This is a genomic window from Isosphaeraceae bacterium EP7, from assembly GCA_038400315.1.
Classification (GTDB): Bacteria; Planctomycetota; Planctomycetia; order Isosphaerales; family Isosphaeraceae; genus EP7.
On sequence record CP151667.1, the window covers coordinates 3,574,014 to 4,035,386 of the forward strand.

At 67.5% G+C, this 461,373-nt stretch carries 349 protein-coding genes, 3 tRNA genes and 9 pseudogenes; 173 read left to right on the top strand and 188 right to left on the bottom strand.

The genetic code is table 11. The annotated features are described in order from the left end of the window. Positions 1–42: 42 nt before the first annotated feature. From EP7_RS13820 to EP7_RS13845, 6 genes are all read right to left on the bottom strand, one after another. Complete coding sequence (locus EP7_RS13820) at positions 43–1,233, bottom strand: phosphoglycerate kinase (RefSeq protein ID WP_463521609.1); 1,191 nt, start codon at positions 1,231–1,233, stop codon at positions 43–45. 114 nt (positions 1,234–1,347) lie between these two features. Next, on the bottom strand, positions 1,348–2,355 hold the full coding sequence (gene gap, locus EP7_RS13825) for a type I glyceraldehyde-3-phosphate dehydrogenase (RefSeq protein WP_463521611.1): 1,008 nt from the start codon (positions 2,353–2,355) through the stop codon (positions 1,348–1,350). A gap of 164 nt (positions 2,356–2,519) precedes the next feature. Further along, on the bottom strand, positions 2,520–3,740 hold the full coding sequence (locus EP7_RS13830; protein WP_463521613.1) for a hypothetical protein: 1,221 nt from the start codon (positions 3,738–3,740) through the stop codon (positions 2,520–2,522). A gap of 312 nt (positions 3,741–4,052) precedes the next feature. Further along, positions 4,053–4,490, bottom strand: a complete 438-nt coding sequence (locus tag EP7_RS13835; RefSeq protein WP_463521615.1) for an FHA domain-containing protein — start codon at positions 4,488–4,490, stop codon at positions 4,053–4,055. Next, a complete protein-coding gene (locus tag EP7_RS13840) occupies positions 4,466–5,077 on the bottom strand; it encodes an FHA domain-containing protein (protein ID WP_463521617.1) in 612 nt (203 codons plus the stop codon). Before EP7_RS13840 ends, EP7_RS13835 begins: the two co-directional genes overlap by 25 nt. A gap of 231 nt (positions 5,078–5,308) precedes the next feature. Next, a complete protein-coding gene (locus EP7_RS13845; protein ID WP_463521619.1) occupies positions 5,309–6,340 on the bottom strand; it encodes an NAD-dependent epimerase/dehydratase family protein in 1,032 nt (343 codons plus the stop codon). A gap of 302 nt (positions 6,341–6,642) precedes the next feature. On the opposite strand from EP7_RS13845, the gene EP7_RS13850 reads away from it, so the two are divergent. After that, complete coding sequence (locus EP7_RS13850; RefSeq protein ID WP_463528422.1) at positions 6,643–8,184, top strand: sulfatase family protein; 1,542 nt, start codon at positions 6,643–6,645, stop codon at positions 8,182–8,184. 2 nt (positions 8,185–8,186) lie between these two features. Here the strand turns inward: EP7_RS13850 and EP7_RS13855 are convergent, their stop codons facing one another. The 5 genes from EP7_RS13855 to EP7_RS13875 all read right to left on the bottom strand — a co-directional run bounded on the left by EP7_RS13855 (position 8,187) and on the right by EP7_RS13875 (position 15,196). Further along, a complete protein-coding gene (locus EP7_RS13855; RefSeq protein ID WP_463521621.1) occupies positions 8,187–10,265 on the bottom strand; it encodes a glycosyltransferase family 39 protein in 2,079 nt (692 codons plus the stop codon). 55 nt (positions 10,266–10,320) lie between these two features. Beyond that, on the bottom strand, positions 10,321–11,898 hold the full coding sequence (locus EP7_RS13860) for a UxaA family hydrolase (protein WP_463521623.1): 1,578 nt from the start codon (positions 11,896–11,898) through the stop codon (positions 10,321–10,323). Positions 11,899–12,170: 272 nt separating this feature from the next. Next, the gene (locus tag EP7_RS13865; RefSeq protein ID WP_463521625.1) at positions 12,171–12,728 is read right to left on the bottom strand and encodes a GNAT family N-acetyltransferase; all 558 of its coding nucleotides are present in this window, start codon (positions 12,726–12,728) and stop codon (positions 12,171–12,173) included. 140 nt (positions 12,729–12,868) lie between these two features. Further along, positions 12,869–14,095, bottom strand: a complete 1,227-nt coding sequence (locus EP7_RS13870) for a PQQ-dependent sugar dehydrogenase (protein WP_463521627.1) — start codon at positions 14,093–14,095, stop codon at positions 12,869–12,871. 429 nt (positions 14,096–14,524) lie between these two features. Then, positions 14,525–15,196, bottom strand: coding sequence for a dioxygenase family protein (locus tag EP7_RS13875; protein ID WP_463521629.1), 672 nt, complete (start codon positions 15,194–15,196; stop codon positions 14,525–14,527). A gap of 333 nt (positions 15,197–15,529) precedes the next feature. On the opposite strand from EP7_RS13875, the gene EP7_RS13880 reads away from it, so the two are divergent. Both EP7_RS13880 and EP7_RS13885 read left to right on the top strand, forming a co-directional pair. Further along, a complete protein-coding gene (locus tag EP7_RS13880) occupies positions 15,530–16,168 on the top strand; it encodes a DUF1345 domain-containing protein (protein ID WP_463521631.1) in 639 nt (212 codons plus the stop codon). Between the two features lie 503 nt (positions 16,169–16,671). After that, a complete protein-coding gene (locus EP7_RS13885; protein ID WP_463521633.1) occupies positions 16,672–18,159 on the top strand; it encodes a SulP family inorganic anion transporter in 1,488 nt (495 codons plus the stop codon). Positions 18,160–18,247: 88 nt separating this feature from the next. Here the strand turns inward: EP7_RS13885 and EP7_RS13890 are convergent, their stop codons facing one another. The 3 genes from EP7_RS13890 to EP7_RS13900 are packed head-to-tail and all read right to left on the bottom strand — an operon-like array spanning position 18,248 to position 19,612. Beyond that, on the bottom strand, positions 18,248–18,709 hold the full coding sequence (locus tag EP7_RS13890; RefSeq protein ID WP_463521635.1) for a GyrI-like domain-containing protein: 462 nt from the start codon (positions 18,707–18,709) through the stop codon (positions 18,248–18,250). A gap of 54 nt (positions 18,710–18,763) precedes the next feature. Further along, positions 18,764–19,255, bottom strand: coding sequence for an SRPBCC family protein (locus EP7_RS13895; protein ID WP_463521637.1), 492 nt, complete (start codon positions 19,253–19,255; stop codon positions 18,764–18,766). Between the two features lie 18 nt (positions 19,256–19,273). Continuing rightward, positions 19,274–19,612 (bottom strand): ArsR/SmtB family transcription factor, encoded by a 339-nt coding sequence (locus EP7_RS13900; RefSeq protein WP_463521639.1) that lies wholly within the window; start codon positions 19,610–19,612, stop codon positions 19,274–19,276. Between the two features lie 581 nt (positions 19,613–20,193). Here EP7_RS13900 and EP7_RS13905 point away from each other — a divergent pair. Further along, on the top strand, positions 20,194–21,042 hold the full coding sequence (locus tag EP7_RS13905; protein ID WP_463521641.1) for an amidohydrolase family protein: 849 nt from the start codon (positions 20,194–20,196) through the stop codon (positions 21,040–21,042). A 332-nt stretch (positions 21,043–21,374) separates the two neighbouring features. Continuing rightward, on the top strand, positions 21,375–22,619 hold the full coding sequence (locus EP7_RS13910) for a hypothetical protein (RefSeq protein WP_463521643.1): 1,245 nt from the start codon (positions 21,375–21,377) through the stop codon (positions 22,617–22,619). Positions 22,620–22,752: 133 nt separating this feature from the next. On the opposite strand, the gene glpK is transcribed toward EP7_RS13910, so the two are convergent. Next, a complete protein-coding gene (gene glpK, locus EP7_RS13915; RefSeq protein WP_463521645.1) occupies positions 22,753–24,252 on the bottom strand; it encodes a glycerol kinase GlpK in 1,500 nt (499 codons plus the stop codon). Between the two features lie 225 nt (positions 24,253–24,477). Between glpK and EP7_RS13920 the strand changes: the two genes are divergently transcribed. Beyond that, positions 24,478–25,020, top strand: a complete 543-nt coding sequence (locus EP7_RS13920) for a hypothetical protein (protein ID WP_463521647.1) — start codon at positions 24,478–24,480, stop codon at positions 25,018–25,020. Here EP7_RS13920 and EP7_RS13925 read toward each other — a convergent pair. Beyond that, positions 24,978–26,342, bottom strand: a complete 1,365-nt coding sequence (locus EP7_RS13925) for a hypothetical protein (protein WP_463521649.1) — start codon at positions 26,340–26,342, stop codon at positions 24,978–24,980. The genes EP7_RS13920 and EP7_RS13925 overlap by 43 nt on opposite strands. A 183-nt stretch (positions 26,343–26,525) precedes the next feature. Here EP7_RS13925 and EP7_RS13930 point away from each other — a divergent pair, with 183 nt between their 5' ends. Further along, the gene (locus EP7_RS13930; RefSeq protein WP_463521651.1) at positions 26,526–27,266 is read left to right on the top strand and encodes a carbohydrate-binding family 9-like protein; all 741 of its coding nucleotides are present in this window, start codon (positions 26,526–26,528) and stop codon (positions 27,264–27,266) included. Here the strand turns inward: EP7_RS13930 and EP7_RS13935 are convergent. Both EP7_RS13935 and EP7_RS13940 read right to left on the bottom strand, forming a co-directional pair. Then, a complete protein-coding gene (locus EP7_RS13935) occupies positions 27,241–28,725 on the bottom strand; it encodes a glycosyltransferase family 39 protein (protein ID WP_463521653.1) in 1,485 nt (494 codons plus the stop codon). The two genes, EP7_RS13930 and EP7_RS13935, sit on opposite strands and share 26 nt — an antisense overlap. Positions 28,726–28,863: 138 nt before the next feature. After that, a complete protein-coding gene (locus tag EP7_RS13940) occupies positions 28,864–29,727 on the bottom strand; it encodes a sigma-70 family RNA polymerase sigma factor (protein WP_463521655.1) in 864 nt (287 codons plus the stop codon). Positions 29,728–30,152: 425 nt separating this feature from the next. Between EP7_RS13940 and EP7_RS13945 the strand changes: the two genes are divergently transcribed. Together EP7_RS13945 and EP7_RS13950 are read left to right on the top strand one after the other, a co-directional pair. Then, complete coding sequence (locus tag EP7_RS13945) at positions 30,153–30,740, top strand: RNA polymerase sigma factor (protein ID WP_463521657.1); 588 nt, start codon at positions 30,153–30,155, stop codon at positions 30,738–30,740. 2 nt (positions 30,741–30,742) lie between these two features. Then, on the top strand, positions 30,743–33,859 hold the full coding sequence (locus EP7_RS13950; RefSeq protein ID WP_463521659.1) for a protein kinase domain-containing protein: 3,117 nt from the start codon (positions 30,743–30,745) through the stop codon (positions 33,857–33,859). Between the two features lie 158 nt (positions 33,860–34,017). Here the strand turns inward: EP7_RS13950 and EP7_RS13955 are convergent, their stop codons facing one another. Next, positions 34,018–34,233, bottom strand: coding sequence for a hypothetical protein (locus tag EP7_RS13955; RefSeq protein WP_463521661.1), 216 nt, complete (start codon positions 34,231–34,233; stop codon positions 34,018–34,020). 389 nt (positions 34,234–34,622) lie between these two features. After that, positions 34,623–35,297, bottom strand: coding sequence for a PSP1 C-terminal domain-containing protein (locus EP7_RS13960; RefSeq protein WP_463521663.1), 675 nt, complete (start codon positions 35,295–35,297; stop codon positions 34,623–34,625). Positions 35,298–35,507: 210 nt separating this feature from the next. Here EP7_RS13960 and EP7_RS13965 point away from each other — a divergent pair, with 210 nt between their 5' ends. Together EP7_RS13965 and EP7_RS13970 are read left to right on the top strand one after the other, a co-directional pair. Further along, positions 35,508–37,649: a heavy metal translocating P-type ATPase gene (locus EP7_RS13965; RefSeq protein WP_463521665.1), complete on the top strand. Its 2,142-nt coding sequence runs from the start codon at positions 35,508–35,510 to the stop codon at positions 37,647–37,649. A gap of 51 nt (positions 37,650–37,700) precedes the next feature. Next, the gene (locus EP7_RS13970) at positions 37,701–39,812 is read left to right on the top strand and encodes an FG-GAP-like repeat-containing protein (protein WP_463521667.1); all 2,112 of its coding nucleotides are present in this window, start codon (positions 37,701–37,703) and stop codon (positions 39,810–39,812) included. Here EP7_RS13970 and EP7_RS13975 read toward each other — a convergent pair. The 5 genes from EP7_RS13975 to EP7_RS13995 form a co-directional block, all read right to left on the bottom strand. After that, positions 39,778–40,674 carry an alpha/beta fold hydrolase gene (locus EP7_RS13975; RefSeq protein ID WP_463521669.1) on the bottom strand — a complete coding sequence of 299 codons (897 nt, stop codon included), beginning with the start codon at positions 40,672–40,674 and terminating at the stop codon, positions 39,778–39,780. The genes EP7_RS13970 and EP7_RS13975 overlap by 35 nt on opposite strands. A gap of 23 nt (positions 40,675–40,697) precedes the next feature. Then, positions 40,698–41,378 carry an isoprenoid biosynthesis glyoxalase ElbB gene (elbB, locus tag EP7_RS13980; RefSeq protein ID WP_463521671.1) on the bottom strand — a complete coding sequence of 227 codons (681 nt, stop codon included), beginning with the start codon at positions 41,376–41,378 and terminating at the stop codon, positions 40,698–40,700. Positions 41,379–41,539: 161 nt separating this feature from the next. Next, positions 41,540–42,073: a Dps family protein gene (locus tag EP7_RS13985; RefSeq protein WP_463521673.1), complete on the bottom strand. Its 534-nt coding sequence runs from the start codon at positions 42,071–42,073 to the stop codon at positions 41,540–41,542. Positions 42,074–42,325: 252 nt separating this feature from the next. Beyond that, positions 42,326–43,351, bottom strand: a complete 1,026-nt coding sequence (locus tag EP7_RS13990; RefSeq protein WP_463521675.1) for a D-2-hydroxyacid dehydrogenase — start codon at positions 43,349–43,351, stop codon at positions 42,326–42,328. Further along, the gene (locus EP7_RS13995; RefSeq protein ID WP_463521677.1) at positions 43,348–44,457 is read right to left on the bottom strand and encodes a hypothetical protein; all 1,110 of its coding nucleotides are present in this window, start codon (positions 44,455–44,457) and stop codon (positions 43,348–43,350) included. The genes EP7_RS13990 and EP7_RS13995 overlap by 4 nt, the downstream gene beginning before the upstream one ends. Positions 44,458–44,621: 164 nt before the next feature. On the opposite strand from EP7_RS13995, the gene EP7_RS14000 reads away from it, so the two are divergent. The 4 genes from EP7_RS14000 to EP7_RS14015 are packed head-to-tail and all read left to right on the top strand — an operon-like array spanning position 44,622 to position 48,643. Continuing rightward, positions 44,622–45,137 carry an RNA polymerase sigma factor gene (locus tag EP7_RS14000; RefSeq protein WP_463521679.1) on the top strand — a complete coding sequence of 172 codons (516 nt, stop codon included), beginning with the start codon at positions 44,622–44,624 and terminating at the stop codon, positions 45,135–45,137. After that, on the top strand, positions 45,101–45,631 hold the full coding sequence (locus EP7_RS14005; RefSeq protein ID WP_463521681.1) for a hypothetical protein: 531 nt from the start codon (positions 45,101–45,103) through the stop codon (positions 45,629–45,631). Before EP7_RS14000 ends, EP7_RS14005 begins: the two co-directional genes overlap by 37 nt. Next, entirely contained in the window at positions 45,628–47,082 is a 1,455-nt protein-coding gene (locus tag EP7_RS14010; protein WP_463521683.1) for a hypothetical protein, read from the top strand. The genes EP7_RS14005 and EP7_RS14010 overlap by 4 nt, the downstream gene beginning before the upstream one ends. 40 nt (positions 47,083–47,122) lie before the next feature. Then, positions 47,123–48,643 carry a DUF1559 family PulG-like putative transporter gene (locus EP7_RS14015; protein WP_463521685.1) on the top strand — a complete coding sequence of 507 codons (1,521 nt, stop codon included), beginning with the start codon at positions 47,123–47,125 and terminating at the stop codon, positions 48,641–48,643. Between the two features lie 43 nt (positions 48,644–48,686). Here EP7_RS14015 and EP7_RS14020 read toward each other — a convergent pair whose 3' ends face one another. Further along, complete coding sequence (locus tag EP7_RS14020; RefSeq protein ID WP_463521687.1) at positions 48,687–49,625, bottom strand: DMT family transporter; 939 nt, start codon at positions 49,623–49,625, stop codon at positions 48,687–48,689. A gap of 235 nt (positions 49,626–49,860) precedes the next feature. On the opposite strand from EP7_RS14020, the gene EP7_RS14025 reads away from it, so the two are divergent. Further along, positions 49,861–50,337, top strand: a complete 477-nt coding sequence (locus EP7_RS14025) for a hypothetical protein (protein ID WP_463521689.1) — start codon at positions 49,861–49,863, stop codon at positions 50,335–50,337. Positions 50,338–50,375: 38 nt separating this feature from the next. On the opposite strand, the gene EP7_RS14030 is transcribed toward EP7_RS14025, so the two are convergent. From EP7_RS14030 to EP7_RS14040, 3 genes are all read right to left on the bottom strand, one after another. Continuing rightward, a complete protein-coding gene (locus EP7_RS14030) occupies positions 50,376–51,725 on the bottom strand; it encodes an FHA domain-containing protein (RefSeq protein WP_463521691.1) in 1,350 nt (449 codons plus the stop codon). A gap of 334 nt (positions 51,726–52,059) precedes the next feature. After that, on the bottom strand, positions 52,060–53,367 hold the full coding sequence (locus EP7_RS14035; protein ID WP_463521693.1) for a putative sugar nucleotidyl transferase: 1,308 nt from the start codon (positions 53,365–53,367) through the stop codon (positions 52,060–52,062). 117 nt (positions 53,368–53,484) lie between these two features. Beyond that, a complete protein-coding gene (locus EP7_RS14040; protein WP_463521695.1) occupies positions 53,485–53,988 on the bottom strand; it encodes a metallophosphoesterase family protein in 504 nt (167 codons plus the stop codon). A 331-nt stretch (positions 53,989–54,319) separates the two neighbouring features. On the opposite strand from EP7_RS14040, the gene rplU reads away from it, so the two are divergent. From rplU to EP7_RS14070, 6 genes are all read left to right on the top strand, one after another. Then, positions 54,320–54,637, top strand: a complete 318-nt coding sequence (gene rplU, locus EP7_RS14045) for a 50S ribosomal protein L21 (protein ID WP_463521697.1) — start codon at positions 54,320–54,322, stop codon at positions 54,635–54,637. Between the two features lie 452 nt (positions 54,638–55,089). Continuing rightward, positions 55,090–58,140 (top strand): vitamin B12-dependent ribonucleotide reductase, encoded by a 3,051-nt coding sequence (locus EP7_RS14050; RefSeq protein ID WP_463521699.1) that lies wholly within the window; start codon positions 55,090–55,092, stop codon positions 58,138–58,140. Positions 58,141–58,842: 702 nt separating this feature from the next. Then, complete coding sequence (locus tag EP7_RS14055; protein ID WP_463521701.1) at positions 58,843–61,173, top strand: DUF1592 domain-containing protein; 2,331 nt, start codon at positions 58,843–58,845, stop codon at positions 61,171–61,173. After that, the gene (locus EP7_RS14060) at positions 61,173–62,516 is read left to right on the top strand and encodes a DUF1552 domain-containing protein (protein WP_463521703.1); all 1,344 of its coding nucleotides are present in this window, start codon (positions 61,173–61,175) and stop codon (positions 62,514–62,516) included. The genes EP7_RS14055 and EP7_RS14060 overlap by 1 nt, the downstream gene beginning before the upstream one ends. Positions 62,517–62,821: 305 nt before the next feature. Then, complete coding sequence (locus tag EP7_RS14065; RefSeq protein ID WP_463521705.1) at positions 62,822–65,824, top strand: PQQ-dependent sugar dehydrogenase; 3,003 nt, start codon at positions 62,822–62,824, stop codon at positions 65,822–65,824. A 4-nt stretch (positions 65,825–65,828) separates the two neighbouring features. Continuing rightward, complete coding sequence (locus EP7_RS14070) at positions 65,829–66,605, top strand: copper homeostasis protein CutC (protein ID WP_463521707.1); 777 nt, start codon at positions 65,829–65,831, stop codon at positions 66,603–66,605. Here the strand turns inward: EP7_RS14070 and EP7_RS14075 are convergent. The 8 genes from EP7_RS14075 to EP7_RS14110 form a co-directional block, all read right to left on the bottom strand. Beyond that, positions 66,586–68,109 carry a TolC family protein gene (locus EP7_RS14075; RefSeq protein ID WP_463521709.1) on the bottom strand — a complete coding sequence of 508 codons (1,524 nt, stop codon included), beginning with the start codon at positions 68,107–68,109 and terminating at the stop codon, positions 66,586–66,588. The two genes, EP7_RS14070 and EP7_RS14075, sit on opposite strands and share 20 nt — an antisense overlap. A 134-nt stretch (positions 68,110–68,243) precedes the next feature. Further along, positions 68,244–69,437, bottom strand: coding sequence for an FG-GAP repeat domain-containing protein (locus EP7_RS14080; protein ID WP_463521711.1), 1,194 nt, complete (start codon positions 69,435–69,437; stop codon positions 68,244–68,246). A gap of 35 nt (positions 69,438–69,472) precedes the next feature. Next, the gene (locus EP7_RS14085; RefSeq protein WP_463521713.1) at positions 69,473–70,345 is read right to left on the bottom strand and encodes a hypothetical protein; all 873 of its coding nucleotides are present in this window, start codon (positions 70,343–70,345) and stop codon (positions 69,473–69,475) included. Between the two features lie 78 nt (positions 70,346–70,423). Further along, positions 70,424–71,506, bottom strand: a complete 1,083-nt coding sequence (locus EP7_RS14090; RefSeq protein WP_463521715.1) for a hypothetical protein — start codon at positions 71,504–71,506, stop codon at positions 70,424–70,426. 40 nt (positions 71,507–71,546) lie between these two features. Beyond that, the gene (locus EP7_RS14095; RefSeq protein WP_463521717.1) at positions 71,547–72,236 is read right to left on the bottom strand and encodes an HAD family hydrolase; all 690 of its coding nucleotides are present in this window, start codon (positions 72,234–72,236) and stop codon (positions 71,547–71,549) included. Positions 72,237–72,523: 287 nt separating this feature from the next. Beyond that, a complete protein-coding gene (locus EP7_RS14100) occupies positions 72,524–73,111 on the bottom strand; it encodes a hypothetical protein (RefSeq protein WP_463521719.1) in 588 nt (195 codons plus the stop codon). Positions 73,112–73,131: 20 nt separating this feature from the next. After that, complete coding sequence (locus EP7_RS14105; RefSeq protein ID WP_463521720.1) at positions 73,132–74,676, bottom strand: extracellular solute-binding protein; 1,545 nt, start codon at positions 74,674–74,676, stop codon at positions 73,132–73,134. A gap of 226 nt (positions 74,677–74,902) precedes the next feature. Beyond that, complete coding sequence (locus EP7_RS14110; protein WP_463521721.1) at positions 74,903–75,586, bottom strand: hypothetical protein; 684 nt, start codon at positions 75,584–75,586, stop codon at positions 74,903–74,905. A 1,047-nt stretch (positions 75,587–76,633) separates the two neighbouring features. Here EP7_RS14110 and serS point away from each other — a divergent pair. The 6 genes from serS (at position 76,634) to EP7_RS14140 (ending at position 81,891) form a co-directional block, all read left to right on the top strand. Beyond that, on the top strand, positions 76,634–77,926 hold the full coding sequence (gene serS / locus EP7_RS14115; protein WP_463521722.1) for a serine--tRNA ligase: 1,293 nt from the start codon (positions 76,634–76,636) through the stop codon (positions 77,924–77,926). 40 nt (positions 77,927–77,966) lie between these two features. Continuing rightward, positions 77,967–79,352, top strand: a complete 1,386-nt coding sequence (gene mgtE, locus EP7_RS14120) for a magnesium transporter (RefSeq protein WP_463521723.1) — start codon at positions 77,967–77,969, stop codon at positions 79,350–79,352. An 80-nt stretch (positions 79,353–79,432) separates the two neighbouring features. Next, positions 79,433–80,182: a creatininase family protein gene (locus EP7_RS14125; protein ID WP_463521725.1), complete on the top strand. Its 750-nt coding sequence runs from the start codon at positions 79,433–79,435 to the stop codon at positions 80,180–80,182. Positions 80,183–80,289: 107 nt separating this feature from the next. Beyond that, on the top strand, positions 80,290–80,532 hold the full coding sequence (locus tag EP7_RS14130) for a ribbon-helix-helix domain-containing protein (RefSeq protein WP_463521727.1): 243 nt from the start codon (positions 80,290–80,292) through the stop codon (positions 80,530–80,532). 760 nt (positions 80,533–81,292) lie between these two features. After that, complete coding sequence (locus tag EP7_RS14135) at positions 81,293–81,580, top strand: type II toxin-antitoxin system Phd/YefM family antitoxin (RefSeq protein ID WP_463521729.1); 288 nt, start codon at positions 81,293–81,295, stop codon at positions 81,578–81,580. Then, positions 81,580–81,891 carry a type II toxin-antitoxin system RelE/ParE family toxin gene (locus EP7_RS14140; RefSeq protein ID WP_463521731.1) on the top strand — a complete coding sequence of 104 codons (312 nt, stop codon included), beginning with the start codon at positions 81,580–81,582 and terminating at the stop codon, positions 81,889–81,891. Before EP7_RS14135 ends, EP7_RS14140 begins: the two co-directional genes overlap by 1 nt. A 14-nt stretch (positions 81,892–81,905) precedes the next feature. Here EP7_RS14140 and EP7_RS14145 read toward each other — a convergent pair whose 3' ends face one another. The 4 genes from EP7_RS14145 to EP7_RS14160 form a co-directional block, all read right to left on the bottom strand. Next, the gene (locus EP7_RS14145) at positions 81,906–82,961 is read right to left on the bottom strand and encodes a hypothetical protein (RefSeq protein WP_463521733.1); all 1,056 of its coding nucleotides are present in this window, start codon (positions 82,959–82,961) and stop codon (positions 81,906–81,908) included. 99 nt (positions 82,962–83,060) lie between these two features. Then, on the bottom strand, positions 83,061–83,543 hold the full coding sequence (locus EP7_RS14150; protein ID WP_463521735.1) for a hypothetical protein: 483 nt from the start codon (positions 83,541–83,543) through the stop codon (positions 83,061–83,063). A gap of 201 nt (positions 83,544–83,744) precedes the next feature. Beyond that, on the bottom strand, positions 83,745–85,091 hold the full coding sequence (locus EP7_RS14155) for a di-heme oxidoredictase family protein (RefSeq protein WP_463521737.1): 1,347 nt from the start codon (positions 85,089–85,091) through the stop codon (positions 83,745–83,747). A 151-nt stretch (positions 85,092–85,242) separates the two neighbouring features. Then, positions 85,243–85,665, bottom strand: a complete 423-nt coding sequence (locus EP7_RS14160; protein ID WP_463521739.1) for a BlaI/MecI/CopY family transcriptional regulator — start codon at positions 85,663–85,665, stop codon at positions 85,243–85,245. A 213-nt stretch (positions 85,666–85,878) separates the two neighbouring features. Between EP7_RS14160 and EP7_RS14165 the strand changes: the two genes are divergently transcribed. The 3 genes from EP7_RS14165 (at position 85,879) to EP7_RS14175 (ending at position 88,323) form a co-directional block, all read left to right on the top strand. After that, positions 85,879–87,111: a M48 family metallopeptidase gene (locus EP7_RS14165; protein WP_463521741.1), complete on the top strand. Its 1,233-nt coding sequence runs from the start codon at positions 85,879–85,881 to the stop codon at positions 87,109–87,111. A 254-nt stretch (positions 87,112–87,365) separates the two neighbouring features. Continuing rightward, a complete protein-coding gene (locus EP7_RS14170; RefSeq protein ID WP_463521743.1) occupies positions 87,366–87,791 on the top strand; it encodes a hypothetical protein in 426 nt (141 codons plus the stop codon). A 337-nt stretch (positions 87,792–88,128) separates the two neighbouring features. Continuing rightward, on the top strand, positions 88,129–88,323 hold the full coding sequence (locus EP7_RS14175; protein WP_463521745.1) for a hypothetical protein: 195 nt from the start codon (positions 88,129–88,131) through the stop codon (positions 88,321–88,323). Between the two features lie 226 nt (positions 88,324–88,549). Here EP7_RS14175 and EP7_RS14180 read toward each other — a convergent pair whose 3' ends face one another. Next, positions 88,550–90,226, bottom strand: a complete 1,677-nt coding sequence (locus tag EP7_RS14180; protein WP_463521747.1) for an L-lactate permease — start codon at positions 90,224–90,226, stop codon at positions 88,550–88,552. A gap of 254 nt (positions 90,227–90,480) precedes the next feature. On the opposite strand from EP7_RS14180, the gene hpf reads away from it, so the two are divergent. The 6 genes from hpf to EP7_RS14210 all read left to right on the top strand — a co-directional run bounded on the left by hpf (position 90,481) and on the right by EP7_RS14210 (position 98,287). Then, positions 90,481–90,885 (top strand): ribosome hibernation-promoting factor, HPF/YfiA family, encoded by a 405-nt coding sequence (hpf, locus tag EP7_RS14185; protein ID WP_463521749.1) that lies wholly within the window; start codon positions 90,481–90,483, stop codon positions 90,883–90,885. A gap of 180 nt (positions 90,886–91,065) precedes the next feature. After that, positions 91,066–91,536: a PTS sugar transporter subunit IIA gene (locus tag EP7_RS14190; protein ID WP_463521750.1), complete on the top strand. Its 471-nt coding sequence runs from the start codon at positions 91,066–91,068 to the stop codon at positions 91,534–91,536. 80 nt (positions 91,537–91,616) lie between these two features. After that, a complete protein-coding gene (locus tag EP7_RS14195) occupies positions 91,617–91,931 on the top strand; it encodes an HPr family phosphocarrier protein (protein ID WP_463521752.1) in 315 nt (104 codons plus the stop codon). Then, positions 91,928–93,904 (top strand): phosphoenolpyruvate--protein phosphotransferase, encoded by a 1,977-nt coding sequence (ptsP, locus tag EP7_RS14200; protein WP_463521754.1) that lies wholly within the window; start codon positions 91,928–91,930, stop codon positions 93,902–93,904. The genes EP7_RS14195 and ptsP overlap by 4 nt, the downstream gene beginning before the upstream one ends. A 264-nt stretch (positions 93,905–94,168) precedes the next feature. Then, a complete protein-coding gene (locus tag EP7_RS14205; protein ID WP_463521756.1) occupies positions 94,169–94,930 on the top strand; it encodes a TIGR03936 family radical SAM-associated protein in 762 nt (253 codons plus the stop codon). A 42-nt stretch (positions 94,931–94,972) separates the two neighbouring features. After that, positions 94,973–98,287, top strand: coding sequence for an Rne/Rng family ribonuclease (locus EP7_RS14210; RefSeq protein WP_463521758.1), 3,315 nt, complete (start codon positions 94,973–94,975; stop codon positions 98,285–98,287). Between the two features lie 86 nt (positions 98,288–98,373). Here the strand turns inward: EP7_RS14210 and EP7_RS14215 are convergent, their stop codons facing one another. Continuing rightward, positions 98,374–99,540 (bottom strand): aldose 1-epimerase family protein, encoded by a 1,167-nt coding sequence (locus tag EP7_RS14215; RefSeq protein ID WP_463521760.1) that lies wholly within the window; start codon positions 99,538–99,540, stop codon positions 98,374–98,376. A gap of 252 nt (positions 99,541–99,792) precedes the next feature. Here EP7_RS14215 and EP7_RS14220 point away from each other — a divergent pair, with 252 nt between their 5' ends. The 3 genes from EP7_RS14220 (at position 99,793) to EP7_RS14230 (ending at position 101,688) form a co-directional block, all read left to right on the top strand. Next, a complete protein-coding gene (locus EP7_RS14220) occupies positions 99,793–100,488 on the top strand; it encodes a hypothetical protein (RefSeq protein ID WP_463521762.1) in 696 nt (231 codons plus the stop codon). A gap of 151 nt (positions 100,489–100,639) precedes the next feature. Then, entirely contained in the window at positions 100,640–101,131 is a 492-nt protein-coding gene (locus EP7_RS14225; RefSeq protein ID WP_463521764.1) for an acyl-CoA thioesterase, read from the top strand. Further along, a complete protein-coding gene (locus tag EP7_RS14230; RefSeq protein WP_463521766.1) occupies positions 101,128–101,688 on the top strand; it encodes a hypothetical protein in 561 nt (186 codons plus the stop codon). The genes EP7_RS14225 and EP7_RS14230 overlap by 4 nt, the downstream gene beginning before the upstream one ends. Here EP7_RS14230 and EP7_RS14235 read toward each other — a convergent pair. The 6 genes from EP7_RS14235 to lysS form a co-directional block, all read right to left on the bottom strand. After that, positions 101,661–102,851 carry an aminotransferase class I/II-fold pyridoxal phosphate-dependent enzyme gene (locus EP7_RS14235; RefSeq protein ID WP_463521768.1) on the bottom strand — a complete coding sequence of 397 codons (1,191 nt, stop codon included), beginning with the start codon at positions 102,849–102,851 and terminating at the stop codon, positions 101,661–101,663. The genes EP7_RS14230 and EP7_RS14235 overlap by 28 nt on opposite strands. A gap of 42 nt (positions 102,852–102,893) precedes the next feature. Next, positions 102,894–103,340, bottom strand: a complete 447-nt coding sequence (locus tag EP7_RS14240) for a universal stress protein (protein ID WP_463521770.1) — start codon at positions 103,338–103,340, stop codon at positions 102,894–102,896. An 83-nt stretch (positions 103,341–103,423) separates the two neighbouring features. After that, positions 103,424–104,287, bottom strand: coding sequence for a branched-chain-amino-acid transaminase (ilvE, locus tag EP7_RS14245; RefSeq protein ID WP_463521772.1), 864 nt, complete (start codon positions 104,285–104,287; stop codon positions 103,424–103,426). Between the two features lie 159 nt (positions 104,288–104,446). Then, positions 104,447–105,160: an ABC transporter ATP-binding protein gene (locus tag EP7_RS14250; RefSeq protein WP_463521774.1), complete on the bottom strand. Its 714-nt coding sequence runs from the start codon at positions 105,158–105,160 to the stop codon at positions 104,447–104,449. A gap of 89 nt (positions 105,161–105,249) precedes the next feature. After that, complete coding sequence (locus tag EP7_RS14255) at positions 105,250–106,656, bottom strand: ABC transporter permease (RefSeq protein ID WP_463521776.1); 1,407 nt, start codon at positions 106,654–106,656, stop codon at positions 105,250–105,252. A 67-nt stretch (positions 106,657–106,723) separates the two neighbouring features. After that, positions 106,724–108,208: a lysine--tRNA ligase gene (gene lysS, locus EP7_RS14260; protein WP_463521778.1), complete on the bottom strand. Its 1,485-nt coding sequence runs from the start codon at positions 108,206–108,208 to the stop codon at positions 106,724–106,726. Between the two features lie 353 nt (positions 108,209–108,561). Here lysS and EP7_RS14265 point away from each other — a divergent pair, with 353 nt between their 5' ends. Continuing rightward, positions 108,562–109,698, top strand: coding sequence for an acyltransferase family protein (locus EP7_RS14265; protein ID WP_463521780.1), 1,137 nt, complete (start codon positions 108,562–108,564; stop codon positions 109,696–109,698). A 25-nt stretch (positions 109,699–109,723) separates the two neighbouring features. Here EP7_RS14265 and EP7_RS14270 read toward each other — a convergent pair whose 3' ends face one another. The 3 genes from EP7_RS14270 to EP7_RS14280 all read right to left on the bottom strand — a co-directional run bounded on the left by EP7_RS14270 (position 109,724) and on the right by EP7_RS14280 (position 112,261). Beyond that, a complete protein-coding gene (locus EP7_RS14270) occupies positions 109,724–110,227 on the bottom strand; it encodes a hypothetical protein (protein WP_463521782.1) in 504 nt (167 codons plus the stop codon). Positions 110,228–110,417: 190 nt separating this feature from the next. Next, positions 110,418–110,738 (bottom strand): DMT family transporter, encoded by a 321-nt coding sequence (locus EP7_RS14275; RefSeq protein WP_463521784.1) that lies wholly within the window; start codon positions 110,736–110,738, stop codon positions 110,418–110,420. A 134-nt stretch (positions 110,739–110,872) separates the two neighbouring features. Then, on the bottom strand, positions 110,873–112,261 hold the full coding sequence (locus EP7_RS14280) for a chloride channel protein (RefSeq protein ID WP_463521786.1): 1,389 nt from the start codon (positions 112,259–112,261) through the stop codon (positions 110,873–110,875). 537 nt (positions 112,262–112,798) lie between these two features. On the opposite strand from EP7_RS14280, the gene EP7_RS14285 reads away from it, so the two are divergent. After that, positions 112,799–113,917 carry a M14 family metallopeptidase gene (locus EP7_RS14285; RefSeq protein ID WP_463521788.1) on the top strand — a complete coding sequence of 373 codons (1,119 nt, stop codon included), beginning with the start codon at positions 112,799–112,801 and terminating at the stop codon, positions 113,915–113,917. A gap of 246 nt (positions 113,918–114,163) precedes the next feature. Here EP7_RS14285 and EP7_RS14290 read toward each other — a convergent pair whose 3' ends face one another. Continuing rightward, complete coding sequence (locus tag EP7_RS14290; protein ID WP_463521790.1) at positions 114,164–117,226, bottom strand: PVC-type heme-binding CxxCH protein; 3,063 nt, start codon at positions 117,224–117,226, stop codon at positions 114,164–114,166. A 220-nt stretch (positions 117,227–117,446) separates the two neighbouring features. Here EP7_RS14290 and EP7_RS14295 point away from each other — a divergent pair, with 220 nt between their 5' ends. The 3 genes from EP7_RS14295 to EP7_RS14305 all read left to right on the top strand — a co-directional run bounded on the left by EP7_RS14295 (position 117,447) and on the right by EP7_RS14305 (position 121,496). Further along, positions 117,447–119,612 carry a 3-keto-alpha-glucoside-1,2-lyase-like domain-containing protein gene (locus EP7_RS14295; RefSeq protein WP_463521792.1) on the top strand — a complete coding sequence of 722 codons (2,166 nt, stop codon included), beginning with the start codon at positions 117,447–117,449 and terminating at the stop codon, positions 119,610–119,612. Between the two features lie 37 nt (positions 119,613–119,649). Beyond that, entirely contained in the window at positions 119,650–120,759 is a 1,110-nt protein-coding gene (locus EP7_RS14300; protein WP_463521794.1) for a heme-binding protein, read from the top strand. Between the two features lie 236 nt (positions 120,760–120,995). Continuing rightward, positions 120,996–121,496: a general stress protein gene (locus EP7_RS14305; protein ID WP_463521796.1), complete on the top strand. Its 501-nt coding sequence runs from the start codon at positions 120,996–120,998 to the stop codon at positions 121,494–121,496. 90 nt (positions 121,497–121,586) lie between these two features. On the opposite strand, the gene EP7_RS14310 is transcribed toward EP7_RS14305, so the two are convergent. Continuing rightward, positions 121,587–122,621 (bottom strand): aldo/keto reductase, encoded by a 1,035-nt coding sequence (locus EP7_RS14310; protein WP_463521798.1) that lies wholly within the window; start codon positions 122,619–122,621, stop codon positions 121,587–121,589. Between the two features lie 207 nt (positions 122,622–122,828). Here EP7_RS14310 and EP7_RS14315 point away from each other — a divergent pair, with 207 nt between their 5' ends. The 5 genes from EP7_RS14315 (at position 122,829) to EP7_RS14335 (ending at position 128,889) form a co-directional block, all read left to right on the top strand. Continuing rightward, positions 122,829–123,632 carry a hypothetical protein gene (locus EP7_RS14315; protein WP_463521800.1) on the top strand — a complete coding sequence of 268 codons (804 nt, stop codon included), beginning with the start codon at positions 122,829–122,831 and terminating at the stop codon, positions 123,630–123,632. A 152-nt stretch (positions 123,633–123,784) separates the two neighbouring features. Beyond that, positions 123,785–125,632, top strand: coding sequence for an AI-2E family transporter (locus EP7_RS14320; protein ID WP_463521802.1), 1,848 nt, complete (start codon positions 123,785–123,787; stop codon positions 125,630–125,632). A 99-nt stretch (positions 125,633–125,731) separates the two neighbouring features. Beyond that, complete coding sequence (locus tag EP7_RS14325; RefSeq protein WP_463521804.1) at positions 125,732–127,030, top strand: nickel-dependent lactate racemase family protein; 1,299 nt, start codon at positions 125,732–125,734, stop codon at positions 127,028–127,030. Positions 127,031–127,116: 86 nt separating this feature from the next. Next, entirely contained in the window at positions 127,117–127,500 is a 384-nt protein-coding gene (locus tag EP7_RS14330; protein WP_463521806.1) for a hypothetical protein, read from the top strand. A gap of 198 nt (positions 127,501–127,698) precedes the next feature. Next, positions 127,699–128,889 carry a glycosyltransferase family 2 protein gene (locus tag EP7_RS14335; protein WP_463521808.1) on the top strand — a complete coding sequence of 397 codons (1,191 nt, stop codon included), beginning with the start codon at positions 127,699–127,701 and terminating at the stop codon, positions 128,887–128,889. A 57-nt stretch (positions 128,890–128,946) separates the two neighbouring features. Here EP7_RS14335 and hflX read toward each other — a convergent pair whose 3' ends face one another. The 4 genes from hflX to EP7_RS14355 form a co-directional block, all read right to left on the bottom strand. Then, a complete protein-coding gene (gene hflX, locus EP7_RS14340; RefSeq protein WP_463521810.1) occupies positions 128,947–130,248 on the bottom strand; it encodes a GTPase HflX in 1,302 nt (433 codons plus the stop codon). Between the two features lie 185 nt (positions 130,249–130,433). Next, on the bottom strand, positions 130,434–131,348 hold the full coding sequence (gene truB, locus EP7_RS14345; protein ID WP_463521812.1) for a tRNA pseudouridine(55) synthase TruB: 915 nt from the start codon (positions 131,346–131,348) through the stop codon (positions 130,434–130,436). Between the two features lie 2 nt (positions 131,349–131,350). After that, the gene (locus tag EP7_RS14350; protein ID WP_463521814.1) at positions 131,351–131,500 is read right to left on the bottom strand and encodes a hypothetical protein; all 150 of its coding nucleotides are present in this window, start codon (positions 131,498–131,500) and stop codon (positions 131,351–131,353) included. 747 nt (positions 131,501–132,247) lie between these two features. After that, on the bottom strand, positions 132,248–132,793 hold the full coding sequence (locus tag EP7_RS14355) for a DnaJ domain-containing protein (protein ID WP_463521816.1): 546 nt from the start codon (positions 132,791–132,793) through the stop codon (positions 132,248–132,250). A gap of 598 nt (positions 132,794–133,391) precedes the next feature. Between EP7_RS14355 and EP7_RS14360 the strand changes: the two genes are divergently transcribed. From EP7_RS14360 to EP7_RS14370, 3 genes are all read left to right on the top strand, one after another. Continuing rightward, positions 133,392–134,792, top strand: a complete 1,401-nt coding sequence (locus EP7_RS14360) for a hypothetical protein (RefSeq protein ID WP_463521818.1) — start codon at positions 133,392–133,394, stop codon at positions 134,790–134,792. A 452-nt stretch (positions 134,793–135,244) separates the two neighbouring features. Continuing rightward, positions 135,245–135,889, top strand: coding sequence for a tyrosine-type recombinase/integrase (locus EP7_RS14365; RefSeq protein ID WP_463521820.1), 645 nt, complete (start codon positions 135,245–135,247; stop codon positions 135,887–135,889). Positions 135,890–135,934: 45 nt separating this feature from the next. After that, positions 135,935–137,203: a hypothetical protein gene (locus EP7_RS14370; RefSeq protein ID WP_463521822.1), complete on the top strand. Its 1,269-nt coding sequence runs from the start codon at positions 135,935–135,937 to the stop codon at positions 137,201–137,203. Positions 137,204–137,635: 432 nt separating this feature from the next. On the opposite strand, the gene EP7_RS14375 is transcribed toward EP7_RS14370, so the two are convergent. The 7 genes and pseudogenes from EP7_RS14375 to EP7_RS14405 form a co-directional block, all read right to left on the bottom strand. After that, the gene (locus EP7_RS14375) at positions 137,636–137,992 is read right to left on the bottom strand and encodes a protein-disulfide reductase DsbD domain-containing protein (RefSeq protein ID WP_463528423.1); all 357 of its coding nucleotides are present in this window, start codon (positions 137,990–137,992) and stop codon (positions 137,636–137,638) included. Further along, on the bottom strand, positions 137,989–138,816 hold the full coding sequence (locus EP7_RS14380) for a transposase (RefSeq protein WP_463521824.1): 828 nt from the start codon (positions 138,814–138,816) through the stop codon (positions 137,989–137,991). The genes EP7_RS14375 and EP7_RS14380 overlap by 4 nt, the downstream gene beginning before the upstream one ends. Before the next feature lie 380 nt (positions 138,817–139,196). After that, positions 139,197–141,521, bottom strand: a complete 2,325-nt coding sequence (locus tag EP7_RS14385) for a DUF4082 domain-containing protein (RefSeq protein ID WP_463521826.1) — start codon at positions 141,519–141,521, stop codon at positions 139,197–139,199. Positions 141,522–141,736: 215 nt separating this feature from the next. Next, positions 141,737–141,880: pseudogene (locus tag EP7_RS14390) on the bottom strand (integrase core domain-containing protein); the annotation flags it as partial. Positions 141,881–142,104: 224 nt separating this feature from the next. Next, positions 142,105–142,527: a helix-turn-helix domain-containing protein gene (locus tag EP7_RS14395; protein ID WP_463521828.1), complete on the bottom strand. Its 423-nt coding sequence runs from the start codon at positions 142,525–142,527 to the stop codon at positions 142,105–142,107. A gap of 56 nt (positions 142,528–142,583) precedes the next feature. Continuing rightward, positions 142,584–142,907, bottom strand: coding sequence for a type II toxin-antitoxin system HigB family toxin (locus EP7_RS14400; RefSeq protein ID WP_463521830.1), 324 nt, complete (start codon positions 142,905–142,907; stop codon positions 142,584–142,586). Positions 142,908–143,106: 199 nt separating this feature from the next. Beyond that, on the bottom strand, positions 143,107–145,695 hold the full coding sequence (locus EP7_RS14405) for a DUF255 domain-containing protein (protein WP_463521832.1): 2,589 nt from the start codon (positions 145,693–145,695) through the stop codon (positions 143,107–143,109). Positions 145,696–145,925: 230 nt separating this feature from the next. Here EP7_RS14405 and EP7_RS14410 point away from each other — a divergent pair, with 230 nt between their 5' ends. Continuing rightward, positions 145,926–146,996, top strand: a complete 1,071-nt coding sequence (locus EP7_RS14410; protein WP_463521834.1) for an extracellular solute-binding protein — start codon at positions 145,926–145,928, stop codon at positions 146,994–146,996. A 25-nt stretch (positions 146,997–147,021) separates the two neighbouring features. Here the strand turns inward: EP7_RS14410 and EP7_RS14415 are convergent, their stop codons facing one another. After that, entirely contained in the window at positions 147,022–148,911 is a 1,890-nt protein-coding gene (locus EP7_RS14415) for a COG1361 family protein (RefSeq protein WP_463521835.1), read from the bottom strand. A 97-nt stretch (positions 148,912–149,008) separates the two neighbouring features. Further along, positions 149,009–149,968, bottom strand: coding sequence for a tRNA (adenosine(37)-N6)-dimethylallyltransferase MiaA (miaA, locus tag EP7_RS14420; protein WP_463521837.1), 960 nt, complete (start codon positions 149,966–149,968; stop codon positions 149,009–149,011). A 214-nt stretch (positions 149,969–150,182) separates the two neighbouring features. Between miaA and EP7_RS14425 the strand changes: the two genes are divergently transcribed. Both EP7_RS14425 and EP7_RS14430 read left to right on the top strand, forming a co-directional pair. Further along, positions 150,183–150,377, top strand: a complete 195-nt coding sequence (locus EP7_RS14425) for a hypothetical protein (RefSeq protein WP_463521839.1) — start codon at positions 150,183–150,185, stop codon at positions 150,375–150,377. Between the two features lie 588 nt (positions 150,378–150,965). Beyond that, positions 150,966–152,042: a 6-bladed beta-propeller gene (locus tag EP7_RS14430; protein ID WP_463521841.1), complete on the top strand. Its 1,077-nt coding sequence runs from the start codon at positions 150,966–150,968 to the stop codon at positions 152,040–152,042. A gap of 30 nt (positions 152,043–152,072) precedes the next feature. Here EP7_RS14430 and EP7_RS14435 read toward each other — a convergent pair whose 3' ends face one another. Next, positions 152,073–153,476, bottom strand: a complete 1,404-nt coding sequence (locus tag EP7_RS14435) for a hypothetical protein (protein ID WP_463521843.1) — start codon at positions 153,474–153,476, stop codon at positions 152,073–152,075. Positions 153,477–153,935: 459 nt separating this feature from the next. Here EP7_RS14435 and EP7_RS14440 point away from each other — a divergent pair, with 459 nt between their 5' ends. Continuing rightward, positions 153,936–155,846 carry an AI-2E family transporter gene (locus tag EP7_RS14440; protein ID WP_463521845.1) on the top strand — a complete coding sequence of 637 codons (1,911 nt, stop codon included), beginning with the start codon at positions 153,936–153,938 and terminating at the stop codon, positions 155,844–155,846. A gap of 97 nt (positions 155,847–155,943) precedes the next feature. On the opposite strand, the gene EP7_RS14445 is transcribed toward EP7_RS14440, so the two are convergent. Both EP7_RS14445 and EP7_RS14450 read right to left on the bottom strand, forming a co-directional pair. Further along, a complete protein-coding gene (locus tag EP7_RS14445; protein WP_463521847.1) occupies positions 155,944–156,546 on the bottom strand; it encodes a hypothetical protein in 603 nt (200 codons plus the stop codon). A 262-nt stretch (positions 156,547–156,808) separates the two neighbouring features. Next, positions 156,809–158,377, bottom strand: a complete 1,569-nt coding sequence (locus EP7_RS14450; RefSeq protein WP_463521849.1) for a hypothetical protein — start codon at positions 158,375–158,377, stop codon at positions 156,809–156,811. 1,271 nt (positions 158,378–159,648) lie between these two features. On the opposite strand from EP7_RS14450, the gene EP7_RS14455 reads away from it, so the two are divergent. From EP7_RS14455 to EP7_RS14480, 6 genes and pseudogenes are all read left to right on the top strand, one after another. After that, entirely contained in the window at positions 159,649–160,200 is a 552-nt protein-coding gene (locus EP7_RS14455) for a hypothetical protein (protein ID WP_463521851.1), read from the top strand. A 163-nt stretch (positions 160,201–160,363) separates the two neighbouring features. Next, positions 160,364–161,199 (top strand): annotated as a pseudogene (locus tag EP7_RS14460) (transposase). Beyond that, positions 161,190–161,600: a hypothetical protein gene (locus tag EP7_RS14465; RefSeq protein WP_463521853.1), complete on the top strand. Its 411-nt coding sequence runs from the start codon at positions 161,190–161,192 to the stop codon at positions 161,598–161,600. Before EP7_RS14460 ends, EP7_RS14465 begins: the two are co-directional and overlap by 10 nt. Positions 161,601–161,921: 321 nt before the next feature. Beyond that, complete coding sequence (locus EP7_RS14470; RefSeq protein ID WP_463521855.1) at positions 161,922–165,341, top strand: PAS domain S-box protein; 3,420 nt, start codon at positions 161,922–161,924, stop codon at positions 165,339–165,341. A gap of 58 nt (positions 165,342–165,399) precedes the next feature. Next, a complete protein-coding gene (locus EP7_RS14475) occupies positions 165,400–165,783 on the top strand; it encodes a response regulator (RefSeq protein ID WP_463521857.1) in 384 nt (127 codons plus the stop codon). 66 nt (positions 165,784–165,849) lie between these two features. Continuing rightward, positions 165,850–166,227, top strand: a complete 378-nt coding sequence (locus tag EP7_RS14480; RefSeq protein WP_463521859.1) for a response regulator — start codon at positions 165,850–165,852, stop codon at positions 166,225–166,227. Between the two features lie 24 nt (positions 166,228–166,251). On the opposite strand, the gene EP7_RS14485 is transcribed toward EP7_RS14480, so the two are convergent. Beyond that, positions 166,252–167,700, bottom strand: coding sequence for a pentapeptide repeat-containing protein (locus EP7_RS14485; RefSeq protein WP_463521861.1), 1,449 nt, complete (start codon positions 167,698–167,700; stop codon positions 166,252–166,254). 130 nt (positions 167,701–167,830) lie between these two features. Further along, on the bottom strand, positions 167,831–169,432 hold the full coding sequence (locus tag EP7_RS14490) for a glycosyltransferase family 39 protein (RefSeq protein WP_463521863.1): 1,602 nt from the start codon (positions 169,430–169,432) through the stop codon (positions 167,831–167,833). 308 nt (positions 169,433–169,740) lie between these two features. Here EP7_RS14490 and EP7_RS14495 point away from each other — a divergent pair, with 308 nt between their 5' ends. The 4 genes from EP7_RS14495 (at position 169,741) to EP7_RS14510 (ending at position 175,274) form a co-directional block, all read left to right on the top strand. After that, positions 169,741–170,382 carry a fused DSP-PTPase phosphatase/NAD kinase-like protein gene (locus EP7_RS14495; RefSeq protein WP_463521865.1) on the top strand — a complete coding sequence of 214 codons (642 nt, stop codon included), beginning with the start codon at positions 169,741–169,743 and terminating at the stop codon, positions 170,380–170,382. A 190-nt stretch (positions 170,383–170,572) separates the two neighbouring features. Next, positions 170,573–171,100 (top strand): N-acetyltransferase, encoded by a 528-nt coding sequence (locus EP7_RS14500; protein WP_463521867.1) that lies wholly within the window; start codon positions 170,573–170,575, stop codon positions 171,098–171,100. 95 nt (positions 171,101–171,195) lie between these two features. Next, on the top strand, positions 171,196–172,914 hold the full coding sequence (locus EP7_RS14505; protein WP_463521869.1) for an ArnT family glycosyltransferase: 1,719 nt from the start codon (positions 171,196–171,198) through the stop codon (positions 172,912–172,914). Beyond that, positions 172,911–175,274, top strand: coding sequence for a glycosyltransferase family 39 protein (locus tag EP7_RS14510; RefSeq protein WP_463521871.1), 2,364 nt, complete (start codon positions 172,911–172,913; stop codon positions 175,272–175,274). Before EP7_RS14505 ends, EP7_RS14510 begins: the two co-directional genes overlap by 4 nt. Here the strand turns inward: EP7_RS14510 and EP7_RS14515 are convergent. Next, entirely contained in the window at positions 175,247–176,461 is a 1,215-nt protein-coding gene (locus EP7_RS14515; protein ID WP_463521873.1) for an MFS transporter, read from the bottom strand. The two genes, EP7_RS14510 and EP7_RS14515, sit on opposite strands and share 28 nt — an antisense overlap. Beyond that, entirely contained in the window at positions 176,461–177,036 is a 576-nt protein-coding gene (locus EP7_RS14520) for a hypothetical protein (RefSeq protein ID WP_463521875.1), read from the bottom strand. The genes EP7_RS14515 and EP7_RS14520 overlap by 1 nt, the downstream gene beginning before the upstream one ends. Before the next feature lie 244 nt (positions 177,037–177,280). Here EP7_RS14520 and EP7_RS14525 point away from each other — a divergent pair, with 244 nt between their 5' ends. Together EP7_RS14525 and EP7_RS14530 are read left to right on the top strand one after the other, a co-directional pair. Continuing rightward, positions 177,281–178,408, top strand: a complete 1,128-nt coding sequence (locus EP7_RS14525; RefSeq protein ID WP_463521877.1) for a pyridoxal phosphate-dependent aminotransferase — start codon at positions 177,281–177,283, stop codon at positions 178,406–178,408. 47 nt (positions 178,409–178,455) lie between these two features. Continuing rightward, positions 178,456–179,568 carry a linear amide C-N hydrolase gene (locus EP7_RS14530; protein WP_463521879.1) on the top strand — a complete coding sequence of 371 codons (1,113 nt, stop codon included), beginning with the start codon at positions 178,456–178,458 and terminating at the stop codon, positions 179,566–179,568. A 210-nt stretch (positions 179,569–179,778) separates the two neighbouring features. On the opposite strand, the gene clpX is transcribed toward EP7_RS14530, so the two are convergent. Then, entirely contained in the window at positions 179,779–181,206 is a 1,428-nt protein-coding gene (clpX, locus tag EP7_RS14535) for an ATP-dependent Clp protease ATP-binding subunit ClpX (RefSeq protein ID WP_463521881.1), read from the bottom strand. 350 nt (positions 181,207–181,556) lie between these two features. Next, positions 181,557–182,762 (bottom strand): A/G-specific adenine glycosylase, encoded by a 1,206-nt coding sequence (locus tag EP7_RS14540; protein ID WP_463521883.1) that lies wholly within the window; start codon positions 182,760–182,762, stop codon positions 181,557–181,559. Between the two features lie 216 nt (positions 182,763–182,978). On the opposite strand from EP7_RS14540, the gene EP7_RS14545 reads away from it, so the two are divergent. The 3 genes from EP7_RS14545 to EP7_RS14555 all read left to right on the top strand — a co-directional run bounded on the left by EP7_RS14545 (position 182,979) and on the right by EP7_RS14555 (position 184,359). Continuing rightward, a complete protein-coding gene (locus tag EP7_RS14545; protein ID WP_463521885.1) occupies positions 182,979–183,269 on the top strand; it encodes a hypothetical protein in 291 nt (96 codons plus the stop codon). A 57-nt stretch (positions 183,270–183,326) separates the two neighbouring features. Beyond that, positions 183,327–184,007: a sigma-70 family RNA polymerase sigma factor gene (locus tag EP7_RS14550; protein WP_463521887.1), complete on the top strand. Its 681-nt coding sequence runs from the start codon at positions 183,327–183,329 to the stop codon at positions 184,005–184,007. Positions 184,008–184,119: 112 nt separating this feature from the next. Continuing rightward, entirely contained in the window at positions 184,120–184,359 is a 240-nt protein-coding gene (locus tag EP7_RS14555) for a hypothetical protein (RefSeq protein WP_463521889.1), read from the top strand. A 75-nt stretch (positions 184,360–184,434) separates the two neighbouring features. Here EP7_RS14555 and EP7_RS14560 read toward each other — a convergent pair whose 3' ends face one another. The 3 genes from EP7_RS14560 to EP7_RS14570 all read right to left on the bottom strand — a co-directional run bounded on the left by EP7_RS14560 (position 184,435) and on the right by EP7_RS14570 (position 186,441). Further along, positions 184,435–185,586, bottom strand: coding sequence for a DegT/DnrJ/EryC1/StrS family aminotransferase (locus EP7_RS14560; RefSeq protein ID WP_463521891.1), 1,152 nt, complete (start codon positions 185,584–185,586; stop codon positions 184,435–184,437). A gap of 122 nt (positions 185,587–185,708) precedes the next feature. Further along, on the bottom strand, positions 185,709–186,149 hold the full coding sequence (locus tag EP7_RS14565; RefSeq protein WP_463521894.1) for a sirohydrochlorin chelatase: 441 nt from the start codon (positions 186,147–186,149) through the stop codon (positions 185,709–185,711). Positions 186,150–186,246: 97 nt separating this feature from the next. Continuing rightward, complete coding sequence (locus EP7_RS14570; protein WP_463521896.1) at positions 186,247–186,441, bottom strand: hypothetical protein; 195 nt, start codon at positions 186,439–186,441, stop codon at positions 186,247–186,249. Between the two features lie 418 nt (positions 186,442–186,859). Between EP7_RS14570 and EP7_RS14575 the strand changes: the two genes are divergently transcribed. Both EP7_RS14575 and EP7_RS14580 read left to right on the top strand, forming a co-directional pair. Continuing rightward, entirely contained in the window at positions 186,860–188,503 is a 1,644-nt protein-coding gene (locus EP7_RS14575) for an efflux RND transporter periplasmic adaptor subunit (RefSeq protein ID WP_463521898.1), read from the top strand. Positions 188,504–188,563: 60 nt separating this feature from the next. After that, positions 188,564–192,562 carry an efflux RND transporter permease subunit gene (locus EP7_RS14580; RefSeq protein ID WP_463521900.1) on the top strand — a complete coding sequence of 1,333 codons (3,999 nt, stop codon included), beginning with the start codon at positions 188,564–188,566 and terminating at the stop codon, positions 192,560–192,562. A gap of 13 nt (positions 192,563–192,575) precedes the next feature. On the opposite strand, the gene EP7_RS14585 is transcribed toward EP7_RS14580, so the two are convergent. The 4 genes from EP7_RS14585 to tsaB form a co-directional block, all read right to left on the bottom strand. After that, positions 192,576–193,709 (bottom strand): glucose-6-phosphate dehydrogenase assembly protein OpcA, encoded by a 1,134-nt coding sequence (locus EP7_RS14585; RefSeq protein ID WP_463521902.1) that lies wholly within the window; start codon positions 193,707–193,709, stop codon positions 192,576–192,578. A gap of 41 nt (positions 193,710–193,750) precedes the next feature. Continuing rightward, positions 193,751–195,295, bottom strand: coding sequence for a glucose-6-phosphate dehydrogenase (gene zwf, locus EP7_RS14590; protein ID WP_463521904.1), 1,545 nt, complete (start codon positions 195,293–195,295; stop codon positions 193,751–193,753). A gap of 140 nt (positions 195,296–195,435) precedes the next feature. Then, complete coding sequence (locus tag EP7_RS14595; protein WP_463521906.1) at positions 195,436–196,302, bottom strand: class I SAM-dependent methyltransferase; 867 nt, start codon at positions 196,300–196,302, stop codon at positions 195,436–195,438. A gap of 21 nt (positions 196,303–196,323) precedes the next feature. Beyond that, positions 196,324–197,025: a tRNA (adenosine(37)-N6)-threonylcarbamoyltransferase complex dimerization subunit type 1 TsaB gene (tsaB, locus tag EP7_RS14600; RefSeq protein ID WP_463521908.1), complete on the bottom strand. Its 702-nt coding sequence runs from the start codon at positions 197,023–197,025 to the stop codon at positions 196,324–196,326. Positions 197,026–197,342: 317 nt separating this feature from the next. On the opposite strand from tsaB, the gene EP7_RS14605 reads away from it, so the two are divergent. The 3 genes from EP7_RS14605 (at position 197,343) to EP7_RS14615 (ending at position 201,951) form a co-directional block, all read left to right on the top strand. Continuing rightward, positions 197,343–198,107, top strand: coding sequence for a metallophosphoesterase family protein (locus EP7_RS14605; RefSeq protein ID WP_463521910.1), 765 nt, complete (start codon positions 197,343–197,345; stop codon positions 198,105–198,107). A gap of 123 nt (positions 198,108–198,230) precedes the next feature. Continuing rightward, complete coding sequence (locus tag EP7_RS14610) at positions 198,231–200,456, top strand: YidC/Oxa1 family insertase periplasmic-domain containing protein (RefSeq protein WP_463521912.1); 2,226 nt, start codon at positions 198,231–198,233, stop codon at positions 200,454–200,456. A 136-nt stretch (positions 200,457–200,592) separates the two neighbouring features. After that, positions 200,593–201,951: a tRNA modification GTPase gene (locus EP7_RS14615; protein WP_463521914.1), complete on the top strand. Its 1,359-nt coding sequence runs from the start codon at positions 200,593–200,595 to the stop codon at positions 201,949–201,951. A gap of 101 nt (positions 201,952–202,052) precedes the next feature. On the opposite strand, the gene EP7_RS14620 is transcribed toward EP7_RS14615, so the two are convergent. Beyond that, positions 202,053–203,066, bottom strand: a complete 1,014-nt coding sequence (locus tag EP7_RS14620) for a hypothetical protein (RefSeq protein WP_463521916.1) — start codon at positions 203,064–203,066, stop codon at positions 202,053–202,055. Positions 203,067–203,408: 342 nt separating this feature from the next. On the opposite strand from EP7_RS14620, the gene EP7_RS14625 reads away from it, so the two are divergent. Further along, positions 203,409–204,011: a phosphoesterase gene (locus tag EP7_RS14625; protein WP_463521918.1), complete on the top strand. Its 603-nt coding sequence runs from the start codon at positions 203,409–203,411 to the stop codon at positions 204,009–204,011. A 181-nt stretch (positions 204,012–204,192) separates the two neighbouring features. Continuing rightward, on the top strand, positions 204,193–204,777 hold the full coding sequence (locus EP7_RS14630) for a PEP-CTERM sorting domain-containing protein (protein WP_463521920.1): 585 nt from the start codon (positions 204,193–204,195) through the stop codon (positions 204,775–204,777). On the opposite strand, the gene EP7_RS14635 is transcribed toward EP7_RS14630, so the two are convergent. Continuing rightward, on the bottom strand, positions 204,778–208,422 hold the full coding sequence (locus EP7_RS14635) for a protein kinase domain-containing protein (protein WP_463521922.1): 3,645 nt from the start codon (positions 208,420–208,422) through the stop codon (positions 204,778–204,780). It lies immediately after the preceding gene. A gap of 379 nt (positions 208,423–208,801) precedes the next feature. On the opposite strand from EP7_RS14635, the gene EP7_RS14640 reads away from it, so the two are divergent. After that, positions 208,802–211,837 (top strand): heme-binding protein, encoded by a 3,036-nt coding sequence (locus EP7_RS14640; RefSeq protein WP_463521924.1) that lies wholly within the window; start codon positions 208,802–208,804, stop codon positions 211,835–211,837. A gap of 88 nt (positions 211,838–211,925) precedes the next feature. On the opposite strand, the gene EP7_RS14645 is transcribed toward EP7_RS14640, so the two are convergent. From EP7_RS14645 to EP7_RS14665, 5 genes are all read right to left on the bottom strand, one after another. Further along, positions 211,926–212,420, bottom strand: coding sequence for a DinB family protein (locus EP7_RS14645; RefSeq protein WP_463521926.1), 495 nt, complete (start codon positions 212,418–212,420; stop codon positions 211,926–211,928). Between the two features lie 97 nt (positions 212,421–212,517). Continuing rightward, positions 212,518–214,173 carry a hypothetical protein gene (locus EP7_RS14650; RefSeq protein WP_463521928.1) on the bottom strand — a complete coding sequence of 552 codons (1,656 nt, stop codon included), beginning with the start codon at positions 214,171–214,173 and terminating at the stop codon, positions 212,518–212,520. Then, positions 214,170–216,587 carry a serine/threonine-protein kinase gene (locus EP7_RS14655; protein WP_463521930.1) on the bottom strand — a complete coding sequence of 806 codons (2,418 nt, stop codon included), beginning with the start codon at positions 216,585–216,587 and terminating at the stop codon, positions 214,170–214,172. The genes EP7_RS14650 and EP7_RS14655 overlap by 4 nt, the downstream gene beginning before the upstream one ends. An 83-nt stretch (positions 216,588–216,670) precedes the next feature. Then, the gene (locus EP7_RS14660) at positions 216,671–217,591 is read right to left on the bottom strand and encodes a hypothetical protein (RefSeq protein ID WP_463521932.1); all 921 of its coding nucleotides are present in this window, start codon (positions 217,589–217,591) and stop codon (positions 216,671–216,673) included. Between the two features lie 61 nt (positions 217,592–217,652). Continuing rightward, positions 217,653–218,846: an acyltransferase family protein gene (locus tag EP7_RS14665; RefSeq protein ID WP_463521934.1), complete on the bottom strand. Its 1,194-nt coding sequence runs from the start codon at positions 218,844–218,846 to the stop codon at positions 217,653–217,655. A 216-nt stretch (positions 218,847–219,062) separates the two neighbouring features. Between EP7_RS14665 and EP7_RS14670 the strand changes: the two genes are divergently transcribed. Next, positions 219,063–219,136: transfer RNA gene (locus tag EP7_RS14670), tRNA-Asp, on the top strand. A 311-nt stretch (positions 219,137–219,447) separates the two neighbouring features. Here EP7_RS14670 and EP7_RS14675 read toward each other — a convergent pair. Both EP7_RS14675 and EP7_RS14680 read right to left on the bottom strand, forming a co-directional pair. Further along, positions 219,448–220,494: a DUF1559 family PulG-like putative transporter gene (locus EP7_RS14675; protein ID WP_463521936.1), complete on the bottom strand. Its 1,047-nt coding sequence runs from the start codon at positions 220,492–220,494 to the stop codon at positions 219,448–219,450. A 61-nt stretch (positions 220,495–220,555) separates the two neighbouring features. Then, the gene (locus EP7_RS14680) at positions 220,556–220,825 is read right to left on the bottom strand and encodes a hypothetical protein (protein WP_463521938.1); all 270 of its coding nucleotides are present in this window, start codon (positions 220,823–220,825) and stop codon (positions 220,556–220,558) included. Between the two features lie 582 nt (positions 220,826–221,407). On the opposite strand from EP7_RS14680, the gene EP7_RS14685 reads away from it, so the two are divergent. Continuing rightward, a complete protein-coding gene (locus EP7_RS14685) occupies positions 221,408–224,314 on the top strand; it encodes an FG-GAP-like repeat-containing protein (RefSeq protein WP_463521940.1) in 2,907 nt (968 codons plus the stop codon). A gap of 181 nt (positions 224,315–224,495) precedes the next feature. Here the strand turns inward: EP7_RS14685 and EP7_RS14690 are convergent, their stop codons facing one another. The 3 genes from EP7_RS14690 to EP7_RS14700 all read right to left on the bottom strand — a co-directional run bounded on the left by EP7_RS14690 (position 224,496) and on the right by EP7_RS14700 (position 226,973). Next, on the bottom strand, positions 224,496–225,653 hold the full coding sequence (locus tag EP7_RS14690; protein ID WP_463521942.1) for a hypothetical protein: 1,158 nt from the start codon (positions 225,651–225,653) through the stop codon (positions 224,496–224,498). A gap of 271 nt (positions 225,654–225,924) precedes the next feature. After that, on the bottom strand, positions 225,925–226,218 hold the full coding sequence (locus EP7_RS14695; RefSeq protein WP_463521944.1) for a hypothetical protein: 294 nt from the start codon (positions 226,216–226,218) through the stop codon (positions 225,925–225,927). Between the two features lie 179 nt (positions 226,219–226,397). Continuing rightward, positions 226,398–226,973: a PEP-CTERM sorting domain-containing protein gene (locus EP7_RS14700; RefSeq protein WP_463521946.1), complete on the bottom strand. Its 576-nt coding sequence runs from the start codon at positions 226,971–226,973 to the stop codon at positions 226,398–226,400. Between the two features lie 400 nt (positions 226,974–227,373). On the opposite strand from EP7_RS14700, the gene EP7_RS14705 reads away from it, so the two are divergent. Both EP7_RS14705 and EP7_RS14710 read left to right on the top strand, forming a co-directional pair. Beyond that, entirely contained in the window at positions 227,374–227,682 is a 309-nt protein-coding gene (locus EP7_RS14705) for a hypothetical protein (RefSeq protein ID WP_463521948.1), read from the top strand. Positions 227,683–227,789: 107 nt separating this feature from the next. Beyond that, a complete protein-coding gene (locus EP7_RS14710) occupies positions 227,790–228,224 on the top strand; it encodes an Imm7 family immunity protein (protein WP_463521950.1) in 435 nt (144 codons plus the stop codon). Positions 228,225–229,243: 1,019 nt separating this feature from the next. Here EP7_RS14710 and EP7_RS14715 read toward each other — a convergent pair. The 3 genes from EP7_RS14715 to ahr all read right to left on the bottom strand — a co-directional run bounded on the left by EP7_RS14715 (position 229,244) and on the right by ahr (position 233,815). After that, positions 229,244–229,678, bottom strand: a complete 435-nt coding sequence (locus EP7_RS14715; protein WP_463521952.1) for a hypothetical protein — start codon at positions 229,676–229,678, stop codon at positions 229,244–229,246. A 95-nt stretch (positions 229,679–229,773) separates the two neighbouring features. Then, a complete protein-coding gene (locus tag EP7_RS14720; protein WP_463521954.1) occupies positions 229,774–232,743 on the bottom strand; it encodes a PVC-type heme-binding CxxCH protein in 2,970 nt (989 codons plus the stop codon). Positions 232,744–232,798: 55 nt separating this feature from the next. Continuing rightward, positions 232,799–233,815, bottom strand: a complete 1,017-nt coding sequence (ahr, locus tag EP7_RS14725; protein ID WP_463521956.1) for an NADPH-dependent aldehyde reductase Ahr — start codon at positions 233,813–233,815, stop codon at positions 232,799–232,801. 202 nt (positions 233,816–234,017) lie between these two features. Here ahr and EP7_RS14730 point away from each other — a divergent pair, with 202 nt between their 5' ends. Then, positions 234,018–235,766, top strand: coding sequence for a thiamine pyrophosphate-dependent enzyme (locus tag EP7_RS14730; RefSeq protein ID WP_463521958.1), 1,749 nt, complete (start codon positions 234,018–234,020; stop codon positions 235,764–235,766). Positions 235,767–235,797: 31 nt separating this feature from the next. After that, the gene (locus EP7_RS14735) at positions 235,798–235,920 is read left to right on the top strand and encodes a hypothetical protein (protein WP_463521960.1); all 123 of its coding nucleotides are present in this window, start codon (positions 235,798–235,800) and stop codon (positions 235,918–235,920) included. A 478-nt stretch (positions 235,921–236,398) separates the two neighbouring features. Here EP7_RS14735 and EP7_RS14740 read toward each other — a convergent pair whose 3' ends face one another. From EP7_RS14740 to EP7_RS14755, 4 genes are all read right to left on the bottom strand, one after another. Further along, on the bottom strand, positions 236,399–236,812 hold the full coding sequence (locus tag EP7_RS14740) for a peptidase associated/transthyretin-like domain-containing protein (RefSeq protein ID WP_463521962.1): 414 nt from the start codon (positions 236,810–236,812) through the stop codon (positions 236,399–236,401). After that, the gene (locus tag EP7_RS14745) at positions 236,802–237,917 is read right to left on the bottom strand and encodes a DUF1559 family PulG-like putative transporter (protein ID WP_463521964.1); all 1,116 of its coding nucleotides are present in this window, start codon (positions 237,915–237,917) and stop codon (positions 236,802–236,804) included. The genes EP7_RS14740 and EP7_RS14745 overlap by 11 nt, the downstream gene beginning before the upstream one ends. A gap of 231 nt (positions 237,918–238,148) precedes the next feature. Then, positions 238,149–238,844 (bottom strand): hypothetical protein, encoded by a 696-nt coding sequence (locus EP7_RS14750; protein WP_463521966.1) that lies wholly within the window; start codon positions 238,842–238,844, stop codon positions 238,149–238,151. A gap of 94 nt (positions 238,845–238,938) precedes the next feature. Further along, positions 238,939–239,244: a hypothetical protein gene (locus EP7_RS14755; protein ID WP_463521968.1), complete on the bottom strand. Its 306-nt coding sequence runs from the start codon at positions 239,242–239,244 to the stop codon at positions 238,939–238,941. Here EP7_RS14755 and EP7_RS14760 point away from each other — a divergent pair. Next, on the top strand, positions 239,225–239,845 hold the full coding sequence (locus EP7_RS14760) for an ISAs1 family transposase (protein WP_463521970.1): 621 nt from the start codon (positions 239,225–239,227) through the stop codon (positions 239,843–239,845). The two genes, EP7_RS14755 and EP7_RS14760, sit on opposite strands and share 20 nt — an antisense overlap. 564 nt (positions 239,846–240,409) lie before the next feature. Here the strand turns inward: EP7_RS14760 and EP7_RS14765 are convergent. Together EP7_RS14765 and EP7_RS14770 are read right to left on the bottom strand one after the other, a co-directional pair. Next, entirely contained in the window at positions 240,410–240,844 is a 435-nt protein-coding gene (locus EP7_RS14765) for a DUF2171 domain-containing protein (RefSeq protein ID WP_463521972.1), read from the bottom strand. A 116-nt stretch (positions 240,845–240,960) separates the two neighbouring features. Beyond that, positions 240,961–242,244 carry a glycosyltransferase gene (locus EP7_RS14770; RefSeq protein WP_463521974.1) on the bottom strand — a complete coding sequence of 428 codons (1,284 nt, stop codon included), beginning with the start codon at positions 242,242–242,244 and terminating at the stop codon, positions 240,961–240,963. Positions 242,245–242,399: 155 nt separating this feature from the next. On the opposite strand from EP7_RS14770, the gene EP7_RS14775 reads away from it, so the two are divergent. Both EP7_RS14775 and EP7_RS14780 read left to right on the top strand, forming a co-directional pair. Then, a complete protein-coding gene (locus EP7_RS14775) occupies positions 242,400–243,620 on the top strand; it encodes a leucine-rich repeat domain-containing protein (RefSeq protein WP_463521976.1) in 1,221 nt (406 codons plus the stop codon). A 562-nt stretch (positions 243,621–244,182) separates the two neighbouring features. Then, positions 244,183–245,001 (top strand): class I SAM-dependent methyltransferase, encoded by an 819-nt coding sequence (locus EP7_RS14780; protein WP_463521978.1) that lies wholly within the window; start codon positions 244,183–244,185, stop codon positions 244,999–245,001. 16 nt (positions 245,002–245,017) lie between these two features. Here EP7_RS14780 and EP7_RS14785 read toward each other — a convergent pair whose 3' ends face one another. Then, the gene (locus tag EP7_RS14785; RefSeq protein ID WP_463521980.1) at positions 245,018–247,816 is read right to left on the bottom strand and encodes a hypothetical protein; all 2,799 of its coding nucleotides are present in this window, start codon (positions 247,814–247,816) and stop codon (positions 245,018–245,020) included. Positions 247,817–248,339: 523 nt separating this feature from the next. Here EP7_RS14785 and EP7_RS14790 point away from each other — a divergent pair. The 3 genes from EP7_RS14790 to EP7_RS14800 all read left to right on the top strand — a co-directional run bounded on the left by EP7_RS14790 (position 248,340) and on the right by EP7_RS14800 (position 254,283). After that, positions 248,340–253,331: a PVC-type heme-binding CxxCH protein gene (locus EP7_RS14790; RefSeq protein WP_463521982.1), complete on the top strand. Its 4,992-nt coding sequence runs from the start codon at positions 248,340–248,342 to the stop codon at positions 253,329–253,331. A gap of 111 nt (positions 253,332–253,442) precedes the next feature. Further along, the gene (locus EP7_RS14795) at positions 253,443–253,886 is read left to right on the top strand and encodes a DMT family transporter (protein WP_463521984.1); all 444 of its coding nucleotides are present in this window, start codon (positions 253,443–253,445) and stop codon (positions 253,884–253,886) included. Positions 253,887–254,079: 193 nt separating this feature from the next. Continuing rightward, positions 254,080–254,283 carry a hypothetical protein gene (locus EP7_RS14800; RefSeq protein ID WP_463521986.1) on the top strand — a complete coding sequence of 68 codons (204 nt, stop codon included), beginning with the start codon at positions 254,080–254,082 and terminating at the stop codon, positions 254,281–254,283. A 98-nt stretch (positions 254,284–254,381) separates the two neighbouring features. Here EP7_RS14800 and EP7_RS14805 read toward each other — a convergent pair whose 3' ends face one another. The 10 genes from EP7_RS14805 to EP7_RS14850 all read right to left on the bottom strand — a co-directional run bounded on the left by EP7_RS14805 (position 254,382) and on the right by EP7_RS14850 (position 264,155). Then, positions 254,382–255,098, bottom strand: coding sequence for an SIR2 family NAD-dependent protein deacylase (locus tag EP7_RS14805; protein WP_463521988.1), 717 nt, complete (start codon positions 255,096–255,098; stop codon positions 254,382–254,384). 18 nt (positions 255,099–255,116) lie between these two features. After that, the gene (locus tag EP7_RS14810) at positions 255,117–255,365 is read right to left on the bottom strand and encodes a hypothetical protein (protein WP_463521990.1); all 249 of its coding nucleotides are present in this window, start codon (positions 255,363–255,365) and stop codon (positions 255,117–255,119) included. Between the two features lie 75 nt (positions 255,366–255,440). Next, positions 255,441–256,529 carry a DUF420 domain-containing protein gene (locus EP7_RS14815; protein ID WP_463521992.1) on the bottom strand — a complete coding sequence of 363 codons (1,089 nt, stop codon included), beginning with the start codon at positions 256,527–256,529 and terminating at the stop codon, positions 255,441–255,443. A gap of 78 nt (positions 256,530–256,607) precedes the next feature. Further along, positions 256,608–257,036, bottom strand: a complete 429-nt coding sequence (locus EP7_RS14820; protein WP_463521994.1) for a cytochrome C oxidase subunit IV family protein — start codon at positions 257,034–257,036, stop codon at positions 256,608–256,610. 42 nt (positions 257,037–257,078) lie between these two features. After that, positions 257,079–257,819, bottom strand: a complete 741-nt coding sequence (locus EP7_RS14825; protein ID WP_463521996.1) for a cytochrome c oxidase subunit 3 — start codon at positions 257,817–257,819, stop codon at positions 257,079–257,081. Positions 257,820–257,949: 130 nt separating this feature from the next. After that, complete coding sequence (cyoE, locus tag EP7_RS14830; protein WP_463521998.1) at positions 257,950–258,894, bottom strand: heme o synthase; 945 nt, start codon at positions 258,892–258,894, stop codon at positions 257,950–257,952. Then, complete coding sequence (locus EP7_RS14835; protein ID WP_463522000.1) at positions 258,891–259,877, bottom strand: COX15/CtaA family protein; 987 nt, start codon at positions 259,875–259,877, stop codon at positions 258,891–258,893. The genes cyoE and EP7_RS14835 overlap by 4 nt, the downstream gene beginning before the upstream one ends. 122 nt (positions 259,878–259,999) lie before the next feature. Further along, the gene (locus EP7_RS14840) at positions 260,000–261,838 is read right to left on the bottom strand and encodes a cytochrome c oxidase subunit I (protein ID WP_463522002.1); all 1,839 of its coding nucleotides are present in this window, start codon (positions 261,836–261,838) and stop codon (positions 260,000–260,002) included. A 10-nt stretch (positions 261,839–261,848) separates the two neighbouring features. Continuing rightward, a complete protein-coding gene (locus tag EP7_RS14845) occupies positions 261,849–262,652 on the bottom strand; it encodes a cytochrome c oxidase subunit II (RefSeq protein WP_463522004.1) in 804 nt (267 codons plus the stop codon). Between the two features lie 129 nt (positions 262,653–262,781). Continuing rightward, the gene (locus EP7_RS14850; RefSeq protein ID WP_463522005.1) at positions 262,782–264,155 is read right to left on the bottom strand and encodes a c-type cytochrome; all 1,374 of its coding nucleotides are present in this window, start codon (positions 264,153–264,155) and stop codon (positions 262,782–262,784) included. A 378-nt stretch (positions 264,156–264,533) separates the two neighbouring features. Between EP7_RS14850 and EP7_RS14855 the strand changes: the two genes are divergently transcribed. Both EP7_RS14855 and EP7_RS14860 read left to right on the top strand, forming a co-directional pair. After that, entirely contained in the window at positions 264,534–265,364 is an 831-nt protein-coding gene (locus tag EP7_RS14855) for a CPBP family intramembrane glutamic endopeptidase (RefSeq protein WP_463522007.1), read from the top strand. Between the two features lie 24 nt (positions 265,365–265,388). Continuing rightward, positions 265,389–266,294 carry a metallophosphoesterase family protein gene (locus EP7_RS14860; protein WP_463522009.1) on the top strand — a complete coding sequence of 302 codons (906 nt, stop codon included), beginning with the start codon at positions 265,389–265,391 and terminating at the stop codon, positions 266,292–266,294. 48 nt (positions 266,295–266,342) lie between these two features. On the opposite strand, the gene atpC is transcribed toward EP7_RS14860, so the two are convergent. From atpC to EP7_RS14905, 9 genes are all read right to left on the bottom strand, one after another. After that, complete coding sequence (gene atpC, locus EP7_RS14865) at positions 266,343–266,780, bottom strand: ATP synthase F1 subunit epsilon (RefSeq protein ID WP_463522011.1); 438 nt, start codon at positions 266,778–266,780, stop codon at positions 266,343–266,345. A gap of 136 nt (positions 266,781–266,916) precedes the next feature. Beyond that, positions 266,917–268,353 carry a F0F1 ATP synthase subunit beta gene (gene atpD / locus EP7_RS14870; protein ID WP_463522013.1) on the bottom strand — a complete coding sequence of 479 codons (1,437 nt, stop codon included), beginning with the start codon at positions 268,351–268,353 and terminating at the stop codon, positions 266,917–266,919. A gap of 126 nt (positions 268,354–268,479) precedes the next feature. Further along, positions 268,480–269,400: an ATP synthase F1 subunit gamma gene (atpG, locus tag EP7_RS14875; protein WP_463522015.1), complete on the bottom strand. Its 921-nt coding sequence runs from the start codon at positions 269,398–269,400 to the stop codon at positions 268,480–268,482. A 112-nt stretch (positions 269,401–269,512) separates the two neighbouring features. Then, the gene (atpA, locus tag EP7_RS14880; RefSeq protein WP_463522017.1) at positions 269,513–271,219 is read right to left on the bottom strand and encodes a F0F1 ATP synthase subunit alpha; all 1,707 of its coding nucleotides are present in this window, start codon (positions 271,217–271,219) and stop codon (positions 269,513–269,515) included. Beyond that, positions 271,176–271,811 (bottom strand): ATP synthase F1 subunit delta, encoded by a 636-nt coding sequence (gene atpH, locus EP7_RS14885; RefSeq protein WP_463522019.1) that lies wholly within the window; start codon positions 271,809–271,811, stop codon positions 271,176–271,178. The genes atpA and atpH overlap by 44 nt, the downstream gene beginning before the upstream one ends. Continuing rightward, positions 271,808–272,521 carry a F0F1 ATP synthase subunit B gene (atpF, locus tag EP7_RS14890; protein WP_463522021.1) on the bottom strand — a complete coding sequence of 238 codons (714 nt, stop codon included), beginning with the start codon at positions 272,519–272,521 and terminating at the stop codon, positions 271,808–271,810. The genes atpH and atpF overlap by 4 nt, the downstream gene beginning before the upstream one ends. Before the next feature lie 166 nt (positions 272,522–272,687). After that, positions 272,688–273,005, bottom strand: coding sequence for an ATP synthase F0 subunit C (gene atpE, locus EP7_RS14895; RefSeq protein ID WP_463522023.1), 318 nt, complete (start codon positions 273,003–273,005; stop codon positions 272,688–272,690). Between the two features lie 169 nt (positions 273,006–273,174). Beyond that, positions 273,175–273,981 (bottom strand): F0F1 ATP synthase subunit A, encoded by an 807-nt coding sequence (gene atpB / locus EP7_RS14900; RefSeq protein WP_463522025.1) that lies wholly within the window; start codon positions 273,979–273,981, stop codon positions 273,175–273,177. Between the two features lie 97 nt (positions 273,982–274,078). After that, a complete protein-coding gene (locus EP7_RS14905; RefSeq protein ID WP_463522027.1) occupies positions 274,079–274,321 on the bottom strand; it encodes an AtpZ/AtpI family protein in 243 nt (80 codons plus the stop codon). Between the two features lie 706 nt (positions 274,322–275,027). On the opposite strand from EP7_RS14905, the gene EP7_RS14910 reads away from it, so the two are divergent. The 5 genes from EP7_RS14910 (at position 275,028) to EP7_RS14930 (ending at position 281,092) form a co-directional block, all read left to right on the top strand. After that, positions 275,028–276,101, top strand: coding sequence for a DUF4912 domain-containing protein (locus EP7_RS14910; protein WP_463522029.1), 1,074 nt, complete (start codon positions 275,028–275,030; stop codon positions 276,099–276,101). 218 nt (positions 276,102–276,319) lie between these two features. Beyond that, positions 276,320–277,096 (top strand): UvrB/UvrC motif-containing protein, encoded by a 777-nt coding sequence (locus EP7_RS14915; protein ID WP_463522031.1) that lies wholly within the window; start codon positions 276,320–276,322, stop codon positions 277,094–277,096. Positions 277,097–277,307: 211 nt separating this feature from the next. Beyond that, on the top strand, positions 277,308–278,657 hold the full coding sequence (locus tag EP7_RS14920; RefSeq protein WP_463522033.1) for a hypothetical protein: 1,350 nt from the start codon (positions 277,308–277,310) through the stop codon (positions 278,655–278,657). Positions 278,658–278,782: 125 nt separating this feature from the next. Further along, on the top strand, positions 278,783–279,892 hold the full coding sequence (locus EP7_RS14925) for a TlpA disulfide reductase family protein (RefSeq protein WP_463522035.1): 1,110 nt from the start codon (positions 278,783–278,785) through the stop codon (positions 279,890–279,892). Between the two features lie 135 nt (positions 279,893–280,027). Next, positions 280,028–281,092 carry a carbon-nitrogen hydrolase family protein gene (locus tag EP7_RS14930; protein WP_463522037.1) on the top strand — a complete coding sequence of 355 codons (1,065 nt, stop codon included), beginning with the start codon at positions 280,028–280,030 and terminating at the stop codon, positions 281,090–281,092. Between the two features lie 211 nt (positions 281,093–281,303). Here EP7_RS14930 and EP7_RS14935 read toward each other — a convergent pair whose 3' ends face one another. The 7 genes from EP7_RS14935 to EP7_RS14965 form a co-directional block, all read right to left on the bottom strand. Next, positions 281,304–282,389, bottom strand: a complete 1,086-nt coding sequence (locus EP7_RS14935; protein WP_463522039.1) for a GDSL-type esterase/lipase family protein — start codon at positions 282,387–282,389, stop codon at positions 281,304–281,306. 74 nt (positions 282,390–282,463) lie between these two features. Then, positions 282,464–282,817, bottom strand: coding sequence for a hypothetical protein (locus tag EP7_RS14940; protein ID WP_463522041.1), 354 nt, complete (start codon positions 282,815–282,817; stop codon positions 282,464–282,466). Between the two features lie 72 nt (positions 282,818–282,889). Then, a complete protein-coding gene (locus tag EP7_RS14945; protein WP_463522043.1) occupies positions 282,890–283,933 on the bottom strand; it encodes a twin-arginine translocation signal domain-containing protein in 1,044 nt (347 codons plus the stop codon). 119 nt (positions 283,934–284,052) lie between these two features. Continuing rightward, positions 284,053–285,543, bottom strand: a complete 1,491-nt coding sequence (locus EP7_RS14950; protein ID WP_463522045.1) for a DUF1501 domain-containing protein — start codon at positions 285,541–285,543, stop codon at positions 284,053–284,055. 46 nt (positions 285,544–285,589) lie between these two features. Continuing rightward, positions 285,590–288,211, bottom strand: coding sequence for a PSD1 and planctomycete cytochrome C domain-containing protein (locus EP7_RS14955; RefSeq protein ID WP_463522047.1), 2,622 nt, complete (start codon positions 288,209–288,211; stop codon positions 285,590–285,592). Positions 288,212–288,356: 145 nt separating this feature from the next. Continuing rightward, on the bottom strand, positions 288,357–288,923 hold the full coding sequence (locus EP7_RS14960; protein WP_463522049.1) for a hypothetical protein: 567 nt from the start codon (positions 288,921–288,923) through the stop codon (positions 288,357–288,359). Positions 288,924–289,141: 218 nt separating this feature from the next. Beyond that, the gene (locus EP7_RS14965; protein ID WP_463522051.1) at positions 289,142–291,847 is read right to left on the bottom strand and encodes a beta strand repeat-containing protein; all 2,706 of its coding nucleotides are present in this window, start codon (positions 291,845–291,847) and stop codon (positions 289,142–289,144) included. Positions 291,848–292,248: 401 nt separating this feature from the next. On the opposite strand from EP7_RS14965, the gene EP7_RS14970 reads away from it, so the two are divergent. From EP7_RS14970 to greA, 5 genes are all read left to right on the top strand, one after another. After that, positions 292,249–295,035, top strand: coding sequence for a TolC family protein (locus tag EP7_RS14970; protein WP_463522053.1), 2,787 nt, complete (start codon positions 292,249–292,251; stop codon positions 295,033–295,035). Next, entirely contained in the window at positions 294,917–296,797 is a 1,881-nt protein-coding gene (locus tag EP7_RS14975) for an efflux RND transporter periplasmic adaptor subunit (RefSeq protein ID WP_463522055.1), read from the top strand. The genes EP7_RS14970 and EP7_RS14975 overlap by 119 nt, the downstream gene beginning before the upstream one ends. Then, complete coding sequence (locus tag EP7_RS14980; RefSeq protein ID WP_463522057.1) at positions 296,797–297,606, top strand: ABC transporter ATP-binding protein; 810 nt, start codon at positions 296,797–296,799, stop codon at positions 297,604–297,606. The genes EP7_RS14975 and EP7_RS14980 overlap by 1 nt, the downstream gene beginning before the upstream one ends. A 167-nt stretch (positions 297,607–297,773) precedes the next feature. Continuing rightward, complete coding sequence (locus tag EP7_RS14985; protein ID WP_463522059.1) at positions 297,774–299,078, top strand: ABC transporter permease; 1,305 nt, start codon at positions 297,774–297,776, stop codon at positions 299,076–299,078. Between the two features lie 287 nt (positions 299,079–299,365). Beyond that, the gene (gene greA, locus EP7_RS14990; protein ID WP_463522061.1) at positions 299,366–299,845 is read left to right on the top strand and encodes a transcription elongation factor GreA; all 480 of its coding nucleotides are present in this window, start codon (positions 299,366–299,368) and stop codon (positions 299,843–299,845) included. A gap of 96 nt (positions 299,846–299,941) precedes the next feature. Here the strand turns inward: greA and EP7_RS14995 are convergent, their stop codons facing one another. Beyond that, positions 299,942–300,661 carry an RluA family pseudouridine synthase gene (locus EP7_RS14995; protein ID WP_463522063.1) on the bottom strand — a complete coding sequence of 240 codons (720 nt, stop codon included), beginning with the start codon at positions 300,659–300,661 and terminating at the stop codon, positions 299,942–299,944. A gap of 88 nt (positions 300,662–300,749) precedes the next feature. After that, positions 300,750–302,681, bottom strand: coding sequence for a redoxin domain-containing protein (locus EP7_RS15000; RefSeq protein ID WP_463522065.1), 1,932 nt, complete (start codon positions 302,679–302,681; stop codon positions 300,750–300,752). Between the two features lie 262 nt (positions 302,682–302,943). Here EP7_RS15000 and EP7_RS15005 point away from each other — a divergent pair, with 262 nt between their 5' ends. After that, a complete protein-coding gene (locus tag EP7_RS15005) occupies positions 302,944–303,246 on the top strand; it encodes a biotin/lipoyl-containing protein (RefSeq protein ID WP_463522067.1) in 303 nt (100 codons plus the stop codon). Further along, positions 303,243–303,764, top strand: coding sequence for a bis(5'-nucleosyl)-tetraphosphatase (locus tag EP7_RS15010; protein WP_463522069.1), 522 nt, complete (start codon positions 303,243–303,245; stop codon positions 303,762–303,764). The genes EP7_RS15005 and EP7_RS15010 overlap by 4 nt, the downstream gene beginning before the upstream one ends. A gap of 48 nt (positions 303,765–303,812) precedes the next feature. Here EP7_RS15010 and EP7_RS15015 read toward each other — a convergent pair whose 3' ends face one another. Together EP7_RS15015 and EP7_RS15020 are read right to left on the bottom strand one after the other, a co-directional pair. Next, the gene (locus tag EP7_RS15015) at positions 303,813–305,807 is read right to left on the bottom strand and encodes an efflux RND transporter periplasmic adaptor subunit (protein ID WP_463522071.1); all 1,995 of its coding nucleotides are present in this window, start codon (positions 305,805–305,807) and stop codon (positions 303,813–303,815) included. 360 nt (positions 305,808–306,167) lie between these two features. After that, positions 306,168–308,159 (bottom strand): alpha/beta hydrolase family protein, encoded by a 1,992-nt coding sequence (locus EP7_RS15020; RefSeq protein ID WP_463522073.1) that lies wholly within the window; start codon positions 308,157–308,159, stop codon positions 306,168–306,170. Between the two features lie 557 nt (positions 308,160–308,716). Here EP7_RS15020 and EP7_RS15025 point away from each other — a divergent pair. From EP7_RS15025 to EP7_RS15035, 3 genes are all read left to right on the top strand, one after another. Beyond that, complete coding sequence (locus EP7_RS15025; RefSeq protein ID WP_463522075.1) at positions 308,717–310,306, top strand: matrixin family metalloprotease; 1,590 nt, start codon at positions 308,717–308,719, stop codon at positions 310,304–310,306. Positions 310,307–310,490: 184 nt separating this feature from the next. Beyond that, a complete protein-coding gene (locus EP7_RS15030; RefSeq protein ID WP_463522077.1) occupies positions 310,491–311,105 on the top strand; it encodes a superoxide dismutase in 615 nt (204 codons plus the stop codon). Positions 311,106–311,413: 308 nt separating this feature from the next. Then, on the top strand, positions 311,414–311,992 hold the full coding sequence (locus tag EP7_RS15035) for a hypothetical protein (RefSeq protein ID WP_463522079.1): 579 nt from the start codon (positions 311,414–311,416) through the stop codon (positions 311,990–311,992). Positions 311,993–312,076: 84 nt separating this feature from the next. Here EP7_RS15035 and EP7_RS15040 read toward each other — a convergent pair whose 3' ends face one another. Both EP7_RS15040 and msrA read right to left on the bottom strand, forming a co-directional pair. Next, complete coding sequence (locus EP7_RS15040; RefSeq protein WP_463522081.1) at positions 312,077–312,424, bottom strand: hypothetical protein; 348 nt, start codon at positions 312,422–312,424, stop codon at positions 312,077–312,079. After that, positions 312,424–312,894: a peptide-methionine (S)-S-oxide reductase MsrA gene (gene msrA / locus EP7_RS15045; protein WP_463522083.1), complete on the bottom strand. Its 471-nt coding sequence runs from the start codon at positions 312,892–312,894 to the stop codon at positions 312,424–312,426. The genes EP7_RS15040 and msrA overlap by 1 nt, the downstream gene beginning before the upstream one ends. 220 nt (positions 312,895–313,114) lie before the next feature. Between msrA and EP7_RS15050 the strand changes: the two genes are divergently transcribed. Genes EP7_RS15050 through EP7_RS15060 form a run of 3 tightly spaced genes read left to right on the top strand, consistent with a single transcriptional unit; the run spans position 313,115 to position 314,864 of the window. Next, positions 313,115–313,693 (top strand): phosphatase domain-containing putative toxin, encoded by a 579-nt coding sequence (locus tag EP7_RS15050; protein WP_463522085.1) that lies wholly within the window; start codon positions 313,115–313,117, stop codon positions 313,691–313,693. Then, positions 313,690–314,442 carry a tyrosine-protein phosphatase gene (locus tag EP7_RS15055; RefSeq protein WP_463522087.1) on the top strand — a complete coding sequence of 251 codons (753 nt, stop codon included), beginning with the start codon at positions 313,690–313,692 and terminating at the stop codon, positions 314,440–314,442. The genes EP7_RS15050 and EP7_RS15055 overlap by 4 nt, the downstream gene beginning before the upstream one ends. A 41-nt stretch (positions 314,443–314,483) precedes the next feature. Continuing rightward, positions 314,484–314,864, top strand: a complete 381-nt coding sequence (locus EP7_RS15060) for an acyl-CoA thioesterase (RefSeq protein ID WP_463522089.1) — start codon at positions 314,484–314,486, stop codon at positions 314,862–314,864. Positions 314,865–314,869: 5 nt separating this feature from the next. Here the strand turns inward: EP7_RS15060 and EP7_RS15065 are convergent, their stop codons facing one another. From EP7_RS15065 to hisB, 4 genes are all read right to left on the bottom strand, one after another. Continuing rightward, positions 314,870–316,642: an NADPH-dependent assimilatory sulfite reductase hemoprotein subunit gene (locus EP7_RS15065; protein ID WP_463522091.1), complete on the bottom strand. Its 1,773-nt coding sequence runs from the start codon at positions 316,640–316,642 to the stop codon at positions 314,870–314,872. 190 nt (positions 316,643–316,832) lie between these two features. Then, complete coding sequence (locus EP7_RS15070; protein ID WP_463522093.1) at positions 316,833–318,314, bottom strand: amino acid permease; 1,482 nt, start codon at positions 318,312–318,314, stop codon at positions 316,833–316,835. Between the two features lie 40 nt (positions 318,315–318,354). Next, complete coding sequence (locus tag EP7_RS15075) at positions 318,355–319,341, bottom strand: lysylphosphatidylglycerol synthase transmembrane domain-containing protein (protein WP_463522095.1); 987 nt, start codon at positions 319,339–319,341, stop codon at positions 318,355–318,357. 49 nt (positions 319,342–319,390) lie between these two features. Then, positions 319,391–319,981 (bottom strand): imidazoleglycerol-phosphate dehydratase HisB, encoded by a 591-nt coding sequence (hisB, locus tag EP7_RS15080; RefSeq protein WP_463522097.1) that lies wholly within the window; start codon positions 319,979–319,981, stop codon positions 319,391–319,393. Positions 319,982–320,544: 563 nt separating this feature from the next. Between hisB and EP7_RS15085 the strand changes: the two genes are divergently transcribed. Together EP7_RS15085 and rpsT are read left to right on the top strand one after the other, a co-directional pair. Beyond that, positions 320,545–321,942, top strand: coding sequence for a tetratricopeptide repeat protein (locus EP7_RS15085; protein ID WP_463522099.1), 1,398 nt, complete (start codon positions 320,545–320,547; stop codon positions 321,940–321,942). 172 nt (positions 321,943–322,114) lie between these two features. After that, positions 322,115–322,393 carry a 30S ribosomal protein S20 gene (rpsT, locus tag EP7_RS15090; RefSeq protein WP_463522101.1) on the top strand — a complete coding sequence of 93 codons (279 nt, stop codon included), beginning with the start codon at positions 322,115–322,117 and terminating at the stop codon, positions 322,391–322,393. Between the two features lie 99 nt (positions 322,394–322,492). Here the strand turns inward: rpsT and EP7_RS15095 are convergent, their stop codons facing one another. Beyond that, positions 322,493–323,170 (bottom strand): endonuclease III domain-containing protein, encoded by a 678-nt coding sequence (locus tag EP7_RS15095; protein WP_463522103.1) that lies wholly within the window; start codon positions 323,168–323,170, stop codon positions 322,493–322,495. A 110-nt stretch (positions 323,171–323,280) separates the two neighbouring features. After that, positions 323,281–324,420 carry a LolA family protein gene (locus tag EP7_RS15100; protein WP_463522105.1) on the bottom strand — a complete coding sequence of 380 codons (1,140 nt, stop codon included), beginning with the start codon at positions 324,418–324,420 and terminating at the stop codon, positions 323,281–323,283. 278 nt (positions 324,421–324,698) lie between these two features. Between EP7_RS15100 and EP7_RS15105 the strand changes: the two genes are divergently transcribed. The 4 genes from EP7_RS15105 (at position 324,699) to holB (ending at position 329,527) form a co-directional block, all read left to right on the top strand. Next, a complete protein-coding gene (locus EP7_RS15105; protein WP_463522107.1) occupies positions 324,699–325,736 on the top strand; it encodes a hypothetical protein in 1,038 nt (345 codons plus the stop codon). Positions 325,737–325,944: 208 nt separating this feature from the next. After that, entirely contained in the window at positions 325,945–327,723 is a 1,779-nt protein-coding gene (locus tag EP7_RS15110) for a hypothetical protein (protein WP_463522109.1), read from the top strand. Between the two features lie 153 nt (positions 327,724–327,876). Beyond that, positions 327,877–328,512 carry a dTMP kinase gene (gene tmk, locus EP7_RS15115; protein WP_463522111.1) on the top strand — a complete coding sequence of 212 codons (636 nt, stop codon included), beginning with the start codon at positions 327,877–327,879 and terminating at the stop codon, positions 328,510–328,512. Further along, positions 328,484–329,527, top strand: coding sequence for a DNA polymerase III subunit delta' (holB, locus tag EP7_RS15120; protein ID WP_463522113.1), 1,044 nt, complete (start codon positions 328,484–328,486; stop codon positions 329,525–329,527). The genes tmk and holB overlap by 29 nt, the downstream gene beginning before the upstream one ends. A gap of 52 nt (positions 329,528–329,579) precedes the next feature. Here the strand turns inward: holB and EP7_RS15125 are convergent, their stop codons facing one another. Beyond that, on the bottom strand, positions 329,580–330,152 hold the full coding sequence (locus tag EP7_RS15125) for a glutathione peroxidase (protein WP_463522115.1): 573 nt from the start codon (positions 330,150–330,152) through the stop codon (positions 329,580–329,582). 163 nt (positions 330,153–330,315) lie between these two features. Between EP7_RS15125 and EP7_RS15130 the strand changes: the two genes are divergently transcribed. Beyond that, positions 330,316–331,854 (top strand): thiamine phosphate synthase, encoded by a 1,539-nt coding sequence (locus EP7_RS15130; protein WP_463522117.1) that lies wholly within the window; start codon positions 330,316–330,318, stop codon positions 331,852–331,854. Between the two features lie 15 nt (positions 331,855–331,869). On the opposite strand, the gene EP7_RS15135 is transcribed toward EP7_RS15130, so the two are convergent. Next, positions 331,870–332,283, bottom strand: coding sequence for a Minf_1886 family protein (locus EP7_RS15135; protein ID WP_463522119.1), 414 nt, complete (start codon positions 332,281–332,283; stop codon positions 331,870–331,872). A 36-nt stretch (positions 332,284–332,319) separates the two neighbouring features. Then, on the bottom strand, positions 332,320–333,180 hold the full coding sequence (locus EP7_RS15140; RefSeq protein WP_463522121.1) for a PSP1 domain-containing protein: 861 nt from the start codon (positions 333,178–333,180) through the stop codon (positions 332,320–332,322). Positions 333,181–333,775: 595 nt separating this feature from the next. Here EP7_RS15140 and EP7_RS15145 point away from each other — a divergent pair. Continuing rightward, complete coding sequence (locus EP7_RS15145; protein ID WP_463522123.1) at positions 333,776–334,705, top strand: hypothetical protein; 930 nt, start codon at positions 333,776–333,778, stop codon at positions 334,703–334,705. Between the two features lie 50 nt (positions 334,706–334,755). Here the strand turns inward: EP7_RS15145 and EP7_RS15150 are convergent, their stop codons facing one another. From EP7_RS15150 to EP7_RS15160, 3 genes are all read right to left on the bottom strand, one after another. After that, complete coding sequence (locus tag EP7_RS15150) at positions 334,756–336,387, bottom strand: hypothetical protein (protein ID WP_463522125.1); 1,632 nt, start codon at positions 336,385–336,387, stop codon at positions 334,756–334,758. Between the two features lie 154 nt (positions 336,388–336,541). Then, positions 336,542–337,747, bottom strand: coding sequence for a pyridoxal-phosphate-dependent aminotransferase family protein (locus tag EP7_RS15155; RefSeq protein WP_463522127.1), 1,206 nt, complete (start codon positions 337,745–337,747; stop codon positions 336,542–336,544). A 73-nt stretch (positions 337,748–337,820) separates the two neighbouring features. Next, positions 337,821–338,417 carry an isochorismatase family protein gene (locus EP7_RS15160; protein ID WP_463522129.1) on the bottom strand — a complete coding sequence of 199 codons (597 nt, stop codon included), beginning with the start codon at positions 338,415–338,417 and terminating at the stop codon, positions 337,821–337,823. A 287-nt stretch (positions 338,418–338,704) separates the two neighbouring features. Here EP7_RS15160 and EP7_RS15165 point away from each other — a divergent pair, with 287 nt between their 5' ends. From EP7_RS15165 to EP7_RS15180, 4 genes are all read left to right on the top strand, one after another. Further along, positions 338,705–339,640 carry a DUF1559 family PulG-like putative transporter gene (locus tag EP7_RS15165; RefSeq protein ID WP_463522131.1) on the top strand — a complete coding sequence of 312 codons (936 nt, stop codon included), beginning with the start codon at positions 338,705–338,707 and terminating at the stop codon, positions 339,638–339,640. 25 nt (positions 339,641–339,665) lie between these two features. Continuing rightward, positions 339,666–340,097 carry a hypothetical protein gene (locus tag EP7_RS15170; RefSeq protein ID WP_463522133.1) on the top strand — a complete coding sequence of 144 codons (432 nt, stop codon included), beginning with the start codon at positions 339,666–339,668 and terminating at the stop codon, positions 340,095–340,097. Between the two features lie 229 nt (positions 340,098–340,326). Continuing rightward, positions 340,327–342,135 (top strand): response regulator, encoded by a 1,809-nt coding sequence (locus EP7_RS15175; RefSeq protein WP_463522135.1) that lies wholly within the window; start codon positions 340,327–340,329, stop codon positions 342,133–342,135. Further along, positions 342,132–343,328: a metallophosphoesterase gene (locus tag EP7_RS15180; protein WP_463522137.1), complete on the top strand. Its 1,197-nt coding sequence runs from the start codon at positions 342,132–342,134 to the stop codon at positions 343,326–343,328. Before EP7_RS15175 ends, EP7_RS15180 begins: the two co-directional genes overlap by 4 nt. 51 nt (positions 343,329–343,379) lie before the next feature. On the opposite strand, the gene EP7_RS15185 is transcribed toward EP7_RS15180, so the two are convergent. Continuing rightward, complete coding sequence (locus EP7_RS15185) at positions 343,380–344,702, bottom strand: Gfo/Idh/MocA family protein (RefSeq protein ID WP_463522139.1); 1,323 nt, start codon at positions 344,700–344,702, stop codon at positions 343,380–343,382. 411 nt (positions 344,703–345,113) lie between these two features. Between EP7_RS15185 and EP7_RS15190 the strand changes: the two genes are divergently transcribed. The 3 genes from EP7_RS15190 to EP7_RS15200 all read left to right on the top strand — a co-directional run bounded on the left by EP7_RS15190 (position 345,114) and on the right by EP7_RS15200 (position 347,354). Next, entirely contained in the window at positions 345,114–345,329 is a 216-nt protein-coding gene (locus EP7_RS15190; RefSeq protein ID WP_463522141.1) for a hypothetical protein, read from the top strand. A gap of 101 nt (positions 345,330–345,430) precedes the next feature. Then, positions 345,431–346,465, top strand: coding sequence for a DUF1559 family PulG-like putative transporter (locus tag EP7_RS15195; protein WP_463522143.1), 1,035 nt, complete (start codon positions 345,431–345,433; stop codon positions 346,463–346,465). Between the two features lie 157 nt (positions 346,466–346,622). Further along, positions 346,623–347,354 (top strand): hypothetical protein, encoded by a 732-nt coding sequence (locus EP7_RS15200; RefSeq protein WP_463522144.1) that lies wholly within the window; start codon positions 346,623–346,625, stop codon positions 347,352–347,354. Positions 347,355–347,441: 87 nt separating this feature from the next. On the opposite strand, the gene EP7_RS15205 is transcribed toward EP7_RS15200, so the two are convergent. Next, positions 347,442–350,396, bottom strand: a complete 2,955-nt coding sequence (locus tag EP7_RS15205) for a hypothetical protein (protein ID WP_463522146.1) — start codon at positions 350,394–350,396, stop codon at positions 347,442–347,444. A 259-nt stretch (positions 350,397–350,655) separates the two neighbouring features. Here EP7_RS15205 and EP7_RS15210 point away from each other — a divergent pair, with 259 nt between their 5' ends. The 3 genes from EP7_RS15210 (at position 350,656) to EP7_RS15220 (ending at position 355,083) form a co-directional block, all read left to right on the top strand. Further along, positions 350,656–353,424 (top strand): tetratricopeptide repeat protein, encoded by a 2,769-nt coding sequence (locus tag EP7_RS15210; RefSeq protein WP_463522148.1) that lies wholly within the window; start codon positions 350,656–350,658, stop codon positions 353,422–353,424. Between the two features lie 176 nt (positions 353,425–353,600). Further along, positions 353,601–354,566 (top strand): cysteine synthase A, encoded by a 966-nt coding sequence (gene cysK, locus EP7_RS15215; RefSeq protein WP_463522150.1) that lies wholly within the window; start codon positions 353,601–353,603, stop codon positions 354,564–354,566. A gap of 82 nt (positions 354,567–354,648) precedes the next feature. Next, complete coding sequence (locus EP7_RS15220; protein ID WP_463522152.1) at positions 354,649–355,083, top strand: M67 family metallopeptidase; 435 nt, start codon at positions 354,649–354,651, stop codon at positions 355,081–355,083. A gap of 78 nt (positions 355,084–355,161) precedes the next feature. On the opposite strand, the gene EP7_RS15225 is transcribed toward EP7_RS15220, so the two are convergent. Both EP7_RS15225 and EP7_RS15230 read right to left on the bottom strand, forming a co-directional pair. Further along, positions 355,162–355,527, bottom strand: coding sequence for a hypothetical protein (locus tag EP7_RS15225; RefSeq protein WP_463522154.1), 366 nt, complete (start codon positions 355,525–355,527; stop codon positions 355,162–355,164). Positions 355,528–355,578: 51 nt separating this feature from the next. Next, positions 355,579–356,526, bottom strand: coding sequence for a peroxiredoxin family protein (locus tag EP7_RS15230; RefSeq protein WP_463522156.1), 948 nt, complete (start codon positions 356,524–356,526; stop codon positions 355,579–355,581). Between the two features lie 690 nt (positions 356,527–357,216). Between EP7_RS15230 and ndk the strand changes: the two genes are divergently transcribed. The 23 genes from ndk to EP7_RS15345 all read left to right on the top strand — a co-directional run bounded on the left by ndk (position 357,217) and on the right by EP7_RS15345 (position 380,557). Next, on the top strand, positions 357,217–357,672 hold the full coding sequence (gene ndk / locus EP7_RS15235) for a nucleoside-diphosphate kinase (RefSeq protein ID WP_463522158.1): 456 nt from the start codon (positions 357,217–357,219) through the stop codon (positions 357,670–357,672). 4 nt (positions 357,673–357,676) lie between these two features. Continuing rightward, complete coding sequence (locus tag EP7_RS15240; RefSeq protein ID WP_463522160.1) at positions 357,677–357,994, top strand: hypothetical protein; 318 nt, start codon at positions 357,677–357,679, stop codon at positions 357,992–357,994. Between the two features lie 569 nt (positions 357,995–358,563). Continuing rightward, the gene (locus EP7_RS15245) at positions 358,564–359,022 is read left to right on the top strand and encodes a peptidase associated/transthyretin-like domain-containing protein (protein ID WP_463522162.1); all 459 of its coding nucleotides are present in this window, start codon (positions 358,564–358,566) and stop codon (positions 359,020–359,022) included. Positions 359,023–359,090: 68 nt separating this feature from the next. After that, the gene (locus tag EP7_RS15250) at positions 359,091–360,203 is read left to right on the top strand and encodes a DUF1559 family PulG-like putative transporter (RefSeq protein ID WP_463522164.1); all 1,113 of its coding nucleotides are present in this window, start codon (positions 359,091–359,093) and stop codon (positions 360,201–360,203) included. A gap of 737 nt (positions 360,204–360,940) precedes the next feature. After that, complete coding sequence (gene ligA, locus EP7_RS15255) at positions 360,941–362,971, top strand: NAD-dependent DNA ligase LigA (protein ID WP_463522166.1); 2,031 nt, start codon at positions 360,941–360,943, stop codon at positions 362,969–362,971. 130 nt (positions 362,972–363,101) lie between these two features. Further along, positions 363,102–363,176: transfer RNA gene (locus EP7_RS15260), tRNA-Gly, on the top strand. A 105-nt stretch (positions 363,177–363,281) separates the two neighbouring features. Continuing rightward, positions 363,282–364,805 (top strand): trigger factor, encoded by a 1,524-nt coding sequence (gene tig / locus EP7_RS15265; RefSeq protein WP_463522168.1) that lies wholly within the window; start codon positions 363,282–363,284, stop codon positions 364,803–364,805. A gap of 128 nt (positions 364,806–364,933) precedes the next feature. Further along, positions 364,934–365,584, top strand: coding sequence for a ClpP family protease (locus EP7_RS15270; protein WP_463522170.1), 651 nt, complete (start codon positions 364,934–364,936; stop codon positions 365,582–365,584). A gap of 120 nt (positions 365,585–365,704) precedes the next feature. Then, positions 365,705–366,316, top strand: coding sequence for an ATP-dependent Clp protease proteolytic subunit (locus EP7_RS15275; protein ID WP_463522172.1), 612 nt, complete (start codon positions 365,705–365,707; stop codon positions 366,314–366,316). 226 nt (positions 366,317–366,542) lie between these two features. Next, positions 366,543–366,617, top strand: a tRNA-Pro gene (locus EP7_RS15280). Positions 366,618–367,157: 540 nt separating this feature from the next. Continuing rightward, complete coding sequence (locus EP7_RS15285; RefSeq protein ID WP_463522174.1) at positions 367,158–368,153, top strand: aldo/keto reductase; 996 nt, start codon at positions 367,158–367,160, stop codon at positions 368,151–368,153. A 122-nt stretch (positions 368,154–368,275) separates the two neighbouring features. After that, the gene (locus EP7_RS15290) at positions 368,276–369,043 is read left to right on the top strand and encodes a DUF1016 N-terminal domain-containing protein (RefSeq protein WP_463522176.1); all 768 of its coding nucleotides are present in this window, start codon (positions 368,276–368,278) and stop codon (positions 369,041–369,043) included. Between the two features lie 142 nt (positions 369,044–369,185). Next, positions 369,186–369,554 (top strand): DUF1257 domain-containing protein, encoded by a 369-nt coding sequence (locus EP7_RS15295; protein WP_463522178.1) that lies wholly within the window; start codon positions 369,186–369,188, stop codon positions 369,552–369,554. Then, a complete protein-coding gene (locus EP7_RS15300; RefSeq protein WP_463522180.1) occupies positions 369,551–369,745 on the top strand; it encodes a DUF2997 domain-containing protein in 195 nt (64 codons plus the stop codon). Before EP7_RS15295 ends, EP7_RS15300 begins: the two co-directional genes overlap by 4 nt. Before the next feature lie 62 nt (positions 369,746–369,807). Next, on the top strand, positions 369,808–371,304 hold the full coding sequence (locus tag EP7_RS15305; protein WP_463522182.1) for an AAA family ATPase: 1,497 nt from the start codon (positions 369,808–369,810) through the stop codon (positions 371,302–371,304). A gap of 117 nt (positions 371,305–371,421) precedes the next feature. Continuing rightward, complete coding sequence (locus EP7_RS15310) at positions 371,422–372,402, top strand: hypothetical protein (protein WP_463522184.1); 981 nt, start codon at positions 371,422–371,424, stop codon at positions 372,400–372,402. Continuing rightward, positions 372,402–372,647 (top strand): hypothetical protein, encoded by a 246-nt coding sequence (locus tag EP7_RS15315; RefSeq protein ID WP_463522186.1) that lies wholly within the window; start codon positions 372,402–372,404, stop codon positions 372,645–372,647. Before EP7_RS15310 ends, EP7_RS15315 begins: the two co-directional genes overlap by 1 nt. Before the next feature lie 437 nt (positions 372,648–373,084). Then, on the top strand, positions 373,085–373,687 hold the full coding sequence (locus EP7_RS15320) for a hypothetical protein (RefSeq protein ID WP_463522188.1): 603 nt from the start codon (positions 373,085–373,087) through the stop codon (positions 373,685–373,687). Positions 373,688–374,318: 631 nt separating this feature from the next. After that, positions 374,319–375,461: a TerB N-terminal domain-containing protein gene (locus EP7_RS15325; protein WP_463522190.1), complete on the top strand. Its 1,143-nt coding sequence runs from the start codon at positions 374,319–374,321 to the stop codon at positions 375,459–375,461. 104 nt (positions 375,462–375,565) lie between these two features. Then, the gene (locus EP7_RS15330) at positions 375,566–376,462 is read left to right on the top strand and encodes a tellurite resistance TerB family protein (RefSeq protein ID WP_463522192.1); all 897 of its coding nucleotides are present in this window, start codon (positions 375,566–375,568) and stop codon (positions 376,460–376,462) included. Then, entirely contained in the window at positions 376,459–377,787 is a 1,329-nt protein-coding gene (locus EP7_RS15335) for an ATP-binding protein (protein ID WP_463522194.1), read from the top strand. Before EP7_RS15330 ends, EP7_RS15335 begins: the two co-directional genes overlap by 4 nt. A gap of 4 nt (positions 377,788–377,791) precedes the next feature. After that, complete coding sequence (locus tag EP7_RS15340; protein ID WP_463522196.1) at positions 377,792–380,086, top strand: DEAD/DEAH box helicase; 2,295 nt, start codon at positions 377,792–377,794, stop codon at positions 380,084–380,086. An 18-nt stretch (positions 380,087–380,104) separates the two neighbouring features. Continuing rightward, positions 380,105–380,557 carry a recombinase family protein gene (locus EP7_RS15345; RefSeq protein WP_463522198.1) on the top strand — a complete coding sequence of 151 codons (453 nt, stop codon included), beginning with the start codon at positions 380,105–380,107 and terminating at the stop codon, positions 380,555–380,557. 199 nt (positions 380,558–380,756) lie between these two features. Here the strand turns inward: EP7_RS15345 and EP7_RS15350 are convergent, their stop codons facing one another. From EP7_RS15350 to EP7_RS15360, 3 genes are all read right to left on the bottom strand, one after another. Next, on the bottom strand, positions 380,757–381,938 hold the full coding sequence (locus tag EP7_RS15350; RefSeq protein ID WP_463522200.1) for an HNH endonuclease: 1,182 nt from the start codon (positions 381,936–381,938) through the stop codon (positions 380,757–380,759). A 244-nt stretch (positions 381,939–382,182) separates the two neighbouring features. After that, entirely contained in the window at positions 382,183–382,332 is a 150-nt protein-coding gene (locus EP7_RS15355; protein WP_463522202.1) for a hypothetical protein, read from the bottom strand. Positions 382,333–382,492: 160 nt separating this feature from the next. Continuing rightward, positions 382,493–384,694: a COR domain-containing protein gene (locus tag EP7_RS15360; protein ID WP_463522204.1), complete on the bottom strand. Its 2,202-nt coding sequence runs from the start codon at positions 384,692–384,694 to the stop codon at positions 382,493–382,495. Between the two features lie 229 nt (positions 384,695–384,923). Here EP7_RS15360 and EP7_RS15365 point away from each other — a divergent pair, with 229 nt between their 5' ends. Next, on the top strand, positions 384,924–386,267 hold the full coding sequence (locus EP7_RS15365) for an IS1380 family transposase (protein ID WP_463522206.1): 1,344 nt from the start codon (positions 384,924–384,926) through the stop codon (positions 386,265–386,267). 226 nt (positions 386,268–386,493) lie between these two features. Here EP7_RS15365 and EP7_RS15370 read toward each other — a convergent pair whose 3' ends face one another. The 5 genes from EP7_RS15370 to EP7_RS15390 all read right to left on the bottom strand — a co-directional run bounded on the left by EP7_RS15370 (position 386,494) and on the right by EP7_RS15390 (position 391,507). After that, on the bottom strand, positions 386,494–387,042 hold the full coding sequence (locus EP7_RS15370) for a hypothetical protein (RefSeq protein ID WP_463522208.1): 549 nt from the start codon (positions 387,040–387,042) through the stop codon (positions 386,494–386,496). A 140-nt stretch (positions 387,043–387,182) separates the two neighbouring features. Continuing rightward, on the bottom strand, positions 387,183–388,370 hold the full coding sequence (locus EP7_RS15375) for a caspase family protein (RefSeq protein ID WP_463522210.1): 1,188 nt from the start codon (positions 388,368–388,370) through the stop codon (positions 387,183–387,185). A gap of 224 nt (positions 388,371–388,594) precedes the next feature. Next, positions 388,595–389,725 (bottom strand): phosphotransferase family protein, encoded by a 1,131-nt coding sequence (locus EP7_RS15380; protein WP_463522212.1) that lies wholly within the window; start codon positions 389,723–389,725, stop codon positions 388,595–388,597. 115 nt (positions 389,726–389,840) lie between these two features. Further along, positions 389,841–390,110, bottom strand: a complete 270-nt coding sequence (locus EP7_RS15385) for a hypothetical protein (RefSeq protein ID WP_463522214.1) — start codon at positions 390,108–390,110, stop codon at positions 389,841–389,843. 161 nt (positions 390,111–390,271) lie between these two features. Next, positions 390,272–391,507 (bottom strand): ISAzo13 family transposase, encoded by a 1,236-nt coding sequence (locus EP7_RS15390; protein WP_463522216.1) that lies wholly within the window; start codon positions 391,505–391,507, stop codon positions 390,272–390,274. A gap of 269 nt (positions 391,508–391,776) precedes the next feature. Between EP7_RS15390 and EP7_RS15395 the strand changes: the two genes are divergently transcribed. The 5 genes from EP7_RS15395 (at position 391,777) to EP7_RS15415 (ending at position 407,402) form a co-directional block, all read left to right on the top strand. Next, on the top strand, positions 391,777–392,445 hold the full coding sequence (locus EP7_RS15395) for an IS3 family transposase (RefSeq protein WP_463522218.1): 669 nt from the start codon (positions 391,777–391,779) through the stop codon (positions 392,443–392,445). Beyond that, positions 392,390–392,551 (top strand): hypothetical protein, encoded by a 162-nt coding sequence (locus tag EP7_RS15400; protein WP_463528424.1) that lies wholly within the window; start codon positions 392,390–392,392, stop codon positions 392,549–392,551. The genes EP7_RS15395 and EP7_RS15400 overlap by 56 nt, the downstream gene beginning before the upstream one ends. Positions 392,552–392,746: 195 nt before the next feature. Then, entirely contained in the window at positions 392,747–396,190 is a 3,444-nt protein-coding gene (locus EP7_RS15405) for a caspase family protein (protein WP_463522220.1), read from the top strand. A 113-nt stretch (positions 396,191–396,303) separates the two neighbouring features. Then, positions 396,304–398,457: a CHAT domain-containing protein gene (locus tag EP7_RS15410; RefSeq protein ID WP_463522222.1), complete on the top strand. Its 2,154-nt coding sequence runs from the start codon at positions 396,304–396,306 to the stop codon at positions 398,455–398,457. Next, entirely contained in the window at positions 398,454–407,402 is an 8,949-nt protein-coding gene (locus EP7_RS15415; protein ID WP_463522224.1) for a caspase family protein, read from the top strand. The genes EP7_RS15410 and EP7_RS15415 overlap by 4 nt, the downstream gene beginning before the upstream one ends. Before the next feature lie 181 nt (positions 407,403–407,583). Here EP7_RS15415 and EP7_RS15420 read toward each other — a convergent pair. From EP7_RS15420 to EP7_RS15450, 7 genes and pseudogenes are all read right to left on the bottom strand, one after another. Beyond that, positions 407,584–407,997: pseudogene (locus EP7_RS15420) on the bottom strand (ATP-binding protein); the annotation flags it as partial. 15 nt (positions 407,998–408,012) lie between these two features. Next, positions 408,013–410,100: a recombinase family protein gene (locus tag EP7_RS15425; protein ID WP_463522226.1), complete on the bottom strand. Its 2,088-nt coding sequence runs from the start codon at positions 410,098–410,100 to the stop codon at positions 408,013–408,015. A 384-nt stretch (positions 410,101–410,484) separates the two neighbouring features. Then, positions 410,485–410,844: an ATP-binding protein gene (locus tag EP7_RS15430; protein WP_463522228.1), complete on the bottom strand. Its 360-nt coding sequence runs from the start codon at positions 410,842–410,844 to the stop codon at positions 410,485–410,487. Positions 410,845–410,884: 40 nt separating this feature from the next. Next, the gene (gene istA, locus EP7_RS15435; protein ID WP_463522230.1) at positions 410,885–412,429 is read right to left on the bottom strand and encodes an IS21 family transposase; all 1,545 of its coding nucleotides are present in this window, start codon (positions 412,427–412,429) and stop codon (positions 410,885–410,887) included. A gap of 110 nt (positions 412,430–412,539) precedes the next feature. Continuing rightward, positions 412,540–415,359: a CHAT domain-containing tetratricopeptide repeat protein gene (locus tag EP7_RS15440; protein ID WP_463522232.1), complete on the bottom strand. Its 2,820-nt coding sequence runs from the start codon at positions 415,357–415,359 to the stop codon at positions 412,540–412,542. Between the two features lie 18 nt (positions 415,360–415,377). After that, complete coding sequence (locus EP7_RS15445; RefSeq protein ID WP_463522234.1) at positions 415,378–419,799, bottom strand: hypothetical protein; 4,422 nt, start codon at positions 419,797–419,799, stop codon at positions 415,378–415,380. Positions 419,800–419,809: 10 nt separating this feature from the next. Continuing rightward, positions 419,810–422,722, bottom strand: coding sequence for a hypothetical protein (locus EP7_RS15450; RefSeq protein WP_463522236.1), 2,913 nt, complete (start codon positions 422,720–422,722; stop codon positions 419,810–419,812). A gap of 188 nt (positions 422,723–422,910) precedes the next feature. Between EP7_RS15450 and EP7_RS15455 the strand changes: the two genes are divergently transcribed. Next, positions 422,911–423,453 carry a helix-turn-helix domain-containing protein gene (locus EP7_RS15455; protein ID WP_463522238.1) on the top strand — a complete coding sequence of 181 codons (543 nt, stop codon included), beginning with the start codon at positions 422,911–422,913 and terminating at the stop codon, positions 423,451–423,453. Positions 423,454–423,482: 29 nt separating this feature from the next. Further along, entirely contained in the window at positions 423,483–424,064 is a 582-nt protein-coding gene (locus tag EP7_RS15460) for a transposase (RefSeq protein ID WP_463522240.1), read from the top strand. A 34-nt stretch (positions 424,065–424,098) separates the two neighbouring features. On the opposite strand, the gene EP7_RS15465 is transcribed toward EP7_RS15460, so the two are convergent. The 5 genes and pseudogenes from EP7_RS15465 to EP7_RS15485 all read right to left on the bottom strand — a co-directional run bounded on the left by EP7_RS15465 (position 424,099) and on the right by EP7_RS15485 (position 427,875). Further along, positions 424,099–424,533: a hypothetical protein gene (locus EP7_RS15465; protein WP_463522242.1), complete on the bottom strand. Its 435-nt coding sequence runs from the start codon at positions 424,531–424,533 to the stop codon at positions 424,099–424,101. Beyond that, entirely contained in the window at positions 424,530–424,700 is a 171-nt protein-coding gene (locus tag EP7_RS15470) for a hypothetical protein (RefSeq protein ID WP_463522244.1), read from the bottom strand. Before EP7_RS15470 ends, EP7_RS15465 begins: the two co-directional genes overlap by 4 nt. Positions 424,701–424,721: 21 nt before the next feature. Then, complete coding sequence (locus EP7_RS15475; RefSeq protein ID WP_463528477.1) at positions 424,722–424,931, bottom strand: hypothetical protein; 210 nt, start codon at positions 424,929–424,931, stop codon at positions 424,722–424,724. A gap of 202 nt (positions 424,932–425,133) precedes the next feature. Beyond that, positions 425,134–425,550: pseudogene (locus EP7_RS15480) on the bottom strand (transposase); the annotation flags it as partial. Between the two features lie 66 nt (positions 425,551–425,616). After that, a complete protein-coding gene (locus EP7_RS15485; RefSeq protein WP_463528425.1) occupies positions 425,617–427,875 on the bottom strand; it encodes a caspase family protein in 2,259 nt (752 codons plus the stop codon). Between EP7_RS15485 and EP7_RS15490 the strand changes: the two are divergent. Next, positions 427,874–428,422: pseudogene (locus EP7_RS15490) on the top strand (transposase); the annotation flags it as partial. The gene EP7_RS15485 and the pseudogene EP7_RS15490 sit on opposite strands and share 2 nt — an antisense overlap. A gap of 31 nt (positions 428,423–428,453) precedes the next feature. Here the strand turns inward: EP7_RS15490 and EP7_RS15495 are convergent. The 4 genes from EP7_RS15495 to EP7_RS15510 all read right to left on the bottom strand — a co-directional run bounded on the left by EP7_RS15495 (position 428,454) and on the right by EP7_RS15510 (position 430,784). Then, positions 428,454–428,588: a hypothetical protein gene (locus EP7_RS15495; protein WP_463528478.1), complete on the bottom strand. Its 135-nt coding sequence runs from the start codon at positions 428,586–428,588 to the stop codon at positions 428,454–428,456. Between the two features lie 26 nt (positions 428,589–428,614). After that, on the bottom strand, positions 428,615–429,772 hold the full coding sequence (locus EP7_RS15500; protein WP_463522246.1) for an IS701 family transposase: 1,158 nt from the start codon (positions 429,770–429,772) through the stop codon (positions 428,615–428,617). A 71-nt stretch (positions 429,773–429,843) separates the two neighbouring features. Next, positions 429,844–430,248, bottom strand: coding sequence for a transposase (locus EP7_RS15505; protein WP_463522248.1), 405 nt, complete (start codon positions 430,246–430,248; stop codon positions 429,844–429,846). Between the two features lie 161 nt (positions 430,249–430,409). Continuing rightward, the gene (locus EP7_RS15510) at positions 430,410–430,784 is read right to left on the bottom strand and encodes an IS630 transposase-related protein (RefSeq protein ID WP_463522250.1); all 375 of its coding nucleotides are present in this window, start codon (positions 430,782–430,784) and stop codon (positions 430,410–430,412) included. 75 nt (positions 430,785–430,859) lie between these two features. Here EP7_RS15510 and EP7_RS15515 point away from each other — a divergent pair. The 4 genes and pseudogenes from EP7_RS15515 to EP7_RS15530 form a co-directional block, all read left to right on the top strand. Beyond that, a pseudogene (locus EP7_RS15515) lies at positions 430,860–431,399 on the top strand (transposase); the annotation flags it as partial. Positions 431,400–431,776: 377 nt separating this feature from the next. Beyond that, positions 431,777–432,559 (top strand): hypothetical protein, encoded by a 783-nt coding sequence (locus EP7_RS15520; protein WP_463522252.1) that lies wholly within the window; start codon positions 431,777–431,779, stop codon positions 432,557–432,559. A gap of 405 nt (positions 432,560–432,964) precedes the next feature. Beyond that, positions 432,965–434,587: a hypothetical protein gene (locus EP7_RS15525; protein WP_463522254.1), complete on the top strand. Its 1,623-nt coding sequence runs from the start codon at positions 432,965–432,967 to the stop codon at positions 434,585–434,587. 27 nt (positions 434,588–434,614) lie between these two features. Then, positions 434,615–437,086, top strand: coding sequence for a fibronectin type III domain-containing protein (locus EP7_RS15530; RefSeq protein ID WP_463522256.1), 2,472 nt, complete (start codon positions 434,615–434,617; stop codon positions 437,084–437,086). A gap of 127 nt (positions 437,087–437,213) precedes the next feature. Here EP7_RS15530 and EP7_RS15535 read toward each other — a convergent pair. Next, positions 437,214–437,432 (bottom strand): annotated as a pseudogene (locus EP7_RS15535) (transposase); the annotation flags it as partial. A gap of 88 nt (positions 437,433–437,520) precedes the next feature. Then, positions 437,521–439,251 (bottom strand): recombinase family protein, encoded by a 1,731-nt coding sequence (locus EP7_RS15540; protein WP_463522258.1) that lies wholly within the window; start codon positions 439,249–439,251, stop codon positions 437,521–437,523. Positions 439,252–439,322: 71 nt separating this feature from the next. Between EP7_RS15540 and EP7_RS15545 the strand changes: the two genes are divergently transcribed. Further along, positions 439,323–439,544, top strand: a complete 222-nt coding sequence (locus EP7_RS15545; RefSeq protein ID WP_463522260.1) for a hypothetical protein — start codon at positions 439,323–439,325, stop codon at positions 439,542–439,544. Positions 439,545–439,659: 115 nt separating this feature from the next. Then, positions 439,660–441,528: a recombinase family protein gene (locus tag EP7_RS15550; protein ID WP_463522262.1), complete on the top strand. Its 1,869-nt coding sequence runs from the start codon at positions 439,660–439,662 to the stop codon at positions 441,526–441,528. A 17-nt stretch (positions 441,529–441,545) separates the two neighbouring features. Here EP7_RS15550 and EP7_RS15555 read toward each other — a convergent pair. From EP7_RS15555 to EP7_RS15565, 3 genes and pseudogenes are all read right to left on the bottom strand, one after another. Next, positions 441,546–441,992: pseudogene (locus EP7_RS15555) on the bottom strand (recombinase family protein); the annotation flags it as partial. A 273-nt stretch (positions 441,993–442,265) separates the two neighbouring features. Beyond that, complete coding sequence (locus tag EP7_RS15560; protein ID WP_463522264.1) at positions 442,266–443,312, bottom strand: IS4 family transposase; 1,047 nt, start codon at positions 443,310–443,312, stop codon at positions 442,266–442,268. A gap of 102 nt (positions 443,313–443,414) precedes the next feature. Next, positions 443,415–443,696 (bottom strand): annotated as a pseudogene (locus tag EP7_RS15565) (IS1595 family transposase); the annotation flags it as partial. 398 nt (positions 443,697–444,094) lie between these two features. Here EP7_RS15565 and EP7_RS15570 point away from each other — a divergent pair. The 5 genes from EP7_RS15570 to EP7_RS15590 are packed head-to-tail and all read left to right on the top strand — an operon-like array spanning position 444,095 to position 452,111. Further along, complete coding sequence (locus tag EP7_RS15570; protein ID WP_463522266.1) at positions 444,095–444,724, top strand: hypothetical protein; 630 nt, start codon at positions 444,095–444,097, stop codon at positions 444,722–444,724. Further along, positions 444,714–445,844 (top strand): AAA family ATPase, encoded by a 1,131-nt coding sequence (locus EP7_RS15575; RefSeq protein ID WP_463522268.1) that lies wholly within the window; start codon positions 444,714–444,716, stop codon positions 445,842–445,844. The genes EP7_RS15570 and EP7_RS15575 overlap by 11 nt, the downstream gene beginning before the upstream one ends. A gap of 5 nt (positions 445,845–445,849) precedes the next feature. Continuing rightward, positions 445,850–446,578, top strand: a complete 729-nt coding sequence (locus EP7_RS15580) for a hypothetical protein (protein WP_463522270.1) — start codon at positions 445,850–445,852, stop codon at positions 446,576–446,578. Continuing rightward, positions 446,578–449,382, top strand: coding sequence for a hypothetical protein (locus EP7_RS15585; protein ID WP_463522272.1), 2,805 nt, complete (start codon positions 446,578–446,580; stop codon positions 449,380–449,382). The genes EP7_RS15580 and EP7_RS15585 overlap by 1 nt, the downstream gene beginning before the upstream one ends. Next, complete coding sequence (locus tag EP7_RS15590) at positions 449,382–452,111, top strand: tetratricopeptide repeat protein (protein WP_463522274.1); 2,730 nt, start codon at positions 449,382–449,384, stop codon at positions 452,109–452,111. Before EP7_RS15585 ends, EP7_RS15590 begins: the two co-directional genes overlap by 1 nt. Before the next feature lie 1,112 nt (positions 452,112–453,223). Here EP7_RS15590 and EP7_RS15595 read toward each other — a convergent pair. The 6 genes from EP7_RS15595 to EP7_RS15620 form a co-directional block, all read right to left on the bottom strand. After that, complete coding sequence (locus tag EP7_RS15595; protein WP_463522276.1) at positions 453,224–453,670, bottom strand: HEAT repeat domain-containing protein; 447 nt, start codon at positions 453,668–453,670, stop codon at positions 453,224–453,226. Between the two features lie 134 nt (positions 453,671–453,804). Continuing rightward, positions 453,805–454,170: a hypothetical protein gene (locus tag EP7_RS15600; protein WP_463522278.1), complete on the bottom strand. Its 366-nt coding sequence runs from the start codon at positions 454,168–454,170 to the stop codon at positions 453,805–453,807. Next, complete coding sequence (locus tag EP7_RS15605; protein ID WP_463522280.1) at positions 454,163–454,888, bottom strand: hypothetical protein; 726 nt, start codon at positions 454,886–454,888, stop codon at positions 454,163–454,165. Before EP7_RS15605 ends, EP7_RS15600 begins: the two co-directional genes overlap by 8 nt. 797 nt (positions 454,889–455,685) lie before the next feature. Beyond that, a complete protein-coding gene (locus EP7_RS15610; RefSeq protein ID WP_463522282.1) occupies positions 455,686–457,953 on the bottom strand; it encodes a DNA polymerase in 2,268 nt (755 codons plus the stop codon). A gap of 331 nt (positions 457,954–458,284) precedes the next feature. Then, complete coding sequence (locus EP7_RS15615) at positions 458,285–460,132, bottom strand: arginase family protein (RefSeq protein WP_463522283.1); 1,848 nt, start codon at positions 460,130–460,132, stop codon at positions 458,285–458,287. 88 nt (positions 460,133–460,220) lie between these two features. Further along, the gene (locus EP7_RS15620) at positions 460,221–461,006 is read right to left on the bottom strand and encodes a hypothetical protein (protein ID WP_463522285.1); all 786 of its coding nucleotides are present in this window, start codon (positions 461,004–461,006) and stop codon (positions 460,221–460,223) included. Positions 461,007–461,373: the final 367 nt, after the last annotated feature.

Sequence of the window (461,373 nt, forward strand, 5' to 3'; positions counted from 1 at the left end):
TCATCCGCGGCCCACCTTCGAGGGCGGGCCGCGGCGTGAATGTCAGCGGTCGGGGATGACTTTCAGGGAGTTGAACGACTTGCCTTCGAGGCATTCGAGGAAGGCGCCGCCGCCGGTGGAGACGTGGCTCATCTTCTCGGCGAAGCCGAACTGCTCGACGGCCTCGGCGGTCTCTCCGCCGCCGATGACGGTGACGGCCGGTGAGCCGGCCATGGCCTCGGCGATGCCGATCGTCCCCTTGCGGAAGGGCTCGTCCTCGAACTTGCCCATCGGGCCGTTCCAGATGACGGTGCCGGCGGCCCCGACGATGGCGGCGTACTTCTTGACGGTCTCGGGGCCGATGTCGAGGCCCAGGCCGTCTTCGGGAAGGTCGGAGCCGGCGACGACCCAGGTGCGCGAGGCGGGGTCGAGCGACTCGGCCATCAGGTGATCGACGGGCAGGACGAGCTTGTCGCCGGCCAGCTCGAGCAGCTTGCGGGCCTCGTCGAGCTTGTCGGACTCGGCCCGGCTCTTGCCGATCGTGTGCCCCTGCGCCTTCAAGAAGGTGTAGGTCATGGCGCCGCCGATGAGCAGCTTGCTGACCTTGGGGAGCAGGTTCTCGATGACCCCGATCTTGTCGGAGACCTTCGATCCCCCCATCAACGCGACCATCGGCTCCTTGGGCTGGCCGAGGAGCTGGTCGAGGATGTTCAGCTCCTTCTCGACGAGGAAGCCGATTGCCCGGTCCTTGGGCTCGAAGGCCTCGGGGACGGCGACCATGCTCGCTTCGTCGCGATGGCAGGTGCCGAACGCGTCGTTGACGTAGGCGTCGGCCAGGCCGGCGAGCTGGGCGGCGAAGGCCTTGTCGCCCTTCTTCTCGCCCTTGTTGAACCGGACGTTCTCGAGGACGACGACCTCGCCCGGCTTCAGGGCAGCGGCGGCGGCCTGCGCGGCGGGGCCGACGGTGTCGTCGACCTTGGAGACGGGCTTGCCGAGCAACTCGCCGAGTCGCTTGGCGACCGGGTCGAGCTTGAACGGGCCGTCGGTGGCGGGGTCGCCGGTGGGCCGGCCCAGGTGGCTTACGAGGATCAGGGACGCGCCGTGGTCGAGGGCGTAGTTCAAGGTCGGCAGGGCGGCGCGGATCCGGCGATCGTCGGAGATCGAGCCGTCACGCCCCATAGGGACGTTGAAGTCCACGCGGATCAAGACCTTGCGGCCCTCGAGCGTCAGGTCGCGGATCGTCTGCTTGGGCAACGAAGTGGTCCTAGCCTGGGGTCTCGATCGGTCGACGTGCCTGCGAGGTGAGTTGGGCGGGGCCGCCCCGCGTATGGATGCGGGGCGGCCCGATTCGGATCGATCCGTGCCGGATCAGCTGAGCTTGGCGAGCATCGTGATCAGCTCGGCGGTGCGGTTGGAGTAGCCCCACTCGTTGTCGTACCAGCTGATGGTCTTGACGAGGTTGCCCTGCATCACCTGCGTCCAGTCGGCCATGAAGATGGACGAGTGGGGGTTGCCGATGATGTCGCTGGAGACCAGCGGGTCGGTGGCGTACTCGAGGATCCCCTTGAGGGGTCCGTCGGCGGCGGCCTTCATGGCGGCGTTGACCTCTTCCTTGGTCACGTCGCGGGCGAGGACCGAGGTCAGGTCGGTGATGCTTCCGTCCGGCACGGGGACGCGCAGCGAGTAGCCGGAGAGCTTGCCGTTGAGGTCGGGGATGACCTCGCCGACGGCCTTGGCAGCGCCGGTGGTGGACGGGATGATGTTGATGGCCGCGGCCCGGGCGCGGTAGGGGTCGCTGTGCACCTGGTCGGCCACGCGCTGGTCATTGGTGTAGGCGTGACAGGTGGTCATCAGGCCCTTGACGATGCCGAACGACTCGTGCAGGACCTTGGCCATGGGGGCAAGGCAGTTGGTGGTGCACGAGGCGTTGGAGATGATCCGGTCGCTGGCCTTGAGGATGCCTTCGTTGACGCCCAGCACGATCGTGGCGTCGAGCTTGTCCTTGGCCGGGGCGCTCAGGATCACGCGGTCGGCGCCGGCGGTGATGTGCTTCTGCAGCGACGCCTTGTCGGTGAAGAAGCCGGTCGACTCGAGGGCGACCTGGCAGTTCAGGGCCTTCCAGGGGAGGTTCGCCGGGTCGCGCTCGGTGGTGATCTTGATCGTCTTGCCGTTGACGATCAGGGCGTTCTCGCCGACCTCGACGGTGCCGTCGAACCGGCCGTGCACGCTGTCGTACTTCAGCAGCAGGGCCAGGTGCTTGGCGTCCGAGAGGTCATTGATGGCGACGATTTCATAGTCTTGAGGCCTGGCCGCCATGACGCGGAAAACCAAGCGACCGATCCGACCAAATCCGTTGATCCCGACGCGAACCGCCATCTTGTCCGGCTCCTGCCCAGAGAGAGAATGCATAGGGGACGTGCAAGCTGGCCCCGGATGCCCCGCAAGGGGGCGCCCGGGGCCGCGCATTGGTCCTAGAGCCGGATTATAGGAAGGGGCCCGACGGCCTGTCAACGCGCGGAGGCGTGCCGGTCGGCGGCGGGTCAGGCCTTGGGCTCGGCCTTCTCGTCGGCCTTGGGGGCCGGGGCTGCGTCCGGTGCGGGCGCCTCGGGCGTGGCATCGGGCTTGGGGGCGGCGATCGCGGCGGGGGTGCCGTCGGGCGCCGTCGCGGGACGACGGGGGCCGTCGAAGTTCATGTCACGGAAGAAGTTCGGCGCACGACGACGGACCTGGGGGGCGGCGACGGACGGCGTGCCCGCGTCGGCCTGGGCCGTGTCATCCTTGGGGGCGCCAATGACTCGGTCGCGATAGCCGAGCAGGATCGGGTGGAGCTGCGTGTAGACCTCGCGATGGCGGGGCGTGGTGGCCGGCCCGAATCGCAGGTTATAGGCGTGCATGAAGGCCAGCAGGTTGCCGAGGTTCGTGTCCTTCACCGACTCGAGCTCGCCGAGGATCTTGTCGATCGCAGGGCGCTGGATCATCCGGCTCATGCCGGCGAGGGCCTGCAAGTAGTCGCGGGCCTCGGACAGCGCGAGCTTGTCTTCGGGCGGGTTCTTGGCGAACCTGGCCCGCATCCGAGCCACCGGTTCGCGCACGGCGGCGGCCGTCTGGGGAGAGACCGTCTCGCCGTCCTTGGTCTGCTCGAGCGCCTCGTCCATGGCCTTGCGGTAGGCCTTGCGGTCGGCGGCGTACTCGTCTCCGGCCAGCGCGGCGGGCCAGGCGTCGTCGCTGGTCAGGTCGCCGAGGCTGACGACCACGGCCTGCGCGGCGCTCTGGAAGGGGACGTCCTTGATGAGCGCCGCGGGGATCGGGGAGGTCCCCTCACTCTTGCTCCCCTTCTTGGCCGAACCGACCTGGTCGAGCAGGGCGTTCAGGGCCGAGCCGCTTTCAATATCCGTGGAATCGGGGTCGGAAAGCAGCTTGCGTTGGCGGGCCTCGTACCCGTCCTTGGTCCGCTGCTTGTCGCGGGTCTGACGTAGGTACGACTTGCGGTCGAGTTCCCGCTGGGCCTCGTAGAGAAACTGGTTCCAACGCATGACCGCGTCGGCCTCGATGGATTCGGCCTGGGCGGTGTTCAGGTTATAGACCCCTTCGCCTTCGGCGAAATAGCCGAGGCCGCGGGCAAAATCGCCCTGACCGGTGGACGACCAGCCGCCCCAGCCGGGGCTGCCGCCATATCCGCCGACGAGCTGGGCCTGGGCGTCCGCGGCCCCTGCGGCCAGGGCGACGCCAAGGGCGAGCGCCGGTCCGAGGTTTCGAAGCATGGGGGAAGTTCCTTCGAGGGAGGACCTTGGCCCTGGGAAGGCTCGCACGATTGAGAATGGCCCGGGCCCAGGCTGCGTTCAGTCCGATGTGTTGGACTTCAACATAAGCAAGGGCCGTGCCGCGGTGTGCAAGCCGGCGAGCCTTCCCGCCCATCGACGGGGCATTCGTTCAGGCGCCGTTCACGCATGAAGCCAGCGAACGCGCGTCATCCTCGACCGCCATCGCCGAGCAATCGACGAGTCCGCCGGACTTCGCGGGATTCTCCATCCCGACCGCTTTCACGCGTGTCCCCGCAGAGGGACGGGTTCGCTTCAATCCTCGTCGTCGAGCTCGATGAGCAGGATGTCGTCGAGGACGGTCTGCTCCAGCGGCGGCGGCGGCGGCGGCGGCTGTGGTGCGGGCTGCGGTTTCGGCGGCGGTGGAGGGGGCGCGGTCTTCCTCGCGGGGGCGGGCTCGATGATGGCCAGGTCCTCGACCCGGTAGATCCAGGGACCGATGGCGACCTCATCGCCGTGAAGCAGCTGGGCCTCTTCGACGAGGCGGCCGTTGACCCGCACTCCGTTGCGGCTGCCCAGGTCGCGGATCAAGGTGCGATCATAGGCCAGGGCCAGGCAGCAGTGGCGCCGCGAGACCTTGGGAGAGTCGATCCGGACGTCGCAGTCGGGGTGGCGGCCGACGAGCATCACGGGGCGTTGCAGGATGACGAGGGGGGCAGGCCCCGGCGTCAGAGGGACGAGTCGGGCTGGCACGGGACCCGTTCCTCGGCCGGAGAATTGGGGAATCCCTGGTCGCCGGGCATCTGCAGGATCACCTGGATCCGGCAATGCTCGGCCATCCCGGCGGGAAGTAGCTCGCGCACCTTGGCGACGAGCTTGCTTTCTTCGAAGAACGGAGCGGCGGGCGCCGGCTCCGTCGGCGGCCGAGGCATCTCCTCGGCGTCGGGGGAGACGGGCGGGGTGGGCTCGGGCGCGAGCCGCAGCGGACTCTCGGGCGAGCTGCCCAGCGCGGCCCCGAAGGCCCGGCCGTTGCTGTCGACGAGGGTCATCTCCTGGCCGTTGGAGTCTTCCAGGCGGTAGCGATAGTGGGCGATCATCAGCTCATCGCCGGGCTTGAGTCGGCCCACTTCCAGCCGCTGGCCGTTGATCCGGATGCCGTTGGTGCTGCCCAGGTCGCGGACCAGGATCTCTTCCTTGTCGCGCGTCATGCAACAATGATGGCGCGAAACGCGGAGCGAGTCCAACCTCGCATCGCACTGGGGGTGGCGTCCCACCACGACCATCGTGCGATCCAGGGGGATATCCGGTCCATCATCCAGTGCGACCAGGCGTGCGGGCATGTCGTGGTGTCCTATGCCGTTGGGACCGACACCTTTGGGTGGAGAGATTAAACCGCCCGACGTTCCATCTTGATTATAGAGCAGGAAATGCGAGAAGGGAGGGGGCTCCCCGCCGTCATCGGGCCGGACGGTCGAGTTCGCTCCAATGATCTTCCTTTTTCTACGGAGCCGACCGTCCGTTAGGGACAGTCGAATCCGGCCATGCATGCCGGAGTGGCTCCCGGCGGCGGGTCAGGGGGCGTGCGCCCGGCTTGCCACCGGGGCCAGGGTGGCCGGGATCTGTCCCTCTTCGATCAGCCAGGCGACGGCGTCGGCCAGCGACCGCCGCACGGCCCGGGGCTCCAGGCCCAGCTCGGCCAGGCTCCTGCGTGCGTCGAAGTGCATCAGGCGGCGGGCCAGCCTCACGCCGGTGACGGTCGCCTTGGGGGGCCGCCCGCTGACCAGATTCGCCCAGGCCTCACTGGCGTGCGCCGCGGCCAGCGCCAGGGGATAAGGCACGCTCCAGCGCGGCACGGGCACGCCGGTCAGCTCGGAGAGGGTTTGCAGCAGTTCCAGGAGCGTGAGATTCTCGCCCCCCAGCAGGTACCGCCGCCCAGGCCTGCCCCGCTCCATCACCCGGACGAGCCCCTCGGCGGCGTCGCGGACGTCGACCAGATTCAGCGTGCAATCCATCCGCGCGGGGAGCCCGCCCCGGCAGAAGTCGCGGATCAGGCGGGTGGGAGGCGAAGGGCCGCGGTCGCCCGGGCCCACCGGCATGGTGGGGTTGGCCACCACCACGGGCTTGCCGGCCCGTCCACGCTCGAGCGCCTCGTTCTCGGCGAGCAGCTTCGACAGGCAGTAGGGCCCGACGGCATCGCCCAGCGAGATCGTCACGTCCTCGGCGATCGGCCCGTCATTCCTGGCCCTTGTGAGGATGCTCTCGGTGCTGGTGTGCAGGACGCGCCTCGCCCCCGCGGCCAGCGCCGCGTCGATGACGTGCACCGCCCCCAGGTGGTTCACCTCGTCGAACTCGCGGCGGTCGCGCACCCAGAGGTTGGGGTTGGCCGCCAGGTGATAGACCAGGCCCGCCCCCCGCAATGCGGCCTCGACCTGCGCGCGGTCGCGGATATCGGCCCGGACGACCTCGACGGCCTGCGGCAAGTGCGAGACGTCGGCCCCCGGCCGCTCGACGACCCGCACGCGGTCACCCCGCCCGACGAGAAGGCCGACCAGGTGACTGCCGATGAACCCGGCCCCGCCGGTCACGATGGTGAGTCCATTCATGCCGACCTAGTTACCACATCCGAGGCCCGCCGACGAGCAGGATCGGGCCCACTTTCCGACGAATTCGCCCCTCGGCGCCGGGGCTCCGCACGAATGTGGACGAAGCGGAGATCTCGGGCCCGAAATCGAGGTCCAACCTGCCCACTTGAGTCCGATGTCGTCCGGGGGGCACAATGGCCTCCAATGATGATCGGGAAGCGGATGTTTCGAGTCGAGTCAGGTCGATCGTCGCGCCTGGCCGGTGCATGCGGCCCGATGATCCGGGGGGTACGCTCTTGAGCAATCAACGCATCGACGGGGCCATGACGCGGACGACCGCCCTGTTCGCCGGACTGCTGGCCGCGCTGGGCGGCGGGGTCGAGCGTGCCGAGGGGGCCGAGGCGTCGCGGCCGAACATCGTCTTCATCTTCAGCGACGACCACGCCTATCAGGCGATCTCGGCGTATGGCGACTCCCGGAGGCTGCTGGAGACGCCCAACTTCGACCGGCTGGCGAAGGGGGGCGTCCGGTTCGACCGCTGCCTGGTGCCCAACTCGATCTGCGGGCCGAGCCGGGCGACGGTGCTGACGGGCAAATATTCCCACCTGAACGGTTTCTACAACAATAACAACAGCCGATTCGACGGCGGCCAGCCCACGTTCCCGAAGATGCTGAAGGGGGCCGGCTACCAGACGGCCCTGTTCGGCAAGTGGCACCTGGTTTCCGACCCCACCGGGTTCGACGAGTGGTTCATCCTGCCGGGGCAGGGGGCGTACTACAACCCGCCGATGATCCACAACGGAACGAAGGTCGAGCGTCACGGATACGCCACCGACCTCGTCACCGACGACGCGATCGGCTGGCTGAAGGGGCGAGACAAGACGAAGCCGTTCCTGCTGATGCTCCAGCACAAGGCCCCCCACCGAGAGTGGTCGCCCGCCCTCCGCCACCTGGGCCACGACGCCGACCGCGTCTATCCCGAGCCCGCCACCCTGTTCGACGACTACAAGGGGCGTGGCGTCGCCGAGCATGATCAGGACATGACGATCGCCAAAACCATGACCCCCCATGACCTGAAGCTCGACACCCCGGCCCGCCTCGACCCCGAGCAGCGCAAGGCCTGGGACGCCTACTACGCCCCGCGCAACGCCGAGTTCGCCAAGAAGAAGCTCGCGGGCGACGACCTGACCCGCTGGAAATATCAGCGCTACATGCACGACTATCTCGGCACCGTGAAGGCCGTCGACGAGTCGGTCGGCCGGGTGCTCGACACCTTGAACGCCGAGGGCCTCGACGACAATACGATCGTGGTGTATGCCTCGGACCAGGGGTTCTACCTGGGTGAGCACGGCTGGTTCGACAAGCGCTGGATCTTCGAAGAGTCGCTGCGAACCCCGCTCATCGTCCGCTGGCCGGGCGTGGCCAAGCAGGGCATCGCGGACGCGCACCTCGTCTCCAACGTCGACTTCGCCCAGACCTTCCTCGACGCCGCCGGCCTGCCCATCCCGGCCGACATGCAGGGCAAGAGCCTGGTCCCCCTCCTCAAGGGAGAGGCTCCCGCCGACTGGCGCAAGAGCTTCTATTACGCCTATTACGAGTACCCCCAGCCCCACCACGTCCGCCCGCACGAGGGGGTCGTCACCGACCGATACAAGCTCATCCACTTCAACGGCCCCGACCTTGAGGCCTATGAGCTCTTCGACCTGAAGACCGACCCGGCCGAGCTGAAGGACGTCCTCAACGACCCTGCGCACGCCGAGGTCGTGGCCGACCTGAAGCGCGAGCTCGCCCGCCTGCGTGCCGAGTTGAAGGTGCCCGATACGACGGACCCCAGGGCGTTCGGCAAGTCCGCGGCCCGCCGCTGAGATCAACGAACGACGGCGTACAGGTCCTGCTGCGAGCCGAATGCGGTGGGAGGCCCGAGGATTCCCTGCGCGATCAGTCGGGCGAAGACTTCGGGCTGGACGTAAGAGGTGAAGCCGTAATTGCCCGGAGATCGGTAGCGTTCGATCTCGTGCCAGTCGACGTAGACGTGGGTGATGCCCCGGTCTGCGAGGCTGGCGCGGATCGACTCCGTCGGCTGGTCGCGGGTGAGGGTCTCGAGGATCTCGGGGTTGAAGACGGTGTTGTAGACGGCCCGATGGTTCAGGTGGAAGACCGCGGCCTGGCCGACGAGCAGGGGGACGGCGCCGGGAGGCAGTTCGGCGTCGAGCCGCGCCAGCGGCGCGTTGAGGAGCCTGGGGACGCGGGTCCGGAGGTCGGTCAGGTCGGCCGTCCACTCGTTGAGGCCGGTCAGCGAGGTGGTGCACTGCACGGCGTTGCTGGCGATTCCGGCGGCCAGGATCGCGGCGAGGACCATCGTCCCGACCTTGCCGGTCAGGGCGTCGGCGCCCAGTCCGGCCAGCACGGCGAGGGTCGGCAGGATCGGCAGCCAGAAGCGGTCGAGTCGGTGCGTGAACAGCCACCACGACAGGAAAACATACGCCGCATAAGCGGACAGGGCGAGCGCGACCCGCCGGTGTCCCCGGCGCACGAACGCGAGGGGGGCCAGCGCGACGAACAGGGGGGACTGCCAGTCGGACCGGCCGGCGACATCGAGGACTGAATCCACGAAGGCACGCACCTGGATGGGCTTGGGCCCGTGCGCGGGGGCCCACTTGGCGGCCTGCTCGGCGGTCCAGTGCCGGGTGGGGAAGAGGCTCGAGGCCAGCGGATAGACGGGGTTGCCGGTGTCCATCACGTTCTTAGCCAGCCAGGGGGCCATCACCAGCCCGAAGCCGACCGCGAACCGCAGGACAATCTTCGGATCCTTGCGCCGGATCGCGTCGGCCAGGGCGACAACCGCGAACGGGACCACGGCCGAGACGAACCCGGTGTACTTGCAGGCCATCGCGCCGCCGGCCAGCAGCCCGACGAGCGTCCACCACCGCGGGCGATCCGCCGGAGCGGTCGACCAGGCGCGGCCGGCCGCGAAGGCGAGCGCCGCGTGATAGAAGCAGAGGGGCCCTTCGACGTATGGGATCACGGCGAGCCGGTAGATCCAGGGGGTCGAAAGATAGACGATTCCAGCGACCCAGCCGGCGCGTGGAGATCCCCACCGCGCGGCGGTGGCGGCTAGGATCAGGGCGGTCAGCGGGGCATACGAGGCGACGAGCAACTGGCCGGCGAGCGCCCCCCACCACCAGTCGTCCAGGGCTTCCATCCCCAGCAGGTGGAGCATCTCGACGTTGAACGGCATGCTCGTATAAACATTATGCGGCAGGAACGCGATGCGGCCCTCCAGGAAGTATTCCTTGGGCCCTTGCAGGTGATATTCGATGGCGTCGAAGTCGATCGTCGGCAGCATCGACCCCAGCGCCATGATGACCAGGAACGGCGCGGCCAGCAGCAGTGCCGCCCGAGGGGTGCGCGGGCAGGGTTCGCCGTCGGCCTGATCGCGGATCGTCAGGCGCGAGGCGATTCCGCCGGCAATCAGGGAGAACAAGGCCAACCGCACCGACCAGGGGGTGAGCAGCCCCGCGCGGCCGGTGACGAGCGTGAGGCCGCCCAGCAGGCTCGCGCCCACGCCGCCGCCCAGCGCCAGCCGTTCCTGCCGCGTCAGTTGCCCGCGCAGGCCGAGCACACGCAGGGCGAGGTGGCCCAGCGCCAGCGCCGCGCCGGCGATGGCGGCGGCGGCCAGCATCGGCGGCAGGCGCTGGGGGAGGTTCTGCCAGTGGGACAGCTCGCGGGCGGCCTGCGGGAGCAGGGCCCGGTCATTGCGGATACCCGGGACAAGGCCGGGAATCGACCGCCAGAGGAGCTGCGACCGGGTGAGGCGCGGCCCGCTGCCGCTGCCCGAGTTGGGCAGCGGCTCGGCCCAGAAATGGGCGAACCAGGCGAGTTCCAGTACGACCAGGGCGGCGAGCGCCACCCAGATCCAGACCGGGCAGCGCGGGGGCGTGCTCATCGAGGTGCCCCCGGGCGCCTGGTGCTCGATCCATCGCGGCGTGAGCGGGCGGGCATCAGAGGGTCGGGCCGATGTGCCAGGGGGAGAACTCCTCCTCGCCGATGCCGTGGGCCTCGCTCTTGGTCGCCTTGCCGCCGGCGACATCCAGGATCAACTCGAACATCCGGCGGCCGGCCGACTCGATCGGCTCGCCTTCCAGGATCGGGCCGGCATCCATGTCCATGTCGTCGGACATCCGCTCATACATGGGGGTGTTTGTGGCCACCTTCACGCAGGGGGTGGGGCGCAGGCCCAGCACGCTGCCGCGGCCGGTGGTGAAGACCAGCACGTTGGCCCCGCCGGCGACCAGGCCGGTCGTGCAGGTGGGGTCGAAGCCGGGCGTGTCCATGAAGGTCAGGCCGGGCTTGTCCACCTGCTCGGCGAAGCCGACGACGTCGACCAGCGGGGTCGAGCCCGCCTTGGCCAGCGCGCCCAACGACTTCTCGTAAATGGTCGTCAGGCCGCCGTTCTTGTTGCCCGGCGAGGGGTTGTTGTTGATCTCGGCGCCGAAAACGCCGGTGTACCACTCCCACCACTTGATCCGTTCGACCAGCTTCTCGCCCACGGCCCGGGTCACGGCGCGGCGGGTGAGGAGGTGCTCGGCGCCGTAAATCTCGGTGGTCTCGCCCAGCACGGCCGAGCCCCCTTGCGCGATGAGCATGTCGGTGGCGATGCCGAGCGCGGGGTTGGCCGTCACACCCGAGTTGCCGTCGGAGCCGCCGCATTCCAGGGCGAGGCAGATCTTCGAGGCGGGCTGCTCGGTGCGGGTCCAGCCGTTGGCCGTCGGCAGGAGCTGGCGGACGGCCTCGACGGTGGCGTCGACCGTGCGGCCGACACCTCCCTGGTCCTGGATGTTGATCATCCGCGGCGGGCCCGCCGGAGCGGCCTTCGTGTGTCCGCCGACGCCGGGACGGGCGATCAGGTGCTGGGTCTCGACGATGTGCTGGGCGAAGCTGACCTCGCAACCCAGGCCGACCAGGACATAGGCGGCCACGTTGGGATGGTTGGCGATCCCGGCGAGCACCCGTTCCAGGCTCTTGTGGTCGACGCTGTCGAATGGCAGCCCGCATCCCCCCTTGTGGGTGATGGCGAAGACGCCGTCGACATTCGGATAGTCGCGGCGGAAGTCCGACTCGCGGAAGCGGTCGGCGACGAGCCTCGACGTGCTGGCCGAGCAGTTCACCGTGCTGATCACGGCGATGTAGTTGCGAGTGCCCACGCGGCCGTCGGCCCGAAGGTAGCCGGGGAACGTGCGAGGCAGGCCGGCCGGGGGAATCGGCGGATGCTCGGTGGCGTAGGCGTAGTCGCGCTCGAACAGGTCGGCCTTGACGTTATGGACGTGGACCCAGGCGCCGGCCGGGATCGGCTTCGAGGCGAACCCGATGATCTGGCCATACTTCAGGACCGGCATCCCCTCGGGAATGTCGACCACGGCCACCTTGTGCCCCAGCGCGATCGGCTCGCGAATTTCAACGGGGTCACCCCCCGCGCCCACATCGAGCAGGAACCCCTTGGGAATCGGCCGGGCGGCGACCGCCACATTATCCACGTCCCTGAGCAGGACCCCCCGCCGCTGATCGGCCGCCGTCGCCATGCTTGAATCGTCCCTTCGCCAGACTGTTCGGGCCGCGACGAGCCCCGAGTGGCCGCCCGTCGACTCAACGGACCATCTTAGCAATCCTCGGGTTCTTCCACCACAACGCGGGCCACCGCAAACCCAGCCCGCTCCACATCCTTGATGGCCGACCCGGACGAAAATGACCGCAGAGTCGACTCTCATCACCGGGAAAACGGCGAGCTCAATCCCCTCGGGACGTCAAGGCATCAGGAATTGGAAGATCGCCAGGCCAATCTCCGTGATCGGGGCTATCGGATGGAGCGATGTCCCGGCCCCTCGTCGATTTTCAGTTCCAGAATATCGTCCAACTGATCGTCGGATCCCACCGCGAAGATCTGGGAGCCGACCCTGCGAAAGCCCCATCGCTCGTAAAATCGCCGGGCCCGATCATTGTGCTGCCACACGCCCAGCCACACGACGTCGTGGCCGGTACTCCCGGCACGGTCGAGGCAGGCGCCCATCAAAGCGGCGCCAACTCCACGCCCGGCGTGTTCGCCCAGCACGTAGAGGCGGCATAGCTCCATGGGGCGGCGTGCGGTGACGCATGCGGTCTCGCTGCATTCGCGGACCTTGGCGAAGCCGAACATCTCCCCACGCACGCCGGCGACGAGATAAGTCACGCGGGGCTCGGACATGTCGTCGCGAATGTGCGATTCGGTATACGTGGACCGGAGATAGAGGTCCATGTCCGCCGGCGGCGTCGACTTCTCGAATGTCTCCCGGAATGAGGCGTCGCCGATGTGTGCGACACGATGCGCGTCCGCGGTCGTGGCGATCCGCACTTCCACCTGCGAGCCCTCGGCCATGGCGTTGCCCTCCAAATGGTCGCGTAGTCGGCCTACCCGGGCAAGATCGCCGGTCGCCGCCGAGAAGGGTCGCGAACGTAAGCCGGCCGGGCACTCCGAGACGGGAGGCCCGGCCGGCCTGTTTGGATCTGGATTCAGGCTTACTCGGCGGCAAACTTGTAGATCTTGCCATCGAAGGACAGGACGAGGACTTCACCGGCGTGATCTTCGCCGAAGGAGGCGATCTTCAGGGGGGTGGGGCCGACCTTGATGACCTCGCCGGAGGCGGTCGCCTTGCGGTTCTTCTGGCGCAGTCCCCAGATGCGGCCGGTCTCGAAGTCTCCGTAGAGGTAGACGCCATCCAGGGCGGGGACGGCCTTGCCGCGGTAGACGTAGCCGCCGGTGATGCTCCGGCCGATGTCGATGCGGCCCTTGGCCAGGTTCAGGTCGTGGGGGTACTCGGCCAGGGGCTTGGAGACGGGGCTGGCCTTGTCGAGCTTTTGCTTGGGGCGGAAGGGGTGGAAGGACTCGTTGATGCTCCAGCCGTAGTTGCCGCCGTTCTCGATCAGGTGGACCATCTCCCACTTGTTCTGGCCCACGTCGCCGGCCCAGAGGTCGCCGGTGTTGCGGTCGAAGCTGAACTTCCAGACGTTGCGCAGGCCGATGCAATAGACCTCGGGGGCCCAGGCGGCGAACTTGCGGTCGCGGAGCTTGGGGTTGTCCTTGGGGATGCCGTAGGGCTTGCCGTCGGCGGGGTGGTCGACGTCGATCCGCAGGATCGAGCCGTAGTGGTCGGCCGGGTTCTGGCCGGTGGTGTTGGGGTCGTCGGCCGCGCCGCCGTCGCCCAGCGAGATGTACAGGAAGCCGTCGGGCCCGAACAGGATGCAGCCGCCGTTGTGGTTCTCGTAGGGGTCATCCGTCGAGACCCAGATGCGCTGCTCGCTGGCCGGGTCGGCCTTCGTCGGGTCGTCCTTGGAGACCTTGAACCGCGAGACCACGGACCGGCGCTTGTGGCCGTCCGCCGAGTCGTCGGCCGAGTAGTAGACGAAGAACTCGCCGTTCTCGGCGTATTTGGGGTGGAAGGCCAGGCCGAGCAGGCCCTCTTCGTTGCCCCGGTTCATCGGAGCGGGCAGCTGGAGGAAGAGCTGCTTGTCGGAGGTCTCCTTGTCGTCGACGAACGACCAGACCTTGGCCTGGTGCTGCTCGACAACGAACAGGCGGTCGCCGCCGCCGTCGGGGAATTCCAGCGAGACCGGCCGGTCGAAGGTCAGCTTGGGGTAGGCGACCTCGACCTTGAGCTTGGGCAGGTCGGCGGCGTTCTGGGCCATTGAGGGCGTCGTGGCCGTCGCGGAGAGGGCGATCAGGAAGAAGGCCAGGGAACGAGGCATGCAGATCCTTTCCTGGGAGACGGGGGGTTCGGCCGAGCCGGCGTGCCGGTCCCGCGGAACAAAAGAGGTGGGCAACAAGGTCCGTCCGCCCAACCGGCCGCCGATGGCCCCGAGGCCGGGGCCGGGCCGAAATGGCGGAAAGCCTGTCGGGAGAAGGTTTTCGAGGCGTGGGCCTGGCGTCCGGGTCGAAAAGGCCGGGCGTGGATCGGAGTCCGACTGCCCCGCCAGGCCCCGCGCTCCGGGGGACGTTCGCGGCAACATTGTACGTCCGCGGCAACGGGACGCCACGACCGAACGCCCCGGCGACCCTCTCGCTCTATCGAGAGGGTCGCCGGGGCGTCGAAATCTGGGTTGCTGACAAGGAAGTCAGGACGCGTCGGTTCAGGCCGTCCGCCTGAGCATGGGTCTTGGTCTCGTTCGCGTTTCGGCTCAGGCCTTGGGGGTGAAGCCCAGGATGACATCGACCCTGGCCGCAAGCTCTCCGGTGGTCGAGCCCGGCAGCGGCGTGAACTCGGGGGTGATCAGTTCGCGTGCCTTCGGATCGGTGAGGCTCCGGAAGATCCCGTCGCGCTGGTTCTGCTCGTGTCCCTTGATGTAGAACTGAGTCGTCAGCAATTCCTTGCCGTTCTTGCGCAGCTTGACGTGGATGTGCGGGGCGCGGCCGGTGTAGGGGACGGGCTTGATGGTCCGGAAGTAGTATTCGCCGGTTGAACCGGTGAGGAACTTGCCGTAGCCCTGGAAGTTCTTGTCGAGCTTGCTGTGCGCCGGGTCTTCGGTGTGGATGTAGGCGCCGTTGTTGTCGACCTGCCAGATCTCGATGAGCACGTTGCGAAGCGGGTCGCCCTTGTGGTCGAGCAGTCGGCCCGACAGGTGCGTGATCTCGCCCACGGCCGGTGTGATCTGATCATTGATCAGGATCAGGTCGTTGTCGGTGTCCAGCGGCAGCTTGTTGGGGTAGAACGGCCCCTCGGTCTGGCTGGGCGTGCGAGTCAACTCATCGGCGAAGGCCCCGCGCACCATGAAGGCGGCGGCGCCCAGGCCCATCGTCGCGGAGCCGAGGAACGAGCGGCGGCTGGACGGGCGAGATCCCTGGAGGCTCATCGGGCGTTCTCCTTGCAAGGCGGACCAAGGTCTGGAGAGTTCGGGAGAGACGACGATCGAATCTCCGGCGATCAGTTCGCCTCGCCCCCGTCATCGACCGCGAGGAGCAGGGGGCAATCATGCCCTCCGGCCGATCGATGGGGCGCCGCGAGATTCGGTCGGGTGCATTGTCTCGACGTCAAGGATAACGCAAACGGTCGGACGTCGAGGACAGCAACACGTCGCAAGGAATGACCAATCCACCTTCGTTCGGGGGATTGAGATGGAGGAATCTGGGAGCGTCGCGTAAGTTGGGCGGGCCGCGGCGGTCGAATCGTTGAGGATCAGGCCCCCATGAAGCCGGATGTCGTCAAGCAGATCAAGGCGCAGCCGCGGTTGGTCACCGCCGTGCTGCTGGGCGTGCTGCTCTGGTTCGTCTTGCCCGGCGAGCACTCGACCCGCCTGCTGATGGCCTGGGATTGCTCGACGGGCGTCTACCTCGTGCTGGCGATGGCGATGATGGCCCGCTCGAACTTCGACCGGATCCGCGCCCGGGCCGCCCGGCAGGATGAAGGTCAGGCGGTGATCCTGGCGCTCACCACGATCACGGCGGTCGTCAGCCTGGTCGGCGTCATGGTCGAGCTGGCGCTGGCCAAGAGCCTGGAAAACCACGAAGGCTGGCGGCATATCGCGCTGGCCGGGGTGACCGTGCTCCTCTCCTGGACCTTCCTGCACACGATGTTCGCGGTGCATTACGCCCACGAGTATTACGCCGATCCGGAGGGGGGCCTGGAATTCCCCGGCGACGAGTCGCCCGATTACTGGGACTTCATGTACTACTCGTTCATCATCGGGACCGCCTGCGCCACCGCCGATGTGAACATCACCGACAAGCGGATGCGCAAGATCACGACCCTGCACTGCATCGTCGCCTTCTTCTTCAACACCACCATCCTGGCCCTCACCGTCAACATCGGCGCCGGCTTCTTCTGATCCAAACGCGGCCGATGGTGCGGGCTTCTCCGCCGAGCCTCGCCCCATTTCCGCCCCGAGAGCCGTTCCATGGGCCGGCTTCGGCGGCGTCGGACTGGCGTTGTCCGGCCGGACCCGCCTCTGTAGACTTGTCGCGATGCCCCCGTCTCCGGGGCGACGGGCCGCGTGCGATCGAGACGCACGCCCCGAACACCTTCACGTTCATTCATCCCCGCCCCGTTCGCTTCCCTCGAAGCACCCATCTTCATGATCCCGGCATACTCCAGCACCACGACGCCGCCCTGAGCATGCTCTCCCCGAGCATCGCCCGACGATTCACGCTGCGCCTTGTCGCGCCGTGACTGTGCGGTCTGCGGCGCCTGCCGGATTGTCCTTGCGCCCTCGCCCCGTCCCTCGATCGGGGCTTCGGCGGGCTTAACCCAAATGAGTTCGCACCCATCCGATGTCCTCGCCCGCCTCCCGCCGGGAGACAGGCGCGGCGTCGATCCATTGTAGGAAGACTGATGTCTGCACTTCTTGAGAAGATCAGGTCCGAGTGGTTTTCGAACGTGCGCGGCGACCTGCTGGCCGGGACGGTCGTGGCGCTGGCCCTGATCCCGGAGGCCATCGCCTTCTCGATCATCGCCGGGGTCGACCCCAAGGTGGGGCTTTATGCCTCCTTCTGCATCGCCGTGGTGACGGCGTTCCTCGGCGGCAGGCCGGGCATGATCTCGGCGGCCACCGGGGCGATGGCGCTGGTGATGGTCGACCTGGTGAAGTCGCATGGGCTGGAATACCTGCTGGCGGCGACGATTCTCACCGGCTTTCTCCAGGTTCTGGCCGGTTTCTTCCGGCTGGGAGCGCTGATCCGGTTCGTCTCGCGCTCGGTCATCACCGGCTTTGTCAACGCCCTGGCCATCCTGATCTTCATGGCCCAGGTGCCCGAGCTGGTGGGCGGCACCTGGCACGTCTACCCGATGGTGGCCGCCGGCCTGGCGATCATCTATCTGTTGCCCAGGCTGACGACGGCGGTCCCCTCCGCCCTGGTCTGCATCGTCGTCCTGACCCTGGTGGCGCTGGTCAGCGGGCTGCCGCTGCGGACGGTCGGCGACATGGGGCAGTTGCCCACCGAATTCCCGGCCTTCTTGCTGCCGAAGATCCCGCTCACCTTCGAGACCCTGAGACTCATCCTCCCTTACTCGTGCACGCTGGCCGTGGTCGGCCTGCTCGAGTCGATGATGACCGCGACGATCGTCGATGACATGACCGATACGTACAGCGACAAGAACCGCGAGTGCGCCGGGCAGGGAGCGGGCAACATCGTCGCCGGCCTCTTCGGCGGGATGGCCGGCTGCGCCATGATCGGCCAGTCGGTGATCAACGTCAAATCGGGCGGGCGGAAGCGCCTCTCCACGCTTTTCGCGGGCCTGTTCCTGCTCTTCCTGATCCTGGTGCTCAGCGACGTCGTGCGGCGCATCCCGATGGCCGCCTTGGTCGCGGTGATGACCATGGTTTCCATCGGCACATTCAACTGGGGCTCGCTGAAGAGCCTGGTCGTCCACCCGAAAAGCTCCAGCGTCGTCATGCTCTCCACGGTGGTGGTGACGGTGGCCACGCGCGACCTGGCCAAGGGCGTGCTGGTCGGCGTCCTGCTGAGCACCCTCTTCTTCGCCATGAAGGTCGAGCGGATCGTCCACGTCCGCCCCGAATCCCTCGACGGCGGCCTGAAGCGCATCTACCACGTCAGCGGCCAGCTCTTCTTCGTCTCCTCGCACGCGTTCATCCGCGGCTTCGACTTCAACGACCCGGCGGAGCGGGTGGAAATCGAGTTCACCCACGCCCACTTCTGGGACATCTCGGCCATTGCCGCCCTCGACAAGGTCGTGATGAAGTTCCGCAAGAAAGGCGTCGAGGTCGAGCTGATCGGCCTGAATGAGGCCAGCTCGACGATGATCGACCGCCTGGGCACCCACGACAAGCCGGCGGCCCTCGACCTTCCGGTCGGCCATTGATGAGCGGGTGAACGAAGAGATGGGTGGCGGGCGTTGCCGGCATGGAGTGGTTCTCCCGTGGTCGTCCGCCACCCATCGTCGGCCTCGATCAGATCAGCGGCCGGTTGAGTTCCGTGCGATACTCACCCGAATCGGGGCCCGATTCCGGTCCTTTAAGGTATCGTTCCCACAACTCCGAACCCGGCGTGTGGCCGCTGGCGGCGACCCAGGCGTTGAACTCGCCCCAGGCGGCGCCCAGGCCTTCATACGGCCCCTGGTAGATGGCGCGGGCCACCGTCATCGCGGGCCATTGACTTGGCTTGACCCGGCCGGTGGCGGCGATGGTCGCATTGACGGGGACGCAGATCTCGAAGTCGAAGGTGTCCGTGGGCATCCGCAGGTGGTGCGTGAACCAGGGGCCGGCGGGGCTGATTTTCTGGGCGTCGAGGGCGGCCATGATCTCGCCGAGGCCCGGGCCCATGACGTTCTGGATCTCCGAGCGGGCGACGGTCAGGTGAATCATCGCGGTCGGCTGGTCGGCGGTTTCCGTGATCTGCGGCGCGTCGAGCATGCGGGGGTCTCCGTCCCGGCCGAGGGGTTCAGGGGCATCCTTGATGGGGCGGGATCAGCGGACCGCGACTTCTTCGAGGATCTCGTCCAGCCGGTCATAACCGGCGGCCATCCCTTGCTCCATGCCGGAGGCGGCGGCCCCGTCCCGGGCTTCTTTCGACTCGTAAAGCAGGGTGATCGTCAGGGCCGTCCTGTCGCCCAGGTCGGTGAGGACGAGCGTCGCCAGTTGCTCGCCCCCCCCGGGGACGCAGCCGGTGTCGAAGACCTCGGTGCGGACGCTACGCTCGGGCGGGACGACCTCGCGGTAGACGCCCGACATCGACATCAAGGCGCCGTCCGGGCCGCTCCAGGCCCAGCGGAACGTCCCGCCGGCACGCGCGTCTTCCTCGCAGACGGTCATCTCCCAGCCCGGCGGGCCGGTCAGCCAGCGCCTCAGCAATTCGGGCCTGGACATCGTGTCCCAGACCAGATCCCGGGGCGCGTTGAACTCGCGGGTGATGAGGATCTCTCGATCGGTCGGGGTCGCGACTTTCAGGGCATTTCGCATCGGCATCATCCTCCGGGGTTACTCGGGTTTCTTCCCTGCCTTCAACTCGTCCAGCAGGCTGTCGAGGCGGTCGAAGTTCGCCTCCCAGATCTTCCGGTAATCTTCCAGCCATCCGTTGGCTTCGGCCAGCGGCTGCGCCGCCAGGCGGCACGGCCGCTTCTGCGCATCCCTGCCGCGGGTGATCAGGCCCGCCTTCTCCAGCACCTTCAGGTGCTTGGAAATCGCGGGTTGGCTCAGCTTGAAGGGCGAGACCAGCTCGTTGACCGTGGCCTCGCCCTTCGCCAGCCGGGCGAGGATCGCCCGACGGGTCGGGTCGGCCAGGGCCGCGAACGTGGTGTCGAGGCTCGCGATCATCATCGGTTGATCACCTGGAGGTTGTATAGCTAATCGGAAATATAACGGGAGCGATGAGGCCCGTCAATCACCGTTGCGAGCCATGTTGGCCATCCCGTAGTAACCGGACAAAAAACAACGCTAAGGGCGGTCCGTCCCGGAACTCGGCGGCTGGACGACGGCCAGGGACGTTGATTCCGGGACGGGTCAAGGGACGGGTTTTTGGCCCTCCCGCGGCCGGTCAAGCTGCTTCGGAAGGGAGTACCGAAAAGGGGCGTTTTTGACACATGGCCAGGATGCAGAAATGGGCCCGAAATCAGCCTCGAAAAGTGGAAAAGGGTCATCCCCCTCGACTGGTCGACGGATTTTTATCCCTCGCGAAAGGACTTACGTCGAAGGTAAAGTGCGAGGGCTCGTTTAGAGATGGAATCTGACGGATCGGGGAGGATGTCTGCCTGGCCCGCGTGGATTGGTCCACCTTGGTCCCCGCCCTGGACGGTTTGTCCTGGATTTCGGGACCGTCGGGCGGGACTATACGGATCGAGGGCGTGATTGGACATGCCCGGAGTCGGTCGAATTTAGGTTAGGCGGTCGGGTGTCTCCCCATGATCGACATGCACATCCACGCGGTCCATCCGCAGATCCCTGGCGTGAAGCCAACGACCGATCTCTACGATGGCCCCATCGAAGCCCTGGTGGCCGAGCTTCGTGAGCAGATGCAGCGGTCCGGCACCGAGGTGCTTCTGGGCATGGGTCACCTGAATGGTCGAGCCGAGGATCCGCTGGGGGTCGCGTCGACGCTGGCGATCGCGGAATCCCTGCCCGAGTTACGCGCGATCGGGATCGCCGATCCGACTCGCGTCGATACCGACCACCTGCAACGTGTCGAAGCCCAGCTTCAGGCCGGTTTCGTCGTCGCTCTGAAGGGCTACCTCGGGTACATTCATCATGGGCCGGACAGCCCCGGCTACCGACCCTACTTCGAGCTGGCCGCGAAGTACGACTTGCCGTTCATCTTCCACACCGGCGACAACTGGTCGAGGGCGGCGAAGGTCAAATATGCCCATCCGCTCCTGGTCGACGAGGTGGCCGTGGAACACCCTGGCGTCAAGATCGTCATGGCTCACTTCGGCAATCCGTGGTGCATGGACGCGGCGGAAGTAATCTACAAGAACGATAACGTCTGGGCCGATGTGTGCGCCATACTCGTCGGCGATGCGGCCCACTTCACCAAGATCACCTCGACCGGTTACCTGAGGCGGACGGTCGAGCGGGTGCGGCACGCCATCGAGTTTACCGAACGCCCAGACCGGTTCCTGTATGGCACGGATTGGCCGCTGAGTCCCATGGATGTGTACCCCCATTTCGTGCGACAGTTATTCGACGAGGCGGATCATCCGGCGGTGTTCGAGGAGAACGCCCGCGGCCTCTTCAAGCTCACGAAGACCGCCTAACCTCTCGCTGCAGCGGACCCACTCCGCCGCGAGATCCGGCAAGGCTCGACTATGAACGGCGATTTACGATCGTCTCAAAAACGAGCGTTTTTGGGACTCGGCCGGCTTGGCGTTGTTTTTGTCCGTTTGCTACGGGAAGGCCATTTTGTCGCTCGGGCGGGAGAATTTTCCCATTTTGTCCATTTTCTAGGGAGGGAACGCCCCGTTTTCAGGATAGTTCTCCAATAGAGGCGTCTCACTCGCGCGATGTCGCGTGGGCTGGGCCACTCCGCCGACGTCGGCGAGAACTCGCACCCCCCTCGAATCCGCACCCCAGGAAGCGACGCAGCATCATGGGCAAGCTCGAAGTCAGCCAGAAGCGCATCGACGCCAATCGCCGCAACGCCATGCGCAGCACCGGGCCGAAGACCGAGGAGGGCAAGGCGCAGTCGCGCCGGAATAGCCTGATCCACGGGCTCTCGGGCAATGGCGTGGTCGTCCCCGAGCGCGAGGCGCAGGCCGCCCGCGAGCTGGGCGAGCAGCTCGTCTCGTCGCTGCGGCCGATGAACGCGTTCGAGATGGGGCTGGTCGAGACGATCGCCATCGAAGGGGTGCGGATCGATCGCTGCCGGATCGAGGAGCGATTGGTGCGTGACGTCCGCGCACGCAGGGCCGGGGCTTGCTGGCTCGATGAGCGCAAGGCCGAGGCGGCGAAGCTGGGGAAGACCCTGGCGGGCAGTCCCGACGAAGTTGCGTCGCGACTCTCCACCACATCGGCGGGCTGCGAGTGGCTGGGTGTCCGCTGGCGGGCGCTGGGCAAGGTGCTCGAAAAGAAGGGGTCGTGGAGCGACGAGCAGAAATCGCTGGCCCTTGACCTGATGGGCGTCGCGGCCGAGGTTCGCGCGATGGACAGCCCGCTCGACGCCCCCGAGGGGGTTGATGCGGCGATCTATCTTCGAGAACTCGTCGAGTCCGAATTGGAAAGTCTGTCGTTGCGCCAGGAAGAGTCACTCGACGCCATCGACGACGACCTGCGCGAGGCCACTTCGCTGGGCCTGATCGCCGTGGATGACCCGACGCTGGTGCTACTCCGTCGCTACGAGACGGCCAGCTTCCGCCGCCAGCGGTGGGCGCTGGACATGCTGCACAAGGGTCGCCAGAAGCCGGCGCCCGTCCCGACGATGACCCACGACTACGTCGAGCGGCCCCGCCCGGATTTCTCCGTCTGGGGCGCCCCCGATCCGGTCCCGCATGGCGATCACCCCGGGCCAGGCACCGATCCCGACACGACCTCGCCCGGTTCCGATCGGTCCCAGCACGGAACCGATCAGGCGCCGCAAGCCAACCCCACTCAGCCCGCCGCCTCGAAGCTCCGCGCCGATCGAACCCATCGGGCCACCCCCGGCCGATTGGCGGAACGAAGCCACCTGTCGGGCCTCTTTCGCCGCCTGGCCCGGTCGCTCGCCGGCCTGAACGTGGGTTGCCTGGCTGTCAAACCGCTTGCAAGGCCCGATCGACGCCGGTCACGGCCCTCGATGGTCCCGGCCCGGCCGATTCGCCCGGAACTGATCCGCATTCTGGATGCCCCGGCCGCCTGAACGTCGGTTTGGCTCGTTGAACATGCCTTGATCTTTGACAATTCGGGCGAATGAAGGCGTCCTCGCGCGCCGGCCTGGTGAGGCAGGAAGACGAGGCCGACCCGATCGCGCACACATTGCCACGGGGCGGGCTCTACTCACCCCGGTAATGGCGTCGGACGGACTCGACGGCGCGGCGCCAGCCGGCGAGGGTGGCGGCTCGCCATTCCTCGTCCCTGCGCGGGGAGAAGGTCTGGCCCTCGGCGTCGAGCAGGGCGATGGCGTGGTCGGTGGTGGGCCAGTGGTTGATGCCGAGGCCGGCGAGCAGGGCGGCGCCCAGGGCGGTGGATTCGGGGTTGGGGCTGCGGCGGGGGGCGATGCCCAGGAGGTCGGCCTGGAACTGGAGGAAGGGATCGGAGCGGGCCATCCCGCCGTCGACGCGGAAGTCGGTCAGCGGGGTCGGCAGGTCGGCGTTGATGGCGTCGATGAGGTCGGCCACCTGGAAGGCGACCCCCTCGATGGTGGCTCTCGCGAGGTCGGCGATCGAGGTGGCGCGGGTCAGGCCGAAGATCGTGCCGCGGGCGTCGGGCTCCCAGTGCGGGGCCCCCAGACCGGTGAGGGCGGGGACGAAGAGGACGCCCGAGTTGGGGTCGGCGTGAGCGTAAAGGGCGTCGATCTCGGGGGCGGCGCCGATGGCCTTCAGGCCGTCTCGGAACCACTGCACCGCGGCCCCCGCGACGAAGACGCTCCCCTCGAGCGCATACTGGGGCGGGCCGTCGCCCAGGGTGGCCGCCAGCGTGGTGACCAGGCCCCGCGTGGAGGCAATGGCCCGGCCGCCGGTGTGGGCCAGCAGGAACGCGCCCGTGCCGTAGGTGCACTTGGCTTGCCCCGCCTTCAGGCACCCCTGGCCGGCCAGCGACGCCTGCTGGTCGCCGGCCACCCCCGCGATCGGCAGGCCGTCGGGCAGGAACCCCAAACCCCTGGTTCGCCCAAATTCACCCGCGCTGGGGAGGATCTCGGGCAATATTTCCGCAGGCACGGCGAAGAAGTCGCAGAGGTCCGCGGCCCAACGCAGCTGGATCAGGTCCATCAGCAGGGTGCGCGAGGCGTTGGTGACGTCGGTGACGTGCCGCTCGCCGCCGGTCAGGTTCCAGATGAGGTAGCTGTCGACGGTGCCCGCCAGGAGGTCGCCGTCGCGGGCCAGGCGAGAGGCGTCGGGTGTATGCTCCATCAGCCAGGCGATCTTGGTGGCCGAGAAGTAGGGGTCGAGCACCAGGCCGGTGCGCTCGGAGATCCAGGGTCGACTGGCCCGGTTCCGCTCGCAGAATTCGGCCGTCCGCCGGTCCTGCCAGACGATCGCCGGCCCCTTGGGCTGGCCGCCGCGGTCCCAGAGGATGGTCGTCTCGCGCTGGTTGGTCAGGCCGATGGCCGCGACCCGATCCGCCTCAACTCCCGCGTCACCAAGAGCCTGCGTCACGACCGGTCCGACCGAGTTCCAGAGGCCCTTGGCATCATGCTCGACCCAGCCTGGCTTCGGATAGCTCGGGAGGACTTCGACCTGCCCCTGGCCGATCGGCTTCAGGGTGCGGTCATAGACCACGGCGCGGGTGCTGGTCGTCCCCTGGTCGATGACGAGCAAGAGGTCACGGGCCATCGTCGCACGCTCCGGACGCGGCGGCCCGCCTCGACGGGCGCCGGCAACCCGGCCACTATGGTTGAGAGAGATGGAGTTTGAGTCGGGAGACAGGGCGCCTCGCGCGGCCCGGCCCCGAGCGGCAGCATCGTACCACGCCCGACCCCCGGGTCATCCAGGCCCAGAGCCCACGACGACGACACCAGGCCCGATCCGTGGCCATCAACCCCGATAGGACCTGAACCCATGAGCCTGCCCAATCTCTTCAATGACCTCGGCGGCCTGCTCCCGCTGGCCCAGTTTGCCTTCTCGCCCGACATGGCCCGCGACCTGACCCGGATGGCACCGCTGCTCATCCCCATCGTGGCCCTCTTCATCCCGATCATCGTGGTGCCCACGGCCATCGTGATGAAGCAGTCGCAACGCCGCCGCGAGCTGGAGCACGCCGAGCGCATCAGGGCCCTTGAGCTGGGCCGGACGCTGCCCGGAGACGAGCCGAAGCTGAGCCCCGAGAAGCTGAGCGCCGGCATCGGTATCCTCGTGCCGCTGGGCTCGCTGCTCGTCGGCTGGCTGGCCTGCGAGTCGCAGGGCTATCGCGAGGAAATCTGGATCATGGCCTCGGTGGTCTCGCTCGCCGGCGTCCTCGGCGGGACAATTTTGGCGTCCAAGCAGATGGGCATCCGCGAGCGTGAGCGTGTCCGCGCCGCCGGCGATCACCTCGCCGCCCGGCACGGGAAAGGCGAGGCCTACGACCCCGACATGATCGACGTCGTCGGCCGCCGTGGCTGAGCAACACGGGCGAAAAAGGCCGGTTGACCCACGGTGACGCGGGCCAGGCCGGCGGCCGCCCAGAGCCCCATCAGGGGCTCGATGGGGATGTGAAACCGGGCCGAGACAATGGTCAATGTGTGGAAGGCGGCGATGAGTGCCGCCGCGAGCAGGGTCGGTGCCAGCCGCCGCCGCAGGTCGCCGGGCATCAGGATCAGGCCGAGCGCGGCAGCGATCGTCAGCGAAAGGTGGCCGGCCCTGTAGACAAGGTTGCGGGCCTTGGGGTTGGTCTCGTCGAAGAGGACGAACGCCTTGAGGCGAGCCAGGCAGAGCCGGGCGTAGCGTCCGGGCTCGGCGCGGAGGTCATCCAGGGCCTTGCCGAGCAGGTACCGCGACCTGGCCGGCTCGGTCATCCGGGCCATCGAGGCGTAGTCGGCGGGAGAGAGCGCGATGTCGTCGATGCAGCCGGCCTCGTGCCGGGCCGCCCAGAGCGCCGCGTTCAGGGCACCCAGGCTCGACGCAGGCGCGGCCAGGGCCCGCTCGACCGAGGGCCGGACCACCTTGTCGGTCCCGTGGCTCAGGGCGCAATTGCCCTGCCAGAACGCATAGCCGAAGCTGCTCTTGATGGCCACGAACTCGCCGTGAACCAGGGCATTGCGCACGATCCAGGGGGCGACGCACGCGGCGGCCACCGTCGCCATCACCAGGGCCGGCCTGGACGAGGCCCTGAAGCCGCGGTCCAGGCCCATGATCCAGGCCAGCGCGGGGGCGCCCAGTGCCAGGATCGGGTCGGCCAGGGCGACCAGGGCGAGCAAGGCCCCCGTCGCGGACGCATTGCGTAAGGAGTTCGTCCTGTTCGCGGAGTAGGCGTAGGCGAACGTCCAGATGAGGGCGGTCGTCGCCATGAGGGCAATCTGGACGTGCGTGGTCGCGTAGACGATCGTCGGGTGGAACGCGGCGACGGCCCCCGCCAGCAGGGCGATTCCTGGCCGGCCGGGCGCGACCTCGCGGCCGAGGCGGATGGTCCCGGCGACGAGCAGCCCGCCGATCGCGGCCTGGACGAGCTGGATCAGGAGCAGCGAGGCGGGGGTCTCGACACCGCACAGGGCATACGCACCGGCCACGAACACCGGGTAGGCCGGGGCCTGCTGCGAGGTGGGCCCCTCGACGCCCAGGTAGCGGACGGAGAACCCCTTGCCGGCCAGCAGGTTGGCGGCGATCTCGCCGTGCTCGTAGGTGGTCCTCGGCAGGAGGTAGCTCCCCAGCGCGAAGACCGAGGCGACGCGCACCAAGATGGCGGCGGCGATCAGGAGCGACTCGGGGCTGGGGCGACGCGGCTGCATCCGTGCAGGCTCCTCGGCGGGGTGGTCAGGCGGCGGATTGTGGTCGGCGAGGGTCCGGGGGTCAACCCGAGTCGAGCGTGGCGGCGGCCCGGTCCGCTGTGCGACCATTGCCATCCCTGGGGGTGCGGTCCCGCGCCCCCCTTCATCCCGAAGCGATCCAAACTGAATGACGGGGGTCATGCCATGATCGGGCTCGGTTGCGCGGTGGTGTGGGCGGGGCTGGTGGGCCAGGCGGCGGGCGCCGACCCCTTGAATGTGACCCGGGAGGCGACCTGTCGCTGGGCCAAGGTGGCGCCCGTGATCGACGGCAAGCTCGACGACCCGGCCTGGGCCGACGCGGCGGTCATCGACAAGTTCAGCGCCTACTGGGCCAAGAAGAACACCGGCGACGGCACCAAGGCCAAGCTGCTCTGGGACGACAAGGGCCTCTACTACGCGGCCACGATGACCGACGCCGAGCTGACGGCGCACGGCACCAAGCACAACGACCAGATCTGGAACGGCGACGTCTTCGAGCTCTTCTTCAAGGCACGCACCGACCGGCCCGAGTACCACGAGTTCGAGGTCAACCCGCACTCGGCCATCCTCGAGCTGCCGATCCCGGGCCGACCGTTCGACTTCGACGCGCTCGTCAAGCTGCCGCCGGCCGGCTTGAAGGCGGTGGCCGTGGTGGACGGGACCCTGGACAAGCCCGGCGACGTGGACAAAGGCTGGCGGGTCGAGGGATTCATCCCCTGGTCGGCCTTCGCCATCTCCGGCGGCAAGCCCAAGCCGGGCGCCGTCTGGACGTTCGCGCTCTGCCGGTACGACTACGGCCCGAAGGGGACCGAGCCCGTCCTGATGAGCAGCGCCCCGCTGACCGTCGGCAACTACCACCGCTACGAGGACTACGGCAAGCTCACCTTCGAGGGGCCGAAGAAGTGACCTCGTAGATGATGACGCCCCGGTCATACACCGTCCGCACCCGCCCGCCGGCCGCCTCGACATAGCGGCCGATCGGGCTGGCCGGGGCATTGGCGAATCTGTCGTCGTCAACCATCAGGAAGGTCTGACGGCCTTCCTCCGTCAGCCGGGCGATGGCCGCCGGGTCGTCCGGCGGGACGAGTGCCCTGAGCCGAGTCTGCCAGAAGACCTCGCCGGGGTGCCGGGTCAGTACCAGGGCGTCGGGCCTCTTCCCGCGCGCGGCCAGCCAGCGGCAGGCGTCGTCGAAGTCCGCGTGGGTCCGCTCGCGGGCCTGGACTCGAGACGGCAGGGCCGAATAGGCCGTATACGGGACGGCCGCGGCCAGCAGCAACCAGGCTGCCCGCGCCCGGCCCATCGGCCCGACCCGACTCAGCCCTTCGACGGCCCCGACGAGCAGGAACGGCACCAGCGGGACGAGGAACCGGCCGGCCTCGGTGAACGGCCAGGCCAGCAAAAGGGCCAGGGTGGCCAGCGGGATGAGCCCCGCCAGACGCCTCCTCGGGTTCAGAGCCGCCTTGACCAGTCCGTACAGCACCAGCGCGGTCGCCCCGATAGCCCCGGCCGTGGCCGAAGCGGCCAGCCCTGGGGAACGGCCGAACACGGTGGCGACCTCGACGAACGGCCCGGCCAGGTGGTCGGGGATGCGCCTGGCGTAGAACAAGGCCTGCGAGGCGACCAGCGACGGCAGATCGACGGCCGTCAGCAGCCCCGCCTGCGAACCTCGCCCCACACGCAACTGCCAGGCAATCCAGGGTGAGATCAGCAAGGTTGCGGTCGCGCCGACTGCAATCGCCGCCGCGCGACGCTCGCGCCAGGCCAGGTCGACAACAACGGCCAGGACCAGGCAGGCCCCGACGTGCCGGGTTAGCACGCAAGCCGCCAGCAAGACTCCCAGTCCGAGCGTTCCCAACCGGTTCCTCCGGTCGGTCCGCGCCAGGCGATCAGCAGCGTTGACGGCCAGCGCCGTGAGCAGCAGGAACAGCGGCTCCGACTGGATCGACCCGCCGACGCGCGCCCAGCTCCAGTTGAACGCCAGCGCGAGGGCCAGCGGCGCGGCGACCCTCGGACTCTCGACCCGGGCGAACCAGTGGGCGAGGAACCAGACGGCGATGGTGGTGCATGCCGCCGACAGGACGTGAGCGACCCGGTCGGAACGCCCGAACCAGGTCCATGAGGCGGCCAGCGCGGCGGGATAGCCGGGCGGGAAGTGGGCGTGCTGCGGCGCGTCGGGCTGGTCGATCGCCCGGTAGCCGTTGCCTTCCAGGATCGAGGTGGCCAGCACGGCGTAGCCGGCCCCGTCGTAGCGTGGAGGGGCGTCGAGGTCGGTGCTGGAGAGGATGCAGGACAGGGCGATGACCGCGGCGAGCGCCGGCGCGAATCGCTCGAACTGTCGGCCCCACCGGGCGGATCGGGACGTCATCGTCGGGGGCTTCCTCGCCCCGCTGCGGCTCGCGACGGGCGAGCGACGGACCTGGCGGTTGGCGACCGGGGGCTTCGGTCCGGCCCATTGTAGGCCGGGCCGGGGCCGCGTTGGTAGCGGCCCGGTGTCGGCCCGGCTTCAAACGGCGGCGAGGGCGTAGCGGCGAGCGGGAATAGGGGAGGCGGCCCGGGTGGCCCGGCCCAGCTTGTCCACGGCGCGGACCTCGATCTTGCGGACCCACTCGCGGGTCACGCCCAGGCGGCGGCCGACTTCCTTGAGGGTCAGCGGCTCGTCGCCGTCGAGGCCGAAGCGGAGGGAGAGGATCGTCTGCTCGCGCTCGTCGAGCTGGGCCAGGCGGCTACGCATCGCCTGCTTCTCGTCGTCGGCCTCGAGCGCGGCGTCGGGCGGGGCGCAGGAGTCGGTGGCTTCCTCGGGGGTCCAGGCCTCGTCCTCGTTGGAGGCCGTCTCCTGGCGGATCTGGCGTGACCGCATGGCACTCTCGACCATCCGCCGCTGGGCGTCGGACAGCCCGAGCTCGTCGGCCACCTCGTGGAACTCGACGGAGCGGCCCAGGACGCGGGACATCGAACGCTCGGCCCGGCGCCAGCGGGTCAGCAGGCCGATCATGTGGGCTGGCAGGCGGATCGTCGGCGCGGCGTTGGCCAGGGCGTGGCGGATGGCCTGCTTGATCCAGTAGGCGGCATAGGTGCTGAAGCGGGTGCCGAAGGCGGGGTCGAACTGCTGGACGGCCCGGAGCAGGCCGATGTTCCCCTCGCCGACGAGGTCATCCATGGTCAGGCCGCGGTTCTGGTAGTCGCCGGCGATCTTGACGACCAGCCTGAGATTGGCCCGGATCATCCTCGAGCGTGCCCCGCGGTCGCCCTCGGCGATGGCGACGGCCAGCTGCTTCTCCTCCTCGGCCGTCAGCAGGGCGTCGCCCTTGATCTCGTTGAGGTAGACGTCCATCGTCTGGGTCGAATCGTTCGTGCTGCGTCGCATCATCATCGGGTGCCTCCCGTCATTCCGCTCGATCGACTCCGACTCCGATCGGCCCGTTCGGCCCGTCGTCGTCGGATGCGTCCCTACGCCATCGCTCGTCGGGGGGCGACCGGGTTCATCCCGGTAACCGACTCGTCACCCCCTTCAACCGAACCAGTTGCGCGCCGAGGAAAAAACCGGCAGGGTTTTTTGAAAAACTTGTCGGAATTTTAAAATGCGGCTCTTTGTTCGTCTTTGTTCGCTTTATTTTGGCTATTAATAACGACATAACGACGATGATGGACGGAATCCCTTCGATCGGGCGTGTTCGCCGGTTATACTAGGTGGCTAAAGTCAGGCTGCGTCCGGACTCGGGCGATGTGGCCCATGCGGGCGTCACAGGCCCCCGCGATCCGGGGGGCGTGGGTGGTCCTTCGAGGAGCACGGCGATGGACGACGCAGACTTCGCCGGGATGATTTCCAGGGCCAGGGGGGGCGACGACGCCGCGGCCCGCGAGCTGATCTGCCGCTTCGAGGCCGACGTCCGCACGATGGTGCGGGTCCGCCTGCCGAAGCTCCTCCGCAACCGATTCGACAGCCTGGACTTCACCCAGGCCGTCTGGGCCAGCGTGTTCGTCGGCCTGCGGGACGACTCCGACGAGTCGTTCCAGGACGAGGACCAGATGCGCAAATTCCTCGGCGGGGTCGTGCGCAACAAGGTGATGGAGGAGTACCGCAGGCACACCCGGACGCGCAAGTACGACCTCGCGCGCGAGCAGCCCCTCTACGTCAGGCGCAACGGCCGCGACCGGCCGATGGACCTGCCCGGCCACGAGCCGACCCCGTCGCAGGTGGTGCAGGCGGGCGACCAGCTCAACCGCCTGATCGCGGGCCGGACGGACCGGGCCGCCGAGGTCATCGAGCTGAGGCGCCAGAACCTGACCTTCGAAGAGATCGCCGCGCGGATGAAGATGAGCGAGCGATACGTCAGGCGGATCGTGGAGTCGCTCCGGGAACGCTTGGAGGAGCCGCAGTGACGATGTCCCCCCGTCCCCGCCGCGACCGCGCGACGCGAGGCGGCCGGCCCGCCCCCTCGGCCCGGAGGTCCGTCCCGGGGGAGTCACGCCGAAGGCCCGACGCGGGCGCCAGCGCCGGCCCCCCGCTGAAGGCCCGCCGCCCTGCGCAGCCTCCCAGGACGGGACGCGCGGTCGACACGGTCGACTCGCTGCTCGAAGAGATGGCCGACAGCTGGGGACGCGGGGAGAATCCCGCCGCCGAGTCGTTCCTCAGCCGCCTGCATGAACCGTCGCCCGACGATCAGCTGGCCCTGATCTACCAGGAATATTGCCTGGCCGAGGCCGCCGGAGTCGAGGCCGATCCGGCCGACATGCTGGCGCGATTCCCTGGCCACGCAGCCAGCCTGAAGCGGCTCTTCGGCCTGCATGGGGCCCTCGACTCGACGCAGCTGCGCGACGCGATCGGCCCGGTCGGCTCGACCGTCCTGCCCGGCCTGGGCGACCAGGTGGGCCCGTTCCTCCTGATCAAGGAGATGGGCAGCGGGGCATTCGCTCGGGTCTACCTCGCCGAGCAGACGGACATGGAAAGCCGCCTGGTCGTCGTCAAGCTGGGGGAGGCGGCCACGTCGGAGCATCGCCTGATGGCCCGGGTCCGCCACCCGCACGTCGTCGAGGTGATCTCGCACGCGGCGGTCGACGGCGGCGCGTTCCAGATCATGGTCATGCCCTTCCTGGGCGGGGCGACGCTGGGGGCGGTGCTGGAGGAGCGGCGGCGGCGCGGCGTGCGGCCCAGGCGCGGGGTCGACCTGCTGGACGACCTGGACCATGTCTCGGCCCCCGAGTTCAAGGCATCCACCGCGGGCCAGCCCGCGCGCGAGCTGATCTCCGGTCTCTCGCACGCCCAGGCCATGGCCTGGGCCTTCGCTCGGCTGGCCGAGGCCCTCGATTACGCCGAGCGGCGGGGGGTGACGCACGGCGACCTGAAGCCCTCGAACATCCTGATCGCCGCCGACGGCGCGCCGATGCTGCTCGACTTCAACCTCGCGGCCGACGACTTCGCGCCGGGCGCGGCGACCGACTCGATCCGGGGGACCCCCGCCTACATGGCCCCGGAAGTCCTGCGGTCGGGGATCGCCAGGCCCAAGGCGGCGATCGACGCTCACAGGGCCGACCTGTACGCGCTGGGCCTGGTGCTCCGCGAGTCGCTGACCGGGCTGGCGCCGCCGAACGTCTCGGTCTCGGGGCAGGGGGGATTCGCCGCCCTGGCCGTCGCGCTGCTGGAGGCGCGGGCGGCCGAGTCGTTGAAGGGCCGGACCTCGATTGGCTACGACGCGGGCCTGCGCTCGATCATGGACCGCTGCCTGGCCGACGACCCCGCGGACCGCTACGCCCGAGGTAGCCAACTGGCCGAGGACCTCGAGCTCTGGAGGTTGGGACTGCCGCCGGCGCACGCCCGCGAGTCCAGGCTCGTGAAGCTCACCCGCGCCCTACGCAAGCGCCGTCCTCGCGCCGTCCTGGCGTCATTGGCGGTCGCCCTGGCCCTGGCGGTCGGCTCGGCGGTGGCCGTGCGAGAGGTCTACCGCGCCAGCCAGCGCGAGCAGGCCCTGGCCCAGCTCGCCGCCACCTGGGACCGCCACGAGCAGGGCGCCATCCGACTCCAGCGTCAGACTCAGTACGGCGACTGGGGCTCGGACGTGGATCCCGTCGCGCTGGCCACGCGACAGCTCTTGAGCTACCGGGTGCTTCCGCCCGGCGATTGGCGTCAGCGGGACAGTGTTCTCCGACTGCCACCCTTCTGGCGTGAGGAATTGGAGGGCTGGCTTCATGAGCAAGCCTTGCTCCTCTCGATCCAGACCCGTCGCCAGGGCCGCGGAACCGATGATCGCCAGCGGGCACTGGCCTACCTCGATGCCGTTGACCCCTCCGGAAAATCGACGGCTCTGCGATCCGAGCGCCGGCGGCTCACGGGCGAGTCGGGCTCGATCGCCCCGCCCTCGGGCGAGGACCCGCCGGGATGGCTGGAAGACTATCTCCTCGGCGTCGCAGCTGAGGAGGACGACGTGCGACCCGACTCACGTGCGGCCCTGGCTTTCTACAATCTGGCCCTGACGCAGCGCACCGGAGGCTTCTGGGCGCACTATCGCGCCGGGTTCGTCTCGCACAAGCTGGGAGAGTCGCGTGCGGCAGCCGGGCACTTCGGAGCCTGTATCAAGCTGCGGCCCGAGAATGCCACCCTTCTCACCAGGCGCGCCGGCGACTATTTCCTGATGGGCGACCACGCCGAAGCGTCAAGAGACCTGGATGCTGCCCTGAAGCTAGACCCGGAGCTGAAAGAGGCTTACGTCACCCGGCTCCTAGTACGCACTGCGCTGCGGCGAGGCGAAAGCGCACGAGCCGATATGGAAGGCTTCCTGAGCCGCGCACGGTTCGGCGATCCGGCGGCCCGCGCCCGGCTTCAACAGTTGCTCGCTTCGGAGAGTCGGTTCGGCCTGCTGCCCTCCGCGAAGGACCAGGCTCAGGCCAAGGACCTAATCCTGTCCCTTGTGCCAGACGATGTTGACACGCGTGTCAACCACGCCCACCAGTTGGCCAGAGCTCGCAAGCTCGACGAGGCGATCGCCTTATTCGACGAGATCATCGCTGAGCAACCCAGGCATGTACACGCCCGCGCGTTGAGAGCCGGTTGCATGTTCAACCTGCGTCACCCGGGGACGGCTGAGGCCCTCGTCCGCGTCATCGAAGACCCGCAGTTCGAACAGGTCTGCGCCTACGACCCACTTTCGCTTCGACTTTTCGACTACGCAGCTCGCACCCTGGGGAATGAGGGTCGCGAGTACGCCGCCTTGCGTTACGCACGCAATGGCCTTCTCCTAGCTCAGGGGCAGGGCCAGCACGACAAGGATGGAATCAGGAAGGCCATGCGGGCCGAGATGAACTACTCGGTCGCGAGGAGTCTGGATGTCGCAGCGAAGCTCAACCCGTCGCTTAGCGATCAGGTAGCCGGCTACCTGAATGAGGCACTACGCGATAATCCCAAGATCCTTCTCGAAATGGAGGTCGACCCGGATGACGACTTCCCCAGGGCTCGCGAGCACTCAGGCCTGAATCTCGCCCGGATGCTGACCTCTACTCCCCGCTGAACCTCGGAATCGTTTCCGACTCGGCCTGCGGCGTCAGAGACGTCCCGGAAAAGATGAAGAGCCCTGCCGGACCCCCTGGGACGGGCGGGGTTGGAGCCGGCAAGGCTCATCGATCGTCTCATAGAATCGGGCCGAGCATTCAGGTTATCCGGCCAATCTCAGCGGACGGGGCCGAACGGCGGCGGCGGGGGCAGTTCCTTCGGAGTGTCGTAGGAGATGGTGCCGCTGACGGTCATCGACAGGCTCTGGGGGGCCGGGGCGAACTGGGCCGAGGTACCGGGGAAGCTGGCGGCGGGGTAGAGAGCGTAGGAGGACGGGCTCAGCTTGCGTTCCAGGGCTTCGGGGGCGAACTTCGGGTTGCGGAAGCGGTTCATCGATTCCATCTCCAGGTGCATGAGTCTTTTGAGTCTTCGTTTTTGAGTGGGCCACATCGCCCGTCCTTAAGAGATAATCCCTTTTTCGGGATGTTTTCTCCCTAGTATTTCGGTGGAAATCCGAAGTTTGTTTTAAGTTCTTTGTTGGTAGACGTTTATGTCGTGAATTATTTTGGGAATTGTCGAGATCAGGGCGGGATGCCCGGTGGAGATGAGCCGGGAACGTCTCCGTGGGGCGGGGAACGTCCGGTCTGAGGCGGGGGATGACGGCCTAATCCCGTATGTGCAATATCGGGGTGTCGACGCGGATTCGGCCCGGGCGTCAGGGGGACGCCGGGCCGCGATGGATTTGGGATGGGAGGGTCAGGAAGAGAGGGGCGGGGCCTGGATCAGCGGCCGACGCCCGCGGGGCGGGCCTTCGCCGCGATCAGGTCCTTGACGCCGCAGGAGCCGCAGCCCCCGCCCGTGCCGCAGCCGCCCTCGCCGCCGGAGGAGCCGCAGCCGCCCCCGCCGGAAGAGCCGCACGAGCCGCAGCCATGCGAATCGTCGTCGGGCTGGTGGTCGTCTTCGCGTTCATCCTCGGCGTTCACGTCGGCGCCGACGGCCTCGAGCCAGACGTCCAGGCCGCAGCGGACGAGGAACGCGTCGCGCAGGCCGGCGGCCTCGAGGTGGTGCGGGCCGAGGTAGTGGAGCACGGTCCGGTTGCCGTCGAGCAAGGGCTCGGCGTCGACCAACTCGATGGGCCAGACGCCTTCGGCGAGGACCGCCCGGCACGCCTCGAACCGCCCGGCGCGGTCGCGGTCGAGCGTCTCGGCCATCTCCAGGTCTTCGGCCCCCGCGAGCCTCAGCAGCCGGCCGGGCCCGCCCGGGGTCGGGGGTGGCGAGCCGTCGTCGGCCTCGGGCCGGCTGGATTCGAGGAGGATCCGGCCGAGTTCCAGGCCACGTCGGGTCCGGATCACGGCGTCCAGGCCGACGCAGGGGCCGGGGGCCATGCCGGGCTCGTCGGCGGTGAACCAGCCCGTGCGCCGTTCCAGGCCGTAGCGGATGAGGAAGCTGCGAGTCATGCGATCCCTCGGCGCGATCCGAACCGGCCCGCAGCGTACTCGAAGAGGTCGGGCACGCGCGGGCCACTCCAGTCTAGCGGCCGGAAAAGGGCCCGGACAAGGCCGGCAAGACGCGACTGGCAGCTTCGTCTATAATCTTCGGTCAGGCTCGATGCCCGGCGAGACAGGCGCGGACGTTGGCGCCGACCGGGGCCGAGGAGGGGGACCGCGATGGCCCAGACCCGCTGTACGTTCAAGGTCCGGGGGCTGGACTGCCCGGTGGAAGCCGCCGAGCTTCGAAGGGCCCTGGAGGGGTTTCCCGGGGTCTTCGACCTGGGCTTCGACCTCCCGAGGGGGACCATGACCGTGCGGTATGACCCCTCGGCCACCGGCCCCCCGGCGCTGGTGGGCCGGGTGGCCGAGCACGCGGGAATGACGGCCGAGGCGGTCGGCGAGCCCGAGTCGGGCGAGGCCCCGACGCTGTCGTGGTGGGGCCGCAACGGCCGGCTCGCGGCCACCGTCGCGTCGGGCCTGCTGCTGGCGGTCGGCATGGCGGCATCCTGGTCGGGCCGCGAAAGCTGGTCGAGGGTGGCCTACGCCCTGGCGGCGGCGGCCGGCTCGCTGGACCTGCTGCCGCGAGCGCTCAGGGCCCTGCGCGATCGACGGCTCGACATCCACGTCCTGATGGCCCTGGCGGTTGCGGGGGCGGCCTGGCTGGGGCAGTGGGACGAGGCCGCGACGGTCGCGTTCCTCTTCGGCCTCTCCGACCTGCTTGAGACCATGAGCCTGGAGCACGCCAGGCGCTCGATCCGGAGGCTGCTGGAAGTCGCCCCCGAGACCGCCGAGCTGGTGGGCGAAGGGGGCCAGGTCCGGATCGTGCCGGCGGCCGACCTGCGCACCGGCGACCTCGTCCGGGTCAGGGCCGGCGAGCGGGTGCCGATCGACGGCACGGTGGTCGAGGGGCGCTCGGGCGTCGACCAGAAGTCGGTGACCGGCGAGAGCGTGCCGATCGTCCGCGGGCCCGGCGACCGGGTCTATGCCGGGACGGTCAACGGCGAAGGGAGCCTGGAAGTGCGGGCCTCGGGCCCCCTGGGCGAGTCGGTGGTCACTCGCCTGATGGAGCGAGTCCGCGCCGCGCAGGCGGGCCGTGCGCCGGTCCAGCGCTCGGTCGAGCGGTTCGCGGCCGTCTATACGCCGGCCGTGGTCGGGGTCTCGCTGGCCACGGCGCTGGGCGGGCCGCTCGCCCGGCTGGGCATGGGCCTGACGCCGGACTGGGCCGACTGGTTCGGCCGATCCCTCATCGTCCTGGTGGCCGCCTGCCCGTGCGCCCTGGTCATCGCCACGCCGGTCGCCCTGGTGAGCGCCATGGCGGCGGCTGCCCGGCGCGGCGTGCTGGTGAAGGGGGGGCAGTTTCTGGAGGCGATCGGCCGGCTCAAGGTCCTGGCGTTCGACAAGACGGGGACGTTGACGCGGGGCGAGCCTGCGGTGGTCGACGTGGTGGCGGCCGAGGGTAACGCCGGCGACGACGTCCTGCGCATCGCCGCGGCGCTGGGGGACCGCGGCGGACATGTGCTGGGCCGGGCCATCGCCCGCCACGCCCGGCACCTGCGGCTGGACGTCCCACCGGCCGACGAGTACCAGGCGGTCCCAGGCCTGGGGGCCACCGGGCGCGTCGACGCGCAGCGATATCACATGGGTAGCCACCGCTACATCGATGAGTCGGGGCAGTGCGAGGCGGGCTTCCACGAGCGATTGGCGCTTGCCGACGGCCCCGGCACGTCGGTGGCCCTGACCGACGGCCGACGCCCGATGGGGTGGATTACCCTGGCCGACGAGCCCAGGCCCGAGGCCGCCGCCGTCCTGGCCGAGCTGCGAGGCCTGGGGATCGTCCCGGTGATGCTCACCGGCGACAACCAGGCCACGGCCGCCGCCATCGCCGCCCTCCTGGGCATGGTCGAGCTGCGTGCCGGCCTGCTGCCGGGCGCCAAGGCCGACATGATCGCCGAGCTGGAAGCGACCCGCGGGCCGACGGGCATGGTCGGCGACGGCGTCAATGACGCCCCCGCGCTGGCCGCCGCGAGGGTGGGCGTGGCCATGGGCGGGATCTCCAGCGCCGCGGCCCTGGAGACCGCCGACGTGGTCTTGATGGCCGACGACCTGACCGCCTTGCCCTGGCTCGTCCGCCACGGCCGGGCGACCCTGGCGCGGATCCGGCAGAATATCGCCCTCTCGCTCGGGACGAAAGCTATTGTTCTTGTGCTGGCCCTCTTCGGCATGGCAAGCCTGAGGATGGCCGTGATCACCGATGTCGGCACCAGCCTGCTCGTCACGGTCAACGCCCTGAGGCTGCTCCGGGCAGGAGACCGCCGCTGAGAATTGGCCGCCTGGAGGCGGACGGATCCGAACCTCTTGAGGAATCAACCGATGCCGGATGCAGTCGTCAAGTTGCGGACGAAGGGCAAGCCCGGGCGCCGCTTCAGGCCGGCCCTGGCCGAGTTGGAGCCGCGCCTGCCGCTGGCCGGCGACCTGGCCGTACCGACCGCCGATGAGCAGTACATGCTCGAGCTGATCAACCGGATGCGCGCCAACCCGGCCGCCGAAGGCCAGCGGATGCTGGCCCAGGTTCGGGCCGACCCCGTGCTCCAGTCTGCCACCCGCAACTGGGACATGAACCAGTTCGTCCGGGTCATCTCGGCCTTCGCCGCGTCGCCCCCGCTGGCATTCAACACCCGGCTCATCGCCGCCGCCCGCGTGCAGAACGGCGCGATGCTGGCGATGAACAACCAGGTCCACGCCCCCCAGGGATTTCTGACCGACCCGGCCGTGGCCAGGGCGGCCGACGGCCAGGCGTACTACCCGGTGAACAACCTCTCGTGGTCCACGGGCGAGAACATCTTCGCCTACTCGGAGGTCGTCCAGAAGACGCGCCTGCGTGACTACGTGGACTACCTCCACGCCGGCTTCGTCATCGACTGGGGCAACCCGGACTACGGTCACCTGCACAACCTGCTCGCCCCCGGCCCGTCGGGCACCACCTTCGGCACGATCGGGTTCAGCGAGATCGGCGTCGGCCTGCTCACCGGCGCCGTCCCGACCGCACCCTCGCCCAACAGCAACGACGTCGGCCCGGTGCTCGTCACCCAGGAGTTCGGCTGGCACACCGGCAACCCCTTCCTCACCGGGACGTTCTACAAGGACACCGACGGAGACAATTTCTACTCCCCCGGCGAAGGGCTGGGCAGCGTGACGATCACCGCCACGCGTCGCGGCGGCGGCGGGACGTTCCAGGCCACCACCTGGGCCTCGGGCGGTTACTCGCTGGCGATCCCGTCGGGGATCTACGACGTGACGACCTCGGGCGCGGGGACCGACGGGCTGTCGACCGTCGTGACCATCGGCCAGGACAACGTCGGCTGGGGCGCCAAGGTCTCCGCGGTGTCCGTCACGCCTGCGGGGGATACGCCCATCCCGGGCGACTACGACGGCGACCACAAGGCCGACCGCGCCGTCTATCAGCCCTCGACGGCCCGCTGGTTCGTCCGCTCCAGCCTCAACGGATCGACGGCCGTCTACACCTGGGGCGTGGCCGGCTCGACCGACACCCCGGCTCCGGCCGACTACGACGGCGACGGCAAGACCGACCTGGCCATCTACCAGCCCAGCACCGGGCGCTGGCAGATCCGGACCATGACCAGCACCCCGGGCACGCTCTCGGTCGTCTGGGGCCAGGCAGGCGCCGGCGACATCCCCGTGCCGGGCGACTACGACGGCGACGGCAAGGCCGACATCGCCGTCTTCCGCCCCAGCACCGCGCAGTGGTTCATCCTCGGATCGGCCACGGGCCCGCGCGTCGTCACCTTCGGCCTCGCCGGCGTCGACCTCCCCGTGCCGGCCGACTACAGCGGCGACGGCAAGCTGGAGCTGGCCACCTATCGGCCGTCCACCGGCCAGTGGTTCCTGGGAACCGCCACGGGATCGGTGCTCATCAACGGCCATGTCTGGGGCCAGGCCGGCAGCGCCGACGTCCCGGTTCCCGCCGACTACGACGGCGACGGCCGGGCCGACCTGGCCGTGTATCGGCCCGGCTCAGGCCAGTGGTTCCTGAATCTCGCCGGTGCCCCGCCGTTCACCTGGGGGGCCGCCGGCAGCACCGATCAGCCCGCCCCGGCCGACTACGACGGCGACCGCAAGGCCGACCTGGCCGTCTATCGCCCCGAGAACGCCAACTGGTACACCTCGGGCTCGACCGCCGGCCAATCGGCCATCCTGTTCGGCCGCTCGGGCACGGGCACCTCGACGGCGATGCTCGCCAGCCAGGGCGTCACGGCGATCGGCACCTTCACCGGCCGGACCTCGCTGGCCGCCGGATCGGCCGCGGGAATTCAGGCCAGTTCCGCGACTGCGACCAACTCCACGCGCACATCAAGGCCGAGACGTCCGGCGGTTCCCGGCGACGCCGTCCCGGCCCCATTCCCGGCGGGCCGGCGTCGTTGGGCGTCGTTCAAGGGGCGGGCTTGGGCGCGGGCTTCGGTTTGAGGTGCTCGTCGAAGAAGGCATAGGTCTCGGCCAGGGTCCGCTCCATCTCGGCGCCGGCCCAGCCGTGGCCGGCCCCCTCCAGGATATCAACCCGGCCGCCGACGCCCAGCTTCGTCATCGCCTCACGCAGCTTGGTCGCCTGAGTCGCCGGCACCAGCTCGTCCTTGGTCCCCTGGAAGGTCAGGATCGGCGGGTCGTCCCGGGTCAGGAAGGTGAGCGGAGAGGCCTGCGCGGCGAGTTCGGGCTTCTTCACGGGGAGGCCCCCCAGGAAGTCGTGGACCATCACGCCCGAGACGATCGGGAGATCCCGCGCCGTCAGGTCCGTCGGCCCGAAGTAATTCACGATCGCCCGCACGCGGGTGCTCGGCGAGCCGGCCTCCGCATCCCCTTCCAACCCATCCTTGGCATCGGTCAATCCCAGCATCAGGGCCAGATGCCCGCCCGCCGAGAACCCGACCACGCCGACGCGTTCGGGGTCGATGCGGTACTCGGCTGCATGGGCCTTCACCCAGCGCACCGCGGCCTTCACGTCGTGCACCTGGGCCGGGAACGGGAACTCGGGGCAGAACCGATATTGCGGCGACACGGCCACGTAGCCGCGATGCACCAGCTGGTCCATCAGTGGGGCCACGTCCCCCTTCGACCCCCCGCGCCAGCCGCCGCCGTGGATCGCCAGCACGGCCGGGAATGGCCCCTCGCCCAGCGGCCGGGCCACGTCGAGCTTCAGGGGCGTGCCCGACGGGCTCGCATAGACAACGTCCTTGTTCCGGACGATCGAGGGGTCATCGGCGGCGCAGGCGCGAACGCCCACGAAGCCCATCAACGCGAACGCGGCCAGGGCTGCCTTGCTGCCAGATCTCATCGGTTGCCGCCCTTTGTCTTGGTTCATACGGTCGGGACGGCGACCATTGCCAGCACCGAGTCGACGCACTTCCTGATCCCCTCGAACACCTCGGCAGGCCCTTGCCCCAGCATATAAGCCGGAGTGCTCGCCACCTTGTGTTCAAGGTCGGTCACGGCCTCGGTGACGGCGGCCGCGCGGTGCGTGACCCCCATTTGCTCCAGCGCCGCCGCCGTCCCCGTGTCGTCGCCGATGGTGAGCTTGACGTTCACCCCCGCGCGGCCCAGAACCCGGCCCAGCAACGCAGGGGCGATGCAGATGGCGCCGATCGGCTTCCCCTGCTTGTGCACCGCCTTGATGAACGCCTCGACGCCGGGGTCGACGCGGCAATCGGGCCCTGCCGCGGCGAAGTCGCACAGGTTCAGCGCCGCGCCAAATCCGCCCGGAATCACCAGCGCGTCGATCGAGTCGACGTCAACCTCCGAGACCCCGACGATCTTGCCGCGAGCGATCCGGGCCGATTCGGCAAGCACGTTTCGGCGCTGGGCCACCGGCTCGCCCGAGCGATGGTCGACCACCTTGGCCTGGTCGATATCCGGTGCGCAGCAGACCGCCTCGGCGCCCGCCTGGTCGAGCGCCAGCAGCGTCAAGACCGCCTCCTGAATCTCCGCTCCATCAAGATATCCGCAGCCGGACAGGCAGACGGCGACTCTGGGTCGGGACATGCGTTCGAAGCTCCGAGGTGATTCGGTCGGCGATCGCGGGTTCAGCCCGCACGTTTCACCTTGGATCATAACGGATGCCGGCCGCCAGCCAAGCGAGGGGGGGAAGGCCGCGGGGTGGGGCGCGGCCCGGTCTCGCCCGGTCGGTCGGACGTTCAACAACTTCAGGGCTGGCCGGCGGACTCGGCCGGGCGGCAGGCCTCGAACAGGAACCAGTTGCGGCGCTCGGCCTCGTCGATCCAGACTTCCAGCAGGCTGGCGGTCGCCACGTCCTTGTGCTCGTCGCAAAGCTCGTGGGCCTCGCGCATCCGGGCCACCGTCTGGAGGTTGTCCTCGCGCAGCTCGGCCAGCATGTCCAGCGGGGTCACGTAGTCGGCGTCGTTGTCCAGAACGCGCTGGAGCCGGTTGATGTGGCCGATCGACCGGATGGTCGTGCCGCCGAGCTTCCGCACTCGCTCGGCCAGGGGGTCGGTGGCGGCGAAGATCTGGTCGGCTTGCTCGTCGAGCAGCAGGTGGTAGTCGCGGAAGTGCGAACCCGACATGTGCCAATGGAAGTTCTTCGTCTTCAGGTAGAGCGCGAAGAAGTCGGCCAGCAGGGCATTGAGCGATGCAGAGATGTCGTGAGTCGCGTCGGCCGACAGGTCGGTCGGAGTATCCAGCGGGGCCAGCTGCCGCCGCTTCGCACCTTTGGCGTCCATCGTTCGAGGCTCCATCTAAGGAAAAAGGGACCAGGCCAGTTGACCCGGTCGTCGTGTCTAACACCATGCTCGTCTCATCCCACGATCCTACGATCGAAAACCGGGCGATTCACGCGCCAAGATCCCGTTCATCGGTCGTGCGAGCATGCGAGCGAGCCTCGCCCTCGGGGGGTGCGAATCGCTCGCTCGGTCGGCCTCATTGTACGCTCCACCGTCAAGGCCGGTGAGGGGCCGCTCCTTCGTTGGCGTTTGTCAAAACCAGGAGGCCTTGTCCACCAGGTTCTCGGGCGGCTCCCCCGCGACGAACCGGCGGACATTCTCGCGCAAGGTGGCCAGGTGCCGGCCGGCGATGACCGGGGAGTAGCCCGCGGTATGCGGCGTGAGAATCACATTCGGCAGCGACCAGAGCGGGTGGTTTCTCGGCAGTGGCTCGACCTCGAAGACGTCGAGCGCCGCCCCCGCCAATTGCCCCGCCTTCAACGCCGAGACGAGATCATCCAGGACGACGATCGCACCCCGGCCGATGTTGATGAGATAGGAGCTCGGCCGCAGGTGGGCGAGGGTCTCGGCGTCGAACAGGCCCTCGGTCTCGGGCGTGTGAGGCGCCGCGATCACCGCGAAGTCGCTCCAGGCCAGCAGCGCGGGGAGGCCGTCCATCCCCTCGACGCCCTGCACATGCGGATCATCGCCGATCCGTTCGGGGTGGCGGTCAACGGCCCGGATGGTCAACCCGAAGGCGGCGGCCCGGCGCGCGATCTCGCGGCCGATCGCGCCATAGCCCACGATGCCCAGCGTCGCATCGGGCAGGTAGATCGTCGCCCGGTCCATGGCGTTGACTGTGCCGGGGCCCGCGGCAAAGCTGACCCGGGCGTCCTCGCCGCCGATCGGCTCATACTTGCATTCGGCCTGGTTGCGGATGTAAACATGCAAGTTGCGGGCGAAGCAGAGGATGTAGCCCATCACCTGGTCGGCGATCACGTCGCCGAAGAGACCCCGCATGTTCGACAAGGTGCAGGGGTGTGCGACAAGCTCCGGGAAGATGTAGTGCTCCAGGCTTGCCGTGAACGACTGGACCCATCGGAGTCTGTCCGCGCGTCCGAGCATCTCCGGCGTCACCTTGCCCAGCACCGCGTCGGCCCCCGGCATGGCGGCGCTCGCCTCGTCGTGGCCGGACGCGTTGACCCAGATCGCCCCGGGCGCCTCGGCCTGGAGGACGGCGAGGCGGTCGGCGTCGATGGCCGGGTGGATGACGAATTTCGGATGTTCGAGCTTGCTCATCGATCCGTCTCCCCGCGGCAGACGGCCGTCAGATGGCCGGCCACGCGGTCGGCGCCGTCGGCCGGGAAGGGGGGCGGCCCCGGTTTCAGGGAGAACGCCCGATCCAGCGCACGCCCGAGCCGCAACTCGTTGAACTCCCGCTCGGTCGTCGGCACGCCGCCGCCCCATGCGGTCAGGGCCCGGTCGAGCGCCTCGTGCTCGGCGAACCCGACGCGCGGCGGGTAGATCATCGGGGTGCCGGCGGCCATCGCCTCGCAGGCGGTGCCGTAGCCCGCCTTCACCACCATCGCATCGGCGGACGCCGCCAGGTCTGCGCCGGTCCAGTGCTCCGGGGCGACGACATGCAGGTTGGGCAGGTCGTGCCCGGGCGCCGGGTGGAACGCGACGAAGTGGACCCCCGCAAACTCGGCCAGCCGGTGCCAATCCATGTCCGCCTGCCCGTAGCGGCCGACGTAGAAGTAAACGAGTTTGTCGGATGAAGACAATTTTAACAAGCCGCGAAGCTCCGCACCCCGATCGACGCCAGCCGAGCAGACCATCCCCACCTCGATGATCGGAGCTACGTCCTCCATCGGCAGCGCGGGCTCGGCGCGGAACAGGGCGGTGGCATCCTGGTAGGCACGATGCACCTCGGCCACGAACGCGGGGGCGTCCCCCCCCAGGTTGCGGGCGTGAGGCCCATAAATGTCGGCCCAGGTGAAGTTGGCCAGCAGGAATCCCGGAATTCCCGCCCGACGTGCCGCCACCAGCGGCAGCGGAGGCGCGTCGCAGAGCACGGCCGCCGCGCCCGAGGCCCGCAACGCCTCGGCCTCGGCATCCACTCGCCCGATCGACGTCTCATAGATCGAGCGGGCCGCGGCGATGGATGCGGGGCCATCGGTAGCCGCGCTATCCCCGGGCGGGTTGACGGCCCCCGAGTCCGAGACGTGCTCGTGCAGGCCGGCGTCGCGGACCAGCCGCTGGCGCCAGGCCTCGAACAGATTCGGGTGGCAATGGATGTCGACCGCCACGTCGGCGGGCACCCGGTTCAGCACCGCCACCGTCCGATTCAGGTGCCCGAACCCGTGGCTCGTCACGTAGACGGCCAGCCCACCGCGTCGCCCCATGCTCTGAGTCCTATTGGAGATCCAGCGTCCCCGTCGCGGGGAAGGGGGAGCATACTCAACGCCTGTTAGGGGGGGCAATCGGGAAAAAGCCGGGATGAGATGGCCTGACTGTTGTCATAGTGACGGGAGACGGGACCAACGCGGCAACGGGCGGGCGAGGACCGATGGACGTCGAGCAACTCGGACGCCTGATCGACGGCCATTCGGCCGCGCTTACCCTGTATGCCCGCCAGTGGTCGGGCGACCCCGAGGACGCGGTCCAGGACGCGTTCATGGCCCTGGCGGCGCTCCGCTCGCCGCCGGAAAACCCCGCCGCCTGGCTGTTCCGGGCGGTGCGAAACGCCTCGATCAACGCGGGGATCGCCGGCAAGCGAAGGCGGCGCCGCGAGGCCGAGGTCGCCTCTCACCTCCCCCCCTGGTTCGATCCCGACCCCGGGGGCCTGGCCGATTATCCGCTCGACCCCGACGAGGCGCAGGCCTCGCTGACCGCGCTGCCCGACCCGCAGCGCGAGGTGATCGTCGCCCGACTCTGGGGCGCCCTGACGTTCGAACAGATCGGCGAACTCATCGGTGTGTCGTCGAGCACCGCCCATCGCCTCTACCAAACCGGCCTCTCGACCCTGAGAGAACGCCTGGGGGTCCCATGCCGCCCGAGCCCGCCTCGCTCGACCCAGATCTGAATGCCCTCGAATCCGGCCTCGCCGCGCTGCCGCCCTCGCGTCCGCGCCTCGACCGCGACCGCCTGATGTACGAGGCCGGCCGTGCCTCGGTCGGGCAAACCACGAACCGGCATGCGTGGCTCGCGGCGGCTTGCGTCACCGCACTGGCGGTGGTCGAGGGCGTCCTCCTGGTCAATCGGCCGGGACCACGGGTCGTCGAGCTTCTCGTCGTTGATGAGCCGGCCCGGGCCACGGTCCCCGCCGCGGTCAAGTCCAGGCCGGAGCCGATCCCCGCCCCCGTCAGATCCCGCCCTTCCTCGCCGCTCGTCGACGCGTTCCTCGGCGGCGAGACTCCTTACCAGCGACTGACCGGCCAGGTCCTCCGCTTCGGCCTCGACGGCCTGCCCCCCTCGCCCCCCGCGGCCTGGGCGGCTGTCGAAGACTCGCCGAAAACTCCACGCGAACAACTGCGAGACGAGCTGCGCCGAGCCCTCGAACCCGGAGACCGCTCATGAAACGGACCGTCGCCTTGATCCTGATGCTTGCGTTCCTGCCGCCGGGCCTGGCGATGGCGCAAGCCAAAACCATACCCGTCGAGCTGATTCTGCGCCCGGCCCCCCAGCCGGTGCCCGCCCTGAAATATCGGCTCGTTCCCGAGCCCCGAATCTTGATCCCTGGCAACGCCGCCGTGTTCTATCACCGGGGTATCTTGCTCCTCGCCCAGTCCAGCCTCGGCCAGGCCCGCGCCCCCGGCGCGAAGCCGCCCGACCCGGAGAACTCGCCCGAGATGCGCATCTCGCGATGGGCCACCGGCCCCATCGCCCAGCTCCCTCGGGAGGAGGCCCGCAAGCAGCTCGAAGCCTTCCAGGGCCCGCTGAAAGAGGCGGAGCTTGCGGCCATGCGGCAGACTTGCGACTGGGAATTCGACCGGCGGAAGGAGGGCTTCGACCTGTTGCTGCCGGAGATCCAGGAACTGCGCTCGCTGGCCCGGCTGATCGCCGTGAAGGCGAGGCTGGCGATCCTCGACGGCAAGATCGATGAGGCGATGCACTGGATCCAGGTCGGGATGGTGATGGGCCGGCATGCCGCCGAAGGGCCGACGCTCATCCAGGCCCTGGTCGGCGTCGCGATCGACAGCGTGATGGCAATCTGTCTGACCGACCTGATCCAGGCCCCGGGCACGCCGAGCCTCTTCTGGGCCCTGGCCGATCGACCGCGGCCATTCATCGACCTACGCCGGCCGATGGAAGGCGAGCTGACCCTCTTCAACAAGGCCCTGCCAGAGCTGGAAGAGCTCGACCGGGGGCCGATGAGCCTGACGGAGGTGAGGCGGTTCGTCGAACAGATCCAGAAGAAAATCTACAGCCTGACCGGGAGCGCCCTGCCACCACCCGGCGGGATGGGGCAGCTCGGCATCGCCGCGATGGCCGTCAAGGTCTACCCCGAGGCCCGGAGCGGCCTGATCGCCGCCGGCCGGACCGAGACGGAGGTCGACGCCATGCCCGTGGTCCAGGTCTCGGTGCTCTATTCCATCAAGGAGTACGTGAAGCGACGGGACGAATCGTATAAGTGGATCAACGTGCCCTACTGGCAGTCGTATGACCGGGTTGACCCGCGGGGCGACCGGACGATGGAAGCGAAGCTGTCCAGCCCGCTGCTCACCCTCTTCGACTTGCTGACGCCCGCGATCAACTCGGCCCGCCTGGCGACGCTACGCCTCGAACGCCATCTCGACGCGATGCAATGCATCGAGGCCATCCGACTGGACGCCTCACTGCACGGCGGGAAGCTCCCCGCCAGCCTGGAGGCCATCACCGAGGCCCCGACGCCGATCGACGTCATCAGCGGGAAGCCGTTCTCTTATGCGGTCAACGGCGACACGGCCACGCTCTCGGCCCCCGTCCCCCCCGGTGGCCCCAACCACCCGGCCTATTCGATCAATTACCTGATCAAGCTGGCGAAGTGACCCGACCTTCACGCCCGGACCAGCCGGGTAGGAGCCTTGCATGACCCTCTCATGGACCCTGGCCGCCTGCTTGCTCGTCGGCGCCCCCCCGCAAGGGGAGGGCGCCGGAGTCGTGTCACAACTCATCGGCGACGAGGTCGCCGCCGTGGCGAGGGTCAGCCTGACGGGCGGGACCTTCGAACGCTCGGTCCGCCAGATCCTCGGCGCGCATGCCGAGAGCCCCGAACTCGCCGGCGGCCTGAAGTCAGCGGGGGGACTGATCGGCGCGTTGGAGAAGGCCGGGGCCAAGGAGCTCGTCATCCTGCTCGATCCGGCCGACTTCCCCGGCTTTCCGGTCGTCGTCGTCCCGCTGACCGCCGGCGGCAACGCCGACGAGATCAAGCGGCTTTTGACCACGGATGCGTCCGGCCTGCCGTTTCACTGGCCGGCCGCCGAGACGATCCGGGGCGCGGTCGTGGCGGGCAAGCCCGAGGCCCTCGCCCGGATCAAGCAGGCCAAGCCCGCGGCACGCCCCGACGTCGAAGCCGCCCTGGCCGCCTCCTCGAAGACCTCGGCCTTCCTGGCGATCGTGCCCAGCACCGTCCAGCGGCGCGCCCTTGAGGAGTCGATGACCAACCTTCCCCCCGAGCTCGGCGGGGCGCCCCCGGAGATCATCACCAGGGGCCTGACCTGGGCCACGCTCGCCATGACCGATGACGCCAAGCCCAAGCTTCGCGTGGTGCTCCAGGGGAAGGACGAGACCGCGGCCGTCGAGCTGCGCAAGGTCATGGCCCTGGCCATCGCCCGCGGAATTCCTCCCCTCCTCGCAGAAAATCCCGCCCTCAAATTGGCCACAACCCTGGGAGCGACCGAGCGTGCCGAGGCCGGTGCTCGCACGACGTATGAGCTGGACATGGCCGCCGTGGCCCAGGAGCTGAGCAAGCCCCTCATCTCGGCCCGGCTTGCCGCGCAGCGGTCCCAGAGCGTCAACAACCTGAAGCAGATCGGCCTGGCGATGCACAATTATCACGACGCGACGAAAGCGTTCCCGCCGGCCTATCTCGCCGCCAAGGACGGCAAGCCACTGCTGAGCTGGCGCGTCCTGATCCTCCCTTACCTCGACCAGGCCCCTCTCTTCAAGGAGTTCCACCTCGACGAGCCCTGGGACAGCGACCACAACCGCACGCTCATCTCCAAGATGCCCAAGGTCTACGACGCCCCGGCCGCCACGCGAGCCCTGGCCGCCGAGGGGAAGACGACCTATCTCACCCCGCGCGGGGCGACGACGATGTTCCCGGGCGCCCAAGGCGTGAAGATCCAGGAGATCACCGACGGCACGTCCAACACCATCATGACCCTGGAAGCCGACGACCAGGCCGCCGTCATCTGGACCAAGCCCGACGACTGGGAGGTCAAGGCCCCGCTCGACTTGCAGGCCCTCTTCGGACGCTACCAGGGGGGAACGAGCTTCGGGTTCGCCGACGGATCGGTCCGCTTCCTGAAGAAGTCGATCAACCTGCAAGTCATGGATGCGCTGCTCACCAAGAGCGGCGGCGAAGTGATCAGCTCCGACGCGTACTGAGCCCAAGAAGGCGCGGGCCCGCAGATGGTCGGGCCCGCGTCAGTCAACGCACCGCCGACAGGCTCGCCCAGAGCGCACCGCCGACCGTCAAGGCGCCGCCCACGGCCAGGCTCGGCGTGAACGGGTCGTCGAAGAACCAGACGCCCCAGAGCACCGTCAGCACCGGGGCCACGTTGCCCACCGTCGTCACGTGGCTGGCATCCAGACGCCGGAGCGCCTGGTTCTGGAACGCCAGGCCGACCACGGTCACGATCAATGTCAGGTAGATCATCCCCTGCCAGGCTCGGGTCGAGATCCCCGCCAGGGGGGGCCACTCCGGCGTCGTGGCCAGGGCGATCGGGACCGTCAGCAGGCTCCCGGCCAGGAAGGTGGCCGCCAGCGACGGGATGGCCCCGTGGCGCGTCACCAGGGGCTTGCTCACCGTAACGTAGACGCCCCACGACGTCACCGCACCCACGAGAAAGAGGTCGCCCAGCAACACCCCCGGCGCCGAGACCCCGCCCGGTCGAGACGCCCCTTCCGCGATCACCGCCAGGCCGACGACACTGGCCAGCACGCCCAGCAAACGTCGGCGCGTCAAGCGTTCTTGCCCCAGGGCCGCGGCCAAGCCCAGCACCACCAGCGGCAGGGCCGCGTAGATGAGCGCCGTGTGCGAGACCGGTGCCAGCTTCGTCCCGTTCAGGAAGAGGGCCTGGTTGATCGGCACGCAGAAGGCCGCCGCAATCAAGAGCCGCTTCCAGTCATTGCGGAACAGAGCGGCGAGCGCCCCACCTTTGCACGCCAGCGGCAGCAGGCAGAGCCCCGCGATGCCGAACCTGAGCACAGGCAGCAGGCCCACAGGCAGCCCGCGCAAGGCGAGCTTGGCCGCAGGGGCCGTGCCCGAACCGATCAGGACCATCAAGGTTAAACAGACGTAGGTGCGCCACCCCGTCGTCGCCCGGCGTCCCACACCCGGCACCAACTCCACCGCCAGCGTACTCAACGAACCGGCCTCCGCCTCGTCTTGAACCCACGACCTCGCCCCGCTCGCCACCCCGCACGCCCCATTGTGGAGGGGAGATCAAGCCCCTCGGTTCGCCCCGGGCAACATTCGGCGCTTGAAATGCCCGCGGCTTCGCCCCATGCTGGGCCCGTCTTGGAACCGAAGCGACGCACGGCGACGGAGGCCGGTCCTCCGGCCGACGCCCACGCGGGCCGCGCCCCGAGGAGCCACCGCGATGACCTTGCCGGCCATAACCCCAGCCTATCGCCTGCTTTTCGCCCTGGTCCTGACCGTGGTCGTGGTCGCCTCGGGCCAGGACGTCGACCTCGACGTCAAGCCGGGCCTCAAGGACGACCCGGCGGCGAAGGCCATCCGCAAGGTCGTCGACGACAACTGCCTGGCCAGCCGCAACGAAGATTTACCCGCCGCCCTGCGCACGATCCACCCCAAGTCGCCCGGCTACGCCTACACCGAGCAGACCTCGCGGGCCCTCTTCGATAAGTACGACCTGGACTACAAGGTCATCCGCTTCACCTTCATCGGCCGGGACGACCCCTACGCCGTGGCCAGGGTTATCCTTCGCACGGCCAATCGCGGGACAACGTCGAAGTTCTCCAACAACACCACCGACTCGATGATGACCTTCCGCCTCGACGGGCCGGCCTGGAAGCTCTGGACCCAGAGCACCCTGGAAGTTGATGAAGCTCCCTGATCCGCGCACTCCCACGACCGGGGCACTTCCCGGTCCCGTCAGGTCCGCTCGCCCTTGACCGGCCTGCCCGACTGGCCGATCACCGAGTCGAACAGCTTGCGCCAGCGCCCCTGCTGCTCACCCTGGATCGTGTCGAATCGCTTCGCCAGCCAGTCCTGGATGTCGTCGACGCTCTGCGTCTTGGCATCCGCCGGCTGCGTTGCCTTCGCCTGGCGCGGGGGAGCAGGTTCGGCCGCCGGCTGCGGTGCCGGTTCGGGCGCGAAGTGGGGGTGCGGGGGCATGGGGGCGGCGGGCGGCGGGGCGACGGGCGGGGCAGGGCTCGGTGCGGCCTGGATGGCCTTCATCGCGTGAAGCTCGCGCACCAGATCGCGCAGCTGCTCGGTCTCGCCCTTCATCTGCGAGATCTGCCCCTGGTGCGCCTCCTGCTGGAACTTCATCATCGTCATCATGGCCTGGTAGAACTGGTCGAGCATCTGGCTCTGGATGGTGCCGAACTGCTCCAGCACCGCCCGGACGTCCAGCTCCTCCGCCGGCTCCATCCGCGCGGGTGTACGCGACACGGCGGGCTCGATGTAGGTCTGGAGCCCGTTGGAGGTCGCGGGGAAGGCCACTCGCCCGATCAGGGCCTGCGAGTCGCGACGTCGCAGCGCCTTGCCGACCACCCGGGGCGGGGGCGTATTGCTCGAGCCTTCCAGGATCCGAAGGTTGTGCGAGCCGATCCGCAGGACGTCATCGGCCATCAGTCGGGCGTGCCGCGTCAGCTCGCCGTTGACCCGCACACCGTCGCGGCCCAGCAGGTCGACCATCCAGAGCTGGTCCGACACCGAGACCAAGGCGCAATGGAAGTTGGAGACGCTCGGGTGGTCGATCCGGACCCGGCACCCCGGCGCGCGGCCCACCAGCGTGATCGGCCGGTTGATCCGCTTGGGCGCGAAGGCTTCGCCCAGCTCAAGCGGCTCGATCCGCACCGAGAGCGGCGTCTCCGGGTCGTCGGCCTGGGCGGCCAGCGGCGTCCAGGCGGGCGGCTTGCCGTCATCCCGACCGTCCAGCCCATCGGCCACGCTGACCGTATGCGGGCCGAGCTGGAGCCCGCCCGGCACATCGGCCCAGCCGTGGGCCGCCATCCCCGAGGCCCACTTCAGGCCCGCCCGGCTCCCCAGGTCGATCGCATAGATCCGCCCGGCAATCGCCTGGAAATAGACGTGCTTCTTGCTGACCAACCAGTGGTCGATCACCAGATCCGAATGGACGTCCCGCCCGACCACGGCGTAGGGCCGCTCGACGTAGTAGTCGTCCCGACTCGACGCCATCGCGTCGCTGATGCCGAACCGTAACGGGCCTCGGAACCGGCACGCGGCCGCGAAGGCTTCGGTGGGGGGATCTGTCATGATCAAGACCCTTCCGCGAAGGCCGGCATTCCGTCTCGAGTCGTTCCGCCCCAACTCGCTCGAATCTCGCGTGGCATGCCCCCAATCCAACCGATCATGGAGGCCCAATCCCGCAGCCGGCTTACATCGCCCCTAAGTCTAGGACAGAATCAAGGCAGGCAAATGACAAGCCGATGCGGTGATCTGGGAAGATTGTAGCATCGGCCGCGCCGCCCGCTTCAACAGACCAACGCAGGCGCGGTCATCCATCGTTGCATTCTTACCGATCAACGCTGCCGAGTCTTCCCGGTCGCCTCAGAGTGTTGCATTTGTGCAACATTCCAGGGCACGACGGTCAACCGCCAGCCGAGGCTGCCGGACGTGGCTCGTCGCGGCGCCGATCGGCTTTCTGGTACGCCCGCTCGCGTTCCAGCCGGGTCCGCTCGAACAGGTCGAGGAGAAGACTGCGTTCTGACTCGCGAAAGTCGTGCCCATGCAAGGCCATCGCGGATCTCGCGGCCCCGAACAGTTCTTCAAGGTCGAACCCGGGTGCCACGCCTCCGTGCGTCAATGACGCGAATGACGGGACGTGCCTCGGCACCGGCGAGCCGGCCGGTGCCAGGTTGCACATCACGCCGATGGACGTCCCCGAGTCCAGGACGCTCCCCGGCCCCATCCTCGAGTGGTCGCCCACGAAGCAGCCGACCCGGTCCTGGCCGGTGGCGATCGGGTCGCCGCACAGCGAGACGCTCAGCATACCGTCACTGCTGGCCCCTCCGGAGGCGATTGGCCCCAGGTCGACCCATTCCCCCACGTAGGCGTGACCAAGCGTCCCCCCCGAATCCTTGCGGACCTGGCCGTGGAGGATCGACGCCTCGACGTCGCCCGACACCCGGCAGTCGGGCCCGATCGTCGTGCCGCCGCGGATCTCGGCGCGGGAGATGACGCTCCCGCGCCCGATGACGCAGGGGCCCTCAAGCCGCGTGAACGGCCGGATGATCGCCCCCGGGCCGACGATGATCGGACCCAACGTGGTGTCCAGGACTGTGTACGGGTCGATCTGCGCCGTCTCGTGCACGAACAGGCGGTCGACCGGGCCGACCAGGGCCAGGCGCGCCAGGTGGTGGTTGCTGACGCCGACGCGCCCCCCCTCTCGGAAGTCGCGTGCGATGTGCGGCCCGTTCTTCGTCACCAGGTCCCAGGGGCGGTCGATCCACTCTCCCCCGACGTCGAAGCCGTCCAGGCGGGCTGCCAGGTCTTCGAACCAGGGGCCGACGCGACCGGGCTCCAGACCCGGTGAGTCGCCCGGCCCGACCATCGCGAAGGCGGGCCGGCCGTCGCAAAGCCCGACCCAGGTACCGCCGGTCGCCGGGACTTCGAACCCAGAGGGCGGGACCCAGCGGCCGTTGGCCACCACCGTCGGGGCCTTGGCCAGCCAGTCGACCGAGTTCACCACCGTCTGAGGATCGCGGGATCGGCGGATGTCCGCGAGATGAGGCCGAACGACGCACCCGCGCCGCGCCGGGCCCGGGCCGATGTCGAAGGCACGCGCCAGCTTGGCTTCCAGGGTCGTGGCCCCCAGCCGCAGGTCGAATGCGGGCCGGGTCAGCGTCAGCGGCTCGAGGCCTGAGACACCGCCATCCTCCACCAGGCAGAGTCGCATGGAAGCTCCTTCCTCGCATGCAGCATCCGACGGATCGTCCCGGATCCGGCGATCGGCCGGGACTATACCCAGTCCCCTGCAACGCGAGGAGGCCAGCTTCCGTTCCCTTTTCGACTCTCAGGCAAACAGGAACGAGGTCAGCTCTCCGGTCTCCAGATTCAGCAGAGCCGCGCGATAATCCTCGGCCCGATGTAGGGCTCCAGGGTTAATCCAGCGTGTTTTGCCGTGGAGTTCGTCGACCGCAACGTGGGTGTGGCCATAAAAAAGATAGTCCGGAGCGGAGACGCTCAGCCGACGGACCATGTGGCCCGAATGACCGTGCGTGATAGCCAGCCGCCGCCCGGCGATCTCGATCTCGCCGCCCAGACCCAGGCAGGTTCCGCCCGAGTCCTCGATGGCCTTGCGCAACCCCTTCTCGTCGTAGTCGTTATTGCCGAGCACGAAGTAGGCGGGAACGCCCACGCACCGCTCCACGGCGCCCGCTGTCGTCAGGTCTCCACAGTGGAGGAGCACCTCGGCCCCCTCATCGAGCAACCTACGCACGGCCATCTCGGTCCGGGCGAGCTTGTCGTGAGTATCCGAAATCAGGCCGATCCGCATGGTGCCATCGTCCCTGTTCATTCGCCTGTTTGCTTCGCACCGTCCCAAATCGCCATGATCCGAGAATCCGGGGCCCCTCGACAAGCCCAAGCCAATTGTTCGCCCGGAACGTCGGCGGACAATGCCGACGAAAGATTTCCGCGCGGAGTTGACTTGGAACGATTCGCCCGAGTCGTTAAGATCTCAGTTTTCCGCGACGGTTCCCTCCGCCCACGGGCGTCGAGGGGTAGGACGCGCCGGGCCGGATCGCCCGATCGATCGCCGGGCCGCGCCAGGCCGATCGCTTTGAAACACGCTCAAGCCATTGCAACGCCGGACTTTACGTGGCCGGCCCGCCGGGAGCTATCGACGGATGTACGCGATCTTCGAGGATGGTAGTCATCAGTTCCGCGTCAGCCAGGGCGATCGCATCGTCGTGGACCTTCGCCCGGGCGAACTCGGCGACGAGGTCGTCTTCAACAAGGTCCTGCTGTTCGCCGGCGAAGGCAGCCCGGTGATCGGCCTGCCGGTCATCGAAGGGGCCACGGTCACCGCCAAGATCGTCGACCACTTCCGCGGCAAGAAAATTGTCATCCAGAAGTTCCGTCGCCGCAAAGATATGCGTCGCCGCAACGGTCACCGCCAGTCGCACACCACCGTTCAGATCACCGGCCTCGTCGCCCCGGTCTGACGCTGGCCAGGGTTGGCCCGATGACAATTCGATGAACGCAAGGCCGCGCCAGCCCTCGACTTGTTCGAGGTTGGAGCGGCCTTCTCATTTTCTTCTTGCGCCTTACACGGATTTCTGATAGGCGCTCGAAAACCGGAATAGGCGCCTTGGCCGTTTTCTCCTGCACCCTAGATTCTCCATTTCCTCCGTTTCCTCCAGTTTGGCGCCGATACAATAGCGTCGAACACCATCGAAGCGGCCTGCTGACTGTCCAAGCTTTCTGACACTTGCTGTGAGAAGCCCTCGCCCAGGGGCCGTGTTGGACGGACGAGCCCGGTGGTTACGAGGAATCGGCCGAGCTTGACCATTTGTCCAGATGTCCATAGTGACACACCTGAACAGATAGGATAGAATCCGGCCGGTTCCGCAGGATGTGTGTGAACCAAGCGGACGACGTCAGGCGGAGAACGTCCATGGCAACGGTCGAAGATCGGTCGGTTGGGGTCGCAACAGGACAGGTTCGCGCGGGGCGAGCACGAACCGGGATGGCAATCCCTCGCGTTTTCAGCGCGGAAGGGACCAGCCCCTATGACCTCATCGAGTGGGATCTCCGCTCTGCGGAGATCAAGGACGAGCGCGGCAAGGCGATCTTCCAGCAGCACAACTGCGAGATCCCCAAGTCCTGGAGCCAGCTGGCTACCAACGTCGTCGTCAGCAAGTACTTCTACGGCGAGGTCGACACCCCGGAGCGCGAGACCAGCGTCCGCGACCTGGTCGACCGGGTCACCCGAACCATCGCCGACTGGGGCAAGGCCGACGGCTATTTCGCCTCGGAAGAGGACGGCGAGCGGTTCTATGACGAGCTGACCTCACTCTGCCTGAATCAGTACGGGTCGTTCAACTCGCCCGTCTGGTTCAACGTCGGCCTGCACCACCGCTACGGCGTCAGCGGCCCGGCCAACAACTGGCGCTGGGACGAGGAGACGCGCGGCGTCGTCCAGGTCCACAACGCCTACGAGTATCCTCAGGGTGCCGCCTGTTTCATCCAGGCCGTCTCTGACGACATGGCCGATATCATGCGCCTGGCCACGGCCGAGGCCATGCTCTTCAAGTTCGGATCGGGCACCGGCACCGACCTGTCCACCTTGCGTTCCAGCAAGGAGAAGCTCTCCGGCGGCGGCCGCCCCTCGGGCCCCGTCAGCTTCATGCGCGTCTACGACGCCGTGGCCAGCGTCGTCAAGAGCGGCGGCAAGACCCGTCGCGCCGCCAAGATGCAGACCCTCAAGGTCCATCACCCCGACATCCTCGACTTCATCGAGTGCAAGACCAAGGAAGAGCGGAAGGCCCAGACCCTGATCCGTTCCGGGTACGAGGCCAACTTCAACGGCGAGGCGTACAGCTCTGTCCTCTTCCAGAACGCCAACCTCTCCGTCCGTGCCACCGACGGCTTCCTCCGCGCCGTCGAAGTTGGGGGCGACTGGACCACCCGCGCCGTCACCACCGGCCGGCCCATGGACACCATGCCCGCCCTGGGCCTGATGGACAAGATCGCCGAGGGGACCTGGCTCTGCGGCGACCCCGGCATGCAGTTCGAGGACACGATCCAGCGCTGGCACACCTGCCCCAACACCGCGCCGATCAACTCTTCGAACCCCTGCTCCGAGTACATGTTCATCGACGACAGCGCCTGCAACCTGTCCTCGATCAACCTGATGAAGTTCCGCCGCGAAGACGGCTCGTTCGACGCCACGGCCTTCCGCGCCGCCTGCCGGATCTTCATCACCGCGCAGGAGATCCTGGTCGACCACGCCAGCTATCCGACCGATCGGATCGCCTCGAATAGCCACAAGTTCCGCCCCCTGGGCCTGGGCTACGCCAATCTCGGCAGCCTGATCATGGCCAGCGGCAAGCCGTATGACTCCCCCGAGGGTCGTGCCCTGGCCGGCTGCATCACCGCCCTGATGCACGGTCAGGCCTACCTGACCAGCTCCGAGCACGCCGCCCACCTCGGGCCGTTCGACGGCTTCGCCGTCAACCGCGAGCCCATGCTCCGGGTGATGGAGATGCACCGCGACTCGCTGGAGTCGATCGATCGCTCCGCCGTCCCCGAGCTGCTGGCCGAGGCCCGCATCGTCTGGGACGAGTGCGTCGAGTCGGGTCGCGAGCACGGCTATCGCAACAGCCAGGTGACGGTGCTGGCCCCCACCGGGACCATCGCGTTCATGATGGACTGCGACACCACCGGCATCGAGCCCGACATCGCCCTGGTCAAGTACAAGAGCCTGGCCGGTGGCGGCATGCTCAAGATCGTCAACCGGACCGTCCCGATGGCCCTGCGTGAGCTGGGCTACGACGAGCCGACCGTCGGCGGCGTGCTCGACTACATCGACAGCCACGACACGATCGAGGGGGCCCCGGGCCTGCTCGACGAACACCTCGCCGTCTTCGACTGTGCCTTCGCCCCGCCGCAGGGTGGCCGGAGCATCCACTACCGCGGCCATCTGCTGATGATGTCCGCCGTCCAGCCGTTCCTCTCGGGGGCCATCTCCAAGACGGTCAACATGCCCACCGAGGCGACCGTCGAGGACATCCGCAACGCTTACCTCGAAGGCTGGCACCTCGGCCTCAAGGCCCTGGCCATCTACCGAGACGGTTCCAAGGGGAGCCAGCCGGTGAACACCAAGTCGGAGGAGACCAAGGCCAGCGACGCCAGGGTCCTGGCCGAGTCACTTGCCCAGGTCGAGGCCGCCGTTGCTGCCGCCGCCGCCGCGGTCGTCGCCCCCGCCCCCGCCCCCGCCCCCATCCCGGTCGTCGCCGCCCCGACGGCCGTCGTCACCCAGCCCCGCCGCGAGCGCCTTCCCGACACCCGTCGGAGCATGACGCACAAGTTCGACATCCAGGGGCACGAGGGCTACGTCACCGTCGGCTTCTTCTCCGACGGCCGCCCCGGCGAGCTGTTCATCACGATGGCCAAAGAAGGCTCGACCATCGGCGGCCTGATGGACACCATCGGCACCCTGGTCTCGATGGGCCTCCAGTACGGCGTCCCGCTGTCGGTCTTCGTCAACAAGTTCGCCCACCAGCGGTTCGAGCCGGCCGGCTTCACCCGCAACCCCGACATCCCCATCGCCAAGAGCGTGACCGACTACATCTTCCGCTGGCTGGGCATGGAGTTCCTCCCCGGCTACCGCGAGGCCAACGCCCCCAAGCGTGAGCCCGTCGAGGAAGTCTCGGCCCCTGTCGCCCCGGTCGTGAAGGTCAACGGCCACCGCTCGGCCACCCAGGACGACCTCGACCACGCCGAAGCCGTCGCCCATGTGACCCAGCCCGATCCGGCCCCCACGCCCGCCCCGGCCCCTGCCGCCGTGGACCAGCCGCCGGTCTACACGGTGGGCAATCAGCAGGAGCAGTTCGCTCACTTCCAGAGCGACGCCCCCGCCTGCGACAACTGCGGCTCCCTGACGGTCCGCTGCGGCACCTGCTACCGCTGCTTCAACTGCGGAAACAGCATGGGCTGCTCCTGACCCATCGCCGCCCGTATCCGATCGGCATCCACGCAAGGCCAGGACGACCCCCAGGGTCGACCTGGCCTTGCGTCGTTCTCCCATCGGCAATCAACTTGGGAATAGGCAACAGCTTGCCCGTTAATGTTCGTCTCGGACTGAAACTATTATGACGGCAATGCGTCTAACAAAGACTTGTTCCGACCTCAGACCTCGATTCCTACGCGAGATTTGTTTCGAAGATCGCCAAACGAAGCCACTGTCAGTCCCGATCGAAGCCATGATCGCGAGCCACAGGCAAATCTAGTTTCGGCTTAACTCCTTGAAATCAAGGGAATTGCGTCTCGCCTTCTTGGCTTCTTACGAATCGAAGCCATTGGGCCAATAACGAAACGAACCCAGGGCCATGGTTGCTGGACGACCTTTGAACAACCGGGGTCGATCCGGTCGTAGGATGTTCGAGAACCGACGAGTCCGTCGAATTTCAGACTCGGGATCTCGGGGGTGGCATGGAACGCCGAAACTGAGTAGAACAGGTGTGTCCTCGACCGGACCCCGCCCCGCACCCCCGCCTTCCGCGACGTAGACCGTCGGCCCGACCTGCTCTCGCCCCGCTTCCCGAGCTCGCCAATCCCACGCCGCTGTCTCAGCCGTGGTCGGGCTCAGGCCCTCGCCAGACTTCCGCCGACCGCCCCGCCAACGATGCGCCGAGCCGGAGGAGAGATGATCCGACCCGCCCCCAATCCCGCCCGTCGTCGGCCGCAAGGTCTCATTCGTGGATCCTTGGTCGCGATCGCCCTGAGCGTTGGTGTCTACGCCCCCGCCGCCTTCGCCGCAGACGCGCCGCGGGTCTCGTTCAAGCAGGACATCGCCCCGCTGATGGCCCGCTATTGCGTCGACTGCCACGGCGGCGGCAAGAAGGCCAAGGGGGGTGTGGACGTCGCCTCGTTCGACTCCGAGGTGATCGCCCCCAAGGATCGTAAGGTCTGGGAGCGCATCGTCGAGAACATCGAGTCGGGCTCGATGCCGCCGGAAGACAAGCCGCAGATGACCGACCATGAGGTGGCCCGCATCGCCGACTGGGTGAAGGGCCAATTCGCCAGCCCCGACTGCGGCCTGATCGTCCCCGGCCGCGTCACCATGCGGCGGCTCAACCGGGCCGAGTACAACAACACCACCCGCGACCTGCTGGGCGTCGACCTCCACCTCGCCGACGACTTCCCATCGGACGACGTGGGCTACGGCTTCGACAACATCGGCGACGTGCTCACCCTGCCTCCGCTCCTGTTCGAACGGTACCTGGCGGCCGCCGAGCAGCTCTCCGAGGCCGCGATCGTCGCCCGGCGGATCGTGCCCGGCCCCGAATCGAAGCTCCTCGCCGGGAGTAAGGTCCTCGGCACGAACGGCGACGTCTCCGAGCCTTTCAGCGTCCCGAAGGCCGGTCAGTACATCGTCCGCGTCCGCGCCTACGGCCAGCAGGCCGGGAACGAGGCGGCGAAGATGGCCATCAGGCTCGACGGCAAGGATCTCGCCGTCGTCGAGGTGCAGGCCACCGAGGATGCTCAAGGCGTCTACGAAGTCAAGATCGACGCAAACCCTGGCCGTGTCACGGTCTCCGCAGCCTTCCTCAACGACTATTACGTCCCGGCCAACTCGACCGAGCAGGCACAGGACCGGAACCTCTTCATCGAGTCGATCGAGGTCCAGGGGCCGGCCCAGGCCGCCATCTTGCCGGAGTCGCACACCCGGATCTTCTTCCGCGACTCCTCGCCGGGCACGGAACGCGTGGCCGCCAAGGCGATCCTCGAACGCCTCATCGGCCGGGCCTATCGGCGGCCGGCTCGCGGCGAGGAGCTCGAGCGGCTCGTCCAGCTCGTCCTCCAGGTGCAGCAAGACGGCGAGACCTTCGAACGAGGGATCCAGCTTGCCCTGCAAGCCGTCCTCGCCTCGCCGAACTTCCTCTACCGGGTCGAGACCGAGCGGCGCAAGACCAGGCTGGGCGACCCGATCAAGCCGGGCGACGTCGAGGACCTGAACGACTACGAGCTGGCCAGCCGGCTGTCGTACTTCCTCTGGAGCAGCATGCCCGACGACGAGCTGCTCTCGCTGGCCGCCGAAGGTACCCTGAAGTCGCCCGCCACCCTCGAGTCGCAAGCCCGCCGGATGCTGAAGGATCCCAAGTCGCGATCCCTCGTCGAGGAGTTCGGCGGCCAGTGGCTTCAGCTCCGCAACCTCAAGACGATCAACCCCGACCCAGCCCGATTTCCCGGCTTCGACGATGCCCTTCGCACCGCGATGAGGCGTGAGACCGAGCTCTTTTTCGAGTCGATCGTCCGCGACGACCGCAGCCTGACCGAGTTCCTCGACTCCGACTACACCTACTTGAACGAGCGCCTCGCCAAACATTACGGCATCGACGGAGTGACCGGCGACGAGTTCCGCAAGGTGACGCTCACGGGCGATCGGCGCGGGGGCGTCCTGACGCATGCCAGCGTGTTGACCGTCACGTCGAACCCGACGCGGACCTCGCCGGTGAAGCGCGGCAAGTGGATCCTGGAGCAGATCCTCGGATCGCCGCCGCCTCCACCGCCGCCCGACGTACCCGAGCTGGGGGACGAGAAGGGCCAGCTCACCGGGTCGCTCAGGCAGCGGATGGAGCAGCACCGTGCCAACCCGAGCTGCGCCTCGTGCCACGCACGGATGGACCCGCTCGGCTTCGGCTTCGAGAATTACGACGCCGTGGGCGCCTGGCGCGACGTCGAGGGGCCATACAAGGTCGACGCCTCGGGCGAGCTGCCGTCGGGGCAGACCTTCGGCACGCCCAAAGAGCTGAAGGCCATCCTGATGGGCAAGCGGGACGCGTTCTCACGCTGCCTGGCCGAGAAGATGATGACCTACGCCACGGGACGAGGGCTCGACTACCGCGACCAGTGCATGGTCGACCGGGTCGTGGCCGCCCTTTCCCAGGATGAGTATAAATTCTCTCGACTCGTCGTCGAGATCGTCAAAAGCGACCCCTTCCGGAGGCGGGGGGGGCAGGGGAGCGAGCCGTGATGAACAACGCAAGCCGCCTGTCTCGTCGTACGGTGCTCCGCGGCCTCGGGACCGCCATGGCGCTCCCCTGGCTCGAGGCAATGGCCCCGGCCACCGTCCGCGCCGCCGGAGCGGCCGTCGCCGGAGCCCCGCCCAAGCGGCTGGCCTTCCTGTACGTCCCCAACGGCGTCCGAATGGAAGCCTGGACGCCCAAGTTCATCGGCAACGACTACGAGCTGCCGCCGATCCTGTCGCCCCTGGCCTCGCTGCGCAACGACGTCACGGTGCTGACCGGGCTGGCGCAGGACAACGCCCATGCCAAGGGAGACGGCGGCGGCGACCACGCGCGGTCGCTGGCCAGCTTCCTCACCGGCACGCATCCGTTCAAGACTGACGGGGCCAACCTCAAGGCGGGCGTCTCCGTCGACCAGCTCGCGGCTCAGAAGATCGGCCAGACGACCCGGTTCGCCTCGCTGGAGATGGGCTGCGACCGCGGCGCCCAGTCGGGCGCCTGCGACACCGGCTACAGCTGCGCCTACTCGTCGAACATCTCCTGGAGGTCGGAATCGACGCCGGTCGCCAAGGAGATCAACCCTCGGCTCGTCTTCGAACGCCTCTTCGCCAGCGATGCCGGCGGGGCCGCGGGCCGCCGCAATCGCTATCGGGCCAGCATCCTCGACTTCGTCGCCGAGGACGCCCGCCAGCTCCAGACCAGGCTCGGCTCGGGCGACCGTCGCAAGCTCGACGAGTACTTCACCGGGGTCCGCGAAATCGAACGGCGGATCGCCGGAGCGGCGCTCCCCACGCCCGACGTGCCCGATGACTTCACCCGGCCCACCGGGGTGCCCAAGGACTATGCCGAGCACATCAGCCTGATGCTCGACCTGATGGTCCTGGCCTTCCAGGGGGACGTCACCCGCATCTCCACCTTCATGTACGCCAACGAGGGGAGCAACCGCAGCTACCCGTTCATCGGCGTGCCCGAGGGGCACCACGACATCTCGCACCACGGTCGCGACCCGGTCAAGAACGCCAAGATTCAGGCGATCAACACCTTCCACGTCGCCCAGCTCGCCCGGTTCCTGTCGAAGCTCAAGGCCATCCCCGAGGGGGATTCGACCGTGCTGGACAACAGCATGATCGTCTACGGCAGCGGCATCGGCGACGGCGACCGCCACAATCACAACGACCTGCCCGTCCTGCTCGCCGGCGGCTCCAACCTGTCGATCCAGCCCGGCCGGCACCTCGTCTATCCCAAGGACACGCCGATGAACAACCTCTACCTGTCGATGCTCCGTCGCGTCGGGGTCGAGGCCGACCGCCTGGGAGACAGCACCGGTCACCTGAGCGGGTTGGAAGGCTGAGCTAAAGGCATAAGTCTGAGCCTGGAATCAAGAACCATCGATTGGGCGGCGGCCTCGGGCGAAGTCCGGGGCCGCCGCCTTCGTTTGCTCCTGGTCTTGACGAAGAAATACGGCGAAACGCGGCCCGAGCCTGGCGCGTGCTGAATCGGCGACCACCCCCTGGCGGCCGCCCTCGGTCTGTGTATGCTGAATCGGATCCACCCTTCTTGTCGTCTCCGCCCGTACCGCAAACGCCGAGATCCAGCCGCCCCGGAGCCGGGCCCGCGCCCGCACGCGGCCGAGGATCGTCGATCGAGGGTCGCCCGATGCGAAGGATCTGCCCGCGAGGCTGCGCCGCCTGGCTGCCGATGTTGGCCATGCTGGCCTCACTTGCCGCCGATGCCACCCCAGCCCGGGCCGAGCCCCCTGCGCAGAAACGCGGGTCGGGCGCCGCGAGGCCGTCGGGTCGCCCGTTCGGCCTCGAGCGTCGCGTCCCCTGGACCACCTCGAACTTCTCCGGCACCCCCGAGCCGCCCGCACCTTATCTCGTCACGCCGGCGTTTCCCAAGCTGACGTTCCAGTCTCCGGTCGTCGTCGCCGCTGCCCCGGGGATTGACCGCCTGTTCGTCGGCCAGGTTCAGGGCAAGATCCTCTCGTTCCCCGTCGACCCGAACTGCGAGAAGGCCGACCTGGCGCTCGATCTGAAGACGGTCCGGCCCGGCCTGTCGAACTTCTACGGCCTGACGTTCCACCCCAAGTTTGCGCAGAATCATTACGTCTACGTCTGCTACGTCGAGAAGGATGCCGATCCCAACGGCACGCGTCTCTCTCGGTTCACGATGACGAAGACCGACCCGCCGCAGATCGACCCCACCAGCGAGAAGTTGATCATCACCTGGCTTGGCGGCGGCCACAACGGCGCCTGCCTGGCATTCGGGCCCGACGGCTATCTCTACTTCTCCGCCGGCGACGCCGAGCGGCCCACGCCCGCCGACTCCCTGATGACGGGCCAGGACATCAGCGATCTTCTGTCCTCGGTCATGCGCATCGATGTTGATCATGAAGACAAGGGCAAGCCCTATCGCGTGCCGCCCGACAACCCGTTCGTTGACCTGAAGGACGCCAGGCCCGAGGTCTGGGCCTACGGCATGCGCAACCCCTGGAAGATGAGCTTCGACCGCGAGACGGGTCAGCTCTGGGTGGGCGATGTCGGCTGGGAACTCTGGGAGATGATCTATCGGGTCGAGCGCGGCGGGAATTATGGCTGGAGCATCGTCGAGGGGCCTCAGCCCGTCCACGCCGAGGGGAAGCGCGGGCCGACGCCGATCTCGCCGCCGGCCGTCTCGCTGTCGCACTCCGAGGCGTCGTCGATCACCGGCGGATATGTCTACCGAGGCAAGGCACTGCCCGGACTGGTGGGCCTCTATGTTTACGGAGACTACCAGACGGGCACCGTGTGGGGCCTGAAGCACGACGGCACGAAGACGGTCAGCAACGAGGTAATCGCCAGCACGCCGCTGCAACTGGTTGCCTTCGGCGAGGACAACGCGGGCGAGTTGTACGCGCTCGACCATCAGCGGACCCAGCAATTGTACAAGTTCGTGCCCAACCCGGCCGCCGGCGCGACGGTCAAGTTCCCCAGGAAGCTGAGCCAGACCGGCCTGTTCTCGCAGACCAAGGAGCAGGTCCCCGCCCCCGGCGTCCTGCCCTACTCGATCAACGCCGAGTTCTGGGCCGACGGGGCCCACGGCAGTCGCTACCTGGCCCTGCCCGGCAAGGAGCAGATCGAGGTGAGTGACCGCGGCGGCTGGAATTTCCCCGACGGCACGGTTCTGGCCCGCACGGTCGGCCTGGAGCTGGAGAAGGGGAAGCCCGCCAGCCGCAAGAACATCGAGACGCAGGTCCTGCACCTGGAAGAGGGGAGCTGGCGCCCCTATTCGTATGTCTGGGATAGCCTCCAGGAAGACGCGACCCTGGCCGATGCCGCCGGCACCAACCTCTCGTTCCAGGTGGTCGACGCGGATGCCCCCGGGGGGAAGCGGACCCAGGCCTATCGGGTCTCCAGCCGGGTCGAATGCCTGATCTGCCACAACCCATGGGTCGAGAAGAAGACGACGATCTTCGGCCGGCCGTCGGCCTCCCCCCTGGCGGTGTCGACCGGCCAGTGGAACAAGAGCCACGAGTTCAGCAAGGGGAAGGTCGACAATCAGCTTCGCACGTTTGAACATATCGGTCTGTTCAAGTCGCCGATCGGCGCGGTCGCGGGCAAACCCGGCCTGGCGAAGATGGCCGACCCCTACGACAAGAAAGCGAAGCTCGAGGACCGGGCGCGGTCGTACCTCCAGGTGAATTGCTCGCACTGCCACCAGTTCGGCGCCGGCGGCTCGGCCAACATCGTGCTGTCGAACTCGGTGATGCTCGATCAGACCAACGCGATCGACGTCCGGCCGATTCAGGGGACGTTCAACCTCTCCGGCGCCAAGATCATCGCCGCGGGCGAGCCCGACAGCTCGGTGCTCTACTACCGGATCTGCAAGACGGGCGGCGGGCGGATGCCCCGCATGGGGTCGAACCTGGTCGACGAGCGGGGCGTCGCCCTGATCCACGACTGGATCGAGACGCTGCCGTCGAAGGGGAATGAGCCGCCCAAGGTGGCCAATCGCGGCTCGGCCGTGGAGACCAAGGCCCCGCCGATCGACACGCTCCTCGCCTCGACCAGCGGCGCCCTGGAATTGATGAGGTTGGTCGAAAACGACCGGCTCGACGCGGCCGCCAAGCGACAGGCGATCGCCAAGGCGAGCGCATCGACGCAGGTCGAGATCCGCGACCTGTTCGAGCGATTCCTGCCCGAGGCCGATCGGGTGAAGCGCCTGGGCGACTCGATCGACCCTGCGGTGATCCTGGCCACGAAGGGGGATCCGGCCCGCGGCCTGGCCCTTTTCAAGGAGTCGGGCACGCAATGCAAGAGCTGTCACAAGCTCGACGGCGTGGGCCTGGACTTCGGCCCCGACCTGGCCAAGATCGGCGTCAAGTACACCCGCCCCGAGCTCCTGAGGCACATCATGGAGCCGTCGCATTCGGTCGACCCCAAATATGTGGGTTACTTGCTGGAAAGCAAGGACGGGCAGGTCCACACCGGGATGCTCGTCTCCAGGTCGGCCGACGAGGTCGTGATGCGGGGGCCGCAGGAGCAGACCATCCGCGTGCCGGCCGACCAGGTCGAGGAGTTCATCCCCCAGGCCAAGTCGCTGATGCCCGAGCTGCTGCTGAAGGACCTGACCGCGCAGCAGGCCGGCGACCTGCTCGACTTCCTGATGAGCCTGAAGTGAGCCGATGATCGAATCCAAGTCTCGACGTGTGTTGCTGGAAGTTTGCATCGCCTCGGTCGACGACGCGAAGGTCGCCGAGGCGGGCGGGGCGGACAGGCTGGAACTCAACGCGGCGCTCGGCCTGGGGGGCCTGACCCCCTCGCTGGGCGCCCTCGTCGAGGTCCGCCGCGCAGTCCGCCTCCCCTTGATCCCCATGATCCGCCCGCGCCCCGGGGGCTTCTGCTACAGTACGGCCGATTTCGATGTCATGAGGCGCGACCTGGACTTGGCCCTGGAGCACGGTGCCGACGGCTTCGCATTCGGTGTCCTTCATGAGTCGGGCGAGGTCGACCTTGAGCGTTGCCGGATCTTGATGGGCCAGGCGGCTGGCCGAGAGGCGGTCTTCCACCGGGCGTTCGACGTGGTTCCCGACCCGTTCCGGGCGCTGGAGCAGCTGATCGACCTGGGCGTGCGGCGGGTGATGACCAGCGGCCAGGAGGAGACCGCCTACCAGGGTGCGGCCCTGATCTCGCGGCTGATCGAGCGTGCGGCGGGGCGGATCGAGATCCTGCCGGCGGGGGGGATTAACAAGTTCACGCTTGCGGATGTGCTGGAGCGTACGGACTGCGATCAGGTCCACGCGTCGTTGCGTGGGAGCCGGCCCGACCCGTCGACCTCGGCCCGGCCGGCGGTGAGCTTCGGCGGATCGTTCCGGCCGCCCGAGGACCGATTCGACGCGACCGATGCGTCGAAGGTGTCCGACCTGCGAGGGCGGCTGGATCTCAGCGAGGGACTGCGCTAGCGGGCTCGGGCTCGGCGGCCGGGAACGGGCCGGGCGTGGTGGTCTCGGGGGGCGGCTGCATTTCGGCGGGCGGGGCCGCCGGCGGGTTCTCGCCCAGTTGCACGCCGACCGCCTGCTCCAGACCGGCGAGCGACTGGCCGAGGTCGGCTTCAAGGCGGGCAAGCTGGAGCTGGACTTGCAACACTTCCTGGCGGGCAGTGTTCAGGGAGACGTAGTCGGTGTTGCCCGCGCGGTAGTCGCTGGCGGCCAGCTCCAGGGCCTGCTCGCGGCGTGAGAGGACCTCGTCGCGGAGAACGCGGGCGCTCTCCGACTGGCTCCTGGCCTGGGCGAAGAGGTCGGTGATCTCGCGGAACGTGCGGTCGCGGTCGGCCTCATACCGTCGAGCGTCGGCCATGGCGCGGGCCTGGGCCTCGCAGACGGCGGCCCGGTACTTCTTGCGGTAGATGGGCAGGTTGAAGCCGACGACGAAGCCGACGTTGTCGCGACCGTCGGCCATGGGGGACATGGCGTTGCGCCTGGTCATCAGGCTGTACGCGATGCCGAGATCGACCGTGGGGTAGAACTGCTTGCGGGCCAGGGCGACCTCGGTCTCGTCGCGGGCGAGGTCGGCCAGCCTGGTCTGGAGCTCGGGGCGGCTGGCCGCGGCGAGCTGATGCAGGCGGTCGAGCGCGGCCGGCGCGGCGGCCGGGACGGGCTCGGCGGGGGCGTCGAATGCGGTGCTCGGGTCGACATGGAGTTGCTCGGCCAGCGCGGCGCTCGACTCGGCCAGGCCGCGATCGATGTCGATTCGCTCGCGGTCGAGCTCGGCGACGGCGGCCTCGGCGCGGAGGACATCCTGCCGGCCCGAGTTGCCGGAGCGGTTGCGGACCCGGGCGATCTCGGCCACGTCTTCGGCGAGCGTCCGGTTGCGGGCCAGGATCGCGGCGGCCTGCCGGTTGTAGGCCAGCTCATAGTAGGATTGCTTGACCGAGGCGACGACTTCCAGCTGTCGGGTGGCCAGAGTGAACAGGGCCGATCGCACCTCTTGCCCGGCGGAGATGCCCCTGAGGCGGAGGGTGCCGAACCAGGGGAATTGCTGCGTGATCATGAGATCATAGGGCATGTAGCCCATCAGGCTGTACTGCGGGCCGTTGCTGGGGAAGGGGAAGATGGTGTTCTGCGTCATCGGGTCCATGAGCGCCGTGACCTGCGGGATGCGCTCCCTCAGGGCCAGTACGTCGGCCCGCGCGGCCTGCACCTCACGGTTCTCGGCCAGGGCGTGACGGATCAAGGTATCCAGCGAGGCCTTCGCCAGGCCGTCGCCGGCGGGGACCCCGGCGATCCGGGTGGCCATCGGCTGCGGGGGAGTGGTGGCTTCGGCGTCGAGGTGCGCGACCTGGACGACCTGGGCGTCGTCGCCGGCATGCTGCCAGAGCGTCGAGGCGCAGCCCGGGCCGGCCAGCGAGGCCAGCGGCAGCGCGGCCAGGGCCGCGCGTCGCCTGATCGATCGTGTCCGCTCCCGCATGGCGGGCCCTCGCTGGCTGCCGTCCTGGCGCAAGGGGTTACGCGGCCGGCGACTCCGCGCCGGCAGTGTCCTTAGCCTCATCATCGGCACGACCGGGCGTCGAGCTTTGGATTGACTGCGGTTTGGGCCCTCGATCATGGCGTCGGCTCGGCCTTGAGGGGCTTGTACCAGACGAGGTTATGCGTCTTTCCGCCGATGGCCACGACGTCGGGCGTGCCGTCGCCGTCGAGGTCCCCCCCGCGCAGGTCCTGGGCGGCGATGGCGGCGTCGACGACGGTTTTCGTCCAGGCCTTGCCGTCCCAGTCGTAGGCGAAGACGCTGGTTCCCTTGCCCCGGAAGCCGGCGAAAATCTCGTCATCACCGTCGCGGTCGACGTCGGCCACCCAGAGGGCGTGGCCGTCGACGAGGGACGCGTCGAGGACCTGCCGCTCGCCGAATCGGCCCGAGCCGGGCTCGGTCTCGGGGCAGATGACGACCTCGGTGCCGTGCCAGGGCTCGATGGTGGCCAGGAACCTGCGGCCCCCCTTCATCCGGCCGAGGTGGACCTCGCTGGAGCCGGTGCGCGGGGCCGACTGGGGGGCGCCGGGTGCCAGCTTGGTGACGATGAACTTGTCCTTGGCCGGGCGGTCGACCTGGACGCGGGACACGCCGCCCTGGCTGGCGGTGAGGATGTCGGATCGGCCGTCGCCGTTGTAGTCGATCACGTCGATGGCGTGCATCACCGGGAAGGCGGGCTCGAGCGTGCGGCCGGCCCATTCGACCTCGCCCTGACCCGGCCTGGGCCGGAAGAGCCTGAGCGTTGCGCCTTCCTGGTCGAAGGCCGGGCCTTTGGCCGATCGGCCGAAGATGGGTGCGACGACCAGGGTGGGGCCGGGGCCGTCGCCGAAGTTGCCCGAGCGCAGGCGGTGGATGCTCCCAAGGTCGGCCAGCTTGCGGAAGCTCCAGCCGCCGTCGGGCCCTTCCTTCTGGGTGGCCAGGCCGAGCTTGCCCCTGGTCGGGTCGTTCATCGAGAACTCATAGGCGATGGCGACCTCGGCGCGGCCATCGCCGTCGAGGTCGGCGGTGGCGGTGCTGATGATGCCCGGAGTCTGCGTGCCGGATGTGATGATGTGCTTCGTCCAGCTCGGATTTTCATACCAGGCGCTGGTTCCGCCACCCAGGCCGACGACGTCGGGCTTGCCGTCTCCGTTGACGTCGGCGACCTCGACCTGGTAGCCGTCGGGGATGGATTCGTCGAGGACGAACCGGTCGAATTTAAGGGAGCCGGCGAATGCCGGGCCGGCACCCATCAGGGCGAGCGCGAAGGCGGCGGCGAGTCGTCGGTTCATGCTGGGTTGCCTCGGACTAGGTCGGTCGAATTCGTTTATTCGAGGGTCTTGATGCCCCAGCCGGCGGGGGCCCCGGCGGTATCCTCGGGCTTGACGGCGAACTGGCTGATGTCGATGTCGTCGCGGATGTCGCCTTCCAGGCCCTTAAGGCGGTTCTCGAGCTGGGCGACCCGCTGCTCCAGGAGGATGATCCGGGCCTCGACCTCGTCGGCGCGGCGGGGTCGAGGGACCTCGGGGTAGCCGAGCTGGCGCTGGAGGGCCGAGAAGAGGTAGAGCGGATCTCGGCCGCGGTTGGCACGCGCGATCCGGCCTTCCTTCTCGCCGAAGAGGATGGGGAACTTGGGGATGTAGTCCGGGGTGCGGCGGAGGCAGTCCTTGACGTAAAGCTCGGACCGGACGTAGATGAGGTCGGCGAAGTCGACGTCGCCGAGCCGGGCGCGGAGCAGCCTGATGTAGTCGGACCACTCGGCCGAGTAGAACGGGTCGTCGGCCATGGCGGCCAGGCCGGGTCCGTAGCCCAGGCGGTTGCGGGAGAGGGCCTCGAACTGGTAGACGAACAGGCCGGGGGCCGAGGGACCGTCGGCGCGGTACTTGGACTCGCGCTGGAGGATGAGCAGGGCTTGATCCATCGAGAACCGGCTGAAGTCGAGCTCGGCCTGGGCGATGACGTGCGTCTGGAAGGGGGCGAAGTAGTGGCCCAGGCGGGCCATCGCCGGGCTCATCAGGCCGCTCCCCTTGACCTCGCTGAGCAGGAACGAGACGGCCATGGGAAGCTTGGTGGTGGTCAGCAGCTCCTCGCCGATGCGCGCCAGGATGTCCTGCGAGGGAACCCCGTCGAGCATCCGCTCGCGGAAGGCCTCGAAGAAGTGGGCCTGCTCGATGTATTCCTCGCGGTCGAGAACCGGCATTCGGCCATCCCCCACGTCTCGGCGCGGTGCCCGGCGGTCGCCGGCCCTTTGGTTCGATTGTAACCCGACGTCCTCGCTTCAGGCGACCGGCCGGGGGGGCTCCCAGAAGGCGTCGGCCGACCTGGGCCTGGACCGCGCGTAGAGCAGGGCCGCCGCGGCGAACAGGCCGACGGCCAGCAGCTCGGGCGAGAGCGACGAGGCGGCCGTGCGCAGGAGCCGGCCGTAGATCGAGAAGCCTTGCTCGGCCTGAGACTCGAAGTCGAGCCGGTAGAGCCGCAGCAGCGCCTGGCCGAACGGCAGGACCACCGCCAAGCTCGCCGCGACGATCGCCGCGCGAGGTCGCCGGACCTGGATTTGCAGCGGGATGGCCGCGAGCCGGACGCCCCCCTGGCGAATCACGACCTGGGCATGCTCGATGTCGCCGACCACCTTCGGGGTGACCCAGAACGTGGCCTCGACGTCGCCGGCCTCGATCCGCAGGGGCATGCGCGGCGGGTAGCAGTCGCAACCGGGAAGGATCGGCTCGACCTCGACATCGGAGCCGATGGCGATGTCGAACGGGTCGGCGGTGCGCTGGTCGACCCCGGCGCGGTCGATGGCCTCGACGGGGTCCTTCGACACGATGACTCGCAGGGGGAAGAGGCGGTCGGGGTTCATCCGGCGGAAGTAGCGGACCGTCCCCAGGCGCCTGACCGCGGGGACTTCCGGGGCGGGCGGTTCGACCCGGATCTCGGGCGAGAGGCCCGAAGGCGGGAGCGGCGATGCGGGCGAGACGAGCATAGGGGGCGCGAGAAAGGGGGGCACGGCCGGCGCGGGCGGGCCTTGGAGCGGTGGGACACGGATCGGCCCACGGGCAGGGGGCGTGTCGGGGCGGTTGATCTCGGGACTGGGAAGGGGCTCGCCGCCGGGCCTGATCCGGACGTCCAGCCGGATCAACTCCCAGTCGGCCGCGCCCGGGATGGCCCCGTCGACGGTCTGCCCCCAGTCGAGCACCTCGCGGCCGAACCGGACGACCCAGGCGGCGGTGTCCGGCCAGAGGCCGTGCTGCCTGAGGACTTCGCGCACGACCTCGTCGAGCCGCGCGGAGGCGGGCCTGGTCAGCCGTTCGGCGTAGGTCCGGCCTTCATACTCGACGACGACGTGCAGGCGGATCTCGGCCATCGACGGTTGGACCTCGTGGGAGGAAGCGTTGCGGGCCAGGTCACCAGTCGATCGTGGCGACCGGGGCATGGGCCAGGTCGGCGGCGGTCCAGTCGGCCTCGGAAAGCTGGTCGGCCTTAAAGGTGGTGGTCAGCCCCAGGCAGCGCATGCCGGCCGACTTGGCGGCGGCCACTCCGGCGATGGCATCTTCCACGACGAGGCAGTTGGCCGGCGGGAGATTCAGGCGGCGGGCGGCCTCAAGGAAGATGTCTGGGGCCGGCTTCTTGCGGGCGACTTGCAGCCCGTCAACCACCGCGTCGAATCGGTCCGGGGGCAGGCCGATCGCGGAGAGATTGGCGTTCACCTTGATGGCATCTGCGCTGGAGGCCACGGCGATTGCCAGCCCTCGGCGACGGCACTCGGCGACGAAGTCGTGGACGCCGGGCAGCGGCCCGAGCTTCCCCTTGATCAGCTCGATGTAGATCGCGTAAGTCCGCGCCTTGTCGGCGACCGGGTCGAGCGGGATGCCCAGAGCCTCGGCCGGGCCGCCGATGAACCGATCCTCGCCCATCCCGACGAACGGCCGATAAGCCTCATGGCCGACGGTGAAGCCCTTCTCGGCGAACATCCGCGAGGCGGCCTCGGCGATGAACGGCTCGGAGTCGACGAGTACCCCGTCCATGTCGAAGATCACCCCCCGCAGGAGTCGTAAGGTCGTCGGGGGGGCGTCGTGGGGAATGGTCGAGGTCATCGTCGGTCCAGTGCATCGTTAGGTCGGTCATTCCGCCCTCGACAGAACCCTCGCGCCGAGTTGGGTTCGTTCCGCGCCGAGTTGGGTTCGTTCCGCGCCGAGTTGGGTTCGTTCCGCGCCGAGTTGGGTTTGATCTGGTGGTCCATGTGGGGCTTGAGATTACGTTGGTTTTCGACAAAGGCCCATTGAGATAGTCCTGAGGGATGAGGGTTTTGTCCTGCCTATTTTGGGGATCGGCAAAAATAGGCTTGAATGGTGATTTCTGGCATCAAACCGGGTCTGGGGGTTCAGTTGACGAGGTTCGGGACAGGGAGGAGGGGGTACTGGGCTTCGTCCAGGAGTGTGGTGGTGGTCAGGTGGGGGTAAGGGGTGAAGAAGCGGGCCGCCAGGCGGGGGGAGCCGAGGGTGCATTCCTTTTCGAGGACGTAGTACTTGTTGTACTGGTCGATGAGGCGGTTGGCACGGTCGAGGTCGAGGGCGCGAAGGAAGGCGGACCAGCGGCGGTTGAAACGCTCCAGGCTGGCGATCAGCTCGGCGGCGATGGTCTGGATGCGCCTCGGCGAGAGGGGCTGATCGGCCCAACGGGGGGGCTCGGCGCCGGCGAGGGGCCAGAGTACTTCGATGGGGCGGTCGAAGGCGGCGGGCCAGGCTTCGGGGCCGGTCACGGCGCGGGACCACTGGCGGAGGCGGACCTGGACCATGTCGAGCATGCCGGCCCGCTCGCGGCGGCAGCGGTCGTGCAGGCGGGCCAGGACGTGTTCCAGCTCCTGGCCGCGGCGGGCGAAGGCTGGGGTGTCGAACAGGCCGACGAGCTGGCGCAGCTCGGTGTCGACGTTGCCCATCGGGGTCGAGTCGTATCCAGCGTCGTCGGACATGATTGATCTCGCCCGTGAACCTAGCGTGCGGGGGGCTGGGCGGCGGTTTCCAGGGTGTTCAGGGTCCGGCGGTAATGCCAGACCTGGCGGGCACGGCCGAGGAGGTCGGTGCGCCGATCCCAGGAGGCCGAGACCTCGGCCAGGGCCTTGTCGGCGGGCGTGCCGGCGAGGGCCGCGAGTCGGCCTTTGGTCAGGTCGGACAGGTAGCCGGCGGCGTCGTGAATGCGCAGGCCTGGGAGGACCCGAGGGGCCCGCAAGGTCTTCTCGACGGCCTCGGCCCACTGGCGGGCGTCGACGCCGGGGGCCGATCGTGGATTGGGCAACCCCTGGCGGAGCTGGGCGTTGCGGGTGGCGAGCTGGGGAGCGACGCGGTCGGCGCGGAGGCGATTGGTGGTGTCGGGGCCGGCCAGGAACAGGGCGAAGTCGAGCGCCGCAACGCGGGACGGGCCGTCGAGCTTCGCCGCCACCCCCACGAGCCAGCCCCCGCCGTCGGGCAGATAGCTGGCCTGGTTTGGGGACTCGGTCGATTCCCAGGCCTTGCGGGCGGGATCGTAGACGCGGGACGAGCCGGGCAGGGGGGCGACTGCGATCGCGTTGGCGTCGCCCCATTCGGAAGCACGCTCGGCGCGGTCGACGAGCATCGCCACATTGCCGGCCGCGAACGCCGCACGGGCGGCTTTGGCGTCGAATTTGTTCATGCCCGGCGGGCCCGATGGGGCGAGCTTGACGAGGGCAGCCATCGCTTCCACGAACGGGGGGGACGCGACGCGCGGGACCATCGTGTCGGACTCGAACAGGTACGAATACTGGTCGCGATGCTGGCCCGCGGCGGCCGCTCGGGCGAGGAAGAGGGCGTCGGCGGTCCCCTCGGTGTCGTCGCCCAGGGCGAGCGCGATCCCGAAGTCGGGCTGGCCGTCACCGCTCCAGTCCTTGCCGTTGAGCGCGGCGGCCAGGGCGTCGAGCTGACTCCAGGTGGCGGGAGGGGCCAGCTCGACCTTGGCCGAGCTGGCGGCGGCCTTGCTGGCCTCGGAGTCGAGCGCCGCGCGATTCATGACGAGGACGAACCCGGTGCCGCCCAGCGGCAGGGCGAACCGATCGGCGCCGTAGTGGGTCACCTGGTCGCGATAGACGGGGATCAGGTCGCCGGCCTTGAAGGAGTCGGTCTCCTCGACTTTGGCCGGATCGGCCGTCGATTCGGATTCGGCCCTGGGTCTGGGCTTGAGAGCCAGGTCGGGGATGACGGCCAGGACGCCGGCGTCGACGAGGTCGCCCAGGCGTTCGCCCGGGAAGATGAGGAGGTCGACGCCTCCGAGGACCTTGAGGTCCACGGGTTCCTGGCGGACGCTGACCTCGGCTCCTCGGGTGGCCGCCCATTCGCCTCGCTGGCCTTCGACGGCCGATTTCAGGCCCTCGGCGCCGACCATCCCGACGACGAGCTTGACCCCCTTGAACGACGCGGCCTTGCCCACGCCCGGCTCGTCGGCCGCCGGCCCGCCGCAGCCCGATTCCAACACCAGGGCCAACAGCAGGCCCGACACCAAGGCGACTGATCGCATACCCAGCATTCCGATCGAAGCTCCCGGGCCCGGAATCCGGAGGCCCCGGCCGATTCGCCATGCGACGAGTCGAGCGGGCCAGACCATGAGGAGATGGTACGACGGCGGGGCTTGGCGGGTCAAATCGACGCGGGCGGGCGTCCCCAGGGCGCGCGACGGAGGCGGTGCGAGGGTGGCCATCGGGCCCGCCTCGTACCGCCTCGGTTGTCCCGTTAGGTTCTCGAAACGGGCCGGCTCAGACGTCGATGCCCAGGCGGTAACGCAGCTCCTCGAACTGGTCGCGGTAGACGTCGTCGGTCGAGTGGAGATGCTCGGCCTCGGAGATGAATTTGAGGGTGTCGTCCCGCTTCATCCCGTGGCTGAGGAGGATCTCCTCGAACGGGTCGAGGTCATGGGCGTAGACGAAGAGGAGCTTGTGCTCGTCGAACTGCACTTCCATCGGGCCGCCGGGGTTCAGGGCGGCCAGGCCGGTGCAGCCGTCGTGCAGCAGCAGCTGCTCGTAGTCGTACAGGGTGCTCTTGAGGATCACCGTGTCCATGTGCTCGCGGTACATATCCGCGTGCGAGCCCGGCTCGCTCTGGTGGCTGGACTCCATGACCACGTCGACCTCGTCGCCCAGGGGGTCGAGAAGGTCCATGAGCACGTCGAAGAGCTTGTCGGCCGAGACGCTGGCCGCCAGGACGGGCATGGTGCTGCCCGACTCGGGGTCGCGGTACACGTCGCGGCGATACCCTTCGCGGGGGATCACCTCGAGGCCGATGGACGGCCGGACGGCGTCGGTGAGCGTGAATTCGCCGTACTGCCCGACCTTCAGGTGGGCGTCGAGCTGATCCTGGCTCAGATCATCGAAGCTCGTCCGGGGCATGCGACCGGGATTATTACGCAAGACCCGCTCGAGGAATCGCTGAATAAAGCTCATGGGAAAGGGTCCCCTCCTCCCGCAGACGATCATAGAAATAGATGAATGCGAACTGCTAACCTTGGTCGTCGTGTCGGGCCGCCATGGGAGGTTAAGTTCCCGTGACTTGGCCATCCTAGGCGGTTGCCTGACACTGCGTCCGAGGGAGTGAATACCCGCCGAGGGGACGGTTGCCTTCCCGTGGCAACATGACACTGCGGTACTTCTCTATATACCACGTCTGGCGTCGAAAATCTGACGAAGTTGCGAAACAGAGTGGAGCAAATCCGAGAGGCAGACCGACGCGCCAGAAGGCATCCGTTGATCCTCCCAGGAGGGCCGTCCGGACGGCTTGGCGTTCGACTCGGGAGAACTTGAGAGCAAAGTGCGTGCCTAAAGTCTCCCGGGGATGGGCGGCCGATAAATCGGCAGGTACCTGACAGGACTTGAGTCGAAAAATAAATTCAAGTTCGGGTTGCACTGCCCTGTGAGCAGTGACAAAAGTTCATCGGTTGCCCTCATTTCTTGTAACTATTTCCGGCGTCGATCGCGAGGATTGTGGCAATCCTGGGGTTCGTCCGTCGTGTCCCGTCAACGTCCTCGTGTTTCGCCACTCGGGTCAGCAAGGCACTGCCCCGGCGGCGCCACGATTCGCCCTCGTCGAGCTGTCTGTTGAAGGGGTTGCGACGAGAGATTGGATTTTTCGACGCGATCTGGGGAGATGATTGGTTTGCGGGGTTTATAGGGGAAAAATTCCGCGAGGCGAAGGCCCTTGATCCGGGTCGGAGGAGGGTTTGGCCGGGTCGGCCGTCGCCCGGCCGTCGGGGTCTGCTATACTCTCGGTCCGCCCGGGGTTAAGGTGCCGAGTCGGCCGCGTGCCGCTTGCCCAGCCCAACGGCGATCGTGGCCCGCCTCGGCCCCTGGAGGCCGGCGGCCAACGGTTCGGCCGGATTAGGGGCGTGGTCGCCGCGGCCTTGAGCCCCGAGGGGCGAGAAGAACCCGGCCCTTTGACTTTGATAGGCATCGTCGCGTCGGCTCAAAGACGTCGAAGTGGAAGCGAAGGCCCCCATGCTCGACCTGAAATTCGTCCTGGCCAACCTCGACGCGGTCAAGAAAAACTGCCTCGACCGCAACGTGGCGCCCGATGTCGTGGGCGAGCTGGACCGGATCGTGGACCTCGACGGCCGGCACAAGGCCTTGCTCCAGCAGGTGGAAGGCATCCGCCGGCGGCAGAACGAGGTGGCGCAGGCCACCGGCCGCGAGAAGGACGGCCACGCGCGGTCCGAGCTGGTCCTCGAGGGGAAGCGGCTGAAGGCCGAGGTCGTCGGCTCGGAAGACGAGCTGAAGGGGCTGGACGCCGCGCTGAGAACGTCGCTGGGGCGCATCCCCAACATGACCCACCCCGACACGCCCATCGGCGCGCTGGAAGGCGAGAGCGTCGAGTTGCGGAAGGTCGGCACGCCCCGCACGTTCGACTTCAAGCCGTTGGATCACGTGGAGATCGGCAAGCGGCTGGACCTGATCGACTTCGAGGCGGGGGCGAAGGTCTCGGGGCAGGGGTTCTACTTCCTCAAGAACGAGGCGGTGCTGCTGGAGCTGGCCCTCCAGCAATATGCGCTCAATATGCTGGTGAAGGCCGGGTTCACGCCGATCAGCACGCCCGACCTGGCGCGGGTGTCGATCCTCGAAGGGATCGGCTTCAACCCGCGCGGGGAGGAGACGCAGGTCTACTCGGTGGCCGACACGGATCTGTGCCTGATCGGGACGGCGGAGATCACCCTAGGGGGGATGCACGCCGACGAGATCCTGGACGAGGCGAAGCTCCCGCTGAAGTACGTCGGGCTGTCGCACTGCTTCAGGACCGAGGCGGGGGCGGCCGGCCGGGCGAGCAAGGGTCTCTATCGGGTCCACCAGTTCAGCAAGGTGGAGATGTTCGCGTTCACCACGCCCGAGCAGTCGGGGGCGATACACGCCGAGATCTTGCAGGCCGAGGAAGACTTCTTTGGCGGGCTGGGTATCCCGTATCGGGTCCTGGATATCTGCTCGGGCGACCTGGGGGGCCCGGCCTACCGCAAGTTCGACCTGGAAGCCTGGATGCCGGGCCGGGGCGAGGCGGGCGAGTACGGCGAGGTGACCAGCACGTCGGACTGCACCGACTACCAGGCGCGTCGGCTGGGCATTCGCTACAAGCCGGCCGGCCAGAAGGGGACTCGGTTCGTGCACACGCTCAACGGCACGGCCGTGGCCCTGAGCCGTGCCCTGATCGTGATCCTGGAGAATTATCAGCGGGCCGACGGCCTGGTGGACGTACCTGAAGTGCTGCGGCCGATCCTGGGCAGGGATGTGATCGGGCCGCGTTGACGACGTCGCGGGCCCGCCGCGACACGGGGAGAGTGCCTTGATGCTGCGGAATCCGCTGCTCGTGCCCGACCTGCGAGAGCTGCTGCAGGCCGGCGAGGACTCCGCGCTGCGCGAGTTCCTCGCCGAGTACCACCCGGCACGCGTCGCCGAGATCATCGAGGACCTCGACGAAGCCGAGGGGGACGCCCTCTACGCGCTGCTGCCCGGCCGCGAGCAGGCCGGCGTGATGAGCTACCTGGACCACGAGCGCCAGGAGCGCCTGGTCTCGGCGATGACCCCGACGCAGGCCGCCGCGCTCCTGCACCTGATGAGCCACGACGACCGGGCCGACCTGGTCAACCGGCTCGACGAGGACCTGGTCGAGCAGATCCTGCCCCACCTGGCCCAGGCCGAGCGCGACGACATCCGCAGGCTGGCCAGCTACGAGCCCGGCACCGCCGGCGCCGTGATGACCACCGACTATGTGACCCTGCCCCCCAGGCTGACGGTGCGCGAAGCCCTCGATCGGGTGCGGCAGGAGGCGCCCGACCGCGAGATGATCGACTACAGCTACGTCGTCGACACCAGGCGCAGGCTGTTGGGGTTCGTCTCGCTGAAGCGCCTGATTTTGGCCCGGCCGCATGCGATCATCGAAGACATCATGAAGCACGACGCGATCGTCGCGCGGGTGGACGAGGACCAGGAGGCCGTCGCCCGCACGATCGACCGCTACGACCTCTTCGCCGTGCCCGTGCTGGACGACTCGGACATGCTCGTCGGCATCGTCACCCACGACGACGCGATGGACATCCTCAGGCGCGAGCAGACCAAGGATATTCTGGCCTTCGGCGGCGTGACCAGCGACTCGGAAGGGACCGACGACCATCCCTACTGGCAGGGCAGCATCATCAACGCCGTCAGGCGCCGGATCGGCTGGCTGCTGATGCTCTTCTTCACCGGCACCATCACCATCTTCGTCCTGCGTTCGTTCAAGTATGTCGACCAGAGGTTCGAGCACCTGAACTTCGACGTCTTCGTCCCCCTGCTCATCGGCATCGGCGGCAACGCGGGCAGCCAGACCGTCGGCACGATCATCCGGGGCCTGGCCCTGGGCGAGATCTCCAAGGAGGACGGCTGGCGAGTCCTGGTGCGCGAGTGGCTGACCGGCACGATGATGGGCACGATGCTGGGCCTGATCGGCTTCTGCTTCGCCTGGCTGATGCACGGGCAGGTCCGATTCGCCGCCGTCATCGGCCTGACGATCCTGTGCATCTGCATGTGGGCCAACAGCGTGGGTGCCCTCGTCCCCCTGCTGGCCAGGCGCCTCGGCATCGACCCCGCGCTCGTCTCGGCCCCGCTCATCTCGACCCTGGTCGACGCGACCGGCCTGGTCATTTACTACCTGCTGGCCATCCTGATCCTGATCAATCTCCAGGCCTGGTTCTGAACGGCCCGCCTCTCCTCGCCGATCACCCCCGTCTCTCTCATCCCACCCCAATCCATCCCGCCCAGCGACGTGGAGCCGCCATGAAATTCGCCGAGATGACCGCACCGGCCCTGCGCAAGGTGTCCCGCGAAGAGACCTTGATCGTGGCGCCGATCGCCGCCTGCGAGCAGCACAGCCGCCACTTGCCCGTCTTCACCGACGCGATCCTGGTGGGCGCCGTCGCCGACATCGCCGAAGCGGCCCTGCCCGGACAGGTCCTGATGCTCCCGGTGCTCTGGATGGGCGCCAGCGACCACCATCTCCCCTTCGGCGGCACGCTGACGGCCCCGCTGCCCGTCTATGAATCCATGCTCATCGAGCTGCTCCGTCCGCTCCTGAAGGACGGCTTCCGCCGGATCATGCTCCTGAATGGCCACGGCGGCAACATCGACCCCTTGCACGTCGCGCTCCGCCGCCTGAACAACGACTACCCCGACGCCATCCTGACCGGTGCCGCCTACTGGGAGATCGCCCAGGCCGAGATCGGTGCCCTCTGCGAAGGCCCGCGCAAAGTGATGGGCCACGCCTGCGAGATCGAGACCTCGATGATCATGCACCTCCGCCCCGACCTGGTGCAGACCGCCGAAATCCTCGACGACCCCTGCCCCACCCCCGAAGGAATGACCGGCCTCTTCTGGGCCCGAGACTTCGCCCAGGCCACCGACCACGGGGCCGTCGGCTACCCCGAGCAAGCCAACGCCGCCCGAGGCGCCAAGATGCTGCAAGCCGCCGGCCAGGCCGTGGCCGCCGCCTGCAAGGCCGTGCTGGGGTTGCCTTTGCCGGGGAAGTGAATCGCTGCGGGCCGAGGTTTTTCGGTCATTTGCCGCCCAGAGGCCAATCTCTCCTTGGCACCTGGGTTACGATATCGGAAGGATCGGCGGCGAAGGAGGGACGGGAGATGGACCGGATCAACGTGCGGCTCGACCCGCACCTGAAAGAACAATTGGACCTGGCCGCGAGGGCCGAGGGTGTGAGCCCTTCGGAGGTTGTGCGGGCTGCGTTGAGGGAGCATCTCAAGGCGAAGGCGCCTCAGCCGGATTGCTTCGACCTCGCCCGCAAGCTCGGCATTCTCGGGTTGGCCAAGGGCTTGCCGACCGACCTCAGCACCAACCCAATCCATATGGAAGGATTCGGGGAGTGAATGTCTGGAGAGCCCATGACTTCAGGACATGGCGATGATCTTCAGCAAAGGCCGGCCCATTCCCCCGTTGACAAGAGGGCTTCTGTCGACAGTTCCTTCGTATCTCAGGTGGTCTGGCTGGCTGAATAACCAATGGAACGAGTCAGCCGTCGAACCGCTGTTGGCAACGAGATGTCAATCCACGGTTATCGAACTCTGGGAGGCAGCGTTACCAAATGCCTCTCACATCGAGCCGATGCTTACGGCGATCGGCGATGAGATGATCTGGAAGTCTCCTCGCTTCATCCCTCAAGATGAGTGTTTTATTGCGATGAAACTCTGGTGGCATGGCATCTCCGACTGTTGGGAGCGTGAGCGCTGCATGTGGGCGCTCGAGAGGATATGTGGGAAGAGGCCCCCGTCGTCGATCTTGCCTGATATTTCAGGCATGACTCTCGGAGATTTGTTCGGACATTTCCTGGAGAAGCCTCATCAATGAGAACGCCTGTCAAGCCGATCGTTCGCTCTTGAGAATGGCCGCACCATTAACAGCGCCCGGCCTTCGAGGCGGGCGAACTTCGGTCGGGGCTCGGGCGTCCACAAACGCTCCAAAAGCATTTGAAAGCGGGCTTTTCGCCTTCCTCCCACTCAACGCCGAAGACCTGCCCGAAATCGCGACAGTAATGAAACAGTACGAATGGATCGGACTCCTCACGGGCCGAGGTCCGGGTGAGATTTCTATCAAATATCATTCTTTTCGAGTCGCTACGGAGGCGAGATCATGGGCGCTGGCCGCGATGTCCATTCCCTGGTCGATTTCAAGAAGAACACCCCCGACTTCCTCAAGAAATTGAAGGAAACGGGGACGCCCATCGTCCTGACCGCCAACGGCAAGTCGGAACTCGTGGTTCAGGATGCCGTGGCGTATCAGAAGCTGCTCGATGCCTTGGAAGACGCCAAGGTTGCCGAGGGTATCCGGCGGGGACTGGAGGACGTTGCGGCCGGGCGTTTGAGTAGCCTGAATGAGTTCGAGGCTCACGTGAAGTCAACGCACGGGATTACGATCTGATGGACAAAATCCAGATAGCGGCCCAGGCACTTGTTCAGGCGGACGAAGCGCATTCGTGGTTGAGCGAGCATCTCTCGAAGGAGGTGGCGGAGACGTGGTATGGGGAGCTTTTCAAGCAGATCGGCACGCTGACGCTCTTCCCGACCCGCTGCCCGGTCGCGCCCGAATCCGGCGGATCGTCCGAGGTCGTCCGTGAGCTGGCATTCGGGATACGCCGTCATCCCCACAACTATCGGATCTTGTTCGTCGTTCGCGATGAGGTAGTCGTCATCCTGCACGTCCACCGCACGTCGCCCAGGGTGGTCGACTGATCGGATGCGGAACGTCAGGCCCCCCATCGTGGCCGGTCGCTGATCCAGCCCAGGGCGGCGGCGTGGCGGCGGTAGAAGAGGCCGAGGATTCTCATGACGACGAGGGCCAGGTCAAGGGTGATGACCCAGCAGGCCCAGAGGCCGAGGGCGGCCGTGATCGGGTGGCTGGCGTTGAGGGCGAAGTCGAAGAGGCCGATGGAGAGGGTGGCGGCTGCGCCGGCGACGAGGCAGGGGATCAGGTAGCCCCAGCCGACCCGGTAGATGGCCTGGATGACCGTGATCGGGTTCGCGGCGAGCGGGCTTTCGTGGAGCAGGGCGGCCATCAGGGCCATGAGGGCGTAGATGGCCCCGAGGGTTCCCAGCTCAACAAAGATGATGCGGTCGAAGAGGTCGATGTCGCCGCAGTAAAGCCAGTAGACCATCATGGGCAGGCCCCCGACGGCCAGGCCGGCGAAAAGAGCGATGAACCAGCGGCCCAGGCCTCGGCGAATGTCGTCGCCGTCCCACTGCGGCCATCGCGGGTGCTGGACCTCGCCCTGCGCGCTGGCGACGAGCACCCGGCCCAGGTAGAGCAGCATGTAACCCCCAAGGGTGAGGGTCAGCAGGGCGAAGGGTAGGCCCAGGATGATCGCGGGGAGGGCGAAGCCGTGGCCCGAGTTGCCCGTCAGGAGCGGGGCAAACAGGACGATCGTGGGCAGGGTCGCGACCCAGAGGACGGGCGGGTAGAAGAGGAGCAAGGCCAGGCATTCCTCGCCCCAGAAGGGGTAGAGGAAGCTGCGGGCCAGGGTGGTCTCGGAAGTCGCGGGGGGCTTGAGGAAGCCCCGTGAGCGAGGGGCGGCGGCGGCCTTGGGGCGGAACCGGCGGGCGATCGGCTGGTGGGGCTCGGGAGCCTTTTCGAGGGGAGCCGGGACGCGGACTTCGTGGGCCTCGGGGACCTGGAATCTCGCCCCGCAGGAGGGGCAGCGGCCAACCCGGCCGGGGGTTGCTCCGGTCGTCTTGAGGGTCAGGCCGCAGGAACAGATCAAGGAGCCTGGTGGGTTCATGGCCGGCTTGGTGCTCGGGTTGGACATTGCCGCACCTCTCAAACGGCCTCTGGTTAGGACAGGATGTGCTGGCAGGTGTCCATGACTACGGGCTTCGAAGCTTACGTCGCCCCGACATGCGCAAGATCACGACCTCGCATCCGACTCGTGGGCCACGGCCATCTCCGTCGGGGCAAGGCGGTGAACCCGGCGCAGCTGACGAATAGAGTGGGCCGCCATGAGCGACGAGATCGCGGCGGGGAAGGTCATCGAGAAGCCCAGCGACCATACCAGGTATCCGGTAACGAACCGGCATGAATTGAACGCGAAGCCGGGCGCGGAGAAGGAGCGGATCGTCTGGATCTTCGGTGCGAGGTTGGTTCGGGGGTTGACGATATATGGCCTGGGGAAGTCGGCGTCGAAGTCCGGCTCGCTGAAGAAATAGACGCTGCCATCCAGGACCTGCACATACAGAATGCCCCGACCCCAACGGTCGTTGATCAATGCATAGCAATCTTTCGGCCAGTTCGAAAGGAACGACGCAACGAGGAGGGTGACGGACGCGAAGAGCACGCCGCACGAGAGGAGCAAGCCCCATTCCGCGAAGGATCGGCGCATCGGCTGAGCCATGCAGAAGTCCCGGGAATTGATTGACTTGACTGATGAGCCGGTCTTACCAAATTCTCGTCGCCGAATGGAAGAGCTGGCTCGCACGCTTCGTGATCGAAGGATGGACGCGGCGGATGGGCCTTGCGGGGGAGGCGATTGCCCTCGGGCGTCATGCTTATGCGTCGCGAAAGCATGACGCCCGATCCGCCGTCCTGGTCCCTCCTAATTCGTCGTTCCAAGGTCGAGGGCGGCGATCTGCTCGATGGCCGGGGCTCGCAAGGTGCCGAGGAAGTCGAGGAGGCCCTGGCGTTCGGCGGGGGGCAGCTCGTCGAAGCGGCTGGCTGAGCCGACTGCCTCGCCTCCGTGGGCCTTGATGGCGTCTTCGAGGGTTTTCGAGCGGCCGTCGTGCATGTAAGGGCCCGAATCGGCCACCCCCCAGAGGGGCGGGGTCTTCCATTCCAGGGCCGATTGGGCCACGGCGCCGAAGGGAAGTGTGCCGGGCGGGAGGTCTCCGGGGGAGGGGGGTGGCGCCCCGTAGTAGCCCGTGCTGGAGGCCAGCTCGACGCCCATCTCGTGCAGGAGCAGGTCGGAATAGAGGCCGCTGGCCGAGCCGAGGTCGGGCGTGTGGCAGTCGGCACAGCCGACCTTGGCGAAGGCGCGTTCGCCCAGCTCGACGCTCGACCGTGACGAGACGGGGACGACCGAGCGCGGGGCGGGAAGGGCCCGTACGTAGTCGGCCATCAACTCGCACTGGGCGTCGGTCAGGTCGGGCCTGGCGGATTTGGGCATGTGTGCGGGGCTGGCCAGCGAGATGGCCTGCGGGCGGCTGGGGTTGGACAGGCCCAGCTCATTGGCGCAGGCGGCCCGGACGAAGTCGCCGAGGGTGGCGAATTCCCCCTTCCAGCCGAACCGGCCGATCCGGCCGTCGACGAGCCGGGCGACGCGGCCACGGACATTGGGGTCGAGGGCCCCGTTGAGGCCGACCAGCCGCGCGGCGGAGGAGTGTTCGCGCTGGTGGGCGATGATGGTCGAGTCGGTGACGGCGTCGATGATCCCGTCGCCGAAGAGGGCCGGCGTGTTGCGCTGGGTGATGAGGGCCGCGGCGGCGGACGCGGTGCCGGAGAGGTTCCGCGCATTGACCTGCTCCAGGGGCATCCAGGGCTTGGAGGGCAGGGTGGGGTCAACCTGCGCCATCGTCTCCTGGAACTCATCGGAGACGGAGTGGCGGTGGATCACGCCGATGGGAGGGCGTGGGTCGCCGGGCTTGGGGGCGAGCAGGCCGTAGACGGTGACGTTCTTGTCGACCGTGCCGCCGCCGCCGGCCCCGCCCTGGAAGTGGCACTCGACGCATGAGCGGGCGTTGAAGACCGGCCCGAGGCCGTCGCCGCCGGTCAGCCGGTCGCCGGCGGTCCAGTCGCGGCGGAAGAGGATCGAGCCGGCGCGGGCGGAGTCGGCCCTCACCGTCTTGGGGCCGGGGGTCAAGCCCCACTCGGCCAGCTTAACGAACGGGGCCAGCCCCAGGACCAGGGCCACCCCGTGAACGGCGCGCAGGCGGACACGCACGGCCATCGGTCGTCCTCCTCGTCTCGGATTCGTTCGGAAAAGCGGAAATACGCGGATGATGCGTCGAATCGATGGGCGAGATGGCTCCGCCGGGCGATCCATCGGGATCGGCCGGTCGGGGCGGGGCTTCCGTTGAAAGGGCAGTGGCTCGGGTCGATCAGCCGGCCTTGGTGGGGCCCTTGGCGTCGTCGGACTGGCCGGAGCCGGTCATCTGCTCGAGCACGGCGCGGACCTCGCTGGCCTGGCTGGCGTCGAGCGGGTGCGACTTCAGGAGGTGCAGGACGAGCAGTCCGGGCTCACCCTGGTAGAGCTTGTCGACCAGGCTGTTGACCCGCTTCTGGCGGACTTCCTGGGCCTCGACGAGCGGCTTGTAGACGAAGGCCAGCTCGCGGCGGTCGCTTGCAACGACCCCCTTGGTCTCCAACCGGTCGAGCAGCGTGGCGACGGTGGCGTAGGACCACTGCCTGCCGGCCGCCTTGAGGTCCTCGAGCGCCTCGCGCACGGTGGCCTGGCCGCGTTCCCAGAGGACCTTGAGGACGTCGAGTTCCGAGTCGGGGATGGTCGGCGGTCGCTTCGGCATGTCCGGCTGTCCGTCGTCGGCGGGCTCGAGAACGCGGGGCGTAGCCCGGTCGAGCCCGGCGATTGGGTCGTGGGAAGGATTGACCTTCGATCTTGATGTCGGGTATCCTAAGACACTTGTCGCATGAGGTCAACCCTGCTTCGGACAGTTGTCTGAAATTTCGGGCGGGTTGGTGCGCCGGTGTGGTTGGCCGTTGGTTCGAGGTGGTGGCCGATGGGGCGAGCGGTCACCCCGCGCGGGCTGCCATGTCCGGCGTGCGGCGGGCTCCTTCTGCCGATCCCGGGCGGGTCGCCCGACCGCCCCCGGCTGGCCTGCGCCGGCTGTGGAGAGTCGTTTCGCGCCCGCAGGCGAGGCGACCCCGCCGGTGCCCCCGTGGCGGTGCCCATCGGCCACCTCGGCCTGGTCTGGCGTGGCCTGGTCCTGCGGGGCCTGGAAATTTTCTATCGATTGGGGCTGTGCCTGGGTGGTCTGGTCTTGTTCGCCTGCGGCGGCTTCATCCCGGTGCTGGGGGCCTGGCTGCGCGACGAGATCGACACATGGAGCGGCGCCGTGGAGGTCATGGGCGGGGTTCCGGTCGTCGCCGACGCGGCGCATGCCGACGCCGACCTCGGGCCGGTCCTTGCGCGTGCCGACGCGACTCCGCTGTTCGAGGTGGTCGCCGACGTGTCCAGGCAACTCGGGGCGCGGCCGCCCCGCGAGCTGAGGCTGACGTATCTGCCCTGCTGCGGGGTGCTCGCCTGGCGTCGGTCCGAGGCGATGGTGGTCGGCCTGCCGCTGCTAGACGTGCTTGACGTGGGCGAGCTGCGCGCGATGCTGGCCCACGAGCTCTCGCACCTGGCCAACGGCGACGCGACCCGCGCCGCGGCCTCGGCCCGGTTCGTCGAGGCCCTGGGCCGTTCCTTGCGCTCGGGGGGCCCGCGCCGGGGGCCGCTGGCCGCCTGGGCGCGAGCCTGTCATCGCCTGGCTTCCCGCCTGATCGGCCCGATCGCGCTGGGGCAGGAAGTGCGCGCCGACCGCGCCGCGGCGACGGTGGCCGGCGGGACCGCGGCGGCCTCGGCCCTGGTGAAGGTTGCCATCGTCCAGCCCCTCTTCCGCGAGGTCCTGGCCTACTACGATCCCGATCGCCCCGACTTGCCCGACCTCTACAGCTTCTTCAGGGCCTTCTGGCATCGCCTGCCCGAGCAGTCGAAGGCCGCCATGCGGGGGAATCTGATCGCACCGGCCCAGGGCGTGGCCCCCGACTCCGCCGACGACCCGACCCATCCGCCGCTGATCGACCGCCTTCGTCTCTTGCAGACCTATCCGGACACCCCGGGCAGCGAGGCCGACCACGCGCCGGCCGCCCTGACCATCGGCGACGCGGAGGCGCTGGGCCAGATGCTGCACAATCGCCTCTTCTCCCTGCCCGCCGTCGAGCCGACGGTGTACCACCGGGCCGGGTCATGAGCGGGCGACCCGCTGCGGGGCCTTGAACCGTGCTGAGCCCGCCAAAATGGCGAGGCCGGACTCTCTTGATGTCGAGGTCACCGGCACTTCCACGCAACATTGCGTTGTGTTTCATCCCCGCTCATGTTGAATTTGAGACTGGGCTATGGCACCCCGTCGAAATCAGGCGTACAGTTCTGCGGCCGGGCCGAAGGCTCGTTGTGTGAGCCCCCTCGATTGACCGGATTTCATCCTGTTTTGCGGGGATACGAGCGATGAGGTTTGCGAGACGCGCCGCGCTGGCGGGCCTGGGTTCCCTGGGCCTGCTCTGCTTCCCCCTCTTCGCCCAGGAGCCCGCCCCCAAGCCGGCCGGGGAGACGTCGAAGACTGCGGTGCGCAAGTTCGACCCCGCCAGGCGCGTGCCCGACTACTTTGGCCAGATCGGCTTGACTCCCGATCAGCGCGAGATGATCTACAAGGCCCGCGCCCCGCACATCGCCCGGATCGACGAGCTGGAGGCCCAGATCGTCGAGGCCCGCAAGGCCATGCAGCAGGAATGCGAGGCGGTGCTGACCCCCTCCCAGAAGCAGCTGCTGGATGAGCGTCGCCGGGCGGCGATCGAGAACCGGGCCAGCGCCAGGCTCGCCAAGGCCAAGGCCGCCGAGGTCAAGACCGACGGGGTGGCCGCCGGCGCGAAGTGAGCGAGATGGGGCGAGACAGTCCAACCGACCAATCGCCCGTCCATCCGATCAATCAGTCGGATCGGAGGACTTTTGCAATCACGCTGGCCCGCCATTGATCGGCGGGCTAGGATGATTGCGGAGGAATCCGGAAGATCTGGCGATCGGCCGACCCGGCTCATCTCGACCGGGCGGGCGGCGTCGAGGAATTCCGGGGGCTCCGACGCCCGGACCCCGTGCGGGTCGGGCGGGCGGCCGGCCGATTGGAAACGGTCGGCCGCGGGAAGGCATCCGGCCCCCGGTCACGGGCGGATCGGGCCTTCCGCGGTTTCTCCCGCGTTGCGCGGGGAGGTTCCCGATGTCGATCGCATCCCGTCCGAAGCGAACCAGCACCATCCAGGCCGTCAAGCCGGCCCCCAACAGCCCGCAGCCCACCCGGGCCACGCCACACAGTAGCGAAGCCCCTGACCGGGGCAGCATCAGCCGCGAGGCGCCCGAGGGGCGTTCGGGCTGCGTCGAAGGTGCGTTCTCGCACGGCCGGAGCCGGAGCTGAGCGGTCGGGCCAGGATCTGCTCCTGTGCCTCTGGAGGCCCGACCGCCCCGTTCTACCGGCCTTTGTGAGTGTCTCACGCGTCAAGACGCCGAAGACGCCCGTTTCCCGGCCGGTTTGATGGACCGATCGAGCGAGTGATTGAACGCGACCCCGACCGTCCGCAACCTTGTGGGACGGCCGGGGTCGCCGCGTGTTGTGGTCGATGGCGCCGCCGTGCTTGCCCCGATCAGGGGAGGGCCGCGGCCGGCAAGGCGACGAGGCCGGGGGTCAGGTGGGCGAACGTCCAGACGATGGCGCCCACGAGTAGGGCCAATGCCAGGCTGTGCCAGAACACGGCCCGGAGCAGTTGGCCCTCATGGCCTTGCTCGCCCGTGGCCGCCGCGGCCACGACGATCGACTGGGCGTCGATCATCTTCCCCATCACGCCGCCCGTGGTGTTGGCCGCCGCCATCAGGATGGGCGAGAGGCCGAGCTTGCGCGCCGTGATCACCTGCAAGTTGCCGAAGAGGACGTTGCTCGCCGTGTCCGAGCCGGTCAGCGCCACCCCGAGCCAGCCGAGCAGGGTGCCGAATAGCGGGTAGAGCCAGACACCCGTCCGGGTGAAGGCCAGGCCGAGCACGGCGTCCATGCCCGAATATTTCGTAACGAACCCCAGCGCGAGCATCGAGAAGATCGCGCCGAAGGCGGGCAGAAGCCGCCTCGTCGTGGCCGCGAGCATCAGGATCTGTCTGGCCGGCGAGACGCCGAGCAAGAGCCCGCTGAGGGTGGCCGAGAGGAACACGGCCGTGCCTGTGGCCGAGACCGGGACGATCTCGAGGATCGCTTTCTCGCCGTCGTCCCGAGTCGGGGACGCGGGCCCGCCGACGGCCGGTCCTTTGACCACAGCCTTGTGAAGGCCGGGCATTTCCAGGTTCCACGATGTCGTCCGGTCGATGGCCGACTTCACCGCAGGCGTCCCCCAGGCCAGGACTGCCACGGTCATCACGGCGAACGGCATCCAGGCCTTGAAGACCCGGGCGGCGGTCAAGGGATTATCGATGCGAGACTGGGCATGGGGGGCGAGGCCGGTCTCGCCGTCGAATTGCCAGAGGTCCTTGGGGCGCCAGACCTTCAGGAGTATCACGCCGGCGGCGAGGCTGGCGACCGCCGAGACGATGTCGACGAGCTCGAAGCCGACGAAGTTGGACCAGGCGAACTGGACGAAGGCAAACGTGCCGCCGATGACGAGCAGGGCGGGCCAGATACCAAGGGCCCCCCGCCAGCCGGCGAGCGTGATGACCAGCCAGGCGGGGATGATGAGCGAGAGGGGAGGGAGGATCCTGCCCGAGGTGGCGCTGAGGGCCTCGATATCGAGCGCGGTCACCTGGGCGAGGGTCCGGATCGGGATTCCGACGGAGCCCCAGGCAACCGGCGCCGTGTTGGCGATCAGGCAGAGAAGCGCGGCCTTGGCCGGGGGGAAGCCGAGGCCGACGAGGAAGGCGGCCGAGATGGCCACCGGGGCGCCGAACCCGGCGGCCCCCTCGATGAAGGCGCCGAAGCAGAAGGCGACCAGGACCGCCTGAATCCGCCGGTCGCCGGAGAGTCCCGCGATGGACGACTCCATCACCGCGAACTGGCCGGTTGCCACGGCGATGTCATAGAGAAACACGGCCGCGATAATAAGCCAGACGATGCGGAATAGGGCAAAGACCAGGCCGACCCCGGCGCTGGCCAGTGCCATCTGTGGCGGCATTCCGAAGGCACCGACGGCCAGTGCGGCGGCGGTCATGAGCCCAGCGAGGGCGGCCTTCCAGGCGGGGAGGTGGCCCCAGGCCAGCAGGCCTAGCAAGACCAGCACCGGCAGCGCCGCGGCCAGGGTTGAGAGGGGCCAGAGCCCGAACGGGTCGTAGTTCTGCGTCCACACGGGCGGGTCGCTCCCGGTTTCTGGGGGGCATCGGCGGTCGGGCCAGCCGGCCCTGGTCGGGCCGGCGAGGGGCGTCGAAGATACGGCAACGGCGGCGGTTGCGATAGGGCCGGGGCGGGCCGCCGAATCGCCGGCCGGGGGGGCGTCGGCCCCTTGACCGGGGTGTCGCCGGGGGGGTAGTCTTTGAATCACACAGGGCCTTGAAACCCCGGTGCAATCGCGGTGCGGCGCAGTCGCAGACAAGGAGCGGATGGGTGCACATCGAGATCTCGACACGCCACGGTAGCCTGACCCCGGGCCAGCTCGCCCATCTCCGCGAGAAGGCCGAGAAGCTGCCGAAATACTTCGGTCGCTTGATGGAGATCGAGGTGGCCGTCGACCAGGGGAAGCATTCCTGGAACATCGAAATCCTCTGCTCGGCCGAGCACAAGCACGACTTCGTGGCGCACGAAGAGGCGCCAACGCCCGAGGCGGCGATGGACCAGTGTGTCCACAAGATCGAGAACCAGCTACGCAAATACAAAGAACGACTCCAGAACCATAAGGGCGACGTGGCCCTGGCCGACGCGGCCGCCGAGGCCGAAGAGGCCGACGCCGCTGCGTCCGAGTCCGAAGCCACGTCCGAGGCCGAGCTGTCGGATCCTCCCAGCTCGGTGTGACGAGCGTGCGGGCCGAGGGCGACGCCCCTCCGGCAGTGCCCGGTGCCTCCCGCGTCGGGATGGAGCCGGGAAGTTCTACACGCGACGTGTCGTCCCGGCCGCCCCTCTCGGCGTGCGGCGGGCCGATGCGAGCGACGTCTCGGGGGCGATTCGGCCCTACGAGGCGACGGGGAGGGTAGGATGAAGCTTTCGGATTTCGTCGTCCGCGAGGCGATCTTGGTGGACCTGCAGGCGACCTCCAAAGAGGCCGCCATCCGCGAGATCGTCCAGAGCCTGCACGAGGCCGGGCGGATCGGGGCGGCCGACCTGGATAGCGTCTCCAGGGCGATCCTCAGCCGCGAGGAACTCGGCTCCACCGGAATCGGCCAGGGCGTGGCGGTTCCCCACACGAGGCACCCGACCGTCGATCGTCTCGTGGGGACGGTGGCCCTGTCGCGTCGCGGGGTCGACTTCGCCGCCCTCGACGGCGACCCGGTCGATATCCTGTTCCTGCTCGTCTCGCCGCCGAACATGCCGGGCGACCACCTGCGGGCGCTCGAGAACATCTCGAGGCACCTGAAGGACGAGCGGTTCGTCAGCTTCTTGCGGAATGCGAAGACCAAAGAAGACGTGATCGACCTGCTCGACGAGATCGATCTAGGCTCGCCGTGACCTCCGGCTCCGGGCCCGGCGGGGGTCCCCCGCCGGGTGATCAACGCCGCGCCAACCATCCCAGGCCGATCGAGCCGCCGATGAGCCACGACGACCCCGTCGCCAGCCGCCAGGTCGAGATCATCAACGAGTACGGCCTGCACCTCAGGCCGGCCGACAAGTTCGTGCGGCTGGCGCATCAATACCAGTCCGAGATCCTCGTGATTTATCAGGGGACTCAGTTCAACGGGAAGAGTATCCTAGACTTGACCAGTCTGGCCGCCGAGTGTGGCACCCAGATCGAGCTGGTCGCCCGGGGCGCCGACGCCCAGGCCGCCGTCGATGCGCTGGCGGATCTGATCTCGGCCCGATTCCACGAGCCCGAGGAGGGCAGCGACAAGGACGCCGCCTCATGAGGCCCGTGGCCGCCCTCACGGCGGCCGCCCGCGCCCCGAGCGAGAGAGTCCGCGAGTCCCCCGCCCCCGCACTTGCCCCGACCGAGCGGGGCGCGGCGGCCCGGCTCGGCTCTTGCCGCGTCCCTACGTCGAAGCCGCAATCGATGCAGATCCTCCGAGGGGTCGCCGTCAGCCCGGGAATCGCCATCGGCCCGGCCCTCGTCCTGGGCCCGCGGGGCCTCCGCCCCCCCCGTCGGCCGATCGACGTCGGGGCCGTCGCCGACGAGATTGCCAGGCTGGGGCGCGGCCTCGCCGCAGCCCTGGCCGAGGCCCGGGCCGCCGAGACCGACGCCAGGCAACGGATCGGCCCGCAATATGCCGACATCCTCGCCGCGCACGCCCGGATGATCGACGACCCCGTCCTGAGGAACGAGGCCGAGGCCCGGATCCGCCGCGATCAGGTCGACGCCGAGCACGCCGTCGACTCGATCCTCGACGGCTACGCGGCCCGGCTCGAATCGCTCAGCGACCGCCACCTGGCCGCTCGCGCCGCCGACGTCCGCGATATCCAGCGGCGCATCCTGGACCACCTTTCCGGCCGCGGCGCCGGCCCGCTGCACGCGAACCTTGGCCAGCCGGGCCTGGTGCTCACCCACGACCTGTCCCCCAGCGAGACGGCCGAGCTGGACCCGACCCTGGTCCTGGGCTTCGCCACCGAGGCGGGCGGGATGGCCAGCCACACCGCCATCGTCGCCGCGGCGCTGGAGATCCCCGCCGTGGTCGGGCTCGGGCGCTTCCTCGACCGCGCCCAAGCGTCGCATTCCGCGATCATCGACGGTGACGAGGGCCTCGTCGTGCTCGACCCCGACGCGGAGACCCTGGGCCGATATCGGCGGGCCGCCGCCGAACGCGCCGCCCGGTTCGAGCGGCTGACCCGACTGTCCGACCTGCCGGCCGAGACGCTCGACGGCCACGTGGTCCACCTCGTCGGTAACATCGAGTTCCCCGCCGAGGCCGACGCCTGCCTGACGCGTGGCGCCGAGGGGATCGGCCTCTACCGGACCGACTTCCTCTACCTGAACGCCGAGCGACCCCCCACCGAGGAAGAACAGTACGTTAATTATGAGGCGGTGGTCCGGTCGATGCAGGGGCGGCCCGTCACGATCAGGACCCTGGACCTGGGGGCCGACAAAGTCGCCCGGTTCCGTGCCGGGCAGGGGGGAGACCCCGGAGGGCACGCCCGTCACCCGGCCCTGGGCCTGCGCAGCCTGCGCCTCTCGCTGCGCGAGCCCGAGCTGTTCCGGCCCCAGCTCCGCGCCATCCTCCGGGCCGCGGCGCTGGGCGACGTGCGGATCATGCTGCCGATGGTGACCACCCTGACCGAGTTCCGCCAGGCCCGGGCGTTGCTCAACAGCGTGGCCGTCGAGCTCGCCGCGGAGGGGGTGCCGGCCCGCGCCGACCTCCCGCTGGGGATCATGATCGAGGTGCCCGCGGCCGTCGTGATGGCGGACAAGATGGCCGAGGAGGTAGACTTCTTCTCGATCGGCACGAACGACCTGATCCAGTACGCCCTGGCCGTCGATCGGACCGACGAGACCGTGGCCGACCTGTACTCGGCGTCCGACCCCGCCGTGCTCCGGCTGATCGCGATGGTCGTGGAGGCCGCCCGCCGTCGCGGCCTGGACGTGACCGTTTGCGGAGCGATGGGAGGCGACCCGCTGTACACGACCGTGCTGCTGGGCCTGGGCGTGGGCCACCTGAGCATGCCGCCGCACCAACTGCCCGAGGTCAAGCGAGTGGTCCGCGGATTGCGAATGAACGAGGCCCGGGCGCTGGCGCTCCGCGCCCTGGACCAGGACACGGCGCAGGCGGTGAACGTCCTGCTCCGCGCCTCGCTGGGCTCGACGCTGGCGGCGAGCCCGCAGCCCCCTTCGTCTTCGTCGTACCCGGCCGTCTCCCCCGACCTGGACCTACCCACCGGCCGAGGAGCCTGACCCGTATTGCCGCCTCGCGAGGAGGCCCCGCGACCCGAAGGGACGCCGGCCCGGATCGATTGCCCTTTTTCAACCACGTGACGCCCCCGCCCCGGGAACCCCCGGGCCCCCGCCGCGAACGGCCGGGCCCGGCCGCGACGCCGGCGGGCGCGACTCCCCCCGGCCGACGACCCGCCCCCGCGCGGGGCCCGGCCTCCCCTGTAGAAGAGACACGCCCCGGGCGACGCGACCGATCGCGACGCCGCGGGGCCCTGGAAGCCGCCCATGTCGGTCCTCAGTCGGGTGCGACTCCGATTCGCCAAGCAAGGCGACCTCCGCCTGGTCAGCCATCATGACCTGATGCGCTGCCTGGAGCGCCTGGTGCGCCGCGCCGGCTTGCCGGTGGCCCAGTCGAAGGGATTCAACCCCCGGCCGAAGATCGCCTTCGCCCTGGCCCTGGCCCTGGGCATCGAGGGCCGCCGCGAAGTGGTCGACATCGACCTGGAAGAGCCCCTGGGGGCAGACCGGGTGCGCGAGCTGCTCGCCTCGGAGAGCCCCGACGGACTCGAATGGTTCGAGGCCCAGGACGTGCCTATCGGCAAGGCCGTCCAGATCTCCTCAGTTCGCTATGAGCTGCAAGTCCCCGCCGATCGCCGCGAGGTCGCCGCGCGGTCGGTCGAAGTTCTGCTGGCCAGCGACCGCTGGCCGTTCGTGCGCCGCAGGCCCGATCGCGACATCGAGGCCGACCTCCGACCGTTCGTCCTCGGGGCCGAGCTCGACCCCGAGGGGACCCTCCAGATCCACCTGAAGATGACCCCCAGCGGCTCCGCTCGGCCCGAGGAGGTGCTTGACGCCCTCGGCCTGCGCGACCTGCTAGGGTCCGGCGGCGTGCTGGTCCGCACCGACATGGACCTCGCGCCACCCACCGAGTCCGGGCCGACTCCGCCCGCCCCCCCGAAGCCGGCGCCGCCAAGCGCCGCCGGCGAGCCCCCCCCGACGCTCATCGTCGCCGGGGGCCGGGCCGTGGACGCGGAGAACCGCCCTTAACCGCCACGAGATCAACCCGATCGTGCCAGAAAGATCGATCGCATGAAGAAAGAAATGCTCATCAACGTCCTCCAGCCGGAGGAATGCCGGATCGCCATCGTCGAGGACGGTGTGCTCGAAGAGCTCTACGTCGAGCGGACCAGCCTCGAGAGCTTCACGGGCAACATCTATAAAGGCAAGATCGTCAACCTCGAGCCGGCCATCCAGGCGGCGTTCGTCGATTTCTCCGTGGGCCGCAACGGCTTCCTCCACGTCTCCGACGTCGAGCCCCAGTATTATCGCCGGCTCGACGACGACGCCCCCGCCCCGCCGCCGTCCCGCGAGCCCAGGCGCGACCGCGAGGCCGAAGATCGACTCGCCGGCCGGGTCGAGGAACGCCCCCCCTACGGCACTCCTCTGCCCGAAGAGCGGCCCCGCGAAGAACGCCCGCGCGGCGAGCGACCCCGGGGCGACCGGCCCCGCGGCCGCGATCGCGACCGGCCCGACCGCTCCGACCGCCGCCGGCCCGACCGCTCCGAGGTCCGCCGATTTGGCGAGGGGCTCGTCGACGACGAATGGACGCCGACGGCCCGGCCGCTCCAGCCCCCGCCCCCGCCGCAGGCCCCGGCCGCCCCGCCCGTGGCCGCCACGACTGCCCCGGTCGTTGAGCCCGAACGCGTCGAGCCGCCGGCATTCGAAGAGCCGGAGCCGATCCCGTCGTGGTCTCGCGGCACCCCCCGCAGCCGGCCCCAGGCCCGCGAGCCTCGGCCAACTCCGCCGCCGGTGCCCACGCCCGACCGCGAGCCCGAGCCGCAGGCGCCCGCACGCGCCCGTGCCCCTCGCCCGCCCGAGCCGTCCGAGGCCGACCTGCCGCCGAGCCGGACCTTCAGGCGCGAGCCCGAGCCGTCCGAGGCCGACCTGCCGCCGAGCCGGACCAACCGCAACAGGCCCGAGGCGCCCGCCACCCCTCCTCCCTCGTCCCGGACGATCGACCCCGAGATCGAGGAGATGCTCCGCCCCCGGCCGGTGCGCGAGGCGTCCCACACGCCCGAGGATCGCGACCAGCCCGAGGCTCCCGCTTCGTCTCGCGAGCCCCGACGCGGCCGTGGCCGTGGCCGTGGCCGTTCGGCGCCCCTGCCCGAGCATGAAGAGGAAGTCCGCCCGCTGCCCGAGTTCTCGACCGAGCCGGCCTTCGAAGAAGCGGAGCTTCCCGCCGAGCCGCGTGAACCGCGCGAGCCTCGTCGCAGGGGAGGCCGCGACGCCATCCGCTCCCGTGGCGGCGAGCGCGAGGCATTGCCCGAGCGGGCCAGGCCTGCCGGCCTGCCCCCTGCCGCCGAACGGATCGAAGAGATCCACACGCCGGCCGCCCCCGCCCGTGTCCGCCCCCCTGAGCCCGAACGGCCCCGCGAACGCGGTGGCCGCGATCGTGACCGCGATCGTGATCGCGAGGCGGCCCGCAAGCTGAGCGACCGCGCCGGCGAGCCCGGCTACGTCCCGCGCAGCATGCGATCGGCCCGCCCGCCCGAGCCCGCCTTCGAGCCGGCCCCCCCGCCGTTTGGCGGCTGGGCCGAGCAGGATGTCGAGCTGCCCGAAGGTCCCCTGGCCGAGGGGGACGAGGACCGCGAAGGGACCGATGAGGCCGGGGGCGATCGCGGCGAGGCCGGACGCCGCCGCCGTCGCCGCCGCGGACGTCGCCGCGAGCGGCCCCGCGACGAGCGCGAGACGCCCGCCGTCTCGAGGGGCGACGACGAGGACGCCGACCTCGACCTGGACCTGGAAGGGGACGACGACCTGAGTGAAGACCGCCCGCCGGTCATCACCCGCGGCGTCGCGCCCTCGCCCGACGACTTCGAGTTCGACGACGACCTGCCGATCGATGACGAGGATGACGACCTGCTGCTCGACGACGAGGTCGACGTCGCCGCCGTGGCGTCGCCCGACGACGAGATCGACCCCGAGCTCGAGGAGGAGATCCGCCGCGAGATCGAGGAGATCGCCGAGCTGGAGCTGGAGATGGGCCTTCGCGGCACCGTCGAGGCCCGCCCGCGCGGCGGCGACCGAGGCGCCCCCGGCCCCGGCGGCCGCCCCGCACGCGGCCGTTCCAGCGACAAGCCGCCGCTCCAGGACATCTTCCGCAGGGGCGACGAGGTGCTCGTGCAGGTCATCAAGGAGAGCATCGGCACCAAGGGGCCGACCCTCTCGACCTACATCAGCATCCCCGGCCGCTACCTGGTGCTGATGCCAGGGCTGAACCGCGTGGGCGTCTCGCGCAAGATCGCCGACGAGGGCCAGCGCCGCAAGCTCCGCGAGATCATGACCGAGCTGAACCCGCCCAAGGGGCTCGGCTTCATCGTCCGGACCGCCGGGCTCGACCGGACCAAGCGCGAGCTTGCCCGCGACCTGGCGTACCTGCTCCGCCTCTGGAAGGTGATCCTCCGCCGGATCAAGAAGTCCCGCACGCCGGCCGTCATCTACCAAGAATCCGACATGATCACGCGGACCATCCGCGACATCTTCAACTCCGAGATCGACACGATCTGGATCGACGAGCCGGCCGCGTTCGAACGCGCCCACGAGTTCCTCCGGGTCGTCATGCCGCGCTACGCCGATCGACTGAAGCTCTACTCCGACAAGGTGCCGCTCTTCCACAAGTACGGCATCGAGGACGAGATCGCCAAGATCCAGCGCCGCGTGGTGCCCCTGCCCGAGGGCGGATCGATCGTCATCGACCCGACCGAGGCCCTGGTCGCCATCGACGTGAACTCGGGCAACTTCCGGGTCGAGAACGATGCCGAGCGCACGGCGTACGAGATGAACCTGCGTGCCGCCAAGGAGATCGCCCGCCAACTCCGCCTGCGTGACCTTGGCGGTGTGATCTGCAACGACTTCATCGACATGCGTGACGAGCGCAGTCGCCGGGGAGTCGAGCGGGCCTTGCGTGACGCGATCAAGCGTGACCGGGCTCGCACCAAGATCGCGCGGATGAGCCCCTTCGGCATCATCGAGATGACCCGTCAGCGCATCAGGCCCAGCCTGAAGCGGTCGGTCTACGAAGACTGCGGGCACTGCTCGGGCGCCGGCGTGGTGAAGACCGTCGAGAGCATGTCCATCGACGTGATGCGGCTGCTGGCCCTGGCCTCGCAGAGGCAGGACATTCGCCGGATCAACATCACGGTCAATCCCGACGTCTCGACGTACCTGAACAACCGCAAGCGCAAGGAGATCAACGCGCTGGAGACCGACGGGGATATGCTGATCTTCATCCGTCCCCAGGAGGACGCCCCGGCGGAGTTCCTCCAGATCGACTCCTACGACGCCGACAACGCCGAGATCCGCCTCCTGCCCGCGCCGCAGCCCCCGGCTCGCCGCGGTCGCTGAGACGAGATCGAAGTCGAACGCACCGAGGGCCGGCGACCTGTCACGGGTCGCCGGCCCTCGGTCGTTTCGGGGGGCAGCGGATCGGATCAGGCCGAGTGGATCGACTCGGTCGGGTGCGGGTAGACGACCGGCTCGCCCTTCGTCTGGAGGGCGGCGACCTCGGCGGCGATCCGGGCGACGGCCTCGGCCGTGTCGAGGACTTCGAGGACGGTCTCGGCGACGTGCGACTGGCCCGGGGCCAGCGTCATGATCCGGCCCTTCTCGCGCTCATGGGGCTTGGGGTTGGGGAAGTTGGTCCCAGGCTCCAGGCCGGTCACGTAGCCGTCGGCCAGCGGGCCTGTGTTCTTCCAGACGGTGAAGGTCGGCATTTCCGCATGCGAGAAGCGCAAGGCGATGCCCTTGTCGCCGCCTTTGTTGCGCAGCATGGCCAGGGTCCGGCCATCGGGCCCGGCGGAGTGCAGCTTCAGGAAGAAGGCCTCCTCGGCGAATCCTGCGGTGGGCGGGCCGTAGGTTTCGTAGTCGGCCAGGCCCTTCTCGGAGGTCGCGTCGCGCGGGGCCAGGGCCCGGATCGGTGCGACCAGGCGGCTCCCTTCCTCCAGGTGGGGCGGGCCGAAATTCCAGTGGTAGAGCACTTCAAGCTCGCCGGGGGTGTCCTTCAGGTTGATGAACTCGTCGCGCACCGTCACCCGATTTGTCCCGGGCCTGAACGTGACGGTCGTCTTCATGCGGAGCCTGGGGCCGAACAGGCGAGACTCGTCGACGTGGCCCTCGACGACCAGGTCATGCGGTGACTGCTCGTCGACGTGGACGGCTAAATAGTGCGCCGGGAGATTGGCGATCCGGCCGTGGAGGGTCTGCTGGAACGGGCCGTCGGCGAAGGGAGGCCCCACGCTCTCCAGTCCGCAGCGCACCATTAGCTCGTCGAAGCCATCGAGCCAGCCCAGACCGCCGAGTCCCGCGAGGTTGACCAGGCCGGGGTGGACCGGGCCGTCGGTGATGGGCGACTTCCAGCCGAGTGAGTCTCCGCGATAGCTCCCCTTCCAGAGCCCCATGCCCCGGGTGGGGAGGATGGCCAGGCGGAGGCTGCCGCTGTCGACCTCGACGAGGTCGACGCCGTCGGACTTCCCGCCTCGGAGTGTCCTCTTGGTCAGCGAGCCGGCGTCCCATCCGGGCAGGCCGCCAACGCCGGGTGAGAGGTGAAGGGACTCGACCCGGATGCCCCGGGCTGTGTCTGTCAGCACGATCGTCGCCATCAGTCGGTCGCCTTGATCAGTAGGAGAGCTGGGCCGTTCGGGCATGGCCCGGGGTGCTTCGCCGTGTTGGCCACGACCACGCGGGGTGACCAGCATAAGGCGGGGCCCGGCCCTCGGACAGCGGGGCCTTGGCGCGGCGGGGGGGATGGGCCTACATTCTTAGATCACCATGAAGGGCAACGCGGCATCCGTCAGACCCACGCCCCCCGGGCCGTGGGCGCGTCGCCCACACGCCGCGCCGGAGATCACCTCATGAGCGACCCTCGCACCCGCCGACGCCCGAGCCTGGTTGCCTCCGTCGAGGCCCTCGAACGTCGCGAGACGCCATCGCAGGCCTCCATCACCTTGCAGGCCCTGTACGCCGCGTCGGTGCGGGCTGCCCGTCTCCACACGCAGGCGGCCGTCGTCGCTCCGCCCAAGTCCAAACCCGCCCCCCGGATGTACAACACGAATTTCAGCCGGGCGGTGGCCGCGGCCAAGGTCGTGATGGAGAGGCAGGCGGCCTCCTTCGCCGCGAGGCTTGCCTCCGCGCGTGCCGTCACGCCCGCCGGGCTGGCCGTCGCGGTTCCCGTCGGTGGAGCTCCTGCCGTGACTGTCCCGCAGCCCGATTCCGGCCAGACGGCCACCGCCCTGACCAAGGCGAACTCGGCCCTGAATACGCTCTATGACAAGTACCAGGCGTACCTCAAGGGAGGCAGCGAGATCGCCTTCGACGGCTCCACCTCGGGCCTGAAGGTCAGGGGCACGTCGGTGCTCGTCGACGTGCGCGTCACGGGCGACGCCAAGGCGGTGGCGGCCAGCCTTTCCGCCATCAACTTCCAGGTTCAGTCGATTGATGCGAGGCTCAAGGTCATCGAGGGCTACGTGCCGATCGACCAGCTCTCGGCGCTGGACGGGATGTCTTCGGTCGTGAGCATCTCGGGCGTTCGCCCGCCGATGCACGGCTGAGGCCGGAGGGTCGGTCCTCCGGGGCGGTTCCACGGGACGGGTCGGGCGAGTATGATGGCGGGCCGACCCTTCGGGGGAGTCGGGTGCCCGCCGAGGTTCCCTCGCCCCGTCCCGACTTGAACCGCCCCGCCGTCAGGGACCGACTCGCGTCATGACTTATCCATCTGCCCGGCCTGCGTCGGAGTCGCGGTCGAGCCTGGCGATCTGGACCGACCCGAAGCAGGCCAACGTCTTCGGGTCGCTGCACGGCGGCGTCATCCTCCACCTGGCCGATGAGTGCGGGGCCCTCGCGGTGATCCGCCACGTCGGCAGCGGGAAGGTGGCCACCGCGGCCATCGACTCCCTGATCTTCCTGGCCCCGGTCGTCATCGGCGAACGCCTGGATTTGCAGGCCGAGGTGACCTGGGTGGGCCGGACGTCTGCCGAGGCCCGCATCGAGGTCTTCGCCGAGCCGCTGGCCCGGGCCGGGCGGCGTAAAGTGGCCGAAGGGTACGCCCTCTACGTCTCGTTCGACGAGGGGGGGACGCCCCAGGTCGTCCCGCCGCTTGTGTCGGAGACCGAGGCCGACCGCAGGCGCGACGAGGCGGCCGAGACCCGGCAAGTTGCCCGGCTGGCCAGGCGTGCCGAGGCGAAACGCGGATGACCGAGGCCGACCTGTTCGACCTGATCGACCCGATCCTCGTCGAAATGGGCAGCAAGCCCGAGGACGGCGAGGAATACCGCGAGCCGGCGCTGGACGTTTTGCGCTACTACCGCCGGCCGGTCCGTCTGCACTGGTTCCCGGTGCTGGGCCAGGCCCTGTCGGTCGTCGCGGTGGTCCGCCAGCCTTTCGACCTGGCGGGCACCGCCGAGGGGCACCGGGCGATGCTGAATCGCCTGAGCCTGGCGGCAAACGGCCGGTTCCCGTTCGCACCCTGGCGGGCCTCCGGCGAGCGTGCCGTGGCGCTGGCCATGACGGTCATCCAGCTGACCCCAGAGCCGATCGGCCCGGAAGACGACGCGATCTTGCACGCGGCGTTCGAGAAGATTCCCAAGAGGCGGGCTGTGCCGCTGGGGGTCTTGCGGGTGAATCTGGGCCAGGAGGCGATGGCCTTCGCGATCTCGGGCGGGCCCGGGAATCTCTTCCCCGAGCCCGTCGCGCTGGCCGATGCGCTCACGCCCAAGCTGCGGCGTTATGTCCCCTTGATCGAGTTCGAGTAGAGGCCCGCTCGGTACGCGAGCCAGCCGGCTTCGAACCGGTCGAGGGCCTCAAGCAGCGTGGCCTCGTCCACGGCGAAGCAGATCCGGACGTGGCCCTCGCCGCCGATCCCGAAGGCACATCCCGGGGCGATCCCGACCAGGCGCTCGCGGACCAGGCGCTCGCAGAAGTCGAACGAGTCGGTGAGCCCTTCGAGCCTGGGGAAGACGTAGAAGGCGCCCGTCGGGATCGGCAAGGTCAGGCCTTCGATGCCCTTCAGGCGGTCGACGGTCAGGCGGAAGTGCCTGGTGTAGCGGGCCTGGGCCTCGGCGATGAAGGGTTCTCCGTCGTCCAGGGCGACTCGTGCGGCCTCCTGGATGATGCCCGGGGCGTTGCTGACGACGAACTCCTGAAGGTCGGTCATCACCCGTGCGATCTCGGGCGGGGAGATCGAGTATCCCAGCCGCCAGCCGGTCATCCGGTAGGCCTTGGAGAGGCTCTGCGTGACGATCGTGCGTTTGCGACCCTCGGGCCAGGCCAGCGGGCTGGGGGCAACCCGGCCGTCAAAGATGATTCGCTCGTAGACGCCGTCGGCCATCAGCCAGAGGTCGTGGCGCTCGCAGAACTCGATCAGCTTGGCCCAGTCATCGGCCGTCGCGGTCCAGCCGGTCGGGTTGCCGGGGCTGGCCAGAGCCAGCATCCGCGTGTCGGGCCGCACGGCGGCTTCAAGCCGGTCGAAGTCGAGCGAATAGCCCTCGGGCGCGAACGCGAGCGGGACCTCGATCGCATCGGCGCCGGCCACGCGGATGGCTGCGGTGATATTGGGCCAGAGCGGAGTTAGCACGATGGCCGACTGGCCCGCGCCGACCACGGCCTGAACCGTCAGCAGGATCGCGTTCATCCCGCTGGCCGTGACGACCACCTGCCGGGTCGGGTCGACCTCCACCCCGTGCAGGTCGAGCAGACGATTGGCGACGGCCCTGCGGACCTCGGGATAGCCCGCGTTGGGGGTGTAGTAGGTCCGGTTCTCGTCGATGGCCCGGTGCGCGGCGGCCTTGATGAAGTCGGGGGTGGGGAGCGTGTCCTCGCCGACGAACAGGCGGAGGGTGCCCGGGTGGATGTCGGCCAGGGCGGCGATGGCCCGGATCCTGGACGGCTGCACCGAAGCGGCCTTGGAAAGCTGCATGGCGTCTGCCTCCTTGGATGGTCCGGGCCCGGCCTCGACGACTTACTTCATGCGGATGGTGAGGACCGGGCAGGGGGCTTCTCGGACGATTCGCTCGGCGACGGAGCCGAGCAGGACGTGGCTCAGGCCGGTCCGGCCGTGGGTGGCGACGACGATGAGGTCGATTCCTTGCTGAGCGGCGTAGTCGGTGACCCCCTCCACGGCGGAACCCCAGCGGACGGAGATGGCAACGCCGGGGACATTGGCCCAGGTGGGGTCGATGACCTTGTGCAGGGCCTCATTGGCGCGGGCCTCCGACTCGCCGTAGAAGTCGGGCGGAACGGAGGGCGCGAGCATCAGGTCGGGGCCGGCGGGGATGGCCTCGGGCAGGACGTGGAGCAGGTGCAACTCGGCGCCGAACTTCTCGGCGAGCAGGCAGGCCCATTTGACCGCGCCCCGCGCGTGCTCGCTGAAGTCCGTGGGGGCCAGGATCTTCTTGACCTCGATCATGGTCGGCGAACCTCGCGTCGGGGGAGGCGGCGGGTCGCCCGGCCCGCGTCGTTGCGGGCCGGGCCGTTGGCCAGGCCCGGCGATCAGGCGTGGCCGCGGACCAAAGCGTGGAACCGCTTCAGGAGGTCGCGGGTGATGGGGCCGGGGATGCCGTCGCCGATTGGGCGGGCGTCGCACTCGACGACGGGGATGACCTCGGCGGCGGTGCCGGTCAGGAAGCACTCGTCGGCGGTGTAGATGTCGTGCCGGTCCATGATTCGTTCGAAGACGGGCAGGCCGGCCTCTCGCGCCAGGTCGAGGACCGCGGCGCGGGTGATCCCCTCGAGAATACCCGACGCGACCGATGGGGTATGAACCTCGCCCTTCTTGACGATGAAGATATTATCGCCGGTGCACTCGGCCACCTCGCCCTTGTGGTTGAGCATCAGGGCTTCCAGGCAGCCGGCGTTGGTCCCCTCGATCTTGGCCATGATGTTGTTCAGGTAGTTCAGCGACTTGACCCGGGGGTTGAGCGCCGCCGGCAGGTTGCGCGGTGTGCCGGCGGTGATGATCTTCAGGCCGTGCTCATACAGCTCCGGGGGATAGAGGCTGATGGCGTCGGCGATGATGATGATCTGGGGGTCGGTGGTGCGCCTGGGGTCGAGCCCGAGGCTGCCCGCACCGCGGGTGATCACCAGGCGGATGTAGGCGTCGACGAGGTTGTTGACCTTCAGCGTGCTGACGATGGCCTCGGCCATGTCCTGCTTGGTCATGGGGATGACCAGGTGGATGGCCTTGGCCGAGTCATAGAGGCGGTCGACGTGGTCTTCCATGCGGAAGACCTTGCCGGCGTAGGCGCGAATGCCTTCGAAGACTCCGTCGCCGTAGAGCAGGCCGTGGTCGTAGACGCTGATCTTGGCGTCGGCCTTGTCGTACAGCTTGCCGCCGATGTAAACCTTGAGGCTCATCCGAATCGGGCTCCGGCGGGCAACTCGACGGGGGGGCATCCGCCGCCTTGGCGGGCCCCCGCTATACTCGTCGCGCCCGCGGCTCGCCACCTCGCGTCTTGCCGAACGATCCGGATTGGCCGGCCCGATCTGGCCGGAAGTCGCCCCGTTCCCTGAAGTTCAGGCAAGGACCGGGGCAAACTCTTCGATCCGGCCCTCGGCGAGCCGGACGATGCGGTCGGCCTGCTGGGCGATTTGAAGGTCGTGAGTGACGAGTATCATAGTAAGCCCTCGCTCGCGGTTCAAGTCGCGCAGCAGGTCCAGCACCCCCTGACCGGTCGCGGCGTCGAGGTTTCCGGTCGGCTCGTCGGCCAGGACAATCTCCGGGGACGAGCACAGGGCCCGCGCGATGGCCGCCCGCTGGATCTCGCCGCCGGAGAGCTCGGCGGGCCTGTGAGAGAGCCGGTGGCCCAGCCCCACGCGCTCCAAGATCTCGGTCGCCTGCGCCTTGATCTGCTTCCGCCGGGAGAGGTAGCCCATGAAGCCGTGGCGGATCATGTGCGGCAGGATGACGTTTTCCAGCGCCGAGAGTTCGGGCATCAGGTGGTAGAACTGGAAGATGAAGCCGAAGGTCTGGTTGCGGATCAGGTCGCGTCGGCGGTCGGGCAGGTCGTCGATCCGATTGCCGTCGAGCTCGACGCATCCCTTGTCGGGGGCGTCCAGCAGCCCCATCAGGTGCAGGAGCGTGCTCTTGCCCGAGCCGCTCTGGCCGACGATGGCGACCAGTTCGCCGTGCTCGACCTCGAAGTCGACGCCGCGGAGGACGGGCAGCTCGACCTTGCCCTTGCGATAGGCCTTGCGCAGTCCGGTGGCCGACAGGTGGGTCTTGGTCATCCTTGACTGGCTCCCGTGCGGGTTGAGGGTGGTGGGGCGATCGTTCGGTCGGGTCGAGGGCGCCACGGCGTCGGGGCGCCTCGGTGGCGTCATTCGAACCGGAGGGCCTGGACCGGGTGCAGCTTGGCGGCCCGCTGAGCCGGCCAGACGCTGGCGGCCACGGCGATGAACATCGCCCCGCCGACGATCCAGAGCACCGTCGGGTACCGGACCAGGGTCGGGATCTCGTTGAAGTAGTAGATCGAGTCGTCGAAGACCTTGCGCCCCATCACCTTGCTGAGCAGGCCCTCGATCGGGTTGATGTACCGGACGAACAGGAGCCCGCCGACCATCCCCACGCCGCTGCCGACCGCGCCCAGAAGCAGGCCGTAGAAGAGGAAGATCTGGCGGACGCCAGCGGTGCTCGCCCCAAGCGCCTTCATCACGCCGATGTCGCGGGTCTTCTCCACGACGATCATTGAGAAGATGGCCAGGATGCCGAAGCCCGCCACGGCGATGATGAAGAAGAGCAGCAGGTTCAAGATCCCCTGCTCGACGGCCACGGCCGCCAGCAACGGCCCCTGTTTCTGCTCCCAGGTAGAGACCCGGAAATAGCCCGGGCGCAAACGCTCCAGGGCGACCTGGATGGTCATCGACAGCTCGTCGAGATCGGCCCCCGGCATCGCCTTGATCTGGATCTGGTTGACCGTGCCGTTCCCCTTGCCGTCGCCCAGTAGACGCATGTACTGGAGCTGTTCAAGCGGGACGTAGACGTGCTGCGAGTCGTACTCGCTCATGCCGCACTTGAAGTAGCCGAGCACGGGGTAGGAGTCGTACCCGGGTTTCGGCTTGTTGCCCGAGGCGGGAAAGACCAGGTTAATCTTCGACCCGGGGGGCAGGATGATCAGGTCCTTGTCCGAGCCGGGCGGGCGGATCGACGCCAGGGCGTAGCCGACGATGGCGCCGAAGTCGGGCACCTGCTCGCGGGCCTGCTCGCGGAGGTCGTTGGCGAAGAGCTCGTCGTCGGGCTCGTCCATCAGGACCATCCCGGCCGGCGAGTGGGCCATCCGGAACTCTTCCGAGACCTTGAAGTTCGGCTCGATCGACTTGCCCTTGTCGTCGACGAGGAACTCGGCGAAGTCGCCGGTGCCCGCGCGTTCCAGGGGCTTGATGCCGATGATCTGCACCGGCCGGCTGATCGGCTGGCCGCCGCCGATCTCGAACTTCATCACGCCGACGGTCTCCATGGTCGCGGCCATGGCCTTGATCTTGCGGCCGGCGACCTCGTCGATCCGGGCGCGGACCTCTTCATGGTCCGAGAAGCCGTCCATGTCCATCGATTCGACGATGACGTCGGAGAGGACGCCGTGCAGGCGAGTCTGCATCTTCTCGGCGAACCCGGCCATCACCGAGTTGACGACGATCATGGTGGCCACGCCGAGCATCACGCTGACCACGCTGGCCAGGGCGATGTAGCGGGTCTGGAGATAACGCCAGCAGAGGAAATATTTGAACATGGGCGCGTCCTTGCGGTCCCTCGTTCTTCGGTTTCGGCCTGGGGCTGCGCGGGCAATAATCGGGGCGTCAGGCGCCCGGCGGGGCGGGACGCATCAGCGGGAAGAGGACCACGTCGCGGATGCTCGACTTGTCCAGCAGGAGCATGCAGAGTCGGTCCATGCCGATCCCCAGGCCCCCCGCCGGCGGCATCGCGTGCTTCAGGGCGCGGACGAAGTCGTCGTCCATCTTGGACATCGAGTCTTCCTCCTTCTGCCCGGCCAGTTGCTTGGTGAACAGCTCCTGCTGGAGCATCGGGTCGTTCAGCTCGGTGTAGGCGTTGGCCAGCTCCATGCCGTGCACGAACAGCTCGAACCGCTCGGCGACCGACGGGTCCGACGCCTTGCGCTTCGTCAGAGGGCAGATCGCCGCGGGGTAGTCGGTCACGAAGATCGGGCCCCCGAGGGCGTCCTCGACCACCTGCTCGAAGATCTCGCTGACGACCAGGTCGTGGTCCTTGCCGGCCGTCTTCAGGCCCAGTTCCTCGGCCTTGGCGGTCACCCCGGCGCGGTCGCTCATGGCGACGCCGGCATGCTCGGCGAAGAGGCTGCCGTAGGTCCGGCGCGGCCAGGGAGCGGTGAAGTCGACCGTATGCTCGCCCCAGGTCCGCACCGGTCCGCCGCCGACGGCCTCGATGGCCCCCAGGATCAGGGCCTCGGTCAGGTCCATCATCGAGTTGTAGTCGCCGTAGGCCTCGTAGGCCTCCATCATCGTGAACTCGGGGTTGTGCTTGGGGCTGATCCCCTCGTTGCGATAGACGCGGCCGATCTCGAAGACCCGCTCCATGCCACCGACGAGCAGACGCTTCAGGTACAGCTCGGGCGCGATGCGCATGTAGAGTTGCATGTCGAGCGTGTTGTGGTGCGTGACGAACGGCTTGGCCGCCGCGCCGCCGGCGATCGCCTGCATCGTCGGGGTCTCGACCTCGACGTAGCCGCGTCCGGCAAGCACGCCGCGGAAGGCTGCGATGATCTTCGACCGGCCGAGGAACGTCGCCAGGCTCTCGGGATTGTGCGAGAGGTCGACGTACCGCTCGCGGCTTCGTCGCTCCAGGTCGGTGAGGCCGTGCCACTTCTCGGGCGGCGGAGCCAGGCACTTGCCCAGGAACGTCAGGCTCTCGGCGAAGACGGTGATCTCGCCCGTCTTGGTGTGCCCGAGCCGGCCGTCGACGCCGATCAGGTCGCCCAGGTCGAGCTCTCCGGCCAGGGCCCAGCCCGCCTCGCCCACCTGGTTCTTGCCCAAGAAGACCTGGATCCGGTCGGTCCAGTCGCGGACTTCCAGGAAGTTGACCTTCCCTTGCCCGCGCCTGAGCATGATCCGCCCGGCGATGCGCACCTTGGGCCCGGCCTGCTCGGTCGAGCCCGGCTCCGGCTCGGGGATGGGCAGTTCGCGGACCCGGGCGATGGGGGTGTGCCCGTCGAACCGCTGGCCCCAGGGGTCGATGCCCATGGCTTCGATGCGGCGGAGCTTCTCCAGCCGGACGGCCTCAAGACTCTCGTGCGACTCGTCGGACATTCCGCCCCGCCTCGATCAAACGCGACTCGCCATCGAAACACAGCCCGACGGCGCAACTTGAGGCGAATTTTAGGGATTCTACAGATTCGGTCAACGGCAACCCCCTCGCCCAGGACCGAGCGTCCCCGACCGAACGGCGTTTCACCGCCTCGGCGACCGACCCAAGACGGGATCAAAGGCCGGTCAGACGAAGCCGGAGAGGCAGGCCGGAAGCCACTGGCCTGGGCAACAATTGGGACGTTACGATACGCCCCCGCCGCCCAAGCGATGTCCCGCGTCCCGGATCTCTCGACCCTGCATCGCGTTCGGGTCTTCGCCTTCGAGTTTCCATCTCGCCAGAGAGCCGCAGCCCGATGACGAACCCACCGCCGACGCACTCCGACTACCTGGCGCAGAAGTACTTCTCGTCGCTGGACATTTTCCGGTTCTTCAGCATCGTGGCCGTGGTCTGGCACCACTCCCAGGAGGGGTTTGCGTGGTGGCCCGGATCTCATAACGGCTTCTTGGGCGTCGACTTCTTCTTCGTGATCAGCGGCTTCCTGATTGTGACCTTGTTGCTCCGCGAGCGTGATCGGGTCGGCCGCATCTCCTTGCCTGGATTCTATCTCCGTCGATCGCTGCGGATCTTCCCGATCTATTACGGGCTGATCACGGCCCTCGCCCTGGTCTATCTCCTGCGGCCCGGTAGCTCGACGGCCCGGTCGTTCTTCGCCGACTTGCCGTACCAGTTGACCTATCTCTCGAACCTCGTCCCGGCTTCCTCGGTCCTGTTCTTCACCTGGTCGCTCTCCACGGAGGAGCAGTTCTATCTGGCTTGGCCTCCGGTCGAGCGATGGTTTCCGCGGGCCGCTCTCCCCATCCTGGTCGTCGTCCTGGGAGTCAATCAGGCGATCAACTTCGGCCTGCTGGACGCCTACCTGGGCGATCTCAGGCGTCTCTACCTGTTCCAGATCACCTTCACTCCGATCTGCCTGGGCGTGCTGGTCGCCCACGTCCTGCACGCGCCCCGAGGTTACGCCGCGGTCGTCCGGGTGCTCGGCCGGCCCTGGACGCCGCTGGTGCTCCTGGTCGCGGCGTTCGGGGCGTGCAACATCCCCGGCGACCTCCAGGGGTGGCCCAGGCTACTGATCCAGGTGGTCATGACGCTGCTGCTTACCAGCTGCGTGGTCCGCGAGGATCAGGCCGTCAACCTCCTGTTCGGCGCGCATTGGCTCCGGCGGATCGGCGTCATCAGTTATGGGATGTACCTGTACCACATGTTCGTGATCGCGCTCGTGGCGGCGCTGGTGAAGCGGGCCTCGCTGCCGCAGTTTGTCGTCCCGTTTGTGCTGTCCCTGGCGCTGACGGTCCTGGTTGCCGAGCTGAGCTTTCGCTATTACGAGACCCCGTTCCTGCGGCTCAAGGATCGCCTGGGCCAGGGGGCCGATCGGCGGGGCGCCCGGGTCCGGGCCGAGGTCCGCGAGGACCGGCCCGTCGAGACCCTGGGCTGACACCGCAAGCCGTACGCGACGTCCGCTAGGAATCGGCCCGGATGCTGATCGTGGCGACACCCTTGGGGGTGAGCTTCAACGTGACGATGCCCGTGCTATTGAAGTTGGCGCCGACACCCTTCCCGCCCGAGACGACGTACTTGAAGGTCTTGGGCAGCGGCGAGAAGCCGACCTGCTCGGGGCCCTTCAAGACGAGGACGACGTTCCCCTTGTTCGACGTGATGTTGAGCACGCCGGGTGCCCTCGCCTTGTCGACGAAGCCGAGCGAGTAGACCGTGCCGACGCCCTTGGAGTTGCCCAGCTTGTTGAGGTTGCCCTTCAGGTTGCTGAACGTGTAGGTGTCGCCGGCGTCGCTGATGGCCCCCTTCTCGACGGTGTAACGCCCCACGAGCGTGCCGTTGATGGTGGATGACTTCTTGGAGACGAGGTTCGAGATGTCGGACTTGGTGTTCTGGAAGAACGTCGAGATCGATGACAGGACGACCCTGTGTTCCAACCCGTCAACGGCAGGCTTGAATGATTTGCGCATGGATCGGCTCACTCCACAGGGCTTGAACACCCGGATCAACGCAACGATGGGAGCTTCGGCGGGTGACGTCGGCGTCGTCACGCCCGGTGGGGGCGTACGCACGAGATTCATCGAAAAGGCAATGGCGTGGCCGACACCGCCCGCGAGCGACCCGGGCGGGCGCCCTCTGCCCCGATATTGATCAAAATCGTCAATGTGGCGACAGGAACTTGAGGCCGACGATTCCGGCGAGGATCAAGCCCATGCAAGCCAGCCGCCGCGGGTCGGCCGAGTCGCCGAACAGGACGATGCCCAGCAGCACGGTGCCGACGGCGCCGATGCCGGTCCAGACCGCGTAGGCGGTGCCGACCGGCAGGCTCTTCATGGCGATGCCCAGCAGCACGATGCTGGCGGTGGAAAGGACGACGAATCCGGCCGTCGCCAGGGGGACGGTGAAGCCCTTGCTCGCCTTCAAGCAAAGGGCCCAGGCGACTTCGAGCAGACCGGCGACACAGAGGAGGATCCAGGCCATGCGACACCTGCAAGGTGAGGAGTGGTCCGGGGTCGTCCCCGCAAATGATTTGAGACCGGACCGGGGAGCATCCCCCGGAAGGGTGGGGTCGTCCCCACGTCCGTCTGATTCTACGTGATTCGTCCAGGCTCGATTCAGGCGGACTCGGTCGAATCGAGGGGCGGGATGGCCGGGATGGCGCCGAAATCGGGGTTGGGGGCGGGGGACCAGCGGCCGAGCGGGACGACCCCGGCGGGCCCGACCTGGACGGCGCCGTGATGGGCGTCGGACACGGGGAGGTCGGCCCGCATGGTGATGGCCGACGACTTCGGGGTGTCGATGCGCTGCGAGGGGTAAATCCCCCGGTGCCCCGACGTGATGTAGCTGACGACGCACGCGAGCATGAGCGGTGCGGCCAGCCCGCTGCCGAAGAGTTCCATCCCCAGAACGGCGCAGGTCAAGGGGGTATTCGCTGCGCCGGCGAGCACGGCGACGAACCCGAGCGCCGCGAACGTGGCCGTCGGCTGCCCGGTCACCCATGCGAAGGTCGAGCCGAGCGTCGCCCCGATGGCGAACAATGGGGTCACTTCTCCCCCTTTGAACCCCGCCCCCAGCGTGATCGACGTGAAGAGCAGCTTCAACGCAAACGCCCAGAGCGAGACGCCGCCGGGCGTGAAGCTGCGATCGATCAGCGGCAGGCTCAGGCCCAGGTGGTCGCGGTTGCCGACCAACTCCGTCATCCCCAGCACGAACAGGCCGCCGACGAACGGCCGCATCCAGTTAACTCGGATGGCGAACCGGAACGCGTTCTGGATCGCGTGGGTCAGCTCGGCAAACGCCAGGCTCGCCAGCCCGAACGCGACCCCCGCCAGCGCGACCCAGAGCATAAACAACGGAGTAAAGGCCGGCGTCGGCCCCGCGTTGTATTGGTGATGGCCCACGCCCAGCGAACGGCAGGTCATGTCGCCGACGATGCTGCCTACGACGCATGGAATCAGCCCGTCATAGCGGATCCGGCCCACGGTGAGCACTTCCAGCCCGAAGAACGCCCCGGCCACGGGCGTGCCGAAGACCGAGCCGAAACCGCCGCTGATCCCCCCCATCAGCAGAAGCCTTCGGTCTTCCTCCCGCAACCCGATGACCCTGCCCAGCGATTCGGCCAGGCTCCCGCCCATCTGGAGCGCCGTCCCCTCCCGCCCGGCCGAGCCGCCGAATAGGTGCGTGCCGATGGTACCGAACGCCACCAGAGGGGCCATCAGCCACGAGATTGCCCCCTCGCGTGTATGAATCCGCTCGAACAGGAGCGGAGTTCCACCCTCCGACTGCCGCCCGACCTTGTTGTAAACCCACCCGATCGCCGCCCCGCCGAACGGCAGCAGCCAGATCAGCCTGGGATCGGCCTCGCGCGTGTTCGTCGCCCATTCCAGGGCGATCAGGAACGCCGCCGAAGCCAAACCGGAGAGCACCCCGGCGGCCGCGCCGAGGAACGTCCACTCGGCCAGTGAGCGGAGCAGGGCGACTTGTTCGCGAGGATTGATGGACATCGTGCGGTTTCAATCGGCGAAAGTGTGCGCAGAGCGGACATCCGGGACGGGCCGCAGCGGCCTGGGGATGTCGTTCGGAGCGATTGTGTGGTGGGCCCAGCATCGAGAGGGCTTCTTCGAGGTATTTCTAATCTACGCCGTTTGATCGCCGTGGATGAAGGTCACTCCGAATTGTGGGCGTGCGGAATCGGCCCGCCACGCGGCCTATTCATATGCAACGCGCTCGCTGGGTCGCCAGCAGATGGCTGCAGGGCACGGGTCAGGGCGTTCCGGCGGCGGTATGCCCGGATTAGGCTGATCAGCAACGAGGCGGTCACCCAGCACCGCATCGACGACCCGGCAACCCGGAGCAGGTCATCCGGGCGGCGCAGAATCAGGTCGTTTAATTCGCGAATCTGCGGCGAGAATTGCAGGCCGAATCGCGCTGGACAATCTCCTGGACTCCGGGGGGACGTCCGGGAAAATGGGGGGTGTTGGCATCGTTCAACACGTCGTCTTGTCCGTCCAATGCACGTCAAGCGTCGGGAGCGATCCTCGTTGGATACCGCCTCATTCTATTCGAGCGACTACGAAACCGCCCGAAGCCGTTTCCGGGAGGCGGCCGCCGACGCGGGGTTGGCCCTGATGTCCTATCCAATCGACGGCGCGGGTCCGGATGGGATCGAGCTGACCATCGACGTCGCCGTGAGAGAGAGTGCCGGGAGCGACCAGGCGCTGGTCATCTCGAGCGGAGTTCATGGGGTCGAGGGTCCGGTCGGCTCCGCTGTTCAACTCGCTCTGCTCCGAGATTGGGTCGGCCCAAAGGCCGAACCCCCGTCGGTTCGAGTGGTCCTGCTCCACGGGCTGAATCCCTACGGCTTCGCCTGGCGCCGAAGGTTCAACGAGCAGAACGTCGACCTCAACCGAAATCTGTTACTGGAGGGGGAATCATTCTCAGGAAGTCCTCCGGGTTACGCGGAACTCGATGGATTGTTGAATCCGAAGCGTTCCCCACGACGCTGGGAGCCTGTGACGCTCAAATTCTTTGCGGCGATATTCCGGCATGGCATCCCTGCGCTCAAACAAGCCGTGGCGTCCGGACAATACGACTTCCCGCGGGGTATCTTCTACGGCGGCGACGGGCCTTCTGCCGCGAACCGCATCCTCTCCGCGGAATTCGACGGCTGGCTCGGAGACAGCCGGCAAGTTGTTCATCTCGATTTCCACACGGGTCTGGGTGCCTGGGCGAAGTGCCGATTGCTCATCGACTACCCGCTCAGCGAATCGAAACGCGAGCAACTCGGACGTTGGTTCGGGCCGGATTCATTCGAGGCGACGGACCCGAACAAGACGGCGTTCGCGGTTCGCGGGAGCTTCGGGCGGTGGTGCGTCGCACAGAACCGAGGGCGAGACTATCTCTACGCCGCGGCCGAGTTCGGAACGTACAAGCCGACCCGGATCCTCGCCGGCCTACGCGAGGAGAACCAAGCCCACCACTGGGGAAGGGCGACGGACACAGCGACCAAGCGAGCGAAACAGCGGCTTGCAGAGCTGTTCTGTCCGGGTTCGGAGAGTTGGCGGTCGGAGGTCCTGGATCATGGTAAGCGACTTGTGAAGCTGGCAATCAATGGATTGGTCGGAGGGAGCAACCCAATGGCTGCCATGAACGACGCCTAACCTCGCGCTGCGGCGGACCCTCCGACGGGTCGCGAAGGGTGTCACGCCTCGTCCTTGAAATGTGGTTTTCACTCGCCCGTTGCGGCTAGGTCCGCTCCTGTGCGGTCCTGTTGGGCATCGGTAAGACCCAGGGAGTCGAGTGCGGGGGGGGAAAGGGCCGTTGTGTTCGAGACCGGCCGGCGGCCGGGCTTTGAAAGGGAAGGAGGCGAAGTTGCGGTCGCCTCCCACCCGGGGTTAGGGCCAGGATCATCGCTTCTCGGCGGCCGGGGGCTTCTGGCCGAGGAGGAAGGCGAGGAGGTTGTCGAAGTCGGCCTCGGGAATCTGATCGGCGAAGTTGGCGGGCATGGGGGAGATCTGGGTGATGACCCGTTCCTCGACCTGATCGCCGGGGACTCGGACTTCCTTGCCCTGGGCGTCGGCGAGGACGAGGACCTGGCCTTCTTCTCGGAGGAGGAGGCCGGAGACGACCTGGCCGTTGGTCAGGGCGAGGTTCGTGGAGCGGAAGGCCTGGTCGACGTTGCGGTTGGAGTCGAGGATGTCCTCGACGATACGCTCGACCCCTCGGCCTCCGACCCCGTCGAGCTGCGGGCCGACCTTGGCCCCTTTGCCGCCGATCTGGTGGCAGGCGGCGCAGTTCTTCTCGAAGACGAGGCGGCCTGCGTCGGACGATCCGCCGGTTTTGACGTGGCGGTCGCGGCGGGCGGCGAGCATGGCCAGCAGCTTCTCATCGGCGGGGGGGAGGCCGGCGAGGAGCGGCTTGAGGCGTTCGGCCAGGCCGGGGAGGTTCAGGGCCTTGAGCTTCACCTCGACGATCCGGTCCTGGAGCAGCCGCGCCGAGGCCTTGCCGGCGGTGACCGCGGTCAGGAGGGCGTCGGTCCCCTCCTTGCTCCCGGCCAGTCCCGCGGCGATGGCCGTCTGGAGGCGTCCGGGGGCGGTGGGCAGGGCCTCGACCAGGCGGGCGAGGGCATCGGGGCGGTTGGTGCGGGCCAGGGCCAGCGCGGTCTGTTCGCGGAGGCCGGCGGGGGTCTGGGCGTCGGCCAGCACGGCGACGGCGGGGACGACCGAGGCGGCCGGGTCGATCGCGGTGAGCGCATTGATCGCGGCGAGCCGCCTGGGCTCGGGGGCCTTGGCGTCGGCGGCGATGCTTGCGAGCGGGGCGGTGGCCTCGGGCAGTGCGAAGGCCGTGGCCAGGTCGATCCCCGCCTGGGCGGTGTTGCCGTCGGTCGACTTGAGGGCGGTCCCGGTCAGCTCGACGGCCCAGGCTCGGGCCTCGGGCAGGGGCGTGCCCCGTTCCTGGGCGCCTTGCTGGATCGCCTTGAGCAGCGCGATCGAGCGGTTCAGGTCGGCCGAGCCGGCCCTGCGCGCCAGAGCGAAGAGGGCGGCGGTGTCGGCGGCCTCGCCGTAACGGGCGACGTGGTGGGCAAGCTCCGTGGGGTTCGGGCCCGCGGTGCCGGCGGCCAGGGTCTCCAGCAGGAAGTGGGCGGCCGGGGCCGAGGGGACGCCGAGAGCGACGTCGGCGATGGTGGCCCGCGCCTTGTCGTTGCCGACGATGGGGCCGACGGCCTGCCAGGCGGCGTCGGGCCGAAGCTCGTCGCGCAAGGCCATGCGGGCGACGTGCCGCAGGTGGGTGTCGTCGGCCGCGGTCGTCTCGATCAAGGCAACCAGCGGGGCCAGATGCGACGTGTTGGGGTGCCGGCCAAGGGCCTCGGCTGCGGCCCTGCGCACGTAGGCGTCGGGGTCGGACAGGCCGGTTTTGGCCAGTCCTTCGCTGGCCGGGGTCAGCTCATCAAGCTCGCCGACGACCTTCTGGGCGTGGGTGCGGACGGTCGCGTCGGCGTCGGTGGTGCGGGCGGCGAGGGTCGGCTCGTCGAGCGCCTTCAGGCGTGACAACGCCCAGAGGGCCTGGACGCGGGCGGCTGGCTTCTCGCCCTTGACCGTGGCCTTCAGGGCGTCGAGGACTTCGGCCGAGCCCCGGCTGACGAGCTGGTTGGTGGCCTTGGTGCGGACGCTGAGGTTGGCGTGCGCCAGGTCGCCGATCAGGTCGGGCACCGAGGCGACAGTCCAGTCGGCACGCGGCGCCTTGGCGGGCTTCGAGTCGGCGTCCTTGCCTTCGTAGGTGATGCGCCAGATCCGGCCTCGGTGGCGGTCGCGGCCGGGGTGGGTCAGCGGGACCTCGTAGTGGCCGATGATCCGGTTGTAGAAGTCGGCGACATAGAGGGCGCCGTCGGGGCCGAGCTTGATGTCGACGGGGCGGAACCAGGGGTCGTCGCTGACGACGAAGTCGGGCTGGGGGATGGCCAGGCCGGTGGAGCCGTGGTGCTCGAGCCGGTCGTTGTTGATCCGGCTGGTGACGACGTTGCCGATGAAGATTGAGTCTCGATAGGCCGCGGGGAACTGGTCGGCCGTGTAATAGGTCAGGCCGCCGATGCCGGTCGATCCGTGGTCATGCGTCATCATCTCGGGGCCGTAGCCGATCCCGTCGTGCGGCTTGCCGAAGCTGGGGTAGTACGCCCCGCGCAGCAGACTGAAGATGGGCCTGGTATGGCAGTCGGCCGAGTAGAGGTTGCCCAGCGGGTCGAACCCGAGGCCGAACGGATTGACCTGGCCGTGGGTGTAATATTCCAGGTGCGAGCCGTCGGCCTTGAAGCGATAAGTGTTGCCCGACTGGAAGGAGACCGGCTTGCCGTCGGCCCCTTTGACCTTGGACTCATTGTTGAAGCCGTGGCAGGCGTAGATCCAGCCGTCGAAGCCCCAGGTGAACGCGTTGGTCATGCCGTGGGTGTCGCGGAAGCCGTAGCCCGAGTAGAGCGTCTCTCTCGTGTCGGCCTTGCCGTCGCCGTCGGTGTCGGTCAGCCGCTGGATGTCGGGGATGGTGTGGACGAGTGCTTCCTTGCCGCCGGCGATGGGCAGCAGGCCGATGGGGATATTCAGGGCGTCGGCAAAGGTGGTGGCCTTGCGCGCCAGGCCGCCGGGCCCGAAGTCGTCGAGGATGATGACGCGGTCGCGGGGCTTCTGGCCTGGAGGGGCGGGGTAGGGGTATTCCAGGGTCGATGTGACCCAGAGCCGGCCCAGGTCGTCGAAGGCGATGTTCATCGGCTTGTCGATCGTGGGCTCCGACGCGACGAGCTGCATCCGGAAGCCTTCGGGGAGGCGGAATCCTTTGCGCTCCTGCTCGGGCGTGCGAGCCTCGGTGGGCGCCACCAGCTCGGGGGCCGCCGGCGCCTGGGCCTGCGCCCGGGGGGTGAAGGCGGCGAGCGCCGCGGCGATCGCCAGTGCCGCGCCGGCGGCGCGGGGCGTGGTGGGGCTCATCGACAGGTCTCCGGGGAAGTCAAGCGGGCTCGGGCGGGAGGTCGCTCCCTCAAGCGGGACCATCATCGTGGCCGCGAACCGGGGCTGGTGCAAGGGGGCGAGCCTGCGCCTGTTGGGCCGGTTGCGTCGGGGCGGCGTGCCTGGCAGACTGGCGGTCAGGCCCTGGGGTGCCCCTCCCAGGCGCGGTCGTGCGACGCCCGAACCTACGCGGAGACGCCCCATGCGACGCCCCTTGCTGGCGAGAATGCTCCTGTCGGCCGGACTTCTGGCCGCCACCGGTTGGACGAGCGGTGTGGCGGCGAGGGCCCAGGCCCCGACGCCGGGCCAGACCCAGGAGAATCCCTCCGCCCGATTCCTGGCCGCCTTGCAGAACCCCGACGGCGGGTTCGCCCCGGCGCCCGGGCAGGCTTCGACGCTGGGCTCGACGTCGTCGGCCATCCGCACGTTAAAGTTCCTCGGCGGGTCGGTCCCCGACATCCCCAAGGCCATCGAGTTCCTCAAGAGCTGCCAGGATCCGGCCACCGGAGCCTTCGCCCCCAAGCCGGGCGGCAAGCCCGATGTGGCGACCACGGCCATTGCCCTGCTCGTCTTCGCCGACCTGAAGCAGCCGACCAAAGAGCTGGCCGACAAGGCGATCGCCTTCTTCCACGAGAACGCCAAGTCGTTCGATGATGTGCGCATCGCCGTGGCGGGCCTCGAGGCTGTGAAGGCCACCTCGCCCGACTTCCCGCGCTGGGCCGAGATCGTCAACGAGGGCCGCAACGCCGACGGCACCTGGGGCCAGGCGCCCACGAAGGGGAGGATCACCGGCGAACGCATCGTGGCGCTCCTGCGCATGGGGCAGACCCCCGACGAGGCGACCACCAAGGCCGTCGTGGAGGCGATGCGTGCGGGACAGAACCCCGACGGCGGGTGGTCGAAAGACGGCGGCCCGGTCTCTGACACCGGGACAACCTACCGCGTCATGCGCGGGTTCTACATGCTCAAGCAGTTACCCAATCTCGACGCGGTGCGGGCCTACGTCGCCCGCCACGCGACCGCCGATGGCGCCTTTGCGCAAGCCCCAGGCGGCGTCTCCGACGTGGGCGGCACCTACACCGCGGCGATCCTGACCTACTGGGCCAACCTGCTCGAGCACAAGCCGCCGTTCGTCGAGACGGCCGGCTTCACCCCCCTCTTCGACGGCAAAAGCCTGAACGGCTGGGAGGGGAACGCGGCGCTCTGGTCGGCACGCGACGGCCTGCTCGTGGGCAAGTCGCCCGGCCTTGACCACAACGAATTCCTGGCCACCAACGCCAGCTACGGCGATTTCGTGCTGAAGGTAAGCTTCCGGCTGGTAGGCGACCAGGGGAACAGCGGCGTGCAGTTCCGCAGCGTCCGAGTGCCTGGCACCGAGATGTCCGGCTACCAGGCCGACATCGGCGAGGGCTATTGGGGCGGGCTGTATGACGAGAGCCGCCGCAACAAGGTACTCGTCCCCGGCTCGAAAGAGGCGATCGCCAAGCTCAACGCCGACGGCTGGAACCACTACGTAATCCGCTGCTCGGGCAAGTCGATCGTGATGACGCTCAACGGCGTGACCGACGTGAAGTATGAGGAAGATGACTCCTCGGTGGCCCGTGACGGCAGGATCGCGCTCCAGATCCACGCCGGCGGGCCGATGGAGGTTCAGTTCAAGGACATCCTGATCCAGCCGCTACCCAGCCCCACGGCCGAGGGCGACGCCACGGCGCCGGGTTTCCACCTTCGTACGGTGAAGACACCCGGCGGCGACCGCAAGTACACGCTCTGGGTGCCCGAGGGGTACGACGCCTCCAAGGCCTGGCCGGCGATCCTGTTCCTGCACGGGTCGGGCGAGCGTGGCGAGGATGGTGTGATCCAGGCCCAGACCGGCATCGGCCCGGCAATCGCGGCGAACCCGGGTCGATTCCCGGCGCTCGTCGTCATCCCGCAAGCGAAGAAGACCTGGGCGGCAGGTTCCGACGACGCCAATGAAGCCCTCGCGGCGCTGGAAGACGTGACCTCCGCGTTCAAGGTCGACCCGGATCGCGTGGTGCTCACCGGCCTGTCGATGGGCGGCTCCGGCGCCTGGCAGATGGCGGCCAGTCACCCCAAGAAATTCTCGGCCGTCGTGCCCATCTGCGGCCAGGGCAAGCTCGACTCGGTCGATGCGATCAAGGGGCTGCCGTTCTGGACCGTCGTGGGCGACGACGATCGCGACGCGACCGTCCTGAACATGCGCGAGATGGTCGCGGCCCTCAGGTCGGCCGGGGCGAAGGCCGGGCAGACGGAATTCCGCGGAGTCGGCCACAATAGCTGGGACCGAGCCTACAACGACGCCGGCCTGATCGGCTGGATGCTGGCCCAGTCCAGGTCCAAGCCCTGATCGAGCACCGCACTCCATGCAAAGGGAACATCGTCCCATGACGCGCCGTCGATCCTGCCGAGTCTTGCACGGCCTGGCCCTCGTCCTCACGCTCGGCTCGCCGGGCGCATGGGCGGCGGCGCAGGCCCCGCCGTCCGTCAAGGAGGATCCGATCCCCGGGACGATCCTGCTGGAGCCGCCCAAGGCTCGCAAGCCGGCGGCGACTCCTTCGACCCCAGCCGCAGCCCCTTCGACCGAGATCCTCGACTCCGCCGGCATGTTCTCCGAGAACGCCCTGCGCTCGGCCAGGGCGGCCTTGCAGGCCCTGGCTGTCGAACGGGGCGTGCCCGTGACCATCGAGACGGTCGACTCCCTGCGCGGGGTCGACGTGGTCGAGGAGACCAGGCAAAGGGCCGTCGACCTGGACCGCAAGGGGGTCTATATCCTGATCGCCAAGCGCGACGCCAAGCTCGACGTGCTCGTCACCTCGGCCTTCCGCGACCGGCTGCCGTCGGCCGGCCGCAAGGCGGTGCAGGACGCCCTGGTGGCCCAGTTCAAGTCGCGCCAGTTCGACCAGGGGCTCGCGCAGGCCATCACTTCGCTGGACATCGCCCTTCGTCAGACGACGCCGGGCGCGCCCGAGCCCGGGGTGACGGTCGCGACGAAACCGGCCGCGGATGCCGGCCCGGGGGCCTCGTCACCGCTCGTGGCCCGAGGCCAGGTGCGGCTGACCCTGGCGGGCGCCCGCAGGGTGCTGGCCGCGGCCGAGGCCGAGGCAACCCGGCTGAACCTGAAGTCGAACATCGCGGTGGTCGACGACGGCGGCAACCTGCTCGCGTTCATCCGCATGGACGGGGCGAGGCCGGCCAGCGTGGCCACGGCGACAACCAAGGCGATTGCCGCGGCGACCTTCCGCCAGGCGACCGGCCCGCTGCCCGCCGGCTCGTCCAACCCCGACGTCCTGCTGAACCTGGGCCTGGAAAACGCCGCGGCGGCCGGAGGGGGCCGGATCACGTCGCTGCTCGGCGGCGTGCCGCTGCTGGTCGAGGGCCAGGTCATCGGCGCCGTGGGGGTGGCGGGCAGCACGGGCGAGCAGGATGCGGAAGTCGCCCGCGCCGGCCTGAACGCGTTGCTCTCCGACCTGAAGGCGGCCGACGCAAGGCCCTGATCCCGACGGCCCGGCTGCCCTCGTCTGGGAATTTGCCTTCCCGGACCGGAACTGCCGGGCCGCGTCGTGCGCCATCCGGAGGCACGGCGGTCGATCTGAAATGATCTGACGAGGTGGCTTATCCGAGTCGGCCTACCGCTTGGCGCGCGGTTTGCCCTGTGGAACATCCATCTTCACTCGATGAGCGTCCCGAATTTGCGGACGTGGATGTGCCCCTCTGAATCGAGGACTCAACGATGCAGACCGTCGTCGGAATGTTCGAATCGCGCACGGCCGCCGAGGCCGCCATCCAACGCCTGCGCGATGCCGGGATCTCCACCGAATCCATCGGCGTCGCCGCTCGCGACGTCCAGGTCAGCGAGTCTCTCACCGATGACACGGGTGCCAATGACCTGAGCGCCGAAGGGGCGACCGCCGGCGTCGTCTCGGGCGCGGGCGTCGGGGCGCTCGTCGGCCTGGCCCTGGTCGGCACCAACCTCATCCTGCCCGGCCTGGGCCCTGTCCTGATCGGCGGCCCGCTCGCCGCGGCACTCACCGGCGCCGGCATCGGCGCGGCCTCCGGCGGCCTGATCGGTGGCCTGGTCGGCGTGGGACTCCCCGAGGACGAGGCCACGCATTATCACACGGGCCTCGAGGCCGGCCACATCGTCGTCAGCGCCACCGTCCCCGACCTCCAGGCGGCCAACGTCCGCAAGATCTTCGACGAAGAGGGCTCGACCCGGACCTACGCACCCTGATGCCTCGGATGGCACACTGAGTACAAACGAAGACCGCGGCGGCCACCTTGAGCGAGGTGGCCGCCGCGGCTTTTTTTCATCCATTCATGTTCAGGCCGTCGCTGCGATGTCGAATCCGTGCTGCTTGCGGTGGACGGGGCCGTCGTAATCCTTCGAGGACTTGAAGAGCTCGAAGCGGCCGTCTCCGGCAAGGGCCAGGGTTTTGGCCTCGACGGCCTTCTTCTGGTCGTCGGTGTAGGGCTTGAAGGCCCGGACGATCTTGAGGTTCTGGTCGAGGTCCTTCTCGTCGTCCATCCCCGAGACGAGGGTCGAGATGGGCTGAGAGAAGACGTAGTTCAGGGCGTCTTCGACCGCGATGCCCGCCTTGGTGACGATCGAGCCGTTGCCGCCCAGGCTCTTCATGGCGATCGAGCCGATGCCGCGCTTGTTCAGGACCGGCAGGACTTCCTTCTGGAAGCTCCGGTAGTGGGCGTCCATCACGTTGATGGGGAGCTGGCAGGTGGCCCAGTCGAACGGCTTCTCGAGCATCTTCAGGTGGATGAGCGGGTCTTTGTGGCCGGTGAAGCCCAGGTAGCGGACCTTGCCCGACTTGAGGGCTTCGAGACCGGCGTGGATGGCCCCGTCCTCGGCGAAGACCCAGTCGGGGTCGTTGTCGTAGACGATCTCGTGGAACTGCCAGAGGTCGAGGTGGTCGGTCTTCAGGCGCCTGAGGGAGTCGTCCAGGTTCGACCTGGCGTCCTTGGCGGTCCGGCCGCAGACCTTGGTCATCAGGAAGACCTTGTCGCGGAGCTTGCCCTCGTCGAGCGCCTTGCCCATGCGCTCCTCGGCGAGCCCGTCGTGGTAGTCCCAGGCGTTGTCCAGGAAGGTGATCCCCTCGTGGACGGCACGCTGGATGAGCTTGAGGCTGGCCTTCTCGTCGAGGTTCTTGGGGTTGGTCGCGGCGTGGCCGCCGAGGCCCAGCAGCGTGACCATCTCGCCGGTCCGGCCGAGCGGCCGCAGGGGGATGCCCCCTGCGTTGACGCGGTCGGCCTGGTCGGGGGTAGCGGCCCCGGCGATTCCCGCGGCGGCCAGGCCTGCGGTGGTCGCCTGGAGGAACTCGCGGCGATTCGGGGGATTGGGCGTCATCGGGGCTCCTCCGGTTGAGCGGTTGAGTTCGATATCAGGGCGTTTGGGCCCGATCATACGACGTTTGGACGAGAGACTCTGCAACCGGTGCGCCAGGTGTATCGGTTAGGCATGTCATTCGCAAGTTGGGTCGGTCAAAGAGCCCGGGCTTTTTCGGGACTCTGAAGTCATGGCGGCCACAAGGCGCCGATTGAGGGAGAGACATCGATGGCCGATCCGAATCGTCTGAGCGCCGTGGACGTGTTGTCGGTGCGCAGTCGCGTGAGTTGGGGTGCGATCTCCGCCGGGGCGATGGTGGCCCTGGCCATCTACTTCGTGCTCACCCTTCTGGGCGTGGCCCTCGGCCTGGAAGGGGCCGTGCGCGGTCAGCCGAATTTGGGCTTCGGCGCGGCCCTGTACTCGATCATCACGCTCCTGGTCGCGATGTTCATGGGGGGCTGGGCGGTCAGCCGCCTGGCCGTGGGCGAGAGCAAGCTCGAAGCGATCCTGTACGGTGTCATCCTCTGGGGGGTGCTCTTCATGGGCATGTTCTGGCTGGTGAGCGTCGGCGTCCGGGTCGGCTTCGGCGCGCTCCTGGGCCTGACCTACGGCGCCGCGCCGGTGGTCCATGACGGCGGTGCGCCTGCGCCGGCGAGCGGCGGGCTGGTCGATTCGATCGTCTCTCGGTATGACGCCAGCTTCGGCGGCGGCAAGTTCGAGCAGGACCTGAAGAGCATGGGCGTGGACGCCGAGAAGGCCAAGAGCATCCAGTCGATGGTCGACGAACGCCTCGCCGGCATCAAGACCGGTGCCGCGCCCCTGTCTGAGCAGGTCCGCGACGCGGTGAACGACCCCGAGGTGCGCGAGAACGCACGGTTGGCCGTCGACCAGACCCGGCGTGCGACCTGGTACACGCTGCTCGGGGTGTTGGTCTCGATGGTCACGGTGATCGTGGGTTCGCTGATCGGCTCGGGCGAGCTCCCCTCGCCGGTGCCGATCCTGGGCGTCCGCAAGCCGGTCCGACCCGTCTGAGGATCCACCAGACCTCCTTCGATTCGCCCGCCCCGCGCCGTGCCTGGCGCGGGGCGGGCGTCCGTGTCGCCGGGCGATGAGCCGCCCCGACTTCCCCATCGCCGCGACCCGCGACCAGGACCGGGGGATGCTCCCCGGGTGTGGACCCATCCATGGCCTCGTCCCGCAAGACACTGACCGTCGACCACCCGATCGTCATCACGTTCCTGATCTTCGCGGTGATCGGCTTCATGTCGTTTGCCGCCGAGGTCCTGAAGCCGCTGGCGCTGGCGATCCTGCTCAGCTTCGCCCTGGCCCCGCTCTGCCGATTCCTGGAAAGGCGTGGCCTGCCCAGGCCGGCCGCGGTGGCCTTCAGCGTCATCTCCGCGCTCGGGATCTTGGGGGGTGTGGTCTACGTGGTCGAGACGCAGCTGGCCAACCTCGCCGAGAAGCTGCCCGAGTATCAGGAGAAGGTCGGCGAGAAGATCTCGAGAATGCGGCCAATGCAGTCCAAGGCGATCCGGAACGTCGAGCGGGCCGCAACGGCCATCTCCAAGAGGGTCGAGGGAACAGCGGCCCCCGAGGCCGATGGCAAGAAGATCGAAAACGTCCGGGTCGTCGAGCAGACCACCTTCCGCGAGCGGCTCGACTCGACGATCGGCCCGCTGCTGGAACCCTTGACGGTGGCCAGCTTCGTGGTGGTCCTCGTCCTGTTCATGCTCTATACGCGCGACGACATGAGCGACCGGATGATCCGGCTGATGGGCCGGTCGAGGCTGAGCGTCACGACCAGGACCCTGGAGGAGGTGGGCCAGCGGATCAGTCGGTATCTGGCGATGTGGGGCCTGATGAACTCGCTTTTCGGCCTCATCGTCGGCATCGGGCTCTGGGCGATCGGTGTCCCCTACGCGGTGCTCTGGGGCTTCATGGCCGCCTGCCTCCGGTTCATCCCGTATGTGGGCGCGGCCGTCGCGTTCGCGCTCCCCCTGGCCTTCTCGTTCGCCCACTTCGACGGCTGGCGCGAGCCCCTGATGGTGGCGGCGCTCTACGGGATTCTGGAGACGGCGGCCAACAGCTTCATCGAGCCGGTCGTTTACGGTAAGACGACCGGAGTGACGGCCCTTGGCCTGCTGGTGGCGGCGATGTTCTGGACCTGGCTCTGGGGGACCTTGGGGCTCTTGCTGTCGACCCCGCTGACGGTCTGCCTGGCGGTGCTGGGCAAGTCGGTGCCCGGACTGAGCTTCTTCGCGACCCTGATCGGCGAGGATTCGGACGCGGGCACCGAGGTCAAGTTCTATCAGCGGCTGCTGGCGATGGACGACGACGGTGCGTCGGCGATCATCGAGGAGGCGTCGAAGGAGCGGAGGCGCGAGGAGATCTGCGACCAGATCCTGATCCCCACCCTGAGCCATGCCGAGCGGGACCACGCCCGTGGGGAGCTGAACGACCACGAGCGCGCGTTCCTCTGGCGGGTCATCTCCGACCAGCTCGAGGAATGGGAGCAGACGCCCGAGGTTCCGAGCCTGGACGCCTCGCCCGGCGAACTGCCCGCATCCTCGCCGGCAGGGCGTGCCGGAGGCCCGGTCGTGGGCGTCGCCACCAGGGACACGGCCGATCTGCTGGCCTTGCGGATGCTCGCCCTGGTCCTGCGGCCGTCGGGCGTGGCGATCGAAATCGTCGAAGAGGGCGAGTCTCCGCTGGACCTGGCCGGCCGCCTCGATTCGGAGAAGGCGTCGATGCTGGTGATCTCGCACGTCCCGCCCGAGGGCCTGACGTCCGCCCGCTACCTGATCCGCCGGCTGACCACCCAGACGCCCGGCCTGCCGATTCTGGCCTGTCGCTGGGGCGACGGCGGGGAGACCGAGGCGATCACGGGCCGGTTGATTGCGGCCGGCGCCGAGGGGGTCGCGTTCCACCTGGAGGAGGCCGCAGCCACGATCCTGAAGCGGGTCCGGCCCAGGGCGGCGACGGCCCTCGCCCCGCCCGACCTGGTGGGAGCTTCGGGGGGAACGGGGGCCTGAAGGAGGACGGCGACGCGTGCACTCGAATTTGTGGAACGGCGAGGTCCGGGGTATCCTAGGGGGATGAATCCCCGCGGACCCTTTGGCGAGTTCCCAGCCGTGACAAACGACGCTTCCAGGACGCTCAAGGTGACCTTGGAGTACGGCCGGACCGGCCTGGAGGTCGAATTGCCGGCCGACCGGGTCGTCGGTCCGCTGGAGATCCGGGTCGTTCCCCCCCTGGACCAGCCCGAGGCGGCCGTGGCCCTGGCGCTCGAGAAGCCGACGGGAACCCCGCCGCTCTCGCAGCTTGCCAAGGGCCGCAAGTCGGCCTGCATCGTCGTGTGCGACATCACCCGGCCGGTGCCCAACGCGATCATCCTCCGGCCGATGCTGAAGGTCCTCCACGAGGCCGGCCTGGCGCGTGAGGACATCCTGATCCTGGTCGCCACCGGCCTGCACCGGCCCAGTACCGAGGCCGAACGCATAGAGATGCTGGGGGCCGAGATCGCCGGCGCCTACCGGGTCGAGGACCACTACGGCACCCGGCTGGAAGAGCACACATTCCTGGGCACCACCGAGCGCGGGGTCCCCGCCTGGATCGACACCCGGTACGTGACGGCCGATCTGAAGATCACGACCGGCCTGATCGAGCCCCACCTGATGGCGGGCTATTCCGGCGGCCGCAAGCTGATCTGCCCGGGCATCGCCGCGCTCGAGACCGTCAAGGTCTGGCACGGGCCGGCCTTCCTGGAGCACCCCAAGGCCGATTGCGGCTTCCTGGAAGGCAACCCGGTGCACGAGGAGAACACCCTGATCGCCAAGATGGCCGGGTGCGACTTCATCGTGAACGTGACCCTCGACAGTGCCCGCCGCGTGACCTCGGTGGTGGCCGGCGACATGGAGGCCGCATTCCTGGAGGGGGTCGAGTTCGTCCGCGGGATCGTCACCACGCCGGTCGCCCGCCAGGTGGACGTGGTGGTCACCAGTTCGGCCGGTTACCCGCTGGACACCACCTTCTACCAGGTGATCAAGGGGATGACCGGCTGCCTGCCGATTGTCAAGGAAGGCGGCACGATCATCATCGCAGCCGGCATGACGGAGGGCCTGGGCAGCGCCGAATTCCAGTCCTTGTTCAAAGAAAACGCGACCCTGGAAGGGTTCATGGAGCGTATCCTGGGCAAGGACTACTTCGTGATGGACCAGTGGCAGGTCGAAGAGCTTGCCAAGGTCCGTCGCAAGGTGAAGGTCAAGGTCGTCAGCGACGGGGTGCCGGCCGATGTCCTGGCCGCCTGCTTCGTCGAGCCCGTCGCCAGTGTCGAGCTGGCCCTGGCCGACTCGCTGGCCGAGTACGGCCCCGACGCCCGGGTCGCGGTCATCCCCAAGGGGCCGTACGTGATGCCCGTGGTCGCCGGCTGACGGCATTTTGGTTGCCGTTGTTAAGGATGTCAGAGGGCGGGCGTCCCGACGGAGCCCGCCCGATTTTTCTCGCGGAGCGAGCCACGATGAGCGGATTGAGAACCAAGCGTCTTTCCTCCTGGATCCTCGCCCTGACCCTGGTCGCGCCCTTGCTGGTCGCCGACTCGGCCCAGGCCGGCGCCTATGCACGGTATAACCGCCGGCTGCGTAACGCCGAGCGAGATCTGGCGCAGGCCGACCTCAGGGCCGAGCGCCGGGCGATCCGCAGCACCTATTTCACGCCCGTCTTGCCCAGGACGTACGTCGTCCCCGGCCAGTCTGTCCCCGGCGGCGCGCTGGTCCCGCTCGACCCGTTGGTGGTCCCGTCCAGCAGGGTGATCATCAGCCAGCCGACCAGTCGGGTGTACATCAGCCAGCCGACCAGCAGGGTGTTCATCGGCCAGCCGGTCGGCCTGAACCCGGGCTGGTAACCTCGGCCGACGACCGCGAGCGACCCGATCGATCGGCCGGTCCCAACCGAGTGGGCCGGCCGACTCCGTTTCGAAGGCTTGCGGGGCGGCGGTGCCTTGGCGTACTTTGGCTCGCGTCGCTGGCCTTCGAGACTCCCCTCCCGTGGGCCGCCCGTCGTTTGAAGTTCTTGCGCTTCTATCGAGGTGGTCCCCGATCTCATGGCATGGATTCTCCTGGGCCGGTCGATCGTCGTCGCGGCGAACCTGGCGCTCCTGCTTCCCATCGGCTATCTCTTCCTGGTGACCCTGGCGGCCGCCTTCTATCGCCGGAAGCCGCCCTCGGCCGACGCCGGATCGACCCGGTTCCTGGTCGTCATCCCGGCCCACAATGAAGAGGCGGGCGTGGCCTCGACGGTGCAGAGCTGCCGGGCGATGGACTATCCGCCGGGGCAGTTCGACGTCCTGGTGATCGCCGATAACTGCGACGACCGGACCGCCGAGAAGGCCCGCGAGGCCGGGGCCCTGGTGGTCGAGCGCAGTGACCCGGTCAAGAAGACCAAGGGGTTCGCGCTCGAATACCTCTTCGCCCACCTGGCCGAGACCGGCGACCGGGCAAACTACGACGCGGCGGTGGTCATCGACGCCGACACCCTGGTGGATGCCGATCTCCTGCGGCGTTTCTCGGGGCCGATCTCCGGCGGGGCCGACTGGCTCCAGTGCTACTACACGGTGCGGAACGCCGACCAGTCCTGGCGGACGCAGCTTCTGACGTATGCTTACTCGCTGATTAACGGCGTGATGTCGCAGGGGCAGCACGTGCTGGGCCTTGGCTCCGGGCTGCGAGGCAACGGCATGGCGTTCACGTTCAGGGGGATGGACCGGGTCCCCTGGTCGTCGTACGGCCTGGCCGAAGATATGGAGTTCTGCTGGCAGTTGCGCACGGCCGGCGAGCGGGTGACGTTCGTGCCCGAGACGCGGGTCTATGCCGAGATGGTCAGCAAGGGGGGGCAGGGGGCGGCCTCGCAGCGGACACGCTGGGAAGTCGGCCGCGCCAAGCTCAAGGGGATGTTCACCGGGCCGCTCCTGAGATCATCCAAGAATTCTGTTTTGTTCAAGTTTCTTTATTTGATCGACATCAACCTGCCGCCGCTCGCCCGGCTGGGCCTGCTGCTGCTGCTGGCCACGGCCCTGACGCTCGCCTGGGCGCCTACGGCCCTGACGCTGGCCCTGAACGCCTGCCTCTGGGCGGGCCTGGGATGCTACCTCGCCAGTCCGTTCCTGCTGATGCGACTGCCGCTGCGTTACGGGCAGGCGCTCATTTACGCCCCGTTCTATGCCTTCTGGAAGGTGGCCCTGCTGCTCCGGCCCAAGCCCGAAGCCTGGGTCAGGACCGAGCGGGAAGAGGCCTGATTGAGGAAGGGAGCAACGGCCCCGTCGGCCGGCGACGGGGGCCGTTGCTCCGATGGGTCAGACGACGAGGGGGTCCTCGCTCTGCCGGACCTTGGCGCCGTTCTCCAGGAGGAAGTCGAGGCACTTGCGCGGGACCCGGCACTGGAGGGTGACGTGCTCGTCGTCGTAGGTGCGGGTCTCGACGCGGGCGTGCTGGGCGAGGTAGGAGAGCACCTTGCCGTTGCCCACGTCGATGACGACCTCGGCGTCGACGGCCCGCTCGTCGAGGGCCTGGCGCACCGCGTGCTCGAGATCGCCGATCCCGTCGCCGCCGACCGCGCTGATGGTCACCGAGTTGGTGTGCTGGGCGCGTAACACGTCCAGGAACGACCGATCGGCCACCTTGTCGGCCTTGTTCAGGACCAGGATCGTCGGCTGCTTGTCGAGCCCGAGTTCGCGCAGGACGGTGTCGACCGCTTGCACCTGCTTCTCGGCCTCGGGGCTCGACGCGTCGACAACATGCAGCAGGAGGTCGGCCTGGCGGGCCTCTTCGAGCGTGGCCTTGAACGAGGCGACCAGCGTGTGCGGCAGGTCGCGGATGAAGCCGACGGTGTCGGACAGCAGCACGTAGCCGCCGCCTCGGAAGCTCCATCGCTTGGTCCGGGTGTCCAGAGTGGCGAAGAGCTTGTCCTCGACCAGGACCTCGGCCTTGGTCAGGGCGTTCATCAGGGTGCTCTTGCCGGCGTTGGTGTAGCCGACTAGCGAGACCGTCGCCACATCATTGCGGCCGGCGACCTCGCGCTCCTTGCGGGCCTGCACCTTGGAGAGCTTGGCCTTCAGGTCCTGGATCCGTTGCCCGACCAGCCGGCGGTCTTCTTCGAGCTGCTTCTCACCGGGGCCTCGGACGCCGATGCCACCTTTATATCGCGACAGGTGAGTCCACATGCGCTTGAGGCGTGGCAGGGCATATTCGAGCTGCGCCAGCTCAACCTGGAGGTGGGCCTCGTGGGTGCTGGCGCGGGTGGCGAAGATGTCGAGGATGACCTCGGTGCGGTCGATCACCTTGACGGTGAGGGCCTTCTCCAGGTTCCTTGTCTGGGCGGGGCCGAGGTCATTGTCGAAGACGACGAGGTCGGCCTCGTGCGCATCGACTAGCCCCTTCAACTCGTCGACCTTGCCGCTGCCGATGTAGGTGGCGATGTCGACGTGTTGCCTGCGCTGGAGCATGGATCCGGCGATGGTCAGGCCGGCGGTCTTGGCCAGCCCCTGGATCTCGTCGAGGGGATCTTCGGGGTTGAAGTCGCCGCCCGGCAAGAGAACCTTGACCAGGACGGCCTTCTCGCGTTGGTCCGACGTTGCGGTCGTCTTACGTTCAATCAACGTTGGGTCCTGCCTCCGCGTTTGGGTGCTGTCTAGGGACGGGTCATCGAGCTTCAGGCGCGAATTGTAGATGGCATGCCTCCCGGACGTCAACGAAGGGGAGTTCTGGCCGCGACGTCCGTCCGCCGCGGCGAGCCCTTCCTCTCCCTCTTAGTTCGTTGGTCGGGGGGCAACTGTTCGTTCATTCAGGCGATGACGGGCATCGACGCCAGGACGCGGCGCGGCCAGAGCTTGCCCTCTTCAGGCTTCCACTCGCCGATCGCCGCGAGCCGTCCGTCCGGCCCCATCATCGCGACCTCACCGGCCGGAATCGCCGGATCGTCGATACGCAACGGTCGCCCCTGGAGGATGTCGACAATCTGGGCGTCGACGAGGTTCACCCTGGGAAGCGACGGCACGGCACCGATGGGGGGGCGGAGCAGCTCGGCCAGGTTCTCGGCGTCAAGGGTGTCCGGATCTACTGCATCCTCGACCGTGAACGGGCCGATCTTGGTCCTGATGAGCACCTCAACCATCCCGCCGCAGCCCAGCATCTCGCCGATATCCCGGGCGATCGACCGGATGTAAGTGCCCGACCCGCAATCGACTTCCAGCGTCAGCCGGGGCCATTCGTAGGACAGGATCTCGACCCTCGTGATCGTCACGGCCCGGGCCGCCAGGTCGACCACCACGCCGGCGCGGGCCAGGTCATACGCCCGCTTGCCCTCGCGCTTCAGGGCCGAGAACTGGGGGGGAATTTGCTGGATCACCCCGACCTGCGACGCCACCGCCTGCTCGACCGCCGCCCGCTCCGGCGCGACGGCCGTCGGGTCCGCGACCACGGTGCCATCAGCGTCGAGGGTATCGCTCCGGGACCCCAGCAGCACGACCGTCCGGTACGACTTGGGCATCTGCTGGACGTACTCGATGAGCCGGGTTGCCTGCCCGACGCAGAGCACCAGAACCCCCGAAGCCAGGGGGTCGAGCGTGCCGGCATGTCCGACCTTGGTCTTGCGCCAGATCCGAGTCACCCGGTCAACGGCCGCCCGCGAGGTCCAGCCCGAGGGCTTGTTCAGGTTCAGGAGTCCGCAGGGAGCCGCAACGGTGGAAGGAGTCGTCATCGTCAATCTTTGGCCTTCAGAGTGGTCGCAATGGCTTCGATCGGCGCCAACGAAATGGCTTCGTCCGGCGCCCAGAGCATGGCTTCGATCGTCATCTCGCGGGAAAGCGTCACACGGTAGCTTCGGAAATCAGCCGAAATTTTGCAATGCAAGTTCCATAGTCCAAACTCCTTGAGGAAAATCGGCCCGCCGCGGTTGGGTTCGTTCGGCCCGCCGCGGTTGGGTTCGTTCGGCCCGCCGCGGTTGGGTTCGTTCGGCCCGCCGCGGTTGGGTTCGTTCGGCCCGCCGCGGTTGGGTTCGTTCGGCCCGCCGCGGTTGGGTTCGTTCGGCCCGCCGCGGTTGGGTTCGTTCGGCCCGCCGCGGTTGGGTTCGTTCGGCCCGCCGCGGTTGGGTTCGTTCGGCCCGCCGCGGTTGGGTTCGTTCGGCCCGCCGCGGTTGGGTTCGTTCGGCCCGCCGCGGTTGGGTTCGTTCGGCCCGCCGCGGTTGGGTTCGTTCGGCCCGCCGCGGTTGGGTTCGTTCGGCCCGCCGCGGTTGGGTTCGTTCGGCCCGCCGCGGTTGGGTTCGTTCGGCCCGCCGCGATTGGGTTCGTTCGGGCCGCCGCGATTGGGTTCGTTCGGGCCGCCGCGATTGGGTTCGTTCGGGCCGCCGCGATTGGGTTCGTTCGGGCCGCCGCGATTGGGTTCGTTCGGGCCGCCGCGATTGGGTTCGTTCGGCGTCTTCGAGATGAAATTGTCAAAGATCTGACCTGCGTGCTCGCGAGGGATTCAGCGGCGCGCAGCACGTCTGTAGAGTTGCGATTGGCGAGGATTTCCGGCAGGGTTTTTCAAAAATCTTCTCGGATGACCCATCTCAGGATAGGGGGCAGGAGGGCCAGCGTTCGACCGTCTCGGAAGGGTTCGTTAGCCTCGCCAGGTGGCGTAGTCGGTGGCGGCTTCGTAGGCGGCGTTGAGGTTGACCATGGAGGTGTGGTCTCCGCCTCGGTCGGGGTGCATTTCGACGGCCATGCGGCGGTAGGCGGCCTTGATCTCGGCGATCGAGGCGATGGTCGGGAGGCCGAGCGTGTTGAACGCGGTTTTGGGGCCGCTCGCGGACCAGAGGGCGGCGCGGGCCCTGGCCCTTGCCTGCTCCTCGTCGTGGGCGCGTCGGCTCAGGAGTTCGTCGGCGTAGGCCGCGAGGCCGCCGGTGAGGGCTCCGAAGAGGAGGAACCTTGTTCTCGCCTTGCGATCGGAGAGGACGTCGGCCGAGTTGGCGGCCCAGCGCTCGACGATCTCGCGAAGCGCGGGGCTGGTCGCGATCCGCTCCAGGAATGCGGCCTCGGCCTCGTCCCTGTCCCGGTACTGGCCCAGATGAAGGACGATTCGGCTGCGGATCCGCTGCTTGGGCCGGTGCAACTCCACGACCACCCAGATGACCCGCTCGTCCTGATTCTCGGTCATCAGCAGCATCGCGGCGAGACCCTCGGGTGCATGAACGCCTTCCAGGTGTTCAAGTTAGCCAACGCCGGGGGCGCCGTCGACGCGGACTTCCGCCGAGGCGAATCCCGAACCTTCGCCGGGCGCGGTCCTTCCTTGGATTTTCGATCCGAGACCGATGAGACTTCCGGCCCACCTCCGGCGCCAACCACAGTTGGATTGCGTCCCTTGCTCTGCGCCTGAGGGATAAGCCGATTGTTCTGAATGCTTTGGGCCGGACGATTCGCCGCATTCGGTCGTGAGCGGGTCCGAATTTCGGCCTCTCGACGTCTTGGCGGGCCCCATTGGCTTCCGATGGAACTGAAGCGGCAGGACGCCGCGTTGTGTGCCGATCCTCTGCCCAGGCCCGATCCGGCAAGGGGATGTTCGCCTCGCGAAAGGGTCCGACATGGCGTCCTCCCCCTTGATGAACGGCCCATCGGGCTCATCCCGGACCCGAGGAACTGGCCAGACCACGGGACATCGCCTCCGTGGTTCGTCCGCGCGCCCGAGGCCCATCTACCGGCCAGGACTGGCGGACCGGCTCGAGGCGCGGCTTGCCCTGAGCGCCTCGACCTCGACGCTGCCAACCTTGACGATGATCGACGTCGGGACCGCCGATTCCAGGACCCTGACGATCGACTATCGGGTCGCGGCGTCGCCCGGCTCCGACGCGAGTCAGCCGCTCACGTTCGGAATCTATCGCTCGGCCGATGCCGCGTTCAGTTCGGACGATGTCGCCGTCCAGGATGCCGCCTTGATCCGGGTGGCCGTCGATGACAGCGGGGGACCGGCCGCGTCGGAAGGGGCCCATCGAATCTCGCTCAGGCTGCCCGTCGGCCTGCCGATCGACACGACGCATCCGTACGTGCTGGCCGTCGCCAACCCGCAAGGCTCGACGGCGACCACCGACCCGACGCAGGCCGCGTCGTTCCGGAAGTACACGATCGGCGTGGTCACGCACGGCGGCTACCAGAACAAGTCGTGGAAGAATGGGCCCCCCTGGGCGCTGCAAATCGGGACCCTGATGAAGCAGCAGGGCTACGACGCGGTCATCCCGTACAACTGGGTCCGCGAGAGCTCCACGCCCGGCGCCGCCGTCAAGCAAGGCCCTCGGCTGGCCAACCTGATCCTCCGGGCCGCCGAAGGCTTTGCTTCCTCCGACCCCGTCGACCTCCACCTCGTCGCGCACAGCGAGGGGGCGGTGGTGAACATGATCGCCTTGAATCGGATCGAGGCGGAGGGAACGCCGCAGATCGACGCCGGATATGTCGAGCTCACCCTCCTCGACCCCCACGCCGCCAGCAACGCCGTCCCCGGGCGAGATTTCAGCTCCAGCGGCGGGCTTTTGGGCGGGATCGCCAACCTCTCCATCAAGAACTACCAGGGCCGGGCCAACGACCCGCAGGTGGCCATCCCCCCCACGGCCGACGACGTCCAGGTCTTCTACCAGCACACCACGGCCTCGGCCGCCGACACCGTCTACAACCTCTGGGGCCAGGTCCCGGTCGCGAAGGCCGGCGCCGAGACGCACTATTACAACCTGGGCGCGATGAACGTGACCCACTCGGGCAAGAAAGGCGTGGCGAACTGGTACCTCAACGTCATCGCCCCGCCCCTCGGCCAACCCACCTCGCTCCTCGACCCCCTGAAGCTCGACGGAACCCTGGCGACCCCCACCGCAACCACAACCACCGCCCCCAAACCCGACCGCACCATCCTGGGCAACCAGGCCACCTTCATCGGTACCGCCACCCCCGACGCCCTCGTCCGCCTCTACCTAGGCCCGACCGCCGACCCCTCCACCATCGCCCTCGAAGCCCAGACCACCGCCGACCCCACCGGCCATTGGTCCCTCACCACCAAACCCCTCCCCCCCGGCCGCTACCGAGCCGTCGCCATGTCCTACGCCAGCCAACTCCGAACCCGCCCCAGCCTGGCCATCGTCCCCATGGCCATCCTCGGCAGGTTCAGGGTCGAGGCGAAGGCTTGAGCGATCAGTATCAGCCCCGTAGCTGTGACATCCCGCCGGAATTTCAGACGCAGTTCGATGAGATCGCCAAATTGCAGCTGGACTCGTTTGAAGGGGGCAGGTTAGGTCTTCGGAGCCCCTCTCCTCAGTCCGGCATCTGTGGCCGGGACGGGCGAGGCACTAACATAGCAACCGGTAGCGACAGAGGGGGCAGGTCAAACCGCCGGGCCCGCCGGTCGCTTCGCCTGGGATGAGTTCTTCTACGCCGAACACCACAACTTCCACACCCAGAAGGCGTACATGGCGGCGGTAAAACGCTTCCTAGCTTGGGCAGAGACAGAGGGGAAGGAACTGCCGCAAATCAACCCGGGCATGGTTGGGCAGTTCTAGTGGCATTAGGCGGCTCCACCTCCAGGCGGAACCTTCACCTTTCGGGCCTACGGGGCTTCTTCGACCGCCTGGTAAACCGCCATGTGATTGTCCTCAACCCGGCGGCCTCGGTCAAAGGGATCAAGGAAACCGTCATGGAAGGCAAGTCGCCGGAAATCATCATCGACCAGGCCCATACCCTCCTGGCTTCGATCAAAACTGGCAATGTTGTTGGGCTACGCGATCGGGCAATCCTCGCCACGCTCGTCTATACGGCTTGCCGGGCCGGAGCGATTGCGAAGCTGAAGATGAGCGACTTTCAGCATCACGGCGGGCAGTACGTGTTTCGCTTCCAAGAAAAGGGGGGCAAGAGCCGGGAAATTCCCGTGCGACACGACCTGGAAGGCTTTATCATCGCTCATGTCGAATCGGCGGGGGTTGCGACGGAAGCGAAGTACAGATGGTTGTTACGGGCCGGGAACGGCAAGACGAAACGCTTGGGCGACGAGCCGATGAGTAGCAAGACAATTTGCGACCTGGTGAAGCGGCGGCTCATGGACGCCAGATTGCCTTCGCGACTGTCGCCGGCTTCGTTCCGAGTGACGGCAATTGCCGACTTACTGACCCAAGGCGTGCCGTTGGAGGATGTTCAATATCTCGCCGGACACGCTGAGCCGCAAATGACCGGGCTTTACGACCGGCGGCAGAAGAAGGTCACGCGGAGCATCGTCGAACGGATTTCGATCTAAAATCGTCTCGAAAGCGCTTCACGAGCAAACGCAGAGGGTGTTGGCATGCCATTTTGGAATAATGTGCTCTTGGTTCTTGGCTACTTTACGCCAGCTCGCTCACCAATGTTCACAGTGGCATTCGCAGGAACACTAGCAATCGCTATTGCCTCAAGCCATGAACAAAATCGACCGTTGGCAAGCCGTCTGGCTGAAATGATTGGAGTTAGCACAAATTTGGGAAATGATCGCATAAACGTATTTGTAGAATCTGGAGCAATTCAAGAAGGCCAATTGCCGCAATATTCAATTTTGGACGACTCAACTTATTCTTGGTGGCTGATTATATTGCCTATTTTTCTAGTGTTAATCGCATCAATTTTTGTTTCACTGACTCAGTATTCTCATCTGCCGATCGTTCCGCCTCAAGCAGAAGATGACGTTGCAGCCGATAAGGAAGCCGTGTGGAAGGGCCAGTTTAACCTTTCAAGGGCTTTCTGTTTGTCAAGTCCCTTATTGTTTTTAGTATTGACAGTCGTATATATGCCTAGAAATGTGAGTCCAGATTGGAGTTTCTATTATTGGATCAATTACGTTGTTTGTATATTTCAAATAATCATATTTTTTTTATTTATGTTCGCAGAAACTCTCGCCAAAGCCCGTCATTATAATTTGATTCAATTCTCTTTAATTACTACTTGTTTTTTAATTGCTGCATCTTTCGAGAATACTGCAGCCCTTGAAATATCCAATCTCAAAGTTGAATCAGAAAAATTGCACACCGACAAAATTTCGGAACGAACTAAGCAGAAGAAAGACTTGGATGAAGCAAGCGTCGCATTAAACGAAGCAAAGATTGCTTTCCAAGGCGCAACTACAACTACACACAATGCCACCGGTTCGAAACAAGCGGGTGTGGCTGAGGCGGAAGATCCGAAGGCCATTGCCTTGAAAAAGGCAAAGGATAGAGTTGAAAGCGAGGAGCAATCACTGAAGCAGCTTGATGATGAAATACCTAGAGCACAACAAGCTATAGACAAATACAGTAGAACAAATAGGCCAAAAGTGGCTATGTATATGCTATATTTTTTATGGCTTGCTTGCATGCTATTTTGGACATATTATCTAAAAAGAATGACGAAGATTAAGATTGAGTTTAGCAGTCCTCAACAAAGATCTGTCATTGATGAGTCGCATGCGGAATCGTCTTCCAAGAACACTCTATCGAAGGACGCAAATTCGCCAGCAACATCGGTAGCTACTCGTGCTACTGCAGCCGCTGAAAACCGGTCTTATGATGATTTCAGAGATCCTCCAGATTACGCGATTTCCTAAATCTAACAAATCGGTGCCGGTTATGCATGAAGGATATTGATTCTCTTGTTTAGGTTGATTGACAGGTCATTTTGGGTCATCGGGGGCTTCGTTTAACTTTTTGTATGTCAATTAATTATCAAATAACGAGATCGATTGCTGAAGGACTTCATCAACTTCTGGATCAAAAACCTCGACTTGTGGCTGTGATTCTTTTGGCTTATGTTGGAGATTAAACGTGCGTTGATGAGCCTTGCGTAAAATAATTTGGTAGACCATCGGGATGACAGTTATGGTCGGTCCGATGTTCATTGTATCCAAGCCTTCTTCAAGAGTAGCACCAAGTACGTAGGCAAAAATCTCTGTGTTTGACCTGCCCTCTCCGCAGTTACCACTCGCCATGATCGTGCCGCGATCTTTCGGGGCACGTTGGTGGCGACGCTCTAGGGTGGCTCAGTCGGCCTTGATGCGGACGTTGACGGGGAGGTCGAGGGTGGCGGGGGCGAGGCAGGCTCGGTCGTTGCAGGGCTGGTAGGCGAGCTTGAGGTGAATGGTGCGGTCGCCGGCGGGGGTCTCGGGGGGGAGGGTCAGGGTGGCGGTGAGGGTGACCTGGTCCTCGTAGACCTCGACAGGGGGCTGGCCGAGGGGGGTGGACTTGAGGCGCTGGCCGGTGGGGTAGGCGACGTTAGTGAGGGTGGCGGTCTCGCAGGCGGCCAGGGTGAGGGTGGTGGGTCGGGCGGTGTCGGCGGTGGCGGGGTTGGCGTAGGTGTGCCAGCCGGGCTTGTGGGTCAGGGTGACGGTGACGGTCAGGGGGGCGCCGGGGGCAGGCTGTCGGACTCAGTCCGCCAGCGCAGGCCACCGTCATCGCGGTCGAACTGCTGGATCCAGATCCGCCGCAGGGCCTCCAGGGCGGGGAGATCCCGCAGCGATCCAGGCACGGACGGACCGGCGGCGGCCTCCAGCAACGCGAGGCCGTCCTCGCCGACTTGCGTGGCCAGCTCGCGGCGTCCCTCCTGTGAGGCCGGGTCGCGCACAGCGTAGGCACGCCGGCCGTACAGATCGGGCCACCCGGGGCGTGCCCGGGAGGCGAGCCATGCGGGGGCCGCCACCGCGACGCGGTCCAAGGCGTGGCGGACCGCCTCGACGACGCATTCCAGCCTGTTCGACGCATCCACGCGGGCCAGGACGTGAGTCGAGTCAGTGCGCTGCCGGCCGCGCACCTTGATCCAGCCTCGCTCGCGACAGCGAGCCAGGAGCGCGCCGAGGAGCCGTAGCTCGGCCGACCCGGCAAGTAGGCGGGCGCGGGACTCGCAGAGGACGGAGGCGTCGAACCCGGGGTCGTCGAGCGCCAGGCCGAGGGCGTACTTCCAGTCGATCCGTTCGCGGACGCCCTCGGCGGTGCGGCCGTCGGAGAGCCCCTCGGCGAACTGGAAGACCGTTACCAGGGCCAGTCGCCAGGGGACCTCGGCCGGCCGCCCCTTCCTCGGGTACAGCGAGGCGAAGTCGTCGTCGGTGAAGACCGTGCCCAGCTCGTCGCGGAGCGAGAGGTAAGGATTGCCGCCGGGGAAGGCGGCCCTGGCCACGCGGGAGGTCTCGGCGGGCACGGGCTCGATCGGCTGGGGGTGCATCGACATGGGCGACCTCCGTCCGAGAGGAAATCATCTCGGACGGAGCGTAAACGGCCCACATCACTCGTTCCAGAATTCGCCAGCAGGATCTTTTAAAGGGGGCAGGTCACCGTTGACGCCGGAATACCTCCGGTCTCAGGATTGCGTCCTGATCGCGACGGACCACTCAGCCTACGACTGGCCCTGGATCGTCGAGCAATCGCCGTTGGTCATCGACACCCGCAATGCGACCCGGAAGGTGGAGGCTCAGCGCGAGCGGATCGTCCCGGCCTGGCCAGCCCGGAGACGCCGCGGATCATCGATCACTTCGAATTCGAAAGTGAGCGTCCCGCCGCAACCGGTCTAATCCGGTAGCGGCGGGACCCCATTTTGCCGCTCGAAGACGTTTAGTTCGGACGGTTCTTGCGGCGGCCGCCCTTGAGGGTTGGGACCGTCGGGATCTCCTGGCCCGGGAAGACCTGATCAACGCCCGCCGAGCTCGGATTGACGGTGCTGGTCGGGGCCTGGGGCGGAGCCTTGATCGACTTGGTCGAGGTCGTCTTTGCCCCGGAAACCAGCGGTACAACCGGGGCGGTGACCGACCCAAGGGTGGACGGCGTGGTGGGGTTGAAGACGACGTCTACCCAGTAGTTGGTCGCCTTCCAGGTCTCGGTGGGGAAGCCTCCCTCTGAACCATACCGGAAGACACTCCCGTTGGCCGGCACTGACAGTGGTCCGCTGGTATAGGCCGAGGCGAAGTAGTTCGCGTCCGACGCGTAGCTACCTTGCGGAGCCAGGTACGACGCCACGTAAATCGTGTTCGGTTGAATCGTCACCGGCGAGGCGAAGGTCACTTGCTGCCAACCCGAGGCCGTCTCGGACGTGAACGTGGCCGAGGCCAGAAGCTGGCCGCTGCCGCTCCAGAGGTGGCCAACGTGGGTTCCCGTGTTGGTGCCGGCCTTGTAGAAGCGGATTCCGGTGATCGTCCCGGCCATGTTGGAGCTGAACTTCACCCCCAGCTCAACCGCGTTGGCTTCGGGGAACGACGCCGTAACCGGCTTGGACGAGCTGCTCCAAAGCGTGGACGACGTCGACGTTGACGGAGGGGTGGCGTCCGTGCCGGTGGTGAAGGACCGGGTGGTCGTGCCGACCATCAGATTGCCGGTAACGTCCTTGACTCCACTGACGCTGGCGGTGTAAGTCGTCGAGGCCTTCAAAGCCGCCGATGGCTTGAGTGTGGCCGTGTTGGTATTCGTCGCGTAGGTCACGGTGGACGGGATCACGCTGCCGGCGGCGTCCTTGAGCACGAACTTGATCGTGCCCGACTGAATCGCTTCGCTGAAGAGCGCCGTGACGCTGGCCGTCGTCGCCACGCCGGTGGCATCGGCCGCCGGGGTGAACGAGTTGACCTCAGGGGCCACCTTGTCGCCGACCGGAGCCGGCAGATTCATGCTGCCGGCCTGGAACTCATATGCACCAATATCGACACCATTGCCTCTTGGCCTGGGCTTCTTTTCCAGATCGGTCGAGCGAGCGTTCTGAGAGGTCCCGGTATCGATCAGGGTGCTTGTCGATGGGAGGTGGAAGTTCAACCCGGACGCGCTGACGAAGGATTTGGTCAGGTCGAGCAGGAACGAGTGAGTATCGAAGCCGTACTTGCTCTGCCACTGGCTCAGCGTGAGTGACGAACTGCCCTCGTCGGCCGAGAACCTCGGAGCGACGGCGTTGTAATCCATCTTCATTCCAGCCAGACTGGCCGCCGAGGCGATCAGAGTCCCGTCGGTCCCGTTGGTTCTGGCCGAATACAGCACATTGTTGATGATCGTGTTGCCCGTGCTGGCATCGGCTAGCCGAAGCGCCGACTGACCATCGGCTGCCACCATGATTGTGTTGTTGGCGATCAGATTGTTCGTCGAGCCCTGCGAGCTCTGGAGCTGGGCGACGGTGAGCCCCTTGGCGTGGGCGTTGGCGATGATGTTATTGCGAATGACCGAATTCTGGACGCCGCCGAGGTTGATTGCCGAGCCCGCACCATACTTCGCCAGCGATCCGCCCATACCGACGTTGGTGATGATGTTGTTCTCGACCAGGGCTCCCGGAATCAGTCCGTCGCCTCCCTGGCTGACGTCGCCGTTAAGCAGCAAGCCGTTGCCCAGGACATTGGTCACCTTATTGCCGCGGACGGTCGGCCGGACCGCGCTATTGGCCACGTAGATCCCGGTGTCATAGCCCCCGGAAACCGTGTTGTTCTGGACCAGTAGGTCGGTGGTGAAACTGGTCATCATGCCGCACTGATCGATCTGCCGGAGCTGGATCGTGTTGTTGCTGAAATTAACACCGATTCCTCCGCCAGCGGCCCGGAGCGCGGTCCTCCAGTTGGACTGGCTGGCATCGGGGATGATGGTGAACCCGCTGATGGTGACGTAATTGCAGTTTTCCAGGTCGATCGCGTCGGGTGTCTTGCCATTGCGGACGTTGATGAGCGTGCCCCGGCTGGCCTGAAACGTGATCGGAGCCTTCGCGGTCCCACCCTGGGGAGAATTCCAGCCCATGATGAAACCGGCGTAGGTGCCCGCCCGAACCGAGATCACGTCACCGGGCTTGGCAAGGTCGGAAGCGTGCTGAAGTGTCTTCCAGGGGGCCTTGGCCGTGCCGGCAGCCGAGTCGTTGCCCGTTGGGGAGACGATGTAGATGCTCAGAGCCAATCGTGCCTCAAGCAGCTCGATTTGCAACCGAGACCTGGATCGCGAGGGACGGCTTCCATCGGAAAATAAGTTTCGTCCTCGAGATGTGAGCCTAGATAGAATTTTCATCAGTCGGGACTCTCTTGGTAAAAAGTGGCCTGCCCCCGCCGTTGCTACCAGTTGCTATGTTAGTGGCCCGGTCGCTGCGCTTGACCCCATCTCGAGTCCACTCACAACGAGAGTTTCGCTGGGATTTTCGGCCTCTATCCCCTGACCTTGGATGCGGCGAACTCCCCGGGGGTCAGGTAGCCCAGGGCGCTGTGCGGGTGGTCTTTGTTGTAGCCGGCCCGCCACGCCTCGATCTTCGCCCGGGCGTCGTCCAGGCACAAGAACCAGTTCGGGTTGACCCGCCCCGGAAAGTTGGACCAGCTTTTGGGGGGCAGGCCATTGGCGTAGGTGTGCCAGCCGGCCTTGTGGGTCAGGGTGACGGTGACGGTCAGGGGGGGCGCCGGGGGCGAGCTCAGTGGGGGTGGGTGTGGAATTGATTGCCCGCTGGATCCGGCGAGGCTGGGGCGGGAGGTTTTCCAGGGCGGAGTGAAAGGCGTCGGCCATAGCGGATTGGCGACGCGATTCAGAAGAACGCGGCCGGGTCCACCGCGAAGTAAGAGCCCATCGCCGCGGCGACCTTGCGGCTGACCTTACGCCGCCCCGCCAGGATGTCGCTGATCGACGACTGGCTGACCCCCGTCGCCTTCGCGACGTCCGACTGGCTGACCTGGCGGGACTCCAGGAGCGACCGCAGCCGCCGGGCCGGGTCAGTGGCCGGCTCGGGGAAAATGGCCGACTCATGATGCTCAATGATCGCGGCGAGGGCGTCGCGGTACATGAGCTCGCCGGGCCGAGGGTCCGGGGTCAGGGCGACCATCGTCATGACCTCGACGGCCCTGGCGTGGTCCGCGTCGGTGCGGATCGCCCGGAGGGGATAGCGGGTCACCAGGGCGATGTAGTCGGCGTCCGGGGCGTCGGTCGAGGCGAGCGTCGCGGTCCTGGCCATGAGAGTCTCCAGGCCGGCCGGGGCCGGCGGTCGGTGGTGGGACGGGGCGGGAGGCCTCATCCCTTCCACTTGCCCTTGTCGTACTCGCGGTGGGTTCCCACGAAGAGCATGAAGATCATCCGGGCCTCGAAGTCGATCCGGGTGGCGATGCGGAATTTGTTGCCCCCGACGTTGAAAACGACCAGTCCGCCAACCCAGCTCGCGTCGGCATAGGTCGCCTTGACGTCTGCGAAACTGCCCCACTGGGCGTCGCGGGCATTCAAGTACCAGTCGTCGAAGGCGGACTCGGCCGAGGGGTCGGACACCGTCGCCACGAACTCCCGGATCATCCTCCGGCTGATGATGTGGAACCGGGGTGGCTTCGGCCTCGGCTCGGCCATCCGGTCCTCTCCCTCGCTTCGCCATTGCGGGCTCGATGAAGGCTAGTCTATCTGTTTTTGTGAACTAGTGCGCCGTGAAAGTCCACAAAAACAGGATCTCGGTTGTTTTCGGCTGACCTGCCCCGCCGCTGATCATGCCAATCGCGAGGTTCGTGCCCCGATTTTCCGGGGCACGTTGATGGTTTCGCTCCGGAATAGCTCAGTTGGCCTTGATGCGGACGTTGACGGGGAGGTCGAGGGTGGCGGGGGCGAGGCAGGCCCGGTCGTTGCAGGGCTGGTAGGCGAGCTTGAGGTGAATGGTGCGGTCGCCGGCGGGGGTCTCGGGGGGGAGGGTCAGGGTGGCGGTGAGGGTGACCTGGTCCTCGTAGACCTCGACAGGGGGCTGGCCGAGGGGGGTGGACTTGAGGCGTTGGCCGGTGGGGTAGGTGACGTCGGTGAGGGTGGCGGTCTCGCCTGGGGCCAGGGTGAGGGTGGTGGGTCGGGCGGTGTCGGTGGTGGAGGGGTTGGCGTAGGTGTGCCAGCCTGGTTTGTGGGTCAGGGTGACGGTGACGGTCAGGGAGGCGCCGGGGGCGATCTCGGCGGGGGTGGCGGTGGCGGTGGCCTGGACGACGGATTGGGCGGGCTTGATGGGGGTCGCTGCGGCGGCGGTGTCGGTGGCGGGGCGGGCGTCGAGGTAGGCGTCCATTCCGGCGAGCATCCAGGGGGCGCCGGTGGGGTTGCGGGTGAGGATGGCTCCGAAGGCGGTGAGGGCCTTGTCGGCCTGGTCGAGATAGCTGGATTCGTGGGTGGCGGCGGCCAGGTTCACGAGGGCGTGGATGGCGACGCTGTTGCCGCTGGGGAGGGCGTTGTCGAAGGGGTCTTTGGTGCGGGTGAGCAGGCTTTCGTGGGTGTCGGCGGTGAAGAAGTAGCCGCCGTCCTTGGGGTCGGAGAACTCGGCGATCATGCGGTCGGTCAGGTCGCGGGCCTGGGCCAGGCGCTTGGGGTCGTCGGTGGAGGCGTGGAGCTTCAGCAGGGCGTGGGCGAGGAAGGCGTAGTCTTCCAGATAGGCGGCGAGCTTGGCCTGGCCGCCGCGAGAGGTGCGCAGGAGCTTGCCTTCGGGGGTCCGCATCTTGGTGAGGAGGAAGTCGGCAGCCCGCTCGGCGGCGAGTCGGTACGACGGGTCGCCGGTCAGGCGGTGGGCGTCGGCGTAGGCGGAAATCATCAGGGCGTTCCAGGAGGTCAGCACCTTGTCGTCGAGGGGCGGGGCCTTGCGCCTGTCTCGGGCGGCGAGGAGTTTGGAACGCAGCGGGGCGAGGCGGGCTTCGAGGGCTTCGGGGGTCAGCGAGAGCTTGGCGGCGAGCTTGGCTCGCGAGGCGGGCTCGCGGAGGACGTAGCGGTTGCCCTCGAAGTTGGATTTGCCGTCGAGGCCGTAGGCCAGGGCGAAGAGGTCGGAATCGGCGGGGTTGGCCAGCAGGGCGTCGACCTCGGCGCGGGTCCAGACGTAATAAGACCCCTCTTCGCCGTCGGTCTCGGCGTCGAGGGACGAATAGAAGGCCCCTTCGGGCGAGGTGAGCGAACGGGCGACGAAGGCGAAGATGGAGCGGGCCTCGGCCTGCCAGCGGGGGTCGGGGTCGACCTCGGAGGTGGCCAGGAGCGCCGAGGCGATCAGGGCGTTGTCGTAGAGCATCTTCTCGAAGTGGGGGACCGACCAGTCTCGGACGGTGCTGTAGCGGTGGTAGCCGCCCGCGAGGTGGTCGCGGATGCCGCCGCGGGCCATCTGGTCGAGGGTGGTCTGCACCATCGGCAGCGGGGCGTTGGGCTCAGGCTTCGGCCTGGCGAGCTTGCCGTCGGGGCCGACGGGGAGGCCTTTGGGGGCGGTCCGGCGGTGCTGGTCGACGAGGTAGAGGAGGTTCGTGGGCTCGGGGAACTTGGGGCGGCGGGGGGCGTTGGGCGCGTAGTTGAAGCCGCCGAAGTCGGGGTCGAAGGTCTCGGCCAGGGAGGGAACGCCGGAGGCGGCGAGGGCCCGGGTGGGGGCGACCCGGCGGCCGGCGTCGGCGGCGAGCGCCTTGCGGACGGCCTGGGTGAGCCCTTCGGCGGCGGCGTCGACCTGCTTGCGGTCGTCGCGGAAGGCCTCGCGCATGCCGTTGACGACCTGGGTGAACGAGGGCTGGCCGTTGGCTGGCTTGGGGGGGAAGTAGGTGCCGCCGAAGAAGGGGAGGCCGTTGGGGGTGAGGAAGACGGAGAGCGGCCAGCCGCCGCCGCCGTCGCTGAGAATCTGCACGGCGCTCATGTAGATCTGGTCGACGTCGGGGCGTTCCTCGCGATCGACCTTGATGCAGACGAAGTGTTCGTTGAGGAGCTTGGCGACGGCGGGGTCGGTGAAGCTCTCGCGTTCCATGACGTGGCACCAGTAGCAGGCGCTGTAGCCGATGGAGAGGAAGATGGGCTTGCCCTGTGCCTTGGCCTTGGCGAGCGCCTCGGGCCCCCAGGGGTGCCAGTCGACGGGGTTGTGGGCGTGCAGAAGTAGATAGGGGCTGGTCTCGCCGGCCAGGTGATTGGCCGGGTGCTTTTTGGCGTCGGGCTTGTCGTCGGCGCGGGCGATGGCGGGCAGGAGGAGTGCCAGGAGCAGGGCGAGGCCCATGCGCGTGGCTCCGGGGCCGGTCCCCGTTTTCCCGCTCCACCCAAGCGGGAGCCGCCCTGAAGCCTGGGCGAGGTTTCCTTGGCTGATGCTTCGCCGGGGCGTGCCAGCCGGGGTGAGCAGGTCCGGGGCATCGGGCTTGGGGTTCTGGTCGGCGGGGTGGGCTGGCATGGCGGGCTCCTGGCGGCGGGGCCGACTCGTCGAGGAGAGTCAGGGGCGGGTCGGGCCCTGATTGTAGGGGATGCGGCGGCCGGGGGCCAATCCGGTGGGCCTGCCCTGGAGCCGATGGAGTTAGTTCTTGGCCGGGCGATGCCCGGGATGCGATGCTGTGGCGGCCCGGTCGCCGGGTGCACTGGGCCGGCCGCGGGCAATTCTTGCCGACTTACGAGGGGGGTGGTCGTATGGGTAAGGATGCTCGAATCTGGGCCTTCGGGCTTCTGGGGCTGGGAATGGCCTGGGCGGGGGCCGGCTGCGACGGGCTCTCGGGGGAGGACCCCGCGAAGCAATCGGTGGGGCAGGATCGGTCGACGGTGGTGGTCTACTCGGCGCTCGACGAGGAGTTCTCCAGGCCGATCCTGGAGGCGTACGGCAAGGCGGCCAGGGTGAAGGTCGAGGTCAAATATGACGTGGAGAGCACCAAGACGGTGGGCCTGACCAACCTGCTGATCGCCGAGGCGGGTCGGCCCAGGTGCGACCTGTTCTGGAACAATGAGATCCTCAACACGATCAGGTTGCGGCAGAAGGGGCTGCTCCAGGAGTTCAGGCCGCCCAATGCCGACGCCTATCCGATCAATGTCCGCGACGAGAACGGGACGTGGTACGGGTTCGCCGCGCGGGCGCGGATCCTCCTGATCGACACGCGGCAGATCGGCGACGCCGACCGTCCGAGGGGGATCATGGACCTGAATGACCCTCGCTGGAAGGGGAAGGTGGGGTTGGCCAAGCCGCTGTTCGGCACCACGGCCACGCATGCGGCCTGCCTGTTCAACGTCCTGGGCGAGGAGAAGGCGAAGGCGTTCTTCAAGGGTCTGAAGGAGAACGAGGCGCGGGTATTCTCGGGCAACAAGCAGGTGGCGAAGGCGGTGGCCTCGGGGGAGATCGCCATCGGCCTGACCGACACCGACGACGCCATGATCGAGCTGGAGCAGGGGGGGGCGGTGGCGATCGTCTACCCCGACCTGGGCCGAGACCAGATCGGGACGCTGTTCATCCCCAACACGCTCTGCGTTCCAAAGGGGGCGACGCACTCGGAGGCGGCCACCGAGCTGGCGAATCACCTGCTGAGCGCCACCGTGGAGGAGGCCCTGGCCGCAGGCCCGAGCGCCCAGATTCCGCTGGGTCGGACGGCGACGGATCGGGCCCGGATCGAGTCGCCGGAGACGGTCAAGGCGATGAAGGTCGACTTCGAGGCCGCGGCCAGTCAGTGGGACAAGGCGGCGGCGTTCCTCGCGGAGGAGTTCGGCGGCCCCTGAGGCCTGGGCCGTGCGTGCGCGGCCTTTACTTGCGGTTGTTGGCCGGCGCGGCGCCGACGGCGGGGGCCGGCTCGGCGGCGGGGCCGGTGCCTCCGGAGGCGTCGTTGGCCATGACGCGGGTGTAGGCGTTGTGCTCGATCTCGGCGCCGTCGAGATCCCTGTGGGTGATCTGGACGCGGCAGACGGCCTGGCCGGGCTTCACCGCCTTGACCTCGATGACCAGGATCTTGCCGGTGCCCGAGGCCGACGACGGGAGGTCATTGATGAGCGGGAACTTGACCAGGGTCTGGTCGCCGTCGGCCGGGGCATTCTGAGCCGGCTCGTCGGTGCCCGAGACGGTGGCGCTCTCGACCTTGAGGTTGCCGGAGACGATGGCGTTGACCCGGACCTCGGTGGCGTCCTTCGAGCCGTGGTTGTTCATCTCGATGACGAAGAGGGTGGTCTCGCCGACGTCGAGGACCTTGTGCTTGCCGGCGACCTTGAAGTCGACATCGGCGATGCCGGTGACGTCGGTGGTGCAGAGGTTGCTGACCCGGGCCAGTCCCTGCGCCAGGGCCTCGGCGGCGAAGCTGTAGGCGCCCACGCCGCCGAGCTTGACCTGGTAGGTGAAGGTGCGGCTGGCGTTGGGCTCCAGGAGGTCGACGGCCCAGGTGATCCGGCGGTTGGCCTTGTCGTACTTGCCTCCGTCGCTGGGCTGCGAGGCGAGCAGGGTTCCCGGGGGGATGGCGACCCAGGCCTGGGTGGCCCTGGCCTCGGCGGTCCCGCTGTTCTGAAGGGTGATGGTGTAGTTGCCCAGGGTGTCGGTGGGCCGCTTCTGGGGCCCGACGATCTTGAGCTCGAGCTTGGGGGCGACGACGTTGACGGTGCGCTGGACGTTGCTGTTGTCGGCATTGGAGACGACGTCGGGGCTGGTGGCGCTGACGATGCAGGCCTGCTCGCCGCCGAGCGTGGTGTCGACGGAGAACTCATCCAGCGAGACGGTGCCGTTGGGCTCGATCCGTGTGATGGTCTGGTGGAAGTCGCGGCCGAGGGTGGTGTGATTCAGGCCTTGCCCGAGCTTGACGGTGACCACGATGTTGGTGGCCGGGCCGGTGCCGGGGTTGGAGACGTTGATCTTGAACCGGGCCGGTTTCCCCTTGAGCACCCTGGCGGTCAGGGCCTGGGGCTCGACCTTGAGCAGGGGCTCCTGGATCTGGGTGCGCGACTTGCCGCCGGTCTTCATGGAGACGGTGGCGGAGTGCTCGAAGGAGGCGACCTTGATGGCCTTGACCTTCACGTCGATGGTCCGCTCGCCGCCGGCGGGCAGGGTGCCCAGGCTCCAGGCCAGGGTCGGTGCGGGGCTGGCCGGCGGGGGGGTGCTCTCGAGGAACTCGAGCGCCTCGGGGAAGGTATCCCGGACGACGACGTCGAAGGCGTCGGTGGTGCCCGAGTTCTTCACGACGATCTGGAGCGTCGACGGCTTGTTGAGGTTCATCACCTTGGGGGCGCGAACATCGACGGTGACCGAGACGGCCTGGGGGCCGACGGAGAGCTTGTCGCCCGGCAGGATGTAGCTCTCGCCGATCCCGCCGGCTGGGGCGCCCGCGGCCGGTGCTGCGGCCGGTGCCGGGGGGGCCTGAGCGGGGACCGTCTGGGTGTCGAGCTTGTCCGCCTCGGCACCGGCCCCCGCGGGTGGGCTCTGGGGCCGCGCGGGGGTGTTGAACTCGTCGGCGGCCGGCGTGGTGGGGGCCGGCAAGTCGGCGGGCTCGCCCTGGGGCAGCTCGATCGGGGGAGCGCCGGCCGGTGGGGCGGGCTGAGGCTGGGGCTGTAGCTCGAACTGGGGCTCGGGCTTCTGGGACGCGGGAGCAGCCAGGGGGGTGGCGGCGAGCGTGGCCAGGGCCACCAGCCAGGAGGCGGCGATGAGTCGTCGGCCCATGGGGGCGGCCCTTTCCCTCGGGTGCGGCCCCACGCTTCCATGCGTCGGGCATCTCGATAACCGGCTGAAATATCCGAATCGGCCGGATTGGGGAAGGTCAATCCGGGGGACGTCGGGCGTCGACCTCGGCGGCGATGGACCGGGCGAGGGCCTCGGGCGTCTCGTCGCCGACGGGTCGGAACCGGACCTCGGAGAGCCCCCGGAACCAGGTCTCCTGGCGCTTGGCGAACTGGCGGGTGCGGGCCTGCGTGCGGAAGACCGCCTCGGCCAGAGTGCAACGACCGGCGAGCAATTCGATGACCTCGCGGTAGCCGACCCCCTGGGAGGGCACGAGCCCGAGCGGCCTGGTGGCGTCGAGCAGGCCGCGGACCTCCTCGACAAGCCCGGCCTCGAACATCGACAGGACCCTGGCGTCGATCCGCGCATGCATCTGCGGCCGAGGCCGCCAGAGCGCGATCGCGTTCACCCAGGGGGGCGCGGGCTTGTCGTGCTCGGCGTGGTGGCTGCCCAGCGTCCGGCCGGTGAGGGCCAGCACCTCGAGGGCCCGGATCACGCGGCGGCGGTCGCCGATGGGTAGCCGGCCCGCGGTCTCGGGGTCGACGGCGGCGAGCCTGGCGTGCAGGTGGGCATTGCCCCGCTCGTCGGCCTCGGCCTCCATCGCCCCTCGGATCGCCTCGTCTGCCCCCGGCCCTTCGAACAGGCCACGAAGCAGGGTCTTGAGATAGAGCGGGGTGCCGCCGACGAAGAGCGTACGCCTGCCTCGGCCCTCGATGGCGGAGGCGGCCCGCGCGGCCATCTCGCGGTAGCCGGCGACGCTGGTCGAGTCCCAGGGGTCGAGGACGTCGATGAGGTGGTGGGGGATCTCGGCCCGCTCGGCCGCGGTCGGCTTGGCGGTGCCGATGTCCATGCCCCGATAGAGCGTCATCGAGTCGAGCGCAACGATCTCGGCGTCCAGCAGGCGGGCCAGGGCGAGCGCCACGTCGGTCTTGCCCGAGGCGGTGGCCCCGGTGAGGAAGACCGACCTGTGGAACAAGGCTGCGGTTTCGTGCGATTCCATGGGGGCATCTGTCATTCAGGGCGACGTGGCCTGTTCGGTTTCCGTTGGAAGATTGAGGCGGGCGACCTGGTCAGATCAAGCGGGAATGGCGCAGCAATTGCGATCTGGGCAACCCTATTGAAACGGATGAGGGTCGGGGCCGGATGACGCCCTCATCAAACGCGACAGGGCTAGGACTCCGGGCGACACATCCCCGAGGCTTGGTGAGCGACCCATGAATACGCAAGCCACCCAGAAGCACGAGATCAGCGAGGCCGACCTGATCGCCGTCCGCGAATTCCTCGCCGGCGAGCGAGACGAACTGCCGATGATGGGCAGCTCGAGGTCGGGCTCGAACCCCGATCATACCCCGGTCATCTCTCGAGGGATCCCCAGGGCCCGCCTTCGGGCGACCGCGCAGGAAGTCTGACACCCGCGAAAGTCGGCCGTCAAGGGCGCTCAATTACGAGTGGTCGAACGTGCGGATTCTGGCCTTCCCGTTGAGGAAGCCGGTCTCGACGAAAGAGATGCGCGGATTGTCACTGACCGACTCGACGTCTCATCGGACCATGCCCGATGAGACGCCGGAGTCAGGGCGGCATGGGCTCGTCTGCCAGTTGCGCGAGGTTCTGGCAATTGAGGTTCGGGGTGGGAGCGCCGCTGGTTTCCTCGGTTCGATCCGATTCCGTTCGACCGTTGTTCCCCAAGTCTTCGGAGTTCTGTCAGCCAGCGTTCCATGGTCGCTGAAGACCAGGCGGCGATCCGCGGTCCTCGTGCTCTCGACGATGTCCAGGTTTGCGAAGCGAGAGGGACCTCGGCGAGCTCTCATGGTCATGAGGTCGCCGGGAGCCGGAGGAAACTATGGGACGACGGTCGAGACTGGTAGTCTCTCCGTGTGCCATTGTCCTGATCCCGAACAACCCGCGCATCTTCGAGGAACCCCGGTCGAAACGACCTGAGGAGCCCGCGCACGATCGCGGAATTCGGCATCACTCTCAAGCAATCAGGGGCCTTGATCGTGAAGCATCGTCCGACCTTCGCCGCATTCGCCTTCGTCCTCGGGCTTGCGGTGCCGAGCCTTGCAGCGGAAAACGCCGGACCCGTGCGGATGGGGTGCGGCCTGATGACGTTCGATACGGTTCCCGGCTGGGGCCTTAGTCCGGACGGGAAATCCGCGATCGGGCCGTGTCATGGAAGTGTCGTCGTCGACAAGGACGGCAACATCTACACGAGCGCCCACGCCGGGGTCTTCGTCTTCTCCCCCGCGGGCAAGGTGATCCGCAGCTTCCTCGGCGACAAATACTCCGACATCCACGACATGAAGATCCGCGACGAAGCGGGTGGCGAGTTCATCTACGGCGCCCGCAACGCCGCCGCCGAAGGGCTCAAGTTCAACGCCCAGACCGGCGAGATCGCCCTGAAGCTGCCGTTCCCCGAGGAATCCGGTCTGAAGCTGAAGGCATTCAGCCCCACGGCGATCACCGTCGCCCCGAACGGCGAGATCTACCTGTCGGACGGATATGCGAGTAACCACATCTTCAAGTTCGATAAGTCCGGCAAATATCTGTCGCACTTCGGCACCAAGGGGAACGGACTCAAGGAATTCAACACCGCCCACGGCATGACGCTCGACACTCGCTACGAGCCGCCCCGTCTGCTGATCTGCGACCGCAACCACCAACCCAAGGGCCGCCTCCTGCACTACAGCCTGGAAGGTGAGTTCATCGACGAGGTGGTCACCGGCCTGGGCATGCCGACCTCCGCCGTGGTGCAGGGCGACTTCGTCTCGGTGCCCGACCTGCACGGGCGGCTGGTCATCCTGGACAAGACCAACACGATCATCGCGGTGCTCGGCAACAACCCCGATCCCGCGACGGGCAGGAACTACAACGTGCCGCAGGAGAAGTGGGTCGAGGGCGTTTTCAGCGGCACGCACGGCTCATCCTGGGACAAGGACGGCAACCTGTACGTCCAGGACTGGAACGTCTCCGGACGCATCATGAAGTTGGTGCGTGTCGATGAGCGTAAGGTGACCGCCACGAGCAAGGAATCGCGCCGGCACAGCGTCGTCGGCCGCCTTCCGGCGGCCCCTTGATCGAGGGCCGGGCGGTCGAGGGGCCGGGGGTTACATCTCCCAGATCCGCCGGCCGCCCAGATACATGCTGATGAAGCCGTCCTCGCTCACCTTGAGGACGGGTCCGTGGAATGAGGTGCCCAGCGAGGCCAGGGTCCGGGCGCCTTCCACGGCCCTGGCGATCTTGAGGGTCTCGGGGGACATGCGGAGGATGGCACCGAAGGTGATCAGGTGACCTTCGGTGTCGACGACCACGGCCCCGTCGATGCTAGCGATGCATTCCAGCACGGTGGGGTCGACCTCGGCGATGGTCTGGCCACGGACGACGTGGTGGAGCACCTGCTTGGCCAGGCGCGGGGAGAGGTTGTCGGGGTCGGCCGGGTCGTCGGCAATCCGATCCTCGAGGATCCGGTCGCTGGGGGCGATCAACTCGGGGACCGATCGGGCGGGGTCTCGCAGGACGACGAACATGGCGCCGGTGCGGGCCTCGGCCAGATTCAGGGCGGCGTGGAAGATGATCGAGGCGAGATCCTTCGGGGTCGAATTGCCGACGGCCTCGCACCAGGCACCGAAGCGAGCGGGGAGGTCCATCAGCCTCCATCTCGCGTCGCTGAAGGAGAAGGCGAGCGTCCCTGAGGAGAAGACCTTGATCTCCTGCGAGGGGGTCAGCACGACGCAGAGGTTGCCGCCGGCCAGGGTCGCCTTGGCGTGCGCCTGGTAGGCCCGCGGGCAGGGGGCCGGCAATTCCGCCGCCCCGAAGGCGCGGTCGGCCCATCGCCTCACGTCGATGGTGCGCTCCAGCTCCCCTTGCAGGTCGACGAGGAAGACGGTGTTGACGCCGTCGCAGAGGCGGTGGAACCCCTTGATGGCGGTCAGCCGGGCATTGAAGCGGGGGGCGCCGTCGTAGTTGATCCAGCCTGGGAAGGCGGGGTCGCCGTGGGTGCCCATCAGCAGGACCCCGCTGGAAACCCGGCGGTTCTCGTAGGTGGAGAGGGCCGCGACCCGCATGGCCTCCAGCGCCGAGGCGAGCCGCGTGGGCTCGCGGCAGCCGAGGTAGTCGGCCAGAATCATGTCTTCGACGGCGAAATGGAACAGGTCGAACTGGTCGACCCCGACCGGCTCGGTGAGGCTGCGGAACCGGAGGTCGAGCAGCCTCACGATCGACTTGAGTAGACTCCGCTCGCTGGGCAGGAAGGGATTTGGGCTGCCCGGTAAGAGGAAGTAGCGGGTCCGCAGCCACTCGATCTCGACCCCGATGCCGTCGGGGTCGTCGGCGAACCGGAAATGGCCCTGGCCGGGCTCGTCGTCGACGAGAATGAAGCTGCGGTCGCCGCCGAGGTCGAGCGTGGAGTCGGGGAAGAAGTGCTCCAGGGCCCGGCGGAGGAGCGTCTGGTAGAGGCCGACGACTTTGGACATCGTGCGCTCGGGGTGGATGTTCGCGTCCGAGTCCATCATCCAGAGCAGCTCCCGGGAGATCGGCACGCATAGAAACCGGCGGCCCGCGTGTCCCCGCATCGGCCTGCGGTGCACCGGCAAGGCATTGTATCGGCCGACCCGGGCCGAGCGGAGAGTGCGGGGCGGATAGAACCTTTTTCGGTGTCTTATCTCACAGTCTTGAAAAGGCTTGTGTCTTTTTGTGCGGGCTGGGGCGCGGGCCCTGTCCTGCGTGAGGGCCAGCCGGCACGGGTTGATCGGCTCGCCGGGGTCGTTTCGAGTGTTCCCGCGGATGCTCAATTTGACGAGACGGGGGATGCGAGGTGCTCGCCGGGCCTGATTTGTGCAAGGGAAAGACTCAGCCCGATCGACCGCGGTCGATCGGGCGTCGGAACGCGCCCCCCGAGCCTTGCCGGCGGGCGGCTCCCTCCCCGTCCATCACCACAGTCGAGCCCGGTCGCTCGCCCCGTCGAGGAACTCATGGCCTCATCGAAGAACGCATCATCGCTGTCGGATCCGTACAAGCTGCCCATGCTGATCTTCGCCATCATCGCGTTCATGTACTTCTCGGCGGAGGTGCTCAAGCCGCTGGCCTTGTCGGTGTTGCTCAGCTTCGCGCTGGCGCCCGCCGTCAAGTTCCTCGAGCGTCGGCGGTTCAACCGGGTGTTTGCGGTGGTCCTCGTCGGGACGCTGACGCTGGTCTCGCTTGGTGGCATCGGCTACGTGGTCGGCCAGCAGCTCACCTCGCTGGCGGACAAGCTGCCCGATTACCAGGACAACATCGAGGCGAAGCTCAGTGGAGTGCTCCACCCGGGCCAACAGTCGTCGCTGGACAAGGTGACGAGCCTCGCCAATCGTGTCACGGCCAAGATGGAGGGGGCGCCCACCACGTCGGCGGCCCCGGCCACGGTGGCGGCCACCGCCGCCGCGGAGGGGGCCGAGCCCGAGGCTCAGACCCCACAGGCGATCCAGAAGGTGCAGGTCGTCTCCTCACCCTCGTTCCAGGAGCGGTTGCGCGAGGCGATCGGGCCTTATCTGGAGTTCCTGGGCGTCGGCAGTTTTGTGCTCATCCTGGTCCTCTTCATGCTCATCGGTCGCGACGACCTGGGCGACCGGATCATCCAGCTCTTCGGCCACCGCCAGGTGACCCTGACGACGCGCACCAGCGAGGAGATCAGCCGCCGCATCACCCGGTATCTTGGCACCTTCGCGCTGATGAACATCGGCTTCGGGTTGGTTATTGGCTTGGGCATGGCCGTTATCGGCGTGCCCTACGCGGTGCTCTGGGGCTGCCTGGCGGCATTGCTCCGGTTTATTCCCTACGTCGGGCCCGCCGTGGCGTTCGTACTGCCGCTCGTCTTCTCATTCGCCCACTTCCCGGGCTGGATGCAGCCGATCCTGGTGGTCGCCCTCTTCGGCGTCGTCGAGACGGCACTGAACAGCTTCCTGGAGCCGATCATCTACGGCAAGACGACCGGCGTCTCGGCCCTTGGCCTGCTAGTGGCGGCGATGTTCTGGACCTGGCTCTGGGGGACCTTGGGGCTCTTGCTGTCGACCCCGCTGACGGTCTGCCTGGCAGTGCTGGGCAAATACGTGCCCAGCCTCTCGTTCTTCGCCACGCTGCTGGGCGAGGAGGCGGAGCTTGAGCCCGACGTCCGGTTCTATCAGCGGCTGGTGGCGCTCGACCAGGAGGGGGCGATCGCATTCATCGAGGAGGAGGCCAAGCGGGTGCCCCGCGCCGAGATCTTCGACTCCATCCTGGTCCCGACGCTCTCCAGGGCTGAGCGCGACGCAGCCCGTGATGAACTCGACGAGAAGGAACTGGCCTTCGTCTGGCGGGTCGTCGGCGAGGTGCTCGACAGCCTGGAAGACACCCCCGAATTCAGCCTCGCCGCGGCGTCGGCCGCGGCGCCTGCCGACGGCAAGCCGGCCGAGCCGATCACCGTCTTGGGCCTGGCGGCGGAGGACACCGCCGACGCCCTGGTGCTGAGGATGCTGGCGCAACTTGTCGCGCCCGCCGGTTTCACCCTGGAGTTGGAGGCCGACGTCGAGAGCCCGCTGGAGGTGGTCGAACGCGTCGCCGACCGCTCCCCCAGGCTGGTTGTCATCTCGCACCTGCCCCCGGTCGGCCTGTCACAGGCCCGCTATCTCGTCCGTCGGCTCCGCGCCAGGTTTGCCGACCTGCCGCTGCTCGTCGGCCGCTGGGGTGAGTTGGGCGGTTCGGCGACCGCCGCCGAACGCCTCGTCGGGGTCGGAGCGACGGCCGTCCTCTTCAGCCTTGCCGAGGCCCGCGACAAGATCATCGCGATGGGCAAGGGGGCGACCGCCACGCCTCCCGCAGAAGGCATGGGCGTCGGGCTGAGCCGCGAGCCGGCCAGGACGACCGCCTGAACGCTCCTCGCCCGGCGTCTGAGGTTGGATTGACAGGAACGATCGATCCCGAGAGCCCGTTGCGTGGCCGGGATCGATCGTTCGCATGGAAGACGAATCAATCTTTGACCGTCGTCTCGACGGACGCCTGCTTGGTCAAGGAGTCCTTGGTCTTCTCGATGACCGTCGCGGTGGTGGTCTTCGTCTTGTGCAACTCGGCCAGCTCGATCTTCTCGCGGCACCGGGCCATTTCATTCGGGTCGAGGTACAGCTCGGGCATCAGGGACGCGACGCTCGTGTACCCGACAGGCACCTCCTTCGTCTTGCGCCTGTAGATGATCCGGCTCTCCAGGATCGGCAGCGAGTCTTTCTGCTGGGTGGAATTCGTCTGCGCGATCTTGCCCAGGTTGATCTTCTGATTGAAGGCGCTAATCGTCGGATCGGTCTCGATCGCGTACATCCGGCTCTTGTCGAGCACCCGCTGCCCCTCGACGACTTCTTCGGCGCGGACGATCTCGTGGCCTTCCGGGAAGTGCATGGCCATCAGCTCTTCGGCCTGCTTGCGGAAATCCTTCCCTCCATAGGGAGAATTCTGGGGGATGCCGATGACCCCGAACTCGCCGTCCTGATAGATGTAACGCGCGCTGGACGGGCTCTTGCAGCCGGCAAATGCCGGGACTAGCACGGCGAGCAGGGTCGATGCGAGGAGTCGAGACAGCATCGTAGGACTCGCATGGGAGCCGTCGATCGGCGGGCGCTGCCTCGTCGCCTCCGGGCGGGGCCCGACGAGCGGGACTGCGCCACGCAGGCCCCGGGGCCGGCTGTGGGGGGGCGTTCACAAGTCAATTCGTGGCTTGTACACCCAATGGGTAAGACCGTCAATCTGAGCTGCCCGCCGCGGATCCGGCCCCGACGAGGGAGCCGCGGACAACGCCGGCCGCTGCTGTGCCGACGTTGTCCACGCTCCCGTGCGATCCGGCGAGCTAAACCTTGAGCATCTCAACGGCCTGGGCGACGCCCGGCGCAGGTCGGCCGCATTCGCTGGCGGTCACGCGGGCCAGCGAGACGAGCTGCCGCCATCGGAAGGCGGGGCGGATGGAGGTGAACTCCTCGCGTGCCGTTCGGTAATACTTCTCGGCGTGGAGCGCGCCGTCTTCGCTGACGGCAAAGCCGAGCAGCATCGCAAAGACCGGCTCGGGGTCGTGGCCGAGCATTCCGTACCGTTGTACGACTGCGGATGCGATCTCCTGCTGGTTGGCCCTGATCGCGGTCTCGGCCTCCCTCAGCAGGCCCTTCGGGTCGGTGGTCTTGACGGATTCGAGGAAGTCCGCGAGCGGGCGGGGCGACCACTTGCGGAAGTCGGCGTCGCGGGCCTGGCGGTCGCGGGCGACCTCGAAGCCGGCGAGGATGAGGCAGGCGGCGGCGTTGCGCGGATTGGCCACGCGCGCCATGTTCCGCCAGGCGTTGACCGCGTCGCTGGCGTGGACGCCGATCGAGTCTCCGTGGACGCTGCCCGGAGGCTTGCCCGGAGAGGCCCAACGCTCGGGGCGGCCAGCGTCGCGGAGGACGAGCTGGTTCGCGGCCAGCGAGATCGCCTCGCCGACGTCGGATGGGTCGATCCCCTCGGCCAGCGCCGCGGCGACGGCGTCGGCGGCCGATGCCGGGCTCGAGTCGAAGATCGTCCCGCACATCGAGGCGACCCACTCGTCGCCGGGCTTCTTCGTGCCGGGGGAGGTCCTGGGCAAGTGGTGCCGGTCGAACAGGGCGGGAAGGAGGGTGCGTGGCTCTTCGGCCTCGGCGGAGTAGCCGCCGTTGCGCTCGGCCTTGACGCAGTATCGGACCGACTGGCGGAGCATCGTGTGGGCCTGTTCCTTGCCGACGACGTCGAGCAACTCCCAGGCGCGATAGGGGAGGACGACACGGTGGACCTCGGTCTTGTCCTCGACGGCGACGAGCAGGCTGTTGAAGGCCTCTTCGGGCGAGACGCCGGCGATCGCGGCGAAGGTGCGCTCGGCCCGGTCCATGTCCTTGGCGCGGACGGCGTCGCGGAGGTCTTCGGCGGAATTGTGACCGGCCGAGAGCTCGCCCGGCCCGACCGTGCGCAGCACTTCCGAGGCCCGCCCGCCGTGGTCGTGGATGCGTGCGGTGTTGCGGTAGAGCACCTTGATGATGGGCAGGGCCCGGCGGCTTTCGGGCAGCTCGCTCGCCATGTGCAGGGCGGGGGCGAGGGCCATCATGGTGTGGAAGCCGATGTAGTCCTCGCCGCCGAACGTCCGCGCGTTGGCCAGGGTCGCGGCCGCCACGAGCTGCCTCAGATCGGTCCCGCCGCGGATCTTGCCGATCAGGACCGGGACGAGGTCGCTGACCGCCGTCTCCTGCATCAGAGCAACGAGCGGCTCAAGCGACCCGAATGCGAGCCGCTCGCCGCCACCGCCACCGTCCTCGTCGGCACGCGCGGGCGTAAGCCCCATGTCGATGGCCGTGCCGGAGCCGACACTTGCGACCAGCATGCCCCGCCCGACGTCTCCCAGGAAATCTCGACGCGTACCCATCGTGGTCGTCCTTTCGCCCGAATCGAGCGGGATGCTCGGCGGCTCGCTCAGGTCGCAACCGGGATTTCCCAGAACGCGACCGAGCCCGCCGCCGGCGACCTTGACCGAGTCTCTTCAACATGTATTGGACACGACCCCGGAGCCCAAGTCCAGGGGAATGATCGGAAAGTTCGTGGCCGATCGCAACGACCCGCCGCGATGTCCATCCCCGGTGTCAGGCTGCCAATCTGGCAGTTGGCTTCGTTTTCGACCTCCGATCGATGAACTGTCGCAAGTTCAGAATGAGGAGGGTTTCCGACGAGGATGATGGATTCAATGGAACACATCTTACTCAGTCGAAATCGACTGCCATAATGGCATTTGGGTTCGTTTCGTTTTCGCGAGTCACTCGATCATGGCACAAGCCCGGACTCGCCTCGGATTTCAAGTTGAGTGACCATTGGCAAGGCCGTCTGAATTCTTCGGAACAGATGTCCGGGTGTTGCATGCGGATTTTCAACAATCCCGAGGGGCGTCGGGACGCGAGACTCGTTCGACGCGCGTGATGGCCCCGTAGATACCATCGTTCGAACGCGCGATTTCGTCCCTACTTTTCGGGATTTTTCCCGAATAGCTCAGCGATGGGGTTTATCTGCATCTTCAGGCGAAACCGGCGGTCCGGAGGCGACCCCCCACGACTTAATCCAGGCCCAACCGCTCCGCTCGTTGCCGGGCAACGTCGCGGTTGACGAGGTGCGGTCATCGGCCGCGATGTCACCGTCTCGAACGATGACGACCGACCCGGCGGCAACCCGATCGAGTCACGCACCACTCGGATCAACGAGGTGCCGAACATGATGGGAATGTCCCCGATCACGATCCTCGCCGCGACCCCATCGAGATCGCAGGCTCGCCGTGATCGCCGTAGGAGCGTCAAAATAGGATAGTTTTAATTGACAGCTGTGATCCCTCGCTCTATTTTTGCTGCCAGGCTTGATCGGATGACCTTCGAGTGGAGTGTTTCGATGCTCAAGCTTAAGTTCCATCTCATCGCTTTCTCCGCCATCACGATCACTTAGCTCGACAGCTGCAAGTTCTCGCCTCGCCCTGCCGCCCTTCGTCCTGGCCCTCATGAACCCGGCCCGGGTACGATCGACTTCTTCCTCCGACTCACGATCGCTCGTGGCCTCGGGGCCTGGCCCAGCGAGGATACGCCGGTGATCACCCATGCCGAAACGACCTCATCCGCGAAACCCCGACGACTCCGGTTACGGCTCACGGTCCGTTCGGCCATGCTCATTTCCGCACTTGTGGCGGTCGGCTGCTGGATCTACATGGGGACGGTCAAGCGGAAGCTCGGGTTTGTCGTGATCGGCATCAAGACCCACGTCTGGCTCGATATCATCGTCCTCGACGACGCCACAGGAACGCCGCTCCAGGGGGCCGAGGTCGAAATGCCGTGGCTCCACACGGACTGGCGAGGCCGTCCTGAGCTCCAAACCGGCGACCTCCGCAGAGAGAACACACCCGCCCACGAGATGCCGCCCCCGTACCTGACCGATGAGGGCGGGAGGGTCACGGTCATTGAGTCCGCAATCCTCGAAAGGCAGCTCAAGCACCGATTTGGAGGCCTTCTGCCCGTCGCAGGGAGCCCGGAACTCGTCTTTTTTATATTCGAAGGCGTGCGCATCAACGCACCAGGCTACACGACCTGGGTCAACTATCTCGAAGACCTCAGGCTGGAGGATGGTCGCAACTTGATCCTCGGTTCCCGGCTTCCCATCGTGGTCCGCCTGAAGCGAGCCGAAATCGAGGCGACGTCAGCTCGCATGCCACTCCCTTAATTCGCACTTGAACGCAACCTTGATGTATCAACGTACTCCATTCTCTCGTTGCTTTGCGGTGAGCCCCTCTAAGCTCGATTGATGCCGATTTCGGTGGGCCGCCTCGGCGGTAGCATGGGTAGTAGCACACGCTTCCCAGGCTCCCAACCGAGGGCGGCTCTCGATGATTCTACCCGCCGAAGCCCGACCATTGCTTGACGCCCTCTCCCCGGTCTTCACTCGGCCGACCTTGCACCGCTTCGTCACTCTCTTCGGCTCGGCCATCCTTACCACCGGACGACGCACCGTCGCCAACATCCTTCGCTCCGCCGCCCCCCTGGCCCAGGGGCATGTCACGACCTACCAGCGGGTCCTTTCGTCCGCCGAGTTGTCCGCCCTCCACCTGGCCTGTCAACTGTGCCGCATCGTCCTGGCCCTGATCCCGGCGGATCAGGCGGTCATCCTCGTCGGCGATGATACGGTCGATGGTCATCCCGGACGCAAGGTCTACGGCAAGGCCCGGCACCGGGACCCGGTCCGATCCAGCCACGGCTACACCGCCTGGCGCTACGGCCACAAGTGGGTCGTCCTGGCCGTGCTCATGCGCTTCCCCTGGGCCAACCGCCCCTGGGCGTTGCCCGTGCTCGTGGACCTGTACCGCACAAGGAGGAGGACCAGAAGCGGCGGCGGCCCCACCGCACGCCCGCCCAGGTCATTAGCACGCGCTTGCTAGTCATGCTCTTATGGTTCCCCGATCGCCGGTTCGTCTTCGTCGGCGACTCGGGCTTCGGCACGCACGAGATGGCCCGGTTCGCGTACCGCCATCGACTTCGCCTGAGCTTGGTCAGCAAGCTCCACCCCGAGGCCAACCCGTTCGAGCCGCCCCCGGTGTACTCGGGCAAGGGGCGTCCCCCGGTGAAGGGGCCGCGTCGCCCCAAGCCGAAGCAGGCGGTGGCCGGGGCTGAGCTTCAGGTCCAGGAGGTGGCCTGGTACGGCGGGGGGAGCGAGAGGTGGGCGTGACCACCGGCGCGGGTCATTGTAACAAGGCGGGAGAGGGCCTGGTGCCGATCGTCCGGGTGTCCGTCAAGGATCGAACGGGCACGCATCGGGACGAATCCTTCTTCAGCACCGATCCGGCGATGACGGCGACGGCGACGGCGATGATCGAGGCCTATGCCGGCTGCTGGAACCCGGAGACGACCTTCCAGGAAGCTCGGTGTCTTCTCGGATTGGAGAGCACACGGGGCTGGTGCCGGCGGACGGTGCTGCGGGCCGCCCCGTGCCTGTTCGGTCTCGATACGGTGATAGCCCTGCTGGATCTGAGCTTGCCCGAGTCGAAGCGGGTGGAGTGGCCGGGCAAGGTGGGCGTGACTACCTCCGATGCCCAGACCTGCGTGCGTCGCTGGCCGTGGCGGGAATGAGTTTTTCCACAGGCCGGCGGGGGCTTGGCCGTGGATCAACTCCCCGAGTCGCTCCACAATGTCTTGTTCTACGCCTTGGCCCCGGTGGCGTAGCTACTGGCTTTCTGCATCAGTCGAGCTGAGGCCGTATCCGATCGGGAAAATGGGATGTCCAGTTCTCCATTTCTTGAGCCCATTGGTCGTGGGGCGCCCGTCAAGCCGGACATGATGGGTGGTCGAGACGACTTTTCCCTCCCCCCCTTCCCTCGCCGCGGTACAATCCAGTGAAGGTGCCTGGCCCTGGGCCGGGGTGCCGCGATTGTGCGCAAGAGGGGGCCGGGGATGAGCGGGACGATCGATCGGAAGCTCAAGGCGGGATTCGTGCTCGCCCTGGTCGTGCTCGTGGCGAATGCCTCGATCGCGTTCTGGGGCGTCCGGGGCATTGTCCAGTCGCATGAGTGGGTGGACCACACCCGCGAGGTGATCGGCACGCTCCAGGGCGTGGTCCTGTCGATGCGCGAGGTCGAATCGGGCCAGCGCGGCTACATCATCACGGGCGTCGAGGACCACTTGTCCCGGTTCGAGGCCGACCTCAAGTCGGTCGACGCTTCGGTCGACCGGCTCCGCGTCCTGGTGCATGACAGCCCCGAGCAGCTCGCCGCCGTCGAGGCGCTGGGCCGGCTGACGAAGCGCCGCGAGGCGATCGTCCGGATGAACCTGAATATCCGCCGCGAACAGGGGTTCGAGGAGGCGCGTGAGGCGATCTCGCGAGGGCAGGGCCTGAAGACGCTGGCGGATGTCCGCGGGCTGGTCGCCGACATCCGCCACCGGGAAGATTTGCTGCTGGCCCGCCGGACGGCCTGGGCGCGTGCGAGCGTCCTCTGGTCGCTCGCCACGTTCACGTTCGCCACGTTGCTGTCGCTGGGCTTGCTGGGGGCGGCCTATTACCTGGTTCGTCGCGAGGCGATTCTGCGGCTGAGGGCCGCCGAGAGGGTACGCTGCTCGGAGTCTCGCAAGGCCGCCGTGCTCCAGAGCGCCCCGGACGCGATCGTGACGGCCGACCACTCGGGAACGATCCTGGAATTCAACGCGGCGGCCGAACGCACGTTCGGCTATCGGCGGGACGAGGCGGTGGGCAAGGACCTGGTGGGCCTGATCCTCCGCCCATGCGACCGCGAGAAGTTCCGCGAGGACCTGCAGCGCGACGCGGCGGCCTGCCTGAAGAAGGTGCTGGGCCGGCGCGTGGAGGTCCCCGCACGCCGGTCCGACGGCACCGAGTTCCCCGCCGAGTTGGCCGTGACGGCCGTGCCGGTCGAGCATGGCCAGCCGCTGTTCACCGCCTACATCCGCGACATCACCGAGCGTAATCGGACCGTGCAGGCCATCCGCGACAGCGAGGAGCAGGTCAGGCTGCTGCTGGAGTCGACGGGCGAGGGGATCTACGGCGTCGACACCGACGGCCGCTGCACCTTCTGCAACCCGGCGGCCCTGAAGATCCTGGGCTACACCGAAGCCGGCGAGCTGCTGGGCCGCGACATGCACTCGGCGATCCATCACACCAACGCCGACGGCTCGCCGAAGCCCGCCGATCTGTGCCCCATCAAGCTGACGCTGGAGGGTGGCGGCCACAGCCACACCGACGACGACACCTTCTGGAAGGCCGACGGAACGAGCTTTCCCGTCGAATATCGGACCTCGCCGATGTTCCGCGACGGCAAGCCGATCGGCGGCGTGGTCGCCTTCGCCGACATCAGCCGCCGCAAGGCGGACGAGGAGGCGAGGCGCGAGAGCGAGGAGCGGTTCCGGGTCATGGCCGACTCGATCCCGCAGCTCGCCTGGATGTGCCGGCCCGACGGCTACATCTACTGGTACAACCAGCGCTGGTACGAGTACACCGGCACGACCGCCGAGGAGATGGGCGGCTGGGGCTGGAAGACGGTGCAGGACCCCGAGGAGCTGCCCCGGGTCCTGGCGAAGTTCGACGCGGCGCTCGCGTCGGGCGTCCCCTGGGAAGATAGCTTCCCGCTCCGCCGGTTCGACGGGGAGATGCGCTGGCACCTGTCCCGCGCCCTGCCTGTGCGCGACGAGCGCGGGAAGATCGTCCGCTGGTTCGGCACCAACACCGACGTGACCGAGCAGCGCATCGTGTCGGAAGCCCTGCGCGAGGCGAAGGAGCAGGCCGAGGGGGCCAACCGGTCCAAGAGCACCTTCCTGGCCAACATGAGCCACGAGCTGCGCACTCCCCTGAACGCGATCATCGGCTACAGCGAGATGCTGCTGGAAGAGGCCGAGGACGACGGTAAGGAGGCGGCGGCGTCCGACCTGAAGAAGATCAGGATGTCCGGCAAGCACCTGCTCCAGCTCATCAACGACGTGCTCGACCTCTCCAAGATCGAGGCGGGCAAGGCGGAGATGTTCCTGGAGACGTTCGAGGTGGCCGAGATGATCCACGGCGTGGTCGACACGATCCGCCCGCTGATGGAGCAGAACGGCAACGTGATCGAGGTGACCTGCCCGCCCGGCCTGGGCTCGATGCACGCCGACCTGACGAAGGTCAGGCAGTCGCTGCTGAACCTGCTGAGCAACGCCGCCAAGTTCACCGAGAAGGGGAAGGTCGGCCTGAAGGCGACGGCCCTGCCCGGTGGCGGCGGTTTCTCGATGGAGATCTCCGACAGCGGCATCGGCATGACGCCCGAGCAGCTTGGCAAGCTCTTCCAGCCGTTCTCGCAGGCCGACGCCTCGACCACTCGGAAGTATGGCGGCACCGGCCTTGGCCTGACGATCACGAGGCGCTTCTGCAGGATGATGGGCGGCGACGTCACGGCGCGCAGCGAGCTCGGCCTGGGCTCGACCTTCGAGATCCGCCTGCCCGCGTCGGTCGTCGCTCCTGCCGCCGACCCGGAGGTGAGCGGGCCGCCCGCCAGGCAATTGCCCGAGGCGGGCCCCGGAAGCCTCGTCCTGGTCATCGACGACGATCCGGTCGTGCACGACCTGCTGCGTCGGACCCTGGAGAAAGAGGGCTTCCGCGTCGTCTGCGCCCGGGGCGGGCCCGAGGGGATCGCCCTGGCCAGGGACATCCGCCCCGACGTCATCACCCTGGACGTCTTGATGCCCGGGATGGATGGCTGGTCGGTGCTGACGGCCCTGAAGGCCGAGCCGGAGCTGGCCGACACCCCCGTCATCATGCTCACGATGATCGACGACAAGAACCTGGGCTATGCGCTCGGGGCGTCGGACTACCTGACCAAGCCGATCGACCGCGAGCGGCTCTCCCTGATCCTGTCGAAGTATCGCCGCCGGATCGCTTCGTCGCACGTGGCGCTCGTCGTCGAGGATGAGCCGATGAGCCGTCAACTGGCGCGAGACATGCTTGAGCATGACAACTGGACGGTGATCGAGGCGGAGAACGGCCGGGTTGCGCTCGAGAAGTTGGAAGAGACCCACGTCGACCTGATCCTCCTCGACCTGATGATGCCGGAGATGGACGGATTCGCCTTCATGGCCGAGGTGCGCAAGCGCGAGGCCTGGCACGGCATCCCCGTGCTGGTGTTGACGGCCAAAGACCTGACGGAGGAAGATCGGCGGCGGCTCAACGGCGACGTGCTAGGCTACTTACGCAAAGGTGAAACCTCTCGCGAGGACCTGCTGCGACAGTTGCGGCGCGAGGTCTGCTCGAGCCTGCGCCGGAAACCGCCGCCCCTCCCCGCGCCCCCGCCGGTGGCCGTGGCATTGCCCAGGCCGATGGCCATTCCCCTCGGCTAGTTCCCGAGATCACCCCGACCCAGCCAGACCCAACACGGACGCGAGCAGGCACCGACCCATGACCAAGATCCTCCTCGTCGAGGACAATGAGCTGAACCGCGACATGCTCTCCAGGCGACTGGAGCGCAAGGGCTACCACGTCGAGGCAGCCGGCGACGGGATTCAGGGCGTCGAGATGGCGCTCGCCGGCTCATTCGATCTGATTCTCATGGACATGAGCCTGCCCAAGCTGGACGGCTGGGAGGCCACCCGACGGCTGCGCACCGACGACCGGACCAGGACCACGCCGATCATCGCCCTGACGGCCCACGCCATGGCCGGAGACCGCGAGAAGGCCATCGAGGCCGGCTGCGACGACTACGACAGCAAGCCGGTCGAGTTCCCCCGCCTGCTCCAGAAGATCGAAGAACAGTTGAAGGTCAAGGCCGAAGCCAAGCCCTGAACAGGGACGATGGGCGGACGGACGGAAGCAGGCCGAGGCCCGCGGGCCCGCCGCAGAGGAGACGCGATGTTCAAGATCCTGGTGGCCGAAGACAATCCCGAGAACTGGGAGATCCTCTCGCGCCGCCTGACCCGCAGGGGCTACGAGGTGGCCCACGCGAGCGACGGCCGGCAGGCGGTGGACATGGCGGTCTCGGAATCGCCCGACCTGATCCTGATGGATATGAACATGCCCGTGCTCGACGGATGGGAGGCCACCCGCGCCATCCGCGCCCGCGCCGAGACGGCCCGTATCCCCATCATCGCCGTCACGGCGCACGGCATGAGCGGCGACCGCGACAAGGTCATTGCCGCAGGCTGCGAAGACCATCACACCAAGCCCGTGGAGCTGACCCAGTTGCTGGCCCAGATCGAGGCCTTGCTGAGCAAGGTCGCACAGAGCTGAGCGGCGCCGGGGGATGATCTCGGGTCAGCGGCGAATCCGGTTGCCGAGCACGAAGCCGAGCAGGCCGATGAGGGCGACGCCCAGGAAGACGTGGACTCCCACGAGCGTCAGGGCCAGGTCGCTGGCCGGCAGCAGGCGGATCCCGATGCTGCCGGTGGTCATCGCCAGCATGCTGAAGATGGCCAGGTCGACCGGGTTTCTGGTTGTCAGGAAGTGCGGGCCTGTCGGGGTCTCGTGCTCGCGCGCCACGCTGCCGGTGACCCCGTAGATGATGATGAAGATGAAATAGAGCATCAGGACCGAGCCGAAGACCCGGGGGATGCTCTCGCCGTAATCGCAGATCCACTCGACCGACTGGTCGGTGATGTAGGTGGCGTAGGACCGGATGGCCTGCGGCCAGTCGTGCGCGGCGAGGGCCGCTTTCCCGCGGTTCCTGGCCAGCAGCTTCTGCATCCGCCGCCGCTTGCGGTAGGCCCAGGCCGAGGCGTCGTGGTCGCCCTGATTGCCGAAGGCGCGTTCCAGGACGAGGTAGCCCTTGCGAGCCTGGTCGTAGACCTCGGCCCGCTCCTCGCCGATGGCGTCGCCGATCTGCTCGCGGCCGAAGCGGGCGCCATCGAGGTTGGCGCCGCTGAGGTGTACGCCCGAGATGTCGCAGACGGTCAGGTCGAGCTCCTGGAGCTTGGAATCTCGCAGGATCGCGCCGCCGAAGTTGGCGCCCAGCAGCTCGGCCTCGCGCAGATCCGAGCCCCTGAGGTTGGCCTCGCGCAGGTCGGTGCTCTTGAGGATGGCGCCCCGTAGGTTCGCGCCGCTGAGGTCCGACCTGCGCAGGTCGGCCTCGTCGAACCTCGCGTCGCGGAGGTCGCTCTTGGTGAGCGTCGCTCCGCCGAGGTTGGCGCCCCAGAGGTCGACACGCTGGAGGTCTGCCTCCTCGAGCGTGGCCCCGCTGAGGTCGGCAAACCGCAGGCTCGCGCCGTCGAGCTCGGCCTCCTCGAGCATGGCCCCTCGGAGGTCGGCCTTGCCCAGGATGGCGCCGGAGAGATGGGCCGCGGCCAGGTCGGCATCCTTGAGGTTGGCCTCATCGAGCCGGGCATTCTCCAGCATCGCCTCGCCCAGGCGTGCCCCCTCCAGGTTGGACCCGCTCAGGCTGGCCCGGCGGAGGTTGGCCTTGCGAAGGCTGGCGCCCCGGAGGTCGGCGTTGTGCAGCACCGCACCGCCTGTCGCCGGGTCGAACCAGGGGGCCGAGGCGCGGCGACCTCCCAGGCGTTCGAGCGCTTCGGGGCCGAGGTCGACGCCGTCGAGCATGGCGGGCTTGCCGTCGCGGGCCGGGAGTACCAGGCGGTTCCTGGGATGCTCCTCGATCAGGCGCAGGACGATCTCGGCGCGTTCAGCGGGCGTCGCCGCGGCCAGGGCCTCGTAGACCTCCGGCGGCGGCCTATCCGCGTCCGGGGGCGCGTCGGCCTGTTGGATCGTCACGTTGCGGCTCGCTTGGGAGGAGGAATTGCGGCCCGATCTTCGGTCTGATACGGACAAACCCCGGCCATGGTTGGCCCGCAGCCTACGAGAATCAAGATCCACCTTTCCTGGGGAGCATCTCCGCACGATTTCAGCGTGGCGCAGTCGCCGACGGCTTCGAGGCCAGCGCGGGGGCGTCCGAGTCGGCCGGCGCGTACGGGAAGGGCTTCTTCTGGCCGACGCAGCGGTAGAGGTCGACGGTCCGCACCGGCGAACCCCGACGACTGATCTGGAAGGAGCCGATCGGCTCGATCCGGCGGAACCAGCGATCCAGGTAGCCGGGCTCGGTCGACCGCCGGTTGATCGCCATGAAGATGCCGTCGCGGCCGACATAGTCTTCCGGGCGGCTCCAGTAGCCGAATCCTCGCGAATTGGGCGCCTGGTTGTAGCAGAGCACCGGCTTGTTCGACCTTCCTCGCAAGGCGTAGGCGAGCTGCCCCCCCCGATACCAGCTGCTGGCGATCAGGAACGTCTCGGGGTCATCGAGCAGGCCGCGCCGGCTCAACTCGTCGGCCACGCGGTCCCAGCCGATCATGTCGAGCGTCGGGTCGGCCGACGAGGCGACCAGGCCCATCGAGGTCGACTCATCCGCGCCTTTGCTCTGGAAGATCCCCATCCTCAGGTGGGCGAGCACCGCCAGGACGATGACCAGCGGCAGCGCGGCCATCAGACCCACCTCGCGCCGCATCCGCGCGGGCCTCGCCTCCGATCTCGCGGCCCAGGCGGCCCCCACGGCCGGGAACAGCGACAGGAATCCGACCAGGGCCCAGTGCGGCAGCACCGGCTTCAGGCACGAGATCGCCGCGAACAGCCCCAGCGGAAGGACCGCCAGGCAGGCCAGGAACTTCCTGAGGCGAGACTCGGCGTCCGTGGAAGGGCCGGCCTTCAGGCAGCGCACCGCTCCGGCCAGGGCCAGGCAGAGCGGCAGGAAGATCCAGGGGAACAGGTAGAGCGCCTGCAGGCCGATGGCCTTGGCCAGCATGTCCGGCCTTGGCGTCAGGCTGCCGACGGCCCGCCCCCCCTGGAACGCGATCGAGGCCCAGCCGTGCTCGGCGTTCCAGATCAGGACGGGCGAGAACAGCAGGAGCCCCAGCGCCGCGGCCAGGTAGGGCCCCGGGCGTTTGAGCCAGCTGCGCGCCGAGGGCTCGACCAGGATGTAGAGCAGGGTCCCCATCGGCAGCAGCGCCGCGTGGTACTTGCTCAGCATCCCGCCTCCCCAGGCCAGGCCGACCCAGGCCCAGGGGAGCAGGCTCGTTCGGGGCGATTCCAGCGCCGCGGCCAGGCGGTCGAGGGTCAGCAGCCAGAAGAACAGGAGCGGGCCGTCGGGCAGGACGAAGGTCGACGCCGCGGCGGTGTGGTAGGCGCTCACATTCAGGGCGAGCGCCGCATAGAAGCCCGCCCAGGGGCCGTAAGCACGGCTCGCCAGCCGGGCCAGCAGCCAGGTGGAGCCGGCGAACATGACGATGAAGCCCAGCCGCAGCATGATTTCTGACGCATTGCCCCCGCCGAGCAGGGGGCCGACCGCCGCGACCAGGGCCAGCATCGGCGGGTGGTCGAAGTAGCTCAACGCGGGGTGGACGGTGTACAGGTAGTGGTACGCCTCGTCGTTGCCCAGGCCGAGATTGGCGGCCCAGGCGAGCCGGGCCAGGCCCGAGGCCGCGATCAGCAGGAACAGGCAGCGACTCGGCGTCATCGGCAGACCTCGGCATTCGGAAACGCCCTCCGACGTCGGGCGTGGGAGGGGGGCGCACGGCTCCCGCTTCCTCGCGGACGCCGATGCGCCGCGGCATGGTACCGCTTCCTGCCATCCTGGCGACGCCAATCCGGCCGAAGAAATGGCGATCGCGTCGCCCCGCCGCGGCCGATATCGAGGGAATGAGAACGAGGCCCGAAGCGAACCGGCTTGCGGCCACCGCCGACGCTGGTATCATCCGCCCGCCGTACGCCCCGACGCGGCCTCGATTCTGGATCTGGGCGGCTCGTAATCGGAGCGACTCGAAGATGACGACGACTCGCCGGACCTGGCTGCGACGAGGCCTCGGCCTGGCCCTAATTGCCTTCGCCTGCCAGCAGGCCTGGAGGCACGGGCACGACTATGTCTTCGCCGACCAGTTCGCCGAGATCGAGCCTGGAAAGGTCTACCGAGGCGCCTGGCAGAAGCCCTGGCCGATGGAGCGAATCGTCCGCGATCGGAAGATCAAGACGATCGTCGCGCTGGCCCACCCGGATGACCACCCGCTCGCCAAGCAGGAGAAGGCGTTCTCCGAACGTATGGGCGTCCGCTGGGTCCACATCCCGATCGTCGAGCAGCGCGTCGGCGACGACCCTGAGGAGGTCTCGGACAAGCTGGAACAGGCCGCGGCCATCGTCGCCGACCCGGCCAATCAGCCCGTCTATTTCCACTGCCACCACGGGATCAACCGGGCGTCGATGGTCCAGATTGCCTACCGGACCATGTTCTGCGGCTGGACGATGGAGCAGGCCCACGACGAGATCGCCCGGACCTTCGGCCTGGTGACGGTCTCGAAGGGCCCCGACTACCGCCACATGAAGTCCTTCTACGACGAGCGGGTCTTGCCCAGGCGACGAGCCGAGGCCGAGGCCCGCACGGCACAGCTCGGCAATTCCGGCCCGACCCGCTGATCGACATCGATGCGGCCCTGAAGGCCCGATCGAGAGCATCTCGACGCGAGTCGGCACCGATGGTCTTGATTCGGGCCGCACTTTGCCGATAGAATACATGATCCGGTTGAATTTGCGCGGAAGGTCCGCGTCGAGTTCGATCGGCTGGCAAGAACGCCCGGCACTGCGCCGGGGTTTGGGGGTTCCTCGATTGAACATTCGCCCCGCTCGCGTCGGTGACGTGCCCGCCATTTGCGACCTGATCCGCACGTTTGCCGATCGCAAGTTGATGATCCGAAGGTCCCTCGGCGAGCTTTACGAATCGATCCGCGAGTTCTTCGTCGCGGTGGACGACGACGGACGGGTCATCGGGTGTGCTGCCCTGCACGTGTTCTGGCAAGACCTGGCCGAGCTGAAATGCCTGGCCGTCTCCGAACAGGCGCAAGGTCGAGGGACGGGGCGGATGCTGGTCGACGCCTGCTGGAATGCGGCCCGAGAGCTCGAGCTCTCGTCGGTCTTCACCTTGACATACGTGGACCATTTCTTCGAGAAGTGCGGCTACCACAAAATCGAGAAGTCGGAGCTGCCGCACAAGATCTGGAACGAGTGCGTGCGCTGCCCGCTCTTCCCCAACTGCAACGAGATCGCGTTGCTGCGGACCGTGGATTCGGCCACACCCTCGGCCGAACTCGACGAGCACGCCGCCAACGACCTGCTCGTGGCCCAGATGGCTCTCTGAGCGTCCCGGTTCGCAATCCGGCCGGCGCCCCTCGACGGGGCCCGGCCGGGATCGTCGGCCGACAGACACCGCACCGCGCGAGAACGCGAGTCAACGTGCCCCAGACCGACGCGAGCCGACGCCGGCGGACTTTCGCCCTGAGCCTGGCGGTCACGCTGGCGACCTGGGCCGGCATGCTCGCGACGAGCCCTGGGATGTCGATCGCCTGGGACGAGGGGTACACCCTCGGCCGCCTGGCCAGACTCCGCGTCTGGTTCCGCGCCCTGGATGACCCCAAGGCTTTTGCCTCAACCTGGTCTCCCCCATTGCCCGACACCGAGCTGGTGCAGCAGGACGGCCAGCGGGCACCACGGGCCGATCAGGTCGATACTTACGCGAAATTGCTGCTCGAGCCGGCGGTCGTTCGTTGGTTCTGGCCGTTTGCTCGCGCCGAGCCGCACGGGCACCCGCCGTTTTATGCGCTGGTCGGCCTGGTCGGTGACCTGCTCGTACCCGCCTGGGACGAGTTGCCGCGTGCCCGCGTCGGCCCGATCCTCCTCTTCGGCCTGACGGCCGGCGCCTTGTTCTGGTTCTTCGCCGTTCGCAATGGGTATGGCCCGGCCTTCGTGGCAGCCTCGGCCTGGTCATTGCAGCCGCAACTCTTTGGCCACGGACACTATGCGACCTATGACGCGATCCTGACCTCGCTCTGGGTCATGGGCCTCTTGACGTTCGACTCGGCGGTGGAAGAGACGCCCGAGGGCCGACGATGGCCCAGATGGCGCTGGGTGCTCGCGTTCGGATTGGTCGTTGGATGCGCGCTCGACACCAAACTGACGGGTTGGTTCCTGCCGCTTCCTTGCCTGGTCTGGGTCGCCATGTATCGCGACCGGAAAGGCCTGACGACGCTGCTGGTTGGTCTGTTCATCGCGGCGATTGCGGCGCTGGCCATGAACCCGCTCTGGTGGGTGGACCCGATTGGCGGTCTTGCTGAATTCTTCCGGTCGAATCTGACCCGGGGCCAGACTCGCCCGATCCCCGTCCTGTTCCTGGGCCAGGTCTACATGACCCCCAACCAGTCGTTGCCTTACTACAACACCCTGGTCTGGACCATCCTCGCTGCCTCGGTCGGGTTCCTGGCCCTGGCCCTTGCGGGCGTCCTGCGGTCGGTCGTGGGCTGGAAACGGGAGCGATTCGGCATCCTGGTCGCGGGGCACTGGGCGTTCCTGCTGCTGCTGCGTGCCCTGCCTCATGTCCCTGGTCACGACGGGATCCGCCAGTTCTTGCCCGCGTTCGGCATGATTGCTCCGATGGCGGGCCTGGGCGCGGTCTGGATCGGACCCAGGCTTGGTCGCCTGGCCTGGCCGGTGTTCCTGGTGGCGGCCGCGGAAGGGCTGGCGGGCATTGCCCTGATGATGCCGGTGCCGCTCTCGTATTTCAGCCCGATCGTCGGCGGCCTCCCCGGTGCGACCCGCCTGGGGATGGAGCCCACCTACTACTGGGACGCCCTGGACGACGAGACCCTGCGCTGGCTTGACGGGCACACCGGGCCGACGGAGAAGGTCCGGTTCGCCACGTACCCGACCTCCTGGCTTTACCTCCGCGAGATCGGCCGCTTGAACGTCCGGTTCCTGCCCAACCAGCCGGGTGCTTGGGCCTGGTACGTGCTCCAGAACCGGCCCGGAGCGTTCTCGCCAATCGACCGGCTGCTGGTCCGCAACGGGACGCCGGCGCACGTCGTGACCAAACTTGGCGTCCCGTTGGTCTGGGTCTTCCCCTATTCCGACGTCGAAGCTGCGCAGCGACGCCAGACGGCCCAGGATGCCCCACGATGACCCCCCTGACCGGACGCCGCTGGTGGCTGGCTTGCTCGGCCGTGATGGCCCTGACCCTGCTGGCCCTGGTGCCGACGACCGGCGACATCGGCCTGACCTGGGACGAGCCCGCCTATCGGCATAGCCAGGAGATGTCCTCGGGGTGGTGGGAGCGGTTGTCTCAGGCCCGCTCCTGGGCCGACGTTCAGTCGCTTCTCGACAAGGATGCGCTCCTGTTCTATTGGCCCTACGGTCGTTACGGGATCAACTTCCACCCGCCGCTCGCCGGTCAGCTCAACCTGTTGACGTACAAGCTGTTCGGCGGATTCATGCGGGACATCCCGGCGCGACGGATGGCGGACGTGATCCAATTCGCCGCGACCGTCACGATGCTCTTCGGCTTCCTGGCCAGGCGTTACGGCCCCTGGGTGGGCGGAGTCGCGGCCGCCTCATTGCTATTCATGCCCCGGGTCTTCGGCGACGCCCACATCGCGGCCACCGATACACCGGGCCTGTTCCTCTGGGCGGCGGCCTCGCTGGCGTTCTGGAAGGGGCTTTACGAGACGGGTGCCAGACGCTGGCGGGTTCTGGTAGGCGTCCTCCTCGGCCTCGCATTCCTGGAGAAGATGTCCGCAGTCCTCGTAATCTTGCCGATCTGGGCCTGGCTTGCGGCTCATTTCTTGGCAACCCGCAAGACGAGCTTCACCCGCGCCGGCCTGGCCGACTTCGTGCTGACGACCGGGGCGATGTTGGCCCCGCTGGTCCTGGTCCTTGTCGAAATCCGACGCCTTGCCGCCCCCGGAATATTGCCTCTACCGAACAAGATCGACCTGTTTGCCTTACCGCCTCAAATCCAGAGTCCGCTCCCGGCCGCTGTTCTATTGTTACCTTTGGCGATCTGGTTCGGCCGCCGGCTTCTCGCCCGGCTGTGGCCCGCGAGCCCGATCTGGGGTGTTGAGCGGCCCGGCCTGGAAACCTGGCTGGCGATGCTAGCCTTTGCCCCGGCGATTGGATGGCTGGGCAACCCCGCCTGGTGGCGAGACGGAATCGTCCGCCTGGCCCATTACGCCATGCTGAACAGCGGACGCCGAGGCGCTTTGCCCGACATCCGGATCGCCTACTTCGGCCGGATCTACCTGTACAGCCTCCCTTGGCACAATGCCTGGGTTTTGATCGCCATCACCGTGCCCGCAACGATTCTGGCCGCGGCTTCGGTCGGCCTGGTCGCCTCTTTAGGTCGGTCGAGGTCGGACCGGCTTCCTGCCTACTTCCTGCTGCAACTTTGTATCCTGCCGGCCATGCGGATGCTGAATACACCCGCGCACGACGGGGTCCGCCTACTGCTCCCCGCCTTCTTCTTCCTGGCCGCGTTCGCCGGCTGGGGCACGATCATCCTTGCCGGCTGGCTGGGACGGATTCTGGGCGGGCGGTTGGCTCCGAAACTGGTTCGCGCAATCGTTGCCTCCCTGGTTGTCGGCCCCGCAGCCTGGGCGACGGTTCGGGTTCATCCCTACGAACTCTCGTACTACAACGAGCTCGTCGGCGGTCCTAAAATGGCCTGGCATAAGGGTTTCGAGCTGAGCTACTGGTTCGACGCGTTCAATGCCCCGACCCTGGCCGAGATCGAGCGAGTGCTGCCCCGGGGCGTCCAGATCCACACCATCAATGAGAACGACGCATCCCCGACCTTCGACGAGCTTCAGCGTCTGGGCGAGCTTCGACCTGACCTGATCCTGGGTTCCCCCGACAAGACCGTCACCCCGCATGCCTGGCTCTTGACGCATGACTCGAAGGCCAACGCCTTCACACGGCTTCTCTTCGGCATGCATCCCCTCTTCGAGAGCCGGCCCGCGCAGCTCGATGGGGCCCGCGTGGCAGCCGTGATGGGGCCGAAGGCGGTCTCGAGGGCCGTGGCCCTGCAACTGCTTCTGGACACTCCCGGTCGGCCCGATCCCAGGCCGCCCGCCTGGGCTGCGGCACTTGGCCCGCTGGGACGGTTCTGGGGCGTCGGGGTCTCGGTCCTGCCAGTGCCTGGGGTGATCGAAGAGGTCATCGACTGGGCGCGGACCGATCCCGCCGGCCTGCGTCTCGCGGCGCGAGAGGTCTCAACCCGCAAGCCAGCGGAGCAGCTCGGCCCCGACGCCGCGCGCCTGGCCCGGGTCTTCGGCCGGTACGACCAGCCCGGCACCTCGTACTCGGGCAACCTCTTGAACTCGCGGCCCGAAGTCCTGGTCGAGGCCGTCGAGATCCTCATCGCCCGGCCCGACGCCGTGCGGGCCGTCCTGCGCAGGCCCACCTATTCCGACCCCTCGGATTTTGGCGGTAACCTGGATGCTGGCCTGTCGCCCGACGTTCAGGCCACGGCCTCGGCTGGTTCCTGAACCTGATCCCGGACCTTCCGGCCAGGCCCGACGACGGCGATCGCCAGGCCGAGGGCCGCAAGCGCGGTGACCGCCCCTTGCCAGAAGGGCATCGCCGGCCCGTAGGCTCCCAGCAGCACGTTGGCGACCATGTAGCAGACCATCCGGGCGGCCATCTGCGCCGAGCCGTAGGCGCCCAGGATGGCCCCCTGGTCTTCGGGTGAGGTCGACCGCGAGAGCAGCCCCTGGATCGTCGGGGCGGCAATTCCCTGGCCCACGCCCACGACCAGGGTCGCCAGCAGCAAGCCAATCAGCCCGCCGGACATCGCCAGCCCGGCCAGGCCGAGGGTCGCCAGCGCGATACCCCAGATAATCAGCTTGGGCTCACCATACTTCGGAACCAGCCTGCGGATGAGCCCCCCCTGAACCAGGGCGACAACCGCGCCCAGGAATGCAAACGCGTAAGCCGCCTGGCTCGCGTTCCAGCCCAGCCGCTCGCGTAGGAAGAGGCTATAAGTTGCTTCCAAGGTCGACCAGGCCAGGATCGTCAGTGTGCCGATCCCCACCAATCCCCGGATGCCCGGGCTGGACAGCATCGTCGTCAGGCCGCGAAGGCTCAGGGTTCGCGCAGACTGGCCGACGGCCCCCGCGGGGCGGCTCTCGGGCAGGCGGAACACGACCAGCAGCAAGGCGATGGTCGAGAACCCGGCCGCGACCAGGAACGGGAGCCGCAGGTGCAGGTCGGGCGAGACCGGCAGGTCGAGGATCAGGCCGCTCAGCAGCGGGCCCAGGACGAACCCGATGCCGAACGCGGCGCCGATCATCCCGAGCCCCCGGGAACGCTGCTCGGGCGGCGTCACGTCGGCCACGTAGGCCTGGGCCACCAGGATGTTCCCGCCCGAGGCTCCGTCGAGCATCCGCGCCAGCAGCAGCGTGGTGTAGTCGCGGGTCAGGCCCATGATCAGGAACGAGAGGGCGGTTCCCGCCTGGCTGAAGACCAGGACCGGACGCCTGCCGTACCGGTCGCTCAGCCGTCCGAGGATCGGCCCCGCGATGAGCTGGCAGAGCGGATACGCCGCCATCAAGGCCCCGATCTGCATCGGGCTGAAGCCGTATTGCTTGGCGAACGGGGCCAGCAGCGGCATCACGATCGTGAACCCCATCAGGTCCACCAGCACGACGAGGACGATGGTAATCAGTGGGGACATCAGGCGGCCCCCCCTTCGGACGAGGCCGTCGATTGCTTCGCCGCGTCTAACTCCGGCGTCTCGGGGCCGTAGCGTTCCAGTCGCATCACGTCGGCCCTCGCTTTCACCTCGAGGATCAGGCGGGCCTGCGACACGATGGCCGCGTACTCGGCGGCGAACGCCCCCAGGGTGAATCCGAACGTGAGCGTGGCGGCGCTCAAATGCCAGTACGGGTTCAGGCCTTGCGCATCGGAGGCGGCCCCTAACCAGGAGGTCGCCCCGATGGCGGTCATCCCCCAGAGCACGAACCGGAACGCCTTTCGCTTATTCTTCTTCGACTGCACCTCGACCCACTCCGGCATCTGGTAGGCCCCCACCACCTCGCGCACCCACTTGTTGGTGCCCAGGAAGTAGGTATAGACGATCGAATGGACCAGCAGGGTCACCATCGTCGTCGCGAGCCCCATCAGGAAGTGGGTGCCGTGCCAGACGGCCCCCGGGCCCCTCGGCTCGCCCGAGGCGCCGAGGCCCAGGACGAAACTCGCCAGCAGCAGCGAGAGGTTCGTGACGGCCAGGCCCAAGAAAATCCGGTGCATAGAGATCGAACCTGTCGGCGTGCGGGACGGTCGGGTCATTCGAGAGGGGCGCGGATGGCCGGCCCGCCGGCGCGGCGGATCGCCGTTGCCCGCGTTTCCTTCGACCTCAAGGGTACGCGAACCGCACCGGCCTTGGCAACGAGACCCCCCTCGCACCCTGCCGGCCCGTCGCCCGGACATGCTAAGATCGGTTCCCTTTCACGCCCGATCGCCGACCCCCTTCGATGCGCCGGAGCCCCCGACCGTGAACGACGCCTGGATCGCCGACCGGATGCGCCTGATTGAAGCCTCGGGCATCCGCAAGGCCTTCGAGATGGCCAGGTCGATGAAGGACCCGATCAACCTCTCGATCGGCCTGCCCGACTTCGACGTCCCCGAGCCCGTCAAGCGGGCCGCCATCGCCGCCATCGAGCAGGGCCAGAACGCCTACACCGTCACCATGGGCCTGCCCGAGCTGCGCGAGGCCCTGCAAGCCCGCGTCGACGCCGAGTTCGGCCACGCCGATCGCCAGCTGATGGTCACCTCGGGCACCTCCGGCGGCCTGCTGCTGGCCCTCTGCGCCGTGGCCAATCCGGGCGACGAGGTCCTCCTCTTCGACCCTTACTTCGTCATGTATCGCAACCTGGTCGCCCTGACCGGCGCGACACCCGTTTTCGTCGACACCTACCCGAGCTTCGGCCTTCCTCTCGATCGGGTCAAGGCGGCCATCACCCCGCGCACCAAGTGCATCATCGCCAACAGCCCGGGCAATCCCAGCGGCGTCGTGGTGCCGGCCGACGAGATGAAGGCCCTGGCCGAACTCTGCCGCGAGCGCGGGATCCTGCTCATCAGCGACGAGGTCTATCGGGCCTTCTGCTACGACGACCCCTTCGCCACCCCCGCCACCTGGAACGAAGACGTCCTCGTGGTCGACGGCTTCAGCAAGACCTACGGCATGACCGGCTGGCGTCTCGGCTTCGCGCACGGCCCCTCGGCCCTCATCCAGGAAATGGCCAAGCTCCAGCAATTCAGCTTCGTCTGCGCCCCCAGCCCACTGCAAAAGGGAGTCGTCGCGGCCCTCAACCTCGACCTCACCGCGCAGGTCGACGCCTACCGAAGCAAGCGAGATCGTGTCGCCCAGGCCCTCGAAGGTCTCTACGACCTCTCCCACCCCGACGGCGCCTTCTACGCCTTCCCGAAGGCCCCCGAAGCCTGGCCCGATGCCACCGCCTTCGTCGCCGAGGCCATCCGCCACAACCTCCTCGTCATCCCCGGCAACGTCTTCAGCCGCCGAGACACCCACTTCCGCCTCTCCTACGCCGTCGACGACCGCACTCTCGGCCGAGGCCTCGACGTCTTAAGGAAGCTTGCCGAGACCGGGCCGTCGGCATGAACTATCTTGATTCGAGATGATTTCTCGAACACTCCAGGACATGCACGATGAAGACACGAGTTCTCACGGGTCTCTTCCTCGTGACGGCCGCGGCCTGCCTCTCCCTCCATTCGGTCGGGCTCGCGTGCACCGGCATCACACTCATTGCCAAGGACGGCGCGGTGGTCTACGGCCGCACCATGGAATGGGGCCCCTTCGACCTCAGGTCGCGACTGATCATCGTCCCGCGGGGCCACACGTTTCGAGGCGAAACGCCCGACGGGAAACCTGGCCTCTCCTGGGACGCGAAATACGGTGTCGTGGGATTAGACGGAGTCGGTAAAGACATCGTCATCGACGGCATGAACGAGAAAGGAATGACCGTCGGCCTCTTCTATCACCCGGGGACCGCGGCCTATCAGAAGTACGACCCGGCCAGGGCGGGCGAATCGCTGGCGCCGACGGACGTCGGGCAATATCTCCTCACGACCTGCAAGTCGGTGGACGAGGTTCGGAAGGCCCTGGAAGCTGTCAGGGTCGTGCCCGTGGTGGAGCAGGCCCTGGGGATCGTCGCCGCGGTCCACTTCCTCGTGACCGAGCCGAGCGGCAAGGCGGTCGTCGTCGAGTACCTCAAGGGCGAGCTGACGATCTTCGACGCCCCGCTCGGCACGATCACCAACTCGCCGAGCTACGACTGGCACGAGACCAATCTGCGCAACTATGTCAATCTGTCGGCGGTTTCCATCCCGGACAGGAAGATCGGCGACCTGGACTTCAAGCCGCTCGGCGGCGGTAGCGGGATGATCGGCCTGCCGGGAGACTTCACACCGCCGTCCCGGTTCATCCGAGCTGTGGCCTTCTCCAAGTCGGGCCGCACCACGGCCACGGGCGAAGAGACCATGTACGAACTCTTCCGCATCCTGGACAACTTCAACGTGCCGTTCGGCGCCGCCGAAGGCTCGGGGAACGACAATACCGCCGGGATGCGCAGCGCCACGCAGTGGACGACCTGCAATGATACGAAGAACCGGGTCATCTATTACCACACCCAGCACAACCGCCGCGTCCGCAAGGTCGAGCTAAGCAAGATTAACTTCGATGGTCCTGCCGAGCTTGTTCGCCTGCCGCTGGACAGGGAGCAGGCGCAAGATATCGAGGACGTCACGCCGGCGGGGAAGTGACGCGAGCAACTTTGACTCATTTGCCTCGCAACGAATGCGAGTCGCTGGGTGTTCGAGCATCCTCCGATCGAGGTTGTCGGGTACCCCGGCATTTCGAGAAACTTGACGGACGCCGGCGAGGCTGGGCCATCCAAAAATGACGACGCGGCCCGACGTTGATGCGTCAGGCCGCGTCGCTTGCATTTGAGTGCTGGTTGGAGACGCCTAAGCTCAGGCGCTTTCCTTCTTCCGCTCGTCGGCCTTCTTGCTCGGCGCGGCCGCTGCCGCGGGGGCAGGAGCTGCGGCGGGGGTCGGCGGGGCGGGGGAGTCGAAGAGGCTCTTTTCCTTGCGGACGACTTCGGGGGTGACGAGGAACTTCCCTTTGTCCTTGGCGGCACGGTCGGGAAGCTCGTACATCACGTCGAGCATGACGTCCTCGACGATCGACCTCAGGCCTCGGGCACCGGTGTCGCGGGCCTTGGCTCGCTTGGCGATCTCTTCGAGGGCCTCGGGGGTGAACTCGAGGTCGGCGTTCTCCATCTCGAAGAACTTGCGGTACTGCTTGACGAGCGCGTTCTTCGGCTCGGTCATGATCTGCACGAGCGCCGCCGTGTCCAGCGGCATGAGCGGGCAGACGACCGGGAGGCGGCCGACGAACTCGGGGATCATCCCGTATTCGAGGATGTCGTCGGAGGTGACCTGGTCGAGCAGGGCACCGAGCTCGGTGTTGTGCTCGCTCTCGGACTGGCTGCCGAAGCCGATCGTCTTGCGGCCGACGCGGCGGGCGATGATGTTATCGAGCCCGACGAACGTGCCGCCGCAGATGAACAGGATGTTCGACGTGTCGAGCTGGATGTACTGCTGCTCGGGGTGCTTGCGTCCGCCCTGCGGCGGGACGTTGGCCACCGTGCCTTCGAGCATCTTCAGGAGCGCCTGCTGCACCCCCTCGCCCGAGACGTCGCGGGTGATCGAGACATTCTGGCTCGTCTTGCCGATCTTGTCGATTTCGTCGATGTAGATGATGCCGCGTTGGGCACTTTCCAGGTCGAAATCGGCGGCGTGCAGCAGCTTCAGGAGGATGTTCTCGACGTCCTCGCCGACGTAGCCCGCCTCGGTCAAGGTCGTGGCGTCGCCGATGGCGAAGGGGACGTTCAAGATCCGGGCCAGGGTCCGGGCCAGCAGCGTCTTGCCGCAGCCGGTCGGGCCGATGAGCAGGATGTTCGACTTGTCGAGCTCGACCCCGCTCTCGGAGTCCTCGCCGGCCACCAGCCGCTTGTAGTGGTTGTGCACCGCGACGGCGAGCACCTTCTTGGCGCGAGTCTGGCCGATGACGTAGGCGTCAAGCTGCTCTTTCACCTCGCGAGGCGAGGGGATGTCGGTGAAGAGCGTCTTGGGGATGCCCCTGCGGCGCCGCTCCTGGTCGAGGATCGACTGGCAGAGCTCGATGCACTCGCCGCAAATGTAGACGTCGCCAGGTCCTTCGACCAGCGGGCCGACGTCGCGGTAGCTCTTGCGGCAGAACGAGCAATACGCGTTCTTCTTGACGCTGCTCGCGGTGCCCGTCGGGGCACTACCGCCGCCGCCGGGGCCGCCGCCCCGCTTGCCGCCGCCGCCCCCGGAGCTGGAACCCCCCCCGCCGATGTCCTTACCCGATGGCATACCCGTTCCTTTCAACACAACGAGGGGCGATGCGCCGGCGGCGCCCTGCAGAGGCCGGGCGCGATGCGCCGAAGAGCGAACGGGCCAATTGTCCGACACGGCCGAGTCTGGCCGATTCGATTCAATGATCAAGAGAGGCCGGGACGCCGCGGGCCATTGGATCGCGATCTGACATCGTGACCGGACGCATCCGGCCGACACCCTGCGATCGGAATCGCGACGGAAGACCGTCGAGCGTTGACTCCCCGCGGTCGCCAACTTACTCATCTTAGTGGACGAATCGCCCAGGAGCAAGCTCACCACAGACGCTTGCCCCGGCCGCCCATGGCTGAGCCGGCATCGTCGGCGCATCAGTCCGCATCGAACCCCAGCGAGCCAAGCCCCCGCGCGGCCACCCAGGCCGCCAGCTTGCGGGCCGAACCGCTGAGCGGAAGCCCTTCCAAGATCGCGAGATCGGCCCACTCGGCCCGGTCCAGATTCGGCCCCGGGGTCGTCGTCTCGGACCTCCCTACGGCGGCATAGGCCGTCAGCCTGACCTTGTGCTTGGTCACGCCATAACTGAGGGAATGCACCTTCGGGCCGATTGAGACCTCGACCCCCGTCAGCCGCGGAATCCCCCCGGCCAGGTCGCCCTCCGACACCGGAATACGCCCCGCGGGGTCGGCGCCGGAGCGGTGTACCGTCGGGAATTCCCAGAATCCCTGCCAGAGCCCCCCCGCCGACCGGCGGACGACCAGCAGTCGGCCCTGCCGCACGACCAGGGCGCACGCCTCCTCGACGTCGAGCGGCTTTGCCTTCGGGACCGCCAGGGGGATCGAGTCCTGCTTCCCCTGGAGCCGCGCCAGGCAGTCGGCCGCGACCGGGCAGACCAGGCACATTGGCGCCCTGGGCGTGCAGAGGATCGCGCCCAGCTCCATGAACGCCTGGTTGAACCGCCCGGCGTCGACCTCCGGCACCAGCCGCCCCGCCGCGAGCCAGAGCCTCGCCTGCGACTTTGTCGACGCCAGCGGCTCGGGCCAGGAAAGCCAGCGGGCCAGCACGCGCTGGGTGTTGGCCTCGACGATCGGGGCGGGTCGGTCGTACGCGAACGAGAGGACCGCGCCCGCGATATAACGGCCCACGCCGGGCAGGGCGCGGATCGCCTCGGCATCGTCGGGCACCCGGCCACCGTGGTCACGCACGATTGCCCTGGCGGCGGCCTGGAGCTGCCGGGCCCTCCGATAATATCCGAGCCCCTCCCAGGCCTTCAGCACATCGGCCTCGTCGGCCCCGGCGAGCGCCTCGACGCTGGGGAACCGCTCCAGGAACCTGTGGAAGAACGGCACGACCGCCGCCACCGTTGTCTGCACCAGCATCGTCTCGGAAACAAGGATTCGGTATGCGTCGCGATCGGCCCGCCAGGGCAAATCGCGTGCGGCCCCCGCATACCACTCCAGCAGCCTGGCGCGGATCCGGTCGACCCACGCCGCGTCCAGGTCGGGCATCAGGTCGCCCTTGGGATCTGCCGGCGAACCTGCGGCACCCTCATCGCCCTTGTCCTTGCCACGTCGCGCCATCGTCTTCGATCCCCCCCAAGCTCGCCCCGTTTTCATCATAGCCGTGTCCATGCGCGGGGCTCGGGCAACTTGATTTTCTGGAATCTTGGGAATTATTTGCTAAGCGGGGATTGACATCCCGTATTAGGGAGGTATTCTTATGTTGTCGGCCGCGTATCCGGGACATCCGGAAGACGCGGGTCGGGATTGGCCACCAGCTTGGGGAGTCGGACGATGATGTCTCAGACTATCAATTCTCCCGCGTTCGGGACCGGAACGAACGACGGCCGCGGCGACGGTGCCCCGGCGAGCTTCGATGTGCTGGCCGGGCTTTATGCGACGCAGACGCGGCTGATGGGCGAGCTGGAAGTCCTGGGCCGTCGCCGGGCGCGGGCCGTGCGTCAACGGGACGCCTGCGGCTCGATCGCGGTGGTGGTCGACGCGGTGATCGCCCAAATCGACGCCCGCAGGTCCGACGTCCTGGCCGAGCTCAGGGCCAACCGGGCCCTCGCTTTCTCCGCCTGCTGACCGCCCGCCCGAACGAGTCCATCCCCGACGCACGATCGATCGAATGGAGCCGCAACGATGAGCCAGACGATGACCGAGACCCAGACCGTCAGCCCCGCGACCGATCGCCGGATGCTCCTTCGGGCCGCGGATTCCGAGTCCGCACGCCGTCACCGCCGGACCCAGCTCACCGCCGAGCAGCAGGATCTGGCCGCCCGGTACATCCCGATGGCCCAGACGCTGTCGGCCCCCTTGAAGCGGGACTGGCCGTCGGCCCGCGAGGACTTCGAATCGGCCGCGATGCTGGCCCTGGTTGAGGCCGCGCAGGTCTTCGACCCGACGCGGGAGATCAAGTTCGGCACCTTCGCCCGGTTCCGGATCATCGGTGCCCTGCGTGACGTGCATCGGGACCTGCTCGAACGCAGCGGCTGGTCGCCCGACCAGACTGAGATTCCCGCCATCGCGTCGCTGGTCCCCACCATGGAGGAGCACGGCCACGTCCTCGGCATCCAGGACCAGCACGAGGCCGGCCGGGATCTGGAGCTGACCGAGGCCGCCGAGGCGATCCTTCGCAGCCTCCCCAAGCGGCACGCCGAGGCCTGTCGCCTTCTCTATATCGAAGGGCTCAACCAGGAAGAGGCCGCCCGTCGGCTCGGCTATTCCAAGTCTCGCCTTTCCTACCTGCATCGCGAGGCGATCGTCTTCCTGGCCAATTCCTGCGGCGTCACGCCCCGAGTCGCCCAGCCTTCGGAGAATTGATCGACCTGCACTGCCCCCCGATCCCTTGCCTGTACGCTTGTCCTGATCTGAAAGCACCGCGTTCAAAAAACTGCCCAACTTGGATTCCAGACCGAATTTGGAGAACCCTCAGATGCTCGTCCTGAAGCGCAAAGAAGGCCAGTGGGTCGACGTCATCCACCGCTCCGGCGACCGCATGCGGATCCGCGTCTACAACATCCGCAGCCAGGTTCCGCGCCAGCTCGACCTGGCCTTCGACGATGACGCCCGCCACTTCACGATCGAACGTCCGGAGCGGAATCTTCCCGCCCTGGACTCGACCCGCGCCGATGCCGCGGAGGTCGGTGCCATCCCCGCCCCTCATCTGGTCTGAGACAGAGACATTCATGGATGACACAACTGCGAGGGCCGGCGCTCCGAAATCAGGATCGCCGGCCCTCGATGCGTTTCAGCGGCCCGCGACGCGGAAGAACTCGCCGACCGAGCCGACGACGTGTCGCTGCTGCTCCTCGGTCAGCTCGGGATACATGGGCAGCGCCAGGGTCTGCCGGGCCGCGGCTTCCGAGTGCGGGAAGTCGCCCAGGGTGTGCCCGAGGGACGCGAAGCAGACCTGGAGGTGGAGCGGGATCGGATAATAGATCTCGCTCCCGACCCCGCAAGTTGCCAGGTGGGCCTTCAGGCCGTCACGCAGCGATTCCGGGACCCGGACGATGAATTGGTTGTAGACGTGGAACCGATCTGCCTCCTCATGCGGGAGGACGACCTGCTCGCCCAGCCCGGCGCCGGCGAAGAGCTCGCGATATCGGGCCGCGACGGCCCGGCGGCCGGCTGTCCAGTCGTCCAGATGCCGCAGCTTCACCCGCAGGACGGCCGCCTGGAGGGCATCCAGCCGCGAGTTGAAGCCAACCTCGTGGTGGTGGTAGCGGGGTTCCATCCCGTGCACACGGAGCCGGGCCACTTTCTTGGCCAGGTCGGCGTCGTCGGTTGTGACCATCCCGCCGTCACCGAACCCTCCCAGGTTCTTGGACGGATAGAAGCTCAGGGCCGCCGCGTGGCCGATCGCCCCGCACCGCCGCTCGCCTTGCGCCGCGCCGATCGATTGGGCGGCGTCTTCCAGCACGAACAGGTTGTGCCTGGCCGCGACCTCGGAGATCGGGCCCATGTCGGCGAGCTGGCCGTAGAGGTGGACCGGAATCAGGGCCTTCGTTCGCGGCGTGATGGCCGCTTCGAGGCGTTCCGGGTCGATGTTATAAGTGTGGGGGTCGATGTCGACAAAGACCGGCTTCGCGCCCGTACGCCAGATGGCGCCTGCGGTTGCGAAGAACGAGTAGGGGGTGGTCACCACCTCGTCGCCGGGCCCGACACCCCAGGCCAGCAACGGCAGCAGCAGGGCATCGGACCCCGAAGCGCAGCCGACTCCGTGCGCGGCCTGGCAGTAGTGGGCCACTTCGGCCTCGAGCCCCGAGACCTCCGGGCCCATAACGAACCCCTGATTTTCCATCAGCGACAGCACGATCGGCTCGACCTGGTCGCGGATCGTCGCGTATTGGGCCTTCAGATCGAGCGCAGGGACGCTCACTCGCTGGGTCGAGACACTCATCGGGCGTATGCTCCATCGACGCCTGGCCCGTGGCGGGCAAGATCAGTCCGTCCTTGGAATGATCGGTCGCGGAACCGTAGCCCCTGCACCCAAGGGTGTCAATCCCGACCGAAGTGCACTCCTCATTGGCCGTCCATTGGAGCGTAACGTCCTGCCAGATCAGGTGATGGAGAAAAACTCGACGATTCCTCTCCGGCGGCGAGTTGTCCCGCACGCTCTCGCACGAGCTGGTCGAGCAGCGAGTGAGGCCCCAGCGGCACTCCCAGGCGGAATTCGACGTCGGGATGCCGCCCGGCAAGGTCGTCTCGGGCCGCGGTCAAGTCGCGCAGCAGGTGGACGCCGGCCGAGAGGAAGTAGGGGATCATCAGCACCAGGCTCGCCCCTCGATCGACGCAACGCCTTCCTCCTTCGGCAATTCCGGGCTCTGTCAGCTCCAAGAATGACGCCTCGACGATCGGGTGCTCTCCCTCCGCGGCCAGCCGTCCCGCCAGATCCCTGAGGTCGACGTTGGCCGGCTCATGTCGACTGCCATGTGCGATCAGGAGGAGGGCAGTCTGGGACATCGGGGGATTCTCCGTCGGGCGACCCGGATTGATCGAGGCATCACTTCCCTCTACAATATTCAGGTGAGCGACCAGATCCCTCATTTTTCCCGGATGGTCACGCCACGATGACGACTCCAAGCCCCAGAACCCGGTCTGTCCGAGCTATGCTGCTCGTCGGCTTGGTGCTGGCCTGTGCCTGGATGCCGTCGAGTTCCTCGGCCTCCTGCCGGTCCGAAGGCCGCGCTCGCCGTTGCTGCTCAAGCTCGGCAAAATCGGCCTGCTGCCGACCTTCCGCACCGATCGAAGCCACTCCGCTGGCTCCCCTCACGTCGCAGCTCAAGCCCTGCGATTGTGCCCCCGAGCCGAGCCCGACACCCGTGTCGCCTCGCTCGGCACTTGTCGATCAGGCGGGTCGCAAGGCCCTGGAATGGGCCAGTCAGGCGCCGACGATTGCGTCCTTGCAGGACCCGGCCCGGGCCGTGGTTGGTCTCTTCCTGCCCGCGGCAAGCTCGCCGCGCTCGGCTTCGCTCGTTCTTCTCCGCAACTGCCGCCTTCAGATCTGATCTTGCGCGCCGTGATTGCGTCCGCTCGTCCCGACCGCTCCTATGGCCGGGTTGATGGGGCGTTTTCTCATTGTCGCCGGATGGATCTTGGTGGATGATGCCGCGGCTCGCGGGCATCGGCCAAGGTGGGCGGATGGACACTTGCGAGAAGGGGGGGACGCTCCAATGTCCTTCGAAGTTCAGGGCGAGACGCCGCCGACGCGATGGCAGCGATATCGGATGCTCATGAAGGTCGTCGAGCTGAGGCTCAGGTTCATCGCCCTGATGGCGGTTACCGGGCTCGTCTTCGGCTACTGGGACACGATCTGGAACCACTACGAGAAGTGGAACCGGCCGACGATGCAGGCCGCTCAGGCGGGCCTGGGCCTGGAATATTACTGCCCGATGCATCCGAACGTGGTCCGGCCCACGCCCGACTCGTGCCCGATTTGCGGCATGCCCCTGTCGAGCCGCAAGGTGGGCAAGGCGGAGCAACTTCCCGAGGGGGTGACGGCCCGCCTGCAACTGGCCCCACTGCGCATCGCCCAGGCCGGCGTGCGCACGGTCGAGGTGGGCTATTCCAGCATGGAGCAGACCATCACGACGGTCGGCTCGGTCGATTTCGATGAGCGACGCAGGGCACGGATCGCGTCGCGTCTGAAGGGGATGGCGCGGGTCGAATCCCTGGCCGTCAACTTCAACGGCACCCGCGTCAAGGCGGGCGAGCCGCTGGCCGAGCTCTACTCGACCGAGCTCTATCAAGGCATCCAGGAATTGCTCCTCGCCCATCGATCGGCCTCGAAGCCTGGCGCACGGCCGATGCTCGGGATGGGCGATCCCGGCGAGGCCGCGCGATCGGCGGGCGAGAAGCTCAGGCGCTGGGGCCTGTCCTCCGCACAGGTCGAAGCCATCGCGGCCTCGGGCAAGGCGGTCGATCGGATGCCAATCCTGTCGCCGATCGGCGGCGTGGTCATCCGCAAGGCGGTCGTGGAAGGGCAGTACGTGGCCGAGGGAGAGACGATGTTCGAGGTGGCCGACCTCGGGCATGTCTGGGTGAAGGCGCAAGTGTTCGAAGATCAGTTCGCCCTGGTGCGAGTCGGACAGTCGGTCCGGGCGACGGTCGAGGCCTATCCCGGCCGGGTCTTCTCAGGCACGGTCGCGTTCATCGACCCTGTGCTCGACGTGGCCACCCGCACTGTGGGCGTGCGCTACGACCTGGAGAACGCCGACGAGGCGCTGCGGCCGGGGATGTTCGCCACGGTGACCCTGAAGGTGCCCGTCGCCGGCCGACCCGGACAGCGGGTCGCGAAAACCACCCCCCGCGATGCCACGGCCGAGCAGCAAGAGATCTGCCCTGTGACCACGGCCAAGCTCGGCTCGATGGGCAAGCCGATCCCCGTCCAGCTTGCCCAGGGCAAGGTCTGGATTTGCTGCGAAGGGTGCAGCGATAAGCTCCAGAATGCGCCGGCGAAGTATCTGGCCAGGCTGGCCCCCGCGCCCGTGGACGGCGTGCTGTCCGTGCCAGACTCGGCCGTGATCGACACGGGTGCGATGCAGGTCGTCTACGTCGAGGCCGCGCCGGGCGTCTACGAAGGGCGCAAGGTCGTCCTCGGCCCGCGCTCCGGCGACCGTTTCCCGGTCCTCGAAGGCCTCCACCCGGGCGATGTTGTCGTCTCCGCCGGCGCCTTCCTGATCGACGCCGAGACCCGGCTCGACCCGACCTCCGCCGGGACGCCCGCCGAGGCGCCGGCCAAGACCGAGACGCCGCACACGCATGCGCCCGCGTCGACGCGTTCGGCCTCGGCCGCGGACGCCCCCGTCCGACGCTGATCGTCCTGCCGTTGCACCGTTGATGAGATGCCGCGCCCGGGATCGAGGCCCCGTTCGACCATGATCGAGTCCATCATTGAGTGGTCGATCCGCAACCGGTTCATCGTGATCGTGGCGGCCCTGGTCGTCGCGGTCGCTGGGACCCGGGCGATGCTGACGATGCCCGTCGACGCGATTCCCGACCTGTCCGAGAACCAGGTCCTGGTCTTCACCGACTGGATGGGGCGGAGCCCTCAGGAGATCGAGGATCAGGTCACCTATCCTCTGTCGGTCAACCTGCAAGGGCTGGCCGGGGTGAAGGTGGTCCGGTCGTCGAGCGAGTTCAACTTCTCGATGATCAGCATCATCTTCGATGATGCGACCGACTACTACTTCGCCCGTCAACGCGTGCTTGAACGACTGTCGATCGCGTCGACCTTTTTACCGCAGGGGGTGACGCCCTACCTGGCGCCCGACGCGACGGCGCTGGGGCAGATCTTCTGGTACACCGTCGAGGGGGACGGCCGCGACCTGGGCGAGCTGCGCTCGATCCAGGATTGGTTCGTGCGGTATCAGCTCAACAGCGTGCCGGGCGTGGCCGAGGTGGCGTCGGTGGGCGGCGCCCCGCGCGAGTATCAGGTGGACCTGGACCCGAACAAGCTGCGCAGCTACGGCATCAGCCTGGGCGAGGTCTATTCGGCCGTCAGCCGGTCGAACTCGGCGGTCGGAGGCCGGGTCCTTCATATGGGGAATGCGGAATACCTGATCCGCTCGGTGGGCTGGATCCGCGACCGCCGCGACCTGGAGAACACGGTCGTCGCCCAGCGCGGCGGGGTGCCCGTCGAGGTCAAGAACCTGGGAACCGTGCAGATCGGACCCGCATTCCGCCGCGGCGTGCTGGAGAAGGACGGCAAGGAGGCCGTGGGCGGCGTGGTGCTGATGCGGCACGGCGAGAACCCACTGGCGGTCACCAGGCGGGTCAAGGAGAAGATCACGTCGCTTCAGGCCGGCCTGCCCGAGGGGGTGCGGATCGTCCCGTTCTATGATCGGACACCCCTGATCAATAAGGCCCTGGAGACGGTCGGCGAGGCGGTCATCCAGGAGCTGGCCATCTGCACGATCGCCATCCTCCTGATCATGGGCCACCTGGGCGGTGCGCTCATCGTGTCGGTGACGCTGCCGCTGGCGGTCCTGTTCAGCTTCCTGATGATGCGGCTGACCGGCGTGCCGTCGAACATCATGAGCCTGGCGGGCATCGCGATCAGCGTGGGCATCCTGGAGGACCAGGCGGTCGTGATGACCGAGAACGCCGCGCACCACCTGACGAAGCACTTCAAGGGGGAGCCGATTCGCGGTGACATCCGCGAGCTGGTCATCCCGGCCTGCCGGATGGTGGGCCGGCCCATCTTCTTCTCGGTGCTGATCACGATCCTCTCATTTCTTCCCGTGTTCGCGCTGACGGGCCGCGAAGGGAAGATGTTCCACCCGCTGGCATTCACCAAGACATTTGCACTGATCGGCGTGGCCATCCTGTCGATCACGCTGGTTCCCGCGCTCATCCCGATCTTCCTCAAGGGACGCATCAAGACCGAGGACGAGAGCTGGCTGGTGCGGACGATGACCGCCGTCTTCAAGCCGATGCTCGCCTGGCTGATGGATCGACCCCGCCTGGTCATCTGGCTGTTCGCCTGCATCCTGGGGGCCGGTTTTCTCGCCTCGACGCGGCTGGGACGCGAGTTCATGCCTCCCCTGGACGAGGGGAGCATCCTGGAGATGCCCACCAGCGTGCCGCGGATGTCGGTGCTTCAGGCCGCCGAGGACCTGAAAGTGCGCGACGCCGTCCTGCGGTCGTTCCCCGAAGTGGTGCAGGTCGTGGGCAAGGCGGGCCGGGCGGAGACCGCCACCGACCCGGCGCCTCTGGACATGATCGAGACGGTGATCAACCTGCGCGACCGCGAGGCCTGGCCCAAGCGGAAGCTCGAATATGCGGATGCGACGACGCAAGTTTCGGCGGTACTCGACGCACTCGTCGCCCGTGGCCTGCTCATCCCGACGCTGCGAGACGCCGGGGCGGCCCGCGATTCTCTGGTCAACGACGCGGCGATGGCGGTCTCGCAGAAGGTGGACACATCCTTGCGCGAGCTGACGGCGTTGCGGATGGCCGAGTTCCGCCCCGAGCTGGGCAGGGCCCTGGTCGGCGACGCCGTCGACGGCCTGCTCTCGCGTCTGGCCTTGGGCTCGATCGCCAAGCCGCTCGACTCCAAGGCCAGGGCGGAACTCATCGACGCCCTGGCCCCGACCCATGCGAGCCGCCTGGCCCTGGAACCGCTGCCGGATGACGTGACGGCCCTGGTGCGCGACGCCGCAAAACGGCTGGTGTCATCGGGAATCTTGCGTGATTCGGGCGACCTACTCGCCCCGCCGCCGACGGTGCTGGAGAGCGCCTCGGAGACCCTGGGAGAGTGGCTCGATTCGCCCAGGGCCGACCTGTTCACGCGGCTGACCGACGAACTCGCCGAGTCGCACGACCGGCGTTCGGCCGAGCGGACGAAGGCCCTAAACTGGGAGCTGTTTGACCGCGCCGTCGGCGTCGCCACCTGGGGGGCGATCGAAGAATTGATGCGACTTGGAGGCGACCGCAAGCTGGTCGCTCGGCCGGCCGACGCAGAGGAGCTGCGATCGCTCAGGCCCTCGCTGGAAGGGCCATTCTCGAAGCGGCTGCTCCTCTGGCGTAAGACCAAGAAGGACCTGCTCGACGAGATGAACTCGGCATTGCAGATGCCCGGCTGGGGGAACATCTTCACTCAGCCGATCATTAACCGGATCGACATGCTCTCGACCGGGGTGCGCACGCCGATCGGGATCAAGGTTTTCGGCTCGAACCTGGCGGAGATCCAGCGGGTTGGGCAAGAGGTGGCCAAGGCCGTGCGACCGGTGCGCGGTGCGGCCGACGTGGTGGCCGATCAGGTGGTGGGCAAGGGCTATGTCGAGATCGACATCGATCGCGAGAAGGCCGCGCGATACGGCATCCGGGTCGGCGACATCCAGGACGTCGTCGAGGTCGCGCTCGGCGGCAAGCCGGTGACGACCACCGTCGAGGGGCGCGAGCGTTACCCGGTCCGCGTCCGGTATGCGCGGGCGTATCGCGATGACGTGGAATCACTCAAGCGAATCCTAATCGCCGGGCGCGGAGGTCCCTCAAGCGAAGGGGGGGCCGAGCCCGGGATGGGGATGCAACCGGCCGCGGCGGAAGCGGGGCCCGCCGCTCCGGCGCAGATCCCGCTGGCGCAGGTGGCCGAGATCCGGCTGGTGGAAGGCCCCTCGATGATCAAGAGCGAGAACGGCCTGCTCCGCGCTTATGTGCAACTGAGCGTCCGTGGACGCGACGAGGTGGGCTTCGTCGAGGAGGCACGCCGCGTCGTCGAGCGCGAGGTCAAGCTGCCGCAGGGAATGTACCTGGAGTGGTCGGGTACGTTCGAGCATCAGCTACGCGCCCGCAAGACGCTGCAAATCGTCTTCCCCGCGGTGCTGGCGGTCATCGTCCTGATCCTCTATCTGACCTATCGCAGCTGGATCGACGCCCTGCTGATGATGACCAGCGTGCTGGGGGCCCTGGCCGGCGGGGCCATCTTCCAGTGGGCGCTGGGGTACAACTTCAGCGTGGCCGTCTGGGTGGGCTACATCGCCTGCTTCGGCATGGCGGTCGAGACGGGGATCGTCATGCTCGTCTACTTGCGCGAGGCGATCGAGGAGCGTGGGGGACTGGCGGCGATCGCCTCGGTTGCCGACCTGCGCGAGGCGATCCTGGAGGGGGCAATCCATCGGCTGCGGCCGAAGCTGCTGACGGAAGGGACGACGATCATCTCGATCGCGCCGATGCTCTGGGCCAGCGGCGTGGGGGCCGAGGTCATCAAGCCGATGGCGGCCCCCGTGCTGGGCGGCCTGCTCATCGCCGACGAAGTGATCGACGTCTTCCTGCCCGTGCTCTATTTCTCGGCGACCAAGTGGCGCTGGAGGAGGCTGCACGGCCTGAGCTCGTCCGAGGACCATGTCCGCGTGCTTCCAACCGAGGTCATCTGACCCCTGCCGGAATTCAGCCGCCCAGGAGCCAGAGGACGTGGGGCAGGGCACGCTGGAAGGGGACGTCCTTGCGGGCCGACTCCAGGCCGGCGGCCACGCGGTGGGCCTCGTCGACCTTGGGCGAGGCGACCGAGCGGGGCAGCGCGCAGGCGCGGCTCGACTTGATCTGGATGTGGACCTCGGGTGAGGTCGTGCCCTGCCTGGTCAGGCGGAAAGTCTCGTCGCCGGCGATCGACAGCGAGACGTCCATCAACACGGGCGCATTGATCGACGCGTCGGCGGTGGAGTGGATCTCGACGGCGACCTCGCCCCTCGGTGTGTTGAACGTGGCGGTGAGGAGGCCGGGCTCGCGTTTCGGCGATCCCACCGGTCCCCAGCCGAGTTGGCCGGCCAGCCAGGCGATGACCCATGCGGCCTGGCGTGGGGTCCGGTCGATGTCGGGCGAGGTGGCGGAGATGCGGACGGCTTTGATCTTGTCGAGCGCCCCTTCGTTGCAGGGCGGGTCGAAGAACTTGGCCACCAACTCGCGCCAGGGGGTGATGCCGAACCAGGCCGCGTCGCGGGAGAACGGGTGCAGGCCGGGGTCCAGGCCCTTGCGCAGGGCCTCCACGTCGGCGGCGGGGTCGGGCAAGTCGATGATCAGGCGTGAGGCCTCGTCGACCAGGGCTTCGAAGAGGGGCACGTCCTCGCGCGGGTCGTCGGTCCACCAGAGCACGACGGGCAGATCGGCCTCCAGCAGCGGCCGGACGGAGCCGGGGAGGAGGTCGGAGGCGTCGTGGCTGGCGCGGAGGATGATCCGCTCGCTGCAGACCTGCGGCATGCCGGGGGCGGGGAGGTGGCAGAGCGCCGAGACCTCGGCCTCGACGGCCCGGCCAGGCTCGCGGCCGAGGCGCAGGACAATGGCCCGCGAGGGGAACTGGGCCAGGACGACGTCGAGCACCGGGGCGAGCCGCGACTCGTCCTCGGCGCGGCCGACGACGATGAGGTTGGCCAGCACGATGCGTGTGACATTGGGGTTCTCGGGCGTCGGCCCGCCCGATCGCTCGGCCGCGGGGCCCCAGAGTCGGATCAGCTCGGCCTCGATGGCCCGGGGGTCGACGCGGATGTCTTCGCCGTTGAGGAAGGCGTCGGTCGTGGACGTAGACATGGCTTGGTTCGCCCAGGGGACCATCGGTCGTCGGATCGAGATTAGAGTCGTCGCCAGTGGGCGTCGTCGCGCTCGAGCAATTCGTCGGCGGCCTCGGGGCCCCAGGTGCCCGCCGCATACGGCTTGGGCGGGGGGGCTTCTCCGCTCTTCCAGGCGTCTAGGATCTGGTCGATGAATCGCCAGGCGCTTTCCACCTCGTCGGTCCGGGTGAACAGCGTCGGGTCGCCCAGCATCACATCCAGCAGCAGCCGCTCGTAGGCCTCGGGGGGCGGCGAGGCGAACGAGGTGCCGTAGCGGAAGTCCATCCGGACTTCCTGGAGCCGCCGCCTCGAGCCGGGGATCTTGGCCTGGAAGGCGAGGCTCGCCCCCTCGTTGGGCTGGATCCGCAGGACGAGCAGGTTGGCGCCGCCGGCGCCTTCGCGGTCGACCTCGAACAGGGCCGTCGGCGGCCGCTTGAACTCGATGGCGATCTCGGTCGCCCGCTTCGGCAGCCGCTTGCCGGTGCGCAGGTAGAACGGAACTCCGGCCCAGCGCCAGTTGTTCAGCTCCAGCCTCATGCCCACGTAGGTGACGGTCGTGGAGTCGGCGGCCACTCCCTTCTCCTGGTGGTAGCCGGCCACGTCGATCCCCTGCATCGAGCCGGCGGTGTACTGGCCCCCCACGACGTTGGCCGCCACGTCGGCGGCGGTCCACTGGGGCAGGGCCTGCAGCACCTTGACCTTCTCGTTGCGGACGGCGTCGGCCGAGAGGTTGACCGGGGGCTCCATGGCCACGAAGCAGAGCAGCTGCATCATATGGTTCTGGACCATGTCCCGCAGCGCGCCGGCGGTGTCGTAATAACCGCCCCGTCCGCCGGCCATGCCCACCTCCTCGGCCATCGTGATCTGGACGCTGGCCACGTGCTGGCGGTTCCAGAGCGACTCGAAGATGGTGTTGCCGAACCGGAGGGCCTGGATGTTCTGGACCGTCTCCTTGCCCAGGTAGTGGTCGATCCGATAGGTCTGGGTCTCGTCGAGCACGCGGGAGACGTCTCGGTTGAGCGCCAGGGCGCTGGCCAGGTCGTGGCCGAACGGCTTCTCGATGACCACCCGGCTCCAGGGCTCGCTGTTGGGCTCGTAGATGAGTCCGGCCTTGCCCAGGTTCTCGATGATCGTGGAGAAGAACTCGGGCGAGGCCGCCAGGTAATAAAGCCGGTTGCCGCGCGTGCCGTGGCTGGCGTCGATGGCCTCGAGCTTCTCCTTGAGCTTGGCGTAGGCCTCGGGGTCGTCGAACTCACCGGATGCGAAGGCGATGCGCTGGGCGAAGGCGGGCCATGCGTCCTCGAACACGGGCCCGTTGCCGGCCTCCTTGGCCAGCCCGGGCTTGATCTCCTCGCGGAACTTCTCGTCGGACCAGTCGCGTCGCGCGAATCCGATGATGGCGCACTCGGCCGGAAGCTGGCCGGCGCGTTCCAGGTGGTAGAGCGCCGGGACGAGCTTGCGGTGCGTCAGGTCTCCGGTGGCGCCGAAGAGGACGACGGCGCAGGGTTCGGGGGCTCGGGTCCTGGGAAGGCCCTGGCGGAGCGGGTTGGCTTCGGAGTCGACCATACGGTTGGACCCGTCCCTGACCTGGCGTGGCGATGTGACGACTGCCGGGGGTTTCGCCCTGCGAAGACACCCCGGCCGGACGGGGCCAGTGTAAGTAGGACGACTCCGCCGGTTCAAGGGCCCATCGCCGTGCCCCGCGGTCAGCCGGGCCGACGGCCGGCCAGGTTCACCCCATTGCCTTGCCCGGCATGAAAGAACGCCTGACGTGAAGAAATGTCGATAATGTCGACGAGCCCCGCCTGCGTGAACCAACCTGCGACCTCCCGCGTGGTGTGCCTGGAGAGGTACTTGGGTGCGTACCAGTCCAGGGTGTCGCAGACCCTGACCTCGGGGTCGGGGTGCATCGACACGCCGATGGTCAGCACGTTGAGCGCCACCCCGGCCCGGGCGATCAGCCGGTGGCGGCTCGCCATCAGGCGTCTCTTGACGGCACCGACGGGCGCCATCAGGCGGCTGGCCCCCAGCAGGACCGGCAGCGGCAGGCGGGTCGACACGGCGCGCTGGGCGTCCATGATCCGCTCCAGCAGGGGCCGCTCGCGCGGGTAGACCCAGACGACGATCCGCCCGCCGGGGGCGAGCAGCTTCGCCAGGGCCAGGAAGGCGGCGCGGGGGTCGGGCGTGTGGTCGAGCACGCCGAGCGAGTAGATCTGGTCGAACGATCCCTCGGCAAAGGGGGGGCTCAGCAGGTCGCCCCGGGCGACGGCGACGTTGGGAAGGTCGGCCGTCAGGTCGCGCGCGGCGAGGACCGCCTCGCTCAGGTCCAGGCCCACCACCAGTGCGGCACCCCACTCGGCGGCCACCCGCAGGTAGCGGCCCATGCCGCAGCCGCCGTCCATCACGCGGGCGCCGGCCAGGTCGGCGGGGGTCAGCCCCGTCCGGTTGCCGAAGGTCGCCCGGTCCTCCTCGGGCCTGAGGATCCGGAACCGGTTCCACTGGAGCCCGTACGCCGACTTGGTCCTCGACTGGCCTGCCTGGGCTCTCGACTCGGGCGGTTGGTCGGCGGGCATCGCGGGCGGTCCTCGGTCGGTTCAGGTCAAGGCGGGGGGGGCGTCCTGGCGGCGTGCCCACTGGTCCTCGGCGGCGCTCCGGCGCAGGTAGATCGGCTCCAGGGACCAGGGGTCATCACGCCGGCCCGATTCGTACACCCGCAGGGCCAGCTCCGCAAGCCGTTCGCCCTCGGGCCGGGCCTGCTCGGGCGAGCCGGCGACCAGGCCGTCGGGCAGGGGGGAGGCCAGCTTCCGCAGGCCGGGCCCGATCACGAGCGTCCCGCCGTCCAGCCCCAGGAGATAGGACGCGGGCTCGATGCGCGTGGCCTTCGCTTGCCGCAGGGTCGCCCCCGGTTCGTCGCGGGAAAATTCGGCCACGTAGAGGTCGCCGCGCTGGGCGTCGCCGATGACTACCACGTGCAGGACGTCGGCGGGGGCGTTGCAGGCCAGAACTTCCAGGCTGTCCAGGCCGGTGAGCGGGCAGCCCGCCGCATAAGCCAGCGTCTTGGCGGCCATCACGCCGATCCGCAGGCCGGTGTAAGAGCCCGGGCCGAGGCCCACGGCCAGCGCATCCAGGTCGGTGGCCCGCAGGCCCGAGCCGTTGAGCAGGTCGCGCAGGGCCGGGAGCAAGTCGCGGCCGTGGCGCCCTGATGACTCGACATGCGCGACATGGCAGCGGCCGTCGGCGGTGGTCAGGGCCAGGGCGGCCCGGTCGGTGGAGGTCTCGATCGCCAGCAGGTTCAAGTCCAAAGTGTCCCTCGATCCATCGTTGGCGGCGTGTCAGGCCGGCCGGGAGTCCTGCCGTGGCCGTCCGCGTGGCGTCGGTACAACCACGTGCGGAAGAAGCGGGAACGGCGACTCTGGATTTTTCCCCGCGGCCCGGCTAGGATGGCCAAGACGCGGCCGGGGTCTTGACGTCGCGGCGCCTTGCCCCAAACCCGGCCACCCGCCCCGCGAGATCGGGCCCCATCAACCGGGGCCGACGTCGAACCCGGGCCGTCATGACGGACCGAGGTCGGGACATCGCCGATCGCCCCTGTGTTGCTCGGAGGTCCGTCCCGGTGCGCCGCGCCCTGATCAGCGACATCCATGGCAATCTGGAAGCCCTGGAAGTGGTCCTGGCCGACATCGAAGCCCAGGACATCACCGAGATATTCTGCCTCGGCGACATCATCGGCTACGGCCCCAACCCGCGCGAGTGCATCGACCGCGTGATGGAGCGGTGCACGGTGACCTTGCTGGGCAACCACGACCAGGGGGCCATGTTCGACCCCGACGGATTCAACGTCGGCGCCGAGCGGGCCATCTTCTGGACACGAGAGCAGCTGGAGAGCCCGCACGACCGGGTGAACAACGAGCGCCGCTGGGAATTCCTGGGCGAGCTGCCCCGCACCCACAAGGCCGACTCGTTCCTGTTCGTCCACGGCTCGCCCCGCAACCCGCTCAGCGAATATATCTTCCCCGAGGATATCTACAATCACCGCAAGATGGAACGCCTGTTCCAGCTCGTCGAGAAGTACTGCTTCCAGGGGCACACTCACGTCCCTGGGGTCTTCACCGAGGGGTTCCAGTTCTACGCCCCCGACGAGATTGACAACGAATACACCCTCGGCGAGGGCAAGGTCCTCGTCAACGTCGGCAGCGTCGGCCAGCCCCGCGACGGTGACCCTCGCGCCTGCTACGCCATCCTCGAGGACGCCGAGGGGGGGGCCCCCCGCCTCCGATATCGACGCCTGCCGTACGACTTCGAAGCCACGATCAAGAAGATTTACGCCGTCCCCGAGCTCGACCCCTTCCTCGGCGACCGTCTCCGCCAGGGTCGCTGAGCCCCGAGCTAACCCCGGGGCGACCCGGGGGTCGGGCGGCTCGACGCAATGCTCGCGCTCGCGCCCTGGCCCTGCCGCCTCGCCAGCGGACGCACGCGACGACACCCAAGGTCTTGCCCCACGATGAGTCCCGAGAAACGGCTGGTCCTCTTCTTCGTGCTGTCCGTCGGCATGATGCTGACGACGCAGATGCTCCTCGAACGCTGGGGTCTCATCCCCAAGCCCCAGCCGCAGCAGGCCGCCGCACTGGCCGCAGCCCAGGCGAAGGACAAGGAAAAGCCCGGTGAGGTCTCGGCCGACCCCCCCAAGGCCGATGCCCCCGTCGCCGCCAAGGCCAAGGACGACGCCGCGAAGGAGCCCGCCTCCATCGTCGCCGCCAAGGCGAACGAGGCGCCCAAGGCCCCCGATGTCCCCGCCGTCACCAAGGCCGAACTGACCCTCGGCTCCACCGCGACCGACAGCGGCTACGCGCTCGAGGTCCAGCTCACCCAGGACGGCGCCGGCGTGGCCGACCTCCGATCGTCCAAATATGACGCCGAACTGGACGACAACCGCCGCGCCGCACGAAGGCCGCTCTCATTCATCGAGACCAAGCCCGACGATACCGCGCCCCCCTCGCTGAGCTTCCGCCTCGTCCAGCCCGATGGAGCCGGCGCCGAGGCGCTCGCCCCTTCGCCGCTCGACCTGCGCCGCTGGGAGGTCGTCCGCGACGACAAGGGCCGCGCCATCCGCCCCGTCTTCGCCGATCCCAAAGACGCGGACACGGCCAAGCCGGGCGCCGAGATCGGCCAGGAGATCGTCTTCCGCACCAAGGTGCTCTCCCCGGCGGTCGAGGTCACCAAGACCTACCGGCTGGAGAAGGGGAAGGACGCCTTCCGGATGGAGGTGAAGTTCGCCTCCGAGACCGACCAGACGACCTCTTATACCCTGCTCGGCCCGCACGGCATCCCCATCGAGGGGGAGTGGTACACCGGCACCTTCCGCGACATGTTCTTCGGCCGGCTGAAGAGCGGCGCCGTCAAGATTGATACCTACTCGGCCTACGACGTCGGCAAGGCCGCCGCCACCGACGAACCTTATCGCAACACCGAGTTGCCGCTGCGATTCGCCGGCGTCGAGAACCAGTACTTCGCCGTCTTCTTCGCCCCCGAGCCCCCGCCGACGAGCCAGGAAGACCGGATCGACATCGACACCGTCGCGGTCGTGACCCGCACCGACCAGGTCAACGCGCAGAAGAACGACGTCAGCGTCGAGATGCGGACCAGGCCGATTTCCGTCGGCCCCGATCGCACGGTGACGCACGCCTACAGCATCTTCGCCGGCCCCAAGACGAACGAGGCGCTGGCGGCCTATGGTGCCGAGGACCTGGCGTCTTACCGCAAGAACGTCTACTTCACCATCCCCGGCGGCGCCACGGTCGCCAAGTACTTCATCGACCCGCTCCTGAAGCGGATCTATGCCCTGACCGTGCAGGTCGGCGGCTTCTTCGGCACGAAGCGTGGCAGCTACGGCATTGCCATCATCCTGCTGACGATGACCGTCCGCCTCATCATGTTCCCGCTGGGCCGCAAGCAGGCCCTCGCCGCCAAGAAGATGCAGGATCTTCAGCCGCAGTTGACCGCCCTGCGCGTGAAGTACAAGGACCAGAAGGACGTCATCTCCCGCGAGACGTTCGCCCTGTACAAGCGGGCCGGGGTCAACCCGGTCGGCGGCTGCCTGCCGGCCCTGATCCAGTTGCCCATCTTCGTCGGGCTCTGGCAGGCGCTCAACAATAGCGTGGCCCTGCGGCACTCCCAGTTCCTCTGGATCCGCAACCTGGCCGCCCCCGACATGCTCTTCCAGTTCCCCTCGGAGCTGCCGTTCCTGGGCAAGTACTTCAATATCTTGCCCCTGTTCGTCGTCAGCCTGATGCTGGTTCAGATGAAGCTCTTCGCCCCGCCGGCCACCACGCCGGAGCAAGAGATGAATCAGAAGATGATGAAGTACATGATGCTCTTCATGGCCGTCATGTTCTACAAGGTCCCCGCCGGCCTGGGGCTCTACTTCATCACCAGCAGCCTCTGGCAGATCTGCGAGCGACTCCTGCTGCCCAAGGCCAAGCCGGGCGACCTGATCGATGTCGTCGCCGAGGTGGATCCCTCGGGCGGCAATGGGAACGGGGCCGAACCGAAGGTTACCCGGTTCGGCGGGCTTCGCTCACGCTTCGAGAAGCTGCTGGAAGAGGCCCAGAAAGACACGAGCACCATCCGCAACGACCGTCAGCTCACCGACCAGGTGACAGACAAGGAGAAGGATAAGGGGAATCGCGGCGGATCCACACGCCCACGTCCCGGCGGCAAACGCCGCTGATCCGGCCCTCCGGTGACCGACCTCCTGAAGACGCGAACCGCCCGGCCCCTCCGCCGGGCGGTTCGCTTTGTTTCGGGCGTACTGCTTATCATGCGTAAGAGCAGGCGACCAAGATTCGATTGGGATAACGTCACTCATGGGCGCGCAGCAACTGGATCCCGGAGACACGATCGCGGCCGTGGGCAGCCCACCCGGCGGCGCGCTCCGCGGGATCGTGCGGCTCTCGGGGCCCGACGCAATCCCACTGGCCCTGGCCGGCTTCACGCCCGACGACGCGAGCGCCGCGGAGCCCCCGACGGACCGCGCTCACTGGCGGCTCGGGCGGTTGCAAGTGGGCGGGTTCCGTCCATCGTTGCCGGCTTCGTTGCTGCTATGGCCCGGGTCTCGAACGTACACGGGTCAGCCGCTGGCCGAGATCCACACGAGCGGTTCTCAGCCGGTGCTCGCCCTGGTGCTGGCCGACCGCATGCGGCGCGGGGCCCGCTTGGCCGAGCCGGGCGAGTTCACCCTACGCGCGTTCCTCGCCGGTCGACTCGACCTGACCCGCGCCGAGGCGGTGCTCGGCGTGATCGAGGCCCGCAACCCTCGTCAGCTCGACGCGGCGCTCCGGCAACTGGCCGGCGGCCTGTTCGGGCCCATCCAGGCCGCCCGCGACCGCCTGCTCGACGTGGTCGCCCACCTGGAAGCGGGGCTCGACTTCGTCGACGAATCCGACGTCGACCCCATCGGCCGGGCGGTCCTGGCCTCCGAACTCGCCGGGATGGCCGGGGCCGTCGAAGAGTTGGCCAGAACCCTCAGGGGCCGCGACCGGATCGACGGGGCCCCTCGGGTCGTCCTGGTCGGCCCGCCCAACGCGGGCAAGAGCCGGCTGTTCAACGCCCTCGTCGGCCTGGATCGGGCCCTCGTCTCATCCGTCGCCGGCACGACCCGCGACTATCTCTGCGCCCCCTGCGACTGCGACGGCCTCCGCGTCGAGCTGGTCGACACCGCCGGCATCGAGGACGCCGCCGGACCCATCGCCGACCGGGCGCAGGTCCATCGCGCCGACCAGGCCGCCCGCGCCGACCTGCTCCTCGACTGTCGCCCCGCCGATGCCGGGCCGGGCGATCAGGCCATTCCCACCGGCGATGTGCCCGCCCTGATCGTCGTCACCAAGTGCGACCTGTCGGCGGCGCCCGCCGCCGGCACGCTCTCGACCAGCTCGGCCACGGGAGCTGGGCTGCCGGCCTTGCGTGCCGCGATCGCCGAGGCGTTACGCGGAGTCGACGCCGATTCGGCCCTGCCCGCCGGCACCGCCGCCCGCTGCCGCGAGTCCCTGGCCGCCGCCGGCATCGCGCTTCGAGATGCCTCGGCGACGCTCGCCGACGGCTGGGGCGACGAACTGGTCGCGCTCGACCTCAGGCTCGCGGTCGACTCGCTCGGCCAGGTTGTGGGTGCCACCGTCAACGACGACATCCTCGACCGCATCTTCAGCCGGTTCTGCATCGGCAAGTAAGAATGGCCGGGGCGGAGGTCGACGGAGAACGGCCGCGAGACCCTGTCGGATCGCGCGGCCGTCTTATTTGGTTCAGGCGGAAGGATCGGGCCGAGGGCGGCTCACCAGTAGACCCACTCGTAGGGGGGCTCCAGCAGCTCGATTTCCTTCTCGTTCAGGTTGATCTCGTCACCCCGGCGGCGGAAGTCGATCCGCAGGGTCTTGTACTTCACGACCGGCTTTCCTCCCTCGGAGGTCGGCGGGGTGGTGAAGCTGTAGTCGGTCAGGCCCCGGACGTAGATGCTGAAGACGTCGGCCTTGGCGTCGAACTTGTCCCAGACCGCCACGCCGAAGACCGCCTTGTCCAGGCCCGGCTGGTCGCTGGGGGGGATCATCCCCATCACGTCCACGGCGCCCAGCAGCGGGGTCGACGGGTCTTCCCGGTTCTGGATCTGCTTGACGGCCTCGGGCATCACCGTGTCGGGATATTTCTTGCCAGTGCCGTTGGCGGCCAGGGTGAACTCGGGGATGAATGCACGCGGCTTTCCGGTCCGGTTGACCACCTGATAGTACAGGTAGAGAACCTCCTTGCGCCCCTTGCCCGGAACCTCGACGGTCTGGATCCGCAGCGGCTTGAAGGCGAAGTCGAGGACCCAGACACCCTCGCGCAGCTTGCCTCGGACCTTGGCGGCGCCGCCGGCGTCATCGGCCAGGTTCTCGCCGTTCTGGAACTCACCGCTGACCCTGGCCAGCGTGAGCGTTCCCGCCCCTTGGTCGTCGACGTCCTTGCCGGTGATGACCGCGGTGGCCTTGCTGGTCTCGCCGGTGACGGTCTTGCCGACGGTGAAATCGGCCGTCTGTTCGGTGTATCCGAGCTGGGTCGCGCGGTCGCTGGGCAGCGTCCGGGTGTCGATCCACTGCTCGTTGAACACCTCGCGTTTGCGATCCAGGGGGTCCTGGAACCCCTTGGCGGTGCGGCGGATGGGCTTGGTGGGGAGCGTGTTGGCCAGCATCACCGGGGCCAGCGGCTCGGGGCCGGGTAGCGACTCGGCATCCTGTTGCGCCTGGGCCGTCGCGCAGGACAGGATCCCGGCGGTCACGACCGAAAGCATCACCCGGGTCGTTCGGATGGGCACGGCGGATCTCCCTGCGTCGTTGGGACCATCGGACGGGGCGGCTGACCGGTCGGTCGTTTCGGGCGAAACGCGGAAGGCGTGCGTGGCGGCCCGGACAGTGTCAACTCGATACATACAACCGAAGTCGAACGCCGTCAAGTGGATGTATGACCCGCCGCCGGGCAGGGTAAGGTTTGCGCGTTCATCCCAGATTCCCTAGACATCCATTGTCCGACATCCGGGGAGAACTCGCAATCCCGCCTTGGCCCCGAATCCAAAGGCTCGGCCCGGGACCATCCTCCGACCGATATGCTTCAGCTGAGGCTGATTGCGGACGCCGTTCGATTCAAGGAGGGATGCGTCATGGGGCTGGATGAACGAGTCTTGATCGTGCCCGGGGCGGAGCTGGACCGACTGGGGAGATTCCAGGGGTTCTCCGCCGACGTCGACCGCTATCTCGGGGCCCTGCTGGCCCCGGGCCTGGCCGAATTCCGGGCGCGCCGAGAGGTCGAGGACGACCCCGGGTTCAAGCAGATCATCCCTTATGTGGTCTTTCGCGCGGGCGACCTGGTCTTCGCCTACACCCGAGGAGGCTCCGGGGGCGAGGCCCGGCTGCGCAAGCTCCGCTCGTTGGGCGTCGGCGGCCACGTCGCCGAGGAGGACGCCGACGGCCGGGGGACCCTGGAAGCCTACGAGATCGCCCTGAGGCGCGAGCTGGACGAGGAGGTGAAGGTCGACAGCCCCGGTCGGTTGAGCCGGATCGGCCTGATCAACGACGACTCCACGCCGGTCGGCCGCGTTCACCTGGGCGTCGTCCACCTCTACGAGCTCGACCGCCCCGAAGTCATCCCGCTCGAGGACTCGCTGGCCGACCCCGTGTTCCTTCCCGTGGTCGATCTGCCCGCGTTGTCGGCTGAATTCGAGACCTGGTCGCAGGTCTGTATCGAGGCGTTTCTTCGGGGATAAACGGCGAATTTAAGCGGGGCGGATTGATTTTCTCAACAAACGGCTATTCAGGCATGTTTATCGGCTATCATCGTCCCGCGATAAGCCGATATGCCCCGACGTCGGGGCCCACGCCAGCGATCCACCGAGATCGGACCCGGCGGGGCAACTCATGGCACGATCGAAGGCCGAGGTAATCGAGATGTCACATCGCCGTCTATGTCTTCTGCTGGTCGCGGTCGCCGGACTTCTGGTGGCGGGGCAGGCGCCGGTTCAGGCCGAGATTATCGTCAAAATCGTCAAGGTCAAGGATGTCCCCGATCCCAGCCTGATTTATAGCATCGAGCTCGCCCTGCCCTCGGGCTCCGAGATCGCCAAGGGAGACTTCATCACCCTGGGGATCATCCCCGGGCTGGTTATCGGCACCAACAACCAGCCGTCGAACTGGGCGGCGACGTACCCGACCTCCGAGGAGGTGACCTGGAGCTACATCGGGCGGGACCCGCTCTTCGTGGAGACCGGCCAGGACGAGCTGGCCCTGGGGATGTTCACCATCCAGTCGGAGTCCGACTTCGTCCCCCGGTTCCTGGACTACTCGGGCCAGACAACCTCGCCTCTCGACGGGTCGAAGCAGCCGTTTAGCGGCAGGATCGCGGTGACCAACGAGTCGTCGGTCCCCTTCGCCGTGCCCGAGCCTTCGACGGTCGTGATGTCGGCCCTGGGCCTGGCCGCGGTGCTGGCCACCTCGCGCAAGCGGGTTGCCCGAGCGGCTGCCTTCGGCCGATGATCAGGGGGCCTTGGGTCCGGTCGGGGGGCCCGCGCCCAGCAGGGCATCCAGCGCGGGGCCGGCGGCACTCCTCAGGGGGGCGAAGTCGGCGCCGGATCTGAGCCGGTCGCCCAGCGATCGGTCTGCCTGGAGGGCGCCTCGCAGCAGGACGATCGCCCGGCCGGCGTAGTCGTGGGCGTAGGCCTTGCGGCGCTCATCGGGCAGGGTGGTGTCGGCCTCGGCCGAGGCGATGCAGCGGGACAGCAGCCGGGCGGCCTCGAACTCGGCGGCGGGCTTATCGGCCGCGACCTCGGGGATCTCGGCGGCCAGGTCCGAGGCCGGGGCGTGCTCGCCCAGGGCCAGCAGGGTCTCGGCCAGCTTGGTGTCGTGGTCGACCAGGCCGAGCCGGTACATGTCCGCGTTGGGGTTCGATTTCAGGGCCTCTCGCTGCTGGCCGGCGGCCCGCTCCAGCAGCGGCCTGGCCTCGGCCGGGCGGTTGCCGGCGACCTGCACCGCGGCGAGGTTGCCCAGGACGTAGCCCAGATAGCTTCGGTCGTCGGCGGTCCCCCCCTTGCCGGCGATGATCGCGTCGAACAGCTCGACCGACCGGCCGAACTCGGCCCCGGCGCCGGCCAGGTCGCCGCGCGAGAGCTTCAGCTCGCCCAGATTGTTGCAGGCCAGGGCCTGCATCTGCCGGGTCCTGGGGTCGGATCCGTGGTCGGCCACCAGCCGGTCGTTGACCTCCATGATCCGGGCGTAGGTGGCGTCGGCGTCGGCCAGGCGCAGGGCGGCCAGGTTGCTCAGTGCGCCGGAGAGGGCCAGGCGATCGTCGAGGTTCTCGGGGTGCTCGGCGGCCAGCGTTTCCAGGGCCCGCACCGCCCGCCGGCCCGCGTCCTCGGCCTCCTTGAGCTTGCCCAGGGGCTTGAACAAGCCCGAGAGGTTAACCAGGCACTTGGCCTCGCCTCGCTGGTATTCGGGGATGCCCGGCTCGTCGCGGGCCAGGGCTTCGTTGATGCGGAGGGCTTCCTGGTAGTGGCGTTCGGCTTCTTCGGGGTTGCCCAGGGTGTCCTGCAACTCGCCAAGATTCATCAGGGCGTCGGCCTTGCCCTGGCGGTAGGCGGGCACGGTCGGCTGGTCGCGTATCAGGGCATCGTGGGTCGCGATGGCCTCGTTGTAGGTCGCGCCGGCGGCCTTGAATTTTCGGTCGGCCCGGAGCGCCGCGCCGAGGCTGATCTGGAGCCGGCCCAGGTCGTGGCGGTAGAGCATCGTCCGGGGCTGGGCGGCGGTCAGGTCGCGGAAGATCTGGGCGGCCGGGGCATACCGGGCGACGGCCTCGCCGGGCCGGCCGGACTTCTGGAGCAGGTTAGCCAGGTTGATTTGGCTCCTGGCCAGGTCGCGGCGATATTCGGGCCTGAGCGGGAAGTCTTTGGTGAGCGCCTCGTTGACGGCGACGGCCCGAGCGAGCACGGGCTCGGCGTCGCCCAGCCGGCCCGAATCGCTGAGCAGGAGGCCGAAGGCGGTCTCGGCATTGGCCAGGCTCTCGCGGTAGGCGGGCAGGGTGGGGAACTCGTCGGCCAGGGATCGCTGGATGGCCAGGGCCCGGTCGTAGGCGGCCTTCATCGCGTCAAACCGGCCTAGCTCGCGGAAGAGGAGCCCCTGCCGGTCGAGTGTCGAGGCCAGGTCCTGGCGGGCCTTCGCGGGTGCGCCGGGGGCGTTGGCCAGGGCCTCGAAGCCGGCGACCGCCGATTCGAACAGCCGATCGGCGTCGGCGGCCCTGGCATGGACGCGCAGGAGATCGGCCAGTTCCTTGCGGGCGACGGCCAGCTCGCGGACGTAAGCGGGGTTGGCGGGATCCGATTCAAGGAGGGCCAGGTCCGTCGCGATGGCGTCGCGTTCGAGCGCCTCGGCCTCGGTGGCGTGCCCGCCGGCGGCCAGCACGCCGCCCAGGCGAGCCAGGCCGACGGCCCGATGGTGGCGGTGCTCGGGCGTGTCCGGCTGGTCGTCGGCCAGGCGGCCGAGGATGTCGACGCCCCGGCGGTAGGCTCGCTCGGCCTCGGGGTTCCTGCCGAGCTTGCGGAGGATGTCGCCCATCCTCAGCGAGGCCCGGCCGCGCTCCTGGACGGCGGTGGGGTCCGACGCCTGCTGGTCGGCGAAGCGTTCATAGTAGGCCAGCGCCCGCTCCAGGAAGGTGCGTTGGACGTCGTCGAGGTGGTCTTCCAGCCACCCCTCGGCGACGTCGGTGTACATGTCGTCGACGGCCCGGCGCGCGACCTGGCGCTGCTCGCGGGCCTGGTCGCGTTCGCGCCTGACGAGCACGGTCCCCACCGCCAGCGAGGCACCGGCGACGACCAGGGCCGCGGTGGCGCAGGACACGGCCGTCCGATGCCGCCTGGCCCAGCGGCCGGCCCGCACCGAGAAGGGCTCGCGATAGACGCTCACGGGCTCATCGGCAAGGTACTTGCGGATCTCGAGGGCCAGGTCGGCGGCCGAGGCGTAGCGGGCGCCGGGGGCCTTGGCCATCGCCTTCAGGCAGATCGCCTCGAGCGCCCGCGGGACCGATGGGCTGAGCTGCCGCGGCGGGACGGGGGGCTCGTCGATGACCCTGCGCAGCAGTTCGCGGGTGTCGTCGCCGTGGAACGGCGCCTGGCCGGTGAGGATCTCGTAGAGCACGGCGCCCAGGCCGTAGACGTCGGTGCCGCGGCCGATCTGGGAGACGTCCCCCTCGGCCTGCTCGGGGGCCATGAAGGCGGGGGTGCCCATCACCTGGCCCGTGGCGGTCGCCTGGAGCGTCGGCTCCTCGGCCGGGTCGACCGGCCCAAGCTCGTCACACGGCTCGTGGATGACCTCGGGGTCGGGGGCGTCAACATGCTTGGCCAGGCCCCAGTCCAGGACCATGACCTCGCCAAAGTCGCCCAGCGCGACGTTCTGCCCCTTCAGGTCGCGGTGGATGATCCCGCGCGAGTGGGCATAGGCCAGGGCCTGGCAGACCGCCTCGAAGGCGTTGACCAGCGTGGCCAGCTCGAGCGGCGACGCCTCGCCGGCGACGAGCCGCTCGTGATAGGCGCGGGCCGCGTCGCCCAGGGTCCGGCCGCGGACGAATCGCATCGTGTAGTAGGGGAGGTTGTCGGGGCCCTTCCGCGCGAGCTCATAGATCGGCACGATGCCGGGGTGCTCGAGCTGGCCGGTGATGCGGGCCTCGGCCAGGAACCGGGCCCAGACGCCGGAGCTTCCCGACCGCTCGGGGCGGATTTCCTTGAGTGCCACCTCGCGGCCGAGGTCGACGTCGCGCGCCAGCCAGACCTGGCCGATCCCCCCCCGGGCGTGGAGGTGGGTCATGGTGTATCGGCCGCGCGTCTCATGCTCGCCTTGGCTCAACGAGGAGACGATCCTGTGCCCGGGCACTTCGGCGACCGTGGCGTTGGATGAGCCCCCCTCCGTCGGGGCCTCGGCGTCCAGATCGAGCGTGATGTCGTCGGACTTCAGGGCCTTCACGGGCGGCGGGTCGGCAGCGTCCGCGAGCTTGGATCGATGCTCGGTGGCATCGCCGGAGCGGGCCTCCCTCCAGATGGTCGAGGCCTGCGCGTCGGGCGCGGACGCCTGGCCGAGTTCGTCCTCGGTGGACGGGTTTCCGGGCGTCGACCTGTGGTCGGCCCTGGGATCGAGCATGAACGCGACTCCCCCGGCCTTGGCCGGCCCCTTCCCGCCGCGAGGCGACGCCCCGCCCAAGGGAGACAGGCTAACCGCGACGGAGCCATCGACGCCAGTGAATCCGGGCGTGTCGTGGGGTTTCTCACCCCCTCGGCGCCGGGCCGCACGGGCCTGGACATGGGGGCGGCGGGCTGGTCGAATGGCAGTTGGTCGATCGAGCCGGAGTGGGGCCCCGCCTCCCCGCCCGGCCCGCCCGACGGAAGCCGGGCCGTGCGACCCGGACGCCCGCAGCCCCTGCCGGGGCCCAAGCGGGCCCGTCTCGCCGTGCCGCCCCATTTGCCCGATCTTCTCTCTCCCCGCCCAAATGACGACCGAAACTGAACGCGAAGGGTGACCGATGCGATCGAAGCGAATCGCCGCCGTGCTGATGGCCGCGGCAGGCCTCATTGTCGGGGCCGCCGCCCGTGGGGCCGACGACAACGCCCCAGTCACCACACCGCGCTGGATCTGGGCCCCAGGGGCCCCCAAGGAGAAGCAGTCGGTTGTCCTCCGCAAGGAGTTCAAGGTCGCTTCCAAGGTGAAGTCGGCCAAGCTTTATCTGGCCTGCGACGACTCGGCCAATGTCCACCTCGACGGCAAGTCCATCTTCAACGCCGTGGGCACGCACCTGGCGTTCTCGAAGGACCTGACGGCCGCCTTCGCCGGCAAAGAGCCCGGCGCCCACATCCTGGGCGTCCGCGCCCGCAATGACGCCGGCCCGGCGGCCTTCCTTGCCCGGCTCGTGATCGACCTCGAAGACGGCGGCACCCAGGTCGTCGTGACCGACGCGAGCTGGGACGCCCTGGAGCGTCGCGGCGGCGGGATCCCCGACTTCGACCCCGCCGACAAGGCCTGGGTCAAGGCCGCCGAGATCGGCAAGCTGGGCGACGCCCCCTATGTCGCCATCACCGAGGAGTCGCTGGCAAAAGCCGCCCCGGCGCGCGAGGCGACAGCGACCGACCCCTCGAAGCTGAAGGTGGCCAAAGACTTCAAGGTCGAGCTGCTTTACTCGGTTCCCAAGGACGAGCAGGGCTCCTGGGTCTGCATGACCCTGGACCCCAAGGGACGCATGATCGCCTCGGACCAGTACGGCAAGCTCTACCGCGTCACCTTGCCGGCGCTCGACGGCAAGCCCGAGGACATCAAGGTCGAGCCCATCCCCGTCGAGATCGGCGAGGCCCAGGGGCTGCTCTGGGCGTTCGACAGCCTCTACGTCGTGGTCAACTCGGGGGGCAAGTTCCCCACCGGGCTCTACCGCGTGCGCGACACCAACGGCGACGACGTGCTGGACAACGTCCAGAGGCTGCGCGAGCTGCCCGGCGGCGCCGGCGAGCACGGCCCGCACGCGATCATGCTGACGCCCGACGGCAAGTCGCTCGTCATGGTCGTGGGCAACCAGACCGCACCCGTCGAGGTGAATGAGTCGCTCGTCCCCCGCGCCTGGAGCGAGGACATCCTGCTGCCGCGCATGCCCGACGGCAACGGCTTCATGGCCGGCGTGCTGGCCCCCGGCGGCTGCGTCTACAAGATCAACCCCGACGGGACCAACTGGGAGCTCGTCTCGATGGGCTTCCGCAACCAGTACGACGCCGCCTTCAACCGCGACGGGGAGCTGTTCACGTACGACTCCGACATGGAGTGGGACATCAACACCCCCTGGTACCGCCCGACGCGCGTCTGCCACGTCGTCAGCGGCTCGGAATTCGGCTGGCGTAACGGCGCGGGCGTCTGGCCCCCCTACTACGCCGACAGCCTGCCCGGTGCCGTCAACGTCGGCCCCGGCTCGCCCACCGGCGTCACCTTCGGCTACGGCGCCAAGTTCCCGGCCAAGTACCAGGACGCCCTGTTCATCTGCGACTGGAGCTACGGCAAGCTCTACGCCACCCACCTGAAGTCGACCGGCTCGACCTACACCGGTGAGCTGGAAGAGTTCGTCACGGGCGTCCCCCTGCCGCTGACCGACATCATCGTCAACCCGGCCGACGGCGCCTTGTACTACACCATCGGCGGCCGGCGGACCAAGTCGGGCCTGTATCGGGTGACCTACACCGGCAGCGAGTCGACGGCCCCCTCGACGGGCAACCCCGAGGGTGCCGCCGAGCGTAAGGTCCGGCGCGACCTGGAAGCCTTCCACGGCCACGTCGACCCCAAGGCGGTCGACGCCGCCTGGCCCCACCTGGGCAGCCCCGACCGGTTCCTTCGATGGGCCGCTCGCGTCGCCATCGAGACCCAGCCCGCAGCCACCTGGCAGGACCGGGCGCTCGCCGAGAAGTCGAGCCCGACGGCCTCGATCGAAGTCCTGATCGCCCTGGCCCGCCTGGGCGACAAGTCGCTCCAGCCGAAGCTGCTGGAGGCCCTCGACCGGATCGAGTGGAACGGCCTGACCGAGTTCCAGCAGGTCGCCCTGCTGCGTGCCTACAGCCTGGCCTTCACCCGGATGGGCCGGCCCGCCGACCAGGCGACGATCGACCGGCTGGTCAAGCGGTTCGACCCGCACTTCCCCGGCAAGGCGCGTCAGATCAACTCCGAGCTCTGCAAGCTGCTCGTCTATCTCGAAGCCCCCTCGATCAACGCCAAGGCGACGAAGCTACTCGACGACGCGCCGACGCAGGAGGAGCAGCTCGACTACGCCACGTCGCTGCGCACCTTGAAGAAGAACTGGACGCTCGACGAGCGCAAGGCGTTCTTCAACTGGCTGTTGAAGGCGGCCAACTATCGCGGCGGTGCCAGCTTCGGCGGCTTCCTGCGGATCATCCGCGAGGACGCGATCGCCACGCTGAGCGAGTCGGAGAAGGCCAGCCTGAAGGAGACCCTCGAGGCCAAGCCCGTGCTGAAGGAGCCCGCGCCGGCCCTGGCCTCGCGCCCCCTGGTCAAGGAGTGGACCGTCGACGAGCTGGTGCCGCTGGTCGAATCCAAGCTGAAGGACCGCGACTTCGACCGCGGCCGTTCGCTGTTCGGCGGCGCGTCGTGCTTCGCCTGCCATCGGTTCGACAACGAGGGGGGGGCCGTCGGCCCCGACCTGACCGTGGTCTCGGGCCGGTTCGGCGTGCGCGACCTGCTGGAGTCGGTCCTGCTGCCCAGCAAGGTCGTCAGCGACCAGTACCAGGCGGTGGTCGTCGAGACCCTCGACGGCCGGACCGTCACCGGCCGGATCGTCAACCTGAATGACGACTCGATGAGCATCAACACCAACATGCTCGACCCCAACGGGCAGGTGAGCGTCGACCGCAAGTTGATCGAGACGGTCACGCCGTCGCCGACGTCGATGATGCCGCAGGGGCTGCTGAACACCCTGAAGGAAGAGGAGATCCTCGACCTGGTGGCCTACCTGCTGTCTCGCGGCGACCGCTCCAACGCCATGTTCCGCCAGGAACGGGCCGCGGCCGGCCGCTGAGCGACGATCCGACCTTGAAACGAGACGGCCGAGGCCTGCCCGGGAAACCGGAGGGGCCTCGGCCGTCGGCCGTTCGAAGGGGCAGAGATCAGAACAGGACGGGCTTGCCCAGCACCCGGCGGATGACGGAGAACTGGCCGGCGTGCATCATGGTATGGTTGGCCGTGGCCAGGAAGACGTGCCCGAGCGTCGGGGCGAATGCGGCCATGGGGCCCTCGGTCGGACGGTCGAGGTCGGCGTCGGTCAGGGTGTCGAGCGCGGCGATGGCGGCGCCGCGGACCCCGTTGAAGAGGGCGAGATACTCGTCCTTGGTCAGCAGGCCCTCGGGCCCTTCGACGCCCGCCGCCTTCGAGCTATGGCGGTCGGCGAAGCCCGGGGGCAGCTCGGGGAATTTGGCGTCGGGCAGGCCCGCCTGGAGCATGAAATGCTCCCCGGCGATGACGTTGCCGATCTGCCAGGCGACATGATTCGCGTTGGGGACCGGCCGGACCTGGATGTCGGCGTCGGAGAAGTCGGCCAGGTACTTCTCGAGCAAGGATTTGGTCTCTTCCAGGTTGGTTTTGAGCGCGGTGGTCCCATTCATGCGGCGGTCCTTCGGGGCCCTTGGAGATGATGCGGGGGGTCTGTCCGCAAGGCTCGAAGGGATACCAAATTCCGGGCAAATCCGCCATGCGGGCGTCTCAGGGAGCCGGGACCTGGAAGACCTCGAAGCGGTCATTCGACAGGATCGGCAGGGCGTGCCGCGCGGCCAGCCACGAGTCCGTCGCGGCGCCCGGCCGTCTCTCCCGCACGACGACCAGGGGCAGGCCCGCCCAGCGGTCGTCGGGCGTCCCCTCGGCGAAGAGCCGGACGATCTCGGCGTGGCGCGAGGCGAGGTCGGGGGTCTCGAACGGGTGGGCGTCCCAGCTCCGCATCGGGGTCGAGGTGATGCACAGATAAGAGATCGTCGGGTCTTCGCTCAGCAGGGTGTGCCCGCGGAACTCGGGGCCCGAGACGCGGCCCAGCACCTCGCGCTGCTCGGGCGAAATCCTGAGGTCCTGGTTGGCCCTGGGCACGTCGTACCGCAGCGGGAACCTGGCCAGCCAGGCGAGGTCGTCGTTGAGGAAGAGGAGCAACACGAGCCCCGCGGCCAGGCCGCCCCAGGGGCGCCTGAGCCGCCCGCCGAGGTGGTCGAAGAGGCCGACGAGCACCGGGGCGCCCAGGAAGAACAAGGGGATCCAGACGTATCCGCGCGTGAAGTGGATGGGCTGCCGGGCGGTGATGGCGAACTCGTGGTTCGAGAGGGCGAAGGCGACCGCCGCCCAGGCCAGGAACAGCGTGGTCTCCGGGTTGGCGCAGGCGGCCAAGGCCCTCGACCCGTCGCGCAGCCGCCAGGCGGCCAGGGCCCCCACCAGGGCATAAGCGGGCACGAACTGGACGGCGTTGTAGCCCCAGTCGAGGGACATCTGCCGGGCGACGATCCTGTGCGACTCGAACAGGTTCAGGAAGCCCAGGTAGTAGCCCAGCATCAGGCCGAAGACGGCCGTGATCGCCGCGAAATACCCCGTCGTCACCCCCAGGCCCGGTCGGCGCAGGAAGACGACCTCGACGAAGCACCAGGTCCAGAGCACCGACAGCAGCTCGACCCCCGTGAACGGGGAGCTGATCGCCGCCAGGGCCGCCAGAGCGACGGACAGGGCGAACCGTCGGCCGATGGCGGCCAGGACGCAGCCCAGGAACAGGGCGTGGTAGAAGGCCTCGGTGGGGAAGATCAGGTTGCGCCCGAAGCTCATGAACCACCAGCCGTCGATGGGGTCGAAGGCGAAGAGCTCCCTGGCCGTTGGCACCGTGCGCTTGAGCCCCAGGAACCAGAAGGCCCCCATCGCCACCAGCAGCCCGCCCCCCCAGAAGAAGACGACCAGGCCCAGCCGCTCGGACCACGTGCGCAGGCCGACGACCCGGCGATAGAGGGCGATGGCCACGCCCGTGCAGAGCAGGCCCGAGAGGATCCAGGCACCCACCAGGATCAGGCCGATATCCAGGCCGGTCCACTCGCGGACGGCGCCGATGGCCAGGAAGAGGGGCTGGAAGTAGACCCTGGGCTCGCCGTAGGACCAGTCGCAGGGGTTCGAGTAGGTGGGGTGGAAGGTGCCCGAGTCGAAGTGCTCGCGCCCCTTGCCCGCGTACAGCGCCATGTCGTAGACGATGTAGCCGGTGGGCAGGGTCCGGTCGGTGCGGGGCAGGGCGTGGACCAGGTAGGGAATGGTCGCCGGCGCGAACAGGAGCAGGCCGACCAGGGCCAGCCGCCAGCCCGAGAGTCCCTTCGCCGCCACTGGCCCCGAGTCGTCCCGGCTCATTTGCGTTCCCTGGGCCGGAACCATCGGGACAGGGCGCGGTCGAGCTGGTCGGGCGATTCCAGGTTGAGCTGGAGGAGCGCCGAGTTGAGCGAGGCGGCCGAGTCGTAGTTGGATTGGTGCTGGCCGGGAGCGTGCCAGAGGATGTATCGGGGGTCGTTACGGAAGTCGTTGTAGGCGACGACCAGGCTGCCGTCGACGTAGGGCCAGGCGGCCACGACCGGCTTGGAGCTCTTGCCCCCGCTCCTCAGCGAGGGGGTGAGCATCTCGACCTGCTTGGCGTTGGGCATCCCCTGGATGGCCACCTGCCCGGCGCTACGGCCTCGGAGCGAGGGGACCACGGCCAGGCGATAGGGGCCGATGGGCACCAGCCGATGGCCGCCGGCGTTCTTGGCCTGCGAGAGCGAGTCGACGGCTTCGCGGAACAGGGCCCGCAGCTCGCCGAGGGTGACGCGGATCGGGTCGACCCCGGCCAGTCGGGTGGTCCCGCGCTCCTCGAGGACTTCGCCGGCCAGGGCGCCCAGGAGGGCGGGGTTGGCCACCAGCCGCCCGGCGGCCTCGGCGGCGTCCGGGCCGGCGGGCGTCGCGGCCACCTCGCCGATCTCGGGCTCGTCGGCGAATCCGCCGGCCGAGACGTCCAGCTCCTCGGCGACGCGCTGGGGGACCGAGGCGACGATGGCGCGGTCGAGCCTGGCCCCCGGCGCGGCGAGGTGGAGGTTGTCTCGCAGGCCGTCGAGGATCGCCTCGCCGCGCGACCTCAGCCGGCGCTGCCAGCGGGCCCGCTCGATCAGCGGGTAGACCACCTCGGGCCAGAGCGAGGCCGAGGCCGGGTCGAGGTGGGCACTCTGGGTGGCGTACCGCAAGACGGCGTCGCGGAAGCCGGCCCGCTCACGCCAGGCGTCGGCGACCCGGTTCCAGCGCTCGACGAGCCGGTCGTCTACCTCCGTGCGGGCCGGGGCCAGCGCCCTCAGGTCGTCCCACGACTGGGGAATCAGGCCGGGGTTGAGCACTCCCTGGTCGTCGGTCAGGGCCTGCTGGGCGTAGGGGCTGGCGTCCTGGAGCTCCTTGCGGACGCGGCGGAAGGCCTTGCGCCTGGAGACGCTGGAGCGCGAGGCCAGATACCTCGCGACGACCACCGGGCTGAGCGAAGGCCGAACGTCGTGGCGCAGCTCCAGGACCTCGGCGGCCCTGGCGACGGCCTCGGGCGTCCCCCCCTCGATCATCGCGGCCGTCATCGCCAGCATAAGCCGGGCCCGGTCGGCGTTGAGCGGGTCGGTCGTGCGCCTGAGCCGAAGGCCACGGCGGCGTGCTCCTCCCAGCAGATAGGCCAGGTAGTGCCCGCCCAGGTAACGCTGGTTGGCGGACAGGATGAGGGGCTCGGACTCCACCGACGCTAGCGCCCGGACGACCGCCGCGGGGGGTGCCACGGGCCTCGACGGGGGGCGCGCCGGCCCGGCCTCGGGCAGAGGCACGAGGCCCGGCCCGGTCGCCGACGATGACTCGGGGCCGGCGGCCATGATCGTCGTCGCCCCCCGGATCGACCGCGTGCCGGTCATGTCGCCGAGGGTCGTGGCCGAGTCGTCGGGGTGGGGGGCGTCGGCCCTCGAGGAGGAGATCAGGGTGCCGGCGGCGATCATGGCCCGCAGCTCGTCGGCGACGGCCGCGCCCGTGGGGGGCCTGGCGTCGCGGTCCTTCGACAAGAGCCGGACGATCAGGGACTCCAGTGGAGTGCCGATGCGTGGGTTGCGCAGCCTGGGAGGCTCGGGCTCGGCGTTGATCTGGCTGGCGATGACGGCCATCGAGGGGCCCCGGAACGGGGGGGAGCCGCAGGCGCATTCGTAGATCATCACGCCGAGCGAGTACAGGTCCGACCGGTGGTCGAGCTGCCTGCCCAGGGCCTGCTCGGGGCTCATGTACTGCGGGGTGCCGCGGACGATGCCCGTCTCGTGCGGCTGGTGGGCCAGCACCGAGAGCCCGAAGTCGGAGAGCTTGGGCCGGCCGGCGGCGGTCATCAGGACGTTGGCCGGCTTGACGTCGCGGTGGATGATCGCCTGGTGGTGGGCGTAGTCCAGCGCGTCGGCCACGCCGACGAGGACATCCATGCGCACCGGCAGCGGGAGCTTGCGCCAGCGTTGCTGGAAGCTCGGGCCGTCGACCTCCTCCATGACGAAGTAGAAGAGTCCGTCGGCCTCGCCGAAGTCATACAGGCGGACGATCCCTTCGTGCAGCAGCCGGGCCAGGATCTGGGCCTCGAGCCTGAGCCTGGGGCCCACCTCGGGGTCATCCTGGCCGGTCAGCACCTTGACGGCCACGGTCCTGCCGAGCACCTGGTCGGTGGCCTGGTAGACGGTGCCCATCCCGCCTCGCCCAAGTTCCCTGGAGAGGAGGAATCGCCGGTTCAGGGTCGAGCCGATCAACGGGGGCCCCTCGTGCGTCGGGCGGGGGCGTGGTGGTCGTTCCGGGGAAGCGTCATCGATAGAAGGTAACATCCGGGAGTTGGTTAGGGAGCGCCGAGGACGGAGGTGGCCAGGGCCCGGACGGGCTCGACGGGATGGGCCTTCAGGGCCTCGGTGCGCTTGGTGCCGAGCAGGCCGCGGTCGACCCGGCCCCCCTTCACGGCGTCGAGCAGGGCCAGGGCGCGGGCCTCGTCGCGGAGCAGGGCGTCCAGGGCGAATTCGCGGTTATTTGGGCTGTAGTGGTCGAATCCGGAGAGCAACGCCTGTGCCACCACTGGGGCGGGGCCCTTGACGTCGGACAGGGCGCTGACGGCCCCCTGCTGCAACTCAGCGTCGACGCCCTTGGTCAGGTACCGCATCAGCTGGGCACCTCGGCGGTCCCAGGGCTCGGCCCCTAGCATTCGCAGGGCGTCATAGCGGGTGCCGGTCTTGACCTTCTCGTCGTCGGCCATGGCCGAGGCCAGGTCGAGCGCCCGCCGCCATCGCGCGATCAGGGCGTCGTTGCCGGCCACGACCGCGCCGAGCCGCTCGGCCGGCCAGACGCCGGCCAGGGTCAGGCCGTTGATGAGCCCGCCGCCCACGACCACGGCGCGCCAGTCGTCCAGCGGGGCGCCGGGGGCGGGCAACGAGACCTCAAGGATTCTCCGCAACTCGGCCTCGTCGTTGCGCTTGCCGGCGGCGAAGGCGGCCCGCCAGATCCAGGGAATCCGCCGGTATTCCTCGGGCGTCCCGGCCGGCATCCCGGCGGCCATCGCCGAGATCAGGGCCGAGGAGAGCTCGGGATGCTTGGCGATGACGGCCTCGCGCTCCTCGGCCGGCTTCTTCTCATCCAGGACCTGCGCCGCCAGCGCCGCCGGGTCGGCCTGCGCCGCCGCTGCCGCCGGTTCCTGGCCGTGCGATTGCGTCGCCGCCGTCAGCCAGAGCAGCCCGCACGACCAACCTAAGATCCACGCCCGCAAAGTCATGCGTCCCCGCCCCCGAGTCATTGGCCGATTGGAGTGATCACCGCGGACCTCCCCCCGTCCATCAGATTCGCAAGTAAATCCCACGCTTGTCCATCCAGTACAGCACCAGCCAGAGCACCGCCAGCACGGCCGACCCGTGCAGCAGGCGCTCGTAGGCCGGCCCCAGCACCAGGAAGGGGGCCTCGCCCAGGTGGGTCGTGATGTTCTTGGCGATCCAGCTCTCCGTCAGCCCCGACATGCAATACGCCGCGATCGAGTTGCGGCCCACGACCCGCAGCGGGTAGGCCAGGCCCGAGAGCCCCGCCAGGTCGACCGCCGCGTAGAAGCCGGCCATCATCAGGAAGCACCAGCCGCCGCTATAGAGCACCCAGCTCGGCGTCCAGATGCGCTTGACCACCGGGCAGAGCCCCGACCATCCCAGCGCATAGCCGGCCGCCAGGCAGACGGCCCCGGCCGCCGCCAGTCGCAGCATCTTGCCCGACGACGAGGCCGCCGACTTCAGCACGCCGCCGGCGAGCAGGCCCAGGATCATCGTCCCCAGCGTGGGGATGAAGCTCAGAGTCGCGTAGCCGCCGCCGTTGTACTGGAATGGCTCGGACCGGGGGAAGAGGTTGAGGAACCAGGTGTCGAACCGCCAGGCGAGGTTGCTATTCTTGTTCCAGTGCCCGGCGAACCCCTCCATCAGGTGAGGCCAACTCTCGGGCACGCCGACCGCCGAGTAGTCGAATGAGGCATCAGGCAGGGGAGTCAGGGCGAAGGCCGCCCAGTAGCCGACGAGGATGACCGCCACCGCGATGAGCTGGTCGCGCACCGGGCGGAACCCGAGCAGGAAGAGGAACGTGTACCCCAGGCCGATCTGGCTGAGGGTGTCCTCGAAGGTGTAATTCGTCTGGTCGCGGCGCGTCGACCGGAGGAAAATTCCCAGCGCCACAAGCAGCAACGACCGCCAGAGTGCGTGGGCGGTCATCTTGCCGCGCGACTGCCCCTTGGCCTCGCGGGCGGCCAGCGAGAACGGCAGCGCGACGCCGACCAGGAACGAGAACGAGGGCTGGATCAGGTCGTGCAGCGAGCAGCCAATCCACTCGACATGGTCCTGGTGGAAACAGAGCTGCTTCCAGAACCAGCTGTCGGCCAAGGCCTGGGCGACCCCGCAGAAGTGCAGGACCTCGCCCATCATCAGGAACATGACGAACCCGCGATACGCGTCGATCGACGTCAGTCGAGGGGCCAACCCCGTGATTTTCGGCTCGGCCATGAATCGTCCCCTCGCCCGGTTTTCATCGCGCCCGCTCATGTTCCGCCGACCCAGCCAATCTATCGCCGCCGGCATCGCGCATCCAGTGCATAGGCCGAGCGTTGCGGGCCGTTGCCCCCACGCCCATCGCCCCGGACCACGGCCCGCAAGTTCTCGGCACCAGGTGCTTGACTCGGACCCCCCGGTCTGTAAGAATCATCCCACGTAAGCGAACGAGGGGATGTAGCTCAATTGGTTAGAGCACCGGCCTGTCACGCCGGAGGTTGTGGGTTCGAGCCCCATCATCCTCGCTTCAAGAGATCTCCGATCCGACGTCCAACCCCGGCCCGCAATGGCTGGGGTTTTTCGTTGCGCGGCGTCTTGCCGGGATAAGCCGGCTGCGGTCGTGCCGTCAAGGTGGCCGAGATCGGACACCTGGTGAGAACTCCTTGTCCGAGGCCGTTTCGTCGGGCGAACACCCGGCATTCGTCTCGACGTCGAGGCGGAGACGCTGGATCGAAAAAAGTGGCAACGCGTCGGTTGAGATGGGCGGGGTACGCCATCGAGTGCGCACGCGTGGACCTCGCGTGCGCACTCGATGTGCCCGGCGGAGGGCCGGGTGTCAGTACGAGTCGGAGCTGATGATTTCACCCCCGTTCCGGGTCGAGAGTGCCTGGAAGACGCCGTATCTCTGGCCGTTCAGGTTGTAGGTCGGGTTGACGAACTCGATGGCCCTCGGGTTCCACGAGTTGACGGTGTCCTTGATGAACTTGACCGAGCCGTCGCAGAAGGCGAAGTTCGCCCCTCCTGGGTGGAAGCTCGCCGTCGTGACCGCAAAATTCGACTGGCGAACCACCAGCTTCGGCAGGAGCGCGGCCTGGACGTCCGACGAGAAATAGTTCGGGGGGAAGAAGCTCGAATAGGTCGTATCGCCGTAGTCTCCGGAGGTCCACCAGTTGATGCCATACAGTGTCCCGGTCGAGCCCGCGGCGATCTTGCCGTGAGCGTGTTCGCCGTAGAGCATGGTGTTGCTGGTGCCGTCGGTGATCGATTGGAGGCTGACCGGCCCGACGAGGGCGGGGCCGCCGACCTCGGAGAAGGTCCCCTGCATCTGGGCCATGTACGGCCCGCCGTTGCCCCCGTGGAAGGCGTCGTAGATCAGCGGGCCCATGTTGCCGGCATAGCTGCTGTACGTCATGGGGATGGGGCTGCCGTCCCAGCCGTCGTCGGGTTGGCCGGGGTAGCGGAGGCCGATGACCCCCACGTCGCTCGGGCACCAGAGTGCGCTCAGGCCGATGCCGTTCACGGTGCTGTTCTGGTAGGTGTAGATCATGATCGAGCAATTCAGGGCGTTGAAGATGGCCCCCTGCTCGATGTATTGCGTGAGCGCCACGAAATGGCCGAAGTTCTGGTTCTGCAAGGCCCCGTCGATCGTGCGGCCCTGGTGGTCGCCCATCGGAAACGTCTGATTGGCCGACTCGTAGTTCATGGCGGCCAGGCCGAGCTGCTTCAGGTTGTTGACGCACTGGACCCGCCGAGCCGCCTCGCGGGCCGACTGGACCGCTGGCAGTAGAAGGGCGATCAGGACGGCGATGATGGAGATGACGACGAGCAGCTCGATCAGGGTGAAGCCCCGACGCATGCCCGGACGCAGACGCAGAGATTTCATCATGAGATCTCCCGGAACAAGGGACAAGGAAGACGCCCGAAAGGCGGCCGACGGGCCGACTTCATTGGCCCGCCTTCTGCTTCTGTCGATAGTCTCTCAGCTCTCGCGCACTCATCGTCCCCTTGGAGGCCTTCCCCGGCTTGGCACTCCCGGCGATCGAGTCCGGCGGTGGTGCGTTGACGGTATACGTGGTGGACGGATCGCCCGGCTTGACCTTGGGCACATTGGCCTCGCCGCACCCCGAAATGCCGACGACACCAAACCCGATGACGACCAAGGCCGCCGCGAGGGGACCGCGATTTGATCCCGGAACCCGAGCCATCGATTTCATGCCTGACCTCGCCTTCCCGAAGACGTGGACACCCGCCGCCGCATGGGGCCCCGTCGCGTGGAGTGGGCGTCTGCCCGGTGCAGTTCGAAGGCGAGCGGGAACCAACCCCGTCGAGGCGGCGGGCTCCAGCTTGCTGGGGGAAGTCACCGACGGTTCGAACAGACGCCGACCGGATGGGACGCTTGAGAGTGTCGAAATGATGGGGATGAACGTCGCGAATGGGGCGGGGAGGCGCTCCCAGTCCATGCGGGCCGGAATCGGCCCAGAGAGATTCGAAGAGTAACCCGAATCGATCGCTGTACGCAATGAGTGATCTGTCGATCTTCTCAAGTTCTTCTCCGGGGGCTGGGCGCGAGTGATCGGCGGTTGAAGGGAACAAGCCGGAACTTTCACATGATGATCCTGGTAACAAAGTTGCGTCTTGAAGCTGCCGTTCCGTAATTTTGCGGCATGCCTCGCCGTCGCCGGAAGTCGGAGCGACGGGCTCGCGGCGGGAGCGTATCGTGGAGTCTCGACGGGGCGTCCTCTCGGCCTCGGCCCCGGTGTCGCGCCAGGCTCGCGTGGCGAATAGGGATAAGATCCATGGAACGATCGATGCCGCTCGGCCGTCGCGGAGTAGCCTGGCTGGTGGGCGCGTCGGCCGTCGCCGCACTGGTCGGCCTCGGGCTTTGGGTCGAGTTCCGCCCCTTGCCCACCTGGAAGGCGATCCGGGAGGCGTCCGGGCGGCGGCGATGGGCCGAGGCGGAATCGATGCTCGGGCGCTGGCTGCGATCGAGGCCGGATGACGGCGACGCCTGGATGCTGATGGCCGGCGCGATCCGGGAGCAGGGGCGAGAATCCGAGGTGGCCGGTGCCCTGGCGAAGGTCGGGCCGACGTCCAGGGCGTGGGGGCGGGCGCAGTCCATGCTCGGCGAGATCGCGCTGCAGGATCGGGACGCCGCGGCGGCGGAGCGCGCGTTCCGCAACTCTGCCGGCCGGAGCCCCGAGGTGCTCGCCCCGTCCCAGCGGCTCGTCTATCTCCTCAGCCTCCAGCAGCGGCCCGCCGAGGCCCGAGACGTGCTCTGGGGGATGTATCGGACGACCCTCGACCCTCGCCAGCTGGCCGACTTGGTCCTCGCGTTGGAGGCCCCCGAGGCCGACCTCAGGGGGCTTGAAGGCGAGGTGAAGCCGTTCCTGGACAGGACCCCGGCCGACCCCTGGTTGCGGCGGGTCTGGGGGCTGATCATGCTCCAGAAGGGCCGGCCGGCCGAGGCCCTCCCGCACCTGCAAGCCGCGGCGGCGGCCTTCGAGGACGACCCGGGGGGGCGGTTCGCCCTGGCCGAGTGCCGCAGGATGCTGGGCTCGCCCGAGGTCGATCCGGCCCTGCTGGGCCCCGAGCCCCTCGGTACCTCCGACCGGGCCCGCTGGTGGCTGCTGCGGGCCCGGCTGGACGAGGCCAGGGGCCGGCCGGCGGATGCGGAGGCCGATCTGACGCATGTCCTCGAGATCGATGCTGGGCACCGCGAGGCCCATTACCGATTGGGCCAGCTCCTGCGCAGGTCGGGCGACGCGGACCGGGCCGCCGGGCACATCCGGCGAGCCGACGAGCTTCAGGAACGAGACAAGACGCTCAGACTTGAACATGCCAGGCTCCGACGTGAGGGTTTCAGCCGGGACGCTTGCCTCCATCTGGGGACGCTCTGCCGCGAGGCCGGCTTGCCCGACGAGGCCCGGGCCTGGTTCGAGCAAGGGACGCGGTTCGGCCCGGATCGGCCCGACCTCCGTGCCGCCGCGAGCCTGGTGCCCGCGGGCTCGGGAGCCAGGACCAGAGAGCCCGCCCGCCCGGTGCTCGCCTCGCGCCCGACCCTCCCGCCTCCCTCGCCGCCCGCGCCGGCCCATGCCGGTGGCATCCCTCGGTTCGAGGACGTCGCACGCACGGCGGGCATCGACTCTCGGTACGACTGCGGGGCGGGCCGGTCGCTCTCGATCGCGGACACCATCGGCGGGGGCGTCGGCCTGATTGACTATGACGGTGACGGCTGGCTCGACATCTATTTCGTGAACGGCGGGCCGCTGACGGCGGATCTGCGGTCGGCCTCGGGGGCGAACAGGCTCTATCGGAACCGGGGGGATGGGACGTTCGAGGACGTGACGGCCCGCGCGGGCGTGGCCGGGTCGGCCTACGGGATGGGCTGCGCCGTGGGCGATTACGACGGCGACGGGCACGACGACCTGTTCGTCACCGGGCTGGGCCGGACGATCCTCTACCGGAACCGGGGGGATAGAACCTTCGAGGACGCGACGGCCAGGGCGGGCGTCGGCTCGCCCCGCTGGACCACCGCGGCGGGCTTCGCCGACCTGGACGACGACGGCGATCTCGACCTTGTCGCGATCACCTATGTGGAATTGAATGTCAAGGCAGAGTCGCAGTGCCGCGACGAGTTCGGGCTTCCCATCCATTGCTCGCCCCAGCGCTATCGGGCGGAGCCCGACCAGCTTTTCCGCAACAACGGCGACGGGACGTTCAGCGACGTGAGCCGGGAGGCGGGGCTGGAGGTGCCCGACGGGCGTGGGCTGGGGCTGGCGATCGCCGACCTCGACGGGGATGGCCGGCTCGACTTGTTCGTGGCCAATGACACGTCGCCCAACTTCCTGTTCCTCAACAAGGGGGGGCTGCGCTTCGAGGAGCAGGGGATGGCGTCGGGGGTCGCCTTCGACGGCGCGGGCCGGGCGACGGCCAGCATGGGGGTCGTCGCCGACGACCTCAACGGCGACGGACTCATCGACCTGTTCCACACCAACTTGATTAACGAGGGAAGCATCCTCCGAAGCAACCTGGGCGGGGGGCAGTTCATGGACGCGACCCTGTCGGCCGGGCTGTCGGCCCCCAGCCGCCCCAAGACCGGCTTCGCCGCCGCCGCGCTCGACGCCGACAATGACGGCCGGCTCGACCTGTTCGTGGCCAACGGACACATCGACGACCGGCCGAAGATTCAGACCCCGATGGCCCAGACGCCCCAGCTCTTCCTGGGGCGTGACGGCGGCCGGTTCGAGGTGATGGACCCCGCCGGCGACCGCTACTTTTCGCGACCCGTCGTCGGCCGGGGAGCGGCCGCCGGCGACCTGGACAATGACGGCCGGGTCGACCTGGTGGTGGTCCACCGCGACGAGCCCGCGGCCGTGCTGCACAACCGGACCCCGGGCGGCCACTGGCTGGGTGTCCGCCTGGTCGGGGCGAAGAACGGCCGCTCGCCGGTCGGGGCCAGGGTCCGCATCCGGACCCCCGCCGGAGACCAGATGCGCTGGCAGACGGGCGGCACGGGCTACCTGTCGGCCCACGACTCGCGACTCTGGTTCGGGCTCGGCTCGGCCCCGGCCGTGGAACACCTGGAAGTGCGCTGGCCCTCCGGGAAGGTCGAGTCCTGGCCCGACCTCCCGGCCGACCAGATCCTCGAAATCAAGGAAGGCAATCCGCCTCGCCCCATGACGGCGAGCCGGCCCTCCCGATAGGCCAGGAGGATCCGAGGGGATTGCGGGCGTACGACCCGCCTCGTCCCGGCCTTTGACGGGGTGCCTGGGAACGAGCCGCGCGTGCCGTTCCTGTTCGCGGGGTTCGAGCCGCGCTCGCGTTGCTCCGTCTTGTCAAAGAGTGGGCCGTGTGGGGTTGGCTCTGGGGGCCTTGAAGTCTCGATCAGGACGGGGATTGTGCCTCGTAGGCGCGGTGCGCCCGGCCTGACGGGACGGCCTGGAGGTGGTGGTCGGGAGCGGGTGCCGGGGACGTGGGTTGCGGGGCGGGGTCGGTGGCGGTCTTGACCTGGGAGGCGAGGCGGGCGGCCAGGCCGAAGGGGTCGATCCAGGTGGAGTCGGAGGCGTTGGTCGGGTCGAGGTGGGTTCGTTCTGCGCCGGCGGAGTGGCTTCGTTCTGCGGTGGTTTCGGGGCTGTACTGGTGGGGGGCGGGGAAGGTCTCGACGCGGATGCGGGAGTTGCCCTTCCAGGCCGGCTCGGAGTCGTCCCACTTGGGGTTGGGGGCCTGGGCATTGGGGCGTGACTGACCCTTCTGCATCAGGGCGAGCGCCCAGCGCATCCGGCGGAAGCTGGCGGTCTCGTAGCGGCGGAGCAGGACCAGGGTCTTGTCGTCTACGGTGGAGAGGCCCATGGTCGCGGCCTCGCGGTGGTCGGCCTCGATGTCGTCGAGGGTCTCCTGCTTGCGGAGCCAGAGGCGTTCGAGCTGGTCGTCGACAAGCTCCTGGAGGTGGTCCAGGGGGTTGACGCCCTCGGCGGCCTCGGTCGGCGGGTTCAGGTCGCGGAGGTCGGCGGCGATGCCCATCAGGTCGAGGGCCATCGTCTGCTGGGCGTCGGTCCAGGTGCCCGTCTTGTCGAGGGCGTGGCCCAGGGCGCGCCAGCGGTCGATCATCCAGTCGCAGCCGGGGGCGGTCGCCGCGAGCCTGGCGGCGACCTCGTCGGGCCGGCCCGGCAGCGAACGGCCGAGCTTGGCGGCGTCGGCCTTGCGCTCGTCGGCCCAGCAGGTGGTGGCGCGGCGGGCGCGAGTGTCGCGGACGAGCCGTTCTTCGATCCGGCAGCGCTCGATACGCAGCGATTCGACGGCGATGGTCTCGACCAGGCACATCTCGAAGGCGTTGACCGGCCGCAGCGACGAGTTCCACTGCTCGGCGCGATCCCGGGCGGCCTGGGTCTCGCCCTCGGGGACGACGACGGTGGCCGCGAGCCCGTGGATCAGGCTATTCCGGCGGGACTTTTCCTTTCCCTCGGCCGTCTTCGGCCCGGTGCTGCGCATGGCATTGCGGCGGTTGGCGTCGATGCGTTTCTGGCTGACTTCGATGGTGTCCATGGTGCGGCGTCGCTTCCGGGTGGGTGATTCAAAGGGTGTCGCCGGCGCTGGCGTGGCCCGTCCCGCGCGACGTCGCGCGAGATGGGCCTCCTTTGAATACCATCCGAAAAAACGGCCGTTTGGTTCTGTGAAAATCGGAAAAGCGAGGAAATCGTTCCTGGCCGGGCCGGCTTGTCGGGTGAACGGGCGGGACCGGCGTGGGACGTCTCGGGTCACGACGAGACTTCAGAGGGGTAAGGAGGGATGCGCCCGGAAGAGTCGGTTCCTTGCGTTACTGACCGTCTGGTGGCTGGGAAGCCGGGTAGATGGCGTCCAGCATGGCGGCATAGTCCGGGCCGCCCTCCGGGAACCGCTCTCGATAACGAGCTAGGACCGCCCGCAGGCCGCAGACCGACCAAGTGCCCCAACCGTACATCGTCAGGGGCAGGTTGTGGAGCGCATTGGCCAACTCGTGGACCTGCTCGGGCCGATGGTGGACGCCCCGCAACTCGACGAACACCGCGTAGAGCAATTCGCAGAGCTGTCGCCGCTGATTCTCATCCGGCAGAGGGTCGCCCTGGCCCACCGAGTCTTCCCCAGGTCCGCCCATCGGGCCCGACCGCCGATGGCACCAAGGACGTTACCAAAATCAGTGAGACGAGACACATCGGAGCTGTCTTCCTCAACAAGAACTTGGCCGTCTGAAGATCAATAGGCCAGTCGAGGCTGGCCTGCGGATCAGCCGGATCAGCCGGATCAGCTGGATCAGCGGGCGGCGACCTTGCGGCGGCGGCGGATGGTGAAGCCGGCGAGGCCGACCAGGCCCGTGCCCATCGAGACCATGGCGGCGGGCTCGGGCACCGGGGCGAAGGTGAAGTTCAGGGCCAGCCGGTCGCCGTCATTGTAGCTCTGGCCGCTGAAGTTGATCAGGAGCTGCGTGTCGGTGAAGGAAACCTGGCCGGCGGAGAAGCCCGGCAGGGTCGTGCTGCCGTCGACGGTGACCCCGGTGATGCCCAGCGTGCCGGCCGACAGCAGGTTGAAGATGATCCCGTTGAACGGCCGGTTTTGCAGGGTCGGGTCGGGGAGCGACGTGTTGAAGTCGATGGTCAGGGTGTTGGCGCTGAAATCGACCGGCAGGAACGTGACGTCCTCGATGTTTCCCGTCGTCTCGACCCCCGCGCCGACGACGAACGTCGAGGGGGTGAACGATCCATTCGGGTAGACGGTCGAGGTGTCGGGGAAGTAATAGGCGGCGTCGAGCGAGACGCCGGTGAAGTCGGCCTGGGCGGCAGGGACGAAGGCAAGGGCGGCGAGCATGATCAGGGGGGCGTGAAGACGCATCGATGGCTCCTTGATTTCTCTGGATTCGTGACCCGAGAAGGGAGCTTAGCCCCCGACGCCGGAGGCTTACAATCGGCCGATGCCATTAATAAACGTAGGATGTTATGAGTCAACAATTGCGTTGCGGCGATGCGTCATCGGCCGAATCTGTTGGCGTATTTCGAGACTCGGACGCCCTTTATGACGAAACGCCCGCGACGGTGTGTCACCATGTGGTCGCGGCGCAGTGGGGTCGAGGCTGATGCGACGGGCGACGATCAACGGGGGCATCGGCCGGATCGTCGAACCCGGCCAGTGGTGAGGAGGGCTCGCCTCCTTGGTTCGTCCCGGCGGTCCGCTTACGATGACGGCCTGCGTCGTGGGCCCGGGTGTCGGCCGAATGTTCGAGGGGTCGATTGAAATGGTGAAGGTTGATCAGTTGATTCGGGGCATCCGCCGAGAAAGCCAGCTCGCCCTGGGCCTCGGCACCCTCATGTTCCTGCTCGTCGGCGCCGGGAACCTCATCTCGCGCTTCCAGGGCCAGGCGACCATCGAACCGAATGACAGGGCGTCCATCATCGGCCTCACGTCCCTGGGATTCCTCGGCATGGCCTACGGCCTGCTCACGGCCCGCATGGCCGGGATTGCCGAGGCGCTCGCGGCGGAAGCTCGGGCCGTTCCCGGATCGGACACGATCGGTCGAGAAGCCGGCGCCGAGGGGGCGGACTGAGCACGCCCCGCTCGGGGTGTGAGGCCATGTCGTCAACGCCATCGCCTCGGTCGGGTAGGGCGCGACGACTCGGGGCGCCGGGTGCTCGACAGAGATCGGGGGGCTTCATGTTCGAGTTCCACGGCTGGGCGACGATCCGCATTTCCGATCGCGAGTCGGAGTTCGAATCCATCGGGCGCGGGCCGATGGTCGACGCCATCAAGCGAGTCCGGGCGGCCCTCAACGAAGCCCACGACGAATTTTCGGCGTTCGACCTGCGGTCAGCAGGCAATGGGTTGGTCGTCCTCTCCGTGCATGGCCTCCGCAACCATCGGTATAAGCCGGTCATCGAGCTCTTTCGGTGGGTCGCAACCGAGCTGCCCGACTCCTACGGCCTTCTGTACGTCCACGACGACGAGGACGGCGGCAGAGGCTCCGATTACACCAACGAGTTTCGGGTGTGGCGGATGGCTCGGGGTAAGCTTGAGGAACATGCCGACACGCTCCTGTCTCCATACTTCCCGACGGTCGAGCTCCCCGAAACGTTCGACGACTCCGCTTGAGCTTGTCACCGGGACGCCAAGCTGCGATCCCCGATCGCGCGGCCGAATCACGCTTCAATGGTTGTGATTTGCCGTCGAGCCCACGGCCGGTGGACGCAGACTTCCGGGAGAGTAAGGTCGTCATTCACACCCACGGGTCGGGCGGGCAAGGGCCGGGTTGAGGTGGTTCGAGGGGAGTTTCCCGGGCGGATCACGATGAATCCGAGCACCAGAAGGCCAAGCCCCTGTTCAGCGACCAACTCTGGGCACTCAAGGCCATCTCCATTAAACTTACGTCAAATCGAAGTTGGTACGCCTTGTGTGGCGGCGAGACATTAAAGGATAGGAGCATGCGAATTCCGCGATTTCGGTTTACCTGGGCGGGGGTCCTGTCACTCTTGCTGGCAGCTCTATTCGCGTTCTGCATCTTGGCTTACTTGTTAATAAATCCCCGCGATTGGGTCGAAACCGCGATCGTGGGCCTACCGGCGGATACACGATTCGTGTGCCTCGTCGCCGATGGACCACGGGGGCCGAGCGCGATGGATTGGTATCGTTTCAAGTTATTCCCCGTCTCGATCCACCCCAACGGAGATACATGGAGCTACTTAGATTCCAGTGACCTCTCTGACGTCGACCGTCCGCTTCGACGGGCTGTCGGGTGGAGGGCGTCCTTTCGGGTGGGAATCCTGCGGGGGGCGGAGGATGGCCGATGGCAGATCGCCTGGTTCGACCCACCGAAGGGCGAATTGCGGGACCGATCGGTCATCCTCGGTGGAGGGCACTGGGCGGCTCGGTGGCATGATGCGGATGAAATTCAGGAGATGCCACGAAGCCTGCTGTCCTCTATGGGATTCGATTACGCCCTCGGGCAACTTCCAGAACGCGATGGTTTAAATGCACCTGTTCGCCCTTGACGTCTGAAGTAGGAACGAGATGAAGCTCTCGCCGAGGAGATCGCTGCGGAGGTCCGGGCCGTTCCAGGATCGGCCGCGAACGTGCGAGAAGCGGCTGACCAGGGGGCGGACTGATCAAGGCCATCAGATCACGTCCGCCCGCCAGGCGATCGAGCAGATGATGCCGACGGTGACGCATGCCGCGACCGGGGCAAGCATGGGGGGCGGCCCCCATCCTCCGAAGACGAAGATCCACGCGGCTATGGTGAAGATGACCCCGGAAATGGCACCCACCGGGATGGTCCAGGCCAGGGAGAGGAAGAGCGGGGCCGATCGCAGGAGGTGGGCGAGGAGGGCCAGGGGGCCGAGGGCGAAGAGGGAGGAGGCGGATCCCCAGGCGAGGAGGAAGGTTGCGGTCATCGGCAGGGGTTCTCCGCCGCTGGTGATGCCCGCGGAGATGAAGGTGCCGAGGATGAGGGCGGCCGGGATGCCGAGGAGACGGCGACGTCTCGACGGTTCTCCGACCCGGCCGATGGGTGGACTTGGTTGAGCCTCCGGAACTGGTCGCGGCTCGTTCATCGTTCAGCCTCAGTGTCGATCGCATGGGGAGGCTGGACAGGCGGCCGACCTTCCTGGATCGGAAGGTCGGCCGCCGTGCATGCGTTGAGGGTCGATCAGGGGCGGGCGACTTGCTGGCGGGTTCCCAGGTAGGCGAAGAGGTCGAGGAGCTCGCGGTCGGTGAGCTTGTCGAGGAGGCCTTCGGGCATCATGGATTCGTTGGTGTGCTTCTCGGCCTCGATGTCCTGGACGGGGATGACGAGGCGGTCGTTGGCGGTGCGGAGGACGAGGCCCTCGGGGGTCCGGTTGCGGACGAGGCCGGAGAGGACCCTGCCGTCGACGGTGGAGAGGGTGGTGACGCGGTAGTCTGCCGCGACCGAGGCGCTGGGGTCGAGGACGTTCTCGAGGATGTAGTCGGCCCGGCCGCGGTCGGAGCCGGTGAGGTCGGGGCCGACGTCGGCCCCGGTGTCGTAGAGGGTGTGGCAGGAGGCGCAGAGGCGGTCGAAGGCGACCCGGCCGCGGGCGGGGCTGGACGTTTCCAGGCGCACGGGGGTGAGGATGCCTTGATAGCGGGCGATGAGGCTGGCCTTCTCGCCCGAGGTGGCCCGCAAGGTGCCCCAGACCTCCGCGAGGCGATCGGCGATGCGTTTGTCGCCCAGGGTGAGGAGCTGGCGCGCGGTGGTGGCGGTGACGTCGGCTCGGGGGACGGTCCCGGCTTCGAGGGCGTCGATGAGGGCCAGGGCGTAGTCGGGACGGGTGGACAGGGTGGAGACGGCGTCGAGGCGCTCGGCGGGGGTCAGCTCGGGGTAGCGTCCGAGGATGGCCTTCGCGGTGCCCGGGTCGTCGAACGCGGCGAGGGCACGCAGGGCCGACGGGCGTAGGGCGGGGTCGGCGAGCTGGACTTGCAGGTCGGGGGCGAGGCCCGCGGGCCGGCCTTCGACGAGCGCGGTCAGGGCGGCGATCCGCCGAGGGGCGTCGGCCTTGGGGTCGGCCATCAGGGCTCGCAGGGACCTGTCAGCACCCGGGGCGTTGAACTTGAGGGAGAGGACGAGCGCGAGGTCGCGGACGGCCGGGGACGGGTCGGCGGCCAGGGCCTCGGCGACGGCCGGCCAGGCGGCGGGCAGGGGGGCCGACTTGCGGGGCCTGAGGGCCTCGTGCAGCCCTTCCAGGAGCGGGCCGCGGACCGTGGCGTCGGCCGGAAGGAGCAGGGGGACGACCGCGGCGAGGCCGGCCTCGGGCTGGTCGGAGACGATCCGGCGGGTGAGGTACTGGCGGACGATCGGGATCTTGATCCGGGGGAGCAGCGCCGCGGCGCGGCCGCGATCGGCCGTGACGAGGGGCTCGACGGCGTACCAGATCATCAGCGGGAGGTCGGCGTCGGCGGCGTCCTCGGCGCGTCCGACGAGGGGCTCGACGACGGCCCAGCGGTCGGCCGACGGGATGCGCTGGGCGGCCGAGGCGATGGCCAGCCGGACCCAGGCGGAGGGCTCATTGCCGGCCATCGCGACGAAGCGGGCGAGGGCCGCGGGGGAGGGAGCGCCGGCATCCACCAGCAGGCGGATGGCCCATCCACGCAGGTATTCGCTCTCATGCGAGAGCAGGCCCAGCAGCAGGGCTTCGTCGGCGCCGCCGGTGGCGTTGAGGGCCCAGAGGGCGCGGAGCTTCTGGGGGGCGGCGGGCGCGCCGTTCAGGAGCGTGCGGAGGGCGTCATGCACGGCCGTCATGGAGTGGCCGGCGGCGGCCCGTTCCTGGAGGATCCGGCGGGATTGGCGGACGAACCAGTCGTTGCGGTGGCCCTGGAGGGCGACGAGCGCGGCGTCGGGCAGGGTGTTCAGGTTGCCTTTGAAGGGCTTGGTCTGGCCGTAGCTGATCTTGAAGATCCGGCCGTTCTCGCGGTGCGAGCCGTCGGCGTCGGTCTCGTGGCACTCGCCGGTGTCGCTCCAGTCGGCCATGTAGACACCGCCGTCGGGCCCGTAGGTCAGCTCGATGCCGCGGAACCAGGGGTCGTTGACGGTGAGGAAGTCCTTGCCGTGGCGTGCGACGTAGCCCGAGCCCTTGCGCTCAAGGATGTCGTTATTCACGCGCTTGCCATGGAGGTTGCAGGTGAAGACGCCGTTGCGATAGACGTCGGGCCAGTTGTCGCCCAGGTAGAGCATGGCGCCGACGTGTGCGTGGCCGCCGCCGGCCTCGCCGTGCTTGCCCTCGCCGCCGCGCGAGTCGGTCCAGTTGCCGCCGGCCCAGTGGATGTGGTCGGCGCAGGTGCTCATCAGGCCGTAGCTGTTGGTGTTCTCGTCGTCGCCGAACATGCGCTGGAAGCGGGCTCCGGGGACGACCCGGTAGAGGTGCGGGGTGACGCAGTTGGTGATGAAGGCCTCGCCCAGGTCGTCGAAGTCGAGGCCCCAGGGGTTGGTGGTGCCGCGCGAGACGACCTCGAAGATCCCCTTCGTGGGGTGGAACCGCCAGACGGCGGCGCTGACGGGGATGCGCTTGTCGTCGGAGGTGCCGGGGACGCCGACCTTGGAAATCGAGAGGATGCCGTTCATGCCCCAGAGCCAGCCGTCGGGGGCCCAGGACAGGCCGTTGACGAAGTTGTGCTGGGCCTTCTCGCCCGCCCAGCCGTCGAGCTTGACGATGGGGGGTCCGTCGGGGGCGTCGTCGCCGTTGGCGTCGGGGATGAAGAGCAGCTCGGGGGCGGCGGTGATCCAGACGCCGCCGAAGCCGAGGGCGACGCTGGAGAGGTTGGTGGCGCCTTCCCAGAAGACCTTGCGGGAGTCGTGCCGGCCGTCGCCGTCGGTATCCTCGAAGATGACGATCCGATCCTTGCCCTTGGGCCCGCCGCGGAAGGCGGGGTAGGAGAAGCACTCGGCGACCCAGAGGCGGCCCTTGGCGTCGATGTCGAAGCTGATGGGCTGGACGACGTCGGGCTCGCCGGCGAAGAGGCTGGCGTTGAAGCCCTGGGGCAGCTTGATGCTCGCCGCGGACTGGGCCACGGGGACGGGCGCCTTGGGGTCGGGCTCGGCGGCGTGGGCGTGGGCGCCGGCGGCGAGGAGCAGGGCGGTCAGCATGCGGGATCTGCGAGAGGTCATCGTCGATGGGTTCCGGAGGGAGAGCGGCCGGGGGAGAGGCCCGGGCGGGGTCAGGTCAGTTGAAGTCGGCGTCGAGGACGATCCGGTAGCGGGCCTTGCCGGCTTCCAGGTGGGCGAAGGCGTCGTTGATCCGGCTCATGGGGAAGTGCTCGACCTGGGGCGCCACCTTGTGCCGGGCGGCGAAGCTGAGCATGTCGGCGATGCCCACGGGCGGGCCGGTGGGGGAGCCCGAGACCTGCTTCTGGGCGCCGATGAGGTCGTTTGCCACGACGGGGATCGGCTCCATGACGGCGCCGACGACGTGCATCCGCCCGTTGGGCGCGAGCGTGCTCATCAAGGCATGCCAGTCGAGCGTGACGTTGACGGTGATGAGGAGGAGGTCGAGCGAGCCGGCCAGGGCGCGGATGGCGGCGGGGTCTCGGCTGGAGACGACGTGATCGGCGCCGAAGGCGCGGGCCTCGTCGAACTTCGACTCGCTGGAGGTGAAGGCGGTGACCTCGCAGCCCCAGGCCGAGGCGAACTTCAGGCCCATGTGACCGAGGCCGCCGATGCCGACCACGCCGACGCGCGAGGTGGGCTTGATGCCGTGCGTGGCCAGCGGCGAGAAGACCGTGATCCCGCCGCAGAGCAGTGGGCCGGCCGAGCTGAGGTCCAGGCCGTCGGGCAGGGGGATGGTCCAGGCCCAGTGCGCCCGGACACGCTCGGCGAACCCGCCGTGGTGGCCGACGATGGTGGCGACCGCCTTGGCGCAGAGGTGCTGGTCGCCCGAGAGGCACTGGCGGCAGTGCATGCACGTCTCGGCGTTCCAGCCGACGCCCACGCGGTCGCCGACCTTCAGGCCCTTGGCGTACTCGCCCAGCGCCACGACGCGGCCGATGACCTCGTGGCCGCCGACGAACGGGTAAACGCTGATCCCCCAGTCATTGTTCAGGATCGAGAGGTCGGAGTGGCAGAGGCCGCCGTATTCGACGGCGATCTCGGCCTCCTCGGGGCCGAGCGGCCCGGGGTCGTACTGGTACGGGACGAACGGGCCCTTGGCCTCGTGGGCGGCCCAGGCGCGGATGGTTGCCATGGATGTCGGGGGTCCGGGTTCCGAGTTCGGGCGGTCTGGTTTCCCGCTGAGAGCGTACCGTGCGGGGGCGACCCCGCCAACACGCGACCCGCCCGGTCGTGGGATCGGGCACGGGAGATGCGTGCTGGCGCATCGGGCGGGCCGCCGATCGCCGTGGTCGGGCGGGCCCGGTCGCCGGGGGGCGATTTTGGGGGTCCGAGGGATGGCCAAGACGACCGGGGACGTGCTTTTCGAACGGCTGCTGGCGTGGGGCGTCGACACCGTCTTCGGCCTGCCGGGCGACGGCATCAACGGGTTCATGGAGGCCCTGCGGGTCCTCGAAGGGAAGATCAGGTTCGTCCAGGTGCGGCACGAGGAGGGGGCCGCGTTCATGGCGTGCGGCCACGCCAAGTTCACGGGCCGGCTGGGGGTCTGCATCGCCACGTCGGGCCCGGGGGCCATCCACCTGCTCAATGGGCTGTACGACGCCAAGATGGACGGCGCGCCGGTGCTGGCGATCACGGGACAGACGTATCACGACCTGATGGGCATGCGGTACCAGCAGGAGGTGAACCTGCTGGGCCTGTTCACCGATGTGACGGTCTTCAACCAGCAGGTCAACGGGCCGAAGCATGCGCGAGGGCTTGTCGATGCCGCATGCCGGGCGGCGCTCGGCGCCCGCGGCGTGGCGCACCTGAACTGTCCCAATGACTGGCAGGACCTGACCGACGAGGCGGCCTCCGAGATGAACGTCGCCGGCCACACGTCGGCCGCCTGGACCCCGCCCATCGCGGTGCCCCAGCGAGAGTCGTTGGAGTCGGCCGCCGCGCTGCTGAACTCGGGCAAGAAGACGGTGATCCTCGTCGGCCAGGGGGCCCTGGGCGCGGGCGACGACGTGGAGGCGGCGGCCGAGCGGCTGGGCGCCCCGATCGTGAAGGCCCTGCTGGGCAAGGCGGTCGTCCCGGATGACTCGCCGTTCTGCACCGGTGGGCTCGGCCTGCTGGGGACGCTCCCCTCTGAGCTGGCGATGGAGGAGACGGATAGCCTGCTGATGATCGGGACCAACTTCCCTTATCTGAACTTCCTGCCCGCCCCCGGACGGGCGAAGGCCGTGCAGCTCGACCGCGACCCGACGAGGCTGGGCCTGCGCTACCCCATCGACATCGGCCTGACCGGCGACGCCGGCGCGACCCTGCGCGAGCTCGTCCCGATGCTGCAACGTCGAGCCGATCGCGCGTTCCTGGAGAAGGCGCAATCGAGGATGGTCGAGTGGCGCGACCTGATGCGGACGCAGTCGAGCCGCGATGACGTGCCGCTGAAGCCGCAGGTGGTGGCCCGGCACGTCAGCGAGCGATTGGCCGACGACGCGATCGTGACGACCGACTCGGGGACGATCACGACCTGGGCGGCCCGCCACATCGACCTGCGGCGCGGGATGAAGTTCTCGTGCTCGGGCAACCTGTCGACCATGGGCCCGGCCCTGCCCTACGCCAACGCGGCGCAGATGGCCCACCCCGAGCGGCAGGTGGTCGCCTTCGTGGGCGATGGCGGGTTCAGCATGCTGATGTGCGAATTCTTGACGGCCGTGAAGTATGGGCTGCCGATCAAGGTCATCGTCATCCGCAACGACACGCTGGGCCAGATCAAGTGGGAGCAGATGGTCTTCCTGGGCAACCCGGAATACGGCTGCGAGCTCCAGGGCATGGACTTTGTCAAGTTCGCCGAGGCCTGCGGCGGCGTGGGCTTCCGGTGCGAGACGCCCGGCGAGGTCGGCCCGGCGATCGAGGCGGCGTTCGCGTCCCGCAAGCCTGCTCTCGTCGAGGCGGTGGTCGACCCGTTCGAGCCGCCGATGCCCGCGCGCGTCGGGGTCAAGCAGGTGATGCGCCTGGCCGAGTCGCTGGCCAGGGGCGAGCCGCGCGGGGGGAAGATCGCCGTGACCCTGTTCCGCGACAAGATCAAGGAACTGTTCTGACTCGATCCGAAACTCGAAGACGACCGGGGGGATGCCAACGCCGAGCGGCGAGACGCCGATGGGACGACTGGCGGACGGGGCGATCGCCGGCCTGGCGAGCGCGGCGGCGATGCAGGGCCCGAAGGCCCTGATCCCCAGGGCCGCCGCACGATGAAGTGCTGGATTCGTGGCGAGTTGGCGCAACCATCGGGGCCCCACGCCACGCCCTCATTGCCGCTCACGGGCGTGTTCGCCGACCTGCTCGACCCCCGTCGCGACACCCGCAACATGCTCCACGACTTGACCGACATCGTGGTTCGAGTCAGGATCCCCGACCCCCAACGACTGGTCCTGGTTGTCATAGGACCAGGTCACGGTCCGCGCCGTGCCGCCCGAGGCCGTCATCTAGCGCTCGTTGAATTGATGTCCGTCCGAATCGTAGGCAAAAATGACCCGCCAGTGCAGGACCCCCCTCAAGGGCCAGACGGGCGGTTCGGTGGATGACTGCCGGGGTGATCGTGCAATGACTCCGGCGCATGGCGGGATCTCCTGCTCAAGTTCTTTTCAAGCCCGAGTTTGGGATCCCCCATGCGCCTCGTCACCCTCTCTTTGAAAGTGCCGTGCCGGTCGCTGTTCCAGTGACGGCTGCCAACTCAATCGAGGCGTAACGGTTCGAGTGTGGTGGCCGACGAACCGACGGTCACCTTCGGGGCGGTGTCCGGGTTCGCGTACTTTCCCTTCCAGACATCAAACTCAGTGTCCAGCCCCCGTTTATCGGCTCCCGTTCGCAACAACTCGAACGTGACCGCATATTCGCCCGGCGGCGCCCCGTCCACGGGGGCCGCGGTGCTCAATAGGAACCGGCCGTCCTTGCCGGTCACCCCGTTCGGGGTGAAGTCCATGTCGAATTTCGGGTGGAGTGTCACCTTCACTCCTTCGGCCGGCTTGCCCTTGAACAGCACCGTGCCGGACGTCGGCACGGTCCAAGGGGCCGAGATACCTCCCCCGCCGCACCCGACCACCGCCGCGCATACGAGGGCGACCATCACGACGCGGTTAGTATTCACCGATCACCTCGCCGCCGTTGCGGCTCCCGAGCGCCTTGTAGGTGGTCATGTTGATGGTCTGTTTGATGAACTTCACGCTCCCGTCGCAGAGCAGGAAGTTGCAACCGCCGGGGTGCATACTGCGGAACGAGTAGATCGGACTCTTGTAAAGAATGTCTTGCAGGGCGGCCGGGTCCGTGATGCTCCGGCTGTAGTACGGGCCGGTCAGTGTGTTCATCGGCACGGTGGTGCGGCCCTCGCTGTAGTAGTCGCCGCCGCTGGACCCCCAGGCGATCGGGCCGCCCGACTGCACCGGCGTGCTGCCGATGGACACGCTGTTCACCGTCGTCGTGGTGTACCCCTTGAGGATGTTGTGCATCTCGCCGGCGGCGATCGTGTTGGACAGTCCGTCGGTGATGCTCTGGAAATTGATCCTGTACGTGCCGTCGGGCTGCCACCAGGTCGGGTCGGCGATGTGCTTGGCCGCCAGGGCCTGGCCGGTGGCGTAATCCAGGCCGGCGTCCATCCTCGAGATGAACACCCCGTCGGAGGGCGTGAACCCGTACGCCTGCCCCGGTTTGCAGATGTCGCCAGCCTGGGCGGGGGAGCGGACGTCGCAATTGCCGCGGCTCCACCCGTAGCTCGCGTAGTCGGCGAACACCGGGTTGAGTGGTGGCGGCATGGACGGGCACAGGAAGACCTTCAACGGGGCGCTGGCCAGTTGGGCGTTGGTCAGGCCGCCGGACACCGGGGGGACGGTGGAGGTCGCGGCGCGGTTGAGATTGAACTGGTTGTAGAGGTTGCCTTGTTCGAGGTGCGGCAGCAGCTCGAAGGCCACCGGGTAGTGGCGAAAGCGGTAATAGATGTTCTGCATGCCCGGGTTGGTGTCCTCGGCGCCGCCGCCGCAGAAGCTCATGTTCGGTAGTGTCAGCTGGGTGTCGTGGAAGGAATGAACGGCGAGGCCCATCTGCTTAAGGTTGTTCACGCATTGCATCCGTCGGGAGGCCTCACGCGCGGACTGGACGGCCGGAAGCAGCAGCCCGATGAGCACCGCGATGATGGTGATGACCACCAGCAACTCGATCAGCGTGAAGCCAAACCGGCGTCGTCGAAGGGACCTCGTCATGCAAGCACCTTTCTACGGTAAGGGATGAAGCCAAACTGCGATCGGTCGAACTCGGGGGCATCGGATTCGTCGGTCATCGCCAGCTTCGTCGCGTCGGCCCTGCAGCCTTTCCTGCGCTCGGCGGAATGAATCCAGATCGAACGGCTTCGACAGGGGGGCGACCGTCGCCCCGAAGCGGTTCACCAACGGACCCAGAACGTAGGCGGTCACCAGGAAGCACGACAACGCCGACTACCGCTCGCGTAGCCGGAGCAGGACGGTGGCCCCGTCGAGGACCGGCATGCGGACATCGAGGAACGCGGCGCCCTGGGAACCTTGGCCTCGGCCCGGGCCGGCGCGGCGGTCACGACGGCGGTGAAGAGCCCCCACGCCTCGCGTGAGAAGCAGATGGCCTCCTCGTCGTCGGCGATCAGGACCAAGGGCGCGCGGCGGTGGTTCGGGGAGCATGGCCGGCCTGTCGCTTTCCCTGGGTGTCACGCATCCGCGGCAAGGACCAACCACCGCCCGGAGCGGCACCTCGTTCGTGCCGGGACCGACGGTGACGTGCCAAGGGGACTTGGCCGAGTCGGCGTAGCGCCCCTTGAATCGGTCGTGCGTCACAACATCCGCGCACTCGTCCCGCGGCTGCGAGTCGTCTGGCCAGACGACGGTGACGGCGTACTCGCCGGCGGGGGCTCCGTCGCCGGCCGCGTAGGTCGTCAGTCGGTAGGTGCCGTCCGGGCCGGTGCTCGCGACGGGCAGGGCCGCCTGCGAGCCAGCCTGGTCGAGCGGGTGGAAGGCGACCATCGCGTTCACCGCCGGCTGCCCGCTGACCGTGAGCGTTCCCACGACGGGATAGACGGCTGCCTCACGGGGGCCGCCGCAGCCGACCAGGCAGGAGAGGAAGACGGCGTGGACCGACCCGGCGTCAAGGAATACGCGGCGCATCGGCGTAATACCTCGGTTGGACATGACTTCATGGCAACCCCCGTGTCGTTGCGGCAAGCGGGATGAGATTGAGCGGAAAGGCTCCGTCTGCATCTCACTCACTGCTGAGGCCGGCAGTTGCCTGGCGGTCGGGCATTGCAACCATGATGCCAAGCCGTTTCATGCGGTTTTCGCCGTCGATTCGCGTGCGCGTCGCTTCGCGGGTGGTCAAACCTTGTCCACTGGTGGTCAAACCTTGCTCACTGATGTTGATGCGGTCGCCACTGCTGGCCAGACGAGAAGAGTCACGCGGGAATTGCCGGTTGGACGGCAAATAGGGCGAGTGTTCTGAATCGGAAATCCGTCCAATCACCTCGCGCCCTGGCCGTTCGGCCCGCAAAGTGGGCACTGCGAGCGTCACCGACGGCTCGAACGAGGTCGTGGCGATCCTCGAACTGCTCCGCACGCTCGACCTGGCCGGGGCACTCGTGACGATCGGCGCCGCCGGCTGCCAGGTCGAGAACGCACGGATCATCCGCGAGCGGAAAGGGCACGATTTGCTGGCCGTGAAGGACAACCAGCCCGCGCTGCGGGCGACGGTCGAGGCGGTGTTCGATCGGGCGTGCGAGGCCAATTTCGAGGGGGAACGCTGCGACGGCCAGGCCTCGGTCGAGGACGGCCACAACCGGAATGAGGAACGTGACGTGAGCGTGGTCCGCGCCCCGGAGGACCTGCCTTCGGAGTGGCCGGACGTGGCGGCGGTGGTGCAGGTCAACGGCGAACGCGAGGTCGGCGGTGTTCGGACGACGACCGGCCACGACGACCTCAGCAGCGATCGGAGGACGGGGGCGGAGTTCGCCGGTTGGGTCCGGGAACACTGGGGGATCGAGACCGGCCTGCACTGGGTGCTCGACGTGGGGTTCCGCGAGGATCGCAGCCGGATCCGGGCGAAGCACGCCGGGGCGAACCTGGCGCTGATCCGTCGCGTGGCGGTACCGCTGCTGAGGCGTGCGCCGGGCTGAGGGAGTGGGGTGATGACGCGCCTCAAGGCCGAATGGGATGACAACTCTTGACTGCAAGTCATGCAGGGAATCCCTGCATCGAGAGTGCGGTCGCCCTGCCCTTGATCCCCGGCTCGCGGCCGTCGATGCAGAATCCCGGCGGATACTTGGTCGAGGAGGCGGAGCGGGGCATCCCGCTTTCCGCCCGCAGGCAGATTTCCGAGGTGCTGGAGGCGGCCTCGGCCGCGGCGCTGACGTTCGGCTTCGGCGGGACGGCCGGGGCAATCGACGCTGCGGCACGCCCGGCGTTGGGTAAGAGTGTGCGCGATGGAGCAATCCTGGGCGCAGCGACCTGGGGCGTGGGCGATCTCGGTTGGCTGCCCGCGTTGGGCCTGATGAAGCCGGTCAGCCGCCAGGAGCCCCGGGAGGTGATCGTCCCGCTGGTCGAGCACGAGTCGACACGGTCGCCGTCGATCGGGCGCTCGCGAAGGTCCGCCGCGGATCTTGACCGGGAAACGACGAGGGGCCGGGGTTTGAAGCCCCGGCCCCTCGTCAGTCAGGATGATCAGCGATCGGACCTGAGAATCAGGCGACTTGCCACTGGGCCTTGGCCTCGCTGGAGGTCTTGTTCAGGTGGACGTGGGAGTCGACCCGGGCGACCCAGCTGGCGGGGATGATGTGGTGCAGGCCATCGGCGTCGTCGTTCTTGGTGAGCTTGATCGAGGAGCCCTGGACGTGGTCCACGCGGCCGATCTTGGTGCCGCAGGACGCGATGACGTCCATGTGCTCGGTGATGTCGGCGACGGTGCCGGCGGGGCCGTGCTCGCTGTAGACTTCCTTGGCCTTGTTCTCGACCTTCTGGGCGGTCTCGGAGAGGGTGTTGGCGGCCTCGTGGGTCTTCTCCTTGGCCCAGTCGGCGGCCTTCTCGGCCCCCTCGCTGATGGTGTGTCCGGCCTTGGTGGCGGCCTCGGAGATCGAGTGGCCGGCCGCTTCGAGCTTGTCCTTGATGGAATCCGCCATGGGGAAACTCCTCGCCTGCCAGGTCCAACGGTTCCGTCGCCGCAGGTTGCGGGACGCGGTTGACCCATCTGGGAAAGCAAAGGGCGTGCCCAACGCGGGGGTGGGTGGGCCCGAGGTCAGCCCCGGCCGGGCGTCGGCTCGTTGATGGTGATGTGGCCGACGAGGCGTTCGATGGCGTCGGCCGCGCGGTCCATGGGGCGGAAGTCGTCGGCGAATTTGGCGGAGACGGCCCGGCAGTGGGCGGCGATCTCGGTGGATTCCAGCAGCGGCCGCAGCTCGCGGGCCACGGCAGGGCCGCGGAACTTGGCCGGCGGCAGCGATCGGGCGACGCCGAGCCTGCGCATCCGGGCGGCGTTGTCGAACTGGTCGTGGCCCAGCGGCATCACCAGTTGGGGCACGCCGGCGGCCATGCCCTGCGCCGCGGTGCCGATCCCGCCGTGGTGCACCAGGGCCGCGACCCGAGGGAGCAACTGGCTGAACGGGGCATAGTCGACGTGACGGACGCCGGGGGGGAGGTTTTCGGGGACCTGCTCGGCGTGTCGGGTGAGCAGCAGCCCCCGGCGGTTGAGCAGGGTGCAGGCCTCGACGGCGGCCTCGAAGAAAGGACGCCCGTGGATGTTGGCCGAGCCGGGCGTGAACGCGATCGGCGGCGAGCCCGAGGCGAGGAAGTCGACCAGGTCGGGCGTCATGGGGGAGACCTCGCGCTCGTCGAAGAGCGGGAATCCGCAGAGCATGATCTTGGACGGCCAGTCGCGCTGGGGGGGGGCGTACCAGGCGGGGAAGAAGCCGAGCGCGAGGTCGGGCGAGCTGAGCCAGGTGCGGAAGACATCGCGCACCGGGGCCAGGCCCAGCTCGGCACGATAGGCATTCAGGCCCGGCTCGATATTCGGCGCGATGGCCTTGCTGAAGAGGAAGTCGAAGAACCGCCGACGGAACCAGATCGGCCACCATCGGGGGGTCTCGAAGCCCGGATAGACCGGGGGCTCCAGATTGCTGTGCAGGACGGCCGGCTGGAGGTGGACCGTGACCATGGGCATCCCGGTCGTCTCGGCGGCCAGCCGTGCGACCACGGCCAGGGTGCCGCCGACGACCACCGTCTCCCCGGGGACGTGCATCTGCTGGATGAGCGGCAAGGCCTGCCGGGCATGCTCCACGGCGAGTTTCGCGATGATGGGGAAGGAGCGCCTGGGGTGCCAGAGATCGGCGTCGCGCATCGTCTCCTGGAAGAGGCCGGGCTCCCCCAGCGGGATCGCGTCGATGCCGAGGCTGCCCATCAGCGGCATGAAATACTCGCTGATCAGGAACGTGACCCGATGCCCGCGAGATCGCAGGGTCCTGGCCAGCCCGAGGAACGGATGGACGTCGCCGTGGCTTCCGAACGGGACCAGCAGGGCATGCATCGGACTCGGCCTCTTTGGTGCACGGCTTCGTGGACGTTTTCACGATACCATGCGGCCGGCCCGGGGACGATGCGGGGAACGGCCTGGCCGATTCCGACGAGGGAGCCTTGCCTTGAGAACTCGACCTCGGGCCGCCCCGGTGCGATGCTGGCGGCATGGCCATCCCGACGAGTCGACTCTGGAGGAACCGGCCACGCATCGGCGTGACCGGGCTCATGGTTTCTGTGCTGGTCGTCGGCGGCGGCCTGGGCTGGCTGGTCCGCGACGCCCGCGAGCAGGGCGAGGCGATCGAGGCGATCCGCCGAGCCGGCGGGCGTGTCCTCTATCGCTGGGAAGTTGTGGACGGCAAGTGGAATCGCGACGGTGCCCCCCGGTGGCCGAGATGGGCGGTCGATCGGGTCGGGGTCGACCTGCTGGGAAGCGTCGTCCATGCCTACCTCGGGCCCGGATGCAACGATGCGGACCTGGCGCACGCGGCGAGGCTCGGCCGCCTCGAGGAGCTGGACCTGCCCGGCTCCGCGGTGACCGACGCCGGGCTCGCACAGATCGGGCGACTGCCGCGGCTCCGCGTCCTGAGCCTCGACGACACATCAATCACCGACGCGACACTGGCCCACCTGAGCGGGCGAGCTAGCCTGGAAATTCTCCGGCTGGAACGCACGCGGGTGACCGACGCGGGGCTCGCGCACCTGGCGGGCCTGTCCGGGCTCCGGCAGTTGCGACTCGACGGGACGTCGGTCGGCGATGCGGGCATTGCGTCCCTGGCCGGGCTCGCCCGCCTGGAAGAACTGACCCTGAGCAAGACGAGGGTCGGCGACGACGGCCTGTCTCACCTCGCGCGCCTGGCCCGGCTTCGGGTCTTGAACCTGGCCGAGACGAGCGTCTCCGACGCGGGGCCCGCGCGACTGGCGGGGCTGCCCTTGCTCGAGGTCCTGTTCCTCAACGGCACGAACGTCGCCGACGCTGGCGTGGCCGGCCTGGGGCGAATGACGGGGCTGCGGAAGCTCTACCTCTCCTCGACCAAGGTCTCCGACGTCGGGCTCGCGAGCCTGGCCGGGCTCGTCGGATTGGAAGGACTTTATCTGACGGCGACGCCCGTGGGCGATGGGGGGCTGGCGAGCCTCAAGGGCCTGTTGGGCCTCCGGCATCTCCACCTGAACGGCACCGGGATCAGCGACGCCGGCCTCGTGCACCTTGGAGGGCTGACCCGCCTCGAGGAACTGTGGCTGGACAACACCGCGATCGGCGACGCCGGCCTGCGGCCCCTGAAGCGACTCGCCCGGCTCAAGCTTCTCCAGCTCCACGACTCGAAGGTCACGGAGGAGGGGATGGCGGAGATCCAGGGGGCGATCCCGGGCGTTCGGTTCTTTCCCTGAGAGCGGACCCTGGTCCGAGAACGTGTCCGCCTGGGCGGCGACGTGGCCGTCGAGGAAGCGATATGTCGGTTGAGGAATCCGACCTGGTCGTCGGGCTCCTTGATCTTCGCATCCTGGGCGTCGACCTCGTGTGAGATTTCACGAGACCACAAGCCTGGGTCGGGCGGCGACGGCCTGCGTCGCAGGTGCGGAGACGTGGGCGAGCGGCCCGACGATGCCGCATCGACGAGCCATCGAGGGTCCGCGGATCCATCTCGCCCCGGCATCACTCGCCGCGCGAGAACACGTCCGTGCCGCTTTGTTAAGTTCGGCCTAGACGAGCGCGATGCCTTGTTTGGCGTCGCGATCGGCTCTCACTGCAAATCTTGGTGGATTTTATAATTGTCGTGTACGTTGGTCTGTCGAACTCAGTATCCCATTCTAAGCCCGCCCCTCTGCCCGGCCGGTGGCGGCCGGCGGTTCCAACGAAGTTCGGGGTACGAGGGGGGGGCGCGAGGGCGAGGGCTCGACGCGCCAGGGTGGGTACACCTCTGTCATTTCATGTTATTCGAAGGTGTTGTCGATGAAGATGAGCACCGCCAAGAGTCTGATCAAGGACATCATCTGGAAGGTCGACACGCCGCTGACGCGTGGCGCCGTCCGGGGGGCCTGCGCCACCGGCCTGCTGAGCCCCGTCTATGCGGCCTATTACAAGGTCGGCAGCCCGAGGGAGATCCTCGCCGGGCCGTTCGCCGGGATGAGCTATTTCCCGGTCTCGGCCGGCAGCGCCTGGCTGCCGAAGATCCTGGGCACCTACGAGAGTGAGCTGCACGGGCCGGTCGAGGAGGCCTGCCGCCAGTCGCCCGACCTCGTCGTCGACATCGGCTCGGCCGAGGGCTATTACGCGGTGGGGCTCGCCCGCATGCTCCCCGCCGTTCGCGTTTACTGCTTTGACACCGACGCGCGGGCCAACACCTGCATGATGCGAAACGCGAGGATGAACGGGGTGGAAGGCCGGATCGTGCCGGGCGGTTTCTGCACCCCCGAACGGCTGGAGGCCCTGCTGGCGGTGGCCGAGTCGCCTTTGCTGATCTGCGACTGCGAAGGGGGCGAGACCGAGCTGCTCGACCTCGACCGGGCGCCTTCGCTGAGGCGGGCGACGGTGCTCGTCGAGGTGCACGACTTCTTCGACAGCGACAAGATCGGCCGCCTGATCCGCGGGCGTTTCGCCGGGTCGCACGACATCGAGCGGGTGCCGATCGTGGCCCGGAAACCCGAGGAGATGCCGGCCGAATGCCTGGCCAAACTCACGGTTGCCGAGGCCCAGGCCGCCCTGTCCGAGGCACGTCCCCCGGCCAGCGGTTGGCTCGTCCTGAGGCCCAAGGGACGGGCGCAGGGCTGAGGCTGCCCATCAAAGGTCAGGGGCGGAGCTTGCGCTGGATCTTGCGGGCTTTGGTGAGGGATTTCTTGGTCCAGGTGGAGAGGCGGGGGTAGCGGACGGAGAAGTGGCGGATCCGGCGGGCCAGGCCGATGGTGAGGGGGCCGAGGTCGGCGACCGGGGCGAGACGCTCCTGGGTGGCGTGGAGGCGTGCCCGGGTGTCGTCGAGCCGCGAGTGGGCCGAGTCGAGGCGGACGCGGGCGTGGATCAGGCCGGAGCGTGCCTCGTTGAGCCGCTCGAGCAGGCGGTCGCCGCGCGCCTCGGCGGCGACGACGCGGGCACGGGCGGCGGCCAGCTCGGCGACCGTGTCTTGCAGGCTGGACGCGGTGGCCAGGCGGCCCTCGTGCTCGGCGGAGAGCGCGGCCTCGGTGCGGCGCAGGTGGCCTTCGAGGGCCGCCGAGTAGGCCTGGGACGCGTCGAGCCGGCCGGAGAGGGCCGTGGCGTGGGCCGTCGCGGCCTCGTAGTGCCTGGTCAGCTCGCGCGACTGGTCTTCCAGCGTGATGATCTTGCCCGCCTGGGCGGCGACGTGGCCGTCGAGGAAGGCGATATGTCCGTTCAAGAATCCGACCTGGTCGTCGAGCCCCTTGACCTTCGCGTCCTGGGCGGCGACGTGGCCGTTGAGCAGGGTGATGTGCCCGTTGAGGAAGACGGTCTCGTCGTCGAGCCCCTTGAGCCTGGCATCCTGGGCGGCGACGTGGCCGTTGAGCAGGGTGATGTGGCCGTTGAGGAATTCGACCTGGTCGTCGAGCCCCTTGATCCGCGCGTCTTGCGCGGTGACGTGGCCGCTGAGGAAGTCGAACTGGTGGCGGCCGCCTGGGGTGTAGTGGTCGGCGAATTGCTCGGAGAGGCGGCGGGCCAGGACGAATCCGTGGTCGGACCAGGGAGAGGGGGCGGGCGCCTCATTCAGGGCGTCGTCGATGGCCCCGAGGGTCCGGGCGAGGCCGACGCCCAGGAGGTCGGGGCGGTAATAGTGGTCGCGGAAGCGGGCATGCCGGTCGAGGGCGGCCTCGCGGTTGGCGGGGTCGAGCAGGCGGTCGACCTCGGCCCCGAACCCGGCGAGCGGGACGGGCTCGACGCCGACGTAAGCGTTGGGGTTCGCGGTGTCGAAGACGGCGAACGGCTTGCCGGCCAGCGCGGCCTCCAGCGCGACGGTCGACAGGGTGCCGACGACGGCGTCCGAGGCGCGGACGAGGGCGGGAGTATCCAGGCCACCGAAGAGGCAGGCGAACTCGTCGAGCACCTTGACGTTGGCCGGGAGCCCTTCGAGCATCGTGGCGTCGACGTCGTGAACCGGGTGGAGCTTGCAGAGGAAGAGGACGTCGGGGCGGGCGGAGGCGGCCTCGACGAGCGCGGGCAGGAATGCGGCGCCGGCGGCGTGCCTGGGCCAGTGTAGGTTCGTGGCCACCAGCACCGTCCGCCGATAGGCCCCGGCCCAGTCGCCCAGCAGGTCGGCCGCGCTGATGGCGTCGTCGCCATATGCGTCGAACTTGGCGCAGCCGGTCTCCAGGAACCGGGTCGGGCCGACGAGTGCCTCGGTCACGGCCGAGCCGTCGGGGGCCCTGGTCTCGCGGAGGAAGGACTCGCGGCAGTCGGCCGACCAGGAGAGGACGTGGTCGCAGGCGAACGCGACCGGCGTGTCGAAGTCGGTGTGGGGCCAGATCCCGTGCTGGAGCTGGAAAGTCCGGAAGCCCGAACCCTTCGCGGCCAGCACGAAGGCGGCGTTGAGCATGTGGCCGTCGTTGGCCGTCGACTCGGTCGCCACGATCAGCGCCCGGCGCGTGCCCGGCATCTCGGCCCAGTCCACGTCCCTGACCGAAGAGACCTCGACGACGCGGAGGCCGCGCGACTTGAGGTAGGCGAGCATCGCCCTGTGCCGCAGGTCCTCGATGCCGCGCAGGGCGCCCGAGCGGACGAGCACCGTGACCGAGCCGCGGTCGAGGGCGTCCCAGTAGGGGCGGTAGTGGTGGAAGTCCTGATAGTGACCGATCAGGAAGCAGAGATGCGTCCCCGGCGCGACGGGGGACTCGACGGCCGGCGGGATCAGGAGGATCGACGCGAAGGCCGAGGCCAGGGCGGCGCGGTCGACGGGCCCCGAGGGGGCGTCGGCCTTGCGGCGGAGGAGCATGTAGAAGGGCTCGGTGCCGTGGGAGTCGCCGAACGGGTCGATCTTGCGCCAGAGATTCAGGGCGCGGCACGACTCGGTGTCGGGATAGTCCTGATGCCCGGCGATCTCGGCGACCCCGTCGTGGGGGACGACCTCGAAGCCGGCGGCGTCGAAGAGTCTGCGCCAGGTGCGCGGGGGGATGACGGTGGCGTGGTAGAGGTTGTCTCGGCTGGAGGGCCGGGTGCTGACGGAGACGAGCATCCAGCGGCCGGCCAGGTCGGCGAGGTTCGCCAGGGCGGCGGCCATGCCGGGGCGGCCGATGTGCTCGAGCACGTCGAGGCAGGACGTCAGGTGTTGGGCGTCGCCGAGTTCCAGCCTGGAGGCGATCTCGGGGAGCAGTGCATGCGCCGGGGCGGGGTCGGCGCCGATGAGGTTGAAGGGGAGGACGCCCGCCTCGTCGTCGCCGCGCAGGTCGAGCGCCAGGCCCCGGAGGCCCAGGGGCCGGACTCGGCGGACGAGCTCGCCGTTACCCGACCCGACGTCGACGAGGCCGGCGCAGCCGAGCTCGGCGGCGAGGGCGGCCAGGCGTTCGTGGAAGCAGGCGCGGAACGACGTGGCACCGGCGTCGTGGCCGAAGTAGTCGTGCGCGTACAGGCCTTCGTAATCGATGTCCATCGCTCGACCGCCCCTCGTCTGCGTCGCCGGGCGGACCCGGCCCATGCTTCCTTGCCGACGCCCCTGGACCGCCATGTCGAGGGCCGACTCCGTCTTCCCGGCCCCGGCTCCCGGCCGCCGCATCCGGCACGATGCGGCGTGAGCCTCTGGCGTTGGGCCGTCGTCGCGATCGTCGGGTGAGCGACGCTCTTGCAGCTTGCAGCGTGCCTCCCGTCCCGGGGCGCGCGCCGGTTTTGAGGGGCGCGGGACCTGATTCGGCCGGCCGGCTTGCGGGCGGGATTTCCCCTGGCCGCGGGCCGTCCGGTTTCGGCGAGTGAGCAGATACCAGATCGACGGCGAGGGGTCCACCCGAATCGAGGGCCGGGGGGCCCCGGCGGTGCCGGGTTGAATCCGACCCGGAGGGCCCCGACAATGGGGCGAACGCGGCCGATTTCGGGCACATTCCGCGCCCCTCAAGGGGCGTCCGGCCCGACTCCCCCCGCCACCGCCCACATTCCACCCAACGAGATCGCAAGGATCCTCTATGGACGTCCAACGTCGAACACGGCCGCGCCCTGGCCGCGCCGGCTCGTTCCTGATATCGGGCCTGACACTCGTCGGCCTGGCCCTCGCGGCCGGGTCGCACGCGTCGGCGGCCCCCCCCGCGCTCGCGGTTCAGAAGGGAGACCACATCGCCTTCATCGGCAACACCGTGGTCGACCGGATGCAGCACGACGGCTGGCTGGAGACGCTGCTCCAGGCCCGGTTCCCCGGCGATGAGCTGGTCATCCGCAACATGGGCTTCTCGGCCGACGAGCTGACCATCCGACTGCGGTCGAAGGACTTCGGCACGCCCGACGAGTGGCTGGCCCGCACCAAGTCCGACGTGGTCTTCGCCTTCTTCGGCTCGAACGAAGCGTACGGCGACCCGGCGACGTATCGCCAGGATCTCGACGCCTTCGTCAAGCATACGCTCGCCCAGGCGTATGCCGGGAAGGGGGCGCCGCGGCTGGTCCTGTTCTCGCCCATCGCGCACGAGGGGGCCAAGGGCCGGCCGCTGCCCGACGGCGCGGCGCACAATGCCCTGCTGGAGAAGGTGACCGCCGCGACGGCCGAAGTGGCCAAGGCCAACGGCGTCGCGTATGTCGACCTGTATCACCCGTCGCTCAAGCTGTTCGCCGAGTCGGCCGAGCCGCTGACGATCAACGGGATCCACCCCAATGAGGAGGGGAACCGGCAACTGGCGAAGGTCATCGACGGCGCCCTCTTCGGCGAGCCCGCCCCGGCGGTCGACGCCAAGGCGCTGGACGCGATCAGGGCGGCGGTCCTGGAGAAGAACCACTACTGGTTCAACCGCTACCGGGTGGTCGACGGCTACTCGACCTACGGCGGCCGGGCCGACCTGAAGTTCACCGACGGCCAGACCAATCGCGTCGTCATGGACCGCGAGCTGGAAGTGCTCGACCTGATGACGGCCAACCGCGACAAGGCGGTCTGGGCGGCGGCCAACGGCAAGACGCTGGCCGTCGACGACTCGAACACGCCGCCGTTCATCCCGGTGAAGACCAACAAGCCGGGCGAAGGCCCCAACGGCGAGCACATCTTCCTGGATGGCGACGCGGCCATCGGCAAGATGACGGTTGGCAAAGACTTCAACATCAACCTGTTCGCCTCGGAGAAGCAGTTCCCCGACCTGGCCAAGCCGGTGCAGATGTCGTTCGACCCCGCCGGCCGCCTGTGGGTGGCCGTCTGGCCGACGTACCCTCACTGGAAGCCCAAGGAGTCGATGAATGACAAGATCATCATCCTTGAGGACACCGACGGCGACGGCCGGGCCGACAAGCAGACGACCTTCGCCGACGGGCTGCATTGCCCCACCGGCTTCGAGTTCGTCCCCGGCGGCGTGCTGGTGGCCCAGCAGCCCGACCTGATGCTGCTGAAGGACACGAACGGCGACGACAAGGCCGACGTCCGGACCCGCGTGCTGCACGGGCTCGACTCGGCAGACACCCACCACGCGGCCAACAGCTTCAGGCTCGACCCGGGCGGGTCGGTCTACTTCCAGGAGGGGACCTTCCACCACACCCAGGTCGAGACCCCCTACGGCCCGCCCGTCCGCTGCGTCAATGCGGGTGTTTATCGCTATGAGCCCCGCACCCAGAAGTTCGAGGTCTACGTCTCCTACGGGTTCGCCAACCCCCACGGGCACTCGTTCGACCGCTGGGGCCAGGACTTCATCACCGACGGCACCGGCGCGGTGAACTACTTCGCCGCGGCCTTCTCGGGGCACGTCGACTATCCCCGCAAGCACCCCGGTATGAAGCCATTCTTCCCCCAGCGCACGCGGCCCTGCCCGGGCACCGAGATCGTCTCCAGCAAGCACTTCCCCGACGAGATGCAGGGCAACTACCTGGTCGGCAACGTGATCGGGTTCCAGGGGATCTTGAACTACAAGATGCGCGACGAGGAGTCGGGCTTCGGCGCCGAGGAGGTCGAGCCGATCGTCTCGTCGAGCGACCCGAACTTCCGCCCGTCCGACCTGGAGATGGGCCCCGACGGGGCGCTCTACTTCCTGGACTGGCAGAACCCGATCATCGGCCACATGCAGCACAACCTCCGCGACCCGGGCCGCGACCGGATTCACGGCCGGATCTACCGGGTGACGGCCAAGGGACGCCCGCTGTCCATCAGCCCGAAGATCGCCGGCGAGCCGCTGCCGAAGCTGTTCGACCTGCTGAAGGAGACCGAAGACCGGGTCCGCTACCGGGTGAAGCTGGAGATCGGCGACCGCAAGACCGAGGACGTGCTGGCCGCGCTCGGGCCGTGGGTCGCGGGCCTGGACAAGGCCGACCCCGACTACGAGCACAACCTGCTGGAGGCCCTCTGGGTCAAGCAGAACCACGACTCGGTGGATGTTGACCTGTTGAAGCAGCTGCTGGCGGCCCGCGACTACCGGGCCCGCGCCGCGGCCACGCGCGTGCTCTGCTACTGGCGCGACCGCGTGCCGGGCGCCCTGGGCCTGCTGAAGACCCTGGCCGCCGATGCCTACCCGAGGGTGAGGCTGGAAGCCGTGCGGGCCGCGAGCTTCTTCACCTCGCCCGAGGCGATCGAGGTGGCCTTGATCTCGGCCGAGCAGCCGTCGGATTATTACCTCGATTACGTCCGCGCCGAGACCCTCAAGACGCTGGAGCCCTACTGGCGCAAGGCGCTCGCCGAAGGCCGGCCGGTCGAGTTCAGCAGCGAGGCGGGGGCCCGGTTCTTCCTGAAGGGAGTGGGCACCGACGACCTCCTGAAGATGAAGCGATCGGTGGCCGTCGCCTCCGAGATCCTGCTGAGAGGCGGGGTCGACACGGCAACCCGCGGGCAGGCTCTGGCCGACCTGGCGAAGGCCCGTGGAGTGAGCCGCGTCCATGCGTTGATCGAGTCATTGAAGGCCCGCGACGGCCTGGAGCCGAACGCCAGGTCGGCCAGCCTGGCCGAGCTGGCCGGGCTGCTGACCGACGTGCCGCAGGCCGATCTGGCTGGCGTGCGCAAGGATCTTGAAGGGCTGGCGACGGGCGCCGCCCGCCCCGACACGCGTCAGCTCGGCTTCGCCGCGCTGGTCGACGCCGATGGCTCGGCCGAGGCGGCCTGGACGCTGGCGACGAAGTCGGCGTCCGCGCTCCGCGAGTTTCTCGCCGCGATCCCCCTGGTGCGTGACGCCAAGGTGCGCGAGTCGCTCTACCCGCGAGTCGAGGGGCTCTTGAAGGCCCTGCCCGCCCCCTTGGCCTCGACGAACGCCGGCAAGGGAGTCGTCGGTCGATATGTCCGGGTCGAGCTTCCGGGGCCGCGTCGGACCCTGACGCTGGCCGAGGTCGAAGTGATCAGCGACGGCCGGAACGTCGCGCGATCGGGCAAGGCGAGCCAGAAGAACACGGCCAACGGCGGCGTGGCCGCCCGCGCGATCGACGGCAAGACGTCCGGTGCCTACAACGACAACGGCCAGACGCACTCCGAGGAGGGGACTGACTCCCCCTGGTGGGAGGTCGACCTGGGCGCGGACGTGCCGATCGACTCGATCGTCATCCACAACCGCGTGGATGGGGAACTCGGCCGGCGGCTACTCGGGTACACGCTCAAGGTGCTCGACTCAGGGCGCAAGCTCGCCTTCGAGAAGGCGGGCCAGCCGGCCCCCGAGCCGAAGGCGACCCTGACCCTGGAGGGGAATGCCGGAGACGTGGTGAGACGGGCCGCGATGCTGGCCCTGACGTCAATCCCTGGTCATGAGGAGCGGACCTTCCGTTCGCTCTCCGCGCTGGCCCGAGCCGGGGTCGACCGCGACGCCGCCGTGCTGGCGCTCGGCCGTCTGCCCAAGGCGACCTGGCCGAAGGACGAGGCGGGCCCGCTGCTCGACTCGCTGGCAGCCGCCCTGGCGGCCCTGCCCGCCGCCGACAGGACCACGCCGCAGGCCCTGGAAGCCCTGCAACTGGGCGACCAGCTCACGGGCCTGCTGCCCAAGGACGCCGCCCGCGCCGCCCGAGCCAGGCTGGGCGCGCTGGGGGTGCGGATCATCAAGATCGGCACTGTCTACGAGCAGATGCGGTACGACCTGGATACCATCGCGGTGCAGGCCGGCAAGCCGGTGCAGATCGTCTTCGCCAACATCGACGCCATGCCGCACAACTTCGTCGTCGTGCAGCCCGGCTCGCTGGAAACCGTCGGCCAGCTGGGCGAGGCGCAGGCCACCCAGCCCGATGCCGTCGCCCGGCAATATGTCCCCGTCAGCGACAAGATCCTGATCTCCAGCCGGATGATCCAGCAGGGAGAGTCGCAGAAGCTCGACTTCAAGGCGCCCGAGACGCCCGGCGTCTATCCGTACGTCTGCACCTATCCGGGCCACTGGCGGCGGATGTTCGGCGCGATGCGGGTGGTGGAGAACCTGGATGACTACCTCGCCGACCCCGAGGGCTACCTGGCCGCCAACCCCCTGGCGGTGAAGGATGAGCTGCTGAAGCTGAGCACGACCCGCAAGGAGTGGACCTATGAGGAGCTGGCCGCGGCGGTGACCCCGGTCGCGCACGGCCGTTCGTTCACGGTGGCCAAGCAGGTCTTCCGCAAGTCGAGCTGCGTGTCATGCCACCAGCTTGGCGGCGAAGGGGTGCCCATCGGCCCCGACCTGACCAAGCTCGATGCCAAGCTGACGCCTGCCGACCTGCTCAAGAGCATGCTGGAGCCCTCGGCCAAGATCGACGACGCGTATGCCCAGTTCCTCTTCGACACCGAGTCGGGCCAACTCGTCAGCGGCCTGGTCGTCGAGGAGACCGCCGACGCGTTCAAGGTCGTCGAGAACCCGCTGGCCAAGGCGACCCCCCTGGTCGTCAAGAAGTCGGACGTGGTGGCACGCAAGCGGCTCAACACGTCGATCATGCCCAAGGGGCTGCTCGACACACTGAACCGCGAGGAGATCCTCGACCTGATCGCCTACATCGTGGCCAAGGGCGACAAGGCCCACCCGCTCTTCAAGGGGGGCCACGAGGGCCACGGCAACGCCCACTGATGGGCTGATCGACGAGCCTTTTTTTGCCGACGCCCCGCCTTCCTCGGACCCGAGGAGGCGGGGCGTCTGTGCGTCACGGACGTTCAAGGATCAAGGAAGGATGTCGACTCGATGCGTTGGCTGTTCTCGGCGGTGGCCTTGATCTCTGGGGCGGCGCTGGCGGTTCAGGTGGGGATGAATAGCGAGCTGCGGGTGCGGATCGGCCACCCCCTGATCGCGGCCCTCTTCTCGTTCCTGGTCGGCACGGCGGGCCTCGTCACTTACCTGGCGATCGCCAGGCCGGGCTGGCCGACGGGCGAGCGGATGGCGGCGGTTCCCTGGTGGGGCTGGATGGGCGGCATGGTGGGGGCCTGCTACGTGGCCACGGGCGCGGCCTATGCGAACCGCCTGGGCGCGGCGTCGTGGCTGGCGCTGGTGGTGACCGGCCAGGTCCTCGCGTCGGTGGCCCTCGACCATTTCGGCTTGGTCGGCTTCCCGGTTCATCAGGCTGGATTGATGCGACTGGTGGGCGTCGCATTGCTGCTTGCGGGGGTGGTGATCGTCCTGCGATCGTGAGCGGAGGGGGCGGATTCCGGGAGAATCGTGCAAGACGCGGCGTGCGCCAGCGAATACCCTACGGGCCGAACGTCGTTACGGACGCGCCGATCGGACCGTTCGATTGGCACTCGCTTTGCACAACTCTCCTGCGTCGGACATCCGAACCGGACGAGAACGCTCGATCCGGTTGAACCCCCAAGGAACACGATCGATGACCAATCGCACCAACTCCGCCCTCGCCCTCTCGTCCCTGCTCCTCGGCACCGTGCTTTGCTTCACGGGATGCGAGAAGGGGCCCGCCGAGAAGATGGGCGAGAAGGTCGACAATGCGGCCCAGGACGCCAAGGACATCGTCGTGCCCCCCGGCCCCGTCGAGAAGGTCGGCCGCGAGGTCGATCGCACCGTCAATCCGTGACATCCTGGCTTCGTGAAGCCAACGAAGCGCCAAATCAATCCGCCAACGCCCGGCCACCCCTTCCTGGGGCGCCGGGCGTTGGCGTTGATGACGCTGGTTCAAGGGAATTCGAGCAGCGCCGGGAGGATCTCGCCGGCCTTGCCGTACAGGCTCAGGTTGCTGTCATCGGAGGCGGGCGTCGGTTCGAGATTCACCTCGATGACCCGGCCGCGTGCCTTGCGAATCATGCCGGCCGCCGGATGGACCACGGCGCTGGTGCCGACGACCAGGAGGAGGTCGCTCTCCCTGACGGAGTCCAGGGCGGCTTCCCAGAGGTCCGACGGCAGCGACTCGCCGAACCAGACGACGGCGGGCCGCATCAGGCCATCGCAGGCGTCGCAGCGGGGGAGTGCGGGCAGGACGATGCCGGCGGCGTCGACGGTCTCGAGGCAGTCGATGCAGCGGATCTGCTCGATGGAGCCGTGGATCTCCAGCAGGTTGCGGCTGCCGGCCCTGCGGTGCAGGCCGTCGACGTTCTGGGTCACCAAGGTGAAGGCCGGGACGCGGGCTTCGAGCCTGGCGAGGGCGTGGTGCGCCGGGTTGGGTAACGCCCCGGCGACGATCGACCGCCGCCAGTTGTAGAACTCCCAGACCAGGTAAGGGTCGGCGGCGAAGGCCTCGGGAGTGGCCAGGGCGAACGGGTCGCGGCCACGCCAGAGTCCGTCGGGGCCTCGGAACGTGGGGATTCCGCTCTCGGCGGAAACCCCCGCGCCGGTCAGCACGACGACGCGCCTGGCCTCGGCGATCCAGGAGGCGGCCAGCGTCCGGTCATCCATGAGTGAGGCCCGTGCCTGTCAGAATTCGGGCAAAGCCCCGCGTTTCACTGCGCGGACGACCATCAGGGTGCCGGTGCCCAGTAGGCCGAAGGGCATCGCGATCATGAACAGGATGCTCCAGAAATAGCCCGTCTTGAGGCTCTCTCCGTTGCCCTGGGCGGCGATCGCTTCCTTGCAGTTGGGGCAGGCCGAGGCGTCGCCAACCCACACCAGCAGCAGGAGCAGGGCGAACGCGAGGATCGGGAGGAATCGGCGGGCCTGTCGCATCGGGTCTCTCCTGCGGGCGATTCGCGTCGATTCCATTGTAGGCCGAGGCGGATCCCAGGTCGAGGCGGGGGTCGTTCAGAGGCCGGTCGCCACGGGCATCTGGTAGAGCATCCAGTAGATGATGACGCCCGTCACCGAGACGTAAAGCCAGATGGGGAATGTGACCGCGGCGATTCGCGCGTGCTGCTCGAACTTGCGCTGGATGGCCCGGACCAGGGTCATCGTGACCAGGGGGACGACGCCGAAGGTGGCCAGGACCGTGTGAGACAGCAGGATCGTGAAGTAGGCCGTGCGGACGGGGCCGACGCCGAGGAATTTCACGCTGCCGACCTGGTAGTGGTAGACGAGGTAGCAGGCCAGGAAGACAGCCGAGACGGCGACGGCGGCGGTCATGCAGGCGGCGTGCCCGCGCCAGCGACCAATCCGGATGAGCAGCCAGGCGACGACCAGGAGCACGGCGCAGGTGCCGTTGAGCGTCGCGTTGATCGCCGGCAGGCGTCGGACCCAGGGGGCAACTTCACGCGCATCCTCCGGGCGATCGAGCGTGCGGGCCCGCGTGACGAGGTCCCGCAGGGCCTCGGCATCGGAGGCGGGGAAGGTGCCGACGACCTTGTTGCCGACATCCACCAAGGCCAGGCGGTCGGAGTGCGAGACGGCCTCGGCCCCCTCCTTGCGGTCGGCCTCGGAGGACGCCTGGACCCCGAGGCGGAAGCCCTTGAGGATCAGTTTGTAGACGTCGTCGGCAGGCCCGGTGAGGAACCACCAGAGGTCGGGGTCGGCCGAGAACGATGAGGCGTAGCGGGCCAGGACGTCGGGGGTGTCGTGGTCGGGGTCGACACTGATGCTGACGAGCTTGACGCCGGTGCCCCCGAGCTGACCTTGCAGCCCCTTCATGGTGGCCGTGATGCGGGGGCAGGAGTTGGGGCAACGGGTGAAGATGAACGAGGCGATCCAGACCGAGGGGGCGAGGTCGGCCTCGGTGATGACGCGTCCGGATCGCTCGGTGAGGCGGAAGGGGCCGAGTTCGAACTCGTGGCCGGTCAGGTCGCGCGAGGCGGGCGGGGGCGGGCCCGCCTTGTGGGTGAATGTCGCGGCGAGCAGTCCGCTGATGAGGATCGTGCCGGCGACGATCGAGAGGCCGAGGCGGTAGGAGCGAGCATTCACGGCGAGTGATGTCCTGACATGTGGCGGGGCCCCCGGCCGTTCAAATGGGCCGAAGGCCGTCGCTTGGCTGCCGATGGTTCAGTGGCCGACTCGGCCCGGGCTGGTGCTGGAACCGACCCCGGGGGCGACCGGCGCCGCGACGGCGGCCTTGTCGTCGTCGGCCGTGGAGTAGTCGCTGACGTAGTGGATGGCCATGTCCGGGTAGAGGCCGCACATCAGGACCATCGCCAGGAAGCCGGCGGGGACGAGCATGTAGTAGACCCACTTCCCCTCGAACTTCAGATGCATGAAGAAGATGCCGACGAGCCCGGCCTTCACCGTGGCGAGCGTCATCAGGCCGAAGACGAGCAGGGTGAAGTGGTCGGCGAAGACCTTGGCGTAGAAGTATTCGAGGATCGTGAAGACCAGCAGCGCACCGAAAACGCGCAGGTACGTGCCGATGTGCGACTCTTGTTCTTCGGCGGACTCGGTCTCTTGATTGTGCGCCGTCGCGTCGAGCTGGGCCATCGAGGGGTTCTCCGGTGGGATACGTCGGGCGCCCGGCCCGGGTCAGACGAGGTAGACGACGGTGAAGAGGATGATCCAGACGAGGTCGACGAAGTGCCAGTAGAGGCCGACGAGCTCGACGTGGCTGTGCGATCGCTGCGTGAACCGGCCCTGCATCGCGCCGATCAGGATGCAGGTCAGCCAGACCACGCCGGCGGCGACGTGGGCCCCGTGGAAGCCGGTCATTGTGAAGAAGCACGACGCGAACAGGCTGACATCCGGAGTGAAGTGTCCCGTCGGGCTGACGCCGATGGGGTAGTGGTGGCCGAACATCAGCTGGTAGTACTCGACGACCTGGACGCCCAGGAAGACCGAGCCGATGGCGACGGTGGCCGCCAGCCAGATCTTCAGCTTGGCGAGGTCGCCACGCTGCACGGCGGCCAGGGCCAGGACCATCGTCAGCGACGAGCAGATGAGGATGAACGTGTTGGTCGCCGTCATGTCGATCGACAGCGGATTGACCTGGTCGTGGTAGGGCACCGGCCATTTGTAGAAGGTGACGCCCTCGGTGGTCGCCATGGTGTCGACCGGCGTGTTGGGCGAGTAGGCGGTGGAGTACGACGTCTCGGGGCTGCCGGCCCGCAGGACGATGTAGGAGCCGATCAGGCCGGTGAAGAACATGACCTCGGTGGCGAGGAACAGCCAGATGGCCACCTTGCCGGGCGTGACCGGCGCGACGGCGTGAGCCTTGTGGGCCGCCGCGGGGGTCGAGTCGGTGAGGGTCGGGAGTGCGGCGGTGGCCATCGTGGAGAGTCCTCGGAGGGAGACGGGCGCCCGCCTGCTTCGGCGAGGGGGCGCGACGTTCGGTCACTTCGCTGCGGGCGGCCGGGGCCGGCATCGGCCGCCCGGGGTCGTCTTCGATCGGGTCTTCGGCTCACGCGGGCGACGGATTCAGCAGCAACAGCAGCAGGATCGCGGGCAGGTAGAGGAACGACGTATAGAGCAGCCGCCTGGCCGAGGCGTCATTGACGTCCATCCAGAATCGGGTGGCCTGCGTCAGATAGTAGAGGCCCAGGCCAAAGGCCCCGGCGAAATACCAGGGGCCGGCCATGCCGACGGTGCAGGGGAGCAGGCTCGCCGGGACCAGGGCCAGGGCGTGCGCCATGGCCTGTCGCCCGGTGATCTTCCCCTCGGGGTCGACGTTGGGCAGCATCAGGTGGCCCCCCCGGGCGTAGTCGGCCCGATGGATCCAGGCGATCGCCAGGAAGTGGGGGAACTGCCAGAGGAAGACGATGAAGAAGAGCGCCCAGGCCTCGATGCCCACCCGGCCCGTGGCCGCCGCCCAGCCGATGACCGGCGGCAGAGCGCCCGGAATGGCGCCGATGGCCGTGTTCAGCGTGGTGATCGGCTTGAGCGGCGTGTAGGCGAAGACATACAGGACGAAGGTGAGCAGGGCCAGCCAGGCCGCGGGCTGGCGGGTGGCAAGCACAAGGATGGCCAGCCCGGCAAGCGCGAGCGCGGTGCCCAACGCTGCGGCCTCCAGAGGCGCGATCTTGCCGGCGGGTAGGGGACGCTTGGCGGTCCGCCGCATCAAGGCGTCGCGGTCGCGCTCCAGGTACTGGTTCCAGGCGCTGGCACCGGCGGCGACCATGCCGGTTCCCACAAGTGCCGCCAGCAGCGGGAGGCCCGAGACGCGACCCACGGTTTTGGCGCCGAGCATGAAGCCGGCCGCCACGGTGACGAGCACCATCGTCACGAGCCGCAGCTTGGTCAGCACGGTATACGACTGGAGCCGGGCGGCCAGCCATTCGCGGCCGCCGGTCGCCAGGCCTGGATCGGCCAGGATTCCGGCCGGGTCGACGGGTGTTGCGGTCTTCACGCCATCGCCTCCTGGGGCGCGACGGATCGCGAGGGGGAGGACGTGGACATTGCGGGAAGGCTCGACGTCGTCAGGTGGCGGGCCGCCCGGAGGGCCAGGACCAGCGACACGCCCAGCAACAGCGCGGCGTTCGATTGGTGCCCGGTCCTGAGCATCGCCTGATAGGTGGTGACCACCCGCTGAATGCCGTCGAAAGGCCTGAGCGTCCACCAGGCGCCGATTCCCAGAAGCACTTGCAAAGACACCGACGCGATCAGGAGCCGCGAGGCAGGGGCAAGCTCCGGGCAGGCGGCCCGATTGCGAAGCACCAGGATGGCCACCGCGACGGCGGCCGGGGCGACCAGTGCCGCGAGCGTTGCGTGGACGACGAGGCCAGCCCCATAGTGCCTCAGCCAGGCGCCGGCGACGACCTGGGCATAGACCAGGGCGACCAGGCTCGCCGTGATGATCCGGAGCCTGGACGGGTCAGGCCTGGGGGCGCCGGCCTCGATCCAGCGGCGGCCGGTCAGCACGAAGAGGGCGACGAGCAGGGCGAAGAAAGCCTGGCCGGTGCAGCCGTGGACGGCCGCCAGCGTCGTGGACATCCAGCGCACCCGGAGGCCGCCAAGGATTCCCTGGCCGACGACCGCCGCCAGGGTCAGCCAGCCCATTGCCTTCATCCAGGGCCGTTGATCGCTCCACTGGAAGTAGATGGCCAGCACGATCGTCAGCAGGCCGACGGCGGCGCCGTAGAGCCGGTGGGAGTGCTCGATGAACACTCCCCAGGCCGAGTTCCAGAAGTCGTAAACGAACATATTGATGCCGAACGTCGTCGGCCAGTCGGGCACGGCCAGGCCCACGCGGTAGGTGGTCACGGTGCCGCCGACGAGGAGCAGCGGGAACGTGAGCAGCGCCGCGAGGGCGGCGACCCAGTTCGGGCCGCGACGATATCCGGTCGTGGTTCGGGCCGCCCGGATCGGGTCAGCCTGCGGGCTGGGGTTCATCGACGCCTGCCGGGTGCCTTTGGGGCGGTCTGGGCGGCAAAGCCGCGTGATGGGAAGCGGGCCAAGGCGACGGCCCCGAGCTTGTCGCGGGGCCGTCGCCGTCGGCGGACGATCGGGGCGGGTCAGGCCATGACCGGGTCGAGCGGGGGTGCATCGGCCGGCATGGGCTCGGTCTGGGGCAGGAAGTCGGCGGCGGCACCCGGCACGCTGAACTCGTAGGCCGGGTGGTAGACCGTCGGCAGGGTCTCGAAGTTGTAGTACGGAGGGGGCGACGTGGTGGTCCACTCCAGCGAGTTGGCCTTCCAGGGGTTCGGCCCCGCCTTCTCGCCGCCGACCAGGCTGTAGAAGAAGTTCCAGGCGAAGATGATCTGGCTCAGGCCCAGGGCGAACGCGCTGTAGGTCATGAACTTGTTCATGCCCGTGATCCCGGCGTTGTTCAGGTAGCCGTAGATCAGGGGGTCGGCGATGCGCCTGGGGTGGCCGTGCATGCCGACGATGTGCATCAGGAAGAACGTGCCGTTGAAGAAGATGAACGACAGCAAGAAGTGGATCTTGCCCAGCCGTTCGTCCATCAGGCGGCCGAACATCTTCGGGTACCAGTAATAGATGGCCGCGAAGACGCCGAAGGTGCTGCCGCCGAAGAGCACGTAGTGGATATGCGCCACGATGAAGTAGGTGTCGTGGATGTGCATGTCGACCGGGGTGGCGGCCATGAAGATGCCCGACAGCCCGCCGATGATGAACATGGCCACGAACGCGATGGCGTTGAGCATGGCGGTGGTGAACTGCACCCGCCCGCCCCACATCGTGCCCAGCCAGTTGAAGACCTTGATGGCCGAGGGGAGCGCGATCATCATCGTCGAGAGCATGAACGTGGCGCCCAACGCGGGGTTCATGCCCGACTGGAACATGTGGTGGCCCCAGACGATGAAGCCCAGCCCGGCGATGGCCGCCGTGGCGAAGACCATCGGCTTGTAGCCGAAGAGGGGCTTGCGCGAGAAGGTGGAGATGATGTCGGAAACCATCCCCATCGCCGGCAAGATCATGATGTAGACGGCCGGGTGCGAATAGAACCAGAAGAGGTGCTGCCAGAGGATCGTCTGGCCGCCGCCGACCTTCTCGGGGCCGTTGCCCACCACCCAGTTGGCCGGGCTGAAGAAGTTGGTGCCGATGGTCCGGTCGAGCAGCTGCATGACCAGGGCCGAGGTCAGCACCGGCAGGGCGAAGGCCTGTAAGAGCGCCGTGATGAACAGGGCCCAGACGGTCATCGGCATCCGGAACATCCGCATGCCCGGCGAGCGGAGCATGATGATGGTCGTGATGTAGTTGATCGAGCCCATCAGCGACGAGATGCCGGCGAAGAGCAGCCCGACCAGCCACCAGGTCTGGCCGCTGAGCGACCCGACCGTCGACTGGAGGAACGACGAGAGCGGCGGGTACGACGTCCAGCCCGCCTCGGCCGAGCCCCCCTCGACGACGAACGAGTTGAGGATCGCCACGAAGGAGAAGGGCATGGCCCAGTAGGAGAACATGTTCAGCTTGGGGAAGGCCATGTCCCGCGCGCCGATCATCAGCGGGATCAGGTAGTTGCCGAAGGCCCCCGAGAGGATCGGCACGATCACGAAGAAGATCATCACCGTGCCGTGCATGGTGAAGAGCTTGTTGTAGAACTCGGGCGGCATCCGGTAGCCCTGGTTGGCCCAGAGCGTCTGGCTCAGGATGGGCATGGGCGACCACGGCCAGGCGAGCTGCCAGCGGATGGCCATCGCCATCAGGCCGCCGAGGACGAAGAAGATCAGGCTGGAGAAGAGGAACTGGATGCCGATGACCTTGTGGTCCTCGGAGAACACATAACGCCTGAGGAAGTTGGTCGGCTGCGCGTGGATGTGGTCGTGGCCGTGGTCGTCAGACCCGTGCCCGTGGCCGTTCCCGTGCGCGTCGGCGGTATGGGTGGTGCTCATGGCTCGGAGGTCATCTCCCCTGGGGTCCGACGGCGGCGACCGTGTCCCGGTTCTGTTCGTTCAGGGCGCGACCCATCCACTCGTCGAAGTCCGACTGAGAGCCGTGGACGGTGACATTGCCGCGCATCTTGTAGTGGCCCCAGCCGCAGAGCTCGGCGCAGACGAGCTCGTACTTGCCCTGGGTGTCGGCGTCGAACCAGACGGGGATCGTCAGGCCGGGGACTGCGTCTTGCTTGATGCGGAGCGCCGGCAGGAAGAACGAGTGGATGACGTCGGAGGCCTTCAGGTAGATCAGCGACTGCTTCCCCTTGACGAAGTGCAGGTCGTTGACAAGCTGGAGGTCGTCGCCGGTGTTCAGCACGCCGTCGGGGCCGGGGTACCGCATCACCCACTGGAACTGGCGGCCGGTGATCTCGGCCAGGGGCTGGATCTTGGGGGCCGACGACCGGAACTTGATGTCGGCCCAGGTGCCCATCTGGTACAGCGCGATGAAGACGAGGATGGCCGCCGGGACGATCGTCCAGATGACCTCCAATCGCTGGCTACCGTGGAAGTATTGCGCGACCCGGCCCGGGGCGTCGGCGAATCGCCAGGTGGCCCAGACCAGGGCGATCTGGGTGCCGATGAAGACGACGCCGGTGATGACCAGGATCAGGATATAGAGGCTGTCGATGCGCCGGCCGATGGACGAGACCGACGTCAGGCCCCCCTCGGGGCCCGCGGGGAGCCACCAGTCGGGGTCGAACGGCGAGTAGACGAAGCTGCCGACGGCGAAGACTGCGGCCGCGGCGAAGAGGAGGGGCCAGTAACGCACGAGGGACGCTCCCAGGGATTCTCAAGGCGAAGAGTGCGTGTGTCCGTGCCGCCCGCAGAGGCCTTCATGCCGACCTTCGCCGCCGACCGGGGCGGGGCAAGGCCGCGGTCGGGGCGGCAGGCCGTTTGATCAACGCCTGACCGCGACCCGGGGGTCTTCGGCCGGCGCCGGGCTCGTCGTCGGCGAGGCGGCGTGAGCCGGGGCCGCCGCGGGGACGGCCGCGGGCGTGCCGGGCAGGGTCGCCCCCTTCAGCAACGTCGGGTCATAGGGCAGGGCGAGGACGAAGTTGACCAGGTCCCAGATCTGATCCGGCTTGATCAACCCCAGGTGGGCCGGCATCTTGGCGCCATTGATCCCCTTGGCCAGCCGCCAGTAGAGATCCAGGGGGCGTCGGCCGCCCTTGTAAACGCCCCGGGTGAGGTTGGCCGGCCGCAGCGGGTCGCCCCACTCGTCGACCGACGCCTTCCAGAGTTCCTTCTGCTTGTCGGTGAGGGCCTCGACTCGGGTCGGCATCCCACTGGGGTCGCCCCGGAAGACGACCTGCGTGAAGGTCGCCTCGTCGATGAAGCTGGGGCCATTGCCGCGCCCCTGGGCGCCGTGGCAGCCGGCGCACTCGACCTTGTTGCCGGTCTTGTTCAGGCCCAGGAACAGCTCGCGGCCGCGGGCGATGCTCTCGGGGGTGCTGGGCGGACGCGGGGTCTCGGGGGTGACGACCTGCGAGTCGGCGGCCTTCCACTTGGCGAAGACGCTTTGCGCGATCTCGACGGCGACCGTGTCGGAGATCGCCTCGTCGGCGGTCTCCTCATCGGCCACTCCAGCCTCGGCGATCAGGCCCAGCTCGGTCTCGCCCCGCATGCTCAGGAAGAGCAGGTAATCGATAACCTGCTCGGTCTGACGATTGCTCATCAGGGCCTCGAAGGCGGGCATCGAGGTGCCGTGCAGGCCGTACTTGAGGGTCTTCCGCAGGTCTTCGCGGGTCGGCTTGGCGCCGGTGGGAGTCGAGGTGAACTTGAAGAGGCCCTTGCGATAATCGCGGGGGCGGGGGAAGAGGAACGACGCGGTCGGGCCGTTGCCGGCGCCGTCGACGCCGTGGCAGTGCAGGCAGTGCTTGCGGTAGAGGGCATAGCCCCCTTCCTGCGGCTCTCCCAGCAGCTTGCCGGTCGACTTGCTGGCCATGTACTGGCCCGACGCCTCGTCGACCCGGGGCAGGGCGATGGGCCGGACCTCGGTGCGGTCCCCCTCTCCTTGCTGGATCAGGTTGGTCAGGTGGACGCCGCCGTCGGGGAGGCCGGAGCCGGCGGGGACCTTGATCTGCTGCGGCGTGGGGCCGTACAGATTGGCCATCGCCCGGGTTACCGCGGCCTGGAGCTTGGGCTTGTCCTTGAGGTCAATGCCCAGCTGCGCGTTCTCGGTGTAGCCGATCGGGCCGGCATGGAACGAGTCGCCGCAACCGGCCAGGGTGAGCGAGCCGACGACCACGACGAGACGAAACCGCGATGTCACGCGACGATCCTCCTGGCGCGAGGCCACGGCTCATCGTCTCCCGGGACGGGCAACGCCCCGCGACGCCCCTGCAACATGGCAGGGCGGCGGGGCGGACGTCCGGGGTGTCAATGAGGACGGACCCACGCCCACTTGACTCGGTCTGGCGCCTAAAGGCTGATCGTGGAGCGGATTCTGCTTGTTCGAGGGGAAGGCGGCGCTTCATCGGGACGAGGCCGCCATTCAACTCCCGGGTAATGGTACTAGTGGACTCAGGCCCCTACAAGGCCGCCCGAAATTTCGTTGTGTTCGTTCTTTCCGAAAATTTCGAACAACCGCGACGACTCCACGTGGGCGGGATGGCTCGATTCGTCCGCCGCGATGGTCGATGAAAATCCGGTGCGCACGAAAACGACGAATGCCATCCCCCGATCTCCCCGGACGCGGCCAAGGTCGCGGTTCGGATATGACCACCGATGGTGGGGCGAGGCCCCCCCGCCGGCGGCCGTCGACTCGTCGTACTGGTCGGCCACCCGCAGGCCGATCCCCTGCCTCCTCTTCATCTTGCCCGCGCTGTTGGCCTATGAGCTTGGCGTCGCCTGGCTGGGCGGGGGCTCGGGCACAATCCGGGCGGGGGCCGATTCTTGGATGCGGCACGCGCTGGGCGTCCTGGGCCTGACTGATCGATGGCTCCCGCCGCTGGGCCTGGTGCTGGCGCTCGTCGGCTGGCAGGCGGTCGACCGCCGCGACTGGAAGTTCTCGCCCATGCTCTTGCCGGGCATGGCCGCGGAGAGCCTGCTCCTGGCCGTGGCCCTGATCGGCCTGAGCCGCGTTGTCGACCTGGGGTTTACCCAGATGGACGGGCCCGAGGTCCTGGCTGCGGGCCTGGCGCATCCGGCGGCCCCCCTGGTCGGGTTCCTGGGGGCGGGGCTCTATGAGGAGGCCCTCTTCCGCCTGGCACTCGTCCCCTTGATTTACGGGGCCGCGCGGCTGATCCTTTTGCCGGGGGTCATCGCCGGCACGCTGGCGATCAGCGGCTCGGCCCTGCTGTTCTCGCTGGCCCATCATGCGGGGGCGCCCGGCGAGTCGTTCACCTGGTTCGCATTCATCTTCCGCTGGCTGGCCGGGGTCTACTTCGCCTGGGTGTTCGTGGCCCGCGGGTTCGGCGTGGCCGTCGGCACGCATACTGCTTACGACGTGATCGTTGGCTGGTTCGGCTGGCACTTCTAGCGTGACTGGCAACGGAGACGGCGAGTGCGATTCATCCACCTATCCGATGTTCACGTCTGGCGTTACGCCTGGAAGCCCTGGAAGCTGTTCAGCAAACGCGCCGTCGGCATGATCGAGCTGGTTTCGGGCCGCGCCGGTCGGTTCCGCCTGGAACGTCTCGAAGAGGTCGTCGCGCGGATCGAGGCGCTCAACGCCGACCATGTGCTGATCACCGGCGACCTGACCACTACGGCGCTGCGGCACGAGTTCCACGTCGCCAGGGCCGCCCTCGAGCCGCTGCTGGTCGACCCCGAGCGTGCCACGGTGATCCCCGGGAACCATGATCGGTACACCTGGGGTTCGGTGCGGTCCAAGGAGTTCGAGACGCACTTCGGCGAGTTCGCCCCCAGGTCGACGTTCCCCTGGCTGCGCCGGCTCGACGAGCGCACGGCCATCCTGGGGCTTGATCCGACGCGTTCTCACCTCTCGGCCACCGGCCGGCTCCCTGAGAAGCAATTCGCGGAGGCCAGGGCGCTGCTGGCCGACGAAGCGAACCGGCCCGAGCGGCTGATCGTGGCGTGCCACTATCCGCTGGAGGCCCCGACCTTCTGGGCCGGTGAACTGGCCAAGAAGCGGATGAAGAACGCGCCCGAGGTGGAGGCCTGGCTCGCCGGCCTGGGGCCTCACCTCTATTGCTGCGGCCACGTCCACGCAGCCTGGGCGTTCCGACCCCGGGCCGTCCCCGAACAGCTCTGCCTCAACGCCGGGGCGCCCTTGATGCACGACAAGATCGGGACAAGGCCGCCGGGGTTCCTGGAAGTCGAGCTGCACGAAGGGATCGTGAGCGTGCTGCATCACGCCTGGGTGGAGAACGACCGCTGGGAAGTGCGGCCGATGCACCAGGATCCGGCATTCTTCGACGTCGGCGAGCGGGCCGCCGGCACCGCCTGACGCGGTGAGACGGCGGCCCTGCCGGCTTGTTTTAGGAGCGGTCCGGTCTTACTTGGTGGCGACGTGGACGAGGGCCCGGGCCCGGCCGATGGCCCGCTCGCGGTCGTCCTGTTCGAGGTCGCCGACGGCCCGGATGGCCTGCGCCTTGGCGAGCTCGGCCTTGGCCGCGCCGGCTTCGATGGCGGCGGCCGGGATGGCTCGGCTGGTCAGGACGGTCACGACGTCGTCGCGGACCTGGACGAAGCCGCGGTCGACGAAGTAGCGGCGGACCTGGTCGCCGACCTTGGTCCGCAGCTCGCCATAGCCGAGCCGGCCGATGACGGGGGAGCGTCCGGGCAGGATGCCCAGTTCCCCGTCGTGCAGGGGGACGGCGACGAAGTCGACCATCTCGTCGATGATGGTCTTCTCGGGCGTGACGACCAGGCATTGGATGCGGTCGCCCGGCTTCTTTCCGGCGTGGGCCTCGGCGAAATCGGCCGTGGACATGGTCGGGGCGCCTTCTTCTCTCGAGGGGGCGATGCGGTCTCGGGCGAGCCGTCAGTGCGTGGGCGACGATCGACGCGCCGCGCGGCCGGTTAAATGGCCCGCGCGACGCGTTGGGTTCGATTCGCTTCGTCTGGCCTCAGCGGGCCATCTTCTTGGCCTGTTCCTCGGCCATCTCGACGCTGCCGACGTAAAGGAAGGCGCTCTCGGGCAGGTGGTCCCACTTGCCGTCGCAGATCTCGCGGAAGGAGCGGATGGTGTCGGCCAGGGTGGTGTACTGGCCGGGCTTGTTGATGAAGACCTCGGCGACGAAGAAGGGCTGCGACAGGAACCGCTCGATGCGGCGGGCGCGATGGACGATGGTCTTGTCGTCTTCCGACAGCTCATCGACGCCGAGGATGGCGATGATGTCGCGAAGCTCGCGGTAGCGCTGGAGGATTGTCTGGACGCGGCGGGCGACCTCGTAATGCTCTTCGCCGACGTATTGCGGGTCGAGAATTCGGGAGGACGAGCCGAGCGGGTCGACGGCCGGGTAGATCCCCTTCTCGGAGATCGACCGCGAGAGGACGATGAAGGCGTCGAGGAAGCCGAAGGTGGTAGCCGGCGCGGGGTCGGTCATGTCGTCGGCCGGGACGTAGACGGCCTGCACCGACGTGATGGCCCCCTTGTTGGTGGACGTGATCCGCTCCTGGAGCGCACCCATCTCGGTGGCCAGCGTGGGCTGGTAGCCGACGTTCGACGGCATCCGGCCCAGCAAGGCCGAGACCTCGGAGCCGGCCTGGCTGAACCGGAAGATGTTGTCGATGAACAGCAGGGTGTCGGCACCGGTCGAGTCGCGGAACCACTCGGCCATGGTCAGCGCCGAGAGGGCGACGCGGAGGCGGGCGCCGGGGGGCTCGTTCATCTGGCCGAAGCACATGACGGTGCTGTCGATGACGCTCTTGCCGGAGGAGCCGATCTTGGTCTCCTGCATTTCCAGCCAGAGGTCATTCCCCTCGCGGGTGCGCTCACCGACCCCGGCGAAGACCGAGTAGCCGCTGTGCACCTTGGCGATGCGGGCGATCAGCTCGGTGAGGATGACCGTCTTGCCCAGCCCGGCACCGCCGAAGAGGCCGATCTTGCCGCCGCGGACGAACGGGGTGAGCAAGTCGATGACCTTGATGCCGGTTTCCAGCATCTCGGTCTTGGGGGACAACTCGTCGAACCGAGGAGGGTCGCGGTGGATTGGCCAGCGCTCTTCATGGGGGACCGAGCCGCGACCGTCGATCGGGTCTCCGAGCAGGTTGAAGACGCGGCCGAGGGTCCCCTTTCCGACGGGGACGCTGACGGGCCCGCCGGTGTCCTGGACGGGCATGCCGCGGACCAGGCCGTCGGTCGAGCCCAGGGCCACGCAGCGCACCCGGTTGCCGCCGAGGTGCTGCTGGACCTCGCCGACCAGGTGGATCCGGACGCCCTTCTGGTCGGTGTCCACGACGATGGCGTTGTAGATCTCCGGCAGGTGCCCTTCGTCGAACTCGGCGTCGAAGGTCGAGCCGATCACTTGGGCGATCCGTCCCGTCGCGGTCGCGGTGGCCATGGGCGTCTGATCCCTTCCTCTGTGTCTGACTGTGCGTTTGAGCCGTCTGGTGTCTGCGTGAGATCCGGGGTGCCCGCCGCGCCGGTCACTGGTGCGGGCGGTCGGGCGGGGCGGAGCGAGGGTCGATTATTCGAGGGCCGCGGCGGCTCCGATGATCTCGGCCAACTCGCCGGTGATCTGGGCCTGGCGGGCCCGGTTGTAGAGCATGGTGAGCGACTTGACCATCGAGTCGGCGTTCTCGGTCGCCCCCCGCATGGCGACCATCCGGGCGATCTGCTCGCTGACGGCCGCGTCGAGGAAGCACTTGAACAGCCGGACCTTGAACGAGACGGGGACGATCTCTTCGAGGATCGAGCGGGCGTCGGGCTCGAACTCGTAGGGAACGCGCCTGGCGGCCGGCGTCTCGGCCTTCGCCGCGAAGGCGGCGGAGTGGCGGATCGGGGCGGGGGTCTCGGCGACTTCAACGGCGGTCATCGGCAGCAGTGTGGTGACGACGGCCTGCTGCCTGGACGCGTTGATGAACTTGGTGTAGACGACCTGGAGCCGGTCGATCTGGCCGCGGACGTAGAGGCCGATGTAACGCTCGGCGATCGCGTCGATCTCCTCGAACTGCGGCTTGTCGTCGAACTGGGTGAACGACGCGTCGGTGGGGATTCCGCGGAACCGGAAGTAGGAGATCCCGCGCTTACCGGCGACTTCCACCGAGGTGGAGACGCCCTCGGCCTGCTCGTCGAAATAGGTGCGAGTGGCGGCGCGGATCACGTTGCCGTTGTATCCGCCGGCCAGCCCGCGGTTGGAGGTGAGCACCAGGATCAGCGACCGCTTGACCTCGGCCCTGGGCTCGAGCAAGGGGTGGCTGACGTTCTGCGCCGTCGCTCCCAGGTCGGCCACCAGCTCGGCGATCTTGCGAGTGTAGGCCTCGGCCTCGGTGGCGCGATCCAGCGCCTTCTTGAATCGGGCGGTGGCGATCAGCTCCATCGTCCGGGTGATCTTGCGGATGTTCTGCACCGACTTGCGGCGCTTGATGATCGCGCGGGCCTTGGCCATCGGGGGATCTCGCGTGGAGCTGCGTCGGAGCGTCCGGGTTCGGTGCGGCCCTCTTCCCGCCGCGCGGGCGCGGCGGGAAGAGGGCTCGGGGGGCCGCGTCTCGTCTCTTGGGTCAGACCGCCGCGACGGCGGCGGTCTTCACCAGGACGGCAGTGGGGCGGAAGGCTGCCTTGAACTCGTTCAGGGCGGCCTTCAGCTCCGAGATGATCTGGTCGTTGAACTTCTTCTCCTTGAGCAGTTGCTCGCGGAGCGCGGGCTTGGCGTCGCGGACGAAATGGAGGAACTCCCGTTCGAACCGCTGGACGTCCTTGATCGGGACTTCGTCGAGGAAGCCCTCCGAGCCGGCGTAGATGCTCATCGCCTGGTCGACGGCGTTGAGCGGCTGGTACTGCGGCTGCTTCAGCAGCTCGACCATGCGGTAGCCGCGGTCGAGCTGGAGCTGCGTGGCCTTGTCCAGCTCGGTACCGAGCTGCGCGAAGGCTTCCAGCTCGCGGAATGCGGCCAGGTCGAGGCGGAGGCCGCCGGCGACCTTGCGCATCGCGCCGATCTGGGCCTTGCCGCCCACGCGTGAGACGCTGATGCCGACGTCGATGGCCGGGCGGACGCCGGCGAAGAAGAGGTCGGGCTGGAGGTAGATCTGGCCGTCGGTGATCGAGATGACGTTGGTGGGGATGTAGGCCGAGACCTCACCCTCAAGCGTCTCGATGATCGGCAGCGCGGTGAGCGAGCCGCCTGAATTGGTCGTCTTGACGACCTTGTGGCCCTGCGAGAAGTGCTCCTTCAGCGCATGGGCCGCCTCTTCGGCGCCAGGCACGCCGATGTAGACCTTGCCGTCGACACCCGCCGAATCTTCGATCAGGGCCTTGGGGTCGTGCGACTCGGGCACGATGACGTACTTGTTGGCCAGCTTGGCCGAACGCTCGAGCAGGCGGCTGTGGGCGTAGAAGACGTCGCCGGGGTAGGCTTCGCGGCCCGGCGGGCGGCGGAGCAGCAGCGACAGCTCGCGGTAGGCGACGGCCTGCTTGGAGAGGTCGTCGTACACAACGAGGGTGGCGCCCCCCTTCTCGTACATGAAGTACTCGGCCATGGCGCAGCCGGCGTAGGGGGCCAGGTACTGCAACGGGGCCGGGTCGCTGGCGCCTGAGGCGACGACGATGGTGTAGTCCATCGCGCCGTTCTGGCGAAGGACTTCCACGAGCGCGGCGGTCGTCGATTCCTTCTGGGCGACGGCGACGTACACGCAGATGACGCCGGTCCCCTTCTGGTTGAGGATGGCGTCGATGGCGATTGCGGTCTTGCCGGTCTTGCGGTCGCCGATGATGAGCTGACGCTGGCCGCGGCCGATGGGCGTCATCGCATCGACGGCCTTCAGGCCGGTCTGCATCGGCTCGTCGACGGGCTGCCGGGCGGCAATGCCCGGGGCGATCGACTCGACCAGGCGGCTGTGCTCGGTGACGATCGGACCCTTGTTGTCGATCGGCGCGCCGAGCGGGTTGACCACCCGGCCGACCATCGCCTCGCCGACCGGGACGCGCAGCAGCTCGCCGGTGGCGGTGACCGTCTCGCCCTCGCGGATGCCCGTGAAGTCGCCCAGGATGATGACGCCGACGCTCGACTCTTCGAGGTTCAGTGCCACGCCCTTGACGCCGTTGGCGAAGGAGACCATCTCGCCGGTCATGACGCCCGAGAGCCCGTGGATGCGGGCGATGCCGTCGCCGACCTCGAGGACCCGGCCGACTTCGGACCGCGCGACGCCGGCCTCGAACTGCTCGATCTCACGCTGAATGACTGAAGTGATCTCGTCGGCTCGAAATTTCATGCGTCTTCCCTTCGATCAGGCCCTGCCTGAGTTTCTCAAGTCGACTTTTGACCGAGGCGTCGTAGACGTCGTCGCCGACCTGGATCACCAGGCCGCCGATCAGCGAGGGGTCGACGGCCAGGCTCAGCACGGGTGTGGCGCCCAGCATCGCGGCCAGCCGGTCATACAAGGCCGACTGCTGCGACTCGTCCAGCGCGACGGCCGAGCGGATCGAGACCGGGCGGCGATTGAGCCGGCCGTCGAGGATCGCCCTGGCCTTGCGCGAGACGGGGCCGAGCAGGTCCAGCCGGCCGTGCTGGTTGAGCACCCGGAGGAACCTGGTCAGTGTGTCCGAGGCGCGACCGCCGAACGTCTCCGACAGGATCCGGTCCTTGTCGCTCGTCGACAGGGCCGGTGAGCTGAGCATGGAGGCGAACCGGCGGTTGGCCACGAAGATGTCGGCCACCAGCTCGTCGAGCTCGTCGAGCAGCGCCGAGGCGTCATCCCCGTTCTGCGCGACGTTGACCAGGGCCTCGGCGTAGTTGCGTGTCAGCTCGGGCGCCGCATCGTCGAGGATGGTGCGGTGGTAGACCTCGGGGGCGGTCTCGGTCATGAGTGGCCCCCATGGCCGTTGGCTGCGGGCAGCTCATTCGTGGCCATCTCGACGAGCCGGCGATGGTCGTCGTCGCCGATCGACCGGGAGAGGACCTTGCCGGCGACCGAGACGGCCAGGTCGGCGGTCTTGGTCCAGATCTGGTCGAGGGCCTCGTCGCGGGCCGTGCTGATGTCGCGCTGGGCACGGACCTTGGACGCCTCGGCCTCGGCCTGGGCCTTCTGGACGATGTCGTTGGCGACGACCTCGGCCTCCTGGCGGGCCTTGACGAGGATGGCCTGGTGCTGCTGGGCAACCTGGTCCATGAGCCGCTTGTGCTCGAGGAGCAGCTGCTCGCTGGCGTTGCGGGCCTTTTCGGTGTCCAGCAGGACGTGTTCGAGGTGCTCCTCGCGCTGGTGCATGGCGGTCATCAGCGGCTTCCAGGCGAACTTGCCGAGGACGGCGAGCAGGCCGAGGAAGACGACGGCGGTCCAGACGGCCAGCGGGAGCTGCACGGCGAGGATATTGGGCGACTTGGCCTCGGCGGCGGCGGCGTGTTCGGCGACGGCGGTGTGGGCCGTGGCCTCGGCGTGGGCGACCTCGTCGGAGGCGTGCTTGGCGATCGCGGCCGGCGAGTGCCCGTCGGCGGCCTGCGCCCGGGCCGGTCGGGCCGGCGCCAGGGCCACGCCGAGCAGCATCAGCGCGAGCGCCAGGTTCGAGAGCCGGGACATGGGAGGAGACCTCGTGAGGCGAGACCGGTCGGGCTTGGGTTCGACGCGACGGGCGGACACGGGATTGCACCCCGGGCCGCCCCGGCACGCCGCGACGCGGAGTGACGAGGGCCTGGGCGGGCGGGCCGGTTCGAGACGAGGGCGGCCCGCCCTTGGTGGCCCGGGATCAACCGGCCAGGATGAAGCCGATGATGATCAGGGCGAAGAACGTGACGCCTTCGATCAGCGCGGCCGAGATGATCATGGCCGTCTGGATGTTGGAGGCGGTCTCGGGCTGGCGGGCCATGCTCTCGACGGCCGCCTTGGTCAGGCCGCCGATGCCGGCCGCGGCGCCGATGATGACCAGGCCGACGGCCAGGGCGCGGAGGTCGGAGAACGGATACGCGACCACGGCGGCGGTGCCGGCGGTGGCCTGGGCCATGACCTGGGCCTGCATCAAGGCGAGGGAGACGATGGCGAGGGCGGCGGTCTTCACGAGTTTCATCGCGGACGAAGCTCCACAGGTCAGGGTGCTGCCGGGTGCGGCGGGCCGATCGATGGTCCGCCGGGGTGGGGTGAGGGAGCGTCCCTCGCCCGGTTTCAGGGGCCGAGGCGGGCATGGGGCTGTTGCGTCGGACCGATCCCGACGGCCTTCGCCCACCCGCCGGGATCGATCAGTGCGGGTGCACCGCCGAGCCGATGAACAACGCCGACAGGAAGGTGAAGATGTAGGCCTGGAGGAACGCGACGAAGAGTTCGAGCAGGCTCAGGGCCACCGAGCCGACGATGCTCGCCGGCATCACCACCGCGAACAGATTGCTGTGCTCCACCACCAGGATGAAGCCCAGGATGACCGCCAGCACGATGTGCCCGGCCATCATGTTGGCGAAGAGCCTGACGGCCAGCACGATGTGCCGGATGAACAGGCCCGCCACCTCGATCAGGAACATCAGGCCCCAGAGCGGCGGCTTGAGCAGGGCCGGGACGTCCAGGTGCGGCACGATGCCGACCCAGAAGCCGACGGGCCCCATCGCCCGGCTGCCCGCCAGGATCACGGTGCCCAGCGTCATGACGGCCAGCACGGCCGTGACGTTGATATTGCCCGTGGCCGACGCCCCGCCGGGGACCATGCCCAGCAGGTTGCAAGTCAGGACGAAGAAGAAGAGCGTCCAGAGATACGGGACGTACTTGTCGGCGTCGTGGCCGCCGATGGCCGGCCTGGCCACCTGGTCCCGCACGAACAGGAGCAGCGTCTCGAAGAGATTCTTGATCGGCCCCCGGGTCACCGGCGACCGCGCGATATGACGCGCCAGCGGGATGACGATGAGGGCGATGAGCACCGCCGCCAGCAGTTCCATCACCATGAACCGGGTGATCTGCAGGCCGAGGACATTCGGGAGTTGGATGTCCCAGAACGGCAGCTCGATCGAGTTATGGTCGATGACGTGGTCGAGCGGGTTGTGGCTGTGACCTTCGGCCATGAGAGGGGGCGTCCCGGTTGGATCCATGGTCGGCGGAGAGTTCGACGCCCTGCGTCGAGCGTCGGCTTCGGAGGTTGTGTCTGGTGCCCGTCGAAGGTCAGGCCGGCCGGTCGTCGGCTCCGGGCCCGATCCCAGTCTTGGCGATCTTGAGCAGATGGGCCATGCCGACGGCAAAGCCGAGGGCGAAACCGACGAGCACGCCCCAGGGCTTAATGCCCAGCCACCGGTCCAGAGCGACGCCGGCCAGGGCCGGGAGACTGAACTCCAGCCCGATCGTGGTCACCCGGGAGGCCCAGTCCATGCCGACAGACAAGGACGAGCGGCGGATCGGTTCCGGCATGTCAATCATCCTTCCCCCTCAGCCCCGGACGGACGCCCCGCGGCCAGCCTGCGGCCCGAGGGGCCGCGGCGAGTCGGAGGGGTCGGCACTCTGCGTGATCCGCGGGGGGAGAGTCTGCCTCGATGAAAGAGGTTTTACCCGTCGCGTCCAGGGGCTGTCAACACCCTGGAAGATTCTTCGAGAAATTTTTCACAATGTCGAGGTCGTGGCGATAAGCCTTGGGGATTCCGCCGGTTTGGTCGAGGTCGAATCGGGCATGCGGGGGGTGTCTGAGCGTTGCAACGGGGCGGATCTGTCCGAAGTCGGACACCCTCAGGTGTTTCGTGCTTGACAATTCATCCGAAGTTTGATATCTCCAAGCAGGCTGGTAGTACGGCGTTAGCTTGACGATTCGTGACCCAAGGCCGACATGGGGTCGAGATGATTCCACCCGCTTGTTGGATCACCACGGTTTGCCCCGACTGAGGCGGCGTCCTCCGCGACATGCGGTGGGGACGGCCGCCTTTTTTGTTGGCTTCGATCTTCGATCGCCGGGGGTATTTGCGTGCGAATCGTCGGCGACCGGCCTCTCCTCAAGGAGTGGTCGGCCGCGCAGTCCGGGAGGCAGGGAGTTTTCCGGATCGGCCCACTCATGGAGGAATCCCCGAGTCCTCGGATCGCCCGCGGCTGAACGCGCGAGCCGCCGGCGGTGACGGAGTGGTCCCGCATGACCGTCGAATCTTTGAAGGACAGTAACAAGAAGGTCCTGGCCCGGATGGCCAAGGACCAGGGGATCGTCGGATGGCACGCGATGCGTAAGGATCAATTGATCCGTGCGCTCAGCCTGCCGCCGTCGGCGTCGCGCATCGAAGGAAGTAAACCGGCCGATCGCGAGAAGCCGAAGCCCAAGGCGGCTTCGTCCACGCGCCGACCCGCTGCGTCGCAGGCGACCTCGCTGGCGACCCGGCCCCTGGCGGTCTTCCCCCCCAGGGCGCTGGACCATGCCGCCGTGAAGGATCGGATCGTGGCGATGGTCCGCGACCCGTACTGGCTCCACGTCCACTGGGAGCTGAGCCGGTCAACCCTGGCTCGGGCGCAGGCCGCCCTGGGGCAGGATTGGCATGGCGCCCGGCCAATCCTGCGCGTCTTCGACGTGACCAGCGAGGACACCACCAGCGCCAGCGAGCGGCACCTCCGGGACATCGAGATCCACGGCGGGGTCAACAACTGGTACATCGACGTGACGACGCCGCCCCGGTCCTTCCGGATCGACATCGGCTACCTGTCGAGGCGCGGCAAGTTCTTCGTCCTGGCCCGGTCCAACGTGGTGAGCACCCCCAAGGCGGGCGTGACCGACCACCTGGATGAGAACTGGGCGAGCGTCCAGGAGCAGTTCCAGAAGATCTACAACCAGTCGGGCGGGCCCAACGGCTCGGGGGTCTCCAACGACCTTCGCGAGCTGTTCGAGGAACGCCTGCGACGTCCCATGTACAACCCGTCTGTGCAGGGCCTGGGCACGGCCGGCCTGCTGCTCTCCCGTGGCTTCCACTTTGAACTGGATGCCGAGCTGATCGTCTACGGCTCGACGGAGCCGACGGCCCGCGTCACCTTGCAGGGCGAGCACGTCCCTGTGCGTCCCGACGGCACGTTCACCGTCCGTTTCAGCATGCCCGACGCACGCCAGATTATCCCTGCCGTGGCGACGAGCGTGGACGGGGTCGAGGAGCGGACGATCGTCCTGGCCGTCGAGCGTAACACGAAGGAACTCGAGCCGATGATCCACGACGGCAATGAGGCCTGAGAGGGACTCTCGCCGCGGCCTGTCCGCTTGCCCACATCCGATGACCTTCCGCGACGCCGCGCGGCCCGCCCTTGGAGGACGGGCCGCGCGGCGCCGTGCGTTGTCGGTTGTCCCGCCGTCGATTCCCGCCTACACTTCCAGGGTGAATGCGGCGGCCCACGCCGGCCCGCCCGATCGAGGCGACCGGCCGGCCTCGCTCGCACTTCGGAGGGATCGCCTTGAGCAAAGACATCAGCACGATCCTATCCGCCTGGGAATTCGACCCCGACGAGATGCCGGTGCGGATCGTGGCCGGCGACGACGGCCGGGATAAGATCCAGACGCGGGTGGATCTGGGGCTGCTCCAGATGGAACTCGACGGTCGCCCCGACGGTGGCCGGCCCGAGGGCAAGGAGTCGCTGCTCGACGCCCTGGAGGCACGGGTTGCCGAGGCCACCAGCAGCGGCTCGGTCACCGACTTCGAGCTTGATGCTCCCGAGTGCGCCGCCTTGATGCGCGAGGGGGTCCAGTACTACCAGCGTTATCTGGCCGCGTTCCACCTGGAGCGGTACGACCTGGTGGCCCGCGACACGGCGCGCAACCTGAGGCTCTTCGAGTTCGTCAGGCGCCACGCCACCCGGCCTTTCGACAAGCTCCAGTTCGACCAGTATCGGCCTTACGTCACGATGATGCACGCGCGAGCCAAGGCCCTGCAGGCGTTGGCCTTGAACGACCACGCCGAGGCGATCGGTGCCGTCGACGCGGGCATCGCGGCCATCCGCGTGTTCCTGGAAGAGTACGACCAGGCGACCCGCGAGGCCGACTGCATGGAGTTGGGGTTCCTGCTCCGCTGGCGCCGCGAGCTTGAGCGTGACCGCCCGGTCGGCCCCCTCCAGCGTCTAGAGCAGCAGCTGGCAGTGGCCGTCGAGCTGGAAGACTTCGAAGAGGCCGCCTTGGTCCGCGACCAGCTCAGGCGTCTACGAGGCGAAGGCGTGGCCCCCGGCCAGCCTGCCTGATCGCTCGCGAGCCATGAGACCGGCCGCCGTCTCGCCCCCGACCTCCCGGTCGGGGCTGGGATGGTGGCTGCGCGCCGAGTAGACTCGAAACCAAGCCGATCCTCTCCCCTTCGGCCCTCCTCCCCCGAGGACTCGACGACGGGCCTCCCGCCGTTCGTGTCCCTCCCCGCTTCGCCTGCCCGCCTTCCACCACCCCGAGGTCCACCCTCCCATGAGTAGTCATGCGCAACGCACACGCCGGCGTTTCCTGGGCGAACTCGGCCTCGGCCTTGGCGCCGGCCTGACGCTGCCCGGCCTGGCGACGCCCCTGAAGGCCGCGGCCCCCGGCTCGCGCCTGAAGGTTGCGGCGGTGATCACCGAGCTCACCTATCGCAGCCATGCCCACGTGATCCTGGAAAACTTCCTGGAGCCTTATCTCTTCAACGGCAAGAAGACCGAGTCGGGCATGGACGTGGTGGCGTTGTACGTCGACCAGTTCCCCGCCAAGGAGATGTCGCGCGAGGTCTCTCGCGAGTACAAAATCCCGATCTATCCGACCATCGCTGAGGCCCTGAAGTGCGGTGGCAAGTCGCTGGCCGTCGACGCAGTGCTCTCCATCGGCGAGCACGGCACGTATCCGGTCAACGCCAAGGGGCAGATGGAATATCCCCGCAAGCGGTTCTTCGACGCCATCGCCGCCGTCATCGAGGAGTCGGGCAGGCCGGTCCCCGTCTTCAATGACAAGCACCTGTCGTATCGGTATGACTGGGCGAAGGAGATGTACGACACCGCCGTGCGGCTGAAGATCCCCTTCATGGCGGGAAGTTCGGTGCCGCTGGCCGAGAGGCGGCCGCCGCTGTCCCTTCCCGCGGGGGCGAAATGGCTGGGCGCCGTCTCGGTGCACGGCGGCGGCGTGGAGTCGTACGGCTTCCACGGGCTCGAAGTCCTGCAATCGATGACCGAGTCTCGCAAGGGGGGGGAGACCGGCGTCTCCGAGGTCGCGCTCCTTACCGACGACGCACTCTGGAAGGCGGCCGACGACGGCCTTTGGTCGACCGAGCTGGCCGACGCCGCGATGGTCGCCGAGCTGGGCCCGGGCACGCCCACCATCCGCGAGCTGGTCAAGACGAAGGACTTCGCCTCGCACAAGTCCCAAGGACTGCTCGTCACCTATCGGGACGGCCTGCGCGGGATCGTCCTGCGGCTGGGCTCCAGCGCGACCCGCTGGAATTTCGCCTGCCAACTGGAAGGCGAGACGGCGCCGCGGGCGACCCAGTTCAACGTCGGCCCCTGGCAGAACCGGAACCTCTTCCGGGCGCTGTCGCACGCGATTCAGGCCCACTTCCGCGATGGCAATGCGCCCTACCCGGTCGAGCGCACGCTGCTGACGACCGGCCTGCTCGACGCCGCGATGGACTCGATGATCGCCGGCGGCAAGCCGATCGCCACGCCCCAGCTCGATGTCGGCTACAAGGCGATCAACTTCGACGCCTACCGCGAGATGGGCGAGACCTGGAAGATCATCAACGATCAGACCCCCGAGCCCAAGGGATTCGACACCAGCTCGCGCTCCCGCTCCTAGTCTCTGCACCCGTTGCGGCCCGGATGGCGCGGGATTACCGTGGAATCGCCGTGACATCTGTCGTGCGTGCCGCCCATCGAATCGTTCGGTGGGGCACGCCGGCCTCGGGCATGTGAGACCCTCCCATGCGTCAACACCTCGTCCGTCTCGCCGCGCTCATCGCGTGGGCCGCCCCGGTTGTCGCCTCGGCCGGCGAGATCCTCAACGTCGGCGACCCGGCGCCCCCGTTGACCGTCTCGAAGTGGGTCAAGGGTGAGAAGTTCGACACGTTCGAGCCCGGCAAGACGTACGTCGTCGAGTTCTGGGCGACCTGGTGCGGTCCCTGCCGGGCGAGCATCCCGCACGTCACCGAGCTGGCCCACAAGTACAAGGAGAAGGGCGTCCGATTCGTGGGCGTCGACGTCTGGGAGAATGACACCGACCTGGTCGAGCCCTTCCTCAAGGAGATGGGCGACAAGATGGACTACGGCGTCGCGCTCGACGCCGTGGCTGAGAAGAGCGAGCCCAACGAAGGGGGGATGGCCAAAGGGTGGCTGAAGGCAGCCGAGGAGAACGGGATTCCCACCTCGTTCATCATCAATGACGGCAAGATCGCCTGGATCGGCCACCCGATGGAGATGGACAAGCCCCTGGAGAAGATCGTCGCAGGCGACTGGGATGCCGCCCGCGTGGGCAAGGAACGCCTGGCCGAGAAGACCAAGGAACGCAAGTTGAGTGGCGTCCGCCGCAAGGTCTTCACCGCCTACCAGCAGAAGGACTACAAGGGAACGCTCGCGGCGATCGAGGAAGGGACCAGCGGCGACGCCGAGCTGGCCAAGGAGTTCGGCTGGGTGAAGTTCGCCGCCCTGGGCCAGAGCGGCGAGATCGAGCCGGCCCTGACCCTGGGCAACGAGTTGTTCGAGACTTACAAGGATAATGCCCCCTACCTGAACAACCTCGCCTGGGTCCTGGTCGACCCCAAGCGGACGGGCGATCTCGATCCCAAGCTGGCCGAGCTGGCGCTGAAGATCGCCCGGCGTTCGACCGAGGTCTCCAAGGACGACCCGGCTAACCTCGATACTCTGGCCGCCGCCCAGTTCCGCAACGGCGACGCCGAGGGGGCCCTGGCCACCGAGGAGAAGGCGCTGAAGCTCGCCCAGGAGTCGATCAAGGACAAGGATAACCCGGTCCTGAAGCAGTTCGCCGAGACCCTGGAGACGTACCGCAAGGCCGCGTCCAAGAAGGGCGAGAAGTGATCGCACCCGGCGGGTCTACCCCCTCGCCGATCGGTTGACCCGTGGTTCCCCGGGGCGGTTTTCCCAGGCCGTCCCGGGGAATGCGTTTTTTGCGTGCTTGACCCTGGCTTTCGGACGATTCGCGGAGAGGAACCCATGAATCCTGCCTTGATGATGATCGTCGCATGGGCCACGCTCGTCGGCGCGGTCGGGGCCGCTGAGCCTGCTCGCCGGGTGTCGAAGGCCGAGGGGCTGCCGCGCAAGGTCATCGTCGGCACGGCGATCTTCCGATCGAGCGGGCCCGCCGGCGACGCCGGGCAAGAAAAACGGATGGCCGCGCTGGTGGATCTGGTCGACACAATGGCCCGGAAGGCGGAGCAGTCCTATCCTGGGCGCGGGCTCGACCTGGTCATCCTTCCCGAGACCGCGGCGACGGCGAGCGGAGGCCCCGCCTCGACGCGGTCGATCCGGCTGGTAGGGCCCGTGCGCGAGGCCTTCGGGGCTCTGGCACGCAAGTATTCGACCTATCTGGTTGCCACGATGGATCTGGTCGAGGATACGCCGGCGGGAACCACCTATTCGAATTCGGCCGTGCTGTTCGACCGCAAGGGCGAGGTCGCGGGCATCTATCGCAAGGTGCACCCGGTCGCCTGGGTCGGGGTCGACAATCTGGAAGGGGGGATCACGCCGGGCCGCGAGTTCCCGGTGTTCGAGTGCGACTTCGGCAAGCTCGGCATCCAGATCTGCTGGGACATGGTTTACGAGGATGGCTGGAAGGCCCTGGCCGAGAAGGGGGCCGAGATCGTCGTCTGGCCGACCGCCTCGCCCTCCACCAAGCAGCCCGCGTCGAGGGCGGGGACCCATCGGTATTACATCGTCTCGAGCACCTACCGCGAGGACGCGACCGTCTTCGAGCCGACCGGGATGGTCGCCGCGCAGATCGAGTCGCCCGAGACCGTTCTCGTCAAAGAACTGGATCTGAGCCACGCCTTGCTCGGCTGGTCGGCCGGATTGAACGACGGCAAGGCCCTGACCGAGAAGTATGGCGACCGGGTCGGCTACCACTACGACCGCCGCGAGGACATCGGCCTGTTCTGGTCGAACGACCCACAAACCTCGATCGGCACCATGATCAAGAGCCTGGGTCTGGAAGAGATCGACGCCCAGATCGCGAGGAACGGCCGGTTGCAAGACGCGGCGCGGGGCGGCCCTCCGCGTTGAGCGTCAGCCCGCTCTCCGGAGCAAGGAGACGATCCTAACCGGGACGGCGAACGGGAAGAATCGATGGCCAGGAGTGTCGCGACGTCGACCGATCGTGCACCCTGTCGGGGCAGCTTCGCGATCAGGATCAGGGCGATCGCGAAGGCCCCGAGGAAGGCGACGAGGCGCCCGCATCCACCGGGCAGGGTGGATCGGAGTATCATGATTTCACTCAGCGTCGTCGGATTTCGAATCGCCAGCGAGTCTTGCCGATCTCTTCGAGCCGACGACCTTCCCAGAGATCCCTGGCGAGTGCGGTCCACGGGGCTTCCTGGCCGTCGTCGAGCAGGAGGGTGTTCAGGTTCAGGCCGTCGGACAGGGTCTCGGCAGGGACGACGCCGATCTGCCGTCCTTCGCAGCGGATCTCGTAGTTGCCGGGAGACAACCCTTCGACTTGAAGGAGGTAGCGTGAGTGGGCTTCGAGCGGCGCCGAGTGGCGAGGGGGGAGCGGCCCGGGGGGGAGGAGGGGCAGGACCTCGTCGATACGCGTGAATGCGAGGACACCGTCTTTCGACTCGGCCGCCTCGATGGCGCAATGCACGGTGGCAACGACCCTGCCATCGGCCGAGATGGCGGCTTCACTGCGGGCCAGGGGGAGGTTCAGGCGGTCGAAGAACAGGAAGCCCCAGGCGACGTAGGCGGGGTCGGTCAGGTGGATCTTGTCCTTGAGGATCGAGTAGGACGGGTTGATCTTCTGGTTGGCCAGTTGCAGGGTTTCGAGCGGGTGGTGGATGTCGACGACCGGCCAGCCGCGGAGGCGGCCCTGCTCGAGCATCGTCTCGGCATAGAGGGTCCGCTTCTTCGCCGCGGAGACGCCCGACTTGCGCGTGTCGGCGGCCTGCGGGGTGACCAGGATCACGCGGGCGCCCGCCGCCCTGGCCTTATCGATGCACTTGCCCATCGTTTCCAGATAGTTGGCCAGACCCGCGCGGCCGGCCCCGGCGTCATTGCCTCCGTAGTTGAAGACGACGAGCGTGGGGGGGAAGGCGTTCAGCCAGGCGTCGAGGTTGGCCAGCCCGGTGGCGAAGGTCCCCCCGCCGGTGCTGAACTTCTTGAATTCCAGCTTCAGCGAAGGGTGCCGCGTGCGCAGGAGGAACTCGACGGTCCGGGGCCAGACGCCGATGTTGGTCGAGGAACTGCCGATCCAGGCCACGCGATCGCCCGCCTTGACGGCGGCGGGCGGCGTAGGCGCGTCCTGAGCGACGGATGTGGCGGGCCGGGCGAGCAGCAGGGCGAGCAGGCCGGTAAGCTGCAACACGATGCGAAACTTGATGATCACTGGGCGGATCCTGTCGCTCGGAGAACGCGATGGTTATGCAACGGGGATACGGTTCAGAACCAGAAGAGGCCGTTGGCGAGCATTGAATTGAGACATGAGAGTAACCCGGCCACGACGAGGGTGCCGATCGCCAGGCGGCGTCCTTTCGACAGAAGCAGGGCGACGAGTCCCAGGATGGAAACCGTGGCCAGCCCCATCGCCGAAAATCCGACCCAATCCGGCTGTCGGTGCACCGCCGGGATGACGCCAACCAGCAGGCCCGGCAGAATCGGCCACATCTTGATCCAGTGGAGGCGGTAGGCGTCCAGCGGGTGCGACGTGAAGGCCAGCCAGGCGTAGGGGGCGTAGAGGCAGAGCAGGGCGGTAAAGATGCGCGGGGCGAGGCGATCGAATGCCCCGGGATTCATGGTGTCGAGCATCCTCCGAGTCGGCCGGCCCCGCACTTAGTGGGAGGCCGGCCGACTGGATGGTTGTCCGGGTCAGCTCACCTTGCGGAGCTTGCTGACGCGGCCGGTGGTGACCCATTCGGTGACGAAGATGTTGCCGTCGCGGTCGAAACAGGCGTCGTGCGGGTGGACGAACTTGCCCGGCATCCAGGTCGAGGCGTCGCCGCGGATCTTGAACTTCTTGACCTCGGCGAGCCAGGCGGGGTCGTCGCCCAGGTGGACGATGACCTTGTTGTCCTTGTCGAAGAGGGAGACGCGTGCGTGAAGGTCGGGGACGAGGAGCACATCCCCTCGGATGTCGAGGTGGGCGGGGAAGAGGACCTCGCTCACGACAGAGAGGGGCTTGCCGTCGAGCGTGAAATACTGGAGGCGGGCGTTGGCCCGGTCGGCCACGACCAGCGAGGGCTCGCGACCTGGACGGTCGTCGAGCCAGAGGCCGTGCGGGGTCTTGAACTGGCCCGGCGCGTCGCCGGTGCCACCCCAGGTGCGGACCCACTTCGCGGCCTTGTCGTACTGATGGATATAGTTCGATCCGTAGCCGTCGGCCACGTAGAAACCGCCGTCGGGGGCGAAGGCGACGTTGGTGGGGCGGAAGCCATCTTCGCTCTTGTAGACGCCCGACTCCTCCGGGAAGCCCTTGGTCCAGACGACCGCGCCCTTGAGGTCGGTTTTCAGGACCTTGCGGTGGGCGACGTCGCAGAGATAGAGATACTGCGTCCCCCCCTCGTCGCGGAGGTCAATGCCGTGGCCGCCCGGGTAAATTCCCTTGCCGAATGAGCGGACGTACTTGCCGTCGGGGTCGAAGACGACGATCGTGTCGACGGGCGTCTGGGCGTTACCCTGGTGCTTGATGTAGACGAATCCGTCTTTGTCGACGGTGACTCCGTGGGTGGTCTCCCACTTGATCGAGTCGGGCAGGGTGCCCCAGCCGTGGTGGCATTCGTACTGATGCTCACCCTTGCCGATCACCGGGGTCTGGGTCCCGGCCTTGTCGGCGGCGTGGATGAACGGGCCGGTGGCGAGCGAGGAGGCCGCCGCGGCGACGCCGGCTTGCTTGAGGAAGTCGCGGCGCTGCATGGCAGGCTCCGTGTCGACGGGCGTTAGTCGAGTGATGGATTGGGCGCGAGGGGCGCGGGCCGGGCACGGCGCGGCGCACGCGGGGAAATGTAACGTGCACCGGGGCGCCGGGCCAGGGTTCAGGCGATGATCTGGCGGATGGGCCGGCCGTAGTCGATCTCCAGCCGCTTCTGGCCGGGGATCTCCAGATTGCGGGGGTCGAGGCCGAGTTGGTGCAGGACGGTGGCGTGGATGTCGGTGACGTAGTGGCGATCTTCGACCGCGTGGTAGCCCAGCTCATCGGTGGCGCCGTGGACGACTCCCCCTTTGATGCCGCCGCCGGCCATCCAGGCGCTGAAGCCGAACGGGTGGTGGTCGCGGCCGTCGGCCCCCTCGCTGCCCGGGGTCCGGCCGAATTCGGTGGCCCAGACGACCATGGTGTCGTCGAGCATGCCCCGCCGCTTCAGGTCCTTGAGCAGGCCAGCGATGGGCCGGTCGACCTGGCCGCAGAGGGCCGAGTGCCCCGCTTTCAGGCCCGAGTGGCTGTCCCAGGCCCCTGCGCCGCCGTTGCCGCCGTGGAAGATCTGGACGAACCGAACGCCACGCTCGACGAGCCTGCGGGCGGCCAGGCACTGCTGGCCGAAGGTCTTGGTGGTGGCGTTGTCCAGGCCGTAAAGGGCCTGCGTCTGCGGGCTCTCCTCGGAGAAGCGGACCACGTCGGGCACGGCCATCTGCATCCGGAAGGCGAGCTCATAGGACTTGATCCGGGCGCGGAGCGCCGGGTCGTCCGGGTAGCGCACTGCGGACATCCGGTTGAGCTTGCCCAGCAGCTCGAACTCGTCGCGCTGCTCCTCGATGTAGACGTCCTTGCCGGGGGAGGCGAAGGGGAGTGGCGCGGCGGGGTCGATCTCGAGACGGATGCCGTCGTACTCGGGGCCGAGGTAGTTGGCCCCGTGGCCGTTGGCGCCCCCGCAGCAATCGGCGATGGGGTCGCCCAGGACGACGAATTGGGGGAGGTCGTCGTTGAGCGAACCCAGCCCGTAGCGCACCCAGGACCCGATCGAAGGGAAGGGGCCTTCCAGGACGTGGCGGCCGGTGTGGAACTGGAGCTGCGCGCCGTGGTCGTTGTCGGTGGTCCAGAGCGAGCGGACGACGGCCATGTCGTCCACGCACGAGCCGACCTCGGGGAACCAGTCGCTGACCTCGATGCCCGACTGGCCGCGCGGCTTGTAGCCGACCTGGAGCGGGTAGAGGGTATGCCGCGTCTGGTGGCTGCCGTCCCCCTCGACGAACGAGCGCAGGTTCTTCAGGTGGGGGCTGGAGAGGACGTCCTTGTTCGGCGTCTCCAGGATCGTCTTGCCGGCATACTTGGTGAGCGCCGGCTTGGGGTCGAAGCTCTCCATGTGGCTGGTGCCGCCGATCATGAACAGCCAGATGACGTTCTTCGCCTTGGGGGCGAACTGGGGCAACCCCGAGGGGGGAGCCCAGGCCTCGACGTCCGAGTGGTCGGCCGCGCGAGCGACCCCGTCGCGGAAGAGCATCGCGCCCAACACCGCGCCAGTGAAGCCCATGCCCATGTCGGCCAGGAACGCGCGGCGATTGGGCTGGGCTGAGTGCAGGGGCGGTGTCATCGGCGGGGCTCCGGTCCGGGTTGTGCGTGGGGCATGCATCCCGGCGTCAGCGGACGGTGACGAAGTCGTTGTGATTGAGCAGGACGAGGACGAGGTCTTGCCTGGCCCGCAGGTGGGGCTCGGCGGCGGCGGGCACGTCGCTCGGGGTGCCTTGCGGGAAGAGGGTCAGGCCGGATTGGTTCGCAAGCCGGGCCGTCTGATCGGCGAGGTAGGCGACGCAGGCCGTGCGCTCGGCTTCCTCGGGCGGACGGCCCAGTAAACGGAGGAACGCGGCGTCGACGAACGCGGCGTGGTGGTCGGGCGTGGGCTCGTCGCCAACTTCGCGGCTGATCGTCAGGCCGAGCCGACGCGCCGAGGCCAGGCCGAGCGGGCTGTTGGCCAGGGCGAGCGCCTGGTGGGGCATGACGGTCTCGTCGCGGCGGTAGCAGGCGGCGACGTTGGCCGAGTCGAAGATCTTGAGGAAGACCATCTGCTTCTCGGCGGCGTGGCGGTAATAGATACTCCGCCTGCGGGTCACCAGGCCGGTGGCCTGGTCGAGGTCGGGGCCGCCCATGGTGGTGTCGAGGGTGCCGGCGACGTGCAGGAGGTTATCCCGGACGATCTCGGCCTCCATCCGCCTCGGGTTCATCCGCCAGAAGGCGAGGTTACCGGAGTCGATTGCGAGGTTGGGGTCATCGTGGGGGGCCCACGAACGCATCCGGTAGGCCCGGCTCGTGACGATCAGGCGATGGAGCCGCTTGAGGCTCCAGCCGTGATCGGTTAGGTCGACGGCCAGCCAGTCGAGCAGGGCCTGGTCGCGCGGGGGCTTGCCGTTGACGCCCAGGTCGGCCACGGAGTCGACGAGCGGGGCCCCGAAGTGGTGGAGCCAGACGTGGTTGACCGCGACCCGGGCCGCCAGCGGGTTGGCCTTGGCGGTGATCCAGTTGGCCAGGGCCAGACGGCGGCCGGTGCTCGTCGTCGGGTAGGTCGGGCTCAGCGGGGTGTGGCCGGCCGAGGTCTTGGCGGCAGCAAGTCGCGCCTTGTCGCGGCCCGCGATCGCGGCGGCCAGCCTGGTCCGGGCCGCGGCCCGGTCGGGATCGGCCTTGGCCGAGGCCAACGCGTGCTCGGCGAGGTCGAGGGCGTCGTCGGCCTTCAGCCCCACGACCCGGCGCTCGGCCTGGCCCGCCAGGACCGAGGCGAAGAAGGCGGCCTTGGGGTCGGCGGACGCGTTGAGCTGGGCATCATCGGCGGCGATCCGGCGGCGAAGGGCCTCGCGGTCGCCCATGGCGATGGCCAGAGCACGCCAGGCGGCGGGCCTGCTGGCATCGGCGACCGTTTCGTAGGCTCGCTCGGCCGCCAGGACGGCCGCTTCGGCCCGGGCCAGTTCCTCAACTCGGACGAACGGCCGGAGGCCCGGTGCGGCGGCGGTCACCGGCAGGGTGATCGCCGAGATCGGCAGGTCGCCGGCAAGCACCGAGGGCGCTGCGGCGTTGATCGCCCGGCCGGTGTCTGGCTTCTTCTCATCGCCCTTGCGGAAGAGATACGTCGGCTTCTCGGCCCCGGCGTCATAGACCCGCGTCAGGCCGTCGAGGTCGGTGTTGGGTTGGCCCGGGATCCGGTCGGTGCGGACGTCGTGGGCCTCGAAGACGGCGCGGGCCTTGTAATAGTCGGCCTGCGAGAGCGGGTCATACTTATGATCGTGGCAACGGGCGCAGGCCAGTGTCAGGCCGAGGAAGGCCTTGAAGGTGTGGTCGACGGTGTTCTGCAACCAGCTATTGCGGTTGAACTTATACCAGCTGCGGGCGAGATAGCCGGTCGCACGTAGGGTGTCGGGGTCGTCGGGGGCCACCTCGTCGCCGGCGAGCATCTCGACGACCATCCGGTCGTAACCCTTGTCGCGGTTCAGGGATTCGACGATCCAGTCGCGCCAGCGCCAGATGTGGGGGCGGCTCTCCCGGATCTCGGCGCCGAAGCCGGCCCAGTCGCTGTACCGCCAGGTGTCCATCCAGTGCCTGGCCCAGCGTTCCCCATGACGAGGGCTGGCCATCAAGGCTTCGACGGCCCGCTCGTAGGCGTCGGGCCGGGTGTCGGCCAGGAAGGCGGAGAGCTCAGCCGGGGTCGGGACCAGGCCGGTGAGGTCGACCGAGACTCGCCTGAGCAACTCGGAGGGGGTGGCCTCGGGGGCGGGCGTCAGCCCTTTTCGTTCGTGGCCGGAGGCGAGGAAGGCGTCGACGGGGTTCTCGGACCAGCCCGGGCGGGCGACCTTGGGGATGGGGGCCTGCACAGGAGGCTGGAACGACCAGTGGCGGCGCGGGTCGGCCATCGGCGGCTCGTCGCTCGGAGACTGACCGCCGCTGGCGATCCAGCCGGAGATCCGGTCGATCTCGACCTGTGTCAGGGCCTCGCCTTCACCCTCGGGGGGCATGCGCCGGTCGGTCGGGGCCTTGATCAGCTCGACGACGAGGCTCGATTCGGCGTCGCCGGGCTCGATGGCCGGCCCGCCATCTCCCCCTTTGAGGATCGCCTTGCCGGTGTCAAGCCGCAGGCCGCCCTTGGTCCGCAAGGCGCCATGGCAGGCGATGCAACGCTTGGTCAAGATCGGCTTGACGTCGCGGAGGTAGTCGACGGGAGAGGGAGCAGGGCCTGCGGTGAGGGCCGCGAATGCGAGGATCGAACTGATGCAGATCATCACTCACCCCGGGGGTTGGGGGGCGGGGCGTCGGGCGGGTCGAACAAGGGGCGTTCGCATCGATGATGGAGGATTGTCGGATTTTACCCCGGCCCGAGCCCCCGGGCAATCGCCGAAGGCTCGGGCAAGGGGCCGAGTGAGCCGATCAGGGGGCCTTCGGCGTTTCGGGGGCGGGGGTTACGGCCGGTGCGGGTTCGCTGGGCTTGAGTGCATCGAGGGCGTTCTTGCTCTTTTCTTTCAAGCTGTTGCCGGCGTCCTTCAGGACGTCGCCCGTCTTCTTGGTGAGGTCTTTGGCCTTCTCGCCGATGATCTTGGCTTCTTCTTCGGCCTTCTCCTTGAGCTCTCCGAGCTTCTCGCCGGCCTTGTCGACGGCGGCGCCGGCCTTGACGCCCAGCTCTTTCGTCGTGCTAGCGGCGGCGTCGAGGCCCCGGTCGATGGCGGCTCCGGTCTTCTCGGCGGCGTTGCCGGTGGCTTCCATCGCGCCCTTGACGGTCTCGCCGGTGGCCCCGCCGATCTTCTCACCGGCCTTGGCGGCGCCGGATTTTAGCGAGTCGCCCAGCGCGGCGCCGCCGCCTTCGATCTTGTCGCCGGTCTTGTCCAGGGCGTTGGCCGTGGCGTTGGCGCCCGTCTCGACCTGGTCGGAGTTGCAGCCGAGGCCCATCGTGCCGATCGAGGCACAAAGTACGATCGGCAGGAACAGATTCTTCCGCATCGAAGTCACTCCAGGGGAACGATCGCATCCTCGCGCCGGGCCATTCTGCACCGGTGTCGATCGCTTATCACGCCCCATTAGATCAGGCGACCGGGGCGGGCGAAAGGGGCGGACCGCGTGATCGCTCAAACGGCGGGTGGAGCGAGATGAGAACGACCCCGCGTGCCGGGCTTGGCACGCGGGGTCGTCGTTTCGTCGTCGGCCCCTTTCGGGGTCAATTAGGACTTGCCGTGCTTCTGGGCGCTGATGTTGCTGTTCAAGTTGCGGAAGACCTGCCGCTGGGCGGTCGCGGGGATGACCGGCGTCTTGTGGGTGAACGTGATGGTCTGGTTGGCCTTGTAGCGGCTGCGGGTGAAGACCGACTTGCTCAGGGTGTTGGCCTTGCCCGCCTCGCCGTGCTTATAGAACTGCTGCTTGTTGGCGTTGACCCTACCGGTGAGCCTCGCCTGGAACCCGCCCTGCGGCAGGAACTGCTGGTAGGCCACCCGCAGCGGGATCGCCTTGTAACCGCCGAGCTTGGAGAGGGCGGCCACCGAGGGGACGAGCTTGCCGCCGTTGGGCGGGATGAAGGTCGTCGGGACGAAGGCGCCCGGGAGGACTGCGGCAGTCGCACCTCCGCCGCCGCCGCCACCGCCACCACCACCGCCGCCGCCACTCGTGATGGTGACGCTCGTCGAGCCGACCCATCGCTGACTCGAGGCGGTCCCGGTGGCCAGGGTGCGGCCCGAAACCGTGAAGGTGGTGGCAGACCCGGCGACCAGATTCAAGGCCGACCGCGGGCTGATGGTGACGATCGCCTCGGGGATGCCGTCGCCATTACGGTCCGTGTCGGTCGTGATTGTGGCCGTCGGGAACGCGACGCCGTTGACGATGATCGTCGTCGGGTCGATCTGGGTGGCCGGCGCGAACGGCGGGACGGCGGTGGCGACGCTGTAGACGTAAATCTGCAGCTGGTCGGGCGTCGTGGCGGAGATCGAGAAGGGCGCCACGGGGCTGCCGACGCCGATCGTCGTCTGGATCGAGGTGTCGGTGGGTGTGCCGACGCCGAGCGAGGAGAATTGCAGGCCGAAGGCACCGCCCGCAAGCGCCCTGGAGGTGGTGAATCCCAGACCGGCGGAGCCGACGACCAGACTGTTGTTGAACGTGAGCAAGTTCGAGGCGGTCGTGATGGTGCCCAGCGGCGAGGCTGCGGACACAGCGGAGCCGAGGAACCCGGGCCCCTGGCTGTTGCTGTTGACGAGTCTCTGGCCGGCCAGGATCGGGTTCGTGTCAACGTTGGCGAGCGAGAAGGTGCCCGTCAGGTTGAAGTTACCCGGCACGACGTAGACCACACCGCTTCCGTTGTTGAAGGAAGGCCCGCCGATGGCGATCGAGCTGCCGCTGATCAGGTTGTTGACGTTCCGCTGGGGAATGCCCGTCACCGAGGAGCCGGATCGAGAGCCAGCTTCGCCGGTGAACTGGACCCCGGTGATCCCGTTATTGAAGGCGGCCAACGAGACCTGGGCCACGATTCGAGTGGTCGTCGTGCCGCTGACGGTACCCCGAGTTCCGTAGATGAGCGAGGTGGTGCCGGCGTTTCCGCCGCCGCCAGGCGCTCCGATTAGGAGATCGCTCAGTCCGTCGACATTGAAGTCGCCGGCGGTCGCCAGTGCGAAGCCCGTCAGGTCGCCGTTGCCGGCCCCCTGGAAGACAATGCCCGGCACGGCCGTATCGACGCCCGACACCGGGGGCGGCGCGGCGACCCGGCTCAGGAGGACGACGGTCTGACCGTTGACGAGGAGCGACTGGCTCGTGAGCGTCGCGCTGCCGTAAACCATGAAGGCCCGGCCATTGCCGATGCCGGTCTGCGGCGCGCCGATGATCAGGTCATTGATCGCCGCGCCGCCGGCGCGGACGTCGCCGTCGAAGTTGCCGGCGGAGGAGACGGCCAGGCCGGTCTGATCGCCGACGGCGGCGCCCACGAAGGTAATGCCGGGGACCGTCGTCCCCGTCGTCTGGCCGACGCCGGTCAGGTCGATCGTCCGGGTCGCGGTCGAGGTCAATGCCGCGCCTGAGACCAGGTAGACGGCCCCGGTGGCCCCCTGGCCGGCCACGCTGGCGCCCGGGGCACCGATGGCGATGTCGGGGATCCCGTCGGCGATCACGTCGCCGACTCCGGCCACAGAACGGCCGATCTGGGCACCGACACCCGTCCCGACAAAGGTCACGACGTTGATGCCGGTGGGGTTGTCCAGGTTGACCGTCTTGGACGCGGTCCCGGTCCGAAGCAGGGCCGTGGAACCGTACACGAGATAAGCACGGCCGACGCCGGCGACGCCGCCGGAGGAGTCGAATCCTCCGGGAGCCCCGATGAGGAAGTCGGAAAAGCCGTCATTGTTGACGTCGCCCGCGGCGGCGACAGACGCCCCCAGCAGCGAGTTGGAATCGTTCGACGTGAAGATGATCCCGTCGAAGTTCAGCGTGGCATTGCCGTTGGCGGGGTTCGTCTGCGCCGTGCCGCCCAGGTCGTTTTCGGGGTTGCCGACGACGCCGAGGTTGCCGATGCGCTGCTGCGCCGTCAGGCCAACAAACGGGGTCGGTCCGGTCACCGAGCGGTCACCGAAGACCAGGTAGGCGTTGCCGATTCCCCCGGTTCCAAGCGCCAGCGTGCCGCCGCTGTTCACGATCGTCGGGGCACCGATGAGCATGTCGTCCGACGTGGTCGCGGCTGCTCCATGGGTATTGCCCACCTGGGCGATGGAGAAGCCGATGCCGGCGGTCGGCGTGGCCCCGGCGAGCTCGATGCCGAGCGGCGGCGTCGCCGTCGCCACTGTCGACAGGTCGACAGTGAGCAACTGGCGAGGTTCCAGCGTCTCGGCCTTCAGCGTATAGGATCCGCGACGACGCGCGGCCGGCGATCTCGGATCGCGATTGCCCCAGAGCATCGGAGACTCCCTCCTCCAACCTTGTCGTCGCGCCGCAGCGACCCGCGGTCGCGTGCAGACTCCCACGAGCTGGTCGCCCCTCATCGCCCCTTCCGAGGGCGAGTTGGGCCGGCCTGGCGCCTACCGCGCCGTCCGCTCATGGAGCCCTTCATCGCTAGGAGTTTCGACCGGCGACACCTCCCGAATCCACCCAATCCGGCGAGGCATAGGCCGACCCGTCGTTCTTTCGGAGATATTCGATTCAATCGGCAGAGTCGTTGCGGCCGATATCCTTCGCTGTGAGGGGAGACGGCGCAACGGACTGCGCCTTCATCCCCAAAAGGTGAGGACCGCCGTCCCGCGTGACGGGCCGGACACTCGCCTCAGTCGCGAACTGGCACCCGCCCCGGAGGCCGAAGGCTATGCCGTCGTCAAGGAATCGGAAGGCATCCCGATGCCGACCTCGCCGCAAGGCACTGGCCCTCGGCCTGCTCTCGCTCGCACTCGGCACCCAGGCCGGGTGCGGCCGCGAGTTCTTCCGCAACTGGGCCGACCAGGACGTTTCGGAGGCGGTCTTCGAGAAGAGCCGAGACCCTCGGTTCCGCATGGAACTCTTCTCCATCGAGCCGCCGGCCCTCTCGCGGTTCGGCGATCCCTACGACCCGGATCGCCCGCCGGCCCCCCCCGATGACCGGGCCGCCGAGGCACTCTCCCCGGTCCCGCAGTGGCCCAACCACCGCCTGATCATCCCCGCGGAGGGGACCGGCTACCTCGACATGCTCGACGAATGGGCCAGGACCCAGACGAACGACGCCGCGAGGGAGACGGTCATCGGCAGTCCCGGCCGGGTCGGGCCGCCCCTGATCCCGCCGACGGTTCCTCCCGACTCCAGGCCTCCGCTGGCGCCCGACCTGCCGGCGACGCCGATGCCCCCTGGCGACCCGAATCCGGGGACGTCCGGCGCGTCGTTGTCGCCTACTCCCCTTAAGAGGCAGAGTGTCGCGCTCGGAGTCCCGCCGGTGATCAAGATGGCGGCCGCACCCCCCATCCGCCGCCCGAAGTATGACCTGGGTGTCCGCCTGGCGGCCTACCAGGACACCGGCCTACCCATGCCCGTGCCCGCCCAGGTTCCCGCCGCGGGCCAGCCCGGCACCCCCGACCAGCGTGACACCCAGGCCGGCCGCGAGGCCCCGACCAATTCCCCCGAATCGGCCAAGCCCACGGGCCCCATCCGCGTCGAGCCCCGCGTTCCGGGCGACCCGAACCCCGCCCCCGGGCCCGCCCTGGAGCCGGTGAAACCCAGACTCGACCAGACCCAAGATCAATACGAAGCCGCCGAGGCCGTCGCCTCGGAGATGGCCGGGATCCTCATCCCCGAGGCCATCACCTTCAACGAGGCCCAGGTCGCCGGGCTCGACCCCAATAGCCGGCCATATAAGGTGTCGATGGAGCAATCCTTCGCACTGGCGCTGATCAATAGCCGCGCTTACCAGTTCCAACTCGAGAACATCTACACCAACAGCCTGGCCGTGACGCTCCAGCGTTTCGCCTTCCAGCCGCAGTTCATCGCCGGCCTCTCGCCGTTGACGGCCCCCGCGGGCGCCGGCCTGGCGGTCAACCCCGGCAACAACTTCCTCTACAGGACGGTCGAGGCCCCCGGGGGCCAGGCATCCGCCCTGACGCTGGGCCAGGTTGCGGGCATTGGCAAGCTGTTCACGACCGGCGGCCGCGTGCTGGCCAGCTTCGCCAGTCAGACGGTCTTCAACTTCACCGGGAGCAAGCCGACCCAGCCGACGGTGCAGTCGTTCCTGCCCATCTCCATCGTCCAGCCGTTCCTGCGGGGCGGCGGTCGCGCCGTCACGCTCGAGGCCCTGACGCTGGCCGAACGCAACCTGCTCTATGTCGTCCGCGGCTTCGCCAGGTTCCGCCAGGAGTTCTTCGCCAGCGTCATCGTCGGCACTCCGGTCACCAATCAGGGGACTGCGGTCGACCCGATCCAGGGCTACCTCGTCGTCCTCCAGGAACTCCAGCAGGTCGAGATCTCACGGAAAAACCTGGCGGCCTACGAACAATTGTATAAAGTCTATAAAGAGCTCGCGAAAGGCGAGCCCTCGGGCCTGACGCAGCTCCAGGTCGACCAGATTCAGTCCCAGGTGGAAAGTGCCCGTCAGCGATACCTGAACGACACTTTCGTCTACAAGACGAGTCTCGACCAGTTCAAGATGCAGCTCGGCCTGCCCCCCGACCTTCCCCTGATCCTCGACCGCTCCCTGCTCAAGGGCTTCCGCAGTGTCTTCGACGAGATCGACCTCTGGTTCATGAACCCCAGGCGGGACATCAACGACCTGCCCTTGTTCGCCAACCGGCTCCCGAATCTCGAAGACGTGAACATCGACGGCCGGTCGGTCCTGGCAATGGTCCGGGCCGGCGAGGAACGCCCCGAGCAGGAAGATGCGCTCCTTCAGATCGCGGTGAGGGTTGCCTTCGAAAACCGTCTCGACCTGATGAACGCCCGGGCCCAGCTTTACGACGCCTGGCGAAATATCCGGTTCACAGCCAACGCCTTGCAGGGCATCTTCAATGTCGCGGTGACCAACCAGATCCTCACCCCGCCAAATACAACCAACCCGTTCGGCTTCATCGACCAGGCCAAGCAGTTCTCGCTCGTGCTCAACGCCGAGCTCCCCTTGGTCCGCGTCGCGGAGCGTAATAACTTCCGAACCGCCCTGATCACCTACCAGCGTCAGCGGCGAATCTTGCAGAACGCCGAGGACTCGATCAAGCAGCAGGTCCGCCAGGAGCTCCGTCAGCTCCAGCTCAATTACCAGAACTACGAGATTGCCCGGATCAACCTGGTGCTCAATCTCAGGCAGAAGGACCAGGCTCAGGAGCAGATTATCGCCCCGCCGGCCGCTGGCGGAGCCAACACCGCCAACGCCGCCGTCCAGACGACGAACGTCATCAGTGCCCAGGGCGGCGTGGCCAACGTCGAAGGCCAGCTCGTGAGCCTCTGGCTTGCCTATCAGACTCAGCGGTTGTCCCTGTATCGCGACCTCGGCATCATGCCTTACGACGAATGGGAGGCCTACAGTGAACTTTTCCCTCCAAAGCCAGCCGTCCCCGGGGGCGGCGACGCCCCCGCCGGCGGCGGCCAACCTGCCGGAGGCAACCCGCCGGCCGCCGCCGCGGAAGGGCCGCCCGCTCGTTAAAGCCCTGGTGCTGCTCCTGGGCGTCGCCGGCCTCGCCGTCGGCGCCCTCGCCTACGGGATCCCCGGGGCCGGTCGGCCGTTCAATAACCTCTTCGCAGCCTCGGCCACCAACATCCCGCTCTGGGAGGTCAAGGTTGCCAACCTCCCCATCACCATCTCGGACAAGGGGAGCCTGGAGAGCTCGGACAACAAGGACGCCTTCTGCGAGGTCGAGGGCCAGGCCCAGATCATCAAGATCTTGCCCGAAGGCACCCGAGTGAAGAAGGGCGACCTGGTCGTCGAACTCGACAGCTCCTCGCTCCGCGACCAGCTCAGCACCCAGAAGATCAACACCCAGCAGGCCGAGTCGTCCTACCGGCAGGCGACGCTCACCCGCGAGGTCGCCGAGACCGCGGTCATCGAGTACAAAGAAGGCACCTTCAAGCAGGACCAGGACACGGCCAAGGGCGAGATCGCCCTGGCCAATAGCGAGCTGACTCGCGCCGAGGACCGCCTGGCATGGTCCGACCGCATGGTCGGCGTCGGCTACGTCTCCAAGGCGCAGAACACCGCCGACCGCCTGTCCCTGGAGAAGGCCAAGTTCACCCTCGAGCAGTCGATGACCAAGCTCGACGTGCTCCAGAAGTACACCCAGAAGAAGACGATCAAGGAGCTCGAGGCCGAGGTCGAGAAGGCCAAGACCGACGAGAAGGCCAAGGAAGCCACGCTCGAGCTGGAGGTCATCAAGGAAAAGAAGCTGACCCGCCAGATCGAGAAGTGCATGATCCTGGCCCCGGGCGACGGGCTGATCGTCTACGCCAATGACCCCAACCGGTTCGGCGGCAACAACCAGCCGCAGATCGAGGAAGGGGCCACCGTCCGCGAGCGGCAGAAGCTCTTCAGCCTGCCAGACGTCAGCAAGATGCGCGTGAACACCAAGGTCCACGAGTCGATGATCGACAAGATCTCGACCGGCCTTCGCGCCCTGGTCCGGGTCGACGCCTTCCCCGGAGACGAGCTGAAAGGTCGCGTCGCCAGCGTGGCCCCGCTGCCCGACCCCAACAGCTTCTTCAGCTCCGACATCAAGGTCTACACCACCCAGATCCAGATCGAGAACGGCCCCCCGGGCATCCGCCCCGGCATGACCGCCCAGGTGCAGATCCTGGTCACCGAGCTGGTGGACGTCCTGAGCATCCCGGTGACGGGGGTCCTGCCGTTCAAGGGGAAGAACTTCGCCTATGTCCGCCTGCCGCAGCAGCAGGGCTTCGACCGCCGCGAGATCACCCTGGGCCTGACCAATGACAAGCTCATCGAGATCAAGACCGGCCTGAAGGCGGGCGACATGGTCGTCCTCAACCCCTCCACGCTGCTCTCCGAGGACGAGAAGCGCGAGGCCGCCTCGGCCACCAACAAGGCCGGCACCAAGAAAGACTGGGGAGCGGACGGCAAGGGAGCGCCCGGCATCGGCGGACCCGGCACGCCCGGCGTCCCGGGGGCACCCGACGCTGGCGGACCCGGCGGTGAGCCCAAAGCCAAGGGCAAGGCCAAGGGGGCCCGCAAGGGGGCCGGCGGCGGGATGGCCGCCTTCGGCCAGAAGTTCCAGAATATTAGCGCGGACGACCGCGCCAAGATGAAGGACGCCAGCCCCGAGGACCGCAAGGCCATCCTGCTGAAGGCCGGCTTCACCGAGGAAGAGCTCCAGCAGATGGAGCAGATGCGTCGCGACGGCGGCGGAGCAGGTCCGGGCGGACCCGGCGGCGGCGGCCCCGGAGGTCCTTCGTAATGGATTTCACCAACGCGTCCCGGCCCATCGTCAAGCTGGTCAACATCAAGAAGACCTATGTGATGGGCCACGGGCCGAAGAAGGGCGGCTTCTTCGGCGGCAAGCGGGGCCCCGACCAGCGCGTGACCGTGCACGCGCTTCGGGGGGTCGATGTCGACATCTTCCCGGGCGAGTACGTGGCCATCATGGGCACGTCCGGCTCGGGCAAGAGCACGATGCTCAACCTGCTCGGCTGCCTGGACCGCCCTTCCAGCGGCCAGTACCTGCTGGGCGACCGCGACGTGGCCCAGCTCTCCGACGACGAGCTGTCCGAGGTGCGCAGCCGCTACATCGGATTCATCTTCCAGTCGTACAACCTGATCCAGCAATACACCGTCGTGGAGAACATCCAGCTCCCCCTGACGTATCAGGGGGGGGGCGAGATCTCCGAGGCGCAGCAGGTACGCACCGAGGAGCTGGCCAAGCTGGTCGGGCTTCACGAGCGGCTCGACCACAGGCCAACCCAGCTCTCCGGCGGCCAGCAGCAGCGTGTGGCCATCGCCCGGTCGCTCATCAACGACCCCTATATCATCCTGGCCGACGAGGCGACGGGCAACCTCGACACCCAGACCAGCTACGAGATCATGGACATGCTCGGCAAGCTCAACGACGCGGGCAAGACCATCATCATGGTCACCCACGAAGACGATATCGCCGAGCATGCCAAGCGCATCATCCGGATGCGCGACGGCCAGATCTACGACGACGGCCCCAGCCCCCGGATGCTCCAGGGGACCGGGCCGGCATCGCGGGCCGTCGCCGCCCACTGAGCGATCACGACCCGGGCGGGCGAACCGGCGACCCTGGTCACCTCCGCCCGCCTCACGCCCCTCACGCTGCCCGCCTCTCACGCCATTGCCCCAATCCCCGCCCGACGAGTCGACCGCCGGGATGAACCAACGTGGTCCCGCCCCCTCTGGCGGGGAGTTGTCTTGCCATGCGACGAATCCTCAAGAGCCTCGGCCTGGGCCTCAAGAGCCTCCTGCTGCACAAGCTGCGATCGGGCCTGACGGTCCTGGGCATCGTCTTCGGCGTCGCGGCGGTCATCTCGATGCTCGCCGTCGGCGAAGGGTCCAGCCGCGACGCGCAGGAGCGCATCGCCGCGCTGGGCGCCACGAATATCATCTTCCGCTCGATCAAGCCGACCGAGGAGAGCCAGGCCAGCGGCGGTCGGCCCTCGCGCATCCTCAACTATGGCCTGAAGTACGACGATTACGAGCGGGCCATGGCCACCGTCCCGACCATCAAGCGGGCCCTGCCGATCCGCGAGATCCGCAAGCAGATCCGCTACCTCAACCGATTCCTCGACGGCAGTGTCGTCGGCACCACGTCCGACTACCTCGAGTTCAACCGCCTGGAGATCGACAAGGGGCGGTTCCTCACCGAGAGCGACAACGAGAAGTACCAGAACTACGCGGTGCTCGCCTCCGACACGGCCAAGACCCTTTTCCCGTTCGAAGACCCGATCCGCAAGAGCGTCAAGCTTGGCGGCGACTACTACACCGTCGTCGGCGTGACCCGCGCCCGGGTCGCCTCGGCGGCCACCGGCGGCGGCATGTCGGGCAAGGACTACAACAAGGACGTCTACATCCCGATCAACACGTGCAAGCTCCGCTTCGGCGAGCGGATCATGGATAACCGCTCCGGGTCGATGTCGGTCGAGGAGACGCAGCTCTCGCAGATCACCTTCCAGGTCGCCACGACCGAGGACGTCAGCCCCACCGCCCCGCTCATCGAGGCGGCCATCCTGGGGGGGCAGGGCCTGAATGCCGACAAGCCGTTCCATCCCAAGAAGGACGTCACCATGACCGTCCCCTTCGAACTGCTGGAGGAGGCCAGGCGCACCGCCAGGCAGTTCAGCATCATCCTGGGGACGATTGCCAGCATCTCGCTGCTTGTCGGCGGCATTGGCATCATGAATATCATGCTCGCCACGGTGACGGAACGGACCCGCGAGATCGGCATCCGCCGCGCCCTGGGGGCCAAACGCCGGGACATCGTCCAGCAGTTCCTCATCGAGACGATCGTGCTCTCCGGCGTCGGCGGCATCCTGGGGGTCATGATCGGCTTCCTGATCCCGTTCCTGATCCGCTGGTTCCTGCCCGACCAGAAGACGATCGTGACGACCAGCTCGGTGCTCCTGGCCTTCGGGATCTCCGTCGGCATCGGCATCCTGTTCGGGATCTATCCCGCCCGTCGCGCGGCGATGATGGACCCGATCGACGCCCTGCGTCACGAGTGACCCCCGACGCAGGGGGCCCCAGCCCGGCCCCCTGCGTCTGTCCGAGTCGCCCCGGTCGAATGGCCTTGCAAGGCGGGCTGGCGGCGACTAGGCTGGACTTGCAGTGGACCGCGGCTCCGGGCTTCATCGACGCCCCGGGGTCGCGGCGTTTGCATTGAACGATGAGTCGTTTTCACACGATTCAATCTCAACGACAACTTTACGCCAGGCCACCCAGGCGCCCTCGGGCCCCGGACGGCCCGGTCGCACCCGCGGACCGACCCGCCCGATAGATGGAGCCGCCCGGAATGTCCAGCGATCGCATCCCGATGACGAAGGAAGGGTACGAGAAGCTCAAGGCCCAGCTCGACGTGATGAAGAACGACGATATGTCTCGCATCGCCGAGCAGATCGCGCTGGCCCGAGGCTTCGGAGACCTCTCCGAGAATGCAGAGTTTGACGCCGCAGTCGAGGCCCAGGGGATGCTCCAGGCCCGCATCAACGTGCGGCAGGATGAGCTCGCCCGCGCCATGATCGTCGACAAGTCGACGCTCCCCACCGACCGGGTCGTCTTCGGCTCCAGGGTCCGGGTCCTCGACCTCGGCCTCAATGAAGCGGAAGAATTCATCCTCGTCGGCCCCGGCGAGGAAGACTACGACCTGAACAAGATCCTGCTGACCTCCCCCATCGGTCAGGGACTCGTCGGCAAGAAGATCGGCGAGATCGTCGAGATCGCCATCCCCAAGGGGAGCCTCCGGCTGAAGATCGTCGAGATCCTTCCCGAGTGACGAAGAGGCCCGCGAGCCCGGCCAGCAACGAGGGGCCGGGCGACGATCGAGCCGTCACAGCGAAGCCGATCCCATGTGGTTGACGGCTCGGCCCGTCTACCCGGCCCAGTACTGGGGCGCCGGCGCCAGGATCGTGAGCGGCCGGCGCAGGATCGGATGCTCGACCGTCAGCGAGCGTGCGTGAAGCGCGATGCGGCCCGGCAACGTCCGCGTGGAGCCGTATGCCACATCGCCCATGATCGGCAGCCCGTGCGATGAGCACTGGACCCGGAGCTGGTGCGACCGGCCCGTCTCGGGCTTCAGCACAAGCCGGGTCAGGCCGTTACCCGGCCTCGGCCCCATGGCACGCTCGAACCGGGTGATCGCCCGCCTGGCTCCCGGCTCCCCCTCGGCCAGGACATGGGCAATATTGTTCGGGTCGGGCGGGCCCAGCCAGTCTTCCCAGACACCGAATGAATCTTTCGACTCCCCCTCGGCAATCGCCCAGTACTCCTTGACCACCCGCCTGGCCTCGAACTGGCTGGCAAGCCTGCGGGCGGCCATCGGGGTCTTGGCCCAGAGGATGACCCCCGAAACCGGCTTGTCGAGCCGATGCACGGTGCCCAGGTAGGCCGCCGAAGGGTCATCGGGGCGCAGGTAGGCCCGGACGAGGTCAACCAGCGATTGCCGGCCCGCAGGCCCCTGGGTCAGCAGGCCCGCCGGCTTCGAGACCGCCAGGCAGTGCGCGTCCTCGAACAGGACCGGCGGCATCTCGAAAAGGGGGAAGACCACCTGCGCTGCCGGCTCGGCGGGATCGGGGCCCGGCTCGTCGGTCATTCTCGGCATCCTTGATCCGCGGCCTCGGCCGCCAAAGGGGCCGAGGATACGCGGTGAGCCCCCAGCCCCACAAGCCAGCCTCACTCGATCAGCGAACGCCTTCGATCGCCGTCGCCGACACCTTCGGGGCCACGATCGGGTGGCCCCCCGGCCCGATCTCGATCTCGATCGGCTCGGCGTCCACATAATCGACGTAGCCGATCATCATCTCGTCGAAGGTCTGGTCACCCCAGTGCACCGCACGCTTGCGGTCGGGGTTGGCGGGGTTTCCGGCCGAGTTGTCGTAGTGGGCCTCGCAGTCGATTCGGGATCCGGCCGGCAAATCCATCGGCTCGGACAGGGTGTAATAGCTCTGCCAGGCGAAGTCATAGGCCGGCACGCTCAGCAGGGTTTTCGTCTCTCCGCCGGTGGTCAGCGAATACTTGAAGCTCTTGCCGCGCAAGTGCATGTGCGGCATGAAGCTGAGGAGCCTCACCGGCTTGTCGAGCGTATGCGTCGAGGTCACCGGATGATTCGCCGCATCGGGCGGTATCAGGAATTTATCCTGGGCGATGCCAATGATCCTGGCCTCGTGCCTGACAGTCCCTTTCGCCAGGACAAACCCGACTTTCGACCGGTCGACCTGACGCTTGCCGTTGGGGGTGTAATGAATCTCGAAGACCAAGTCGGAGCCGGCCGGAATCTTCTTGGCGATCCCCTCCGGAAATCTCGACGGCATGTCGCCCGGGGCGTAGCCGCAGAAGTGGAGCTTCTGGCCCTTGGGGTCGTCTACATAGACGATGATGTGGTGGACCACCGATCGGGCCCCGGGGACGGCCTCGGCAGCCTGGACCCAGACGTCTTCCTTGAAATTCGTCGGCACCCGGAACCGGACGTAGGGAAGGGCCCCCTGCGCCGCAACCTGATAATCTTCGGGAATCTGGAAGACGAGGTCGGGCGTGCCGATCGTCCAGCCCTCGGGGTACGTGCGCGGGGCCGGCACCTTGGCGGCGTCTCCCAGCGGCGCCCCCTGGTCGACCCAGGCGATCAGGGTCGACCGCTCGCGTGCGCTGAGCCGGCGGTCGTTGGAGAAGTGGCCGTAACGCGGGTCGGCATGCCAGGGGGGCATGCGCCGGTCGTCGACGACCTCCCGGATCGACGCGGCCCAGCGCCTGGCGTCGTCGTAGTTGTTCAGCGTGAAAGGGCCGACCTGGCCAGGGCGATGGCACGACTGGCAGCGATCCTGGATGATCGTCGCCACCTCGCCCGCGTACGTCACCTTCCCGACCTCGACCTCGGCATCTTCGCCGGTTTCCTTCAGGCCCTGGAGGATCTCGGCGGAGGCGGGGCGGACCAGCGTCCGGGTTGAGGCGACCCGGGGGGCGACCCGCTCGATCGGGCAGCCGGCCACCTCGGTCGAGGATACCCTGACCTTACGGCCGGCCAGCACATCTTCGATGGCGGCGACCAGAAACTCCTCCGAAGGCTTGGGCTTCCGGCTGGTCTGGGTGTACTGGTCGTCGATGGCCCCGCGATAGACGAGCTTCGCCGATCCATCCATCAGAAGGACCTCGCAGGTCCGTTCGGCCAGCAGCGAGTCGGCGACAATGTTGCCCGGGTCCTTCAGCACCGGGAACCCGACGCCGAACTCCTTGGCATGGGCCGCCACTCTCTCAGCCGACTCCGAGGCGTTGGAATTGATCGCCAGGAACCGGACCTTGCGGCTTGCGTAAGCTCGATTCAACTCGTCGAGCCTTGGCAGATAAGCATTGCCGACGGGGCACTCGACCCCGGTGAACACCAGGACGACGGCCTTGCTCCCCCTGTATCCGTAGAGGGAAAGCTGGCCATCGGTCGTGACGTCCCGTAGCGTGAAATTCGGAGCCCGCTGCCCGACCATCCTCGAGGCGGTCGAACCAGGGGGGGGCTCGGGCCCATCCTCGGCCACGACAGCGACCGAAAAGGCACCGATCAGCACGATGGACAGGGCAAAGGCCCGGGGCGACATCGCGCCGGGTCTGTTCGTGGGAATTTGACCCATGGCGCAGAAGGCTCCGGGCGAAGGAGTTGGATCACCGAGAATGTAACCCGGCGTTGGTGGTCGAAGTTTCGGATTTTCGCGAAGTGATGTCAAACCGAGCGTCGAGAGGCCGGGCATGTTGCCGGCACGCCCCGATGACCCGAAACGACTGGCCAAGAATGTCTCCTGCGGTTAAGCTAATTGGCGAAGCGATCGGCGCCTTGCACCCGATGGGGGGCGTCGCATCCGAATCTGAGAGTCGGGCCGACAGACGGGGTTCACCATGCGTTTGGAGGCAGTGATCCTGCCCGACCTGGGGACCGGTCCGGACGAGCCGATCGTCGTCAGTTCCTGGTTCGCCTGCCGGGGAGACGTCATTTTCGAAGGCGATCGCCTGGTCGAGGTCCTCGTCGGTCCGGCCACGTTCGACGTCCACGCGCCCCGCTCGGGACGCCTGGCCGAGATCCGCGGGCTGGAAGACGACCGGGTCGAGCCCGGCTCCATCCTCGGCTTCATGGCCGTTGGCGACGATGTTGACCTCGATTCCGACGGCGAGCCGCCGAGAAGGGGCCATCACGCCCCATGACGCTCATCCAGGAACGATCCGCCGGCGTCATTCCCTTCCGCCGAGAGCCCGAGCGGGGCCTGCTCTACCTGGTCCTCCACTCGGCCACGGTCCGGAACCCGCGCGCCAAGTGGGAATTCCCCAAAGGGGGGATGGAAGCCGGCGAGACCCAGCGCGAGACCGCCGCACGCGAGTTCTCCGAAGAGACGAGCCTGGCCCTCTGGGACTTCGTCGAAGGGTTCGAGCGCAGCCTTTCCTACACCTACGTCCGCCGCGGCCGCAAGGTGCTCAAGACCGTCACGTATTTCCTCGTCGAGGTCAGCGATCCCGGGCCCCCGACCCGGTCAATCGAGCATGTCGAAGACCCGTTCGGGCACTGGTATTACTGGGGTACCTTCGATCAGGTCACTCACCTGCTGTACCACGCCAAGATCCGACAGGTCTTCGCCGAGGCCGATGCCTGGCTCCGAGGGGTCGCCCCGGCCCATCCAGGCCAGGATACTGCGGCCACCGAGCCCCCCGAACACCTGGGAGCTTAGCCCAACCCCGCGAGGCCTTGGATTGCCTCGCGGGGTCGCTGCGTTTCCTCAGCCGGCCGCGGGCGACGTCGAGCGGGCGATCGCGCGGTCGGCCTTCGCGGGAACCGGGGCGGGCAGGTTCTCGGGATGGGCGACGACACGCTGGCCGTCCTTCAGCCCCGAGACCACCTCGGCGAACGATGAGTTGGAAACGCCCAGTTCCAGGCGATTCCAGGTCCAGGAACCGCCCCGGCCGTCGTTCGAGGCGATCGCCGCGTAGGGGACATTGGAGATCCAGCGGACCGCTTCCAGGGGGACGCGGGTGGCTTCCTTGCGAGCGTCGACCAGGAAGGTGACCTCCGCGCTGAGGCCCGGCCTCAGCCCCTCGAAGACGCCGCCGTCGATCTCGACGTTGGCGTAATAGATTCGGGTATCGGAGAAGGGGCCGTTGGCCGGCGCAGGGATCTGGGTGATCTCGCCGACGACACCCATCAGCGGCCGATCGGGGAAGGCATCAATCTGGATGGATGCTCGCTGCCCGGTCTGGATCTGGGCGACCTTCGACTCGTTGATCCGGGCGCGGACTCGCATGCGCGACGGGTCGGGTAGGTTAAAGATCGCCTGCCCCTCGCGGACTGTGACCCCTTCCTGGATCTCCTGGCCTTCCTTGCGCCCCCAGGGGTTCGTCGAGGCGGCGTAGACGACCACGCCGTCGCGGGGGGCCCTCATCGTGCAGTTGTCCACGGTCTTCTTGAGCCGCTCCAGCCGGTTCAGGTCGATATCGTAGGCCGATTGTTGGGCCAGCATGTCAGACTTGCTGGCCTGAATCTTGGCTTCCAACGCCTTGATCAGCCGGATATTGGTGTATTTCTGGAGGCGACCGTCCATCCCTTCGGCCTCACGCAAGGCGATCTCGGCCTGCTCCAGGCCCTGCTTGTCGGCCCGCACCAGCGACTTCGATCGCATCCCCTTGGCTGAGGCCTCGAGCGACCAGGCGACGTTTTGTTTTGCACGGTCGTATTCCACCTGGCAGGTGGTGAGGTACTGGCGGATGAGCTGGGTGTCCTGGGGGAAAACGCCGTCGCGATACTCTTGCAGGTTAATCTCATTGACTTCGAGAATTGACCTGGCCTGGTTAACCCATGCCTCGGACTGGGCCACCTTGATTTCCTGGGCCTGGACCGCGTCGCGGAAGCTGGCGCTGTCGAGTTCGCAGACGATGTCGCCGGCTTTGACGTGCGTCCCTTCGGGCAAGATGGAGATGATGCGGGTCGCCCCCTGCTTCTCATCGCCCATCCCGCCGCCTCCACCTCCGCCGCCGCCTCCACCACCCCGGCTGCCTCCGCTCCGTCCCCCACCCCCGCCCCCGGCTGCGCCCGCCTGTCCCTGTCCGTTCGTCTGCGAGTTGGAAGTTTGCCGGGCCTGATTCGCACGCAGTCCGACGTGCGTCGGGACGGTCATCGTGAAGCTGCGAATCGTCGGTCGCTTCACAGCGGTCCCCCCACCCGAGGCGTCCGAGCCGAACGATGACCCCCCACTCGCACCGGCGGATGAGGCCGACGCCCCTGCCTTTGTCGCCCCGCCGGACCCCGCCTTGGCTGTTGCGGAGCCCGCCTTGGTCATCCCCTTCGTCGCGCCGGAGGCCGACTTGGTGGTCGTGGTCGCGGGGACGGTTCCCGCCGCGCCGCCGCTGTTGTTGGTACGGTTGCCCCCCTGCTGGGTCGTCGTCCCGCCGACGGTCCCGATCAGGGCCTCGACACGGCACTTGACCGTCTCGTTATTCGAGCTTTCCAGGGTGCCGGTCTCGACGACCAGCATCTGCATCTCGCCCCGATCGATGGCGAGCGTCTCGAGCGCCGCCACCTGAGTCCCCAGCATCCGATTCAGGCTCACGCCGGTCTCCCAGGCCCGCAAGCCCGCGGCACCGGCGAGGAGCAGTAGCACCGTCAGCGGCACGAGCATGAGCCTGGAAATCCCGCGGGATTTCGGCGGCGGGATGACGACCCGAGCGATGGGCGGGGGCAACTCGCTGGGACCTGGCAGGGGTGCGGCTTCGATGGACATCGCTCTCCTCTCCCGACGCTTCGATGTGCGATGGGTCCGGCTCAATCTGGGCGAGACTCAATCGGGCGGCCAGGACCGGTCCGAGGCCGAAGGAGCGAACGGAGTTATAGAAGGGAAGGCCGGGGCCGACCTCATCGTGCGTCATCGTTCGACCGAACGGACGTCCCGGGATGAGGCCTCGATATGAAGTCGCTGGGCCGATCCGATTATGTTCAAACCGTCGGGGCGATTCAAGTCCGACAGAAGTCCCACTCCCGGCATGTGAGCCGGTTCGGGATGTTCCACCTGATATCGGCGTCGGCCCGCGTGCATCCGTCCCAAAAACCCGGAAAAATCCCCGAACTTTGCCGGGCAGGTCGGTCATGAGGTCGTGATTTCGAGCTTCCCCGCAGCCTCATACAGCCCGTATATGTCTCGGGTGTAGGCAAAAACCTCCGACAGCCGACCAGCCGAGGCGGGCCGACCCGTCGGCTCGACCGCGCCGACAATCCGCAGCGGCCGAGGCGCGACCAGTGCCGCGATCCGGCCGACATCCGCCACGTCGAGGATCCTCGGGACGAGCAACCCCATCGGGACGCCGGACCACTCACCTGGCCCTTCCGCGACGTAGCTCGCCAGGACTCCCTCCAACCGGACCGAGGCGGGCCGGTCGTCGAGGGCGGCGGCCCCCAGGGCCATCAAGGCCGCCCCCCCCATCCCGATGATTGTATAAGGTCGCCGCAGCCCGGCGATCTGATCGAGCGCATCGAGCCAGGCGATCGCGTCCCTGATCCAGAGGCCGAGGAGGGGCTTGTCCACCCAGAGCGACCACTCCGTCTCGTTGTGATCGACCACCCCCCTGACGGCTGAGGTCGGCGGCTTGCCCAACCCGATGGCGCGCAAGTCGACCGTCAGCACGTCCTGGCCTGAATTCAGAAGGGCGCGGATCGCGGGATCGTCGGCTGCGGCCATCCCGTCGGGCCTGAGCAGCAGGGTTGTGCCGGCCGGGTTCGCCCCTGCGGCTCGGATTAGGCGGCCCGTCAGGGTGATCCCACGTTCGGGCTCGATCTCCAGGCGTTCGCCGCCTGCGTCCTTGATCACCCGGACTGGCCCGGCTTTGAGGGCGGGACGTCCATGGCCGTCGAGGATCTCGGCGAGGCTGGCCTTGAGCTGATCGGACTCGGCCTCCCAGCGAGGGGCATGGTCGGGAGCGGGGGGCAACGCCGCCAGCCTCGCCCGACCTTCGGCGAGGGCGAACACCGGGATCGTCGCCACCGAATCGGGTCGCGGCGTCCCTTCGGGGTAACACCTCAGCGTTTCGACCTCTTCCAGGACGATCGCGGGCTCGGGGACGGGCGAGCCGTCCCCCTTGCCGTGCAACCAGCGTTCCAGCCAGCCGTACATGGCCTCGCGCATGGCCTGGTTGTAGTCATGCCCGCTGTCGACGACCACATGCGCAACCTTTTCGGGCACGCCCAGCTGCGTGAATCGCTCGCGGGCGTAATCGAGGCTTTTCTTCGCCTCGCCCGGGCTGAACTGGATGGCGTCCTTGCTGGCATTGATGACAAGCAGGGGCCTGGGTGCGACCATCGCCAGCAGGTCGCCGGTCGTGGCGTAGGCAAGTCCGCCGGGCAAGACCTCGCAGACGCAGCAGGCGGTCTCTGTGTAGGCCTCGTACGTCCCCACGCCACAGACCGGCACCACCGCGGTAATCCGCTCGTCGAGCGCCCCGGCGTAGAGCGACTGATTACCACCGCCCGATGCACCGGTAATCGCCAGTTTCGTCGCGTCGACCTCGGGCCTCGAGATCAGATAGTCGATGGCACGGCGGTTGTCGTAAACCTGAAGACCGATCAGCGGGACACCCGCCGGCCAGAGCGAGCCGCCGGTCAATGCGCCATGGTAGGTGCCCGACGCGGGCTCGATGGCACGTTCCCCCGCGCCGAAGGCGTCTACGCAGAGCACGACATAGCCCAGCCTGGCCAGGGCGATGCATCGGGGCTGGACGTGTACATCCATCCGTGCCCATGCCCAATGGCCGTGCACGCTCAGGACCGCGGGGCAGCTCCCGGCTAGTTTCGGCTCGGGCCGATAGAGGTTGGCCGTCACCCGCACTCCGGGCCGGCTCTGGAATGTCAGCCGCTCGATCGCATAGCCATCGCGGTTGATCACACCGAGGATCTCGGGGGCCAAGTCGCAGGCCTCCTTCGGCATATGCCCAAGCGAACGCGAGAGCCCCTCCTTGACCCGACTCAGTCTCGCGTTCCACGCCTCGGGAGAGGCCGGGGCCACGACCGGCCCGCGGCTGCTCGGCAAGCTGGATTTGATGAACTTCGAGAAGGCGGCATTCGTTGGTTCGGTGGGCTGCCTCATGGCGAGACCCTCGGGGACTCTTGGGGCGGGGTCAATCTTCGGACGAAATTTCGTCAGGGCTCTCACCGTAGCCAGGCCGCCCATCACGGGCAAGCGCCCGGGCGCTTGGTCTGTCTATGGCGAGGGTTGCGGCGAGGGTCCACGGGTCTAAGCATGGAAAACGAACCTGAGGATCGTGGCGATTATGGGGATTGAGTTGAGAATAAGGGCTAATTGGGGGCTTTGCGGTGCTTGAAATAAATTTCGGTTCCTGGAAGATGGGCTAAAGTTCGAGTGTGCTTCGGCCGAGAGGTCGGGGCGTCGTGCTGTCTCCGGCCCCAAAAACGTCTCCGGCGCAACTCCGGGCCGGACTTCTTCTCTCGACCTGATTCGATCCAGACGGATCGCCTCGCACCGGTCTGATGGCGGGCCCTTGAAGGGTCTTTGCCGCGTCCGGCTCCCCAAGGATGGCTCCGGTGGCTTGCGTCGTCCCGCTTGTGGCGGGCCCTCGCGGGTTGCCGCTCCGTGCCTCCGACGATCGACCGACACCAACGAGACGAGCGGGAGCCGTCACCATCATGACGCGACAGGGAATCCTCGCGCCGGCCCCGGCCAGGCGACGATCGTCGAAGTTCCGCCCTCAGTGCGAGGCGCTGGACGTGCGTGCCTTGATGACGGTCGTCCCCGGCTATGATTATGTGCTGAGCGGCCTGTCCTGGGCCAACCCGGCGAAGATCACCTACAGCGTGGCCCCCGACGGCGTGTTCTGGGACCGGGCGACGAACAATCTGGCCGCCGAACTTGACGCCAAGATCGGGCCCAATGTCTGGCGCAGGGAGCTTGCCAGGTCGCTCCAGACCTGGGCGTCGGTGGCCAACATCAACATCGTCGCGGTCAACGACGGGGCTTACGCCCAGAACGCCACGGGCGCCGCGCAGGGCGATCCCAGGTTCGGCGATATCCGCTTCGGCGGCTTCGGCTTCGCCTCATCGGGCGTGCTGGCGCAGACCTACTTCCCGCCGCCAAATCTGAGCACGGCGGGCGGAGATGTCGAGGTCAACACCTCGCAAGCCTGGCAGATGGGCAAGGGGCTCGACCTCTTCAGCGTGATGCTCCATGAGACCGGCCACTCGTTGGGCCTGGACCATGTGAAGGACACTCAGGAGGTGATGCGGCCCGTCTACGGGGGCGTCCTGAGCGGCCTTTCCGAGGGCGATATCGCCGGGATTCGGGCGATTTACGGTGCAAGAACGGCCGACGCCATGACCCTTGGTGGAAAGGGGACGGCACCCTCCAACGCACTGGACGTGACGCCTGGCCTGAACTCGGCCTACGCCGCCGTGCTGGGGGGATACAGCCTGGCGACCATCGGTCAGGTCGAATACTTCTCCGTCGTCGCGCCGTCGAACGCCACGGGAGCGTCGCTGGTCGCCTCGGCGGTGGCTTCCGGGTCGAGCCTGTTGAGCCCCTCGATCACCGTCTACGACGCCTCGATGCGCCCCATCTCGTCCGCCGCGAATCCCGCTTCATGGGGCAATGATGTGACGGCGGGCGCGGCCGGAGTGGTCGCGGGAAATCGCTACATCATCGGCGTGAAGGGTGCCACCAACGACGTCTTCGCCGTCGGCGCCTACCAACTCGCCCTCTCCTTCCAGGGGATCAAGGCCTCGGCCCCCGTGCCGGTCGCGCCCATCCCCGTGCCGGTCGCGCCCACTCCTCCGGCGATCGTCCAGGTTGTGCCCCCGGCCACCCCCATCTCGCCTGTCGGGCCGGCGGGGACCCAGATCGAAGCGATTGCGGCCGACCGGTTCGAGGCGAATAACACGTCCAGGGTGGCGACCCGCCTGGGCATCGTCAATCGAATTAGCGTCGGGGGCCTGAGCCTCCATACGCCCTCGGACGTCGACTTCTACACCTTCCGTGCGGCGAAGTCGGGGGCCTTCTCCGTGCAGGCCCCCGGTCAGAGCCTGGTCGTGCTCGACACCGCCGGCCGGGTCCTGGCCCGAGGCGTCGGCACGGTCACGTTCAAAACGGCCCGCGCCGGGTCGCTCTACAACGTGGCCGTCGGCTCGTCCAATGGCGCGGCCGTGGCGAATTACACGCTGACGATCGCCTCCCAGCCCAAGGCCCAGGTCGTCGTCCAGGCCGGTCGCAAGGTCAAGCGTTGAGCGAGCCCTTCGCGGTCTGCGGGCCCGGTCCGCAGGCCGACCCGGCGGGTTTGAACCGGCGTCCCGGGGTATGGTAGCTTGACGTGGTCGACGGCCCCTTCAGGCGCCAACTTTGGCTTCGGAAGGGGCCCCACCCGACCCGCCCTCCCGCGGGCCGGGGCACCCCAGCCGCTAGGAGCGACCCGTGGCCGAGTACACCCTGCCCCCCTTGCCGTACGACTTCAGCGCCCTGGAACCCTCCATCGATGCCAAGACGATGGAAATCCACCACGACAAGCACCATCAGGCCTATATCACCAACCTGAACAACGCCCTGAAGGATCACCCCGATCACCAGGGTAAGACGATCGAAGACCTGATCTCCAACCTCGACGCCCTGCCCGAGGCGATCCGCACCGCGGTCCGCAACAACGGCGGCGGGCATGCCAATCATTCCCTGTTCTGGCTGATCATGAAGCCGGGCGGCGGCGGCGAGCCCACCGGCGCGATCGGCGACGCCATCACCGCCGAGCTCGGCGGCTTCGCGGCCTTCAAAGAGGCCGTCAACAAGGCCGGCGCTACTCGCTTCGGCTCGGGCTGGGCCTGGCTGGTCAAGGGCAAGGACGGCAAGCTTGCCGTCACCTCGACCCCCAACCAGGACAGCCCCCTCATGGAGGGGAAGACCCCGCTGCTGGGCGTCGACGTCTGGGAGCACGCTTACTACCTGAAGTATCAGAACCGCCGTCCCGACTACCTCGCCGCCTGGTGGAACACCGTGAATTGGGACGAGGTCAACCGCCGCTACCAGGCCGGCAAGTAAAGTCCGGAACAGCTAGCCCATCTCAGGTCGAGAGTGACAGGCCGCCCGTGCCCCGGCTCGATTGCCGGGGTGTCGGGGCGGCCTTCTTCGCTGAACTTGACCCTTTCTCGGCGTCTTGTATGATGCCGCCGTCGACGGGCGGGTTCGAGGGTTCGAGCCCGGCTGTCCGGACCGGCCCCCTCGGTGCCCGCTTCGATCCGTCGACCCGAGGGGCAGGCCCAGGCCGGCCTCGGCCGCCTGCTTTCCTTGGGCAACGCCCCGAATGCGGGTCGTTCGCCCGCCGAGAGATCACAGAGGAGTGCTTGCCGATGGATCGGCTCAATCGAACGCTGGCCGCATGCGGCCTCGGCCTGTTGGTCGCGACGTCGGCGACGGGCTGCCGGAGCACCAAGTCTGAAGTCCCGCCGGGCCGCCCTTACCTGGGCGACGGCCGCCAGGCACCCCCCGCGGTCGGTTTCAGCACTGACCCGAGCACCCCCACCGGGGCCATGGCCGGCATGCCCGACCCGAACAATCCCGCCCGAAGCGCGCCCACGTTCGGCCCGCTGGGCAATACCCCGAACGCGATGGCCGGTTACGGCAACCCGACCGGCGGCCGATACGGCCCGCCTGGCACCTCGGGCACGACCGATCAGGCACCGCCCCCGGCCAACCTGACGCCGGAATACAACGTCGTTCCCGCGTCGACCTCTGCACCGCTGCCTGCCGCCGCGCCGGCCCCCGCCGTTGCCGCGCTGCCCCCGCTCGACCCGGCTCCCGCCGTCGCCGCCCCGACGACGGCGCCGGCGACTGGCTCGACGCTGCCCGCGGTCGAGCCCGAGCCGCCGGTCTCGCTGCCGTCCGCGCCTCCCGGCTCGGAAGAGTCCACCGCACCCTCCCCGAACTGATCAAGGTTCGCGGTCGATCAATCGACGAGCTCGCCCCCCGACATGATGCGGGGGGCGAGCTCGTCGTCGTTCAAGGGCGTCCTATCAAGCTTCGCCGAGCTCATGCTCCATCGCCCGCACGACCTCGCGGAACGCCTCGTCGTCGATCACCAAGAGGTCGACGGGATTCCTATCGAGGTCGAGGAGCGTTAGCATCTCGGCGGTCCCCGAGGGGAGCCCGAGGCCACGGCTCCTCACCTCCAGGGCGCGGGCCAGAATCTCGTCAACGCTGAACGCGACGGAGGCCCTCGCAAGCCTGGACGCGAACTCGGCCAGGTCGGACGCTGGGAATGGCCCCTTGCCGGCGAGCCTTGCACCCTCGGCGATGTTTGTCAGCGAGCCGGCAAAGAGGTCGCAGGCGCGTTCTTGTTGTCTGGTCGGTTTGGTGGCCATCAGATGTGGCAGCTTTCCTGCCCGCGCTTCTTGAGGTAGCCCTGGTGGTACTCCTCGGCCCGGTAGAACGGCGGGGCCGGCGAGATCTCGGTGACGACGGGACGCCTCAGCTTGCCGCTGGCGTCGAGCGCTTGCTTGCTGGACTCGGCCGCCAGGCGCTGGTCCTCGTCCTGGTAGAAGATGGCCGAACGATACTGCGAGCCGACGTCCGGCCCCTGCCGGTTGAGGGTCGTCGGGTCGTGCGACTGCCAGAAGACGTTCAGGAGCTGGTCGTAGCTCACCAGGCTGGGGTCGTATTCCACCTCGACGACCTCCGCATGCCCGGTGCGGTCGGTGCAAACCTGCTGGTACGTCGGGTTGTCAACGTGCCCCCCCGCATACCCGACGGCCGTGGCGGTCACGCCAGGCATGCGGCGAAACGTCTCCTCGATGCCCCAGAAACAGCCGGCGCCGAATGTCGCCTTGGCCATGGTGTCGATCTCCTTCGGGGATGGAACTGGCGGCCCGCGGGATCAAGCCGCCCCGGGCTCGCATGCCCATATTGTAGGCGTCGCCGGGCCGACGGGAATGCCCCAGGCCCCGCCCCTCGGCCGTGCTTGGGGTTGTCGACATGCCCCCCGTCGCTACAATCCGCCGCGCCTGCGCGCCCTCGACGCGCGGGAACTGGCCCGGACGGAGAAGCCGCTGCCGATGAATTCACGCATGCGTCGCCTGGCCTGGATCGTCGCGGCCTCGGCGTGCCTGCTGGGCCTCTGCGCGTGCCTGGCCTGGATTTGGGACGACCTCTTCGCCAAGCGGTTGGCCGTTGTCGAGCCCGGCCGGATCGTCCGAGGGGCCTGGCAGCGTCCGGGCCCGCTCAGGCGGATCGTCCGCCACGAGAAGATCAGGACCATCGTCACGCTCACGGCGATCAACCGCGACGACCCCAAGTATGTCGACCAGGCAGCCGTCGTCGCGCAGACGGGCGTCGACTGGGTGATCGTGCCGATGCGAGGTTCACGCGGGACCGTCGAGCAGATGGCCGAGGCGGCCGACCTGATGGCCGATCCCGGGCGCCAGCCCGTCTACATTCATTGCGTCGCGGGCCACCACCGGACCAGTCTGGCGCATGCCGCCTACCTGATTCGACACAAAGGGTACTCGGCCGACGCCGCATGGGGTGCCCTGGCCGCGTTGTCCTGGACCCGGCCCGACGCCGCCCCAGACCGCGGCGACCGGGCATTGATCGAATCCTTTGCCGCCTCCCAGGCGAACGGAACTCTCCGATGACCGACCGGCCAACCTCCCTCTTCCGGGTCCGTGTGCGCAGAGCGGCGCTGGCCCTGTTCGTGGCTGTCTCGCCCCCATCCGGCTACTTCGCCTATCGCATGTTCACGGGGAATCTCGCCGTCGTTGAGCCTGGCCGCATCTATCGGTCCGCCCAGATGAATGCCGGACAATTGACCGCCACGATCCGCGACCAGGGCATCCGTACGGTAATCAACCTACGCGGCCGCAACCCGTCGAACTCCTGGTACAACCAGGAACTGGACGCAACCCTCAAGGCCAGGGCGACGCACGTCGACCTGCCGATGGCCAGCGACCAGTGGCTCGCCCGCTCGCAGATCAGGACCCTGGTCGAGACCCTCGACACGTCCGAGTATCCGATCCTGATCCACTGCCAGTTCGGCGCCGAGCGCACCGGTCTGGTCTCGGCCTACAGCGTCCTGCTGCGGCCCGGGGGGACGATGGAGGAGGCCCGCGGCCAGTTCTCGGCCGCCTATCTGTTCCTGCCGATCAAGGACGGGGCGACCATGATTGCGCAGCTCGATGCCTACGCGAGCTGGCTTGGCAACCAGAAAATCGCCCATGCGCCGGAGCACTTCCGCCGCTGGCTGGCCGACGAGTACCGGCCGGGCTCTCCCAGCCGCGAGTTCTGGCCCTATGATCCCTACCCGCTGCGAGTCGTGATCTGGCCCGAAGGGGCCGGGCCCTACGCCAAGACCGCAGGTGTGAATCCCGCGGCCCGCGTCCGTTGAGCCAAACGAACCCGACCGAACAACCCGGGAGCTCGCCCGCCATGGCCGAGACCGACGAGATCCTCATCCGGGTCCGCTATGCGGAGACCGATCGGATGGGCCTGCTGCACCATGCCAATTACATCGTCTACTTCGAGCAGGGGCGTACCGAGCTGCTGCGTAAACGCGGCCTGTCTTACAAGGATGTTGAGGACGCCGGCCACTTCCTCGTGATCGTCGACCTGACATGCAAATACAAGCGGCCGGCGCGGTACGACGACGTGCTGACCCTTCGCACCACGGTGTCCAGGATCACGCACGTCAAGATCGTCCACACCTATGCGTTATTGCGCGATGGACTGCTGCTGGCCGAAGGGCAGTCGACTCTCGCCTGCGTCGACCGCGAAGGTCGTCCGCAGGCGTTGCCCAAGTCGCTCACCTGATCAGATCAGGCGAGTTCGGCGACCTCCGCAGGGACGAGCTGATCGACACCGATCCTGTGGCAGAAATCGCCCAGGGCCTCGCCCGGCAGGTGCTCGGCCTTGAAGCGGGTCAGCACCGGTGTCAGCTCTGAGACGACCTGTCCGTAAGGGATGTAGTCGCGGAACTCGACGTTCAGGCGATCCCCTTCGGTCCGGCCGCCGAGGAAGATGGTGTAGGTGCCGGCGCCAGGCGTGCCGTCGGCATTTTTCACAGCCGAGCGGCCGACGAGGCCGATGTCCGAGTTATACGGCCGGGCGCAGCCGTTGGGGCAGCCGGTCATGCGGACGGTGAAGACCTCGTCCTGCAAGTCGAGCCGCTTCAGCTCCGCTTCCAGCTCGTCGATGAGCGCCGGCAGGGCACGCTCGGCCTCGGTGACGGCCAGTCCGCAGGTGGGCAGGGCGGGGCAGGCCATCGACCATCGACGGACGTTCGAGACGTCCTCGACCTTGGCGATGCCGTACTCTTCGAGCAGCGATTCGATCTCGGCCTTCTTCGAAGGCTCGACCTCGCTGAGGATGATCGACTGCTGGCAGGTCAGCCGCGCGGGGGTGCCGTACTTCTGGAAGTAGGCCCGCAGGCCGCTGGCCAGCCGCAGGCTCCCGGCGTCCTTGATCCGGCCGTTCTCGACCGGGATGCCCAGGAACAGCTTGCCATCGCCTTGCTCGTGCCAGCCCAGGTGGTCGTCGACCTTGGTCACGACCACGTTCCTGGGGTCTTCCAGGGGGCGGCCGAGGTATTCCTCGACCTTGGCGCGGAAGGCGGGCAGGCCCAGATCGTAGATGATGTACTTCAGCCGCGCCCGCTTGCGGTCGGCGCGGTTGCCCAGGTCGCGGAAGACCTTGAGGATCGCCTCGCCGACCTTGAGCACGTCCTCGCGGGGGATGAAGCCGAGGTGGTGAGCCAGCGCGGGGAAGGTCTTGTCCGCGCTGGGGGTCGTCCCGAGGCCGCCGCCCGTCAGGACGTCGTAGCCGACGATCTTGCCGTCCTCGACGATGGCCAGGTAGCCGAGGTCATTGGCGTAGATGTCGGTGCAGTTGTCGTCGGGCAGGGCGAAGGCGACCTTGAACTTGCGGGGGAGGTAGGCGGCGCCGTAGAGCGGCTCGACGGAGTCGTCGCCGGCGGTGGCAATTTTCTTGGGGCCTTGCTCGGGCAGCAACGGGTTCTTGATCGGCTCGCCGTCGAGCCAGAGGTCGACGTAGCTCGACGACCGGGGGGCGAAGTGGACGGCCAGGGCGTCGACGTCGGCCTGCATCTGGTCGCGGACGCCGTCGCGGATGGGGGCCGGGCAGCAGAGGACGTTGCGATTCACGTCGCCGCAGGCGGCCAGGGTCGAGAAGAGGGTCTCGTTGACGATCTTGATCGTCGAGGCGAGGTCGCGCTTCAGGACGCCGTGGAGCTGGAATTCCTGCCGTGTGGTGATGCGCAGGGTGCCGTTGCCGACGGTGCTCGCTAGCTCGTCGATCGCCAGGTACTGGGCGGCCGAATGGATCTTGCCGCCGGGGATCCGCACCCGGATCATCACCGAGTAGGCCTTGTCCAGCCCTTCTCTCTTGCGCTGGGTGCGCTGGTCGCGATCGTCCTGCTGGTAAGAACCGTGGAACTTGAGGATCGAGGTCGCATCCTCGGTGAACTGGGGCAGGCCGTTGCGGGCCTCCTGCTCCATGTGGACCCGGAGGTACTGGCTGGCGATCTTGATCGCCTCGACCTTTGTGGGCTTGCCACCCCGATTCGGATCCATACCGCAACCTCCGCCCGCCGCCCGCGTCATGCCGGCGCCGACCTGTTTGATGAGACCTGGAGCAACCTCGCTCGACGTTCGATTCTAGGGAAGCACCCCCCGCGATGCAACCGAACCCGACCTGTACGTCGACACCGCGGCCCCTCCCGAAGTTCACGCGAGACCCCGTTGATGGGCACAGGCCGCGCTCTCACGCCGGCTTTGGCTCGACGTCGCGCCCGAACTTGGTGTGGTACCGGCTGTAGCCGAAGTAGATGGCCAGGCCGATGATCAGCCAGACGGCCAGCCTGATCCAGTTGTCCTTGCCCAGCGAGAACATCAGGCCCCCGTTGACCAGAATTCCGAGGCTGGCGACCAGCGGCAGGCAGGGGGTGCGGAACGGGCGTTCGACCTCGGGGTTGGTGCGCCTGAGGATCCAGACCGAGGCGCACACGACGATGAACGCGAAGAGGGTCCCCACGCTGACGAGGTCGGCCAGAAATCCGAGGGGGGCCAGGGCACCCGCCAGGGCGACTATGAAGCCGACGAGGATCGTCGACTTCCAGGGGGTCTGGAATCGGGGATGGATCTCGGAGAAGACGGCTGCGGGGAGCATCCCGTCGCGGGACATGGCCAGGAGAATCCTCGGCTGGCTGAGCATCCCGACCAGCAACGAGCTGGTGATGCCCAGCACGATGCCGAACGTCACGAGCGTGGCGGCAACGTCCTGACCACGCGACCGGAAGGCCGCCGCGATCGGGGCGTTGATGTCGATCCGCGAGGTGGGGACCATCCCGGTGAGGACGGCCGTGACGGAAACGTACAGGACCGTGCAGATCAGGAGCGAGGCGAGGATGCCGATGGCGAGATCGCGCCTGGGGTTCCTGGCCTCCTCGGAATGGGTCGAGATGGCGTCGAAGCCGATGTAAGCGAAGAAGATGCGCCCGGCCCCCTCGGCCACGCCCCCCCAGCCCTTCTCGGGGTGCAGGAACGGCGTCCAGTTGGCCGGGTTCACATAGCGAACGCCCAGGCCGATGACCATCAGGATCACGACGAGGTTCAGGATGACCATGGTCGCGTTGAAGCGGGCGCTCTCCCGGATGCCGACGACGAGGACCGCGGTGATGAGGGCGCAGATGAAGACGGCCGGGAGGTTGCACCAGGCCTGCGCGTGGGAGCCGTCGGCCAACTCGACGATCTTGAGGAAGAACCCCTTGCCGACCTCGAAGTCCCACGGAGATGACGTCAGCCTCGGATCGATCCGGATGCCGAAGAGGCCGCGCAGCAGTTCGACGAAGTAGTCTGCCCAGCCGACGGCAACGGCCGACGAGCCGATGGCGTACTCCAGGACGAGGTCCCAGCCGATGATCCAGGCGACCAGCTCGCCCAGGGTCGCGTATGCATAGGTGTAGGCCGAACCCGCGACGGGGACCATGCTCGCCAGCTCGCTGTAGCAGAGCGCCGCAAAGCCGCAGCCGAGGCCGGCCAGCAGGAATGAGAGCATCAGCGACGGGCCCGCATGGTCGTGGGCCGCCTTGCCGGTCAGGACGTAAATCCCCGCACCCACGGTGGCGCCGATGCCCAGGGCGGTCAGCGCGACCGGCCCCAGAGCCCGGTGGAGGCGACTCCCTTCCATCTCTTGGATCAAGACTGCAATGGGCTTCCTGGTCCAGGGGTTCGAGGGGCGTCGCATCCGGGGGGAGACTCCTTGCTTGGGGTGGCGGGCGTACGGTTCAGTCGACCAGCTTCCGCACCTGACGGGCATTGGCCAGGTAGACGAATGCGCCCACGATGCCGCCGCCGTACATCAGGACGCGGAAGGCCAGCATCGCGAGCGCCCCGTTGGGATGCTTGACGAGGTCGAAGAGGCGCTCGCTGACCTGCTCGCTCAGGCCGAGCGAGCCGAACGGCAGCGGCGCGGCGGTGGTGAACAGGGTCAGCGGCACCATCAGGAAGTGGTCTACCAGGCTGGGGACCCCCGCGGGGAAGAGGGTCCGGCCCATCAGGTAGAAGGCGGTGACGTTCAGCGAGTGATTGCCCATCGACATCACGATGGCGGCGCCCACGACGCCGAGCCGCCCCCTGTAGGCGGCCGCCATCTCCTTCAGCTCATTGAAGACGACGGAGAACTTGCCCTCGCGCTTGCCCGCGTTGGGGAAGAACCTGGTGACCAACTGGCCGAAGATGACGACCAGGCCGACGAACCCTGCACCGACGGCGCACCAGGCCAACACGATGAGGCGCTTGACCTCGGGGCCGGTCCCCGGGCGGTTCCAGGCGAAGGCGCCCGCGATCGCGGCCAGCAGGAACAGGCCGAGCAGGCCGACGATCCGGTCGACGATCATCGACGAGATGGCCAGGGTCTTGCGGGACTGCTCCCGGCTGAGATAGGCCGCCTTGACGAGGTCTCCGCCGACGGCGCCGGGGATGACCAGGTTGAAGACGTTACCGATGAAGCCCAGGCGAAGGGCATCGCGGAACGGGAACGGCAGGCCGAGCGCCCGCACGAGGGTCCACCAGCGGTAGAAGGTCCAGACCAGGCCGAGCATGTAGATGCCGAAGGCCACCGCGATGGGCCCCGGATCGAGCGGCCTGTTCAGGACCTTGCGCAGCTCAACGCGGTTGCCGTAGAGTGTCCAGGCCAGCAGGGCGAACGCGACGAGCGCCAGGGCGACGTTCACCGCGGTGCTGCGGCGGGCGGGGCGGGCGACTTGCGACATGCGGGGTGGACTCGCGGGGGAATGAAGACGGCGTCCCTTGCCCTCGGGCTCAGAGGGAGCCTTTGGTGGAGGGGACGCCCTGGCCGCGCGGGTCGATCTCGGAGGCGGCACGCAGGGCCTTGGCGAGACCTTTGAAGATGGCCTCGCTGATGTGATGGGTGTTGCGGCCGTAATGCAGCAGGACGTGGAGATTCATCCGCCCCTGAGTCGCGAACGCCTGCCAGAAGTCGGCGACAAGCTCGCTGTCGAATGTGCCGATCTTGGGAGAGGGCATCGGCGCGTCCCAGGCCCAGTAGGGACGGCCTCCGAGGTCGACCGCACAGGTGACCAGTGTCTCGTCCATCGGCAGGACGCAGTGGCCGTAGCGGCGGATCGACTCCTTGGTCCCGAGCGCCTTGTCGAAGGCCTGGCCCAGGCAGATGCCGATGTCTTCGGTCGTGTGGTGGTCGTCGATCTGCACGTCGCCGTTGCATGCGACGGTGAGGTCGAACAGGCCATGGCGGGCGAACAGTTCCAGCATATGGTCGAGGAAGCCTACGCCGGACTTCACCTCCGAGCGGCCGGAGCCGTCGAGGTCGAGCGTCAGGCGGATATCGGTCTCGCGGGTGGCGCGGAGGATCTCTGATGTGCGGCTGGCCACGGCATCGGGCTCGGAAGGTCGTCTGGGCTCGTCGGGATTGGCCGGAACGCGAGTGGGGCCGCGAGCCCCGGCGGCGTCCCGGCCGCAAGGCTATCAGATCGGCCAATCTGTTGCATCAGGGGCAAGCCCGAACCGCACGGTTCTTCTGAGCCGACCCACAGAGGCAGGCGGAATGCCGGCCTGCCTCCTTGAGCCCGCCCATGCCTCTATGTTTCAGTGGAGAAGTTCACCGTTTTCGCATGTTCAATCAGGCTGCATCGCGAGCGATTCTTGCCAGGCTAGGCGGTCGCAAGATTCGAGTCGAGCGACTGGGCTGCTTAAAGAAGACTGGCAAGAATTAGGGTTGTCGGAACGTGCGTCACCCGCGTGATCATTTTCCGGATGAGTTCGCTCTGGGAGATGGAGGTGCAGGGTGGCAAAGGACCTCAGGGTGAGGGGCAGGCCTCCCAGCTTGACGGGCACTCAACGTTTGCTACGCTGAGATCGACGATTTGCCGGACCGGCCGGTTCGCAACCCCCGGTGCGGCCAGGTCTACGGCAGCGGAACAAGAAGGCAGGCTGCGATGTCCTCGGAGCACGATCTCGATCAGAAGAAGATCCGGGCGCAGTCCCTCTTCGCCTACGGCAACGACGCCGCGATGAAGGGGAATCTCGATTACGCGATCGACATGTATCGCAATGCCTGCAAGCTCGTGCCCGATGAGCTGATCTTCCGCCAGGCCTTGCGCGGGGTCGAGCGGCGGAAATATTCCAACGAGCCGAAGAATGTCGGCCGGATGGTGGGCGCCAAAATCCAGCCGATCCGCTTGAAGATCAAGGCGGCGAGGGCCAAGAGCCATTGGGGTTCGATGCTGGAGGCCTGCGAGGAGGTCTTCGTCCAGAGCCCCTGGGATATCTCCACCACGCGCGACGCGGCCGAGGCCGCCGAGGAACTGGGGTTCCTCAGGACCGCCCAGTGGCTCTTCGAGTCGGTGCAGGCGCAGGTCGAGAAGGACGCCGGCTTCTTCCGCGCCGCGGCGGCCATCCACCAGAAGAACGAAGACTGGCAGAAGGCGATCTTCTGCTGGGAACGAGTCAAGCAGATCGACCCGACCGACGAGACGGCCAACCGCCAGGTCAACTCCCTGTCGGCCAGCGCCACCATCAAGAGGTCGGGCCTGGGAGAGGCGATCAAGAAGCGCGAAGACGAGGGAGCGTCCATCGGTCCCGACCAGGCCGAGCTCGACGAGTTGAAGAAGCCGAAGACAACGCCCGAGGATCGCTACCTGGCCGAGATCCGCGAGGATCCCACGCGAGTCGGCCCGTATCTCCACCTGGCCGAGCACTACAAGAGCAAGGACCTGCTCGACGAGGCGGAGAAGATCCTCTCGCAGGGCCTGAAGGCGGCCCCGACCGACGAATTCTTGCGCGGGGCGCACGCCGAAGTGCAGCTGACGCGGCTGCGAAGGGCCGTCGAGGGATGGGCCCGGCGGGTCAGGAAGCTGCCGGATGATGCCGAGGCGAAGGCAAAGCACCTGCAACTCTCGCAGATGCTCAACGAATACGAGCGGAAGGACCTGAAGCGTCGGATCGTCGCCAGGCCCGATGACATGAACCTCCAGTTCCAGATGGGCCAGCTCCTCGCCAGGGTCGGCCGGCACGATGACGCGATCGCCGCGTTCCAGCAGGCACGCAACACACCCAACCTGAAGGTGCAGGCCCTTTACGCGATGGGCCAGTCGTTCGAGGCCAATGGCGCCTCGAAGTTAGCCGAACGCACCTATCAGGAGGCGATCAAGGCCGCCGAGCCCGGCGACCGGACGACGCTCAACGCGCTGCACTACCGGCTGGGGCGGGTCGCGGAGTCCAATGGTCATCTGGAGATGGCCGAAGAGCATTATAACGAGGTCGCTGCCAGCGATTACACGTATCTGGACGTGGCAACGAGACTCAAGAACTTGAACCAGAAGCCCTCTCTGTGATATCCTGTCCGGTTCTTCGCCCCGTCGTCGTGCCGTCGGTTGCTGCCCGATGTCACGCCGGGGTGTTGCCATTGCCCCAAGCGTCGGGGCCGGGTCTCGCCGGACCCATCCCATCCCGAACGATCGCGGGACGCCCTGGCCGGCGTCCTGCCCCGGAGAGTGCTGACCAGCCATGCCGAATACCCCGTCCGCGATCAAGAGCCTGAAGCAGAGCCAGAAGCGTCGTCTGCATAACCGGATCACGAAGAAGGTGATCAAGACCCTGTCGAAGCGCACCTTCGCCAGCCTGGTCGCCAAGGATTTCGACAAGGCCCAGGTCGACTTCCGCGCGGCCACCGCCAAGATCGACAAGGCCGGCGTCCGCCGCGTCTTGCACCCGAACACCGCAGCCCGCCGCAAGAGCAAGCTTGCCCGCGACTACGCGGCCGCCCTGGCCAAGGCCAAGGCCTGAGCCGCGGAGAATCGCCCCTTGCGGCGATGAAATCCTAGCCTTCCGGCCCGCGGCCTCGTCGCGGGCCGGGCGAGCTAGTTGGTCCTGCTCAATCCCGGCTTATTCCTCGCCCTCGGACCCGCACGGCCCGCCCTCGGGCAGGAACCGGCTCAGGGGACAGGGAACACAATTCGGCCTGCCAGCCCGGCAGAACTCGCGGCCGATGCGATCTAGCGTGATGCTCAGCCGGATCAGCTCGGCGGGGTCGTCGGTTCGCATGAGCGTCGAGCGAGCTTCTTCGTAATCGGCCGACTCGTCGATCCAGCCGTGGCGGACGAGGATCCTGTACGAAGCGCGGTCGACGGGATAGGTCGCCAGCCCAAGGGCGTGCAAGGCGATGGCGTCGGCCGTGTTGGGGCCAATTCCCGCGATGGCGGCGAGTTCCTCGCGGACTGACTCGGCCGAGCGGGCGGAGGCGAGCCAATCCTCGTCGACCGATTGCTTGTCCAGGAGCCAGGCGGCGAGCCGCTTCAGGACGGCGCGAAGCTTGGCGAACGGCTTGATCCCGGCGACTCGGAGGATTTCCTCGATTTCCTCGTCGTCGGCTTCGGAAAAGGCCACGAGGTCGTCCAGCCCTCGGTCAGCCCATCCGGCCAGGATCGACCGAACGGTCACGGCCTTGAGGGTCCGACCCAGGATGATGGCCGCGGCGGCCATGAACGGGGAATCGCCGCCCAGCGCGAGGGTTCGCGGGGCAAGCTCGACCAGAGTTGGGTAGGCTTCGGCGAAGCTTGGCATGCGACGGCTCGTGTTCGCAGTCGGCCAGGTCGTCGTCTCTGGGAGTATTGCCCCCTCGCCCGATCGCCGTGGGATCAGATCAGGTCGAGGGGGCTGCGTCGCAATCCGGCTCAGCGGGGAGCGGCGGGCGTGGCAGGGGCCGGCGAGAATGGCTTTGCGAGCGGGAAGCCGGCGGCCCCTTCGGTGGTCTTGGGAAGTTCGAGGCCTTCGTTCAGCAGCGGGGCGCCCTTGGCCGCCTCCTGCTTCGCCTGCTCGGCCTGGGCCCGGATCATCTCGTCGAGGCGTCCGACCAACTCCTGGGTCGAGTCAGCGACAGGTGTTCCCGGGAGTGCCTGGAAGGCAAAGTTGTCGGGGGGCAGCTCGGGGTTGAACTTGACGTTGGAGTAGACCAGCTCGATCTTGCTGGGCGTGACCTTCAGCGGCTTGGCCTGCTTGCCGATCACGCGGCCATTCTGGTCGCGTGGGCTATTGTCCGCGGGCGAGGCGAGGACCGAAGGGACCTGGCCGATCAGTTCGAGCTGGTAGGGCCAGCCGTCTTCCTTGCCAACCCAGACGGTGACGATGCTGGGGATATAGGCGGGCAGGGGGATCGACGGCGGCAAGGGCTGGCCGTTCGCGGTCGTCAGTCCGTCGCGGCTGATCCAGGTCCCTCGGAAGATGTAGACCGGCTTGCCGTCGAGGGTCGCTTCTTCCTTCTGGTCGAAGCGGACGACTTTGCGCAGGCCCGAAAGCAAGGTGTCGGGCCCGGTGAAGCCGAGCGAACCGATGATCTGGTCGCGGAGCTTGGGGTCCACGCCCGGTGTGTTGAGCTTCTGGAAGATGGGGATGATGTCGAGCTTGCTGTAGCTCTGACTCTCGAGGACCTGGCGGAAATCCCAGAGCGTCTTGCCGTCGCAGACCTGGAGCAAGGTTCCCGTGGAGTTGCCCAGGCCGCTGACGGAAAGTTTCATGTAGAGTCGGTTGTCGACGTCCTTGAGATACTTGCCGTTCAGCATGAACTTCTGGCCAAGCATCTGGACCGACTGGCGGATATCCGCGGAGACGCTCTTCAGCCCTACAATCTTGAGGATTGCGGCGTCGATGAGTGCCTCCGCCTCGGTCGGCGGGGCGACGATGGCAGCAGATCCGGGCTCAACGGCCGCCGCGGGGGCGGGGGTCTGGGCGGGATCGGCGGGGGTCGCCTGGGCCTGGACGAGCACCGGCCAGAGACCGACGAAGGCCAGGGTCAGGATGGTCCGGTTCGTGGGCATAGTGGGGTGACGCCGCATAGACTCAAGGAACGGGTGGGAACGCCCGATCTTATCGCTAGACGTCGCGACGGACAACCCCGGCCGAGCGATCCGACCGGGCTAGGTCGCCGCGAAAGCCGGCCGGGATGGAGCCTGCAAATGGCCCCGTCCTGGGCGACGCATCGTTCGAGACCAGGATGGCGAATCTCCCCGTGGACCGAGGCCCGTGGTGGGGGCGGATGAGCACTCATCCGCACCACCGCACGAAGGCCGAAGTCGCGGGGTCGGGAGGAGTTCCGATGCAGATGATCGGTGTGTTGCTCCTGGCGGCGGCCACCGCCGGTGCCGGGTTTGGAAAACCCGGTGTTGGCGGCAAGAAGCTGCTGCGTCACCACGCGGTGGTGAGCGGCGAAGCCCCTCCGGGCGGGCCGATCCAGCCCCCCATGGGTGGTGGCGGTCCTGGTGGCCCCGGGCAGGCCGGCCGGCGGTTCCCCAGCGTCCGCAGCCAGATTTATTTCCTCGATCCCGATGGGATGAAGATCGGCTGGCAGACCTCGGGCGGCCCCAATGGCGAGAAGGCCTACCTTCCCGCACAGCTGGAAGTGCCCGCTCGCTATAACTTCATGCAGGGATTCATTTACCGCCTGAAGATCACCGACATCCCCAACCGCCCGAACACGGCGCTCTACCCGACGCTGGAGGTCGCACCCTCGACCCCCGCGACCGACGCCTACCTGACGCACAACCCGATCCCGGTCCAGTTCACGGCCGAGGACTTCGAGCAGGTGGTCGACGGCGGAAACTTCGTCACCAAGGTCATCTACCTGCCGGATCCCAAGTACCAAGAGCTGGCGATCGCCGGCGTCGAGACCCTGGTCTCCACGCGGCTCGAGCCGGGCGTCGATCCCATCCTCGAGGCGGACAAGCGGGGGACCATCCTCCTGATCGTCCGGCTCGGCCAGATCGACCTTGAGATGCAGCAGGGCGGGGCCCCGATCATCGGCGGTCCGGTCAACTCGGCCCCCGGCATCGTGAGCACTCCCGGCACGCTCCCCCCCGGCGTCATCTCCAGCACTCCGATCGAGAGTGCCCCGGTGAGCCCGGCCTCGCCGATCGAGTCGTCGGTCCCGGCCGACGCCCCGGCTCCTGCTCCGGCCCCGGCTTCACCCGAAGCGGCGACCCTGCCGCCGGTGCCGTCGGCCCCTTCGCCCTCGATCCCCGAGGTCGAAGCCCCCGCCGTCGCCCCCGCGCCGACTCCCGAGTCGGAGGCGTTCCTGGCCCCGCCGTCGGCCCCGGCTCTCGCCGAGGTCCCGGTGCCCGTTCCCGCCCCGAACTGATCGTTTGATCCGAGCGGGCCGGTCTTCAGGTCCGCACGCCGGTCACGGCTCGACCCCGGCGGGACGCGCCACCAGTGGCGCCCCGCCGGGGTCGTCGCGCGACACGCCGGCGAGCCCGATTGTCGCCAACGTGTCCGCGCGGTCGACGTTGCCAAGCGAGTCTTAAGGGGCGCCGCCACACTGAGGCGGGCCCGACGGGGACGAAGCCATGATCCGAATCGGAAGGAAACGACGCGCCGGGCGGCTCGCCCCGACCTTGCTGGCCGGCCTCGCCATCGCCGCCGCGTCTGCTAGCGCCAAGGCGCAACAATACATCCCGCCGTCTCCCCCGGAGACGACCCTGCCGCTGCCGACGATTGGAGCCGCCGAGGCGCCCGGAACGGCGGTCGTCGGCGGGGCACCCGCGTCGGCCCCAGCACCGGCCCCGCTGCTGGCGCCCGAGGTCCAGGTCGTCCGCTTCTCCCTGCCCGAAGGGGTCCGGGTCGAGATGCTGGCGCCCGCCACCGAAGCCCTGCCGCCCAGCGATCGGGCCGACGAATACACGTTCGCCCTGAAGATGGGGACCGGCTACAGGCTCAAGCTGACGAACCTGCCCAATCGCCCGGGTGCCGAGATCTACCCGGTCATCGAGGTCGTCGGCCACCTCCACAGGCCGGTCGACATCGACCCCGTCAAGTTCCCGATCCGCGTGCTCCTGCGGCTCGAAGACATCGAGGACGTGGTCGACACCGGCCGCTTGGTGACGCACGTCATCTATCTGGAAGAGCCCGAGAACGCCATCCCGGTCGACCTCAAGCGGGACGAGATCCCGGTGGCCACGCTCAACGCCGCCGAAGACCCCCTGAAGGTCGCCTCGGCGCTGGGCCGCGTGATGGCGGTCATCCGGCTGGGTGGTCGCCGCCCGACGCCCGACGAGCTCTCGGTCGAGGCCAATGGCGGGGCGACATTCCTGCCCGTCGGCAACACCCCATGCCCGTTCACGGTCAATGGCGGCGATCAGTGCAATGTCCCTTGCGGACCCGTGCGCGGCACCCCGCCCCCTCGTGATCGCCCCTGGCTTCCCGGCGATGAGTACCTCTGCGACGGCGGCGACGGCGGCACCCCGGTCCACTTCGGCGGCGACGGCGGCCTGCGTGGGATCGACCCCCGCGACGCGGTGATCAAGTTCCGCGCCGAGCCCAAGGCAAACTTCTTCCCCGATCGACCGAGGGTCCTCCCCACCAACCGGGTCTGCATCTACGCGCCCAGGTTCGCCGCGGTCCGGATGGGGACCGGCCTGAACGAAAATAAGGCGGTCGTCGGCCTGCGCAACGCCGAGTATGTGGCCCGGATGGACACGGCGACCCTGAAGCAGGGGCCGATCCGGGTCGACCAGAACCAGACGGCCGAGATGAATCGCCACCGGCTGCGGGCCTCGGGCGTGCTCGGACGCGTTTATGTCGGCGAGCACTCTGAGCTGCGTGTTCTGAGCGGCTACGACACCCCGACCTCGATCTCCGGGTACCGGATCCGCCAACTGGCCGAGATCAGCAAGACCCGCCAGAAGGTCGAGGCGAACACCACCCGCATTGCCGCGGTGACGTTCAACAAGCCCGAGAGCGTCAACGTCACCGGCATCGTCGAAGGTGCCGGCCAGATGGTGATGAACTGGAAGCCACGCGAGACGGTGGGGGTCGAGGAACCCCCGGCCAAGCCCGGCCTGGCGGTCATCAAGCGGGTTGACGCCACCACGGCCGAGCCCGGCGACACCGTCACGTTCTCGATCACCTATCGCAACATGGGCAACACGCCGATCGGATCGGTCTCGATTGTTGACAGCCTGCTCCCCCGCCTGAAGTACGTGGCCAATAGCGGCCAGGGACCGAAGGGGGCCGTCTTCACCGCCGAAGAGAACCGGGTCGGCTCGACTGAGCTGCGCTGGGACCTGCCGGGCAAGGTCGCTCCGGGCGAGGAAGGGGCCGTCATGTTCAAGGCCATTGTCCGCTGAGGATTCGTGACGGAAATTGATCCGAGCCATCGAAGGGCGGGGTGCTCGATCCAGGGCACCCCGCCCTCGCGTTTGATTGCGGCGTAGCAGCCGGGCTAGGCCGAGGGTAAGCTCGGGGGTCTGACACACATTTCGGGATGAGGAGACGGCTTCTTGGCTCGGACAGGCTTCTTCCTCTCCCTGGACGGCCCCGACGGCGGCGGCAAGACGACGCAGCTCGCGGGCCTGGTCGACTGGCTACGCGGGCTGGGGCACGAGGTCGTCACCTGCCGCGATCCCGGCGGCACGCCCCTGGGCGACTCGATCCGGTCAATCCTGCTGGACAGGGCGACCGTGGGCCTGGACATCCGCGCCGAGATGTTCCTGTACATGGCGAGCCGGGCGCAGCTCGTCGCCCAGGTCATCGTGCCGGCGCTCGACGCGGGCAAGGTGGTCGTCTGCGACCGCTTCCTGCTGGCTAATGTCGTCTATCAGGGGTATGCCGGCGGCATGCCGGTGGACCTGCTCTGGAAGGTGGGCGAGGTTGCCACCCACGGCCTGATGCCTGACCTGACGGTGGTGCTCGACGTGGACCCCGACGTGGCCGCCGCGCGGGTGGGCCGGCCCCGCGACAGGATGGAAGACCGTACCGAAGAATCAAGGGCCCGGGTCCGCGATGGGTTCTTGCGGGCTGCCGAGAATTATCCCGGCCTGATCGCCGTGATCGACGCGGGGGCCGAGCCCGAGGTCGTCGCCCGTCGACTGAGAGATGAGGTGGCTCGTGCCCTGGCACTCAATCCGCGGACATGATCGGGTCGTCGAGATGCTCCGGCTGAGCCTGGAAGCGGGCCGGCTGCCGCACGCGCTGCTATTCGTCGGCCTGGAAGGGATCGGCAAGAAGGCGTTCGCCCTCAAGCTGGCCCAGACCCTGCTCTGCGAGCGCAGGCCCGAGGCGGCGCTCGACCCTTGCGAGCAATGCGCCGCCTGCGTGCAGGTCAAGGGGGGGACCCATCCCGACCTGCTCCAGGTGGCCCGCCCCGATGAGAAGCACGACCTTCCCATCAAAGTCATCCGCGACCTCTGCATCGACCTGGGCATGAAGCCCGCCCGCGGCGCGCGCAAGGTGGCGATCGTCGACGATGCCGACGACCTGAACGACGAGGCGGCCAACGCGTTCCTGAAGACCCTGGAAGAGCCGCCGCCGGGAACGACCTTGATCCTCATCGGTACGTCGTCCGAGGTGCAGCTCGACACGATCGTCTCGCGCTGCCGCGTCGTCCGATTCGACCCACTGCCCGAGGCCGAGTTGGCCGAAGTCCTTCGCGAGCAGGGGGTCTCATCCGACCCCGACGAGATCGCCCGTCTCGCCAGGCTCGGCGAAGGGAGCCCTGGCCGCGCCAAAGGGTTGGCAAGCCCCGACCTGGCCGGTTTCCGTCGCGCGATGCTCGAAGACGTCTCCAACCCGCATGGGTTCGATCCGTCGGCCCTGGCCAGGCGTATCGAGGAGTTCAGCAAGGCCGCCGGCAAGGAGAGCATCGACCAGCGCAATCGGGCGAGCCTCCTGATCGGCGAGCTTGCCCGCTTCTTCCGCGGTGTCCTCTGGCAGACCGCCGGGTTGGAGCCCCCTTCGGTCGACCCCGCCGACCTCGAAGCCGTGCGGACGCTGGCCCCCGTGCTTGAGCCCGAGGACGTCTTCCTCCTGGCCGACCGCTGCCTGACGGCCGATTACCATGTGGCCCGGAAGGCGAATTTGGGCCTGCTCCTGGACTCGCTCACCCACGATCTCGCGGCGATCATCCACCCGCAATCGGGCCGGGGTCGCTGACATCCAGGATAGTCAGCGGCCCCGGCGTTGGTTCGTTAATCCGGCAGTTAGGTCACTTGCTGTCGTCGGCCAGGGCGGCCTCGATGGCCTTGGTCACTTCCTCGGAATCGGGCTCGACCTTGGGGTCGAAGCGGGCGACGACTTCGCCCTTGCGATTGACCAGGAACTTGGTGAAGTTCCAGGGGATGGGGCCGGCGAAGGAGCCGTTGGTGTCCTTGCTGGTCAGGTACTGGTAGAGCGGGTGGATGCCCTCGCCCTTGACGACGATCTTGGAGAAGACGGGGAACGTGACCCCGTAATTCTTGGAGCAGAACTCCTTGATCTCCGAATCGGTGCCGGGCTCCTGCTTGCCGAACTCGTTGGCGGGGAAGGCCAGGACGCTGAAGCCCTTGTCCTTGAACTTGGCCTGGGCGGCCTCGAGGCCCTCGTATTGCGGGGTCAGGCCGCACTTGCTGGCCGTGTTGACCAGCAAGAGCACCTTCCCCTTATACTGGGTCAGGTCGACGTCCTTGCCTTCGATGCTCTTGAGGTGGAAGTCGAGCACGTTCTTGGCGTCCTTGGCCAGGGCCGGGGCGGCCAGGGCGGTGGTGGCGGCGAGGGCGACGGCGATCATTCGGATGCTCACGTTGCGGATCCTTTGGGGTGCTCTGGGGCGAGGGCGAGGCCTGTCGGCCCGGAACGCCGCCGCGCCCGCAGCCCGACAAAACCGTCGGGCCGATCGATCTATTTAATGACAAGGTATGGGCGAAGCAATAGGCCCCGCCCCCGGCGGAGGTCGGAGACGGGCCATGACCGAGGGATTCACCGCAGGCGCCGACAGGGCCCTCAGACGCGCCGGCGCGCGGGCCAGCCGCAGGGGCAACGGCCTGGTCACGCCCGCCGACCTGCTCGCAGCGCTTGCCGATGAGGAAGAGAGCCGGGCCGTCTCCTGGCTCAGTGAGGCCGGCATTGCGCCGACGCAACTCCTGGATCTTCTGGGAGTTGAGGGGGAACCCGGGTCGGACGCGCCCGAGGAGGAATCGGCCCTCCCGCACGCCCTCGATCTCCGCGCCGTGCTATCCGACGCCACATCGAGGGCCCGCCAGCTCGACCGGACCGTCCAGGTTGGCACCGAGCACCTTCTGGTCGCGATCCTCGCCAGCGTCCCCGAATTGTCACGGCAGATCGAGGGACTTGGGGTCGACCCGATCCTCTGGATTGATCGACTCCGGGACGAGTCCACGGGCGATTCGAGCCCGATCCCCCTGGACTCCGATATCCCGCCCCTCGACCTGGGCGAGCCGGGCCTGAGCACCGACCTGTTGCGCCTGGTTGACGCCTCGGCCAACCGCGTCCGCGAAGGCCTTCGCGTGGTCGAAGACTACGTCCGGTTCGTGCTCGACGACGCGTCGCTCTCGCGCCGGCTGAAGGAGATCCGCCATCGCTTCGCCGAGGCCTGCCGGGGCCTCGATGCCGAGGGGCTCACCGCCGCGCGCGACACCACCGGCGACGTCGGCACGCACATCATGACGGCCTCGGAGCAGTCGCGCGAGAGCCCCAGGGCCGTGCTTACCGCCAACTTCAAACGCATCCAGGAGGCGTTGCGCACGCTTGAGGAATACTCCAAGCTGGCCGACGTCTGGCTCGCCGGCCGGTTCGAGGTCCTGCGCTACGACGCCTACACCCTGGAGAAGCGGACCATCGCCGCCGTCGTCGCCCATCGCGAATTGGGCGAAGCTTGCTTGATGGTTCTCGTCGGCGGCCTGCCCACGCTGGGCGACCTGACCTGGGTGGTCGGCGAGGCCCTCGCCGGCGGCGCGGACGTGATCCAGCTCCGCGAGAAGGACCTGTCCGATCGCGAGTGGCTGACTCGGGCGCGAGAGGTCCGGATCCTCACGGCCAAGGCACGGGCCAGGCTCATCGTCAATGACCGACCCGACCTCGCCCGCCTGTCCGGCGCCGATGGCGTTCATCTGGGGCAGGACGACGTGACCGTCCGCGACGCCCGACGCGTCTTCGGAACCGCCGGCCTGGTGGGCGTGTCGACGCACGAGATCGCCGACGTCGAGCGTGCCCTGCTCGATGGCGCGAGTTACCTGGGAGTCGGCCCCGTGTTTGATTCCGGGACCAAGTCGTTCGACAGCTTCGCCGGCCTGGAATTCGTCCGGCAGGTGGCCGAGACGACGACGGTCCCCTGGTTCGCGATCGGCGGGATCGACGAGGAGAACGTCGGAGCGGTGATCGAGGCCGGGGCCCGGCGCATCGCCGTCAGCGGTGCCGTCGTCCGCGCCGAGTATCCCCGCAAGGCCGTCGCCACGCTCCGGGCCGCCCTGGACGCGGCCCGCTGAGCGTGCGAGCGTGGCTTACAGCAAGACGTCGTCGAGGATCATGACGTAGTTCTGCCTCAGCCCCGCCTCGAACTCGTAGACGTCGTCGAAGTCGGTCCTGGAGTCGTTGGGAGTCTTCTCCAGGTCGCCCGAGGCGATGAGATTGTAGACGATCTCGCCGATGTCGGAGGTGGAGCGGATGCCCCAGCGAGCGAGTACGGCCAAGGCCATCAGCCCGTAATCTCGCAGGGCCAGCTTGCGGGCCCCCTCGCAGAGCTCCCGACCCGAGACGTGTCGGGCCCGCTTGCGCGACTTCAGCTTCGACTTCGCGCGGGCCTTGGCCTTGAGGACCTTGGTATATTCCAGGGCCTCGAAGACGAAGAAGTAGGCGTGGATCGTGTACCGGGCGTCTCGCGCGACCACCCGGGCCAGGTCATCTCGAAGGCTCATCGGACATTCCCCCGCGGCCATGCCGGCGCCGGACGCTCACGGTTCGGCGCGATCATCGTCCTCTTCCCTGGACGTCGTACGCGACTTCGAATGCTCGACGCCGAGGATCTCGCCCGGCTGGACGACGACCCTCCGCCGATCCTCATATTCCACGATCATCGTGCGAGCGAGGATCTCAAGCGCCAGCACACGCCCCTGTCCGCGCTCGGTGATGACCCGGGCGCCGACCGGCGGCAGCTCACGCTCGTGGGCCTGATAGGTGTCGAACTCGTAGCGGAGGCAGCACTTCAGCCGCCCGCACCGCCCCGAGATCTTCGACGGGTCGAGCGTCGTCTTCTGGATCTTGGCCATCCGCATCGAGACCGGCGGCATCCGTGACAGATGCGTGTTGCAGCAGACCGGCTTGCCGCAGTCGCCGTAGTCGGCCAGCAGCTTCGCCTCGTCTCGCACGCCGATCTGCCGCATCTCGATCCGGGTCTGGAAGCTCCGCGCCAGGTTCTTGACCAGCTCGCGGAAGTCGACCCGCTTCTCGGCCAGATAATAGAAAACCAGCCGCTCGCCGCCGAGGATTGCCTCGACGTCGACCAGGTCCATCTGGAGCCTGGCCTGGGCGATCATCTCGCGTCCCGTCTCCATCGCCCTGGCCTGAACCTCGAGCAGCCGCCTCGACGCGGCGAGATCGCCCTCGGTGGCCGCCCTGGACACCTGCCCAGCGATCGGGTTCTGCAGGAAGAAGGCCGTCCGGTCCGTGGCCGGGCAGAGCACCTCGCCCAGCTCCGTCCCCCGGTCGGTCTCGATGACCACCTGCTGCCCGCGAGGATGCTCCTGGCCTTCGACCCCGTGGAACTCGCCGAGCACTCGCATCTGGCCATACCGGACGACGTACGTATTCGCCATCAACGTCGCCCTCCGCCTGGTTGATGCGTCCCGGTCATCACGACGATTGCCGCCTATCTTCAGACTCTCCAGTATAGCGAACCTCTCCGAAGAGGATAGGCCGGGTCTGGAGACGGTTGCCGAGAGGGTAGATCGATTGCTGGAATGCGTGCGGACAAGTGAAATCGAACGGCAGACAACATGCTATCATCGGAAGATGGCCGGTTCCTTTTCTGTCGGGCTTGGGATCGAAGAGGATTGGCCACTTGCGAATTCCTGACGAAGCGTTGGTGGTTCGCTGTGGTCAGCCACCTTACTCGCTCCCCAAGCCCCTACACGAACGCTGCGACGAGCATGAAGGGGTGTATGGATTCTCAGTTCAGTCAATACCCGGAGCAGGTTTCATTCAACTTGCAGCGTGGTGCTTGAACAATCGTGTTGGACTGACGACTGTCGGCGAGATTCGTTGTCTGGGATATGATGTAGTGGTGACATCGGGCAGGGGACGTCATGCCACGGTCGTTGTCCCTCGGAATTGGGATGCGGCGGCGGCCCGTCTGTTGGGGGCACTCTTTCAGGACGTCGTGAATCCAGTTCCCAAGGCAGAGAGGCTGCGATGAAGACGGTCTTCGCCGATTTCAACGCGATGACGGAAGCGGGCGATCTTCGGCTTGAATTGAATGGTTCAACGCGAGATCGACGAGAACAGAACATCAAGATCGGCGACTGGGTATGGTTGAGCGACGGCGAACTCTTCGTCGGTGCCCTAGTCCGAGCCGATGAACAGGAAGGTGTCGTAGGAACACCCCGCTGGCGGACACTGGTCCATCTCGATGATGACGATGCGAAAGATTACTCCCGAATCGCCATCCAACTTAATCGAATCCAAAGTCAGCCCTCACTCGATGTGGATGCCGCCGCCCAATCCTTTCGACTGCTGACGATTCTCGGATCCCTCGACGCACCAGAGGGTGTTCCTAGGATCCCGCGTGGTGTCTTCCATTACTGCCGGGCAGTGGACTTGTCACTCCTGGATGAGCCGCAACTTGCATTGGTCGAGATTGTCGCGGCCAGGAATGGTCAATCAGGCAATCCGTATTACGATCTTACATATTTGGACATCCTGTCTCGAGTTTCCCCTGCCCTTGCTGCCGAAGTGTCGCTCACCCTCGCGGCGGACCCCAACGCCACGGCGAAGGTTCTAGCCGCTTGCATCAATGTCCGATCTCAATTGACTCTCTTCGGATCAGATCAACGGTTCGAGACTGCCGGTCAGGAAATCCTCGGATGGATCGGACGATTCGACCGGTTGCCGGACCGGGGGGATGTTCCTGCTTCGATCGTCGCATTGGTCTATCTTGTCCGTGGCCTTGTCTTGCTCCGCTCGGGCCGCCGGGACGAAGCGCACCATGTCTTGAGGATTGCGCAACAGATCGATCCGAGTAATCCGTCTATCGCGGAATCGGTTGGACTCGAGTCCTTCGATGACCAAGCTCGGGATATCGTTGCAAGACTCCGTGACCGGGCCTCGCTCCATGCTGCCTGACGCGTTTCGACTTCCAGTTGAACAAGGTTCTCCCAGCCGATCGTCCTCGGTCACTGCCCCTTGTTCAGCCGGTCGAAGTAGCCTTTGACCTGCTTCTCGACTCGCCTCGGAACTCTCTGGTTGGTGAGGGCTTCGGCGGCGAGGCCGGTGGCGGTCTCGAGGTCTCCCTGGACCTGGATCTGGCTCTCGCCCTTCATCTGGCGGCTTGGCGGGGCGAAGCCTTCGAAGATGGCCTTGCCCTTGGTGGGGTCGATCTTGACCTTGGTGGTGTAGGACGCGGTGTCGTCCTTGGCCTCATCTCGGTCCCCCTCGCCCTGGCCTTTCCCTCGTCCCTGGCCTTGCCCTCGGTTCTGGCGGCCGTTCATCATGTTGGCCATGCTCTCGCCGAGCTGGTTGACCCCGTCGCCCCCGGTCATCCCGCTCTTGGCGTCCTGGAGGTCGGCGAGGGCGTCGTCGAGGGTTTCCAGCTCCTGCATGTTCTTGGCCATCTCGGCGAGCTGCTTCTCGGTGGTGCCCAGTTGCTCGGCGGCCTTCTTCATGTCGCCCTTGGCCATCTGCTCCTCGGCCTTGGCCAGGGTCTCGGCCAGCTTCTTCAGGCCTTCCAGGTTCTTTGTCTGGTCCTGGAGCTTGGCCATCTCCTTGTTGAACTGCTCCTTGGTCAGTCCGCCGTTCTTGACGGCCTCTTCGAGCTGCTTCTTGCGCTGATCCATGTTGGCGAGCTTCTGGAGCTGCTGCTTCATCTCGCCGACCTGCTCTTTCAGCGCCTTCTTCTCGGCCTCGTTCATCTTGCCCGAGGCCATCTTCTCCTGGAGCTTCTTGATCTCGACGGCGGCCTTCTGGAAGTCGGCGTTGGCCAGGGCCTTCTTGAAGTCGTCGGCGGGGCCGTCGCTGGACATTTCTTTGAGCTGCTGGAGCTGGCGATTCACCTGCTCGGGGGAGCCAAGCTGCTTCTGGCGGTCCTTCACGGCGTCGGTCAGCTTGTTCAGCTCGACCAGGGCCTGGTCCTTCTTCGCGAGGGGGGCCTTGGCGATCTGGTCGGCGGCCTTCTCGATCTCGGCGAGGATCTTCTGGGCTTCGGAGAAGTCTTCCTTGTTCATCGCCTTGCGCTGGCTGGCGATGCGCTTGGCCAGGGCCTTGGACTGGGCCTCGACCACCTTGGCATCGAGCTTCGTGGCGGCGTCCTTCCCTTTGGCCGTCCTGGGGCCGGGCCACTGCGGGGCGTAGAGCAGGCCGATGGCCACGAGAGCGGGTAGGAGCGGGACCCAGGATCGGCCGGGCGGGCGGATCCCGAACTTCTCGGGGATTGCCAGCTCCTTGACGTGACGCACGGTGTCGGCGATCAAGGCACGGCCGGCCGGGGTCTCGTGGAGGTCGGCGGGCAGCGTCAGCGCGGTGCCCAGGCGCTCGTTCAACTCGAACGCACGGTCGATGGCGATCGCGGCGTCGACCCGGCTCGGGCCGCGGAAGACGGCGTATGCCAACGCCCCGACGAAGCCCAATCCCAGGGCGATCGCCAGCGGGGCCCATGCGGGGCCGGGCAGCGGCCGGCTGAATTTGCCGGCGCCGATGGCGATGGCGGCCAGGGCCAGCGTGATCGCCGTGCACCAGACGAGCGCGGTGAGGAACCTCCGGATGCGCAGGCGCCGCCAGACTTGCCCGATCGGCCTGTCCAACTCTTGCATGGCTCGGCTCTCCTGAGCAGGGGGCGTCTGGCGGAGTTCGATCGACCGAGGAGGGCTCCTCCGACAGCCGTCATATCAACCAGTGTAGGCGACCCATCGGCGGGGAGCAAGCCGTCCCCGGCCCCGGAGGCAGGTCCCGGGGCCGAGGTTGAAATCAGGGCTGCTTGTAGACCGATTCGGCGGCGGCGGCGGCCTCGTCGGGGCTCGCCTTGTGGCCCAGGTCGTTCAGGCAGGTGGCCAGGGCTCGCAGCACGAGGTCGACGTTCTCGGGCCTCGACCCGTAGCCCATCAGGCCGATCCGCCAGGCCTGCCCCTTCAACGAACCGAGACCGCCGCCGATCTCGATGCCCCAGTCGGCCAGGAGCCGCTTGCGCACGGCCAGGTCGTCGATTCCGGCGGGAATCCGGACGCAGTTGAGCTGCGGCAGTTGGTGGCCTTCGACCGTGACGTAGGGGATCCCGATCGCGGCGAGGCCGGCCTTCAAGGCCAGGTGGTTGGTCTTGTGGCGGGCGATCCGTGCGTCGAGGCCTTCTTCCAGGACGACGGCCAGGGCCTCGCGCAGGGCGTAGTTCATGCTGATGGGGGCCGTGTGGTGGTAGAAGCGGTCGCTTCCCCAGTAGCGCTGGATCATCGACATGTCCAGGTACCAGCTCTGCACCTTCGTTTTGCGGTTGGCGATGACCTCGGCGGCCCTGGCGTTGAACGAGACGGGGGCCAGGCCCGGCGGGCAGCTCAAGCACTTCTGGGTGCCCGAGTAGATCGCGTCGATGCCCCAGGCGTCGACCTCGACGGGGATGCCCCCCAGGCTGGTCACGGCGTCGACGGCGATCATCGCGCCGGCCTCGTGAGCGATCTTGGCGATCTCCTCGATCGGCTGCCAGGCGCCGGTGGACGTCTCGGCCTGGACGATGCCGACGACCTTGGGGGAGAATTCCTTGACGGCCTTGCGGACTTCCTCGGGGTCGAAAATCTCGCCATAAGGCCGCTCGATCGACTTGACCTCGGCGCGGCTCCGCTCGGCGACGTCGACCATCCGCCCGCCGAAGACGCCGTTGACGCAGACGAGCATCCGGTCGCCGGGCTCGATCAGGTTGACGACGACCGCCTCCATCCCCGCCGAGCCGGTGCCCGAGATGGCCATCGTCAGGCGATTCTCGGTGCGGAAGACCTGGCGCAAGAACCCCTGGGTCTCGTCCATCAGGGCGATGAACTCGGGGTCGAGGTGGCCGAGCAGGGGCATGCCCAGGGCTTCGAGCACGCGCGGATGGGCCTCGCTGGGCCCGGGGCCGAGCAGGACCCGTGGCGAGGGGTGGAACCGGGGGATCGACGTCTTCGAGGTCGGCTGGTCGGCGATGGCCAAGGTTCGGCTCCTGGAACGGACGCGGGGGCGGGGCAGGGGGGAGGCCGTCCGTGCGTCCGTCTCTCTCGGGTCGTCAGTCTCGGGCTTGCGAGGAAACTTCCATGTTAGCGGCGGCCCCGCGGTCTTTCACCAGGGCGCTGATCGCCTTGAAATTGGGATGCCTCGAAGACTCGGTCCATTCGAAGAGGATCGCCTCGGTGGTGGAGACGACGACGCCGGCCCGCTCCAGGCGGCGCAGGGCGAATTCGTAGTCGACCTGGTGACGCGATGCGACGGCGTCGGCGGCGACCTGGACGGTCAGGCCGAGTCTCATCAGTTCCAGGGCGGTCTGGGCCACGCAGATATGGGCCTCGATGCCCGCGAGCGTGATGTGGCGTAACGACCGTTCCGCGATCAGGAGGACCAGCTCGGGGACTTCCCCGCAGTGGAAATTCGTCTTGGAAAGCCGGTGGGCCACGCGATCGGCGATGGCCGCCACCGACGGGCCGAGGCCCTGGGGGTATTGCTCGGTGGCGACGACCGGAATCTCGAGCAGGCCGGCCCCGTCGATCAGCCGGGCCGCGTTACCGACGACCTCGTCGCGAGCCGGGATCTTCGCCAGCAACTTGCCTTGGAGGTCGACGATGAGCAAGGCCGCGTGCTGGTGAGTGAGCCGTTCAAAGGACGTCAATGCAAGGCCTCCAAAATCGACCGAGAACCGTCGCGGGATGCCGAGAACGATCGCGGGATGCTATGGGCGGGGGCCGCCGTTGGTCAAGTCTGGGGAAGACGTTCAATTTGACTCGTTGGAGCCTATTTTTGGTTGATAAGACTTTGCTTTTGTGCAAAGGTAATCCACACAGTTTGTCCTAATCCGACGTCTTTTTTGCCCGCCACGCGATCGAGCTTGGCGGCGTCGGGGTATGCGCGGGATGAGCTAACTCTCTCCTCCATTCCGTCCTGCCGGGAGGCATTTCGATGAGACTTCGGGCATCCGTCCGTCGGGGATTCACCCTGATCGAGCTGCTGGTGGTGATCTCCATCATCGCCGTCCTGATCGCTCTTTTACTGCCAGCGGTCCAGTCGGCACGCGAGGCGGCCCGCCGCGCGCAATGCATCAACAACCTGAAGCAAATCGGCCTGGCGTGCCACAATTATGGCGACATCAATGGGATCTTCCCGTCGCAGGTCGGCGGAATTCCGACCTGGTTCCTCCAGTCGGACTACCGGACGAGCTGGATGGTCCAGATCCTGCCGATGATCGAGCAGACGAACCTGTTCAACGCCTACAACTTCGCGGCGGACCGGGCGGCGTACTCGGCCACCAACACGACGGTGATGGCCACCCCGATCAACGGCTACGTCTGCCCGAGCTACCCCGGCCCGGTCCTCCAGCAGGGGCAGTCCGACTGGAATGGCTATGCGGGGACGATCGGGACGGCCCCGGCCACCTGGTTCATCGCGGGTACCTGCTACAAGGGGAACCTGGGCGACAACACGACGGGACCATTCCCGGGCTCGAATAATGCCTACGGCGACCTGAACGGCACCCAGCCGACGGCCACCGGCATCTTCTGGCGTGCCCAGATGGTGGTGAGCATCCCCTCGATCACCGACGGGACTAGCAACACTCTCCTGACCGGCGAGGCCCTGCCCAACACCTGCAACTGGAACGCCTGGTCGGAGAGCAACTCGTCGGTCGCCACGACCTCGATCCCGATCAATCAGAAGGTCAACAAAGATCGGGGGAACCCCGGCTACTGCTACGGGTTCCGCAGCCAGCACCCCGGCGGGATGAACGTCGGCATGTGCGACGGCTCGGTCAGGTTCCTCAAGGAGACGATCAGCCCGCTCGTCTACCGGGGGATCAGCACCCGCGCCGGCGGCGAGGTCCTGAGCTCGGATGCGTACTGAACACCTCGCTGCGGAGCCTCAACTCATGACGATGCAGACCGTTCGGGTCCAGTTCCTCGCGGCGGCCGTCGGCCTGGGGCTTGGGCTGGGATGCCAGGCCAAGTCGGACTACCCCGAGACCGTGCCCGTCTCCGGGAAGGTGAGTTACCGCGGGCAGGCGCTGCCCAAGGGGACGATTACGTTCCAGTCGGACGAAGGTCACGCGGCCACGGGCCAGATCGGCGAGGGGGGGCAGTATCACCTGTCCACGTTCGGCGAGGGCGATGGGGCAGTTCCGGGCCATCATCGGGTGATCGTCATCGCCAATGACGGCGACGAGCACCTGATGCCGGGGTCGTCTCCGGGATACAAGAAGCCGACGGATCTCGTGCCCAAGAAGTACGGCAAGGTCGAGACCTCTGGGCTGGAAGAAGTCGTCTCGAAGGACAAGACGTCCTACGACATCGACATCAAGTGAGCATCGGCGGCGGCCCGCGCCCCGACCGGGGCCGGGCCGCCGCAGGCCTCCCAACTTCCCCTTCCCGGCCTGGGGCCCGGGACACGGCGTGATCGGCGACCTTGCTCGCCGCAGCCGTGGGGATTAAGATGGAACGGTCGAGTCGTGGGCCCAACCTTACGGCCCGCGTCCGGCGTCCATTCGGGTGCCTTCTTCGGGCTCCCCCGATCACTCCTGAGTCGGCCGCTCCGTGACCGATCGTCCGATCGAAAAACCCCGGCTCCTCGTCATCGAGCGAGATTCCCGAGCCGGGGCTTCGGCCCGCGACCGCCTCTCCGACGAGTTTCAGATCACCGTCGCGCGGAGCATGGCCCGTGCGCTGGTCTTGCTGCGAGAACGCGAGTTCTCCGGCGTCTACGTCGACTCGACTCAATTGTCCGCGGTCCGATGGGCGGGCGTCATGATCCAGGCCGATGAGATCCTCGAGGCCATCGCCGACGGGGTCGCGGTGGTCGACACTGACCTGAACATCGTCTGGGTCAACCCCGAGTTCCACCTGCTGGTGCCGCCGGAGAACGACCCGATCGGCCGGCAGTTCTACCGGGCGCTGGGGTCTCCCGAGATCGTCGGCACCGAGCCCTGCCCGTTCACCACGGCGGTTGCCTCTCGCACCACGTCGGCCACCGAGCTGCGGGTGAACGCGAACCGGTTCCTGCGGGTGACGGTCACTCCGGTCTTCGACCGATCCGGGACGCTGACGCACCACATCGCCCTGACGCGTGACATCACGAGCGAGACGCTCCAGCAGCAGAAGATCGACGCCATCCACAAGGCGGGCGACGAGCTGGCCGACCTCAAGCCCGAAGAACTCGCCGAGATGGGGGTCGAGGAGCGCACCGACCTCCTGAAGTACAACATCGCCCGCCACATGCGCGACCTCCTGGGCCTCGACTTCATCGAGATCCGCCTGCTCGACCGGACCAACGACCGGCTGGTCCCCCTGCTGACCGAGGGGATGACCCCGCGCGCCGCGACCCGCGAGCTGTTCGCCCGCAAGGAGGGCAACGGAGTCACCGGCTTCGTCGCGGCTACCGGCCTGAGCTATCTCTGCACCGACACGGCCAACGACCCGCTCTACCTGGAAGGGGCCGCCGGGGCCCGCAGCTCGCTGACGGTCCCGCTGAACTATCACGGGACGGTCATCGGCACGCTGAACGTCGAGAATGGCCAGCCCAACGCGTTCGACGAGAAAGATCGGCAGTTCCTGGAGATTTACGCCCGCAATATCGCCGCGGCCATCAACACGCTGGAACTCCTCCAGGCCGAGAAGATCGGCGCCGCCAGCGCCTCGGTCGAGGCGATCAGCCGCGAGCTGGCGCTGCCGCTCGACGAGATCATCTCCGACGCCACCACGGCGCTCGACCGCTACGCGGGGCACGATGAGGACATCATCGCTCGGCTGAAGCACCTGCTTTATCGGGCCCGCGAGATCCGGGGCCTGATCCACAAGGCGGGCTCTGAGGTGGCCTCCGAGGGCAAGCCCCCCGGAGAGCGCGTGCTGCCGAAGCTCGCCGGCTCCCGGGTGCTGGTCGTCGACGCCGACGAGGCGGTCCGCCGCGCCGCCCACCAGCTTCTGGGGCGCCACGGTGCGATCGTCGAGACGGCCCAGAACGCCCACGAGGCCATCGCCCTGGCGAGGCAGACCCCTTACTCGGCGGCGATGACCGACATCCGCCTTCCCGACCTGGACGGCTACGAGATCTTCCGCCGGTTGCGCGAGGTCCAGCCCGGCATGCCGATCATCATGATGACCGGGTTCGGCTACGACCCGGCCCACGCCATCGTCAAGGCCCGGCGCGAGGGGATGCAGTCGGTCCTCTACAAGCCGTTCCGCGTGGACCGTCTGATCGAAGCCATCGAGCTGGCGGTCCGCCCGCCCGCTCGCCCGGAAGAACCCCCGCCCGCTCCCCCGGAAACGCCTCCGCCCGGCGGCGAAGGCGACGCGAAGGATTCGCCCCCGTCCCCGCCTCCTTCCTCGCCCGAGCCCACTTCCCTATGACCTCATCCCTCGCCTTGCTGACGGACGCGCTGGCCCTCGTCGGCCACGGGTCCGTTATCATCTGGACGATGAACGTCACCGACGGCATGGGCTACGATCGCCCGGGCTCTCGGTTCTGGCCTCGCGTCGCACTGCTCGGCCTCGTCGCGGTCGGCCTGGCTCTCCTCGGTGCCATGCTCGCCGGCTGGCCCGGCTGGGCCTTGCCGTTGCGGGTCTACTCGTATGCCTGCGTCGTCCTTGCGGCGCTGGTCATCCCCGGCCTCGCCCTGGTCCGTGGGCTGCGGCGCAAGCCGGCCGGGATTCGCGGCCGCACCGAGACACTCGACTTCGCCCGGCTCGACGGCCGCGACACGCTCATTGGCCCGGGCAAGCGGGCCTGGATGCTCCGGTTGCCGGCCAACGAGGCGCTGCAACTCGACGTCCGTGAGTGGGACCTCCACGTGCCGGGCCTGCCCCGGGCGCTCGACGGCCTGGCAATTACTCACCTGACCGACCTGCACTTCTCGCCGACCTACACCAGACGCTACTTCGACCGGGTGATTGATCAGGTCGCGGGCTGGGACGCCGACCTCGTCCTGTTCACCGGCGACCTGGCCGACGACGACTCGGCTGTCGACTGGGTCGTGCCGGTGCTGGGCCGGCTGGAGGGCCGATTCGGTCAATTCTCGATCCTGGGCAATCACGACCGTCGCCACCACCCGGCGCGGCTGCGGCGGTCGCTCAAGGCGGCCGGATACGTCGACCTCGAAGGGACCTGGACCACGCTCGACGTGCGAGGCCAGGCCCTGGCAGTCGGCGGATCGTCATTCCCCTGGGGCCGGATGCCCACCGGCCGCTGGCCGGTTGACGCCGACTTCAGGCTCCTGATGAGCCATTCCCCCGACCTCTTCCCCTGGGCCGCCTCCCGCGAAGTCGACCTCATCCTGGCCGGCCACAACCACGGAGGCCAGGTCCGGCTGCCGCTGCTCGGCCCGATCCTGATGCCCAGCCGATTCGGCCGCAGGTACGACCGAGGATTCTTCGCCAGCGGGCGGACCCGGATGTACGTCAGCCAGGGGATCGGGGCCAAAGACCCGCTGCGCTACGGCGGCTGCCGCCCCGAGGTCGCCCGGATCGTCCTGCGAGCCTCGGGCATGCCGGCGGCAGGTCGGACGTTGCTCCATGAGCAGCTCGATGAGTCGACGATCTCTTGAACCCTGCCGCCGGACCCCCTCCACGCGGGGCCCGGCGCGGTCGTTCCCGCCTCAGACCGTGGGGTAGACCCAAGGGGCCCGATAGTCGCGGCGGAGCAGGGCGTTGGCCTCGTCGTCGCCGATGACCCGCTCTTTCGCGCCGTCCCAGGCCAGGGATCGGCCGAGCTTCATCGAGATGTTGCCGAGGTGGCAGATCGTCGTCGAGACGTGCCCCTCTTCGATGTCGGCGACGGGCCTCGATCGGGCCTCGATCGCCTCCAGGAAGTTCCGCCAGTGGGCGCGGTTGCCCGGGATGATGTTGGCGTCGCCCTCCTCGTGAGGCTTGACCGTCTCGCGGACGAAGTCCATGTGGACTGGCTTGCCGTCGCCTTCGGGGATGAAGTCCCACTCGTCGATGGAAACCTTCAAGGTCCCCTTGTCGCCGTAGAAATTCACGCCCCAGCCGTACTTGGGGTCGTCCTGCTTGCCCCAGGTCCGATGCTCCCAGATGGCGGTCAGGTCGCCGTAGTCGAGCGTGATCGTCTGGGTGTCTGTCGTGTTGGCCTTCCCCTTCTTCTCGACGTAAATCCCGCCGCTGGAGCTGACCGACCTCGGGTAGCGGACGCCCATCAGGTAGCGTGCGGCGTCGAGCATGTGCACGGCCATGTCGCCGGTGATGCCGCTGCAATATTCGGTGAACTTGCGCCACTGGCGGGGGTGGGTCAGCACGCTGTAGGGACGCATGGGCGCGGGGCCGGTCCACATCTCGTAGTCGAGGTTGGCCGGTGGCGCGGAATCGGGCGGGTTGGCGTCGCCTCGCATGTGCCAGTAGCAGTACGCCTTGACCAGCCCGACCTTGCCCAGGTGCCCTTCCTTCAGGAAGTCGCGGGCCTTGACGATGTGCGGCGTGCTCCGGCGCTGGGTGCCCACCTGCACCACCCGCCCGGTGCGCCTGGCGGCGGCGACCATCGCCTTGCCTTCGTCGACGGTGTGCGAGATCGGCTTCTCGACGTAAACATCGGCCCCCGAATCGACCGCGGCGATCATCGTCAGGGCGTGCCAGTGGTCGGGCGTCGCCACGATGACGATGTCCAGCTCGCGCGGCTTGAGCATCTCGCGGAAGTCGGCGTAGGTCTTGGGCCGCTTGCCCTGCGCCGCGTTCATCCGGTCGGCGCTCTCATTGAGCAGGTTCGAGTCGACGTCGCACATCGAGACGACCTCGACGTCGGCCACATCGCGCAGCCGGTCGAGGTCGTAATTGCCGAACCAGCCGCAGCCGATCACGCCGACCTTGTACTTCTTGCCGGCGACCATCGCCCGAGCCCGGCTTTCCGCCGCGCCCAGCGCCAGACTCCCCGCCGCCGAAGTCTGAAGGAACCGTCTCCGGTCGATCATCGTCATGCCTCATCTCAAGGTTGGAGCCGACCCAGGGCGAGTTGGAGTGAAGTCCATCACCCTAACGAATCCCGACGTGTCGGCCAAGCCTCCGAAGAGCCGCGTAGGGTGAGTGTCGACCCGTGTACGAGACCCTGTTACGGAACCTGTGGCTCCGGGATTCGAAGCGACACAGACCCTTTTAATCATTGAAGTTACATATGCTAGGGGCGGTCTCGAGGAGCCGATCCCAGGTGCCTTCCGCAGGGCTAGGTCCAGGGATTTGATCTCCCGAGTGTTCGATTGATTGCGTGCGGAATCCGATCTTATAAGTTTCATTATGATGTTGAATCGGCCAAGTTACTCTGCAATGATCTGCAATCCAACCCTCCCGCCAAATTCCGGCATGCTGTCTAAAAAGGAGAATCCTTCATGCCGAGCCGCGGTTCGCTTCCATTTCGCGGATTGCACGCAGTCTTGCTTGCGGTCATGGCCGTAGGTCCGATCGGCTTCTTAAGCGGTTGCGGTGGATCCGACGCTCAAACCCACGTTGCGGTCGACAAGGAGAAGGAGGCGACCGCCTTGAAATCGATGGCCGACTTCTACGCGAAGAAGCAGGGCAAGTCAAAAGGGCGGCCCATTCGCTGAGGCCAGCCCGGCGGCACCTCGTTTTCATCAATCCGACCTCTCGTCGATCGTCCCTTATTCAACGGTGGGGTCGTTCTCTCCTCCCATTCATAGGATATGTGATGAACCGAAACGTACGACGCGGCTTCACCCTGATTGAGCTGCTGGTGGTCATCTCCATCATCGCGGTGCTCATCGCATTGCTACTTCCCGCCGTCCAGGCGGCTCGCGAGGCGGCCAGGCGTGCCCAGTGCATCAACAATCTCAAGCAGGTTGGCCTGGCCATGCATAATTATCACAGCGCAATCGGCTCGTTCCCGATGACCAGCACGACGGCGATCGCCGAACCCGGCGGCGGGCCGACCAGCTGGGGGACCTGGAGCGCGCACTCCTTGCTTCTGCCCTATCTCGAACAGAAGCCGATCTACGACAACATCAACTTCAACTGGACGAGCTGGTATGGAACCGGTGGGTTGCAGAACCTCACCGTCTTCACGCTCAAGTTGAATGCCTTCGTCTGCCCCTCCGATGGGTTGACCGGCCAGGAGAACACGAACAACTATTTCGGCTCGGTCGGCACGACCTCCGGCTTCATGAACAACGCCGACTCGACCGGGATTTACGCGTTCGGGCGGACTTACGGCATCTCGAACATCAGCGACGGGACGTCGAACACGATCGCCTATTCCGAGGCCCTTGTGTCGACCACTCCCGGCACTGCCAAGCAGACCAAGTGGCGTGATGGCCCCGCGGCTGGAAGCGACGGAGGGGCCGCTTATCGACTCCTCGACGCGACGCAGAACCTGCCGGCCCTCCTGCAAGATTTCCAGACCTGCAACACGAACTTCACGACCACGCCCAACTATGGGCAGCGGGGCTACCGCTGGGGCCTGGGCGGCCTGGGCGAGACGCTGTTCCAGACCCTGATCCCGCCGAACTCCACCAACTATCCCTGGAATTCGTGCCGGCTGGACTGCCCCGGCTGCGGAGCCCTTCAGACCGGCTACTTCAACGCCAGCAGTAACCATCCCGGCGGCGTCAACGTGACGATGGCCGATGGCAGCGTGAAGTTCATCAAGTCGACCGTCAACCAGCAGACCTACTGGGCACTCGGCACCAAGGCCGGCGGCGAAGTGATCAGCTCGGACGGCTACTAAGCCTCGCGCGTCCCTGAAAATTGCCTCCCCCTCGTGATTGATGGCGGAGCTCGTTGCGGCCCACCCCCGGATCGGCCGATCCGGGGGTGGGCCGTACGTTTTCGCCCCCGGGCCATGCCCGACGAACCCATCACCTTCAACGATGAGAGTTCCGCACGTGTCATCCACTAAAATCGAACCTTCGCCAATCCGGGCCTGGGCCCTGGCGCTCTTGGCCGGGCTGGTCGCGGGGCTCGCCTCCTGGCTGATCGGGGAGGGCCTGAACGGTCGGATCCAGCCGAGGCTCCTCGCGACCAACGGTTTCCCCACGCCCGAGGAGGCCCTCGCGGCGGCGAACGCGAGCAAGGCGGCCGTGGCGCTGCAGATGTCCGTCGCCTACGGCACGCTGGGGGCGGCGTTGGGCCTGACCCTCGGGCTGGCCGGGGGGGGCATGCGTCGCGAAACGCGTTCCGCCGGGGGCGCGGCGGCCATCGGGGCGATCCTCGGAGGCGTCGTCGGGGCCGTCCTGCCCCAGGCCGTCGTGCCGGTCTATTTCAAGTACTATGACCCGGACAGCGATGACCTCGTCCTGGCGATCCTGACCCTCGGCGGGATCGCGGGCGCCGTCGGCGCCTCCGCGGGCGCGTCGCTCGGGATGGGCCTCGGCGGACGCGGACGGATCAGCCGGGCCGCCGTCGGTGGCCTGGTCGGGGCCATCGCCGGAATCGTCCTCTACGTGGTTGCCGGCACCCTGGCGTTCCCGCTCGACCAGACGACCAAGCCGATCTCCGCGACGTCGGGCTCCAGGCTCGCCGCCCGACTCCTGGTCGCGCTGTTCGCCGCCGCGGGCGCGACGATGGTCGTCCGGTCAACGCCCAAAGCTCATCCCGTGTCGTTCCAGGATGCCTGAGCCGGGTCGATCTGAAGACCCGGCTCGTCCCTCGATTTCGAAGAAGGTCCCGGTCGAATCCGGCACGTGGCCGAGCCGGGCCTTCGTTCATCGGGGCTGGATGCCGGGGGCGCGGGCAATGGGCGTGGCCTGGCCGGCACCCGGGCCTTCGAATCGGCGGATGGTCAGGTCGTCGAAGAAGACCTCGCCGAAACCGATCAGGCCGAGGGTGACGTACAACGGGCCGTCGGCGGGGGCCCGGCGATAGATGGGGACCTCACGCCACTCGGTCACGGCGTCGGTCGTGCGGAACTGCAAGGTCTCGCCGCCGAGGGAGTCGCGGATGAACAGGCCGCCGGCGCCCGGGGTGACCATCCGGGGCATCTTCACCCAGACCGAGATCCGCGCCAGCTCGCCGGCCTTCATCTCGATGGACGGGGAGCGAACGGCCGCGGCGGGGAATTCCATCGTCGGGGAGAGCATGTCGCCCGAGATTCCGGTCGCGGGCATCACTCGCAACGCGAGTGCGTTGCCTTCGCGGCCCGTGCCGGCGGGGATGAGTCTCACGCTCGGCTCGACGTCCTCGTAATTCTTGCCCGCCTGGAGCCAGCTTGCCTTGAAGGCGGCGGCGTCCTCGAACGTGCCGTCCTGCAACTGGTCCGGGCCGTAATTGGGCTCGTCCATCTTGTCGAGCCAGAGCCAATTCTGGGACAGCAGGTTGAACGAGAGCAGGGGGGCGCTGGCGACGGGGCTCAGCAGCGGTCCCGGAGGCCTGCGCGGCTTGGGCGGTGGGTTTCGCGTCTTCTTGCGCTGGGTGTCCGACGGATCGGGGGGCGGCGAGAGGGCCTTGTTCATGGCGGTGAAGGCCGAATCGAACTGGAGCCGCATCAGGTGCCTGAGGTAGCGGCCGACGCGGCGGGCTTCGCCCCAGGCCAGGGCGTAGTCCTCGCGTTCCATCGCCTCCCGAGCCGCGCGGATGTGTTCGTCGGCGTCGCTGATGAGCTGGTTGGCCCCCTCGATCGTGTGGCCGTCGTCGGCCAGTCGACCCTGGACCTCGACCACCCACTCGCGATGGTCTTGCGCCTGCGCGATGGCCATCTGCACGGCCATCGGCCGGACCTGCTCGATCGCGGCGGCCAGGCGGCCGGGCATCGACTGGTCGGTGGTGACGAGGATGGTGGCGGTGCCCGAGAACTCGGGCAGGGTGATCCTGATTCCGCCGGGGACCTGCTCGCGATCGAGCACCTTGACCTCGCCCGGGCTGATCTCAAAAGCCTGTGAGCTGATCGGGGCGACGACGGTGATGGTCATGTCATTGATGGCCATCTGCGACGGCTGGAACTGGCTCCCCGCGGCGAAGTCGGCCACCAGCAGCAGGCTCCCCTTTCGGTCCTTGGTCCGCAGCCGGGCAGCCTTGGTCGTGGGCAGCGGCTTGGCCTCGTCCTGCTTGCGCACGCTGTTGGTCGTGGTGATCACGCCGACGGGGGGGAGCAGGCTCGGCTCGGGGGGATAGGCGTCGAGGATGTCGATCGGGCCCGCGCGGTCGGCCAGGATCGACTCGAACAGGTCGAGTTCCTCGTTGAGCAACGCCAGCTCGTAGAGCATCATCCGGCCCTGCTCGCGGGTCAGGTCGGCGTCTCCGCGGAAGACCAGGCCGCGGTAGCCCGACATCAACGCGGCGAACGCGGCCAGCCGGACCTGATCGTGCTGCACCCGGGGCTCGCCCCAGCCGGGCGGCACGTCGCCCCCCCAGACGGCCGAGCGGACGTCCTTTGAGCCGCTCAGCGGGATGTCGGCGTAGAAGAGGGCCTCGGCATTGTTCAGGGCGGTCAGGGCGCGTCGGCTTGCCATCGCACGCTGGGCCCAGAAGATCTCCAGCGAGCTGCCCCAGTCGGGGTATCGGTCGCCCAGCAGGTCGAGGCCCTTGGGCGGCATCGTGTAGGAGGCGTATTCGTCGGCGACGTGACCGGTGGCGAGCGTCACGGGCAGGTCGGTGTTGCGCAGGCCGGTGACCGCGTCGCGAATCCGGTCGAGCTCGGCGCGCCGCGTCTCGGGGTCTCGGGCCGCGCCGAGCTCGTCGCCCAGGTGCCAGGCGAGAACCTCTCCGGGCGCCGAGAATCCTTTCGCCGCGGCGACAAGCTCGTCGGCCGTCGGCTGGGCGTCGCCGGAGCCGACGGAGAGCTTGGGGATGATCTTCAGGCCCTTGGCGACGGCCTTGTCGATGAGTTCCTTGGGGGCGTCGACGGGCACGCGGATCGCGTCGAACCCGGCCCGACGCAGGGCTTCGATGTCGGCGCCTGGGGCGTCGATCGCGGTGAAGAAGTACGGCTGCCCGTCTCGGGACAGCCGATTGCGCACCATCGAGACGCCGGCCGGAACATCCTCGTCGGCGACGTCGCCCGCGGCGGCGGCCTCGGGAGTCCGCGCCGGCCTGGTCGGGGCGGGAGTCGCCCCCTCGGGCACGGGGCTGACGCTCAGCTCGTCCAGGAAGACGTCGGTCTGACCCTGGCCCGAGTAGACGTTGAGGATCAGGGCCTCCAGGTAGGCCCCTTCCAGCGGGACCGTGCGGTGGGTCGCCGTGCGCCTGATCTGGACCTGACGCCTGACCTCGTCGGGGAAGTTCTCGATGACCAGGCGCTGCCAGCGGTCGGTGTTCTCGTAGATCGTGCCCGGGACCATGATGAAGTAGGGGCGGCCCTCCTCGTCCAGGTCCTTGGGCAGGATAACCTTCGCCAGCAGCCGCGTGCCCGGCTTGCTGGCTCGCACGTAGAGCTGGACGCCCAACTTCGGCCCGATGAGGGCGTGCGGCAGCGGGTAGCTGAAGTAGAAGTTGCTGCCCAGGCCCGCGTTGAACGTGATGCGCTCGGACGACTTGCCGTCGTGCGCCGCGCGGCCGGTGCGCTCGTGGGCCTGCAGGGCGATGCTGGCGTCGGAGGTCTCCTGCGTCCAGGCGATCTCGTCGCCCTCGAACCCGTCGCGCAGGGTGACCCCCGGTGGGGCATCGGCGTCGATCTCATCGGCGTCGTCGGCGGTGGCGAAGGCCACGCCCAGGATGCACGCCATGATCGATAATGCGAGGGCTGCAGATCGGAACGGATGTGGCGCCACCATAGGTCATCGACCTCCTTGTCGACTCGCCTCCTCCGGGCCCTGACGCGATTCCGAGATCGCCCCCGCCGAGGCGACGGCACTCTACCCACGCCCCAGACATGCGCGAAGGTCAACCCCGGCTCGACCTCGCCGCCCCGCGGGCGTTAGACTTGCCCACCCGGCCGCTTCGACGCGGCGTTTTCATGAGCCAGACCAAACGGAACCAGCGAGCATGTCGACCGAGGCCGCGCCAGCGAAGAAGAGCCGGGGCGTGGCCGGCCAGGTCCCCGCGGGCTTGCACCAGGCCCAAGCGGTCGACTGGGTGAGCGACGCCGGCCTGATGGGCCTCTTCCTCATCTTGACCTGCCTGCTCGGGGCCTTTCCGCTGAAGGACACCGACTTCTGGTGGCACCTGCGCACCGGCGACCTGATCCGCGGCGGGGCCCCCATTCCTCGCGTGGATGATTACACCTACACCGTCGCCGGCACCCCCTGGATCGACCTCCACTGGCTGTTCCAGCTCGGTCTGAGCTGGGGCTACAACTACGGCGGGGTGACGCTCCTGAACGTGATCAAGTGCGGGATCACCGCCCTGGCGGTCTTCCTGCTCGTGACGTCCAGGCGACGAGGCCTGCCCCTCTGGGTGACGCTGCTGGCCTGGCTGCCGGCGCTCTACGTGCTCAGCGGACGCATGTACATCCGGCCCGAGACGCTCTCGCTCCTGTTCCTGTCGGTCTACGTGGCCGTGCTGATGCGCTGGGATCGAAGGCCGAAGCTGGCGTTCGCCCTCATCCCGACCCAGATCCTCTGGGTGAATAGCCAGGGCCTGTTCATCCTGGGGCCCGTCCTGCTCGTCTTCGCCCTGGTCGACGCCCTGCTCAGGCCCGGCTCGCTGGACGAGGCGAAGCTCCCCTGGTGGAAGACGATCGCCTCGGTCACCGTCGGCGTAGGCCTGGCCTGCCTGGTCAACCCTTATGGCCTGGCCGGGGCCCTTTACCCGCTGACGCTTTTCTTCGGGACAATGAGCAACCCCATCTTCTCGAGGACCATCGGCGAGCTGGAATCGATTCCGTCGTTCATCGCCAAAAATGGGCTCACCAATAGTCCGCCGCTGATCGTCCACCTGGCGACGATCGTGGTGGGCGCGCTCAGCTTCCTGGTCCCGATTTTCTGGCTCGCCTGGACACGCGTCCGCGACCGCTCGCTGAACAAGGCGATGGCCAAGGTCAATGACCTGGGGCCGACCGCCAAGAAGCCGAAGAAGGCCCCGCGCAAGGGGGCCGAGGCCGTTGCGTCGTGGCGGCTCAGCCCGTTCCGGTTCCTGCTCTACGTCGCGTTCAGTGCCCTCAGCCTCCAGGCATCGCGCAATACCCACCAGTTCGCCGCGATGGTCGGCAGCCTCACCGCCTGGAACTTCGCCGAGTGGGCCTCGGCCGTCACGGCGAGGCGTGCACGGCTGGGCCTCGGAACTTCTGCGACCGTCCCGCGCATCTTCGTCGCGGGCCTGCTCGCCCTGGCCATCGGCCTGGTGGGTTCGGGCGTGCTGCATCGGTGGTCGGGCGAGGGCCGCACGGTGGCCCTGGGCGAGGAGCCCCTCTGGTTCCCGCACGAGGCGGTCAAGTTCGCCGGCGGCGACGGCATGCCCGGCAAGTTCCTGGCCTATCACATCGGCCATCCGTCGCTTTATGAGTACTACTTCGCACCGGAGAAGAAGGTCTTCGCCGACGCAAGGCTCGAGGTGATGGGGGCCGAGCACTACGGCAAATACGTCGAGTTGCAGTCGCTGATCACGGGCAACAAGCCGGCCTGGCAGGGAGAAATGGCCGCCGCCGGATTGCCCGTCGTGCTCGTCGACCACGAGAACAACTCGCAGGTTGGCGCCACGCTCAATGGCCAGGGGGGGTACCGCTGCGTCTGGTTCGACCCGATCGCCGCGGTCTATGTCCACTCCTCGGTCTCCGGCAAGCCCGCCGTCGACTTCGCCGCTCGCCACTTCCGGCCCAGTCCCGAGACGACCCCCAACGGGGTCGAAGCCCTCCGCGCGTCGGCCCGCGCCCTGCGATATCACGCCTCGGCGATGCTGGAGCAGGGGAGGGGCGGCCCGGCCAGGCCCCTGATCCTGCTGGGGCTAGACTACGCCCGACGCATCGTCGAGGCCGACCCGTCGAACGTCGAGGGCTGGAAGCAACTAGCCTTGCTCGAAGTCATCCGCAATCCCGTCCCCCCCTCATCCCGCATCTCTCGCTCCCGCTTCAGGTTCGATCCTCTGATTGACCTCGGTTCGGCGCGGGTCATCTACCTGCTCAACAAGACGCTGGAACGGACCGGTGACGAGTTCACCCCTCTGTTCACGCTCGCCGGCACCGCGCTGGGCCGCAATATGAACGAGACCGGCCTGGACGCCGCTGAGCGACTACTGAAGCTCACACCGATCAACCCCACCCAGCGCAACTCACAGCAGTCCCTCAAGCCCAGCCTGAGCCAGGTCCGCGCGTCGATGGGCCCCGAGCCGTCACTGACCTGGAGCAACCTCGGCCAGCTCGACGGGCTGGTCAGCGACCTGCTCGATCGGGGCCGGATCGCCGCCGCGGCCGATGTCCTTGAGCGTGCCGATCGACCCGAGGCCCGCCCCTGGGATCGGGCCGATCAGGCCGCCTCGCTTCGGCTTGCTCTCGGAGACCCGGCCGGCGCCCGCGCCCTCTGGCTCTCGGCCGTCGGCAACACGCGTCCGGCCCTGCTCCTCGCACGCGTGGGCGCCACCTATTATGTGGAAGGGAACCTCGAAGGGGCCAAGCTCGCCTTCGCCGAGGCGCTCACCAACGAGCCGAGGCTCTTCGACGCCGCCTACGGGCTGGCCCTCGTCGAGCAGGACAACGGCCACGCAGGCCCCGCCGTGGACGCGGCCAGGCTCGCTGTCGAGGTCGCGCCGGATGACACCGCACGCCGGGCCGCCTATCAGATTCAGGAGCTGGCCGGGCCCTTCGGCTCGCCCTTGAAATGATCGTTCGACGATCGGCTGCCCCCGGTCGCGGCTTGTGGCCCGTCTATCCCTGCGCTATGATACGTGCTTCACCTGGGAAGACGACTTTCCCGATCATCAATCTGATTTGAACTCAGTCATCCGGTCGGACGTATGGCTTTGCCCCGACGCGGCCGGACTTTTATGGGAGTGTTTGTATGGCCATCGGCGAATGGACTCGGGGGCGAATTTATGATGACATCACGCAAACCGTCGGGAATACCCCGCTGATCCGCCTGCGTCGGGTGACCGCCGGTTGTGTCGCCGATGTCGTCGCCAAGGTCGAGAGCTTCAACCCGCTCTGGTCGGTCAAGGACCGGATCGGCGTGGCGATGATCGACGCGGCCGAGGCCGAGGGCAAGATCAAGCCCGACACCATCATCGTCGAGCCGACCAGCGGCAACACCGGCATCGGCCTGGCCTTCACCTGCGCCGCCCGCGGCTACCGCCTGATGGTCACCATGCCCGAGAGCATGAGCCTGGAACGGCGCAGGCTGCTGAAGGCCTTCGGCGCCGAGATCGTGCTGACCCCCGCCGCCGAGGGGATGCCCGGCGCCGTCCGCCGCGCCGAGGAGATCGCCAAGACGACCCCCAACGTCTTCATCCCCCAGCAGTTCAAGAACCCGGCCAACCCCGAAATCCACCGCAAGACGACCGCCGAGGAGATCTGGCGAGACACCGAAGGCAAGGTCGACATCCTCGTCTGCGGAGTCGGCACCGGCGGCACCATCACTGGCTGCGGCGAGGTCTTGAAGGGGCGCAAGCCCGGTGTCCAGGTCATCGCCATCGAGCCCACCAACTCCCCGGTCATCACCCAGACCCGCAGCCACCAGCCGATCAAGCCCGGCCCGCATAAGCTGCAAGGCATCGGTGCCGGCTTCATCCCCGACAACCTGAACACCTCGATCATCGACGAGGTCATCCAGATCCGCGACGAGGATGCCTTCGAGACCTCCCGCCGCCTGGCGAAGGAAGAAGGGCTGCTCGTCGGCATCTCCTGCGGCGCCGCGACCTTCGGAGCCCTCTCCGTTGCCCGCCGCCCCGAGAACGCCGGCAAGCTCATCGTCGTCGTCCTGCCCGACCTCGGCGAGCGCTACCTCTCGACCCCGCTCTACCCCGAATAACCCCGGCCGAGATGCCAACACTCACTCCCGGAAGCCGAGCCCCGTGCTCGGCTTCCGTCGATTTCGCCTCGGACCATCCCGCATGAGCCACGACCCGCCCGCCGCGACCACCCCGGCCCCGCTCCTCATCCCCGAGAATCACCTCCGGGCGATGATCGACCACTGCAAGGCGGTCGCTCCGCACGAGGCCTGCGGCCTCCTCTCCGGCGTCGCCCCCCTGATCTCGGCCTTCCACCCCCTGAACAACATCAAGGCCAGCGAGACCCGCTACCTCGCCGACCCCGCCGACCTCATCCGCGCCGTCGAAGCGATCCGCCTGGCGAAAACCGAAATCCTCGCCATCTACCACTCGCATCCCCGATCACCCGCCATCCCCAGCAAGGTCGATCTGGCCGAGAACTATTACGACGACGTCCCTCGGATCATCGTCTCCCTGATGGGCGACACCCTCGACGTCCGCACCTGGCGTCTCTGGCCCGACCGCTACGCCGAACTCCCCTGGGCCGTCGCCCCCTGAGAATGTCTGACACTCACCGTCGGAATAGACCGCCGATTCGATCCGCCATGGCCGAGAATCGATTGGTGAGCGCGATTGTCATCCGGTGTCGGCGACAGTTTGCGGCTGCTTCTCAGACCAGGGTCGCCCGCTCCAGTATCGCAGCTCGATCGTCTCACCCTCGATTGGGTAATTGGCATCGCTGGCGGGCTCCTCCGTAACCCAAGCGTCTCCGATCTCACCGGGGATGGTCAGGATTGCGATGACCGACCTATCGTTGATGAGGTTGTCGACGAATCGACGGACGGCCACGGTCTGTGCCAGCCCTGAGATCGAAGCCAAAATGTCGGCGTGAGTGTGCCAGGAATAGCCGTCGAAGCCCAACGTCAGGTCGCCATCGCGATCGGCGAAAATCAGGAACCGCAAGCGGCCGTCCGGACTGACATGATCTTCGAGGTTTTGCATAAGGTTCTTCCTGTCAGTGTGCTCCCGAGCCAATTCGCTGGGGCTCCGAGTCTATGGGGTCCGTCCCTGTTCCATCGCTTTCAGAAGTGTCTCGACCGCCTCGTCGAGGTTCTCATCGGAAACCTTCTTGAAGCGAATCACTCCCTCGGCGTCGAGAACATAGATGGTCGGGAAGTCAACGACGCCCCACCTCGTGGAGATCGGGCCTTCCGACCCACCGTCTGCCCAGCAGCGCCAGGTGATCTCGCCGGACTCAATCGACTTCCGCAGCGTCTCCTTGCCCTCGTCGGTGTTGACGCTCAGCAGCACGAACGGCTTTGCTTTCAGTTGCTCGATCAATTTCCTCTCATGGGGGTACATCGCCCGACAGGGGCCGCACCAGTTGCCCGAGAAGGTCAGGACCACGACCTTGCCCCTATGTTCGCCCAGCGTGAACCGCTTCCCATCAACATCCTCGCCGTCGATCTCGGGTGCAACGTCCCCGATCTTCAGTTGCCGCAGCTCGGACAATTCGCCCTCGGCTAGCTCGGCAAGCGACCTCTCACCGTATCTGACGGTGCCATACTCCGAGATGGCAAGTTCGAGCAGCGTGATCGCTTCCGCCTCGAGCGTCTCCGAGTTCTTACGCCGCACGGCCGCGATCCTGTCCTTACCTCGGGACCGCTCGAAGCCTGGGAGCCAGTCGGGGTTCTCCCGCAGCCTTCGCACCATATGGGCCTGGTACTTCAAGGACTGAGCCAGGGCATGGCAGGCGAGTCCCTTCGCTGTCCGGCTTGGATTCCGGTCCATGACGGTGCGAATGAGGCCCTCGGCGGCTGGGAGGTGGAATAAGGGGAAGAGCTTCTGGCAGACATCTCCCATCCTCTCGTCCGCGACGTAGTCGCGTGCCATCATTCGAATCGCTCGCTCCGACCGATCCGATGGACCCGCCCCGGCCGTCTTGATGACCAGGATCAGGGCATCGAGCGCCGTGGGATCGTCGGGATGATCCCGGGCCAACTCCAGTGCTCGATCCGCATTCACAACCACCCGTGCATTGAACTCATTATCAACTCTTCGCCTCTCGACTTCCGTCTTGGCCTCGGGCCACTCCCTCTGAAATTGTTCCGACACCCCTTTCTGTAAGTCCCGGATCGATTCCAACTGTTCCTTGGGAGATTGCGGCCCTGGTAGCTCCGAGGCCGCAAAGACCAGCAACCCCAGCACCAGAGGAATCATCGGGTGAACTCCGTGGACTTGAGAGACAGCCAACGACAAAAGTCAGACGTCAATGACGTATGTAACAGGAGAGACAGTTAGGCGGCAAGGGCACACCGGCGGCGATTGGCGCCAGCACGAATCGCTCGATCGCGGGGTGGCATGGGTGATTGATCCGATCAGTTCACCCTCAACTCGATTGGCTGCGGGCCGAGGATGAGCAAGAGCGACGAGGCACGAATCACGGGATCCGACGAGGTAAATGCCGGATCTCAGTGAGTTCGCCTCCCGGCTTCCGGCGGATCTTCGAGGGATGATCCACCGGCGCGACTCCCAGATTCGCCGCCGTGCTGACAAGCCGTTCCAGGTACGCTGATCCGCCTTCTGGCGACCACGCCCCGATCATGAGCCGGTTGAATCGGCGACCCCGGGCGACTAGACTCTGAACCCCGACCGCTTTTCGAATCTCTTCAGCGAGGCCGACGCCCAGCTATGCAGCGCACCCTGATCATCCTCAAGCCCGACAGTGTCCAGCGCCGGCTCGTCGGCCCGATTCTCTCCCGGTTCGAAGCCAAGGGGCTCCGCATCGCCGCCCTGAAGCTCATCCAGGTTGACCGCCCCCTGGGCGAGAAGCACTATGCCGAGCACGCCGGCAAGCCCTTCTTCGATGGGCTGATCGACTTCATCACCGACGGGCCCGTCGTCGTCGGCGTCCTGGTCGGCAACGAGGCCATCGCCGTCGTCCGCGCGATGCTGGGCGCCACCAATGGCACCGCCGCCGCCCCGGGCACCATCCGCGGCGACTTTTCCATCAGCAAGCAGAACAACCTCGTCCACGGCAGCGACAGCGTCGAGAGCTCCGTGCGCGAGATCGCCCTCTGGTTCAAGGCCGAGGAACTCGTCGATTACGAGATCGCCGGCAGCCAGTGGGTCTTCGACGGGGCCTGACCCGATGCCCCCGAATCCGCGCAAGATCATCTTCCCGAACCCCTTCTACGTGGTGCTGCTGATCGCCAGCACGCTCTTCACGCTGACGGTGTTCGCGTACCTGATCGGCCCGTCCGTCGCCCGCCAGGCCCTTGAAAAAGGGCCCGGCGGAGGTGGCCCCGGTCCCACCTCCAAGGCCGTCACCGCCTGGCTCGACCGCAACGGCCCTTATCTTCTGGCCGCCGAATTCGCCCTCATGCTCGTCTCGGCCCTCCTCGCAATGGGCTTCGACCACCGCTTTCCAGAAAAGCCGGGCGGCAAGGCTGCCGATCAAGGCAGCTAGAGTGTTTCTCGCGCAGGTGGCGATCACGATTGGGGGCATCCCCCGGGCTGGTCGCGAGCAAGGAGGCGACCTCCTGCGAGATCGGGCAGCGGCGCCATCTCAAGCGAGTCTCACGTCACAGCCGCATGATCCTCGGCTGCCACTCCCCGGTTCGGGGCTCGACTCGACCCGGACGTCCCGGATTCGTATTCAGCACGCGGTGCGATAGGCCGGCCACGATGAGCCGAGAAGACGGGACACCAGGGAGAAGTCCCTCTCGTCATTCACCGGCCGCGTCAACCGGATTGCGCGGCTCGGCCCTCGTCCTCTCCCGGGCGAATGGAGACGCCGCCGGTACGCTCTTGTCATCCTTAAAATCTTGAAGAACAGTGGATTACGTTCTTGGTGATGGTCCGCATCGCTCTCTTGTCCGCTCATCAATCTTCGGCTCTGTGGATCGATCAGGTCGCCCCGATCTTTGCGGTGAATTCCTTTGGATTTCATCGGTTATTCATATTGCTGCGTTAGCATGCGAGGTACCAGGCAGGTAAGTCCTGCGGTTCCTCGTACCCCGTGGGAGGGCATCCCTAGTGAGTCGATCCTCATCGCGCGTCGCCGGCGCCCGGCTGGCGGCGTTGTCAACGGTCGTGGCGTCCCTCATGGCCTGCCAGTCCGGTTGTGGCGAGGGGGAAGGCCCGAAGCTTGACGTGCCGACCTATCCCGCCTCGGGGAAGGTCCTGCGGGCTAACGGCTCTCCATTGCCCGGTGGGATCGTCGTACTGGTGCCCCCAGACCCCAAAAGTCCGAAGGCCACGGGGCCGATCGCGAGTGACGGTACGTTCAACTTGAATACCGACGGCATCGCGCCAGGCGCTCCGGCAGGCGATTACAAAGTCCGGATTGAACTTGATCCGGAGGCAGACATGAGCGTCTTCGGGACGAAGCGTGGGCTGCCGTTCCCGGCCAAATACGCCAAGGAATCCACCTCCGGCCTCACCGCCACCATCCAGGCCGCTGGGGTGAACGAGTTCACATTCGCGCTCAAGTGATTCGTCCTACCCGGCATCCGCGTCAACCACGCCTCAATCCCCCCCGTCCGTTCGAGAGAACTCAATCCATGAGTCGTTCGATCTTCAAGGGCGCCCGGCGCCCCGGTTTCACGCTGATTGAATTGCTGGTGGTGATCTCGATCATCGCCGTTCTGATCGCGCTGCTGCTGCCGGCCGTCCAGTCGGCACGCGAGGCCGCACGGCGCATTCAGTGCACGAACAATATGAAGCAAATCGGCCTGGCGATGCACAATTACGAGAGCACCAACAGCACGCTTCCCCCCTCCGGCCAGGGGACGAACTTCGCCAACAGCCCCCCGACGACCATCTTCGACGAGCCGGGCCTCTTCGTCCGATTGCTCCCCTTCCTCGAGAACAGCGTCATCAGCAACGCTTACAATTTCAACCTGCCGTATACTCACACCTCGGGCTCGAACAAGACGGCCTGCGGCACGTCCATCGGCGCCTATCTATGCCCGTCGTCGGTTCGCGAGCCCAACGGCGGCCTCGACGCCCTCGACCCGGCCGAGGCCTCGCTCACCGGGAACCTCCGGATCGGCTACGGCGTCCAGGACTACGGTGCGCCCTGCTACACCGATATCAGCGCCACTGGACTCACTGGTGGAGTTGGGTCGACCGCCATCACGCCGTACCGGAACAACCCCGACCGGGCCGACGGCCTCCTCAAGGTCAGCCAGACCAGGCTCTCCGAGTGCACGGACGGCCTTTCCAACACGCTCGCGGTGGCCGAGGATGCCGGCCGCGATGCCCGCTATATTGCAAACACCCAGTTCGCCAACGGCAACAGCTCCGCCGTCATTAAAATTGCGGATCGCGATCAGTATTTCGACGCCGGCCTTCCCCGCCGTTTCTGGCGCTGGGCCGAGGCCGACGGCGCCTTCGGTGTCTCTGGCTCGATCAACAACAACAAGTCGAAGATCAGCCTGGGCCGCTACTCGACGTCGTACCCGACCCCCGGCGTCGATCCCACCGACGGCATCAACAAGGTCAACAACAACGCGGCCAACAACGACGAGATCTTCAGCTTCCACCCCGGCGGGGCGAACGCCCTCTTCGGCGACGGGAGCGTGAAATACCTCAAGGAGACGACCAACGTCGTCATCCTGCGGGGCCTGGTCACGCCCAAGGGCGGCGAGGTCATCTCGGCCGACTCCTACTGAGCCGGGTGGTCAATTCGTCTCCTTGAGATCGGGCCAGGAATGATTGGTCACCGACCCGGACCGGGTCTGAGATCATCTTCGGACTCCCTCTCGTCGAGATCAATCGCAATGGGCGGGCGTCGGACACTTTGCTCCGATGCCCGCCTTGCTCATCTTCCGCCGCGCACTGATCCCACCCGCCGCACGTCGCAACACACCGGTCGCTTGCTCTGCCGACACCTCGGGCGGGTGAAATGGAACTCTCGCCTCGTGCGTCGCCTCCACACCTTCACAGCGGAACATGGACCAGAAAAAGGGGACCGTGCCCCGTCCTGAGATCGGGCAATATGGGCGTATGGAGGCTTGGTCCCCACCATCGGGCGTTGCCAATCGAGTGTTCGTCGAGATCTTGCAGTGTCGCCCTCAGAGTGGTATCAAGACGTCGAGGATTCCGGGAGCGTTCGTGTCTCGGGGCGTGAGACAATCCCACGCTGCCTGTCGCCGCTCATCTTCCGCAAGGCCTTTAAGAATAATGGGTTAGAAGTCACTCGCTCGACGCGCCGCGGGGCCGGCCCGCCAGGATGTGCGGGTGCCCGTCTCCCGTGAGTACCCCCGTTCAGCCGATTTGAGAATGGGATTGGCTCAGTCGCGAGTCTCGGGTACCTGGCACCGATCAGCCGAGGCTCTGGCGAGAACCGTCGGAACGGGGCCGCCGAGTCAACTCAGCCAGCGCTCCGACCCAGGAAGGGAAGCCCTCGATGGCTCCGAGCAAGGACGTTCGTCAGCAGATCGCCTCCCTCCGCGCCGAGGTCGAGCGCCACTCCCGCCTTTACTACAACGACGACAGCCCCGAGATCTCCGACAAAGAGTTCGACCTGCTCCTGAAGCAGCTCGAGCAGTTCGAACTCGCCCATCCCGAATTCGCCGACCCCGACAGCCCCACCAAACGAGTGGGGGGCGAGCCCCTGGCCGCATTCGTCACGGTCACCCACGCCGCGCCGATGCTCTCGATCGAGAATACGTACAACTTCGACGAGGTCCGCGAGTGGGAGGCACGCGTCCGCAAGGGGCTTAACCCCGGCGAGACCGTCGCTTACGACGCCGAGTTGAAGGTTGACGGAGTCGCCGTCAGCCTGCGGTATGAATCTGGCAAGCTCGTACTGGGCGCCACCCGCGGCGACGGCGAGCGCGGCGACGACGTGACGGCCAACTTGCGGACTGTCCGCGGCATCCCGCTCAATCTCGCCGGAGAAAATCCGCCCGCGATCCTCGAAGTGCGCGGCGAGGTCTTCATGACCAACGCCGAGCTCGTCCGCCTGAATGAGCTGCGCGCGGCCGCCGAAGACCCGCCGTTCGCCAATCCGAGGAATGCCACGGCGGGATCGCTCAAGCTGCTAGACCCCAAGCTCTGCGCGGTGCGCCGCCTCAGGTTCGTCGCCCACGGCCTGGGCGAGTTCCGCGGCCTGGAGGCGAAGAGCTACACCGAGATCCTGGGCCAGCTAAGCCAGCTCGGCATCCCCATCAGCCCGTATAACGCCTCGTTCGACTCGATCGAGGCCGTCATCGAGCACGCAACGCTCTGGCAGACGAAGCGCCATCAGCTCGACTTCCAGACCGATGGACTCGTCGTCAAGGTCGACGACATCGACCAACGGAAACGCCTCGGCTCGCGCAGCAAGAGCCCACGCTGGGTGATCGCCTACAAGTACGAGGCCGAGCAGGCCATCACCCGAGTCGTCGGCATCAGCATCCAGGTGGGCAAGACCGGCAAGCTGACCCCGGTCGCCGACCTGACCCCCGTCAAGCTCGCCGGCACCACCGTCAAGCGGGCCAGCCTCCACAACGCCGACGAGATCGCCCGCAAGGATGTCCGGGTCGGCGACACGGTCGTGATCGAGAAGGCCGGCGAGATCATCCCGCAGGTCGTCCGGGTCGAGGTTGAAGTCCGCGACGGCACCGAGGTTCCCTACCAGTTCCCCACCATCTGCCCCAGCTGCGGCGCACCCGTCGCACGCCCCGAGGGCGAAGTCGACTTCCGCTGCACCAACCCCGCGTCGCGCTGCCCCGACCAGCTCAAGGAGTCAATCCGCTGGTTCGCGCACCGCGACGCCATGGATGTCGAGAATTTGGGCGCCAAGATCATCGATAAGCTCGTCAACAAGGAACTCGTCCGGAGCCTGGCCGACCTCTACCGCCTGAACGAAGCCACGCTCGCCGACCTGGATCGGATGGCGGCGAAGTCTGCCAAGAACCTGGTTGACGCCCTGCAAGCGTCCAAGACGCGCAGCCTCGACCGATTCCTCACCGGCCTGACGATCCGCCACGTCGGCACCCGGACGACCGAGATCCTCGCCGAGCGGTTCGGAACCCTTGAAGCCCTGCGTGCCGCGACGCTGGCCGACCTTGAAGCGACCCCCGGCATCGGCCCCGTGGTTGCCCTGAGCATCTTCGAGTTCCTGCAAGACCCGGAGAACTACCGCCAGATCGACGACCTCCTCGCCGTCGGAGTCAGCCCGTCCCCGGTGAAGGCAAGGTCGCAGGACGAGGGGGCCTTGCCCCTGGCCGGCAAGACGTTCGTCATCACGGGCACCCTGCCCGAGCGATCGAGGGAAGAGGCCGAGGCGCTCATCAAGCAACACGGCGGCAAGGTCACTGGCTCGGTCTCCAAGTCGACGTCCTATCTCCTCGCGGGCGAGAAAGCCGGCAGCAAGCTCGAAAAAGCGAAGCAACTGGGCCTCGTCATCCTCGACGAGCCGGCCCTCGTCGCGATGGTCGGGGAGGGCCCCTGATCGCGACTTGGAGAGATTGAGGAACGACCTCTTGCAATCGCCGAAGTCGCCCCTATACTGTCCCTTGTCAGTCGCGTCCAACAGACACGCGACGCAGCGAACGGGCCGAGCGAAGGCCGTTTGCTCTTGGGCGGGAGTAGCTCAGGGGTAGAGCACCACGTTGCCAACGTGGTTGTCGTGGGTTCAAATCCCATCTCCCGCTCCATTTTCTTTCTCTTCCATCAAGGGCCGTCGGCGATCGCTCGAACGCTCGGGTGCGTGATGGCGGGATCGAGCCGTAGCGGCCCATCCGCCAGAGGGAACGCCCGCGATGAGCACCGGCGAGCACGAGCACGAGACTGCGGTCTCGGCCGAAGATCCTCGCATCGAGTCCGAGGAGCAGGGCAGCGGGGCCACTACGGCCACCGAAGAAGCCCCTGCCAAGCGTAAGCTCGATCTGGACGTTCAGATCAGCGACGCCGGGCCTTGCAAGAAGCACCTGAAGGTGGCCATCCCTCGGGCCGACGTCGACAAGGAGTTCGACGAGTCCTTCGGGACCATGAAGCGTCAGGCGCAGGTCCCCGGCTTCCGGCCCGGCCGTGCCCCGCGTCAGTTGGTCGAGAAGCGCTTCCGCAAGGAAGTCTCTGGCCAGGTCAAGTCGAACCTGCTCATGGCCTGCCTTGAGCAGCTCGACACCGACTATAAGCTGAAGCCGATCACGTCGCCTCAGCTTGACGTCGAGGCCATCGAGATCCCCGAGACGGGGCCGATGCTCTTCGAGCTGGATATCGAAGTCCAGCCCGAGTTCTCGCTGCCAGCCTACAAGGCCCTCTCGGTCAAGCGGCCCGTCCGCCAGGTCACCGAGGCCGACATCGACGGTCAGGTGCAGGCGTTCCTGGAACGCTATGCCCAGCTCGTCCCCAAGCTTGAGGGTGGCGCCGAGGTTGGCGACTATGTCACGGCCAATCTGAACTTCCACCTCGACGGCAAGACGCTCAACGAGGTCAAGGAAGTCCAGTTCCGCCTCTATCCCGAGCTGCGGTTCCAGGATGGCGTCGTCCCCGACGCCGCCGGTGCCCTGGCCGGAGTGAAGGCCGACGAGAGCCGCGAGACGACCGCCATCATCGGCTCGTCGTCCCCCAGCCCCGAGCTGCGTGGCAAGACCATCGCCGTGACCTTCCAGGTCCTCGACCTGAAGCGTCTGCGGCTCCCCGAGGTCGACGCCGCCTTCTTCGAAATGACGGGCTTCGACGACCTGGCCGACCTCCGCGAAGCCCTCAAGGGCATGCTCGGTCGCCGCTACGAATTCCAGGCCCGCCAGGATGTCCGCAAGCAGATCCTCGATGCCCTGGTCTCCGAGACCAACTTCGAGCTGCCCATCGACCTCGTCGGCCGCCAGGAACGCGGGACCGTCCGCCGGATGGTCGCCGAGCTGCGTGACAGCGGCCTCTCCGAGTCGCAGATCCGCGCCCGCGAGGCCGAGATCCGCGCCAACGCTCACGAGAGCACGCTGCGGAGCCTGAAGGAATTCTTCATCCTCTCGCAGATCGCCGAGGTCGAAGAGGTGAAGGTCGAGGAAGCCGATTTCGAGCAGGAAATCGAGGCGATGGCCGCCAGGACGGATGAGAGCCCCAGGCGCATCCGTGCCCGGATCGAGAAGGAAAACCTGGCCGACTCGCTGGCCACGCAGATCCTCGAACGCAAGACCATCGACCGCATCCTCGAGTTCACCAAGGTCGAAGACGTTCCCCTCGTCCTCGAGGAACGCGACGTCGAGACCCTCGACGAGGCGGCCGTGGCCGCCCCGCTGGAATCCCCCGAGACAACCCCCGAGCCGACCGAAGGCCAGGGTTGAGCCAGGGAAGGCAATCAGGGCCGTGACCTCACGGCCTGAGTGTTCCGAGCGTCTGCCCCTCTTCCACTCGTCCAGTACCCCCCGGCGCCGCGCGGCGCCCGGGGGTCGCGCCCCGGAGGATGTCGCCGATGTTCGACCAGCATCCGCTCGCCAGCCCCACGATCCAGCGCTATAAAGACTATGCGCGCCAGCGCCAGATGACCCTCGGCGACTTGCTCCTGGAGAACCGGATCATCTTCCTCGAAGGTGTGATCCGCGACGACTCGGCCAACGCCACGGTCATGAAGCTGCTCTACCTGCAATTCGAGAATCGATCGCAGGGTATCTCCTTCTACATCAACAGCCCGGGCGGCAGCGTCAGCGCCACCCTGGCCATTTACGACACGATGCAGTTCATCGACTGCCCGATCGCCACCTATTGCATTGGCATGGCGGCCTCCGGCGGTGCGGTGCTGCTGGCCGGCGGTGCCAAGGGCAAGCGGTACTCGCTGCCGCACTCCAAGATCATGATCCACCAGCCCTATGGGCAGGTCGGCGGCCAGATCTCCGACATCGAGATCCAGGCCCGCGAGATCATGGACAACAAGCGGATCATCAACGAGATCCTCGCCAAGCACACCGGCCAGCCCTTCGACGTCGTGGCCCGCGACACCGAGCGCGACCGCTACCTCACGGCGATCCAGGCCAAGGAATACGGCGTCGTCGACGAGGTGGTCGGCCACATCCCCAGCTCGGCCGTCGCCGGCGGAGCCGGAGAGGCGGCCAAGCCCAGCGCCTGACCGATTACGAAACGAACCCGAGAACATCGCCGCCGCCGCGTACCGGCCCATATGCCGGCGCGGCGGCCCTCACAAGATCCGCGGCCTGCGCCCGACGCCCCACCCCGAGGACCTCAGCTCATGGCACTGATCCCCATCGTGATCGAGCGGAGCGGTCGCGAAGAGCGGGCGATGGACATCTACTCGCGCCTGCTCCAGGACCGCATCATCATCCTCGGCACGGCCATCGACGACCACGTCTCCAACTCGATCGTCGCCCAGATGCTCGTGCTTGCCCACCAGGATGCCAAGGCCGACATCCACCTCTACATCAACAGCCCGGGCGGCAGCGTCACCGCCGGCCTGGCCATCTACGACACGATGCAGTGGGTCCCCTGCGACGTGGCCACCTACTGCATCGGCCAGTGCGCCAGCATGGGCTCGCTGCTGCTGGCCGCCGGAGCCAAGGGCAAGCGCAACGCCCTGCCGCACGGACGGATCATGATCCACCAGCCGCTTGCCGGCATGGAAGGCACGGCGACGGAGATCCTGATCCACGCCGAAGAGTTCATGCGGATGAAGAAGCAGCTCAACGGGATCTACCAGAAGCACACCGGCCAGACCCTCGAGAAGCTCGAGGCCGACACCGACCGCGACCGCTTCATGTCCCCCGAGGAGGCCCGTGACTACGGCCTCATCGATAGCGTGGTCGACCGCGAGCCCCCGGTCACCCTAAATAAAGACGCCATCTGAGCCAGGTTGCCCCGCTCGGACGCGACAATCAACACCGGCCCTCGACTCCCGCTTGATGCGAGGGTCGAGGGCCGTCTGCGTTGTGTCCATGGCAACCAGAATCGTCGAGAATTCGCGGGATGGAACCTCACGATGGGCGACTTTCAGAACTCGCCCCGATCGGCCTTGACGGTTCCCGCGAAAACCGTAGTCTATCCCTTGTACCCCGGGTCACCGAGGTACGGACCGGGGCGTAGCGCAGTTTGGCTAGCGCGCTAGACTGGGGGTCTAGAGGTCGTGGGTTCAAATCCCGCCGCCCCGATTCTGTGCAAGATGTTCACGTTAAAGGGCTTGCGGCCGTGTGCCGCGAGCCCTTTTTCTTTGCGCCGTGTGACTCATGACACAATTCTGACACAGAGTTGCGGTTGTATTGGTCCTGGGTCGGCCCGAATCTCGGCCACTCAATCTACGGTCTCCGCGTCTCGACGTCGTCCGTAAGTCATCAAGGACGGCAAGAATCGATCCTCTTTTCCTTCCGTGTCGGCTGGCGTCGCTGGCGGTGAGAGACGCTCGCGCTCGGGGCCTTCGACCGTTACACTTCGAGGCATGAGTCCTCCGCTTCGCACCGAGTTCGACTCCATCGACTTCCTCGTCGTCACCCCGCGCACCCGCAACTGTTCCCTCATCGCAACTTCACCCAGACGTTGAGAAGTCGCCCGACGTCTCTCGGCCTGTCGCGGAAGTGGCGTTTGCCTTCTTGCCCGGGTTCGATCCGGGGCTGTGGGATGAGACTTCTCATCAACGAACGGCGGGGTCGTCCTCGCGGCCGGACTGCCGGGCGAATCGGGTTGGAGTGACGACCATGGAGTTGGCAACCCTGGGCGAGACCGGCCGGGTCCTCTCGCGGATCGGGCTGGGGCTGGCGGCCCTGGGTCGCCCCGGTTACATCAACCTGGGGCACGCGAGCGACCTCCGGGGCGACCACGATGTCCCGGCGATGGAGTCGCGAGCATTTTCTGTCCTCGACGCCGCGCATGCGGGCGGGGTCCGCTACTTTGACGCCGCCCGTTCCTACGGCCGGGCCGAGGAGTTCCTGGCCGGATGGCTGGCCACGCGGCGGATTGCCCCCGCCGCGGTGACGGTCGGGTCGAAGTGGGGCTACACCTACACCGCGGGCTGGCGGGTCGAGGCCGAGCGGCACGAGGTCAAGGACCACTCGCTCGGCAACCTGCGTCGTCAGGTGGTCGAGAGTCGGGGCCTGCTGGGGGGGCACCTGGACCTGTATCAGGTCCACTCGGCTACGCCCGGCAGCGGCGTGCTGGATGATGACGCCGTGCTGGAGGAATTGGCCCGGCTGAAGGGGGACGGCCTGCGGATCGGACTGTCGCTGTCCGGCCCCGGGCAGTCCGAGACGCTGCGGCGGGCGATGGCCGTGGAGGTCGGGGGCCGGCGGCTGTTCGACGCCGTCCAGGCCACCTGGAACCTGCTGGAGCCCTCGGCCGGGCCAGCACTCGCCGAGGCGCACGCGGCCGGGATGGGCGTCATCGTCAAGGAGGCGCTGGCCAACGGTCGGCTGACGCCGCGGAACGACGACCCGGACTTCGCGTCCAGGCGGCGGGTGCTCGAAGCGGAGTCGTCCCGACTGGGTGCAAGCCTGGACTCCCTGGCCATGGCCGCCGCGCTGGCCAACCCCTGGGCCGACGTCGTCCTCAGCGGGGCGACCACGGCGGAACAACTCGCCTCGAACCTGGGAGCGTTGGCGGTCGTGTGGGATGACCGGGCCGGCGAACGAGTCCGTCAGTTGGCCGAATGCCCGGAAGAGTACTGGGCCACACGCTCCAGGCTGCCGTGGAATTGAGCGGAGACCTCCGGGGTCCGCCGAGCTTCCTGGCGGCGGACCCGGAAATGGACGCGGTCCAGCGATAAGGCCTCGGTGCCCTATCAAATCGCCCGCGAAGGCTTCACTCGGGAGATCGGACCTTGACGAAGTCGAGGAGGCGCGATGTCGAGCAGGTGGCGGAGACCGGCGGGCGGGGTGTTCGCCCGAAGTTCGTAGAGCTCCGCGCTTGGTACGAACTGGGCAGGCTGAATCCGGCCGGGCCCGGAGAGCTCGCCGCGGGGGCGCGTAAACTCGGGCTCGCGCGCGAGATCGGCCCGGCGACGCTGCGCAAGGCGAGGCAGTTTGCTCGCACCTATTCGGCCTCCGAGTTGGAGGCATTGCTGGCCCAACGCACCGGGCGCGGCAAGGCCCTGCGCTGGTGCCACGTCCGCGAGCTCGTCGCCGTCGAGGACCGCGGGGTCCGGGCCGAACTGGAGCGTCAGGTCGCCTCCCGGGGCTGGTCGGTCCGCGAGCTCCGCGAAGAGATCCGCCGGGCCAGGGGGGGCGGACGGGGGTCCGAGGGGGGACGCAAGCATCGCCGGCCGGCGTCCGCCGAGGCCGGCCTCGCGCGGGTCATCGAGACGTGCGAGGCCTGGCTCCGGTTCCGGGAGACGGTCGTGGCAGTCGAGAAGGTCGGGCTGCTCGCCATGCTAGGCGAGGCCGCGGTGGCCGATCCCGGCGAGTCGCTCCTCGATCGGATGAGGTCCGCCGAGAGGGTACTCGCGAAAGTCGCCTTCGAGGCACGCACCCTAGGGGGCGTGATTGAGGCTCATCGGACTTCGGCCGAGGCCTCGATCGTGAAGCGAGCCGCCTCGGAAAAGGCGGAGGCTAGGCGACGGAAGAGGGCCGCCGGAGCCGGGAAGTCTTGACGGACGATCACCGCCCAGTGCAGTCCGGGATCGAGGCCGCCGCTTAAATTCGGGGCGTTTCCCGTCATCAATCGGTGAAGCCGGATGCCTAGCATCCGACTCTCCCCGATCCCGATGTGAGACCACCCCGGAGCACCGCCGCATGAGCCACGTCGTCACCGTCCAGGCCGAGGTCCGCGACCCGGTCGCCGTCGCCGCCTCCTGCCGCAGGCTCGGGCTGCCCGAGCCCGTCCGCGGCACCGCCCACCTGTTCGAGCGTCCCGCCGCCGGGCTGCTCGTCCGCCTGCCCGGCTGGCTCTACCCCTTGGTCGTCCAACCCGAGGACGGGCGGCTGGAGTACGACCACTACGAGGGCCGCTGGGGCGACCCCGCCCAGCTCGGCCGCTTCCTCCAGGCCTACGCCCTGGAGAAGGCCACCCTGGAGGCACGCAAACGCGGCCACTCCGTGCTCGAGACCCACCTGGCCGACAGCTCCGTCCGGCTGTCCATCCGCGTGGGGGCCGGCTCATGACCCGCTACATCGAGGTCACCGTCGACCCCCTCGGGCGCACGACGGTGCGCACCGCGGGCTTCGCCGGGCCGTCCTGCCGCGAGGCCTCGCGGTTCGTCGAGGCGGCCCTGGGCACGGCCACCGCCGAGGTGCTCACCGCCGAATTCCACCGGACGCAGCAGGCCGACCAGCCGCTGCGGCAGTCCAGCTGAACTCGGCCACGTCCCACCCTCGCCTCAATACCCCCATCTCCACATCACCGAGGAGTCTTTCCATGACGCTCTCCGAGCGCCTGTCCGAGTACGTGCGCGCCTGCTTCACCGGCCTCTGGGTCCGCTCCCGCGAGCACGCCGACGCCCTGGCCGAGATCGCCGCGATGTGCCGCGACAACGGCTGGTCCCTGGCCACCTGGGACGTCGAGCATGGGCTGAGCGTCGCCGGCCAGCCCGACGCACCGGCCGGCATGGCCGCCGATCCCCTGGCCGCCGTCCGCGCGATGGCCGCCCTGGCCACCCCCGGCGGCACGGCGCTGCTGGTGCTCGTCAACTTCCACCGCTTCCTCGCCTCCGCCGAGGTCGCCCAGGCCCTCGACGCCCAGGTCCACGCCGGCAGGCAGTCCCGCACCTTCGCCGTCATCCTGGCGCCGGTCGTCCAGCTGCCCGCCGAGCTGGAGACGCTCTTCGCCGTCGTCGACCACGAGCTGCCCGGCCGCGACCAGCTGGGGGCCATCGCCCGCGGGGTGGCCACCGAGCCCGGCGAGCTGCCCGACGGCGACGGCCTGGCCGCCGTGCTCGACGCGGCGGCGGGGCTGACGCGGCTGGAGGCGGAGAACGCCTTCAGCCTGTCGCTGGTCCGCCACGGCCGCCTGGCCCCCGAGGTCCTCTGGGAGCTGAAGGCCGCCTCGCTGGGGGCCTCGGGCCTGCTGTCGCTGCACCGCGGCGAGGGGTCGTTCGCCGACCTGGGCGGCCTGGACGCCCTGAAGCAGTTCTGCTCGCGGTCGCTGCGGCGGGGCGTGGGCCACGCGGAGGCCCTGCCGCGGGGCGTGCTGCTGCTGGGGGTGCCGGGCACGGGCAAGAGCGCCTTCGCCCGCGCCCTGGGCAACGAGACCGGCCGGCCGACGCTGACCCTCGACGTCGGGTCGCTGATGGGCTCGCTCGTCGGCCAGACCGAGGCGCAGGTGCGTCAGGCGTTGCAGGTCGCCGACGCGATGGCGCCGTGCATCCTCTTCTGCGACGAGCTGGAGAAGGGGCTGGCCGGCGTCGGCTCCGGCTCGCGCTCCGACGGCGGCGTCTCGGCGCGGCTCTTCGGCACGCTGCTGACCTGGATGGCCGACCGCAGGAGCGACGTCTACTTCGTCGGCACGGCCAACGACATCTCGGCGCTGCCGCCGGAGTTCGCCCGCGCCGAGCGGCTCGACGCGGTCTACTTCCTCGACCTGCCCGGGGCCGCCGAGAAGGAGGCGATCTGGCGGATGTACGCGGGCCGCTTCGGCCTCGACCCCGGGCAGCCGCGGCCCTCCGACCGCGACTGGACCGGGGCGGAGATCCGGGCGTGCTGCCGCCTGGCGGCGTTGCTGGAGGTGCCGCTGGCCGAGGCGGCGGCCAGCATCGTGCCGGTGGCCACCACCGCGGGCGAGTCGATCGAGCGGCTGCGGTCCTGGGCCGCCGGGCGCTGCCTGTCCGCCGACCGCCCCGGCCTCTACACCCGGGCCATCGCGGCCCCGGGTCGCACCGGCCGCGGCATCCGCCGCGCCGACCCGTCGTCCAACTGACCCCGAAGTCCCTTCCTTCAGGACGGGTCCCGTTCGATCGCATCAACCCCACCCCCGCCACCCGGGGCGCTCGGCCCGCACGCCGATTGCCCCTCCACATCACCAGGACAAGCACCCATGACCACGATGATCGACGATGTCAGGACCCAAGCACGGCCATCGGCCGCCGCCCCCGCGGCCGAGCGGCTGCGCGCCACCATGGCCGCCGCCCGCGTCTCGTTCACCTGGATGGGCACCCGCAAGGCCCTCTCCGCCGACCAGAACGCACGCGCCGCGGAGGCCTTCGGCGCCGAGGGACGGTCGCTGTCCGCCGGCAAGAAGCTCCTCGACACCGGCCACGAGGCCTTCCGCGCCGTCACCGCCATCCGCGGCCGCATCGACGCCTACTGGAAGGGCGTCTCGCTGCCGTTCCCCGAGCCCGGCGTGCGGCTCGTCCGCCACGCCGACCTGGAGGACTTCGCCGCCGCGATGGCCGCCTCCAGAGCCGAGCTCGACGCCGCGGTGGCCGCCCTCGACCGCCGCTACGCCGGCCTGGTCGCCGCCGCCCGGTTGCGGCTGGGCACGCTCTTCGACGCGGCCGACTACCCGGCCTCGCTGGCCGGCCTGTTCGCCGTGGAGTGGTCGTTCCCCTCCGTCGAGCCGCCGGAGTACCTCGCCGGGCTCTGCCCGGGGCTCTACGAGGCCGAGCGGGCCCGCGCCTCGGCGCGGTTCGAGGAGGCGGTGCAGCTGGCCGAGCGGGCCTTCGCCGAGGAGTTCGCCCGCCTGGTGGAGCACCTCTGCGAGCGGCTGGAGGGCCGCGACGGGTCGGGCCAACCCAAGGTCTTCCGCGACTCGGCGGTGGAGGGCCTGTCGGCGTTCTTCGGCCGATTCCGGGCGCTGAATGTCAGCTCCGACGCCCAGCTGGAGGAGCTCGTCGCCCGGGCCCAGCGGCTCGTCGGCGGCGTCTCGGCGCAGGACCTGCGCGACGGCGACGGCCTGCGTCGGCGCGTGGCCGAGGGCCTGGGGCGGGTGGGCCAGGGCCTCGACGGGCTGCTGGCGGACCGGCCGCGGCGGCGGATCGTCCGGTCGACCGCGTCCTCGGCGACGGGGGAGGCGTGATGGACCTGATCATCTCGCCCGGGGGAATCATCCGGGCCGTGTACGCCGAGGCCATTCCCCTGGAGGCCCTGGGCCCCGTGCAGATCCGCAGGGCGAGCCATGTCGAGCCCGACGGCGCGGGTCGGTGGTGGGCCGACCTGGGCCCGGCCGCCGGCCCGGTGCTCGGGCCGTTCGCGACTCGCAGTGAGGCGCTTCGCGCCGAACTCGACTGGCTCGGCCGCCACTGGCCGCCGGGTCCGAGGTAGCCCCCTGCGTTGATGGCGACCCGAAATCCACCGACAAATTGGAGGCCGATGATGCAGCGAAGAGCGGCCGTTCCACCCCGCCCGGACGGCCCGTGCCGGATTGTCCCGTGCCCGATGTGCGGCTCGTCGCGCGAGCTGCCCCTCGATGCGTCGGGCCGTCCGGCCCTGGCCGAGTGCATCCCCTGCGACCTGCTCTTCGAGCCCCGGGTCCCGCCGGACGCGAGTCCGGGCCGGGGGCGGCGTCCGGGTGCTTAACGTTAATCGGCGATCGTCCCGCCCCGTGCGAGGACACTCGCCCCTCCTCCCGAGGAGGATCCCATCGATCCCGACCCCCTCGATCGGCCCGGGCCGGCTTGCCGATCGATGGGCGGCGGCAACCCCCGGACGGCTCCGGCCATATCCGACCCCGACACCCCCCTGCGGAGGACCGATGAGCGATGAGTGCGCGGATGAAGCTGAACGTGGCCTACCTCAACGGCTGCCTGCTCATGGCGGTCGCGGCCGGCGCCCTGGCCGGGAGCCCGGCCATCGGCCTGCTGTCGTTCCTGGCCCTCGCGGCCGGCGGCCTGGCCACCGGCGCCATCCGGCCGCGCCGACGTCGCCCCTGGCGTGATGGCCGGCCTCCCCGCCGCGGCACTTGCCGCGGCGGGGAGGCCGCCGCCTTTCTTTTAGCCATGCCCCGTCCTCTGCTGCACCGGGGGAGAGTTGCCGGGCGACATCGAAGGGCCCTCATGATGGCCGAGCGGTCGAACAGCGACGGGTTCAACGCGAACGACCTGCTCCTCAAGGGCTCCGCCGACTGGCTCTCGGGGCAGAAAGTGCCGGACATCGACAGGCTCGTTCCGCGGGTGGAAGAAGCGACGCGGGCGTACCGGGCGTGCAGGAGCGGCTCGACGCCTCCCATGAGGCTTCTGGTCAGTCTTGCGACGACGGCCAAGGCGAGCCGGGGAAGCCGAAAGGTGGCCGATCGAATCCATCCGGCTTGCCGGAAGCCTGAGCGTCGGATGGGCCGAATCGTCGTGCGAGTTCTGGGTCCTTGACTCATGATTGATTGATCGCACAATGGGATCCCGCCCGCTGAATCCGAACCCCCTGCCGAAGAACGGGCCGAGTTGACGCATGCCGAACGTCCCCGCGGGCCCGATCCCGGAATCCCTGTCGGCCGCCCTCCTGGATTTCCCCTGGATCCAGGCGATCTCCGCCGCGGAAGCCTCGCTCTGCCTGATCGGTCTGGCGGTCGTGATCGGTGTCTTCGTCTGGGCGTTCAGGACCCAGCCCATCCCCTCGCCCCCTTCATCCGGGCGATCGGGCGGCGCGGAAGGACCGGATCGCTTCGTCTGGCCGCGGCCGCGCGAAGAGGATTTGTCGCCGTCGCCGAGTTCTCTCCGAGATCCGGGCTTCGTTGGCGAGTCGAGTCCACCCTCCTCTCGCGGTGATTCCGGCCGGACGAGCGTCGACGGCCGTGGGGAGGATCTGCCGGGCCGGGTCGACTCCGGGCTTCCTCGGACGCGTCCGGGTTCCCCGATTTCTCCCGATCCGGACGACTTCGTCGTGCGGGCCGAGCGGCCATCGCGTCAATGGGCTCCATCGACCCCGATCGAGCTCTCGGAGACGGAGGATGCCTTCGACTCTCCCGTCCCCGCGCCGCCGCCGCCGACATCGCCGAACGTCATGTCGATCAGCCTCGACCCGTCGCGTCTCCTCTCGGGCCTGACTCGCCACGTCCCCGTTTCGCCCCCGCAGATCCTCACCTGGCGAGGCAGGGGAGAGACGATCCACGTCGGCCGTTACGCGATCCGAGATCCGCTCGTGTATACGTCCGGAGGCAGGGGGAAGCACGACGAAGCGTCCTGCATCGACCTTGCCCTGAAGGTCGGCAAGCCCGTGGTCGAGCCGCGGGGGAGCCTCGGATACTGGCCGAAATACGCCCACATCACCGCCGATCAGCGGGCCAATTACCTCCAGTGGCTCGCCGGCGGCAGGTCGGGGCCTCTCGACGACATCGGCTATGCATTCCTCTTCTTCTACGGCCTGGAGCGGCGATTGCTCGTCGACGGGGAGGACCTCAGCCTCGTCGCCAAGGAGGCCGTCCGATTGCTGGAGACCTACACATTCTCCGGGTCGTTCGACGGCTACCTGAGCCGCTTCCTCTCCTACTCGCTTGCCAAGGTCGACATCGGCACGCTCAAGGAGGCCTGGTTCCGGGCCGTGTTCGAGAGGACCCGATCCCGGAAGGACGAGCAGCACCTCGCGGTCGGGCTCGCCTGGCTGTTCAAGCAGCAGCGGCCGCTCCCCTCCGCCTGGGCCTTCCGGCTCGCCAAGCTCGACCCCCGGTCGCCGCGGAGCGTGGTCCTGGACCGACTGCCCGACCAGTTCGGCTTCCTCTTCAGCAAACGCTACGCCGAGCAGTTCGGCGACGGCCTGAAGCTGCGCGTCGCCAAGCGGGATCGCGAGGTCTCCTATCAACTGGCCAGCCCGTCCCTGCACGAGATCCTCGGCGCCCGCCGCGGCCTGGAGCCGGTCCGCGTGCCCAACGTCCTGGGGATCCAGAGCCAGTTCGCGCCGCTTGCGAAGATCTGGACGGCGTGCATCGAGGAGCTGAAGCCGCTGAGCCGGGTCATGGCGAGGGGAGTCGAGGTTGCGACTCGCGCCGCGTACGACGCCCTGCCGGAGGGCCTCAAGTCGGACCCGAGCATCCGGATAGGCTGCGGTGGGAGGCGATCGCCTCGAGTCATGCAGGGGAGGACGGGACGGTCATCGTCGAGGTCGGTCCGCTCGCGGACATCCACGGGATCGAGCCGCGGCCGAGGCTGACGGCCAAGCAGAGCGAGTCGCTCGCCGCCACGGCACACGAGGTCGGCTTCGTCATCGAGCCCGACTTCCGGGTCGACGGCAGGCCCTACGGCCGGGACGACCTCGTGGCACTCTTCCGGCCCGAGGAGGAGCCCGCACTGCCGGCCGATGGCAAATACGCCGCCGCGGCCCTGATGCTCGAGCTGGGCATGTCCATCGCCGCCGCCGACGGCGAGATCGAGGAGGATGAGGTGGACCACATCGCGAGCTTCCTGGAGTCCCAGTTCCTGCTCGACCCGCCCGATGTCCGAAGGCTGGAGGCGCTCAAGCGGGTCTTCCTAGGTCGGCACCCGTCGATCGGCGGGATCGGCAAGAGGCTCAAGGCCACCCTGGACGCAGGCCAGCTCGAGTCGGTCGGCGAATTCCTCGTCGGCGTCGCGGCCTCCAACGGAGCGATCGACAAGAAGGAAGTCGCCGCCCTCCGCTCCGCCTATCGGGCCCTTGGCATCGCGGCGGGTGTCCTCGATCGCACGCTCGAGGAATACAGCAGGAGCCTCAAGGAGCCGGTGGAGGTCGTGCCCGCGACGGGGCCGTCGGCCGGCGGGGAGGCGATCCCGCCCAGGCCGTCGACCGCGGCGAAGGCGGGATTCATGCTCGACCCGTCGGTCCTCGAACGACTCATGCGGGAGACGGAGCAAGTCGCGAAGCTCCTGGCCGAGGCGATCCCCGGGGACGAGCCCGACGACCCTCCTCCGGCGCCGATCGCCACCATTCCACCCGCGGCAGACCCGCGTCTCGACGGGCTCGAGGCCCGGCACGCATCGGCTCTCTCCGAACTGATTGGCCGCCCTTCCTGGACGCCCGACGAGTTCGAGGAGGTCGTCCGTCGCCATTCCCTCATGCCCTCGGGGGCCATGGACGGGATCAACGATTGGGCCTATGATCGCTTCGATGACCCCATCCTCGAGGAGGACGGCGGCCGTCTCCTGGTCCGCATCGGACTCCTGGCGGGGGAAAAATGAGCAGCCCGATCAAGCCTCGCGAACGTGACGCCATCCTGACATCGCTCCGGGCGGGGGTCGTCCCGCGCATCGGCCTGCGTCACCTGCAGGTGGGGCGGCGGGACGAGGTGGCGGCCGTCCTGGACGACCTGGGGCGGGTCGAGCAGGGCGGGGCCTCGGTCCGCTTCGTCATCGGCAAGTACGGGGCCGGGAAGAGCTTCTTCCTCAACCTCGCCCGGGCCGTCGCCCTCGAGAGGAAGTTCGTCGTCGCCCAGGCCGACGTCACCACCGAGCGGCGCATCCACGGCTCGGGGGGGCAGGCCCGCGGCCTCTACGCCGAGCTGATGCGGAGCCTCTCGACCCGCGCGAAGCCCGAGGGCGGCGCGATGCCGAATATCGTCGAGCGGTGGGTCGCCGATGTCGACCACGAATGCCGCTCTGCGGGCGGCGCCGACCCGGATGTCGCGCGGGCCATCGAGGACCGCCTGAAGCCCCTGCAGGAGCTCGTCAGCGGCTACGACTTCGCCGCCGTCGTCGCCAAGTACCTCCGAGGCTTCCAGTCGCACGACGAGTCGCTGATGGCCTCGTCGCTGCGTTGGCTCCGGGCCGAGTACCCGACGAAGACCGAGGCGCGGGCCGAACTCGGCGTCCGCACGATCATCGACGACGCCCACTTCTACGATCAGCTGAAGCTCTTCGCCGCGTTCACCCGCCTCGCGGGATTCGCGGGCCTGCTGGTCAACATCGATGAGATGGGGGTCCTCTCGCACCGCCTCAACAATGCCCAGGCGCGGAACGCCAACTACGAGGCGATCCTCCGCATCGTCAACGACTGCCTGCAGGGCAACGTGTCGGGGATCGGCTTCCTGTTCGGCGGCACCGACACCTTCCTCGAGGACCGACGGCGGGGCATGGCGAGCTACGAAGCCCTCGGGACCCGGCTCGCGGCGAACGCCTTCGCACGCGACGGCCTGAAGGACTTCTCCGGGCCGGTGATCAGGCTGCCGAACCTGGCCCCCGAGGACCTGTTCGTCCTGCTCCACAACATCCGGGACGTCTTCTCGCTCAGCGACCCGGCCAGGCACCTCATCGACGAGGAGGGGATCAAGGCCTTCATGGCCCATTGCGAGACGACCCTCGGCGCGGACTTCTTCCTGACGCCCCGCGATGCGGTGAAGGCCTTCGTCGGCCTGCTCTCCGTCCTCGAGCAGAATCCCGGGGCCGACTGGCGGCCGCTGCTCTCGGGCACCGCCGTCGAGCGGACGCCCGACCCGGAGGTCGAGCCGGTCGCGACGGATGTCGGGCGACCGAAGGGCGACGACGACCTGGCGACCTTCCAACTCTAGGGCCATGAGCAACCAAGACGTCCCCTCAGGCAAGCCGGCGGCGTTCTCGCGACTGCACCCAAAGGTCCAGGAGTCGCTCTACCGGATGCGCTGGACGAAACTCCGGCAGATCCAGGTGGAGGCCATCCACGAGATGCTCGACGGCGACGGCGACCTCGTCATCTCCGCCAACACCGCCGCCGGCAAGACCGAGGCGGCCTTCCTGCCGATCCTCTCGCGGATCGTCGACGACCATCTCGGCGGCGTCAGGGCCGTCTACGCGGGCCCGCTCAAGGCCCTCATCAACGACCAGTTCCTGAGGCTCGAGCGGCTCTGCGAGCTGGCCGAGGTCCCGGTCCACAAGTGGCACGGCGACGTCGGCAAGTCGGCACGGAAGCGGCTCCTCGAGCGGCCGTCGGGGATCCTCCTGATCACCCCGGAGTCGATCGAGTCGCTGTTCATCAACCACCCGCATCGACTGGCGACGCTCTTCCCCAGGCTCGAGTTCTTCGTCATCGACGAGGCCCATTCGTTCCTGGGCAATGAGCGGGGGGCGCACCTGCGGAGCCTGATGACCCGCCTGGGCGAGAAGAGCGGGGTGCCGGTGCGGCGGATCGGACTGTCCGCGACCCTCGGCGACACCGCCGCCGCGATGCGGTGGCTGAGGCCGAACGATCCCGCGAGGGTCCGGCTCCTGGTCGACAAAACGCGGAAGGCCATCCGCCTGAAGCTGTCGGGATACCTGCGTCCGCTCAAGGAAAACGCGGGACTCTCACCCGCCGGTCCGATGGACGAGTCACTCCCCGTCGACGACCCCCTCCTGGCCGACGTCTTCGAGGCCTTCCGGGGGAAGTCGGCCCTAATCTTCGCGAATCGCAAGGATCGCATCGAATACTACGCGGACCTCGCCGGCCGAACGGCCGAGCGTCGCGGCCTGCCGAACCCCTTCCGCGTCCACCACGGGTCGCTGTCCAAGGGGGAGCGGGAGGAGACCGAGGATGCCCTCCGCGCGGGCAAGTCCGTCGCCACCTTCTGCTCCAGCACGCTCGAGATGGGCATCGACGTCGGCAGCGTCAAATCGGTCGGACAGATCGGGCCCCCCTGGTCGGTCGGCTCGCTGTCCCAGCGGCTCGGGCGCAGCGGCCGCGGGGACGGCGAATCGTCGGAGATCCGGATCTACGTCGAGGACGACTTCCCGGGCCCGGATGCGTCGCTCCTGGACCGCATCTTCCCCGACCTCCTCCAATCGATCGCGATGACGGAGCTCATGCTCGCCGGGTGGTGCGAGCCGCCCGAGGTGGATCGCCTCCACCTGTCCACCCTCGTGCAGCAGATCATGAGCACGATCGCCGAGTCGGGGGGCGGCAGGGCCGATAGCCTCCATGCCTCGCTCATCGCGAGCGGCGCCTTCCCGGCCGTGGACGGGCCGACGTTCGTCCGGGTCCTGAGGAGCATGGGGAAGGCCGACCTAATCGAGCAGACGCCCGAGGGGCTCCTGATCCTGGGCATCGCCGGCGAGCGGATCGTCCGCAGCCGCGACTTCTACATGGCCTTCACCGTCCCCGAGGATTACCGGGTCATCGACCGGGGGCGGCACGTCGGCAACATCAGCCCGATCATGGACCCGCGGATCGACGGTTACATCATCCTCGCCGGCCGACGCTGGATCGTCCTGCAAGTCGACCGGGATCGGAAGGAGATCCTCGTCGAGCGGTCGCCCGGCGGCAAGGCGCCGTCCTTCTCGGGAGGGGGAGGGCAGGACATCCACCCCAGGGTCCGCGAGGAGATGAGGTCGCTCCTGTTCCGGGACGACGTCCCGTCGTATCTCGACCCGTCCGCCAGGGAGATGCTCGAGAGGGCCCGATCTTCGGCGAGGGAAGCCGGACTCGACCATCGCGCGTTCGTCGAGGACGGCCCGGACATCGTCTGGTTCACCTGGACCGGCTCGCGGATCCACCGCACCCTGATCGGCCTGGGGTGCCACATCCTGGGCCTTAAGATCGGGGAGGACGACGACGTCGCGATGACGTTCTCGAAGTCGACCGAGCATGACATCCGGGCAGCCTACGCGGGACTCATGCACGAGTCACCCGACGTCGAGCAGCTGGCGTCGAAGTATCCGGGGCGTGCCATCGAAAAGTATGAACCATTCCTCTCGGACGATCTCCAGTCGCTCGTCTTCGCGAGCCATTGCCTCGACATGGGAGGGGCCCTCCGCCTGATTGCATCGCTCGGCGAGCCGGAGGGATCGGGAAAGGGGATCGGCCAAATTGTCGGGAATCCGAGCAGGTTACGCGAGCTTCCCGCGCCGCCAGGATAGGACTGACTCAATCGCGTGATGTCAGTCCTGGTCGCGCGAAACGCTCCCTGCCTGCGGCTGACCATCGACTTCCTCGACGCCGTCGCCGAAGACGAGGCCAGGAGGATTGCGACAAGGAACAGGGAGGCGCTCGCCGCCTACCGCCCGGACATGCGGGTGACAAAACGGGTCAGGGCGTTGCACCCAAATGGCGTGCCGGCAGAGGTCGTCGCCTGCATGCTCGGCGCCTCACTGCCGCAGTGCCGCAACCTCTCCCAGGAGGCACGCGAGGCGGGGGTGGCCCACCGCAGAAACGCCGAGGAGGCCTACCGAGACAACGCCGGCTGGATGGCCGAGCTGCGGGCCCAGGGCCTCAGCCAGGCCGCCATCGCCAAACGCCTCAACGACGAGGGGCACACGACGCGTAGGGGCAAGGCGTGGGGGCAGGTCCAAGTCGGCAGGGTGCTCAGGAGGGCGCAGGACGCAACATGATATTGGATAATTTACAGCACATAAAGGCGCTTATGCGCCTTTCGCTCGGGCGGATCATCCTTCATGCCGCATAATCGACACGAGTCCAACCAAATAAACATAATTAAAATGCTCAGATTCATGATATCTGCTTGGTCGTAACTGGTCGGGATCCGACGGCGATTACATTGGGCATTGATCTCGGACTGTGGCGACGGATTCAGCTTCGCCAATGATCCCAGGCCCAACTTATGGCCTCCGGGTGGGGTTTCTTCTCCAGATGCTCGAGAGAGTGGTTGGGCACCCCGAGCCGAGCGGCATCCGGGCCCGTCTCGCGAAATTTGATGCAGAACGTCGTCGGCTCGATGGCGAAATGGCCCAGGTCGAAGGCCCGATGATGCGTTGCGCACAGCACGATCCCATTCCTCGGGTCGTCCGACCCGTTGGCTTTCTTGGGTCGAAGGTGTGCCGCGTCGAGCAGCTCGACGACATCGAAGCCGCAGACGACGCACTTCGGGCCGTAACGCTGGAGGACGCGGAACTTGAACCGCTGCTGGCCTTCGCGGGCGGGGACCACACGCGTCTTGCGGGACGCATCGTCGATCAGTTGGAAAGGTCCCTCCGGGATCGAGTCCGCTTCCGTCGTGGTGATGATCGCTGCCGGCTGTTCCTCGAAGCTCACGAGGAACGAACCGCATTCGTCGTCCCAGGCCTCGATCCTACCGAGTCGGACGTCGCGCGTGGCGGCATTCGGCGAGGGATAGCTGATCACGAAAACGGGCAGGCCGAGGCGGCCGGCCGCCTTCGTGGCCTCGACCTCGGCCCGGTCACGTCCGTCGCCCCTCCGGGTGCTCGGGTAGTGATAGATGATGCAGTTTTCGGCGAGGTCATCCGCATAGGACCGACCCGTGTGGAGTAAGCCCACGGTCACGCCATCGCGGGCAGGGCCGACGGACCCCGTGACGACCTTATTGACCCAGATCCCTTGGGCACCGCCGAAGATGCCGAGCTCGCGGAGGATAGAGGGAGCGACTCTCAACGGTCCTCCGGCTTCTGACAGGCTCGACCACATCCCACGGCGCCGCTCGCGTTCTTGCACGATCGCCTCGGCCACGACGCCAACTCCCGGGGTCCGCCTCACGACGTCGAAGCCGAGGCGACGTAGGGCCGAATTGGCCTGCCCGTGAGCTTCGCCTCCGCTGAATTCGTCGGGCCGGAGGAAATGCCCCGCCGAGTGGCGGAAGGCGAGCCCAATCGCGGCCTTGGGAGGGTAGCGTCTGCCGTCGTGGACCAGCTCATAAACGGTGGGTTCCCCGAAGGGATGCTCGGCTCCAGCATCGAGCTCGGCGAGGGCGAGGAGGACATGCTCGCGGGTCAGATTTTCGGGGATGGCCCTGGGCATGAGTTGTCGCCTCTGCTCCTGGCAACGATCGTAGGAGCGTGACGATTAGCACCGCAACGCAACGCTCCATGACGAGCTGCGAGACGAAGGTAACCACCGGAGTCCCCCCGGTCGATGGGCAGCCCACGGCGGGTGAGAAGGCCTGGCTTCCAGATCGGCCCGGCCCGTTCGGTCCGACGGCCACGGGCATCCTTTTGCGGAAAAGATTCGGCAGGTCTCGGCTCGAGCGATCACGACACAGCTTTCAGATTTCGACGACTCGACCCCGCTTCCTCCGCAAGATATCCACGATGTAGAGCTCGCACGCGGCCTTGCTCACCAGGTTGCCCTGCGATAAATATTGGCCGACTGCCTGCTCGTCCAGGTGACGGTTCTCGAGGAGGCGTAGCAGCACGCGGTTGCACGCCAGCTTGAGCTGGCAGTCATAGTGCTGTTTGAGGGCGACCTACGCATGGAGGTCACGCGGATGGTGACCTCGGAATCCCAGAGGCGAGGACTGACGCTGAAGAGCTTGCAGTCGCTGCCGTTCGCATTATCGACCCATGCGTCTGAGTTCAGAGTTGAGCGTCGGGGTTGAAGTCAAGTACCCGATTGATGAGCTGATCGATCTTCCTCCCGGTCTGGTCCCGGCCGGCTTGGCGGACGATCTCCACGGCCCTCAATCGGTGATCGCCCCTCGGAAGATCGGCCGAGTTGATGCCGAGCTCTTGCGCGATCTGGGCGAGTTGCCCCTCGGTCAGGTCGGCCACAGCATCGTGCAGAAGGCGTGCGTCCGACCTCGCCCGTCCTTCGCTCGTCGGGCCGCTCTCGGAAACCACAACATCGCCTCGCTTCTTTCTGGGGATCGCCTCGCGATCACCTGCCTGCTTCCCTCGACGAGGCGTCCCCGGGCGGCGCGGCTTGCCGGCTCGCAGGTCGGTCCACGCCGGCCGGATCGCCTGCCCCGGGCTCAAGGTCTCCACCCTCCGGAGGAGCTCCTCGATGATTATCCGGCCCTTCTCGCCCCAGGCGCTGAAGACGATGGTGCCCGCCGCGCTTGGGCCGTCCGGCGTTATGGTCGAGTCGAGGCGGACCACCGTGTCCGCCTCCGGGTCGCGGAAGCAGCAGCCGTAGCGCCAGTAGTCGGCGGTGTCCCCGCTTGCCTCACCCAGCATGGCAAGGAGGCTGCGGAGCAACCCGTCGTGCAGGAAGCGAAACTCCACCCGGGCCGCCACCTCGGCGGACCCCGGGTCGCGTAATCGAATGTTGGGGTTGTTCAGTTGAAACTGGGCCAGCGTGGGCAGGTGGTCCGGCGCCACGTACTCCCACTCCCGGTCGTGCGTCGGGCCAGTCATACGGAAGCGGAAGCAGATGCCGCAGCCGAGCATCATGTCGATGAAACGCGCCTGATCACCGAGGCTGTGCCCCTTCTCGTCCCAGAGCCAGATCCCCAGATCGTCGCAGGTAAACCGGCCGCCACTGCGACGAAGCCGATTCACGCATCGGTCGCGGTGGAGCACCGCGTAGATCGCCTCCAGGGCCCAGCCCTGGTCGAGCAGGATCTCGCCTCGGAACAGGCCCGGTCGGTAGAAGAGGAATCCCGTGCGATGGAGGTAATCGGCCAGCGCCTTGGGGTCGCTCACGTCTCCCCGGCCCGCCTCGCAGAGCTCGACGAATCTGGCCCAGGGGACGGTGCGATATTCTCCCTCCGCCGGTTTCCTGTCCTGGTCGGCGGCGAGCCAATCACGCAATCGGTCGCGGACGCGTACCCGCCCCGCCCCGATCTTCAGCGGGGGGCGTACTTTGATCAGGTACTCCAGCGCCGACTTGAGGTAGGGCTTGAGCCGATCCAGCCCGTCGCCCTTCTTGGAGCTGGCCTGGATCACGTAGGCCCGCTTGAAGTCGGCGTAGGCGTCCTGCTCGACCCTGCCCAGCTCGGCGGTGGGGTCGTCGAAATGGCTCTGGACGATGATCACGGGGGCGTCGACGCCCGCGACCGATCGGACGAAGTCGAGCCAGTAGGCGAGCGGGCGGTTGCGCATCGCGAGCCCGTCGTGCACGACGGCGCCGGTTTCCATCTCCGGGTGCCAGAGGATGACGTAGAGGGCGTGCTTCTGGAGGAAGAGGGCGTGGGTCCCGTGGTAGACGTCCTGGCCGCCGAAGTCCCAGATGCCCAGGTGGACGGACCTGGTGTCGTCGACGCTCAGGGGGAATCGTTCGATCTCGACACCATGGGTGCTCTCGATCGAGGGATCGAAGGCCTTGCCGCACAGGCGGCGTCGCAGCTGGGTCTTGCCCGCACCGCCATTGCCGAGCAGGAACAGCTTGACCACGTCGTCGTCGCCCGCCGCGAAGTCGGCGTCGGCGTAATGGGCCCGCACCTCGTCGCGAACGTTCTCAAGCTCGCCGCCGTACACTCCCTCATCGAGGTCGTCGAAGTGGCATCCCTGCAAATAAAGCTGGTCTAACTGGTCAAGGAGCGGTCGAACACTCGAGAAACTCCGCAGGCTTGGGCACCCATGCAGGTTCAGTAACGTCAAGTTGGTCAGCTCGGACAGCGACGAGATGTCTGCGAGCCGATCGCACCCGCCCAGGTCCAGCGAGGTCAGCCCGGTCAGACCGGTCAACGCAGAAATGTTCTCGAGCTGCTTGCACCCGCTCAGGTCCAGCGAGGTCAGGCCGGTCAGCCCGGACAGAGCCGAGATGTCCGCGAGCCGCCTGCACCAGCCCAGGCCCAGCGAGGTCAGACTCGCGAGTTCTTCAATCTGTTCCGGCAACACATCCAGCCCCAAGGCGCACAATTCGAGCCTGAGAGATCCATTCACACGGGCCGCCGCGATTAGGCGACGGGCTTCGGCCATGGCTTTGTCAGGCGACATCGAGGGGCCCACCAATTCAACCCCGGATTTCCCAGATGAACCCCTGAGCATGGCACAGGACTTGCGCGAACCTCCCTGGTTTTCCTGGGTATTCGCTCTCTTCCTGCCGTCATGACAGGAGCTTCTGATGGGTGACTGCCAAACCGAACCGCTCCGACCCCAGTTCGACCGCCGCCTCCGCCTCGAATTCCACGGGGCCAAGGTGACCAGCGATGCCGGCCTGCTGGCCTACCGCGAACTCGACGACGCCCTCCAGCTCACCGACTCGGCCGCCGACGAGCTGCACGACACACGGACCGGCCGGAACACACGCCACGGCCTCGCGGCCCTCTTGCGTCAGTCCCTCTTCAGCCGCCTGGCCGGCTACGAGGATCTCAACGACGCCGAGCGATTGCGCGTCGATCCCGCGATGCGCACCGTGGTCGGAGGTCGCGCCAAAGACCATCCCGCCGCCTCGACCAGCGAGATCGGCCGGTTCGAGACCGAGACGCTCACGACTCGCGAGAACCTGAACCGGCTGATGGACCTGTCAGGCGAGTGGATCAATCGCGCGCACCAGAACCGCAAGCTCACCCGGATCGTCCTCGACATGGACAGCTCGGTGAGCGAGACCTACGGCCAGCAGCAGGGCGCCGCCTACAACGGCCACTTCGGCTGCACCTGCTACCATCCCCTGTTCGTGTTCAACCAGTTCGGCGACCTGGAGCGCGTCATGCTCCGGCGGGGCAATCAGCACAGCGCCAAGTTCTGGCGGCGGGTGCTCCTGCCGGTGATCGCCCGCTACCGCGAGTTGAAGATCCCCAGGTTCTTTCGAGGCGATGCCGCGTTCGCCTCGCCCAAGCTGTTCCGGCTCTTGGAAGCGGAGAGTTACTGGTACGCGATCCGTCTGAAGGCCAATGCCGTTCTGGAGCGACAGATCGCCCACCTGATGAGGCGACCCGTGGGCCGCCCCCCGAAGAAGCCGAGAGTGATCTACCACAGCTTCCGCTACCAGGCGAAGTCGTGGGATCGCTCGCGTCGGGTGGTGGCCAAGATCGAATGGCACGCGGGCGAGTTGTTCCCGCGGGTCGGCTTCGTGGTCACCAACCTGAGGCGGAGCCCGAAGCGGGTGATCAAGTTCTACAACGGCCGCGGCACGGCCGAGCAGTGGATCAAGGAGGGCAAGAATGCGCTGAAGTGGACGCGGCTGTCGTGCCGCCGGTTCAAGGACAACCAGGTGCGGCTCCAGTTGTTCGCCCTGGCCTACAACCTGGGGAACTTCCTGCGCCAGCTGGCGCTGCCTCGTGAAGTGAAGCACTGGAGCTTGACGACATTGCGTGAGAAGCTGGTCAAGATCGGGGCCAAGGTTGTCCACCACGCCAAGGCGGTGACGTTCCAGCTGGCGGAGGTGGCGGTGCCGCGTGCGTTGTTCGCAGCGATCTTGGTCCGGATCGGTCGGCTGCGAGCCAGCCCCCAGCCGGCCTGGGAGTGATCTGGTCAGATCGTGGAGGCGGGTTCGTAACGATGAGGGCGGAGACGGTACGCCCATGAGTCTTCGAGCGAGGGCACAAAGGCCGTCGCAGAAGCTCGAGGGCGTGCTCGGGAGGCGCGATGAGGCTCAAATCCATCGGTCAAATCCGGAGGCGAGTTGACCGAGCCCATCCGGCATGCTGGAATTGGTTCGTGGGGCACCATCGAGGGGGCCAAACCGGCTGGTCTCATCGGTCATCTGGGAAATGTCGGTTTAGGTCAACCCGCGATAGCGCTCGGATCATGAATGTGCATGCCAACGTCAGGAGCAACTGAGGGAAGGTAAAGATCATTGTGAAAAAGAGCTTCAGACTGAGGTCTTCGGGGAGATATCGCCCCAGGATATACAACGGGAGGATTGGTATTGAAAGGAAGAGAGAGGTCGAGAACGTCGCATTCGGGAACATCCGTCCAAACGCGATAAAAATGAGGAGGATCATCGAACCGATGGACACGAATTTGACGACGAACGGTGCATGTCGCCAGTGATGCCCCGTCAGGGAATAGAGCCCGAGCAGGACGAAATTCATCATCCCGATGACCCCAAAATCCATTCCAAAATATTCGAAACCGAAGAGTGACCATGGCTGGAAGATCTTCTGGATCCAGATGTATTCCATGAGGATGACCACTACGGCGATAAGCAGAGCCGTTAGTCGAATAAACTGGATTTGTCGAATTCTAGAACGAGCATTGATAAATGTCGGGAAGTATCGTCGAAATGTGGGCCGTTCCATAATTGGACCTTCGACCTTCTGCCTGCAAGGCGAAGCCGACGCCGTCCCGTCGAGAATGCCCAAAAGACAACGGGGTTCCAGCTGACTTGCGCCAGCTGCAGGCCTTGCCCGTTGTGAGACCGGGAGTTGGTGAATATCGGTCAACCTATGATCCGCGAGATTTTGGGCAAGCCGATCGACGAAACTCGGGGCATGCCCCCGAAATTGGCAGGGCTCACTTCGCCCCGGGCGTCCGAGTTCAGAGGAGGGCGTCGGGGTTGAATCTGCGTACCCGATTGATGAGCTGATCGATCTTCCCCCCGGTCCAGGCCGGCACGACGGACGATCTCCACGGCCCTCGATCGGTGATCGCCCCTCGGAAGATCGGCAGGGTTGATGCCGAGCTCTTGCGCGATCTGGGCGAGTTGCCCCTCGGTCAGGTCGGCCACGGCATCGATCAGAAGGCGTGGATCGGGCGCGTGAAGAAGCGGAAGCGATCGGGATCCTGCCTGGGGAATATTCGCCGGCTGCGGGACGGGGCCCGCCCAGTCGAGTCCCTTGGGCAAGAGCTCCCCGCCCGCGTAGAACGCGAGCGGAAAGTTAATCGTCAGCTGGGAGGTGTCCAGGATTGGGATTTGGTCACCCCGCGCACGCTTCGGCACCGACTGGCTAATCCAATGAAGGACGTCGAGGAAATAGGCCCGGCCGTCTCGTTGCCGACACCCGTACCCGGCGAGCGCCTCAAGGAGAGCCTCGGTAAAGACGCTGTAGTGCTTGCCGAACCAGGACTTCTGGTCCCTTCCGCAGCTCGAAATAAAGGCTCGCCCGTTCATGCCCCCTAGCTCGGAATAGTCGGGCAGAAAAGGGCCGTCGACGAAGGAGGAATCACGCGTGCTTCCCTTCGAGGCCTGCCCGACGGAGGAGATCCCCCCTGCGTGGCAGCAATCGAGCAGGACGAGCACGCCTTTCGCCGGGATCCTCCGGATTTTCTCGCAGAACTCGGCGTCCGTGATGGCGGTGCGCGCGAAATCGTCGGGATCGAATCCCTCCGGCAATAGGTAGTACTGACCGACGTCCGCCCGCTTGCCCCCGTGACCCGAGTAGTAGACGATCGCGATCGACTCCTCATCCCTGCAGCAACGCTCCGCGAGGTCGTCCAGCGCAGCGAGGATGTTCTCCCGCGTGGGACGGTCTGTCGCCGATACCGCGCCTCCGACCAGCACCCGGACCTGACCGGCCGGATAGCCGCATCTCCGGGAATCCATCAGGAGGTTCGCCACCGCCTTCGCATCGCCGATCGTCACCGGCAGATCGTCACCGACCCCGATAATGACTGCGTGCCCTTGCATGAAACATCGAGGGCTTGCCATGGGATGTCCACCGTGACCGGAGAAAAAGGCCACCAGACGCCCTCGGGGACGCCGGGCGGAGATGTACGAGGCTTCGATGCACCGAGGGTGACGCTTGCCCGGGGCTGCCGATACGCGAGATGGTCGTGCGAGACCGGCCCGTGGGTCGTAGCCGTGGCATCAAGCCCCCGCTCGGATCTCTCGATGGAGCGAGGCGAGGAGTCTCAATCCTTCGCCGAAGTAGACGAATGCCGCCCTGGGATTGGACGGCTTATTGGGCCTGCTCTCGAGCCGGCCCGGCGGGAGGCCCAGCAGGTTGGTTGCCAGGGACAGATGATAGCGCATCTTCCATGTCGAGTCCCTGGGTCTCGCCAGCTTGGAGGGGGGGGATCTTCCGCGAATTGTCGCAGGCGGGCCTCGATGATGCCGATCCCGTCGCGAATCTCCCCGGGGATATCCAGGCGATAACGCAGGGTCCAGGGCGTGGACGATGTATTGAGCTCGTAATCTCGAAGTCGATCCGCCTTCTCCACGGCCCAGGTCACCATCAAGTAATGCGAGATCTTCGCGATATCGAACACGTAGTCGCCGTCGCCCCACTCCTTCGGGTCGATGAGCTTGACCCGGACGAGCGATCCCTCCGGCCGGAGAAGGATGTTCTCGGGGTTAGGATCGCCATGCACGAAGGTCGCAAAAGCGGGCAGAAAGCGATGGGAGATGCGGTCCCAGTCGTCACGCAGCCCCTCGGCGAGTTCCGAGAATGGGGGGACGGGTTCGTCATTGATGAGCCCGGGACGATTCAGCAATCCGAACAGCGCGGCTTGATCGGGGTCCGAAGGGCCCGACGGACCGCTTGCGAATCCCTCGAGACGCTCGAGCCGTCCGAGGTTAATGCGCCTCACGTCCGGCAGGATCGGCACCTCGGGGCGGGCGGCCGAGCTGGCATAAGCGGCGAGTAGCAGGTCCAGTGCGGCGTTCAGGAAGCGAGCGACCGACGCCCCGTCATCCTGATGCTTCACGAGCAGTTCCGCCATGTTCCCGAAGCCGCGAAAATGCTGCATGATATAAGCGAACGGGGGCTCATCGTCCTTGATGGCATAGATCGTGGGCAGGGCGGCCCTCAGCTCCGGGGTCAGGTCCTCCCGGATCGCGGCACGACGGAGCATCTTCGCCTCGCGGACCAGCTTCGGATCGCCCTGATACTTCACGACGAATCGGAGCGGGTGGCTCACGAATTCGACCTTGTCGGCCGTGCTCCCCGAGGCCGGCGAGTGGTGCTCGAAGCTCTCATCGAGCGCGTCGACGAGCAGGCCCTCTCTTAATGCCTCGGTCACCATTGCTCGCAGGATCGTCATCTGCTGCGGCGTCAGGTCCGAGCCGGACTTAGGAGTCGGGCAGAAATAACCTGACGGATTTTGCTTCTTGTTGTGGTGTGAGCAGCAATGGTCCGCTTCAGGGGCAGGTTGGGCGTCACAACCCGACCCGGACGAACGGATACCAGAGGCCCCGTACCACAATCGGCCCCATATTGGTGCGGACGTGGTTTTCCTCCAGGTCGGTGTACTTCACGCCCTGGATGACCTTGAGCGAGCCGTGGTCCGATGGCAGATAGTCGGCATAGCCGAATAACCGGATGATGCCAAAGGCGTCGTCGAGGTCGTATGCGGTGACGCCGAAACCGAGTGGCCCGTTGCGACCGGGTGGGACAATCCAGAACGCGGTCAGAAGTTCCGTAACCACGGGAATTGTCCCGCCGCCCATAGACCAACCTCAGCGAACCGGCCCGCCGAGCGAGTTGATAATATCAGGAATCTCAGCGATGAACTGCCCCACCATCATGCGTATGCCCTGCCTGCCACTGGCCGGTCCCGAGGCCCTTGCATTGGCCCGCCGTTCCCTTGCTACTTACGACCCTTCTCCGGTGAGATCGTGTAGTTCCACTCCCCGTGGAAGTCGTCCTTCTTGATCCTCACCGCTGCGAGTTGCTCGTCACTCACCTTGATCCCGACCCCGTACGGGCTGTTGTCCAACTCCGCTTGGATCTTCAGCCCTGCCTCGTTCCGGGTGTTGCCGATCAGGTTGACGATCACGCCCAGGCTTCGCAGCGGCCTGCCTCGCCAGTTCTGGGTGATGTGGCAGAACATCCGGTGCTCGATCTTGTTCCACTTGCTCGTCCCCGGCGGGAAGTGGCACACCTTGATCCTCAGGCCGATCGCATCGGCCAACTCCTGGGCGGCGACCTTCCACAGGCGGAGGCGGTTGCCGTTGCTCCCGCCCCCGTCGGCGGTGACCAGCAGTTCCTTGGCTTTCGGGTAGACCTTCGAGCCCATGTTGGCCCACCACCGCCGCAATGACTCGGTGGCGAAGTAGGCGGTGTCGTGGTCGATCCCGACGCTGACCCAGCCCTCGTTGGCCGTCATGTCGTAGACGCCGTAGGGGATCGCCTTGCCCAACTCCTTGTCCATGAAGTCGTGCGTCCCGACCTCTTCGGGGCGGCCCTCGGGCTGATACTCCCTGCCCCCGTTCTTGAAATCCCCGACCAATTCCTTCTTCTTCGTGTCCACCGAGACGACGGGCTGGCCCCGTCTCTGGAACCGGCATACTTGGGCGTTGATGTACTCGAACTGGGCGTTCCGATCGGGGTGCGATGCTCCTTCACGGGTCTTCCGGTTGGACTGCAAGCTGTAGTTGAGTCGCCGTAGCAGAACGGCCACGGTCCGATAGCCGACACTGTGACCTTGCCCTTTCAACTCTTCGGCGAGTCTGCGGGTGCTCTTGCAGGTCCATCGCAACGGGGATTGGGGATCACCCCGGGTGACGGGATCGACAAGGGATTCCAAATCCCCCAAGAGCGAGGCGTCGTGTTGAGTGGCCGTCTTTCGACCTCCACCCCCACGACGGACACGGCCATGTGGGATCTCCAGGGGATCGGGTGAGACGCCCGCTTCGAGTTCACGAATCCCCAGGTCGATCGTGTTGTGCGAGAGTCCGGTAGCCGAGACGACGGCGGATACGCCGCCCCATCCGATCTCGATAGCTTCGGCGGCAGCCCAGTTCCGCCGCATCCTCTCATTCATGAGAGGAAGGAGCAGGTCGAACTTGCGTCGGAGGTGTTCGACTACAATGGGGTCCGGCATACCGTCAGCAAAACGCTCGGGGCCAAATCTGTCAAGTTATTACTGCCCGATTCCTAACGAAGGACGTCGAGCTGCTCGGCACCAAGTGCCGGCACTTGGTGGGCGGCCGCCCTTTTGCGTCGAGGAGGCGGGCCACCTGAACCGCTCCGCCTCCCCCTCGACCGGCAAAGCGATACGGCCTCCAGAAGGTCTGCCGGGTCTTCGGCCTGGCCTGGTCCACCGCCTACTACCTCAAGGCCCGTGAGGCCGTGCCGCCGGAGCAGAGGCCCGTGCCCGGGAAGAGGGGCTCGGCCGGGGCCGCCACCGACGCCGCCATGGTCGTCCACATCCGCAGGGTCCTGGCCGACTCGCCCTTCCTCGGCGAGGGCTACCGCAAGGTCTGGGCTCGCCTCCGCCAGCAGGGCATCCGCACCGCCCCCGAGCGGGTCCGAAGGTTGATGCGGGAGCACCAACCTCCAGGCTCCCCGCCGGGGGGCAACGCCCACGGCCCGAAGGCCCACGACGGCACGATCACCACCGAGACGCCGGATGAGATGTGGGGCACCGTCATGACGACCACCGTCACCACCGGCGAGGGACTGGCCCACGTCTTCGAGGCCGTCGATCACTGCACCTGCGAGTGCGTCGGGCTCCACGCCGCCAAGGGTAGCAATCGCTTCGAGGCCCTGAAGCCGCTGAGGCAGGGGTGCGTGAGCACTTCGGCCACTTCGAGGCGAAGGCCGCCGAGGGGCTGGCCATCCGGCATGACCACGGCAGCAACTACCTCAGCGACGACTTCCAGCGGGAGTTGCGGTCCCGGGCATTACCAGCTCGCCGAGTTTCCTGCGGGAGCCGGAGGGGAACGGCTGTGCCGAGCGGTTCATCCGGACGCTCAAAGAGCAACTGCTCTGGGTGCGGGCCTTCGCCACGGTGTCGGAACTGGTCGAGGCGTTGCGTGAGTTCAAGCGGACCTACAACGACCTATGGCTGATCGGTCGTCACGGTCATCGGACGCCCAGCCAGGTCAGGCGAGACATGGTAAATGGCAAGTCGGCAGCGGCGTGAGTAGCATCAAGTCCCCGTCCAGAGAATCCCAAGGGCGATACATTCCTCCGACCGAAGGACGTGCCAGATTTTGCTTGAACGGCGAGGCTGGGTCAATTCCAATGCGTGTTAATCCGAGCGGGGTAATTCCAGATCGATCTCAATCTCCTACGTCACCTCTCCTTCGCCCGATCGAACTCCTGAGAAAGCAACTCCATGAGTCGGAAAATCTTCGCGCTGCTGGTAGGCATCGATAAATACACGAGTCCGATCCCCAAGCTTGACGGTTGCGTCAACGATATCGAAGCTTTCGGGGCCTACCTCTCGGGGCGGACCGATCAAAATGAGGACGTCTCGTTAGATCTGCGTCAACTTAATAATGATAAGGCCACGCGAGCTGCCGTGATCGACGGATTCCGCGACCACTTGGGAAAGGCAAAGAAAGGCGATATCGCACTCTTCTACTACAGCGGCCACGGCTCGCGCGAGCAGGCTCCCGAAGAGTTCTGGAAGATAGAGCCGGATCACATGGACGAGACCATCGTCCTCTTCGACTCCCGCGATCCCGATAAGTACGACCTAGCCGACAAGGAGCTGGCTCGGTTGATCGAGGAGGTCGCCGATAACGGCCCGCACGTCGCCGTGATCCTCGATTGCTGCCACTCCGGATCGGGCACCCGAGACCTCGGCACGGTCGCCCGCCTCGCCCCGACCGACCGTCGCCCGAGGCCCATCTCGACGTTCCTCGCGGGCGCGGGCGAGTCGAAGACCATCAAAGGGGGCGACTCGGGCTGGGGGGTGTCGGGCGGGCGGCATGTCCTCCTCGCGGCCTGCAGATCCGACGAACTGGCAAAGGAATGTTCCGGCAACGGCAAGCATCGAGGGGCGTTCTCGTTCTCCCTCTGCGAGGCTCTCAAGAGCGCGGCAGGGACACCGACCTATCGCGACCTATTCTCCCGAGCCAAGTCGCTGGTCTCGGGCCAGGTAAAGGACCAGTCGCCCCAGTTGGAAGCCACCCGCGCCGACGACCTCGACGCCGTCTTTCTGGACGGGGCATTTCGGCCCTCGCCGGCTACTTTCACCGCGAAGTTCGCCAAGGGCCGCTGGGTAATCAACGGCGGCGAGGCGAACGGCATCCCGCCTCTCGCCGGGGGTGAGACGACTCAGCTAGCGTTCTTCCACTTCGACGCCCCCGAGGCCGACCTCCTTGCCATGGACAAGGCCGTCGCGACGGCCAGGGTTGACGCCGTCCTCCCGGCTTCCTGTCTGCTCACGATAGAAGACGGGAAAAGCCTCGCCGCCTCGGAGACATTCAAGGCCATTATCATCAGCCTGCCGACGCCCCGGACCGGCGTCGTCCTCATAGGCGACACGGCAGGGGTCACACTCATCCGCGATGCAATCTCCAAATCATCGGTTGCCAAGAAACCCTCCCCGTTCATCCGCGAGGCGTCGGACGGAGAGGCTCCCGAGTTCCGGCTGACGGCCAGCGACGGCCGGTTCGTCATCACGCGGCCGGAGGACGAAAGACCCCTCGTAGCCGAGATCGAGGGGATCGATGAGTCAGGCGTCGAACTCGCGGTCAGACGGCTCGAACACATGGCGAGGTGGACGCAAACCTTGCGGCTTGCCAATTCTGCCAGCTCGATCGGGCCGGATGACGTCAAGCTCAGCTTCATAATTGACGGCGATGAGTGGAAGGGCTCAGACATCCGGATCGAATACCGGCCCGACGCTGGCGGCACGCCGGTCGCGCCAACGTTCCAAGTCAGCATGACCAATCTGACGAAAAAAACCTTGTACTGCGGTCTGCTCGACCTCACCCAACGCTACAGGATCTCGGCCGAGATGCTCCCCGCGGGCTCAGTCAAGCTAGAAGCGGGCCAGACCGTGTGGGCTAATGATGGCCAGCCGATCACCGCCAGCGTCCCCGACGAGGTCTACGAGAACGGGGTCATCGAGTACAAGGATTGGCTCAAACTGATCGTCTGCACCCAGGATTTCGACCCTCGCCTCCTCGAACTCCCGACTCTCGACACGCCCCGGTTCCGAGATGAACAAACCAGAGCCCTGTCCCGCAACGGGAGCTTGAACCAGCTGATGGAGAAGATCGCCACGCGTGAACTGCTCCCCGCCCCCGCTGCGCAGATCGACGACTGGCAGGCGACGAGCGTCGGGTTCACCACCGTCCGCCCCCTGGCGTCCACGCCCTTGCCTGGGACCGGCAAGGCTGCCAGCCTTGCCGGAGGCGTGACCCTCGATGGCCACTCCGGCCTCAAGGCCAACGCGAAGCTGACGACGACGAGCCTGTCGACTCGCGACCTGGGCAGCCTCACTCTGCCCCGGATCCTACTCGACGACCCGGCCGTCGTCCGACCCTGGACCTTCACAGCTAGTCGGGGAACCGACCCTGGCCTAGGCGTCTTGGAACTGACCGAGGTGGAAAACCCCGAGGTCATAACCCCGGAGAACCCACTTCGGGTCAATGTTCCCCTAGCGATCGGGGCGGAAGAGCACGTGCTCCCCATCGCCTTTGACGGCGAATTCTTCCTCCCGCTGGGCGGGGTCGAGCGGCGGGACGCGGGCTCAACAGTGATTTCCATCGATCGCCTGCCACCGCCGCTGGCCGACGGCCGATCGCTCGGCGGCGCGATCAAGATCTTTTTTCAGAAGATCGTGGGCGAGACGGTCGGGATCGAAACCCCGTACCCAGTCTTCGGCGTCGCCAACGTGGACCCCGATGCCGCCGTCGAAGCGATCCGCGATCCCGATGAGGTCCGCGCCCGGGTCCAGAGGGCCAGCCGGATCGTACTCTTCGTCCACGGGATCATCGGCGAGACGTCGACGATGGTCCCCAGCGTTCGACTTGCTAAGCTGCCTGGCCAGACCCCGGTGGCCAGCCTTTACGACGTGGTCCTCACCTACGACTACGAGAACCTCAACACCACCATCGCAGACAACGGCCGCCTGCTCAAGCAGCGGCTGGAGGCGTGCGGTATCACGCCGGGGAACGGCCGGGTGATCGACATCGTGGCTCACTCGATGGGCGGCCTGGTCTCTCGCTGGTTCATAGAGAAGGAAGGGGGCAATCAGGTCGTCCGGAGGCTCATCATGCTGGGCACTCCTAACGACGGCTCCCCCTGGCCGCAGGTGACGAACTGGGCGACCATGGCCATCGCGCTAGGGCTTAACCACCTAACGGTGATCCCGTGGCCGTCCGCAGTGCTAGGCGCCCTACAGAAGTCGGCGGAGAGCCCGACAAATGCCCTGAACGAGATGATTCGCGGATCGAAGGTCCTCGCGGACCTCTCGGCCGCCGACGACCCAGGCATCCCTTACGTGATGCTCGCCGGCAACACGTCGCTGATCCCCGAGGCGACTCAGGAGCCTGCCTCTGGACTGGGGAGTCGGCTGTCTCGCCTCTTCTCGCGGCTCACCTCGCCTGCATTCCTCCACGACGTGGCCAACCCCTTCTTCCTCAACATGGAGAACGACGTCGCGGTGTCGGTCACGAGCATGCGGAACATCTTAAATGCCCGCAAGCCGGTTTACGACGTACGCCCGGTCGCATGCGATCACCTGAGCTACTTCAAAGACCCCGCCGGCCTCAAGGCACTGGCAACCGTCCTGGCCGAGGGCTTCGGGCCCGACGCCCCATAATTTTCCAGTGACGGTCGGACTTCCACGGTCATCAGCCCGATCTTTCCCCGATCGGGCTGATGATCCCTCGCCCCCAACAGGCGGCACACCTCCGAGATCATTCGAACGTATTCATGAAGACAATCACATTCTGGATCGGACCGAAAGCGGGCGATCCCGCGGCCTACCCTCTGGAGATGCGTTATGATAATGGCCTGGTGAAGAAAGCCACCCTCGTTGCCTCCGAAGTCACCAACGAAGGCGTCCTGAAATCCCCCGGATCCTGGAGAGGCCGCGAGCTGGGAGGCGAGGACTCCCCGGACCCGGGTGCAACCCATCAGAATAAAGAATTCGCCCGATGGCTCTACGACCTCATCTTCCGGGGAGATATTGCGGCGGAATGGAACCGGATGTACGGCGATGGGGAGCTCGAGCGGTGCCGGTTCATCCTCGAAATCGAGCCCGATGAATTGCGGGGGCTTCGCCTGGAACAGATGGGACGTACGCCGATCTTCCCGGCCCGCCTCACGAACTGTTCGCTGGTCCGAGGCAAACGCTTTAGTGAGGGAACGACCCCGTTTCGCGACGGAACCATCCGGATCCTCGTGATTGTCGGCTCGAAAGAACGCGATGAGAGCGTGCTCGCCGAGCAGGAACTGGAGGCGCTCCAGAAAGTCATCGCGGAGGCGATCGATGGGCCGGATCTGAGGATCATCCAGCAAGGCAGTCGCGAGGAAATCGCGGCCCAATATCTCCGGTTCAAGCCCCAGATCCTTCATTTCATCGGCCACGGTCAGCTCGACGAGGAGGGGCAACCATACCTGGTCCTCTACGACAAGACATTGAAGATCAATCATCGTTGGTCGCTCGTAGACATCGACGGCGACCTCGGAAAGCATTCCCCCGCCTTCGTCTTCCTCAATGCCTGCCACACGGTCGATGCGGCGGGGAAGGTGCTCGACGCCGCCGGGAAATCGGATAATCGGAGGGCGATTGGGTCGATCTCGGATTGGTTCCTCACCCGGTTTCGCGCCAGGGCTGTCCTCGGGATGCACGCTGCGGTCCGGGGTGATGCGGCCGGCCAGCTTGCCGGTGCCCTGTACCGGGCGATCCTCGATGGCGAACCGATGGACGTCGCCCTGACGACGGCACGCAACAAGATCGACCAGCTCAAGGGGAACGATCCGAATCGGGGCTGGGACTGGGCAATCCCCTATCTACGCGTGGCCGTGCTGCCGGATCAGGTGCTCCGCAATGCCGCTAGCGTCCAGCTCTGCGTGCAACAGGCGGACATGGTCGCTGCCTTCAAGGATAATTTCCTGTCCATCGACCGCGTCGACGAGCGTGGATGGTTCCTGGAAGCGATCCAGTTCGAGCCGAATAGTTCCAAGCTAGTCATGGTCCGGGGAGAGAAGCTAGTCGGCAAGACGGACATGATCCGCTGTTGCCTGATGTCGGCCGCGAGGCGAAGCCGGCTGATCAAGCACGTCGAGCTCGACCCGAAGCGGGGCGAATCTTTCCTCAGTATCCTCAGACTCCTCTGCGAGGGAGAGGATGACACGCTTGTATCAAAGCCGCTCCCGGGGCGTGCGATGGCGAAGTTCTATCAAGTCCTGAACTGCGTTCTCGACGGCAATAATCCGCGAGACGCGCAGCGGCTCGCCGGATATCCCACGACGGCCGAATGGATGCGCGATGGTGTGCTCCGGCAACTCCCGAGGAATGGAGGCGACCAAGAGCAGGTAGAACTCCTCTTCTCGGCATTCCGCGAGTCGCTACTCGAAGTCCCCCACGCCGCCCGGGAGGACCTCGCCGCCAAGCTCCGGGAGCAAGGCGATGAGGAGGCTGCCGGGCGTGTCGACGACGATACTCGCCCTTTCCTCCTCGTCCTCGACCCGGTCTCCCTGTCCGGGATCAACTCCGACACCTACTCGAAGTTCCTGGTCCCCTATCTCTTCAAGCCATTCGCGCTCGGCAAGCTGCCGGGCCTCGTCTTCGCCATGGCTCTCCAGGGGGAAGACTACAAGACCCTGACCGAACGGATGAACTTGAAGCCGAATCCGATCGACGTCCAGCAGATCGAGGCCGAGAAGTTGGTGCCGCTGGCTACGGATTACCTCCGAAGGCTCTGCTCACTTCCTGAAAATCTGGCTAAGGAGGTCGACCACGAGGGCTGGAAGGTGATGACAGAGGGTTTCGCGGCTTCTCTGAAGAAGAAGTCGGCGAGATGGAGCCCTTGGATGCTTAAGTCACTGGCCGGCCCTTATATCGGAGAATCGTTGAAGTGAGCAATCCGAGCAACCCGATTGGGCGTGTCCTGGAGATGCTTCTGAGCGGCGCGACGCCTTCGGAGATCACGGTCAAGTCGACCTCCGAGACGGACCCCGTGTCCGAGCGGAAGCTGCTGCGCCGCTGCGCGGTGGCCCGGCGTTTCGATAAGGAGCTCGCCGGAATCCTGGCCGAGTTGCCGACGCCTCTCCCAGATAACGTCCTTTTCGACCGCCTGACAAGCAACCCCCTGGTGGAGCGAGATCCCAATCGGAAGGATTTCTATCGGATCGATCCGGAAGCCATTGAATTGCTGATCATGGAGTGGGACGAGGGGAGGAACCTCTTGAGTCCGCTGAGGCGGAGGCTGGCGGCATACCACCGCGAGCCGTCGCATCCAGACCCGATCGAGGAGCTCTACCAGCTCGCGCGCTTCGACACCGCCGGGGCCGAGTCACGCTTCGAAGAGCTATTCAGCGAGGCCGAGGAGGGGCCGGACCTCGCCCGTTGCGCCGAGCTCATCGGCATATTCTCCGATCTCTCCCCAATCCCGGAATCGCTCCGGAAGTCGATCGAGGCCCGCCGGGCGAGGCTCAACGCGCGTTCGTTCTGGCAGGACGAGTTCTACCAGACTGGTAGCTACCTGGAACGCGAGAAGCTGAACGCCGACCTGGGACGCCTGATGGCGGGCGACGGCCTCGCGGGCCGGACCTACCAGATCCACGCCCCGGGTGGCACGGGCAAGACCATGTTCGTCCGATGGTCGATCTCGCGATGGTGCGTCGAACGGCGGATTCCATGCGCCCGGATCGACTTCGACTTCGCCAACTCCGGGGAGCTGGCCTCGCGTCCGGAAGCCCTCGCGCTTGCGATCGCGGCACAATGGAATGGGCAGATCCCCGGCGAGCCACTGGTCAATCTGATCGGCCGGTTATCCGGGCCGTCCCAGAGTGGCTCGTCCAGCCCTTTGGCCGAGCTAGCTAATGTGCTGACACTCCCCGACGGGGTCAATGCGTTGGTCGTACTCGACACGCTGGAAGAGGTTCTGATTCCGCACCGGCCGCGACTCCTTGAGATACTCCGACATTTGAAGGTTCTCTGCGAGGAATCGCCGGGGAGACGAGTGCGGGTAATGCTGGCCGGGCGATACGACCTGGCGGAAAAGCTGGAACCGGAAGAGTTCGCGGTACTCGGCACCGAGCCGATCCAAGCGGAGATCTCGCCGTTCGATGAGCGAGAGTCCCGCGTGTATCTTACCGAGATCCGCGGCTTGTCAGGGGCCGACCGTTACCAGGCCGATCGGGTAGCGGCCGCCATCGAGCGTTCGCGAGGCAACCCGCTCAAGCTCCGGCTCTTCTCCGAAATCCTGATCGGCGAGCCCTCGCTCTCCGGCGACGACATCCGCGCGAATCTCTCGGTCGAGGTGGAATATCTAATCCGCCGCGTCGTCCTCCGGATCGGCGAAAACGAGCGAGACCCCGAGACCGGCCAGATCGGCGAGCTTCAAAAACAACTGCGCTGGGTCCTGCGGTACGGAGTCGTCCCCCGGAAACTCACGCTCGAATTCCTTCAGTCAGGCCCGATCCGGGAACGGATCGAGCGTGAGGCGACGGGGGAGAAGTCGGAAGATAGGCCGGAGAAGGGCTTGGAGAATCTCCGGTCCGACGCTCCCGCGTTCCCCCGCGCAGCGACCGTACCCATCTTCCAGGATCTCTGGGAAGAGCTCCGTAAATATGCAGGAGGATCATCCTGGGTGCGGGTGGCCTCGGAGGCCGGCGAGGCCGATGCGTTGGTCTTCACGCCGGATGTGCTCAACCCGATGCGTGCCCTGCTCATGGAGCAGGAGCATAACTTATTCGCAACGCTCCACCTCGAGGCCCTCGAATATTTCCGGGCGGAGGCCGAGGACGCCCGGAAACATGGCCGGGGCGACCGGGTCCGGTGGCTCCGCGAGGTCGTCTATCACGACTTCCAGCGCCGGGGCGAGGCGGCGGGCCCGGCCTGGCGTGACCTGATCTCGTCGGAGGAATTTCGCGACGACCCAGCCGGTCGCGAAATCCTGGCCGACGATGTGACCGGTCGCGCATACGTCATGGATGACGACCCTCCTCGCCCGCATATGCGGAAAGACGGGTCATGGACGATCTCCCCGGAAATCCTCTCTCTTGCCTATTACCACAAGGCCCGGGCCCTCGCCGACCTCGCCCGGTTGGGGCCCGGCAACACCCGCCGCAGGTGGAACGACGCGAGCAACGCCTTCAAACGGCACGAGAAGGCCGCTGACCTCCTGACTGATCCAGTTGCCGAGCCCGATCCCCAGGCCGTCAGCCTGCTCGAGGCTGTGATCCAGGCCAATGCCGACGGAGGGGACGGCGACTTTGCGCTGGCCACGCTCCAATCGCTCCGGTACGCGAAGAATTCCGAAATCACGATCGAGGCGTTGCGAGAGCTGGCCCACCTTCTCGTGTTCCGGAACGACCCCGACGCAGAAGGTGTCCTGCGAGAGCTGATCGACCGGACTCCCGAGGGTGTCGACCGGCCAACCGATCTCCGGAATCGCGAGGCTTTGGCCCGCCGGCAACTCGCCTTCGACCAACTGGCGGACGCTCTGGTGACGTCCGTCGACGCGTACGAGCGGTCCCACCAGCTCGGCCCGGGCTCGGAGGAGTTCGAGGCCAGGTTCGACCTGCTCAGCCGCGAGATCCTGCTCCGATCGGGCCAACCAGAAGAGGTCTTCAGCCCTCGGCAAATCCTCGTCGGCGGACTTACGACGCCTCGAGTTGTCCCCCTGGCCTGGGAACCCGCCACAGGCTTCTTGAAGGCCGAGGCGAGGCTGAGTCAGCTCGACCCGAAGCGGGCCCTGGACGCCCACCGCGAAGCTCGAAAGTCTGGACGGAACGATCTCCGGAAGAAATCCGGGTATCTAGACCTCCTCCCCCGAAAGCCCGAGGAGCGGGAACAGAGGGCCCGGATCTCGCTGGCCTTGATGGACCTCGACCGATCGCTACAGGAACTCTCCACCTCCGGCGTGGAGTGGCTGCGTCTCGCCAAGCCCGCGAACCGCGAGGGTGCAAGGCGGGTTCTCGCCGCGCAAGCCTCGATAACGCTCCATCAGATCGGCGATCTCAACGGGGCCGGCTCGCTGCTCGCCCTGTCCCTGCCGGCCGACGAGGAGGACCCTGGCAAGTCCGAGTCCTCACTCCGGATCGCCCTCCTCCGAGCCGGGCTTGCGGCGCGGCTCGGCGATTTGGAGAAAGCCCGCGCCCTCTTCGACGAGATGGTCACGAGGACGCAATTGTCGCCGCCCCGGTTTCGCGTCCTCGCCGCCCTCTCCGCGCTGGAGTTCGCCGAGTCCCTCGCTCCTCGGCCCTACTTCGAAGTCCTGATCGGCTCGCTCGCCGAGGTGAATCCGCACCACGCCCGCCTCGCCATGCTCGGTGGTCTCGATCGTTGCCCGCCCTTCGTCGACCTCCCCCCTCATCTCGTGTCGAGATTCCTGGGCACGCTACCGGATCTCGACGATGTCATCCTGGCGCCGCGCGATCGCGCGATCCTGGGCCTGCTCGGCGTCGAGGCGCTGCGGGTAGTCGGGGGCGTGGACCAAGCGGTGGCAGTGCTCGATCGGGCTCGCGAGGGGCTCCTCGGCGGAGAGGTTGCGAAGTCCCGCGAGGAACGGAACATCTACCCGCTCCTCGCCCTGCTGCGGGCCGAGGACCGCCTCGGCCGACCGATCGACGCTTGCCGACGCGGCTCGGAATTGCTGCCTTCCTTCTCGGCCTCGTTCTACGGTCCCTCAGAGCTGCTCCTCGTCGCGATGGTCTGGGTCGAGCAGGCGGAGCGAGCCTTGCTCGCATCGCACGAGGAGGCGGACAAGGCGGCGGACGAGGCCATCGCCGAGTCGAGGCGACGCCTCGAAAACTCGCAATTTCCGGGGGCGAGGTCGCTTATGGCACGCCTCCTCCACGTACGCGCCAAGGTCGCCTTGCGGCGAGGGTTCGCCGATGATGCGGCCCGCTCTCGCGAGAATGCCCGGGACCTGGAGAGGTCGCTCGGCATACCGACCGCCTCGTCATCGGTCAGCTCCGATAAGTTTTCCCTCAAAGAGACGGATGAGGCCGTCTTGGTGCCTCCACCTCCACTATTGCCGACACACCCGGCCCTCGCGATCGACGTGGGATGGAAGGTAGGAGATGGTCTCTCGGTCGCGACGCGACCGCCGTCGGCACCCGGCCGCAACGTCGTTCACGGTTTCCGATTCCTGGAAGAGCGGGGGCTCGGGAGGGACCCGACGCCCGTCGACGCCGTTGCGTCCGTCCCAATGTGGCCACTGACGGCATTCGTCAGGGAGTGGCAACAGCTCGCCGTCGAGATGACCTCGCTGCTGATGCCGCCGAACACGCTCGCGGAGCTCGATACGTTCGCGAGTCGCGGCGACAATCCCGTCGACCTCCGGATCTCTATCGACGACCCGAACCTGTGCCAGTTCCCCTGGGAATTCCTCCGCAGACCGGACGGCGACCGCGCATTCCTCTCCCAGACTTCCGGAATCCGCCATCTCCATCGATCGACCGGGCCAGGCGAGACCGATCGGACGACGATCCGATGGCTCCAAGCCGTGCTCGGACAGATGTTCGACCGCGGCCTTCTGGTCGACGGGCAGGATGGCGCGAGGCTCCGCAACGCTCTCCGATCGTTCCAATCGCAGCAAGGGCTGGAAACCACCGGCACGGCCGATGCGACGACTAGGTGGGCGCTCGACCGCGCCTGGCGACTGAGCCGCAATCAGCCGCCCCGCTCCGTGCTCCTTATCGCCGCCGACTCGCAGGATTCTTATTCGACCCTGGTGCCCTTCAAAGAGGCGATCCGGAGGATCTACCGGTTGGCCGGCTACGAGGTCACAGTTGTTTCGAGCCGGGGTCCCGACCTCTCGGAGGTTCGGGAACTCCTCCGGGACAAGCCGCTCAGCTATATCCAGATCAGAGCCCCGCTCGCCGCGGTCTCATCGATCGGCATCTGCTTCTCTCTCTCCCTGCCGGACCAGCCATCCACGAAATTGAACACGCTGACGTCACGCGACATCGACGAATTCCTGAAAGGGCTCCCCGAGTCCGACCTGAAACCGGTCGTAATCCTCAACCCGCCGCTGCCGTCCTCCCCGTTCGAGGCGGCCCTTCAGCTCTTCCTTAAGAACGCTTTCGCCTCGGAACTGTTCTGTTTGGGCAACGCGCCGGTCATCCTCGCGACGGGGTTAGAAGGCCTGGACTTGCCCAGTGACTTCCTCGAAGACCTGATCCGGAACGCGGCTCAAGGGATGTCGGTGGGTGACATCCTGGGGATGATCCGCCGGAGTTCCAGCACCGGCGAGAATCGTCCGCGCGATATTGGGGCGCCGCTGTTTTCCATCGGGACCGCGCTCTTCACCCGCGATCCCGACTCACGCGTCCCGGGGGCCGAGTCCGGCGTGTCGAATGTCTCGGGAGTGAACCTCGAAGTCGCGTGGGAGGTCAAGGCGGCGGCCCGGCCTGAGTTCGTCTCACGGACCGTTTATGCCTTGCTGGTCGGGATCGACGAGTATCCCCATCCGAACCCCAAGCTTCGGGGATGCGTCAACGACATCGATGTCTTCGCGGATTATCTGGGCGAGCGCGGTGGCGAATCGCAGGGCGTCGCGATAGAGATCAGGAAGCTGACGAACGCAGAAGCGACCCGCGACGCGGTCATCCGAGGCTTCCGCGAGCATCTGGCCCGGGCCGGGTCGGGCGACGTCGCCCTATTCTATTTCAGCGGGCAGGGCTCCCAGGAGCAGTCCCCCGAGGAGTTCTGGAAGATCGAGCCGGATCACCTCGACGAGACCCTCGTCTGCGTCGACAGCCGGACCCCGGGAAGCTGGGACCTCGCCGACAAGGAGATCGCCAAGCTGATCGGCGAGCTGGCCGCGAAGGGGCCGCATGTTGCCGTGATCCTCGACTGTTGCCATTCGGGCTCGGGGACTCGCGCGATCGAGTCGGTCGTCCGACGTGCGCCGACCGACCTCCGGCGTCGGCCGATCGAGTCTTTCCTTGTCTCTCTCCAGGAAGTCGAGGTGGCGAGCCGCGACGTGGGCGCGGGACGGTACGCCTCACCCGAGGGGCGGCACGTCCTGTTCGCGGCCTGCCGCCCCGACGAGGAAGCGAAGGAATTCTTCGGCGACGGCAAGTATCGCGGTGCTTTCTCCTACTTCCTCGTCGAGGCGTTGAAGGCCGCTGGTGGGGTTCCCACCTACCGCAACCTGTTGGACCGCGTCAGGTCACTGGTCTCCAGCCAAGTGACGAACCAGTCGCCCCAATTGGAAGCCACCCGCCCCGATGACCTCGACGCCATCTTCCTCGACGGCACGATCCTTCCCTCGTCGGCCCAGTTTGTCGCCTCGTGGAAGGCTGGCCGATGGACGCTCAACGGCGGCTCGGCTCACGGGCTTCCCTCGCCGCACGGCAGCGACGCCGCGCGGTTCGCCCTGTTCCAATTCGACGCCGGCCCCGAAGAGCTTCGCGACCCGTCACGGGCATTGGCCACAGCCGCCGTTGTTGAGGTCTCTCTCGCCTTTAGCCGGATCGAGGTCGAGGGCGGGGTTACGCTCGACCGATCCAGAGTCTTCAAAGCCTCGATCATCAGCCTCCCGATGCCCCAAATCGCGGTCTCCCTGCAAGGGGACGACGAAGCCCTCGGCCTCATCCGCAAGGCCTTGGCGACGTCCTCGCCCGAAGGGATGGCGTCCCCCTTCATCCGCGAGGCCGGCCCGGGCGAGCCGGCCGAGTTCTGCCTCGTTGCTCAAGCGGGAAGCTTCGAGATCACCCGCCCCGATAATACTCGGCCGATCGTCGCGCCGATCGACGACAAGGATCCGGCGAGTGCCCAACTCACCGTGGCCAGGCTGGAGCACATCGCTCGATGGACCCTGACCGCGAGGCTGAGCAACCCCGCCAGTTCAATCCAGCCGAGCGATGTCAAAATCACGGTCCTTTTCGATAGCAAGGAAGTCGCCGGGCGTGAGATCCGGCTCGAATACAGGGACCTGAATGGTCGGCTTGTTGGTCCCCAGTTCCAGATCTCCATCACGAATAATTCCCATCGCCGGCTCTACTGCTGCCTGCTCGATCTGACTCAGGGATACAAGGTCTTCGCCGGCCTCTTCCGCGCCGGCTGCATCCAGCTCGACCCCGGGCAAACTGTCTGGGCGAGCGACGGTAAACCGATCTCGGCCAACATCCCCGATGCGGATTGGTCTCAGGGGATTATCGAGTACAAGGACTTGCTCAAGCTGATCGTCTGCACCCAGGAATTCGACGCGAGCCTCCTGGAGCAGCCCTCGCTCCTCGATTTGGCAACTCGAAGTATGAGGCCATCGAATCGAAGCATGAGGCAATCGATCGGCCTCCTCGGATCTCTGAATGGCATCCTCAAAAAAGTCCAGACGCGGGAGCTGAATGCCTCACCCACCGTATCTACCCTCGACGACTGGCAGACGTCCGAGCTCACATTCACGACCGTCCGACCGTTGGACAAGGCCAGCGTCCCGGGCCCCGGCCAATCCGAGGCCTTGACCAATGGCGTCCTTCTCAATGGGCATCCCAAGCTTCGGGCCGATGCACGACTCTCCACCGAAGCTCTCGCCTCTCGCGACCTGGGCAGCGTCAATCTGCCCCGCCTCCTCGTCGAGGACCCCGCTGTCTGCGTGCCGTTTTCTGCCCCCGGGACGTTTGGCGGCCCGGGGCTCAGCGTCCTGGAACTGACCGGCGTGGAAGACTCGCGACATGTCACCCACGAGTCGCCACTCCGGCTGACTTTCCCCCTGGCCCTAAAGCGGAATGAGCATGTGATCGCCGTTGCCTTCGACGGCGAATTCTTCCTCCCGATCGGCCGCGACGAGGTCCGCTCCCAGACCTCCACGACAGTAGCAATCGATCGGCTCCCTCCGACGCTGGCCGACGGGCGATCGCTCGGTGGCGCCATCAAGATCTTCTTGGAAAAGGTGGTCGATCGCGCGGAGCTCCCCGCTCCGACGCGATCGATTTTCTCCGTCGCCGTAGCGTCCAACGGGGTCGTCACCACGATCGGCAATCATGCGGAAGTCAGCGACCGAGTCGCGAAGTCCGCCCGCGTCCTGCTGCTCATCCCCGGCTTCATCGGCGACGTTCGGGATATGGCATCGGCCGTCCAATTCGCCAGGCTCGCTGATGGAACAACTCTAGCGTCCCGATACGACGCGGTGCTGACCTTCGACGTCGAAGGTGGAGACGCGGGCATCGAGCAGAATGCCAAGAACCTCCGGGAATGCCTGGAGTTGGTCGGGTTGGGAGTTGGGCACGGGAAGCAACTTGACATCGTGGCCCATTCCACCGGCGGCCTGATCGCCCGGTGGTTCATCGAACGCGAGGGTGGCCCCGCTGTGGCCAGCCGGCTCGTTATGCTGGGCACACCCAACGCCGGCCTAACCTGGCCAGGCCCGCGAGACTGGTCGACCCTCGCCCTCGCGTTTGGGTTCAATCAGTTCACCAAGATTGCCTGGCCCGCCCCGGTCATCGCGCAATTGGCGGCGCTCGGCCCGAATTCCTCCGCAGTCCTTAGGGATAGCCTTGCCGGTTCTCCCATCCTCGCCGAACTGGCGAAGGGGGGCGAGCCCGACATCCCCTACGCCGTGCTCGCCGGTCAGTCATCGATCCTCCCGATGGCATTCAATTCGAGTGGTCCGTTCAACGTGAGCCTGCTCGACCGATTGATCAATTCGTTGATTTCGCCCGGTCAGGCTCGCGAATCCGCCCGTTCGTTCTTCTCCGCCGGAGACAACGATCTCGTCGTGGCGATCTCGAGCGTACGCCCCGCAGGACCTCTGTACGAGGTTTACCCCGTGGCTTGTGACCACATGAGCTACCTCCGCGACCCGGCGGTCCTGGAGTCACTCGCCGACGCCCTCGTGGCGAGACCTTGATGGCACGCCCTGCCGGGTGCGGTAGTTGGCCTTTTAGGCTGGCTGAGCGGGCATAGAGGTGCGGGTAGGGGCCATTCGGGAAGTGGAAATGATCGCGTAAAAGGAGCCCACCCTGATCGTCTAAAAGGAGCCCACTTGGTCCTGGAAAATGGCCGCTCTGGGCAAGAGCGGCAGGTCTTGGTCACTCGGGCTTTCGGCTCTTCTTCGACTTCATCGACTCGCGGAATCTGTTGCTCTCGCCATTCATCTCGAAAATGTGGCAGTGGTGGCAGAGCCGGTCGAGAAGGGCCGCCGTCATCCGCTCTCCCTGGAAGAGCTGGCCCCACTCGCTGAACGGCAGGTTCGTCGTCACCAGCAGGCTGCCACGCTCGTAGCGGTCGGCGAAGACGCGGAACAGCAGCTCCACCCCGCCACGGCTCATCGACACGTAGCCCAGCTCGTCGCAGATCAGCAGGTGCGCCTTCTCGAGCTGGCCCAGGAACCGGTCCAGCGTGTACTGCTTCTGCTCCTTCTCAAACCGGTTCACCAGCTCCGCCGCCGTGAAGAAGCGCACTCGCAGGCCGGCCCGACAGGCGGCCTGGCCGAGCCCGACCGAAAGATGCGTCTTGACTCAGCCATCGCAGTGCTCCTTTGGGAAAGAGACGTGCGGCACTTTGCCCTCCTTGAGTCGCTTCATTTGCTCGATCGCCGAACGCGTTCTCGGGAACAGGTAGCATCCGCAACAGGCGTCCTTCTCCAGCAGGATTTGGCCCCTGCTGATCTTGCGAGAGATCCAGGATCGATCGACACCGATCAAGCGGGCCATCTCGAGGGTGGTGTAGCCCGGCATGGGCTCGCCCCGTCGGAGTCTTTCCAGGCGCGACAGGATGCGATGGCGGCGGCGGAGCTTGCCGACGATCGCGGGGGTGAAACTCGACCGCCGGCACGGGCGAAGGCCTTCGACGTTGAGTCTCTCGGCGATCGTCGCGTCGTCCCGGCCTTCGTCGACCGCTCGACGAATCCGTTCGACGATGTGCGTTTCTCGTTCCGTCGAGCGGAACGACGACATCGCCACCGGGAACGACGTCTCGGTGACCAGCCCGCCGCTCCACACGATCCTCATCCGGACGATACCGTTGGTGTCGCGATCGAGGTTGACCCCGGCCACAAGGGTCCGCAACATCGTTTTGCGGGCATCGACCGGGAGTCGCGCCCAGATGTCGGGCAAGCGGCGGCCGACATCAGCGAAGGCGGTTCGTAACGACTCCGGGATCGCGACTGGCGGCGTGTCGCGACTCTTCAACTCGGTCAGCCGCGTCTTCGCCTGCTCGAGTTCCACGAGGGCGGCCTCCCACCTCGACTCCAAGGTCGATGCGATCAGGCGGTTCTCCGGGTCGACGCTGTCGTACTGCCGTTCGGCGCGTCTCGCCGCGTATTCCAGCCTTCGGACCTCTTGCTCCATGTGACGCTCCAACTCCCTTTGGTGCTCCAGTTGCTTGGCGTTGACGGATTCGAGGGCGTCGATCTCGGCCGGCCGAAGCGCCTTGAAGAACTCCCGCACCACGGCCTCGTCGATCGGGCGTCCGCCGATGTGCTGGCAGTTCGGCTTGGCATGCAAGGACTGGTAGACATTGCAGACGTATTGGAATCGGTTGTCCTTGTAGATCACCTGCATGGCATGGCCGCATCGACCGCAACGCACGAGCCCCGTCAACAGGGCCTCGCCGCAACGGATCGCTTGTTTCCGCGTCAGCCGCTCCGCCATCTTCTGCCTGTTCTCCTCGATGGTGACCAGGATCCGCTCATGTTCCTCCCACGTAATGTACGCCGGGTAAACGCCCTTGACCAAGGCCAGCCAGCGGTCGCGGGGCTGGCGGATCCTTCCCGTCGCGGGGCGACCGGGGACCTGACGTGTCGCATCGACGATCCGCCGGCCGTAGGCGAACGCACCGGCGTATGCGGGGTTCTTCAGGAGCCAGAGCACGACGTGCGAAGTCGGCTCCTTCCATAGCACGGTGCCCGCATAGAGTCCCGAGGTCTGTCGGCGCGGGAGTTTCAGCTGACTCTTCGCCATATACCGGAGGACTTTCTGCGCGCTGCCCAGTTCGCCGAACTTGGCGAAGACCAGTTGGATGCGGTCCCGGACGCTCTGATCGGGGTCGAATCGCACGACTCCGGCGGTGTCGCGGACGTACCCGGTCGGCAGGTGTTGCACCAGTTCGCCCCGCCCGGCCTTCGAGAGCCGGCCGGCATCCATCCTTAGACGAATGCTATGAAGTTCTGCTTCCGATAAAGTTCCTTTTAAACCAAGCAATAAACGATCGTTGAAATCACGAGGATTGTAGATGCCCTCGGCGTCGGCGATGAGGGTGTCGAACAACCCACACAGTTCGAGTAGTCGATGCCAGTCGGCGCAGTTGCGCGAGAGCCGAGAAACCGCGGTGCCGATGATCAGGCCCACCTTGCGCAGGCTGACGTCGGCGACCAGCCGCTGGAACCCGTCCCGCCCCGCGACCTGCTTGGCGGACTGGGCCTGATCTTCATCGATGAGCACGATCTGATCCTTGCGCCAGCCCCATTCGAGCAGGCGACCGCGGAGCGCCCGTTGGTTGGCGGCACTCTCGCAGTTCTTGAGGACTTGCTTGGGCGTCGACTGCCGCAGGTAGACGACGGCCTGACGCTGCCGGTGGGTCGGCAGGATCTTGGTCGAGCCGTTCATTCTCGACGACCTCCGTGAGAACCCCGATCATCGCCTCGGTGACCGCGTCGCGCTCGTTCCGGGGCAGGAGTGCCCAGACGCGCTGGCTTGGGATCGGCCGCATGGTCGCCCCTCCTTCCTGAGCGCACAGCTTGGAAGGCGGCGAGCAGGGCTTCAACGGCGGCGACAGTGAGGACGGTCGGTTCGGGGCGGGGCTCGGCGGAAAGGTTGGTGCAGGCGATGGGGATGTAAGCGATCAGGCCGGGGAGGACTTCGACCTGGCAGTGACGGACGTGTCCCGGGAGCCGTGCGAGCCCGGAGAGCTTGAACGTCTTGCCGAAGAGCGGATGACCGGGGTCGGTGACGGTGACTTGCCCCTCGCATTCCTCCGTGACCAGAGGGGTATTACGCTGGGCGAGGTTTTCCAGTCCCGTGGCTGCCCACCAGGCAGCAGTTAAATTTCTGGTCGATCCACTCGCCTCGGGCCAGCTCGAGGGTCTTCGGCTTGGAGAGGTTCGGCATCACGCTGAAGTCGTTGGTGTCGAAATCCTTCTCGACCGGGAATCCCGCGTTCTTGATCCTCGCGGCCACCGCGTTGGCCGATCGCGAGGCCAGCTCGACCTCGGTCAGTCGCAGCAACAACTCGGCGGGCGTCTGGTTGTTCGAGGCGGCGTCTCGCGCCAGCCTCTCGAACTCCCGGCCCATCGTCGGCAGGCGGAGCTGTTTCAGCCGGGTCTTGAGCAGCTCGATCGTGACATCGGCCATCGGCAAGGTCCTCCTTGAAAAGAGTGCTGGAGTGATTCGATCAGGCATAGGACACGCCGATCGGGCTGTCCTCGACGCGGCCCAGGAGCTGGTCGAACCGGCTCAGGTCGGGCAGCGGTACGTCGACTCGGGTTGTGGCGAATGACTCCGAAGGGGTCGAAGAGTCGGGGGCCTTTGCGGCTTCGATCGATGCCAGGGCCCTGGTGCGGCGGATCACGGCGTCGGCCGTGTCGCGCTGCTCGCGCACGCAGGTCTCGATGGCAGTGCTCAGGCGCGTCAAGGGGTGCTCCGTGAGCAGTTGCAGGACCCGGGCGTACTGCCGGGCACCGGCCGAGGGGCCGTGTTGACGCTCCAGTCGCCCCCGGAAGTCGACGAAGCAGGCCGGCAGGCTCCAGTCGCGGAAGACCGGCGCGTGGTCGAGCGAGCCGGGTTTCCTGCCCAAGACCGCCAGGAAATGGAGCGGGTCGAGGATCATCCTCGACTTCTCCAGCGATCGGGCGTGGGAGGCGACCACCTGGCCGCCCGAGGCGATCGCGACGCGATCGACGAAGCCCTTGACCGTGACCAGCCCGAACGCGAACGCCCGGGGGACGCTGTAGCGGTTGCCGTCGAAGGCCACGGATTGGTACTTGTCCACCGCGACGGCGGGATGGATCACGCAGGCCTCGAACCGATTCCGGGGCAAGGGCGACGCCGAGGCGAGGTCCTCGGCGAGCCGGTCCTTGATCACGAACGGGCCGGCGAGCGACCGCACGACCCGGTCGCGTTCGCAATGGCACCAGAGGCGGAGCAAGGTGTTCAACTCGTCGAGGTCGTTGACGCGAGGGACAGGGGTAGCGAACCGCTTCTGGACGGCCTTGACGGTGCCCTCGGCGTCGGGCTTCTCGTTGCCGCGGGCCGGCATGCAGAACCTCGGCTCGAAGACGTGATGGCTGGCCAACGCCGCGTATCGCGGGTGGACTCGGCGCTCGCGCCCTTTCAGGATCAGAGTGGCGACGGTCCTGGGGTTGTCCCACCAGACCTCCACGGGCACGCCGCCGAAGAACTCGAAGGCGGCGACCATCCCCTCGAGGACGGCCTCGGTGCGCTCGAACGGCAGGGCCAGGACGAACGGCGCGTTGAAGTAGGCCCAGGCGGCGACGAGGAACGGGACGGGCCTGCGGCCGTCGGGGAAGTCGACGTGGATGTGGCCGAAGTCGGCCTCCATGCGTCGTCCCGGCAGGTGGCCGAGGGGGATGAAGGTCTCGCGATGCCGGCGCCGGTGCTTGAGCACATAGCGTTGGACCTGGGCATAGCCTCCGGGATAGGCATGCTCGTCGCGGAGGCGGCGATGGATCTGGGCGGCGGTGTGCCGCTGCTTGGGAGGAGCATCCTCGTCGTCGGCGAGGATGCGATCGATGATCGGCTCGACCTGACCGAGGAGCGGAGCTGTCCTGTCACGGGCCGTCGGTGTCGGCGGTTCGGCATGGTCGAGGACATGCCGGACGGTCTTGCGAGTGTGTCCGAATTGCCTGGAGATCTGCCGGATGGACATGCCATCACGACGAGCCCGCCGAATCGCGCCGTAGTCGTCCACCGTGAGCACGTCCTCGGCCTCCGTACGGGTGATCGATCCCTGAGAGGACGTTCACCGTAACGGGGCCGCCTGGGGTGGGCTCTTTTTAGACGATCATCTCGCCCCTGGGTGGGCTCCTCTTACGCGATCATTTCCGCCTTATTAATGTTATCTAATAATGGCCCGTGGTCCCCGTACAGCTGAAAACCGGCCCAATGGCGGAGAAGGCGTCGCCGCGACGGGCCTAAGGTCAAAAAATCCCGCCTAGCGGCCGCTACCGCTTCGTCACGAGGCAATGCGTCGGCGTGATCATAGAAGGAATGGACGAATGTGGCACCTTCTTCGTCGTGGACCGGCCATAAGCAGGCCAGGACACTGCCGGCGCCGGAGCGGCAGAGGGATTCGGGGAGGCTCACGGTCAGACGGCCGGGGAGGAGGAAGCTGTCGGCGAGCCAGCAGTTAGACAGCGTGACGTGGCGCAAGTGGGGGAAGGTCACGCGGGAGAGGTCGCGAAGGTTCAGGACTTCGGGATCGCCGTCGCGGGGCAGGAGGAGGAGGCCGGAGGAGTCAGGCTGATCGGGGCGGAAAAGGCCGTGGCAGGCAGCGTGGACGAACTCGGCCTCGCGCCAGAGAGAGAGGACGGCGGGACGGGTGGCGTCGCCGTCGACGAGGACGGAGACCGGCACGGAGCGGGTGCGGAACCAGTCGGCCGTGCGGAGAACCTCCGGGATTGTGCCGGGCAGGGAGGGGATTCCGCGTGGGTAGTTGGCGCGGGGGGGAAGCCCGCCCGAAACGGCGACGGCGAGGAGCCCGCCGCCCGACGCCGGGGGGGACGACGGCTGGCGGGACCGGTCGAAGGCGACGCTCAGGGCGTAATCCTCCGCCAGGTAGCGGCCGCGGTGCCGCAGGGCCGCGAAGGGGAATCCGTGCAGGCTGTCGTCGGGCACGATCGTCAGGCGACGGACGTCGGCGGGGAGCCCGTCGAGGAGCTCGGACAGCCCCAGGTCGTCGGACAGTTCCTCGGACAGGGCGTCGGCCTGGGCGTCGTCGTCGTCGCTGACGCACTCGATCCATCGCGCGACGAGGCCGCGCAACCGCGGGCGAGGGAATGGGCGGGTGAAGGCGTCGAGCCGCCCGCGACAGACGCGGTAGGCGAAGACGGCCTCCGGCAGGACGAGGAACGAGAGGATGGCCCGGTCGGGCGGGGTGCGCCACGGATCGGGGTCGGAGTCGGGGCCCGAGGCGGGCCGTGGCCCGTCGTCCCGGCCGGATTGGGAGCGGAACACGTCGCGGCGCGTTTCGTCGAGGCGATCGAGGAAGGCCTGCACGCGGCGATGATGGGCGCGACGATCGGGTCCGTCGGCTTGCGGGGCGTCGGCGGCCTCCTCGGCCAGGAGGGCGGCCTCGCGGGCGAAGCACTCCTCCGCCTCGGCCCACTTGTTCCAGCCGTAGATGGCCCGTTGGGCCCCGGACAGCGAGTTCGTGAGACGGCCGAGGAGATGGTCGGCGAGGCGAAGGTCGAGGGCGGCCCGATCGGGTTGGTCGTGCAGGTCGGCGCAGCGGGCGCGCAGGCGGAGGGCCTGCCAGAGGTCCGGGCGCAGGCCGAGCCGATCGAGCGAGGGGATGGCCAGGTCGAGCAGGCGCTTTGCTTCGAGGGAGTGGCCCCGATCGAGGGCCAGCATCGCTCCGTAGAGGAAGAGCCGGGAGACGGTCAACGACGATTCCCCGACCTGAAAGCTGTCGCGCAGGTTGTTGAAGGCGGCACCGGCGAAGGCCAGGTCCCCGGCGGCCATCGCCCAGTGGAGTTCCAGCGCCCGATCCTCGAACAGTGCCAGATAGGTCGGGGGAGCGGACAGTTCGGGCGGTCGGCCGACAGCGATCGCGCCTCCCGGGCGACCGGGCGAACGATCGCGCCACAACTCGATGACCGAGGGGGCCGTCCCGGGGTGGCCGAGGTGGATCGCGCGGGCGCGGACGAGGGTGGACAGGAACTCGCCCCGCGCGGCGGTCGTCTCGGCGCCGATGGCGCGGGCCGCGCGATCGACCCACCGCACGAGGTCGGCGGCGGCGGACGTCTGGTTGAGGAAGAGCAGGATCTGGGCCTGATTCAGGACGGCCGCCAACGCGGCCCGGGCGAACCCGCCGCGACGGCACAGGGCGACGACTTCCTCGGCCGTGCGGAGGGCCGCGCCGAACTCCCCGCGCAGCAGGTCGAGCTTCCCCCGCAGCTCTAGCCATTCGACGTGATGCGCGGGATGCCGCTCGGGGTCGACGAGGCCGGCGAGGTGCGCGAGCACGCCGTCGCATGAGGCGAACTCGCCCTGCTCCAGGAGCGTCCGGGCCAGGGCCAAGCGCAGCGCGGCCAGCGCCTGGCAGGCTAGCGCCGGCGCCGGCGGCACGGCGTGCCGCGCCCCCCGATCAAGCAACAGGGCCGCCTGCCCGAAAAGGCCGCGGCCCGAGAGCCAGAGGCCGACGACCAGGTAGAGGCGCGACAACAGCAGGGAGCGATCCGGCGGCGAGGCGGTCGGCCAGCAGCCGCGTTCCCAGGGGGCGAGGTCCTCGGCGCGCGTCGGGGTCCTCCGGAGCGGGCCGATGTGCGGCTCCAGAGATGCGATCAATCCTCTCGCCTCGACCGGCACGCCGCGGAGCAGGGCGAGGTGGGCACGCTTCAAGCGATAGTAGCCCGCCGCGACGAAATTCCGGTCCTGATCCGCCGAGGCGACGGCGGCGCGGAGCAGCGTGTCGGCCGGCCCCTCATGCCCGAACGAGACGGCTAGGTCGGCGATCCGTTCGAGCAGGACGCGATCGATCGACGCCAGCGTGCCGCGCCCGGGGAGGAGCCGCCGCGGGAGGAGTTCGAGGTACAGATTCAGGGCCAGCGCCCAGTTCCCGTGGCGCCACGCGTCTTCGGCGCGGTCGAACAGGTCGCCGTCTTCGGGGGTGTCCGGGGGGTCATCCATCACGGCGCGGGCGCTCCCTTACTTAGCCTGGGCCCCGGGCTTGGTTCGGAGCAGCAGCACGTCGCGAGCGTCGCCGCTCGGGTCGTAGCGGACGTAGCTTCTCGGCGATTCCGCTCGCCGGGTGAACGGGGCCGCGCGATAGCGTTGGGGCTCGCCGTTGGGGCCGAGCAGGGCGGGATCGGAGCCCGTCTTGACGGTGACGAGATCGGGCTGGAAGTGCGCGATCTGCCTGGCCGCGGGGCTCGTCGCCTGGAGCGCGAACAGGTCGGCGCCCTGGCCCTCGATCAGGCCTTTCAGGGTCGAGAGCCCGCCGGCGGGCGACCAGTCGCGCACGGAGGCGGGTTCGTCGTACAGGAGCAAGGGGGGATTGGACTGATCGAACGCGCCGATTTCGCGCTGGGGCTTCAGCTCGGTGAGCTGATATCGACCTTCGAGCAGCAGCCGACCGCTCGTCGCGGCGAACAGGGCCATCCCCGATTCGGGGCCCGGGTTGGGGTCGTGCTTGCGGGAGTCGACCAATCGGGCCTCGCGCAGGAGGTTCTCGCGCTGGGGGGCCGGCAGGTCGGGGGCCTTGAGGCGTGCGCCGATCTCGTCGAGGACGAGGTCGGCCTCGGTCGGCGTGCGCGGGCGGAATTCGTTGAGGATCTCGGCGGCGCGCCCGGGCCGGTTGCTCAGGGTTTCCGCGGTCACCATCTTGGCCGTCAGGGTCGGGCTGTCGCCCTGTACGCGCCGGAGGTCGGCCAGGACTTCGAGGGCCTCGGCGGGGCGGTTGGCGTCGAGGAGCTCATCGGCCCGTCGGGTCTCGTGTTCTCGCTGCCAGTCCAGCGCTCGCCTGGCCTTCACCGGGTCATTGGCAATGATCCGGGCGGCCTCGGCGATCCCTCCGCCGAGCATCGCGGCGATGATGGCCTCCGATCCGGCCGGCGGCGTGGGCACGGTGAAATCGGCCTTGCCGTCGCGGATGGCGGCCCGCACCCCTTCGCCGTTGGTGGCGTCGAAGACCGCGTCAATGACCGCGAGCGTGGCCAGCAGGTCCCTGGGCAATTCCCCCACCCGGAGGAAGATACGCCTGGGGTTCTCGGTGTCGGCGAAGCACGTGAACGAGGGCGGGTCACCGCCGTTGCCGCCCCCGGCGCCGCCCGCCAGGACCTTCAGCCCCTTGCCGGACTCGGGCGGGCCGCGGGCGGGCGTGCGGATCAACGGCCGCTGGTCGGCGGTCGCGGGCACCTCGATGGCGAGCCATTCGGATTGCTGCAGTGCCCGGGCGGCCTCCGCGTGGTCTAACCAGGCGAGGTTGAGGGGCCTGGCGTCCGGGCCCGTGTCGGCCGAGCGGGAGTGCCAGCCGTCGCCAATGGCGACCTCCTCGCCCTTCGCCGGGGCTAGCTTCAGCCACTTCGCGCAGCCGTGGAGGCGGACCCAGAGGGAGCCGTCCCCCTGCGCGAACACGTGCTCGACGCTCGGCTCCACGGCCAGCGCGGCCGCGAGGTCCTTCTCGGTGCTCAGGCGCCGGGCGAGAGATTGCCCCTTGTCGATGTCGTGCGACACGAAATCCACGTCGAACCCGTTACGCACGCCCTCGATGCGGAGCGTCCCCAGCCCCGTCGAGGAGCCGCCCAGCTCGACGCCGGTCGCAATCGAGCGGCGAGGCCCCTCGTCCGGCTGCCAGGTGTGCGTGAACGTGACCCCGGGGCCCTTCCCTGCGCCGCCGGCGCCTCCGTTCGCGGTCTCGCCGAACCCAGTCGCAGCGCGGGCCTTCCCATTAGCCAGCTCCTCGAACCGGCCGCGCAGCTTGATGCCGCGGATCACTTGAGAGCGGACGCCGGGGGCCCGGCCGCCCAGGCCGACGAACGTGTGCTCGATCCCGTCCAGGGTCGTGACGCGATCGCTGCCCGCTCCCATCGCCTTGAGGTCGAGATTGCCGCGAAGGCTCAGGGGGTTCCCCGGGCGCGTCTCGGGCAGGGCGACGTGCTTCTTTATCACCTCGACGTTCGCGAGCGAAACCCCGCCTTTGAGGGGATGCGGGGCCATCGACGGGGAGCCCAACATATCTAGGGCTTCGGTCGAGGTCCCCTTGTAGCCGCGCTCGTGGAACGTGATGTCGTCCCATTTCGTGAAGCGCAGGGCCTCCTTGCCGGACCTGGCCCAGTCGGGGAACCAGGCCTTGCGGTCGACGTCCACATTCTGGAGGAAGCCGAGCGGATCCCAGTTCTGGCCTTGATCCTGGTCCTGGTCCTCCCCCTCGGCCAGCCAGCTGGCCACCAGGCTCCACTTCATGATGGCGTTGAGGCGCTCGTATTGCGGCTCGAACGCGGCGACCTCCTCGTAATGGTCGTTCCACCAGCCGAGGAACGCCTCGGAACGGGCGTTGGCCTGCGACTCGCTCCGGGTCGTGTTGCTGCGGGACAGCGCGAAGATCCGCGTGGCGATGTGCGAGAAGAGGAGGGTGCGACGCCCCTCGGCGACCTGGAACCCCCGGTCCTGCGGGCCGAACCAAAGCCGCGTGTTGTTCAGCTCGTCGTCCTCCTTCGCGAAGATCGGCGAGACCGAGGTGTTCGCCATCGCCGTGAAGTCTTCGATCCCCCGAGGCGAGTCGTAGCTGTAGTCGATCGCCCACAGCTTGGCCAGCAGGTCGGTGTAGAACAAAACCATCCCGGCCTCGGTTCCAGCGAGGTCGCCGTCGTAGCGAGCCCGCTGGAACTGGCAGTCGCGCTCCGCGATTTTCAGGTCGCGGGCGAGCAGGAACGCCGCGATGCTCCCGTTCTTGCCGACCTCGTGGATCAGCTGGTTCAGCGGGATCTCATCCCCTTGCCTCAGGGCGTGCGTGACCGCATCGACGCGATCCTGACCGATCCGATGCGCCCAGCCCTTGGACGCCTCCAGCAGACGAGGCGAGAGCTCGACGAACTTCCGCTCCAGGGCTTGGAAGTCGTAGGTCGGATCGAGGGAGAAGCCGGTCCCGTGCAGGAATCTCTGACCGACGATGGCCTCTTCGAAGCGTTTGCGGAAGGCGTCGCCCTCGGCCTTCACCCGTTCTTCGAACTTCCTGGCCTCGGCCTGAAATTCCTGCTTCAGCCGGGCCAGGGCCCGTACGGTCTCGACATCGAGGGCCCCCGCCAAGCCCATCGCTCCTTGCCCGATATCGGGCAGGCCGGGCAGCCCCTGCTGCCCCTCGAATTGGCGGAGGAGTCGATCCATCTCGGGATCGTTGGTGCTCGGCATGGGCCGCCGAGGAGTTTGGGGCGAGCCGGGCAGGAGGAACTCCGGTCCTCCTCGCCCCAGGCCCGGGTCCAGGCGATCGGCGCCCCCGGCCCCGAGCACGGCCTTGTTGAGCACGTCATCGATGGCCTTCTGCTGGCGCGCCTCAAAGGCCTTCCCCTGCTGCTCCCAGCCCGCCTTGAGTTCGGCCTCCTTCTGCTCCCACTTCGCCAGGAACGCGACTTGCTCGCGACGGAGGGCATCCTGCGCCTTCCAGATGGCCGCCACGTCCTCGACGCCGATGCCCTGGACGGCGCCGGCCATCCGCTGCCGGCCGCCCACGCGCAGGCCCAGGTCGTCCCGGTTCGCGAACGTGAGGTTGGGGGCGGCCTTCAGGAACTCGGCGAGCCCGGCCGCGTCGCCCACGACGCGCTCGTGGTAGCCGTAGGAAGCCTGGAAGAGGTCGACGCCGGGGACCGGGGGCCGTCGCGTGACCGTCGCGCACGAGCGGCCGGGGTCCAGCTCGTACTCGAAGACGACGAGCTCGGCGGGCTTGGCCCCGGTGTTCTTGCGGTACTCGTCCGCGATCCGGGCCAGGTGGTCCTTGCGCTCCGCCTCGGGGCCCTTCGGCACCAAGGCCAGCACCCGATGATTCCCCAGCGCGCAGGAGCGGCTCGGGCCGTATTCGAAGTTCGCCGTCGTCCGCATGTAATCGTGACGGACGGTGGGCACGTCGAAGAGTGCCTGGTTACGTTCGGAGGTGGAGAGGCCGGCGTCGGACACGACCGTGATCAGCAGCCAGTCGCGCAGCTGGTCGTTCTGTGCGCGGGGGCTCAGACGCTGCCGCATCCCGTCGTCCATACGGACGTTGACGGACCGCGGCGCGTCGAGCGGGAAGCCCGCGAACTCGGCGGACGCCGGCGCGAGGGCCGGGGCCGAGGCGGGCCTGGCCGCGATGGCGCCCGCGTCCGGGTCGGGGATGGGGATGGGGACCACGGTCGGGGCCGATCGCGGCACCGGGTCGACCTTCCGGGCGGTGTCGATGTCCCTGAGGACCGGCCGGATGGCCACGGCGTCGAGCTGGAGGCCAGGCGTCGGGACCGGGCCGGGAGGCGGCTCGTGGGGCCTCGACGGGGCCGGCTCCCACGCGATGGACGGCATCGCGTCGTCGGACGCGAGGCGAGCGAGTTGCACAAGACCGACGGTCCCGGCGATCGCCGACAGGACCAGGATGATACGTCTCATGGGAACTCCATCATCGAGTCGGTGGCGCGGTGAGAGTCCGGTATCGATCGGCCCGTTCCTGGGCCTCGCTTCCTTCAGGGCCGCCGGCGAACCAACGGACGAACGCCGCGTCGTAGCGTTGCCTCACCTGCGTCGTGCGCGGGTCCTCCCCCTCGCGGGGCCGGGCCTGGAGGAACTGCTCGGCGAGATTAATGACTGCCAGGTCATCCGCCGCGGAGTCGAGGGCTCGGAGGCGGGCGAAAGCGTCGTCGCGCCGTCGCCGGCCGGGCCACTCGGCGGCCATCCGCTCGGCCCGGTCCACCTGGCCGCGTCGCGGGTCGGCGATCTTCCCCGGCGTGGCCGCCCGGAAATCCGCGATGGCCTGGGCTGCCGCGACCTCGTCCTTGCCGGCGACGGCCGCGAGGAGACGGCCGTAGGCGTCGTCGCGGCGTCGGAGGTTCGGTCCCTCCTGCGCGAGATCGCCCAGCCGGGCGACCTGCTCGGCCCGGGGATCGGTCTCGCCCTTCGGCAGGCTCGCGGCGAAGGCCGCCGCCTCGCGGCCGACCGTCGCCTCGCCGGGCTCCCCCAGGCGGGCCGCGGCGATGAGCGAGCGGTACGCCGCGTCCCGCTCGCGGCGCTTCGGCGCGGCGAGGATCGCCGTGCGGAGGCGTTCGACCTGCTCCTTGCGAGGATCCGCGGCGCCCCACGTGGGCTCGGCGGCGAGGAAGCGATCGGCCGCGTCGAGGGCGTCGCGGTCCGCCTCGGCGGAGTCGCCCAGGACGGCGGCGATGCGCTCAGTGAGTTGTCCATAGGCCTGGTCTCTTGCCCGCCGGCGCGGCGCCTCGGCGGCCTGGGCCTTCAGGTCGCGGACCAGCGTTGCCCGGGGGTCGGTGTTGCTCCCGGCGGCCTGGAGGAAGCGATCGGCCGCCGCCAGGAGGGCCCGGTCGTCACCCGTCCGGGAGGCGGTCGCGACGTCGTTGTAGGCCCTGTCCCGCGCCACGAGGGCGGGCCACTCGCGGACCCGTCCGCGGATCTCCGAAACCTGCTGCGTCCGTGGATCGTCCACGCCCAGGGCCGTCTTCAAAAAGTCATCCGCCGCCGCGACCGCCCCCGCCCCGTCGCGCCTGGACGCGGCCGCCATGAGCCGCTCGTAGGCCGCATTCCGCGCCCGGGCCGCGGGCCACCCCGGGGCGGCGAGGTGGAGCTTTCGCACCGCGGCCGAGCGGCCGTCACGGCTCACGAACGCGGTGTTCAGGAAGCGTCCCGCGGCATCGGCCCCGGCCGGGCCATCGAGTCGTTCCGCCGCCGCTTTGAGGTCGGCGAAGGCCGCGTCTCGCTGCATCCTCGCCGACTCAGCCTGGGCTGACAAGACGCCGCCAGCCAGCAGGAGGAGCAGGCCCGCCGCCACGGCCGCCTTGAAGGAGAGGTCACACGGCCGGACCAGCCAGAGGTCGAACGGGCCGGGGCTGGATTTGCGGAGGGGCGGGGTGGTAAGGACGGCCGATGGACCCGGCGGCGCCGATTCTTGCTCGGTCTGGCCAAGGAATGAGAGGAGTGTCTCGGGGGCAAAATCCGCCACCTGCAGATCGGGGCGCGCGGCCCGGACGACGGCCCAATGGTAAAGCAAATCGGCGACGGTCTTTGGCTGACGCGCCAGCACCAGGGCGAGCCCCTCGTCGAGTCGCGCGGCGAGGGCGTCCCAGTCGCAGTCGGGTCGGGGCAAGCCGGCGCGCTCCCAGAGGTGGCGGCCCCGGGCGATCCGTCGGGCGCGGGCCAGGGCCGCGACCGTCGGCCCCTTCCGATACTCGTCGCGCGGGCCGAACCCCGCGTCGGCCTCGCGCTGCAATTGCCGCCCCTCCGCCGACCGGCTCGTGGTGACCTGCCGGTTGTATCCCACCGAGCGCGTGCCGAGGCGGGCGATCATCGTCCTCATCTCGGCCAGCAAGGACCGCATCAAAGACTCGAGCTGGAGGCGGACGTTCAGTGCCTCGGGCGCCTCCGGTTGATACGCCAGGGACATCTCGACGGCCAGCAGTCCCTCGGAGATGCGGCCGCCGTTGCACAGGCTCACCGCCCTCATAGAATGGAGCGAGGCGAGCGAGTCGTAGGCGTCCGGGCAGAGGGGATGACGGGCGCGGAAGGCCTCGTGGGCGCGGATCGCATGCCCCAGGGCCGCAGCCTGGCGGAGGTAGGCCTCTTCCGATTCCGAGATCACCTTGGGAATGCCCCGGACCGACTTCTGATACAGGAGGTTGGACAAGCGATTGGGATAATCGATCCGTTCCGGATCGGACGCCGCCAGCGTCGCGGCCAGCCCGATGGCGCGGTCCCACAGCCCCGCCTTCTCGAGCCCGGCGACGCAGGCTAGGGTCGCCTGCTTCATCAGGTCGCGTTGGCAGTCCACGTCGAGTTCGGAGTGACGTAGGACCCGCTCCAGCACGGCGACGAGGTCGGCGGCCCGCCCCGCATCCGGCGGCGCCTGGCCGCCCTGGAGATGCCCATTGATCCAGGCGACGAGGCCGTCAATTAGCACCTCGTCGACGAGGCGGCGGCGCAGCCGTCGGGCTTTTCCCAGCTTCTGGGCGGCGTGCTCGCGTCGCAATTCCGCGGCGAGGTCCGCCCACGCGGGAGAGGCTCCCGGCAGGAGGCGCAACTCGCGCACGACTTCCGCCCAGAACGCATCCGCGCGTCGCGCCTTGCCCGACTGCTCGGCTTGATGAGCCTCGCGGTGGAAGTGGAGGAGTCGTTGCAGCCGAGCGGCCGGAGCGATCCGCCAGCCATAGCGAACACGGCCCCGACACGGGGCGGCGGACAACGCCAGCACCCGGTCGGCGGCGCGTTCCTCGAGCGAGGGGGCGGGCCCCTCGGGAGACGCGTAGAGGTCCGGTGAGATCGGCGTGAAGACGCGCGGCTCCTGCTGCCCGCGTACGACGATGGGGACCATGAGTCACCCCATAATAACGGTGGAGAATCTCGCCCTTGGGATTCCCGCTATGCCGACGGCCGCGAACTCGCAAAGTGTACCGACTCGCGCATTCAAACCGGAAACAACTTATTTTTTCTCTTGCTTAGCGGTTTATCCGGCAAGCGATTTGCTGGTGGATGGGGGGGTATCATCTTCGGAGGTGCTTCTTGGCCGCCCGCGTCCTCCTTCGCCCGGTAAATCCCGCAGAACAGCTGGCCATAACGGCCCTGATTCAGTCACGAACCGCCCCAATCCGCTCGATCGAGCGGGCCCGCATCATCCAAGCCGCCGCCAGCGGCCTATCGGCCGCGGCTATCGCGGCGAGCCTGGGATGCTCGCGGCCCACGGCCTATGCCTGGATCCGACGATTCAACGATCACGGCCTCGACGGGCTGGAGGAGCGACGCCGCTCGGGCCGGCCACCGACCTATTGCGCCGGGCAGCGGGCCGAGGTCGTCGCCACCGCCCTGACCGACCCGCAGTCGCTGGGCCTGCCCTTCGCCTCGTGGACGATGGACCGCCTTCACGTCTATCTCGACGACCAGAAGGCCCTAGCCAAGAGGCGGAGTCGCATCGGCGAGATCCACATTGAGGAGGGCCTCCGCTGGCGCAAACAGGAGACATGGTTCGGCGAGCGGGTGGACCCCGACTTCGCCGTAAAAAGGGGGTCATCGCCGAACTCTACACGTCCCCTCCCGAGGGCTCGGTAGTCGTCTGCCTGGACGAGATGGGGCCGGAGTTGGCTAAGAGCTTCCGCGGATCGCGACTGGTCCATGCCGATCCCGGCACGGACGAACAGGGGCAGCCTCAACCCGCCGGGCGGGCCACTCAGGAGGCGGACTACGGCCGGCGCGGCAAGGGCTACATCTTCGGGGCGTTTCGCCCCGCGACGGGCGAGGCGTTGACGGCCCCTCACGGTGGCCGGACCACGGCCAACTGGGTGGACTTCCTGGAGAAGGCCGAGGCGTGGTTGCCTGTGGAGTTCGAGCGGGTGTATGCGGTGGTCGACAACCTGAAAGCCCACCGCGCCCCCGATGTGCTGTTCTTCGGCCTGGCTCATCCGCGTTGGGAGTTCGTCTTCCAGCCGAAGTACGCGGCGTATCTCAACCTGATCGAGCCATGGTGGAAGCTGCTGCGGTCGCTGGCGTTGAAGGGTCGGCGGTTCGAGACGTGGGAGGCGATTACTCAGGCGGTCGCGGCGGCGACGGCCTACTGGAACGAGCATCGCCATCCGCTCGTGTGGGGTCGGCGACGACGCCATCGGCCCCGACGGCAACCTGGAGTCGCCGCCGTGCCGGGAATCAGGGCAATTGCCGGATGAGCCAGTTAGCTCGACTGATGCAGAAAGTCGAAATTCAAGCCGCCGGGGCCAACGCATAAATCAAGACCTTGTGCAGTGCCTTGGGAAGTTGATCCACAGGGCCGCTCCCACCGGCCTGTGGAAAAACCCACTCCCGCCACAACCAGCGACGCGCGCAGGTCAGGGTATCGGAGAACGTCACGCCCGTCTTGCCGGGCCACTCGATCCGGCCCGATCGCTTTGTCTCGGGCAACGCCTGGTACAGCAGGGCCACCACCGTGTACAACCCGAACAGGCACGGGGCGGCCCGCAGCACCGTCCGCCGGCACCAGCCCCGGGTGCTCTCCAGCCCAAGAAGGCAGCGGGCCTCCTGGAACGTGGTCTCCAGGTTCCAGCGGCCGGCGTAGGCTTCGATCATCGCCACCGCCGTCATCGACGCATCGGTCGTATAGAAGTACTCGTCCCGATGCGTGCCGGTCTGGTCCTTCACGAACACCCCACGATCGGCACCAGGCCTTCGCCCGCCTTGTACCAGTGTCCCGTGCCGGTGGTGACGCCCACCTTCCGCCGCCCCCCGCCGTGCCAGGCCACCTCCTCGGTCGAGAGCACCGCCCCCTCGACCGACTGCCTCGACTTGGGCCGCCGTGGCCCCTTCACCCGTGGCCTCCCCCGGCCCGATTACGGCGGAGGCGGCTCGAATAGGTTGGCCTCCGGATGCAGTTTGCTGACCAGGCCCAGGCGGGGCCGGTGGCGGAATGCGAACCGGGCCATCTCATGAGTGCCGAAGCCCGAGTCTCCGACGAAGACGAACCGCCGGTCTGGGAACCACGGGAGTATCTGCCGCAGTAGCGTGGTCATGATCTGAGCGGGCGTGCGATGGGGCGGCAACGCTTCCGGTCATCCTCCTCGCTGCGATAGAGGTCCACCAGCACCGGCAATGCCCTGGGTCGGTTGGCCCAGGAGAAGCGGACCAGCACGGCCAGGACGGCCGCCTTGTGGCCGTACCGCCAGGCGGTGTAGCCGTGGCTGGAACGGACCGGGTCCCGATGGCGGGCCTTGCCGTAGACCTTGCGCGCGGGTGACCATCGACGGTGTCATCTCCGACGAGGATCACGGGCTGATCGCCGGGCAGGAGGGCCAGGACCAGGCGGGCAAGCCGGCAGGCCAGACGAAGTGCGGACCACTCGGCGGAGGAGAGGACTCGCTGATAGGCGGTGCGGTGGCCTTGGGCGAGCGGGGCGGCGGTGCGGAGCAGGTTGGCGACGGTGCGTCGCCCGGTGCAGAGGATGGCCGAGCCGAAGAGGGTGACGAAACGGACCAAGGTCGGGGCGGTGAAGACGGGTGACAGAGCATCGAACAGCGGTCGGGCTTCGGCGGGTAGGATCATCGAGGGCCGTCCTCGGTTGGTGGCCTGGGGTGCGTGTGCTAATCCCCATGCTACCGCCGAGGCGACCCCTCGATATTCTGCATCAGTCGAGCTTAGGTCCCCGCGTCGCCGCCGGCCCATCGGCCGTGGTAGATGCCGATCTGGGACTGGCGACGCGACCGACGGCCAACCCGGCCGCGGGCGGCCTCAGCCATGCGCCGGCGTCGGCTCCCGACCCGCCCCGGGCAGGCCGACTCCCAGCAACACCTGGGTCGCGGTCCACTTCTCAATCGGTGGCGAGGCCGGGACTGTGGATAATTCCCTCGTCAGCTCTTGTCCGACGGACTTCGAGGCCAGGATGTCCGAAAACCGGGTGTCGTTGCGCAAGGAGCTGAGATCCTTATCCATCCGCGTCGTGCCGATGGCCACTAGACGGTCAACGCACGAGCGGGCGCCCGGCGCCGCTGACGCCACGAAAGGCGCCCCCTGTGTGTTGCCCAGCCAGAATCGGTAGTAGGAGCGCGGGGCGATGATCTGATCGCCGAGGAACTCGACCCGGCCGCTCCCCGCGCAGTTCAGGAGGGTTACGCGGAGTGTCTCGATCGATGCGTTGCCGACGTGGACGCAGAAGGCCGATCCGAGATCGAGCGCATAGCCCAGGGCATCGTCCCCGCTCATTTCGGGCAGATCCGCTTCCTGCGCCTGGGCCTCGGGCAACCCGGGAGCGGGACAGGCGAGGAGCTTCACCCGAACTTGGCCGGGAAGGTCGATGCAGCGAGTCGCCATCCGGAGCGGCAGGGAATACCGGGTGTAGAGTTCGAGCACCGGACGGGCCAGGCCGAGTTGATCGGGGCGAAGGGTGGCGAGCGAGGGATAGCCCGGCTTCGCCCCGGCGACGTCGTCCGTGACGATCCAGGCGCTGTCGGCCCGTCTTTCGAGGCGGACTTGGGCCTCGCGATCATCGACCACCGAGAGCAGCTCCGAGGCACGGAGCGACGCGACGATAGCGGGGTCGTCCGGCACCACGGCGCATTTCAGGCGAGCGGCGGGGGCGGGCTGGACGAGCCGCCCTCGTGCCCCGGGCGGGATGTCGAAAGGCGTCGATTCGCAGCGGGCGACGGCACTCGCCCGCTCAGCGATTGTCACCAATAAAAGAGACTTGCTGACTCGTGCCGCGTCATCCTCGCGGCTGCCGAGCTCCGGGAAGATAGGAGGCCGTTCCCCGTAGACGGCGAGCCTCGCCCCTTCGTCGATGTCCGCCAGCGTGCCGGAGTCGATCACGTACTCGTTAGGGCCCGTTCTCCTCAGGCCAAAACCTGCATCGCCGTCCACCGGCGGGCCGGCGAGGACGGCGCGTGCAGCACTTCCCGACATCCAGAGGTGCTGACTCGGATTGGCCTCTTCGACACTGCCTCGCATCCTCTGCCAGATCCGAGCCCACGTTATGGACCGGATTTCGGCGGCATCGACTTGCTCCAAGAGCGTCACGAAAGCCCGAGTGAGGAGGCCGTGCCTCACGCCATCGTCGCCTAGGGCCTCATGCGCGAGCTCGTGGTTGAGGCACGCCGCCACTACCTGGCAATCGTCCACGGCGGCTGCACCACGAGCATCCCAGCCCGGCGGGGCAGAGTCCGACCCGATATGCAGGGGCGAATACCTGGCTAGGTCCTTCGTGAAGTCCAGGCTGCGGGACTGCATGTCTTGACCGATCATAATGTCCCGCGTCGCGCCCGTCGAATGGCAACAGTCTAGGACCACCGTCACGGAAGTTGTGCGTTTCACGATCGCGGTAAGTAGCCTGTTGAGTTCGAAATCGAGCAAGAATTTTGGAGGATTTAAAACCTGATCGAAGTCGACCGGCACAAGGGCCTCGCAATGGAAAGCCCCTTGAGGGCCGACGACAGGAATTCTCGCGCCGTGCCCGGAGTAATAAATGAAGACTCGGTCGTCTGGCTGGACCTCATGCGAACCGAGTGCGCCGAGCGCGTCTCGGATGTTCGCAAGAGTGGCCGGCTTGCCACGGCTTGTCCGCTCGCGAGCCGCATCCCCTCGTGGTGACGATAGACAGGTAATCTCCTCATTCGGAATATTTGCGCGATCGTGTAGCAGGCGCTCGATAGCCTTAATGTCGTTGACGCATCCACTTAGCGGTTTCACGGAGTACGCGTCAATTCCGATGAGCAATACATGGTATTTCGGATCCCTAATCATGGATTTGTCTCGAGCTATAACCGGAAGTTGTGGATGGCGGTCTGATTTAGGCGGCGTACCCTTGGTGAATCGCAAGACTACCAGCCGGCCGAAATGGCCGAGGAGTACGCCTCCGTGGAAGAGTCTACAACCCTCCCAATCGCCGGGCCAATGCCCGGCGTCCAGGACATCCTGACCGACCTCCTGCGGGACGGCGCCCGACGTCTCCTGGCCGAGGCCGTCGAGGCCGAGGTCCTCGCCTGGATCGACGCCCATGCCCACCTCAAGGGTCCACGACGGGCGACGGCAGGTCGTCCGCAACGGGCACCTCCCCGAGCGGGCCATCCAGACCGGGCTCGGCGAGGTCGAGGTGAAGCAACCCCGGGTCCACGATCGAAGGCCCGCCGACGAGCGGGAGAAGTTCACCTCGGCGATCCTGCCGCCCTACCTGCAGCGGACCAGGAGCCTCGACGAGCTGATCCCCTGGCTGTATCTGAAGGGCGTCAGCACCGGCGACTTCTCCGAGGCCCCCGGTGCACTGCTCGGCCCCGACGCCCCGGGCCTGTCGGCCACCACCGTCACCCGGCTCAAGTCGACCTGGGAGGACGAGTTCGCCGCCTAGGGCAAGCTGTCGCTGGCGGGAAAACGCTACGTTTACGTGTGGGCCGACGGCGTCCACTTCAACATCCGCCTGGAGCAGGACCGCCAGTGCATCCTGGTCCTCATGGGTGCCACCGCCGAGGGGTCGAAGGAACTGATCGCCGTGGCCGACGGCTACCGCGAGGGCGAGCAATCCTGGAAGGAGCTGCTGCTGGATTGCCGGGCCCGCGGCCTAGTACTACAGTTGCAATTGATTAAGGCGGCTTGGACCGCCGCTTCTTGGAGTGGTGCTCCTTGGCGTCCTGCTGGTGGGCTCGACGCCAGTCCGACCACGCCAGCGCCCGCTCCGCCGGGGTCAGCCGGTCCCACACCAGCCGCAGGAGCAGCACCCGCACCTCGGGCACCGTCAGAGGGATCAGCCGCGGGCCCCCTTTTCGCGCGGCGAGGGCCGCGAGGCCGCCCGCGACCGGATCACCGCCAGCATCGCCAGGGCGAACATCGACAGCGTCACATGCCGGTACCAGCCGACCCAGCTCCGCACCTCGTAGTCGGCCAGGCCGCAGTCCCCCTTGGCCCGCTCGAAGCACTCCTCGATCGCCCACCTCGACCCGGCGACGCGGACCAGCTCCCGCCGCGGCGTGTCGGCCGGCCCGCGGCACAGGTAGTACGCCCGCTCGTCCTTCCGCTCGCAGTGCCGCCGCACCAGGAGCCAGAGCCGCCAGCCCCGCGCGTCGGCCTCGCCGAATGACTCCGCCGCCCAGTCGTACCACCGCGGCCCCTTCGAGCCCGCCCCGGCGCTGAGCTTGCGCCACGCCCTGGCCGGCAGCCGCTCGGCGATGGCGTCGACCCGGTCCCGCCACCGGCCGTCGAAGAGCCGCTGGTCGCTCTTGACCGCCAGGACGTACGCCTGGCCGTTGGACTCCAGCGTCCGGCGGAACTTCGCGTCGTTGCCGTAGACCGCGTCGCCTGTCACCCAGGCCGCCTTCATGCCGGCGTTCCAGGCCCGCCGGAGCATGCGCTCGGCCAGCCGGGGCTTGGTGGCGAAGGCGACCTCCTCCGGGATCCGGGCGGCCTTGCGCCTGTCGGCGTCGCCGGCCCACACTTCGGGCAGGTACAGCTCCCGGTCCACCAGCGCGTGGCCCCGGCCGCCGGCGAATGCCAGGAAGACGCCGACCTGGCAGTTCTCGATCCGCCCGGCGGTGCCCGAGTACTGCCGCTGCACGCCGGCGGACTTGGTCCCCTTCTTGAGGAACCCGGTCTCGTCGACGATCAGCACGCCGCGCGGGTCGGCCAGGTGCTCGCGGACGTAGGCCGCCAGGTCGTCGCGGACCCGATCGGCCTCCCAGTCGGCGCGTCCGAGCAGGTGCTGGACGCCGTGGGGCGTCTCATCGCCGGCCCGCTCGGCGAGTTGCCAGCCGTTCTTACGTCCGGCGTCGGAGAGCAGGCCGCGGAGATATTCGCCGGCCCGCCTCCGCGGCTCGGACCGTGCAAATCGGCGGGCCAGTCGCTCGCCCACGACGTCGAGTTCGTCGGCCCAGATACGGACGTCCGCGGCGGTTGGCTGCGATGGCATGGCTCGGCCTCCGTGCGTAACACGCTACGTGGCCAGGGTTTCAATTGCAACTGTAGTACTAGAGCGGTTCCCTATTGAGCGTGGCGGTATCCTGAATGATGAAACCATCCAAGGATATCACCCGGTGTGATTGACTTCAGGGCCTCGCCCATCGCGTCGATCAGGTCGTCGATCGACCTCGCCTCGGCCGCCCGCAATGACTCCTCGAGCTTGGAGAACATCGACTCGATCGGGTTCAGGTCCGGGCTGTATGCGGGCAGATAGCGGACTTCGGCGCCCGCGGCGACGATCAGCCGGTCCACCTCGGCGGTCTTGTGGCAGGCCAAGTTGTCCATCACCACGATATCGCCGGGCCTCAGGGTCGGGGCCAGGCATCCTCCCACGTAGGCCTCGAAGCAGGCGGAGTTCGTCGCCCCGTCGAAGGCCAGGCAGGCGCCGACGCCGCCGAGCCGGACCGCCGCGGTCAGCGTGAGCACCTTCTAATGGCCGTGCGGCACCGCCGCATCGACCCGCCGGCCTCGCGGGGATCGGCCGTACCGCCGGGTCATCGCGGTCGTCGCGCCGCTCTCGTCGAGGAACACCAGCCGGGACGGGGCGACGCCGGCGAACTCCTCGCGCCAGGCCGCCCTGGCCTCCCTCAGATCGGGCCGATCCTGCTCGGCGGCCCGAGTCGACTTTTTTTGCGCGTGATGCCCAGCCGCCTCAGCGCCCGGTCGGTGGCCGAAGTGCCGCAGGCCACGCCGGCGGCGGCCGCCAGCTGCTTGAGCGTGGCGTCGGGGTCGTCCGCGACGGCGTCGCGGAGCCGCTCGGCCGCCTCGCCGGAGAAGGCCGGAACCCTGCCCCCGCCGTGCGGCCTCGGCGCGAACGAGCCGGTCTCCCGGCGTCTCTTGAGAAGCAGGCGGATCCAGGACTGGCTGACCGAGAATCGCTCGGCGACCTCGGCACGCGTCTCGATCCCCTCATCGCAGGCGGCGATGACCCGCTCCCGCAGGTCTATCGAGTAGGTGGCCATTCTCCGAGCCCTCCCCTCACGGAGAATCGAAGAAAAGCACACCACGTTCAATAGGGAACCGCTCTAACGGTCGAGCCGAGCCTGGCCATCGGCGACGGGGCGTTGGGCTTCTGGAAGGCAGTCGCCCAGGTCTGGCCCTCGACCAAGGGCTAAAGGTGCTGGGTGCATAAGGCCTCCAACGTCCTGGACAAGCTGCCCAAGGGCGTGCAGCCCAGGGCCAAGGCGGCCCTGCATGGGATCTATGAGGCGGAGACGAAGGCCGCCGCCGAGAAGGCGTTCGACCTGTTCGTGGCGACTTACGAGGCGAAGTACCCGAAGGCGACCGACTGCCTGGCCAAGGATCGTGGGGCGTTGCTCGCCTTCTACGACTTCCCTGCGGAGCACTGGCGTCACATCCGGACGACCAACCCGATCGAGTCGTCGTTCGCCACGGTGCGTCTTCGGACCGTGAAGGCCAAGGGGAGCGGGAGCCGAATGGCGTGCCTGTCGATGGTCTTCAAGCTGATGGAGAGTGCCTCGAAGAGTTGGCGTTCTTTGAACGGCTCAGCTCGCCTTCGGGCCGTGATCTCGGGGGGCAAGTTCGTCGATGGGATCGAGGTCAAGGACGCCGCCTGAATCAAAACCCGTCCACAACATTTGACACAAGCTCGCTGGACCCGGACCGAGGCCCTCTGTTCACGCCGAAGGCCATCATGCGCAAGTGGTTAATTCATAATGACTTAATAATATTCGCGAGTTACAACTGTAGTATTAGGGGTAGCGAGGAACGAGTCGGAAAGAACAGCTGGCCAGAAATTATTCACCAGTGCCCTATTGACCCGTCTTAAAATCAGGTCCAAATTGTAAAAAAGCGAATTTAAGCAAAGGGTCTAAGCGAAGCAAACCTACTTTTCTTGCATGTTTCGCTCCTCATCTCGGTTCGGATGATCGGTCTACCACTTCTCTTGCGTGCGACGTGGTTAATGAGGCTCACTATCGGAGTACTTGATTCGATGGAAATATTTGCGATCTTATTGGCCACGTTCGTCGCTCTCGTATTGCTGCTCTCGTCACTAGTCGCCCTGCTCGGAAGGGATTTGCACGCAATCCGAAAAGTATTTCATCTCTCTAACAGTTCGCCGGAGATTTCAGATCGAAGATCGCCTGTACTCGCTATTATAGGCCTGCCACTCTCAGTTGCAATTTTTATGGGGCTATTCATAGCGGGACTCGTCGTCGAAGACACATCGAATCTCCTGTCGGCGTCGCTCCTGGCATCTGCAATGCTTGGGCTAGTTGCCACGGCATTAATTCGATGGCCCGCACTATTGCTCATCACTGTTCCAGCCGCGATTGCACTTTGGGTTGTAGTCGGCCTGGGCTCAAGGACTTCCTTCGAGGCAGGTTCTGACTCAAATGACCTGCGCCTGCGTATCTCCGGTCCCACGTATAACACGGTCGAGGCTTACTTCCGTAACAACTTAGCACGACGAGACTTTAGGGATGCTTCGAAGTTGTACAGACGAGGGCAAATAGCGATTGCTTCTAAAGGTCCGAACGGCGCATTCGCCGTGCGCCACGGATCCAAACAGGACACTTTCACAGCGGTTGCCTTCAAAACTGACAAGGAAACTCCGGAAGTACTGACCCTGACCCCCAAAAATGGTTCGCCCCTCCTACTTGAGTGGGTAACTCCCGAAGTCATCCGCGCACGCTATGGGGAAAGCTATCTCCTTTCGGTGTCAGTTCGCTTTTTCGACTCGGATACGGGCTGGAAAGTACTTCACCAAGACTGAAAGGAGACAAGATGACTGATTCTGAATGCACATATTCGCTTTACCGAGTGAAAGTTCTCGAAAAAGACACCTACCTCTGGGGAGGAGCAGGAATCACCGTAAACCTCTCGGTTCAAATCATCCTTTGGATACGCGTTGATGAGTTCGGCGATCCGGTCACGGTAGTGACGGAGACCACTACGACCGGTAGTCGCAAGACGATCGGAGTCTTACAAGCAGGCGAGTCATACATCATCCCTTTGAATGGCCTGCGCGGTGTAATATGTAAATGCAACACCCCGCACGGCGACTCCCCTGTCCACTGTTCTGTGATGCACCCGAGTTCTGCATGAGCAACGTCAAGTTTCGGTCGGCGGTTGGAAATGGCCCTACAAACCGGAAGTGGCATAAGTGGGAGAGACGATAATGGCAGAGGCAAAAGTCAGATCACTGACGATTCGTCCGTTCCAATCGGCTGATTTAGCGTTTAACGAGTCCGGTATTCTCGACGCTCAGAACGCACAGCTAGCAAAGCTTGGGGAAAAGGTCGATGCATTCAATCTGCAAGACCTTTACTCACGGCTGGGTGAGACACTCGCTGGAGATCACGCCAAGCTGAAGTTTGCCTCAGAGGAGATCGAGAGCTTTCTGAGTTCCCGCTATCTCTTCGCATTGCGGCGCGAATCTCTTCGTGCATCGTTAGATGAGGCTATGATTGATCGGGAAAACAATTTCCTGGAGCGGTTTTCTCACAAAGCTTTGATAATCGCCGAGTTGCGGAAACTGTACCCGCTTGGAATAACTGGGGATTCGAAGGTGAGCCGCCTGCAGGCCATCGCCACCGCTTCCAGCGAGCAGTTCACCGATATGATGGCACTACTGACGGCCCAGGGACGTCTGGGCGTCATCGAGGGACCGTCGACGGCGAGCATCGGCACTTCTGCCGCCAATTCGACTGGCAAGAGCCACACAGATGGCACGAACAAAAGTGATTCGCAGTCCAAAACCGAACTCAAAAGTAAGACGGTAGTCAAGACGGATACAACGTCAGACAGCACCACCATAGACGATTCGACGATAACAACAACTGCAAATTTACTTGCAATTAAAACGAGGGCCATTGCCCAACAACCTGATGCGCCCGCAAACGCATATTATTTGACTGTTCGACACAACGTCCATCTTGCGGACAACCATGTCGAAGAGCCTACGGATTTCAAGGACGCCGCTCGCCACGTCACCTCAGATACGGTAAACGTGCCGATGGTATTTGATGGTGGTTGGAAAGAACTTGAAGCGACTGAAATCAAAACGCATAACCAGGTGGCTCATGGGGACTCTGTGGACCACGGGACAAGCTTAAGTAATTCCGAGGCTCTCGCAGATGTGACATCCATGACAGTGACCACTGCAAATGAAACCATTACCAGTGATGGAACAAATGAATTAATTACTAATAGTTCATTCGAACAAAATGCTAATACAAGAGAACCAATATATTCTCATCCTTCATCAGAAGCCCGAATGCGATTCCACAGGGCACAAGCATCCCTTCAGGATGAGCTACTGAACCACACGGTTTTCGGCTTACGCTCAGCACATTTTGAGAGGTTGTTTGACAACCAATTGAAGATGATCGACCTCAGGCTTCGGCAGCTTCAAGTAGCTCTGGCCCAGCGGTTCCTCATATCTCCCATCAAAGGCGTCATCACTGGGATCTATAAGGACTTAGGCGAACAGGTCAATGCGGGTGAGGCTGTTGTCCGTGTCGAGAATCATGAGGATGTACTGATCGTCGGTCGGGTGCAGTCCCGCTCTATGGTTCGTTTGGGTGGTGCCGTCAAGCTCACCGCCAAGAATGTCTTAGAAGCAGCAGCACCCGAGCCGGTCACACTGAACGGAACCGTTGCCGCGATGCGAGGACACGACGCAGACAACGACGAATGGGATTTGGTACTGTTCTGCGACAACCGTGGCCCTGGCAACACAACCAAATTGCCGATTAATTACAATTTCGATAAGGACGATGTGACCCTTGAGCTTCTGTGACTACACCGTTCCAGGAAGTTAACCAACATGGCACTGCCCAATAAGCCCGGTCCGCCGTTCATGTTTGGTGCGAATCCGCAGGAGCAAGAGGAATCACGGCGTCAGGACTCGATTCGAATTGCGTGGAATTCAGTACCTGACGCATCGGGTTATGACCTGTCCGTAAACGGCGTCGTAGTTGACGATCAGACAAGCGATGTAGTTGTAAGTGGTTTGGTTCCGGACACACTTCAGCATTTTTCGGTCCGTGCGAAAAACGTTGACGGTGCTTCACCTTTCTCTGACCCCCTCGATCTGTGGACTCGTCCTTCCGTCCCGCAAGTCCCCACATTCGCAGCGCCAGCCGACACATCACGGGGGCCGGACTTCCTGAAACTGGCAGTCGGCGGAACGACTGCTGGGTTGGCTGTCGATCTGCTCCTCAATGACTCAATCCCTATAGCGAATGTAGCGAATCCCGCGACAATTAGTGGGCAATCGGCAAACTCCATTATTTCCTTGCGTGCAAGACAGCGGGACGATGATCATGGAGGTACTTCATTCTGGAGCGCGTCGTTTGACGCCGTAACACGTCCGCCGACACCCGTAAACTTTCGTCGAATTCCCCAGTATGGAAGTGAAACCGAAGTCATGCTTGCGTGGGATACGGTTCCAGCTTTTGCAGGTTCGGTGGGCTCACGAATAGAAATATCGAGAGAGATGCCGGGAGTCGCTAGCCCAAAAGTCATCTTCACGTCTTCGAGTTTAGCAGCGGGCATATTCCGCGATCTACAGGTTTCGCCGGGACGCGTCTACCTCTATCGAATTCTGGTCATTGCTACTCACCCTGCTATCGGCGTGAACGAGTCTTTTCGCTCGCCTCCCATTCAAGTCGTCGACCTGGTCTCAAACCAGGGTCTCCGTGCTGATCCAACCCTCGGCCGGGCCAGGTCATCGGCAACCCAGTCTCTCTTAATGCACTATTCACTCCTCAGGGAATCCGACCCTGGCGGCCATGGTGGCGGCGGTGGCGGTGGCGGTGGCGGCCATGGTGGCGGCGGTGGAGGTGGTGGCGGTGGTGGTGGTGGCGGTGGTGGTGGTGGTGGAGGAGGCAAGGATCCGACGGGTCCGCCCGCGCCGGGCAAGGAGCCGATGGGTCCGCCCGCGCCGGGCAAGGAGCCGATGGGTCCGCCCGCGCCGGGCAAGGAGCCGATGGGTCCGCCCGCGCCGGGCAAGGAGCCGATGGGTCCGCCCGCGCCGGGCAAGGAGCCGATGGGTCCGCCCGCGCCGGGCAAGGAGCCGATGGGTCCGCCCGCGCCGGGCAAGGAGCCGATGGGTCCGCCCGCGCCGGGCAAGGAGCCGATGGGTCCGCCCGCGCCGGGCAAGGAGCCGATGGGTCCGCCCGCGCCGGGCAAGGAGCCGAATGAAGGAGATAGAGTAGACGGTGGATTTGAGTTTCCTGAAGGCGGAATAAATATCGCATCCGACTTTTCATTTTCTAGCACCAAGTACTCTACCGACCAATCCGACCCGTGGGGAATTACTCTTCGATGGGGCGAAGAAAGGTCCGATTATGATAATCCTGACTACGGCAAATCCACCAGTGCCAGCTCATCGGGCGAGTCGGATTCATCAACTGCAGATAATAGTAAGGATTCGCAATATCAAAAGTCCGACGCGAACACCAATGGAGATGAGGGGAACAATCCGAAAGTACCAGGCAGACGAGCCGGGCGTGAACCTCTTGACCGTCCGGAGAGGCCAAGAGACCCAGCCGGGGACTCACGACCGACTCACACACCGGTTGCCAACGCCGAAGGAATTAATGGCCAATCTTCTGATCCGGGTAGCAGGGCGCAACCGGGTTCAGGTACAGCCCACGTTCCCTTCGCGTACACCACCAGCAATTGGAATGCTTTTCAGACTATTAGTTATAATAACACGGGCAACAATTTACAAAACGTGTTAAGTAATACCTATTTAGGATTCTATAACTTAAGCACTATTCCTGCAAATATGGTTGCAAGCGTATTTGTAGCAGTATCCATGGTAGACGAATCCTTGCAAGATTTGCTAGGTGTCGACTATCAAGCGTTTCAAGCAATGCCATTTGCCATGCCGCTTGAGTTCGCTTCGGCAACTGCTGGAGCGTTTTCAATTATGAGTAAACTGCCCACCTCGCTTGAAAACGCCATGTCAATTCTGACCAGTAAGGGCATTGGTACTGCAGCAGAATCAGGAATCGTTCCAGCCGAATTAGGCAAGCTTCCTGATTGGAGTGTTGGAGCGGCCAATTTCTCCAACCAGGAATGGAACGCTTTGCAAGAGGTAATGTCAAACCCAGACTCAGGCAAGGTATTCATTACAGAAATGGGGAAGCCTGAAAGGCCATTTTGGACTGGTTATGAAAAGCTGACAACGAAAAAATTTGACGAAGGATTTCAAGTACACTGGGTCCGTGATAACAAGACACGGGAGAAAGTAGATGACTTTAAAATTAAGTACAATGATCGAGATTAAACTGTAAAGGCCACTGGCTGTCGGGTGCGGTGGAAGTGTCGGATGTAACATGTGCGGCATAATCCGGGCGTCCACCTTGGTGGGCTGCAACTCCACCACCTCAAGCTCAGGGCGATTGCGTCTCAACCTACGCTCCAAATAGCACTTTGCGCAAGTAGTCGGTGTTCCATCCTGCAACCAGCCGTCGATTCTTGACCCCCACCTTCTCGCTGGTCTCTTTCTTCAATAGGCTCAACGCCGTCCGACGCAACCCACCCAGGTTGGCCGCCGCGTGGTCCTTCCTCGTCCGGCTCTGGTCCTCGCCGAAGCTCACGTCGAGTTGCCAGTGCAGCGAGTTCTCGATGGACCTGTCATACTGCCCTCCAAGTCACAAGTTGTGTGAGAGGGGGATCGAGTCACACCATCTCGACCCCCTCCGGTTCGGACGAACGAGATCAGTCGCCACGCGGCCCTGGTGTTCGCAATCGGGCCAATCGCTCCTGATGATTCCACAGTCGGGGGCATTCTTTCAACGCCCGGAGCCGGTCCAACTCCGTCGTGTCGACCCACACCGTCCAAGGGCCGCCGCGGCCGCCCAACTGGCGCGTGTGCATCCAGCCTTTCTTCCGCCAGCCGTGCAACGTGTACGGCGATAGCGCCAGGGTCTGCGCCAGGTCGTGCAACCACACTTCACCCGACGCCAGGAAGCCCGCCGCCGTCTGGCGCGGCACGCGGGCCCTCAGGCCCAGCTCGTGGAGCAACCGTCGTACGATCCCGCCCGTGAACCGGGTCGCCCTCTTGGGCGGCCGAAAGCCCTCCTGGTCGAGGATCGTCGCGATCACGTTGGGCGTCTCTCCCAGGCCGTGCAGGGCCGCGAGTCGGCATGAAAGCGGTTTCCATTGTCGTTGCTTCGTGCATCCGAACACTTCCCTCGGCAGCGTCCGCTCCCGCACCGCACCTCCGGCCCATTCGACTCGTACATTGACATGATCATTGTCTGAATCAACGGTCAGCACCACGCGGTCGATGAGGAGCCTCACGATCTGGCGGCGGTCCGCGTGTGTCGTCGTGGGGGCATGCCACAAGGACGGGACTTCCGCGGCCAGGCGGCGGATCCGCTCCCGGTCGGCCGGCCCCAACAATCGCGGCTGCGCCCTGAGGAAACGATTGAAGTCCTCCTCCGCCTTCCGGACGGCCTGCAACGCCTCATCCCAGCGACGCTCCAGGGTGCGGCCCACCAGGCGATTCTCCGGCTCGCAGGCCTGGTATTGCCGGCCGGCCCGATCGGCCTCGTACCGCGCCCGCTCGACCCGACGCTCCCAGTCGCGGATCACCTGACGTCGCTGCTCATCGACCCGCGACGCCGCCTCGAGGCTGGCGTCGAGGGCCGCCGGTTGCAAGGCCTCCACGACCTCCCGGGCGACCCAGGCCTCGACCTCGATCGCCGAGACCGATTGGCACAGGGGTAGGCCATAGTCCGACCGCAGCGTGCTGCAGACGTACGTGGGGCAGCCGCCGCTCCGCCTGTATCGCACGTACATCCGACGCCCACATCGTCCGCACCGCACGACCCCCGCCAGCAGGGCGGACCCGTCCCGGACTGCGCCGGGCGACTCGACTCGCGACCGGTTCGCCGCCATCCGCCTCTGGTTCGCCTCGAACTGGTCCCAACTGATGTACCCCGGATACCGATCCCTCAAGAAGACCTGGCATTGCTCCGCAGTCAGGCCGCTGCCGCGGCCACTCTTGGGGCTGCCCGGCTTCCGGCGGCGTGGGTCGACCGGGCGAAATCCATAGACGTAAGCCCCCGCATAGATCGGATGGCGGAGGATGTGGCGGACGGTCTCCCGGCCCGGGGGCCTCCAGTCCAACTCCCCCCGATCGGGCCCGCCGCGGCGACGTAACGGCATCCGGATGCCGTAGGCGATCAGATGACGGAGGACCCCGTGCACCGTCCCCTGGCGATCGAACTGATCGAAGACCAGCCGGACGATCTCCCGGACCTGCTCGTCCGGGTCCAAGCTGACCTCGCCGGCCGGCGACTTGACGTACCCGACCGGGACGGCGACGACCAACTCCCCGCGACGAGCCTTGTTCAATTTCCCCTGGTGCATCCTCTGCTTGAGGATGTGCAGCTCCGCTTCGTTCATCATGCCGGTGAGCAGTGCAACACAACCCACAGTCATTCCACATCCGCGGGATTCGGGTCGGTATCCTCGAGGTTTGTCGCCCAGAAGTCGGCGACCTCTTTGCCACCGTGACCGACTACTTCTGGAGGGAGGATGCCCCATGGCTCGTCCTGCAACTGCCCGACGGCCGACGGTCGGTCGCCCCGGCCGACTGGACCGACCTGCCCGCCGATGCCTTCCCGAAGATCCCGGATCGACCGCTGCTCCTGACCCACGCCCTTCCGCCGATGGCCCGTCTGTGCCAGCGGCTCGGGCCCACCCAATCGGGCCGACGTCGGCCGACGGCGTGACGCCCGAGGTCCTCTGGGCCCTGCTACCGGCCGCCGACCGCGAGCAGTTCGGCCTGCGTCTGTCCCGACTCGTGCTCCGGGCCATCCGCTCCCCCGGCACCGAGGAGGACGTGTGATGCCCGACGATCCCAAGATCCGCGCCGATCACCTCCGCCGCCAGGCCGTCGTCTACGTCCGCCAGTCGACCCCGCACCAGGTCCGCAGCAACCGCGAGAGCACCGCCCGGCAGTACGCCCTGGCCGACCGGGCCAAGGCGTTGGGTTGGTCGGCGGCAGACGTGCAGACCATCGACGAAGATCAAGGGCGGTCCGGGTCCCGCTCCGACCACCGCGACGGGTTCAAGAGGCTCCTGGCCGAGATCGGCGCCGGCCAGGTCGGGCTGGTCCTGGCCCTGGAGGCGTCCCGGCTGGCCCGCTCGTCGGCCGACTGGCACCGGCTCGTCGAGATCTGCGGGATCACCAAGACGCTACTGGCCGACGAGTCCGCCGTCTATGACCCCAGGGCCCCCAACGACAGGCTTCTCCTCGGGCTGAAGGGGACCTTGAGCGAGGCGGAGCTGATGACCATCCGCTGCCGGCTCCACGACGGGCGATGGAGCAAGGCCCGCCGCGGTGAGCTGGCCAAGCCACTGCCGGTCGGCTACATCGAGGCCGAGGCCGGGGCCGTGGTCAAGCACCCCGACCGCCAGGTCCAGGATCGGCTCGGGTACATCTTCGAGCTGTTCGCCGAGCTGCGAGTGGCCCGCCGCGTGGTCGCCCGGTTGCGGTATGAGAAGCTGGACATCCCGGCCCAAGCCCGGGGCGGTCCGGGACACGGCGAGGTGCGATGGAAGGTGCCGACGTTCGGTGCCATCATCCGGATTCTGCACAATCCTGCATATGCAGGCGCGTACGCCTATGGGCAGAAGGAGTACGACCCGTTCGATCGATCCCCGGCGACCGGCAAGGCCAGGACGACGGCCCGGGCGGTGGCCGACTGGCCGGTCTGCGTCCGCGACGTGTACCCCGCCTACATCACCTGGGACGAGTTCGCGCGGAACCAGCAGACGCTCCGGGACAACTGGTTCCGGGCGGGCACGCGAGGGGCGCCGCGACGCGGGCAGGCGCTGCTCCAGGGGATCGCCCGATGCGGCCGGTGCGGGGCCCGGTTGAGCGTGTTTTACTACTCGACGAAGGAGAAGCGGGCTCCGGGATACGGTTGCGTCGCGGGGTACGCCGACGGCGGGGCGACGTGCCAGATGATGAGTTCGGCGCCGGTCGACGCGGCGGTGGCCGAGTTGTTCCTGGCCGCCGTCACCCCGGCCCAGCTGGACGTGGCGCTGCGGGCGATGGACGCGTACGAGGCCGAGCGGGCCGAGGCCCGGCGGCAGCGGCAGATGCAGGTCCAGAGGGCCGATTACGAGGTCGAGATCGCCCGCCGGCGGTACGAGGCGGCCGACCCGGCCAACCGACTGGTCGCGGCCGAGCTGGAGTCGCGATGGGAGCAGGCGCTGCGGGAGCGGGAGCGACTGAAGCGGGAGGCCGAGGAACTGGACCGTCGGACGGCCAGCCCACTGGGAGCGGCCGAGCGGCGACGCGTCCGGGAGATGGCCTCCGACCTCGGCAGAGTCTGGCACGCGGCGACGACCGGGATGGAGGACCGGAAGGAACTCTTGCGTTTCCTGGTTCACCGGGTTTACCTGGATGGGGTGACCGAGGCCGGGCAGATCCGGCTCGAGGTCGAGTGGCACACCGGGGCGCGGTCCAAGGTCACCGTGCCGCGTCCGGTCGTCGGGGCGTGGGCCCCGAAGACACCGGCGGCGGCGGTCGAACGGATTCGCCTGCTGCTGTCTACACGTGACTACAAGGCGATTGCAGAGACCCTGAACGAGGAGGGCTATCGGACGGCGAAGGGGTTGAAGTATGACATTTATTCAGTTGGATATGTCGCTCGAAGCCGCGGCTGGGGACGGTCGGCGGCGAGGCGACCGGAGCGCGAGGTGTAACTTGCCGTGCCTTATCTCATGGAGCTCTTGAGCCCGAGCAAGAGTCGGTCATGGTAGTCGGTCGGGTCATAGAGGCCGTCCGCGTCGGCCAGGAGCGTTCGGAAGCAAGCACATAATTCCAGGAGCTGATGCCAATCTTTACAGGACCGGGCCAGTCGGCTCATCTCGAGGCCGAGGATCAAGCCGACGCGGTCGAGCGCGAGTTCGGCCAGGAGTCGCTGGAATCCCGGCCGTCCCTCGGCCGACTGGCCGCTCTTGCCGAGGTCGTCATCGATGACCATGACCTGCTCACGTGCCCATCCGAGTTCCACCGCGCGATCGGCGAGGGCGTACTGACGCGCGGTGGATTCGCGATGGTCGAGGACTTGCTGGGGCGTGGATTGCCGGATGTAGACGATGGCGCTGCGAGACAGGTGCCAGCTCTGGAGCTTGGGCGAACGGGCCGGCGGCGAGGCGTCATTCATGACCGCCTCCCGGCCGGACGGCCAGCAGTCGTCGAGCCATCACCTGGCCGAGAAGACGGAGCAATTGCTGCCGCCGCAGCTCCGGGATCGTGGTCCAAGGCAAGTTTGTCGTTCGGGAGCGGGATGTGCTCAGCGCCTGTCGGCGCGGGGGGGAGCAGCGGCGGGATCGGGAGCGGTTCGCGACATGATGGGGCTCCGTTCAAATTGCCCGGAGCCATCGGATGGCAAAACCGAGCCAATCTCAGGAGGGCGTCAACGGCCACGATTACCGGATCAAGCGGCCCGTGACAACCGCCTGCTTGAGGGGCATTGTGCGTGGGAGTTCTCGATCTTCCAGTGTTGGGCATACCAATCCAGCTTCTCGATCGCGCCGGCGAGGTCGTCCACGGGCCGGTTCGTCAGCAGCCGCCACCGGATCGGCTCCCGCCCCTCGGGCGCCCCCCGCTCATCGGCGTGGAGGACCGTCAGCGACAACGCCGGGTACTGGCGATGCTTGCCGATCGGCGGGCGGACCGTCAGCCGGCGGAACCGCAGGTCCACCGCGGCCGTGGTGACTCGCCCGCGGTCGTCATGGACCTCGACCTCGTGGGTCCCCCGGACCGGCTCGCGTTCCATCTCCCTGGAGATCGTCGTGCCCCCGTCGCCAGCGAGCCGGTCGACGCAGGTGCGGACCAGGAAGTCGGTCCCCGCCTCGCGGGCGGCGCAGAACAGCTCGAAGATGTCGGCCTCGCGGTCGCCGACGTGGACGCACCGGGACGGGTCGCCCAGCAACGCGGTCGACCGCCTCAGGTTCTCCAGCCAGCGGACGCTCTCCTTCTGCTCGATCGGGATCCGGGTGGGGTTGACCTTGCCCCTCAGCGCGTTGGTGCCCTTGAACTTCTTGCGGGTCCAGAACTTGACGGCGGCCAGGCCCAGCGGGAGGCCCGCGGGGGTCAGCACCAGGCTGGAGTGCATCAGCAGCCCGCAGAGCGTGACGGTGGCGTGGCGGCCCTTCAGCAGCGAGAGCAGGCCGATCGCCTCGGGCCGCTCGCGCCGGAAGCTGAACTCGCTGGTGTCGTGGAGGACGAGGATCGGGCCGGAGGTCGCGGCGAACCTCGCCCGGGTGGCGGCGAGGTGGCCGGCCAGGATGATGCCCTCGTCGACGCGAGGGTTGCTGAAGAAGCGGTAGGCGGCCTTGGTGGCGGCCCAGTCCTGGCAGGCCATCGGCACCGTGGCGCCGACCCGGCGTCCCAGGCCGGCCAGGATCTTGCCCAGGCGGGCCCTCAGCCTGCGATCGGGGAATTCGGCCTCATCGAGCTCGTGGTCGACCCAGACGTCCATGGTGACGGCCCCCGAGGGGGGCACGACGGTGCCCGCCCCGGGGCCTGACTATAGCCCCGGACCCCCGCGAGGGGACACGGGCCACTTGTGGGTAATCGAAAGGAAGACCGGGACCTTACCCGGCGCCCCTCGGCCGCGCTTGCCGCCGCGGCGGTGCGCCCCGAAGTAACTCTCGTCCACCTCGACCTCGCCGTCGAACGCCTCTGCGAGCTGCCGCTCCTGGTGCCGCGCGATGGCGCGGCGCAGGCGGTCGAAGAAGGCCGTGACGGTGTTGCGGTTCAGGCCCACCAGGTCGGCGGCGGTGCGTGCGGTGACGCCCGCGACGAAGTACTTCATCAGCTCCTCGGTCTGGGCCTCGGAGAGTTTACTGAACTTGATCCGCATATGACCAGCCTAGGAAGGTGTGATTTCCTAGGCCAGCCCCTTCAGGAATCGCACAGGTCGGAGCTATTTTACGGCAGAAGTATTGGCAGATCAGGGCCTCTAGGACGACTCGTCCAACGGAGAACATGTTGTGCCGGCCTTCTGCCAGCGCTCGGTCTCGCGGAAGGGGGCCGGCAGTGGCGAGAGTGGTGGTCACGACCCCGAGCGGTCGAGGTCGGTTGGTCAGAGCTGCTCGAGTCCGCGGGGCAGGCCGGCTGATCCCGCGGGATCGATTCGCGGGCGACTACCCCGGGGCCGGCCCGCGGGCGTACGATGGGAAGCCCGATCGTGAGCCGGTCGGTCAGGAGGCAGCGCGAGTGCCATGATCGGCTCAAGGACCCTCGCCGGGAACCGAGCCCATGGTCGACCTCGAAGAGTTCCTGGCCGGGCTTCTGAGTGAGGGAGTCGCCGTCTTCGAGTCGCCTCCGGTGCCCGCGCGGGGAACCTCGGCGAGGGCCGTCGAGCTGCTTGCCGGGGCCTATGACGCCTACCGGCTCGATCTCGCCGGGCCGACGATCCCGTTCGACCCCGAGGTCGCGTGCGAGGCCGGGGAGCTGGTGAGGCAGGCGTGCTGGGCGATGGTGAGCCGGGGCGACCGGGTCGCGGACCTGGCCGGACGGCTGGCGATGAGCGGGCCTCCGGTCCGGCCGTCCGATCACGCGTCGGCCGACCTGCTCTTCCGCTTCCTGCCCAGGCTCTACCGCCGCGCGAGGTCGACCAGCCCGGTCGACCCGTTCGTGGGTCTGATCGCGGACCTGCTGAGGCGCTGGCCGTTGTCGGGCGTGCTCGCGGGCCTCGACGAGCCGCCTCTGGCGCCGATCGACCTGGGGGGACATCCCGGGCTATTGTTGCTCTACGCGGAACGCCTCGTTGTCCAACATCGTCCGTCCTGGGAGCCCGTCGGGGCGGGGCTGGACTATCTCGAACTGGTGAGACAGGACCGCAGCCGGTCGGGATCGAGAGAGCAAGGGAGTCGGGATGATTGGTAGGGACACGGTCGATCGGCTGGATCGCGAGGTCATCGAGGTGCTCAAGCGTCGGTTCGTCGGCCGCGATGAGGTGGTCGACCTGATCGCCCTGGCCGTCGTCGCCGGGGAGCACCTGTTCCTGCACGGGCCCCCGGGGACGGCCAAGTCGGCCCTGATCCGCAGGTTCGCGACGGCCGTCCAGGGCCGGTATTTCGAGTACCTGCTGACGAGGTTCTCCGAGCCGAACGAGGTCTTCGGCCCGATCGATCTGGTGCGGCTCCGCGAGGGGACGGTGGCCACGGTCACCGCCGGCATGCTCCCCGAGGCGGAATTCGTGTTCCTGGACGAGCTGTTCAACGCCAACAGCGCGATCCTGAATAACCTGCTGAGTGTCCTCAACGAGAGGGTCTACCGACGCGGCGCCGAGGTGCACAGGATGCCCGTCCTGTCGGTCTTCGCGGCCTCCAACCACGTCGCGGAGGACGAGGCGCTGAGGGCCCTGTTCGACCGGTTCCTGATCCGCTGCCACGTGGACAACCTCGGGCGCGATGCGATCCCCCGCCTGCTGGCGGCCGGTTGGGAGCTGGAGGCGGCCGCGCCCGACGCCTCGTCGGTCACCGCGGCCGAGCTCCGGGCGCTCGGCGAACGCGTCGGTCAGGTGGACCTGTCGGTCATCATGGAACCCTATGCGGACGCCGTCATGAAGGTGCGCGACCTGGGGGTCGCCCTGTCGGATCGCCGCGCGATCAAGATCCTGCGGCTGGTCGCGGCCTCCGCCGTCCTCTGCGGCCGGGCCGCGGCCAACCCCACCGACCTCTGGGTCCTGCGCTACGTCTGGGATCGCGAGGAGCAGATCGCGCCGCTGGCTTCGCTCGTCGCGGGCCTGCTGGAGCCGCACGCCGGCCAGGCCGAGAGCCACCCGCTGGCCGCCACCTCCGGGCGCGTCGACGCCGAGGACGTGGCGCGGCAGATCGACGCCGCGGAGGCCGAGGCGGAGGTCGGGACGATCGGCCTCGTGGCGATCGCGCGACTCCGCGAGCAGGTCGCCGACCTGGCCGACCGCGCCGCCTGGGTGCCCGACCAGGACGCCCGGACCCATCTGCTGGGCCGTGCCGAGCAGCTCCTCAGGCGACTGGGGTAGGATCAATGCATCAGGATGCCGAACTCATCGAATGTGCCAGCCTGCCCGCCTCGCTGATCGGCCGCCTGTCGGGGCTCCGGCGCGAGCCCGGCGTGACGGTGACCGTCGCGGGCGATCGGGCCTGGGTCCGCTGGGATCCGGCCTCGTCCTCGGTCCTGGATCAGGTCCGGCCGGTCGCGGGGGCGGAGCTCTACTCGCGTCGCGGCGGACTCTGGTATCGCCTCGGCCACCGCCTGCCCGCGTTCGGGCTGCCCGTGGACGACGGGGCCGGGATGCCGATCCATCGGGCGATCCTCCCACTCCCCGTACGGCCGGAGGCCCCCGGGACGGGACCAGCCGAGCCGGTCCGGCTTGCCCTAATCCGCGACGACACAGTGCGGCCGGCGACGGCCATTGAGAGTGGGCTCGAAGAACTTGGCCGCTGGGCCGAGATGGCCCCCTCCGCACGGCTGAGTGCCCTCCGGGCAGCACGATCGGGCGACAGCATCCTCATCCTCGGGCATCCCTTGCCGCCGCTCGTCGGGGGCTTCCGCTTCTGGGGAAGTCGCGTGCTGATCCCCCTCGGGATGCGACCCGATCCCGATCTGCCCGAATCCGCCCTCCGCGTTGCGATGGGCGCAGGAGAGGGGCTGCTCGTCCTGAACGCCGACGGAGCCGAGGTCGTGCCGCTCGGGGCATTCCGGCCCCTGAGCCGCGCCGGAATCCGGCTGGCCCTGGAGGGCGAGACCCGGTGATGCGCGTCGACGACTATCTGGGGATCCCGGAGGACTACGGACGCTGGCTCGGTGGGCTCCGCTGGGGCGACGGCGGCGAGGTCGTCGAGTACGCCGCCGAGGAGCCGGAGATCGGCCTGACGTTCGCGATGGCCGCGGAACTCGCCCTCTTCCTGGAGGGCGCCGCAGCCGCCGACGACGGCGAGCTGCCACATTTCGCGTTCGTCCTCCATTTCCTGCATCTGATGGGGTTCGGAGGCCGCCACGCTAATGGCGGCGAGACCGCGCGGAAGGGGATGCACGCGGGGCTGGAGCGGGCATTCCGCGAGGCAGAACGTCCCCTCCGGAATGCGGGGGCACTGTGCGTCGTCATGTGTCGCGGATTACCGGGGGTGGCCGACCCACCCCGCTGGGCTTCGCTCAGGCACCGGCTGACGGAGCGGTCGCCGAGCGGGTTCGCGATCCTCAGGCAATATCCCGGCGAGGATCCGCCCCGACGTCCCGAGGAGTTCGACGCATGGATCCGGGCATGCCTCGACGCCTGGAGACCGATGCGCCTCTGCCACTGGCTTCGTCACGGGAGGGAGCCGATTCCCGAGGCGGGTGAGACGGTCGCTCGGGCGTTGCCGATCCCGCTCGCCCGGGCCCTGGCGGCGCTGGAGGACCGGCCTCGGCTCCGGGGGATGGCGGGACTCGTCCCGCGCCTGAACGGGGCGCTGACGCTCCCTCCCCGGATCCTGGCCCACGCGGAGCTGCCGCTGGGCGGTTATGCCGACGTGACCAATCGAGGCCTCCCGGAACGGATCCTGCCCTCGCAGCTCGCGCTCGACCCGGACGAGTTCCTCCGCCGTTTCGCCGCCCGGGAACTGCTCTATTACGACCTCGAGGTGCCGCACGCCCCGACGGCCCGCGAGCTGGTGATCGTGATCGACCAGGGAGTCCGCACCTGGGGCGACATCAGGCTCGTGCTCGCCGCCGCGGCGCTCGCCCTGGCCGGACAGGCCGAGCGCAGGAAGCTCGTCATCCGGCTCGCGACGACCGGCAACGGCGGCGAGCCCGTGGATGCTTCGAGCCTGGGCGCGGAGCAACTCGGCGAGCTCCTGGAGGCGAGCGACCTGTCGCCTAATCCCGCCTCGGGCCTGGCCAGGGCCCTCGGCATGTCCGAGGAAGTCGGGGTGACACGAGACCTCGTGCTGCTGACCCATCCCAGGAGCCTCGCCGAACCGGAGGTGGTGGCCGCGATGCGCGTATCGGTCGGCGATGCCCGGCTGTTCGCGGTCGCGGCGGACCCTGGCGGGGATGTGAGCCTGCTGGAGGTCAGGGCCGGCGTGCCGGTCGCGATCGCCCGATGTCGGGTCGACCTCGCCGATGCCAGGGCGAGGCGTGAGGAGTCGGCGACGGCCGCCGTCCCCGAGGGAGCGTCGTCACACCGCTGGCGGGGGGAGGTCGAGCCGATCGGCTTCCCGTTCGCGTTCGGGGCGATCGCCCCCATCTCGGATTCGCTCTTCGCCTACGATGACGCGGGAGACTGGCTGCTCCTCGAGAACGGTCGCGGCCTCCTGCACGCCTGGCGGGCCGACGGCTCGGGGTTGGAGATCCTGCCCCGGGTCAAACTCGATGGGAAGGTCCTCGACACGGTTCATGCCGTGGTCGGGGTGGCCGGCGGCTTCCTCGTCGCGGGGGCGGCAGGCCACCGGTCGATCGCGGCTCATTATGACTTGCGGACCCGTACGTGCACGGCGCACGAGCTGGAGCTGGCGGCGAGCGTTCGACTCCGATGGTCCTACTCGCGCCGCCAGCATACCGCGGTCGGCCATGACGGGACGGGACAGAGCTTCGCGATCGACCTGAGACAGAGGGGGCACCGCGTCCGAAATGGCCCCGGGGAACCTGCCTCAGGGCGCGTCGTCGATGCGATCCGATCGGGCTCGGATGCGGACCAGGAATCCTTGGTCGTTCGCCATGGCGAGGTCGCGAGGCTGTTCGGTCGCCTGATCGTGTTCCACGAGGAGACCGGGGAAGTCGCGATCCGGGACGACGAGGGGGGGTGGATCTGCCACGTCCCGCTCTCCGAAGGCAGGCCTCTGCTCAAGGGGGGGCGATTGATCCAGGGTCGATGGAACAACGGCACCCTCGCCCTGCTGGTGGGGTTTCCGCGCTCGCGGAGTCTCCACATCTTCGAGGTCGCGGGCACCCTGCGGTCGACGGCCGAACACGTCTGCCCTCGCGACGCCAATGACTTCGCCCTGAGCCGCGACGGCCGCCGTGTCGCCTGGCGGCTTGGCGACTGTCAACTCATGTCCCAGGATGTTGGGGAAGTCGGGCGGCCCCCGCTCGTGACCCCGAAAGGTCGGGCTCACTCCAATCTGGGCCTGGAGCTCGGCCTGCATTTCCTCATAATCAAGGCCGGCCGCTACCGGCACCTGGTCCGCTGGGATCGCGGTCGCCTCGAGTTCGTCCTGTCCGGCACGGATGTCGGCACGATGGTCGAGCGGTCCTTCGGCTGGATTCCGCCCCGGATCGAGGCGAGCGCCGAGGCGACCCGGCTTGCCGCCCTCGAGGATCCGAGGCGTTTCATCCTTTTTGCGGACATGCCGACCATGACGGCCGCCGTCGACCGGTACGGCCAGGTCGCGATCCTCGATCGATCCGGCGAGGTCGTCTGCATGTTCCTCGTCTTCCGCGAGAAGATCGCCGCCTGGGCGCCGGATGGGACGCGGGTCGGCCCGGTCCCGATGCATGTCGGCCCCCCGACGCCGGGGGGGGAGGAGCGGATCGCCGCGTTCCTCCTGGCAGCCAGCCCCTCCATCAGGAGGAACTTATGATGAACGTCCCTCTCCGGGTCCGGAGGTGTCTCGAGACGGAGCCGGCCGCTGCGGCCCTGTTCGCGGGCTGCGATGCGGCCTCGCTACTCGCCCTGTGCGTCAGGCTGGGACTCGACCCGGACGGGCGGGTCTACCCGGTCGCCGACGGCCTGCTCCTGAGGCTGACCGATCCGACCGGCCATCCGCTCCCCGGGGCCCTGCGCCTCAGGGCGATCGCCCCCGACCTGTTGCTGCCCGTGGACGCGCAGCTCGTGCCGGCCTTGCTGGACGACGAGGCCCGGGGGATGACCCGCGACCGGGGCCTCATCTTCCTGCCCGGCGACCGCGTGCTGGCCTTCGACCATCGACAATCGCTCCCGCTGTCGATGCTTCTCTCCGCGCGATCGCGCCCCCGGCGCGAGTGGGGCCCGCTCCCCGACCGCCCCGCCCAGGTCGAGCGAATCGAGTCGATCCGCGTCGAATTCCCGGACGAGTCGCCCGAGGCCGCGCTCGACGCGGGGTCCGGGGGGACGATCGGGATCGATGCGCGACCTGCGGACGAATCGGGGCCGGGGACCCGGAATCCCGGCGAATCGAGTTTCTCTCGGATCTGGAACCTCGCGAAGTCGTTCCTGAGGGGCAGATCCGGCGAGGGCCGTGCGGAAACAACGAAGGACGGGGCGAGGCGGCGCGAGCCGGATGCCGGGGTGATCGGTCGTCAGGACGCCGCGCTGCGCGATCTGATGCGTGAATTCCGCGAGGGGGACATCGAGAAGGCCCTCCGCCGCGCGATTCCGATGGCGGACCCGGCCGATTCTCGCGGCTCGGGAGTCCATGGTGGCGACAATCTCCCGGATCGCGACCTCAGGTACAGGCTGGATGACCTGCTGGGCGGGGCGAGCGACCCCCCGGGCGATCGCTGGCTCGGAGGCGGCGACCTGATCGCGGCCCTCTCCCGCGAGTATCGCAAGGCCGCCGAGGAGGCGTCACGGCGGGGCGACCATCGTCGCGCGGCGGCCATCTACGGGAAGCTCCTGCGCGATCACCGCGAGGCGGCCCTGGCCTTGCTTCGCGGCGGGCTCTATCACGACGCGGGCGTCATCCTGCTCGCCCGGCTCGACGATCGCCGGGGGGCCGCCCTCGCGTTTGCCGCGGCCGGCGAGGCCGATCGAGCCCTGGATCTCTATCGCGAGGTCGGCGATCACGAGGCCGCCGGAGACCTGCTTCGCGGCCTGGGCGAGGAAGAGCTCGCCGTGGCCGAGTACCTGGTCGCCGCGAATCGCATGACCTCCTCCGGTGGGGGGCACCTGGCTGCCGGGAATCTCCTGCTGGAGAAGGCCGGCCGACCCGACCTCGCGCAGCGACATTACGAGCAAGGCTGGGGCCGGCGGCCGGCCGCGAACGCGGTCGCCTGCGCGGTGAAAATCGCCAGCCTGCTCGCCTCGCGGGCGGATGTCCCGTCGCTCCGATTGCTCGTGGACGAGGCCGACGTCCACTTCTCCACGAGCCATGGAACTGCGGAGCCGGGGAGATTTTACAACGAGGTGGCCACCCTCGGCGACCGTCCCGGGCTCGAGCAGGCCCGCGACGAGCTGCGCGACCGGGCCCTGATGGGGCTTGCCGCCTGCCTCCGCGGCCGCGTGCTGGCCGGTGAGAAGGCGGCCACCCTCGTCTCGTCGCTCCTGGGGGCGACTCCCTCCTGGCCGGCGGCCGTGGTCAGTGATGCATTCCACGCGGTCGGCGCCTCGCCCCGGCCCGCCGCGGCGGCTCTCCCGACGAGGCCGCATACGAGATCGCGGTTCCGGGTCTGCACGGGGACCGTCGGCGCGGTCGCGGGCGCGTCGGAGTCCGGCGAGGTGTTCCTGGGGACTTCGAGCGGCGAGGTGTGGGCCTTCCGGCCGCAGACTTCGGAGGCCGTCTTCGTGGCCTCCAACGACCTGCCGGTCTCGGCACTCGCGACCGACCCGGCGGGCGAGCACCTCGTCGTGCTCCGATCCCACACGGTGGGGCGAGGGACAATCGGCTCCTATGCCCGCCAGCCCGACGGTCGCTACGCGATCCTGACCGGGAAGCCGATCGGGGACGTGTTCGCCCCCTGGCTGACCCCGATCGCGAGGGCGGCTGCCGAGAGCCTGGTCGGGATCTGGGACGGCGCAGCCCTGCATCTGCTCTCGGTAGGCTCGCTCGCGTCTTTGCGGAGCCTCGCATTGCCCGACGGCGAATCCCAGCCCCCGGCGGCCCTGTTCCATGAAACGAGCGGATGTGACCCATGGAACTTCACGATCCTGGCGTTCCATGGGCGGCAGTTGTGCCAGCTCGATCCTCAGGGCGACAACCTGCGCACGATCGGGCTGAATTGGAGGCCTGAGCCGCAGGGCAAGTTCCTGCAAACCACCCCCCTGAGCTGGTTCCCCCTCGCGGACGGTGGGCTCGAGCTCGCCGGCCTGGATGAAGCGGGGACCCTGCATTGCTCTCGATTGCGGGACGGTCGGGTGATCGCCCGGAATTCCTCACAAGGGGTGGATGAGCGAGGCTATCTGGCCGCCGCGATCGTCCGCGAGGGGCTCGTCGCGGCGGTGTCATCCTCTCGAATCGACTGGATGAGATGCGGGGCCAGCAAGTTCGTGCCCTGGCGTACCGCGCCCGAGACCATCCCCTCCGCCGTCGCCGCCTTCGCCAGTCGCCCGACCGGCGAGTTGCTCGTCGTTTGCCACGACGGCTACCTCGTGCGAGTGCCGATCCCGACCTGATCGCGACGGATCGAAAATCCCGGGATGCTGACTCGTTGCCCGGTCCGAATCGCGGTTTTACCGGCGGCCGAGGAGCGTGCCGCAGCGGGCCTCTCGCTCCCGGAGCGGCCTCACCGATCAACTGTGGATGAAACGCGGTCGTCGGATTGATTGCGCAGATCGAGCGTGAACCGACGGAGGAGCGGGCCGTCAGGGCGTACAAACTCGCGACAACTCCCGGCCCGCTCTTCCTCCGCTACTCGAGCGAAGCGAATGGTCGAGGCTGGCGGTGGGCCTTCCGACAGATCGTTGACGAATCGCAGCGATCAGCCGCCGAGGCCTCGCGGCGAGCCGCGCGATGACGCGCGTTCGATTCCATTCCGGACGGGCTGTAGGATCGGTCGATCTCGATCCCCGGAGATCGGGACATTTCTGGGCGAGTCGGACGCGGCGGATTCAGCTCGCCCCCGGGCGAGCGCTGCAAAAACAGGATCGACTCGCCCGATCGGCCCATGACGCCGGCCTGGCACCAGCCGTTTTCGATGAAGCACCCGACCAACCACTCCGGTGTGGCCGGAACCGGTGAACCGGGCAGGCGCCCGCTGCCTCGACAGAGCCGTCGGGTTCGACAGAGCCGGCGGACGCTTCGAATGCTCGCCGCCCTGCCGCCCCGGGGCCCTACTCGAAGGTGAAAGGCCGCACCGCCGATTGACGTTAATCACTGAGTGCTTTCCGGACCGCTCGAGCTTCGGCCATCGAGGCCGAGGACCGCCCCCTTGACCGCCTTCGCGGCGGCCCCCGGGCTGCTCGAGCCCACGAGAAGCACCTCGGCGATCCTCACCCCCTCTGCAACAACGCCGTCCGGTCGTTTGCCGCCGTTGTGCGGTGATTGGGTCGGCTGCACCTTCCGGCCGCGGCCATGCCCCCGAGAATCGGGCGATCAGCCCCCAGCCGGGTCAGGATGCCCGACGGTGAGGGGCGTTCCATTCCGAGGCGTTTCCGCCGTCCGGTCACAACCGTCCTTGACGCGGCAACGCCCCCCGCGACAAGGCTCGCCCGGTTGATCTCGGCCGCACTCGACGGGCCGCCAATGATTGGACCAGCAAGGATCCTGCAGTCGGGCCAGGTCGATTTCAATCCGATCGGGGTGGGGAAGAGGGCCGTGTGCGGTTTCGGCCGCCTCCCTTGGGGGTTGGCGATGGAACGGTCCGGGCGGAGTTCAAGATCGCCTCGGCGGGCGCCGGCCCCATCTGCATGAAGGCGTCGACAATCGCTCGCCTGATCGCGGGGTCACCTGCCTGCCACAGCTCGGCAAAGGCCAGGGCGACGTGGATCCGGTAGCTCTCGCCCAGGCCGCCCATGACCCGGATGATCTCGACCTTGAACGCCGCGTCCCCGGCCTTGCGCAGTGTCCTGAACAGTTCCCAGATCGGCGGCGGGTCGAGCCCGCGCAGGGCGGCGGATGCGCCCGCACGGACCGCCTCGTCCGGGCTCTTCAGCAGGTTGATCAGCCTGGCGGTTGCCCGCTCGAGGCCCTTGACTGCCAGCTGGACGACTCCGGAAACTGTCCTCGCTTCCATGCTCCATCCTCCCTCGATTCGGGCATCCCCTCCGGGGGGGCTACTTTCTCCCGAGAACGCTCGGATCCTTGCCCTACGCGGGCAGGATCGCGACTCCCACGGGGGGGACTCCTGACACCTCCCGATGATGCCGGTCATCCCGACGGCCTCCGGTTCGAAGCCAGGCGGCGGGCGAGGCCGACGGACCCGGCGGCGAGACGGGCATAGACCTCGACTTGCCCGGCCCACCGCCCCTGGAGGCGATACTCGCACAGCAGCTGCGCGGTCCGATCGACCAGCTCGGGGCGATCGTCGCCCGCGACGTAGATCGCCCGGTGCACCCGACGCCCGTCCGCCTCGGCGACAAATCGAACGGCCCAGACGCGTCGGCCGCGGGAGTCCTTGGCGACCAGCGTGCCCTGCCTGGCCAGCACCCCGGCATTCGCCTCCAGCTTGCGAAGGATGGTCGCCCAGCGGGCCTCCAGGTCGTCGCAGCCGGCCGTCACGCGAGCCTCATTCATCACCGTGGCTCCCTTCGCTGGCCGATCCCTGGCCGTCCATGTATCGACCGATCCGGTTGACAGGAAGTGCGATGGCGAGGGGGGGCTCCGGAAATCCATTCAGTGCCCCGTCCGGGGGCTCGGCCCTCCGCACCTTGTGATGCTTCTCGCGAGGGGCCTTCGGCGGCGTCGAATGACCGTTCGCGGATGCCGGCGACGTCCGTTCCCGCCGCACCGCTGCGGACTTGCCGCCCCCGCCGGCTCGCCGATCGTTGTCGGCCCGCTTGGCGCGTGCCAGCTCCCACTGGCGGGCGTTGCCGGCCTGGGCCTGCAGTAACTCGGCGAGGTGGCCCTGGAGGTCCATGATGCGGGGGAGCAGCGTCCCGGAGACGTCGGCGGGGAGGTCTGCGGGGCCTTTGGTCTGCGTGGCGCGGCCGTGCTGGGCGATCCGATGGTTGATGTAGAACGTGCTCCTCATCATGAGATAAGAGACGAAGCCGATCATCCGGACGAAGTTGTCGGCGGCGAACGCCTCGGGATCGCGGCGGCCGCGGACCTCCAGGGCGCGGAGCAGGAGGCCGAACAGCTCCTCCTGGTCGACCATCGAGAAATGCCGCTTGGTGAGCTCGGCCCACAGCGCGTCGACGTCTCCGTCGCGGGTTGCCTGCTCACGCATTTCGCGGACGGTGGGGCCGGCGGCCCTCCGGGGATCGGTCCTGGTCCGCTTCCTGCTGGCCATGTTCGACACCTCGGAAAGAGCCCTGGTCGGCGAGACTTCGGCGAACATGTGCATCCTTGCCGACCCTTCGATCATATCGCGATGCCGGCGGCAAAACCGCGAATCCCCGAGAATTCCTCGCCAGGACGGCGGCAAGGACCGGGGCCGCTGCCGACGTGGGACAATCCGAGGATGGTCGCCGGCCTGCCCGAGCCGGACAATCGGTCGGGGCTTGCCGCGACGAGCGGGTGGGAAGCTGAGAAGTACCGGCCCCAGAGATTATCGATAAACGTAATCAGAAATGCAGGTGCTGGACCCCCCTCTCGAGCTTTCGCGAATCATCGCCGGTCACCATCGGCTTATCGGCCGTGGCTTTGCGCGATCCCTTCCCCTGGAGGTGTGATCAGCGAGCGAGGCGGGCAGGGGATTGCTCCGCGATGGTGATCGCAATCGCCAGCGGGGCTTGTCCGAGTTGCCCCCGGTCGAACCTGCCCTTGGCCCGCGCATTAACGTTCGCGGGACCGGTCGATGTGCGGCGAGCAGAGCAGCCTCGGGCGTCGTCCACCCTTCAGCCGTCCCTGCAGTGCGGCCGTTATTCTCTCAGCGTTTGAGCGAGGTGGCAGAACCTCGTGGCGCCGCCCGTCACGTTCCCTTTCGAGGTGATAGGGTGCGGCCGGCCGCCGGCGGAGCAGACTGGGTCCGAGCGTTTTTGTTTGGAGAGCACGAGGACATGATTCCAACCGATGGACGTCGCCACTCGAAATGGGCGGATGCGGCCTCTGAGGTTTCGAAAGGGAGGCCGCCCTCCGCCACCGGATCTAACCTGCAAGCTTCGGCATGCCCGTCCTATCCCTCGCCAAACCCCGCTCGTCATCGTAGCGAGGGTCCAGGTCCGTCTTATTCAGGGACCGGGTCACGACCGTCTCGACCTTCACCGCCATGCCCGGGGCGATCGTCAGCATGCCTCGCGTCATCAGCTCATCGAGCTCGGCGACGCGCCTGGGGACCTGGTCGTCGGCGGGCGACTCGACCACGAGCTGGTCGTGGACGAAATCCACCAGCTTGAATCCGGCCCGCCAGGCCAGCCACATGGCCATGACCGCCCCGTCGGCCGCCGGGCCCTGGAAGACGTTGTTGCGGCTGCTGGAGAAGGTCGTGTTGGCCCGCAGTCGGCCCGTGAGGGTGAACATCGGCCGGCGGCCGGCCCATCGGCGGAACGCTTCCCAGAGCGGGACGTCGGCCTGGCGGGCCGCCAGCTTGGCGGCCTGCCTCGGCTTGAGTTTGATCTCCAAGCCCTGAGCCCGCCCCCAGAAGAAGTCAATCTCCTCCGGCGAGTAGGGCCGGCCCTCGCCCCGCAGGGTGACCGGCGTCTCGTCCCGGAGCACCTTCAGCAGCATGCCCCCGAGCCAAGCCTGCGGCCGGTGAGCCTCTTGGTCCGCCGGGTCGAAGGCCTTGCCGGTGGCACGGCAGTATTCGGCCGGTGTCAGGTTCAGGGCGAGGGCCAGGGCCAGCCCGGTGTCCGTTTCGTCCTTGAGGAAGGCGTCAAGCTCCGGGCAGAGCTCGTGATAGGCATGAATCCGCCCCTCGACTTCCTCGACCGTGAGGTCCTTGCCGTAGCCTGCCTTGGCAACCTGGCGAAGTCGCTCGGCCCCCATGCCCCCGGGCCGCCCGAACGAGACGGCCTTGGCGCTGTCGCGCTCGTCCTTGGTGACGTCCTCGGGGGCCTTGCCGAGCACGGCGGCGGCGATCAGCCGGTGGACGTCCTGCCCGCCGTTGATCAACGAGGCCAGCTCGGACTTTAGGCCGAATTGATGCTCCAGGGCGTAGCCCAGAACGACCAGCTCGATCTGCGAGAAGTCGGCGTCGATGAAGACGTTCTCCTCGCCCGGCACGAAGCAGCCCCGGATGGTGTTCGAAGCGGACTTCTCGGCCTTCTCCCTCGGCAGGTTCTGGAGATTGAAGCCGCCCCCGCAGCTGGTCCGCCCCGAGGCGACCAGATAGCCGAACTTCGGGTGCAATCGGGGCCGGTCCATCTTGCGCAGGTAGGTCGACGCGAGCTTGTCGGCGGCCTTGAACTTCGCGTAGTCGGCGAAGAACTCGCCCTCCGTGGCCAGCGAGGTCAGGTCCTCCTCGGCCGCCGAGTACTGCTCGCCCGAGGGCGTCCGGGCCATGTCGACACCCGGGTGCTCGCGGGCGAACTGGGCCAGGATCGACTGCAAGGCCTTACCGCTGCCGTGCTCGCCCACCAGATAGCCGGCCCGGCGTAGGGCCTCCTTGGCCCTGTCGCGAACGGCCTCGACGAGCCTCAATTTCTCGGCCCGGCGGCCCCGATCCACGGCGATCCCGTTGGCGTTGAGCACGTCCGTGACGATGCTGGCCCGGAGCTGGATGTGGTGCGTCAACGGGCCGAAGCGGCGGACGACGTCCCGGAGCCAGTCGGCGTCGACATAGCCCCAGACCTGATTTGCGCCCTGCAGCACCTCTGTGATCTGCCGGTTCAGCTCCCAGAATAGGTGCCAGGTCGCCAGCGGGTCGCCGGCTGCGTAGCGGAGGTAGACCTCGGGGATTTCGGCCAGGGGGCGGCCCAGGAACCGGCCGAAGCCGGTGCGGACTTCACGCCGCTCGAGATCCACGACTCCTTTGGGCAGGTCGAGGCCGAGGTGGGCCTTCACGCAGGCGTCCAGGCCGGCCTCGCCGCGTGCCGTGTGGCCGGCCGTGGCCAGCGACAGCAGCCGCTTGAGGATCATCGTGTCCCACACCTTATTTTGCTCGACCAGCTCGTAGAGATCGAGACGGTCGCCGAGGACGGGCTGGGTGACCTTCAGGTCGAACGCGGCGCTGTGGGCGATGAAGCCTTGCCCCGCATGGGCCGCGAAGAAGGCCGGGACCTGGGCGCGGGGCACCAGGACGCCCTGGTTGCCATCGCAGGCGGCGGCCAGGACCAGGCCTGGCGTGAGGTCGGGGCGGTCTTCGTCGATCCTGGTCGTCTCGGTGTCGTAGGCGAACAGGCCGTCGAAGACGCGACCCTGGGCAGGGGTCCACTCCCGGAACGGGCATGAGTAGCGTCCCAACGTGATGTCAAACATGGGCGAGGGTCCTTGGTTGCCTGCTCGAGAGCGATGGAGCTTGTCCGTTTCAATCCGCTGGGTGAACCTATCCTCGGACGAGGTTCACCTCATTTAAGGGTCGATGACCAGAAAGTTTGCGTCGCCTCAAGGCCGAGTGGACCTGGATGTCGGATCCCCCTCGGATAGTGTTTACGGCAGGGGATGAATCCCGGAGAAGAGGTCCTGCATCTCCCTCCAAGAGAGAGGTTCACCAGGTTCACCGTCTCTCCCTAACAGAAAGCAGATGAACGGAATAAATCGGGCGAACCTCGTCTCGTTGGAGGTTCAGAGACATTCACCAGGTTCACCCTCAGAGCCACTCCGGATCCCCCCCGGCCGGAGGGCCTGAAGTGGCGACAGGCCCCGCTTCTCCGGCCGGTGGGGTAGGCGCCGGGGGCGATCCTGTCAACATCGGTGACTCCTCGACGAGGGCGACGGCCACATCCATCCCCCTCGGGCCGAGCGGCTGCGAGTTGCCCGCCGCATCAGCGGCCTGATTCGGCTCTGGGCTCCCTGCCGGCTCGGCGGTGGTAAACTCGAAGAAGTAGAGCTTCTGATGGCGCTTGGCATCTCGCATACGGAGCGTGGCGGTCCCCTCCCGCTCGCCGATTGCGACTACGGTCGACCGGCCGAGCTTCGCCCCCAGGAAGGAACCGACCGCGGTCTCCTTGCCCCTCGTCGTCATGGCGGCCAGCCTGTCGCGGGCGACACCTGCATCGGCGAAGCTCGACACCCATCCGGCCGCGGGCATCCCCTTGCCCGCCAAGTCGTCGCCGACCGCCGCGATGGCACGTGCGGGGTCTTTCGCCGCGACCTGCTCGGCCAATGCGGCCAGGGCCTGAAGGTCCTGGTCCATCGCCGCCTCGGCCTCCGTGAGGTTGCCGAGGAACTTATCGCCCAGTCCGCCGGCGTCCAGGATGCCGCCGATCGTCGCCGCCCACGCCGCGCAGCGATGCGGCCTTGCGGCCGCGGGCCGGCCCTCCTGCACCCACCGCACCACCATTCCTGCAAGCTCGCCGAGGATCTCCAGCCGGTGAAGAGTGGCGAACTCCAGGGGATCGCCCCCGAAGCGTCTGCCCTTCGGGTCGCCCTCGTGGTGCAGGCGGATCGGCACGCCCCGCCGGATGAAGTCCGACGTGCCCGTCGTCGCGTTGCTGGTCACGGCCCAGAGGTAGGCGTTCGGCCGGCGGATCACCGTCGACTGACCGAGGATCCGGAAGGTCAGCACCGGCGACAGGGCGCTCTGCTCGAGCAAAGCCGACTCGACCGTGCCGCGCACGTTGTCGAAGAAGAATAGGCTCGACCGCATGTCGCGGATCTGCGCGCAGAGACGCTTCTCCAGCTCCTCGTCGCTGGCCAGCGGGATGCGAGCCGGCTCGTGGCCGTCGAGGATGCGGCCGATCGCCTGGACCAGGAGCGTCTTGCCCAGGCCTGGCTGGTTGGCGTCGACGAGGACCACCGGATGCGGGCGGTCGATGAAGTGATTCATCAGCATCCCGGTCAGCAACACGCCCAAGGCGTTGGCCAGGTCGGCTTCCGAGCGCCAGCAGAACTCGCCGAGCAGCCCCTTCAGGCGAGGAGGCAGCCGGTCGAGGAGCTCAGACTCCGGACCGGGTGTCGGCACCGATGAGGCGGGCTCGATCTCGTGTCCGTGGACCAGGATGCCCGAGTCGGGGTTCCAGCCCGGTCGGCAGAGCTGGAAATCCTCGTCGAAGACGGGGCGGCGGGCGTAGTGGCGGATGATGGGGAGATGCTGCCGCAGGCCTTCGTCGGCGAGCAGGGCCCCGACAAGCCTCGTCGCTGGGAGGCTCTGCCGGTCTCCTGCGCCGACGACGAAGAGATTGGTCAGGATTCCGGCAGCATGGGGCTCGGCCTTGCCCTGCGTGGCCAGCGGCATCAGCTGGGCGTGATCCCCTTGGGCGGACTCGTAGCAGATCGTGCCCTCGAAGTCATAGACCCGGCCGCTGTCCGCCAGGATGCGGCCGGCCTGGGCGAGGAAGCCGTCGACCGTCATGCCGTCGATGAGCTCGCCCCGGCCGTTGACGCCATGGATGACCGGGCGAGTTCGATCGCCGACGACCGGCCCGAGCCGGAAGGCGTGCAACGCCTTGCGGAGTTTGTCCCACAGGCTCTTGCCGGGGGAATCGGTTGTTGCCATGATGCAATTTCCCCTTCTTTGATGCTCCGGCGGGGGTGACTCCGGCCTCTCGAACCCTGGGCCATCCCCGCCGGACGCTCTTGCCCGATCAACGCGACTTTTTTCGTGGCTTGGGCCTGGCCGCACGCACGGGCAGCTTGACGACGGGCGTGCGACGGCTCTTCGGACGGCCTCGCGGAGCCCCGGCCCGAGGGGCGGGCTGGTAGATGAGGTCGAACAACCGCTCCAGGGTCACCTTCGAGCAGCCGCCGTAGCACTTGCCGAACTGGTCGAGGATGTCGAGCCGCGAGCCCTCTCCCCGACAGGCGGGGCAGGGCCGGACGCGGTCGTCGCCGAGCAGGACGGTCGCTATCACCTTGAATGGAGCCTTGGCAAGGCCCTCGATGAACTCGACGACACGCGCCGGATCGACCGGCTGGCCGGGGGCGAGCATCTCGACCCTGGCTCCATTCTTGGAGTTGATCGAGCCGATCGGGCGGGTCAGGGCGGTGATGCCGGGCGATTCCAGGTCGCCTGGCAAGGTGTACTGGGTCGCCTCGACGATGGCCTTCCATCGCTGCTGGGCTGGCGCCGTCTGCAGCTCAATGGGCGGGTTTAAATTGAAGACGAGGTGCAGGCCGGTGCCGCTGGCGCGAACCTCGGCGTGGCGGGCCAGCGGGTGGCGGTCCAGGACGGGCTTGATGGACTCGTGGAACGCGCGAGGCGAGTCCGCCGGCGGAAAGATGGGGTTGTTGGGAGCCAGCTTGCCCGGGTCGAGGTCGACCATGAAGCCGTTTAGCGTTGTGATGCGCTCGGCCGGCACCTGGATCATGCCGGCCGCTCCGGTGGCCCGGTCATTGTAAAGCGCCTCGCGCTGATCGTCGTTCGCTCTCATCTCCGGTTGCTCCTAATGGCGGCGAACTATGCGGAATGCCGACCTTATTTCGATGTGCACCTGGCTTGTGATTTACGCGATGCTCGCCGGCGGCCGGGATGGGGCGACCGCGTTAGCGGAGGGCCGGGCCCGCGTCCCGACGAGCTTGGACGACTCGTCGATTGTCAGCTCGTCTCCTGATCCACTCTGCTTATCGTTGGTGGCCCCGCCCTTCGTCACGGCGACCTTACCCGTGTTTATCGCGGCCCACTTGTCGGCCTCGCCCCGTCCTCCGTTGGGGGGGTTACTCGACCACCCGGGAGGACGGTCGGAGTGTCGCGAATCTAGGGGCGGTGCCGGCCACGCTTCGTCGGCCTCGAATTCGGCC

Coding starts and splice junctions, on each gene's coding strand:
- EP7_RS14745 (WP_463521964.1), bottom strand. CDS start 237,917: ATGACGAGGTCCCTTCGACGACGCCGGTTTGGCTTCACGCTGATCGAG.
- EP7_RS14925 (WP_463522035.1), top strand. CDS start 278,783: ATGCGTCAACACCTCGTCCGTCTCGCCGCGCTCATCGCGTGGGCCGCC.
- EP7_RS14575 (WP_463521898.1), top strand. CDS start 186,860: ATGTCCTTCGAAGTTCAGGGCGAGACGCCGCCGACGCGATGGCAGCGA.
- EP7_RS14495 (WP_463521865.1), top strand. CDS start 169,741: ATGACGACGACTCGCCGGACCTGGCTGCGACGAGGCCTCGGCCTGGCC.
- EP7_RS15075 (WP_463522095.1), bottom strand. CDS start 319,341: ATGTCGCAAGTCGCCCGCCCCGCCCGCCGCAGCACCGCGGTGAACGTC.
- EP7_RS14230 (WP_463521766.1), top strand. CDS start 101,128: ATGACCGAGGCCGACCTGTTCGACCTGATCGACCCGATCCTCGTCGAA.
- EP7_RS13845 (WP_463521619.1), bottom strand. CDS start 6,340: ATGAATGGACTCACCATCGTGACCGGCGGGGCCGGGTTCATCGGCAGT.
- EP7_RS14105 (WP_463521720.1), bottom strand. CDS start 74,676: ATGCTGGGTATGCGATCAGTCGCCTTGGTGTCGGGCCTGCTGTTGGCC.
- EP7_RS13900 (WP_463521639.1), bottom strand. CDS start 19,612: ATGATGATCGCGAGCCTCGACACCACGTTCGCGGCCCTGGCCGACCCG.
- zwf (WP_463521904.1), bottom strand. CDS start 195,295: ATGGTCGACTCCGAAGCCAACCCGCTCCGCCAGGGCCTTCCCAGGACC.
- EP7_RS13895 (WP_463521637.1), bottom strand. CDS start 19,255: ATGCGAAATGCCCTGAAAGTCGCGACCCCGACCGATCGAGAGATCCTC.
- EP7_RS14050 (WP_463521699.1), top strand. CDS start 55,090: ATGGCAACGGTCGAAGATCGGTCGGTTGGGGTCGCAACAGGACAGGTT.
- EP7_RS14065 (WP_463521705.1), top strand. CDS start 62,822: ATGCGAAGGATCTGCCCGCGAGGCTGCGCCGCCTGGCTGCCGATGTTG.
- EP7_RS13940 (WP_463521655.1), bottom strand. CDS start 29,727: ATGATGCGACGCAGCACGAACGATTCGACCCAGACGATGGACGTCTAC.
- EP7_RS14660 (WP_463521932.1), bottom strand. CDS start 217,591: ATGACTTTGCGGGCGTGGATCTTAGGTTGGTCGTGCGGGCTGCTCTGG.
- EP7_RS14515 (WP_463521873.1), bottom strand. CDS start 176,461: ATGTCCCCACTGATTACCATCGTCCTCGTCGTGCTGGTGGACCTGATG.
- EP7_RS15015 (WP_463522071.1), bottom strand. CDS start 305,807: ATGTCCATCGAAGCCGCACCCCTGCCAGGTCCCAGCGAGTTGCCCCCG.
- atpB (WP_463522025.1), bottom strand. CDS start 273,981: ATGGCCGAAGGTCACAGCCACAACCCGCTCGACCACGTCATCGACCAT.
- EP7_RS13865 (WP_463521625.1), bottom strand. CDS start 12,728: ATGGCCGAGGGCTCGCAGGTGGAAGTGCGGATCGCCACGACCGCGGAC.
- EP7_RS14980 (WP_463522057.1), top strand. CDS start 296,797: ATGGATTTCACCAACGCGTCCCGGCCCATCGTCAAGCTGGTCAACATC.
- ahr (WP_463521956.1), bottom strand. CDS start 233,815: ATGGCAACCATCCGCGCCTGGGCCGCCCACGAGGCCAAGGGCCCGTTC.
- EP7_RS14805 (WP_463521988.1), bottom strand. CDS start 255,098: ATGGATGACCGGACGCTGGCCGCCTCCTGGATCGCCGAGGCCAGGCGC.
- EP7_RS14700 (WP_463521946.1), bottom strand. CDS start 226,973: ATGCGTCTTCACGCCCCCCTGATCATGCTCGCCGCCCTTGCCTTCGTC.
- EP7_RS14705 (WP_463521948.1), top strand. CDS start 227,374: ATGGTGAAGGTTGATCAGTTGATTCGGGGCATCCGCCGAGAAAGCCAG.
- EP7_RS14960 (WP_463522049.1), bottom strand. CDS start 288,923: ATGCGGAAGAATCTGTTCCTGCCGATCGTACTTTGTGCCTCGATCGGC.
- EP7_RS15170 (WP_463522133.1), top strand. CDS start 339,666: ATGACGATGCAGACCGTTCGGGTCCAGTTCCTCGCGGCGGCCGTCGGC.
- EP7_RS13935 (WP_463521653.1), bottom strand. CDS start 28,725: ATGACGTCCCGATCCGCCCGGTGGGGCCGACAGTTCGAGCGATTCGCG.
- EP7_RS15380 (WP_463522212.1), bottom strand. CDS start 389,725: ATGACGATCCTGCGAGCAATGGTGACCGAGGCATTAAGAGAGGGCCTG.
- EP7_RS15145 (WP_463522123.1), top strand. CDS start 333,776: ATGAAGACGGTCTTCGCCGATTTCAACGCGATGACGGAAGCGGGCGAT.
- EP7_RS15275 (WP_463522172.1), top strand. CDS start 365,705: ATGGCACTGATCCCCATCGTGATCGAGCGGAGCGGTCGCGAAGAGCGG.
- EP7_RS15130 (WP_463522117.1), top strand. CDS start 330,316: ATGACCGAGGGATTCACCGCAGGCGCCGACAGGGCCCTCAGACGCGCC.
- EP7_RS13885 (WP_463521633.1), top strand. CDS start 16,672: ATGTCTGCACTTCTTGAGAAGATCAGGTCCGAGTGGTTTTCGAACGTG.
- rpsT (WP_463522101.1), top strand. CDS start 322,115: ATGCCGAATACCCCGTCCGCGATCAAGAGCCTGAAGCAGAGCCAGAAG.
- EP7_RS14765 (WP_463521972.1), bottom strand. CDS start 240,844: ATGGCGGATTCCATCAAGGACAAGCTCGAAGCGGCCGGCCACTCGATC.
- EP7_RS13945 (WP_463521657.1), top strand. CDS start 30,153: ATGGACGACGCAGACTTCGCCGGGATGATTTCCAGGGCCAGGGGGGGC.
- EP7_RS14720 (WP_463521954.1), bottom strand. CDS start 232,743: ATGACCTCTCGCAGATCCCGCATGCTGACCGCCCTGCTCCTCGCCGCC.
- EP7_RS14425 (WP_463521839.1), top strand. CDS start 150,183: ATGAATACGCAAGCCACCCAGAAGCACGAGATCAGCGAGGCCGACCTG.
- EP7_RS14715 (WP_463521952.1), bottom strand. CDS start 229,678: ATGAACGAGCCGCGACCAGTTCCGGAGGCTCAACCAAGTCCACCCATC.
- EP7_RS14370 (WP_463521822.1), top strand. CDS start 135,935: ATGCCATTTTGGAATAATGTGCTCTTGGTTCTTGGCTACTTTACGCCA.
- EP7_RS15410 (WP_463522222.1), top strand. CDS start 396,304: ATGAAGACAATCACATTCTGGATCGGACCGAAAGCGGGCGATCCCGCG.
- EP7_RS13910 (WP_463521643.1), top strand. CDS start 21,375: ATGGGCAAGCTCGAAGTCAGCCAGAAGCGCATCGACGCCAATCGCCGC.
- EP7_RS14580 (WP_463521900.1), top strand. CDS start 188,564: ATGATCGAGTCCATCATTGAGTGGTCGATCCGCAACCGGTTCATCGTG.
- EP7_RS14355 (WP_463521816.1), bottom strand. CDS start 132,793: ATGCTGCTGATGACCGAGAATCAGGACGAGCGGGTCATCTGGGTGGTC.
- EP7_RS15220 (WP_463522152.1), top strand. CDS start 354,649: ATGAGCCACGACCCGCCCGCCGCGACCACCCCGGCCCCGCTCCTCATC.
- EP7_RS15190 (WP_463522141.1), top strand. CDS start 345,114: ATGCCGAGCCGCGGTTCGCTTCCATTTCGCGGATTGCACGCAGTCTTG.
- gap (WP_463521611.1), bottom strand. CDS start 2,355: ATGGCGGTTCGCGTCGGGATCAACGGATTTGGTCGGATCGGTCGCTTG.
- EP7_RS15405 (WP_463522220.1), top strand. CDS start 392,747: ATGAGTCGGAAAATCTTCGCGCTGCTGGTAGGCATCGATAAATACACG.
- EP7_RS14090 (WP_463521715.1), bottom strand. CDS start 71,506: ATGGCCGAGATCCGCCTGCACGTCGTCGTCGAGTATGAAGGCCGGACC.
- EP7_RS15610 (WP_463522282.1), bottom strand. CDS start 457,953: ATGTTTGACATCACGTTGGGACGCTACTCATGCCCGTTCCGGGAGTGG.
- EP7_RS15065 (WP_463522091.1), bottom strand. CDS start 316,642: ATGGATCCGAATCGGGGTGGCAAGCCCACAAAGGTCGAGGCGATCAAG.
- EP7_RS15370 (WP_463522208.1), bottom strand. CDS start 387,042: ATGGAACGGCCCACATTTCGACGATACTTCCCGACATTTATCAATGCT.
- EP7_RS15500 (WP_463522246.1), bottom strand. CDS start 429,772: ATGCCATCGCAGCCAACCGCCGCGGACGTCCGTATCTGGGCCGACGAA.
- EP7_RS14255 (WP_463521776.1), bottom strand. CDS start 106,656: ATGTTCAAATATTTCCTCTGCTGGCGTTATCTCCAGACCCGCTACATC.
- EP7_RS14530 (WP_463521879.1), top strand. CDS start 178,456: ATGAAGACACGAGTTCTCACGGGTCTCTTCCTCGTGACGGCCGCGGCC.
- EP7_RS13870 (WP_463521627.1), bottom strand. CDS start 14,095: ATGCCTCGTTCCCTGGCCTTCTTCCTGATCGCCCTCTCCGCGACGGCC.
- EP7_RS15340 (WP_463522196.1), top strand. CDS start 377,792: ATGAGCAACCAAGACGTCCCCTCAGGCAAGCCGGCGGCGTTCTCGCGA.
- EP7_RS14380 (WP_463521824.1), bottom strand. CDS start 138,816: ATGTCGATGCACCCCCAGCCGATCGAGCCCGTGCCCGCCGAGACCTCC.
- EP7_RS14630 (WP_463521920.1), top strand. CDS start 204,193: ATGTCACATCGCCGTCTATGTCTTCTGCTGGTCGCGGTCGCCGGACTT.
- EP7_RS14405 (WP_463521832.1), bottom strand. CDS start 145,695: ATGCCAGCCCACCCCGCCGACCAGAACCCCAAGCCCGATGCCCCGGAC.
- EP7_RS14130 (WP_463521727.1), top strand. CDS start 80,290: ATGGACCGGATCAACGTGCGGCTCGACCCGCACCTGAAAGAACAATTG.
- EP7_RS14810 (WP_463521990.1), bottom strand. CDS start 255,365: ATGCGACAGGCCCGCCGATTCCTCCCGATCCTCGCGTTCGCCCTGCTC.
- EP7_RS15350 (WP_463522200.1), bottom strand. CDS start 381,938: ATGCCCAGGGCCATCCCCGAAAATCTGACCCGCGAGCATGTCCTCCTC.
- glpK (WP_463521645.1), bottom strand. CDS start 24,252: ATGGCCCGTGACCTCTTGCTCGTCATCGACCAGGGGACGACCAGCACC.
- EP7_RS15000 (WP_463522065.1), bottom strand. CDS start 302,681: ATGGGTCAAATTCCCACGAACAGACCCGGCGCGATGTCGCCCCGGGCC.
- EP7_RS15150 (WP_463522125.1), bottom strand. CDS start 336,387: ATGCAAGAGTTGGACAGGCCGATCGGGCAAGTCTGGCGGCGCCTGCGC.
- EP7_RS15300 (WP_463522180.1), top strand. CDS start 369,551: ATGACCCGCTACATCGAGGTCACCGTCGACCCCCTCGGGCGCACGACG.
- EP7_RS15520 (WP_463522252.1), top strand. CDS start 431,777: ATGGAAATATTTGCGATCTTATTGGCCACGTTCGTCGCTCTCGTATTG.
- EP7_RS15510 (WP_463522250.1), bottom strand. CDS start 430,784: ATGGCCACCTACTCGATAGACCTGCGGGAGCGGGTCATCGCCGCCTGC.
- EP7_RS14235 (WP_463521768.1), bottom strand. CDS start 102,851: ATGCAGCTTTCCAAGGCCGCTTCGGTGCAGCCGTCCAGGATCCGGGCC.
- EP7_RS15020 (WP_463522073.1), bottom strand. CDS start 308,159: ATGAGGCAGCCCACCGAACCAACGAATGCCGCCTTCTCGAAGTTCATC.
- EP7_RS14730 (WP_463521958.1), top strand. CDS start 234,018: ATGGCCAAGACGACCGGGGACGTGCTTTTCGAACGGCTGCTGGCGTGG.
- EP7_RS14300 (WP_463521794.1), top strand. CDS start 119,650: ATGACGCGCCGTCGATCCTGCCGAGTCTTGCACGGCCTGGCCCTCGTC.
- EP7_RS14060 (WP_463521703.1), top strand. CDS start 61,173: ATGAACAACGCAAGCCGCCTGTCTCGTCGTACGGTGCTCCGCGGCCTC.
- EP7_RS14265 (WP_463521780.1), top strand. CDS start 108,562: ATGACGAACCCACCGCCGACGCACTCCGACTACCTGGCGCAGAAGTAC.
- EP7_RS15590 (WP_463522274.1), top strand. CDS start 449,382: ATGAACGTCCCTCTCCGGGTCCGGAGGTGTCTCGAGACGGAGCCGGCC.
- EP7_RS14825 (WP_463521996.1), bottom strand. CDS start 257,819: ATGGCCACCGCCGCACTCCCGACCCTCACCGACTCGACCCCCGCGGCG.
- ilvE (WP_463521772.1), bottom strand. CDS start 104,287: ATGAGCCTCAAGGTTTACATCGGCGGCAAGCTGTACGACAAGGCCGAC.
- EP7_RS14190 (WP_463521750.1), top strand. CDS start 91,066: ATGAAGCTTTCGGATTTCGTCGTCCGCGAGGCGATCTTGGTGGACCTG.
- EP7_RS14790 (WP_463521982.1), top strand. CDS start 248,340: ATGGACGTCCAACGTCGAACACGGCCGCGCCCTGGCCGCGCCGGCTCG.
- EP7_RS14250 (WP_463521774.1), bottom strand. CDS start 105,160: ATGACCAAGACCCACCTGTCGGCCACCGGACTGCGCAAGGCCTATCGC.
- EP7_RS14110 (WP_463521721.1), bottom strand. CDS start 75,586: ATGAGCTTTATTCAGCGATTCCTCGAGCGGGTCTTGCGTAATAATCCC.
- EP7_RS14095 (WP_463521717.1), bottom strand. CDS start 72,236: ATGACCTCGACCATTCCCCACGACGCCCCCCCGACGACCTTACGACTC.
- EP7_RS14435 (WP_463521843.1), bottom strand. CDS start 153,476: ATGATGGACTCGGACGCGAACATCCACCCCGAGCGCACGATGTCCAAA.
- EP7_RS14080 (WP_463521711.1), bottom strand. CDS start 69,437: ATGAACCGACGACTCGCCGCCGCCTTCGCGCTCGCCCTGATGGGTGCC.
- EP7_RS14150 (WP_463521735.1), bottom strand. CDS start 83,543: ATGGCTCAGCCGATGCGCCGATCCTTCGCGGAATGGGGCTTGCTCCTC.
- atpA (WP_463522017.1), bottom strand. CDS start 271,219: ATGAAATTTCGAGCCGACGAGATCACTTCAGTCATTCAGCGTGAGATC.
- EP7_RS14940 (WP_463522041.1), bottom strand. CDS start 282,817: ATGAATCCCGGGGCATTCGATCGCCTCGCCCCGCGCATCTTTACCGCC.
- EP7_RS15070 (WP_463522093.1), bottom strand. CDS start 318,314: ATGCGACGCCCCTCGAACCCCTGGACCAGGAAGCCCATTGCAGTCTTG.
- EP7_RS14615 (WP_463521914.1), top strand. CDS start 200,593: ATGGGCGCGCAGCAACTGGATCCCGGAGACACGATCGCGGCCGTGGGC.
- tig (WP_463522168.1), top strand. CDS start 363,282: ATGAGCACCGGCGAGCACGAGCACGAGACTGCGGTCTCGGCCGAAGAT.
- EP7_RS15430 (WP_463522228.1), bottom strand. CDS start 410,844: ATGGCCGATGTCACGATCGAGCTGCTCAAGACCCGGCTGAAACAGCTC.
- EP7_RS13990 (WP_463521675.1), bottom strand. CDS start 43,351: ATGAGCAAGCTCGAACATCCGAAATTCGTCATCCACCCGGCCATCGAC.
- EP7_RS14950 (WP_463522045.1), bottom strand. CDS start 285,543: ATGACACCGCCCCTGCACTCAGCCCAGCCCAATCGCCGCGCGTTCCTG.
- EP7_RS14750 (WP_463521966.1), bottom strand. CDS start 238,844: ATGCGCCGCGTATTCCTTGACGCCGGGTCGGTCCACGCCGTCTTCCTC.
- EP7_RS15140 (WP_463522121.1), bottom strand. CDS start 333,180: ATGGCGAATACGTACGTCGTCCGGTATGGCCAGATGCGAGTGCTCGGC.
- EP7_RS14295 (WP_463521792.1), top strand. CDS start 117,447: ATGCGACGCCCCTTGCTGGCGAGAATGCTCCTGTCGGCCGGACTTCTG.
- EP7_RS14400 (WP_463521830.1), bottom strand. CDS start 142,907: ATGGCCGAGCCGAGGCCGAAGCCACCCCGGTTCCACATCATCAGCCGG.
- EP7_RS14965 (WP_463522051.1), bottom strand. CDS start 291,847: ATGCTCTGGGGCAATCGCGATCCGAGATCGCCGGCCGCGCGTCGTCGC.
- EP7_RS14770 (WP_463521974.1), bottom strand. CDS start 242,244: ATGCATGCCCTGCTGGTCCCGTTCGGAAGCCACGGCGACGTCCATCCG.
- EP7_RS14665 (WP_463521934.1), bottom strand. CDS start 218,846: ATGGCCGAGCCGAAAATCACGGGGTTGGCCCCTCGACTGACGTCGATC.
- EP7_RS14085 (WP_463521713.1), bottom strand. CDS start 70,345: ATGCCGGTTCTCGACCGCGAGGAATACATCGAGCAGGCCCACTTCTTC.
- greA (WP_463522061.1), top strand. CDS start 299,366: ATGTCCAGCGATCGCATCCCGATGACGAAGGAAGGGTACGAGAAGCTC.
- cysK (WP_463522150.1), top strand. CDS start 353,601: ATGGCCATCGGCGAATGGACTCGGGGGCGAATTTATGATGACATCACG.
- EP7_RS14550 (WP_463521887.1), top strand. CDS start 183,327: ATGAGCCAGACGATGACCGAGACCCAGACCGTCAGCCCCGCGACCGAT.
- EP7_RS14920 (WP_463522033.1), top strand. CDS start 277,308: ATGAGTAGTCATGCGCAACGCACACGCCGGCGTTTCCTGGGCGAACTC.
- EP7_RS13950 (WP_463521659.1), top strand. CDS start 30,743: ATGTCCCCCCGTCCCCGCCGCGACCGCGCGACGCGAGGCGGCCGGCCC.
- mgtE (WP_463521723.1), top strand. CDS start 77,967: ATGCTGCGGAATCCGCTGCTCGTGCCCGACCTGCGAGAGCTGCTGCAG.
- EP7_RS14275 (WP_463521784.1), bottom strand. CDS start 110,738: ATGGCCTGGATCCTCCTCTGTGTCGCCGGTCTGCTCGAAGTCGCCTGG.
- EP7_RS14490 (WP_463521863.1), bottom strand. CDS start 169,432: ATGACGCCGAGTCGCTGCCTGTTCCTGCTGATCGCGGCCTCGGGCCTG.
- EP7_RS13930 (WP_463521651.1), top strand. CDS start 26,526: ATGATCGGGCTCGGTTGCGCGGTGGTGTGGGCGGGGCTGGTGGGCCAG.
- EP7_RS14415 (WP_463521835.1), bottom strand. CDS start 148,911: ATGGGCCGACGACTCATCGCCGCCTCCTGGCTGGTGGCCCTGGCCACG.
- EP7_RS15250 (WP_463522164.1), top strand. CDS start 359,091: ATGAGTCGTTCGATCTTCAAGGGCGCCCGGCGCCCCGGTTTCACGCTG.
- EP7_RS14905 (WP_463522027.1), bottom strand. CDS start 274,321: ATGCCGGAACCGATCCGCCGCTCGTCCTTGTCTGTCGGCATGGACTGG.
- EP7_RS14010 (WP_463521683.1), top strand. CDS start 45,628: ATGAAACGGACCGTCGCCTTGATCCTGATGCTTGCGTTCCTGCCGCCG.
- EP7_RS14795 (WP_463521984.1), top strand. CDS start 253,443: ATGCGTTGGCTGTTCTCGGCGGTGGCCTTGATCTCTGGGGCGGCGCTG.
- EP7_RS14005 (WP_463521681.1), top strand. CDS start 45,101: ATGCCGCCCGAGCCCGCCTCGCTCGACCCAGATCTGAATGCCCTCGAA.
- EP7_RS13875 (WP_463521629.1), bottom strand. CDS start 15,196: ATGAGCCTCCAGGGATCTCGCCCGTCCAGCCGCCGCTCGTTCCTCGGC.
- EP7_RS14985 (WP_463522059.1), top strand. CDS start 297,774: ATGCGACGAATCCTCAAGAGCCTCGGCCTGGGCCTCAAGAGCCTCCTG.
- EP7_RS15105 (WP_463522107.1), top strand. CDS start 324,699: ATGCAGATGATCGGTGTGTTGCTCCTGGCGGCGGCCACCGCCGGTGCC.
- EP7_RS14930 (WP_463522037.1), top strand. CDS start 280,028: ATGAATCCTGCCTTGATGATGATCGTCGCATGGGCCACGCTCGTCGGC.
- atpF (WP_463522021.1), bottom strand. CDS start 272,521: ATGTCCCGGCTCTCGAACCTGGCGCTCGCGCTGATGCTGCTCGGCGTG.
- EP7_RS15375 (WP_463522210.1), bottom strand. CDS start 388,370: ATGCAAGGGCACGCAGTCATTATCGGGGTCGGTGACGATCTGCCGGTG.
- EP7_RS15100 (WP_463522105.1), bottom strand. CDS start 324,420: ATGCCCACGAACCGGACCATCCTGACCCTGGCCTTCGTCGGTCTCTGG.
- EP7_RS15595 (WP_463522276.1), bottom strand. CDS start 453,670: ATGGAAGCGAGGACAGTTTCCGGAGTCGTCCAGCTGGCAGTCAAGGGC.
- EP7_RS15240 (WP_463522160.1), top strand. CDS start 357,677: ATGCCCCCGAATCCGCGCAAGATCATCTTCCCGAACCCCTTCTACGTG.
- EP7_RS13920 (WP_463521647.1), top strand. CDS start 24,478: ATGAGCCTGCCCAATCTCTTCAATGACCTCGGCGGCCTGCTCCCGCTG.
- EP7_RS14210 (WP_463521758.1), top strand. CDS start 94,973: ATGAAGAAAGAAATGCTCATCAACGTCCTCCAGCCGGAGGAATGCCGG.
- EP7_RS15225 (WP_463522154.1), bottom strand. CDS start 355,527: ATGCAAAACCTCGAAGATCATGTCAGTCCGGACGGCCGCTTGCGGTTC.
- EP7_RS15165 (WP_463522131.1), top strand. CDS start 338,705: ATGAGACTTCGGGCATCCGTCCGTCGGGGATTCACCCTGATCGAGCTG.
- EP7_RS15270 (WP_463522170.1), top strand. CDS start 364,934: ATGTTCGACCAGCATCCGCTCGCCAGCCCCACGATCCAGCGCTATAAA.
- EP7_RS14545 (WP_463521885.1), top strand. CDS start 182,979: ATGTCTCAGACTATCAATTCTCCCGCGTTCGGGACCGGAACGAACGAC.
- EP7_RS14055 (WP_463521701.1), top strand. CDS start 58,843: ATGATCCGACCCGCCCCCAATCCCGCCCGTCGTCGGCCGCAAGGTCTC.
- EP7_RS14290 (WP_463521790.1), bottom strand. CDS start 117,226: ATGAGCCCCACCACGCCCCGCGCCGCCGGCGCGGCACTGGCGATCGCC.
- EP7_RS15570 (WP_463522266.1), top strand. CDS start 444,095: ATGGTCGACCTCGAAGAGTTCCTGGCCGGGCTTCTGAGTGAGGGAGTC.
- EP7_RS14645 (WP_463521926.1), bottom strand. CDS start 212,420: ATGAATGGGACCACCGCGCTCAAAACCAACCTGGAAGAGACCAAATCC.
- EP7_RS14305 (WP_463521796.1), top strand. CDS start 120,996: ATGCAGACCGTCGTCGGAATGTTCGAATCGCGCACGGCCGCCGAGGCC.
- EP7_RS15025 (WP_463522075.1), top strand. CDS start 308,717: ATGACGCGACAGGGAATCCTCGCGCCGGCCCCGGCCAGGCGACGATCG.
- elbB (WP_463521671.1), bottom strand. CDS start 41,378: ATGTCCCGACCCAGAGTCGCCGTCTGCCTGTCCGGCTGCGGATATCTT.
- EP7_RS14510 (WP_463521871.1), top strand. CDS start 172,911: ATGACCCCCCTGACCGGACGCCGCTGGTGGCTGGCTTGCTCGGCCGTG.
- EP7_RS14955 (WP_463522047.1), bottom strand. CDS start 288,211: ATGATCTGCATCAGTTCGATCCTCGCATTCGCGGCCCTCACCGCAGGC.
- EP7_RS15315 (WP_463522186.1), top strand. CDS start 372,402: ATGGACCTGATCATCTCGCCCGGGGGAATCATCCGGGCCGTGTACGCC.
- atpD (WP_463522013.1), bottom strand. CDS start 268,353: ATGGCCACCGCGACCGCGACGGGACGGATCGCCCAAGTGATCGGCTCG.
- EP7_RS14680 (WP_463521938.1), bottom strand. CDS start 220,825: ATGAAATCGATGGCTCGGGTTCCGGGATCAAATCGCGGTCCCCTCGCG.
- EP7_RS15195 (WP_463522143.1), top strand. CDS start 345,431: ATGAACCGAAACGTACGACGCGGCTTCACCCTGATTGAGCTGCTGGTG.
- EP7_RS14025 (WP_463521689.1), top strand. CDS start 49,861: ATGACCTTGCCGGCCATAACCCCAGCCTATCGCCTGCTTTTCGCCCTG.
- EP7_RS15605 (WP_463522280.1), bottom strand. CDS start 454,888: ATGGCCAGCAGGAAGCGGACCAGGACCGATCCCCGGAGGGCCGCCGGC.
- lysS (WP_463521778.1), bottom strand. CDS start 108,208: ATGTCCGACGAGTCGCACGAGAGTCTTGAGGCCGTCCGGCTGGAGAAG.
- EP7_RS15580 (WP_463522270.1), top strand. CDS start 445,850: ATGCATCAGGATGCCGAACTCATCGAATGTGCCAGCCTGCCCGCCTCG.
- EP7_RS14945 (WP_463522043.1), bottom strand. CDS start 283,933: ATGCAGCGCCGCGACTTCCTCAAGCAAGCCGGCGTCGCCGCGGCGGCC.
- EP7_RS13965 (WP_463521665.1), top strand. CDS start 35,508: ATGGCCCAGACCCGCTGTACGTTCAAGGTCCGGGGGCTGGACTGCCCG.
- ligA (WP_463522166.1), top strand. CDS start 360,941: ATGGCTCCGAGCAAGGACGTTCGTCAGCAGATCGCCTCCCTCCGCGCC.
- EP7_RS14160 (WP_463521739.1), bottom strand. CDS start 85,665: ATGCCGAAGCGACCGCCGACCATCCCCGACTCGGAACTCGACGTCCTC.
- EP7_RS14165 (WP_463521741.1), top strand. CDS start 85,879: ATGGGGCGAGCGGTCACCCCGCGCGGGCTGCCATGTCCGGCGTGCGGC.
- EP7_RS15440 (WP_463522232.1), bottom strand. CDS start 415,359: ATGGATGACCCCCCGGACACCCCCGAAGACGGCGACCTGTTCGACCGC.
- EP7_RS13840 (WP_463521617.1), bottom strand. CDS start 5,077: ATGCCCGCACGCCTGGTCGCACTGGATGATGGACCGGATATCCCCCTG.
- EP7_RS15550 (WP_463522262.1), top strand. CDS start 439,660: ATGCCCGACGATCCCAAGATCCGCGCCGATCACCTCCGCCGCCAGGCC.
- EP7_RS15320 (WP_463522188.1), top strand. CDS start 373,085: ATGAGTGCGCGGATGAAGCTGAACGTGGCCTACCTCAACGGCTGCCTG.
- EP7_RS15325 (WP_463522190.1), top strand. CDS start 374,319: ATGTCGATCAGCCTCGACCCGTCGCGTCTCCTCTCGGGCCTGACTCGC.
- EP7_RS14910 (WP_463522029.1), top strand. CDS start 275,028: ATGACCGTCGAATCTTTGAAGGACAGTAACAAGAAGGTCCTGGCCCGG.
- EP7_RS15345 (WP_463522198.1), top strand. CDS start 380,105: ATGTCAGTCCTGGTCGCGCGAAACGCTCCCTGCCTGCGGCTGACCATC.
- EP7_RS15050 (WP_463522085.1), top strand. CDS start 313,115: ATGAATTCACGCATGCGTCGCCTGGCCTGGATCGTCGCGGCCTCGGCG.
- EP7_RS14270 (WP_463521782.1), bottom strand. CDS start 110,227: ATGCGCAAATCATTCAAGCCTGCCGTTGACGGGTTGGAACACAGGGTC.
- EP7_RS13850 (WP_463528422.1), top strand. CDS start 6,643: ATGACGCGGACGACCGCCCTGTTCGCCGGACTGCTGGCCGCGCTGGGC.
- EP7_RS15540 (WP_463522258.1), bottom strand. CDS start 439,251: ATGACTGTGGGTTGTGTTGCACTGCTCACCGGCATGATGAACGAAGCG.
- EP7_RS14410 (WP_463521834.1), top strand. CDS start 145,926: ATGGGTAAGGATGCTCGAATCTGGGCCTTCGGGCTTCTGGGGCTGGGA.
- EP7_RS14070 (WP_463521707.1), top strand. CDS start 65,829: ATGATCGAATCCAAGTCTCGACGTGTGTTGCTGGAAGTTTGCATCGCC.
- EP7_RS14685 (WP_463521940.1), top strand. CDS start 221,408: ATGGAACGATCGATGCCGCTCGGCCGTCGCGGAGTAGCCTGGCTGGTG.
- EP7_RS14480 (WP_463521859.1), top strand. CDS start 165,850: ATGTTCAAGATCCTGGTGGCCGAAGACAATCCCGAGAACTGGGAGATC.
- EP7_RS14820 (WP_463521994.1), bottom strand. CDS start 257,036: ATGGCCCAGCTCGACGCGACGGCGCACAATCAAGAGACCGAGTCCGCC.
- EP7_RS15210 (WP_463522148.1), top strand. CDS start 350,656: ATGTCGACCGAGGCCGCGCCAGCGAAGAAGAGCCGGGGCGTGGCCGGC.
- EP7_RS15575 (WP_463522268.1), top strand. CDS start 444,714: ATGATTGGTAGGGACACGGTCGATCGGCTGGATCGCGAGGTCATCGAG.
- EP7_RS14675 (WP_463521936.1), bottom strand. CDS start 220,494: ATGAAATCTCTGCGTCTGCGTCCGGGCATGCGTCGGGGCTTCACCCTG.
- EP7_RS15040 (WP_463522081.1), bottom strand. CDS start 312,424: ATGGCCACCAAACCGACCAGACAACAAGAACGCGCCTGCGACCTCTTT.
- EP7_RS14595 (WP_463521906.1), bottom strand. CDS start 196,302: ATGCCCGCCGACCAACCGCCCGAGTCGAGAGCCCAGGCAGGCCAGTCG.
- EP7_RS15310 (WP_463522184.1), top strand. CDS start 371,422: ATGACCACGATGATCGACGATGTCAGGACCCAAGCACGGCCATCGGCC.
- EP7_RS13925 (WP_463521649.1), bottom strand. CDS start 26,342: ATGCAGCCGCGTCGCCCCAGCCCCGAGTCGCTCCTGATCGCCGCCGCC.
- EP7_RS15035 (WP_463522079.1), top strand. CDS start 311,414: ATGGATCGGCTCAATCGAACGCTGGCCGCATGCGGCCTCGGCCTGTTG.
- EP7_RS14145 (WP_463521733.1), bottom strand. CDS start 82,961: ATGTCCAACCCGAGCACCAAGCCGGCCATGAACCCACCAGGCTCCTTG.
- rplU (WP_463521697.1), top strand. CDS start 54,320: ATGTACGCGATCTTCGAGGATGGTAGTCATCAGTTCCGCGTCAGCCAG.
- EP7_RS14125 (WP_463521725.1), top strand. CDS start 79,433: ATGAAATTCGCCGAGATGACCGCACCGGCCCTGCGCAAGGTGTCCCGC.
- EP7_RS14475 (WP_463521857.1), top strand. CDS start 165,400: ATGACCAAGATCCTCCTCGTCGAGGACAATGAGCTGAACCGCGACATG.
- atpG (WP_463522015.1), bottom strand. CDS start 269,400: ATGGCCAAGGCCCGCGCGATCATCAAGCGCCGCAAGTCGGTGCAGAAC.
- EP7_RS14735 (WP_463521960.1), top strand. CDS start 235,798: ATGCCAACGCCGAGCGGCGAGACGCCGATGGGACGACTGGCGGACGGG.
- EP7_RS14280 (WP_463521786.1), bottom strand. CDS start 112,261: ATGTCCATCAATCCTCGCGAACAAGTCGCCCTGCTCCGCTCACTGGCC.
- EP7_RS15335 (WP_463522194.1), top strand. CDS start 376,459: ATGAGCAGCCCGATCAAGCCTCGCGAACGTGACGCCATCCTGACATCG.
- EP7_RS14215 (WP_463521760.1), bottom strand. CDS start 99,540: ATGGCGACGATCGTGCTGACAGACACAGCCCGGGGCATCCGGGTCGAG.
- EP7_RS14015 (WP_463521685.1), top strand. CDS start 47,123: ATGACCCTCTCATGGACCCTGGCCGCCTGCTTGCTCGTCGGCGCCCCC.
- EP7_RS14310 (WP_463521798.1), bottom strand. CDS start 122,621: ATGACGCCCAATCCCCCGAATCGCCGCGAGTTCCTCCAGGCGACCACC.
- EP7_RS15085 (WP_463522099.1), top strand. CDS start 320,545: ATGTCCTCGGAGCACGATCTCGATCAGAAGAAGATCCGGGCGCAGTCC.
- EP7_RS14555 (WP_463521889.1), top strand. CDS start 184,120: ATGCTCGTCCTGAAGCGCAAAGAAGGCCAGTGGGTCGACGTCATCCAC.
- EP7_RS15185 (WP_463522139.1), bottom strand. CDS start 344,702: ATGATCGACCGGAGACGGTTCCTTCAGACTTCGGCGGCGGGGAGTCTG.
- EP7_RS15305 (WP_463522182.1), top strand. CDS start 369,808: ATGACGCTCTCCGAGCGCCTGTCCGAGTACGTGCGCGCCTGCTTCACC.
- EP7_RS15205 (WP_463522146.1), bottom strand. CDS start 350,396: ATGGCGTGCATCCTGGGCGTGGCCTTCGCCACCGCCGACGACGCCGAT.
- ndk (WP_463522158.1), top strand. CDS start 357,217: ATGCAGCGCACCCTGATCATCCTCAAGCCCGACAGTGTCCAGCGCCGG.
- EP7_RS14995 (WP_463522063.1), bottom strand. CDS start 300,661: ATGACCGACGAGCCGGGCCCCGATCCCGCCGAGCCGGCAGCGCAGGTG.
- EP7_RS14520 (WP_463521875.1), bottom strand. CDS start 177,036: ATGCACCGGATTTTCTTGGGCCTGGCCGTCACGAACCTCTCGCTGCTG.
- serS (WP_463521722.1), top strand. CDS start 76,634: ATGCTCGACCTGAAATTCGTCCTGGCCAACCTCGACGCGGTCAAGAAA.
- EP7_RS14040 (WP_463521695.1), bottom strand. CDS start 53,988: ATGAACAGGGACGATGGCACCATGCGGATCGGCCTGATTTCGGATACT.
- EP7_RS13860 (WP_463521623.1), bottom strand. CDS start 11,898: ATGGCGACGGCGGCCGATCAGCGGCGGGGGGTCCTGCTCAGGGACGTG.
- EP7_RS15620 (WP_463522285.1), bottom strand. CDS start 461,006: ATGAGAGCGAACGACGATCAGCGCGAGGCGCTTTACAATGACCGGGCC.
- EP7_RS13890 (WP_463521635.1), bottom strand. CDS start 18,709: ATGCTCGACGCGCCGCAGATCACGGAAACCGCCGACCAGCCGACCGCG.
- EP7_RS15485 (WP_463528425.1), bottom strand. CDS start 427,875: ATGGGCGTCGATCCAGGCGAGGACCTCGGCCTCGACGGCCTCGGCCAG.
- EP7_RS15010 (WP_463522069.1), top strand. CDS start 303,243: ATGACGCTCATCCAGGAACGATCCGCCGGCGTCATTCCCTTCCGCCGA.
- EP7_RS13985 (WP_463521673.1), bottom strand. CDS start 42,073: ATGGACGCCAAAGGTGCGAAGCGGCGGCAGCTGGCCCCGCTGGATACT.
- EP7_RS14175 (WP_463521745.1), top strand. CDS start 88,129: ATGTCGATCGCATCCCGTCCGAAGCGAACCAGCACCATCCAGGCCGTC.
- EP7_RS13955 (WP_463521661.1), bottom strand. CDS start 34,233: ATGAACCGCTTCCGCAACCCGAAGTTCGCCCCCGAAGCCCTGGAACGC.
- EP7_RS15055 (WP_463522087.1), top strand. CDS start 313,690: ATGACCGACCGGCCAACCTCCCTCTTCCGGGTCCGTGTGCGCAGAGCG.
- EP7_RS14690 (WP_463521942.1), bottom strand. CDS start 225,653: ATGGACACCATCGAAGTCAGCCAGAAACGCATCGACGCCAACCGCCGC.
- EP7_RS13960 (WP_463521663.1), bottom strand. CDS start 35,297: ATGACTCGCAGCTTCCTCATCCGCTACGGCCTGGAACGGCGCACGGGC.
- EP7_RS15530 (WP_463522256.1), top strand. CDS start 434,615: ATGGCACTGCCCAATAAGCCCGGTCCGCCGTTCATGTTTGGTGCGAAT.
- EP7_RS15560 (WP_463522264.1), bottom strand. CDS start 443,312: ATGGACGTCTGGGTCGACCACGAGCTCGATGAGGCCGAATTCCCCGAT.
- EP7_RS14220 (WP_463521762.1), top strand. CDS start 99,793: ATGAGCGACCCTCGCACCCGCCGACGCCCGAGCCTGGTTGCCTCCGTC.
- EP7_RS14785 (WP_463521980.1), bottom strand. CDS start 247,816: ATGGACATCGATTACGAAGGCCTGTACGCGCACGACTACTTCGGCCAC.
- EP7_RS14970 (WP_463522053.1), top strand. CDS start 292,249: ATGCCGTCGTCAAGGAATCGGAAGGCATCCCGATGCCGACCTCGCCGC.
- EP7_RS13905 (WP_463521641.1), top strand. CDS start 20,194: ATGATCGACATGCACATCCACGCGGTCCATCCGCAGATCCCTGGCGTG.
- EP7_RS14585 (WP_463521902.1), bottom strand. CDS start 193,709: ATGTCTACGTCCACGACCGACGCCTTCCTCAACGGCGAAGACATCCGC.
- EP7_RS14395 (WP_463521828.1), bottom strand. CDS start 142,527: ATGGCCAGGACCGCGACGCTCGCCTCGACCGACGCCCCGGACGCCGAC.
- atpH (WP_463522019.1), bottom strand. CDS start 271,811: ATGACCGAGACCGCCCCCGAGGTCTACCACCGCACCATCCTCGACGAT.
- EP7_RS14155 (WP_463521737.1), bottom strand. CDS start 85,091: ATGGCCGTGCGTGTCCGCCTGCGCGCCGTTCACGGGGTGGCCCTGGTC.
- EP7_RS14540 (WP_463521883.1), bottom strand. CDS start 182,762: ATGGCGCGACGTGGCAAGGACAAGGGCGATGAGGGTGCCGCAGGTTCG.
- EP7_RS13855 (WP_463521621.1), bottom strand. CDS start 10,265: ATGAGCACGCCCCCGCGCTGCCCGGTCTGGATCTGGGTGGCGCTCGCC.
- EP7_RS15060 (WP_463522089.1), top strand. CDS start 314,484: ATGGCCGAGACCGACGAGATCCTCATCCGGGTCCGCTATGCGGAGACC.
- EP7_RS15525 (WP_463522254.1), top strand. CDS start 432,965: ATGGCAGAGGCAAAAGTCAGATCACTGACGATTCGTCCGTTCCAATCG.
- EP7_RS15110 (WP_463522109.1), top strand. CDS start 325,945: ATGATCCGAATCGGAAGGAAACGACGCGCCGGGCGGCTCGCCCCGACC.
- EP7_RS14170 (WP_463521743.1), top strand. CDS start 87,366: ATGAGGTTTGCGAGACGCGCCGCGCTGGCGGGCCTGGGTTCCCTGGGC.
- EP7_RS14320 (WP_463521802.1), top strand. CDS start 123,785: ATGGCCTCGTCCCGCAAGACACTGACCGTCGACCACCCGATCGTCATC.
- EP7_RS14440 (WP_463521845.1), top strand. CDS start 153,936: ATGGCCTCATCGAAGAACGCATCATCGCTGTCGGATCCGTACAAGCTG.
- EP7_RS15445 (WP_463522234.1), bottom strand. CDS start 419,799: ATGAGACGTATCATCCTGGTCCTGTCGGCGATCGCCGGGACCGTCGGT.
- EP7_RS15135 (WP_463522119.1), bottom strand. CDS start 332,283: ATGAGCCTTCGAGATGACCTGGCCCGGGTGGTCGCGCGAGACGCCCGG.
- EP7_RS14650 (WP_463521928.1), bottom strand. CDS start 214,173: ATGAGCCGGGACGACTCGGGGCCAGTGGCGGCGAAGGGACTCTCGGGC.
- EP7_RS13880 (WP_463521631.1), top strand. CDS start 15,530: ATGAAGCCGGATGTCGTCAAGCAGATCAAGGCGCAGCCGCGGTTGGTC.
- EP7_RS14135 (WP_463521729.1), top strand. CDS start 81,293: ATGGGCGCTGGCCGCGATGTCCATTCCCTGGTCGATTTCAAGAAGAAC.
- EP7_RS14335 (WP_463521808.1), top strand. CDS start 127,699: ATGGCATGGATTCTCCTGGGCCGGTCGATCGTCGTCGCGGCGAACCTG.
- EP7_RS14710 (WP_463521950.1), top strand. CDS start 227,790: ATGTTCGAGTTCCACGGCTGGGCGACGATCCGCATTTCCGATCGCGAG.
- EP7_RS14100 (WP_463521719.1), bottom strand. CDS start 73,111: ATGTCCGACGACGCTGGATACGACTCGACCCCGATGGGCAACGTCGAC.
- EP7_RS15450 (WP_463522236.1), bottom strand. CDS start 422,722: ATGGTCCCCATCGTCGTACGCGGGCAGCAGGAGCCGCGCGTCTTCACG.
- EP7_RS14560 (WP_463521891.1), bottom strand. CDS start 185,586: ATGAGTGTCTCGACCCAGCGAGTGAGCGTCCCTGCGCTCGATCTGAAG.
- EP7_RS13970 (WP_463521667.1), top strand. CDS start 37,701: ATGCCGGATGCAGTCGTCAAGTTGCGGACGAAGGGCAAGCCCGGGCGC.
- EP7_RS14775 (WP_463521976.1), top strand. CDS start 242,400: ATGGCCATCCCGACGAGTCGACTCTGGAGGAACCGGCCACGCATCGGC.
- EP7_RS14470 (WP_463521855.1), top strand. CDS start 161,922: ATGAGCGGGACGATCGATCGGAAGCTCAAGGCGGGATTCGTGCTCGCC.
- EP7_RS14075 (WP_463521709.1), bottom strand. CDS start 68,109: ATGCGGGAGCGGACACGATCGATCAGGCGACGCGCGGCCCTGGCCGCG.
- EP7_RS15585 (WP_463522272.1), top strand. CDS start 446,578: ATGCGCGTCGACGACTATCTGGGGATCCCGGAGGACTACGGACGCTGG.
- EP7_RS14205 (WP_463521756.1), top strand. CDS start 94,169: ATGTCGGTCCTCAGTCGGGTGCGACTCCGATTCGCCAAGCAAGGCGAC.
- EP7_RS15285 (WP_463522174.1), top strand. CDS start 367,158: ATGGAGTTGGCAACCCTGGGCGAGACCGGCCGGGTCCTCTCGCGGATC.
- EP7_RS14330 (WP_463521806.1), top strand. CDS start 127,117: ATGAGCGGATTGAGAACCAAGCGTCTTTCCTCCTGGATCCTCGCCCTG.
- EP7_RS15390 (WP_463522216.1), bottom strand. CDS start 391,507: ATGCCGGACCCCATTGTAGTCGAACACCTCCGACGCAAGTTCGACCTG.
- EP7_RS14635 (WP_463521922.1), bottom strand. CDS start 208,422: ATGCTCGATCCCAGGGCCGACCACAGGTCGACGCCCGGAAACCCGTCC.
- atpC (WP_463522011.1), bottom strand. CDS start 266,780: ATGTCCACGGCCGATTTCGCCGAGGCCCACGCCGGAAAGAAGCCGGGC.
- EP7_RS14800 (WP_463521986.1), top strand. CDS start 254,080: ATGACCAATCGCACCAACTCCGCCCTCGCCCTCTCGTCCCTGCTCCTC.
- EP7_RS14780 (WP_463521978.1), top strand. CDS start 244,183: ATGAAGATGAGCACCGCCAAGAGTCTGATCAAGGACATCATCTGGAAG.
- EP7_RS14240 (WP_463521770.1), bottom strand. CDS start 103,340: ATGATCGAGGTCAAGAAGATCCTGGCCCCCACGGACTTCAGCGAGCAC.
- ptsP (WP_463521754.1), top strand. CDS start 91,928: ATGAGGCCCGTGGCCGCCCTCACGGCGGCCGCCCGCGCCCCGAGCGAG.
- EP7_RS14000 (WP_463521679.1), top strand. CDS start 44,622: ATGGACGTCGAGCAACTCGGACGCCTGATCGACGGCCATTCGGCCGCG.
- EP7_RS14035 (WP_463521693.1), bottom strand. CDS start 53,367: ATGCGACTCTGCCTGGTGGAGGATGGCGGTGTCTCAGGCCTCGAGCCG.
- EP7_RS14225 (WP_463521764.1), top strand. CDS start 100,640: ATGACTTATCCATCTGCCCGGCCTGCGTCGGAGTCGCGGTCGAGCCTG.
- EP7_RS14565 (WP_463521894.1), bottom strand. CDS start 186,149: ATGTCCCAGACTGCCCTCCTCCTGATCGCACATGGCAGTCGACATGAG.
- EP7_RS15425 (WP_463522226.1), bottom strand. CDS start 410,100: ATGAACGGCTCGACCAAGATCCTGCCGACCCACCGGCAGCGTCAGGCC.
- EP7_RS14445 (WP_463521847.1), bottom strand. CDS start 156,546: ATGCTGTCTCGACTCCTCGCATCGACCCTGCTCGCCGTGCTAGTCCCG.
- EP7_RS14640 (WP_463521924.1), top strand. CDS start 208,802: ATGCGATCGAAGCGAATCGCCGCCGTGCTGATGGCCGCGGCAGGCCTC.
- EP7_RS14455 (WP_463521851.1), top strand. CDS start 159,649: ATGCTCATTTCCGCACTTGTGGCGGTCGGCTGCTGGATCTACATGGGG.
- EP7_RS14610 (WP_463521912.1), top strand. CDS start 198,231: ATGAGTCCCGAGAAACGGCTGGTCCTCTTCTTCGTGCTGTCCGTCGGC.
- EP7_RS15295 (WP_463522178.1), top strand. CDS start 369,186: ATGAGCCACGTCGTCACCGTCCAGGCCGAGGTCCGCGACCCGGTCGCC.
- EP7_RS15095 (WP_463522103.1), bottom strand. CDS start 323,170: ATGCCAAGCTTCGCCGAAGCCTACCCAACTCTGGTCGAGCTTGCCCCG.
- EP7_RS14195 (WP_463521752.1), top strand. CDS start 91,617: ATGAGCCACGACGACCCCGTCGCCAGCCGCCAGGTCGAGATCATCAAC.
- EP7_RS14625 (WP_463521918.1), top strand. CDS start 203,409: ATGGGGCTGGATGAACGAGTCTTGATCGTGCCCGGGGCGGAGCTGGAC.
- EP7_RS13975 (WP_463521669.1), bottom strand. CDS start 40,674: ATGAGATCTGGCAGCAAGGCAGCCCTGGCCGCGTTCGCGTTGATGGGC.
- EP7_RS13830 (WP_463521613.1), bottom strand. CDS start 3,740: ATGCTTCGAAACCTCGGACCGGCGCTCGCCCTTGGCGTCGCCCTGGCC.
- EP7_RS15365 (WP_463522206.1), top strand. CDS start 384,924: ATGGGTGACTGCCAAACCGAACCGCTCCGACCCCAGTTCGACCGCCGC.
- EP7_RS13995 (WP_463521677.1), bottom strand. CDS start 44,457: ATGGGGCGACGCGGTGGGCTGGCCGTCTACGTGACGAGCCACGGGTTC.
- atpE (WP_463522023.1), bottom strand. CDS start 273,005: ATGAAACTCGTGAAGACCGCCGCCCTCGCCATCGTCTCCCTCGCCTTG.
- EP7_RS14030 (WP_463521691.1), bottom strand. CDS start 51,725: ATGACAGATCCCCCCACCGAAGCCTTCGCGGCCGCGTGCCGGTTCCGA.
- truB (WP_463521812.1), bottom strand. CDS start 131,348: ATGACGACTCCTTCCACCGTTGCGGCTCCCTGCGGACTCCTGAACCTG.
- clpX (WP_463521881.1), bottom strand. CDS start 181,206: ATGCCATCGGGTAAGGACATCGGCGGGGGGGGTTCCAGCTCCGGGGGC.
- EP7_RS14315 (WP_463521800.1), top strand. CDS start 122,829: ATGGCCGATCCGAATCGTCTGAGCGCCGTGGACGTGTTGTCGGTGCGC.
- EP7_RS14835 (WP_463522000.1), bottom strand. CDS start 259,877: ATGAACCCCAGCCCGCAGGCTGACCCGATCCGGGCGGCCCGAACCACG.
- EP7_RS14140 (WP_463521731.1), top strand. CDS start 81,580: ATGGACAAAATCCAGATAGCGGCCCAGGCACTTGTTCAGGCGGACGAA.
- EP7_RS14840 (WP_463522002.1), bottom strand. CDS start 261,838: ATGAGCACCACCCATACCGCCGACGCGCACGGGAACGGCCACGGGCAC.
- miaA (WP_463521837.1), bottom strand. CDS start 149,968: ATGGAATCGCACGAAACCGCAGCCTTGTTCCACAGGTCGGTCTTCCTC.
- EP7_RS15600 (WP_463522278.1), bottom strand. CDS start 454,170: ATGAATGAGGCTCGCGTGACGGCCGGCTGCGACGACCTGGAGGCCCGC.
- EP7_RS15615 (WP_463522283.1), bottom strand. CDS start 460,132: ATGGCAACAACCGATTCCCCCGGCAAGAGCCTGTGGGACAAACTCCGC.
- EP7_RS15005 (WP_463522067.1), top strand. CDS start 302,944: ATGCGTTTGGAGGCAGTGATCCTGCCCGACCTGGGGACCGGTCCGGAC.
- EP7_RS14450 (WP_463521849.1), bottom strand. CDS start 158,377: ATGGGTACGCGTCGAGATTTCCTGGGAGACGTCGGGCGGGGCATGCTG.
- msrA (WP_463522083.1), bottom strand. CDS start 312,894: ATGGCCAAGGCGACATTCGGCGCCGGCTGTTTCTGGGGCATCGAGGAG.
- EP7_RS15180 (WP_463522137.1), top strand. CDS start 342,132: ATGACCTCATCCCTCGCCTTGCTGACGGACGCGCTGGCCCTCGTCGGC.